The 334,080-nt window shown below is 47.5% G+C and carries 289 protein-coding genes, 4 tRNA genes, 1 pseudogene and 1 riboswitch; of the genes and pseudogenes, 135 read left to right on the top strand and 159 right to left on the bottom strand.

The genetic code is table 11. The features are described from left to right. The 8 genes from BP71_RS32310 to BP71_RS32275 form a co-directional block, all read right to left on the bottom strand. Nucleotides 1–150: ISAon1 family transposase N-terminal region protein (locus tag BP71_RS32310; RefSeq protein ID WP_496385773.1), on the bottom strand; the 150-nt coding region annotated here is incomplete at its 3' end. A 301-nt stretch (nucleotides 151–451) separates the two neighbouring features. Next, nucleotides 452–527 (bottom strand) — tRNA-His (locus tag BP71_RS32305). A gap of 126 nt (nucleotides 528–653) precedes the next feature. Next, nucleotides 654–1,262, bottom strand: coding sequence for a superoxide dismutase (locus tag BP71_RS32300; protein WP_496385768.1), 609 nt, complete (start codon nucleotides 1,260–1,262; stop codon nucleotides 654–656). 61 nt (nucleotides 1,263–1,323) lie between these two features. Continuing rightward, nucleotides 1,324–1,776 (bottom strand): nucleoside deaminase, encoded by a 453-nt coding sequence (locus tag BP71_RS32295; protein ID WP_496385767.1) that lies wholly within the window; start codon nucleotides 1,774–1,776, stop codon nucleotides 1,324–1,326. Between the two features lie 76 nt (nucleotides 1,777–1,852). Further along, nucleotides 1,853–6,217, bottom strand: a complete 4,365-nt coding sequence (locus BP71_RS32290) for an Ig-like domain-containing protein (protein WP_496385766.1) — start codon at nucleotides 6,215–6,217, stop codon at nucleotides 1,853–1,855. A gap of 77 nt (nucleotides 6,218–6,294) precedes the next feature. Then, entirely contained in the window at nucleotides 6,295–9,354 is a 3,060-nt protein-coding gene (locus BP71_RS32285) for a serine hydrolase domain-containing protein (RefSeq protein WP_496385765.1), read from the bottom strand. Nucleotides 9,355–9,546: 192 nt separating this feature from the next. Continuing rightward, the gene (locus tag BP71_RS32280; RefSeq protein ID WP_496385764.1) at nucleotides 9,547–10,251 is read right to left on the bottom strand and encodes an ATP-binding cassette domain-containing protein; all 705 of its coding nucleotides are present in this window, start codon (nucleotides 10,249–10,251) and stop codon (nucleotides 9,547–9,549) included. Between the two features lie 84 nt (nucleotides 10,252–10,335). Next, nucleotides 10,336–11,451, bottom strand: a complete 1,116-nt coding sequence (locus tag BP71_RS32275; RefSeq protein WP_496385763.1) for an acyltransferase family protein — start codon at nucleotides 11,449–11,451, stop codon at nucleotides 10,336–10,338. A 231-nt stretch (nucleotides 11,452–11,682) separates the two neighbouring features. On the opposite strand from BP71_RS32275, the gene BP71_RS32270 reads away from it, so the two are divergent. Further along, on the top strand, nucleotides 11,683–12,120 hold the full coding sequence (locus tag BP71_RS32270; RefSeq protein WP_496385761.1) for a hypothetical protein: 438 nt from the start codon (nucleotides 11,683–11,685) through the stop codon (nucleotides 12,118–12,120). A 71-nt stretch (nucleotides 12,121–12,191) separates the two neighbouring features. Here the strand turns inward: BP71_RS32270 and BP71_RS32265 are convergent, their stop codons facing one another. The 5 genes from BP71_RS32265 to asnS form a co-directional block, all read right to left on the bottom strand. Next, nucleotides 12,192–13,859: a complex I subunit 4 family protein gene (locus tag BP71_RS32265; RefSeq protein WP_496385760.1), complete on the bottom strand. Its 1,668-nt coding sequence runs from the start codon at nucleotides 13,857–13,859 to the stop codon at nucleotides 12,192–12,194. Nucleotides 13,860–13,888: 29 nt separating this feature from the next. After that, nucleotides 13,889–15,841: an NADH-quinone oxidoreductase subunit L gene (gene nuoL, locus BP71_RS32260; protein ID WP_496385759.1), complete on the bottom strand. Its 1,953-nt coding sequence runs from the start codon at nucleotides 15,839–15,841 to the stop codon at nucleotides 13,889–13,891. A gap of 61 nt (nucleotides 15,842–15,902) precedes the next feature. After that, nucleotides 15,903–17,114 (bottom strand): serine hydrolase domain-containing protein, encoded by a 1,212-nt coding sequence (locus BP71_RS32255; protein ID WP_496385758.1) that lies wholly within the window; start codon nucleotides 17,112–17,114, stop codon nucleotides 15,903–15,905. Between the two features lie 96 nt (nucleotides 17,115–17,210). Next, a complete protein-coding gene (locus tag BP71_RS32250; RefSeq protein WP_496385757.1) occupies nucleotides 17,211–18,344 on the bottom strand; it encodes a T9SS type A sorting domain-containing protein in 1,134 nt (377 codons plus the stop codon). A gap of 81 nt (nucleotides 18,345–18,425) precedes the next feature. Further along, nucleotides 18,426–19,865 carry an asparagine--tRNA ligase gene (gene asnS / locus BP71_RS32245; protein WP_496385756.1) on the bottom strand — a complete coding sequence of 480 codons (1,440 nt, stop codon included), beginning with the start codon at nucleotides 19,863–19,865 and terminating at the stop codon, nucleotides 18,426–18,428. A 190-nt stretch (nucleotides 19,866–20,055) separates the two neighbouring features. On the opposite strand from asnS, the gene BP71_RS32240 reads away from it, so the two are divergent. The 4 genes from BP71_RS32240 (at nucleotide 20,056) to BP71_RS32225 (ending at nucleotide 23,121) form a co-directional block, all read left to right on the top strand. Then, on the top strand, nucleotides 20,056–20,694 hold the full coding sequence (locus tag BP71_RS32240; RefSeq protein WP_496385755.1) for a hypothetical protein: 639 nt from the start codon (nucleotides 20,056–20,058) through the stop codon (nucleotides 20,692–20,694). A gap of 18 nt (nucleotides 20,695–20,712) precedes the next feature. Beyond that, the gene (locus tag BP71_RS32235; RefSeq protein ID WP_496385754.1) at nucleotides 20,713–21,492 is read left to right on the top strand and encodes an enoyl-CoA hydratase/isomerase family protein; all 780 of its coding nucleotides are present in this window, start codon (nucleotides 20,713–20,715) and stop codon (nucleotides 21,490–21,492) included. Between the two features lie 89 nt (nucleotides 21,493–21,581). Continuing rightward, a tRNA-Arg gene (locus BP71_RS32230) sits at nucleotides 21,582–21,655 on the top strand. A 323-nt stretch (nucleotides 21,656–21,978) separates the two neighbouring features. Then, nucleotides 21,979–23,121, top strand: coding sequence for a site-specific integrase (locus tag BP71_RS32225; RefSeq protein WP_496385772.1), 1,143 nt, complete (start codon nucleotides 21,979–21,981; stop codon nucleotides 23,119–23,121). 103 nt (nucleotides 23,122–23,224) lie between these two features. On the opposite strand, the gene BP71_RS32220 is transcribed toward BP71_RS32225, so the two are convergent. Then, complete coding sequence (locus tag BP71_RS32220; RefSeq protein WP_496385753.1) at nucleotides 23,225–23,797, bottom strand: antirestriction protein ArdA; 573 nt, start codon at nucleotides 23,795–23,797, stop codon at nucleotides 23,225–23,227. Nucleotides 23,798–24,108: 311 nt separating this feature from the next. Between BP71_RS32220 and BP71_RS32215 the strand changes: the two genes are divergently transcribed. From BP71_RS32215 to BP71_RS32200, 4 genes are all read left to right on the top strand, one after another. Beyond that, nucleotides 24,109–24,264 (top strand): hypothetical protein, encoded by a 156-nt coding sequence (locus tag BP71_RS32215; RefSeq protein ID WP_496385752.1) that lies wholly within the window; start codon nucleotides 24,109–24,111, stop codon nucleotides 24,262–24,264. An 84-nt stretch (nucleotides 24,265–24,348) separates the two neighbouring features. Continuing rightward, a complete protein-coding gene (locus tag BP71_RS32210) occupies nucleotides 24,349–24,597 on the top strand; it encodes a hypothetical protein (protein WP_496385751.1) in 249 nt (82 codons plus the stop codon). A gap of 96 nt (nucleotides 24,598–24,693) precedes the next feature. Then, nucleotides 24,694–25,587 (top strand): alpha/beta fold hydrolase, encoded by an 894-nt coding sequence (locus BP71_RS32205; protein ID WP_496385750.1) that lies wholly within the window; start codon nucleotides 24,694–24,696, stop codon nucleotides 25,585–25,587. A 420-nt stretch (nucleotides 25,588–26,007) separates the two neighbouring features. Then, the gene (locus tag BP71_RS32200; RefSeq protein ID WP_496385749.1) at nucleotides 26,008–26,544 is read left to right on the top strand and encodes an antibiotic biosynthesis monooxygenase; all 537 of its coding nucleotides are present in this window, start codon (nucleotides 26,008–26,010) and stop codon (nucleotides 26,542–26,544) included. 290 nt (nucleotides 26,545–26,834) lie between these two features. On the opposite strand, the gene BP71_RS32195 is transcribed toward BP71_RS32200, so the two are convergent. The 7 genes from BP71_RS32195 to BP71_RS32165 form a co-directional block, all read right to left on the bottom strand. Continuing rightward, nucleotides 26,835–27,119 carry a hypothetical protein gene (locus BP71_RS32195; RefSeq protein ID WP_496385748.1) on the bottom strand — a complete coding sequence of 95 codons (285 nt, stop codon included), beginning with the start codon at nucleotides 27,117–27,119 and terminating at the stop codon, nucleotides 26,835–26,837. Nucleotides 27,120–27,556: 437 nt separating this feature from the next. Beyond that, nucleotides 27,557–27,817, bottom strand: coding sequence for a helix-turn-helix transcriptional regulator (locus tag BP71_RS32190; protein ID WP_496385747.1), 261 nt, complete (start codon nucleotides 27,815–27,817; stop codon nucleotides 27,557–27,559). A gap of 146 nt (nucleotides 27,818–27,963) precedes the next feature. Then, on the bottom strand, nucleotides 27,964–31,107 hold the full coding sequence (locus BP71_RS32185) for a DUF3427 domain-containing protein (protein WP_496385746.1): 3,144 nt from the start codon (nucleotides 31,105–31,107) through the stop codon (nucleotides 27,964–27,966). 52 nt (nucleotides 31,108–31,159) lie between these two features. Continuing rightward, nucleotides 31,160–34,138 carry a TOTE conflict system archaeo-eukaryotic primase domain-containing protein gene (locus BP71_RS32180; protein ID WP_496385745.1) on the bottom strand — a complete coding sequence of 993 codons (2,979 nt, stop codon included), beginning with the start codon at nucleotides 34,136–34,138 and terminating at the stop codon, nucleotides 31,160–31,162. Nucleotides 34,139–34,206: 68 nt separating this feature from the next. Beyond that, nucleotides 34,207–35,268 (bottom strand): nucleotidyl transferase AbiEii/AbiGii toxin family protein, encoded by a 1,062-nt coding sequence (locus BP71_RS32175; RefSeq protein WP_496385744.1) that lies wholly within the window; start codon nucleotides 35,266–35,268, stop codon nucleotides 34,207–34,209. Next, entirely contained in the window at nucleotides 35,265–36,008 is a 744-nt protein-coding gene (locus BP71_RS32170; RefSeq protein WP_440701852.1) for a DUF6577 family protein, read from the bottom strand. The genes BP71_RS32175 and BP71_RS32170 overlap by 4 nt, the downstream gene beginning before the upstream one ends. Before the next feature lie 339 nt (nucleotides 36,009–36,347). Further along, entirely contained in the window at nucleotides 36,348–36,524 is a 177-nt protein-coding gene (locus tag BP71_RS32165) for a hypothetical protein (protein WP_496385742.1), read from the bottom strand. Between the two features lie 54 nt (nucleotides 36,525–36,578). Between BP71_RS32165 and BP71_RS32160 the strand changes: the two genes are divergently transcribed. The 3 genes from BP71_RS32160 (at nucleotide 36,579) to BP71_RS32150 (ending at nucleotide 41,239) form a co-directional block, all read left to right on the top strand. Further along, nucleotides 36,579–37,391, top strand: a complete 813-nt coding sequence (locus BP71_RS32160; RefSeq protein ID WP_496385741.1) for an SDR family oxidoreductase — start codon at nucleotides 36,579–36,581, stop codon at nucleotides 37,389–37,391. A 53-nt stretch (nucleotides 37,392–37,444) separates the two neighbouring features. Further along, nucleotides 37,445–38,356 carry a helix-turn-helix domain-containing protein gene (locus BP71_RS32155; protein WP_496385740.1) on the top strand — a complete coding sequence of 304 codons (912 nt, stop codon included), beginning with the start codon at nucleotides 37,445–37,447 and terminating at the stop codon, nucleotides 38,354–38,356. Between the two features lie 282 nt (nucleotides 38,357–38,638). Next, complete coding sequence (locus BP71_RS32150) at nucleotides 38,639–41,239, top strand: DUF8693 domain-containing protein (protein WP_496385739.1); 2,601 nt, start codon at nucleotides 38,639–38,641, stop codon at nucleotides 41,237–41,239. On the opposite strand, the gene BP71_RS32145 is transcribed toward BP71_RS32150, so the two are convergent. The 7 genes from BP71_RS32145 to BP71_RS32115 form a co-directional block, all read right to left on the bottom strand. Then, on the bottom strand, nucleotides 41,240–42,952 hold the full coding sequence (locus tag BP71_RS32145) for a helix-turn-helix transcriptional regulator (RefSeq protein WP_496385738.1): 1,713 nt from the start codon (nucleotides 42,950–42,952) through the stop codon (nucleotides 41,240–41,242). It lies immediately after the preceding gene. Between the two features lie 103 nt (nucleotides 42,953–43,055). Beyond that, entirely contained in the window at nucleotides 43,056–43,343 is a 288-nt protein-coding gene (locus BP71_RS32140; RefSeq protein ID WP_496385737.1) for a hypothetical protein, read from the bottom strand. Nucleotides 43,344–43,684: 341 nt separating this feature from the next. Next, nucleotides 43,685–45,319, bottom strand: a complete 1,635-nt coding sequence (locus BP71_RS32135) for a type I restriction-modification system subunit M (protein ID WP_496385736.1) — start codon at nucleotides 45,317–45,319, stop codon at nucleotides 43,685–43,687. Nucleotides 45,320–45,325: 6 nt separating this feature from the next. Next, on the bottom strand, nucleotides 45,326–46,447 hold the full coding sequence (locus BP71_RS32130; RefSeq protein WP_496385735.1) for an AAA family ATPase: 1,122 nt from the start codon (nucleotides 46,445–46,447) through the stop codon (nucleotides 45,326–45,328). A 3-nt stretch (nucleotides 46,448–46,450) separates the two neighbouring features. Further along, nucleotides 46,451–47,716: a restriction endonuclease subunit S gene (locus BP71_RS32125; protein ID WP_496385734.1), complete on the bottom strand. Its 1,266-nt coding sequence runs from the start codon at nucleotides 47,714–47,716 to the stop codon at nucleotides 46,451–46,453. Nucleotides 47,717–47,779: 63 nt separating this feature from the next. Then, nucleotides 47,780–50,800, bottom strand: coding sequence for a type I restriction endonuclease subunit R (locus BP71_RS32120; RefSeq protein WP_496385733.1), 3,021 nt, complete (start codon nucleotides 50,798–50,800; stop codon nucleotides 47,780–47,782). A gap of 77 nt (nucleotides 50,801–50,877) precedes the next feature. Then, nucleotides 50,878–51,990 (bottom strand): type II restriction enzyme NmeDI-related protein, encoded by a 1,113-nt coding sequence (locus tag BP71_RS32115; protein WP_496385732.1) that lies wholly within the window; start codon nucleotides 51,988–51,990, stop codon nucleotides 50,878–50,880. Nucleotides 51,991–52,131: 141 nt separating this feature from the next. Between BP71_RS32115 and BP71_RS32110 the strand changes: the two genes are divergently transcribed. From BP71_RS32110 to BP71_RS32095, 4 genes are all read left to right on the top strand, one after another. Further along, on the top strand, nucleotides 52,132–52,728 hold the full coding sequence (locus tag BP71_RS32110; RefSeq protein ID WP_496385731.1) for a class I SAM-dependent methyltransferase: 597 nt from the start codon (nucleotides 52,132–52,134) through the stop codon (nucleotides 52,726–52,728). A 97-nt stretch (nucleotides 52,729–52,825) separates the two neighbouring features. Continuing rightward, nucleotides 52,826–53,026, top strand: coding sequence for a helix-turn-helix transcriptional regulator (locus BP71_RS32105; RefSeq protein ID WP_496385730.1), 201 nt, complete (start codon nucleotides 52,826–52,828; stop codon nucleotides 53,024–53,026). A gap of 4 nt (nucleotides 53,027–53,030) precedes the next feature. Then, a complete protein-coding gene (locus BP71_RS32100; protein WP_496385729.1) occupies nucleotides 53,031–53,366 on the top strand; it encodes a HipA N-terminal domain-containing protein in 336 nt (111 codons plus the stop codon). Next, nucleotides 53,359–54,285 (top strand): HipA domain-containing protein, encoded by a 927-nt coding sequence (locus BP71_RS32095; RefSeq protein WP_496385728.1) that lies wholly within the window; start codon nucleotides 53,359–53,361, stop codon nucleotides 54,283–54,285. Before BP71_RS32100 ends, BP71_RS32095 begins: the two co-directional genes overlap by 8 nt. Nucleotides 54,286–54,295: 10 nt before the next feature. Here BP71_RS32095 and BP71_RS32090 read toward each other — a convergent pair whose 3' ends face one another. Then, a complete protein-coding gene (locus BP71_RS32090; RefSeq protein ID WP_496385727.1) occupies nucleotides 54,296–55,933 on the bottom strand; it encodes an ABC-F family ATP-binding cassette domain-containing protein in 1,638 nt (545 codons plus the stop codon). A 219-nt stretch (nucleotides 55,934–56,152) separates the two neighbouring features. Between BP71_RS32090 and BP71_RS32085 the strand changes: the two genes are divergently transcribed. Then, a complete protein-coding gene (locus BP71_RS32085; RefSeq protein WP_496385726.1) occupies nucleotides 56,153–56,839 on the top strand; it encodes a porin family protein in 687 nt (228 codons plus the stop codon). 90 nt (nucleotides 56,840–56,929) lie between these two features. After that, nucleotides 56,930–57,478 (top strand): dihydrofolate reductase family protein, encoded by a 549-nt coding sequence (locus tag BP71_RS32080; RefSeq protein WP_496385725.1) that lies wholly within the window; start codon nucleotides 56,930–56,932, stop codon nucleotides 57,476–57,478. Between the two features lie 10 nt (nucleotides 57,479–57,488). On the opposite strand, the gene BP71_RS32075 is transcribed toward BP71_RS32080, so the two are convergent. After that, nucleotides 57,489–57,854, bottom strand: a complete 366-nt coding sequence (locus BP71_RS32075; protein ID WP_496385724.1) for a winged helix-turn-helix transcriptional regulator — start codon at nucleotides 57,852–57,854, stop codon at nucleotides 57,489–57,491. 129 nt (nucleotides 57,855–57,983) lie between these two features. Between BP71_RS32075 and BP71_RS32070 the strand changes: the two genes are divergently transcribed. The 5 genes from BP71_RS32070 (at nucleotide 57,984) to BP71_RS32050 (ending at nucleotide 62,119) form a co-directional block, all read left to right on the top strand. Next, nucleotides 57,984–58,772 (top strand): SDR family oxidoreductase, encoded by a 789-nt coding sequence (locus BP71_RS32070; RefSeq protein ID WP_496385723.1) that lies wholly within the window; start codon nucleotides 57,984–57,986, stop codon nucleotides 58,770–58,772. A gap of 68 nt (nucleotides 58,773–58,840) precedes the next feature. Further along, nucleotides 58,841–59,164 (top strand): nuclear transport factor 2 family protein, encoded by a 324-nt coding sequence (locus tag BP71_RS32065; protein WP_496385722.1) that lies wholly within the window; start codon nucleotides 58,841–58,843, stop codon nucleotides 59,162–59,164. Nucleotides 59,165–59,339: 175 nt separating this feature from the next. Next, complete coding sequence (locus BP71_RS32060) at nucleotides 59,340–60,122, top strand: hypothetical protein (RefSeq protein ID WP_496385721.1); 783 nt, start codon at nucleotides 59,340–59,342, stop codon at nucleotides 60,120–60,122. Nucleotides 60,123–60,270: 148 nt separating this feature from the next. After that, the gene (locus BP71_RS32055; RefSeq protein ID WP_496385720.1) at nucleotides 60,271–61,176 is read left to right on the top strand and encodes an alpha/beta fold hydrolase; all 906 of its coding nucleotides are present in this window, start codon (nucleotides 60,271–60,273) and stop codon (nucleotides 61,174–61,176) included. Nucleotides 61,177–61,270: 94 nt separating this feature from the next. Beyond that, nucleotides 61,271–62,119: a helix-turn-helix domain-containing protein gene (locus BP71_RS32050; protein ID WP_496385719.1), complete on the top strand. Its 849-nt coding sequence runs from the start codon at nucleotides 61,271–61,273 to the stop codon at nucleotides 62,117–62,119. Nucleotides 62,120–62,132: 13 nt separating this feature from the next. Here the strand turns inward: BP71_RS32050 and BP71_RS32045 are convergent, their stop codons facing one another. Both BP71_RS32045 and BP71_RS32040 read right to left on the bottom strand, forming a co-directional pair. After that, nucleotides 62,133–62,909 carry a hypothetical protein gene (locus BP71_RS32045; RefSeq protein WP_496385718.1) on the bottom strand — a complete coding sequence of 259 codons (777 nt, stop codon included), beginning with the start codon at nucleotides 62,907–62,909 and terminating at the stop codon, nucleotides 62,133–62,135. A 112-nt stretch (nucleotides 62,910–63,021) separates the two neighbouring features. Beyond that, nucleotides 63,022–63,507 (bottom strand): cupin domain-containing protein, encoded by a 486-nt coding sequence (locus tag BP71_RS32040; RefSeq protein WP_496385717.1) that lies wholly within the window; start codon nucleotides 63,505–63,507, stop codon nucleotides 63,022–63,024. A gap of 145 nt (nucleotides 63,508–63,652) precedes the next feature. On the opposite strand from BP71_RS32040, the gene BP71_RS32035 reads away from it, so the two are divergent. From BP71_RS32035 to BP71_RS32015, 5 genes are all read left to right on the top strand, one after another. Further along, nucleotides 63,653–64,033: a MarR family winged helix-turn-helix transcriptional regulator gene (locus BP71_RS32035; RefSeq protein WP_496385716.1), complete on the top strand. Its 381-nt coding sequence runs from the start codon at nucleotides 63,653–63,655 to the stop codon at nucleotides 64,031–64,033. 114 nt (nucleotides 64,034–64,147) lie between these two features. After that, entirely contained in the window at nucleotides 64,148–65,392 is a 1,245-nt protein-coding gene (locus tag BP71_RS32030) for a hypothetical protein (RefSeq protein WP_496385715.1), read from the top strand. A gap of 68 nt (nucleotides 65,393–65,460) precedes the next feature. Beyond that, nucleotides 65,461–66,762 (top strand): glycosyltransferase, encoded by a 1,302-nt coding sequence (locus BP71_RS32025; protein ID WP_496385714.1) that lies wholly within the window; start codon nucleotides 65,461–65,463, stop codon nucleotides 66,760–66,762. Continuing rightward, on the top strand, nucleotides 66,762–68,618 hold the full coding sequence (locus BP71_RS32020; RefSeq protein ID WP_496385713.1) for a sensor histidine kinase: 1,857 nt from the start codon (nucleotides 66,762–66,764) through the stop codon (nucleotides 68,616–68,618). Before BP71_RS32025 ends, BP71_RS32020 begins: the two co-directional genes overlap by 1 nt. Before the next feature lie 2 nt (nucleotides 68,619–68,620). After that, nucleotides 68,621–69,262: a response regulator transcription factor gene (locus BP71_RS32015; protein ID WP_496385712.1), complete on the top strand. Its 642-nt coding sequence runs from the start codon at nucleotides 68,621–68,623 to the stop codon at nucleotides 69,260–69,262. 37 nt (nucleotides 69,263–69,299) lie between these two features. Here BP71_RS32015 and BP71_RS32010 read toward each other — a convergent pair whose 3' ends face one another. The 7 genes from BP71_RS32010 to BP71_RS31980 all read right to left on the bottom strand — a co-directional run bounded on the left by BP71_RS32010 (nucleotide 69,300) and on the right by BP71_RS31980 (nucleotide 83,719). Continuing rightward, on the bottom strand, nucleotides 69,300–70,604 hold the full coding sequence (locus BP71_RS32010) for an outer membrane protein assembly factor BamB family protein (protein ID WP_496385711.1): 1,305 nt from the start codon (nucleotides 70,602–70,604) through the stop codon (nucleotides 69,300–69,302). 249 nt (nucleotides 70,605–70,853) lie between these two features. Continuing rightward, nucleotides 70,854–72,509, bottom strand: a complete 1,656-nt coding sequence (locus BP71_RS32005; protein ID WP_496385710.1) for a hypothetical protein — start codon at nucleotides 72,507–72,509, stop codon at nucleotides 70,854–70,856. 274 nt (nucleotides 72,510–72,783) lie between these two features. Beyond that, nucleotides 72,784–76,500: a T9SS type A sorting domain-containing protein gene (locus BP71_RS32000; RefSeq protein ID WP_496385709.1), complete on the bottom strand. Its 3,717-nt coding sequence runs from the start codon at nucleotides 76,498–76,500 to the stop codon at nucleotides 72,784–72,786. Nucleotides 76,501–76,697: 197 nt separating this feature from the next. Beyond that, nucleotides 76,698–77,591, bottom strand: a complete 894-nt coding sequence (locus BP71_RS31995) for an SGNH/GDSL hydrolase family protein (protein WP_496385708.1) — start codon at nucleotides 77,589–77,591, stop codon at nucleotides 76,698–76,700. A 526-nt stretch (nucleotides 77,592–78,117) separates the two neighbouring features. Then, the gene (locus BP71_RS31990; protein WP_496385707.1) at nucleotides 78,118–80,508 is read right to left on the bottom strand and encodes an ABC transporter permease; all 2,391 of its coding nucleotides are present in this window, start codon (nucleotides 80,506–80,508) and stop codon (nucleotides 78,118–78,120) included. Between the two features lie 173 nt (nucleotides 80,509–80,681). After that, nucleotides 80,682–82,397 (bottom strand): PQQ-dependent sugar dehydrogenase, encoded by a 1,716-nt coding sequence (locus BP71_RS31985; protein ID WP_496385706.1) that lies wholly within the window; start codon nucleotides 82,395–82,397, stop codon nucleotides 80,682–80,684. Nucleotides 82,398–82,552: 155 nt separating this feature from the next. After that, a complete protein-coding gene (locus BP71_RS31980) occupies nucleotides 82,553–83,719 on the bottom strand; it encodes an AIR synthase-related protein (RefSeq protein WP_496385704.1) in 1,167 nt (388 codons plus the stop codon). 254 nt (nucleotides 83,720–83,973) lie between these two features. Here BP71_RS31980 and BP71_RS31975 point away from each other — a divergent pair, with 254 nt between their 5' ends. Both BP71_RS31975 and argH read left to right on the top strand, forming a co-directional pair. Beyond that, complete coding sequence (locus BP71_RS31975; RefSeq protein ID WP_496385702.1) at nucleotides 83,974–84,480, top strand: C40 family peptidase; 507 nt, start codon at nucleotides 83,974–83,976, stop codon at nucleotides 84,478–84,480. Between the two features lie 172 nt (nucleotides 84,481–84,652). Beyond that, the gene (gene argH, locus BP71_RS31970; protein WP_496385701.1) at nucleotides 84,653–85,990 is read left to right on the top strand and encodes an argininosuccinate lyase; all 1,338 of its coding nucleotides are present in this window, start codon (nucleotides 84,653–84,655) and stop codon (nucleotides 85,988–85,990) included. 165 nt (nucleotides 85,991–86,155) lie between these two features. Here argH and BP71_RS31965 read toward each other — a convergent pair whose 3' ends face one another. Then, nucleotides 86,156–86,725: a hypothetical protein gene (locus BP71_RS31965; RefSeq protein WP_496385700.1), complete on the bottom strand. Its 570-nt coding sequence runs from the start codon at nucleotides 86,723–86,725 to the stop codon at nucleotides 86,156–86,158. 199 nt (nucleotides 86,726–86,924) lie between these two features. Between BP71_RS31965 and BP71_RS31960 the strand changes: the two genes are divergently transcribed. After that, a complete protein-coding gene (locus BP71_RS31960) occupies nucleotides 86,925–87,455 on the top strand; it encodes a redoxin family protein (RefSeq protein WP_496385699.1) in 531 nt (176 codons plus the stop codon). A gap of 122 nt (nucleotides 87,456–87,577) precedes the next feature. Here the strand turns inward: BP71_RS31960 and BP71_RS31955 are convergent, their stop codons facing one another. From BP71_RS31955 to argB, 7 genes are all read right to left on the bottom strand, one after another. After that, entirely contained in the window at nucleotides 87,578–89,275 is a 1,698-nt protein-coding gene (locus tag BP71_RS31955; RefSeq protein WP_496385698.1) for a SusD/RagB family nutrient-binding outer membrane lipoprotein, read from the bottom strand. 38 nt (nucleotides 89,276–89,313) lie between these two features. Beyond that, the gene (locus BP71_RS31950; protein WP_496385697.1) at nucleotides 89,314–92,670 is read right to left on the bottom strand and encodes a SusC/RagA family TonB-linked outer membrane protein; all 3,357 of its coding nucleotides are present in this window, start codon (nucleotides 92,668–92,670) and stop codon (nucleotides 89,314–89,316) included. 198 nt (nucleotides 92,671–92,868) lie between these two features. Further along, nucleotides 92,869–94,200 (bottom strand): vanadium-dependent haloperoxidase, encoded by a 1,332-nt coding sequence (locus BP71_RS31945; protein WP_496385696.1) that lies wholly within the window; start codon nucleotides 94,198–94,200, stop codon nucleotides 92,869–92,871. Further along, a complete protein-coding gene (locus BP71_RS31940; protein ID WP_496385694.1) occupies nucleotides 94,188–97,514 on the bottom strand; it encodes a VCBS repeat-containing protein in 3,327 nt (1,108 codons plus the stop codon). Before BP71_RS31940 ends, BP71_RS31945 begins: the two co-directional genes overlap by 13 nt. A 26-nt stretch (nucleotides 97,515–97,540) precedes the next feature. Beyond that, entirely contained in the window at nucleotides 97,541–98,872 is a 1,332-nt protein-coding gene (locus tag BP71_RS31935) for a c-type cytochrome (protein WP_496385693.1), read from the bottom strand. Nucleotides 98,873–98,955: 83 nt separating this feature from the next. Next, nucleotides 98,956–100,107, bottom strand: coding sequence for an ATP-binding protein (locus tag BP71_RS31930; RefSeq protein ID WP_496385692.1), 1,152 nt, complete (start codon nucleotides 100,105–100,107; stop codon nucleotides 98,956–98,958). A gap of 79 nt (nucleotides 100,108–100,186) precedes the next feature. Beyond that, a complete protein-coding gene (gene argB / locus BP71_RS31925) occupies nucleotides 100,187–100,972 on the bottom strand; it encodes an acetylglutamate kinase (protein WP_496385691.1) in 786 nt (261 codons plus the stop codon). Between the two features lie 187 nt (nucleotides 100,973–101,159). Here argB and BP71_RS31920 point away from each other — a divergent pair, with 187 nt between their 5' ends. Beyond that, nucleotides 101,160–103,268: a protein-disulfide reductase DsbD family protein gene (locus BP71_RS31920; protein WP_496385690.1), complete on the top strand. Its 2,109-nt coding sequence runs from the start codon at nucleotides 101,160–101,162 to the stop codon at nucleotides 103,266–103,268. Nucleotides 103,269–103,352: 84 nt separating this feature from the next. After that, complete coding sequence (locus tag BP71_RS31915; RefSeq protein ID WP_496385689.1) at nucleotides 103,353–105,836, top strand: glutaminase family protein; 2,484 nt, start codon at nucleotides 103,353–103,355, stop codon at nucleotides 105,834–105,836. A 128-nt stretch (nucleotides 105,837–105,964) separates the two neighbouring features. On the opposite strand, the gene BP71_RS31910 is transcribed toward BP71_RS31915, so the two are convergent. The 3 genes from BP71_RS31910 to BP71_RS31900 all read right to left on the bottom strand — a co-directional run bounded on the left by BP71_RS31910 (nucleotide 105,965) and on the right by BP71_RS31900 (nucleotide 109,786). Further along, the gene (locus tag BP71_RS31910; protein WP_496385688.1) at nucleotides 105,965–106,744 is read right to left on the bottom strand and encodes a hypothetical protein; all 780 of its coding nucleotides are present in this window, start codon (nucleotides 106,742–106,744) and stop codon (nucleotides 105,965–105,967) included. A 73-nt stretch (nucleotides 106,745–106,817) separates the two neighbouring features. Beyond that, nucleotides 106,818–109,463 carry an ABC transporter permease gene (locus tag BP71_RS31905; protein WP_496385687.1) on the bottom strand — a complete coding sequence of 882 codons (2,646 nt, stop codon included), beginning with the start codon at nucleotides 109,461–109,463 and terminating at the stop codon, nucleotides 106,818–106,820. Further along, entirely contained in the window at nucleotides 109,460–109,786 is a 327-nt protein-coding gene (locus tag BP71_RS31900) for a PadR family transcriptional regulator (protein ID WP_496385686.1), read from the bottom strand. The genes BP71_RS31905 and BP71_RS31900 overlap by 4 nt, the downstream gene beginning before the upstream one ends. Before the next feature lie 345 nt (nucleotides 109,787–110,131). On the opposite strand from BP71_RS31900, the gene BP71_RS31895 reads away from it, so the two are divergent. The 4 genes from BP71_RS31895 to BP71_RS31880 all read left to right on the top strand — a co-directional run bounded on the left by BP71_RS31895 (nucleotide 110,132) and on the right by BP71_RS31880 (nucleotide 112,518). Then, nucleotides 110,132–110,542: a hypothetical protein gene (locus tag BP71_RS31895; RefSeq protein ID WP_496385685.1), complete on the top strand. Its 411-nt coding sequence runs from the start codon at nucleotides 110,132–110,134 to the stop codon at nucleotides 110,540–110,542. After that, nucleotides 110,539–110,892, top strand: a complete 354-nt coding sequence (locus BP71_RS31890; RefSeq protein ID WP_496385684.1) for a helix-turn-helix domain-containing protein — start codon at nucleotides 110,539–110,541, stop codon at nucleotides 110,890–110,892. Before BP71_RS31895 ends, BP71_RS31890 begins: the two co-directional genes overlap by 4 nt. A 41-nt stretch (nucleotides 110,893–110,933) precedes the next feature. Continuing rightward, nucleotides 110,934–111,914 (top strand): ATP-binding protein, encoded by a 981-nt coding sequence (locus tag BP71_RS31885; RefSeq protein ID WP_496385683.1) that lies wholly within the window; start codon nucleotides 110,934–110,936, stop codon nucleotides 111,912–111,914. A gap of 226 nt (nucleotides 111,915–112,140) precedes the next feature. Continuing rightward, complete coding sequence (locus BP71_RS31880; protein ID WP_496385681.1) at nucleotides 112,141–112,518, top strand: hypothetical protein; 378 nt, start codon at nucleotides 112,141–112,143, stop codon at nucleotides 112,516–112,518. A gap of 21 nt (nucleotides 112,519–112,539) precedes the next feature. Here the strand turns inward: BP71_RS31880 and BP71_RS31875 are convergent, their stop codons facing one another. Next, the gene (locus BP71_RS31875; RefSeq protein WP_496385680.1) at nucleotides 112,540–113,286 is read right to left on the bottom strand and encodes a DUF2625 domain-containing protein; all 747 of its coding nucleotides are present in this window, start codon (nucleotides 113,284–113,286) and stop codon (nucleotides 112,540–112,542) included. A gap of 546 nt (nucleotides 113,287–113,832) precedes the next feature. Between BP71_RS31875 and BP71_RS31870 the strand changes: the two genes are divergently transcribed. From BP71_RS31870 to BP71_RS31860, 3 genes are all read left to right on the top strand, one after another. Continuing rightward, entirely contained in the window at nucleotides 113,833–114,075 is a 243-nt protein-coding gene (locus BP71_RS31870; RefSeq protein WP_496385679.1) for a hypothetical protein, read from the top strand. A 110-nt stretch (nucleotides 114,076–114,185) separates the two neighbouring features. Beyond that, on the top strand, nucleotides 114,186–114,416 hold the full coding sequence (locus BP71_RS31865) for a hypothetical protein (RefSeq protein ID WP_496385678.1): 231 nt from the start codon (nucleotides 114,186–114,188) through the stop codon (nucleotides 114,414–114,416). Then, nucleotides 114,413–114,847 carry a PIN domain-containing protein gene (locus tag BP71_RS31860; RefSeq protein ID WP_496385677.1) on the top strand — a complete coding sequence of 145 codons (435 nt, stop codon included), beginning with the start codon at nucleotides 114,413–114,415 and terminating at the stop codon, nucleotides 114,845–114,847. Before BP71_RS31865 ends, BP71_RS31860 begins: the two co-directional genes overlap by 4 nt. A 168-nt stretch (nucleotides 114,848–115,015) precedes the next feature. Here the strand turns inward: BP71_RS31860 and BP71_RS31855 are convergent, their stop codons facing one another. The 5 genes from BP71_RS31855 to BP71_RS31835 form a co-directional block, all read right to left on the bottom strand. Next, the gene (locus tag BP71_RS31855) at nucleotides 115,016–118,138 is read right to left on the bottom strand and encodes an efflux RND transporter permease subunit (protein WP_496385676.1); all 3,123 of its coding nucleotides are present in this window, start codon (nucleotides 118,136–118,138) and stop codon (nucleotides 115,016–115,018) included. 25 nt (nucleotides 118,139–118,163) lie between these two features. Further along, nucleotides 118,164–119,216 carry an efflux RND transporter periplasmic adaptor subunit gene (locus tag BP71_RS31850; RefSeq protein WP_496385675.1) on the bottom strand — a complete coding sequence of 351 codons (1,053 nt, stop codon included), beginning with the start codon at nucleotides 119,214–119,216 and terminating at the stop codon, nucleotides 118,164–118,166. 44 nt (nucleotides 119,217–119,260) lie between these two features. Next, nucleotides 119,261–120,592 (bottom strand): TolC family protein, encoded by a 1,332-nt coding sequence (locus BP71_RS31845; protein WP_496385674.1) that lies wholly within the window; start codon nucleotides 120,590–120,592, stop codon nucleotides 119,261–119,263. 85 nt (nucleotides 120,593–120,677) lie between these two features. Beyond that, the gene (locus tag BP71_RS31840) at nucleotides 120,678–121,145 is read right to left on the bottom strand and encodes a MarR family winged helix-turn-helix transcriptional regulator (RefSeq protein ID WP_496385673.1); all 468 of its coding nucleotides are present in this window, start codon (nucleotides 121,143–121,145) and stop codon (nucleotides 120,678–120,680) included. Nucleotides 121,146–121,302: 157 nt separating this feature from the next. Beyond that, complete coding sequence (locus BP71_RS31835; protein ID WP_496385672.1) at nucleotides 121,303–122,772, bottom strand: M48 family metalloprotease; 1,470 nt, start codon at nucleotides 122,770–122,772, stop codon at nucleotides 121,303–121,305. Between the two features lie 249 nt (nucleotides 122,773–123,021). Between BP71_RS31835 and BP71_RS31830 the strand changes: the two genes are divergently transcribed. Both BP71_RS31830 and BP71_RS31825 read left to right on the top strand, forming a co-directional pair. Beyond that, nucleotides 123,022–123,837 (top strand): lysophospholipid acyltransferase family protein, encoded by an 816-nt coding sequence (locus BP71_RS31830; protein WP_496385671.1) that lies wholly within the window; start codon nucleotides 123,022–123,024, stop codon nucleotides 123,835–123,837. Between the two features lie 29 nt (nucleotides 123,838–123,866). After that, nucleotides 123,867–124,772: a TIGR01777 family oxidoreductase gene (locus tag BP71_RS31825; RefSeq protein WP_496385670.1), complete on the top strand. Its 906-nt coding sequence runs from the start codon at nucleotides 123,867–123,869 to the stop codon at nucleotides 124,770–124,772. A gap of 6 nt (nucleotides 124,773–124,778) precedes the next feature. On the opposite strand, the gene BP71_RS31820 is transcribed toward BP71_RS31825, so the two are convergent. Further along, entirely contained in the window at nucleotides 124,779–126,269 is a 1,491-nt protein-coding gene (locus BP71_RS31820; RefSeq protein ID WP_496385669.1) for a M61 family metallopeptidase, read from the bottom strand. A 107-nt stretch (nucleotides 126,270–126,376) separates the two neighbouring features. Here BP71_RS31820 and BP71_RS31815 point away from each other — a divergent pair, with 107 nt between their 5' ends. The 9 genes from BP71_RS31815 (at nucleotide 126,377) to accC (ending at nucleotide 133,380) form a co-directional block, all read left to right on the top strand. Next, nucleotides 126,377–127,042, top strand: coding sequence for a hypothetical protein (locus tag BP71_RS31815; RefSeq protein WP_496385668.1), 666 nt, complete (start codon nucleotides 126,377–126,379; stop codon nucleotides 127,040–127,042). An 86-nt stretch (nucleotides 127,043–127,128) separates the two neighbouring features. After that, nucleotides 127,129–127,761: an acetyltransferase gene (locus BP71_RS31810; RefSeq protein WP_496385666.1), complete on the top strand. Its 633-nt coding sequence runs from the start codon at nucleotides 127,129–127,131 to the stop codon at nucleotides 127,759–127,761. A gap of 33 nt (nucleotides 127,762–127,794) precedes the next feature. Further along, nucleotides 127,795–128,406, top strand: a complete 612-nt coding sequence (locus tag BP71_RS31805) for a YceD family protein (RefSeq protein ID WP_496385771.1) — start codon at nucleotides 127,795–127,797, stop codon at nucleotides 128,404–128,406. Between the two features lie 59 nt (nucleotides 128,407–128,465). Then, on the top strand, nucleotides 128,466–128,660 hold the full coding sequence (rpmF, locus tag BP71_RS31800; protein ID WP_015813599.1) for a 50S ribosomal protein L32: 195 nt from the start codon (nucleotides 128,466–128,468) through the stop codon (nucleotides 128,658–128,660). A 131-nt stretch (nucleotides 128,661–128,791) separates the two neighbouring features. Further along, nucleotides 128,792–129,730 carry a phosphate acyltransferase PlsX gene (gene plsX, locus BP71_RS31795; protein ID WP_496385665.1) on the top strand — a complete coding sequence of 313 codons (939 nt, stop codon included), beginning with the start codon at nucleotides 128,792–128,794 and terminating at the stop codon, nucleotides 129,728–129,730. An 89-nt stretch (nucleotides 129,731–129,819) separates the two neighbouring features. Continuing rightward, nucleotides 129,820–130,815 (top strand): beta-ketoacyl-ACP synthase III, encoded by a 996-nt coding sequence (locus BP71_RS31790; protein ID WP_496385664.1) that lies wholly within the window; start codon nucleotides 129,820–129,822, stop codon nucleotides 130,813–130,815. 47 nt (nucleotides 130,816–130,862) lie between these two features. Continuing rightward, the gene (gene efp, locus BP71_RS31785; RefSeq protein WP_496385663.1) at nucleotides 130,863–131,429 is read left to right on the top strand and encodes an elongation factor P; all 567 of its coding nucleotides are present in this window, start codon (nucleotides 130,863–130,865) and stop codon (nucleotides 131,427–131,429) included. A 92-nt stretch (nucleotides 131,430–131,521) separates the two neighbouring features. Beyond that, entirely contained in the window at nucleotides 131,522–132,001 is a 480-nt protein-coding gene (accB, locus tag BP71_RS31780) for an acetyl-CoA carboxylase biotin carboxyl carrier protein (RefSeq protein WP_496385661.1), read from the top strand. A 35-nt stretch (nucleotides 132,002–132,036) separates the two neighbouring features. Further along, nucleotides 132,037–133,380, top strand: a complete 1,344-nt coding sequence (gene accC, locus BP71_RS31775) for an acetyl-CoA carboxylase biotin carboxylase subunit (protein ID WP_496385660.1) — start codon at nucleotides 132,037–132,039, stop codon at nucleotides 133,378–133,380. A gap of 98 nt (nucleotides 133,381–133,478) precedes the next feature. Here accC and BP71_RS31770 read toward each other — a convergent pair whose 3' ends face one another. From BP71_RS31770 to BP71_RS31750, 5 genes are all read right to left on the bottom strand, one after another. Beyond that, entirely contained in the window at nucleotides 133,479–133,901 is a 423-nt protein-coding gene (locus BP71_RS31770; RefSeq protein ID WP_496385659.1) for a helix-turn-helix domain-containing protein, read from the bottom strand. 1 nt (nucleotide 133,902) lies between these two features. Continuing rightward, entirely contained in the window at nucleotides 133,903–134,235 is a 333-nt protein-coding gene (locus BP71_RS31765; protein WP_496385658.1) for a type II toxin-antitoxin system HigB family toxin, read from the bottom strand. 77 nt (nucleotides 134,236–134,312) lie between these two features. After that, complete coding sequence (locus BP71_RS31760) at nucleotides 134,313–135,620, bottom strand: Gfo/Idh/MocA family protein (RefSeq protein ID WP_496385657.1); 1,308 nt, start codon at nucleotides 135,618–135,620, stop codon at nucleotides 134,313–134,315. A 129-nt stretch (nucleotides 135,621–135,749) separates the two neighbouring features. After that, nucleotides 135,750–137,072: an Nramp family divalent metal transporter gene (locus tag BP71_RS31755; protein WP_496385656.1), complete on the bottom strand. Its 1,323-nt coding sequence runs from the start codon at nucleotides 137,070–137,072 to the stop codon at nucleotides 135,750–135,752. 97 nt (nucleotides 137,073–137,169) lie between these two features. After that, on the bottom strand, nucleotides 137,170–138,630 hold the full coding sequence (locus BP71_RS31750) for a TonB-dependent receptor (RefSeq protein ID WP_496385655.1): 1,461 nt from the start codon (nucleotides 138,628–138,630) through the stop codon (nucleotides 137,170–137,172). A gap of 93 nt (nucleotides 138,631–138,723) precedes the next feature. On the opposite strand from BP71_RS31750, the gene BP71_RS31745 reads away from it, so the two are divergent. Further along, nucleotides 138,724–139,122, top strand: a complete 399-nt coding sequence (locus BP71_RS31745) for a gamma-glutamylcyclotransferase family protein (RefSeq protein WP_496385654.1) — start codon at nucleotides 138,724–138,726, stop codon at nucleotides 139,120–139,122. Here BP71_RS31745 and BP71_RS31740 read toward each other — a convergent pair. Further along, entirely contained in the window at nucleotides 139,112–139,879 is a 768-nt protein-coding gene (locus BP71_RS31740; protein WP_496385653.1) for a type III pantothenate kinase, read from the bottom strand. The genes BP71_RS31745 and BP71_RS31740 overlap by 11 nt on opposite strands. Nucleotides 139,880–140,055: 176 nt before the next feature. Here BP71_RS31740 and lacZ point away from each other — a divergent pair, with 176 nt between their 5' ends. Continuing rightward, nucleotides 140,056–143,454 (top strand): beta-galactosidase, LacZ type, encoded by a 3,399-nt coding sequence (lacZ, locus tag BP71_RS31735; protein ID WP_496385652.1) that lies wholly within the window; start codon nucleotides 140,056–140,058, stop codon nucleotides 143,452–143,454. A 98-nt stretch (nucleotides 143,455–143,552) separates the two neighbouring features. Here lacZ and BP71_RS31730 read toward each other — a convergent pair whose 3' ends face one another. From BP71_RS31730 to BP71_RS31710, 5 genes are read right to left on the bottom strand one after another with little or no spacing between them, the layout of a single operon-like run. After that, nucleotides 143,553–144,116, bottom strand: coding sequence for a YceI family protein (locus tag BP71_RS31730; RefSeq protein WP_496385651.1), 564 nt, complete (start codon nucleotides 144,114–144,116; stop codon nucleotides 143,553–143,555). 7 nt (nucleotides 144,117–144,123) lie between these two features. Then, on the bottom strand, nucleotides 144,124–145,011 hold the full coding sequence (locus tag BP71_RS31725) for a DUF5777 family beta-barrel protein (RefSeq protein ID WP_496385650.1): 888 nt from the start codon (nucleotides 145,009–145,011) through the stop codon (nucleotides 144,124–144,126). A gap of 12 nt (nucleotides 145,012–145,023) precedes the next feature. Continuing rightward, a complete protein-coding gene (locus tag BP71_RS31720) occupies nucleotides 145,024–145,533 on the bottom strand; it encodes a QcrA and Rieske domain-containing protein (RefSeq protein ID WP_496385649.1) in 510 nt (169 codons plus the stop codon). 53 nt (nucleotides 145,534–145,586) lie between these two features. Further along, nucleotides 145,587–147,107, bottom strand: coding sequence for a porin family protein (locus BP71_RS31715; protein WP_496385648.1), 1,521 nt, complete (start codon nucleotides 147,105–147,107; stop codon nucleotides 145,587–145,589). After that, entirely contained in the window at nucleotides 147,088–147,657 is a 570-nt protein-coding gene (locus BP71_RS31710) for an RNA polymerase sigma factor (RefSeq protein WP_496385647.1), read from the bottom strand. The genes BP71_RS31715 and BP71_RS31710 overlap by 20 nt, the downstream gene beginning before the upstream one ends. A 364-nt stretch (nucleotides 147,658–148,021) precedes the next feature. Between BP71_RS31710 and BP71_RS31705 the strand changes: the two genes are divergently transcribed. The 7 genes from BP71_RS31705 (at nucleotide 148,022) to BP71_RS31675 (ending at nucleotide 159,157) form a co-directional block, all read left to right on the top strand. Further along, nucleotides 148,022–149,080 carry an acyltransferase family protein gene (locus tag BP71_RS31705; RefSeq protein ID WP_496385646.1) on the top strand — a complete coding sequence of 353 codons (1,059 nt, stop codon included), beginning with the start codon at nucleotides 148,022–148,024 and terminating at the stop codon, nucleotides 149,078–149,080. Nucleotides 149,081–149,230: 150 nt separating this feature from the next. Further along, nucleotides 149,231–151,045 carry an ABC transporter ATP-binding protein gene (locus tag BP71_RS31700; RefSeq protein WP_496385645.1) on the top strand — a complete coding sequence of 605 codons (1,815 nt, stop codon included), beginning with the start codon at nucleotides 149,231–149,233 and terminating at the stop codon, nucleotides 151,043–151,045. Continuing rightward, nucleotides 151,042–152,877 (top strand): MutS-related protein, encoded by a 1,836-nt coding sequence (locus BP71_RS31695; protein ID WP_496385644.1) that lies wholly within the window; start codon nucleotides 151,042–151,044, stop codon nucleotides 152,875–152,877. The genes BP71_RS31700 and BP71_RS31695 overlap by 4 nt, the downstream gene beginning before the upstream one ends. Nucleotides 152,878–153,005: 128 nt before the next feature. After that, on the top strand, nucleotides 153,006–154,340 hold the full coding sequence (rseP, locus tag BP71_RS31690) for an RIP metalloprotease RseP (protein ID WP_496385643.1): 1,335 nt from the start codon (nucleotides 153,006–153,008) through the stop codon (nucleotides 154,338–154,340). Nucleotides 154,341–154,351: 11 nt separating this feature from the next. After that, on the top strand, nucleotides 154,352–154,909 hold the full coding sequence (locus BP71_RS31685; RefSeq protein WP_496385642.1) for a DUF6702 family protein: 558 nt from the start codon (nucleotides 154,352–154,354) through the stop codon (nucleotides 154,907–154,909). 134 nt (nucleotides 154,910–155,043) lie between these two features. Then, on the top strand, nucleotides 155,044–157,560 hold the full coding sequence (gene lon / locus BP71_RS31680; protein WP_496385641.1) for an endopeptidase La: 2,517 nt from the start codon (nucleotides 155,044–155,046) through the stop codon (nucleotides 157,558–157,560). A gap of 106 nt (nucleotides 157,561–157,666) precedes the next feature. Next, the gene (locus BP71_RS31675; RefSeq protein WP_496385640.1) at nucleotides 157,667–159,157 is read left to right on the top strand and encodes a tagaturonate reductase; all 1,491 of its coding nucleotides are present in this window, start codon (nucleotides 157,667–157,669) and stop codon (nucleotides 159,155–159,157) included. Here the strand turns inward: BP71_RS31675 and BP71_RS31670 are convergent. Continuing rightward, on the bottom strand, nucleotides 159,135–159,854 hold the full coding sequence (locus BP71_RS31670; protein ID WP_496385639.1) for a DUF3784 domain-containing protein: 720 nt from the start codon (nucleotides 159,852–159,854) through the stop codon (nucleotides 159,135–159,137). The genes BP71_RS31675 and BP71_RS31670 overlap by 23 nt on opposite strands. 232 nt (nucleotides 159,855–160,086) lie before the next feature. On the opposite strand from BP71_RS31670, the gene BP71_RS31665 reads away from it, so the two are divergent. After that, nucleotides 160,087–160,266 (top strand): hypothetical protein, encoded by a 180-nt coding sequence (locus BP71_RS31665; RefSeq protein ID WP_496385638.1) that lies wholly within the window; start codon nucleotides 160,087–160,089, stop codon nucleotides 160,264–160,266. Here BP71_RS31665 and BP71_RS31660 read toward each other — a convergent pair whose 3' ends face one another. The 5 genes from BP71_RS31660 to BP71_RS31640 all read right to left on the bottom strand — a co-directional run bounded on the left by BP71_RS31660 (nucleotide 160,267) and on the right by BP71_RS31640 (nucleotide 165,443). Beyond that, a complete protein-coding gene (locus BP71_RS31660) occupies nucleotides 160,267–160,932 on the bottom strand; it encodes a bifunctional 4-hydroxy-2-oxoglutarate aldolase/2-dehydro-3-deoxy-phosphogluconate aldolase (RefSeq protein WP_496385637.1) in 666 nt (221 codons plus the stop codon). It abuts the gene before it with no gap. A 13-nt stretch (nucleotides 160,933–160,945) separates the two neighbouring features. Next, complete coding sequence (locus tag BP71_RS31655) at nucleotides 160,946–161,941, bottom strand: PfkB family carbohydrate kinase (protein WP_496385636.1); 996 nt, start codon at nucleotides 161,939–161,941, stop codon at nucleotides 160,946–160,948. A 154-nt stretch (nucleotides 161,942–162,095) separates the two neighbouring features. Beyond that, nucleotides 162,096–163,523, bottom strand: coding sequence for a glucuronate isomerase (gene uxaC / locus BP71_RS31650; protein WP_496385635.1), 1,428 nt, complete (start codon nucleotides 163,521–163,523; stop codon nucleotides 162,096–162,098). A 16-nt stretch (nucleotides 163,524–163,539) separates the two neighbouring features. Next, nucleotides 163,540–164,727, bottom strand: coding sequence for a mannonate dehydratase (gene uxuA / locus BP71_RS31645; RefSeq protein ID WP_496385634.1), 1,188 nt, complete (start codon nucleotides 164,725–164,727; stop codon nucleotides 163,540–163,542). A gap of 104 nt (nucleotides 164,728–164,831) precedes the next feature. Next, a complete protein-coding gene (locus tag BP71_RS31640; protein WP_295932685.1) occupies nucleotides 164,832–165,443 on the bottom strand; it encodes an RNA polymerase sigma-70 factor in 612 nt (203 codons plus the stop codon). A 281-nt stretch (nucleotides 165,444–165,724) separates the two neighbouring features. Between BP71_RS31640 and BP71_RS31635 the strand changes: the two genes are divergently transcribed. After that, nucleotides 165,725–166,750 (top strand): LacI family DNA-binding transcriptional regulator, encoded by a 1,026-nt coding sequence (locus BP71_RS31635; RefSeq protein ID WP_496385633.1) that lies wholly within the window; start codon nucleotides 165,725–165,727, stop codon nucleotides 166,748–166,750. Here BP71_RS31635 and BP71_RS31630 read toward each other — a convergent pair. Further along, the gene (locus BP71_RS31630) at nucleotides 166,747–168,027 is read right to left on the bottom strand and encodes a DUF349 domain-containing protein (RefSeq protein WP_496385632.1); all 1,281 of its coding nucleotides are present in this window, start codon (nucleotides 168,025–168,027) and stop codon (nucleotides 166,747–166,749) included. The two genes, BP71_RS31635 and BP71_RS31630, sit on opposite strands and share 4 nt — an antisense overlap. Before the next feature lie 72 nt (nucleotides 168,028–168,099). Here BP71_RS31630 and ettA point away from each other — a divergent pair, with 72 nt between their 5' ends. The 5 genes from ettA to BP71_RS31605 all read left to right on the top strand — a co-directional run bounded on the left by ettA (nucleotide 168,100) and on the right by BP71_RS31605 (nucleotide 176,091). Next, nucleotides 168,100–169,767, top strand: coding sequence for an energy-dependent translational throttle protein EttA (gene ettA / locus BP71_RS31625; RefSeq protein WP_496385631.1), 1,668 nt, complete (start codon nucleotides 168,100–168,102; stop codon nucleotides 169,765–169,767). Nucleotides 169,768–170,127: 360 nt separating this feature from the next. Beyond that, nucleotides 170,128–172,395, top strand: a complete 2,268-nt coding sequence (locus tag BP71_RS31620; RefSeq protein WP_496385630.1) for a T9SS type A sorting domain-containing protein — start codon at nucleotides 170,128–170,130, stop codon at nucleotides 172,393–172,395. Between the two features lie 77 nt (nucleotides 172,396–172,472). After that, the gene (locus BP71_RS31615; RefSeq protein ID WP_496385629.1) at nucleotides 172,473–173,855 is read left to right on the top strand and encodes a UDP-N-acetylmuramate--L-alanine ligase; all 1,383 of its coding nucleotides are present in this window, start codon (nucleotides 172,473–172,475) and stop codon (nucleotides 173,853–173,855) included. A gap of 40 nt (nucleotides 173,856–173,895) precedes the next feature. Further along, nucleotides 173,896–174,492 carry an LOG family protein gene (locus BP71_RS31610; RefSeq protein ID WP_496385628.1) on the top strand — a complete coding sequence of 199 codons (597 nt, stop codon included), beginning with the start codon at nucleotides 173,896–173,898 and terminating at the stop codon, nucleotides 174,490–174,492. A gap of 18 nt (nucleotides 174,493–174,510) precedes the next feature. Next, on the top strand, nucleotides 174,511–176,091 hold the full coding sequence (locus BP71_RS31605) for an OmpA family protein (RefSeq protein WP_496385627.1): 1,581 nt from the start codon (nucleotides 174,511–174,513) through the stop codon (nucleotides 176,089–176,091). Here the strand turns inward: BP71_RS31605 and BP71_RS31600 are convergent. The 5 genes from BP71_RS31600 to BP71_RS31580 all read right to left on the bottom strand — a co-directional run bounded on the left by BP71_RS31600 (nucleotide 176,072) and on the right by BP71_RS31580 (nucleotide 181,655). After that, entirely contained in the window at nucleotides 176,072–177,268 is a 1,197-nt protein-coding gene (locus tag BP71_RS31600) for an acyltransferase family protein (RefSeq protein WP_496385626.1), read from the bottom strand. The two genes, BP71_RS31605 and BP71_RS31600, sit on opposite strands and share 20 nt — an antisense overlap. Before the next feature lie 61 nt (nucleotides 177,269–177,329). Next, on the bottom strand, nucleotides 177,330–178,532 hold the full coding sequence (locus tag BP71_RS31595) for a helix-turn-helix domain-containing protein (protein ID WP_496385625.1): 1,203 nt from the start codon (nucleotides 178,530–178,532) through the stop codon (nucleotides 177,330–177,332). An 84-nt stretch (nucleotides 178,533–178,616) separates the two neighbouring features. Next, nucleotides 178,617–179,258 (bottom strand): cytochrome c oxidase subunit 3, encoded by a 642-nt coding sequence (locus BP71_RS31590; protein ID WP_496385624.1) that lies wholly within the window; start codon nucleotides 179,256–179,258, stop codon nucleotides 178,617–178,619. Between the two features lie 56 nt (nucleotides 179,259–179,314). Further along, on the bottom strand, nucleotides 179,315–180,124 hold the full coding sequence (ispE, locus tag BP71_RS31585; protein ID WP_496385623.1) for a 4-(cytidine 5'-diphospho)-2-C-methyl-D-erythritol kinase: 810 nt from the start codon (nucleotides 180,122–180,124) through the stop codon (nucleotides 179,315–179,317). 67 nt (nucleotides 180,125–180,191) lie between these two features. Continuing rightward, nucleotides 180,192–181,655, bottom strand: coding sequence for a M20/M25/M40 family metallo-hydrolase (locus BP71_RS31580; RefSeq protein WP_496385622.1), 1,464 nt, complete (start codon nucleotides 181,653–181,655; stop codon nucleotides 180,192–180,194). Nucleotides 181,656–181,973: 318 nt separating this feature from the next. On the opposite strand from BP71_RS31580, the gene BP71_RS31575 reads away from it, so the two are divergent. Beyond that, nucleotides 181,974–183,458 (top strand): xylulokinase, encoded by a 1,485-nt coding sequence (locus BP71_RS31575; RefSeq protein WP_496385621.1) that lies wholly within the window; start codon nucleotides 181,974–181,976, stop codon nucleotides 183,456–183,458. 51 nt (nucleotides 183,459–183,509) lie between these two features. Here BP71_RS31575 and BP71_RS31570 read toward each other — a convergent pair whose 3' ends face one another. Further along, a complete protein-coding gene (locus tag BP71_RS31570) occupies nucleotides 183,510–183,845 on the bottom strand; it encodes a single-stranded DNA-binding protein (RefSeq protein WP_496385620.1) in 336 nt (111 codons plus the stop codon). A gap of 250 nt (nucleotides 183,846–184,095) precedes the next feature. Between BP71_RS31570 and BP71_RS31565 the strand changes: the two genes are divergently transcribed. Together BP71_RS31565 and BP71_RS31560 are read left to right on the top strand one after the other, a co-directional pair. Next, nucleotides 184,096–184,452, top strand: coding sequence for a DNA gyrase inhibitor YacG (locus BP71_RS31565; RefSeq protein WP_496385619.1), 357 nt, complete (start codon nucleotides 184,096–184,098; stop codon nucleotides 184,450–184,452). A 30-nt stretch (nucleotides 184,453–184,482) separates the two neighbouring features. Continuing rightward, on the top strand, nucleotides 184,483–185,358 hold the full coding sequence (locus BP71_RS31560; RefSeq protein ID WP_496385618.1) for an aldo/keto reductase: 876 nt from the start codon (nucleotides 184,483–184,485) through the stop codon (nucleotides 185,356–185,358). Between the two features lie 19 nt (nucleotides 185,359–185,377). On the opposite strand, the gene BP71_RS31555 is transcribed toward BP71_RS31560, so the two are convergent. Further along, the gene (locus BP71_RS31555) at nucleotides 185,378–186,268 is read right to left on the bottom strand and encodes an SAM hydrolase/SAM-dependent halogenase family protein (RefSeq protein WP_496385617.1); all 891 of its coding nucleotides are present in this window, start codon (nucleotides 186,266–186,268) and stop codon (nucleotides 185,378–185,380) included. A gap of 48 nt (nucleotides 186,269–186,316) precedes the next feature. Then, nucleotides 186,317–186,901, bottom strand: a complete 585-nt coding sequence (locus tag BP71_RS31550) for a hypothetical protein (RefSeq protein WP_496385616.1) — start codon at nucleotides 186,899–186,901, stop codon at nucleotides 186,317–186,319. A 141-nt stretch (nucleotides 186,902–187,042) separates the two neighbouring features. Here BP71_RS31550 and prfA point away from each other — a divergent pair, with 141 nt between their 5' ends. Beyond that, nucleotides 187,043–188,116 (top strand): peptide chain release factor 1, encoded by a 1,074-nt coding sequence (gene prfA, locus BP71_RS31545; RefSeq protein WP_496385615.1) that lies wholly within the window; start codon nucleotides 187,043–187,045, stop codon nucleotides 188,114–188,116. Between the two features lie 3 nt (nucleotides 188,117–188,119). On the opposite strand, the gene BP71_RS31540 is transcribed toward prfA, so the two are convergent. Both BP71_RS31540 and BP71_RS31535 read right to left on the bottom strand, forming a co-directional pair. Further along, nucleotides 188,120–188,680 (bottom strand): thioredoxin family protein, encoded by a 561-nt coding sequence (locus tag BP71_RS31540; RefSeq protein ID WP_496385614.1) that lies wholly within the window; start codon nucleotides 188,678–188,680, stop codon nucleotides 188,120–188,122. 173 nt (nucleotides 188,681–188,853) lie between these two features. Then, the gene (locus tag BP71_RS31535) at nucleotides 188,854–189,795 is read right to left on the bottom strand and encodes a DMT family transporter (RefSeq protein WP_496385612.1); all 942 of its coding nucleotides are present in this window, start codon (nucleotides 189,793–189,795) and stop codon (nucleotides 188,854–188,856) included. Nucleotides 189,796–189,836: 41 nt separating this feature from the next. Then, nucleotides 189,837–190,037: riboswitch (cobalamin riboswitch) on the top strand. A 91-nt stretch (nucleotides 190,038–190,128) separates the two neighbouring features. Here BP71_RS31535 and BP71_RS31530 point away from each other — a divergent pair. Together BP71_RS31530 and BP71_RS31525 are read left to right on the top strand one after the other, a co-directional pair. Next, nucleotides 190,129–192,009 (top strand): TonB-dependent receptor plug domain-containing protein, encoded by a 1,881-nt coding sequence (locus BP71_RS31530; protein ID WP_496385610.1) that lies wholly within the window; start codon nucleotides 190,129–190,131, stop codon nucleotides 192,007–192,009. Between the two features lie 10 nt (nucleotides 192,010–192,019). After that, nucleotides 192,020–193,099 carry a YncE family protein gene (locus BP71_RS31525; protein ID WP_496385609.1) on the top strand — a complete coding sequence of 360 codons (1,080 nt, stop codon included), beginning with the start codon at nucleotides 192,020–192,022 and terminating at the stop codon, nucleotides 193,097–193,099. Nucleotides 193,100–193,137: 38 nt separating this feature from the next. Here the strand turns inward: BP71_RS31525 and BP71_RS31520 are convergent, their stop codons facing one another. From BP71_RS31520 to BP71_RS31490, 7 genes are all read right to left on the bottom strand, one after another. Further along, on the bottom strand, nucleotides 193,138–193,761 hold the full coding sequence (locus tag BP71_RS31520; protein WP_496385608.1) for a thioredoxin family protein: 624 nt from the start codon (nucleotides 193,759–193,761) through the stop codon (nucleotides 193,138–193,140). Nucleotides 193,762–193,773: 12 nt separating this feature from the next. Next, on the bottom strand, nucleotides 193,774–194,250 hold the full coding sequence (locus BP71_RS31515; protein ID WP_496385607.1) for a TlpA family protein disulfide reductase: 477 nt from the start codon (nucleotides 194,248–194,250) through the stop codon (nucleotides 193,774–193,776). 124 nt (nucleotides 194,251–194,374) lie between these two features. Continuing rightward, a complete protein-coding gene (locus BP71_RS31510; RefSeq protein WP_496385606.1) occupies nucleotides 194,375–195,115 on the bottom strand; it encodes a tetratricopeptide repeat protein in 741 nt (246 codons plus the stop codon). 68 nt (nucleotides 195,116–195,183) lie between these two features. After that, entirely contained in the window at nucleotides 195,184–196,521 is a 1,338-nt protein-coding gene (locus BP71_RS31505) for a DEAD/DEAH box helicase (RefSeq protein WP_496385605.1), read from the bottom strand. A 37-nt stretch (nucleotides 196,522–196,558) separates the two neighbouring features. After that, entirely contained in the window at nucleotides 196,559–197,554 is a 996-nt protein-coding gene (fbp, locus tag BP71_RS31500) for a class 1 fructose-bisphosphatase (RefSeq protein WP_496385604.1), read from the bottom strand. 265 nt (nucleotides 197,555–197,819) lie between these two features. Beyond that, nucleotides 197,820–200,462: a valine--tRNA ligase gene (locus BP71_RS31495; protein WP_496385603.1), complete on the bottom strand. Its 2,643-nt coding sequence runs from the start codon at nucleotides 200,460–200,462 to the stop codon at nucleotides 197,820–197,822. Nucleotides 200,463–200,543: 81 nt separating this feature from the next. Further along, the gene (locus tag BP71_RS31490) at nucleotides 200,544–202,379 is read right to left on the bottom strand and encodes a sensor histidine kinase (protein WP_496385602.1); all 1,836 of its coding nucleotides are present in this window, start codon (nucleotides 202,377–202,379) and stop codon (nucleotides 200,544–200,546) included. Nucleotides 202,380–202,549: 170 nt separating this feature from the next. Between BP71_RS31490 and BP71_RS31485 the strand changes: the two genes are divergently transcribed. From BP71_RS31485 to BP71_RS31415, 15 genes are all read left to right on the top strand, one after another. Beyond that, complete coding sequence (locus BP71_RS31485; RefSeq protein WP_496385600.1) at nucleotides 202,550–203,365, top strand: T9SS type A sorting domain-containing protein; 816 nt, start codon at nucleotides 202,550–202,552, stop codon at nucleotides 203,363–203,365. A gap of 157 nt (nucleotides 203,366–203,522) precedes the next feature. Continuing rightward, entirely contained in the window at nucleotides 203,523–204,095 is a 573-nt protein-coding gene (locus BP71_RS31480; RefSeq protein ID WP_496385599.1) for an adenylate kinase, read from the top strand. Between the two features lie 25 nt (nucleotides 204,096–204,120). Continuing rightward, nucleotides 204,121–205,128 (top strand): GTPase ObgE, encoded by a 1,008-nt coding sequence (obgE, locus tag BP71_RS31475; RefSeq protein WP_496385598.1) that lies wholly within the window; start codon nucleotides 204,121–204,123, stop codon nucleotides 205,126–205,128. 75 nt (nucleotides 205,129–205,203) lie between these two features. Next, nucleotides 205,204–208,395, top strand: coding sequence for a sialate O-acetylesterase (locus BP71_RS31470; RefSeq protein ID WP_496385597.1), 3,192 nt, complete (start codon nucleotides 205,204–205,206; stop codon nucleotides 208,393–208,395). 160 nt (nucleotides 208,396–208,555) lie between these two features. Next, nucleotides 208,556–210,724, top strand: a complete 2,169-nt coding sequence (locus tag BP71_RS31465; RefSeq protein WP_496385596.1) for a T9SS type A sorting domain-containing protein — start codon at nucleotides 208,556–208,558, stop codon at nucleotides 210,722–210,724. Between the two features lie 196 nt (nucleotides 210,725–210,920). Further along, the gene (locus BP71_RS31460) at nucleotides 210,921–211,295 is read left to right on the top strand and encodes an NADH-quinone oxidoreductase subunit A (protein WP_496385595.1); all 375 of its coding nucleotides are present in this window, start codon (nucleotides 210,921–210,923) and stop codon (nucleotides 211,293–211,295) included. Nucleotides 211,296–211,323: 28 nt separating this feature from the next. Continuing rightward, nucleotides 211,324–211,866, top strand: a complete 543-nt coding sequence (locus BP71_RS31455; protein WP_090375519.1) for an NADH-quinone oxidoreductase subunit B — start codon at nucleotides 211,324–211,326, stop codon at nucleotides 211,864–211,866. Nucleotides 211,867–211,872: 6 nt separating this feature from the next. Further along, nucleotides 211,873–212,373 carry an NADH-quinone oxidoreductase subunit C gene (locus BP71_RS31450; protein ID WP_496385594.1) on the top strand — a complete coding sequence of 167 codons (501 nt, stop codon included), beginning with the start codon at nucleotides 211,873–211,875 and terminating at the stop codon, nucleotides 212,371–212,373. Nucleotides 212,374–212,391: 18 nt separating this feature from the next. After that, nucleotides 212,392–213,618, top strand: a complete 1,227-nt coding sequence (nuoD, locus tag BP71_RS31445) for an NADH dehydrogenase (quinone) subunit D (RefSeq protein ID WP_496385593.1) — start codon at nucleotides 212,392–212,394, stop codon at nucleotides 213,616–213,618. A gap of 24 nt (nucleotides 213,619–213,642) precedes the next feature. Then, nucleotides 213,643–214,140 (top strand): NADH-quinone oxidoreductase subunit NuoE, encoded by a 498-nt coding sequence (gene nuoE, locus BP71_RS31440; protein WP_496385592.1) that lies wholly within the window; start codon nucleotides 213,643–213,645, stop codon nucleotides 214,138–214,140. A 30-nt stretch (nucleotides 214,141–214,170) separates the two neighbouring features. Continuing rightward, a complete protein-coding gene (gene nuoF / locus BP71_RS31435; RefSeq protein WP_496385591.1) occupies nucleotides 214,171–215,511 on the top strand; it encodes an NADH-quinone oxidoreductase subunit NuoF in 1,341 nt (446 codons plus the stop codon). 30 nt (nucleotides 215,512–215,541) lie between these two features. Further along, nucleotides 215,542–216,657, top strand: a complete 1,116-nt coding sequence (locus BP71_RS31430; RefSeq protein WP_496385590.1) for an NADH-quinone oxidoreductase subunit G — start codon at nucleotides 215,542–215,544, stop codon at nucleotides 216,655–216,657. Between the two features lie 38 nt (nucleotides 216,658–216,695). Continuing rightward, nucleotides 216,696–217,775, top strand: a complete 1,080-nt coding sequence (gene nuoH, locus BP71_RS31425; protein WP_496385589.1) for an NADH-quinone oxidoreductase subunit NuoH — start codon at nucleotides 216,696–216,698, stop codon at nucleotides 217,773–217,775. 18 nt (nucleotides 217,776–217,793) lie between these two features. Then, nucleotides 217,794–218,387 carry a NuoI/complex I 23 kDa subunit family protein gene (locus BP71_RS31420; protein WP_496385588.1) on the top strand — a complete coding sequence of 198 codons (594 nt, stop codon included), beginning with the start codon at nucleotides 217,794–217,796 and terminating at the stop codon, nucleotides 218,385–218,387. Nucleotides 218,388–218,422: 35 nt separating this feature from the next. Further along, nucleotides 218,423–218,941, top strand: coding sequence for an NADH-quinone oxidoreductase subunit J family protein (locus BP71_RS31415; protein WP_496385586.1), 519 nt, complete (start codon nucleotides 218,423–218,425; stop codon nucleotides 218,939–218,941). 90 nt (nucleotides 218,942–219,031) lie between these two features. Here the strand turns inward: BP71_RS31415 and gcvP are convergent, their stop codons facing one another. From gcvP to BP71_RS31400, 3 genes are all read right to left on the bottom strand, one after another. Further along, complete coding sequence (gene gcvP / locus BP71_RS31410) at nucleotides 219,032–221,926, bottom strand: aminomethyl-transferring glycine dehydrogenase (protein WP_496385585.1); 2,895 nt, start codon at nucleotides 221,924–221,926, stop codon at nucleotides 219,032–219,034. 131 nt (nucleotides 221,927–222,057) lie between these two features. Further along, nucleotides 222,058–222,261 carry a hypothetical protein gene (locus tag BP71_RS31405; RefSeq protein WP_496385584.1) on the bottom strand — a complete coding sequence of 68 codons (204 nt, stop codon included), beginning with the start codon at nucleotides 222,259–222,261 and terminating at the stop codon, nucleotides 222,058–222,060. Between the two features lie 97 nt (nucleotides 222,262–222,358). Next, nucleotides 222,359–223,615: a metallophosphoesterase gene (locus BP71_RS31400; protein WP_496385583.1), complete on the bottom strand. Its 1,257-nt coding sequence runs from the start codon at nucleotides 223,613–223,615 to the stop codon at nucleotides 222,359–222,361. A gap of 169 nt (nucleotides 223,616–223,784) precedes the next feature. Between BP71_RS31400 and BP71_RS31395 the strand changes: the two genes are divergently transcribed. Next, nucleotides 223,785–224,006 (top strand): hypothetical protein, encoded by a 222-nt coding sequence (locus BP71_RS31395; RefSeq protein WP_496385582.1) that lies wholly within the window; start codon nucleotides 223,785–223,787, stop codon nucleotides 224,004–224,006. A 14-nt stretch (nucleotides 224,007–224,020) separates the two neighbouring features. Here the strand turns inward: BP71_RS31395 and BP71_RS31390 are convergent, their stop codons facing one another. Beyond that, the gene (locus BP71_RS31390) at nucleotides 224,021–224,581 is read right to left on the bottom strand and encodes a YqgE/AlgH family protein (RefSeq protein ID WP_295934658.1); all 561 of its coding nucleotides are present in this window, start codon (nucleotides 224,579–224,581) and stop codon (nucleotides 224,021–224,023) included. 91 nt (nucleotides 224,582–224,672) lie between these two features. Here BP71_RS31390 and BP71_RS31385 point away from each other — a divergent pair, with 91 nt between their 5' ends. Next, entirely contained in the window at nucleotides 224,673–225,200 is a 528-nt protein-coding gene (locus BP71_RS31385; RefSeq protein WP_496385581.1) for a gamma carbonic anhydrase family protein, read from the top strand. Here BP71_RS31385 and BP71_RS31380 read toward each other — a convergent pair. After that, a complete protein-coding gene (locus BP71_RS31380; RefSeq protein WP_496385580.1) occupies nucleotides 225,161–225,730 on the bottom strand; it encodes a hypothetical protein in 570 nt (189 codons plus the stop codon). The genes BP71_RS31385 and BP71_RS31380 overlap by 40 nt on opposite strands. Before the next feature lie 200 nt (nucleotides 225,731–225,930). On the opposite strand from BP71_RS31380, the gene BP71_RS31375 reads away from it, so the two are divergent. Beyond that, the gene (locus BP71_RS31375; protein WP_496385579.1) at nucleotides 225,931–226,164 is read left to right on the top strand and encodes a helix-turn-helix domain-containing protein; all 234 of its coding nucleotides are present in this window, start codon (nucleotides 225,931–225,933) and stop codon (nucleotides 226,162–226,164) included. A 1-nt stretch (nucleotide 226,165) separates the two neighbouring features. On the opposite strand, the gene BP71_RS31370 is transcribed toward BP71_RS31375, so the two are convergent. Next, nucleotides 226,166–226,798, bottom strand: coding sequence for a DedA family protein (locus BP71_RS31370; RefSeq protein WP_496385578.1), 633 nt, complete (start codon nucleotides 226,796–226,798; stop codon nucleotides 226,166–226,168). 56 nt (nucleotides 226,799–226,854) lie between these two features. Then, entirely contained in the window at nucleotides 226,855–228,747 is a 1,893-nt protein-coding gene (locus tag BP71_RS31365; protein ID WP_496385577.1) for an ABC-F family ATP-binding cassette domain-containing protein, read from the bottom strand. A 138-nt stretch (nucleotides 228,748–228,885) separates the two neighbouring features. On the opposite strand from BP71_RS31365, the gene BP71_RS31360 reads away from it, so the two are divergent. Together BP71_RS31360 and BP71_RS31355 are read left to right on the top strand one after the other, a co-directional pair. Continuing rightward, nucleotides 228,886–229,869: a formylglycine-generating enzyme family protein gene (locus BP71_RS31360; RefSeq protein ID WP_496385576.1), complete on the top strand. Its 984-nt coding sequence runs from the start codon at nucleotides 228,886–228,888 to the stop codon at nucleotides 229,867–229,869. 29 nt (nucleotides 229,870–229,898) lie between these two features. Beyond that, a complete protein-coding gene (locus tag BP71_RS31355; protein WP_496385575.1) occupies nucleotides 229,899–231,242 on the top strand; it encodes a Gfo/Idh/MocA family protein in 1,344 nt (447 codons plus the stop codon). A gap of 328 nt (nucleotides 231,243–231,570) precedes the next feature. On the opposite strand, the gene aroC is transcribed toward BP71_RS31355, so the two are convergent. Both aroC and BP71_RS31345 read right to left on the bottom strand, forming a co-directional pair. Next, the gene (gene aroC / locus BP71_RS31350) at nucleotides 231,571–232,650 is read right to left on the bottom strand and encodes a chorismate synthase (RefSeq protein WP_496385574.1); all 1,080 of its coding nucleotides are present in this window, start codon (nucleotides 232,648–232,650) and stop codon (nucleotides 231,571–231,573) included. A 5-nt stretch (nucleotides 232,651–232,655) separates the two neighbouring features. Then, a complete protein-coding gene (locus BP71_RS31345; RefSeq protein ID WP_496385573.1) occupies nucleotides 232,656–234,056 on the bottom strand; it encodes a BatD family protein in 1,401 nt (466 codons plus the stop codon). Between the two features lie 103 nt (nucleotides 234,057–234,159). Between BP71_RS31345 and BP71_RS31340 the strand changes: the two genes are divergently transcribed. Beyond that, nucleotides 234,160–234,366, top strand: coding sequence for a hypothetical protein (locus BP71_RS31340; RefSeq protein ID WP_295934679.1), 207 nt, complete (start codon nucleotides 234,160–234,162; stop codon nucleotides 234,364–234,366). Between the two features lie 92 nt (nucleotides 234,367–234,458). On the opposite strand, the gene BP71_RS31335 is transcribed toward BP71_RS31340, so the two are convergent. The 6 genes from BP71_RS31335 to BP71_RS31310 form a co-directional block, all read right to left on the bottom strand. After that, nucleotides 234,459–236,204 carry a tetratricopeptide repeat protein gene (locus BP71_RS31335; protein WP_496385572.1) on the bottom strand — a complete coding sequence of 582 codons (1,746 nt, stop codon included), beginning with the start codon at nucleotides 236,202–236,204 and terminating at the stop codon, nucleotides 234,459–234,461. Between the two features lie 90 nt (nucleotides 236,205–236,294). Further along, nucleotides 236,295–237,248: a substrate-binding domain-containing protein gene (locus BP71_RS31330; protein ID WP_496385571.1), complete on the bottom strand. Its 954-nt coding sequence runs from the start codon at nucleotides 237,246–237,248 to the stop codon at nucleotides 236,295–236,297. Between the two features lie 218 nt (nucleotides 237,249–237,466). Then, nucleotides 237,467–238,291 carry an energy transducer TonB gene (locus BP71_RS31325; RefSeq protein ID WP_496385570.1) on the bottom strand — a complete coding sequence of 275 codons (825 nt, stop codon included), beginning with the start codon at nucleotides 238,289–238,291 and terminating at the stop codon, nucleotides 237,467–237,469. Between the two features lie 27 nt (nucleotides 238,292–238,318). Then, nucleotides 238,319–238,900: an ExbD/TolR family protein gene (locus BP71_RS31320; protein WP_496385569.1), complete on the bottom strand. Its 582-nt coding sequence runs from the start codon at nucleotides 238,898–238,900 to the stop codon at nucleotides 238,319–238,321. Between the two features lie 25 nt (nucleotides 238,901–238,925). Further along, on the bottom strand, nucleotides 238,926–239,540 hold the full coding sequence (locus BP71_RS31315; RefSeq protein WP_496385568.1) for an ExbD/TolR family protein: 615 nt from the start codon (nucleotides 239,538–239,540) through the stop codon (nucleotides 238,926–238,928). Nucleotides 239,541–239,601: 61 nt separating this feature from the next. Continuing rightward, nucleotides 239,602–240,441: a MotA/TolQ/ExbB proton channel family protein gene (locus BP71_RS31310; RefSeq protein WP_496385567.1), complete on the bottom strand. Its 840-nt coding sequence runs from the start codon at nucleotides 240,439–240,441 to the stop codon at nucleotides 239,602–239,604. Between the two features lie 626 nt (nucleotides 240,442–241,067). On the opposite strand from BP71_RS31310, the gene gatC reads away from it, so the two are divergent. After that, nucleotides 241,068–241,355, top strand: a complete 288-nt coding sequence (gatC, locus tag BP71_RS31305) for an Asp-tRNA(Asn)/Glu-tRNA(Gln) amidotransferase subunit GatC (protein WP_496385566.1) — start codon at nucleotides 241,068–241,070, stop codon at nucleotides 241,353–241,355. Nucleotides 241,356–241,379: 24 nt separating this feature from the next. Here gatC and BP71_RS31300 read toward each other — a convergent pair whose 3' ends face one another. From BP71_RS31300 to ruvX, 3 genes are read right to left on the bottom strand one after another with little or no spacing between them, the layout of a single operon-like run. Next, entirely contained in the window at nucleotides 241,380–242,174 is a 795-nt protein-coding gene (locus BP71_RS31300) for an amidohydrolase (RefSeq protein ID WP_496385565.1), read from the bottom strand. 23 nt (nucleotides 242,175–242,197) lie between these two features. Beyond that, the gene (def, locus tag BP71_RS31295) at nucleotides 242,198–242,782 is read right to left on the bottom strand and encodes a peptide deformylase (RefSeq protein WP_496385564.1); all 585 of its coding nucleotides are present in this window, start codon (nucleotides 242,780–242,782) and stop codon (nucleotides 242,198–242,200) included. A gap of 37 nt (nucleotides 242,783–242,819) precedes the next feature. Next, complete coding sequence (gene ruvX, locus BP71_RS31290) at nucleotides 242,820–243,239, bottom strand: Holliday junction resolvase RuvX (RefSeq protein ID WP_496385563.1); 420 nt, start codon at nucleotides 243,237–243,239, stop codon at nucleotides 242,820–242,822. Between the two features lie 119 nt (nucleotides 243,240–243,358). Here ruvX and recJ point away from each other — a divergent pair, with 119 nt between their 5' ends. Next, nucleotides 243,359–245,071, top strand: coding sequence for a single-stranded-DNA-specific exonuclease RecJ (gene recJ, locus BP71_RS31285; RefSeq protein ID WP_496385562.1), 1,713 nt, complete (start codon nucleotides 243,359–243,361; stop codon nucleotides 245,069–245,071). A 27-nt stretch (nucleotides 245,072–245,098) separates the two neighbouring features. After that, nucleotides 245,099–245,830 carry an LPS export ABC transporter ATP-binding protein gene (gene lptB / locus BP71_RS31280; RefSeq protein WP_496385561.1) on the top strand — a complete coding sequence of 244 codons (732 nt, stop codon included), beginning with the start codon at nucleotides 245,099–245,101 and terminating at the stop codon, nucleotides 245,828–245,830. A 418-nt stretch (nucleotides 245,831–246,248) separates the two neighbouring features. On the opposite strand, the gene BP71_RS31275 is transcribed toward lptB, so the two are convergent. Beyond that, nucleotides 246,249–246,794, bottom strand: a complete 546-nt coding sequence (locus BP71_RS31275; protein ID WP_496385560.1) for a heavy-metal-associated domain-containing protein — start codon at nucleotides 246,792–246,794, stop codon at nucleotides 246,249–246,251. Between the two features lie 88 nt (nucleotides 246,795–246,882). Between BP71_RS31275 and BP71_RS31270 the strand changes: the two genes are divergently transcribed. Together BP71_RS31270 and BP71_RS31265 are read left to right on the top strand one after the other, a co-directional pair. Then, nucleotides 246,883–247,296 (top strand): hypothetical protein, encoded by a 414-nt coding sequence (locus tag BP71_RS31270; RefSeq protein ID WP_496385559.1) that lies wholly within the window; start codon nucleotides 246,883–246,885, stop codon nucleotides 247,294–247,296. Next, nucleotides 247,293–247,715 (top strand): DUF3299 domain-containing protein, encoded by a 423-nt coding sequence (locus BP71_RS31265; protein ID WP_496385558.1) that lies wholly within the window; start codon nucleotides 247,293–247,295, stop codon nucleotides 247,713–247,715. The genes BP71_RS31270 and BP71_RS31265 overlap by 4 nt, the downstream gene beginning before the upstream one ends. A gap of 3 nt (nucleotides 247,716–247,718) precedes the next feature. Here BP71_RS31265 and BP71_RS31260 read toward each other — a convergent pair whose 3' ends face one another. Both BP71_RS31260 and recO read right to left on the bottom strand, forming a co-directional pair. Continuing rightward, a complete protein-coding gene (locus BP71_RS31260; RefSeq protein ID WP_496385557.1) occupies nucleotides 247,719–248,420 on the bottom strand; it encodes a DUF4488 domain-containing protein in 702 nt (233 codons plus the stop codon). 69 nt (nucleotides 248,421–248,489) lie between these two features. Then, a complete protein-coding gene (gene recO / locus BP71_RS31255) occupies nucleotides 248,490–249,185 on the bottom strand; it encodes a DNA repair protein RecO (protein WP_496385555.1) in 696 nt (231 codons plus the stop codon). Between the two features lie 250 nt (nucleotides 249,186–249,435). Here recO and BP71_RS31250 point away from each other — a divergent pair, with 250 nt between their 5' ends. Both BP71_RS31250 and BP71_RS31245 read left to right on the top strand, forming a co-directional pair. Further along, the gene (locus BP71_RS31250; protein ID WP_496385554.1) at nucleotides 249,436–251,328 is read left to right on the top strand and encodes an amidophosphoribosyltransferase; all 1,893 of its coding nucleotides are present in this window, start codon (nucleotides 249,436–249,438) and stop codon (nucleotides 251,326–251,328) included. 140 nt (nucleotides 251,329–251,468) lie between these two features. Continuing rightward, the gene (locus BP71_RS31245) at nucleotides 251,469–251,981 is read left to right on the top strand and encodes a DUF6265 family protein (protein ID WP_496385553.1); all 513 of its coding nucleotides are present in this window, start codon (nucleotides 251,469–251,471) and stop codon (nucleotides 251,979–251,981) included. Between the two features lie 55 nt (nucleotides 251,982–252,036). Here BP71_RS31245 and BP71_RS31240 read toward each other — a convergent pair whose 3' ends face one another. The 8 genes from BP71_RS31240 to BP71_RS31205 all read right to left on the bottom strand — a co-directional run bounded on the left by BP71_RS31240 (nucleotide 252,037) and on the right by BP71_RS31205 (nucleotide 260,589). Beyond that, a complete protein-coding gene (locus BP71_RS31240; protein ID WP_496385551.1) occupies nucleotides 252,037–252,483 on the bottom strand; it encodes a DMT family transporter in 447 nt (148 codons plus the stop codon). A 50-nt stretch (nucleotides 252,484–252,533) separates the two neighbouring features. After that, nucleotides 252,534–252,845 (bottom strand): NADH-quinone oxidoreductase subunit NuoK, encoded by a 312-nt coding sequence (gene nuoK, locus BP71_RS31235; RefSeq protein ID WP_496385550.1) that lies wholly within the window; start codon nucleotides 252,843–252,845, stop codon nucleotides 252,534–252,536. Further along, complete coding sequence (locus tag BP71_RS31230) at nucleotides 252,842–253,363, bottom strand: NADH-quinone oxidoreductase subunit J family protein (protein ID WP_496385549.1); 522 nt, start codon at nucleotides 253,361–253,363, stop codon at nucleotides 252,842–252,844. The genes nuoK and BP71_RS31230 overlap by 4 nt, the downstream gene beginning before the upstream one ends. 6 nt (nucleotides 253,364–253,369) lie before the next feature. Then, nucleotides 253,370–254,560 (bottom strand): 4Fe-4S binding protein, encoded by a 1,191-nt coding sequence (locus BP71_RS31225; RefSeq protein ID WP_496385548.1) that lies wholly within the window; start codon nucleotides 254,558–254,560, stop codon nucleotides 253,370–253,372. Between the two features lie 63 nt (nucleotides 254,561–254,623). After that, nucleotides 254,624–255,244, bottom strand: coding sequence for a thioredoxin family protein (locus tag BP71_RS31220; protein WP_496385547.1), 621 nt, complete (start codon nucleotides 255,242–255,244; stop codon nucleotides 254,624–254,626). 63 nt (nucleotides 255,245–255,307) lie between these two features. Beyond that, entirely contained in the window at nucleotides 255,308–256,561 is a 1,254-nt protein-coding gene (locus BP71_RS31215) for a glycosyltransferase family 4 protein (RefSeq protein WP_496385546.1), read from the bottom strand. Between the two features lie 24 nt (nucleotides 256,562–256,585). After that, complete coding sequence (locus tag BP71_RS31210) at nucleotides 256,586–258,445, bottom strand: alginate lyase family protein (RefSeq protein WP_496385770.1); 1,860 nt, start codon at nucleotides 258,443–258,445, stop codon at nucleotides 256,586–256,588. 44 nt (nucleotides 258,446–258,489) lie between these two features. Further along, nucleotides 258,490–260,589 carry a bi-domain-containing oxidoreductase gene (locus BP71_RS31205; protein WP_496385545.1) on the bottom strand — a complete coding sequence of 700 codons (2,100 nt, stop codon included), beginning with the start codon at nucleotides 260,587–260,589 and terminating at the stop codon, nucleotides 258,490–258,492. Between the two features lie 125 nt (nucleotides 260,590–260,714). Here BP71_RS31205 and BP71_RS31200 point away from each other — a divergent pair, with 125 nt between their 5' ends. Beyond that, a complete protein-coding gene (locus BP71_RS31200; protein ID WP_496385544.1) occupies nucleotides 260,715–261,872 on the top strand; it encodes a Gfo/Idh/MocA family protein in 1,158 nt (385 codons plus the stop codon). Between the two features lie 65 nt (nucleotides 261,873–261,937). Here BP71_RS31200 and BP71_RS31195 read toward each other — a convergent pair whose 3' ends face one another. Continuing rightward, on the bottom strand, nucleotides 261,938–263,068 hold the full coding sequence (locus tag BP71_RS31195) for a thioredoxin-like domain-containing protein (RefSeq protein ID WP_496385543.1): 1,131 nt from the start codon (nucleotides 263,066–263,068) through the stop codon (nucleotides 261,938–261,940). A gap of 265 nt (nucleotides 263,069–263,333) precedes the next feature. Between BP71_RS31195 and BP71_RS31190 the strand changes: the two genes are divergently transcribed. Next, complete coding sequence (locus BP71_RS31190) at nucleotides 263,334–264,605, top strand: T9SS type A sorting domain-containing protein (RefSeq protein WP_496385542.1); 1,272 nt, start codon at nucleotides 263,334–263,336, stop codon at nucleotides 264,603–264,605. Between the two features lie 51 nt (nucleotides 264,606–264,656). On the opposite strand, the gene BP71_RS31185 is transcribed toward BP71_RS31190, so the two are convergent. The 3 genes from BP71_RS31185 to ubiE form a co-directional block, all read right to left on the bottom strand. Beyond that, nucleotides 264,657–264,731: transfer RNA gene (locus tag BP71_RS31185), tRNA-Val, on the bottom strand. 121 nt (nucleotides 264,732–264,852) lie between these two features. Further along, complete coding sequence (gene porT, locus BP71_RS31180; RefSeq protein ID WP_496385541.1) at nucleotides 264,853–265,587, bottom strand: type IX secretion/gliding motility protein PorT/SprT; 735 nt, start codon at nucleotides 265,585–265,587, stop codon at nucleotides 264,853–264,855. Then, nucleotides 265,536–266,258 carry a bifunctional demethylmenaquinone methyltransferase/2-methoxy-6-polyprenyl-1,4-benzoquinol methylase UbiE gene (ubiE, locus tag BP71_RS31175; protein WP_496385540.1) on the bottom strand — a complete coding sequence of 241 codons (723 nt, stop codon included), beginning with the start codon at nucleotides 266,256–266,258 and terminating at the stop codon, nucleotides 265,536–265,538. Before ubiE ends, porT begins: the two co-directional genes overlap by 52 nt. 157 nt (nucleotides 266,259–266,415) lie before the next feature. On the opposite strand from ubiE, the gene BP71_RS31170 reads away from it, so the two are divergent. Next, complete coding sequence (locus BP71_RS31170; RefSeq protein WP_496385539.1) at nucleotides 266,416–267,207, top strand: hypothetical protein; 792 nt, start codon at nucleotides 266,416–266,418, stop codon at nucleotides 267,205–267,207. Between the two features lie 18 nt (nucleotides 267,208–267,225). Next, complete coding sequence (locus tag BP71_RS31165) at nucleotides 267,226–267,807, top strand: hypothetical protein (RefSeq protein WP_496385538.1); 582 nt, start codon at nucleotides 267,226–267,228, stop codon at nucleotides 267,805–267,807. A gap of 49 nt (nucleotides 267,808–267,856) precedes the next feature. Here BP71_RS31165 and BP71_RS31160 read toward each other — a convergent pair whose 3' ends face one another. Both BP71_RS31160 and BP71_RS31155 read right to left on the bottom strand, forming a co-directional pair. Further along, nucleotides 267,857–268,318, bottom strand: a complete 462-nt coding sequence (locus BP71_RS31160) for an energy transducer TonB (protein ID WP_496385537.1) — start codon at nucleotides 268,316–268,318, stop codon at nucleotides 267,857–267,859. Between the two features lie 175 nt (nucleotides 268,319–268,493). Then, nucleotides 268,494–269,075: a hypothetical protein gene (locus BP71_RS31155; protein WP_496385536.1), complete on the bottom strand. Its 582-nt coding sequence runs from the start codon at nucleotides 269,073–269,075 to the stop codon at nucleotides 268,494–268,496. A gap of 442 nt (nucleotides 269,076–269,517) precedes the next feature. Here BP71_RS31155 and BP71_RS31150 point away from each other — a divergent pair, with 442 nt between their 5' ends. From BP71_RS31150 to BP71_RS31140, 3 genes are all read left to right on the top strand, one after another. Continuing rightward, the gene (locus BP71_RS31150) at nucleotides 269,518–270,786 is read left to right on the top strand and encodes a site-specific integrase (protein ID WP_496385535.1); all 1,269 of its coding nucleotides are present in this window, start codon (nucleotides 269,518–269,520) and stop codon (nucleotides 270,784–270,786) included. A gap of 2 nt (nucleotides 270,787–270,788) precedes the next feature. Continuing rightward, entirely contained in the window at nucleotides 270,789–271,466 is a 678-nt protein-coding gene (locus tag BP71_RS31145) for a hypothetical protein (RefSeq protein WP_496385534.1), read from the top strand. A 133-nt stretch (nucleotides 271,467–271,599) separates the two neighbouring features. After that, nucleotides 271,600–273,087, top strand: coding sequence for a hypothetical protein (locus tag BP71_RS31140; protein ID WP_496385533.1), 1,488 nt, complete (start codon nucleotides 271,600–271,602; stop codon nucleotides 273,085–273,087). A gap of 573 nt (nucleotides 273,088–273,660) precedes the next feature. On the opposite strand, the gene BP71_RS31135 is transcribed toward BP71_RS31140, so the two are convergent. The 11 genes from BP71_RS31135 to BP71_RS31085 form a co-directional block, all read right to left on the bottom strand. Continuing rightward, nucleotides 273,661–275,595, bottom strand: coding sequence for an SIR2 family protein (locus BP71_RS31135; RefSeq protein WP_496385532.1), 1,935 nt, complete (start codon nucleotides 275,593–275,595; stop codon nucleotides 273,661–273,663). A 180-nt stretch (nucleotides 275,596–275,775) separates the two neighbouring features. Beyond that, nucleotides 275,776–277,416 carry a GIY-YIG nuclease family protein gene (locus BP71_RS31130; protein ID WP_496385531.1) on the bottom strand — a complete coding sequence of 547 codons (1,641 nt, stop codon included), beginning with the start codon at nucleotides 277,414–277,416 and terminating at the stop codon, nucleotides 275,776–275,778. Nucleotides 277,417–277,506: 90 nt separating this feature from the next. Next, nucleotides 277,507–278,286, bottom strand: coding sequence for a relaxase/mobilization nuclease domain-containing protein (locus BP71_RS31125; RefSeq protein WP_496385530.1), 780 nt, complete (start codon nucleotides 278,284–278,286; stop codon nucleotides 277,507–277,509). Beyond that, nucleotides 278,283–278,612, bottom strand: coding sequence for a plasmid mobilization protein (locus BP71_RS31120; RefSeq protein ID WP_496385529.1), 330 nt, complete (start codon nucleotides 278,610–278,612; stop codon nucleotides 278,283–278,285). Before BP71_RS31120 ends, BP71_RS31125 begins: the two co-directional genes overlap by 4 nt. 214 nt (nucleotides 278,613–278,826) lie before the next feature. Continuing rightward, the gene (locus tag BP71_RS31115; protein ID WP_496385528.1) at nucleotides 278,827–279,360 is read right to left on the bottom strand and encodes a hypothetical protein; all 534 of its coding nucleotides are present in this window, start codon (nucleotides 279,358–279,360) and stop codon (nucleotides 278,827–278,829) included. Beyond that, nucleotides 279,341–280,051 carry a P-loop NTPase family protein gene (locus tag BP71_RS31110; protein WP_496385527.1) on the bottom strand — a complete coding sequence of 237 codons (711 nt, stop codon included), beginning with the start codon at nucleotides 280,049–280,051 and terminating at the stop codon, nucleotides 279,341–279,343. The genes BP71_RS31115 and BP71_RS31110 overlap by 20 nt, the downstream gene beginning before the upstream one ends. Then, the gene (locus BP71_RS31105; protein WP_496385525.1) at nucleotides 280,048–280,374 is read right to left on the bottom strand and encodes a hypothetical protein; all 327 of its coding nucleotides are present in this window, start codon (nucleotides 280,372–280,374) and stop codon (nucleotides 280,048–280,050) included. The genes BP71_RS31110 and BP71_RS31105 overlap by 4 nt, the downstream gene beginning before the upstream one ends. Further along, complete coding sequence (locus BP71_RS31100) at nucleotides 280,355–281,287, bottom strand: DUF8464 domain-containing protein (protein WP_496385524.1); 933 nt, start codon at nucleotides 281,285–281,287, stop codon at nucleotides 280,355–280,357. The genes BP71_RS31105 and BP71_RS31100 overlap by 20 nt, the downstream gene beginning before the upstream one ends. A 414-nt stretch (nucleotides 281,288–281,701) precedes the next feature. Further along, entirely contained in the window at nucleotides 281,702–282,679 is a 978-nt protein-coding gene (locus BP71_RS31095) for an AAA family ATPase (RefSeq protein ID WP_496385523.1), read from the bottom strand. Nucleotides 282,680–282,724: 45 nt separating this feature from the next. Further along, nucleotides 282,725–283,018, bottom strand: a complete 294-nt coding sequence (locus BP71_RS31090; RefSeq protein ID WP_090154758.1) for a helix-turn-helix domain-containing protein — start codon at nucleotides 283,016–283,018, stop codon at nucleotides 282,725–282,727. A gap of 401 nt (nucleotides 283,019–283,419) precedes the next feature. Beyond that, nucleotides 283,420–283,492, bottom strand: a tRNA-Phe gene (locus BP71_RS31085). Nucleotides 283,493–283,712: 220 nt separating this feature from the next. Here BP71_RS31085 and BP71_RS31080 point away from each other — a divergent pair. From BP71_RS31080 to BP71_RS31065, 4 genes are all read left to right on the top strand, one after another. Beyond that, a complete protein-coding gene (locus BP71_RS31080; RefSeq protein ID WP_496385522.1) occupies nucleotides 283,713–285,056 on the top strand; it encodes a 4Fe-4S dicluster domain-containing protein in 1,344 nt (447 codons plus the stop codon). 11 nt (nucleotides 285,057–285,067) lie between these two features. After that, on the top strand, nucleotides 285,068–285,865 hold the full coding sequence (locus BP71_RS31075; RefSeq protein ID WP_496385521.1) for a (Fe-S)-binding protein: 798 nt from the start codon (nucleotides 285,068–285,070) through the stop codon (nucleotides 285,863–285,865). 94 nt (nucleotides 285,866–285,959) lie between these two features. After that, nucleotides 285,960–286,460 carry a hypothetical protein gene (locus BP71_RS31070; protein ID WP_496385520.1) on the top strand — a complete coding sequence of 167 codons (501 nt, stop codon included), beginning with the start codon at nucleotides 285,960–285,962 and terminating at the stop codon, nucleotides 286,458–286,460. Between the two features lie 47 nt (nucleotides 286,461–286,507). Then, the gene (locus BP71_RS31065) at nucleotides 286,508–286,987 is read left to right on the top strand and encodes a gliding motility lipoprotein GldH (RefSeq protein WP_496385518.1); all 480 of its coding nucleotides are present in this window, start codon (nucleotides 286,508–286,510) and stop codon (nucleotides 286,985–286,987) included. 10 nt (nucleotides 286,988–286,997) lie between these two features. On the opposite strand, the gene BP71_RS31060 is transcribed toward BP71_RS31065, so the two are convergent. Further along, complete coding sequence (locus BP71_RS31060) at nucleotides 286,998–288,215, bottom strand: AI-2E family transporter (protein WP_496385517.1); 1,218 nt, start codon at nucleotides 288,213–288,215, stop codon at nucleotides 286,998–287,000. A 130-nt stretch (nucleotides 288,216–288,345) separates the two neighbouring features. Between BP71_RS31060 and BP71_RS31055 the strand changes: the two genes are divergently transcribed. Together BP71_RS31055 and BP71_RS31050 are read left to right on the top strand one after the other, a co-directional pair. Further along, nucleotides 288,346–289,053 (top strand): hypothetical protein, encoded by a 708-nt coding sequence (locus BP71_RS31055; protein ID WP_496385515.1) that lies wholly within the window; start codon nucleotides 288,346–288,348, stop codon nucleotides 289,051–289,053. Between the two features lie 87 nt (nucleotides 289,054–289,140). Then, nucleotides 289,141–289,851, top strand: a complete 711-nt coding sequence (locus BP71_RS31050) for a response regulator transcription factor (RefSeq protein ID WP_496385514.1) — start codon at nucleotides 289,141–289,143, stop codon at nucleotides 289,849–289,851. Here the strand turns inward: BP71_RS31050 and BP71_RS31045 are convergent, their stop codons facing one another. Continuing rightward, a complete protein-coding gene (locus BP71_RS31045; protein ID WP_496385513.1) occupies nucleotides 289,852–292,347 on the bottom strand; it encodes an AsmA-like C-terminal region-containing protein in 2,496 nt (831 codons plus the stop codon). A gap of 212 nt (nucleotides 292,348–292,559) precedes the next feature. Here BP71_RS31045 and lysS point away from each other — a divergent pair, with 212 nt between their 5' ends. Further along, nucleotides 292,560–294,275 carry a lysine--tRNA ligase gene (lysS, locus tag BP71_RS31040; RefSeq protein ID WP_496385512.1) on the top strand — a complete coding sequence of 572 codons (1,716 nt, stop codon included), beginning with the start codon at nucleotides 292,560–292,562 and terminating at the stop codon, nucleotides 294,273–294,275. 61 nt (nucleotides 294,276–294,336) lie between these two features. Here the strand turns inward: lysS and BP71_RS31035 are convergent, their stop codons facing one another. Next, complete coding sequence (locus BP71_RS31035; RefSeq protein ID WP_250771207.1) at nucleotides 294,337–294,531, bottom strand: cold-shock protein; 195 nt, start codon at nucleotides 294,529–294,531, stop codon at nucleotides 294,337–294,339. 352 nt (nucleotides 294,532–294,883) lie between these two features. Here BP71_RS31035 and BP71_RS31030 point away from each other — a divergent pair, with 352 nt between their 5' ends. Further along, on the top strand, nucleotides 294,884–295,105 hold the full coding sequence (locus BP71_RS31030; RefSeq protein WP_090154774.1) for a PspC domain-containing protein: 222 nt from the start codon (nucleotides 294,884–294,886) through the stop codon (nucleotides 295,103–295,105). On the opposite strand, the gene BP71_RS31025 is transcribed toward BP71_RS31030, so the two are convergent. From BP71_RS31025 to BP71_RS31010, 4 genes are all read right to left on the bottom strand, one after another. Next, the gene (locus BP71_RS31025; RefSeq protein WP_496385511.1) at nucleotides 295,086–296,114 is read right to left on the bottom strand and encodes a glycosyltransferase family 2 protein; all 1,029 of its coding nucleotides are present in this window, start codon (nucleotides 296,112–296,114) and stop codon (nucleotides 295,086–295,088) included. The genes BP71_RS31030 and BP71_RS31025 overlap by 20 nt on opposite strands. Before the next feature lie 11 nt (nucleotides 296,115–296,125). Then, on the bottom strand, nucleotides 296,126–296,473 hold the full coding sequence (locus BP71_RS31020; protein WP_496385510.1) for a YbaB/EbfC family nucleoid-associated protein: 348 nt from the start codon (nucleotides 296,471–296,473) through the stop codon (nucleotides 296,126–296,128). 54 nt (nucleotides 296,474–296,527) lie between these two features. Beyond that, nucleotides 296,528–298,450 carry a T9SS type B sorting domain-containing protein gene (locus tag BP71_RS31015; RefSeq protein ID WP_496385509.1) on the bottom strand — a complete coding sequence of 641 codons (1,923 nt, stop codon included), beginning with the start codon at nucleotides 298,448–298,450 and terminating at the stop codon, nucleotides 296,528–296,530. Nucleotides 298,451–298,627: 177 nt separating this feature from the next. After that, nucleotides 298,628–300,580, bottom strand: a complete 1,953-nt coding sequence (locus tag BP71_RS31010; RefSeq protein WP_496385508.1) for a T9SS type B sorting domain-containing protein — start codon at nucleotides 300,578–300,580, stop codon at nucleotides 298,628–298,630. A 180-nt stretch (nucleotides 300,581–300,760) separates the two neighbouring features. On the opposite strand from BP71_RS31010, the gene BP71_RS31005 reads away from it, so the two are divergent. The 3 genes from BP71_RS31005 to BP71_RS30995 are packed head-to-tail and all read left to right on the top strand — an operon-like array spanning nucleotide 300,761 to nucleotide 303,467. Continuing rightward, entirely contained in the window at nucleotides 300,761–302,014 is a 1,254-nt protein-coding gene (locus tag BP71_RS31005; protein ID WP_496385507.1) for a bifunctional 3,4-dihydroxy-2-butanone-4-phosphate synthase/GTP cyclohydrolase II, read from the top strand. After that, complete coding sequence (locus tag BP71_RS31000; protein WP_496385506.1) at nucleotides 302,011–302,439, top strand: GNAT family N-acetyltransferase; 429 nt, start codon at nucleotides 302,011–302,013, stop codon at nucleotides 302,437–302,439. Before BP71_RS31005 ends, BP71_RS31000 begins: the two co-directional genes overlap by 4 nt. A gap of 44 nt (nucleotides 302,440–302,483) precedes the next feature. Then, entirely contained in the window at nucleotides 302,484–303,467 is a 984-nt protein-coding gene (locus BP71_RS30995; protein WP_496385505.1) for a bifunctional heptose 7-phosphate kinase/heptose 1-phosphate adenyltransferase, read from the top strand. On the opposite strand, the gene BP71_RS30990 is transcribed toward BP71_RS30995, so the two are convergent. Beyond that, on the bottom strand, nucleotides 303,457–304,437 hold the full coding sequence (locus BP71_RS30990) for a hypothetical protein (protein WP_496385504.1): 981 nt from the start codon (nucleotides 304,435–304,437) through the stop codon (nucleotides 303,457–303,459). The genes BP71_RS30995 and BP71_RS30990 overlap by 11 nt on opposite strands. 136 nt (nucleotides 304,438–304,573) lie before the next feature. On the opposite strand from BP71_RS30990, the gene BP71_RS30985 reads away from it, so the two are divergent. Next, nucleotides 304,574–306,310 carry a DUF4153 domain-containing protein gene (locus BP71_RS30985; protein ID WP_496385503.1) on the top strand — a complete coding sequence of 579 codons (1,737 nt, stop codon included), beginning with the start codon at nucleotides 304,574–304,576 and terminating at the stop codon, nucleotides 306,308–306,310. An 85-nt stretch (nucleotides 306,311–306,395) separates the two neighbouring features. Then, nucleotides 306,396–307,394, top strand: a complete 999-nt coding sequence (locus tag BP71_RS30980; RefSeq protein WP_496385502.1) for a polysaccharide deacetylase family protein — start codon at nucleotides 306,396–306,398, stop codon at nucleotides 307,392–307,394. 11 nt (nucleotides 307,395–307,405) lie between these two features. Here the strand turns inward: BP71_RS30980 and BP71_RS30975 are convergent, their stop codons facing one another. Together BP71_RS30975 and lpdA are read right to left on the bottom strand one after the other, a co-directional pair. Then, entirely contained in the window at nucleotides 307,406–308,005 is a 600-nt protein-coding gene (locus BP71_RS30975) for a nucleotidyltransferase (RefSeq protein WP_496385501.1), read from the bottom strand. Between the two features lie 136 nt (nucleotides 308,006–308,141). After that, complete coding sequence (gene lpdA / locus BP71_RS30970; protein ID WP_496385500.1) at nucleotides 308,142–309,539, bottom strand: dihydrolipoyl dehydrogenase; 1,398 nt, start codon at nucleotides 309,537–309,539, stop codon at nucleotides 308,142–308,144. A 328-nt stretch (nucleotides 309,540–309,867) separates the two neighbouring features. Between lpdA and prfB the strand changes: the two genes are divergently transcribed. The 6 genes from prfB (at nucleotide 309,868) to BP71_RS30940 (ending at nucleotide 314,260) form a co-directional block, all read left to right on the top strand. Continuing rightward, a protein-coding gene (gene prfB, locus BP71_RS30965; RefSeq protein ID WP_496385499.1) for a peptide chain release factor 2 occupies nucleotides 309,868–310,942 on the top strand; the annotation gives its coding sequence in 2 pieces (ribosomal slippage) (nucleotides 309,868–309,927 and nucleotides 309,929–310,942; 1,074 coding nt in all). Between the two features lie 92 nt (nucleotides 310,943–311,034). Continuing rightward, the gene (vapB, locus tag BP71_RS30960) at nucleotides 311,035–311,241 is read left to right on the top strand and encodes a type II toxin-antitoxin system VapB family antitoxin (RefSeq protein WP_496385498.1); all 207 of its coding nucleotides are present in this window, start codon (nucleotides 311,035–311,037) and stop codon (nucleotides 311,239–311,241) included. Beyond that, a complete protein-coding gene (locus tag BP71_RS30955) occupies nucleotides 311,241–311,624 on the top strand; it encodes a type II toxin-antitoxin system VapC family toxin (protein ID WP_496385497.1) in 384 nt (127 codons plus the stop codon). The genes vapB and BP71_RS30955 overlap by 1 nt, the downstream gene beginning before the upstream one ends. 3 nt (nucleotides 311,625–311,627) lie before the next feature. Next, entirely contained in the window at nucleotides 311,628–312,410 is a 783-nt protein-coding gene (locus BP71_RS30950) for an alpha/beta fold hydrolase (RefSeq protein WP_496385496.1), read from the top strand. Between the two features lie 24 nt (nucleotides 312,411–312,434). Next, on the top strand, nucleotides 312,435–313,730 hold the full coding sequence (locus BP71_RS30945) for an MFS transporter (protein WP_496385495.1): 1,296 nt from the start codon (nucleotides 312,435–312,437) through the stop codon (nucleotides 313,728–313,730). A 95-nt stretch (nucleotides 313,731–313,825) separates the two neighbouring features. Further along, a complete protein-coding gene (locus BP71_RS30940; protein WP_496385494.1) occupies nucleotides 313,826–314,260 on the top strand; it encodes a DoxX family protein in 435 nt (144 codons plus the stop codon). On the opposite strand, the gene BP71_RS30935 is transcribed toward BP71_RS30940, so the two are convergent. The 5 genes from BP71_RS30935 to BP71_RS30915 form a co-directional block, all read right to left on the bottom strand. Next, nucleotides 314,261–315,136, bottom strand: a complete 876-nt coding sequence (locus tag BP71_RS30935) for an AraC family transcriptional regulator (RefSeq protein ID WP_496385493.1) — start codon at nucleotides 315,134–315,136, stop codon at nucleotides 314,261–314,263. Nucleotides 315,137–315,288: 152 nt separating this feature from the next. Continuing rightward, entirely contained in the window at nucleotides 315,289–315,588 is a 300-nt protein-coding gene (locus BP71_RS30930; protein WP_496385492.1) for an RNA polymerase sigma factor, read from the bottom strand. Nucleotides 315,589–315,647: 59 nt separating this feature from the next. Continuing rightward, complete coding sequence (locus BP71_RS30925; protein WP_496385769.1) at nucleotides 315,648–316,628, bottom strand: dihydrodipicolinate synthase family protein; 981 nt, start codon at nucleotides 316,626–316,628, stop codon at nucleotides 315,648–315,650. 69 nt (nucleotides 316,629–316,697) lie between these two features. Continuing rightward, on the bottom strand, nucleotides 316,698–318,281 hold the full coding sequence (locus tag BP71_RS30920) for a sodium:solute symporter family protein (RefSeq protein WP_496385491.1): 1,584 nt from the start codon (nucleotides 318,279–318,281) through the stop codon (nucleotides 316,698–316,700). A gap of 126 nt (nucleotides 318,282–318,407) precedes the next feature. Then, nucleotides 318,408–319,094, bottom strand: a complete 687-nt coding sequence (locus BP71_RS30915) for a TVP38/TMEM64 family protein (protein WP_496385490.1) — start codon at nucleotides 319,092–319,094, stop codon at nucleotides 318,408–318,410. A 164-nt stretch (nucleotides 319,095–319,258) separates the two neighbouring features. Between BP71_RS30915 and BP71_RS30910 the strand changes: the two genes are divergently transcribed. The 3 genes from BP71_RS30910 (at nucleotide 319,259) to crcB (ending at nucleotide 321,251) form a co-directional block, all read left to right on the top strand. Beyond that, nucleotides 319,259–320,404: a cystathionine gamma-synthase gene (locus tag BP71_RS30910; protein ID WP_496385489.1), complete on the top strand. Its 1,146-nt coding sequence runs from the start codon at nucleotides 319,259–319,261 to the stop codon at nucleotides 320,402–320,404. A gap of 77 nt (nucleotides 320,405–320,481) precedes the next feature. After that, nucleotides 320,482–320,835 (top strand): DUF3127 domain-containing protein, encoded by a 354-nt coding sequence (locus tag BP71_RS30905; protein ID WP_496385488.1) that lies wholly within the window; start codon nucleotides 320,482–320,484, stop codon nucleotides 320,833–320,835. Between the two features lie 32 nt (nucleotides 320,836–320,867). Further along, a complete protein-coding gene (gene crcB, locus BP71_RS30900) occupies nucleotides 320,868–321,251 on the top strand; it encodes a fluoride efflux transporter CrcB (RefSeq protein ID WP_496385487.1) in 384 nt (127 codons plus the stop codon). 4 nt (nucleotides 321,252–321,255) lie between these two features. Here the strand turns inward: crcB and BP71_RS30895 are convergent, their stop codons facing one another. Both BP71_RS30895 and BP71_RS30890 read right to left on the bottom strand, forming a co-directional pair. After that, complete coding sequence (locus tag BP71_RS30895; protein WP_496385486.1) at nucleotides 321,256–321,909, bottom strand: AlbA family DNA-binding domain-containing protein; 654 nt, start codon at nucleotides 321,907–321,909, stop codon at nucleotides 321,256–321,258. 185 nt (nucleotides 321,910–322,094) lie between these two features. Then, the gene (locus BP71_RS30890) at nucleotides 322,095–322,316 is read right to left on the bottom strand and encodes a DUF2795 domain-containing protein (protein ID WP_013927448.1); all 222 of its coding nucleotides are present in this window, start codon (nucleotides 322,314–322,316) and stop codon (nucleotides 322,095–322,097) included. A 323-nt stretch (nucleotides 322,317–322,639) separates the two neighbouring features. Between BP71_RS30890 and BP71_RS30885 the strand changes: the two genes are divergently transcribed. The 4 genes from BP71_RS30885 to BP71_RS30870 all read left to right on the top strand — a co-directional run bounded on the left by BP71_RS30885 (nucleotide 322,640) and on the right by BP71_RS30870 (nucleotide 326,948). Continuing rightward, nucleotides 322,640–323,377, top strand: a complete 738-nt coding sequence (locus BP71_RS30885; protein WP_496385485.1) for a copper homeostasis protein CutC — start codon at nucleotides 322,640–322,642, stop codon at nucleotides 323,375–323,377. Nucleotides 323,378–323,404: 27 nt separating this feature from the next. Beyond that, nucleotides 323,405–325,858 (top strand): penicillin acylase family protein, encoded by a 2,454-nt coding sequence (locus BP71_RS30880; RefSeq protein WP_496385484.1) that lies wholly within the window; start codon nucleotides 323,405–323,407, stop codon nucleotides 325,856–325,858. Nucleotides 325,859–325,869: 11 nt separating this feature from the next. Further along, on the top strand, nucleotides 325,870–326,235 hold the full coding sequence (locus BP71_RS30875) for a hypothetical protein (protein ID WP_496385483.1): 366 nt from the start codon (nucleotides 325,870–325,872) through the stop codon (nucleotides 326,233–326,235). A gap of 89 nt (nucleotides 326,236–326,324) precedes the next feature. After that, nucleotides 326,325–326,948 carry an OmpH/Skp family outer membrane protein gene (locus BP71_RS30870; RefSeq protein ID WP_496385481.1) on the top strand — a complete coding sequence of 208 codons (624 nt, stop codon included), beginning with the start codon at nucleotides 326,325–326,327 and terminating at the stop codon, nucleotides 326,946–326,948. A gap of 322 nt (nucleotides 326,949–327,270) precedes the next feature. Here the strand turns inward: BP71_RS30870 and BP71_RS30865 are convergent, their stop codons facing one another. The 4 genes from BP71_RS30865 to BP71_RS30850 form a co-directional block, all read right to left on the bottom strand. Then, a complete protein-coding gene (locus BP71_RS30865) occupies nucleotides 327,271–328,023 on the bottom strand; it encodes a succinate dehydrogenase/fumarate reductase iron-sulfur subunit (RefSeq protein WP_295934177.1) in 753 nt (250 codons plus the stop codon). Nucleotides 328,024–328,058: 35 nt separating this feature from the next. Then, on the bottom strand, nucleotides 328,059–329,648 hold the full coding sequence (locus BP71_RS30860; RefSeq protein WP_496385480.1) for a DUF8728 domain-containing protein: 1,590 nt from the start codon (nucleotides 329,646–329,648) through the stop codon (nucleotides 328,059–328,061). Between the two features lie 74 nt (nucleotides 329,649–329,722). Beyond that, complete coding sequence (locus tag BP71_RS30855) at nucleotides 329,723–331,711, bottom strand: fumarate reductase/succinate dehydrogenase flavoprotein subunit (RefSeq protein WP_496385479.1); 1,989 nt, start codon at nucleotides 331,709–331,711, stop codon at nucleotides 329,723–329,725. A 50-nt stretch (nucleotides 331,712–331,761) separates the two neighbouring features. After that, nucleotides 331,762–332,433 (bottom strand): succinate dehydrogenase cytochrome b subunit, encoded by a 672-nt coding sequence (locus BP71_RS30850; RefSeq protein ID WP_496385478.1) that lies wholly within the window; start codon nucleotides 332,431–332,433, stop codon nucleotides 331,762–331,764. Nucleotides 332,434–332,710: 277 nt separating this feature from the next. Here BP71_RS30850 and BP71_RS30845 point away from each other — a divergent pair. Beyond that, nucleotides 332,711–334,080, top strand: a pseudogene (locus BP71_RS30845) (gliding motility-associated C-terminal domain-containing protein); the annotation flags it as partial.

Below are 334,080 nucleotides of genomic sequence, written 5' to 3'. Positions count from 1 at the left end.
ATCCTTGACTTCCCAGCGCCGACGCTTAATGCAAAGCGTAACCTTCTGATTGCGAATGGGAAAATCTTGGACGTAAATCTCGGGCAGGAAGCCTTTGGATTCTAACTTTTGGTCTTTGTATTCGGAAGGAGGGAGATTTTTTTCTTCCAGATAGATGTGCAGGCCTGTTAAGCCTTCAACGATTTTAGAAAGTTCGAAATAATCGGGGGCGCCTAGCCGAGGATGTCCTCAGGTAACAGGAAGCGGACTAGGGATAAATAGGACTCGCGGTCCGCCGCCGCGGTGCAATGCGCTCAATATGGATTCATCGCAAAACAAATAGATTTTTCGCCGCCCCACAAGTTTTAGGACTGATCCGGAATTTTTGCATTTTTTGATATGATCTGAAAAACAAAAATGCCCGCAAATCATTGATTTACAGGCATTTTGTTTGACTTTGAACTTATTTCAAGGGAGGGAGACGGGTCTCGAACCCGCGACCTCTAGAACCACAATCTAGCGCTCTAACCGACTGAGCTACAACCTCCGTTTTAGCTTCTCGTTGCAGGGAAACCCCGTTTCGAGAGCACAAAATTAGGAAAAGGTTTGCAGCTTGCAAGACATTTTTACAAAAAATTTACAAACCACAAACCCCTCCGCAAGCCGAAGCCTAATTATTTAGCCGCAGTGTACAGTGCGTCAGCCGCTTTCCAGTCAACTACATTCCAGTATGCGTCGATGTAGTCGGGGCGCTTGTTTTGGTATTTCAGGTAGTATGCGTGTTCCCACACGTCCAGGCCGATCACCGGTGTGCCTTTTACTTCGGCGATGTCCATCAATGGATTGTCCTGGTTAGGAGTTGAAGTGATGGCGATTTCTCCGCCTTCTTTCACGATCAGCCATGCCCAGCCCGATCCGAAACGGCCGATGGAAGCTTTTTTGAACTCGTCTTTGAAAGCAGCAAAGGAACCGAATTTCGCGGTGATGGCTTCGCCCAATTTGCCGGTTGGCTCGCCGCCGCCGCTTGCCGACAGTGATTTCCAGAAGAAAGTGTGGTTCCAGTGACCGCCGCCATTGTTGCGTACAGGCGCAGGAGCCTTGCTGATGCCAGCCAGTAATTGTTCTATGGTTTTGCCTTCCAGCTCAGTGCCTGCTACTGCTGCATTCAGATTAGTAACATATGCCTGGTGGTGACGGTCGTGATGTATCTCCATGGTCAATGCATCGAAGTGCGGTTCCAGTGCATTGTTTGCGTAAGGTAAGGGATCAAGTGTAAATGCCATTTCAGTGTAGTTTATGATTGAAAAAAATGCTTTAACAGTTGGCTAACAGCAGAAAACCGCTTTATGTTCTTAATTGCCTGAAAAATTTGAGCAGAAGCTGCTGCGATTCGGCTGCCATAATGCCGGTTACAAACTTTGTTTTGGGGTGTAAAAGTGGCTGGCCTATCAGCGAGAATCCTCGTTTCTCATCGGGCGCTCCTACGACAACCCTTTTGATCTGGGTCCAGTAAAGTGCTCCCGCACACATCACACAAGGCTCCAGTGTTACATAAAGCGTACAATCGGACAGATACTTCGAGCCCAGATGGTCGGCGGCCGCTGTAATGGCGATCATTTCGGCATGGGCGGTTACGTCGTGGAGCCGCTCCGTTTGGTTGTAGCCCTTGCCGATGATCCGGTCTTTGGCCACGACCAGCGCACCGACGGGAATCTCACCTTCCTCGTATGCTTTATGCGCCAGGCCGAGCGCCTCTTCCATAAAGTAATGATCCATGATGTCTGCCTGAATATTCATGCGGGTAAAGGTGATATGAAAAAGCGGGACATTTACTGCTCAGCAATAAATGTCCCGCTAAATGGATTGAGTTTTATCAGGGCTTCATGACACGCTGCACTGTTGTCAGATTGCCGTTTTGGATTCTTAATAAATACAGTCCGGACGGATAGGTGCTGAAGTTAACCTCTGTTTTTTTCTGCTTGATGGCCTGAATCGAGTGGGAACGGCCATTGAGGTCGATTACTTCAACACTGGCCTGTTTTGGCGAAATAGTACCGGTTATCTCTACGGTAGATTTGTCCTGGATAACAGTCGGATACACTTTCGCCCAGTCCGCAGGCGCAGGGGGTTCTACACCAAGGATCGGGTCCACCTGTACCCGCGCGGTACCGACGCCATTTCCGTTGCCACATGCGTTAGAAACACTCGTAATGGCATAAGTGGTGGTGGTTTTGGGAGACAACTTGAAGGTGTAAGGACTTGAATTCGCTGTGATGAGCGTGTCCTTTGTGCCGTTGTTCAGGCTGAACTTCCATGGCGATTTACCCGTGATCTCGGCTTTTAGTTCCGCACTTTCACCCACGAGGATTGTTTGAGTACCCGTTAATGTCGCAACCGGCAGCGGGCTCACGTTGATCGTGATCGAGCTTACGCTCCCCTTCACCGTAAAGTCCGGATTGGTACCTGAACTGACCACACGCACGAAATAGGTGCCGCCCTTGGTGGTATCCGGGAATGTCGCGGTTACCACGTTCGAGGAAGCGACGGATGGGATCGTCACAAATTTGCTATCGCTATTCTCCGTTGCTACCTGGGCCTTGAAGGTATTACCGGCCGGGAAATCACCCGACTGCTGGAAGGGTATATTGAAAGCCTTACCCGCGCAAACTTCCGATACGGAGGGGCTTCCCGAGTTAATGGTAGGAACTTTAACCGTCACCAGAGCGCTGCCGATAGGGAGGCCTTTGCCGCATGCATTGGAAACCTCGGTAACCAGATAGCTGGTGGTCGTACTTGGTTTTACAGTAACCTGATGGTTGGCCTGGTCGGTGGTGTCGGTGAGGCCATTGGACAGAACGTAGATCCATGGACCATCGCCGGTAAACTTGATATTAATCGTGGCAGACTGTCCTAAGTCAACGATGGAGTTCCCTGAAATCGTTGCGGATGGCAGTGACTTAATATGGATCTTGATTTCCTCTTTCGGACTTTCGCACCCATTCGATCCCGTTTGAGTCACATAGAAGGAATAGTCTTGTACTTTCTCCGTAAATGGTACGAACGGAACACCCTGCCAATCTGTACCACCAGCCTCACGGTACCATTTCAGCACAGTTCCGGTTGCGTCGAGTACCGGAGCCACTTCATTCTGGCAATATTCAAGATAGGTTTTGGTGGCAGGTTTCGGTGTCGTGTTGATTTTGACATCGATTTTTGCACGGTCGCTTGTACAGCCTTCCAATGTCTGTGCTACATAGAACGATGTAGTACCTCCTTCGGCGGTAGAAGGGGTTGGTGCTGCCGGGCTCGACGTTCCCCCTGTTGCATTGGTACCAAACCAATCCAATGCAGCATTAGCCACCGGTGTAGCCTTCAATGGTTCCGCTGCGACAAACTGGCAATACTCGATCAAAGCCTGGGCAATGGCGGGCAAGCCAGGCAATGGTTTTACGCGTACTTTCTGAGGTACTCTTGCTGCACTTTCGCAGCCTTTGTTTGTCAATTGCGTCACGTAATAAGTGGTTTCTCCGGAGTTCTTCAGGTTAATGGAAGGTGTGCTTGCACTGGGTGTTCCACCGGTGGCAGTGGTATACCAGTTCAGGGTATTGCCAGAGCCCGCCTGGGTCGGGAATGTGTAGTTTTTATCGGTGCGTTCCTGGCAGAAAGCCTCCGATAGTGCGCTGACGCTGGCAGGTGTCGCATTGACCACCACGTCCAATTTCGCACGAGGGCTCTCGCAGGATAAGCTTCCATAAGTATTAGACTGCGTGACGTAGTAAGAAGTGGTACCAACGGTTGTAGTGGTTGGAGTGGGTGCGGTTGCCGAGCCTGTTCCGCCGGTTGCGGCGTTGTACCATTTGTAAACACCTCCGGATGGAATCAAGGCTACCGGTGTTTGCCCAATGCAATAGTTAACCGGTGTTACTACAGTTGGGGCGAGAGGAGTATCCTTTATCACCACATCGATTTTAGCGCGGGGGCCCTCGCAAAGACCAGCAGCAGTCTGGCTGACATAATAGCTGGTTGTGCCTACTGTTGTTGTTACAGGAACAGGAGCAGATGCCAGCGCCGCGCCTCCCGTGGCAGCCGTGTACCATTTAAGCGATGTCCCAGTGGCAGTCAACGGGGCTGCTGACGAGTTCTGGCATAGGTTTAGTGTCGCCGCAACTGTCGGTAGCGCAGAAAGGTTTTTAACTACAACCTTTATTTCAGCCCTTTCACTTTCACAACCATTCAATGTCTGTGTTACATAATAGCTTTTTGTACCTACCGCATTCGTAGTGGGTGTAGGCGCGGTTGCCGAGCCTGTTCCGCCGGACGCAGCAGCGTACCATTTCAATGCAGTTCCGGTAGCGGTAAGAGGCGTTGCAGTGGAATTCAGGCAATACTCCTCGTCAGATACGCCGGGAGCGTCTGTTTTGTTGATCGTAACTTTGATTTCCGCCCGAGCACTTTCGCAGGCTCCGACGGTTTGACTCACAAAATAGCTTGTAACCCCCGCGGATGCGCTGGATGGTTTAGGTGCAGTAGCGGATCCTGTTCCTCCTGATGAGGCAGCATACCATTTCAGGTTAGACCCTGTTGCTGTAAGCGTTGCTGTCGCTGCTCCGATACAATAGGAGACATTAGCAACACCCGGTGCAGCCGGTGGTGTACAAGCACTCACAGTCACTGTAATTTGTGCTCTTGGGCTTTCACATCCGCCCACTGTTTGAGATACAAAATAATTGGTTGTTCCGGGAGTGGCGGTAGATGGCGTAGGTGCTGTTGCAGAACTCGCGCCGCCCGTTGCGGCAGCATACCATTTCAGGGCAGTTCCCATTGCGGTCAATGGTGTTGCAGCGTCACCGACTGTGTATGATTTGTTAGCCACCGTTGGTGCGGCCGGTGGTGTACATGCGGTAACCGTCACGACAATTTCCGCTCTTGCGCTTTCACATCCACCTACTGTTTGGGATACAAAATAACTTTTGGTTCCTGCGGCAGCCGTGGATGGAGTAGGTGCTGTTGCAGATCCTGTTCCTCCGGAAGCAGCGTCATACCATTTCAGTCCTGCACCGGTAGCGGTCAACGGGGTAGCGGCGTCTCCTACGGTGTATGATTTGTTAGCCACTGTTGGTGCGGCCGGTGGTGTACATGCGGTAACCGTCACGACAATTTCCGCTCTTGCGCTTTCACATCCACCCACTGTTTGGGATACAAAATAACTTTTGGTTCCTGCGGCAGCCGTGGATGGAGTAGGTGCTGTTGCAGATCCTGTTCCTCCGGAAGCAGCGTCATACCATTTCAGTCCTGCACCGGTAGCGGTCAACGGGGTAGCGGCGTCTCCTACGGTGTATGATTTGTTAGCCACTGTTGGTGCGGCCGGTGGTGTACATGCGGTAACCGTCACGACAATTTCCGCTCTTGCGCTTTCACATCCACCCACTGTTTGAGATACAAAATAGCTGGTAGTTCCGGCTGTCGTAGTCGACGGAGTTGGGGCGGTAGGCGAACCGGCGCCTCCTCCTGATGCTGCCGTGTACCACAACAAGCCCGCTCCCGTAGCGGTGAGGGGTGTTGCAGCGTCACCAACGGTATAGGATTTATTGGCAACTGTTGGCGCAGCCGGTGGTGTACAGGCAGCGACTATGACGTCGATTTTGGCTCTTGTACTTTCGCAGCCGGTAACTGTCTGAGATACATAATGGCTGATAGTTCCGGCAGCAGTGGTCGTTGGGATCGGCGCCGTGGGTGATCCTGAACCTCCCGACGGACCTGTATACCAAAGTAACCCGGTATTGGGCGTCGCCGATAGCGCTGTTGGGGTGTCACCTTGTATGTAGTTTACCGGTGTTACAACCGTTGGCGCGGCGGGAACAGCGTTAATGGTCAATGCCGCGCTCTCTGAGCCTGTAGTAACAGGCGCTGCCACCAAAACCGAGACAACACGTATTTTGTATGCCGAACCTGCTGCAGTACCTGCGGGAATAGTCGCACTAATAGGAGATGCAGCTGCATTGCCGATATTGACTGGGGTACCAAATGCACCACTTGCGTCAGATAGTTGTGCAATAAAACTGGTTAGCGGGGCAACCGTACCAGTTGTGGTGAATGCCACGGAAACATCGCTGCCTGCGCAAATGGGAGTCGGGGTGATTGCCCCGGTGGTAATGGCTGTTTGTCCGAATGAAGATGCCAGGCTGAATACCGTGACGAGAATGGCTAATAAACTTTCTTTAATAAATGTCCTTTTCATGTATCTGTCTAAATATCTTTCCGCTAACCTTTTGACTGGTAAAGTTAGAGATATTTTTCAAATACGCTGAAGGTGATTTACGGAAGCTGACTTTTCCGTTGGATCAATGAACTGTATACGACATCATGGATTTTTCTCCGAGTCCGCTGCGTAGTAATGGCTGTATTTTCTGCATCCGGATTGACGCGATTGGAAAGGAATACGAATACCAGGTCTTCTTCCGGGTCTATCCACACCATCGTGCCGGTGAAACCCGTGTGCCCGAAAGAGTTAACGGAAGCCTGAGGCGAGACGTATGAACTATTGCCGTCTGCCGGTGCTTTATCCCATCCCAATCCACGGTGGTGCGATTCGTCATACATCCGGGAAAAAAACGGAACGGTCGCCTGCTCGTAATATCTGCGACCGGCATAAGTACCTTTCCAGAGGTTCATTTGAAGCAATACCGCCAGGTCTCGGGCTGTGCCGAATAAGCCGGCATGTCCGGAAATGCCGCCTACGATGGCTGCCATCTGGTCGTGTACGGTACCTTGCAGAAGCTGTCCCCGAAAGCGGTAGTCTTGCTCAGTCGGAGCGATCTGTTTCTCCGGAAATCGGCGTAAGGGATTGAATCCCAGGCAACTCAGTCCTAGCGGCTCGTAAATGTTGGCTGCTACGAAAATGTCCAGCGACTGGCCTGTTACCTTTTCCACGATTTTCTGTAATGTCAGAAAGCCAAGATCACTGTAAAGGTAGCCGTAGTTGCCCGCGCGGTCTCGGCGATTATTCATGGGCGATTGCACGACCCATTTCCAGACCGAATCGCGCAATGCGCCTCTTGCGAAAAGCTTAGGAGCGACCTGCAGATAGTAAGCGGTATCCTGCTTGGAACTGTAATACTCTGGCAGCAGACCACCTGCGCTGGTTTTAGTCCGGTCCCAAAGCGAGGGGTAAAACGATATCAGTCCGGATCGGTGCATGAGCAGGTCGCGAATGGTGAAATTCTGCTTGCTCGTCCCGGTAAGTTCGGGCAGGTATTTGGATGCTTTTTCATCCAGATCGATCTGCTTGCGGTCGTACAGCATCATCACTGCCTGCAGGGTGGCCGACACTTTGGTGAGCGATGCCAGATCGTAGATCGTTTCCGGGGTCACGCGGTCATTGGTCCGGTAACTCAGCCCGCCAAATTGTTTTTCATAGATGATCTTCCCTTGTCTGGCCACAAGAACTTCGCAGCCAGGAAACACATGGTCGTTGACAGCCGCATTAGCGATTTCGTCAATTTTTTTGAGGGTCGTACCATCCATACCGACACTCTCGGCCGTCCCGAAAGCGATGCGATTGATTGTGGTGGTATTGATACCGGTTCCCGGCTTATAGGAAAGTACCGAAACAGGAAGCAGCCCGTGTGAGCCCAGCGCACCGAAGATAATCTGAGGCACAATCTCCTGCTGATCCTTTCCGTCCTGGCTGGCGCAGATCAGTACATCCGTTTCGGGAAAAAACTGAATGCTGTAAGGAGTTCCAAACAGGCAAAGAATGACCTTTTTATTTTGCTGTTTCAGTTGATTCACAAAATCCACCATGCCGGAAGTAATGCCATAATTCCTGCCCGGGCGGGAACTGATGCCATGCACGTCGACGATTACCGTGTTGTAAGGTTCTAGATAGCCCAGCATCTCCGTAATCTGCTCCTGCGACGAAGGACCATCATAAAATGTGTAGGCACGCGTAGGTTTGTAGGTCGACAGCATTTTCTGGAATGCCATGCTGCTGCCTTCGCCCATGCTCACACTGGCCAGGTTATTGTCCAGCACAGATCCGATAGGGATCAGGTTGTTATTATTTCTGACAACGGTCACCGAAGCCTCGCACAGCTCCCGGTAGAGTTCCCGGCTCTTTTCGCTGTTCAGGTCGGTGTATAAATTATTGATTTCAATGGGTTTGTATTGGTTCAGTCCAGCCCAGTATTTAGCCTGGAGAATACGTTTCACTTTGTCATCGATGATCTTTTCGCTGATCACTCTCTGATTGATTGCCTCCTTGATTCGGGTAATAGTTTCTGCAATGCTTTCAGGATACAGCAGCACATCGTTACCGGCAATCAGTGCTTTCAGGTTAACATCGGCTGCCTTGCCGGTTTTAAGCACGCCGCGCATATTCATGGCGTCTGTAAAAACGAGTCCCCGGAAGCCTAACTCTTTACGCAACAATCCTGTCACAACTTTTTCGGAGAGGGAACTGGCCTGGTTGGGCGTATTGTCGAGCGCCGGGATGTAGAGGTGTGCATTCAAAACCCCCATCAGACTGTCGGCGATCATCTCGCGGTAGGGGTACAGATCAGACTCCGTCAGTTGTTCGACAGAATGCGTCAGGACCGGCAATGTAAAATGAGAGTCGGCATCGGTATCGCCATGTCCGGGAAAGTGCTTGGCAGTGGCGATCACTCTGTTCCGCTGAAGACCTTTCATGTAAGCAATAGCCTTACGGGTAACATTCTCCCGGTCCTCGCCAAACGAACGTATACCGATTACCGGATTGGCCGGATTGCTATTCAGGTCCGCAACGGGTGCGAAGTTGATCTGGATACCGAGGCGCTTGCATTGTCTCGCAATATCGCCGCCCATCCGGTAAATCAGCTGATTATCCTGGATTGAACCCAGCACCATTTGTTTGGGAAAGGAAATCGTGCTGTCGAGCCGCATGCCCAGGCCCCATTCGCCATCGATCCCGATGAAAAGCGGAATGTTGGAATGCGATTGGTAGCGGTTGGTTAGTTGTGCCTGACCCACCGGGCCACCCTGGAAGAATATCAGTCCGCCGATCTGGTAATCATTGATCAGCTTATCGATGTATTTGTAATGAGATTCGTCGCGGTTGGAAAAAGTAGCGACCATAAACAGCTGTCCGATCTTCTGTTCTATCGTCAGTGATTTCAAAGTGCTGTCCACCCATTCATTTTCAGGAAGCACAATCACCGGATCACGACGCTTTTTGGGTGCTTTTGGAGCTTTTTTCCGGATAGCCGGGACTTCTGATTTGACCGGTATTGTTTTAACAGCAATCATCTTCCAGGCAACGGATGCCACGGAGGTCAGTACTACCAACGCCACGATTATTACAACAACACGAAACCGGCCGAACCACCAATTTTTCATACCTGGAAACACTGATTTTAACGAGGGAATGTTAGGTTGTTTAACTTGGACATTGCATATCCTGGATTGTCAAAAGTTACAATAGTAACAATTTTTCCTTGCTTTAGGTCCTGAAAAATAGCGTTTTAATGCAATTCTAATATTTGCCTTGCCGAATATCGTTTTGGCAACTACGTCGGTTAGACAACCGGGTCACTGCGTCAGTTTCTTAAAAATATCTTCCAGTGAACTGCCCGTTTCCCGAAGTTCCTCAATAGAGCTATCGCTCACGACCTTTCCTTTACTTATAATGATGACGCGGTCGCACAACGCCTCTACCTCCTGCATGATATGGGTGGAGAAGAGGACGGTCTTGTTCTTTCCCGCTGTCCGGATCACTTCGCGGATTTCCTGGATCTGGTTTGGGTCGAGGCCGGTTGTGGGTTCATCGAGGATCAATACATCCGGGTTATGCAAAAACGATTGCGCCAAGCCGACGCGCTGGCGGTATCCTTTTGATAGCTGCCCGATTTTTTTACGCCTTTCGGGTTCCAGCCCACACATCGCGATCACTTCATCTATCCGTGCTTTCAATGCAGTTCCGCTCATTCCGTAGAGCTTCCCGGAGAAAGCCAGAAACTCGCTCACGTACATGTCCAGGTACAATGGATTATGCTCAGGCAGGTAGCCGATGGACCTGCGAGCAGGCATAGGCTCGCGCGTCACATCAAAATCCGAGACTTTGGCTACACCATCCGTAGGTTTGAGATAGCCGGTCAGGATTTTCATGGTAGTGGATTTCCCTGCGCCGTTGGGGCCCAGAAAACCCACGATCTCCCCCTTTTTGAGGGCAAATGAAATCCCGTCGACCGCACGCTGCGTTCCGTAAACCTTGGTCAGATTGGTGACTTCGATCATATTTTAATTTTGAATGACTGAGTGAGCTGCCCGGGAACAGTGAATGAAGGACAATTCCTGACTCAATGACTATCCCTGACACCTTTATACTTTCAGGAACAATTTATTTCTGTAAAGTAAATACATAAATACCCATTGTACGGCAATGAATGCGATTACTTCGCCCACTGCTTCTGCGCCATGCGGGAAATAGCTCAGTAATCCGCCGAACAATGCGCGGGCTGTGTAGCCGAAATCAATAAAGCGGCCCACCATATAAATCACAATCGAATTCATGCCTATTACCACAAAAAACAGAGTCCACTTCCGGTAATTGAGCACATCGACGATCCAGTAGAATAACGCGAGCAGCAATGTACTGAATCCACCGGCGCAAAGAACAAAAGAGCTGGTCCAGAGATTTTTGTTAATAGGGAAAAAGTAATCCCAGACCAGGCAAACCAACAGGCTGACGATTCCTGCAAATACCAGGTAAGTCACCTTACTTTTTTGCGAGAGGACTTCGCCGCTGGTACGGAGTAATTCGCCGGCAAATATGCCCATGAGCCCGGTTGCAATGGCAGGGATGGTCGAGACAAGTCCCTCAGGGTCGTGGATCGTGAGGTGCAGGCGGCCGGGAATGATCATTTTGTCGATGTAGCTGGCGGGGTTGCAGTCGATCGTCAGCAGACCTGCGCCGCAGCCCGGCACAGGATAGAACATCATGAACAAATAATAGCCGATCAACAGCCCACCAAACCAGATCCACCGTGCGCGGAACCCGAAATAGAGGTAAATAATCTGCGCGAACATGCCTGCGAGACCGATTCGTGCGAGGACGCTTGGGTAACGCATGTGAGACCATTCGGTTTCGAACAGGCCGTTGTTATAGACGATGCCTAAAATCACAAGGATAATACCCCGTTGAATGACCTTGCGAATCAGCTGCGACGGTGGAACTCCCTTTTCGAGGCGGCTCCCAAGCGAGAAAGGCGTTGATACGCCCGCCATGAAGAGGAATGTAGGAAAAATGAGGTCGTAGGCTCGGAAACCATTCCAATCGGGGTGTGTAAACTGATGGGCCAGCATAATTGCCCACGACCAGCCGGTGACTTTGGCGAGCACATGAAAAATCTCTTCGCCTCCCGAAATCCAGAACATATCAAAACCTCGCAATGTATCCAGGGACAACAACCTTTGTGAAGGAGCACTATCTTTCATCTGATAAACTAGGGTGTAGGAGAATAAAATTTGGGAAATAGAATAGAGTTTGAAATAAAACCAATAGCAACTACTGTAAAGATTGCAAAAAATACCATCCGTGCTTTCGGGTAAAACTATATTTATTTGAATAAGCCTATAAGTCTCGTGGATAATGAAAAATCGGGGATATATATATTGGTTGATCGAAACACCGTTATAAGCATCGAATTTTTAACCCATCATCACCCCATGAAAAAAATCCTGATGCTGTTTTTCGCCCTCGGCCTGTTGCTGGGCGGTTTCGCTACTTCCGATTCATTCGGACAGTCGCACCGTAGCGACGGCCGCCGTAGCGACGGTCGCCGTGACGAGGCCTATCAGAACGACGATACTGTTGCCAAGAGCAAGCTCAACAACCGGCGGCTCGAAAAGAACATGGATAAGTACGCCGATCAGCTTCAACTCAGTAAGCGGCAGCAGAAGCAGCTCAAAAAGATCGACCGGCGTTATGCAAGAATGGAAAGGAAAATGAAACGTCGCGGCGATAACAAACGTAGCGACCGCAAACGCCTGGCCGAAGAAAAGCGGCTGGAAGTAATCGAGGTGCTAACACCAGACCAGCAACAGACGCTGGAAGCATTGTCGAAGAAGGGGAGGTTTAGCTTTGATCAGCTGTTTGGAAGATAAATCGGTAGTGAATCCGTGAATGTGATGAATGCCGGTTACTTACTGGACCATTCCTGACAACACCCGACCCATTACTTCAACCGCTCCAACCAACCCTCAATCGTCGGCCCCGAAAGATCGAACAGCAGGCCTGGCAAAATGCCGATGAGAATTGTCAGGATCACTAACGGAATGAGCATAGCGGTTTCACGCCGTGACAGATCCGTGAGAACCTGTGTCGTGCCGTTTTTGTACCAGAACGAGCTGAAAAACATGCGCTGGTAGGTCCAGAGGAAGTAGCCGGCCGCCAGCACAATACCGAGCGTGGATATGGCCGGGATCCAGACGGGCAGGGCGTCGGACTGAAATGCGCCCATGAGCGTGAACAATTCACCCACGAACCCCGAGAAGCCCGGAAGCCCCAAAGAGGCGAAGAATGCGATACCGGTAACGACCGTGTATTGCGGCATTACACTGATGAGCCCGCGGTAATGGTCGATACGACGGTCGTGCGTGCGGTCGTAGAGAACGCCGGTGAGCAGGAAGAGCATTGCCGATAATATTCCGTGGCTAACCATTTGGTAAATGGCACCATTGAAACCTTCGGGTGTGAAAGCAGCAATACCAAGCAGCACGAAACCCATGTGCGAAACCGACGAGTAGGCGATCATCTTTTTCAGGTCGCTTTGACCCAATGCATTGAAACCGCCGTAGACGATAGAAATCATCCCGAGAATGGCCAGCGGAATGGCGCTGTACAAAGCTTCGGCGGGGAAAAAGCCGTCGACGATCCGGATGAAGCCGTAACCCCCGATTTTCAGCAAAATACCTGCGAGCACGACCGAAATAGGCGTAGGCGCTTCCACGTGCGCGTCGGGCAGCCACGTATGCACGGGTACGACGGGCAGTTTGACGGCGAAACCGATAAACAGGAACCAGAATGCCAGCAGCCTTAACGGAATGTCGGCAATAAAGAACTCGGAAGCTGCGCTCAGAATGGAGCCGGGAATGTAGTTGCTGGCATCCGCGAGGTAATTGAAACGGAATGTGTGGATCAACTGCTCGGGGGCAATTTTACCATCGAAAAGCCATTGCTGGATCTGCGGGATCATGTCGGGATGGACCGCATCCTCGGGCCCGATCAGGCCTACCATACGAGCGGTTTCCACCGGGTCGATCACGGAGAGGTACAGACCGATCATCACGATCAGGATCAGCAATGAGCCGAGGAATGTGTAAATAAAGAATTTCAATGCCGCATATTCCCGCCGCGGACCGCCCCAGAGGCCGATGAGGAAGTACATCGGCAGGAGCATGAATTCGAAGAACAGATAAAACAGGAAGAAATCCTGCGCCAGAAAACAACCCATAACACTGCCGCTCAGCAGCAGGTATAATGCAAAATATGCTCTGGATTTGTGATTGACATTCCATGAACTTACCACACCTACCAAAAGCACCACCACAGCCAGCAATACGAGCGGAAAACTAATGCCGTCCACCGCCAGTGCATAATCGATAGACACGACGCCCAGTGAGCCGATCGGTAAGGTGATCCAGTCCCTTACTTCGGAAAGTTGTAGCGAGGCCTCCTGGCTATTGAATGAGAAGTAGGAAGTAGCCGTCACAAGCACTTCCAGCAGTAATGCTATGAGGGCAATGAGGCGGAAATTATCCTGGCGGTCGACCGGCCAGAATGCGATGGCCGCGGCACCCAGTAATGGTATGGCAATTAAGAAGGTGAGTATATGATCAATCATCAAGCTTTAATTTAACCGACTCTGCTGCATCAAATCGCAACCAGCCACAATATCAATAAAAAGACGCCCATTACGGCCACAATGTAATACGATTGTATCCGGCCGCCCTGCATGTTACGCGCAGCCTGGCCGGCCGAGCGGATCGAGAAAACGGTGAGGTGTACGGCACCGTCGACAAAGATCCTGTCGAACCAGGCAATGAGATGTCCGGCCACCAGGCTGCCTTTGCCTACCAGATCGACGAGGGCATCGACAATATTTTTTTCGAAGAGTTTGAGGTACTTCGTAATAAAATCGAAGGGAATAATGAAGTAATGTTCGTTGGAATAACCGCGTAGCCAGGCAAATGGGCTTTGGGCAGGCTCTCCGGCCGGAATCGGGTCGTTCACGTTGAACGGATTTGCGGCCCCGGTTTCCCGGTAGGCCAGGAAAATCGAAACGAATGTAACGGCACTTGCCACAAACGGTACCCACACCAGATGTTCGCCATGCCCCTGTCCGATCCAATGGAGAAACCAGCCCGCTGCATCGAACGGATTAAACGAAAACCAGAAAAACAGCGATAACGCAGCAAGTAATGCCATTGGCAACCACATGGCCACGGGCGATTCGTGCGGATGCACAGCTGCCGGGAATCTTTTTTCTCCAAAAAATACCAGCCAAACCTGGCGTGTCATATAAAATGCGGTTAATCCGGCCGATAAGATGATCAGTACCGGGAATAAGTAGCCTAACACCCCAAATTCCGCAGCCCAGAGGAAGCCTTCGGTGATAATAGCGTCTTTGGAAAGAAATCCCGAAAAGAAAGGAAGCCCAGATAATGCAGCCGCACAAACCGAGAAGCATATGAATGTGATCGGCAATGCTTTGCGCAAGCCGCCCATCGTGCGCATATCCTGCGGGTCGAAGCCTGCCTGATCTTCGTGCGGCGTCACCGCGTGGATTACCGAACCTGCCGAAAGAAAAAGGCCGGCTTTGAAGAATGCATGCGTCGCCAGGTGGAACAATGCAGTTTGCCAGCTTCCGAAGCCTACCGCCATCACCATGAGGCCGAGCTGCGACATCGTGGAATAAGCCAGCACCTTTTTGATATCCCAACCCTTTAATGCTTTTACGGCCCCGGCAACCATCGTAATGGCTCCGATTACGAGGATAACCATTCGGGCGTCGAACGTAAGCAGGAAGGAAATTCTTGCTAAAAGAAAAATACCCGCCGCAACCATGGTCGCAGCGTGGATCAATGCGGAAACGGGCGTGGGACCTTCCATAGCATCCGGCAACCAGCCCGACAGCGGAAACTGCGCCGATTTACCGACACAACCCCCGAAAAGGCAAATGCCGATGGCCGTCAGAATACCCGGGTAGATGGTTCCGATTTCAAGTGAAAGCACTTCAAAGTCCGTAGAGCCGATATAGTAGAAGAGCATTAAAATACCCGTCAGAAAGGCGGCGTCACCGATGCGGTTGAGTACAAATGCCTTCTGTGCTGCCCAGACAGGTCTTTTTTTAGTATACCAAAAACCAATCAGCAGGTAGGACGACAGCCCCACAAGCTCCCAGAAAATGTACATCACCAGCAGGTTGCCGGCAAGCACAATCCCGAGCATCGAAAAAAGGAAGAGCTGAATGAATGCAAAATAGCGGTTCACATTGCGGTCGTCGTGCATGTAGGCGGTCGAGTACAGCTGCACGAGCAATGCCACAAAATGCACGATGGCGAGCATCATGACCGAAAGTGTATCGAACCGAAAGGAGAGTTCTATGACATGACTGCCGATCGTAAGCCATTCAAAACGAAGCGTATGCACTGCGCCCGCATCGGCGTGCAAGAGGCTGATAACCAACCCCGCAGCGGTAGCCAGTGTTCCGATCCAGCCAGCAAATTTATTTAGACTTTTTCCACCTAGCCACAGCAACAAAAAGCAGGAAAACGGCAAGCCCAACAGCAGATAAGCAGGCAAATGGAATGCAGTATCGGGCATAAGGTGGGAATTCGATTAATTTCGGCAAATATCCTGAATTCGCGGCCGAATTCAAACAATGCTACATGTCTTTCTCAATATCGTCGATCTTCACCGAGCCGTGGACAATTTCCAGGAGTTCGCGCAGGTCGTACGTGGAGCGGTTATACGTATTGCCGAGCACGATGATCACCGCGTCGTCTTCCGGGCACACCCATAACATGGTATTGTACCCTTTCCACCAGCCGCCGTGGTAGATAAACCGGGGCGTATGGTCGTCCTTGATGTGCATCCGGAAGCCGTAGCCGTAGTTGCGGATGCCATCGCGCTCGAAGCTGCGGGGTTTGAATGCCTCATTGAGCAGGTTCTTTTCGATGATCAGGCCCTTGGTAAGGCCGTTATAGAACCGGTAAATATCCAGGGTGGTCGAATAAAGTCCTTTATCGCCAACGACTTCATCATAATAATCCTTTTCCAGTTTGCGGCCGTACTGATGGCCGTCCGTCCGGTTTTTCGTCGCTGCGATGGTCGTATCCGTGACCAGGTAGGTGTTTTGCATGCCCAGCGGCGTGAAAATCTGGCTGTTCAGGTAGTTACCAAACGAATCGCCGGTTACCTTTTCGACGATCGCGGCGAGGACGCAGTAATTGGTATTGCAATAATTGAACGACCTGCCCGGGCGGTTATATGGTTGCGGGGTAGGGACGACCTTGGCGTACCAGTCGAGGATATCGAGATTGTCGGGATATTTCCTGCCGTGGCGGACGCTGTCGTTGAATGAGTAAATGTAGTTGGGAAGTCCGCTGCGGTGGCTGAGCAGCATGTCTACCTTCACGCCGTGGTAGGGAAAATCAGGGAAAAAGCGCTGTACCGAGTCATCGAGCGCTACTCTGCCTTCCTGGATCAGTTTCAAAACTGCAACGGCGGTAAATGGCTTGGACAGCGATGCCAGCTGGAAACGGGAGTCGGCTGTGAGCGTGTCCTTCGCCCTCATATGCGAGAACCCGAAGGAATTTTGGTAAAGTATTTTGCCTTTCTGGACCACCAGCACATTGCCGTTGAAGCCCGCCCTCCGTTTACGGTTGAATATCTCTTCGATTTTGGCGATTTTCTCCGCCATTTTGGCATCAGGATTCGTCACCGGGACGGGATCGAGGTTCTTATTCGATTTGCCGGTCACGGCCACATCCGGGGAATCTCGGTTGTTTTTTCTGACTAATCCCCAGGAAATCAACAAAATAATCAGGACAGCAGCTGCCGTCCACCACACTTTCGGCTGCACTTTTTTCAACATAGGCTTTTGGCCTTTAATATTCAGAACGTTGACATGCTAACGACGTGTCGCAAGCATTTTTTACACTTTACCAATACAAATTAAGCGCAGAAAGGCTTATGGAACTAGTACTTTCAGATGTTCTTTTCGACCATTCTTTACGTATACTACAAAATAAATGCCAGCAGGCAGCGGGTTAAAAGGAAGAAGCCTGATGCGCCCGCTGCCGTCATCTTCCCGGCGGAATGGTACCGGTGTGCCCGATGCATTGTGCAAAGTGAAGATTGCATTGCGGCTGGCGGGAGCCTTTACGGTGATCGTTTCAGGGGATACCGGATTGGGCGTGATGTAAATGCCGGGGAAATGTTCATTTAAAACAGAAATCGGTTTACAGGTGGTAAAGTGGGCATTTTTATCTACCATTTTTAACCTGTAATAATTATTGTCCGGCAATGCGGATGAATCTATGAATGCATAAGCGGTCCGTCCAATGGTTTCTCCGGATGCGTCGACGGTTCCTATCGCAGAGAATGCCCTCATATCGCTGCTCCTTTCGATCACAAACTCCTTACTATCCTTTTCCCAGGCGGTTTCCCATTCCAAAGTGATCTGTCCGTTTTCGGGTCTCCCCTTGAAATAACCGATATCGACCGGAAGCACAATTGCAAGAACATTGCCATTCACCGAAATCTCATCAAACCACAATGTCCCGTAAATGTCCACCGAATTGTAGGCGTAAATCCTGACAGTGAAAGTATTGCTTGAAAGGTTGTTAAAATTAACCGGAATGTTGTAGGTATTGAATGTGCCATTGTTGCTGATTACAAATGTATTCAGATCGGTTGTGAAGCCATCCATGCTCGTTCGGACTTTGACACTGTTCGGCCCGTTAGGCGAACGGCGGAGGCGAAAGCCGATGGAGGTAATTTGATATTTGAATGAATTGGCCGTAAATGTGAACTCCATGTAGCGTGAGGGCGAAAAAGCCACTGGCCACGGCCTGATAATGTAGCCCACCACCACTGCGCCGCCACCACCGCTGTAAACAGTAGGTAATGTAAATGTGTTGGGTCCGCCCGAAAGAATAGCGCTAGCGGCAGTGAAATTGGCATGGTCCGAAACACCTGCCTGGGTGTAATCCATCGTCCATTTAACGTGGAATGGCTCCTGCGCACGAGCGTTGAAAACAAAAAGCAGTACCGCGGCCGTGGCCACAATACCGCTTTGAAAAAATGGACTGTTCCTTTTCATGTGCGTGTTGTTTAAAATAAAACTTACACTAACTGCTTTACTCTTTACGTAAAGCCATGAAAAAGGTAACGGCTTGTAGAATTAAAATTCTGCGCTTTTTGGATAACGCGGGAACGGGATCACGTCGCGGATGTTGCCCATGCCGGTTACGAACTGCACGAGGCGCTCGAAGCCGAGCCCGAAGCCTGAATGCGGCGCGGTACCGAACTTGCGGGTTTCGAGGTACCACCACAGGTTTTCAGGGTCGATACCGATTTCTTTCACGCGCCCGAGCAGTTTTTCGTAGTTCTCCTCACGCTGGCTGCCGCCGATGATTTCGCCGATACCCGGGAACAACACGTCCATGGCGCGCACCGTCTTTCCATCCTCGTCGAGTTTCATGTAGAATGACTTGATCTCGCGCGGATAGTTGGTCAGGATCACCGGTTTTTTGAAATGCTTTTCTACCAGGTAACGCTCGTGCTCGCTCGACAAGTCGATGCCCCAGCCCGTCACCGGGAACTGGAATTTGCCTTCTTTCTGCGGCTTCGATTTCAAAAGAATCTCGATCGCTTCGGTATAAGTCAAACGTTCGAACGGATTGTCGACGACAAATGCCAGTTTTTCCAGCAATGGCAGCGAGCGCTCGTTTTGCGGTTTGTTCTTTTCTTCTTCCGTCAGGCGGTTTTGGAGGAAATTGAGGTCGTCTTTGCAGTTGATCAATGCATAAGTAATCACTTTTTTCACAAAATCCTCTGCCAGGTCCATATTGTCTTTCAGTTCGAAAAACGCCATTTCCGGCTCGATCATCCAGAATTCCGCGAGGTGGCGGGTAGTATTGGAGTTTTCTGCACGGAACGTCGGTCCGAAAGTATAGATCTTCGAAAGCGCCATCGCGCCCAACTCGCCTTCCAGCTGGCCCGAAACGGTCAGGTTAGCCTCGCGACCGAAAAAATCTTCTTTAAAATTGATCGCCCCTTCCTCGGTACGCGGCAGGTTGTTCAGGTCTAATGTCGTGACGCGGAACATTTCGCCCGCACCTTCGGCGTCGGAAGCTGTGATAACCGGCGTGTGCAGGTAGAAAAAGCCGTTGTCATTGAAATACTGATGCACCGCGAACGCCAGTGCGTGGCGGATACGCAGGATCGCGCTGAACGTATTCGTACGTGGGCGCAGGTGAGCGATTTCGCGCAGGAATTCGAGTGAATGCTTTTTCGGTTGCAACGGATATTCCTCAGGATCAGCCGTTCCGTACACTTCGATGTCGGTGATTTTTACCTCCACCGTTTGCCCCGAACCTTGTGATTCGACGAGCTCTCCGGTTACTTTAAGGCACGACCCGGTGGTTACTGTCAACAGCAATTCGGCAGAAAACTGACCGGGTTCAGCCACTGCCTGGATATTATGTATGGTCGATCCGTCATTCAACGCGATAAAAATCGCGTTTTTGCTTTCTCTTTTTGTTCTTACCCAGCCCTTTACGACAACCGATTGGTTTTCAGGCGCAGTTTGTAAAATTTCTTTGATTTGCAACGGTCCCATTTTTTCAATTCAATCTTTAAAATGTCAGCCGGGAAATGCCCGGTTTTTTACGAATGAGGCGCAAAATTACAAATTCAGGTTCGAAAACCTATTGTGGGTACGCAACTTACTTTTCTGTGGAACCCAATCATTGTACAGTCTGGTTTTCAGGTTAATTTTGCCCGTATCATCTGATTAAAGACCTGTTGTTTTGAATAATCGAATTGCCATCCTATTATCGGTCGTTTTCCACCCGCTGATACTTACGACATACCTGTTTGCATTGCTCTTTATGCTCTCGCCCGACCTCGTGGGCGTCAGCGCATTCGAATTGCCTGCGCTGGGAAGCCTGCTGCTGCTGCTTTGGCTGAATACCTTCATTGCACCGGCGATCATGATGTTTTATTTTAAAAAGATGGGCATGATCACCTCACTGTACGTGGAAGAAGCCGCCGAGCGCCGCATTCCCTACCTGGCCTGCGTGATCATTTACGGCCTTGCGACCTATCTTTTCGGCTGGCAGCTGCAACCGATCGGCGAGCTGGCGCCGCAGATCTCCGTTATTCTCGCCAGCGTGACGCTATCGCTCGCATTGATCGCTATGGTCAGCTATTTCTGGAAAATCAGCGCGCATGCGACGGGCATCGGCGGTACGATCGGTATGCTCTCCGGCCTGATGATCCGTTTCGACGAAACGGCATTACTTATGCCGCTCTTGCTGACGATCCTCATCGGAGGCTGGCTCATGAGCGCACGCCTGCAACTGAACGCGCACACGCCGTCGCAGATCCTCGCCGGCGTATTTTGTGGACTTTCCGTCAGTAGCGCGACCGTTTATTTCTTCTTTTGATACAAAACACTTCACGGCATGTATCAAAACCTGATTTTCGAAAACCGCGACGGCGTCGCCCGCATCACGCTCAACCGCCCCGATGTCTTTCACGCACTAAACCCCGCGCTCATCGCCGAGATCACAAAAGCCGTCCAAACCGCGGCAGACGACGATTCTGTCCGCGTCGTGCTACTCACCGCCACAGGAGAGAAGGCATTCTGTTCCGGCGCCGACCTGAAAGAAGCAACAACTTCGGGCATGAGTGCCGGCGAAATACTCAGGGACTACTACGAACCGATGATCACCGCCATCCGCGACATTCCGAAGCCAGTGGTATGCCGGATGAATGGCCTGGCTGTTGGTGCCGGTTGCTCACTGGCGCTGGCCTGTGACATGGTAATCGCCGCCGAAGACACTTATCTCAGCCTCGCATTTGTCCAGATCGGCCTGATGCCCGATGCCGGTGCAACTTTCTTTCTGCCACGGCTGATCGGCCTTGCCCGCAGTTTCGAGCTGGCCTCTATCGGTCGGCGTATAAAGGCTGCCGAAGCGCAGCAAATGGGCCTCATTACAAAAGTCGTGGTCCGCGAAGTGCTCGATGAAGAAACCGAGCAAATCATATCCTACTACCGCCACGCCCCGACGCTGGCCATCGGCGCTATGAAGCATGCATTCAACCAATCGATGCATTCGAACCTGCCGCAGATGCTGGAAAACGAGCGGGAAAGTCAGGAAATGCTGTTTGGTACGCGGGATTTACGAGAAGGAATCTCTGCATTTTTGGAAAAAAGAAAGCCTGATTTTCAGGGGAAATAGCTGTTTTTAGCAAAATTTTTGCTAAATTTCTTTACCAGAATTTGCGACTGCGAAATTCAGTCCCTACATTTGCAGTCCAATTCGGAAACGGTTGCGTAGCTCAATTGGATAGAGCACCTGACTACGGATCAGGAGGTTTGGGGTTCGAATCCCTACGTGACCACTTAGTTCAATAACAAGAGACACCAAAAGCCTGTAAATCAACGATTTGCAGGCTTTTTTCTTTGCTCTAAAATGCCAAAATATGCATGTTTTGCCAAAATTCTGGTGAGCATCTGGTGAGCAGCAGTTTTGATAAAAAAGTGCTCACCAGAATGCCTGTAACTCACTTGATTTCAGCATGTTCAAGCATTAAACATCTTGATTTTCTGACGGTCGCAATCCTAGTTTTATTATTCATTAAAACCAGATTGCTATGTTCATAGACAGTTTCTCTGTGCTCTTTTACCTGAAAAGAAGGAGCAATTATGTTTCAGGAGATCTCCCATTTACCTACGGATAACCGCCAGCGGCCATCGCATCGAATTAGCAACAAAGAGGACCTGCGAGCCCGAAAAGTGGAATTCTGCGGCAGGCCGCAAAAGCGGAACCAAAGAGGATACACGGCAGCTCAATGCTTACTTGGACACCCTGCAGTCCAAAGTGTATGAAATACATCGTCAACTGATCGCCGCCGAACAGGAAGTGACCGTCGAGACAATCAAGGCAAAATTAACTGGCCAGTCAGAAAAAAGGACGAAGTTCCTTCAAGAGTTTGAAAAGCATAATAATCGACTCATCGAACTGAAAGATCAGGAATATGCAAAGGGTACGATTCTGCGGTATGCCGCTTCGTACAAGCACGCGAGAGAATTCATCTCTTGGAAGTACGGCAGCGCAGATATCGAGATACAGAAGCTCAACTATGAATTTATCGCAGATTTCGAATTCTGGCTTAAATCCAACAAAAAGTGCGGCCATAATACGACAATGCGGTACATAGCCTATTGTAAGAAGATTGTATTAAGCTTAATAAAACTCGGACTCTTACAAAAAGACCCTTTCTTCGGTTTCAAAATCCGGAAAAAGGAAGTGAATCGCGCTGCACTCACAGAGAAAGAGCTGAAAACTATCGATTCAAAGAAATTTCCGTCAGCGCGCCTTACCCAGGTGCGAGACATTTTTCTGTTTAGTTGCTACACCGGCTTGGCATACGTGGATGTGCAGAAGCTGTCACGATCCGATATCAAGACAGGGCAGGATGGCGAACAATGGGTAATAATCAATAGACAAAAGACCGATTCACAGTCTCGCGTTCTGTTGCTTCCAGCAGCGCTAAAAATTTTAGCGAAATATGAGAAGGACACGCAGGGCGATGCAATTGGGAAGCTACTGCCCGTCCTGAGTAACCAGAAGATGAACGCATATTTAAAGGAAATTGCAGATGTCTGTGGCATTGACCGCAACATCTCGTTTCATATAGCCCGCCACACGTTCGCAACAACGGTCACTCTTTCGAATGGCGTCCCCATCGAGAGTGTTTCTAAAATGCTCGGCCATTCGAACATAAGAACGGCCCAGATTTACGCTAAGATCGTAGATAGCAAAATCTCGGGCGACATGCGAAAGTTAAAGAAACGGTATTCGTAGATCTGTGATAACGCTCAGCAAACATGCAAACGGGTGGCCGACACTTTCCCCAATTCATTAAAAAGCACTGCATAGACGTTCGTCCATGCAGTGCTTCGCCTTTCTAGTGGTCCGAGAAGACATGACCGTCATATTCGCTGTACCCTTCTAAAAATAAGTCTCTGGCGAAGGCCTCATAGTCAAAATATTTTTCCAGCGTAGATGGCACACCCGACAGCAGTCCTGTCCCTTCGACGTATTGGTGAGCATATTCAAGCGTGGCATCTTTCCCTGAGCCACCGAAGAATCCCCGGTAGCTTTCCCGGAAACTGTCAAGTTGGTCTTCCAGCTCGTATCCGTTGGAGGGCCAATAGTTGATCTGCTTACAGTAAATTTCGAATGCTTCCTCAGTTTCATTATCCATTTCACGAATGGCTTCAAAATATGCAAAAGCCTTCTTATGAAGGCTACATTCCGATATCAGGGAATCCGGGATATTCTCCCAGTCCTGGAACATCAGCTCTGGACGGCAGCCGGCGCTGTCAAATTCATTCCGGTGAAACTCAAAGCAGTCTTCCAGGAAGTCTTTCAGGTCGGAATAATCCGTCAGGTCAAACCATTTACCAAAAAGCGATCCATTGTTGTACTGTCGATAAGTTCCGACATAGATTCTTGGAGCATTTTCGAGATTTCTCATGATTGAAAGGCATTTAAGTAGCTTGGCCCCGGCTTTGTTCTCAGGGCAATCGCTGCCTCTCACTCGAAGAAAAATGACGGGGCTCGTCCCCTTGGTTCAAGCCCATCCGGCGGTTTAAGGTGCGGTTGGCTGACGCGAGATCAGCTAAAAAGCCGGATGACGAAGTGCGGGCTTGGAATCGTCATTTTTTGCTTTGTAACTTTCGCTTGCACTGATCGCAACACGTTTCAGATTTTCTATTCAGTTTCCTTCTATCGACAATACTTTTACAGATTCACACTCTTTCCCCTTCAAACCATATAAATGCTCTTATGGCCATTCACGTAGCAATCACCCGCAAAGTTCTCCCCGGAAAAGAAGAAAAGTTCAAAGATGCACTTCGGCGTTTTCTTGACGATTCATTTTTGCATGACGGTGTACACGGCGCGGCAATGATGACTGCTTCGCCGGGCAACCAACAGTATTGAATCAATTGTTAGCTAGGAGCGTTTTTTAATGGGGACACTACATCCTGTTTAACTATTTTACAAGCAGATAATCAACTAAAATATATGGACCTGCGCACGACATTATCAGTAAATGAGAGCTTTATGGAAATGCTGATGGATTGCAAAAACCGTGGAGCGAAAGCAGAAATGATTTTGGACATCAACGGACTGGAACGGGCTGAGGGACTCATACAGCAAATTCACCCTGACGATCCAAACCCTTACCTGGAACTACAAGACGGGAGGGCGATTGTGGAAAAAACAATCATCGCTCTCAACGGAGTTTTTCGCCCTGAGTATTCCGGTTGTTGATGATAGTGATTGGTACTTTATCCTGGCGGTGGTATTACCTTTATCTGATTGCGGATAACCTCGACCAAATGATCAAATCAAGCTTTCCAGATTCCTATGTCTATAAAGATCCTGACCATTATATTTTTGCTGGCGTCCACGCTCTCTGCTTTCTCTCAGGAAAAAATAGTGGATGTAAACGGTATTAATTACAACGTTCTCACGAGAAGTTTAGAGCAAAGAAAGCCAGGTCAGCCGGTGTTGGTTTTTGAAAATGGCATGGGAATGGGGCTTGGAAATTGGAATACCGTATCGGATTCGCTTGCCAGTAGTGCTCCTGTTTTTCTCTATGACAGGCAAGGTGTGGAGAAATCAGATAAGGTTTTCCAGCTGCCCACTCCTCAAAAGATAGCAGCGAACCTCAAACTGCTTTTGACGGAACTGAAAATAGAACCACCATATGTCTTGGTTGGTCACTCCATGGGCGGTGTCTATGTGCGGGCCTTCGCAGGTTATTATCCCAATGATGTTGCGGGGCTGGTATTTGTTGATCCGGCCGATTTTACAGAGACAAAAGCGGACTGGAATCAGATTTTCAGGGATATCGGGGTTCAGGAAAAGCGAATTGATGAAATGCTCATAAAACGATTATATACGCCTTCAAAAGTAGATTCGTCTCATTACGCCGCATGGAGCGAAGGTCAGGTTTTGACGGATCTCCGAAAAAGCGACTTCGCTGAGCTGACGAGTCTACCCGTTCCCCAGGTGCCCATCCTGTTTTTTGTCGGAGGAAAGCTCGAAGTTCCAATGGATCGCCGGAGTAAAGATTATGATCACGAGCGATTTTTTGAAGTGAAAAACAGCGCTAATATACTGAGATGGAGACACTTTATTCACTCCTCCAATAAGGGCGGCGCACTGATTTATTTAAGCAACAGCGGACATTTTGTGCATCGAGATGACGCAGCTATGGTGATCGGGAATATAAGAATGATGTTAAAAGCATACTAGATAAAGCGTCCGGGCAAATCTGACTCAGCAACTTCTTTTATTTTTTTGATTTCGCGGAGCAAGAAAAGCTCCCACCCTTACGCCGCTTCCTTGAAGTGACCTCCCATCGATTTGCAGCCAAGGCGACCTTTGCTCAGGAACGCTGGCGTACTTTCGCAGGAATATCTAAGGGAGATTGCGGTTAATAATACTGCAAACTTTCGGCAATAAATAGAGGTTATTGCCAAAAGTTTGGCTTTTGGCTTTACTGTCACCGTTAAAAGATGACGATTATGCGCCAGGTCAGATTAGGAGCTCTAAGCGTAGAAAAGGAAAACAGTTTTCTCGAAGTCTTTGAATGTCCACACCGTTATGGATGTCAGGAACAACGGGTAATTTATAAATTTACGTTCATCGCTTTCAAACCGTATTAACGCTCCTATGGCTATTCACGTCGCTATTACCCGTAGAGTCCTTCCCGGAAAAGAAGAAGAGTTCAAAGATGCGCTACGGCGTTTTCTTGGCGATTCATTTTTGCATGGCGGTGTGCACGGTGCGTCAATGATGACTGCTTTGCCAGGCAGCGAAAGCCGGGAAATTGGCATATTAAGGACTTTCGCCGATCAGGCTGAGCGGGATGCTTTTTACAATTCGAAGCTCTTCAAAGATTGGGAAGCCTATGCATCAACGCTGACGGAAGAGCCGGTCTATCGGGAGCTTACCGGCCTGGAAGCGTGGTTCCGCTCGCCCGTTCCTCCGCCGAGGTGGAAAATGGCGGTGGTGACGCTTTGCGGTGTGTACCCTACCAGTCTGTTTCTGACTTATGTAGTTGGCCCGCACATTCAGGAGCTCCACCCTGCATTCAGGACTTTGATTGTGGCTGGCTGTATGGTTGGATTGCTGACCTGGGTTGTGATGCCCCAGGTTACGAAAGTGCTGAAGCCTTGGCTTTCTGTGCGTTCGCCGGGTAGTAAATGAGATTGCCAGTACCGCCGTCTGCACCTTATACAATGAAAGTCACAAAGCAAAAAGTGAGGACTGCAAAGCCCCAGGCTATTTACCGCGGCTTTCGCCGCTCCTTAAACCGCCTGACGCTTTGCAGCCAAGGGGTGAACCCCGTTACTTTCTGCTTTGAGTAATAATGGTGATTGCTCTGAGTTGAAAATTGATTTAAAACCTTAAAACAATAATAAGCTACTAATGGACAAATCGAACGGAGCGAGGACAGTGTGGCGACATTCATTCGCTGTGCCGCCTATTCTGTCATCTTACGACAACTCTTCCAACCTGTCTTCTATATCGCCGGGAAGTAGCTGCTCGAATGTTTTCATATAAATATGGTCCATTATTGCGTACATCCCACTCCTTTTGTTTCCCACGTATGTTGATACATCTTCTACTGTTGGGTAATGCGTCGGGTTATGAAAGAAGCCTCGCCAGTCTTCTATTGCTCTATAAACTAACAAAAGTTGCTTTAAATTAACCTCAATTGTTTCCGTATCAGAAATTGGACCCAACATTTTTTCAATCTCTTTAACTGATTTTGCTTTCATAATTACATGTTAACTTCGTTTGACAAACTTAGAACTTTTACTGAACAGCTAAATCTTAGATGACAATGCCGTCACCGCCGATTACAGAAGAGTTAAAAGCAGAGGCAAAGCGAACACCCAATGGATATGTATACGTCCTTGATGGGAAGTACTCCAATTCGGAGGAAGTACCCGCAACAGCCATTTTAGGAGCATGGAAAGTCAACATGCATGGAGTTAGTGAGGGAGTGTTCATACCCAACCCAGACTATAGGAATCACACCAACTAATTTTCGCCCAGTGATTTCAAACCTAACCTTTACTGGTTTCCATAATCAGGCGGTCCGGCATGATGTTGAGACGAGGTAACAGGGCTATCGCTCATCGGAGTTTGAAGATGTGGGTTGAATCATTACTATCATGCGGAGAAGCTTTCAAGCCCGTTTTTTAATAAGTAGCTATCCGCTCGACTTACCAAGCAACTTCAAATCCTGCAACTTCCTCCCCAGCTCGTCATCTGCGCCCAATTTTAGAAAATCTTCGTGTGGATTTAGGACCCTCAAAACATTAAAGTATGCTCCAATAGAAACACGCGGATTACCTTTTTCAATGTAATACAGTGTGGTACGGTCGATCCCGGCCCGCTCCGATACTTGAATGGTCGTAAGCTTCCGCCGCTTACGAGCCAGTTTTATGTTTTCGCCCAGCCGCTCAAACATTTTCAAATATTTTGGCAATATGATTTGTTCCCTTGGTTTTATATGTTGTTTATTCCAAACAAAACTTCAAAAATGTTGAGAATATGCAACATCTTATTCAATCATCCTACTATCGTAAATAATTTATCGCCCGTGACCTCAGCTGGCTACCCTACCGCCATCTTTGCAATATCCTTCCAAATATAATGCGGAGCTGGCTCTTGCAATGCCCAATTAATACTCATCGGCTTCGCGCCATAATGATCGATGTAATCCGCCAATCCCAGGAAGACATACGCAATCGTGTTATTGAATTCGTCATTGTTCTTTTCCCTGACGAATAGAAGAATAGATTTTCCTGTCTGCTTCTGACTGATGTAGGACAACCCCTTGCCGGTTTCAGGTCGGGCGGTGTTTTGAGATTGCCAATGAAATATCTTCTCACTAACGGCATAGTCGTTGTACAATGTTGTCGGAGAGTAATTAGCCTCGGTCTTTTCAAGCGTTATGAGCAGAAGCTCGGCATTCTTCGCTTCCAGGTTCACAACGCCTTCGCGATTGCTTGACTTCCTTTCAAACGTACTTTCGCCGAAAGCGGCCAAGATCTGTTCTCTCGAATACCGGCTATGTACTTTGAGTGGCTGGACGAAAGGCAGATCAACGTCCATTTCGATGTGCGCAATCCTGTCAATAACCAGTTCGAGCAGCTCGATGATTTCACCAACTAGCTCTTCATTTCTTCCAATTCTTGCAATACTTACCGCGAGGTTATCCGCTCCGCCTGGACTTTGCCAGAAATCGTAATGCAGCATGGTAAGCATTAACTTTTCATGATCGGACAATGTATTTAGTTCTACTTCAAAATTCTGCCTTGCCAATTTCAGAATGAAAGATAGATAGCTGAATGAGTTACAGCAGAGCCACTTTTTCAGTATCGCGCGCATAGTCTCCTCGTCGTTTATTGGCGATAGATCGTCCAGCTGCTTCGCCAACCGGCAGAGTCGGCTCCAAGTCCCTCGCCTGTAAATCGCTTGTAGTGGAATGTTATGGAAAGTAATAAAATTTTTGAGCGATAACGGCAGGTTGGTTTGATGCCGGAAATTGGCGATTTTGGTAACAAGCTGATTTCTATTGAGCTGCGTCGCCGACCGTATATTTTTCAGAATAACATCCTTCGCCTTCTTTTCCAGCACAATGGAGCATCCCAGCGGCAGATGTGGAAAATCCCGTTCGACCTCTTCCAACGTCGAGGTATTGGTCTTGCCTATCAATGCGCGGAATTTCCCCTCAAAGTCATATTCCGGCCGGGCGTTGCCCACGAAGTCAAGAACGGTCAGGCACTCCTTCCCTTCTGACAATCGCAAGCCCCTACCCAATTGTTGGAGAAATACAGTCAAACTTTCAGTAGGCCGCAAAAATAAAACCGTATCTATTTCCGGAATATCAACACCTTCGTTGAAGATGTCGACCACGAAGAGATAATTTATCTCCTTTTTTTGTAGCCTCAACTTGATGCTGGATCTCAACTCTTCTCTGTCGCCTCCGCTAGTTAAGTAATCTGCTTTTAATCCTGCTAGTAAGAATTTTTGCGCCATGTATTCCGCATGTTCGCGAGTAACGCAAAATCCGAGGGCTCTAACTTCCTCAAAATCGGTGAGATACTTTTTGCAATGGTTTATTATTTCGCCCACCCGAAGGTCATTGCGAGTGTAAATCTTCGTTAGCTCGCTTGGGAGATATCGTCCATTCTGCCACGTAGCATTTGAGAGATCAGCGCTATCACTAATCCCAAAATACTGAAAAGGACACAGTAGCTTCCTGTTCATTGCCTCCGGTAGCCTAATCTCAGCCGCAATTGTATCACAGAAATCCGCCAAAATATCAGCGCCATCGGTACGCTCAGGCGTTGCGGTCAGGCCAAGAAGCACCTTCGGTTTGAACTTATCTAAAATTGGTCGATAGCTATTTGCGGCGATGTGGTGCACTTCGTCGACAATAATGAAGTCATAATAGCTTTCCGAAAGTGGTAGGTCTAGAATTCGGTTCGCCAGTGTCATCACCGATGCAAATACGACATCGTACTTATCTGGCTCGATGCCATCGACCCAAAGGTCACCGAAATTGTTATCGCGTAGAATGCCTGCAAAGGTTGCCCTTGCCTGAATGAGGATCTCTTTTCTGTGTGCAACGAAAAGCAGCCTTGCGTTAGGATGGCTCCTGAGGAAGTTCTTGAAATCAAATGCCGAGACTACGGTTTTTCCCGTACCGGTCGCAGCTACAATTAAGTTTCTAGTCCTGTTGTGGATTTGCCGCTCCGCTAAGAGTTTTTCCAAAATTTCCTCTTGGAACGGCAAAGGCTTAATATCAAAGAAAGAAGTCCCTTCGACCTGCCCTCTGCTCCTTTCTCGCCCTAGCGCCAATCTCAACTTCTCGGAATGCTCTCCTGGTCTGAAAAACTGAAATTCTCCATCTTGCCAATAGGTTTCGAAAGTCTTCCCGAATTTGTCTATAATGTGACCAACCTCCTGAGTTGTCACTTTCAAGTTCCATTCCAAACCGCTGGTAAGCGCGCTCCTTGAAATGTTGGATGAGCCGATATAGCCAGTATGAAAGCCTGTATTCCGAAAGAAGAGATAAGACTTTGCATGCAACCGCTCGTTTTCCGTGTTGTAGGATACCTTCACTTCGCTATTTGGCAGGCCAGCTAAAAACTCCACCGCTTTCAAATCCGTAGCACCCATGTACGAAGTCGTGATGATTTTAAGGGAACTACCCCGGCGCGTGAATTCTTCCAGCTCCGCCTGAAAGATTCGGATGCCCGACCATTTAATGAAGGAAACCAAAAAGTATATCTTATCAGAAGACAGGATTTCCTTTTTTAGCTCGCTTTCAAGCGAAAGCCCGACATTGGAGCCCGTGAACAACTCGCTTTGTCCTAAACCGGTAAATGGAGTTATTTCCTTGATATGCTTCTCAAAGTCAGAAAATGGCGCATCCATCTTCGTGAATACAGCATTCAGAATTTTACCATTTACTGAAACCAGATCCTCGTCAAAGTCGGCATGGTCCAACTCCGTTCGAAGTACCCTGATGATCTTGTTTGACAATTCAATTTGATGTTCAATACCGTCATCTCCTGTAATTAAGCTCAAAGCGTAGTTCAAAAGACGACTAACATGCTGACTAAGGACGCGAGCGACCTCATTCTTGTCCACAGGGGTCTCCTTTACATAGAATTGCTGTTTATCGAGGGAGCTTATCTTTGAAGCGATGAGCTTGGTGATCAAATTCTCGTAAAGGCCTTGCTGCATAGGTAGGGTTTGGAAATAGTATTCGGATAAAATTGCAAAATAGTGTCGCAAATCAAACCAACCGCTCCTCTAAATCGTCCTTCCAAATGACAAACCCCTTGCGATCATCTGAATAGTCATGTAGAATTCTGATGAAATGAGTAGGGGTTGACTTCAAAAACTCCTGCCGGCCGTCATTGCGGATTTTGTTAAGGTCATTCTCCACCGCTTGAAGAGCATTTTTTAGTTCCGCAACACTTTTGGGAACATGCCAAATGTAGGTCGCTTCTTCAGTATCGAGGGTTTCCATAACGATGTGGTATTGGTGTTCACCGCCCAGTAAGAAAACAAAGGCAAAGGGGCTCATTACAAAACGGATTTTGAGAATGCGTCCGTCGTGCTGTTCGGAAAGATATCTTAGCTGCCGTTGATGTTTGTAGTTACCTTTTGCAAGCGCATCAACAAGCAGCTCCTCGGCTGACTGGTACAGCAACTGACCATCCTGACCGTTACTAATCTCCTGATTCAGTTCCGTTTGACTTTTTATGAAGCGATTTCCTTTGAAGATCATTTTGTCGGAGAAGCGAAACCGTACAGCTTCCACCACTTCACGGTTGAACTTGTTTATATCTTCGGATTCGGCAGATTGCGCAACCACTACTCCTTTCTCGACTATGATGTGTATATCAATTTCGACCGTCTTAGATTTTAAATATCGTTCGAAGTAAGGCTTCAAAACATCAAACTCAGGTCGGATGTTTAGATTTTCAATGTCGAAAGTCAGGGTTTGTTCCAATTCCTGCGGCTGAAAAGTGAATTGGATGCCACCAAAAAGAAATTCGAGGGATTGAATTGGCACTCTGATGGTTCTCTGAATGCTGACTTCTTGCGGAGTTGATATTTCTGGTGCTAAATCTTCCGGCAGATCAAACAATGTTCTTTGTTTTGCCAGCCTACGATAATAAATATTTCTTTTAAGGAACATCCTATTGAGATATCCGACATTGATGTCCCGGTAGTCATAAATGGTAGGAGTGGTCTCAGACCGTTGAACCCTGCCCATGTACTGAATTAATTTGCCTTCAAAAGAAAACGGATAGACCAGAAACAAACAGTGCGCATTGTCCAGATCTGTTCCTTCACCAAAATACTGACCTGTTGTGATTAATATCTGATAGTTTTTCGCTTTCAACTGTTTCCATTTGCTAGCTCGGTCGCTTTCGGTGTCATCTCCACTTAGTGTTAGTGCTTCAAACGTCTGTTTTAGATACTGGTATAGAGAATCAATGTGCTCCTTTCTTTCGGTAAGAATCACTACCCTTTTACCCTTCCCCACCTCTGTGCTTACATCAGCTAAAATCGTCCTGTTTCGCACCGAATCATGCACTAGCATTTTTGACAACGTTTCGAATCGATCTGTTTTCTCGTTGAAGGGAACGTCCAGACTTGTGTTTCTGATAATGATCTCAGGACGTTTCGCATGACAGATATCTTCGGACTTTATCTCAGCTATGACTTCGCCCAAATGGACGAATATTAATTTCCCATCACTATACTTCCGAAAAGGAGTGGCGGTCAAACCGTAGCAATAGTAAGGATGGAATTTACTCAGCGTATCATGAAAAGTCTCAGCTGACACATGGTGGCACTCGTCAACGATTATCAAGCCAAAGGCTTGGAAAATATCCGGCGAATCAGATTTCGATAAGCTCTGAATCGTGGCAATTGTGATTTTCTGCCCAACAGTTACCTTTCCACCCACAATCTTTCCAATTTCTTTTTTGGGAATGCCAAGAAATGCCTCTATTCTTTCGGCCCATTGCTCGGCAAGCTGTTTCCGATGGACGATAATAAGGGTCGGCTGATGCTTATCTGCCACTATTTTTAATGCAATCACCGTCTTTCCTGACCCGGGCGGAGCTACAATAACACCAATATCCTTTCTATCTGACTCATTTACAGCAGGTAACTGATACTCTCGCAAAGCGGCATTAAAGGTAAATGCTATGCTTGCGTGCCGCTTCCGCTTGTCTGTGAAGCGATAGCTAATTCCATTATCTCGGCAAAAACGAATTAGCTTTCCGGCAAAACCTCGTGGAAGCGATATTAGGTTCTTCGATTGTTCAATGAGGTTAAAAAAGCGTTTAGTCTGATAGGTATTTCTCCCGCTGTTCTTTTTGACAATAAATGCCGTGTTGAAGATATTCAGCTCCTCTTTCAGGAAATTGCTTACCGCCAGGGAGATATGATTTGCATTTAGAATTAGCTTGTTAGCGAGTACGATTTCCAAATCTTCATGCAACGGAACATTTTTATCCTCGTCCTCTGATAATTTTGAGAAAATGCTGTCTAAGATTTTTGTTGAGGTACGTTCAATACCTTTCAAAAACTGCCACTGATCTTGAAAGGGAGTATGGGTTATAAGGTCAATAAAACAGCTGTTCCCAGCGACTAGCGTGGATTTGTACAATGGAAGTGCTATTAAATTCCCCAATCCTTTCCCCGTCAATCTATCCTGGTTTGGGAACAAACGATCAAAACTCGAGTTTTTATCAAAACTTGAAAAAGCGCCGGACTGCGTTAGCAACGATGTAATTACGCTACGGCTTTTATGAGCAGGATATGGCTGGTCGAAGAAAATCCATACATGGCCGCCATTTCCTGAACGCGATCGTTCCAGATAAGCTGGAATGGACAGTTCCCGACAGACTTTTATAAACTCGACACTTTCACTAATCCAGTCCTTTTCATCAAAATCCGCTAAGATAAACCAAGAGGTATTATCTTCAAGTAAAGGGTAAAGACCGACTAGCTGCTCTCCGTTAAGGTGTTTGCTATACTGTTCATCGCTGAGCGCCAGGTAGGATTTGTCGGGATAATTCTGGAACGTGCCGCCATTTCTTTTATGAGCCATGAAACGGTAAGGGTCAAAGCTGTACACAGGCATGTAGCCGCTTTTTCCGTCCTTTTCCCAACGCGTAGCAAAAACGTCGCTGCGCCCTTTGAAGAGTGATTTAAATAATTCAAGTTGCTTATGATAGGGATTAATCATGATTTCGACAACTTGGTTCGCTTCAAACTTTCGGCACAAAATTGACTTTACTGCCGAAAGTTTGATTGTTATTTTTGGTTCAACAAGTAAATCTGATACCAATAGAAAAAGGCTTCTGGATTACCCTTTCTTAGTTTATTAAGCTTTGAGTTGAAATTTTGATCAATTACCCAGTCTTTCACTTCCGCCGCGGTTTGATACTTTTCAAGCTTATCATGCTTCAAGCGAAGAACAGTAGCGAGATAAGCTGTCTTCGAGGCATCCACGATTGCTCGGTCAATATGATAATTTTCGGAAAATATGAATCTTTTGACTTGAGTAATACCAAGGCTGAGGGCTTTAAAATCACCATTCCCCTCTACACCTCGGCTACATATGTGCAGAGCAGTTCCATAAACATCTTCCAGCACCCCATTGATGTCAGTTTCACATTTACGATAACCAATCTCCGTCGTAGCAAAAATACCAAACGTTTGACCGATGATTCCTGTATCTTCCACCACATCCAGCAGGCTACCTATATCAAACAGTTGTTTCATGATCTCCATAGCCCTCGAATCGCCGTTCTTCTCATACGGGATGCCGGTAGTGTTTGGCGCAAATGCCGTTAGCTTGTCGCCCAGTATGTCTTCATGGCTTGGTATTTTAACCAATACCGGTTCGCCGTCTTGTTGAACGAAGCTGGACTCTATCGGCCAGTCAAGTAATTTTGTATAGTGGGGCTCCTCAAAGAGTACATCCAGCAACACATAATCTTCCGCGAGATTCGACTTGTGGACTGGCTGGTAAAAGAATTTGTAATGCGCCTTCTCGATATCCGTGTTTGCTTTTCTTTCTTGTAACTCAAAGCGAGTGAAACCCTGTTCGACTAAAAAGGAGTTGAGGAATTCATCAAGATCCTGCTTCTTACTAACAATGATATCTATATCTATGGATAGGCGCTTAGTACTATTCATCAGCAGCATTAGCGCCGTTCCTCCTTTGAAAACAAATTTGAGATCTGTCCTAGCGAGTCCTTCAAGTAACAATAGGGCACGAATGACTTTTTCAACCAAGATTTTATCTGCTTTGTTATTCTTGCCAGACACAGTTGCCAGCCATTCGGGCGTAAGGCTATTTTTAGATATCATTGACCTCGTTCGTTGAACTGACCTTCTAGTATATACTGGTGGATTTCTTCTCTCCTGCCTTTACGAGCTGCATATCGTAATAGCTTGTTCTCGTTAATGGTATACTTAAAATATGCATTACTGAACACCTCACGCCGCTCACTGCCTACTACATAGTAAAATTCTATATCGCAAAATATGTCGACCAACATTTTTTCAATCGTTACAACCGGAATGTCTTCGTGCTTTGAAATGGGACTCTCGCTGGTCAAATTCCTTACAACCAGAGGCAATCGAAAGTCGGGTAAAACATCATTCAGAAGGGATTCTGATGGTCGGAGAAAGGTTCCACTAAATTCCTCCTTCAATTTGTAATAGACCGATTCTATGACGTCCCGCTCTACATCCACTAAAATGAATTGATAGCTACTGAGGTGCTGGGCAAACTCGTTTAGTAACCCGGAATCCCAGACGCAATAAGAGATCAAGGGGAACTGCTTTTTTAAAAATCTGCTAATTTTCGACACTCGTGGAGAAATCTGCGGGATATATGTTTTCGCAGTATCAAACTGATATAGGCCGCGGCCGGCTCTACTAAGGATGCCTGCTTCTACCATCTCATGCAATCGCCATCTGATGGTCGCATCCGGTATACCAGGCTCTCTAATTTTAAAATAGTGGCGCAGCGCATCCAGAGAAAGCTCTGATTGCTTTCCAAAGAATGAGTTAAGCTCTGATAAGACTCCCGCGCTTTTAGCCATGTGAACGATATAGATATCAAACTTACGGCAATAAAAGTACATTATTGCCAAAAGTTTGATTTTTATTTATCAGCTTTTGCTCCTAGTAAATTTAAAAATTCCGTACCTTCACCCCAGCAACCTCGCAGTCACCACCGCCAAAACCCACAGGCATTTTCCAAACTTTGAACACCCGAAAATTCACTCAAAAACCAGCGAAAATCACCAATAAAACACCTCAACTTTCGCTAAAAGAATTATACATAACAAATATACTGTTGTACTATATGTATAAAAAATAGTGAGTCATTCGTGTAGTAAACCTCAAATAAGAGAGACAAAACCTTGATTACGAGCCTATTAAAGGCAAAGTTCGAGACCCGTCTCCCTCCGTGCGGCGGCCGCCCAAACATAAAGGTCCTGAATTTCAGGGCCTTTTTTGTGCTCGCGAAGATGCAAGCAGGAGAATATTGCAATACCTACCGACGCAATCCACAAACCGTAAAAAGTATACAACAACCCTGAATTCGTATTCATACCAGCCCCGTTTTCAAGCCGACCTTTGATGCATCATTTTAACAATCAGAGATCATGAAAACCATTTTAATTACAGGGGCAAGCAGCGGTATTGGTAAAGAAACCGCCAAATTATTTCACGCCAAAGGCTGGAACGTCATCGCCACCATGCGAAATCCGGAAAACGAAGCTGAATTAGGAGAATTGGAAAATATACTGGTTACCAAACTGGACGTTCTTAACCCTTCATCCATTGATAACGCAGTGAACGAAGGTATTGCCAGGTTTGGGCAGATTGATGTTTTACTGAACAATGCCGGATATGGCGCTTACGGTGTGCTTGAATCTTTTTCGAGAGAGCAGATCATCCGGCAATTTGATACGAATGTGATCGGTTTGCTGGACGTGACCAAAGCTTTGCTGCCGCATTTCCGCAGGAACAAAAGCGGGATCATTATCAATGTTTCTTCGATCGGTGGGAAGATGAGCTTCCCGCTGGGAACCTTGTATCACGGTACAAAATTCGCGGTCGAAGGCATTTCCGAATCGCTGAGCTACGAGGTGCAGGAGTTCGGTGGGAAGGTCAAAATCATAGAGCCAGGCGCGATTGCTACCGATTTTACAGGCCGCTCGCTGGATTTTAGCAACGATGAAAGCATGACGGAATACCAGCCGATCATCGGCAAATTGCTCGTAGCCACGCAGGCAATGTTTGGAGACGCCTCGCCTGCCAGCGTCGTGGCCGGCGTGATTTACGAAGCCGCCACAGACGGCACCGACCAACTGCGCTACACGGCGGGCGAAGATGCCAAAGCCATTATCGCCCAGCGCCAGCAGGCCGACGACGCCACTTTTACCGGCATCATAAAGTCCCAGTTCGGTTTATAATTTAAAGATCATTTACGCCTCATTGCCAGCGCAATGAGGTTATATTTGTTTTTATGAGCACAAACATCCACCTGCGCACCGTCGAGGAACTGTTGAAATTTTTCGGGCTGAACCAGCCTGTGTGCCATCCACTCGTGGCCATCATCGATTTCAGCCAGGTGTGTGACGCGGACATTGGAAATACCAAACTTTCCGCCGATTTCTACACGCTGATTTTCAAAACTTACAACCGGAATCACATCAAATACGGCCGTAAGTTGGTCGATTTTACAAATGGAAGTCTGATCTGTCTGTCGCCCAACCAGGTGCTGGAAATGGATGACGACATGGAGGAATCACCCCAGTTATCGGGATGGGGCCTGTCATTTCATCCCGATCTGATCCGGGGCACGCCGCTGGGTGACAAAATGAAGAGTTACAGCTTTTTCTCCTACGAAGTCTCGGAAGCGCTGCATTTATCGGAAAAGGAAAAGCAGATTTTGGCGGACTGTGTTGAGAAAATCAATGTCGAGCTGCACGAAAACATCGATGTGCACAGCCAGTCCATCCTCGTATCGGGCATTGAAATGCTTTTGAACTACTGCTCCCGGTTTTACGGCAGACAGTTTATCACCCGAAAAACCTCCAACAATGCGGTGATCGTGCAGGTGGAGAAGCTGCTGAACGACTATTTTGGGCTGGGCGACCTCAGCGAACGCGGCCTCCCGACGGTCAGATACCTTGCGGAACAGGTAAATTTATCGCCCAATTATCTGAGCGACCTCCTGAAAAAAGAAACCGGCAAAAACGCGCAGGATCATATCCATTATCACCTGATTGAGGAAGCCAAAAATATCCTTTTAAGCAGCAGCCGCTCCATCGGCGAGATCGCCTACGGCCTGGGCTTCGAATATCCCCAGTATTTCAATAAGCTCTTCAAACAGAAGACTGGGAAGACGCCGGCTGCGTTTAGGAATGTGAATTAACGCCTTCTTACCGGCATCGCATTTTGTTGTGGATGAGCTTAAAATCAAAAAAGGACTGTCACCAACAGTCCTCCAATTCCTAGCCTTTTGCCCCCATCTTCTCGAAGCCCTCCCAAAGCACTTTAGAGAGCGCTCATTTCTCCCAAGCCCTGGTTGTTTAGCCCCTGCGAATAATTGTGACGTTTTTGTGACACTCTTTTTATACGTCCCATTGGTACGGATGACTTTATTTGCTCATTCTCAGCAAATCCGTTCCATCTCACTTTAACTAATCCTGGCCCAATGCAAAAACTTCTACTTCTTCTACTTTTCACATGTGCTGCAAGTTCTACACTCTTTGCTCAGAAAACCTGGACAGGAGCCTCAGACACTAATTGGACAACAGATGATAATTGGGCACCCTGGGGTGTACCAACTTCTACTGATTCCATTACTATTCCTGCTGGCACAACTAATAGTCCCATTATTCCGGCTGGTCCGGACGTTGAATTCTTGAAAATTACGATTGACTCAGGAGCTTCTTTAACTGTGGAAGCTAATGCCTATGTGGTGTCGTCCGCCTCCCCCTATCATTCGCTGTCAGTCTATGGAAAATTAACCAACTACGGAATAATAGTAGCGACAAATGACTGGCCTGGGGATGAACCATACGCATCCGCGGTGGAGATCCGCAATGGTGTTGTTGATAACTACGGAACATTGGCCGCTCGCGGCGCTATAAATATTGGAATTATGGTTTTTTCCGGTGATTTAAACAATTTCCCGGGTGGGCTTGTCTATGCTGATAACAGTATTGGAATGTTTGTCTTTCCCGACGGAACAGTTAAAAATGAGTCCGGAAGTGAAATTCAGATTAAAGGCGTTTCTGCGGGCATCATAATCGCCGGTAGCTTTACTAATGCGGGAAAAATTACCTGCGAGGGTGATGTAAAGACCTTTGATGTTAAGACGGAGAACCTGGCCTGTGCTTCTTTTACAATTCAGGGTTCTCTCGAGGTTGAAGGAAACACGACTCAGGGATTCGAAAATGCCGGACTTACTGTCATCACGGAGACCCTGACATTGCAGGAGGGTTTTTTTATGAACAGGGGAATTCTAAAATATAAAACGCTGGAAGCGGCTGCTCCGCAATTTCTCCAAAAACTGTCCGATGCGGCAACGCATACAGGTTCGGCGGTCATCTCCGACGAATCCGGGCTGACGATCACGGAATCGGGAGTAGGAACCGGACTGGAGGTTTTAGGTGTCTTTCTAAATGCGGAATTAACCCGGTCAGCCGGCACCTATGGAGGTGACGGTCTTCAGCTCGACCCAACTTTGCCTATCGGCTATAATTCGTTATTCCTGCAGATAACAATAAATCATACGGAGTGCAAATATGTGGTACCTTTTCTCTACTATAGGGTGCCAGTCCCGGGAACATGGATCGGAGGGACCAGTGACGACTGGAATTTGCCAGACAATTGGTCCGATGGTGTAGTTCCCGGCCCAACGACAAATATTTTCTTTCCTGAAAATTCTTTATGGCAACCCGTCATAAGGACTTCGGATGCCTTCGCTCACGACATTACCATGGGGCCGGGTGTAATCCTGAACCTGAATGAATTCGCCGCCATTCAAATATCAGGAAACGTGACGGGTACAGGCGTTTTTAGCGCCGATGCTCCCGGTGCATCTGTTTATTTCTCGGGAACCAGTCCGCAAACCATTCCAGGCGGACTATACTATATGCTTTCCGTCGGCGGCGCCAATAAAACATTTACCGGCGATGCGAAGATCAGCTCGTATGTATTCTTTTCCGGCACGACCAAAATCGCCTTGGGTAACAATACTTTAACCCTGGCCGATGGTATCATAATGAGTGGTGCCGGCGCGGGGACGTACTTCATTACAAACGGCACCGGCGGACTCAAAAAAAACAATGTCGGTTTCGACGAATTCACCTTTCCGGTAGGTACCGAAACCAGCTATACGCCGGTGGTATTCGCTAATCAGGGCAGCGCGGACAATTTTACTGTGCGTGTCGGCGAAGGCGCTTTTTCATCCTATCTGGATAACAATCCCCAGGGTAGCCCGGTGAGCAGCATGGTGGTAAATAAAACCTGGTATATCAGTGAAGATGTGCCTGGCGGGTCAAGTGCGATACTCCAGCTATACTGGAATGCTACCGATGAACTGTCCTCATTTGACCGCAACCTTTGCTTTATTTCGCATTATAAAAGCACGGGCTGGGATCCGACAGCCGCCAGTCAGGCATTCGGGGCTGACCCCTATTACAAAAGACGCGCTAGCATTACCAGCTTTTCACCTTTTGTAGTGACCAATCCAGGTAGCCCGCTTCCCGTCACGCTGACACGTTTCGACGCCGCCCGGGAGGGAAGCACAGCCCTTCTCAGCTGGTCAACTTCCTCTGAAACGAACAGCGACCGCTTCGAAATAGAACGGAGTGTCAATGGTAAGGATTGGCTGCAGATCGGGTCGGTAAGGTCTCAGGGCGAGAGCAAGGAGTTGGTTGATTATCAATTTGTAGATCTAAATCCGATTTTTTCAGCGGAGAATCTCTACCGTCTGCGCATGATAGATCGCTCGGCGAACGGCACAGACGCCACATTTGCATACAGCAGGATCAGGAGTCTTAATTTTAAAGACTTTGACCGCAGGATTGTTTATCCAAATCCCGCTAATGATCAATTATTTATCAATGACCCAGGCCATGTTTCGCACGTACGCATACTTGATTTGAAAGGAAACGCGGTTCTCGATTTTGGCAAGATAGATGGTCACGGGATCCGGGTAAACCAACTCACGCCAGGCATACACGTCGTGGAGGTTGACTGGTTTGATGGTAGTAAAACAACCCAGAAAGTTTTGATCAACAGATAATCAGATATCCATCACGACCTCTTCCAGGCTGCGGTCGCCGGGAACTTCGATCTTTTTCAGCAGCCGGTATTTGGTCGTGCGCACGGCGTGGCTGCTGATACCGAGCGTGGCCGACATTTCCGGGTAGCCCAATCCCAGCTTGGTCAGCGCGATGAAGCGTATTTCGGCCTGAGTGAGCTCGGGGAATTTTTCGCGGAGCCGGCGGAGGTAATCGCCATGCACTTTGCCGAAGAGTTTTTTGAAATAATCCCAATCATCCTGTGTCAGGATGGTACTTTGACGCAATTGCGACAGGGCCTCGGCATCGGGGCCCTGTCTACTTTCCAATGCCTCGATTTGCTTGCTTTTTTCGGAAATGTTGCGGGCAAATTCATTCAGTTGCAGGGTCGCGTTTTCGAGTTCCTGCTCTTTCTGCCTGATTTGCAATTCTTTCAATTGCTGGGCCTGCTGATGACGTTTGCGCTGAGTGCGGTACACATAAACAGCACCCGCAGCAACCAGCAGGACAAGCACTAATAATAGATTGCGCTCAATCAATTTCAATTTCTGGTCGGACTCCGCCTTTTCCATTTTAGAACGGAGTTCCCGCAGCTCGATTTTCTGCTGCGCCCGCAACATCAGTCGGGCATTGTACATGCGGGTCAGGCTGTCCTTTGCGATCAAGGCCGAATCCAGGTATATCTCAGCGAGCCGTGCCTTGCCCCGCGAAGCCGATACTTTTACGAGGACGGAATAGAGTTCAGGAAAATGTTTGTACCGATCGGCGGGAGAAAGATTCAGGTAGCGTCGCGCAGTTTCGGCCAGTTGTCCTGCCTGATCGAAAGCATTGTTTTTCAAACAGATATCGGCCCGGATAATCAGCAATTCCGCCGCCCGCCCGAAATCATTTTGTGACACGGCATGATCAATATTATACTGCAAAAGGGGAACTGCCTCCGCGTAATTGCCTCTTAAATAAGCATTTTCACCCAATCCGCCCTTCGCGATAGCCTCCCAAACCGCAAAGTTGCCGGGAGATTCCTTTCGGATGATCCTTCGAAAGTAATGGTCCGACGAATCCAGGTTGCTTTGCTGCTGGTAAATGTTGCCAATCGCACAAAGTGCCGAATTGTATCCGGCGTATTGATCGGGGTTGTATTTCAAAGTCAGGATCTCGCGGTAGAGTGACAGCGCCTTTTTGTAATCCGAAAAATGGTGGTAAGCACTGGCCATATTGATGAGGCAATAACCCTTGTCAGGCAGTACGTCAGAGCTTACCTGGTTCAAAAAATGTTCTTCCCGGATGAAGGTTTCAAATGCCAGTTCATAATTCTTTTCATCGTCCCAATAATAATCGGCAAGTACCTTATTCGACCGTACACTGATCTGAAGGTTCCCCTGCTCGGCAGCCCTTGCCGCAAGGTCATGCAGCGCGGCGACGATCCGTTCGGTCTGCGTTTTGTTCCAGACGGTCAGGTAAAACGCTTTCAAAAGGTCCGATTCCAGTTCCAGGTCTTTATCATGGTGCGCAATCGCAAAATTTCTGATGGAATCCATCGAAGCGAATGCAGCCGTTGTATCACGGTTGGGCATGATTCGGAGATAGATCTTACCGACATCGCGATAGCGCTGCGCATAAGTTTTGTGCAGCAAATGATCCCATTGCGCAAAAGCATTGCCCGCATACAATGCTACCAGGAATATTGCAAGAAAAGCGCTGTGCAGCAATTTCATAGCGGAGAAGCGTTGGCTTGCAAATATAGTGTGGTGCTACAAGATTTGTGTAGCAATATTTTAACAAAACAAAAAAGGACTGTCGCCAACAGTCCTACAATTCCTAAACTTTCGCCCCCATCTTCTCAAAGCCTTCCCAAAGCACCTTCACATCAAATAGCGCCGACTTTTCGGCCTTATCAAACGGAATATCCGAATGATAAAGCGCCAGATCATGTACCATTTTGAGCGAATGCGCCAGCTCCTTGCAGCCCTGGGATTCCACGAGATACCAGAATTCGGCTTGTGAATCTGTCAGTGGTGCGCTGGCGTTTGATGCGTGACGTGCATCGTGCGTTGGGTTGACTGAATTTTCGTTCGAGTCGACACCGGGACCATTCGGAGTTTGCATTTGAAATGGATTTGGGTGGATGAATAAGGAGAGGTCACCGCAAACTCCATCAATGGAAACCATCGATCAGGTCTCGGGACTTGCACCCGTATGCCTCTCCAAGGCCATTTTGGCCTGATTTTAACTAATGATTTCATAAACATTGAATGGAATTTGCGGGGCAAATATAGAGGAAAGTTTTGATCCAAAATGGGTCAATGAACCATCGGCAAATCGAAACGGCACAACACGAGTGCGCCCGCAGAAACTACTCCAAAATGGAAAGCTTACTGCGAGCGCGAAGATTTTTGTAAAATGATGAAAGCAACTCTGCCACTTTACGACAGCTAAGTACATTACATTCAGATTGGCGACAGTCCCAATTCCTTCAAAAAAGTATTGTGAGCGTCGGTATGTGTTTTGATGCTTTCATTGATGGCAACCAGCTTTTTGTTGACTTCCGCCAAGTCAATCTGAATTTCATCATCCGAGGTACTCACGTATCTCGAAATATTCAAGTTGTAGCCATTCCGCTCGATTTCTTCCATTGAAACCCTGCGGGCATATCGTTCAATATGCTCAGGTCGGTATTGATAGGTGTCTATAATCCTCTTAATGTCATTGGGCTCTCCATCTTCTCCTTCTCTCAGCGTATTTTGGCGCTTACCCTTTGCGAAATCCTGACTTGCATTGATGAACAACACGTCATCTTGCTTCTTGCATTTTTTCAAAACCAAGATACATACAGGTATACCCGTAGAATAGAACAAATTGGAAGGTAGACCGATGACGGTATCAATGTGATTGTCCTTCAAAAGCTTCGTTCGGATCCTTTCCTCTGCACCTCCGCGAAATAAAACACCATGCGGCAAGATAATCGCCATCGTGCCCTCTTTTCCAAGAAAATGAAAGCCATGCAGCAAAAACGCAAAATCTGCGGCCGACTTAGGAGCCAAGCCGTATCCCTTGAAACGAAAATCATCTCCCAAAGTATCATTCGGCTCCCACCGCAAGCTAAACGGCGGATTAGCAACAATAGCATCGAACTCGATCTTCTTGGCGGGATTCATTTCCTTGAGCAAATCCCACTGATTGTACAATGTGTCTCCATGAAAAATCTCAAACTCCGTATCCTTCATCCCGTGCAGCAGCATATTCATTCGCGCAAGGTTGTAGGTGGTGATGTTATTCTCTTGCCCATATATCTTACCGATGCTACCCCCATTATCCTTTATTCGCTTCCGCACATTCAGCAATAAAGAACCGGAACCGCAAGCAAAATCCAGAACTTTATCCAGCTTTTTCTTTTTGCCCGATGTAGGATCTTGGCTATCTAAGGTCACGATTTCTGATAGAATGGTTGAAATTTGCTGGGGGGTGTAAAACTCTCCTGCCTTTTTACCCGAACCCGCCGCAAACTGACCTATAAGATATTCATAAGCATCACCTAGAGTATCCGAATCTGTCGAAAAACCCTTAATACCTTCTGCAATTTTCTGAATAATGATAATAAGTTTCTTATTTCTTTCTGGCTCAGTTTTGCCGAGTTTTTCAGAGTTAAGATTTATTTCAGAGAATAGTCCCTGAAAAGCATTTTCAAAAGATTTTTCCTGAATATATTTAAATGCATTTCCAAGTGTTTCTAATAATACATCACTTTGTGTTCGTGCCAGCTCTGCGATGTTGCTCCAAAGATATTTTGGCAGAATCACATAATGCACCTTCCTGCGCATCTGTTTTTCAAACTCCGGCACATCAGTTTCATTGGCGGCATACCAAATTGACAAAGGTGCTTGCTTATCGTCCTTTTCTAATTGCGGATAATCAGAACCAAGCTCCTTTTTAGCAGATTCTTCATAATTAGATGACAAATATCTTAGAAAGAGGAACGAAAGCATATAGTCGCGGAAATCATCCGCATTCATTGCTCCACGTAACTGGTCTGCTATATTCCAAAGGGTTTTTCCTAGTTGCTGCTGTTGTTGTTTTTGTGTCATATGTTTTTATGCAAAAATTTCAGGTAATTGAAAGCTATGCTTAGCTAGAAACGCTTCCAATATCCTGTTAAACAATTCTTTGTTATCCAAATTCATCTCAACCGGCTGATAAATTGAATATTTGCCGTGACTAAGTAAGTTTAGAGCACGCGAATAAAGTAATTCATCTTCTACTCCATAAATACATTTGGAAAATTCATCATAACCAAAAAAGGTAGACGTTTTCTCCAAAACACTGCGTAACATATTGAAATGATAAGTGTTTATTACACCAGTCTCTGATGCTTTTTTTAAATCGCTCAGCAAGGCAACATGATGAAAGAATGGGGTATCATTAGTGGCTCTTAGTACGTAACCTTCGATCCCAGTTTTGTGAAGAAAATGGCTTTTATGTGGGATATTCCTAAGTTCATTATATATAACGTTGAAAAATAAAGCATGGTGCGACGAAATAATCACCCTCACCTTATCTTTCCCTTTAATTAATAATTGTGCTAAATCGCTAGCTACTGCGATGGCATTGTTGTCATCAAGTGATGAAATCGGATCGTCAATATAAATATACTTTACCCAATTATATGATTGATCGCCGTCTATGCATAGCTCACAAATGGCAAGAAAAATACACCATATAAAGATATTTTCTTCACCTCGAGAAACTTTAATATTATGTTGTATAACGTACTCAGGTTCATCAGAATCTGTCCTAAACCTAAGGTTCTTTACTTGCTTTCTAAAAACTATATTCCAATAGTCATAATTTATAGTAAAGTTAAAGTCTGCATATCGTTCAAGAAATCCAAAAATTTTTTCTTCCAACGCCAGTTCTTTAAAACCTTCAAAAAAAATGGAATTTTGATTAACGATTAAATGACGTTCAAAATCATTTGCCAGATCGTTATTCCAGTGAAAAAGATCCTCTGTAAAAGCATTGTAGTAGAGCGTGTCTCTAACCGGATTCTTCTTACGCCTCTTAGATATGTCTTTAAATTCCATTGATAGGCGCGTTTTTCCGGTCCCATTATATGCATAAAGCAAAACAAAATGATGGTCGTTTAGATCATCACGTAGTCTAATAGCTACATTTTTTAAAGTCTTGTATTTATACAACTTTTTCTCAGCACTCATATGTTACTTTACCAGTTTAGGAAACAATTGCTGCATTAGACCAATTTTATGTAATTTTAATCGCTCAATTTTTCGAACTTGCGCATTAATAGATGTATCTAGCTCAGAGAGGCATTCTGCTATTTTTCGCTGCTCACTAGGTCTGGGGATATTTATTCTTAACTTCTTCAATTGGTTAGAATAAAGATGAACCACAGCAATTCCTTGGGCTAGTTTAGCTATTTGTTTTTTCTTGACGTTATTCAGGTAGTACGACAAAAATACGCCATCAATTTTTGTTCGGATAATATTTAAATCTCCCCCCAAGGCTATCCCGTCCTTTAATACGCAGGCAGCAGTTGCAATATCGTCATGGGTCTCACCTGATGCCGGGATAATCACATCGTTGGTTCGACTTAATATTAAATCAGCTACACTTAAATTGGTGTACGATTTAACAATTTTTATAGTCTCATCATAATATGTATAAAGTTCTCCGTATCTAATACACGGCAAACTGCCATTTTCAACAATATCAGATTTGGATATCCCCTTCCCTTTTAGAAATGTAGCTTGCTCACCCAGCGTATCTTCGATCCACTCTCCATCTTTCATAAACTCAGGAAATCGCATTTTCGGCACCGTTTCCCCCTCTTGTGGAAAAAGGTTTTGCGTCAAGCCTTTTTTGTGTTCTTTGAGAGCTCCCAATTTTTGAGTGTGAGCTGCGATTACTTCATCCAAGGAAGAGAGGCAGGAGGCGATTTTTTGCTGCTCATGTAGTTTTGGGAAAGGAAATGGGGTTGAAAATAAATCCTTAACATTTACCTGAAGTGCTCCATTTGCTCTGGCTCCGACAGCAATAAACTGCCTAAGCCACTTTCCGTGAAGATTATTAATAAAAGGATATTTAGCAAAAACTGGATTAATTACCGATTTATTAAAACGAAAACAAGAGAAAATACTGTTTGGAACAGCACCTGTCTCATCTCCTTCATACATAGCTATTTCGCCCTCATTATAAAGTTTTGTGGAGCTCTTATTATATGCAAAGTCGTTACGATGAATTACGTAGTAATTATCATATGAATTACCGGCTATTTCCCTTCCAAATTTTTCTAACTGTGAAACAAGGCCAGCGCCAGAAGTAATACTCATTAATCTAAACTTACGCCCTTTGGTTTTTTCAGTAATTTCTTTACTCAAAGCCCCTAACGGCTCAATCTGCCATTCTTCATGGCCCTTAAATTCGGGAAAACGTAAAGCAGGTACCAACTTTATCTTATTATTCATTCTTTTGTTGAGTGTATTAATTCGTTCACTAACGTATTGATGTTTATTAGCATAAATAGTATTTTATGCATCAGGGTATTGCTCGTAGGCTTTCAATCCACTAATCTCCCTTCCTTCGGCAATTTTCTTTAAATGAGGCACTAAGTCCCTCATTAAAGCAAGCTCTTGTTTTCTTCGTTCTTTCCAACTTAATTCAAGTGGTTCGAGAAAGTCCGTGAGCTTCTCACCATCAAAAATCATCCGACTCATAATTCCGTCGACGAAACTTTTCAAGGCCGCCGTTTCCAATCCATGCTTTTGGGCTATTGTAGTCAGCTCCTTATAGCTTTTATCGGTCTTGAAACTTTCGTAGCCTTTTTGTAGCGTATCTACATTTTGTCCGCTGTTCCAGTCAAGGCTATTAATGTACTCCTCCAAATCCTCCCGCTCGTCCATCAGGTTGGCATTGGCGCGAAGCAAACTGATCACCTGTTCCTTGCTCATTTTCTGTCTTGCCGGTTTCTTTTGCGTGTTATCGGCAATAAGCTTCATAATATAGTCGTAGTCGATAATAGCGGATGCAAATAGCACAAACTCAAAATCCAGCTCCTGAATTACGGAGGGTGTTTCTTCGCCTTGGTCTTGCTGTATTTTTCTGAGTTGTTTCGCAGTCTCGATGTACGAGCTTCTAAACTCCTGCAAAGTTTCCTTTGGAAGAATCTTCTCAATGCTGGACTTCTGTGTTGCGTCCAGGTCTGTGTATTGGTCTAGCTGGGTTTTAAGTCGCTGAACTTCCTTAAAGTTCTTGACGAAAGTGGCGCGTGCAGCATCGCCTCTCAGATTGTACACTTCTTCTGGTTCGGCTGAAAGATTATGTTCATGCATAAATGCATCGAGCGTTTTCACCGCCTTCTGGTATTTATCAATAACAACAGGTGCAGGGTCTACCATCCATATTTCTTTGGCTTTTCCTTCATTTTCTTCGCCCGAGAATAATGCAATAGCTTGGTTTACAGCATCCTGCTGAGAACGAAAATCCAGAATGTTACCATAAGGCTTGGTATCGTTCAGTACACGGTTGGTTCGGGAAAATGCCTGTATCAAACCGTGATATTTGAGGTTTTTATCTACATACAAAGTATTCAGGTACTTGGAGTCAAACCCAGTGAGCAACATATCAACCACAATCGTAATGTCGATTTTGTTTTTGTGCGGGTAATCCTGGTTGCTGTACTTTTGGTCTTTAATGCGCCTTTGTACATCCTGGTAGTACAAATCAAATTCGTTGATGGTGTGATTCGTGCTGTACTGCTTGTTGTAGTCGGCAATAATCTCCGTAAGTGCTGTTTTCTTTTCTTCGGGGTTGGTTTGGTTATCCTGCTTTTCTTGTAGCAAATCGTCCTGCAACTGCTTCACGTCCGCAGCATTCTTTTGGCTTTGCTTATCACCTTCTTTTGCGATCAATTGAGCGGGCGGAGAAAACACGCAAGTAATATTCAGTAGCTGGAATTCAGGGTCCTTTGCCAGACGAGCAATCTGAGTTTCTTTAAACAATTGATAATATTCTATTGCATTGCTGATGGATCCGGTTGCTAGCACCGCGTTAAAGCGCCTTGAATTGGTTGCGTCATTATGCTTTGCCAAAATGGCGTCAACAACTGCCTGACGTGCGACCTGTTCGCCAACTCGAAGGGTTTGAGTTCCCTTCCCTTTAAAGTAGTCCACATGAAATTTCAGAACGTTTCGATCTTCAATGGCGTGGGTTATCGTGTAAGCATGTAACTGTTTCTCAAAAATGTCTTTGGTTTCTTTATATTTTGCTTCCTCACCTTCCCTTATAATGTAGGTCGCGTTGGTTTCAAAAATCGGTGTGCCGGTAAAGCCAAATAATTGCGCATTCGGGAAAAACTCCTTAATCGCTTTGTGATTGTCACCAAACTGAGAACGGTGACATTCGTCAAAAATGAATACCACACGCTTTTGACTCAAGGGCTGCAAACGCTCTTTATAATTCTGTTTGCTGGAATCATCCAGCGCCAATCCCAATTTTTGAATGGTGGTAACAATCACCTTGTCGGCATAATCGCTGGACAGTAACCGTCTAACCAGCGTTTCGGTATTGGTATTCTCCTCCACACTGCCTTCTTGAAATTTGTTGAACTCCTCGCGGGTTTGCCGGTCGAGGTCCTTCCGATCCACCACAAAAAGGCATTTTTCAATATCCTTATTGTCTTTCAGTAGCGTAGATGCTTTGAAGGATGTCAAGGTTTTTCCGCTTCCAGTCGTGTGCCAGATATATCCGTTGCCGCGATTTTGGTTAATGCAATCCATGATGGCTTTCACAGCATAAATCTGATAGGGCCGCATTACGAGCAATTTCTGTTCGCTTTCCACGAGCACCATGTATTTACTGATCATTTCGCCCAGCGTGCACTTGGTCAGGAACACCTCAGTAAAATCTTGAAGATGAGGAATCCGCTTGTTGCTTTCATCTGCAAGCTGATAAACTGGTAGAAACTGCTCGTCTGCATTGAAAGCAAAATGCTGATTTCTGTTATTAGCAAAATAGTAGGTGTTTGTCCTGTTGCTGACAATGAATAATTGCATGAAGCAAAGCAGGGAATTCCCATAACCATTACCGGGGTCGCTCTTATAGTCCACGATTTGCTGCATTGCTTTTCGTGGTGAAATTTCCAGACCCTTCAATTCGATCTGAACAAGCGGCAGGCCATTAATCAACAGAATGACGTCAAACCTCTGATGACTGTTCTCCGTATTGATGCGCAATTGATTGATGACCTCAAAATCGTTTTTGCACCACTCCTTGTTATTCACCAGGGTGTAATGAAGTGGCGTACCATCCTCCCGCTGAAAGTATTGCCTTTCGCGTAAAAATTTGGAAGCCTTGAAAATGTCGGTAGTAATGATTTCTTCTCGGAGGCGTAAAAATTCATTCTCGGTTAACCTGACCCGATTGAGCGCTTCAAACTTGGTTCTGAAATTCGATTCAAGTGTCTTTCTGTCAATAATATCACGCCGATGGACATATTTAAGCCCATCTAGCTGCTCGATCAAACTCTCTTCGATTTGGTTTTCCTTGCTCATTCAGGTTCGGTTCGCGATTCGGCCAAATTTAGCTTTTTAAACCGAAAGTTATTTTTAGTCCAGGTAAAAAGCTGCCATCAATCCAAATCCCCCGCCCGCTCCTGATACTCATCCAGCACCTTATCATTCATATATTCAAGCCTCTTCTCCAAAGACAATTCCGTAACCGCTTCATAAGAAATAAAAGTACAAGACTCTTTCAAAGGCCCTTTCTCTAAAAGCGCGAAAACCGGCCGGGAGATTTCTTGTAGCACCTTTTCGCGCCGCTCGGCTGGGGCTACGATGTGGGCGCTGATGTCGAGATTGGGTTGCAGGGCCATCAGATCGGCCATTCGGAGGATGCCGGAATAGATGGAAGTCGTATGTTCCACTTCAAAAGCACGAACGATCGACCGGCCTTTGATCCAGAGTACATCGATATTTTCAATGGTTCGAAGCGTGATGGTATCATAATTCAATGGCAGGGTGGTAAGGAGTGAGTCGGTTTCAGGTTTCCAAACTGCCAGTACTCTTTGCCTGTCGCTTTTCGGCAGCCAGATTTTCAACTTCATTCTTTCGCCAATCCTTGATAGCATTGCCTGAACCCGGATCGACTCGCGAACGTCATCTTTTTCAGACTTCGGAGTGAATTCCTGTTCTTCCTTCGTCGGCACCGACACTTCGACTTCCTTACTTTCCTGCGTTTTGACGGTCAACGTGACCAGCTTCCGGTTATCACTTTCACTGAGCGGAAAATGCTTGGGGGTTGATAGTTGTTTTTTTAAATAGGATTCGATCCAATTCCCATCTTCCTCTTCAAAGCGGCGCAAGTTTCCCCGCACCATATTGGTCCATGCAACGCTCTTTTTGGGCAAATTTTTAGTAAAAGAAAGGCTGGCCCAACATTCCTCTTCATCCACCGGAAGCGCCTGATCGAGTGGAAGCCACACGATTTCCTTGACCGGGAACCGCAGTGTATAAATGTCATCCTCAGAGCTGTAAACGGGCGTATTGCTGATGAAATAGTCGCCCGTAACTTCCAGGATGCCGGCCCAGCGGGATATTTTGGTCACATAAGCAATGAGCTTGTCGCCTTTTTTAATGGCATTTGCCTGCGTCTTTTGAGACTCACGAAAACCGGAGATCGATCGCTCGGTTTTCGTAAACGTATCGTAGGTATCCGGAGAAAATAGGGTGATGTAGTAAGCCATTCGAGTATTCAAACCAACAAGATAGCCGCAAATAAGCTATTTGACAAGCTAAGAATGCAACTAAGGTGGAGCCTAACACGTAAATTTCTGCACGTTTGCGCTTTCCTAATGATATGTTTAAATCCAAAGTAGACTACCCCCATGGACAAATCAAACGGATACGAAACCAACGCCACAACATTCATTCGCTGTCGCTCCAAGGGCATCGATGGAGTCGGCGCGTCATCAGTTCGGAACTGGGCGAGGTCACTACCTCTGAATACCACAGTGCTGGATGTAGGTTGTGGTATAGGCGACCCGATTTCGAAGGCATTGATAGATGAAGGCTCGACCGTTTATGGGGTTGACGCCTCACCTTCGATGGTTCAAATTTTCAAGCAGAACTTCGCAAACAGTCCCGTCGCCTGTGAAGCCGTAGAAGATTCCGCATTTTTCAGTCGGCAGTTCGATGCTATCATTGCCTGGGGCCTTCTGTTCCTTTTGCCTGAAAAAACGCAGGAAGTTGTGATTCAAAAAATGGCAAATGCGCTGTCCACTGGCGGAAAGCTCTTGTTTACGGCCCCCTCTCAAAAAATGAAATGGAACGATGCCATTACAGAAATAGAATCGGTTTCGCTTGGAGCGGAGCGATACAAAGAGTTACTAGCTGCATCGGGACTGTCGCTCATCGAGGAATTTGAAGATGAGGGGGAGAACCATTACTATCATGCGGTTAAAGTGGAGCAAATAAGAAGATAGTCCCGAACGGGTATAAAACAATCACAATAACCAATTTTATACCCGATCTAGTATAATAAGTGATGTTTTTATATATTTATACCCCAAAGGGTATAGTATGTCTAACTTCTCATTATTCTTAAAAGAACGGCGCAAGGCGGTCGGACTGACACAGAGCGAGCTAGCTTCCAAGGCCGGTGTCGGCTTACGATTTATCCGTGATCTCGAACAAGGTAAAGAAACGTTGCGGCTTGATAAAGTGAATCAGGTGTTGATATTGTTTGGCAAACAGGTTGGAGTAGTTGATCTTGAATCTTGACGTTATGGCCAAACAAGCACTTGTTTATTACCAAGAGAAGCTCGCGGGCTATCTGACCGAGACTGACGAAGGCTATACGTATGTGTACGATGATGCCTACCTATCATACATTGGTGCTATGCCTGTAAGCCTGACTTTGCCATTACAAAGCGAAGCATTCGAAAGCCGCATTTTGTTCCCGTTCTTCGATGGACTTATTCCTGAGGGCTGGCTGTTGAACGTGGCGCAGAACTATTGGAAACTAAAAGGAAATGATCGTTTCGAGCTGCTACTGGCTTTGTGCCGGGACGCGATCGGAGCTGTGAGCATTATACCGCAGGAGGAGGTGGCCGATGTCTAAATGCCTGTTTTGCTACCAAAATTCAGAAGATGACCAACAGTATCATGCCCGGTGCTGCAAGAAATTCTTTGGTACCACCACCCTCCCCGAACTGTATCTCGACAAAAAAGTACTGAATGAGCTGGCCACCAGGACAGTTAACAAGCGCATTGCAGTTACAGGGGTTCAGCCTAAACTATCAGTGGATCTGGAAAAGGAAGTTGAAGGCGAAAGATTGACAATCGTTGGTTTATGGGGGCGATACATCCTGAAACCACAGCATGACGAATTCCAATTTATGCCTGAGACCGAGGATTTGACCATGCATTTGGCAGAGCTGTTTAAAATCAGAACCTGCCAACATGCGCTAATCCCAACGAGCGAAGGCAAGCTTGCCTATATCGCCAAACGTTTCGACCGTAACAAGGGCCAGAAGATACATATTGAGGATTTCTGTCAGATTTCCGGCTTCCTGACGGAACAGAAATACAAAGGATCCTATGAGAAGATTGGTAAGCTGATCGCTCAGTACTGCACTAATAAAGGTCTGGATACGCTCAATTTCTTTGAATTGGTGTTGTTCTGCTATCTCACTGGCAACAATGACATGCATTTAAAGAACTTCTCAGTGATTCATCACACAGATCGTACAATTTCCCTTTCACCAGCGTATGACCTGCTTAACGTCAATCTGATATTTCCAGACGATGCTGATGAGCTGGCACTTACTTTAAATGGCAGGAAAAGGAAAATCTCCAAAGCAGACTTTGACACTTTCGCGAAGGGCCTCAGTCTGCCGGAAAAGGCTGTTTCCAATATCTACGCAAAATTTGCGGGTGCGAAGGATAAAGTGGAGGGGGTAATACGATCTTCTTTTTTGCCGGAGGATTGGAAACAGCGGTATATGGAAATTTGGGATGGCAAAATCAGGATTTTGTAAGCATGAAACCCTACTTCGCCAATTGCAAATCCGCAATACTCTTGATCCGATTCCGCTCCAAAAACGCATCAATAGTCTCGAAATGCTCGATCACCCGTTTGTCTTTGAACTCAAAGACTTTTTGAGACAAACCTTGCAAAAAATCACGATCGTGAGACACCAGTACCAGTGTTCCATCAAAGTTCCGGAGTGCTTCTTTTAAAACATCCTTCGACTTTAAATCCAGGTGGTTCGTAGGCTCATCGAGAATCAACAGGTTTACAGGTTCCAGAAGCAACTTCACCATGGCAAGGCGCGTTTTTTCTCCACCCGACAATACACTTACTTTCTTGTCGATGTCTTCGCCCTGAAACATAAAGGCACCCAAAATATTCTTGATCTGGGTTCTTACATCGCCTTCTGCAACCTCGTCTACCGTCTGAAAAATAGTAAGGTTAGGATCTAATAACGATGCCTGGTTTTGCGCAAAATAGCCGACCTTGACATTATGGCCAAGCTGGCAGGTTCCGTCAACAGCTATCTCGCCCATGATAGCCTTGATCATCGTCGATTTACCTTCCCCATTCCGGCCAACAAACGAGACTTTTTCTCCTCTTGAAATCGTCATGCTGGCATTTTTAAATACTACCTGATCTCCGTAGGATTTTGAAACATCTTTCACGGTAACAGGATAGTCTCCCGACCGTGGCGAAGGTGGAAAACGAAGTTTCAGGGATGAGTTATCAACTTCATCGATTTCAATAATTTCCAGCTTTTCCAGCATGCGTTCGCGGGAGGAAACCTGGTTGGTTTTGGAATATGTCCCGCGAAAGCGTTCGATAAACTGCATATTATCAGCAATCATTTTCTGCTGTTCCTGATACGCTTTGAGCTGATGCGACCTGCGTTCCTCACGCAGCACGAGGTAATGCGAATAATTGGCCTTATAGTCAAAAATCCGGCCCATGGTCACTTCAATGGTCCGGTTGGTAATATTGTCGATGAAGGCACGGTCGTGGGATATCACCATTACTGCATTGGATTTATTCACCAAAAAATCTTCCAGCCACATTACGGATTCGATGTCAATATGGTTGGTAGGCTCATCGAGCAAAATAAGGTCCGGCTTTTGCAATAATATTTTGGCAAGTTCAATGCGCATGCGCCATCCTCCACTGAATTCCTTGGTTTGCCGCTGAAAATCTTCCGGCCTGAATCCCAATCCCTTCAAGGCTTTCTCAACCTCGGCGTCATAATTGACTTCTTCCAGCTGGTAATATTTTTCACCCAACTCGGTAACCTGTTCGATGATTGCCATATATTCATCGCTCTCGTAATCCGTGCGGGTTTCGAGCGCAAGATTCAGTTTTTCCATGTCGGCACGCATTTCAAAAACCTGTTTGAATGCTTTGGCGGCTTCTTCGAAAACGGTACAGTTATCCTCGGTGAGCAGGTGTTGTGGCAAATAAGCGATCACGGCGTCTTTGGGCGCACGTACATGGCCGCGATTGGCTTTTTGTTCACCCGCAATAATCTTCATCATTGTGGATTTACCCGCTCCATTCTTACCCATCAGGGCAATTTTATCAGTAGGATTAATAACGAAGGAAACCTCGCTAAAAAGGACAGAACCGCTAAATTCAACGGCCAAATTCTCAACTGTAATCATCGTCTCATTTTTTGAAGCCGCAAAGGTACGATGATACGATTGAAAGAACGAAAAAAGTCAAATTTTGCCCCTGCATGCTTTTCAACCATTCACAAAGCGCTATAACCCCGGCTAGTTAAATGGAAATTTTTTGCTGTGAAAATTCATAGTTTATACCGAACATTGTAATATGTCACCGAACGTTATATAATCACTAGCCATCTCTTCAACGTGTCATCTATGAAAAACACTACGTCCTTTCATTTGCTGATCGCAGCGCTCATCTTCGTTTCGGCCGCGAAGTCCCAGGCTCAGTATCAGGTAGGTATTCGCGCAGGTGTCAATTTCGCCAATTTCAAACCTGGGGCACTTCTTGAGTATGATGCCAGGGCCGGAGCGAACGTCGCATTGCTTTTCAACAAACCCATAAATTCTGTGCTGAGTATACAGGTTGAACCGGGCTTTTCACAGCGCGGGGCGCAATATAAGACTTCGGCAGAAGGCCTTTTGAACGGGGTTATCATCAGTAGCAGAGAAACCGGCAAATTTCGGTCGGACTTCATCGAGCTCCCGGTTTTGCTGCAATGGAAACCGAAAATCGGGTCATTGGAGGGCATTGTTTCCCTCGGGCCTGAGCTTCGTTATCGCGTCGGTGATATGAAGTTGGAGTACACTTCCAAAATCGTATATGATGGTGCCGTTACCAAGGACGAGTCGGGGGTTGTGAAGATGAATGAAGGTTATGCGCAGAGGACGTTCGATTATGGTCTTGCAGGCGGTCTGGGAGTTGCCTATCCTGTCAAATCCTTCAAGGTTTTCGGTGAAGCACGTTATCACCTCGGACTCCGCCGGTTGGTTGATGACCTGAAAACGTACAACCGCGGCGTATCCGTAAACCTGGGCGTGCTGGTGCCGATGAGACGTTAACACGCCCTTTATTTTGTCGCGGATTACCTCCATCAAATCCATGTAGGTGTCTTACTTTTAACCTACATCCTTAACCATAAATTGCAAGCTATGAGAACATTAACATTTGGCATGAACATCACCATTGATGGCTATTGTGATCATACCCTGTTTAACCCCAGCGAAGAAGTGCACGACTATTTCACGCACCTGATGGACGATGTCGACCTGCTTTTTTTCGGACGTGTAATGTATGGCCTGATGTTCCCGTTCTGGGCCGATGTGGCTAAAAATCAGTCGGGTACGGCGGACGAAATTCGATTTGCGAAAAAAATAATGGCGATCGATAAAGTGGTATTTTCAACGACATTGGAAAACGCCGAGCATAACACACGGATTATCCGGTCGAATCCGGTGGAAGAACTGCTGAAATTGAGACTGCTTCCCGGAAAAAAGATTTCGGTCGACAGCCTGAGCCTGCTTCCTGAATTGATCGCAGCGGGCCTGATCGATGAATTCAATCTGGTCGTCCATCCGATCATGGCCGGAAAGGGCCGCCGCCTGCTCGACACCGATATTCTCGGCGACAAACTTGATTTAAAGCTGGTTAATACTACCACATTCAAATCCGGATGCGTAGCGCATCGTTATGCGAGGTAGTAATATCCGTTTAATGCTCAGGCTGCAAGTTTTTCTGGATAAGCGTACGCAAACGCTGGTCGTGCTGGTCGCCCCATTCTCCGATAGCGCCAATGACAGGGATCAATGATTTGCCGAAATCGGTGAGATAGTATTCGACCTTGGGCGGGACGACGGGGTATATTACTTTCCCGACCAGCTCATGGTTTTCCAGTTCCTTCAACTGCACATTCAGCACGCGCCGGGATGCACCCGGAATTTTCCGCTGCAACTCGCTGGGACGCTGGAAGCCCTGGTGGATAAACCATAAAAGCCGCATTTTCCATTTGCCATAAAGCACCTCACCGATCAGGTCGAGCCCGCAATTCAGGTCAGGCATTGTCTTTCTTTCGTACATATCGCAAATATAAACATATGCGTCTGGCGGTTCAATAGGGATAAATTTGTCCCTATCCGAATCGTAAATCCGTACTTGTCAGCGGGTAGCATAGTGCTGAAATTTGTCCTAAACAAAATCAGCAAGCACATGGACTTTAATTTTGAAAACGAACTGACGGGCAAAATTGCATTGGTAACCGGAGGGAGCAAAGGCGCCGGAAAGGCCATCGCCGACCGCCTGTTGAAAGCGGGCGCGACGGTAATCATTACGGCAAGAAACAAGCCCGGGGATGATAGCAACGGCGCTCATTTTATATCGGCAGATCTGAGTAAACCCGAAGGCACGCAAAAAGTGGTTAGTGAAATTCACAATCAATTCGGTCGTCTGGATATTCTGGTTAACAATATGGGCGGCTCGGAAACGCCAGGCGGCGGCTTTGCGGTGCTTTCAGACGAACATTGGGAATCTTCATTCCAGACCAACCTGCTGGCGCCCGTGCGGCTCGACCGCGGCTTCCTGCCCGGCATGATCGACCGGCGCGCAGGGGTTATCATCCACATTGCGTCCATTCAGGCGAAGTTGCCTTTATATGACTCCACGCTCCCCTACGCAGCGGCAAAAGCAGCTTTGGTCAATTATAGTAAAAGCTTATCCAATGAGGTCGCGCCGAAAGGCGTGCGCGTGCTTACCGTTTCGCCGGGCTGGATCATGACCACGGCATCTACCCGGATGATGGAGCGCATTGCCGAAAGCTCAGGAGGCACCACCGAGCAGGCTGCTAAGAGTGTGATGGATGCATTAGGCGGCATTCCATTCGGCAGAGCGGCCTGGCCGGGAGAAGTGGCGGAGCTCGTCGGCTTCCTCGTTTCACCCCGTGCGGCTTACCTCACCGGCACCGAATATGTGATCGACGGCGGCACTATTCCGACGATTTGATCCGGCATTCTACCAAATTTTTATTAGAACAAAAACCATTTTTTTAATCAACTTAAATCTTAATAATCATGAAACTTCCTGAAAACATAGAAGGCTTTATCAAAGCTCAAAACGAATTGGACAGCACCACATTTACCAATTACTTTACAGAACACGCAACCGTTTCCGACGAAGGCTCGTCCTATTCCGGGAGAGAGGAAATCAAGCAGTGGATCCAGGAGGCGGCTGAAAAGTACAATATGCAGTTGAAGCCCGTTGACTTCATGCAAAGCGGCTTAAAAGGAAAACTCACCGTGGAAGTTAGCGGTACGTTCCCGGGCAGTCCGGCAGTTATGCATTATCATCTTGGTTTCGAGAATGCATTGATCAGCTCGTTGAAAATCACTGGCTAATACCACTTTTTAATTTTTCAATAAAAATATGACGAGAAAATTGCGGTTAACATGGACAGTTGCAGCTTTGACCATGCTGTTTTCCCCAACTTTGTCTTTCGCGCAAAAGGCAGATTCTTTGAACAAAACGGAGCCTTCGCAACGGATAAGAGCTGCTCCCGAAAGCGTGTTCAAAATGTTCCGCCAAGCTGGAATGGAGCCAGTTAACCGCACGCTGACGACAGCCGAAAAAGAAGAAGTGCGCAACGCTTTTGCGCTGTTGCCGCCTCTGCACCAGCGGATTTTAAAACAACATTTGCACAGCATCAGCTTTATGGACAACATGCCAAATACCGCATTAACCTCGCCTGTGGATTCGGGTGGTGTACCGAAGCTGTTTAACATTACTTTTCGGGGCAGCTTACTGGATGAGAATGCATCAGAATGGGCGACCCGGAAAGAGAATACCTGCTTCACGCCAACAGCTGATTCCAGCTACAAAGTGCGTGTCGAAGCCGGCAAGATGGACGCGATCGTTTACGTACTCTTGCACGAGGCTACGCATATTGTCGATGTGGTCAACGAGATTACCCCGCATCCCGATGAAGCAAATGTAGTCGTGGAGCCGACGTCGTTTACAAAAGGCATTTGGCGCTTGATGAACAAACCGGCCAACCCATACCTGGATCCCCTGCTGGAACAAACCCGTTTCCGAAGCGGTAAACCGGTACCGATCAGCCTGGCACCGGATGTTTATGCAAAGCTTTCCACGACGCCTTTTCCTTCCTTATATGCTACGGCGGCATGGTCTGAGGATATCGCAGAGCTGGCCGCAATCTATCACATGACTGCCCGATTGAAGCAACCGTTTTACGTGGTGGTTACCAAAGGCAATGTGGAGGTGGCCCGGTTTGATCCGATGAAAAATGAGCTGGTCAAAGGGCGATTAGCTCAACTGGCAGCTTTCTACGCACAGTAATTTCACCTTCCGGGAAAAATGTACAAGGCGCTTGGACTTTTATCCATTCTTTGACCCTGGTTTCCGTGCCAACTTTGCATTGTCAAAACACAACGACAATCTACTAACGGTTAGCGGATTAACTCAAAAAGTCAAACTTACCATTCTCATGAAAACCATTGCACTGACGATCGCATTCGTATTCACTTTTATCCAAGGCCAATTCCTATTTGCACAAACTCGCAAGCCGGCATCCGCAGGACGCGAAGAATATATCGAGGTAGAGAAAAATGTAAAACTGCACGTAATCGACCTCGGCGAAGGCCAGCCGGTCGTACTCATTCACGGATGGCCGCTGAACAATGCCATGTATCAATATCAATACCAATATCTGGTGGAGAAAGGGTTCAGGGTAATCGGTATCTCCCTCCGCGGTTTCGGGAAATCGGACAGACCATATGGTAAATACGATTTCGACACTTTCTCCGACGATATCAAAGTGGTGTTGGAAAAACTGAAAATCGAGAATGCAACACTCGGAGGATTTTCAATGGGAAGCGCCGTGACGCTCCATTATGTGACGAAATATAACGCTGCACATATCAAAAAATTAGCTCTGTTCGGCGCAACCGGCCCGTCATGGAAACAACGCGAAGGTTACCCTTACGGCATCACCGATCAGAGCGCAGCCGACCTGATCAAGCAGACTAAAACGAACCGGGAGCAACTGATAGCAGGCTTGGGAAAAGCCTTTGAAGGAAAAGAAGGCGGGCTTTCACCAGAATCCATGAAATGGTTGGAAAGCATCAACCTGGAAGCTTCTCCTTACGCTACCACCCAGTCCATCAGTGCATTACGCGGCCTCGACCTGCGCCCTGAATTGGCTAAAATCAAAATACCCGTCGCGATATTCCATGGCATAAATGACAAATTATGTGACTTCGCTCAGGCCGAACAGCTGAACAAAAGCATCAAAGGTTCTTACATCGTTCGGTTTGAGAAAGGCGGGCACGCGTTATTCCTGGAAGAAATGGATAAATTTAACGCCGAGCTCGAAAAATTCGCAAGAAACTAATACACGAAAATCCCTGTGAAGCGCCCAGCACTTCACAGGGATTTTCAATCGTTTCAAGACTCAAAAAATTGATCATTTACAAGCGTATATAGTCATGGGTACGACCGTTTTCAACAACAATTTAAAAACGTTGGGACTGCTGCAGGTAAGCGAAGAACAGACGGACGTCATCAATGGACCAGTTTACAAGCAATACATTAAGATCCTTTATCTCCCGGCGGGTTACAAGCTCAGGGTAGATTTTGCATGCTACGAAACCCAGCAACCGACGCTCTTTTTTATCAGCCCTAATCAATATCTCGAGTTAGAAGCAGCAGGCTCAGAAAGCGGATATTTCATCTTCTACAACCGCGATTTTTATTGCATTCAAATTCACGATCAGGAAGTTGCGTGTGACGGTCTGTTGTTCAATAACATCCGTAACATGCCCAAAGTGGAGCTTGTCGAAGACGAAATCGCATTTCTCGGAAGTTTGTTCAAAGAGATGATCCTGGAATTCAAGCTGAATGACAGCTCGCTGGAAGAAATGATGCGGACTTATCTCAAACAGCTCCTCATCCGCGCAACGCGTTCCTGGAAAAGGCAGCATCTGGACAATGCGGTAACCGACCAACAAAGTGATCTGGAATTTTTCCGCAAATTCACCCGGCTCGTCGACGAGCATTATAAATCCAAACACACCGTCGCCGATTACGCTGATTTCCTATGCATGGCACCGAAAACGATCACCCACAAATTCAACCGCCTGCGCCTGCCACAGCCCAATGAGGTGATCAAAAACCGCATTATCCTGGAAGCAAAGCGATTATTGGTGCACACTTCCCTCACAGCCAAGGAAATCGCCTATGACCTGGGTTACAACGACCCGGCTTATTTCAGCAGGCTTTTTATGGCAAAAACCGGAGAATCGCCGTCGGGCTTCAGGGCAAGTTTCTTAAAATAATCAATCCGCTTCATTAATAACTATACTTGATCAGCCCAGGCGTCATGGCGCACAGGAGTAGGTTATGCACTCTGGTTTCCTGGCTGGCTAGTCTTCCTTTTGTATCGTATGTCTTTTCGATCATGGCGAGCAGCTCTTTTGAATTGAGCAGATACTCGCCGATTTGCCTGCGGTTCCCGGAAAACTTGTGTTCAAAAATCCGGATCACATTGTCTTTGTCGTCATACCACGTTTCCAGATTCACGACATCGTTCCTGTATCCATACCGCACGCGGCGAATGAATTTATTGTGGTCGTCCGTCCACCTCTGGCCGACTTTTTTGCCGTCTTCATATTCATATTCCACCGCTCCGGTAAACACTTTTCCTTCCAGCGAATTCCGGTTGAAATAGGTCTTTTCAACTTTAAGCAATCCATTCTGATATTCCAATTCCGATTCATATTGGGCCACCCAACCAGACTGTACCGCATGCCTTCCGTACTGAATCTTCCGAGTCATGAGGCCGTTGGAATCAAACAAATAGTCGGTATAGGATAGCATTTCCATGGTTCCGGAAGTGGCCCTGCCGAAATTCTCGACTTTGCTTAATTTGCCATCTGCGTTGTAGGTGTAGCGCTCTTCATAATTCGGGTCTTTGCATTTGGCGTCGCTGCAAAAGGTCTTTTTGAGCATCGGGGCTTCGTCGTCATAGGCCACGTAGTCCGGCTCTATTCCAAACTCGGAAGGATCGCTTGGCTGGCACGCTAACCAAAGCGGCCCAAGTAACAAGAGGCGTAATATTTTTCTCATAATTCCAGGATTTAGCTTTGAATGCAAGACACTTATGCCCTGCAAAAAGGTTGGAAATACAGAAATGCAAAATGCAACAAACCACTGTTATGACAAACAAACGGTGATTATTCTAAATCATTTCCACGCCGTAATCCCGGAGTGAGCTTACGAAATGTTCGATTACGTGCGGCGGTGGCGGACCTGCCGGGCTGGGTAGCGCCATGCCATCCGGTGCCGGCGCGCTGTTGTCCCAAAACCATTGGTCCAATCCGGCAGGACTTAGCCACATCAGCACTTCCGCCTGCTCAGTTTGTATTTCAAATTGATGCGGCACATCTTTCGGCAAGTATACAAACTCCCCTTCATTGACAGTCAATACCTGATCTCCGATCGTGTAACGGATGCTTCCTTTGATAATAAAATAAGACTCGTCTTCCCGTGAATGCGTATGCGCGGGCGGCTCAGACCCACGGTTTACCACAATCCTGATAAGTGCCTGTCTACCTTCCGTTTCGTGGCCCATCGAAAGAAAATTAAATACAGCACCGGGAATGGCCCGCGTGTTTTCAGCATTCGCTGAGGATTTAAACCCGTTTTGTGATTGCATCGTTTCCATGTTAATTTAATTTTAGTCAGTTTAACTGACCAAAATTAAATAATGTTTTTGAATATTAGTCAGTTTAACTGATTATTTTTGAAAAAATATTTTACACATGTCAGAATCGAACACCGGAGTTTTCCTGCGACAATTATATGATTCATTGGTCACCAATCTTCATAAAGAGCTTGCATTACAAGGATATGAAGAAATTACACCCTCTCATGGATTAATTTTTCAGTATTTGGACGAAAAAGGATCCCGCATAACTTCTCTTGCAAACCGGGCTGGCATGACGAAGCAATCTATGAGCGCATTGGTTTATCAGTTAGAAAACCTGGGATATCTGAATCGCACCCAGGATCCGGATGATGGCCGGGCGGTCCTTTTTATCCTGACTCCCAAGGGCGAGCAATTGAAAAAAATAGCCCAAAAAATAAATCGCGGCTACGAACAACGATGGGAAGAGGCAGTAGGCGCAGAAAACTACAAACTGCTCAGGGTATTGCTGCTTAAAATGATTGAATCCTCTCCCCAAATATGAGCAGTACTACCTATGAAAATGGGCGGTAACCTCCATTTCGTGCGGGTATTCGGGCTGGTAATTTTGTGATGTCGAAAGGCAAAGACATTTTCTAAATCACAAAGTCTATCAGCTATGAAAACATTTTTCCAATCTATCCTGATTATCTCGTTGAGCGGCCTGATCCTGTGCTGCGAAACAGAAAAAGAGCCCCTCGGCCCCGGAAAAGAGCCTTCCGGGCAGTCTGCCGGAGCAGTAACACCCATAGGCGTTCCCGATGGAGCGATTATCACCGCGCAAATCGGCCCTTCCGGCGGGGTGCTCACCTCCCCCGACAACCGCGTCAGCGTTGCCATTCCGGCTGGCGCAGTGAGCGCTACCCAGACTTTTTCCATTCAGGGCATTACCAACAATTGTCCCGCCGGCGCGGGTAAGGCATTTCGTTTCCTGCCACATGGTGTCAATTTTGCGAAACCTGCCATAGTCACCTTCCGGTACAGCCCGGAAGACCTCGTGGGAACAGCCCCGGTATTGATGCGAATCGGCTACCAGAACGAAAAGGGGATCTGGATATCTCCCGCGACCAGAAGTTTGGATACCACGGCAAGGACCCTGTCGATAGAAACGACGCATTTCAGTGACTGGGCCATGTTTCCGACTATGCAGATAACCCCTGCCAGCGCCTTTCTGAATCCGGGCGAAAACGTGCGCCTCACCACCACTTATATTCCCGAAGGGCCCAAAGATGCCGATGGCTTGTTCGTGGAACTTCCACAGTTTATTCCCACAGACTTCATCGACAAATGGACGCTGAGCGGCGCGGGCAGCCTGACAAGCAACAGCAACGTCGCTAACTATTCAGCGCCTGCGGTAATACCTAGCACCAATCCCGCAGCCATAACCCTGACCCTCAAAAAAACGATAAAAAACGGCTCTCAGGAATACAAGGACCTCCGGCTGGTAAGCAACATTTTCGTGGCGCCGGAAGGTCTCTCCGTACAGATCGATAACGGTGCGTGGCATACGTACGCCGCCGGAGTGAACGGCACCGGCGGGCGATATATGGTTGTTGGCAAAGATGGCACCGAAAGCGCTTCCGTGAGCTGGAAAGGCGCCCCGTCAGGCACGTTCTACTGGACGAAAAGCGCCGACGTGGCCTTCAACCTCAACAAACCGAACCTGGTTTACCAGCATATCTACGGTAAATCAGCGACCGTCAGCGGCGGGTCTGTGCGGGTAGATCTGTCGGACGAGGATTGGGCAACAGGCACCTTCGTCGTTCAGCCGGCCGGATGGATGAACACCGCCACCCAGCCCATTTCAATAGGTACTGCGTCTGTCAGAGGGGTTTTCCGCGTCAAGCGGGTCGGGCAGCTGTAACGCAGCGGCAGTATCTCAATCATTGATAAAAACATCTATTTCAAACATCAAAATCAATCCAATTAGCCATGAAAAAAATACTTTTTGCCAACATGCCTTACGAAGGCCATTTCAACCCGCTGACGGGTATCGCCATGCACCTGCAATCGCTCGGCCACGATGTGCGGTGGTATTCGGGAAGCATTTTCAAAGAAAAAATCGACCGCCTCGGCATTCCCTACTACCCCTTCAAAAAGGCGCTCGATTTCAATCAGCACAATGTACACATCCATTTCCCGGAGCGTGACAAGATACGTGGGGCCGTAGGTAAGCTGAAATATGACCTGAAAACCGCATTCATCCTGAGATCAACCGAATTCTACGAAGATATCAGGGAGATTGACGAGTCGTGGTCGTTCGACCTGCTCATCAGCGACATTGCTTTTACCGGTATGCCGTTCGTTAAGGAAAAACTGAACAAGAAAGTGGTATCGATAGGCGTGCTCCCGCTCATCGAAACTTCCAGGGACCTTCCTCCTACCGGGTTGGCGATGACGCCCTCCAATAGCTTCTTCGGCCGAAGAAAACAGGACTTCCTTCGCTTTTTCGCCGATAAGATCATCTTCCGCGAAGCCGCCAATATTTTCGCCGGGCTTTTCCGCGAGCATGGCATGGTTCCGGTCGAAGGCAATATCTTCGATGTTTTGTGTAAAAAAACAGATCTCCTCCTCCAAAGCGGCACACCCGGATTCGAATATACCCGCTCGGATCTGAGTAAAAAGGTACGTTTCGTGGGACCATTGCTACCCTTCGCAAAAGGCAGCAAAGGCCTTCCCGACCTCGGAAAGCAACTCGAAAAATATGAAAAGGTGCTCCTGGTTACACAAGGCACGATGGAAAAAGACCCTGAAAAGATCCTCGTCCCCTCACTCGACGCATTTAAGGACACCTCCGTGCTGGTGATCGCGACCACGGGAGGCACAGGCACACCCGAGTTACAGGCGCGCTACCCGCAGGAGAACATCGTCATCCGCGACTTTATTCCTTTTAATGACATTATGCCGCATTGCGATGTGTACGTCACCAACGGAGGATACGGCGGTGTAATGCTGGGTATCCAAAATCAGCTGCCCCTGGTCGCGGCGGGTATTCACGAGGGCAAAAACGAGATCAATGCAAGGATCGGCTATTTTAAGATGGGGATCGACCTTAAAACTGAATTCCCGACACCTGCGCAAATCAAAGCCAGCGTGGAAAAGGTGCTGGCTGACGGTAGCTATAAAAACAATGTGAAAAAACTCAGCAGGGAATTCAAAGATTATAACCCTCATTCGCTTTGTAAACAATACATTGATGACCTTCTCGATATCAAAACACCTGAGCTGATATAATGTTACCCGCCGGTCGATTCGTAGCCATTTTATATTTGCTGTCTGCTTTGACCGCGATGGGTCAGACTATTGAACCGCCCGTAATCAAACTGGATTACGGGCAGGACAATTACCCGGTCGGCCGTAATGCACTGGTACTGGAAGACCCTGCCAATAAATTGCAATTAGGCGACGTACAGGGCAATCCGGGATTATTTAAACCGATCGCCCAGCCAACCCTGAACGTCGGGCCGAGCGCTTCCACTTTCTGGCTGAAATTACGTGTGGTCAGCAAAACGCAGCAGGAATGGTTTCTGCATGTGAGAGCGCCATTTCTAAAACAGGTCGACCTGTTTCTTGAGACACGGCCCACTTATGACGAAATAACTCAACACATCACCAACGTCGGTTCGGCATTGCCCTATCACGAACGGCCGGTCCTCACGAACCAGACGATCCTGCCGCTGAACCTGGTCAGAAAGGATACTACGACCATCTATCTGCGCATACGCAGCAACTCCATTATACGTGTGCCGCTTGAAATCTCTACCATTCAGCACATCTATGAAAACAGCCAGGAGAACGACATTGCCCACGGGTTTTATTTCGGGTTAATCGCCGCGCTGATCATTTATAACCTGTTCGTATTCATCTCGATACGGGAGCGCACTTATCTGTACTACGTGTTTTACATTTTCTTTGTAGCCTTGAATATCAGCTACATCAAAGGGCATTTTCTGCAATTCATCGTCCCGCATTTCCCTCAGGCCAATCATTCCAATTATACCGGCGGCCTCGCTTTTATATTCGCGTTGCTTTTCACCAACTCCTTCCTGAATACGGGCTATTATTGCCCGCGGCTTAAAAAATTCGGCTGGCTGATCGTCTTCTCCTGTGTCACCATCATTGTACTTTCACTTTCTGGTTACTTGTTACTGGGCTTTCAGCTCAACTGGGTCACCGTGGGCCTCTTCCTTTTGTATTCAAATATGGTCGGTTTTGCTGTGCTAAAACAGGGATTCAAGCCAGCCAGGTATTACCTCATGGGTTTCACTACATTACTGGTCGGCATTTTTATTTTTATGATGAAGGACATGGCCATACTTCCGGAAAACTGGTTCACGGAGGGTTCCTATCAGATCGGCTCTGCCCTCGAAGCCATTATCCTTTCCTTTGCGCTGGCCAACAAGCTTAACACCTATAAAAAAGAGAAGGAAGTAACTCAGGCCGAGGCGCTCGCGCAGGCAATGCTTTTTTCCCAGCAACTGATCGGTTCACAGGAGAGCGAGCGCAAGCGGGTGGCCGCGGAGTTGCACGACAGCCTTGGACAAAGTCTGGGGATGGTCAAAAACAAGGTCCTGATGATCAAAAGAGATACCGAGAAACCTGAGCTGCGCGAAAAACAGCTTAAAGACCTAGAAGTGATGGTCACGGACGCCATTCAGGAGGTCCGCAATATCTCCTATAACCTGCGCCCGCTGCACCTGGAACTGCTGGGTATCACGCAATCGCTTCATAGCTTATTGGAAGATGTAGTAGAGACGGGCCTGATTGAATTGGAAACGGAAATCCAGACCTTTGACAACTTGCTCACCAAAACCAATGAAATGAATGTTTTCAGGATCGTCCAGGAGTGCTTCAACAACATTCTCAAACACGCACAGGCTACGGCAGCACGAATTCAGATAACTACGGGAGAGGCCATGATAGCGATACGTATAGAGGACAACGGTGTAGGCATCGAACCTGCGGCGACGGAAAAAGGCGGCTTCGGGATGATTGGCATCCGCGAGCGGCTTAATATCCTTAACGGCCAGATCGAGATCCTCGACAACAAGCCGACCGGTACTATTATTAAAATCCAAATTCCTTACTAACCATGGAAATCAGGCTGCTGATTGCTGACGACCACCCCATATTTCTGAAAGGGCTGAAAGAAGTGATCGAAATGGACGCGGATCTGAAAGTGATCGTCAGTGCCAAAAATGGTCAGGAAGCCCTGCTATCTTTCCAATCGCACAATGTGGATGTCGTTGTCCTGGACATCGACATGCCGCGCATGACCGGGCTGGAAGCCGCCGAAAAAATGCTTCATATCCAACCGGATCTTCCCGTCATTATCCTTACCATGCACAAGGAAAAGGCCCCCTTTCTGAAAGCGCTGGAAATCGGTGTATTGGGCTATGTTCTCAAAGAAAATGCCGTTTCAGACATTGTGCATGCCATTTACAAAGCCAAAGACGGCGATCTTTACCTGAGTCCTGAAATATCGGCTTACCTCCTCAAAAAGACATCGGCCCTGCAACGGCATTCGAAAAACGACCTGAAAGCGCTGCTAACGCCTTCGGAAACACATATCATGAAAATGATCTCGGAATACAAATCCAGCAAGGAAATCGCCGATGAGCTCTTCATTAGCGAAAAAACAGTATCCAACCACCGGATGAATATTGCCAAAAAGCTGAATCTGACGGGAAAGAACAGTTTGCTACGATTTGCTTTGGAGCAGAGTTGGGGATGAGGGAAATGCAAACTGGCATCCGGAGCACTTCGACGCGTCACCTGATCGCTTCAAAACAATACAAATTCAGGTTGGTGGTCGCAAAGATCCGCCCCTTTTTTCCGGAAGCGGCAGGAATACCTGTGACAAATCCGCCATATTCGGAATCCGGTCGCCTCTCCTCTTTGTCATCCAGGGATCTCATGTCCCACAGCATTTTCCCGCTTTCAAGGTCATAAGCACGCAATACATCCCCCCTGATTCCATAAATGATCCCGTCCTGATGGTAAATGTCACTCGACAACGCGCTGGATATTTTCGTCCAATGTTGGGATCCGCTGACAGCGTTCACGCAGTACAAAAAACTATCGTGACCGCTTAGCACGATTTTATCTCCCACCTTAATAATGTCTCCGAAGCCTGTATGTTCGTTGGTTAGCCTGCGTTGCCACAACCTCTCACCGGTCATCAGGTCAAAACAGCCTACGGAATTGAGGGAAGTGAGATACACCTTATCATTGTCAATAACCGGCATCAGGCTTGGAGCCCCTCCGTCTTCTTCAATGCTCAAAGGCATCCTGCTGTAAACCCATTTTTTTTGAGACAGATTATAGAGTCCGAAGAAGCTGCGCGTATTATTATATTTTACCTGAGGACCCAGCTCGTCGTAAGGGATCAGAAGCATTTTTTCAGCACCCCGGACGAATGCCTTATGGCGGTATATGCTGCCAATATATGTTCTTTGGCCATTGAAAACGGCATACTGGCTGCTATACAATGGTTTTACTATTTCTTCCACTTTTCCGGTACTGAAATCGCCCATGAACATGCTGTCATCCACTTTGTTCAGCGCCTTGGACGCAGGAGATAGCCCGGCGATAAAATATTGCCCTTCAATACTGGTTAGCTCGGATGCTGAACCGAAACCTCTTTGGTTTTTCCAGACCGTCTTTCCCGTTTGCGTATCAATGCAATAGTCAGCCCACAAGTCATGCAGGATCATTTTATTTTCATAAACGACTACACTTCTGTTCAAACTCCTGACCAGAGTCTTATCGTAGAAGTCGTCCCATGTCCATAGGTTTGCTCCCGTATTTACATCTTTTAACTGAAGGTAAAACTCCCCATAAACTCCCGGATCCGGAGATTTACGCATGGAAACACAAAGCACTCCTCTGCCGCCAATCACATAGCCATGATACAATCCATAACCCAGTACGGCGTCCGAAATACCGGATTTCCATTGCGACGGCATCCTTGTGACCACCCCGTCCTTGTCAGTTTGGGTAGTAATTCTCTCCGGATAGCAGGAAAGCAATGTGGAGAAAAGGAAAACTGCTACTAATCTGGTTCCTATCGTCATCGCCCCATGATTGATGGTTTTCCATGCAAAGGAACGATATCCGACAAATTTAGATCTTGTTCTGCGACATGGATTCACCTTGTCGTATGACAAGATTGGATTGATCCCGAACGATCATTCCAAGTAAAAGTTTCCTGACACAGGCATTTCCGAGTTTCAACAATTAAAAACTACCGAAAACTCGCCCCAAAAACATTGATCAGAAAAGGAGAACCGAATATCTCGGACAGATTGTCGAAAGACAAACCGTCACTGCCCCACGCTAACCTTCACATCCTTAAACATAAAGGGATTATCGCTTACCCGCACCGATTTTCCACTGGTAGTAGTAACATTCCGGAGAATGACTTCTTTGGTTTTAACATAAGGAAATTTCTCTTGGTAGGAATTGTCGGTCAGTTCCGGGTTGAAATTGGCGAAAATAGCTGGCCCCTGGTAATTGTCCGGGTGCCTGGAGTCATCGATACGGAGGTTTTCAATGGTGATCCGCTCTGGCATATAACAGGTGTAGCCGAAATCGTGCTGGCCCGAATAGGAGCCGCTGATCAGCGAGGCACTCACCGGCTTGCCGCCAGCGGGCACAAAAATACAGTTGCGGATCACCAGCTCGCCCTGCCAGGTACTGCCATAGTCGGGGCGCAGATTAACAATGCTCCTACCCCGAATGGTGGAATTCTCCACCAATAAGAGTCCGCTGCCAATGGCATTGATCCCCATATGCCCGAGGGTAGAGTTGCGGATGGTAGCATTGGCAACCCCCTGGTGTGCATCAAACCGGGAGAGGATACAATGGTCATAAAGAAGGTTCTTACAAAAGTTAGAACCCAGAATGCCCCAGTAGGTGTTGTCGTTGATGTCGTTGGTCTGGCTGCAATTCACGAAGGATACGTTGAGCGCACGGTTAGCCAAAAGGTCATAACTGCCCATGGAGACAGGCTTATCAGCCGCCCCAATCGTGTTATAGGTCCGGTGCCCGGTCAGGACGGTGTTTTTTACCGTCACATACGAGCAATCGCCGATGTTGATGAAGCCTCCATAAGGCGCACTATGATCTCCTTCCCCCGTAATACGGTGTTCCAGGCCCTCAACCAGCACATTGGACCGCCGGATTGCGATATTCCGGTCATAATAGGTATACTTTGATTCCGCTTTGTTGGCAATAGTAGTGAAACGTCCCCCCGTGATCTTCAATGGCTTCTCATCGATGGGGAGGGCGGTGATCTCCGTGATCTGGTCGAAATCCCAGATGATCGGAGCGTTCATATCGACATTGCCGTTTTTATCGACGACAAAAATATCGGTCTGAGAAGACCCATTGTTTTGGTTCAACCCAAAGCGGATGTATTGCTTTACATTAGAATTCGTGACGGTGATCAGACAGGGACCGGGTAAAGACGCGTCGACTTTTTTCTGGTTCCTCTTAAGGGAAGCTATCGTTTTCAGGTTAAACGGTTTAAAGCCTGAACTAACCATAAAAACAGAGGCATTGCGATTTTCCACTTCGGTGTCATCGATCAGGAAGGCCGCCTTGCCGAAATCGGTATCGGTCCGGATAACGGCCGTGCGTACTCTCCCCCCAATATAGTAGGTGGCTCCATCATCGGCTTTCACCGCAAGGCCATGCACATTGGCAAATGCGTGCGTTGCGGCGATCGCGTCTATGTCATCAGCTTTGCCATCGCCTTTGGCACCGAAGTTGCCGTAGCGAACCAATCCGGCAGCTTTGTGCTTAGCAACATCTTTGGGGGATACATTCACATGCAATGCCCCGTTTTCACCGGCGGACACCCGGGTGTTCCCTTCTTGCGAGGTGATCACTACATTTTCAAGCGGGCCTTTATTCTGCCCCAGCGTCACCAGGACGCAGATTAAATAAAGGAACATCAGCAGCGAGTACTTCTTCATAAGGCCAGGTTAGTTGTCTCTACTTCAAAAAAGCAGGATTGCCCGACCCGCTACTCTCTCGATGTAATTATAGAAACAAACTGCGGCTGACTTGTCCGGGAGAGCGGTCCAACCCACAATTTCATGGGTGCGAGCAGCCACTCACACATATGTGGTCAGGATCGGTGAGAGTGCAAAAACCGAGTCCTGTCGTATTGTCAAGCAATAAGTAATTCTCTGTTCAATCAACACGAAGCGGACTGATGGCAGCAGGCCATCAGTCCGTAATGCCGCATTACTTCCTGGCAACAGCTACCCTGATATTCTCGCTGGCCGAACTTACGTGAAGAATGTAGATCCCCGCAGGAATTTTACTTTCATCGAAGTCGAAATCCAGCTTATTATTTCGAACCGTGATCGTTCGCCGTAACAATACGCTCCCTTTCTGATTTCTCAGATCCACTTGTACTGTTTCGCCATTGTGGCCGGAAAGATTCACAGAAAAATGATTGAAAAATGGATTGGGGTAGGCATAGATGCCAGCGTCCTGACCAATGTCTCCGAAATCAACGGCGATCATTTTGCTATACGTAAATGTACCGTCTTGGTCTTTCATCTTAAGGCGGTAATAACGTTGACTCCCCGTGGCCAGAATGTGTGCAGCATTAATGTCCACCGCTTCATACTCCGTTTTAAGCTCATCAAAGGTTATTTTCTGCATCATCTCAAAATGCATTCCATCCAAACTCCTTTCTAATTCGAAATGGCTGAAATTCTTTGGCTCGGCGATTTTCCATTTTAAATGGGCATCTTTTTCGACCGGCTTACCCGTGAAGGAGATGAGCGTTACCGGCAAAGCCTCGGAATTGGTTTGAATGACAAAGCCGCTGAAACCCGCTACTGCGAAGCTGACTTCCCAGCGGTTGAGCATCGCATTCCAGCTGATATCGCTATCCTGGGGGTTGAGCACCGAATTGCCCCCAGCCGAATAGGAGCCCGGAAAACCGGTTCCGTCTCCACTGGTACCGGCAAATTTACCAATTCTCAAATTGCTGATTCCTTCCGCATCGGACCCGCTGACAGGCAAATTCAGGGTGCTTCCGGCATGTGCATTGAAATCGTCGAATTCCTGCTGGGTGAAATACAATGTGATTTTCCCTGTTGCATTTCCGGCATTAAGCTCCGGGGTGATCTGGTAGTGGCGGGCGACGAACGGCTCTCCTCCGTAAGTAGGTACGGAGCTTTCGACCCACACTTTTGAATCAACCGCCCCGCTGACAGGATTCGCGCCTTCGGACTGGATGGTACCGATTATACGACAGCCCGATTTGATTTTTAGGGCAGCTGTTCCGGAGCCTGCGATGCTGACGTTACTTTCGTCCAATGTGTTGGCCAGTGCTGAGGCAAGCGGATCAAGGATATTTACAGTGTTTTCTGCTCCCTTACCGATGACCAGATATTTGAACTGCGGGTTATACAACGCCGGCGCAAAATAGATTGCCGGGCCTCCAAAAACGCTGTTGCAGTTATTCAATGCTCCTGATGAACCTGTAACCCCATTTGCCAAAGTAATTGACCTGACCGTGCGTACATAGGTGATAGGGTTAGAATTCGTAGTGTAGGCCGTATAATTACCGTCGGGATGTGTTAAGATGGTAGTTTCAACTCCCGTTGCCAGCGAATTATTCGATGTCACCACACCAGAAATTCCTTTAGTGCCACTCCCCCAGGTGGAATACTCGTTATTGACTACAACATAATTGCCGTTAGTCAGAATCGCATTGGTTCCGGCACCGACCCCCTGGTATGTCGATGAGCCTATCAGAGAATTATCTGCACTTACCGCACCTGTCAACCCGGTGGAACCGTTGCACCAGGTAACGGCACCGACAATTGTCATGGCGCCATTGTGCCAGGAACGGCTATTGACCAGATAATTACTGGTTGGAAGTAATGTAATGCCTTTGTTCCCCACCTCATCATTGGCTGAGGAACCTGTCAGCGAATTGCTGTTGCTCACATAGCCAACCGTTCCGTTTGTTCCCTCACCATACGTGACGGCACCTGCATTCAGTACAGCTCCATTGTCCCAGTACTGACTGATCACAAGATAATTTCCATTGGGAAGGGCTATGACTCCCTGACTGCCAATTTGATCGCCGTCTTTTGACCCTAGGATTGAATTTTCGACAGAGATAGGACCCGACACACCCGTCATACCGTTCGCCCAGGTGGCAGCTCCCATTGAATATGACGTCTCGGAACCCCAACGCTTGCTTGATACAACATAATTCCCATTGGCAAGCTCCGTAACACCGCCATCACCGATATTTTCAGAAGCGCGTGTACCTACCAGCGAATTATTTGCATCCACAAATCCGCTCGTTGGCACGCTGCCGTTACGCCACGTCACAGCCCCTGCCCCCTGAGCGGTACCGTTTTTCCAATAGATATTTGGGATCACATAATTACCATTGGTAAGAGCAACTACCCCATTGCTTCCCACATAGTCACTGCTGGACGAACCAACGATTGAATTATCCGCACTTACCACGCCAGCTACACCCGACGCCCCATCTCCCCAGGTTACAGCTCCGGCATCTGTAGCTGCACCATTATTCCAACCATAACTGCAAACGACATAATTCCCGTTTTTCAGGGCGACCCCGTATGAGCCGGTGCGATCGTAGGCGGTTGCGCCTACCAAAGAGTTACTGCTGTTCGGCGCCCCTTTTATCCCCGATAACCCATCCCCCCATGTCGCGGCACCGCCGTCAATCACCGAACCGTTGTCCCAATAAGGGCTCAAAACGACGTAATTGCCATTGGTCAACGCCAACACGCTGCCAAAGCCTCCCAAACGATCCTCAGGATGGGCGCCCACCAGCGAGTTGCCGCTGTTAACCACACCGGAAGTCCCGCCTGAGCCATTACCCCATGTGACAGCCCCTGCGTCAACGATCGGGCCGTTATCCCAGGTTGAGATGGCCACAATATAGTTCCCATTGGCAAGCAGCGTGATCTGTTCGCTGCCTACCAGGTCTCCGGTCGCCGTTCCCACAAGTGAGTTTGCGCTGCTGACTGGTCCTGTGAGTCCTGTCCCGCCATTTGCCCAGGTAACCGCACCTGCGGATGCATTAGCCCCATTTTTCCAGGAAGGACTTCTCACGACGTAGTTTCCGTTTGGAAGTTTAGTGACACCTTCACTTCCAACCCGGTCATTGGCCGAACTGCCAATGAGAGAATTCCCACCGCTGACCGGACCGGCTATACCTGTCGAGCCGTTAATCCACGTCACGGCGCCTGCATCTGATAGGCCGCCATTGTCCCAGAAAAAATTAGCCACAACACAATTGCCATTCCCCAGCACCTGTATTCCACCCCACCCAACAAGATCTTCTTCGGATGTTCCCACCAGAGAGTTACCGACGCTGACAAGCCCGCTTATACCGGTACTGCCATTGGCCCATGTTATTGCACCTGCATTTGCGGCTGCACCATTATGCCAATTACTGCTGCTGACCAAATAATTTCCGCCCGGCAAAACTGTAATGTGGTTACTTCCCACCCGATCGTTGGCAGTGCCGCCAACAAGCGAATTGGCGCTGCTTACAACTCCGTTCAGTCCAATGGCACCATTCACCCATGTGACTGCGCCAGCCAATGCAGCACTCCCATTTGCCCATTGATAACTAAGCACAATAAAATTCCCGTTGGGCAAGGCCACGATTCCGCCCAGGCCTACCTGGTCATCGGCGGTACTGCCAGTCAGTTTACTTATCACGGCGTGGTTGCGCCCATCGTGTAAATACACAGCGCCCACATCTGTAATCCCATCCTTGTCATACTTAGGGTCAGCGAGCACATAATTGCCATTACTGAGCATTGCAACATAACCCCCAAACGTACCACTGCCATTCGGAGCAGGGATATTGCTTACCTGAGCATGAGAAACTTGACAAACGAGTGTCAATAAAGTAAAAAATAATAGCAGGCGTAGATTTTTCTTCATAGAGGAGGTAATAGTTATATGGATTTACACTCAAAAATCCATATAACCTGAACAGAGTCGCAATACCCCCATCGGGGTATTATTTACGGATAACCCAGCCATTTTCGCCCCTCACTATTCTGTCTGTTGCGATCGAATAGCTTGCAGAAACGGGTAAGGCCGGATACAGACAAGCAATCCTCCGCGAGCTGCTCTGCTCAATACTCCAAGTCTTTGATTTTCCGGACCACCCGGTTCGCAACGATCTGATAGCCTTTATCATTCAGGTGTATTTCGTCGGATCGGTCGGCCGGACGAAGTCCCCTTGGCCAATTCATCTTATCGATATCCTGCTGGTCCTGCGCCCCGGGTTCATATCCAATCTCCTTCATTTCTGAAGCGGTTGGCGGTGTCATCGGCACAAAGGCTTCACCATACAATGCAGCCAGCCTGTTGTTGATCGAAATAACCTGATCATAGTTCGCTGTTCCTTTATTCTCAGGAGTTGCCAGGAGGATACCCAGTATCAGATACCTCCTCGGCGTGGCGATGTAGTCGACCGAACTTGCAATCGCCGAAAGTATATCGTCCTGCGAACGAGCTTGTCCGATGTTGTTTCGCCCATACCATAAAATCTGTGTCGCAGTCCGCAGGGGTATGGCGTCATCCAACTCAAATATGGAATTGTCCGGTACTTCTGCAACACTCTCCAATACCGGTTCCACCGAATATACTTCCCCCTGCTCGGGTGAGGCCTTACGGGTAACCGTGCACCTCACTCCCGCGAGTGTGCCCGTACGGGTATATACGTTGGTATTAATCGGCGTAGACAGAAATTCGTTACTGAGCTTTGTAATTTTCACCGGCTCCGTCCCCTTGAACTGAGCCCCTGCTATCGAAATTTTTACCGGTACCCCGCCCTGCCGGATCGCGATGGACAATGCGATCTGGCCATTGATACCGTCATTTACCACTGGTCTTTCCGGAAACGCGTCACCGACCCATTTCCCATACGGAACAGTGCCGCCCGTGCCGATTGTGAGGCTATCTCCGAAAAATGCAAGCGTCTTGTCCCGCTTGTCTTTTTTGGAAGGAATTATTTTATCCCACAAACCATCGCAGGATGTCAGAAAAATTGTGGATGCAATGGCCACCCCAGATTGACGAACAAAGTGTCTGCGGGTTGTTAAAGCTTCATTGCTGTTTCCAGGTCGGGGGTGCTGAATTTTAGTCATTTTCAAGAATGGAACGTGTGCTGATTTTTTTTCGAATGCCTGTACGGGCCTTCGAAAGATCCAATTGCAACAATCATTCCATTGCTTCCGGTTTGCATTACACAATGCAAAAATTTTTCTTGGAAGCCAGCAAATCCGGATAAAATATATTGGATTATGTCCATTTATATGGAATATTTCCATTATATTTGACCTGTCCAAATTTGACTTTCTAATAAATAAATTGGGTTTTAGGGTTGTATAATGATCACAGTCCGAAAGTGATACTTTCGGACTGTCTGTTTTTCAAAGGCTGGTTACAGGACCCGGTCTTACCAAAGAATTTGACCAGGCCCCATTAAAGTGCAGATTTCTGATGGCCGAGGTTTACCTTAATACTTATTTCTCCATTCCGAAGATCGTCCTAGTCCGACCTCAGGCTCTTCACCGGATTCATTAATGCCGCCTTGATACTCTGAAAGCTAATCGTCAGTAAGGCCACTCCTACGGAAAGCGCCCCGGCCAGCACGAACACTCCGGCTCCGATGTCAATTTTATAGGTATACTCTTTTAAAAAGTGCTGCATGGCATACCAGGCCACCGGCGCAGCGATTACAAATGCGATCAGCATCAGTTTCAGAAAGTCGCGGGAAAGGAGTGCCACGATGCTGTAAACCGTGGCGCCGAGGACTTTCCGGACGCCTATTTCCTTGGTTCGCTGGGTTACAACAAAAGATACGAGACCGAACAATCCCAGGGAGCCGATCAGAACGCCGATCACAGCAAAAATCTGAAGAAAATTAGAAAGCTTGCGCTCGCTGTCGTAGAATGTTTTGATATCGTCTTCCAGAAATTTGGGCTCATAGTAATGATTCGGGAAGAGGGCCTTCCAATGCTGACCAATGTGCGCCAATGCTTCCCGTTTCTTTGTGTTGTCGATGCGAATGCTGGCCAGCTGAAAGTTCCAACCCGCGTACATATACACATGTGGGATCAATTTACTTTTGAGGTCCTCCGAATGGTAGTCCTTCATCACTCCGACAATGGCCGACTTCATTCCCCAGACTTCTATCTGTTGCCCGAGTGCTTTCCCCGGGTCTTTAAAACCCATATCACGAACTGCCTTTTCGTTGACTACCACATCGACGATCCTGGCATCCTTCGGGCCTTTTACAGTATCACTGGCGGATAGCATCCTCCCCGCCACCAGGGGCACGTGAAAGAAATTGAAGTAATTGGTATCCACATGCTGAATGCGGAATACTTCCTCTCCACCCGGCAAATTCACATGGCGTACGGTACTCCACCAGTGGTTCCTTTTGCTAGCCGGCGTCGTGAGACCAAATGCAACTTCGCGGACCTCTGGATGTTGTTTCAATTGCTGTCGGAAGCGCTCGCGCAACACGCCGCTCCGATCCGGCATTGTAACAGTAACAATACCGCTTTTCTCGAACCCAAGATCCTTTTCATAGAAATAACGGATCTGTTTCATGGCAAGCAAAGTACAGATCACCAGCACCTGGGCAATCATGAACTGCATAACGACCAGCGAAGAGCGCAATGAAATTCCGCGTGCAGCAGGCAGGAAAAACCGGTTCTGCAATGCCATTACGGGTTGGTAGCCGGACAACACCAGCGCTGGATAAAACCCGGCGAACAAGGTGACTACGACTCCCAGCAAGAATAGAAAGGCAACCGTTTCCGTGCCCCACACCGCCGAACCGTCCACATTCGTGTTCAATAACTGGGATGAATAGGATACGAGTTGACCAGCCAGCACCGCACCCAGAATGGTCGCTATCAAAACCAGTATGGCTGTTTCTCCAAAGAACTGGGCGATCAGCTGCCACCTGTCGCTACCGAGGACTTTTCGTACGGCTACCTCGCGGCTGCGTTGAATGGCCTGTACAGTGGCCAGATTTACAAAATTGATACAGGCAATAAAAATAAGGAATACGCCGATGCTCGTAAGCGTGTAAAGCATCCATTCCGGCATAGAGTAGTTGTAAGGGTCCTTAGTTGTGTCGAAATGCATGTCCGACAGCGGCTGCAACTCGAACGACACGATATTGGTTTCTTCCTCCCTTCCTTTGAGGGCACGGGTAAGCCCCGTATTCACCGGCCCGGGAGCGCTGCCTTTTTTCAGCATCACAAATCCCTGGTGCATCGAGTCCCCTCCGCTCAGATTGTCTTCATTGGCCAGATCCGGCTGGATCTTTTTAATGGTTTCCCAGGAAATGATCATCTCCATCGGGAATTCGGTGTTGGCCGGGAAATTGCCGATGATACCTGTTACGGTGAGGTCGGTCTGCGTGTTGTAACGGAATGTCTTTCCCATTGCATTCCCTTTGAACAGCTTCTTGGCCGTCTGTTCATCGACGACCACGTTGCCCGGCGCGCTCAGCGACTGGTCCGGGGCTCCGGCAATCCAGGTCACATCCAGCATTTTCAGCATTTCAGGCTGCGTAAAAAAGATATTCTCCTGATTGTAAATCTCATGTCCCACCTGTACAGTCGTCGGGTTCGACCCGTACAGATTCGCTGCCGCTTCAACACCGGGAAACTGGGTTTTCAGCATTTTGATAATCGTCTGGTGCACGTGCGACTGCGGCTCCGAATACTTATCCACCGATTTGATACGGTAAATACGATCAGCATGGGTGTGGTAACGGTCAAAGCTATACTCAAACCGCACAATCCAGAAAAGTGTAATGGCCACACCCAGGCCCAAGGTAAGGCCGGTGAGGTTAATGAGCGAATAAAGCCTGTTTTTTTGCAGGCTACGGTATGCCGTTTTGAAATAATTTCCAATCATATCCAGGCAGGTTGACGCTTTGAAAAGAATAACTCCTGTTTTGTTGCATAAATAGCCTGCCAAAGCAAAGAGGCCGTCAAAAACGGCCTCTGGGTAATGCTATCGCTATTTTTATAATTCTATCCTGTCCGCATACGAACAAATCCGTCCAGCTTTGAACATTCAGCAATCTTTTATCTTAAAACAAGTACTCTTTGCTGTACGATCCGGTCGTGTCCGGCCATTCTCACAATATAGATCCCCGAAGCGGTTCCCTGCAATGGTATGCTGACCGGCCCGCTCCTGCCACCTATTTTTTCCATCACAACTACCTGTCCGCCCGTATTCACGACCTCCACGGTCTGGAATGGTTCTTCAATCAACAAATTCATTGTACTCGTACTGATCAGCGACGGCCTTACAAAGTTCTCGCCGGCTTTCTCCATACCTCTGCCCACAGTGATCATTCGGGAGTACCTGAAACTTTCATCGATATCGACCATTTTCAGGCGATAATACAAATTCCCTTTTATGATAGTGGTATGAGAAAACCCATAGCTGGTCCCTCCTGAGGCATTGGCTCCCGGCACACTACCAACGTTCTCGAATTGCAATGCATCGGCACTGTATTCGATTTCGAAAGCTTTGAAATCCGTTTCCATGGAGGTTTGCCAGGATAGTTTCACCCCTTCTGCACTGGGAGCGCCTGAAAAATTCACTAATGTTACCGGCAGAGCGGGTTCTGCTTCGATGGCATACACGGCGCTTCCCGTTACCGCATATATTTCGCCTGACTCAGCCTCGCCGATGTCGGTGATCCCGGTAAGGGTCGACGTCTGGTATTCAGCGACAAGCCCATCTGAACTGATTTTGTGAATATCCCCCGAGAAATAATCAGTACCGATATAGTATCCCTGCATCGCCGGCCAGACTGTTCCTCTGTAAACCACGCCACCAATCACAGACCTTCCCCGTGTATTGCCTGTAGGGTAAGTATAAACCGGTTTCACATAACCCACTGTGTCGGGGCACTCTGTAATAGGAATCCCGGGCGTCCGGATATCACCCTCGAAGCATCTCCATCCGTAATTGGCTCCGGAAGTTACCGTCGCTGGTCTGCGATTGATCTCTTCCCGGCTACCCTGCCCCACGTCACCAATCCACATGGCATTGGTCTGCCTGTCGAAACTCCATCGGAAAGGATTTCTCAGGCCAAGTGCAAAAACTTCGTTGCCAAACGGATTTCCGGGCGGAATTACGTAATTAACGCCAGATCCACCGGGAGAATTTACGTCGATGCGCAGAATTTTGCCCAGCAACGTCGCCGCGTTCTGCCCATTCTGATTAGGGTCGTTCCCGGACCCGCCATCTCCGGTGGATAAGTACAGGTAACCGTCCTGATTTCCGAAATGCAGCTCTCCTCCATTATGGTTGGAGTTGACAGGATGCGGGATTTTCAGGATTTCGAGCCTGGTCGATGCCAGAGCCACATTTCCGGCCGGTGTGGTCGCGGTATACCTTGCGAGCACGAGATCACCGGCTGTATCGGTGTAATAGGTATAAAAATAGCCGTTACTGGCATAATCCGGGTGAAAGGCTACGCTCAGCAACCCTCCTTCTCCCGTAGTAGCAACCACCTGCGACGCGCTATTCATGTTCAGAAAAACAATCGCCGTTCCCAGCGCACCTTGCTCAAACACTTTGATGACTCCAGCCCGTTCAGCAATAAAAATCCGGTTGGATTCGTCACCGGCATGTATCAATTCCATAGCCGAAGTCAATCCCGATATCACCGGCGTCGCACCAAACCGGACGTCGGGTGTTTGTGCCGGCAAAGGAAGAACAGACACAACGAAACAAAATACCAACGCATTCACCATCAGTATTTTATAGTGGATAAAATGTTTCATATTTAACAGATTTAAATAGATACACTACTTCTACTTTTCAATAGAAATTATACTACAATTGTCGTGCCTGAAACAAGTCCGCTATAAACGGCCGAAAGAAAAAAGCCCCCGGTACGATAAGTCCGGAGGCTGAATGCAATGTAAGTGGATATCTGCTAATAATAAAATGTGCCGTTCTCGCTGCTGATCGTCAGTTTTTTCTCTGCCGAAGCTTCTACCCTGCCAATGACCTGCGCGGGTATTCCGAAAGATTCGGAGATTTCAATTACCCTGGCTGCGTATGCTTCCGGCAAGTAAATTTCCAGCCGGTGGCCCATATTGAACACCTTATACATCTCCTGCCAGCTCGTACCACTTTCTTCCTGAATCAGCCTGAACAATGGCGGCACTGGCAACAGGTTATCTTTGATAATGTGAAGGTTATCAACAAAATGTAGAATTTTTGTCTGCGCCCCACCACTGCAATGTACCATGCCATGGATTTGCGGGCGCATTTCGTCGAGCAACGCCTTCGCCACGGGGGCGTAGGTACGTGTAGGTGAGAGGATTAGTTTCCCCACATTCAACGGCGCGCCTTCCACTTCGTCGGTCAGCTTTTTGCTGCCGCTGTAAACGAGATCGTCGTTCACTTCCGGGTCGAAGCTTTCAGTATATTTTGTGAGGTATTTGCCCAAAATATCATGTCTTGCGGAAGTCAGGCCATTGCTCCCCATTCCGCCGTTGTATTCATTCTCGTAGGTTGCCTGTCCGTAAGAAGCCAAGCCTACGATCACGTCTCCTGCCTTTATATTGGCATTATCCACGACTTCGGAACGCTTCATACGTGCAATGACCGTACTATTGACCGTCACAGTTCTGACCAGGTCACCCACATCGGCCGTTTCGCCTCCCGTACTGTAAATCTCAACCCCGTAGCTACGCAGCATCCCGAGCACTTCCTCGGCACCGTTGATCACCTCGGCGATCACTTCTCCCGGAATGCGGTTCTTATTCCGGTCGATGGTAGAGGAATAAAGCATCGGACCGGTCGCGCCTACGCATAGCAGATCGTCGGTATTCATCACGATCGCGTCCTGGGCAATGCCTTTCCAAACAGAGATATCACTTGTTTCTTTCCAATACAAATACGCCAGGGAGGTTTTGGTACCGGCGCCGTCCGCGTGCATGATCGTGCAATATTCGGGATCGCCCGCCAGTGTATCCGGAACTATTTTGCAGAAAGCCTTGGGGAAAATCCCTTTGTCTATCTTTTCGATGGCCTTATGCACATCTTCCTTTGAAGCCGAGACACCGCGCTGGAGATAACGGTCGGTAGTTTTCATCTGAGCGTATTGATTAGTAAGCTATCCTGATTCTGCCACAAAAGTAGGCAAAAAGGGGGCTTAAACCTTTACTTTAATGAAAGTATCCCTTATTTATTGAAATCAGTGGTTTACAAAAAATTGCAAAAATTAACAATTTTTTAAAATAAGACAACCGCCAAAAAGTCGTTAGCTTTACAAACCTGAGGTAATCAAGCAAAAAACCATAGAATCTCTTGTTTGACCATTTTAAGCCCTGAACCCACTTAAATTTCATGCATTTTTTGATTCGTTCCGTAGTTGTATTGTCCCTTTTGTTTGCAGGAAGTTCATTCGCCAACCATTCTTTCGCACAGGCACGCCCCGTGCAGGAAGCAGCCGCAGACACACTCAACCCGATCCAATCGCTGGTAGGCTTTGCCACCAAGCATTTGCATATCCCTTACCGCTCCGGCGGTTCTTCCAAAAAAGGTTTCGATTGCTCCGGGTTTGTCCGGTATTGCTTCAACCAGTGGAATATCACATTACCCCATTCCAGTGCCGCGCAGGCAGAGCACGGTGAGTCCGTGGAGCTCGACGATGCCAAACCGGGTGACCTGATCTTTTTCAAAGGCAACAGCGCCAAAAGCAAGCGCATCGGGCACGTCGGCATTATCACCGAAGTCGCACCTGGCTATGTCAAATTTATCCACTCCGCATGGAAAGGTGGCATCCGGTACGACCTGCTGAATGCGTCTTACTATCACAAACGGTTTGTTGCTATCAAACGCATGATAGAGTGAGGCAGCGCTTTTCTCCTTCGCTACTTCGCCAGGCGCCTCCGTCGACTGAAGCCGACGGTTAATGACTTAGCCCCGCCTTATATCACAAAAAACACTCTCCGTCATCCGAAGATGACGGAATCATCTAAATTTGTGATCATGTTTCGTTTCCCGTCATTATAATCCCTGCATTTTGAAACTCTGGCAAAAGGAAAATACTGTCACTTCTGAAAAAATTGAGCGCTTCACAGTCGGTCGCGATCGTGAAATGGACCTACATCTGGCTGAATTCGACGTGTTGGGCAATATTGCCCATGCGACCATGCTGGAAACCATAGGCCTGCTCACTGCCGACGACCTCTCCGCGCTCAAAACCGAGCTCAAAGCCATTTACCAGCAGATTGCGGACGGTGAATTCGTGATCGAAGACGGCATCGAAGACGTCCATTCCCAGGTAGAGCTGCTGCTAACCCGCAAACTGGGCGATACCGGCAAAAAAATCCATAGCGGACGCTCCCGCAACGACCAGGTGCTCGTGGATATGAAGCTGTACACACGTGCGCGGCTGTTTGAAGTCGTTCAGGCTACCGAAAAGCTTTTCGATGTGCTCACCCGCAAATCGGAAGAACATAAAAATGATCTGTTGCCGGGCTACACGCATTTACAAATCGCCATGCCCTCCTCGTTCGGACTTTGGTTTGGCGCTTACGCAGAGGGACTGATCGACGACGTGATCCAGTTGAATGCAGCCTACCGCCTGGCCAACCGCAACCCGCTGGGCTCGGGCGCAGGGTACGGATCGTCATTCCCGCTAAACCGCCAGCTTACTACCGCGCTGCTGGGATTCGAAGGCATGCATCACAATGTCGTATACGCACAGATGAGCCGCGGCCGCACCGAACAGGCCGCATTGAGCGCAATCGCATCTCTGGCCGCAACGGTTTCGAGACTGGCCATGGACGTTTGTCTTTACAACAGCCAGAATTTTGGGTTTATCATATTGCCGGACGACCTTACAACCGGAAGCAGCATTATGCCCCATAAAAAGAACCCGGACGTTGCCGAACTCCTCCGTGCCAAGACCAACCGCATGAAAGCCCTTCCGATGGAGGTAACGATGGTCCTCAGCAATCTGCCTTCCGGCTACCACCGCGATATGCAGCTGTTGAAGGAGATCCTGATGCCCGCATTCGACGAAATCCTCGATTGCCTTGACATTGCAGCATTCATGCTCGAACATATAAAAGTGAAGCAAAATCTGCTGGATGATCCGAAATACGACCTGCTTTTCAGTGTGGAACGTGTGAATGAGCTCGTCATCGGCGGCGTGCCGTTCCGCGATGCTTATAAACAGGTCGGGGCCGAAATCGGTGACGGAAGCTACATCGCACCCCGTGAGTTGAAGCATAACCATGAAGGCAGTATCGGCAATTTGCAGACAGAGGAAATTCGCGGCAGGATGGAACGTGAAATCGGGGCTTTTGAATATGACCGGGTTACTTCCGCATTAACCCGATTAATTCAGGGGTAAAACAGTATATATGCACTCTCTTTGAAATTGTTTTGTGTACGGCTCTGCTTAAAGCAGCATCATTCTACAATAAAGGGTTTAACGAAAAAAAATGCTCGTTAAACCCTTTATTCTTTTCAGCTAAAAATTGATACAAATAATAATTAAATCTACCCTATAATAAGACTACCTTATTCTAATTAAATATAGAAAATCATCGGAGAATCCGGCAATAGGTGATGGGAAAGGAGCTGTTTGCGAAATTTGTAAAAAGCCTTCGACAGCAACACTATTTCTAAGAGAAGCTTTCAAAGACAATGTTCCGGTATTACCCGGGCCAAGCACTACGTCTACAGAGGTGGTTGAGGTTTGCGTAAAATAACATCCCGACGTACTGGCAGACAAAGACGCATTACTTATGATCAATTGACCTGAAACCGTGACAGTTATAGGGAAGTTATTATTATTTACAATATAAACAGATGAATTATACGAGTCTCCGCCGGGTGTAGTATATACATAACCATACGGTGAAAAATACCAGGTGGCTCCTGCAACGGTCCGCCCATTCTTTAAAGTATTAGATCTAAGCCTATTACTATCAATCACTTTCCGAACCTCCGCATTATCAGTCGCTGTTTTTCCGGAAATTAATTGCTGTTCCTCACCTGGATTTGGAAGTTCTAAGTTTATTGACTCTTTACAACCAGCAAATAAAACAGCAGAAACAATTGCAAAAAAGAATAATCTTCTCATAGTTTTTAGTTTGTTTGAAATGAAAGTTTTGTTTTAGCAATTAGTGTATTTTAAAACAAACATCCAAACTATTTCTTATTTGACAAATACTATTAATACGCATTTCACTAAGTCTATCTGATGCGCTATCTTTATGTTGGGATTAAGGCCGAGTTATCCGGCTGTCCCCATCCCGGAGTGACCTGTAATCATCGATTCTATGGCGAGCTTTTCCAAAAACTTAGTGGTCCTGTGCTGTTTGTACATCACACTTTTCAGTGACAGTTTTGCTGCAAACTTCGGCCATCTGCCAACAGAAGTAAAAGTCATTTTCTTCCTGGACCCCGAATGCCCGGTTTCCAATGCCTATATGCGCGAAATCAAAAGCATTTACACGCAATACGCCGGGAAAGGGGTTCGGTTTGAGGCTGTCTTTCCAGTTGCAACAGTCAGCAGACGGCACATCAAGGATTTTCTTACCAAATACAACGTGACCATTCCCGGGTATCAGGATCCGGGCCTGCAAAAAGTGAAACGCTACCAGGCCACAGTAATGCCGGAAGCTGTGCTGATCAATTCTTCCGGCGTGATTGTTTACAAAGGAGCCATCGACAATTGGTACTATGCATTGGGCAAGAACAGGACAAAGGCCACTGAGCTTTATTTACGCAACGCCATTGAGGCTGCATTGAATGGGGAAGTGGTTTTGAAAAGCAGGACCGAGGCGATCGGATGTTTGATCAATCAGTGATTTGATCGATGGAGCTCGGCGGAGGGCGTATCGGGAAATTATGTCAAAGATATTGGGTATAAAAAAGGGGCAAGCCAAATGGCCTGCCCCTTTACACCTATTTAACTAAATCTAATTTATAATCAAGGTTTATCCCACCAAACGCGGCCGGTAGCATCCTGTGGATCCTTTCCAAAACCTGGAATCGCTGCCATCCCATCGTACGCCGCTTTTTGATTAGCGTAGTTTTGATCATTCTCATTAAGCAGTGAAAGTGGTGCCCGGCGAGGAATGATCAGTACAGCGTTATTGTTTGTCAGGACAGGTAACGCAACAGCACTTGTAGCATTCGGATAACCCGTACGTTTCCATAAAGCCCAGCCTTCAGAAGGCTGCTTCAAAAAATGCAGGTACGCTTGGGAAGCTATCTGATCCAATGCTTTGGCAGTATTAAATGCAACCGACGGTTTGAGCAAATAGGCATCAATCTCAGCCTGGGCAACCGGTGTATAATTGGTGAGCTGAGATTTTGTACCAATCATATCATACCATTGAATGGAGCTTACTATCCCTTTCTCATACCAATCCTTGGCCCCAGTTCCAATTCCCCGGGCAGCTATTTCGGCGCGCATAAAGCAATAGTCAGAATAAGTCAGTACCGGAATATAAACCAATCCTGTCCCTGCCTTACCACTGGCGTCCGCTTCTGCCGGGCGGAATAATCTTGGCTGCAGATAGCTTAGCGTATCAACAACGATCGAGTTCTCCCCGGATTTCACGGTACGGGTAGTGTAATATCTGGCCCTGATTGCAGGGTTCGTCGCCTGGTCCGGGCTGGTGTAGCTTCCCAAATATCTGCGTGCAGGCTCAGTAGTTCCGGCAGGTAATTGCTTATCCGCAACGAGCAGCGTGATATTAGCCTGGCTGTAAGTATTAGGCGCAACAAATGCATCCAGGCGCGGATCCTTATTGTCCCACATAAAATCCACTACGGGTTTGGTAGCCCTTAAATTCGTGGGGTTCCAGTTTCCGCCTTCGGTGAATGATTTATTTCCTGTAAACACCCAACCATCTTCGTTTGAACTCATCAGATCAGTTTCCGGCATTGCCAATATCTCGCCAATCACGGCAGTCGCCTTCGCCTGGTCACTTTTTATTTGTCTGAGTGCAATTCTCAATCGAAGCGCGTTACCCGCCTTAACCCATTTTTGAGTAGCCCCGTTGTAGTACGAATCGTAGTTCCCAAGCGCGATTTGAGGAGCACCAGGAGTTTGTTTCAATACCGATACCGCTTCTTTGATTTCCTCGTCAAGTTTAGCAAACAATGCCTGTTGTGTATCATAAGCAGGTTTTAACGTTCCGCCATAACGAGCTTGGAAAGCTTCGCTATATGGAATACTGCCATAAATGTCAGATACGTAAAAAGCATAATAAGCTTTCAGGATACGAGCGATGCGTATCATATGAACAAACCTGGGTTGTTCCGACTCAGCCATTTTTTCAACCAGCTTTTCAATATCAGTAAGCTGTGTGCCGGCGCTATACAGGGCTCCATAGCGATTTGAGAAATTAGACACATTGGTTGTAAAAGCTCCCTGGTTCCCACGCACATCCGTTGCATACTGCATCCATGGCATAATTCTGGTATAGAAGTCGTAAAAGGCTTCAAAATCTTGTCCCTGAATGGCCCTTGAGGCATTGGCGAATTGGTTCTCCGGTGGGATCGAAGATAATGCGTCCGGATCAATGTTCGTGTCGACAAAGTCCTGCTTGTCGCAAGACGACATTACTCCTGCTAGCAGCAGTACCGTCGTACGAAGAATTTTATTATATATTTTCATTGTTATTTTCGTTCAAATTTTTCGACAAATCCTGTATATCAAAAGCCGACATTTACAGAAAAACCAAGGTTTCTGGTGAATGGCGCACCGCCATATTCAGCGAATTCTCCCGCATTATTGCTCTTTAATCCCTCCGGATTGACGCCATCCTTGGCAGTCATATAGAGGTAAGCGAGGTTACGACCAACCAATCCTACTCTTAGAGATTGAATCTTAAATTTGTTGATCAGGCTGGAAGGCACGTTGTATCCAACAGAAACTTCGCGAAGAGATACCCAAGAGTTTTCAAATACCGAATATTCACGGATACCTGAACCCCATTGCGTCAGGTTCTCATAATATGCATATGCTGGAATCGGCTTTAGATAACCTTTCGAGACAGCTTCTGAGTAAGCCATTCCTCCCAGGTCAATTTCCTTGCCATCTACGCTAACTTTGTAGCCGTCTGCCAAAACACCCTCCGGAATGATCCCGTCATCGCGTGTTTTACCCGATGCATCTGTAAAGGTTACACCTCCCAATGCAGCATTTCTTCCCGGTAAGCTATTTTTCAAACTTCCGTTGGACGAACCATACTGATGGGTACCAGATGCCATGAGCCCGCCAATTTTGGCATCAACCTGAAGAGTCAGATTGAAATTGCCGTATTGCACGTTGTTGACATTGCTTAAGAGAAACTTCTCAAGCATTGTGCCCAGATCCCTTGAACCCTGGCCATATGAACCGCTCCGCAAATAGGTAGGATAGCCATCAGTAGCGTTACTGGAAGCACCAATTACCTTTTGTCCGTTCGATGGGCTGCTGATGTTAGCTCCGCTCGCATCTTTCGCCTGATACAGCGCATATGCATACGACGATGTAATGGTTCCGTAATCTCCTCCCACGCGGGCAATGGACCTCACGTCATTTCCAAATGCCAAACTCAATTCATAACTGTCTACACCCGGTACCAGTTCAAGTATTTTATTTCTATTACGAGAGAAGTTAAAAGAGGTATTCCAGCTTACTTTTTCAGTTTTTACCGGAGTGGCAGTCAACAAAATTTCAATACCACGGTTTCTGATTTTACCAGCATTAATGATACGTCCTGTTAATCCTGACTCCTGAGGAACACCAACAGTGAGGATTTCGTTGGTTGTGATTTTGTTATAGAAGGTAAAATCAATTCCCAGACGATTATTGAAGAAACGAATGTCCGTACCAAGTTCAAGTTCACGTGCCAAGCGGTTTTTGAGACCTGCATTAGGCAAAGTCCTGTCTCTAAAACCATAAGACGCGAGCGGAGTCCCGTCAGGAAGCGTGTAATTATCCCCCGGATTGTAAATACCTGTGCGGTTTGTACTCCAGGCATCAGTATCTCCACCAGTATATCCGAAGCTGGCGCGAAGTTTGCCAAAAGTCAGCCAGGACGGAACACCTTTTATAGACTCGGTAGCAATCCAGGAAAGCCCCACAGAAGGATAATCATACGACCAGTCTCCGGTTCCATTTTTGTAAGTCAAGGTAGAGGTCCAGTCGCGACGATAACTCGCATTAAAGGTCAGCATACCTTTATAGGTCAAATCACCATAAGCATACACGGCATCTGTTCTCTTAGAGGGTACAAGCGCGGCGCTTGCAGTAGCAACATTAATAGAATTGGAAAGTGAATATACTTCCGGAATCCTTAATCCGCCACTGGTAGCATTCTTAAATTCTCTTCCGCCATTAATTTTATTGGTCTCCCCTCCCACGCTAAAATTCAGTTCAAAATCATTCCCAAACGATCTAGCGGCAGAAAGCAGCCCTTGCACACGATACTGGTTATTATTGGTGGCATAAGTACTGTACTCATCGTTGCCTGAGAAACGAGCACCATCTCCACGCTTCTTGTATTCCCCTGTGTAAATCTCATTCTGCAGATTGCTTCTAAGCAAGGCAGTCAGCCAGGGTGTAATTTGGGCTGTCAGATCGATATTTCCCCGGAATATCTTTTCATTCCGCGTTCTCTTGCGCTCATTGATCTCCCACATAAAGTCCGTAACACTGTATGGGTCGTTTGCACCTCTCCGGCGCCCTCCAACGGTCGGGTCCGTATAGTTATTCATCCAATAATCTATATCCAGGTTCCTCGGACGATAATATACAAACTTGAAAATAGGGTTATAATTGCTTCCCTGATTCGTCGGATTTAAAAGATCATTGCTGGTATAATCCGCCGACACATCCAGACTAAATATTTTTCCAATCTTCTGCGTAGCCCTGACATTGAAGTTGTTTCTTTTCATTTCTGTACCGGACGGCATGACCGAACTGTTAAACAGATTTGAATAGGATACCCGAAAACTAGACCTGTCATTACCGCCGTCAACAGCAACGTTGTGATTGATATATTTTCCGGTATTGAAAAAGCTGATTGGATCGTTTGCTTTCCATTCTACCATTCTGCCGTCGGTGTCCCTAACTTGCTGTCCCTTGAATTCAGGTCCGTAAGAGTAAAACCAGTTATTAGCATCCACCTGATCAACGCCATCCGTTCCTTTTGAAAAAGTCGGGTCCAATCCTGCTCCAAACTGATTTTGCAAATCAATGATTTTGTAAGCCTTTTCAAATGAGGACGAATGGTTGTACGAAACACCAAGTCCCTTTGTCTCTCTTCCCTTTTTGGTTTGAATAAGCACAACACCATTCAATGCTTCCGAACCATAAAGTGAGCTGGCGGCCGAGCCTTTCAGCACACTCATGGATTCGATATTATCAGGGTTGATGTTCTTCATAATATTACCAAAATCCTGCTGGCCACCCCATGAGTCGGCTCCGGTAGTTCCCGGACGGATCAAAACACCATCAATTACAAATAATGGCTGCGTGTTAGGACTCAAAGAGGCATTTCCACGAATACGAATTCTTGAAGAAGACATCGGTCCGCTGGCTCCCTGGTTGATCATCACACCGGCAATCTTACCCTGTAAGGCATTGACAAGGTTAGCATTGTTGGTGCGGGATAGAGAAGTTCCCTCAACGGTCTGAGCAGAATACGACAATCTCCTCGCATCCTTCGCCATACCGAAACCGGTAATTACCACTTCATTAAGCGTTTTGTTGTCGTCTTCAAGATTGACGGTCAATTGGGTGGCATTACCCACCGGCACTTCTTTTGTAACAAATCCAATGGATGAAAATACAAGCACTGCTGAACTGGAAGGGACAGCCACGCTGAACTTTCCATTGGCATCTGTCGCGCCACCTGTGCTGCCTCCCTTTATAAGGTAGGAAACGCCGGGCAAAGGATTCTGATCCTTGTCAAGCACCGTCCCGCTGACGGTCTTTCTGTCTTGGGCCATACTCCAGGTACTTCCAGTGAGGAGGAGGAGCAATGTTACCAGACGTGTTAAAGTAGTACACTTTTGTCTCATGGTAAACTTGGTAAATTGGAATTTTAGGTAGTTTAAGTTAACTGCACTACATACTCTGATCCGAAGACCGGGTATCAGCCGATGCTGAATCCCATTTTGCACATCAAAAGCATTGTAATGTCAAAAATAAATATTTTTGTTAATAAAAATATAACATTTATTAAAAAATATTAATAATTAACATACAATTATAATAGACTATTTGCCTATTTGTTTTTTTAACCGTATTTTCTGAATCACCTGTAACCCAACGCCCCGGCCCTGTTTTTGCCCGTTCACAATGGCCGACCGGTAATGGATCCCTCCGTACAAACGGCTGTATGCCGCTTCCTCGGCTGCTGCAGCAAATGAGGGGAACCGACGAACAGGCAATCCGTAGGGAGTTTCGGTATAATCATCAAATACAAACCCCGCGCCCAACTCCGTTTCGAGCACCTCCGCGGCAGCAGTTGAAATGACGCTATGCCCGCTGGTATACTCCGGAAAAGGGGGTGTTTGCAGCAAAGGCCGCCACTTTTCATCGATATAGGCATTGATCACCGTTTCCGGCCGGATCAACTGGCTGCGGTACTTCTCGTCCCAGCAACTGATGAAACCATCGAACAATGCAATGGAGGTCAGCAGGTACACCGCCGACGATTCGATCCAGCCTTTACCGATACTTTCTGTGGCCTGTCCGGCAATTGAAATCCAGTGCCCGCCCGGTGAGAGTTTCTTCGTAGCGAAGTTCAGATGGCCCTGCGTATTGAGGTAGAACGGGTTGCAATCCCAAAAACTGGCGATTAGGATTTCTTCCTTGCCGAGGTTACGGGTTCTGTCATAAACTTCCTTCACCTCCTTCATGAACGTGCTTTCCGGCCCGGTGTCGAAAACCGGGGGCGGAACAGGTTTGAACTGCGCCGCGGAGTCGAGTGAAACGGGGCGGATCTGGCTCCAATAGGGCTCGACGGCATCAATGTAACCCGGAGGTGTCGGTGTCCATTTACCTTTTTCCTTGCTGTACGCATACCGGCGTTTCTTCCTCGTAGCAGCATAATTGTCGCGCGCCGACCATGCCAGAATGCTATCGCTCACCATTTCTCCCAGTCGCAGAGAATTCTGGTAAACTCCCTCGTCGCGCTCGCCTACGCTGGCAAGAATGTTTTCGGAGCTGTCTTTCAGCATCGATTCGGAAAAAACCAGTCGTCCGCCGGTCCTGAAAAACGCGTATAAGGCAGCCAACTGATAATTAATATTCCCCTTTTGGTTCTGCGCTTCGATCCTGGGAAACTGGTTAGCCTGCCCGTAAAGACTTTTGTAGCCTTCCTGACCGTGTATGAGTGTTTCGTAGGCCGCCGCATTGGCATACAGATAAATTCGGCTTGCAACAGGTGGCGAAAATATGTCGTGTACGATCACCCGCGTGAGATTTTGCTCCGCCCGGTGCAGCAAAGCCGTAGCCGGCTGCGCACAAGCGACATCCCCGCACGCAAGCATAAACAATGCGCACGAAAGGTATTTGACGGACCTATTCCGGATCACTTTTTCCATTCGAGCAAAACCGGTTGATCGTTATTAACGGTAAACAATATACGCTTTTTGTTTAATAAAGCAACACTCCGGACATCACCACCTACCCACAAGCCGGTCGCGGCGGGAGAGAGGGTTTCAAAACGGAAAGGCGCTACCTGCTTCAATATTGCCCCCACCGAAGCATCACAAGGCCCGAGCTGAACGCGGTAAGGCGAAAAATTACCCGCTAGGATCAGGTCTGTCTTGCTGTCACCATCCAAATCCTGCGCGATAATGCTGCTCGTCCTGGAAAACTGTACCGCTTCCGGGAGCGCATGCCGTTTGAATTTGAAATTCCCCAGATTTTCCAGCACTATGCTTCCCAGCTCTTTGCAATACACTTTTTTGCTCTTTTCCACGGCTTCTTTACCAAAAACATCTGCTATTGTTGCGTCCGCATATAAGGTATAGCTGATGTATTTTCTTTTGAGGGCCGTCATCTGGTCGAGCATTTCATCGCGGGAGAACATGGGGTAGCTCTTCCCACCGATATAGTAAGTGCAAACGGGGTCGATTACGCCGTTTTTATCAAAATCATCATAATAGATCGTCAGCGGCCGGTCCGGTGTGGGTTTGTATTGATTGTTTAAACCCGCATTACCGAGTATAAAGTCGAAGTCGCCGTCGCCATCGAGGTCGGCGGTTTCCATCGCGGCCCACATTCCGTCGGAATCCCTTAACTCATCAACCGGCTGACTTTCAAAGGTGGTACCTGTATTTTTAAAAGTCATGATGGGCATCCAGTCGCCTGCGAGTATCAGATCGGTTTTTTTGTCGGCATTTAAATCCGTGAAAACGGCTGCGGTAACCATTCCCGGGTTCAGCAAAGCGGGTACGCCTGCTGTAATGTCCGTGAATTTCACATGAATACCCTGGCTATCATTTCTTAACAAATAACTTCTCGCCGCCATCGGGAATGAGCCGGGTACTGCGCGGCCGCCTACGAAAAGATCGAGATCTCCGTCGCCATCTACGTCGGCTGCGGCAATGCATTGCTTGGGATTACGCATAGACGGCAGCGCCAGTACTTCCTCATGAAAAACGCCCCTCCCATCGTTCAGGTACAGATGGTCGCGGTATTCGGGCGCATTTTCTTCGAACTCATTTCCTCCGCTCACGACATACAAATCGAGGTCGCCGTCGCGGTCGGCATCGAAAAACAATGCATTCACTTCCTCACAAGCCACATTCTGACGCCAGGGCTGGGCAGCAGCGCCTTCGAATGTACTATCCTGTTTCTGAATGTAAAGCACACCAAACTGGTGCGAAGCGCCACCCAGGAACACATCGTCGAGCCCGTCGCCGTTTACATCGCCCTTCGCGAGCGCGGGCCCGAGTCGCGATAGCTGGTAAGGCAGTAGTACCTCCACTTTGAAATCCACAAAATCATTCTCCTGATGCACAAAATCAATTCCCGCCCGTGCAGCCGCGTTATGAAACCAAGGCGTCGTGGCGGACATGTTAGGCTTCGGATCGGTGCCGTCCGCTTCCTTCAATACCACCAGCCCCGCCGGTTGGCTGGCCAGTAATGTAGTTTTTCCCGAAGGCCACTCGATCCTGACCGAATCGGCCTTCCCGGCATTGCCCAGGCCAAAATGCAGATCGGTCGTGACCGTCGACTGGTACCCGCGCACCGGGTAGAGCTCCGCATATTGCATGGTCCCTCCCGCATACACGCGCGCTTTCGCGCCGAACGCCTGCGAATTGGCATTCAGGCCGAGCAGACGTAGCGTAAGGCCTTTTTTGTTCGTCTGATTCTGGTAGATTGAAACCGGATCGTTAATGTGCGAGATGATCATGTCCAGATCGCCGTCGCCGTCAAAATCCGCATAGGCTGCCGCATTGGAAACCGCCAGCTCATTCATGCCCCATTTTTCGGAAACATCCTCGAAAGCAAAACTTCCAGATGCGCCATTATTCCTAAAAAGATAGTTTCTCAGCTTGTTGGAAGGCATTTTCTGCACCAGATCGTAGGTCTTGAAATTTAAATTCCCTTTACCCGCTTCCTTCATTTGCTCGTCGGCGACGGTGTATTTCAGGAAATCCATATTGGTAAAATCCCGCAGGTAGCCGTTGGTAATGAGGAGGTCCTTCCAACCGTCGTTGTCCAGATCGGCCATTAGTCCCGCCCAGCTCCAATCGGTATTGCTAATGCCTGCCAATTGTCCTATTTCGCTGAAACGTACATTGCCCGCTCCATCCACTCCCCTGTTCAAATGCAGCATATTCCGCATATTCTGATGGTAGTAACCGCTATCGAGCAGTAAATGGTATTGATCGTACACATCGGGCCCTTTGAGGAGCTTCTGCCGGTGATTGTCTTCGGGAAGCATATCAAGCGTCAGCACATCCGGCAGGCCGTCGTTGTTGAAATCCGCCACATCGGCGCCCATTGAAAACTTCGAAACGTGGGTAAACGACTTCCGCAGCGACTCGGTAAATGTGCCGTTCCGGTTATTGACGTAATAGCAATCGACCTCTGTGTAATCACTCGTAGAATAAAGGTCCGGCCAGCCGTCCTGATTCATATCTGCCACCACGACGCTCAGCCCGAAGTTCAATGCATTGTTGATAATACCCGCTTTCTTCGTCACATCCTGGAATTTGAGCTTTCCCTTTTCACTGATATTCTCAAAAAGCCGGTTGCCGAAATAAGGGTTCGGCGTCGCCCGCATTTCTCGGGTATTCAGGAATGGATTGACGGTGTGGTTAGAGTGGTTCAGAAGGAACATATCCAGGTCGCCATCTTTGTCATAATCGAAAAAAGCGGCCTGCGTCGATTGTGACCCGATTGCATTCAAACCTGCTTCCACGGCCACTTCCTTGAAAACCGGCACACCGCCTTTGACGCCCTGATTGATAAACAGCTCATTGTTCTTGTCCGACAATTTTCGATAGAACCCGGAGTGGCAAACGTAAATATCAGGCAAACCGTCGCCATTCACATCCGCCACGCTCACGCCCGTCGCCCATTTGCCATTACCTTCCACCTTTGCTTTACGGCTAATGTCTTCAAATGCGATACCTCTTTCGCCGGAACGATTGAGGTACAGCTTGTTGGGGACGGTATTTCCGGAAATAAACAGATCGGGCTTCCCATCCGCATTGAAATCGCCCACTCCGATCCCGTTTCCGTTGTAGAGATATTCATACCGGAAAATGTGCAGCGAATCGTTCTCCTCGATCCTGTTCACAAAGCCAACGCCGGTTTCTTTGGCGGGTAACTTCTTGAAAACAGGTTGGGAAAAAACGGGGGATGGCAGCAAAAACAACAGATAATAGAGTTTACCCATGCAATTCCGTTTATGAAATTATCAGATCAATTCCACTTAAAAACAAGCTCGTCGTCGCCAGGCTGCCTGTCGACATACATCAGGATGAGCGTCATCATCTCCTGATCGCTACGCATATTACCCGTCGACATCACCAATTGCGGCGGATTGTGCGGGTTTGCCGGGTTGCTTGCTGTGTTGTCATAGGTGGCTTCCACCGTCAGCACAGCGCCTTTCGGCAGCAATAATGGCTTTTTATACTTGTAAATCTCCTGCCAGCGGAAATCCCAGGCCGGAACATGCACCAACTTCACGGTATCGCCCGTGGATAACGTCGCATAAGCCTTGAACTCCTTACCCAGGTAATGCATGTGCGGCCATGCGTAAAGTAGTGAAATATCGGGTTGGTTGTTCGCGATGTGCAGTTTGAAACTGCTCACCTCGTTGGCGAAGATCATCAGCGGAGGGCTGATCTCCTTTTCACCAATACCGCCCGACCCGAGGCTGATTACCTTCACTTTCCGTTTGATAGGCGTTTTTTTGAAGAAAATATTGACACCGTCGATGCTTTGGGCGTCCACCGAACTTGGACCGAAATGCACGGTCAGCAATACCACGCCTCGTTTCGGCATGACCCAGCCCATGTCCTCGGGATATCCTTCGACCGTCGTTCCGGGGATCCAGCCGCCGTAGTAGGTCATTTCCTTTTTATACTTGACCCATTCATAATATTTATCGCCCTCAGGCCCACTCAAATCGACTACATCGACAGTGTTATGCAAGTCCACCGAAGCGTCCGGAACGGGATGGATCGCGAAATTGGCATGGTGGATCAGTTTCTTGTTGTTGGAAGTGAATTCAATGGCCTCCACATTCGCCTCCTGCGCCATTTGAAATGGTATTTTGAACATGACGAAGCGCTCTTTCGTATCGCCTTTCAGCGTGAACGCCTCCTTCATGCTCAGTTTGAGGTCGGGCTTGCGCTTATAGGCAGTTCCGGCGTCGAGGCGGGCTCGCAGATCCTGTTCCGCTTTGAGATTGTCCTTGCCTTTGGGTGTACCGCCGTCGATCCAACCAACGATGGTTTTGATATCTTTTTCGCTCAGTGAGCGGTCGTTTGCAAAGGAATTGTAGTGATTATCGGCTTTCCACGGCGGCATATACCGCGAGCTGACGACCTGTTTAATGAATTTGGAGCGTTTGGAAACGTCCTCGAATGTCAGGAGCGGAAACGGCGCTGCTTCACCCGCACGATGGCACGGTACGCAGTTAGCATGAATAATCGGTTGTACATCCTTATAAAACTCGGGAGTTTGGCCTGCACACCAATCACACAACAACGACAAAAAAACCAGAACAAGGCCTTTTCGGAACAGCATGGTAATGAGTGGGTTTAACTCATGCAATTTAAGAACTTTAAATTAAATTTTAAGAAAATTTAATAATTAGGCTACAAAATTGACTAAATCTTATACAAGTCACCAATCGAATACACTTTGGCAGTACTTCTTGTCTGATACTCAGTGCCTCCATAAATCAGATGCAGGCTGACATCCTTCGCCATTTTTTCGAAATAAGTAAGTCCATTGAAAAAGTCGTTCTGAATCGTTTTTCCTGACTTGATTTCAACCGCTTTGATTTTCGCGCCTTCCTGAATGATCAGGTCCACCTCGTGCTGAGAATAGTCTCGCCAGAAGTAGAGCCGGGGCTGCCGGCCAGTATTCAGGATGTTTTTTTGAATTTCATTAATGACCAAATTCTCAAATAAAGCACCTTTTGCAAAATGTACATTCAACTCCTGCACGCTGGTTATACCTAGGAGATGTGTCGCCAGCCCGAGATCGTAAAAATAGACCTTCGGTGTGCTAACGATTCGCTTGCTGAAATTTTGGTAAAACGGTTGCAGCCTGAATGCGATAAAAGATGTTTCGAGCACTGAAAGCCATGCATTTACGGTCTTGTTGTCAACACCCAGCTCTACACCCAGACTCTGCTGGTTGAATAATTGTCCGATCCGCCCTGCCAGCAATTGAACAAAGCGCTGGAAAAGCGCGAGGTTAAGAATATTCTTCAGTTGCCGGACATCTCTTTCTATATATGTACGGAGATAGTTGTCATAGAATGTGGTAGCGTCAATATCCTCTGTCAGCTTTCGCGGGTACGAGCCTGAAATAATGTAATCCTCCCAGCTCTGCGGTTTGAATTCCGAAGCTTCCAGCTCCTGCATTGAAAATGGTAAAAGGTAGAAAATCGCAACCCGGCCTGCGAGGGATTGGGTGATCTGTTCCATCATCAGGAAGTTTTGGGAGCCTGTTAGTATGTACTCACCCTTACGCTTCCGATCGTCGGTAAAAACTTGGAGGTAGGAAAACAGCTCAGGCACATATTGCGCCTCGTCGATGATCACGCCGTTTTGGTATGTTTCCAAAAAACCTACCGGATCATCCTGGGCAAATGCCCGGGTGCTCAGGTTTTCCAGATTTACATACTGATAATCCGGGCGCACCATTTTAGCCAGTGTGGTTTTCCCCGATTGTCGCGGGCCGGTCAGGCTGACGATCGGGTACTTATCCAGCATTTCGCTGACTTTGGTTGCAAGAGCTCTTTGTATCATTATGTAAATTTAGGAATTGAGTTCCTAAATTTACATAAATTGATCTAATTATTTATAAATCAGCTAAGTACCGCATACATCACAGCACAATCGCCGTCCCCGCGCCCCCAGCAACCGCATTCGCCAATTCATCTGCATGGCAAATGGTCACTTGCTTCACGCCCGAGTTCAATGCCGCAAATGCATTGTCCAGCTTTGGTATCATACCTTTATTAATAGCTCCGGTCGATTTGTATTCTTCATAAGTGGCCGGAACGAGTTTGCCGATCACCGCGTCGTCGTCGTCCGGATCGGACAGCACGCCTTTTTTCTCGAAACAATAGATCAGGTTCACGTCAAATGCTTCGGACATGGCCACGGCTGTTGCGGACGCCATGGTGTCGGCATTGGTATTCAGGAGCAGGCCTTCGGTGCTGTAAGTCAAAGGCGCGATAATGGGGGTGAGCCCGCTGGACAGGATGGCGTTGATCTGTCCGCTATTCACGGCTTCGATGTCGCCTACAAATCCGTAATCGATCGTTTTGACGGGGCGTTTGACGGAACGAATGATCCCACCGTCGGCGCCGGTGAGGCCGATCGCATTGCAGCCACCTGCTTGCAGCTGCGCCACGAGGGTTTTATTAACGAGCCCACCGTAAACCATCGTCACCACGTCGAGCATCGGCTTGTCGGTAATGCGACGGCCGTCGACCATCTGCGTCTCGATCTGTAATTTCGCGGCGATCTGCGTCGCTACCTTGCCTCCGCCGTGCACGAGGATTTTGGGGGCATCGAGTTGCGCAAAAGCTTTCAGGAAACGGGCACATGCTTCGTGATTATCGATCACATTACCACCGATCTTGACTACATATAAGGCTTGGGACATGTTAATAACTGTTAACTATTCTGAATTTGAGGCGACAAAGGTAGTAAAGTCGCGAAACGGTGAAAAGGGAATTTTATATCATGAATTTTTTTGTGAAAATTACGTTGGTTAAGAAAGCTCTATCAAAATTATAGATTGATCGGCCAGCCCATTCCGGCTGGCAAAAGCCATTACCCCAAACATCGACATGAAACGCGGTATCATACTCATTCTCAGCATTTGTCTTTTCGTAACCGCCTTCGCCCACGCGCAGGTCCAGAAAGCCAAGGCACATTGGACTTACAGCTTTTCCAAACCGGAAGTTAAAAAAGGCGAGACGGTCGACCTGGTGTTTACCGCGATCATTGACAAGGACTGGTACATGTATTCCTCCGATTTCGATCCGGACCTGGGACCGATGCTGACGACATTTACCTTCGAAAAAAACAATACTTTCGAGGTGGTCGGCAAGCTGAAACCACAGAACCCGAAAACCAAGTTTGAAGAAGTATGGCAAGGGAATGTCCGTTATTTTGAAGGGAAAGGTGTTTTTAAACAAACTATCAAAATCCTGGCCGACAATCCGGTCATTAAAGGAAGCTCGGAATACCAGACTTGCAGCCACGTTTCCGGCCTATGCATCCCCGGCAGTGACGATTTCGAATTCAAAGGCCTGAAAGTTGTCGCAGCGGGCGCAGCCACAACCGAACAACCCACAGTCGGCGTAACCAAACCAGCAATTGAACCTACTACACCAGCCGCAACAGCCACGCAACCGGCCGATACCGCGATAGCCGTAACAGCAACCGATATTCCTGCCACGACAGACACCGCCGCTACCCAGGTAGCCACGCCCGAAGCAAGCCAAACATCGTTTTCCGAAACACCCGATAGCGACGGTTCGCTACTAGGCTTTGCATTGGCTGCGTTCCTCTCCGGCCTTGTGGCATTGCTCACGCCCTGCGTTTTCCCGATCATCCCGATGACCGTCAGCTTTTTCACCAACCAGGAAAAGGGCAAATTCAAGGCATTTTTATATGGCATTTCAATTGTTCTGATCTATACATTAATAGGTACGGTCGTTTCCCGGCTGAATGGTCCCGCATTTGCCAACTTCCTCAGCACACACTGGCTGCCTAACCTGCTGTTTTTCGGGATTTTCATCACCTTCGGATTGTCCTTTCTGGGACTTTTCGAAATCGTATTACCAAGTGGTTTTGTCAATAAAATGGATCAGAAAGCGGATCAGGGCGGTTATGCCGGGGTTTTCTTTATGGCTTTTACACTCGTTTTGGTTTCCTTTTCCTGCACCGGGCCGATTGTGGGCAGCTTGCTCGTGGCCTCGGCGGGTGGCGAAGTCGTGAAACCGATTGTGGGAATGGCGGCATTCTCTGCTGCATTTGCCATACCGTTCACTTCGTTTGCATTGTTCCCGCAATGGTTGAAATCACTGCCCAAATCCGGTGGCTGGTTGAATACGGTCAAAGTGGTTTTAGGTTTCCTGGAACTGGCGTTGGCATTGAAGTTTTTCAGCATCGCCGACCAGGTTTATCACTGGCATTTGCTGGATCGTGAAATATACCTTGCATTCTGGATCGTCATTTTCGCGTTGCTGGGTTTCTATTTGTTAGGTAAAATCCGCACGCCGCACGATTCGCCCTTGGAAAAAGTGAGCGTACCGCGATTATTGCTTTCTATTATCACCTTTACGTTCGTCGTATACATGCTCCCAGGCATGTGGGGTGCGCCTTTGAAGGCATTGGCCGGTTACCTGCCGCCGCAGTCTACATTGGATTTTGATTTGAATAAAAGAACAGCCGCTGCTTCAACTTCCGGCGTTTCCGGCGAGGCCCGCAAGTTTGCCGACCTCTTCCATTTACCGCACGAGCTGGAAGGTTTCTTCGACTATCAAGAAGCATTGGCCTATGCCAAAAAGGTCAACAAACCCGTTTTCATCGACTTCACCGGCCACGGCTGCGTCAACTGCCGCGAAATGGAAGCCCGCGTGTGGGTGGACCCGGCGGTTTTGCAGCGCCTGAACAACGACTATGTGATTGTTGCATTATATGTAGATGACAAAACCGAGTTGCCCGAATCGCAATGGTATACTTCAAAATACGATAATAAGGTGAAGAAAACCATCGGCGCCCAGAATGCCGATCTGCAAATTGTGAAGTACAACAACAATGCGCAGCCGCATTATTGCCTGGTGGATCATGAAGGTAACCTGCTCGTAGCGCCTAAAAACTACGATCTGGATCCGGCGAAATTTGCTTCGTTTCTGGATAGCGGGAAGGCGGCTTTTGGGAAGAAGTAGGCGTCGGTTTGCGCTGTATAGAAGTTATCCCCTATCATTACGGGATTTTTCTAAACACTATTTCCCAAAAAACCGACCGAAACTATGCTCAAACGCTGGCTTACCGCGCTGACGCTACTCACCACCTCAACGATTTTTGCCCAATCCATCCGACCACCCGCTACTCCGCTGGTGACCGTGGATCCCTACACCAGCGTATGGTCCTTCGGCGACCAGCTGGCAGGCTCCATTACCAAGCACTGGACCGGCAAGCCGCATCCGATGGATGGCCTCATCCGCGTTGACGGCAAAACTTACCGCTTCATGGGTGCCGCCACGGCCGAGATGAAAACGATTTTACCCACCGCCAAACAGGAAGCCTACACCGCCAAATTCACGACCACCAAGCCAGACCCGAAATGGTGGTTCAAAGACGGTTACAACATCAGCACGTGGAAACAGGGGCCCGCGCCATTCGGCACGCACGACCGCAATGACGCGATGCTCAAAGGCGGCACCGAATTCCCACAGGAACTCTGGTACCGCCGCGATTTCAATCTTGCAAACGTCGATTTCGAAAAGCCGGCCCTGAATATCTTCCACGACGACGATGTGCAGGTTTTTATCAACGGCGTTCCCGCATTCGATTGCGCGCCTTGCTTTACGGGCGAATATGAGTTCAAACCGATCAGTCCGGCTGCTGCGAAAGCATTGAAAAAAGGCAAAAACACGCTGGCCGCTTACGTGAAAAACGGAGCTGGGCCGGGTTATATCGATATTGGTCTGGCTGACGAAATCGCTCCAAAAGGCGCCGATGCCATTGCATTGGCGAAACAGACCGGTTTTGAAATGAAGGCTACCCAATCCGTCTATCGTTTCGATGCCGGAGCCGTGCAGCTTACTGTGCGTTTTGTGGCACCGCTTATCGCGAAGGATATGGATTTGCTTTCACGTCCGGTCAATTATGTTGTTTATGAGGTGAAATCAGCCGACGGCAAACAGCACGATGTGAGCATTCTCAATTCCGTTTCCGGGCTTTGGGCTACGAACGACGCAAGTCAGTCGGTAACGGGCAAAGAAGCGAATCAGGATGGCTTGACGACATTATCCCTTGCGAATTCGGTTCAAAACCTGTTGGCCAGAAAAGGCGACGATGTCCGTATCGACTGGGGCCAAGTCTATCTCGCGGCCCCGCAAGGCACTGTAAAAGGCTCGGCGATCGGCCTGTCGACGGATATTATTAAAGAATTTGCTTCCAAAGGCACATTAAGCATCGACCAGGCCGGCTCGGCTTCTGCTGACACAAAGTCAATGGGTTTAATATTGAATGCAGGAAAAGTGGGTGCGGAAAGCAAATCGCTGCACGCATTGCTGGCTTATGACGACGGTTATTCGGTCCAGTATTTTGGTCAAAACCTGCGTCCGTGGTGGAACCGCGCCGGCAACAAAACCATTGCCGGGGAATTGAAAAACGCAGAAACCGATTTTGCGAAAATTCTCCAAAGCTGCGAAGAAACCGACAAGACGATCTACGACGACGCATTCAAAGCCGGAGGAAAACAATACGCCGAACTTTGCCTACTAGCGTATCGCCAGGCTATTTCAGCCCACAAACTCGTAGCCGATCCCGCTGGCACCCCACTGTTTTTCTCCAAAGAAAATTTCAGCAACGGCTCCATCGGCACCGTCGACGTGACTTACCCCTCGGCACCGCTCTTCCTGCTCTACAACCCGACATTGCTCAAAGGCATGATGGAACCGATTTTCTATTATTCCGAAAGCGGCAAATGGACCAAACCTTTCGCTGCGCACGACGTGGGCACCTACCCGCTCGCGAACGGACAGACGTACGGTGAGGACATGCCCGTGGAGGAATCCGGCAACATGCTCATTCTCACGTACGCCATTTGCAAAGCCGAAGGCAACACCGATTTTGCTAAAAAGCATTGGAAAACGCTCAGCGTTTGGGCAAATTATTTGAAACAGGAAGGTTTCGATCCAGCTAATCAGCTCTGCACCGACGATTTCGCCGGCCATTTGGCGCGGAACAGCAACCTGTCCATCAAAGCGATCATGGGCCTGGCCTGCTATGCGAAAATGGCGGAACAACTCGGCGACTCCAAAGAAGCCACCGCAGTAAATGCATTGACCAAAGACTTCGCCGGAAAATGGATGCAAATGGCCGCCGACGGCGATCATTACGCATTGACCTTCGACAAAAAGGGTACCTGGAGCCAGAAATACAACCTTGTCTGGGATAAACTTCTTGGCCTGAATGTATTTCCGAAAACCGTCGCCCAGAAGGAAATCGCCTATTACCTCACCAAACAGCAACCTTTCGGCCTGCCGTTGGACAGTCGTAAAACCTACTCCAAATCCGACTGGATCATCTGGACCGCCACCCTGGCCGAAAAGCCCGAGGATTTCCAGGCACTCATCCAGCCCATCTACAAATTCGCCACCAGCACCACCGACCGCATCCCGCTATCGGACTGGCACGAAACAACCAATGGAAAGTCTGTTGGATTCCGGGCGAGGTCTGTCGTTGGAGGGTATTGGATGAAGGTGCTTGGGGAGAAGTGGAAGTGACAATAAGTTAGGCTAAAAGCAGTATCCCCAATGTCAGTCTGAGCGCAGTCGAAGACAGTCCATACGGCACCGTGAACATCGCGCCGGGCCCTTCGACTTCGCTCAGGGTGACATCGTTTTTGCCTCTTTCAAAAATCATAACTAACTCCATCCGGCAGGGCTTCCACAGCCACTTTCATCCATTTGCCTTTGATCTTGATCACTACCATGTCGCGGTCTTTATCGTAGAAGATCGTCCCGTCCCCGCCGTTTTTCAGTTCCTTGTAATTGACATATTTGGCGTCCTTATCCGCATTCTGTTCGTCGTCACCGGCCGGTTTTGTGGCTGAAATATCTTCTTTTCCAATAGCGCCGAGGGTTAATGCATTGGTCAGTTTGAGCGAACCATAGAATAATGCCTTGTCGCGCCCGAACATAAAGGAGTGCTGCCGAACGTCGGAGCCGATTTTGAACCAGTTATAGGCCGTTTCGTCATGGTTATACACCGTGGAGTAATAGTAAAGCTCCGCCACCGGCCGCTCCGCCTCCACATGTTTGTTGACGAGCATGGTAATGCGGGATTTATCGTCTTTGGCATACCCTTCAAACACATGGTAACCCCAGCGCTTCCGGTTCCGCTCCTCGGCATTACCCCGGACCTGGATCATGTACGGCGTGCTCAGGATACCATCTACGGTCGTGTACATCGGCGTTTTGCCAGGGACAAAACCAAAGCTATATCCCCGCTCTTTCCATCGGAACCAGGTCGTATCGATATCCGAACGCAGTTCTACCCGGTGTAATGCTGATTGTTCGCTTCCTTTTATGAATTGGATGTAGCGATTTTGCAGGCCTGCTTCCGGGGCCTGTTGGGCGCGGACGGTCATGCATGAAAACAGGGTCAGAATTGAGAGAATGTATTTTTTCATATTGTGAATGTAGATCGTAAGCTTAAAGATACATTCACAGCCTATCTATCTTTTTTAAGCCTCAATCATTCCGTTATTCTGCCCGCAATGCCTTTACGGGATTCATCAAAGCTGCTTTTACCGAGCGGTACCCAACCGTCACGATCGCAATCAGAAAAGTAATACCGATGGCGGTCAGGAAGATGGTCGCGTTGAGGTCGATATGATATTGGAAGTCGGACAGGTATTTGTCCATCAGCCACCAGCCGATGGGTGCGGCTATGACGAAGGCGATCAGAAGCAGCTGGGCAAATTGGCGGCCGAAAAGCCACACAATACTTCCAACCCCTGCGCCGAGCGTTTTGCGGACGCCGATCTCCTTGATTTTCTGCGCGGCCATGAATGAAATGAGTCCGTAAAGTCCCAGGCAGCCGATGAAGATCGCGATCCCGGCGAAGAGCCACATGAGTTTCAAAACGAGCTGGTCCGTCTCATAAAAATGTTTCAGATGCTCGTCCAGAAATTGGTAGGAGTATATTTGATCACGATTAGTTTCATTCCACGCCTTTTCAAGCGATGCAAGCGTCTTCGGCATATTCCGGCCACTGATTTTCAGTGCAATGCTGGAATAATTATCGGACCGTGTGGTGAGGCAAAGCGGATCGATTTTCTGGCGGAATGAGCCATTATGGAAATCCTTGATGACGCCAACGATGATGCCGTTGCGGCGATTGATATTCGCATTTTTACCAATCACCTCTTCCACCGACCGCACTCCAAGCTTTTTCACAGCCGTTTCATTCAACAAATATTCCCTGACCGTGTCCGACTCGGCCAGATTCCGGCCAGCCACGAGTTGCAGCCCGAACATGGGGAGATAGCCGGGGTCACCGGATTTGACAAAAATCGTAAATTTCTCTTCCTCCGCCCGCGACGCATAGCGAATACCGGTATCGAAATTTCCCTGCGGTGATGCAGGCGGCGATTCGCAGAAAGTGATCTTCTCCACCTCAGGCAGTTGTTCAAAACGGGCACGCATGGCGCTGGTTTTGGCCGGAGTAGTTTCGGGCACGGGCAACATCACGATGGCTTCCTTACTGAAACCCATATCCGCCTCGCTATTGAACTGCATCTGGCTCGTAACGACAATCGTGCCGATAAGAAGCGTTTGCGAAATGGCAAACTGGGTTACTACCAATCCTTTCCGAAACGAAAATCCTCCGATCTGGTCTTGGGTCAACTTACCTTTTAACGCGGTAATAGGTTGAAAACCGGCGAGTACAAGTCCCGGATAAGCCCCGGAAACGAAGGTTACCACCACCAGCAAGCAGACAATAAATACCAGCTGACTGATGTCCTCCACGAAATTCAACGTGACGCGGGCTGACAGCAACTCGTTCATATAAGGCAAGGCGAGATAGGACAATCCGACTGCCAATACGAATGCAATACCCGTAATAAGCGCCGTTTCGCTGATAAACTGCCAGAAAAGCTGCGCTTTCATACTACCCATTGCTTTTCTTACACCAATCTCTTTGGCGCGGCCCAATGCCTGGGCAGTAGCGAGGTTGATGAAATTCACACAGGCCGTGATGATGAGGAAAACCGCGATGAGCGAAAGCGCAATGAGCTGACTTTTCGCGATCGCGCCACCAAATTCCTGGTTCATATGAACATCCGATAATGCCTGCAAAGAGAAGCGGAAAGTCTTTGCGCCCTTTGCATCATAATATTTTGTGGAAATACCCGCCATTGCTTTTTGCGCTTTCGCGACGTTCGTACCGGGTTTGAGGAGCACGTAGGCCGCCGTGCCGCTGTAAATGCCGCCCCAGGTGTTAAGCCAAGGCTGCGTTTGGCTGATCGTGACGTAAGAAAGATATATTTCGTACCGGATATCCGTGTTTTCAGGCGCATCGCTGATGACACCGGTGACTGTAAAATCGGTCTTGTTATCAAGCCGGAAATGCTTGCCGATCGCACTTTCCCCGTGAAAATACTTTTCGGCCACCTCCTCGGTGATCACGGCAGTATTGGGTTCGGAAAGCATTGTTTTCGCATTCCCGGCCACCAATGGAAAGCCCATCATTTCAAAAAAAGCAGGCTCGACATAGGCAACCCCGTTCGCCTCACTGAACTTGGCATGCTTCGCTGACGCTGGAATCGAAATCGTGCCGCCAAAGTTGATCAGCATCGACGCCTTCTCGACAAACGAATAATCGTCGCGCATCGCAGCCCCAATCGGCTGCGGCACTGTGCCGTATTTACTTACGGTTTCATTATGCAGTTCCGAAGTTACCCGGTAAATGCGATCGGCTTTGGAATGAAACTTATCGAAACCAAGGTGATAATGTACGAGCGAGAAAATGAGAATCCCGCAAGTCATCCCCAGCACGAGGCCGAGGACGTTGATGATCGTATACGACGGATGCCGCGCAAGGTTGCGCCGCGCGATGGTGAGATAATTATGAAGCATGGCTAATGGGACAGTCGGCCGACGGCTTTCGGCGGTGGGTTTTGTTTTAGGTTTACTATTAAAAAAGCGCTTTTTGAGCACGTATGGCTTAATGAATTTCAAAACCTCGGCAGCATATTGCCTTTTTGCAGCGCCTATGCCCAGCCGTTTCACATCCATTTCAAATTGTTCATGCAAATCGCCTTGCAGCTCTTCGAAAAGTTCAGGCGGGCACAAAGCGCGAAAAAAACGATCCGCCCAGGCAGGTGGTGACGCAGATTTTCTCATGACTGCAAAGTTGAAGTGATCGCATTCCAGAACTGGCTCCTCACCTCCTGAATCTCCGCCAGAATCTGCCGCCCCGCGGCCGTAACGGTAAAAAGCCGCTTCCGTCGCCCGCCCCTGCTCAGCGTCGCGCCACCCATTTCCGAGGTAACATACCCCTTCTCTTCCAGCCGGTACAATGCAATATGCACCGCACTGAGGCTGATGGTCCGGTTAGCCCGCTCGCGCAGCTCCTCGGCCACCGCCACGCCATAAGCGCCATTATTCACGACCATCACTGCAAGCAGGACAAGTTCTTCAAATTCACCCAGGTACGATCTGCCCATTTGTTTGAGAGTATTTTATTATTATTTGCTAAACAAATGGTGTGCCAGGAGTTAGTCTCGAAGATTACTATCAGATAATGAGAATATTAACTTAAAACTTGAAACTTATTGAATGTCCAGAATCGGACGGGGGATTGATGGAAACGGACGAGGGATTGAGGGTTGTGATGCTTGTAAATTTAACGCTTGATGTTAAATCTGCAAGGTTGGCCGCCAATCATTCACCGATAGAAGCCGCCTGCTCATTGGTCTTCTGAAAATACATTAAACGAGATTATTCCGAAGCCTTCTGCTGAAACAAGTCGTGTTTCTGACTTGACAAGTATTAAGTTATAACTTAACTTTATGACAAAATTCAGCATTCGCTTATCTGGCAAGATAGCTCCTGCCAGAATCAAATTATTCAAGCTTTACATCAACAAAACCTGCCAAATCGATGATTTTGAGGAGACAATTTGTCGGGAAGGCAACCTAGATAGCGAAATAGACAAAATTTATTCAGTACTAAACAAGGTCTGCAACCTGAGAATGCTTCCGAAAACTATGTTTCGGCACATTCGGATAAGTGAGATGCCTTATCAATTGTATGAGGCCAAAAGCTCGAATTTGCGTTTCTATCTCATCAAAGTGGAAAATACAGGCAAGATAATCTTACTTGGCGGACGTAAGAGTAGTCAGAAAGCAGACCTAAAATATCTAGCCAAACTGATTAAAGAGATTCATTTCGAAGGAATAACAAACATAGGTAACCCATGAAAACACGCGAGGATCTACTGAAAAGCCCTACTTACTGGCTAACCGGTGTGCAGATTGAAGTTTTCAACCTGCTCAATACCTATATGGAAGAGAACAAACTGACTCAAAAGCAGGTCGCTGAAAAACTAAATGTTTCGCCTTCCTACGTCTCCCAGATTTTGAACGGAAATTTCAATTTTACAATCTCAAAACTGATCGAGCTTGCTCTATTGGTTGGGAAGGCGCCGATTATTCAGTTTGAGACGATTGAACAGATTTTGAAAGCGGAGGCGACGCAGTTGAAGGCAGAGAGCAAATTTAAAAGGAAGAAAATTGCGGATTTGAATATCCCTAATGCAAAAATTGCCTGATTATCCTTGTAAATTTAACGCTCGATGTTAAATTTACAAGGATGATCGTAAGAGATGCACAGGTTGAGATACTTAATTTGCTGGAAGAATTTCCGGCAGTAGGCATTCTCGGTCCCAGGCAAATCGGTAAAACAACACTTGCATTTCAAATCGCCGAGACGATTTCTCCCGAGCCCATTTACCTTGATCTCGAATCTCCGTCAGACGTTGCCCAACTTAGCGAGCCCGAATTATACTTCGAGAAATATTCCGACAGAACCATCATTCTGGACGAAATCCAACGAACGCCAGAAATATTCGCAGTCCTCCGCGGAGTCATCGATAAGCGTCGCCGCGCAGGAAGGCGCACCGGCCAGTTTCTAATTCTCGGCTCCGCTTCGCTTGATCTCTTGCAACAATCTTCGGAAAGTCTTGCTGGCCGCATTGCTTACACGCGCCTTCCCGGCATTAAAGCGACCGAAATCGATACGGATGACCAGGACAAGCTCTGGATACGCGGTGGATTTCCTGAAAGTTTTCTCGCCTCGAACGACTCATCCAGCTTCGAATGGCGGCAAAACCTCATCACCACTTACCTTGAACGAGACATTCCGCAATTTGGCTTCAAAATCCCGGCCATGGTACTCCGCAATTTCTGGACGATGCTTGCCAATTCGCAGGGCGGAATTGCCAACCTTAGCCGCATAGCTGCCGGCCTCGGCATCAGTGTACCAACCGCCACGCGATACCTTGATTTGCTGGAAGACTTATTTCTCGTTCGAAAACTTCAACCGTGGTCGGCCAATATCGGCAAACGGCTCGTCCGCACACCCAAAATCTACATTCGCGACAGCGGCATTACCCATACATTGCTCAAAATCAGAAATCAGGAAGACCTGCTCGGGCACCCGGTTCTGGGCGGAAGCTGGGAAGGGTACATTATCGAAAACCTGATCGCCATGCTGCCTTCATGGGTCACACCCTATTATTACCGCACGGCAGCGGGTGCTGAAATCGATTTGGTGCTTGAAATCAATCATTAGACCAGGATTGCTATTGAGATCAAAAGGTCGCTTACTCCGGCGTTAAGCAGGGGATTTACTACCGGATGTGAGGATATTCAGGCTTCGCACAAGTATTTTGTGTATCCGGGTCAGACTAGTTATGTCATTTCGAAAGATGTGAATGTTGTGTCGTTGGTGGAGATGATGGAAATAGTGAAAAAGCTAATCATCCCATAATGCATATCTATCATTTATAAGAGTCGGTATGTCAGAATTTCGAACTTACGAAACCAGCTTCAACCGCAAACCCAATTTCCGGGTCAGATACCGACTTTATTCCTATGAAGAAGGTGGCCGGTATAGTCCTGCATTACAGCATTACAGATGCGATTTCCACTACAAAAATGACGGCAAGTTCAAGCATTCGCTCTACATGATCTGGCCGGAGTTCGAGGATGAGAATGGTCGCATATTAGATGAAACGGAATACGCTCCAATGTCTGGAACTGCACGAATGTGGATAGTCAGCAAAGAGTTCATCCCCTACCATAAGGAATTTTTGAAAGTTGGAACGATTGGGTATTTTCAAGAAGGTGGTAGGAAGGTTGGAGAATGTGAGGTGATTGAGTTAATTGAATTTTAAGTCAAATTGGCCTCACTCCCTTCATTTGGCAAGTCCGAGCTGTCTTCGAAGATCGCTTACCAAAGCATAGTACTCCGAAATCGGAATCACTTTCCTCGAATTCTCCTCTATCTTCTTTCCTTCCTTCGTCCAGAGATAGGGATAAAAACTAACCACATTATCACCAGACATTTTGGATACCTCATCCTTCCACGACTTCCAACGATAGCCGTCATAAAAGTTATCAAGGTCATTATTGAAACAAAATAACAGAAAGTCGGTGTAGCCCATATCTAACGGCTCGAAATCCAGCGTATCCGGCGCCAGATAATAAACTTTGCCAACATCGTTTCCCAACGAACCATCATTCAAGACAAAAATTCCACCGATAGCGTCGTCAGCAATTACAAGTAAGGGCACATCCTTGTCAGAGGCTTTGAGCGGGCTAACTTTGGGCCAGCCCGGTAGAGAACGCATTAGCCGCTCGCTTCCGGAACCAAGAATGCGTATCCAGCCATTATCAACCAAAATCCCCCCACTCATATAAACGATAGCGCCCATTGGCGAACGCGTCGTCACCTGAATATCATATAATGACTGTCGCGCTTTGAGGCTGTCGGCAGATAGGATTTCTACTCGATTGGTCGCTGCCTTGATCCAATCTAAAACGAATGGCCAACCTGGATCTTCGTTATTAATTAATTCTTCCACTGGTCGCAACTTCTGTTGCCCGAAAGTACTCAATGCGATAAGGATGGATATGGACGTAAGATAAATCTTGATTTTCAAGTTGGCGTAGATTTGGATTAACCAGCGCAGAAATTAACCAATTTTCTACTCATTTCTGCCGTATGAAAATTGCAATTAAATGGACGTTGCATGTTACCCAGCAGTTCTCCAACTTACTCTTTCCCTAAAAATTCTTTCTTACAAAGAATCTACAAGGTATTGCCCTGCAATGGTGCGGGTGTGGCGAAAGCCGCCCGAACGTAGTTACTGACGTTAAGTCACCTAAGGCAGGGCATTTCGTTCATCGTGCGGCATCTAGCTGTGATGCTTATCAGAATCAATATTGACGAGCCAATTGTAAGCAATTCGACCTCTGCGATATTGCTTTCTTACAATTAACCGGAGGATAATCGCATTGCTGCCTCCTTGCATTTCTCCCCCCGCTTTCCCAACTTACGCCTTCCTATAAATCACTGAAGCAATGAAAAATTTTAGACGATCTGCCCTGTTATGGTGCGGGTGCGGCGAAAGCCCCCCGGATGCCCGCTTTGTGAGCATTAGGACACCTTAGACAGGGCCTTCTATTCATCCTAAAAAACAAAGTCAATGACAACTTCATCACACACCACCGAGTCCGAGGACTCGGTATGCCTCGCTTATGGCAGGCAAGTAAAAGAACTTTTGAACGTAGGCAGCCCTTCCGAAATGCTCGATCACCTGTGGGCGATTTACAGCGATTCGATGGCATTTCAACAGGAGGCTGGCTACAATCCGCGGATTAGCGACACTTTTATGACTTTCAGGGAGCTGGTGTTTTTCTTTCAACGCATTGAGAGTGTGAAAGCTTAAATCGAAGAAAATGTCAGAAGCAGAGATATCTCCGTTTCTGACATTTTTTGATAATTGCGCCCAGCCTCTTGCTCATTTGCAGACTTTTATCTCCGCCAAAATGGCTATATTTGAGTATAACTGACGACTCGATTATGGTTATCGAACGACAAAACGAAGACATCGTCATACGGCTCAACGCTTCTCTCATCGATATGGAAGAAGTACAAAAGCTTACCAGCTATTTCCGCTTCATCGAATCCAATGCCCGAAATACCGGGACGGAAGAAGAGGCCGCGGAACTCGCGCGTGAAGTGCACAGCGCATGGTGGGCCGAGAACCGTAGCCGTTTTATCACGTGATTATAGTTGTAGACGTAAACATCATTTTCAGTGCCCTCATCACGCCACACGGTAAACTGGCAAAAATTCTCACCCATCCAAATTTGCCTGCCCGTCGCATAAGTTGCTATTACGCGGTTGTGGAGCTTTTCAAGCATCAATCAAAAATTGTAAAGTATTCCAAAAAGTCAGTTGATGAAGTCATCGATGATCTCTTCGATGTGCTTACCAGCATGAGCCTTTACAATGAAACGCTAATCGAGGCAGTGCATTGGAAAGAGGCTGAACGACTCACGGTCGATATCGATTCCTTTGACATTAACTACGTAGCTCTTGCATTACAAACTGGCGGGGTGCTTTGGACGGGGGATAAGAAACTGGTCGATCATCTTCGAGGAATGGGTTTTGACCGAATCATAAACACTACTGAGTTATATAGTATGCTTTTTTAAAACGAAGCGCCCCGCTTGTCATCCTGAGCGAAGTCGAAGGATAATTGCACGATGCTCATTGGCATCTCGCTTTTGCACTTCGACCGCCCGGCGGCCCGATTCGCTCAGTGTGACACTAGCGGGGCGCTTGTATTGGATTATTTTCTTATCAGCTGCGTCTCTAAACTTCTACGCCTCCAAAACCATCTCCTCCTTCGCCTTCCTTTTCTTACGCTTCGCAAACCGCTCCTTAATCCGGTCCACCACATAGTAAGCGCTAGGAACCAGGAACAATGTCAGCAGCAACGAGCTGGTTAAACCACCGATGATTACCCAGGCCATCCCATTCTTAACCTCGGCGCCGTCGCCGGATGCGAGGGCGATGGGGAGCATACCGGCTACCATCGCGATGGTGGTCATCAGGATTGGGCGGAGACGTTCTTTGCCGGCTTCGATCAGGGCTTCTTTTAGTCCGAAACCTTCTTCTTTAAGCTGGTTGGCAAAGTCCACGATCAGGATCGCGTTTTTGGCTACTAATCCGAGGAGCATGATCATACCTACAATCGAGAAGATCGTTAAACTTTCCATCGTGAGCGCAAGGGCGGTGAGCGCACCTACCAATGCAACCGGGATCGAGAAGAGCACGACGAATGGGTAAATGGTACTTTCGTAAAGCGCCACCATGATGAGGTAGATCAGCACGATACCCAGCACCAATGCGGCTCCGAGGCTACCGAATGCGTCGGCCTGGTTTTTCAAATCGCCGCGGTATTCGATGCTGATGCCTTCCGGCAGTTTCACTTTCGCCATTTTGGCCTGAATGTCGGCACCGATGGAACCGGATGGACGGCCTACTACCTGCGAATTAATGGTAATGGATGACAGACGGTCGATACGTTGCAACACGCTTTCGCCCATTCCTTCCCGGATCGTCGCGAATTGCGACAGTTCGAATGTCTGGCCAGAACTGTTTACAAATGTCAGGTGACGGATATCGTCGGCTTTGGAGCGGTCGAACTGGTCGAGGTTGACCATGATGTCGTATTCCTTGCCTTTCTGTTTGAACTTCGAACGGTCGTCGCCGCGGAATGCAGTTTGCAATGTCGCTCCTACTTCGGCAGCATTGATGCCTAGTTGGGCCATTTTCTCGCGGTCGAGGGTTACGCCTACTTCCGGTTTGGGATCATCCACCGAGTAATCGACGTTGGAAGAACCCGGCACAGAAGCCACAATGTCTTTCACCTGCGCGGCTGTTTTACGGATCACGGCCATGTCGGTACCTTTTACGGCTACCTGAATTGGTGCCTGGTTGGCATTACCGGTGATGGAAGTCGGTGCGACGGTCACTTTTACGCCTGGGATTTGCAGGATTTCCTTTTGAATACCCTGACCAAATTCTTCGGACGAGATCGTGCGCTCTTTTTTATCCACCAATTGAACCGTCAGATCCGCAATGTTACTGTTCGAAGTTGTTCCCAAACCAGTGCTGCTGTAACCGACGTTGGTAAAGACTTTGGTCACTTCCGGCTTAGCCAAAAGGATTTTCTCAACGCGCTGTGCTACCTGGTTCGTCTGGTAAACAGAGGCGGTGGGTGCCAATTCAATGGAAACGTTAAGTTCACCGCGGTCGCTTTGCTGCATGAATGCCGCTCCCACGAATCCGCCCGGTACCAGTGCAATGGACCCGACGATCAATACGATTGACAGCAGGAAAATGTAGCGCTTGTGGCCGAGGACCCAGGTCAATATCCTTCCGTATTCTTCTTTGATATTGTCCAGGAATTTTTCAAAACCAATGTTCAAACGGCCCCAAAGGCTGTTTTTGTCCAAAACTTCCAGCTTACCAAAACGGGAAGCGAGCAAGGGCGTCAATGTAAAGGACACGAGCAAACTCATCAATGTCGAGAACACGACTACGAGCGAGAATTCCCGGAGAATGTTACCGATCAGGCCCTGCGTCAATGCAAGCGGCACGAATACCACGACGTCCACAAGGGTGATCGCCAATGCGGTAAAACCGATCTCTGCCCGGCCATCCAATGCGGCCTGCCAGCGGCTTTTGCCCATTTCAAGGTGGCGGTTGATGTTTTCCAAAACCACAATCGAGTCATCGACAAGGATACCTACCACGAGCGAGAGCGCCATGAGCGTCATCAGGTTCAATGAGAAGCCCATTACGCTCATCAGAATGAATGTCGGGATCATCGACGACGGCAATGCCACGAGGATGAACATCGAGCTCCGGAAGCTGTGCAGGAACAAAAGCATTACCACGGACACGATCAGAACCGCCAGCCCAAGGTCAAACACCACCGCGTCGGCAGAGGCCAATGTGTAAATCGATTGATCGGAGGCAATATTGAATTTCAAACCCTGCGACGCATATTGTTTTTCCAGACTCGTCAAACGCTCGCGGGTGAGCTTGCTCACGTCCACGGCATTGGCGTCGGATTGTTTCTGGATTTGCAATGCCACCGACGGGCGGCCATTGATGTGGTTCACCGCCGTTGCATCGGCCACGCCGTCGTACACTTCCGCAATATCCCGCAGGAAGATTTGTCCGCCATTGGACGAGCGGCCTACGATTACATTTCTGAGATTTTCAACCGTCGTCAGTTTCGCGTCGAAACGGATCGAAAGCTGGTCGTCCTGGGTTTTCACCTGGCCGGCTGGGTAGGAAGTATTCGCATTGTTGATCGCCGCCGAAACCTGGCTGATCGACAAATGGTAGGCTTTCAGTTTGTCCTGGCCGATATTCACCTGGATCTGGCGTTCGGTACCACCGATAATGGTCACCTGGCCGACGCCGGTTACATTCGAAAGCTGCGGTTTCAGCTTGTCGTCGATCAAGTCATATAGTTCGGATGGCGAAAGGTTCGCGGTAACACCCATTCTCAAAACCGGGATTTCGTCGGTTGAGAATTTGTTGATCACGGGACGGTCGGCATCGTCCGGAAGCAGTGAAATCACTTGCTCCACCTTCCGCTGCGCTTCCTGCTGCGCCAAATCGACGCTAATGCCTTGTTTCAACTGGATAATCACCGACGATACACCTTCCTGCGAAGTGGAATTGATCTGGTCCAGCCCTTCAATGGCCGATACCGCGTCTTCGATGTGCTTCGTCACGTTCGTTTCGACCTCGTCCGCGGAAGCTCCGCGATAGGTCGTCATCACACTTACAACATTGGCCTCGAATTTAGGCAAAAGATTGTAAGACAACTGGTTATAGCTTATCAAACCGAATAGTATCAATACGACGAATACTACGGTGATGAAGAGCGGTCTTTTTACGGCTACTTCGGTAATTGACATAATTCTTTCAGTTTGCTGATGAAACTTATTTTGTAACGGTAACCGCAGCGCCTTCGCTCAGGTTGATCTGTCCGGTAGTAACCACCGTTTCGCCCGATTTCAGGCCAGTCAACACTTCCACATTGTCGCCCACTTCGCGACCTACTTCGATCTTGCGTTGCTTGGCCACGCCGCCTTCCACCACGTACACGTACGGGTTACGCACGCTTTCCACGAGCGCGCTACGCGGGATCAGCAATGACTGCTGGCTGCTTTTTTGCTGAAATTCAACACTCACGAATGTACCTGCTTTCAGCTCAGCCGAGTTTTTAACCACGATCTCAACCGGATAATTGTGTGATTCGTCGCCCTGTGGCGCAATGTAGGAGATCACGCCGTCGATCTTTTTACCGGGGAAAATACTGGTACTCACCTGCACGTGCTGGCCTTCTTTAAGTTTATACACGTCATTTTCGTTGATCATCACCTGTACTTTCAGGCGCGACACGTCCAGGATGGTTCCCAGCGAAGTACCGACATTTACAAACTCACCCGGCTCGATGTTTTTCTTCACAATGCGGCCGCTGATCGGCGCCTGAATGGACGCGTCGGAGATCTGTTGTTTGATCTGCTCGGCCTGGTTCAATGCATTGTCGTAGTTGTATTTGGTATCGTTCACCTGAACTTCGGTGGCCGCATTACCTGCCAACAGTTTGGAATAACGATCGGTATCCTTTTTCAATTTATTGATATTCAATTCGGTAGCTTCAAGCGACAGCTCTTTCAATTTGCTATCCACTTTCACAAGCGTTGCGCCCTGCGACACGTGCGTACCAAGCTCGTATTTCACCGACAATACCTTTCCTGCGGCAGTTGCCATGATTTCCGCCTGTTTATAGGGAATAAGGCTACCGGTGCGAACCAGTTGCTGATCAGCGCTGCCTTCCTGAACGGCTGCCGCAGTCACGGGAATGGTCACGTTTTTATTGTCGGGCATCTTTTTCTTTTCGTCGATCTTAGCCTTGTTGGCAACAAGCCGAACGCCGATCAAAACGCCTATAATGACAATGGAACCGATGATGATGAGTTTTCTTTTCATGGAAATTCAAATGAGTGAATGAGTGTTTGTTAATGAAGCGTCTTTTATGGTAATGCTGTGAAGAAATCGTTCAGGCTTCCTGTTGATTGTTCCAAGCCCAGTTTCGCCTGATAATAGCTCAGCATTGAGTTGATATAGTTGCTTTGTGACTCTTTATAGGAAGTTTCCGCATTGAGCAAATCGGTCAACGGCACGGTGCCTTCCCGGTATTGAAGCGTGGTTACGTCGTAGACTTCCTTCGCCAGGGCTACGTTATTTTCGTCGCTTGCCAGGCTGGATTTCGCTTTTTGAAGCTGGGTCAATGCATTGCTGTTTTGAAGCTCATAATTCTGGACATTCAGTTTCAATTGCTCTTGTTGCGTCATCAGGTTCAGGTCGGCCTGTTTGTATTGTGCGTCGCGGCGGAAGCTGTCGAAAATCGGGATGTTCAGTTTCAAACCGATTGCTCCGTAGCTGAACCAATTGTTCCATGAAGCTCCAAGGTCGTTACCCAGCGCCTGCACGCCGTAGCGGCCATACACCGACACTTTTGGCAAATAACCAGCTTTAATCCGCGCTTTTTCGAGTTGTTGCAATTCCATATTCAGATTCTGAATTTTGAAATCCGTCAGATTCGAAGCATCAAACCTGCCTGGTTCGACCAATTTAAATGGCTGTTCCAGCGGATTGTCAGCCAGCACGAGTTGTTCGGCCAGCGGCATGCCCATTTGGAATTTCAACTGGTTTTCAGAAAGCGTAAGGTTGCTTTCCGCCAGCGTCAATTGAGATTTGATATTGTTCAGATTTACCTGCGTACGGTCGTAATCCACTTTCTTGATCACGCCATTGTCGAGTTGCAGCTTCAATGTGCTCAGGATCTGGCTCGTTTTGTCCAGGTTATCCTTCAAAAGCGCGATCTGCTGCGTCGTCACGAACACCTGGTAATAGGCATTCGCTACATTATATATGATGGTCTCCTTCGTCTTGCGCGAATTCAGTACCGAATTTTCCTGGTTCGGTTTGTTGGCCTTAATGCCCACCAGCAGCGACTGATCGAAAATCACCTGGTCCACCTGCGCCGAAACATTGCTCTGGTATTTGGTACCCAGCGCCACCCGGCGATCTTCTCCGCCAAACAATGCACCCGGTAAAACCGTCGATTGCAGTTTCAGGTTATCGTCCAGCGAGCCCGTACCTGCTACCTGCGGCAAATAACCCGCCAGCGCCTCACGTCCCTGCTGTACGGCCGTACTTTCTTTGTACTGCGCTATTTTAACATTCCCGTTGTTTTTGATCCCATATGCAATGCAATCTTTCAAACTCAGGGTTGTCTGCGCCCATGCCGGTGCCACCGAGGCAGCTAGTGCGATGATTCCGGCGATCCATTTACTTTTCATTTTGACCTGTTGTTGATTATTTGTGGCTAATGGTAGATAGTTGACGGCTCTACTGGTGATATATCAACTATCTATATAAAAAAATTTATTTGTCGACTATTTTAACGACGCGGTCCAGATATCCCAGGAAAGTCGACCATTCCTGTTCTGAAAACTGCTCCATAATCTGGTTATTAAAAGCGATCGCCAGCGACTGAATGCGCTCGCAAACAAACTTTCCGCTCGGCGTAAGTGAAATAAGGTTCTTTCTTTTGTCCTCCATATCACTTTCGATTTTCAGGAAGCCATCCTTATGCAATGTCTGCACAGAACGCTGGATACCTGCTTTATCTTTCTGTAAAATATTCGCAATGTCCTGCTGCGTGCGTGCCTGTTCCTGGAAATATACAACCATTAAGATCGGAAGCTGCTCGGCCAACACGGGGATGCCCTCGTTGACCAGTTCGGCATTCATTTTCTTAAAAACGGTTTTCGTGACAGCCCCCAGTTTGAATTGTAAGGAGTTCTTCAATTCCTCCCGAAGGTTCTGCCAGTTATCTATGTTTGTGTTCATGATGGTACAAAGGTAAATTGTGTTGATATGTCAACCAAATTTCAGGTGAAAAAGTTTTTGATCTCTGGATTAATGGTGAAATGCCAGGGATGAACGGCTAACAAAAAGAGCGGCGACATCGTTTGACGCCGCCGCTCTCCTATTTTTCGAAGTGCCGTTACTTCCCGAGCGTCTTGAAAAGCATTCCTTTCGCCACCCTGTCGGTCAATGCCATGCCGTTGATAATCGCAAGCTCGTCAAGTTTACCGTCGGGCTGATTGTTGTCTTTCAGCACATCTCTTAATGTCGCTTCCCGTTGCGCGGTTTTAATGCGAATTCGTTCCGGCTGGCGATTGAGGATATTGGGGTCGGAAACCGACTTGAAACCCTGCGCTACGGACCGGAACTGGCTTGCATTGGCTGCAAAGTTAGCAGCAGCCGCCACGCCATGGATCGCATAAATGTTGCCCCCGTACTGGATCAGCCAGGTCCCAACCTGAATGGTATTGGCTGTCGCGGCAGCAGCTTGGCCATTTGCTCCCTGTTCCACTTGCTGTGACACCATTACCAGAGCCTGATTCCCATTAATGGTCGTCTTGTCGTTTTCAAGCACCTTCAAATTATAGTTTTTGACCACCGCCTGCGCTGCTTCGTCCAGCGATTTACCTTGCGCCAATGTGAATAACATCATCGACTTACCGTCCTTGGCGGCCATCTGGAACTGTACAGGCGAGTTTTCATACTGCCAGCCGCTCGGTACCGGGAATTGGAATTTCAGCGAGGGGTGGTAAAACTGATTGTTTTCCACAAAGCCCTGCTGCGGATCGTTACCATATATTACACCATCTATTTTTCGCAGATAAGCATCCCGGTTGACATTGTATTTGCCCGGATGCTCCGTCTGATATTGTGTTGCCAGTTTACCAACCTTCGTCATACGATCGCCTGGGTCGGGGTGGGTCGACTGGAATGTCGGGATCGACTGCCCGGCTTTTTCACTGATCCTCTTCAGCGTACCAAAAAAATCGGCCATCTCTTTGGCATCGTAACCGATCTTGCTGGAATATTCTACCCCGATTTTGTCGGATTCGGTTTCATGGTCGCGGCTGTAACTCAAAAAGAGCAATCCTAATGCCTGCTGCGCCTCCTCCCCCATCGCGCGCACCTGCGGGGAAAGCACCATCCCAGCTGCCAAACCTACCTGGCCCAGTATCTGCGAAGTTTGCTGGCGCGCCGAGTGACGGGCCGTTACGTGCCCGATCTCGTGGCCCAATACTCCGGCGAATTCGGCTTCATTATTAAAATGCGCCATAATCCCCCGTGTAAAGTATACGTAACCGCCAGGCACGGCAAATGCGTTGACTACCGGCGAGTCCACGATAAAGAATTTGTACGGCAAGTCGGGCCGGTGCGAGATTTTCGCCATGGCCATGCCCTTTTCGTTGATGAAGGATTGCAGGTTCTTATCGTCGTAAATGCCCATTGTGGCTACGATAGACGGGTGCGATTCGGCCCCGAGCGCGATCTCTTTCTCTTGCGACATAAAGATGATCTCTTTTTTGCCCGTCACCGGATTTTTAGAACAACCTGCCAGCACACCTGCCGCCAGAAGTCCGGCCAGCATGCGGAATGAGTATTTCATTTCCATAAACTTTGAAAAATGACTAAAATGAAGGAGTTGGTCAAAATTAAACTTTGTAATGAATTTACGAAAGAATCATGCCAATTCGTGACATCAACGGACGGTCTTCGGTTGCCGGCACGCGGCTGGGGCAAAAATATATTTTACTTTGCCTTTTCATTCATCTAAATTACATTTTGATCCGAAAGCACAGGAACAAAACTTTCTCTTACTAACAGACCTAAACCCGAAGTATGCCGCATTCTTTACAGCACTATGACTTCTAAAAAGACCACATACAGCGCACTTCCTTCCTGGCTGGCCCGACTTGACTTTCTGGGTATCTTCGAGAAAGACCCTTTCGGCAATTATCTGGTTATCAAACGACTGCTTATTTTTATTCTGGGTTGGTTTACCTACTACCGATATACTGCCGTCAATAAGATCCGCATTACCGGTACCGAAAACCTGATAGAACTTCCCGATCACGGCGTGCTTTTCCTTTCCAACCACCAAACTTATTTCGCTGACGTTATCGCATTCTTCCATATTTTCTGTGCTGTCAAATGGGGCTATAAGGATACAATTTCCCCCCCCTTCTATCTTTTTTCTCCCCGTGCGAGATGCTATTATGTAGCAGCAGCCGAAACGATGAAAGGTGGATTTTTACCCAAATTGTTTAGCATGGGTGGTGCTATCACCATCGAGCGTTCATGGCGCGCCAATGGAGAGGATGTGAAACGACAGTTGGACACTTCGGCACAGGACCGCATCGGGATCGGTCTTCAACACGGCTGGGTGGTTAGTTTTCCTCAGGGAACCACCAAACCGTATGCCCCTGTACGCAAGGGCACTGCACATCTGATCAACGACCAACGCCCTATTGTAATCCCGGTCGTTATCAACGGTTTCAGGCGGGCATTTGACAAGAAAGGACTCCGTTTCAAAAAACGTAACACCAAGCTCACCGTGCATTTCAAACCACCCATGCATTTCGAGCCCGGCGAGTCTGTGGAGAGCATGATCGCACGTGTAACGCAGGCCATTGAGCAGGAAGCACCCCGCGATGGCTCCTTCCAGCCGGAAATCTAGCATGGTATGCTTTTTTCAAACATCTCTTTATGAAAAAAAAGGTATTGATCACCGGCGGAACCGGTCTGATCGGGAAACACCTGACCGAAATGCTGCTCGAAAAGGGCTATGAGGTGACCTTTCTGAGCCGAAAAAAGGCCGATATTCCTTCCGTGTTTGAATGGGATATTCAAAAGGGTTACATAGCAGACGGTGCTCTGGACGACATCCACTTTCTGATCCATTTGGCAGGTGCCAATGTTTCTGAAGGTCGCTGGACGGCAAAACGGAAGAATGTTATTCTCAACAGCCGTACAGAATCGATCCGTCTCATTGCCCGGAAGCTTTCCGAATTGCAAATCCGCCCGGCTGCATTTGTATCAGCATCCGGCATCAGCTATTATGGTGAAGATTCCGGGGAGGCAAGAAATACCGAAAAATCCCCGCCCGGTCATGACTTCCTCTCCCATGTCACAATTGAATGGGAGAAAGCAGCGGACGAAATCGCGCAACTCGGGATAAGGACGGTAAAGCTCCGCACAGGTATTGTCATTAGCGAAGCGGGCGGAGCCATTCCCAAAATGGCATTACCTGCACGTTTCGGTCTAGGGGCTCCCCTGGGCTCAGGAAAACAATGGATATCCTGGATCCACATCGACGATCTTTGCAGGATGTATATCGATGCACTTGAAAAGGAAAGCTGGCGGGGAGTTTACAATGCCGTCGCCGCGCAGCCTGTAACCAATGAAGACCTCACCAAAAAAATATGCGAAACATTGCATCGCCCGCAATGGCTTCCTAATGTTCCTTCGTTTGCATTGAAATGGGCACTCGGCGACCTGGCAAACATAGTGCTGGGTGGCAACTACGTCATCAACGAAAGGATTGAAAAGGAAACGGATTTCCAATACCGTTACAACGATTTGATGCGTGCATTGAACGCGGAACTAGGCTAGGGCCTGTCATTCCTCCTCATCTTCCAGTTCCTCTTCAGCAATAGTCAGTACCTGAACGGTACTGAGCCATTTGTCGCGCTGTATTTTGGCTTTGAAATCATCGAGCACGTTGAGCTGCACATTACCATTGCTGAATACCGACATCTGCATTCCTACAAAAGCCAGGGCATCGTTCAGGCGATTTTCCAAAGGTTCCGCACTGAAAATACACTCCTGCCAGTACCAGCCCAGCGACTCGCCGGCTACCTCCTCTACAATGCCGATATAATCTTCGAGCGTGTAACCTATAAATGGCTTTCCGAACCGAACCCAAAGCAGTCGCATTACATCGTCCAGCGATTGGGCATGGTTGGTTTTCTTCCTTAAGTAGAGGTCAAGGATCAATGCTACCAATGCGCCTTTGTGGTACACAGAGACTTTGCGGTTCGGGATGCCTTTTTCGTAACCATCCAGCCAAAGGTCGAATGAGGAATCTGCGAGAGATTGGGCAGCATGCGCGCTGCTTTCAAAATGCCGCTTCATATATACCTGCAATTCCTTTACATAGGTTTCTTCACTGAAAACGCCCCCTCTTCTCAGGAAAAGGTCGCCATAATAAGTAGTACAGCCCTCGGCTACGAAACAAGTCCGGAAGTAGTTTTCTCTCGTGAAGTCATAAGGCAGCAACTCTGCCGGTCGGATTCTGATGATGTTCCAGGCATGAAACAGCTCGTGCGAGCTCACACCCAGCAAATCCGAGTACAAGCCTTCGCCTTCATCATCCGGCCCGAGTACGATCATCGTCGAGTTCTGGTGCTCCACGCCGTGGTAAAATGCAGTAGGCAGGATCAGGTTCAGGAAATGGTAGTCTGTTTCGGGAAATTCCTGCATCATGGCGATCTGTTCTCTCGAGAACCTTCTGAAGTCCCGCTCGATCCGTCGCCAATTCGGTTTCAGATTACCGTGCATCCAGATCTTGAACTGCACACCACGAACATCGTACTCGCATTTCTGCAAACTTTCCGAAGCCAGCATCGGACTGTCCACCAGTTGGTAAAAATCCCTCGCCCATAATGCATTGGGTCCCGCAGCTGGTAACCCGCAGGCGATCTGGTAACGCTCCGGTAAATCCAGTTCTACCTCATACGGCTCAGAAATGCGCTCTTCCGTATACATACAGAAGTTGATAAAGTTCAGATACCACAATTCCTCGTCCACATAACTACTGCCTGCATTTTGAATGGCTGCATAATAAGTATAATGTACCCTTACCTCATTTTCACCCGCAGTTCCAACCTGCCAGCGGTCTTTCGTTACCTTACGAATAGGTAGTTTGTGACCAGCGGCTGAGTTCGCTTCAATAAATTGAATATTTTTGGCGAAGTTTTGAATTTCGTATCGTCCGGGCCGCCACGCTGGCAGCTGAATTTCGATATGTTCGCTGCTGATGTCCGAAATAGTGTAAGTGATATCAAGAAAACGGGATTGCGGGTCAGGTACCGAAATGTAATAATGCATAGACGAAACGCGTGGTGTTAAGAGGAGCGGGAACGCAGTTTGGAACAGACCAAAATCAGGGAGTCCTACGTTACCAGTTACAATATTATAAAATAAACGATTTTAAGATGAAAAGCAAAATCCTCCTGCCAGTGGTATTCATACTGGCAGTTTTGATCAGTCCATCCTTATTAGCCCAAAATGATGAGTATTATCGACCCGACTCCTTGCGTAAAGAAAAGCCGGAAAGGAAGGAACTACCTCCTGTTGAAGAAAAAAGTAACAATACAAAACCTGTCCTGGCCGAAAAGAAGAAACTGGAAGATTTTAAGGATAAGCCTTTCATAGACCGGGTTCGCCTCGGGGGCAGTTTTGGTCTTAGCCTTGGATCGGTTACCAATATCAATCTGTCGCCGATGGCCGGTTATGAACTGGCCGAAAAGCTCGTCGGCGGCGTCGGTGCCACTATTATGTATTTCCGCTATAAATATTATGACATCAATACGGCTTACTATGGCGGGCGCGCTTTCCTGATGTACAATGTGATCCCAGTTGTCAACATCATTGGTGAGTTCGAGGCATTAAACGTGGAGGGATCGTATCAAAAACGGCAATGGCTGGGTTCGCCTATGCTGGGGGCAGCCTATTCGCAACCGATCGGCGGGCGCTTCATCAAGGCCGTACACCTTACGGCATTATATAATCTGAGCTACGACAGCCAGATCGACAAGTACAGTGGTCAAAACCTGTCACCTTACGGCACGCCGTTTGTTTTCAGAGTAACATTCCTGTAACCCCGGCGTTACCGATTCTATTTTTTAAGTCTTCATCTGAACTTAACTTTTGGATGAAGACTTCTTGTTCAGTATCAATATCAATTATGGAAAACCCCGTATTAATTTTCGGTGCCGGAGATCTCGGAATGCAGGCACTCGACATATTCAGAAGAAACAATGTTCTTGTATACGGCCTGTTGGACGATCATCAGGAACTTCACGGCAAAGAGTTTGGAGAGGTGAGTGTACTCGGCAATACCGATGACACCGGCTTTCTCAGCATCCTCGGTACAAAATGCGAGGCATTCATTGCCATCGGCGAGCGTTCGGTGCGGGAACGGCTGGTGGAAACATTAAATGAAGAATACAAAAGTATGCCTGTAAATGCCGTCCACGACAGTGCGATCATTTCCGGAATCGCCGCCGTCGGTCATGGCAACCTGATTGGCGCCCGGGCTACCATCGGCGCACAGTCGGTGATAGGTCATCATTGCCTGATACAGACGGGCGCTATTGTGGACACCTCGGTACGCGTGGGTGATTTTGTGACGATCGGCGCGGGCGCGGTCATTAATGATCGCGTGAAGCTGGGTGATGGTGTCTTCATCGGATCAGGTGCGGTGATCGTAGCAGGTATTGAGATAGGCAAAAATGCCCGTATCGGCGCGGGATCCGTGGTAGTTGAGAATGTACCTGCCGGGGCCACCTATTTCGGGAACCCCGCACGAAAGATCTGATCTTCAAGCTGGCAGGGAAAAATTCCCCTCCATATATTTTTTATTAAACTGAAAGACATTACCTTTGCACTCCTTTTGACAGAAAAAGTGAAAGAGCTAAGTAAATACAACATAGACATTTACGGTTTGGAAGACAAACAGTATGACTATGATATGGAATCCGGCGATGCTTTTTTTGAGGAAATGGAGCAGGATCTGATCGAGCATGGCCATTTCAAAACACATGTTGTTCTGAACAAATCGGCTACCATGATCCAGCTGCGTTTTCAGACAAAAGGAAGTGTAACGCTGACCTGTGACCGCAGCCTGGAACCTTTCGAAGAACCGATCGATTCCGATGAACGCATTATATTAAAGTTCGGCGATCACAATGAAGAACTCACGGAAGAGATCGAGATCATCAACCGTAACACCAACAGGGTCAACGTAGCGCGCTATGTTTTCGATTTTATCGCGCTGTCGCTGCCTGTCAAAAAGCTTCACCCGAGCCTCCGCACCGGGGAAGACGATCTTGACCTCGAAGATGATGAGGAGGAAGGAACTTTAGTGTATACTTCCGGGGCAGAAACGGTGGAAGGAGACGAAAGGGAGGATGAGGAAAAAGTGGACCCCCGCTGGGAGGCACTCAAAAAATTGAAAAAATAATAACCAACCATAGGCGTCAGCCGATGGATATACATCGTAAACAATAGACAGAAAATATCATGGCACATCCTAAGCGGAGACATTCCAGCACCCGTCGCGATTCACGCAGAGCGCACGACTTCCTTACCGGAAAGCAGTTGGGAACTGACGCTACAACCGGAGAGATCCACCAATTGCACCGTGCACACGTACACGAAGGCAATCTGGTTTACAGAGGAAAGGTAGTAGTTGAAAACTATACTAAAACGGTTTAGTTTCAGTCGATGAGCAATTCAATTTCGCAGCAGCCCTATAAAAGTTGTTGCGAAATTCTTTTTTACTGCGGCACATCTGCTAAATTTACACCTTCGGTTTCTAACTTATTTGTCAAAATAACAGCGTGTAAATGAAAATTGCGGTAGATGCTATGGGGGGAGATTTAGCTCCGCAAGCAATTGTTGAGGGGGTCATCCAAGCCTCTTCTGAGCTACCATCCGAGGCGAGAATCGTTTTAATTGGCCGTGAAAATGTGATCTGGGACATCTTCAACCAGCACAATTTCAAGCCTACCAATGTTGACGTCGTTCACGCAGAAGATGTTATTGAGATGGGGGAACATCCTACCAAAGCCCTTTCTCAAAAACCCAATTCCAGCATCGGAGTGGGTTTCAAACTTCTGAAAGAAAAAGAGGTAGACATATTTTGCAGTGCAGGAAACACGGGTGCAATGCACGTAGGTGCCCTTTTCAGCATTAAGGCAATAGAAGGTATCCTCAGGCCCGCCATTGCCGGATTCGTTCCGCAGGTAGGAGGTGGATATGCCATTATGCTGGATATCGGCGCCAATGCCGACTGCAAGCCGGAAGTATTATCCCAGTTCGGCGAGATCGGCTCCCTTTTTGCCCAATATACTTTTCAGATCGAAAAGCCGCGGGTCGCATTGATGAACATCGGCGAAGAAGAGCAAAAAGGCTCCCTTACTTCCCAGGCGACCTACCCCCTTCTGAAACAAAACAAACGCATTAACTTTATCGGAAATATCGAGGGGAAGGATCTCTTCACCAATAAGGCAGACGTGATCGTCACCGACGGCTTTACTGGTAATATTTTGTTTAAACTGGGAGAGTCATTGTATGAAATCTCCCGGAAAAGAGGTTTCCAGGACGATTTTATCGACCAGACAAACTACGAATCCATCGGAGGCAGTCCCATTATCGGGGTGAATGGAAATGTGATGATCGCTCACGGCGTCTCAACGCCGCTGGCCATCAAAAATATGGTGGGCTGGGCCTATAAGCAGGTCAAATCCAAGGCTTATGTGCATATTGCCCAGGCATTGAACTAATGACGAATGCTGACAACCACATGACTATGAAAAAACTGAAACTGTCCTTTTTTACTAAATCTATTCGGATTTTGAATAGTTAATTTATCATGACCCAAATAAAAGCCTCTATAACAGGGATACAAGGTTATGTGCCTGATTATGTTTTGACTAATGCAGAGTTGGAAACAATGGTTGCGACAAACGACGAATGGATCGTGAGCCGCACAGGCATCAAAGAAAGGCGTATTCTGAAAGGCGAAGGTTTAGGAAGTTCACATATGGGTGCAGAAGCGGTAAAGGGATTGCTGGCCAAAACCAATACACGCCCTGATGAAATCGATCTGCTGATCTGCGCCACTACTACACCTGATTATGTTTTCCCCTGCACCGCCAATCTCATTTGCGATATGGTCGGCATCCGGAATGTCGGTAGCTTCGATATCCAGGCCGCATGCTCGGGTTTTATCTATGCACTGACACTCGGCTCACAGTTTATCGAGACCGGAAAATATAAAAAGATCATTATCGTAGGATCCGACAAGATGTCCGCGATCGTCGACTATACCGATCGCAAGACCTGCATCCTTTTTGGAGACGGGGCCGGCGCAGTATTGCTGGAACCGGACGCTGAAGGCAATGGTATCCTGGATTCGATCATTAAATCGGATGGAGCAGGTTATCCCTACCTCAACCAGAAAGCGGGAGGAAGCCGCTACCCACCCACCCACGAGACCATCGACAACAGGCTGCATTACGTATATCAGGACGGTGCCCAGGTTTTCAAGTTTGCCGTAACTAACATGGCCGACATTGCAGCCGATATCATGGAACGCAACGGCCTGAACAGCGGTAACGTAGCCTGGCTTGTACCGCACCAGGCCAACCGCCGGATTATCGAGGCGACCGCCAACCGGATGGGCGTTGGGATGGACAAGGTAATGATGAACATACACAAATACGGAAATACCACAGCGGCGACAATCCCGCTTTGCCTGTGGGATTATGAATCACAACTTAAGAAAGGCGACAATCTGATACTGGCCGCATTCGGCGGAGGCTTCACCTGGGGTGCAATGTACCTGAAATGGGGCTACAATGCGTAGCATGTGATTTTCATTAAAGCATTATCATACAATTCATTAGAATAAAAATGGCAACTACTGCAGATTTGCGTAACGGACTGGTAATCAATTTCAACCACGATCTTTTTCAGGTGATTGAATTCCAACATGTTAAACCCGGCAAAGGAAACGCCTTCGTACGCACCAAACTGAAAAGCCTTACTTCCGGCAAAGTGCTGGACAATACCTTTTCTTCCGGAGCAGGTATTACACCGGTGCGCGTTGAAAGACATAAATTCCAATTTCTATATAAGGACGAAGTCGGCTTCAACTTCATGAACTCGGAAACGTTCGATCAGGTCTTGATCGATTCAAAACTGGTGACCAATGCTGACCTGATGAAAGAAGGCCAGGAAGTGGAAATCCTGATCAATACTGAAACAGATGCCGCGCTGCTTTGCGAGTTGCCCCCATTTGTTGAACTGGTCGTTACTTACTCCGAACCAGGCCTGAAAGGCGATACCGCCAACTCTCCCAAAAAGGCGATCGAAGTAGAAACCGGTGCCCGGATCATGGTTCCTTTGTTTATCGAAGAAGGCCAGAAGATCAAAGTGGACACGCGCACTTACGATTACGTAGAAAGAGTAAAATCATAATTAATTGTTTTCTGTGGGCGGTAAATGGATCTACCCCGGCGCTTATTACTAAGCCTTCAATGATCCAGTCTCCACAGTTTAAATTTGACTAAATGGAAACCAAAGAAATCCAAAAACTGATTGACTTCATTGCCCAATCGGGACTAGATGAGGTGAATATTGAAACGGCAGATCTGAAAATCAAGGTGAAACGCTACGGTACCGCACCAGTAGTGTCCTACACCTCCGCCCCTGTGGCAGCACCTGCGTTGGCCCCTACGACTGCCGCAGCACCTGCTGCATCAGCCGTACCCGCCGAGCCCGCGGTTTCCAAAGAATCGGCTTCTTCGAACCTCATTACCATTAAATCTCCGATGATCGGTACATTCTACCGCGCATCAAGCCCTGAAACGCCTGCATTTGCCAATATAGGCGACGAGATCAAACCCGGTAAAGTAGTTTGTGTGATCGAGGCGATGAAACTATTCAACGAAATTGAATCGGAAGTGTCAGGAAAAATCGTCAAAATCCTGGTTGAAAATGCTACTCCGGTTGAATTTGACCAACCATTATTCCTGGTTGAGCCTGCATAAGGCAATGAAAGGTCTCTCAAACTCAATTGAATTTCATGTTTAAAAAGATACTCATTGCTAACCGGGGAGAAATTGCCCTGCGGGTGATCAGGACGTGTCGCGAAATGGGCATTAAGACTGTCGCCGTATATTCGACAGCCGACCGCGACAGCCTTCACGTACGGTTTGCGGACGAGGCCGTTTGTATCGGCCCCCCGCCCAGCAGACAATCCTATCTAAGCATTCAGAATATTATTTCAGCGGCAGAAGTAACCGGCGCGGATGCGATCCACCCGGGTTACGGGTTCTTGTCCGAAAATGCGGAATTTTCGCAGATCTGTGCCGATTACGGCATTAAATTCATCGGAGCCACCGCCGCCCAGATCAACGGGATGGGCGACAAGGCGACGGCGAAAGCAACGATGATCAAAGCCGGTGTGCCCGTCGTTCCCGGTTCGGAAGGCCTGCTCGAATCCGTTGAGCAAGGCAAACAGCTCGCGGAAGGAATAGGTTATCCAGTGATCGTCAAGGCAACTGCCGGTGGTGGTGGACGCGGAATGCGGATCATCAACAAGCCGGATGAATTCGAAAAAGCATGGACAGACGCCCGTACGGAATCCGCTGCTGCTTTTGGAAATGACGGTTTATACCTCGAAAAATTCGTAGAAGAACCCCGCCATATTGAAATCCAGATCATCGGTGACCAATTTGGTAAGGTTTGCCACCTTTCGGAGCGCGACTGCTCCATCCAGCGTCGTCACCAGAAGCTGGTAGAAGAAACGCCATCCCCTATTATCACCCCCGAATTGCGTGAGAAAATGGGAGCGGCGGCCATCAAAGGCGCTCAGGCGATCGGATACGAAGGTGCAGGTACCATCGAATTCCTGGTCGACAAGCATGGTGATTTCTACTTCATGGAAATGAATACCCGCATCCAGGTAGAGCACCCGATCACCGAAGAAGTTACTGATTTTGACCTTATTAAGGAGCAAATCAAGGTAGCTGCGGGGGAACCCATCTCCGGAGTAAATTATACGCCAAAGCTTTTCGCAATGGAATGTCGGATCAATGCGGAAGACCCTGCGAACGGTTTTCGTCCTGCACCAGGAAAAATCACCAACCTGCATTTCCCCGGCGGACATGGCGTGCGGATCGACAGCCACGTGTATAGTGGCTACACTATCCCGCCAAACTACGACTCCATGATCGCCAAGCTGATCGTAAGCGGGCAGTCACGCGAGGAGGTGCTTACCCGGATGAAACGTGCCTTGCAGGAATTCGTGATTGAAGGTATCAAAACGACGATCCCATTCCATATCAAGCTCATGGATGATCCCGGTTTCAAATCCGGTAATTTCACTACCAAATATTTGGAATCATTTGATTTTACGACGCTTTAACAGCGCCGCAATGGATAAACAAAAAGCGTTCGGCAGATTCCTGCCGAACGCTTTTTGTTTGGGGACGTGTGATGTTCTGATAGTGGTTTAATTGGCACTTATTCTAAAATTGTTTCCTCTTCTGGCATTACGGGATAATCCGATATCAGCTTGTAAGGCCTGTTAAATGCCTCTTGCCTCATTGCAAAACGCTCGGCAAGTTTACGGATCACTTCCTTGGACATTCCTTTTTTATAATGCAGTATCTCCGAAACATAACTTTTGCTGACATTCAGCAGCTCGGCCAGGTCTTTGGCCTTCATCTTATGATCGGCCATGAGTGATTGCAGCATTTCTACGGGATCGTAATCCGTTAGAGTGCTGTGTTCGCTGTCATAAGCTTCGATCAGGACCATCAGAAGCTCCGCTTCGTCCTGATATTTACCTTCGGCCTCTCCTGAATCATCCAATCTTTCTAGCTCCCGACAGTACTCATAGTACTGTTCTTGGGTCTTAATGACCTTATATTTTAGATCTCCCATGCTAAAATTGGTTAATTGAATATTGCAGTCCGCGCCTGCATAAATGTGTGTATTCAGCATGAGTTCCAATCCAACTTACGTATAAACGGACGTAGCTTGCTCCAAATACATACTTACAAATCATACGGTAATTATTCCCGCCAATATCGAACACCACTCTCGGACATCCGTTGCCCAGAAAATCGACTGTCTGGTAATTCTCTCGGATATCTTCCGGAGATCGCCAATCTGCACCCTTTAGCTTTTTGAGCCAACCCTCAAACGATGACTTACTCCTGGCATGATCGAGAATAAAACCTTCAATGCTCTCTTTTCTAATCAGATGTACTTTCATTAAAGTGTGTGAATATAAGAAAAGTTCTCTTTATGAGAACTTTTCCGTTGACAATATTTCGAGCTCCTGATCCAGCCTTACACCACTTGCGGCAGCGCGTAGGGCGACCGATACTTCCTCGTCAGCAGCTTGTTGGCATCATCATCCCCCACAAATTTCTCCGTCTTACTATCAAATGTCAGCGCGCGACCAACGCGGTAAGCAATATTTCCCAAGTGCGCCAGCCCCGAAGACAAATGCGCCGTTTCCACCGGTCCATTCAGCAGCTTGGGATCTTTTGCGATCACCGCATCGATGAAATTTTTGAAATGATCACCTCCTGCTTTGCGTGAGGGACCGGCTTTTTTATCCTTACCCAGGAAAGTCTCGTAGTAGTCGTAGCCCTTTACAACCATATACCCTTCGCTACCATAGAAGATATTCCCGATCCCCACGCCACCTTCATCATTGGTCATCCAGGGACGTACTTCGAATTCGATGATCTTCTTTTCCTTGGTATAAACGTAGGAAGAGCTGAGCACCTCCGGCGTTTCCTTGGCGTCATTCCAGAGAAACTTGCCACCCGATGATGTGATCTTGTCCGGGAAGGTTTCCACTCCTAGTCCCCACATACACATGTCAGTTTCATGGATACCCTGATTCCCGATGTCGCCATTGCCGTAATTCCAATGCCAATGCCAGTCGTAATGCACATAATTGCGGGAGAATGGCTTCATTTCGGCCGGCCCCGTCCATAAATCGTAGTTCAGACCAGCCGGTACCGGTTCGGTACCTTTATCGCCGATATCAGGTCTCCATTTGTAAACCAACCCTCTTGCCATATACACGTTACCGATAAGGCCATCACGAAGATGTTTGACAGCTTCCTTCAATGCTTCCGAGCTACGCAGCTGTACCCCGTGCTGGACGATGCGTTTGTATTTATTGGCGGCTTCAATCATCCTGCGCCCTTCGACGAGGTTATGCGAGCCCGGCTTTTCAACATACACGTCCTTCCCTGCCTGGCAGGCCCAGATCGTCGCCAATGCGTGCCAGTGATTGGGTGTGGCAATGCTCACCACATCAATCGATTTATCGTCGTAGACCTTCCGGAGATCCGTTTCGGTCTTTATCTTCTTACCGGTCTTCTGTTCAAATTCCTGCGCCCGCTTTTGCAGTATATTGTTGTCCGGATCGCAAAGCGTGGCCACTTCCACGTTACTGAGATTATTGAAGCCCGAAATGTGGCTCTGCCCGCGACCGTTCACCCCCAGCACCGCTACGCGTACACGGTCGTTTGCACCGAATGCGCTTGCGGGAATAATGGAAGGGATCGACAACGCCACGGCAGCCCCTGTTGTGTTCCTGATAAAATCTCTTCGCGATACTTCGTTTGGTTTGTCCATTATGAAAGAATTTAGGATTTCCGATCAGCAACCAATCTGGTTGGCAGCAACTTAGACGACACCAGAGAGTCTGTCCCTGATTCGATCTACTTAAAAAATACTACTAAATTTTCCTTTTGTACTATCCGGCTACATGATTTGAACAATACCATAGCCGCTGACCGTGAGTATAGACAATACGCTCAGCCAGAAAAACACGTCATATGCCAGTGACGGCTTCAATGACACAGGCAGTTCCCAGTAACGGAACACCAGGGAAATATAGACAACCAGTAAAAGCAGCACAGACGTAGCGATCCCGCCCAGGATCACCATCATCACCGGCGCCTGAAAGAAGAGAAAAAGAATGCACCAGATAGCCGGCAACACCCAGGACATAATGCCGATCGATTTCCGCTGGGCCTTTTCAGTATCAAATTTCATCCAACCCAACTGACCAAATGCATCACCCCACACGCGTGCCCAGCTGGCCGTCGCTGTAAACAACGTGGAGTATAATACAAAGAATGCGCCCACCAAAAACAGGTTCCTGGCCCAGTCGCCGAGCGTTTCGGTGAAAATCCTCGACAGTACATCCACCATCTGATAACCTTCGGGCACGGCGCCTCCATGGTGTAAAACCGCTGCGCCCAGCAGGTAAAAGGCAGCCGTCACAATGGTATAAACCACCATCGACAGTACTGCATCAAGGTACATGACGTTAAACCAGCCCTTGGCCCGCTCCGACCACTCGGGTGTACCGTCATTCGGGCCCGTATAGGCAGCGTAACCCTTTTCAATACACCAGTAATTATAATACATGATCTCATCGCCCCCGACGCCTGTTATCCCGAAGGCGCCGAATGCCGTAGCAACCAATGCGACGGGAAGGGAAAATTGCAGCCCGGTTTCAATTTGCGGCCAGCGGATGGCATAAGAAGTCCATTGCAGAGAAAAAAGGGATATCAAGATAACTACCGTGAACAGAATGATCATCACCAGCGATCCTTTTTCGATGGGCCCATAATTACCCTTATAAACCCAGAATGAAGTGACAAGCACTGAAATGATTGCCCACATATTGACCGAAATCGCCGGAAATCCCATATTCAGCACAATAGCAACCCCACCTACGATACCGCCTACCTGCAATAGTTTCAACCCCTGCAAAGACAACCATAACCATATACTCCAGTGCGCCTTTCCCAGTCTCAGGCCAGGCAGACTATTGAAATTATGCATAATGAATGTGCCTGTGTAAATCGCATTCTTACCAAATTCGAGCTGTAATGCAACCTTCACCAGGCAGCTCAGGATGATCAGCCAGAACATAACAAACCCTGCCCTGGCGCCCAATGCAGTAGTGGCGATGAGCTCCCCAGAACCTACAATGGCCGCGGAAAGAATAAAACCGGGACCGAGATAGCGGAGCCTGCCTGAGAAAGTGATGGGTGGGGTTAAAATTTTGGACATAAGGGGATTTTATATCCAAAAGCTAAGACTTGCGTCCGCTTACTTCCTTAAAGCCAGTAAGGTACCGTAGCTCCGGTATCTTACTGGCTTTAAAACTTTATAGATTCCCCACAGCCTGGTGAATCTGCTTTACTGTATCCACATAATTATTTTCGCTGGGAAGCCCGAACAGCGATTTTTCCTTAATCATATGCGCCACATTTTCCGGAACGAGCTTCTCCCAACCCGGCTCCCCTCGCTTGATCATTTCCAACACAAGGTCGGTAGTGATGTGCATATGCTCGGTATTATAATTCCGGATATCCTCGATCTTATCGTTCACGATCAGATATTGGAACAATGGCCGCAAATGATCGGGAACCCGGAAATTCTCGCAGCTGTACACCGAACCATCCGGTTGGAGGGTCGGGTAAATGTAAAGCTTTACCTTACGGCTGAAAAGCGTGGCGAATGACTCGAGAATACCGCCTTGTAAAAACTGATAGTGCTTTTCTTCAAAAATATCCTGCAAATTAGGACTACCCAGCAGCAATCCTGATTTCAGCTTGGTAAGCCGCGACAGGTAAGCCACCAGCCTGTAATATTCATGGTGATTCGAAATCATTACCATATGCCCCAGCGAACATAGAATATCCACCCGATCCAGAAAGTCTTTCTCATCGATATCACGGTCGCCAGCTTTGAGGTTATGCAGCGTCAGCTCCGAAATCAGCACCACCTTTGATTCATCCACATCAGGCTCGGCCAGGAATTGCCGCTGGCCATTGCTGATCAGGTCGATGTGTACGTTGGTGATGGGGCGTAACCGGCCACGCATCATGAGGATATGCTTTTTGTACAACGCTTCCGAAGGCTGCAGCACACCACCATCGCTGCCGAACAATGCCGCGTCCGTAAATCCGTTTTTCACCAGTCTCAGACTCATCAGGCGGTTGTCTACCTTGGCAAAATCCGGCCCGCTGAAACGTACCATATCGATCTCGATCCGGTCGATGGTCAGATCGTCCATCAGCGACATCAGCAGGATTTCCGGTGATTTGTGGTAGTAATAGCAACCATAGATCAGGTTCACCCCAATAATCCCCAGTGCCTGCTGCTGCAAGATATTCTCGTCATCGCGCATACGCACGTGTATGACTACGTAGTTGGTCGGCCCCATCGGGGTCAGCTGAAACTGCAGTCCTATCCAGCCATGGGATTCATTTGTTTTCTGAAAATTGAGAGCTACTACTGTATTGGCAAAGGCAAAAAAGGTGCTGTCGACACCCCGCTTTTCCGACAAACGCTTTTCCACCAGGTTATACTCCCTGTTTAGCATTTTCATCAGACGAGATTCCACTACATACCTTCCGCCTTCTTCTGTTCCATATATCGCGTCGCTGAATGTCATGTCGTAGGCAGACATGGTTTTAGCGATGGTTCCGGATGCGCCGCCAGCCTTGAAAAAATAAGCCGCCGTTTCCTGCCCCGCGCCGATTTCTGCAAATGACCCATAAATACGGCGGTCAAGGTTGATCCTTAGTGCTTTTTGTTTTGTACCAAGATTCTTTTCGTACATAACTGTATATTAGTAAAATGAAAAGCCTTACATGTAAATATAAGAAAAATACAGTTCTGTGTTAAGCGCAATTTCTGATCTTCTGACAGCAGAATGGAAAAGTTATATAATTTATTCACTTACGGCACTTTGATGCAGGGTTTTGATAACCCCTATTCACACAAGCTCCGGCTGTCTTCAAAGTACATAGGGAAAGGGTATTTCAACGGAAAATTATATCGCGTCGAATGGTATCCCGGCGCCCTTTACCACGCTGGCGATACATCCAGGGTTCATGGTGAGATATATCAGCTTACCTCCCCGGAAATACTCGCAGAACTGGACGAATATGAGGATGTTTCAAAGGACGAAACGGCAAGCTTGTATGTGAGGAAAGTGATACCGGTGAGGAACAGTCAGCAAATGGTGGTTCCCTGCTGGGCCTATTTGTATAATCAGCCGGTGAAGGACCTGCCGTTGATTGTGGATGGCCGTTTCAAAATTACGCCCTGATACTCTCGCCAATGATACGCAAGCCGTCCAGGGTCAGCTTCCTGTCAATTTCGGTGAACTCGTCCCGAAGTGTATCGATAATTGACGATAGTCCGCCCGTCGCCACGGCAATGCATTCACCACCCAATTCCGCCCGGATACGGCTCAAAAGCGTTTTCACCAGCCCTTCATAACCCAGCAGAATTCCTGCCTGAATGGCTTCGACCGTATTTCTGCCAATGGCGGTTGGCGGAAGTTGCAAGGGTACTTCGGGTAATTGCGCGGTGTTCGCAAACAATGCTTTTACGGCCGTTACCAATCCTGGCAATATGGCTACACCCAGAATTTTACTGTCTTTGGAAATCGTTGTGAAGGTCAATGCCGTACCAAAATCGACCACTACACAATTCTCTTTGTAGCGCGTCGACACCGCCACGGCATTCGCGATCAGGTCTGCGCCAATCTCATGCGGATGGTCGATCGCGATCGACAAGGCCGGATAAATTTCCGGACCGACCACAATCACACCTTCCCCAAACAGCGACCGTAACATTCTCAGGATAACCGGTGCCAGGGCGGGAACAACACTGCTCAGGACTACCGTATCCACATCTCCAAACCACAGGCCTGCTTCTAAAAAATGCAGCCGCAGTTTCGATTCGTAATGCGCCTCGTTTTCCTGGACCAGCGAACGCATCCGCCAGATGTGCTCCCAGTTTCCTGAATCGTAAAGCCCAAAAACGGTGTCGGCATTACCAAGGTCGACTGCTAAAAGCATAACAGAGAATTTACATGCAGGGGCAAATTAAAGGCATTCTTCAAATAAAACTTCATGACAGCCGGGTTTTGCCTACGTTTCTTTTTGATTATCCATAATTTTAACGCAAAAATAAAACGACGTGCTTTTTCCCTCATTTCACAAAGCACTATCCAGAATATTACCCGGTAAGTTATATGCACTTTTCTACGCGCAGCGGAACCTCCATATTAGTTTTCTTGATGCTATGTCTGAACCACACCATTTACGGTCAGGCGATTCCGGAGTGGCAGGATCCCCAGGTCATCAGCATTAACACCGAAAAACCGCGGGCGGATTTCATTCCTTATCCCAACGAAAAGAGCGCATTGGCAAGGGATCCCAAAAGTCCGTTTGTGCAATCCCTGAATGGCACCTGGAAATTCAAATGGGCACAGCATCCGTCCAAAGCCCTGCTCAACTTCTATGACCCCAAAGTCTCAGACGCCAATTGGGACAATATCCCCGTCCCGTCCAACTGGCAGGTCGTAGGCGCCCGGGAAGGCCGGAAATATGACCGTCCGGTTTTCAGCAATATCAAACATCCTTTCAAAGCGACGCCGCCACGCATTTCGGCCGACACCAATGCCGTAGGAATGTACCGGACCACTTTCACGGTTTCCGAGGATGCGAAAGACAAGCAGATCTTCCTGCATTTTGGCGGCGTACAGTCCGCCTGCTATGTCTGGCTCAACGGCGTGGCGATCGGGTACCACGAGGATGGTATGACGCCATTTGAATTTGATGTTACCGAAGATGTAAAACCCGGGGTCAACAACCTTGCGGTCGAAGTTATCAACTGGTCGGATGGCAGCTACCTCGAAGACCAGGATTTCTGGCGATTGTCGGGAATATTCCGGGATGTGAAACTGCTCCTTTTGCCAAAGGTCATGCTCGCTGACTTTTCCGTTCGGACTATCCTGGATGCAAATCATGAAAATGCGACGCTGAAACTGAGCGCCTATGTAAAAAACTATGGGCAGCAACCCATTCATGCCCACCAGGTACTGTTTACACTCTACGACGCAAACAAATCAGTCGTGGTGACACCAGTAAGCCAGATGATCGGGACATTGGAAACGGGTCGTGAGGGTGCGGTGCGCGCTGAGGTTCCCGTACCTAATCCTGCCAAATGGAGCGCCGAAACGCCCCATTTGTATACACTCACCGTGCAGCTCATGAACTCAGATGGCAAAGTCCTGGAAGTAGCCAGCCAGCGGGTTGGTTTCCGGGATGTCAAAATCAAAGGCGGACAACTACTTGTGAACGGCAAGGCAATCACGATCAAAGGGGTAAACCGGCACGAATTCGACCCTGAAACCGGCCGCGTGATCAGCCGTGAGTCGATGATCCGCGACATTACGCTGATGAAGCAGCACAATATCAATGCCGTCAGGACCTCACATTATCCCAATACTACGGAATGGTACAACCTATGCGACCAGTATGGATTGTACGTCATGGATGAAGCCAACATCGAAAGCCACGAACTGTGGAGCAAAAATATCATGCTCGCCGACAACCCGGCGTGGCGCTCCGCATTCCTCGCCAGAGGCAATGCTATGGTGGAAAGGGACAAAAACCATCCGTCGGTGATCATCTGGTCGCTGGGGAATGAGTCCGGAATGGGCAAGAACTTTGTAGATATGGGCGACTTTATCAGACTTGCCGACCCTACCCGTCCCATTCACTATGAAGGACGCAAGGACTATAAACCAACCTCTCTCAGCAGCTTTGACGTGATCTCGGTGATGTACCCATCCACACAGGACATGGCTGAGCTTGTCAGGAAAGATAAAACCCGCCCGCTCATCGTTTGTGAGTACGCACATGGAATGGGCAACAGCATGGGTAACCTCCACGAATATTGGAACCTGATCGAAAAATATCCGACCATGCAGGGTGGCTTTATCTGGGATTGGGTAGACCAGGGCCTGCAACTCAAAAGACCAGATGGCAGCACTTACTGGGACTACTTCAATTACATCGACGGAGCCAACGCCGGCGACGGGCTCGTTAATCCGGACCGCACACCGCAGCCGGAACTCAGTGAGGTGAAGAAGATTTATCAATATGTTAAATTCGAAATGCCGGATACCCTGAAAGCCGGTGAAAAGAACATAACATTGCACAACACCTACGATTTTCTGTCGCTTAATGCCTATGAGCTGGTCTGGTCTGTGCTGGAAAATGGTAAGGCGACGGGCAAGGGCGGAAGCATTGCCAATCTGAATGCATTGGGCCGCCAAAAACAGCAGATCACGATCCCCTATGAACTTCCCGCTTCCGCAAAGCCTAATGCCGAGTATTTCCTGAACCTTAGTCTTCGGTTGAAGGAAGCCACATTATGGGCACCCAAAGGCCACGAAGTGGCCTGGCACCAGGTCCCCGTCGCCAAAACCATGCCTCAGCGTCCCAATCTCAGCCTGTATAGCGAACGTCCGCTCCGCATTGCCCAGATCACCGCGGCACGTGTGCAGATCAGCGGACAGGACTTTTCAGTCACTTTCGACAAGAACGAGGGCCGTATGATTTCTTTTAAAAACAAAAAGGAAGAAATGTTGGAACAGGGCCCTTACCCCAACTTCTGGCGAGTACCCACGGACAATGACGAAGGCGGAGGTGCTAAAAGTTTTGCGTCACAATGGCGCAATGCCAGCCTCGATACGTTAGAAAGGACTACGACGGACATGAAAACCCAACGCCTGACAGCCCAGATTTACAGGGTAACACTCTCCCAGACCCTGAAACACGCGAAAGGTGAAATGGATGTCAGATCGGTGTACCTGGTGTACGCCTCCGGCGATGTGCATGTTCAAAACACCTTTGTTCCGCAGGGTGAATGGCCCCCGCTGGCCAAAGTAGGAATGCAGCTGCAAATGCCCGCAACATTCAGTAAAACACAATGGTACGGCAACGGCCCTCATGAAACCTATCCCGACCGCCGGCATAGCGGCAGGGCGGGTATTTACACGGGCACAGTTTCGGACCAGCATTTTCCATACATCACACCGCAGGAAAACGGGAACAAAACCCGGGTTCGCTGGGCATCGGTCACAAATACAGAAGGAACCGGGTTATTGGCTTTAACCGACTCTCTGATGAGCTTCAACGTCCACGACTATACGGACAAGGATCTGCTCGCCGCCAAACGGCGTGGCGCAATCCTGAACCGGGGCAATGCAACAGTTGTGAACATCGACCTCGCCCAGATGGGACTGGGCGGCGACGACAGCTGGTCACCTCGTGTGCATGAGGCATACCTGCTGCCTGCGAAAGCTTACTCTTATGCTTTCCGGCTAAGGCCCATTGAAAGTACCTCGAATATCGACCAGATCGCCGCGGTACGCCTGCCTTATGTCGGACAAAAAGAAACAAGCGAGACGTTGTCGATCGCGGAACCTGAGGCTACATCGACAACGGACGACTTAAGCACTGAGGAAGAGGAAGAAGAAGTCGTGGCGACACCCGTTCGCAAAACAACTGTCAAAAAAGCCCCGGTGAGGAAAAAGGCGGTAAAGAAAAGAAAACCTGCCCGCAGACGCCGCAGACGATAGTAAAAAAGACTTGGCAAGCCAGACAAACGGCCTACCAAGTCTGCAACACCCCACAGTTAATAAAGAGCTGGCAACTTTTAGCGATTGCCAGGCCTTTGCTATTTTTTATAAGGGGCCAGAACATATTGGGTTTTAACGCTGATGATCTGCGCGATTTTGACAAAAACTACCTTGGGGACGTCGATTTTATGGTCCGTAAGCGGAACCTCAAAGTCAGAACTGATCGTGATTTTACCTCCTTCGATTTTCATCTTACCGGTGATCGTCCGCTCTTTGGTTACTCCATGTACCGTAAATTTTCCGGTCGCCGCCACGTCATACTGACCGTTTTTGGTATAATCGGGTGCCTTATCGACCTTTCCGGCAAAGGTAGCCGTCGGATATTTTTCCGATTCTATGTAGTTCTCATTGAAATGTTCCTGCATCAGTTTATTGGGAAAAACAAAGTCGCGCATGTTCATCCGGATCGCTATCTCATTGTTGGCCGTGTTCAGGATCACCTGCGACTTTTTATTCTCCGCTTCGATATTTTCCAAAGGTGTCGACGCCGAGAACTTCGTATTACCGCCGGATGTGGCGAACATTTGTGCAAAAGCGGTCCCGGAAAGCATGGCGGTACTGAACATGACCAGGCAGGTCACGCGAAATAAATGCAGTTTCATAGTTGGATCAGTTTGGCTGCTTCTTGTTCTTCTTGTCAAAGCTGAATGTACGGGATATGTTGAACCCGTAATGGATATCCCCTTTGCCCCAGCTTCCGGTCGTTTCGCCGATAAACTGTTTCTCGATCATGCCAAGGGAATTGGTAAAATGGAGTTGGAAAACATGGCCTCCCGTTTCGATATCCACACCAAAGGACATGGAATCGTGATAAGGTGCCGTAACCGTGTTCTTTTCGCGAGCCGTGTAAAAGTACTCACCATTCAGCGAAACGCGTTTCGAAAGCTTGAACCGGCCGCCGATGCCCAGGGCCAGCACAACTTTTTCATCTCCCGTTACGTCAGGCATCGTGCGATACAGGTAGGTAGGAGACAATTGGAGTGACAACCGCTCTCCGAACTTACGTGCCACAAGCACCTGCGCCGTGTAATACAACTTGTCCTGAAACTCGCGCTCCTTATCCACCGTCGCCACGCCCGTTCCACCGAACAGCGTAATCGACACCGGGATATTTCTCGCTCCGGAGGTTTGTTTCAGCAATTTATATTTGGCGAAAAAATCATACACTTTCTGTGACGTGCTGCGGCCGACCCCTATTTCCAGATCGTCGGTAAGCCCGTATTCGAAGCCGAGGCGCATCGTTGCCTGGTCGAGTCCGAAGAACTGGTAAGCGCCCGAATTCAGCTTCCCGAAACGGTGCGAGATCCGGAAATCGAGGTGCTTTTTCTTCATTGTTTCTACTGACTGACCATTCACGACGCGCGTCGATTTAAAAGTGGCGGATACCGGAATGGTATGGGCGCTGTCTTGTTTCGACAGCTCATTCAGCAAATCATCTTGCGCATATAAAACTGTTGACGAGCACATCAACATCGCGAGTAGGCGGAGTACTTTCATGGTCAATGCGGATTAAGCTTTCACTGTTAATGTGTTTCCATCAGCGGAAACGGTTACGGTATACGTTTGCAGGGGTAATGTCGCAGGACCTTCTTTTACAGCTCCTGCTATGGTGAACTGAGAGCCATGCGTCTGGCAAAAAAAGTCATTGGACTGGGAGCGGTAGGCTACCGGATTTCCCTCGTGGGTACATTTCCTGCTCAGGGCTACGTAGCTGCCTGTCGTGGTCATCGCCACCAACACATCGCCCGCAATGATGGAACCGCCTGCCGTTTTCAGCTTCGTATTGTTTGAATTGGTCATATCAACTGTGAAATTGATTGCGCTGCCGGTAGTCGTGCCCGATATCCCGCTACCGCTTCCCGGATTCGGATCGGGATCCGGAGTTGGATCGTCGTCCTTGGAACCACAGGCCGTCATGGTCGTTCCAAGGCAATAGAATGCCATTAACGTTGAGGTACTCAGCCCGAGGCTTCTCAAAAACTCGCCTCTTTTCATCTGGTCTTTTTTCATTGTGTCCATGGGAATAATAAATTGATTAGTAGATATAATTCAATGCTAGTGTGAGTATAGTCTCACTTGAAAACAGGGGTATATCGCACTGACAGCCAGAGGCCAGTCGTGATGAGATTCACGTTTCCGTAACCGACGCGTTTTAGCGGTACTCTGATAGATGGTTCGGCAAGCAGGGATAGCTTACGGGATATCCGATATTCGTAACCGGCCGAGACATTGGCGTGACTGAACCAATACCAGCCTGTTTCTCCATTCCATTCCGGATATTTGATGGCGTTAGGGTCGTTCGGATTTACGTAATTATATTTATACCTCTCGCTATTCATATGATAGGATGAGAAGCCCGCGCCTGCAAACCAGCGCGAGCGCTGTCCCGATGAAATATCATATCTCAAATTGATCGGTATTTCGAGTACTTTGCAGACGCCATCAATACTAGTCATTTCCGGCAGATATACATACGGAGTTTTGGGTAATTTATACTCATCAAAAAGGGCAAAATAGTCCTTTCTGCTCCAAACGGCACCACTTTGCACATACAATCTCTTCAAAATCGAATACTCTACCAACAGCGAAACCGAGGTTCCCGGCTTGGAAAAATTTTTCAACCCTACTGTGCTCAAATCCGGCGAGTAACCAAACCTGACTGCCATCAACGGCTGGTCGTCTGCGGACAATGGTGATTTCTCAGGCTTCCGCGGCTCGGGAAGCTCTTGCACCGGATTAGAAATATCCGGCAGCAACAACACATTCCATTTCAGCAACTTACCGTTCAATGCGGATGCCGAAATTAATGTCCGGGCCGGTTCGACAGGCTGCGTCACCGCTTCGCTCAACAGGGCTTTTCCACTCCCGGGGGTGGTTACCACGTCTTTCACTATCACATCACCATTACCCGGCCGGTCGCCATCAGCGCTTTTTGAGGATTTATTATTTTCCTTCAAACCGGCCGCCTTCGCGAGGGGCGTTTCCCTGCGCGGTGTTTTCGAAATAATAGAAAGAGCCCCGTCGCCTCCTTCCCTCTTTGAGCGGTTAGGCTCTAAGTACACTCCGCCTGCCTTAGATCGGCTCCGGGGCAATAATCGACTGCCGGTCTTACGGGCAGCACTTAACACTGATTCCGAGGAAGATTTCGTAATTTCTTCGTCGCTGATTTTTAGTTTGCTTTCGGCATTTTGCTCTTTGCCGCCGATGTGTTTCTTTTTCTCAGAAATACTTTCTGCTTTGGTCTTCTCAGGAATTGCCGCGTCGGACTCAACCATCTTTTCCGCGCTTACGGCTGCTGCATCCCTTCCACCGTTGCCTGCTTCATCGACCTTCGGCGAAACACTGGTCTGTTCCATCACAGTCTGCCTTTTCTGACCGTCTGGCCAGAAATACAGCGCCAGGCCCGCCGGGATCAGAAGCGCCAGCACACCCAAAGGCCACCATCTGCGCCACCACGCACCGGGGGTTTTCCCGTCCTGCTGGTCGAGTCGTTTACTCAATTCATTCCAATCTTCGGGATCGAATGTCGGATCAAGCTCTTCTGATGACTTTCTGAAGAGCTTATCCAGTTCGTCATCTGGTAACTCTATCATAATCGTCAATATTAATCTTGGATAACATTTCTCTTAACTTTTCCCTTGCACGCGACAAATTGGATTTTGACGCCCCAACCGAAATACTCAGCTGTTCTGCAATTTCTTCGTGCGTGTAACCGTCGATCACCGACAAACTGAAAACAAGACGGTATGCCGGGGTCAGTCGCTGGATCAGTCCGACCAACTCTTCGTGGGAAAGCTTGCTGATCACCGTCTCGTCGACGGATACCTGCTCAGCTACTTCCACGTCATCAAAAACATCTCTGCGAACTTCCTGCCTGTAATGATCGAGGGCTGTATTAATCATGATTCTGCTCAACCAGGTTTTAAATGGACGGTTCATATCGAAACTGTCCAGCTTCGTGAAAACCTTCAAGAATCCATCGTTGAGTATTTCCTTGGCTTCGTCCTTGCTGCGTGTATAGCGAAAACAAATGCTCATAGCATAGCCGTAAAACTGTTTATACAACAGCTCCTGACTGCGGCGGTTTTTCTGTAAACAGCCGTCGAGTAGTTCTTGAAGAACGGCGGAGTTATACTCGGGCATGCTATTTGCTTTTTTCAACTGATACGTCGAAACCCAAATCAGGGTTGCCTGCGGGTTGCAAGTTTTTTCAATTATCGATTAACCAACTGATAATGTGATTAAAATAATACGCATTTCTAAACTATTTCTTCCAGCGAAATTATGTCAGTTCAAGTTTTTTTCACCAATTTGTAAAAAAGGCCAGCCAATGCTCAATCCGGGACATCGATCCTTGTCCGGACCGACATTCGTGGGAATTTCTGATCTCAATCTGCTCGACAAAAGCCGAACATCATTACCATCGAAATGTGTCACTCCGGATTTGCGCATGACTGCCTTGTACCTGTCGTTTACAGTTTCTTCCAGTGCACATTTTAAATAGCTGATGGAACAAAAGCAACGATTATTTGAACTGGATTCGCTTCGGGGATTGGCCTCGTTAAGCGTCGTTCTTTTTCATTTTACAATCAATGGAAACAAAGGGCAACTCGGCTGGGAATTCAGTTCCGGCGTGACCGGGGTAGATATTTTTTTCATGATCAGCGGGTTTGTTATTTGCCTAACCGCAAATCGTGTCAAAAAATGGCAGGATTTTGTATTGTTCCGTTTTGCACGCCTGTACCCTGCATACTGGTCCTGTTTGCTCATTACGGCAACCGTTATGTACTACTCCGAACCCGGGCAATTAACCTTTCCGCAGTTTGCCGCGAACGTTACAATGTTTCCCACCTTCTTTGGTATCGAAAATCTCGACGGTTCATACTGGACATTGCTGGTAGAGCTGGTTTTCTATTTCTGGATTCTGGTCCTGCTACTTACCGGAATACTGAGAAATATTGTCCAAATTGGCTTCGTAACCATTCTCGCATTACTCCCCTTTCACTTCTTTTCCCCTTATTACCGCGATTTTTATCATTTCATCAGCATTAAGATACAGCTTATCAATCACTTCCCATTGTTCTTTTCGGGGATTCTTTTCTTTCAGCTGAGCAAGGGTGACCATGTAGGCCGCAATCTGGCACTGCTGCTTTTCAGTCTGCTGTCTTCCTTTTACTTGCACGACAAAGGAGGCCGGGCAATGCACCATATCTCCTTCGTCCAGCATTGCACACTGATCACCCTCTTTCATTTGACCTTCGCCATGCTGGTTACCGGAAAGCTGGGTTTTCTCAAGTATTCGCCATTGATTTTCCTGGGCAAGATCTCCTATTGCCTCTACCTCATCCACCAATACGTCGGCACCCAGCTGATACGCACCTTTACAGAGTCATTGCAAATGAATGTTTACGCCGCACTGCTGATCACTATCTGCATTTGCATTGCGGTGGCTTCGTCGGTAACATTCCTGATTGAAGTTCCGGCGAATGCAATGATCCGTAAATGGTATGCCGCTGCCGACGACCGGCATTTTGGCCGACAAAATGACGAAATAGCCGTCCGCTGAAAAAATGAAGGTTCCGGGCGCCACGGGTTGTAAACTTGGCGGCATTTTGGGTCATAAGTGCTTTTTGAATAATTCCTTACTTTTGCACCCTAATTGTCATATGTTTATATGGCCCGGGTCAACAAACTTGTGGCGCACCGATAGAATCTAATGGCCAACGATGAAAATAGCAATGGGTTACCCTCTCCTTTTGCAGTAAGGAAAATCAAATGGGACGGGTTGAAAATTACCTTTCACCTGTTAAGCTACCTCAGGCCTTACCGGGGAACGTTTATTGCCGGAATGGTTTTTCTGGCCCTTTCGACCGGCACCTCACTCGCATTTCCCAAGCTGGTAGGAAGCATTATAGAAGTGATCGAAGGAAAATCGAAATTCACGATAAATCAGATCACACTGTTTCTCTTTCTTATAATAGTCTGCCAGGCTGTTTTTTCGTATTTCAGAATCTACCTTTTTTCCCAGGTCAGCGAAAAAGCGGTTAACAATATCCGGTTGGACGTATTCAGCAAGATCATCACATTACCCATTCCCTATCTCGAAGAACACCGGGTGGGAGAACTCACAAGCCGGATCACCTCCGACGTCTCCCAGTTGCAGGGGTTACTTTCATTCACATTAGCTGAGGTATTCCGACAGTTCGCGACATTGATCGTCGGTATGTCCATTCTTTTTTATACCTCCTGGAAGCTCACCCTGTTCATGCTCGCTACCTTCCCGGTGCTGGTGATCGCATCGGTGTTTTTTGGAAGACATACGCGTCGGCTCGGCCGCAAAGCTCAGGACCAACTTGCCGCTGCCAATGTTGTAGTGGAAGAAACACTCCAGTCTGTCAATGTGGTAAAGGCATTTACCAACGAACCGCTGGAAATCAACCGGTACAGGACTATTCTGGGCCGTGTGGTTGATTTGTCGTTATATGCGGCCCGTTTCCGCGGTGGTTTCGCGTCCTTCATCATATTTGCATTGTTCGGTGGCATTGTTGGCGTAATCTGGTATGGTGCGGCGCTGGTGCAGGCCGGCGAGTTCGGCCTTTCCGACTTATTCACGTTCATACTTTACACTACTTTCATCGGAGCTTCCATCAGCGGGATGGGAGATTTATATGCGCAGATCAACCGGACCGTCGGAGCTTCGGAACGTATTTTTGAAATTCTGGAAGAAACGCCGGAAGTATCAGCCGAAGAGGCCCAAAATGCAGTTCCCAGCAATATCGAGGGGCATGTTACTTATCAGAACGTGCGTTTCGCTTATCCTTCACGTCCGGATCTGCCCGTTTTGAAAGGAGTTTCTTTTGATATCAGGGCCGGAGAAAAAATTGCATTGGTAGGTTATTCCGGCGCCGGGAAATCCACGATCGTCCAGCTGCTGATGCGTTTTTACGATTACCAATCAGGGGAAATCCTGGTCGAGGGTAAACCTGTGAGGGATTACGGCATTTCTGAACTGCGCAAGAATATCGCCGTCGTTCCGCAGGAGGTTATGCTCTTTGGCGGAACGATCTACGAAAATATCGCCTACGGAAAACCTTCGGCTTCGCGTGAGGAAATCATCGATGCGGCCAGGAGAGCCCACGCGCTTGAATTCATCGATTCTTTCCCCGAACGGTTTGAGACGATCGTCGGTGAGCGGGGTATTAAGCTGTCGGGTGGGCAACGCCAGCGCATTGCCATCGCCAGGGCTATTCTCAAAGATCCAAAGATCCTTATCCTCGACGAAGCTACCAGCTCCCTGGATGCTGAATCGGAAAAACTGGTCCAGATTGCATTGGACGAGCTGATGAAAAATCGTACTACGATCGTCATCGCCCATAGGTTGGCAACCATCCGGAAAGTGGATATGATTTATGTGCTCCGCGAAGGCCGGATTGCCGAGTCGGGCACCCACCAGCAGTTAAATGCCATATCCGATGGCCTGTATGCCAATCTGATCAAACTACAATTCGAAACCGCTGAAAACCTTTCATGAAAAATAGCATCGATCTGAATAAACCTGCTTCACGGGTGTTTTTCGAAACCGAACTCGAAAAAGCCGGGATAGCAGAGAAACGGGAACATGAAAGATTTAAAAACATTGCGATCGGGCGGTTGGCAGCATTCGCCGGGATGATCGCACTAACGGTGGCGTGGAGCAAAACCCATCAGTCTTTCTGGGGCATTGGCATTCTGGCACTTTTGGTAGTCTTCCTCGTTTTAATGCGAAAACAACAGGAAGCCAGGCAAAAGCGCGATTTTCAAAAGAACCTACAGACTATCAATGACGACGAACTAGGCCGGCTTAATCTGCTGTTCAAAAGAACCGATACCGGTCTGACATTTCAGGAAAAAGATCATGCATATGCTGCCGACCTCGATATTTTCGGAGAATATTCTCTTTTCAAACTTCTGAACCGCACCCGTACAGCGGAAGGCGGCAGAAGGCTGGCCAATTGGCTTAAAAATCCGGCGGAACCCGGGGAAGTGCTGCAAAGACAGCAGGCCACTACTGATTTTGGCAAATATCCCGAACTGATCCAATCCTGGGAAGCTACGGCCCTGCTGCATGAACACGCCGCACAACACGTAGGTGAATTTCAATCCTGGTCCAGAAGTATCCTGCCACCCGAACTGACCCGTGCGCTCCGCTGGCGATGGTATCCTGTAATTACCCTTGTAACGGGCATATTGTACCTTGCAAACCTTGTACCGGGTTTTGTTGTGCCGATCAGCCTCGCGGTACATCTATTAATTCTGTCCCGTTTTGCGGAGACGGTAAAAGTCCTGGCCAACAGAACTACTTCCATGGGCCACACACTCACAGCCTATTCCGAATTGTTGAAAAGTGCCGAAACCGCTCCGTACCGATCGTCCTGGTGGTTGGCGAGAAAAGCACAAATTACCGGGTCATCGGTCGCATTGGCACGGGTAGGAAAGTTATTTGAAAAGCTCGACTACCGCAACAATCCCTATTTTGCAGTTTTCGTGGGTATTCCTACTCTTTGGGATATTCACTGCCTGGCTGGGCTGGAAGAATGGAAAACCGCCAATCAAGACAAGCTCATACAATGGCTCGATGTACTGGCAGATGCCGAAGCCATGAACAGTCTGGCCGGGCACGCCTTCGCAAACCCCGGCTATGTTTTGCCCAATGTTACGTCGGTTACCGAAGTAGAGATTGCGGCAACGGAAATGGGCCATCCGCTGATCCCGGCCGCCAAAAGGGTGAACAACAGTTTCGCCATGCAGGGCACAGGCCATACGATCCTGGTGACCGGTTCGAATATGTCGGGTAAAAGCACCTTTTTACGTACCATCGGGCTGAACCTGGTCTTGGCGCAAACGGGAGCGGTGGTAAGCGCAGGCAGTTTCACTTGCTCGCCTACGCGCGTATTCAGTAGCATGCGTACGCAGGACTCGCTGGAAGAAAGCACATCTTCGTTCTATGCGGAGCTTAAAAGGCTGCGGAAGTTGCTCGAACTAGCCGATGAACAAGCCGAAACATCGGTTTTCTACCTGCTCGACGAAATTTTGAAGGGCACTAATTCCGTCGACCGCCACAAGGGTGCAGAAGCGCTTATTCGTCAGCTGCACACCAAAAAAGCATCCGGAATGGTCTCCACCCACGACCTCGAACTCGGCGAATGGGGCGCGACCGAATCCTATATCCACAACTTCCATTTCCGTTCGGATGTGGAAGACGGCCGGCTGCATTTCGACTATCGCTTGCACGAAGGTATATGCCGAAGCTTCAATGCATCAGAGCTCATGCGGATGATGGGCATTGCCATTGGGCCGGACAAAGGCCCTCTCGCTCACTCCTGACCTCATTTTTACGGTTGTGAAAGGATTTGCGTAACTTTACCGTTTACATTTACGTTTCAACAATGATCCGGCGACGGAGGTCGAACTTTAGATTTTAACAATTAACCCGTAACGATTACAAAACCTGAATGGAATTACAGAAAGCATTAGAAATACTGATCATGGCAGGACAGCTCATCCTGGGCCTGTCGATCCTGGTGGGGTTACATGAGTGGGGCCACATGGCTGCCGCAAAATTGTTCGGAATGAGGGTAGAGAAATACTTTATAGGCTTTCCTCCTAAAATATTCAGTTTTCAGAAAGGCGAAACCGAGTACGGTATCGGAGCTATTCCCCTCGGAGGTTTTGTGAAAATTTCCGGCATGATCGATGAATCGATGGATATAGCGACGATCAGCCAAGAACCTCAGCCCTGGGAATTCCGGTCCAAGCCGGCCTGGCAGCGACTGGTCGTGATGCTCGGCGGGATCATCGTCAATGTCGTCGTAGGCATCATCATCTTCATCGCCATTGCATATAACGAAGGCGAGAAGTTTCTTTCAAGCAGCGAAGTCAATAGATATGGTATCGTGGCAGGGGAACTGGCACAGGAAATAGGATTGAAAACCGGTGATAAGATCATTCGCGTTAACGGAAAACCATTTGAAGATTTCAGCGAGGCCGTCGGTTCCGACGTCTTCCTGGGAAGCAATAGTTCTTATACGGTAAGCCGTAACGGTCAGGAAGTGGAAATCGACATTCCAAACAATTTTATCGAAAAACTTTCCGATCCGGACGAAAAAAGGAACTTCATCCGCCCACAGGAACCGTTCATAATCGGAGAGCTGATCCCCGGAATGCCTGCGCAAAAGGCGGGGTTGGAAGCTGGTGACAAAGTGGTATCGATCAATGGAAAACCTATTCATTTCTTCCACGAACTTCAGGCGGAGCTGGAAGTGCTGAAAGGCAAACCAGCAGTACTTGTTGTTCAGCGCGGAAACGCCCGGAAGAACCTCGATATCCAGGTGAGCGAAGAAGGTACATTGGGCTTTTATCCTGAAAGTCTGCTCCATTTTACTACGGTTGAGTATACATTGGGACAGGCCGCAGCAGTGGGTACCGAGAATGCTTTCGCCGTTGTGTATAATAACATCAAAGGCTTTGGAAAGATATTCCGCGGTGAAGTTTCTGCGTCCAAAGCACTGAGTGGGCCAATCGGCATTGCCCGAATGTTTGGCGGTGTGTGGGACTGGGGTCGTTTCTGGTACCTGACAGGCCTCCTTTCGATGGTACTGGCATTCATGAATGCACTCCCCATTCCGGCACTTGACGGCGGGCATGCCGTAATTCTTTCCTATGAGATTATTTCCGGCCGCAAGCCTTCTGATAAATTTCTCGAAAACGCACAAAAAGTCGGAATGGTACTGCTATTGGGACTAATGGCTTTTGCGATTTTCAACGACGTCTGGAAAGCTGTATTTTAATGAAAGTGGAAATGGAAGAAAGGAGAAAGGTGAAAGGCGGGAATGGGGTTACGAGATCATTGAAGTCATTACGCTTCCTATCGTCCTCCATTCTCCCTTTCCTCCTTCTTCCCCTCCTTTTCTTCTCATTCAAACCGAAACACGACTACCACGTTTCGGTAACCCAAATGCAATACAATCCTGCATCCAAATCCTTTGAAGTAAGTATCCGGATTTTTACTGACGACCTTGAAAAAGGTTTATCCCAAAGCCATTCCAAACAGCGGTTTGTAATTAAAGACAATGATCAAAACGATGCGATTATTGAAGAATATATTCGCAAATCATTTGTTTTGACAGATAGTCAGAAAAAAGCATCTCCTATCAAATACATCGGAAAAGAACAGGAGGAAGACGCTACCTGGGTTTATCTTGAAGTCCCTATTCAGGGCTCTCTGAACGGTTACAGACTTTTGAACGTTACGCTCATGGAAGTTTTTGATGATCAAGTCAATATGACAAACATCAAGTATTCTTCCGAAAAAAAGACGTTTTTATTTAAAAAAGGAATGACCTCCCACCTGTTGTAATTGGTTAAGACCGTTTGTAAAACTGCCTGACATAATGCGTGGTGGCACGGCTATTTTGTTTTATAATGCCTTTCTTTTGAAAGTCATTATTTATATATTGGGAAAAGATTATCTGTCAATTTGACAGAATGCCTATGAAATTTGAACCTTCTGATCTATATAGCCGACTGCTGATGTCCGACTCGGACATGGACAGTCTTGAAATCGTTCCTCTTGGCGGCCCCGACGGTTCTGACGAACCTTTTGAACTTCCCAATGAATTAGCGATACTGCCTATCAGGCAAACAGTACTCTTCCCCGGAATGGTCATCCCCGTGACAGTGGTCCGGCAGAAAGCCATCCGTTTGGTCAAAAAGATCTACCGGAACTCCGACATCAATCAGCGTATTCTGGGAGCTGTAACGCAAGCCATTCCTAACAAGGAGGATCCTACTGCCGAAGATTTGTATAACGTCGGCACAGTTGCCCAGATCCTGAAAATGATTACACTGCCCGACGGTAACGTGACCATCATCGTTCAGGGGCGGCAACGTTTTGAGATCAAATCCATTGTAAACGAAGAACCCTACCTGACGGCAGAAGTGCGCCCGATCGAGGATTCATTTGTCGGACCAACCAAGAAAGAGGCAAAAGCATTACTGCAGTCGCTTCGTGATGGTGCGCATAAAATTATGCGGCTGAATCCCGAAATACCTCAAGAGGCGCGCATTGCATTGGATAACATCGAGAGCCCGATCTTTCTGATCCACTTTCTTTCGTCCAACATCAATGTCGAGATTGCAGACAAGCAGAAATTGCTGGAAGAGCGGAACGGGCACAGACAGGCCACGCTCCTTCTCCAGTACATGATGCGTGAGATCGAAATGCTGGAACTGAAGCGGGAAATCCAGACCAAAGCCAGTTCCGATATCGACCAGCAGCAGCGCGATTATTTTCTGCGCCAGCAGATCAAAGTGTTGCATGACGAACTCGGAATGGATAGCCCTGAGCGCGATCTGGATGAGATCCGTCTTAAAGCCAGCCAGAAAAAATGGTCGGAGTCTATCAAAACCCATTTTGATAAAGAACTTACGAAACTTCAGCGCATCAACCCGATGGCGCCGGAATATCCGGTTACCATGAACTACCTGGAAACACTGGTAGATCTGCCCTGGGGACAATATACCAAGGATAATTTCGATCTGGTCAGAGCACAAAAAATCCTCGATGCCGATCACTTCGGACTGGAAAAAGTGAAGGAACGCATTATCGAATACCTCGCGGTCCTGAAACTGAAAGGAAACCTGAAAGCTCCGATTCTTTGCCTGTATGGCCCTCCGGGGGTTGGAAAAACTTCTCTGGGTAAATCCATCGCAAAAGCATTGAACCGTGAATACATCCGCATGGCACTGGGCGGTGTGCATGATGAGGCTGAGATACGCGGCCATCGAAAAACTTACATCGGCGCTATGCCGGGTAAAATAATTCAGAACATCAAAAAAGCAGGGTCAGCCAATCCTGTGTTCATTCTCGATGAGATCGACAAAGTGAGCTCTGACTACCGTGGAGATCCTTCTTCTGCGTTACTGGAAGTACTCGATCCTGAGCAGAACTCGTCTTTTACCGATAACTATCTGGAAGTAGAGTACGACCTGTCGAAAGTACTTTTCGTAGCTACCGCCAATTCGCTCGATACGATTCACCCTGCATTGCGTGACCGGATGGAAATTATTGAAATGACCGGTTACACGATCGAAGAAAAGCTTCAGATCGCCAAACGATACCTGGTTCCGAAGCAGCGCAAGGATCACGGACTGAAAGCGACTGATATAAAAGTGGATGATTCCGCATTGCTGAAAGTGATTGAAGGCTATACCCGTGAATCGGGAGTGCGTAACCTGGAACAGAAAGTAGGAACCGTGGTCCGGAAAATTGCCAAATCGGTAGCCATGGAACAAGACTACCCTAAGACGGTCAAAGCCGAACTGGTAGAAAAATACCTTGGCGCGGAGATTTTTGATAAAGACCTCTACCAGGATAATGATTTTGCCGGCGTAGTAACCGGTCTGGCGTGGACATCCGTTGGAGGAGAAATCCTTTTTATCGAAACCAGCCTGAGCCGCGGAAAAGGCGGACTTACATTGTCGGGACAGCTTGGCGATGTCATGAAAGAATCGGCAGTAGCCGCGTTATCCTACCTGAAAGCCAATGCGGACAGGCTGGGAATCGACTATCGCATTTTCAATCATTACGACCTCCACGTACATGTGCCAGCCGGCGCGGTGCCCAAAGACGGACCGTCCGCAGGCGTTACGATGGTGACTTCAATGGCGTCCATTTTTACGCAGCGCAAAGTGAAGCCGTTCCTCGCAATGACCGGAGAAATTACGCTCCGCGGCAAAGTACTTCCCGTCGGCGGTGTTAAGGAAAAAATTCTCGCTGCACGCCGCGCAGGAGTAAAGGAAATCATTCTGTGTGTCAAAAACCGCAAGGATGTGGAGGAAGTACCAGCCAACTATATAGCCGACCTGACATTCCATTATGTGGATCAGATCGATGAGGTGTTGGCGATCGCTTTGCTTCCAGAAAAAGTAAAAAATGCGACCAATTTCGTTTTCCCTGACGAGAAAAAAGAAAAAGAAGAAACCGGTTATGCCCAATTAAGCGTGTAACAGACAGCTGACATATAGAAAACAGGGTGCTCAAAAGGTGCCCTGTTTTGTTTAGGGGTTACCGATTCAAAAGGCCGTCATACCCACGAACCTATTATCTACTAAAATGGCATTACCGCAGCTTTCCCCTCAACTACTGGATCAGCGACCCGATCTGCTTCCTGATCATCGGCAACTCCTTGCTTTACCCGAAAAGATCATTCAATTCGGTACCGGGGTGCTGTTACGCGGCCTACCCGACTATTTTGTGAATAAAGCGAACCAGCGGGGTGTTTTCAACGGCCGGATCGTCGTGGTAAAATCTACCGCCAGCGGTGGGACGGATGCCTTTAGTGAACAGGACAATATATTTTCGCATAGCATACGCGGTATCGAAAACGGGCAACAGGTAGACGATGCGGTGATCAACACCAGCATTAGCCGAACCCTTTCCGCCGCCAGCCACTGGGCCGACATATTACAATGTGCGCACAATCCCGAACTTAAAATCGCGATATCGAATACAACTGAAGTAGGAATTCAGCTCACTGATGACAATATTTTTGCCAGCCCACCGGCATCATTCCCTGGCAAACTGACAGCCTATCTCCACGAGCGCTTCAAGGCGTTCAATGGTGCCGCGGAATCTGGGATGGTGGTAGTACCCACGGAGCTGATCGTCGGTAATGGCCCTAAACTGAAAGCAATCATCGTGGAGCAGGCAAAAAGGCATAATCTCGGAGAAGCGTTTTTGCAATGGCTGGATAACCACAATCATTTCTGCAGTTCCCTGGTGGACCGCATCGTGCCGGGTAAACCCGACGCGGAAACGATTGCATCACTTTCCGATAAACAGGGTTTCAGAGACGATCTGCTGATCGTGTCCGAGGTGTACCGTCTCTGGGCCATTGAGGGCGGCGACCACGTAAAAAGCATTCTAAGCTTTGCAAAAGCCGACTCCGGAGTGGTGATCGAACCCAACATAGATCTCTACCGTGAGTTGAAATTGCGGCTTCTAAATGGTACGCACACCCTCGCTTCGGGCCTATGCTACCTACACGGACTTGATACTGTACGTGAAAGTATGGAGCATCCGGAAACAGCGAAATTCATCGCCGATATTATGCTCCGGGAACTTGCACCCGCCATTCCATATGATGTGGAGGCCGATCGCGCGCAGGCATTCGGACAGCAGGTACTGGACCGTTTCAGGAACCCGTTTATCCGCCATCAATTGATCGACATTACAGTGCAGTACACGGCGAAAATGAAAATGCGCAATATTCCGACATTACTGAGCCATTATGAAAAATCGGATCAGGCTCCTGCCTTGTTTGCACAGGGTTTTGCTGCATTCCTGAAATTCATGAAGCCTGTCGTGCACAAAGACGGAGCTTACTATGGTGAACGCGACGGCGTACAATATTCTATTCGTTGCGACTCTGCTGCCTACTTTGACGAGAAATGGCAAAACGCTGCATCACCCGCCGATCTGGCCGAACAGGTATTGAGCGACGCTACGTTGTGGGATACAGATCTCACCTTATTGCCAGGATTTGCCGACGCGGTGAAAGACCATATGTTGGAGACAGCCATTACAGCGGCTTCCAGGCCTTAATCTGCTTATAGAGCTCGGTTGCGGGAATTTCGTCCGAGCTGAAATAGATCTCATCCGTTTTTGTCTTGATAGACAGAAAAGGGTGGGATTTTTTATTGATATACAACTTAACGACCCTGCCGTCCTCAGTTTTGAAAGAACCCTTGGAATACTCGCCACCTGCAAATCCGTTAGCCCTGCTCGAAATGTTCGGCAGGCTGTCCGTCACGCTGAAGTGGGTCACATCATCGCGTGCTATTTTCATTCCATAAATACCTTTGATTTCCATCGCATTGTCGGTAAGAAATATCTCGCTGTTTTTCATACTTACAAAAAACATCGAGCCGACCCCTACTCCTACGAGTATCAGAATCGCCATCACCACGTAGGTTGCTGATCGCTGGCCACTCGTGCCCTTATAAAATCTGGCCCCCACAGCCACCATATACACGTAAGCCAGCAAGGGATAAAGCACCATAAATACCGTAGCCCAGTTTTCATTGATGCTGCTCAGAATCCAGAAGCCGACCAGCAGGGTAATACCCAGAAAGATGTGAAAACGATTGAAAAATTTAACGTAGGATATGATATCAATCTTTGCCCGGTCCGACTCGGACATCATGTTATACCCCGAAACCAGGTATTTGGCATTGCCGGGCGTTACAAGAAACCCAAGCGAAAGCAAAATCAGCGAAAGAACGATGGCGGCGGTAAACATAACTTGTCTCGGCTAATTGCCTTATAAGTTACAAACTTATCCGGAAAAAAGTCAATTGACTTTAACCTATTCAAATGCTTATATCTGAAAAAAAGCACATTATGATTCTCCCACTGAACATACCGGCACATCAGTTTTTCACTGAGGATGAATTAGTGGCGTTCAGCGTCGCCAATCCTGAGCTAATGGTGGAGAGAGATGAGTATGGGCAACTCTTCATCTGCAAGTCAACATGATCAAATGGATACAAAACGGTATGAGGCTTGCCTGGCTCGTTTGTCCGGACAGCCAGACAACCTACATTTATGAACCGGGCAAGCCTCCACTTGCAATGTATTTTAATGAAACGCTTTCAGGCGGAGAGGTACTTCTGCCATTTTCTGTGCGCCTGAGCGATATCCTGGAATATTAATCAGCCGTTCGCCCTGAACTCCTTAACAAGCGCAATGCTTTCTGCTACTTTCTGTTCAATCCAGGCATAGTTCCCTTCTGCGATCGCTTCCTTCGGGAATAGGTTTGAACCTAAGCCAACGGCATAAGCTCCTGCACCGAACCACTCGTTAATACTCTCCCGGGTAGGTTGCACACCACCTGTAACCATGATCTTGACCTTCGGCATTGGCCCGCGGATGGCTTTTACAAATGCGGAACCAACTACTTCGCCGGGGAACAATTTCACGACCTCAGCTCCGGCTTGCTGCGCGTTATAAATTTCAGTCAATGTGGAAACGCCTGGAATCCAGGGAATACCAGCTTTCAAACAAGCCTGCCCGACTTCCGGGTTCAGGCAGGGTGTTACAATAAAATCCGTTCCCGCATCAATGTACTTCTGCGCGGTTTCAGCGTCGTAAATCGTGCCGATTCCCAACGATAATCCCGGCAGGCTCTCTTTAATGTAAGAAAGCAGCTCGGTAAAAACATGATAGGCGTTCTCGCCACGGTTTGTAAATTCGAATGCGCGCGCGCCACCACGATAGCTGGCATTGATCACTTCTTTCGCAATCTCTATGTCGGCGTGATAAAAGAGAGGCAGGATACCCACCTCGTTTAAAAGTATGAGTGTTGTTTCTTTGTCCATAATGGTTGGCTGTTTAGCGTTTGATTCTTCCTGACGTTTCTCCCTGACGGATCGCCTCCACTTCGGCGACGGTGGAAATCAATGCGTCGCCTTCAATCGTATGTTTCAATGCGGAAGCGGCCACTCCGAATTCCAACGCTTTTTGTTGGTCATCGAAAGTAATCAGTCCGTGGATCAGTCCGGCTATGAATGCATCACCTCCGCCTACCCGGTCGATGATCGGGTTAATCTCGATATCTTCGGTTTCCAGAAGCTCCTTTCCGTTCCACAGAAAAGCGCGGAGCAGGTTATGCGATGCACTGATCGAAGTTCTTTTGGTATCCACAATCGTGCTGACCTGAGGGAATGCCTTCTGTAAATTGACGCAGGATTCAACGAAATCGTTTCCTTCAATGCCAAAAATCTCCGTGATGTTGATACTGTTCGCAATCACAACATCCGTCCCTGCAGTCAGTTCAGGAAGAATTTCGGACGGCTTTTTACCATATTTCCAAAGGTTGGCCCGATAGAAGATATCGCCCGACACGGTAATGCCGTATTTCCGGGCAGTTCTGATACCATCGAGCAACGCATCTGCGGCTTCCTGTGACAAAGCAGGCGTTATACCCGCCCAATGGAACCATTTCGCGTCTTTCAGGATGGTGTCCCAATCGAGTTCTTTGGGATCGATGGTAGCCAGTGATGAATTGGCTCGGTCGTAGACGATCTGGCTACCGCGGAGGGAAGCGCCGGTTTCGAGGAAGTAAACCGCCATTCTGGGGCCTCCATAAATGATATGCGAGACATCTACACCATGAAAATGCAGGTACTGAGCTGCTGCCCTTCCGATAGGCGAGTCAGGGAAACGGGTAACATGCGCCGTGCTATGTCCCCAATATGCCAGGGCTGTCGAAACATTCGCTTCGCCACCAGCATAAGTTACATTCATTTGACGGGCTTGTTCAAAACGGGAAAAACCAGGAGTGGATAGCCGCATGAGGACTTCTCCGAAGGAAACAATCTGAGCCATATTTTAAACTGTTGCCCGTTTGCCAAAGAATGATCTCCCTGACGGGCTAATGAAAAAATGAATTACAGGCTAAAATTAAGTATTAACATCAAAATAGCCCACAACAAAATGTCTGGGCTATTCTTTTATTAGCGTATTTAAATTCGAATTTTACTCAAAAACCAAAATATTGATTGGCATTGCGGTAACTGATGTCCTCCACCAACTTTCCCAGCCACGGAATATCATTAGGCAGCTCTCCGTTTTCGACGTCGCTGCCGATCAGGTTGCAGAGGATTCTGCGGAAATATTCGTGCCTTGGATAAGAGAGAAAACTGCGGGAGTCGGTGAGCATTCCCACAAAACGGCTCAATAAGCCCATGTTCGACAATGCGTTCATCTGGCGCTCCATGCCATCTTTCTGATCCAGGAACCACCAGCCCGACCCAAACTGCATTTTCCCGGCAACCGTGCCATCGTTGTAGTTACCGGTCATGGTCGCCAACACCTCATTATCTCCCGGATTCAGGTTATACAAAATGGTTTTGGCCAATTGATCGGTTGAATCCAACTTATTCAGAAATTTGGACAGCGCCTGCGCCTGGCTGTAATCGCCGATTGAATCCCATCCGGTATCGGGACCCAACTCGCGCAACATACGGGCATTATTGTTCCGTAATGCACCCAGGTGGAACTGCTGCGTCCAGCTCTTGGCATGATCCATTTTTGCCAGGTCATACAACAAAACCGATTTGAAAGCCAGACTCTGGCTCTCCAAAGGCTTTTCGCCTCTCAACGCAGCGGCAAATGCTTCCCGCGCCGCAGCTCCATCAAAATCTGCATAGATATGCTCCAGACCGTGATCCGACAGACGACCACCCATCGAAGCGAAGAAATCGTGGCGGTTTTGCATTGCGGCGAGCAATGCCTCGTAAGTCCCGATCTCGCCAACCTCCGATGCCTCTGAAAGCCTGGACAGATACTGTTTGAAATCCTCCGGCGAATCGATCAGGAGCATCGCCTTGTCCGGCCGGAACGTCGGCAGAACACGGATGTTGAAGCCGCTCTCGCTAATTTGCCTGTGATAGTTTAGTGAATCGGTGGGATCATCGGTCGTACAAATCACCTTTACATTCATCCGGTTCAGTAAACTTTTTACTGAATAATCGGGCTGTTTCAACCTCGCGGAACATTCTTCATAAATCTCTCTGGCAGTATCTTTATTCAGTAGGATATCGATATCGAAGTACCGAAGCAGTTCCAGGTGTGTCCAGTGGTACAGGGGATTGCGCATCGTGTACGGTACCGTAGCCGCCCATTGTTCAAACTTCTCCCAGTCGCTGGCGTCACCGGTGCAATACCGTTCGTTGATTCCGTTGGCACGCATGGCTCTCCATTTGTAATGATCGCCATAAAGCCAGATCTGCGTCAGGTTCTCAAACTGCTTGTCTTCGGCAATCTGGTCCGGCGGCAGGTGGCAGTGATAGTCGATAATGGGCATTTCCTTCGCGTAATCATGATAAAGGATTCGCGCAGTTTCCGAACGGAGGAGGAAATCGTCGGAAATAAAAGTTTTCTGTACGGCGGTACTTATCGTTTCCATCTTTTTGGTATTTCGGTCACAAACTTCTTTCAATCCCGTATTCGAGGCCCCGCAACTCCGCAAGCCCGCGAAGGCGCCCGATGGCCGTATAACCCGGGTTCGTTCTCTTTGTTGCGGATAGGTCATCGAGCATACGGTGCCCATGATCAGGACGGAAAGGCATTCTCAGATCTGTTCTACCTTCTTTTTCCCTCCTTTTCTGCTCGTGTATCAATGCTTTCATCACGCCATACATATCTACATCGCCGTCGAGATGGTCAGCTTCAAAAAAACTTCCGTCATGCTCTCTCTTGGTGGCACGCAGGTGGATAAAATGGATCCGGCTTCCAAGCCTTTCGACCATCCCTGCCAGATCATTATCAGGCCTTACCCCATACGAGCCGGTGCAAAAACAAATCCCATTGGCTTCGTTGTCAAAAGCTTCAAGAAGCATTTCGGCATCATTTTCGGTGCTTACAACTCTCGGAAGGCCCAGGATCGGATACGGTGGATCGTCGGGGTGGATCGCCAGCCTGATTCCCGATTCCACAGCTACCGGCCCGATTGCCTGAATAAACTGGTACAAATGCGTCCGCAATTCAAAATCGCCGATATGCTCGTAAGTTTTCAGGACCTTTCTGAATTCCTCGATCGTGAAGCTTTCCTCGGAACCTGGTAGTCCCGCAATAATATTGCGGACCAGCTGCTGTGTTTCCCGATCGGAAGCATTGTCCAGCCAGCTTTTCGCAGCGTTCTTCTGCTCTTTCGTGTACCATTCCTGCGCTTCTGGTCTCTCTAAAAGGTAAAGATCAAATGCAGCGAATTGTGTTGCATCAAACCGCAAACCGGTTGAGCCATCCTTCATCGGTGCATCCAGGTCGGTGCGCGTCCAGTCGAGAATAGGCATGAAATTATAGCAAACGGTATCGATGCCACATGCTCCCAGGTTCCGTAGCGACTGCTGGTAGTTCAGTATATGTTTTTCAAAATCCCCGGACCGGGTTTTAATCGATTCATGAACCGGCACACTTTCCACCACCGACCACGTCAGGCCAGCATTCCCGATCATTTCTTTACGTGCCTTAATTTCCGCGATTTCCCAAACTTCGCCATTGGGAATGTGATGTAATGCGGTGACTATTCCGGTTGCGCCCGCCTGACGGATATCCTGCAATGAAACAGGGTCGTTGGGGCCAAACCAGCGCCAGGTTTGTTCTAATGCCATTGTTGTAAAATGCGCTAAGCCGTAGGCTACATGCCATAGGCATTACGCTGATGCTATATTTGTGATTTACTTTATTCCTCGATCCGGCTTACAGCTTATCGCTACTAAGCCACCAGTCTGTGCTCCGGTACGCGTTCACGCAATACTTTTAATGCCCGGCTCATTTGTGTCTCCACGGTTTTCACCGAAATGTCCAGCCGTTCGGCTATATCCCTGTACCGCAGCCCTTCTTCCCGGCTAAGCCTGAAAATCAACTGGCATTGCCTTGGAAGCGCCTTGATGCAGCCCTCAATATGGTCATAAAATTCATTGTATGAAAGCTCCTCGGCCGGAGAAAAATGGTCGGCATGGTTCATATTCCATTGTACCGATTCCAGTGAGTCCCGCTCATTCTGCCTGTGGATACGCAGCTTCAGGTAATCCAGCGCCTGGTTGCGCACAGCTCTGTAAATGTAAGCCTGAAAGGAAGTATGCACTTCAATCTGCTCCCGATTTTTCCAAAGTTTCACAAATACATCGGATACGACTTCCTCCGCAATTTCCCTCGTGACCACCACACGCATTGCATAGTTGCAAAGCGACCTGTAATGACGGGTAAACAACTCGCGGAAGGCATGATAATCACCGTTAGTCACCACTCTGCCAAACAGGGCTTCCAGGATACTCTTCTGGGAACAGGCTGATGGTAATGTACTGGTAAATGAATTTGTCTCCATGTAAACTGAGCTAGGTTAATTATAGAAAATTTCCAGGATTTGTAGTGGTATTTGGCCCCTTGTATTCGTCGATGAATAACCTAGTTTACACATTGAATCGCTGATACACAAAAATAAATCTTGAAAAAAAGCAATAAATCTACGCAACCGTTCCCGGAACCGTTCCCAATCCCGCAATTTTTCCCGGAACTCGGTGCGAATTTTAGTAATTTGTGCAACTGGTCACTTCTGGTGCATTTCGAAGGATTTCTAGTAAGATTGTACTATTTCCATATAACCCTATGAAGAAGGTTTCTATCACCATCAAAGAGATTGCCCGCCAGCTCAATATTTCCAAATCCACCGTTTCTCGGGCATTGCGCGACAGCAGCGAGATCAGTGAGGAAACCAAACGGAAGGTGATCGATCTAGCCGAGCAACTCAACTACTATCCCAATCCGATTGCCATCAGTCTGCTCAAGAACAGGACCCAGACGATCGGCGTCATTGTGCCGGACATAGCCAATCGCTTTTATTCATCCGCTATCGGCGGCGTGGAAGACATCGCCTACAGCCGCGGCTACCACACGATGATCTACCAGAGCCACGAGCAACTGGAAAGGGAGCGTTCTGCGACCCGCCACATCGCGTCCCGGCGCGTCGACGGCCTGGTTGTTGCGATATCCAGTCAGTCTGAAAACATCGACCACTTTTCCTCCCTGCAGGATCAGGGCATCCCGGTGGTGTTTTTCGATCGGGTGAGCGATGCTATGCAAACACACAAGGTACGCGTGGACGACTACAAGGGCGCATTCGAAGCCACGGAGCACCTGATCAAACGAGGGTGCCGGCGCATTGCACACATTGCGGGACCAAAACCGGTATCCATTACCCGGTTCCGGCTGGAAGGTTATAAGGATGCGCTCAGAAAATATGATATTCCGTTTCAGGAAGAATGGGTCCTGCACAGCGAAATTACCCAGGCAGGCGGGACCGAGCGTACCTACCAGCTCATGGCGCTGCGTGAGCGACCCGACGCCATCTTCGGCGCCAGCGACCGCATTACGATGGGAATTCACTGGGCTTTGCGACAATTGGGCTACAAAATGCCGGACGATGTAGCGGTAGTCGGTTTCTGCGACCTGGCGATGTCCTCATTGCTCGACCCGCCCGTGAGCTCTGTCACACAGCCTTCATTTGAAATGGGCCAGCAGGCTACATCACTTCTGCTGGATTTGATAGAAAGCAAAAATACCCCGGCCGAATTCGAGACCAGGGTATTGCAATCCAATTTGGTAATCAATAAATCTTCGATGAGAGGCGTCTAGCCGGTAATGGTCTTGAGTTTTCTTTCAAATTCGGAAAGGATCCGTTCTTTCATCTGCACCTTGCGTTTCTGGATGTTAATGCGGCCCACGGCTGGCTTATCCAGTTCGGGGTCGCCCGTTGCAGTACGGTCGAATTCCAGGATCGCGAATTCAAGGTCACTCTTTTCACGCTTGGCAAGCCATTCCAACTCCCGGTATTTGGTCCTCAGTTGCTCCTCCGGGCTCTTCAGGTCAAAAGCCGGGTATTTACGGCTGATTACCCTTGCCAGATAGCTGAGTTCGAATATTTTATCACATATCATCCGGAAACGTTCCGCCAGTTCCTTATCTGCGAGCTTGAAAGGAATCTTGATTTCCTTCCATTTGCTAAGCAGCACCTTGGCCTCCTGCGAGGCTTCGATAATATCCGGCTGTCTGAGGAGGTTTTCCGCCTGTTGCAGCAACTTCTGTTGCTCGACGATACGCGGGTCTACGCGTACTTTCGGCTCGATGCCTTTTGCAAGGTTATACTTGTCGTAGAATAGTTTAAGGAAGTGGCGGTACGCTTTATTGACTTTAAAAAAGCGCTTCGGCGGAACTTCACCTATATTATTCCACGCATTGCGTACGTCACGTGCTTTTGCATAGGCTTCATCGAGATCCCGGGCGTAGCTAAGTGTTTTAGTTATTTTAATCAGCTTCTCATATTCTTCTATGCGGTGCTGATTGATTTTGTTCTGCTCGTCGAAATAGTCACGCCGGCGCTGGAAGAAGTCGTCCAGGATTTTCTGGAAAGTCGTTTCTACTTCTTCCTGGTATTCTTTTTCAACCGGGCCGGTGCGGATCCATTTGGCTTTGATTTCCTGGATCTGGTCGGTGGCAGCGGCATAATCAGCAACAGCAGCAGCAACTTTGACGTCTTCGATCAGTGCGCGCTTGATTTCCAGGTTCTTGAGCTGGTTTACTTCGATCAGGCCTTTGAGATACTCTTCCTTTTCTTCCAGTCTTTTCAGCAAGGGCACAAAATCGCCCAATGCATCGAACCCTTTCAGCTTGCGTTGCAGCTGTATCAGCTTCGTCAGGTAAGAGCCTTTATTAAGCGCTTCATCAATTTCCTGTTCCAGCTGCTCTACTTTGTTCAGGACAATGTTAAAACGATTCTTGAAATAGTCAATCGCTTCCTGTTCAGTCCTTTTTACTTCTCCAATTTGCCGGTCGGGGAAATCCAGATACCCCTTTAAAAATACTTTGCTGTCCTTAACGTAGCCGTATTCATCATTCAATGTGGCATTTTCCATTCTTTCAATTTTTTTTATCTGCTAAGTGTAGGGATATATAACGATATTTGTTACGCACAAATTAAACAAAAAATGAGTAACGAAACCATTATTTTCTCAATGTCTGGGGTCAACAAAATCATTCCTCCCAACAGACATATTATAAAAAACATTTATTTATCGTTTTTTTATGGTGCAAAAATCGGGGTTCTTGGTCTGAACGGATCCGGTAAATCAACTCTTTTGCGTGTCATCGCCGGCATCGACAAGGACATCCAGGGAGATGTAGTTTTTTCTCCCGGCTATTCTGTCGGCATGCTCGAACAAGAGCCTAAACTGGATCCCGGTAAAACTGTCAGAGAAGTCGTCGAAGAGGGCGTACAGGAAATTGTCAACCTTCTGAAAGAATTCGACGAGATCAATGAGGCTTTCGGAGCAGAAGACGCCGATTTTGACAAACTACTGGAAAGACAAGGCGAAGTACAGGAAAAGCTGGATGCAGCCGATGCCTGGAACCTTGATAACCGCCTGGAAATTGCGATGGACGCTCTTCGCTGCCCACCGTCGGATACATTGATATCAACACTTTCGGGTGGTGAAAAACGCCGGGTCGCGTTGTGCCGCCTCCTCCTGCGCCAACCTGATGTGCTCCTGCTCGACGAACCTACCAACCACCTCGACGCCGAATCTGTATTGTGGCTGGAAGAACACCTGAGACAATATAAAGGAACGGTCATTGCCGTAACCCACGATCGCTACTTCCTCGACAATGTGGCCGGCTGGATCCTCGAACTCGACCGTGGAGAAGGCATTCCATGGAAAGGCAATTACACCTCCTGGCTCGAACAAAAGCAGGAACGACTGAAAAAGGAAGAGAAAACCGAATCGAAACGTCAGAAAACGCTGCAACGCGAGCTGGAATGGGTTAGGCTGGCCCCCAAAGCAAGGCAGGCTAAGTCCAAAGCCAGGTTGGGAGCCTACGAAAAGCTATTAAGCGAAGAAGGCAGAGAGAAAGAAGAAAAATTGGAAATCTTCATCCCTTCCGGCCCCCGATTGGGTAACAAAGTGATAGAGGCCCACAATGTGTCTATGGGATTCGGGGACCGGTTGTTATATGAAAACCTGAGTTTTGCATTACCTCCCAACGGTATCGTAGGTATTATCGGGCCAAATGGTGCCGGTAAAACTACTCTGTTCAAACTAATTACCGGACAGCTGAAACCACTCACCGGACATTTCGACGTTGGTGAAACTGTTCAGCTCGCTTATGTGGATCAGGAACACGACAATCTGGATCCCGCCAAAACCGTGTATCAAAGCATTGCCGACGGTAACGACTGGATCATGATCGGCGGTAAACAATCCAACGCCCGTGCCTACGTGAGCCGGTTCAACTTCGGCGGCGGCGACCAGGAGAAAAAAGTCGGTACGCTATCCGGTGGAGAGCGCAACCGGGTCCACCTGGCCATGACTCTGAAAGAAGGCGGCAACCTGCTGCTGCTCGATGAGCCCACCAATGACCTGGACATAAACACGCTTCGTGCATTGGAAGAGGGTCTTGAAAACTTTGCTGGTTGCGCGGTAATTATCTCCCACGACCGCTGGTTCCTCGACCGTGTCGCCACTCATATCCTGGCATTTGAGGGAGATTCTCAGGTGTACTGGTTTGAAGGTAATTTCTCGGAATACGAAGAAAACCGCCGCAAGCGCCTCGGCACGGATGCAACTCCCAAACGGATCAAGTATAAAAAGCTGGCCTAGCCGACGCTCATACGGTATTAATATACTCAAGCACTCACATTTCCGTGAGTGCTTTTTTTGTCACCAATTGTAGAATTTATTTCCTGTTCCTCTTGAAATATAATTTTATTATTCTACCTTTCTGTCAAATTTTTCCCATCCTCTATCAACTTAATACTTACATAAGCTATTGAAATAATATTCATATAGACTAAAACTAGAATTCCTCTTCTACTTCGTTTCGAGTGCTTTGACGGCATTCAACATTACCACACCATCCTGGGAATAATGTATCCACCAAAAAAAATCTACAAGTATTGTAGATTTCCTACTGATGCATAAATTATAGTCGAATTTTAACCGCCCACTGATAAAACCTTTATGTACGTCAAACATTTATCGCAAACACGCTTCAAGTCAAACTATCTTTTATTCCCAATCTTCGTCTTTTTCCTGCTCGCACAACCTACCCCACTTCATGCCCAGCGCGAGCTCATCCTCAACACCACAGGGTACGGGTTCGATCGGACGGCCCCTAACGGCATCAACCCGGGTCAATGGGAATACATCTTGAAATTTGCCAATCTTAAATACAATGGTAAGGATGCCAGCCCTACCGCCGTGCGCCTCCACATACAATGGGAACACTATGAACCGACTCTGGGGAATTATCAACGCCAGAAAATGGCACAGGCTGTAAAGGCAATCCTGGATATCAACCCCAATATGAAGGTAGCTCTCCACTTTTCCTATCTTCGCCCTGGCTACTGGAACGATAGTTACCTCTCCACTGTCGACATTGCCCAGACATCAACGGGCGTGCTTATCCGTGACGCCATTGCCCACACTGCGCCTTCGGTATACTCCGAGTATGCGACCGGAAGGTTTCTTGCATTCGTCGATGACGTCCTGACCCAGGTTCAGTCCTATTCATCGAGGATTCTGTACGTAGCCATGGGCAATAATGGTTCCGAGGAATTCTATATACCGAATCAGAACATCAACTCGATGAACTATGCGGGAATGTTTGAAGGGAAGGCACTACAGGCCTGGCGAACCAAATTCTTACCGGCCCGTTTTCCGGGACAGACTAACGTAACGTGGGGACGAAATACCTACCCCATGGCTACCGCGCCGCAGCCAACCGACGGGAATTATAACTCCGAAATCGGGCGCGACCTTCACAGGTTTGCGGGATGGGGATTATTGAAGCTTTTCAAAGGCTTTTATGAAACGGTTAAAAGCCGAAGCTCTTCTATTAAAGTACTCCATTTTATATCTGATTTCGGATCTGTACAGGGCAACAACTGGCACCTTCACAACAGCACCCTGGTTTTGGCTCTGGAGTTGTCCGACGGGATCTACCATACCGACGGTACCAATCAATATGACTTATGGAAAAAGATCATGGGCATTGATTGTATCAAAGGTACCTATCCCAATAAAATTGCCGGTGTGGAATTCGACCCTATCGACCTCGCTCAGCCGGACGGCGGCTCCGGAATCAACGGTGGGATTCCCTATGAGTGGTTTCCGCGGGCGTACAAACACGGTGCGGACTATGTTCATATTGCGATGCGTTATGACGACCTCGAAATGCAGCAACTAGCTCCAACGCTCGCATTATGTCGGGAACAGTATATCAAATCATCCTATCAGCCACCAGCCCGGGCAGCAGCCATAACTGTGAATACTTTCCCGAACGTATTTACAGGCCAGTTCCTGTTCGAAGCATGGAACCAAACCGGCGGACAAAACTTTGGGCAATCCGATCTGAAACCGGTATCTATCAGAATGACGGATACAGGTTACTGGGAGAAAATCTGGGATAACGGCAGCTACCTTCCTTGTAACTTCTCCGTGAATGTCAATACCTCACAACCGAAGCCAGTCGTAGGCTCACAGGTAACCCTGAGCATCAATTGTAGCGGACAGGAATGTAATTCCGCCAATTACATATGGAGCGGCGAAGGTACAAACAACCGAACAGGGAGTTCCATCACCATTACAGCACCGATGAATCCCGGTAACTACAGCTATTCAGCCACCTCGACCAGAAGCGGATGCAGCCCGAAAAATTCAGCGATGACTTTGGCGGTAACGAGGCCATTGCCTGTCAAACTCATCAGCTTTACGGCCGTCAGGGAGCAGGGACAAGCTCTGCTGTCATGGGCAACATCTGATGAAGTGAATAGTGAAAAATTTGAGATAGAACGAAGCCTGGACGGGAAAAAATGGATTATGATTGGCACAGTGGCTGCCAGTGGAAAAACCACCCAGACAATAACCCGATATGGTTTTACTGACATCAACCCGGTAGCGGGCGAAAACCTCTATCGCCTTAAAATGATTGACGCGGATCAAACCTTCGCATACAGCAAAATCGTGAATCTCAATTTTAAGTCCGGCGCATTTGCAAATACCTACCCCAACCCCGCAACCGACAGGGTGATCATCGCTGCGGACAACTGGGAAACTGTCAAAATCGTACGGATTTTCAATAATGCCGGCCAGACAGTCTACACCTCCGAAAACCCGGAGCAGGAAATCAATGTTCAGCCGCTTGCAACAGGTCCGTATGTCATCGGGCTAGAGCGACTCAACGGTATACAGGAAAACGTGAAGTTCGTGAAGCAACCCGGCAAATAGAAATAGGATCTCTGTGGCGTTTGCCCTAAGGGCATTTCTTGCTAACTTTCGAACGGAATCAGTTTTTAGAATTGTCAATGAGCCAATCTTCGTCTTTGCATAAAATACATTTTATTTCAATAGGTGGCAGCGTGATGCACAATCTGGCCATCGAATTACATTTAAAGGGATTCATCGTCACGGGATCGGACGACGAGATTTACGAGCCATCGTCGAGCCGCCTCCTGCAATACGATCTGCTCCCGCCTGTTACAGGGTGGTTTCCTGAAAGGATCACCACCGATCTCGATGCCGTGATATTGGGAATGCATGCGCGGCAGGACAACCCGGAGCTTGCCAAAGCCAGAGAACTCGGAATTAAAGTTTACTCCTACCCCGAGTATATTTTCGAACAGAGCCAGAACAAACAACGGGTAGTGATTGCCGGAAGTCATGGTAAAACCACCATTACCTCTATGATCCTGCATGTCCTGAAATACAACAAAAGGAATTTCAATTACCTGGTCGGAGCGCAGATTGAGGGTTTCGATAATATGGTAAGGCTTTCGGAAAACGCGCCGGTGATCGTCATTGAAGGTGACGAATATCTGACATCTCCGATTGACCCTACTCCGAAATTCATGCATTACCAGCCACACATTGCACTGATCAGCGGGATCGCATGGGATCATTTCAATGTTTTCCCTACGTGGGAGTCGTATGTGAAGCAATTCGAACTACTGGCAGATTCCCTCCCCAAAGCAGGTGCGATCATCTTTGATGAGACAGATGACATGCTGGATGTTATCGGTCAGAAAGGAAGGCCGGATGTAGTGAGCACGCCTTACAATGTACATCAGCACAAGATTGTAGACGGAAAAACCATTCTGATCACCGCAGAACAGGGAGAGGTACCCGTTCTGGTGTTCGGAAGCCATAACATGAAAAATATCAGCGGCGCCCGTGAAGTATGCGAGCGCCTGGGCATTACCGACGAGGAGTTCTACCAGGCCATTCAATCTTTCAAAGGTGCATCGAAAAGGCTGGAGCTCCTAGGAAGCAAAGGCGGCGTAAATATTTACCGCGATTTCGCTCATGCTCCCTCCAAGGTAGAGGCAACCACCACGGCCCTTAAGGAGCAATATCCGGAAAGAACGCTCGTCGCTTGTGCCGAACTACATACTTTCAGCAGCCTTAACAAGGAATTTCTGACACAATACCGCCGAAAATTAAAATCCGCGGATATCGCAGTCGTCTATTACAACCCGCTGACACTGGAACATAAGCGGCTCGAAAGCCTGTCAACGGAAGACATCCGGACGGCTTTTAAGAGAGAAGATCTGAAAGTGTTTACAGATTCATCCGAAATGGCTGCTTTTTTGAAATCGCTGGCGTGGAAAGATGCGAATCTGTTACTGATGAGCTCCGGGACTTTCGGCGATCTCGATCTGAAAAAACTGGCGGAAGAGATTTTGGCATAACAAGGCTAGAAAGCGTTTTAACTAATATGAAAACTTCATCATGCAATCCATAGTCGTCTATTGCGGTTCCAATCCCGGAAAGAAAACGCTTTATGCAGAAGCCGCTTACGCATTGGGAGCGGAACTGGCGAAAAGAAAGATCAGACTTATTTATGGCGGCGGGAACATGGGTCTGATGGGCAAAGTCGCGGATGGCGCCATGGAGAATAACGGCTTCGTGACCGGCATTATCCCCAATTTCCTGGCCAAACTCGAAGTGGCGCACAAGACCCTATCCGAACTGCACTTCGTGGACACCATGCATGAGCGAAAAGCCAAAATGGTGTCCATGTCCGACGGAGTCATTGCCATGCCGGGAGGCTATGGCACTTTTGACGAATTATTTGAAATCCTGACCTGGTCACAACTCAAAATATTCGCGGGCCCGGTAGGACTTTTGAATGTCAATGGCTTCTACGATCTTCTGCTTCTGCAATTGGATAAGATGATCGAAGAAGGCTTCCTGCGGCCTGAAAACAGATTGTTGCTGGTCGTCGCGGAGGATCCGGCGACGCTCCTTGATAAAATGGAGGCCTACCGTTTGGAAAATCAGGGAAATAAGCCGCTCGACAGGTCGTTGTATGTAGATAATAATTAGCCATCCCCTGCCAGAACGATGCGTGCTTTTCTTTTACTAGCTGTTTCCATGGTCTCCGCGCTGAGCGCCAATGCGCAACTTGAGAATCTCGGAAAAACGGTCAACACCGAATACAACGAAATCAGCCCGATTATTTCCCCTGACGGAAAGACGATCTATTTCTCACGGGTGAGCCATCCACAAAACACGCATGGCCCGAAAGGCAGCCAGGATATCTGGTTTTCAGAGCTTAAAAACGACAAATGGACCTCCGCCAGACGACTGCCCACTCCGCTGAATAAAGAAGACTATAACAGTCTGTATAGCATTACACCGGACGGCAATACATTGCTGATCAAGGGTGCATACAAAAATGGCTCCTATGAGACGCGTGGGTTTTCGATTAGCAAAAAGACTGCAAGAGGATGGTCTGCACCAAACAAAGTAGACATCCCGGGATATACTAAACTAAGCAAAGGGCAGTTTGACTGTGGCTACCTTTCGACCGACGGCAAAGTGCTCGTGATGTCGTTCAGCGAAAAAAAGAACAGTAAAACCGATGATTTATACGTCAGTTTCAAACAAAAGGACGGATCATGGACCAAACCGCTAAACCTGGGTGCTGAAATCAACACGGAAGCATTTACTGAAACTACCCCTTTTTTGGCTCCCGATGGTGTGACATTGTATTTTTCAAGTGACAGAAAAGGCGGACAAGGTAGTAATGACATCTATTACAGCAAACGAATAGACAAGTCCTGGAAAAGATGGAGCAGACCGGTCAATCTTGGTCCGGCCATCAATTCCGACGGTTATGATGCCTATTACACGATCTCTGCTTTGGGAGATTATGCGTATATGGTCTCGTTCAAGGATACCGAAGGAAAAGGCGACATTGTTCGCCATAATCTCCAACCCAAGCCATCTCCGGCAGACTCTGCCACGGAGGCACCGGTCGCCGTGGTTCCGCCTTCGGATCCCGTAGTGATGATCAGCGGCAAGGTGATCGACTCTAAAACCGGCAAACCGGTGGAAGCCACGATCATTTATGAAAACCTGGCCGATGGCGAAGAGGTCGGAACTGCGACCACCAATCCTACCACCGGGGAATACAAAATCGTACTCCCTTACGGGCAGAAATACAGCATGCGGGCAGTAGCGCCCAATTTCATCGCGGAGGGCGAAAATATCGACCTGACCGACTCTACCGATGGCAAGGGCAAGAGCTTCCGGGAAATTGCAAACAAGTCACTGAAACTGATTCCCATCGAAGAGGGGCAGATTGTAAGGCTTAACAACATCTTCTTCGCAACTGGAAAATCCACTCTCAACACCGAGTCATTCCCGGAATTGAACCGTATTGCCATTTCAATGGCCGAAAATAAAACGCTTGCCATCGAACTCGGCGGGCACACCGATAATACGGGTAGCACTGAATTCAACCTGAAATTATCGCAGGACCGTGCCGATACCGTCCGAGAATATCTGATCGGAAAAGGCATTGAACCCGATCGGGTAGCGAGTAAGGGTTATGGTGAAACTGTCCCGGTTGCCAAAAACGATACCCCCGAAGGCCAGCAGCTCAACCGACGCGTAGAGTTTAAGATATTGAAGAAGTAGGCACCACAGAACTTTCTGGTCTCCGCTCTTTGATCGGTTTCATTCCAAAAACGATCCGTAGGAAGTTGAACCGCCTTATTACAAAGTGGTAAAGCGTAAAACAGACCGTAAATGTAGCCAGGCACAGGTAAGTAAATTTCGCAATCCAAGGCCACGGAGAAAGCATCAGCGGATAGGCAAGGCAAATAATGACAGTCTGGTGCAGGATATAAAATGGATATACAGCCTCATTGGCATATCGCAAAAACCCATTCGTAAACTGAAGGTATTTGTATCCGTATCCAAAAAAGGACAGCAGAATGCACCAGGCATTTACAGTCTTAATTACTGCGTAAAAAAATAAACCAGTTCCATCCAAATCAAGCGCTCTGGTCCAGTAGAATACGTACAGAACCGTGGTCAATGCGATCCAGATAAGCAGGCTTAATCTTCGGAACTTTTTAAGAGACTCCCAGAAGCCTTGTTGCGTACAGAATACAAATCCGGTTACAAACAACGTGAAGTCATGAAAATGCTCATTCCAGTCCCTCGTCAGATTATGGGTAGTCGGAAACTTGTCTGCCAATAGTATACTTCCGCCGACATGCCACATGACCGGCAGCAGAATGAGGTTAGCTGGGTTATTAAAAACACGCGATAGTCGTGCCGTGAACCCCTCAGCTCGTCGCAGTACCAGCAGCAGCGGTAACCCCAGTAACGAATAAAAGAATATATACGCCAGGTACCACAAATGGTGCCAGCTGAAACTTCCCTGGGGATAGGGCACAAACTGAAACACGGTCTTGAAAAACACAGGATAACTGTAAGTCTCACCTTGCGTGATGCGTTCGAAAAAAATCTGCGGCGGAACGATCACGAACATCCCAAATAGCAACGGGATTAATATCCTGACTAACCGGTCTTTCAAAAAAGCACCCGAGCTCCGGCTACCAAGGGCAAAGTAAACGCCTGCCCCCGATATCATGAAGAGCAGCGACATCCTCCATTGACTACTGAAACGCATGGGCCATTCAACTACCCGCGTCAATTCATTGTTCTTGATATGCCATTCCCAGTGATTGAAAAACATACCAACATGGAAGAATATCAGAATTCCAAAGGCAATAACCCGTAACCAATCGAGATCGTAACGACGGATTGGGGAAATAGGATCGGACCAAGTAATTTCATTTTTCATCGCATTGAGTTTTGATTGAAATCCAAAACTATGCGCCATGTCTGCATCAAAACGACCGTCCTTATCCGTTCGATGTTCTTCCCGATAAGTCAGAACCTACGTTTTTTCCGCTTTTGCGGTATTCAGAAGGGGTTTGTCCGCTAATTTTCCTGAAAGCGGTATTAAATGCAGATTTCGAATTGTACCCGACCATTTGCCCGATCTCCTCGATTTTGATGTGATCATTGACTTCGTCTGATAATAATCGCTGTGCTTCGCGAATACGATAAGATCCTGCAAAATCAAAAAAGCTTTGCTTTAATTCTTCATTCAGGATCTGCGACAGATGATGGGTGGACACTCCGAGGCGTTTGGCCAATACCGGCAATGAAAAACCCGGATCCAGAAAGGGCCGCTCAACATTCATGATTTCTTGTAACTTTCCCAATGTCAGCGTTTGGATCTCGGCTGTAAGAGATGATTTTTCATACTTCTTCATCACCTTCGTATCGGGTTCCTGGAAAAACAGGGACTTCCTCAGTACACTAAAACTGGTGACGTAGATAATCAAGGATATGAATGCAGAAATGATATGATCGCCTAAATCATGCCTGAATGACGTTCGGACAATGAAAAAGATAGCAACCAGCAGCGACAGCTGCAGATGTATGTCGCGGTACCAGCCAAGAGGTATTTTCTCTCTGGTAAAGAAATTGACACCGTTTTTCCTGAAGGTGCTTCGCAGGAACAGGTAGCCTGCAATGTTATACGCCATCATACTCATAAAGGTGAGATCATTGATGTGCCATTTAGGAAAAAACATCCAGGTGCTCCCATAGGAGGAAGCGTCAATTTCTCTCATTTCAGGGTGAAATGAACCGATGTTAGCATTGTATTTATACGCTATACTTTGTGGATAAATAAGCAGGCACATATAAAGCAGGTAAGCAGCTGCCGGCACAAAATGCAACCAGACCCGCTTGGCGGCACGCCCCGTCACGCCAGCTCTGATATACAGGTAAGCGGCCGGAGCCAGAAGCAAATTCAGCGGCTCGCTGAAATCCACCAGCCACAACACCCTGAACATATAGTCAGTATATCCCAGCCAAACGTCACTGATGATCACAGATAACCCCAGCATCAGTATTCCCAAAAAGAGATTGGGTAAATTGTTGCCTTTAGAGTGCGATAGAAAAAAATAGGCCAATATCAACCCCTGTACACAACCCAAGAGCATGAAGACTGAAAAGAGATCGATACGGGCAGACGGCGGAGCGGGAATCATAGCATACATCTCGGTTTTCAAATATACAAAATCGAAGACGTATCTCTCCCGGTTATCAAAACAGGGAAAAGCGAATAGACGCGGTCAATAGAGAATAATCAGAAATATGAACACAACGAGCCACAATGCGCCGGTAAAATGCCAATATCTGGTGAAGAGTTTAATCCGCAGGCGGTTAGGCGGGTTGACACTGTATACGAATGAATCAACGTAGCTTCTGTTTCTGATTGCCCTCCTGAAAAGGTTGCTCACGTACAGCACGCCACCGATCATATGCAGTAAGTGAAGGCCGGTAAGCAAATAAATAAATCCCTCGGAGGTATTCACTCCGCTGAAAACACCGGCACCCACCATCTCCATCCATCCTCCGGCCTGTAACAGTATGAAAATAAGGCCAAGCAAAAAGGTGGCGCCCAAAAACACGCGATAATGTAAAAAACGCTCACTCACAAACGCGAGGTTCGCCTCATGTAAAGTAATGCTACTGAACAAGATAACAAGTGTACTGAGCCAGAACATATCCGGCAAGGCTACCAAATGGACGCTTTCTCTTTGAGTACGGATCAGAAAAATAATGAAGATTGAGGCAAAAAGCAGAGAACTTCCGGCCACACCCAACCATAGCATAAAACCCAAAGGTTCTCGACGCTTGGTGAAAGGATTTTCCTTCTGTTTGGTGGTGTGTTTCGGACTCATCTCCCTGATTTCAAATCTAAAAAAGCGCATTCATAAGTGAATATAACGACTATTTTACTGCTTCGAACATATCCGGAAACATTAAATTATTTAAGAAAGCCTTGCCAAAGCCTTAATCCGGCAAAATATTCTTTCAGATTTTTCTCCTCCTCAAATATGCCGAATAACGTCGACCCGGATCCACTCATCGATGCATATTCCGCACCCAGCGAATACAATTTCGTTTTAATATCTTCTAAAAGACTATGTCTTGGAAAAAGTGTTGCTTCAAAATCATTTTTGACCTGATCTTTCCATTCAGCAACAGGTCTTTGAAGTACATTACGCAAATCCAGGTCACTTGGTTTCGCGACAATGCCAGAATATGCTTCAATTGTTGATATATGTATGCCCGGATTGACCATTACAATCCATTTGCCAGACAACGACATCGGAATGTCTTCAAAGCGATCGCCCTTTTCGAAACAATACGCTGGTTTGTTAAGAATAAAGAATGCACAATCACTACCCAAATGACGTGCGTAATTCTGCCGTTGCGCTACCGAAATGCCCAGCTGAAACATGGCATCGAGCGTATTGATGACAAAGGCGGCATCTGCTGACCCACCCCCGAGCCCGGCGCCGATCGGAATGGACTTCAGCAAATGGATGTGCACAGCCGGCAGGTCGTAGTCTGCTTTCAGGAGATTATAAGCCTTTACGCAAAGATTGTCGGAATGTTCTCCCGGAATCGGGTTGCCGTCGGCAAAAAAGGCAAACTGGTCTCCCGGCACGATTTCCAGCGCATCTGACCAACCCACCGGGTAAAAGCAAGATTCGATATTATGGTATCCGTCGCTTCTTCTTTCGACGATGTTGAGTCCGATGTTGATTTTTGCGTTGGGGAATACGAGCATTGCGGTAACGAAATTGGCCTGCAAATATCCGGATTTTGCTATAAGCCCACCACTGCAGGTTTAAATTTTATTGCTCCCAGCGCCATTCCTGCCCAATGATCAACTCCTCTTTCAAACCTTGCGAAATCAGGAAGTCACGTGTTTTCTGATCCGACAATTTCTTGACGGGTATATTTTCTACATTGGATAACGCATACAGATACATCGATGCAATCCTGACGGTGTTTTCAAGCTGATCCTTATTCACCAGGCTGAAATCGTCGCAGTCGGCGTGATAGCATTGCAGTACATTGGGGTCCAGGTGGCCTGAAAGCCCGGCGATAGGAACACCTTCCAACATAAATGGCTGATGATCACTGTGTAACCCGGCAGTATTAGTAGTTTCGTTTTTATATTCACGGTCCACTGAGCGAATGGCTTGACCTACGGTCACAAAAAAGTCGTTCATTTCGTCTCTGCCAAATGCATTCGCTCCCTTAGGGTCGTTCGTCATATCCAGGTTCATCATATACGCAACCTTGTCGATTGTTCCTGCTTTCTTCAATTCGCCCACAAAGTGTTTTGACCCCAGCAAACCTTGCTCCTCGCCCATGAACAGTACAAATTGAATGGTCCGTTCGGGTTTGACTTTCAACGCCTTGAATGCCCTCGCAATATCGATAACTGCAAATGAACCTATGCCGTTATCGATCGCGCCCGTTGCAAGATCCCAGGAATCGAGGTGGCCCCCGATAATTACCTTCTCATCAGATTTGCCTTTCAGCGTGGCGATCACATTACGGGCCTTAATCGGCTTGGAAATGTTGTGCATATCGATATGTGCTTCCAACGGCCCTTCGTCCTTAATCCATTTCCTGATTTCATGACCACTCTCGTTGGAGATACATACAGCTGGAATGGAGATAATGGCTCCCGTTACCGACGCTGTGCCAGTCAGCAAAACCTTTCCCGGGGCACCATTCACCATGATCATTCCACGTGCACCATACTTAATCGCCAGCGCCGTTTTTTCAGACCTGTGCAGGTTTTTTTTCCCGGTCACTCCAACCAGGTTAATATTGGCCAGCGCCACCTTTCCCTTGATTTTGTCTTTCAAGGCCAGAAAATCTTCCTCCAACCCATTCCCCACGTCCACAACCTCTCCCTGAAGGGTGGATTCGACGGGCGAGTGCGCAAGAGAAACTACCGGCACATCCCTGAAATTATCACTGCTACCTGGTGCTATGGAAAGCGTTACGGTATCACGCATCCAGGCCTCCACTTCAAAAGGTTGGTACACCACATCCGTAAAACCATAGCTTTTCAGCAATTTGAAAGCATATTCCTCGGCTTTCTCTCCATTGACGCTCCCTGTTAGGCGATGTCCGATTGTTTTCGTCGCTTCACCCAGCGTTGCATATGCTTTGCTGTTCGCTCTGACCTCCCGGTCGAGCTTCGAGAATGGTTTTTCCCACTTCCTGTCGTTCGGGCGAAATTCGGAGAACAAAAAAAACAACCCGCCAATGAGAACAACTTGTACAACTTTCTTCATAATTCCCGATAAAGGATGTCAGCAACTTCAATTTTAACTCAAATATCGCATAGATAATCGAGCTCATGCAAGGTAAACACAAAGGAGACCCGAAAATCAGTCCTTTAGTTTCATAAGTTCTTTAAGATACAGAATTTTCGTTATCAAATATTCTTTTTGCGCCACGTGCCTCGAAGCACTTTTTTAGCTAATTTTGTTTAAGTGTTAAATTAACACTTAATAAACTTCTTTTCTTAGAGTTATTTGAACATTTTTGTATTTTTTAGCACTTATATTTAAAGATCAAAGCATTTCAAATCAAAATAATCATATTTCGCAATGTATTTCCTTGGATTCGATTTAGGCAGTTCGTCCGTCAAAGCATGTTTGATTCACGCAGATACCGGGGTCGTCGCCGCCTCTGCGTACTACCCTGAACGGGAGATGACAATTGCCGCCCCGAAACCCGGCTTTGCCGAACAGGAACCTCAAATGTGGTGGGAAAATGCCTGCCTGGCCTCCCAAGCTGTTATACAAAAAGCAAATGTTTCACCCGCCGAAGTGGGTGCCATCGGAATATCCTATCAGATGCACGGCCTAGTGGTGGTGGATAAGGACATGAATGTGCTCCGCCCTTCCATCATCTGGTGTGACAGCCGGGCTGTTGAAGTAGGCAATACCGCTATGGATGCATTGGGTGAAGAATATGTTCTCCCGCATCTGCTCAACTCCCCAGGTAACTTCACCGCCTCCAAACTCGGATGGGTAAAGCAAAACGAACCAGACGTTTATGCCCGTGTACATAAATTTATGCTTCCGGGCGACTACCTGGCTGCACGAATGACCGGCGAAGTAGTCACTACCCCCTCGGGGCTCTCAGAGGGCATTTTCTGGGACTTTGTTAATCAACGTCCGGCCGATTTCCTTTTTGACCACTTCGGGTTCAGCCCGGGTATTTTGCCGACGGTTCTCCCTACCTTCTCAGAACAAGGACAGATTACTGCCGAAGCAGCATCTGCACTCGGCTTGCGCGCCGGTATTCCGATAACCTATCGCGCCGGAGACCAACCCAACAATGCATTCTCACTGAATGTACTGGAGCCGGGAGAAGTAGCTGCAACCGCCGGAACTTCCGGTGTTGTCTATGGTGTAAGTGATCAGATCAAATTTGATACCAAATCAAGAGTTAATACTTTTCTACACGTCAATCCCATCACCGCATCGTCGCGCTATGGGGTGTTGCTGTGCGTAAATGGTACCGGCAGTCTTAATGGCTGGCTCCGTAATGCTTTGTTCCAGGGCAATGTCTCCTACCCTGAAATGAACAGCCTTGCCGCAAAAGCTCCCGTGGGATCAGATGGTCTTTTCTGTTTGCCTTTCGGTAACGGTGCTGAGCGCATGCTTGAAAACCAGGATCCCGGGAGCACATTCAAAGGCCTGCAATTTAGTCGCCATGGGCTCAGTCATTTCACAAGGGCTTCTCAGGAAGGAATTGTGTTCGCTTTGTACTACGGTATGGAAATCATGGAAACAGTGGGCGTATCCCTTCAAAATATCCGCGCGGGCGAAGCTAACATGTTCCTTAGCCCGGTGTTCAGGGAAACGTTCGCCAATGTATCCGGGGCTACGGTAGAACTCTACAACACCGACGGTGCCCAGGGAGCAGCCCGTGCCGCCGGTTTCGGACTTGGCTATTACAAAACCCGCAAAGACGCATTCGTAGGCCTAAGCGCATTACGAACCATAGAGCCTGACCAGAACCTTGCCCAGGCCACCAAGGATGCCTATGCAAATTGGAAAGACGTACTTGAAAAAAGCCTGTAAGATCGTCGGCCCGGTTTACCCATGTATGCCGGGCCGACATTTCCTTCCCATTCAGACTTCCGCTTCCTGCTTCCTGGAAATTTCCTCCACCTTATGGGCAGTCACTTCCGTTACCCTGACGGTCTTATTCTCTTTGTTCAGATATTGGCGGTAAGTTAGCCTACCCTCGATCGACACCATTTTTCCCGTTGTCAGAAAAGACTCACAGCGCTGCGCCAGCTCTCTCCAAACCACTATGCTGTGCCAAACGGTATTCTTGACCTCCTCCTTGTTTTTGTTCACATATCCTTCGTCTGTTGCGAGTGAAAAACTGAGCATCTTACCGCCATCGAAGTCTTTTACGTTGATTTCGCGTCCAACATTTCCGATCAATTTAACCGAGTTCATACTTGTGATTGTTTAGATGATGAATGATTTTGTTACGCCGACCCACTCGGATCGGTTCTGCAAAAGTGTGCTGCAATCGAAAACTGATTCGGTTATTAACCACTTATAATCAAATAAAAACGCTTGCAGCCGTTTGCAAACGGAAAGATGCTTTTTGAGCAGTGCAGCAAACGAATTTTATTATATTGCATTCAGACGATTCTATGCACACCAATCGGAACTGACGAGGGTCCGGCCAAACAGTTTGAAAATGAAAAATTGCCAGGAATGTGGTAAGCCACTAGTAGGGCGGGTAGATAAAAAGTTCTGCTCGGATATGTGCCGGAACAGCTACAATAACCGGCTGAATTCAGATTCTTACAACATTGTAAGAAATATGAATAACCAACTCCGCAAGAATCGCCGTATTCTCGAAGAACTGTGCCCGGATGATAAATCCAAGATTACCAAGCACGTCCTGATAGCCAAAGGTTTTGATTTTAACCTCATCACCAATATCCGCCCGACATTAAAGGGGAGTATTTATCACTTCGTGTACGACTATGGCTACCTGGAACTGGAAAACGATTTTTATCTGATCGTGAAAGATAAACGACTGGAGAAATAGATATTTTTGCACGAATTCAAATTACCACCGATGAAGAAAGTAAGCCTCAGCGATTCCGGGCCAAAGGTCTCAGAAGCAATTTATGGTTTCTGGAGATGGACCGACGAAGGTGCTATCACCACCGCCCAAATTGAAAAGACCGTCAATCTCTGCCTTGAACTGGGCATCAATACATTCGACCACGCTGACGTTTACGGCGACCAGACCATTGAAGAGCATTTTGGAAAGATTATCCGGAACAGGTCATTCAAAAGGGAAGACATTGTTTTGTTTAGTAAATGTGGGATCAGAACTTCTGAAAACAAGTATCTTACCTACTATGATAACTCCCGGGAGCATATTATCAACAGTATCAATGGTTCGTTGAAAAGACTCAAAACAGATTACCTGGATATTTTCCTTTTGCATCAAAGCGATCTGCTCGCCGACCCTGAAGAAACTGCGATGGCACTGGCTGAGATCGTAACTTCTGGAAAAGCCAAGCACATCGGCGTGGCCAACTTTACTGTTTTTCAGCACCAGTTGCTTGCCTCTTACCTGCGTATCCCTATTGTTACCAATCATATCGAGCTCAATCTGATGAATACGACGGCCATTGAAGACGGCCGGATCGATTTTATCAAACAAAGTTTCAGCAAACCGCTGGCCTGGGCACCACTCGCGGGCGGGAAAATCCTGAACGGAACAGATGATAAAGCGGTCAGACTGAGATCAAAGCTGGATGAGATCGGAAAAAAATATGACGCAAATATCGAGCAGACTGCCGTGGCCTGGTTAATGAAGCTGGGTACTTTACCCATTATCGGATCACTTTCCGAAACACGCATCCGCAATGGGGCAAGTGCATCGGACATTAAACTGACCCGGGAAGACTGGTACGAAATCTACCAGGTGGTCGGAAAATAAATCAGAAGCGGGGTATTGTTCATTTACTCAGGACAATACTCCATTCACTTCCACTCAGTACTTTATATTTTTCCGAGAAGTTGCCCATATTGATGCCGAGTGAAAAGTTAAGCAGGCTGTTAAAATAGCCGACATCCGCACCTTCTTTCACCTCCCCAAATGTGTTGACAAACTTTACCTTCCCTTCGTACACTTTGTCACCCGCTTTGAAAACCTGCACTTTCACATCGTCTCCGATGCGCACATTTAGTTGATCGAAATGCGCTCTGTCAATGTTGGTCCATACATTACCGTACTGAATATCCAGGATCGGGATAGCGCCCAGGATTTTCCCTTTTTCAAAAGAAGGCTTTTGGTAAGGAATCGAGATGACATTAGCTGACAATTTCGGTCCTACCTGCTCAAAAGATATTACTTTCGCTGCCAGCCGCGCGCCTGTGTATGCGTATACGTCACGCCCGTGAAAGGTGTACGACGCACCTGAATTTTTCCGCCGGTTAACCGCTTCATCAATTTCCCTCACCTCCCCGATCCCCATTTGCTCCGCCACGAGCGTCAATGTGCCATTGTCGGGAGTAACAAAGTAATGTCCCGATTTCGTCAGCAAAACCACTGACTTTCGCTCGGTCCCCACGCCCGGATCTACTACCGAAACGAAAACTGTTCCGGCCGGCCAGTACGGTGCGGTCTGTACCAGCCTATAAGCCGCCTCCCAGATATTATATGCAGGAATCTCATGCGTTACGTCATACAACCTGATGTCCGGGGAAACACCCGTCGCTACACCCTTCATGGCTGAAACGGCTCCGTCCTTTAAACCGAAATCGGATTGAAAAACGACAGTATTATTTTGGGCCGAGGCCGTGAGCGAAGCGATGAAAAGAACCACCAGCGGTAATTTGTGCAGCATAGTCACGCGTTTTTGTTTTCCTGAAATAAACAAAAATTATTGCCTGAATCAATCTTTCAACTGCTTGGCGTCCAGCTTCCTGATGATCTCCTTTTTACTGAAAAGCAATCGCCAAACCGCGAAAGTCGTGTCCTGTGCACTCATGCACTTTTTACAAACAATACTTTCCGCTGATACAGGCGCATTATATACCAGCATAGTGTCGTTCAGCTGCTGCAAATTATCACCGGCAGTCGCCTTGCTTCTGGCACTGTAAAGGTAAGCATCCAATATTTCACGCTCTTTCGGCGACAGAGCCGGGTTTTTCAGGTCGGCAGCTCCCATAAGCTCGACTTTGACGCCATATTCTTTTTGTAAGGCCGCGACAACCGGAATTCCCGACAGATTTTTGCAGAGTGCCACCCCGGACCCGGGATTTTTCTCCAATTCGCTTTTCAAAGTCTTTTCGGCGATCTGCGCTATTTTCTTTCCCCATTCGTCGGCCGCATAAACAAGCTGCGTGTTGGTAACCCGTTTGATTTGCGATGCTTTGATCTCCCGGCTCAATTCCTTGGTATTTTCAATGCGGCCACTTTTAAAATCACATCCGGCAAGAATTCCGGTTATCGCTGCGATGTATAATAACTGTTTCATATTCCGTAAATGTTAGTCTGATGTACCCTCTTTCCGCACCCAACCCGTCATAACATGCATATGGCGTCTTGAAATCATTCATTTAGCTAAAATGCGTATCTTTGTGCCCCGAATGCGTCGTGCCAAAGATATCCAATAAAGATGATCGATAAATTAGAAGCTATAAAAGAACGTTTTGAAGAGGTTTCTCAACAAATTATACAACCGGAAGTTGTCTCCGACTCTACACGCTATTCCAAGATCAGCAAAGAATACAAAGATCTCGGCAAGATTGTAGAGCAATATGTGATTTACCAAAAATTGCAAAAGGACATAGCCGGGACCAAGGAACTTATAGCTACTGAAAAAGACGAGGATCTGAGAGAAATGGCCAAGGAGGAACTCGATGAGCTGGTGCCACGCCTGGACGAACTTGAACAGACGATCAAAGAACTCCTGATCCCCAAAGATCCTAACGACAGCCGTAACATCATCCTCGAAATCCGCGGCGGCACCGGTGGCGACGAGGCGGCCATCTTTGCGGGAGACCTTTTCAGGATGTACCAGCGCTTCTTCGAGAAAATGGGGTGGCGCTCGTCCGTCATGGACTATACCGAGGGAACCAACGGCGGCTACAAGGAGATCATCTGCAAGGTCGAGGGAGAAGATGTATATGGCAAAATGAAGTTCGAATCGGGTGTACACCGCGTGCAACGCGTTCCGCAGACCGAGTCTCAGGGCCGGATCCACACTTCTGCCGCCTCCGTTGCGGTACTGCCCGAAGCCGAAGAAGTGGATGTACAAATCAACATGAACGACGTTCGCGTGGATACATTCCAATCGTCAGGCGCGGGTGGACAGTCGGTTAATACAACCTATTCGGCGGTCCGTCTTACCCACATCCCATCCGGACTTGTGGTGAGCTGCCAGGATGAGCGTTCGCAGTTGAAAAACAAAGACCGGGCATTGAGCGTCCTTCGTTCGAGGCTATACGAGATCGAGTTGAAAAAACACAATGATGCGATCAGTTCTCAACGTAAATCCATGGTAGGAAGCGGAGACCGTTCTGACAAGATCCGGACATATAACTACCCGCAAAGCCGCATTACAGACCATCGCATAGGTTACACGGTTTACAACCTTCCCGCCGTAATGGAAGGCGACATCGCCGAGCTGATCGAGAAACTACGCATCGCGGAAAATGCGGAGAGAATGCAGGAGGGTGAAACTGTATAAATATTATTTCGCCGGGTACAACTCGCCATAGGTCTTGGCCTTATAGCTCTCGAAATCCTGCTTTTTGTGATAATCTTCTCCGAAAAAGGTGATGATCTGATGGAATTCCTTCGCTTTCAGATATCCGGGAAGCGGCTGAATCATGTTGAATTTATCGTCCAGGAAAACAGTGGTAGGATAACTCGGTTGGTTGTTGGTAAGCGCCAATGCGATTTCGTTGATGCCGCGACCTCCCTGGGCCAGGTATTTGAATTTCTTGTCGCCAAGTGTGATCGCCTCTTTCTGTTCTGCGTCCAGCTTTACAGCATAATATTTCTTGTTAATATAGTCGACCACCGCTTTGTCCTTGAAAGTTTCACGGTCCATTACCTTGCACCAGCCGCACCAGTCGGTGTAAACGTCGATCACCACCTTGCGGGGCTCCTTTTGAATTTTGGCAAAGGCTTCCTCGATGGTGAGCCATTGGATCCCTTCTGCGGGTTTACTGGCTTTATCCGCTTTGAAACCTGCCAGGATTATCAGCATCAGCGGAAATATCAAAAGCGATGACAGGAATCGTTTCATGGTATTTTTGATTTCTTTTTGTTTAAACAAACCTCCCACACAAATCGTTACCCGGCATCTCAAATGCTATTCAATAATCAGCAAGCCAGGAAAGCTGTCCCAATTTTACGCATTTTTTGACGAAACAAAACACAGGAGATTGATATCAATGCCTTTGCCTCAAACGTGCGGCTTTAAGCGCTTTTACTTTTGGCAAAAGAAACGAGTATTCCTCCGGCAATGATGAGAAACATCCCCGCGAGCATGGAAACAGAAGGGATCGCTTCACCCATCAGAAATCCGATCAGGACGGAAAACAGGATATTGGAATAACCGATCGCAGCGACACGACCGGCTTTGTCATAGGTAAACGATTGTGTCAGCATCCTTTGCCCAAGCAACGCGGTCAGTCCCAGCGCCAGAAAACCCAGCCATTGAAACACGTTCTCCGGCCATTTGAATGTTCCGATCAGAAAATCCAAGTGCGCTATCGGATAATAGGTGCCCACCAGCATCGAAAGGATGGGCATCACGATCCCGCTCAGCATAAAGGAAAGAATGATCGCGCGTGTGTCATACACGACTCCCAATTGCCTGATCGACAAATAGGATATGGCCGTCAGCAATGCGTTGCCGAGTCCCAGCGCATTATCCCGGAAAGAGCTCGACAGATCGGGGCGAAACACAAAAAGGATGCCGGTAAATCCGACGAAGATCGCCATCCATTCCTTCGAATTCAACGTCTCTCCGATCAGAAGCCAGGAAAACAATGCGAGGAAAATCGGATAGGTATACTGGTAAGTAGAAGCCCGTCCCAGGCCAAGGGTTTGAATAGCGTAAAAAAGCATGTAAAGCGACAATGTGCCGACCACGCCCCGGAAAATAAGCAGTCCCAGCTTCCCGCCTTCCTGGCGCAATGGCCGCCTCCGGATGCTGCTGATCACAAAAACAACGCCGACTATGTTCCTGAAAAAAACGAGTTGTACCGTATGGAAATCCTTACCAAGCCATTTGGAGATAGCCGAAGTAAGCGAGAAGAAAAACGCAGCCCCGAGCATGAGGTAGATGCCTTTATAAGACGAAGTCGCAGGAAAATTTTCAGTAGTAGCCGCCAACGGGATCAGAATTTGCCGCAAAGATAGCGCTTATCACAAACAACCAAAAGTCATTGAAAATGCCTAACTTTGCGCCGCTTGGTGCCATAAACCACTTCTAATCAGCGGTTAGGCTTAATAGGGAATTCCGTGAGAACCGGAAACTGTCCCCGCAACTGTAAGTCAGCAATAAACGGACCGATCTTCATGCCACTGTTTCCGAACGGGAAGGCCCCGGATCCCAATGATGAGCCAGGAGACCTGCCAGAGCGTTTGATCTGATGTTTTCGGAGGAAAAACCAAAGATCACCGCCAATCCATTGCTTTGCTGGGGTGACTGCCGACCGGAAATTTTTTATCTTTTTGATACTTTGGGTGAGCTCAGCCTTACCGGCGCGTCTCTATGCCCAAAGCGACTCCATCGACCTGGATCCGGTTGTTATCAAAGGTTTTGTTCCTCAGAAGTTTATGAGTGGCCTTAAAATCCAAACCATGGATTCCGCATCTCTCGCCCAGTTCCGTTTTCAGAACATCGGTGACGCATTATCAGCCTACACGCCGATTGCATTCAAAAACTACGGACCTGCCCAACTGAGTACCGCCTCCTTTCGCGGCACATCTGCCAATCACACTGCCGTGCTGTGGAACGGACTGAATATTAATGCGCCTACGCTCGGGCAAACCGATTTTTCCACCATTCCGGTTGTTGGTTTTGACCGATTGTCTGTCCAGTACGGCGCCTCCGCCAGCATTATAGGCACCGATGCCGTGGGAGGCAGCATTTTGCTGGACAGCAAGCCGTCCGCCGGACGCTTTGGCATTAGCCTTGGGAGGCAGCAAGAAAGTTTCCGAAATCATCAGAGCCAGGCTAATGTCCGGTACACCCTACCGTTGACAGGCCAATGGACGATTTCGGGCAAGACCGTTGTGTACAGCGGACGCATGAACAATGACTACCCTTACGAAACAAGGAGCAATTACGCGGTACTGCTGACAGAAACTGCTCAAAAAGGTATTGTACAGGACCTGTTTCTGCAATCCCCGAGCGATCAGGAGATTTCGGCACACGTCTGGCTCACCAGCAACAAACTTATACTGACGCCGACTGATGAAGCGGGCCGAGAAATGACGCTCACCGAGGCGTATCGTACCATGTTGCGTTATCGGATCAAGACGTTCACCATCCGCACCGCGTGGGTACGCGATATTATTGACTATGCAAAAGGAGACCTCTCCCGCCCCGACCACTCGGTTACAGACAAGCTGGCTACCCGGGTTGAAAAAGATTTCACATTGAATATGGGTCGCTCACTCCATCCAATATCGCTCAAAACCGGTGCTGAATGGACGCATTTCCGTTCGGAAGTGCCCGGCTATGCCCACACTCCGGTAACTGAAAACCGCACCGATTTTTTTGTTCTGAGCCGCTGGCAGGTCATCGACCGCCTGACCTTTTCTGCTAATTTCCGGCAGGCTTTGGTCACCGGCTACAATCCGCCATTCACGCCTTCACTGGGGGCTGAATACAATTTGATAAGAAACGATCGGCATCGCGTAATCATAAAAGGCTCCCTCGGGCGCAGCTACCGGACTCCCACCCTGAATGAACGTTACTGGAAAGATCTCGGGAACCCGGATATTAAACCCGAAAGCGGCTGGAACAAAGAGCTGGGCGTTGAGCACACTTTCAAACCGGAACCGGGAAATGCCTTACGCATTTCACTGACAGCCTATCACAATCGTATCAAAGACTGGACGTATTGGAATCCTTCGAGGAAATACCGGGTCGAAAACCTGCAACAGGTACTCGCCCGCGGTATCGAGCTGCAACTAGGTTACGTCTGCCGGACGGGGGCAACCAGGTTAGGATGGGACGCCGGCTACGCATTCAATAAGAGCTCTCAGGAAAAGGCTTATGACAATTATTCGCAGGATATAATAGGAAAGCAGCTTGTCTTTGTCCCCCTTCACAGCACCAATATGAATGCATTTGCCCTGTATAAATCGACGAAAATCACCGGTCAGTTCCAGGCTGTTGGCAAACGTTTCACAACTTTCGATAACTCACAATCCTTCGACGGATACGGGTTGATCAACATTCTGGCCGAAACCGCCATCTCCTGGAAGCCTTTCAAGGCGCACATTCAGGGGCAGGTGCGGAATGTCACGAATGCTTTTTATCTGAATGTGCGTAACAACGCGATGCCGGGAAGAAGTTTTGCATTAAGTTTAACCTTTAGTTACGATTCTCAATAAATCAATGAAAATGAAAAAACAGTTAGCCAGTTCATTAGCAGTAGCCCTTTCTACGCTCGCGGTATGGTCGTGTAACCAAAGTGATCCTGCACCGAAGGGTGACTACGTAAGTGGCGTTTTTGTAATGAATGAAGGTAATTTTTCACAAAATAACGGGGCTATTTCATACTTCCCGCGTGAACGGAGCACAGCTGACGCGGATATTTTCGCAGCTGCAAACGGTACTGCATTAAAAGGCGGTGTACAGGATTACGTGGCATCAAATGGAAAAGGAATAATTCTGGTCGACAATTCTGCAACGGGACAAGACAAAGTGGAATTTGTAGACAGTTATACTTTCAAAAGCGAGGGTACCATTGGCGCACCAGATATCGAAAACCCGCGAGAAGTGGTCATTGTCAATAATAAGGCCTATGTATCGTGCTGGGGAACCAACGCAGACTTGAAATATAAGACGGGATATGTTGCAGTCGTCGATCTGGACAGTAAGAAGGTTACGAAAAAAATCAACATTGCTGACGGACCGGAGAACCTCGCCTATCACAATGGAAAGTTATTTGTTGGAACAACGCCATGGGGCCAGGGGACAAAACTCGCCGTCATCAACACTACATCTGACCTGGCTGGCGATCCTATCTCATTTGAAGGAGCCACCAATCCGATAGGTATAGATGTAAACGGCAAACTTTGGGTTCAGGCTGGCGGGAAGGTAGCGCGCATTAATACGGAAAGCTCGACCGTGGAAGCTACGTTAAGCATTGCCACCGGCGGTTTCAAGACGCCGGGTAACTTTGCATTCAGTGCCGACCTTAAATCGATATTCTTTGTGCTCTCGTGGTATGACGATAAAAATCAGGAACATGGCGCCACCTATAAATTCGCCATTACCGACTCTCAAATCGCAATGAACACCCCATTGATTCCGCGCGTTTTCAGCGGATTGTCAGTCGACCCGTCACAAGGGTTATTGTATGCGGGTGTCACCCCTTCGTACGCTCAGGCTGGTTATGCAGTACGCTACCGGGCAGACGGCAGCCTGGTCGACTCGCTAAAAGTAGGTGTTGCCCCAACAGGGTTTTTCTTCCAGTAACGAGAATGCCCCGGGCAACCCCGGGGCATTCCTGCTTGTTAAGCATTCTTCCATTTGATGCCACATCCGATCGCCCTCGCAGAGGGTGTCGTTACAGCTGTCTTACCTTCCAACAGCTCATTCACTGCATTTTCCACGTATTTTTGACTGGCCGCAGCGGGATCACCCTGGTTATTATCGATGGCACCGATGTAAGCGACCTTAAACTTTCCTCCAACTTTTCTAACGACGAACATATGCGGTGTATTGGTTGCGCCAAAGGCCCGCGTTACTGTCTGGCTCTCGTCCGCAAGGTATGGAAATCCGTATTTCTTTGACTTGGCGCGCTGTTGCATCGCAGCGAAAGAATCCCCGGGAGACGCAGTGACATCATTAGGCTGGATAGCGACAACCGGGTAGCCTTTTGCCGCATATTGATCGTTCAGCGCAATGATCCGGTCCTCATATGCCTTCGCTATCGGACAAGTATTGCAGGTGAATGCAATAATGTAGCCTTTCACTTCCTGCCGATCCGCCAGTGATACCATTTTACCATCAACTCCTTTCAGACTGAAATCCTTAACCTCATCACCGATTTTGTAGCCGTTAGTCACAAAAGCAGCTCCCTGAATGCAAAACGCCAGTAGCAGCGCAAAAAACGATGCGGATTGTCTCTTTTTCATAAGGATCAGAGTTTATAATTGATTGATAATAGTTTGCAGCTCTCCCTCTTTCACGGGTTTTCCGATAAATTTCCTAACCTCTCTTTTCGCGTTCAAAATCAACGTCATGGGCAATGCGCCAGACCATTCGGGTACCAGCTTATCGACCCAGCTATTCAGGTCCGGCTCATCGAGTAATACGACCTTTGACTTTATTTTCCGCTGCTTCACGAATGGCTTGACTTTTGTCTCCAGTGTTTTGATATCATCCATACTTACAAGCAGCACCCGCAGCTTTTGTTGGGTTTTATTCAATCCTTCAAAATAGGGTAGCTCCTTGACACAAGGCCCGCACCACGTTGCCCAGAAGTTGATCACATTCAAGGTGTCATCCTGCGTGGTTAATATCCGGTGCAAGTCGCCGAATTTGATCACTTTCACTGACTGCGCATGAACCAATCTGCAAAAGCAAGAAAGTATGATCGTTAAATACCAGACGTACCGTTTCATGTGCCCAGATTTCCAAAAAAATTATACCAGCGAGAAAGACAAGCCGATGATTATGAACAATATAAATAAAACAAAAAAGTCTCCTTTTGGGAGACTTTCATATGCCTGGCACCGTGCCACGTTATTACTTGAAAAATCCTTGCGGATCGGGCATTTTGGCCTTTAACAGTTCCACAAAATCCAGGTTCAATTGGTTGAAATCCAACGTACGCCCTTTATGCAAATGCTCCCATGACTTGTCGAGCTCATTGAGATTATAATGCAGCAAAGCGAGGTTGTACTGCCCCAATGCATAGGAAGAATCGATCGAAACCGCATGTTTCAGCAATGCACTTGCTTCATCCAGTTCTTCTTTACGGCTGGTGATCGCATATAATTTAAGTTCAACCGTCGACAAATCCACGAGCAACGGGACATTGTCGCCTTGCAGGCTCACGCCTTTGGTCAACATCCTTTTGGCATCCACCCAGTTTTCACGCTGGTAAGAAACTACACCCAACCCCCAGTAGGCTTCTACATTCTTATCGTTCAATAACTGGGCGAGGTTGAAACGGTAGCAGGCTGTGTCAAGCGAACCTTCCTGCAAATACTCCCAGGCACGGGTAGCAAAAAAACTGCTGGCCTCGGCTCGGGTGGAAAACGATTTATCGCATTCACTCAGGAACTTAATCTCTTCATCGATCTGCTCCGAGGTTTTGCTCACTTCTCCGAATAGTGGGAGAATGCGTCTTTCCTTTAATTCAAGGGGCTTTTTGGGAGCAACGTTTGTATCTGTACTTGGACCCGCGCTTGCCAGATGCGTGTTTTGGGCAAAGCCCATTACAGGTATCAAAAAGGCAAGCCAAATTACAACAGACTCTTTCATAATTGACTTTAATAGAAGACAGGTTTTCTATTGTCCAAGTTAAACGGTTTTCTTCGATTTGTATTGCATTATCTGCGTTTACTTCTTCCTCCTGCTCCACGATGCCCCTTACCGGTATTCCCTGATATCTTCCTGGCCGTCGGTATGTATCTTTTCTTTTCATGAAAGGCCCCTTTGAAGGTCGGATCCTCTTTCCGGCGCTGGTTGTCGATTTCACGAAGCATATCCTGTTGCTCCTGAAAAGGAGTTTCTGCGATGTCTACTTCGTCCGGAAATTCTGCTCGGGGAATCTCAGTCCTGATCATCGCTTCAATTTTCCTGATATGGTATTCGTCGGCGATCGTCATGAATGTGATTGCATTGCCCAGATGGTTGGCACGACCCGTGCGGCCGATCCGGTGTACGTAATCCTCGTAGATCAGCGGCACATCGAAGTTAATCACATGGCTCACCTCTGTAATGTCGATACCGCGTGCCACTACGTCGGTTGCTACCATCACCCGGATCTGCCCTTCGCGAAATGCCTCCATGGCATTGATTCTGGTATTCTGTCCCTTATTGGCATGAATAACCCGCAGCTCCTCTTCCCGAACGACCCGGTTTAGCAGGTTCTGGTGTACAAGCCCGGCCACCTCGCGGCTGCGCGTAAACACGAGCACACGTGTAAGTACCTCGCGAGCTTTTAGTAAATGAGTAAGTAAATTGATTTTTGTGCGAAAGTTCGGCACTTCGTACAACGACTGGGATACCATCTCCGCAGCTGTCGCCTGTGGCGTGATTTCAATGCGTGTGGGGAATTCCAGGAATTCATGGGACAAGTGCTCGACTTTCCCGGAGAATGTTGCCGAAAAGAGCATGTTCTGCCTTTTACGCGGAATGATTTCCAGCAATTTCCGGATTTGGGGCATAAAACCCATGTCCATCATCTTGTCGGCCTCGTCGAGTACCATTGCATTAAGATGCTTCACCACAATTTCCTCCTGGAAATAAAGGTCCATAAAACGGCCCGGTGTTGCAACGATAATGTCCACACCTTTCCTGAGTGCTTCAATCTGCGTTTTCGGACCCACGCCGCCGTACAAGACGACCGTCCGGATATCGGTATACTTTCCGAGCTGGATAATAGCTTCGGAAATCTGCATGGCCAGTTCCCGGGTGGGGGCCATGATCAATGCCCGCGGATGCTGTCCCTGGGCATATTTGATACGCATCAATAGTGGTAATGTATAAGCAGCAGTCTTACCGGTGCCCGTCTGCGCTATACCCAGGATATCCTGACCAGCCATGGCGACGGGTATAGCCTGCTCCTGAATAGCGGTCGGTTCGGTGTATCCTGCTTCTTCAATCGCATTGAGCAATTGGCGGTTGAGCTTGAATTGCTCGAATAGGTTTTGCGTAGTTTGCATGGTGCAAAGTTACGAAAACTAAAACGGTAGCCCGTCATCAGCCCTTCACAACGTCATCCACGAGACTCGACGAGCCGATGTACAGCGGCGACCGCTGATGAAAAGACTGCGGTATAATATCGAGAATGTTACCAAAACCGTCGCTGGCTTTACCCCCGGATTTTTCAGCTATGAATGCTAGCGGGTAACATTCATAGAGCAGACGCAGTTTGCCTTTCGGGTCTTTTTGAGTAGATGGATAAAGATAAATGCCCCCTTTCAGCATGTTTCGGTGGAAATCTCCTACCAGTGAGCCGATGTAACGCGCACTGAAATTCCTTGACTTGCATTGGGCGATGTACTGTTGTACAAATGCCGGATAGCTGTGGTAGTGGCCTTCGTTGACAGAATAGATCGTTCCATCGTCCGGCGTACCCATGTTCTTGTGCGACAGGATAAACTCACCCAGCGAATGATCGTACGTAAAACCATTGACCCCGTCACCTGTGCAATACACCAGCATCGTGGACGATCCGTAAAGAATATAGCCCGCGGCCACCTGCTTACGTCCCCCCTGCAAGAAATCAGCCATCGAGGCGGGTTCATTAATAGGTGTAACACGGCGATAAATAGAAAAAATCGTCCCGATCGAAACATTGACGTCGATGTTCGAAGAGCCATCCAGAGGATCCATAGCTACCACATATTTGCCGTGGTTGTTTCCGGTGTGGATAATGTCTTCTTCCTCTTCCGACAAGATGGCACAAACTTCTCCGCCATTTTTCAATGCACGAATGAAACGGATGTTGGCAACGATATCCAGTTTCTGTTGATTTTCGCCTTGCACATTTTCGGTCCCGCTCCCACCGGTAATATCGATCAGGCCAGCCCTATTGATTTCCCTGTTGATAATCTTTCCCGCGAGGGCAATATCCCTGAGGAGTTGGGACAACTCACCCGTTGCATAAGGAAATGCACTTTGGCTGTGCATGATAAACCGGTCGAGCGTTACGCCCACCGGCAGGGCCAATTCTTGTGCTGTTTTCGTCGCCATAGTCAATTGAGTTACATCGGATTGGCACGAAAGTTACACCCTGATTTTTCCTATTTCCAAACAGTTTGAGCTAATAAAATTTTTTAAAAATTAATATAATTTTATCTCCATTAAATCATCGATTAATCCTAAGGGTGAGCTATTTAGCTAGTCGTCTCCTTGCACTTTTTAAATGTCCAGACGACATTAATCGAATATTGTGCGCAACAAAAAAGCACAAGGCGCTTACACCCTGTGCTTTAATTATGATATGTATTTCTGACGCTTATTTAAGCCTTGCCAGCGCGTCGGTCAGTGTCACAATCTTCGCTTCTGCATCGGCCTGCTTTTGCTTTTCCTTTTCAACAACATCGCCCTTTGCATTCTGGACAAAACGCTCATTGGAAAGTTTTTTCATCACTGAATCTAAAAAGCCTTTCGTATACTCCAGTTCCCGTTGCAGGTTCTCGCGCTCTGCCTCTACGTCCAGTTCATCCGCCAGGTTGATAAAAAACTCATCGGACTTTACGCGAAACGAATTTCCTTCACCTTCGCCGGTCACAAAACTGATACTCTCCACGTTGGCCAGTTTTTCGATGAGCGGTGCCAGCATCGCATAGCGGTCACTTGCATCTGTACGGATCGCCAACGGCAATGCGGTTTTCGGACTGAGGCCTTTGGCACTGCGTAAGTTCCGGATCGATGATACCAATTCAAAAAGGATATCAAAGTCATTCAGTAATGTCTGATCGCTCGCACCTGCCTGCGGGAAATGCGCGATACAAATGGATTCTTTCTCGCCACGTTCCATAATGTTCTGCCAGATTTCCTCTGAAATAAAAGGCATAAACGGATGCAGTAAACGCATAAGCCGATCGAAGAAATCGAGGGTCGAGTCGTAAGTCGAAAGATCGATCGGTTGTTCGAAGCCCGGCTTGATCATTTCGAGATACTGCGCGCAAAAATCATCCCAGATCAGTTTATACACCGAATTCAATGCATCCGAAATACGGAATTTGGAGAAATGATCCTGCACTTCGGCCAAAGTCTGGTTCAGTTTGCTTTCAAACCACTGCACCGCCAGTTTCGAACCTTCCGGAACCGGCAGCTCGCTATCGACCGTCCAGCCTTTCACGAGGCGGAATGCATTCCATATCTTATTTCCAAAGTTCCGGCCCTGCTCGATCAGTTTCTCGTCATAAGGCAAGTCGTTGCCCGCCTGCGAGCTGAAAAGCATACCTGTCCGGATGCTGTCCGCGCCATACTTATCGATCAGATCGATCGGGTCCGGCGAGTTGCCCAGCGATTTCGACATTTTCCTGCCCTGCTTATCGCGAACGATACCCGTCAGATACACATTCTTGAAAGGATACTGGCCGCGGTATTCGTAACCCGCGATGATCATCCGCGCTACCCAGAAAAACAGGATTTCAGGCGCAGTGACAAGGTCATTGGTCGGGTAATAGTAATTTACGTCGGCATTATCAGGTTCCTTTATTCCATTAAAAACGGATATCGGCCATAACCACGACGAGAACCAGGTATCCACCACGTCGGGGTCCTGTGTCAGATCTTCTTCGGTCAATGCAAAAAGCTGGTACTCATGCTGTGCTTTGCGCAACGCCTCCCGCTTCGATTTCGCAACGATGGTGGTGCCATCGTTCAGATAATAGGCGGGAATGCGATGGCCCCACCAAAGCTGGCGGCTGATATTCCAGTCCCGCACATTCTCCATCCAATGCCGGTATGTGTTCTTGAATTTTGAAGGGATCAGCTGAACCGTATCGTTCATTACATTCTCGAATGCCGGCTTGCTGATCTTCTCCATTTTCAGGAACCACTGCTCCGACAACCTTGGCTCAATCACTGAATTCGTGCGCTCCGAATGTCCCACATTGGATTTATACTCTTCCGTCTTCACCAGACTGCCCGAGTCTTCCAGCATTTTAATGATCTTTTTCCGAGCTGCGAAACGATCCTCACCTACGAGAATCTGCGCCTTATCATTTAGGGTGCCATCCTCATTCAATAGATCGATGATCGGCAGATTGTGACGTTTTCCGAGCTCATAGTCATTCGTATCGTGCGCCGGCGTCACCTTCAGGCAACCCGTTCCAAACTCCATTTCCACATAATCATCCGCAATAATCGGAATAGCCCGGTTGATCAAAGGAATTAATACCTTTTTACCGATCAAATGCTGGTAACGCTGGTCGGCAGGATTCACACAGATCGCGACATCGGCCATGATCGTTTCGGGCCGCGTCGTAGCAATCACGACCCCTTCCCCTACACTCCCTCCTCCATTCTCTCCTTCAAGCGGATATCGCAGGTAAACCAGCTTCTGGTTTACCTCTTTCATGATTACCTCCTCATCCGAAACCGTCGTACGCGCCTGAGGGTCCCAGTTCACCATACGATGGCCGCGATAGATATCTCCTTTATTATATAGGTCAATGAAAACGTCGATCACCGAATCATACAGATCCGGCTCCATGGTGAAGCGCGTGCGGTCCCAGTCGCAGGAAGCGCCGAGTTTGCGGAGCTGTTTCAGAATAATGCCGCCGTATTTGTGCGTCCATTCCCAGCAATATTCGATGAATTCGTCACGGGTAATGTCGCGTTTGCTGATGCCCCGCTCTTTGAGCATGGCCACCACTTTCGCCTCGGTGGCGATGGAAGCATGGTCGGTACCGGGTACCCAGCAAGCCTCCTTGCCTTCCATTCTGGCCTTGCGAACCAGGATGTCCTGAATAGTATTATTGAGCATATGCCCCATGTGCAGCACACCGGTAACATTCGGCGGCGGGATCACAATGGTGTAGGGTTCTTTGTCGGGGTTGGGTTTCGATTGAAAGAACTTGTTCTCGATCCAGTAGGAGTACCATTTATCCTCTATCTCCTGAGGGGCATAAGTTTTGGAAATCATCGTAATCAGAAATTTACCGTAACTGTCGGTTAGTCATCTTAAAAAGATGGCAAGTTAGGGTTTGCCGATGATATTTCTAAACTATTGCTCCTCTTTGCGGACCGGCAGCCAGATTGTAAATGTGCTCCCTTCGCCCGGTTTGCTTTGTAGGCGGACGGTACCGTCATGGGCCTCTACCATCTTTTTCACATAGCTCAATCCGAGCCCGAAGCCTTTTACATCATGCACATTGCCCGTAGGCACGCGGTAGAAAGTATCGAAAACGCGCTGCTGCTGGTCACGGCTCATGCCGATACCCTTGTCGGCAATGGATATGGCGATACCGCCGTTTTCATTTTTGGTATTAATAACTAAATGGAGCTTATCGGGCGAATATTTAATGGCATTATCGATGAGGTTATTCAAAATATTGGAGATATGTACCTCGTCCGCCGCGACGACATCCTCTTCGGCATCAAAATTCAAATCGACTTCCCCCTCCTTCTGTTCTATCTGCACGCTTTGGCCATTCAGCGCTGCGCCGATCAGGTCATGGATATTGGCATCGGTGATTTTAAGTTTGACATGCCCCTTATCCAGTAACGCCATTTGCAAAACCTTCTCCACATGCGTCCCGAGCCGCTTGTTTTCTTCCCGGATAATGCCCAGATAGCGTTCGAGCCGCGCACCTTTGGGATTATCCATGAGCGAGGCCGAATTCTCATGCGCCATTTCAGCCGCCAATGCAATGGTTGAAATAGGCGTTTTGAACTCGTGGGTCATATTATTGATAAAGTCATTCTTAATGTCGGAGAGCTTCTTCTGGCGGAGAATGGTTGTAACGGCCATGTAGAAGCAGGCCATGATCACGATGATCAGGATGCCCGAGCCGCCGAACATCACGCCCATATTGCTCAGAATATACCGCTGCTGATCGGGGAAGAAGACATACAATGCGTTCTGAGCTCCCAATGTCTCGTTCGGGAACAGCGATGCCTTGTACGAACGCTCCTCCCACTCGCCCGGGCGCATACTTACGGTCGAGAAAATGAGGCTGTCCGCCGAACGGCCTCGCACGGGGCCACGCACCGCAAACTCATAAGGTAATGTTACGCCGTTCTGGACCAGCTGTTTTTTCAACAATGTATCCAGCAAAAAGCGATTCACACGCTGTTCGATGGGTCTTTTGGTGTAAATAAAATCCTTCATCACCTCTTTCAGCAATTCGGCACGATCGGGCTCACCCGCACTGATCAGCGCACGTGATTTCCGCTTGCTGTCATTTGTACCGTCCGGCAATGCCACTTTTCTATTCGCAATATTTCGAGAAACGGAGTCTTTTTTTAGCCATTCATTGCCTTTTTTACGGACTTCCGGATCTGCTACACCTCTGAATGCATTACCAAGTTTCCGCTCATCATCCAGCCTGCGGCGCATAAATTCGTCGATCCCGGCCATTCCATATTGCTGGGCCTGGAAAAATTCTTCCATAATGCGTTGCTGGTGATCCACCATCACCCGGAAGTTGGGACTTAAAACATCGGTGGGAACTGCTTCTGTGATGATTTGATAATGGATTTCCTCTCCATTGGGCCCGATGGCGACTTCCAATCTGGGCTGAATGCGGGGTGGCTGCTCGTGAACGGGCTGCATGGGTTTGCCCGGTGCCGTCCGCTTCAGGGGCATATTACGGAGCTGTGCAATGCGATCCAGCTTACTTTTCTGCTGCTCCGCTTCGATCCTTCGCTGCAACAGGTACATCATCTCCTGCTTTTCGAGACGGTGGACCACCTCTTGCACCGATTCGGATACCTTCTGGTTAAACTGGTCATTACGGATCGCGATCGCCTCCCTGATCCAATACCATTGAAACCCGATAAGGCCTATCAATGCAAAACACATCAGGCCTACAATGATTTGTATTTTCTTCTTGGTCATAAATTTTCGATTCCCGTGTGCAACGCAGGCGATATTTTGCCCGTCATTCTGCCAATAACAAATTTAACGTTTCGCCCCCGGCCACAGATGTTTTTAACATTATTTAACAAGGCCCCAAGCAACACCAGCATTGTTTTGCAATTCATTCAGACACAAAACAAAAACACTTTATGAAACCTGTATCATTCCAAAAACTGACATGGTCGCTACTGTTGCTGGCCGGGCCGGCATTCCTATCCGTTGCGCATGCGCAAACTGACAAAAAAATCAAATCCGAAGACGCGGACAAAAAGACAAGTATCCGGATTAGGGTAACCGAAGACGATAACGGCAAAGTCCGCGACATTGAAAAAAGCTACACTGTTGGTGCCATGACCGACGGAGAGAGGCAAAAATTTGTCGATAAGGTGCTCGATTCTCTGAATGTAGATAAGAAAAAGAAACAGACCATCTCGATTACCGTTGACGATGGCAACGACCGGGTCGCGACCAGGAAGAGAAAGCAGGTTATTATCGACCATCGCGACAACCGCGAACCCATGGCCTTTCACTGGGATGGTGATTTCAAGTACGATCTTGACTGGAACTCTGACAAATTCCGCGAAAACATGAAAAACTTCAACCGGGATTTCCATCCGAAAGCGAAAATGCTCATGCGGGATATGGAAGACTTCGGCAAACATTTCGGCGATGTATGGGAAAGTAAGGATATGGGGAGTAAAGCTTCGAGTATCCGCGCATTGAATGCCTATACCAACAATCCGGCCGACGACATACTTAATCTTCGTTTCAGTGTCCCGGAAAAGGGTAATGTTACCGTAACCGTGACAGACACCAAGGGCAAGGAAATCGGTAAAAAAGAAATTCACGACTTTGAAGGAGAATACGTAGGCCAGATCGAACTTAAGAAAAATACAAAAGGAACGCTGTTCGTGACAGTGGTGCAAAATGAAGATGGAGCGGTGAAAAGGGTTGTTATTCCCTGATTGTTGCCACTTTTCCGATAGCGGATCCCCTTTGTTAGAAATAGCGAAGGGGATTTTTCTTGTAAAAATTATGCAACAATTTCACCGACATATAGTAAGAATTGTAAATTTGCCGGATATTCACCTATCTACCGCGACATCAATTTTTGAAGCAACCATGCTGAATCTTATACTGTTTGGCCCTCCGGGTGCCGGAAAAGGCACTCAAAGTGAAAAAATCATTGCCAAATATAATCTGATCCACCTCTCGACGGGGGATCTGCTGCGCTCCGAAATACAAGGAGGATCCGAGCTCGGATTGAAAGCAAAAACACTGATGGATCAGGGGATTCTGGTTCCCGATGAAGTGGTGATCGGAATGATCGACAATAAACTGAAAGAGCATCGCAATGCTGCCGGCTTTATTTTCGACGGCTTTCCAAGGACAGTTAAACAAGCCGAAGCACTGGACGCTCTGCTTGCCACTTATAACGAGAGTATTTCCCTAATGGTAGCATTGTCTGTGGACGACAATGAATTACTTGCACGGCTCCTGAACAGAGGCAAAACTTCCGGCCGCCCCGACGATCAGAATGAAGAACTCATCGCCAAACGCATTCAGGAATACAACAGCAAGACCAAACCAGTCGCTGACTATTACCAAGGTCAGGACAAATTCATAGCTATCAACGGGATAGGCGAAATCGACTTTATCTTTGGAGAAATCTCGAAGGCTATCGAAACTGCCTGATTCCCATTTTCCTCACTATACTCACATGGCCTCCTCTAACTTCATCGACTACGTAAAAATCAATGTACGCTCAGGTTCCGGCGGCGCTGGCTCCATGCATTTCCGACGTGAAAAACACGTGGAAAAAGGCGGGCCCGACGGCGGTGATGGCGGACGCGGCGGCCATGTTATCCTCAAAGGCAATGCGCAGCTCTGGACGTTGCTGCATTTGAAATACACCAAACACGTCAAAGCCTTTGACGGAAAAGGCGGAGAAGGTGGCCGGAGAACAGGGGCGATCGGTAAGGACATTATCCTCGAAGTGCCGTTGGGAACAGCCGCCAAAAATGCCGAAACCGGCGAACAGCTCTTCGAAATCACCGAAGACGGGCAAGAGATTATCCTGCTGCGGGGAGGGCGTGGAGGAATGGGTAACGACCATTTCAAATCGGCAACCAACCAGACGCCACAATACGCTCAGCCAGGAGAGGCCGGCCAGGAAGAATGGTTTGTTCTCGAACTGAAAGTACTGGCCGATGTAGGTTTGGTAGGCTTCCCGAATGCCGGTAAATCGACATTGCTGTCGGTGGTATCAGCTGCCCGGCCTGAAATTGCCGACTACCCATTCACAACACTTGTGCCCAACCTTGGAGTGGTCTCCTACCGCGACTACAAATCCTTTGTCATGGCAGACATCCCAGGTATTATCGAGGGCGCGTCGCAAGGAAAGGGGCTCGGGTTGCGTTTTTTACGCCACATTGAGCGAAATTCTATTTTACTTTTCATGGTGCCCGCAGACAGCGAAGACATTATGGCGGAGTACAATACTTTAGTACAAGAGCTTCGCATTTACAACCCCACCCTCCTTGATAAAAACCGCATACTGGCCATTTCTAAAATGGACGTACTCTCTGAAGACGAGCGAGTTACTTTGCGGCAAAATCTACCCAACGGTATCCCAACTCTTTTAATTTCTGCAATAACCCAAGAAGGGATTGAACAATTAAAAGACAAAATATGGGAAATGATCAACTCGCCGTTTCCCGTACAATAATATTTTCTTGAAAGAGGCAACCTTTAGGTGCAAATTGTGTGTCCAAGAAGTTATTTCAAAGAATTTTCGTTCACCATGAGACACTATCTACCATACTTGTTTTGGGTAGGATTAAGCATTATTTCTTTCACAGCACACGGACAGATCAGTATAGATTTCCCCTCTGACCGTGCCGTATTTCAACGGGACAAGAACAATAGGGCCAATATTTATATTTCAGGCAGTTACACCAAGAACATAGACAAGGTGGAAGCCAAACTGACCGCTATGAACGGCGGCGGTACAATCGATTGGACCACCATCAAAGACAATCCACAAGGAGGCTTTTTTTCAGGTTTCCTGAACGCGTCGGGCGGTTGGTATAGACTTGAAATCCGCGCTTCCAGAGGCGGGCAGGTGGTAGGTACACCTTCTGTCGAGCATGTGGGAGTGGGAGAAGTATTTATGATCGCGGGGCAATCCAACGGCCAGGGATTCTCTCTGGAAGAGCTCGCTTCTGATCCTCACGGCGCACAAGACGACAGGGTAAACAGCATTAATCATAACAAAACCAAAGGCATCGAGCTTTATCAGGACCTGCCCAACAATCCACAATTTGTTCACATTGACGCAACTTCCAATATTTCACCAAGAGGTTATACTGCCTGGTGCTGGGGAAGGCTTGGTGACAGGCTCGTAAGTAAACTGGGTGTTCCTGTCTTGTTTTTCAATGTTGCCTGGTTTGGCACTTCGGTAAAGGCATGGCGGGAAAGCATCAACGGCACGGCTTATTCGGTATATGACCCGACTCTCAAGATCGAGCCGAGTGGTATGCCCTATGGTAATATGCGCGATGTTATTCAAAGATATACTTCCATTACAGGATTAAGAGGCGTATTGTGGATACAAGGAGAAGCCGACAACGATGCTAATTACAGCACCGACAATTATTTCAATGATCTTAAAACGGTCATTGAAACGACGCGGAACGAGTCGGGCAAGAATATTTCATGGATGGTATCCCAAACATCGTACAACAACAACAATAAGACGGATAGTCAGATTACGGATGGGCAGGCAAGGGTTATCAACACTGTTTCCAATGTGTTTCAAGGGCCTTTGACCGATTTGATACAAATTCCCCGCGTCGACGCACAAAATAACGGCGTGCACTTCGTGAGAGAAGGACTGACCCAGTTGGGCGATGCCTGGTACGACCGCCTGAACGATGAGTATTTTGCGCGCTCAGAACCTTATCAGGGAGTGGCGCCTCTGAATGTAGTTGTCACTTGTGCCGGAAACGGAAATGTCACCCTGACCGCGGACAACATTGGACTTCATTCATTCAACTGGAACAACGGCGGCAATTCCAATAGCGTACAAGTGGGCAACGGATCATACCGCGTTTCTGCCCGTGATGATCGCAACAACGTCATTTGGTCACCTGAAATAAGGGTGTTCGAACAAATTCAGCCGAACAGACCCACCATTTCGATCGAGGGCAGCAACCCTGTGTGTCTGGGCAATTCAGCCACGCTGGTGTCGAGCAACTCCGAAAATGCCCGTTGGAATACCGGCGCAACTGGCGACAGGCTACCTATCACAGTTGGAGGTGATTATTTTGTAACCACAAAAAATGTCTATGGTTGCGAAGCGAATTCTGACGTGATCACCATGAGAGTCGTGACCTCCCCGCTGCCCAATAAGCCTAAAGTCACCGCTTCCGGTGCCCTTACCTTTTGTCAGGGTGGAGAAGTCACCCTCACTTCGGACTCGAAAGTCAAAAGTGTGTGGTCGAATGGTGTAACTAATGCAAGTGTCACGGCTGTTACGTCAGGAGATTATCGTGTAAGAGCATTAGACGACGTAGGATGCTATTCGCCCGAATCCGATGTAATGACTGTTAAAGTCAATCCGCTACCCGCCAAGCCGGTAATTGCACTGAGCGGAGAAACTACATTCTGCGATGGTGGCAATGTTACCATGACATCCAACTATGATACCGGAAATATCTGGAGTACAAATGCAACCACAAAGGCCATAGCTGTAACTGTAACCGGTCAATTCAGTCTTAAACAGAGAGACTCCAACGGATGCGAATCCATTTCGGACCAGGTTTCGGTCAAAGTTAATCCGTTACCTGCCACTCCGGTAGTTACGGCCTTACGTCCAACGACTTTCTGCTTACGGGATTACACGACCCTCAGAAGCAGCGAGGCTTACTCATACCTTTGGAGCAATGGCTCGACGGAGCGCGAAATCGAGATCAGAAGTTCAGGTAATTTTACTATTTCCGCCAAAGATGCGAACGGCTGCGTTTCGCCCGTATCCCCGGTTGTACAGGTTGTAGCCAACCCGCTGCCGCCAACGCCTGTTATCACTGCCGACGGCCCGACAACATTCTGCGCAGACCTCAGTGTTAATCTCACCTCTACCACTGCAACCGGATTTTTATGGAGCAATGGGACCTCGTCCCAAACTCTGAAGGTGACCACGGCCGGTACCTTCTCGGTGCAGACCATCAATGAATTCCAATGTTATTCAGATCCGAGTAACCAGATTTCAACGCAAACACTGGCATTACCGCCCTCGCCAGTTGTGACTGCCCTGCAACCCACCACCTTTTGTGATGGAGATACAATTGTGCTGAAAGCTGTCAATGGAAACCTGTTCTTCTGGAACAATGGCTTGGAAGGTGAAAGCATCGAAGTTTTCAAAACAGGTGATTATGCCGCAAGAATTCAGGATGATAAAGGCTGTTACTCGCCCTATTCAGCAGGAGTTGCAGTCGATGTGAAGCCTTCGCCTAGCGCCCCAACAATCAGAAAAATAGGGACATATACGCTCCTTGCAGAAAATAACCTGACTACCGGAGACCACGTCTGGAAATACAATAACGTCGAACAATCTGAAAATTCCGCCACTATCAAGGCCGTGAGAGCGGGCAACTACGTGGTCAACAACACGATTGTATACAGCCCCAGCCTGACCTGTGCGTCCGAGTTTTCAGAACCCTTTCTGTTCTATCTCGATATGGAAAATCCCGGATTTGTGGCTTATCCAAATCCCAATGCAACGGAACGCGTTACACTTGAAACACTCACCGATGTGGTCAATGCTGACGTACAGATCATCGACAGCCGTGGCGTGATCCACCGCACTTATAAAGTCGCCAAATTTGATGGTCAGAAATTCTTCAACCTTACCGGATTGTCCAGTGGCATTTATATAATTCGCATAACATCCGCTTCTTTCAATGCGGCACAAAAATTAGTAATCGTCAGATAAACGGGCACTACAGATGCCCGTTTATCAAAAAAACGGAATAGTGATATTTTAGCGAAAATAATCCTGTACATTTGTGACCGTTTTGTAATGAACACATTAACAAAATCAAAAACCTTAATACGTTATAGCTTACAAAACTTTACCTGTATCAGAATTACCAATGCGTCATAGAATTATTCTCTCGGTAGTGGCAAAGGCGTTACTGTTGGTTTGTCTCTTTTCTCCAGCAGTTTTCTCTCAGATCAAAATCACTTCACCTACTTTTCAGGCTGTCTATCAACGTGATATCACGGGCCAAAGGGAAATTACCGTATCCGGTACATTTACGGCACTGATGGACAAGATCGAAGTGAGGGCCGTTCCGGTCGTTCAGGGACAAGGCGTGGAAACGCCATGGCAAGACTTACAGGCATCCCCTAAAGGTGGAGTCTTCATGGGCAAGATAACCTTGCATGGAGGCTGGTATACACTGGAGGTAAGAGGTGTTTCTGACGGTAAGATTGTGGGAAGGGATGTCCTTTCACGCGTAGGAATTGGTGAGGTTTTCCTGATTGCAGGACAGTCCAATGCCCAGGGCCTCAAAGGGTATCCCTGGGGGCCGTCTGCCCAGGATGATCGCGTACTCTATGTTGACAATTATCAGAATGACGAAATAGGTACCTATCCTGATCTCCTGACCGATCCGGTACCACCAACTTTCTCTAAAATCACCAATGGCATGGCATTTATGTCCCCGCGGGGCCAGACGGCCTGGTGTTGGGGTGTCCTCGGAGATTTGCTCGTTCAAAAGCTAAATGTTCCTGTCCTGTTTATCAATACAGCCTGGGAAGGAACGGCGATTGAAAACTGGTCATATAGCGCACAGGGAATCCCAACCCAAAATAAATATGGTGGTTTTACCTACAATCCAGGGATGCCTTATGCGAACCTCCGAATTGCTGCGAGGAACTATGCTAACCAATATGGTATCCGGTCTGTTCTGTGGATGCAGGGTGAGGCCGATGCGTTGTTTAAAACCCCGGCAGCTTTCTATCGAGACAATCTTCAACTACTCATTAACCGCTTATCAACCGAAACAAATAAGCGGATCACTTGGGTAATTGCCCGTACAAGTCGTACATCGCCACAGAATACCACGGTTTCTAATGTGAATCCTACCATCATTGCTGCGCAAAACGCAGTTCTCGCTACTCCATTCAATCCGACTTATCCAGGACCTGAAACCGACAATTTAGTACCCAACCGGGGAGATGGCACACACTTCGTGGGTTCCAGCCCGCAAGATGTCGAAGGCACTGTGCGTGCGTTAACCATTCTGGCCAACGCATGGAATGATGCCCTTAGCCCGCAGTTCTTTTCAACGGTAACCCCTTCGGCTCCGATTGAAGTACCGGCCATTACAGCCACCTGTGTTACGGAGAATAATGCCGTTAGAATTTCCCTCCCTTCCGGTTATGCTTCCTATGAGTGGAGTACAAAAGAAAAGGGCAGCACGATTACCGTAACCAAAGCCGGTACTTACCGCGCCACCGTTCGTGATGCAGTTGGGAATTCAACACTTACTTCGGTCGTTGTTCTCGACCATGATGCCAAACCAGCTCAGCCAAGCATCTTGCAACAAGGCGAACAACAAGCTTGCGCCGATTCCTCGTTTCAATTCTCTGTTAACGATGAAGGCAACATTTATAGTTGGTACAAACAAGGTGCCGCAACGGCCATAGCGAGCGGCGCAACGGCCAGGATTGCCGAAAGTGGCAATTATTATGTCAGAAGTCAGAACATTTTCGGGTGCGTTTCCGATAACTCAACGGCTTCGACATTAACCATCCGCGCCAAGATCTCCAAGCCGACGATCGAGCCCTCCGGACCTTTCAGTGTTTCGGCCAGCATTCCTGAAGGAGCTGAGGTAAATGAAAGTTTTTTATGGAGAAGACCCGGTTCCGAAAGCGATACCACAGCTACTTTGATCAAAATCCTGAAATCAGGTGTTTATTCAACCAAGGCAAAAGTCACCTATTCGATCGGCGGCAACCAGCTGGTTTGCTATTCTGATACTGCTTCCAGAGAGTTCAAAACCAACGAACAAAACGACATTGTCATTTATCCTAACCCAAGCCAGGGTGCTTATATCTATATCGAGTCACGGGAAAATATCAAGGAAGCGGTTGTCACTCTTTTCGACATTTATGGACGCGTCATCAAAACAGGCCCTCCTAAACTGCTCAATAGCAGGTTGCAGATAGACGTAGGCCTCTTACCGACAGGCAAATACATTCTGCGGGTGACGGGTCAGGGAGAGAGCCTTACGAAACAGATTATCATCAGATAACCATTTTTTCTTCACGGAATACTAAATAAGCCCCGCCAACACGGGGCTTATTTAGTATGATACTAATTAGACAAAAGAAAAAGTAAAGAATTTGATTGATAAATTTGCAACGCCTAATTTTGAGATACCGGAAAGAAAGTAACCCAAAGGCAACTATTTCGGGGCTTTCTTAACCGATCTTAACCGGCCCATTGCAATGAAAAACACATATCTCCCTTCCGACTATTTACCCATCATCGTGCAATTTTTGCTTGCTGCCGGCTTCATCGGAGGTACGATGATCGTCACCCACCTGATCGGCCCCAGCCGTAAAAGCAAAAAGAAGGACGATCCGTTCGAATGTGGTATCGAGTCGGTTGGTGACGCCAGAACACCTATTTCCGTAAAATATTTTCTGGTGGCTATCCTGTTCGTACTTTTCGACGTAGAGGTTATCTTTATGTACCCATGGGCCGTCAATTTCAAAGGATTGGGAATGTTCGGTTTCATAGAAATGTTATTGTTCATGGCCTTGTTGCTGTCTGGGTTCTACTATGTGATCCGCAAGGGTGTACTGAACTGGGAGGAATAGGGCTTCGAACATTGAAATACAAAGAATTATGAAAGAAGTAAAGATAGTGGAGGCTCCGCAAGGACATAGCGGGTCTGGTTTTTTTGCAACTTCATTCGACGAAGCAATCGGTCTGGCGCGCAGTTACTCCCTTTGGCCATTGCCATTTGCTACTTCATGCTGCGGGATCGAGTTCATGGCCACCATGGGCGCGCATTACGACATTTCGCGTTTCGGTTCTGAACGTCCGAGCTTCTCGCCACGTCAGGCCGATTTGCTGATGGTCATGGGGACCATTGCGAAGAAAATGGCACCGGTTGTGAAACAGGTGTATCTTCAAATGGCTGAACCCCGCTGGGTAATGGCTGTTGGCGCCTGCGCATCGAGCGGTGGTATTTTCGATACCTATAGCGTTTTGCAGGGTATCGACCGCATTATCCCCGTGGACGTGTACGTACCAGGCTGTCCTCCCCGCCCCGAGCAGATCATCGACGGCCTGATGCAGGTTCAGTATCTGGCACAGAATGAAAAGCTTCGCCGGAGGAATACTGACGAGTACCAGGAATTATTGGCATCATATAACATTCAGTAACCCCCTATGCTTACTAACCAGGAGGTAGCCGAAGGGCTTTTGGAAAAATTCGGGGACCAGGTCTTCAACTTTGAAGAACCTTACGGGCTTTTGACACTCTCAACGACCCGCGAAGAGATTATCCCGGTAATGGAGTTCCTGAAAGACCATAAAAACTATCAGGTGATATTCCTGACCGACATTACAGGTATTCAGTATCCTGATAATAAAGGCCAGGAGTTCGTGGTGGTTTACCACATGCACAGCTTCGTGCATAACTTCCGCATCCGCATTAAGGTTGCCATTCCTGAGGCTGATATCCATATTCCGACTGCGACCGGCCTCTTCGCCAGTGCCAACTGGATGGAGCGTGAAACCTACGATTTTTTTGGTATCTTGTTTGACGGGCACCCGAACCTGAAGCGCATTCTGAACATCGAGGAAATGGATTATTTCCCGATGCGCAAAGAGTACCCGATGGAGGACGCGACCCGTGAAGATAAAATTGACGCCCTTTTCGGCCGATGATCTATATTGAGTAAGAATATGGCAGATATTGAATTATTACCGCATAATGTCCCTTCTCATAGCGAGTTACCCGAACTCGTAGAAGAACTGACCACCCTCAACCTCGGCCCGACACACCCTGCTACCCACGGTATTTTCCAGAACATCCTCAAAATGGATGGCGAGAAGATCGTTTCGGGCGAGCAGACGATCGGTTATATCCACCGGGCGTTTGAGAAAATCGCCGAGAGGAGGCCGTTTTATCAGATTACGACGCTTACCGACCGAATGAACTATTGCTCCTCCCCGATCAACAATCTGGGATGGCACATGACGGTGGAGAAGCTATTGGGCGTGGAGGTTCCCAAGCGCGCGCAGTACATCCGCGTGCTCATGATGGAGCTCGCACGCATTACCGACCATATTATCTGTAACAGTATCCTTGGCGTTGATACCGGTGCATTCACCGGCTTCCTGTATGTAATGCAGAAACGCGAAGAAGTGTATGAAATCTACGAGGAAGTTTGTGGGGCACGTCTTACGACCAACATGGGCCGCCTCGGTGGTATGGAGCGTGATCTTTCGAGCACGGCTATCCGCAAGATCCACGAATTCATCAAATCTTTTCCGCCGGTACTCAGAGAGCTGGAAAAACTGCTCAACCGTAACCGGATTTTCATGGACCGTACGATCAATGTAGGTTCTATTTCACAGGAAAGAGCACTTTCATACGGTTTCACGGGCCCTAACCTGCGTGCTGCGGGTATCGACTACGATGTGCGCGTGATGAACCCCTATTCGTCTTACGAAGATTTCGAATTCGATGTCCCCATCGGACAGAATGGCGATACTTATGACCGCTATATGGTCCGCAACGAAGAAATGTGGCAAAGTCTCAAAATTGTTGAGCAAGCCATCAACAACCTTCCGGAAGGACCCTATTACGCCGATGCTCCCGAATATTATCTGCCTCCCAAAGACGAGGTATACCGCAATATGGAGGCGCTTATTTACCATTTCAAAATTGTAATGGGCGAGATTGACGCACCGGCGGGCGAAGTTTACCACGCTGTGGAAGGAGGAAACGGCGAACTGGGCTTTTACCTGATCAGCGATGGTGGCAGGGCACCATACCGTCTGCATTTCCGCAGACCAAGCTTTATTTATTATCAGGCATACCCTGAAATGTGCAAAGGCTCGTCACTGTCGGATGCGATCCTGACGATGAGTAGCCTGAACGTAATTGCAGGTGAACTGGACGCTTAAAGTTTGTTAAAGACCTATTTAGAAATGACCGAATCACCTAATCTGGTTGCGTTCACACCCGAACGACTTGAGACAGTAAAAGAAATCATCGCACGTTATCCGGAGGGCCGCCAAAAATCGGCTCTTTTGCCTGTTTTGCACGTGGCCCAGGAACAATGGGGCTGGCTGAGCAGCGAGGTAATGGATTACGTGGCGGGTATATTAAGCATAGAACCTGTGGAGGTTTATGAGGTTGCGACCTTTTATACCATGTACCACCTCGACCCGGTTGGCAAACACGTGATCGAATATTGCCGTACAGGCCCTTGCTGCCTCATGGGCGGTGAAGATGTGTACGGGCATTTGAAGAAAAAGCTGGGCATCGAAGCCGGTGAAACAACTACCGACGGTCTTTTTACATTAAAAGAAGTAGAATGCCTCGCAGCATGCGGCTGGGGACCTGTTTTCCAGATCCGCGAGCAGTTCTATATGAACCTGACCAACGAGAAGGTCGACCAAATCATAGAAGATTTAAGTAAATAAGCTTTCAGGAGCTGAAAATATTATCCTCAAATGGCTAGAAAAATTTTAACGGAGCATATTAATGTCCCCGGTATCGAAACCTTCGATGTTTATCGCAAACAAGGAGGCTATACTGCCGTTGAAAAGGCTATCAAAACCATGACCCCGGAAGAGGTTGTGGAAGAAGCGAAAAAATCAGGCGTGCGTGGTCGTGGTGGTGCTGGTTTCCCGATGGGAATGAAATGGGGCTTCCTGGCCAAGCCCGAAGGCGTTCCCCGTTACCTCGTTTGCAATGCCGACGAATCGGAGCCGGGCACATTCAAAGACCATCATCTGATGAAATGCATCCCTCACCTTCTGATCGAGGGTATGATCATTTCCAGCTTCGCTTTGGGTGCCAACAAATCGTTCATTTACGTCCGCGGTGAGCTGATGTACGTGATCCGCATTCTGGAAAAAGCCATTGCAGAGGCGAAAGCACAAGGTTTTTTAGGTAAAAATATCCTCGGCTCGGGCTATGACCTTGAACTGGTGGTACAGCCAGGCGGCGGCGCTTACATTTGTGGCGAAGAAACTGCATTGCTGGAATCTCTGGAAGGAAAAAGAGGTAACCCAAGAAACAAGCCGCCATTCCCTGCGGTAAAAGGTCTTTACCAAAGCCCTACCGTGGTAAACAACGTGGAGTCGATCTCCAATATGCCCTGGATCATCAATAACGGAGGTGACGCCTATGCAACCATCGGAATTGGAAGAAGTACCGGTACGAAGCTGATCTCTGCATCAGGCCATATTCAGAAACCCGGCGTTTACGAAATCGAGCTGGGCGTAAGTGTGGACGAATTTTTGAATTCGGATGAATATTGTGGCGGTGTCCGTAAAGGTCACCATTTGAAAGCATTGGTTGCCGGCGGGTCGTCAGTACCCATTCTTCCCGCCAACCTCATTACGAAAACAGCTGCGGGTGAAGATCGTCTGATGACCTACGAGTCGCTTTCGGATGGCGGTTTCGCAACGGGTACCATGCTCGGTTCAGGCGGGTTTATCGTTTTTGATGAAACAGCATGTATCGTTCGCAACACCTGGAACTTCTCGCGCTTTTACCACCACGAATCCTGCGGCCAATGCAGTCCATGTCGCGAAGGAACAGGCTGGATGGAGAAAGTCCTCCACCGCATCGAGCACGGCCACGGCAGCATGCACGACATCGACTTGCTCGTAGATATTTCAAAGAAAATAGAAGGTAACACCATTTGTCCGCTCGGCGACGCCGCAGCCTGGCCCGTAGCCAGCGCGATCCGCCATTTCCGCGACGAATTTGTGTGGCATATCACCAACCCGCAGGAAGCATCGCAACCGGGCGCGGTTTACATGGGTGAAATGGCCCTGGTGTAATAGATCTCAGAACATTGTACAGGATTGGACATGGAAGAAGTTAAACCCCAATTGTTGAAAATTACATTCGATGGCATCGAGGTCGAAGTGGAACCCGGGACTACCATCATGCAAGCGGCGCGCAAAATCGCCGAAGCGGATGATAGCCAGGGACATCTCGTTCCTCCGGCCATGTGTTATTATAAACCGCTTCCGGTTTCCGGGGGCAAATGCCGTGCTTGCCTCGTAAAAGTATCCGCGGGTTCCGCCAAAGATCCTCGCCCGATGCCGAAACTCGTTCCATCCTGTATCACACAGGTTCAGGATGGTATGGTAGTTGAAAACACGACCAATCCGGCGGTACTCGACACCCGCAAGAGCATTGTTGAATTCCTGCTGATCAATCACCCGCTCGACTGCCCTATTTGCGACCAGGCCGGTGAATGTCATTTGCAGGATTTCGCATTTGAGCACGGTTCTGTCAAAACACGCTACGAGGAAGAAAGAAGGACGTTCGACAAGATCGATATCGGCCCGCACGTGCAGCTGCACATGACGCGCTGCATTCTTTGCTACCGTTGTGTCTATACTGCCGATCAGATCACCAACCAACGCGTCCATGGCGTAATGAACCGCGGAGATGCTTCGGAAATCAGCACCTACATTGAAAAAGCGATTGACAACGATTTCTCAGGAAACGTGATCGACGTTTGCCCGGTTGGCGCATTGACCGACAAAACTTTCCGCTTCAAAAACCGCGTATGGTTCTCCAAACCGGAAGACGCGCACCGTAATTGCGACAAATGCTGTGGCAAAGTGACACTATGGTACCGCGGCGACGAGGTGATCCGCGTTACAGCACGCAAGAATACCTGGGGCGAAGTGAACGACTTCATTTGCAATACCTGCCGTTTTGATAAAAAACAAACCAGCGACTGGGTATTGGAAGGCCCTACCAAAGTGAAACGCAGCTCGGTGATCTCTGCCAACAAATACCGCAAAGATCTGGTTACCAAGCCCGATTTCGCATTGAAACTGGCTGCGACTCAGTTCAAAAATATCGACGATTCGCGTCCGTATGTGACCGACGAAGAAACGATTCGCCACCAGAGCATCGAGAATAACGATAAGGCCAACCACCGTTCATTGGCGGCCAACAATAATTAAGACAATCAGTCAAAGCAGCCGGATAAAATTGCTTTCAAATGGATTTAGTAGAATTTTTGGTTAAGACCTCCACCATCGTAGTCGTTTTCGGCCTTACCCTGGTGATCGCCATGTACTCCACATGGGCCGAGCGTAAGGTAGCAGGCTTCATTCAGGACCGCAGCGGGCCTAACCGCGCCGGTTGGGGCGGGCTTTTGCAACCGATGGCGGATGCGGGTAAAATGTTTTTTAAAGAAGATTTTATCCCTGCATTAGCTAACAAATGGCTCTTTATCGCCGGACCGAGTTTGGCTATGCTTACAGCCTTGCTCGCAAGCGCAGTAATCCCGTTCGGCAGCACATTCCGCATTGCGGGCCATGAAGTGGCATTGCAGGGTGTGGAATCTAACATCGGTATCCTGTACGTTTTTGGCGTTGTTGCATTGGGCGTTTACGGAATTATGGTCGGTGGATGGGCTTCCAACAACAAGTTCTCGCTTCTCGGAGCGATCCGCGCGGCTTCTCAGAACATTAGTTACGAGGTAGCAATGGGCCTTTCGCTCATCGCCATCCTGATGATGAGCAGCTCACTTTCACTGGGCGAAATCGTAGCTCAACAGCACGGTATGAACTGGAATATCTTCTACCAGCCGCTGGGTTTCATCATTTTCATTACCTGCTCATTCGCGGAATGTAATCGTGTACCTTTCGACCTTCCCGAGTGTGAAACAGAGCTTGTAGGGGGTTATCACACCGAATATGGCAGTATGAAGCTCGGTTTCTACCTGTTCGCTGAGTATATCAACATGTTCATTTCCTCAGCGATCATTTCCGTGCTGTATTTCGGCGGTTATAACTATCCGGGAATGGATTTCGTATATGCGCAACTGGTTAAAGCATTGGGTACCGAAACAGGCCACAACGTAGCAACATTGATCGGAACGGCTGTTTTCTTCGGAAAAGCACTGTTCTTTGTGTTCTTCTACATGTGGGTACGCTGGACGATCCCGCGTTTCCGCTATGATCAGTTGATGAACCTCGGCTGGAAAAAGCTGATCCCTCTTGCTATTTTTAACATTATAATCACTGGTGCAGCTGTGCTTTTCTTGAAGCCTGTGATCACCGCGTGGTTGAATTAATTCCAAAATCGTATTGCCATGCAATTGACAAATCGCTCAAAGCAAGTAAGCAATAAAGAAATGACGCTGGCGGAGCGCGCCTACCTGCCGGCTATTGCAACCGGTCTGGCGATTACGATCAAGCACTTTTTCGCCAAAAAAGTAACGATCCAATACCCGGAAGTGAAACGGTACCTCGGGCCTGTTTTCCGGGGAAGACATATCCTGAAAAGAGATGCGGATGGCCGCGAACGATGCACCGCCTGCGGATTGTGCGCAGTAGCTTGCCCTGCCGAAGCGATTTCCATGGTCGCTGCCGAACGTGTAAAAGGCGAAGAAACCCTTTACCGTGAAGAAAAATATGCGGCAGTTTACGAAGTGAATATGCTGCGCTGTATTTTCTGCGGCCTTTGCGAGGAAGCCTGCCCGAAACAGGCGGTCTACCTGCGCCACGACGAGTTCGTTCCGGTATTTACCGAGCGCGACCAGGTGATCTGGGGCAAAGACCTGCTCGTGGAAGATATGAACAACCGCTATACCCGCGAAGCCTGGACCAAGGAAGAAGCGCGTGCGCTGGATGCCAAAAGAGCCAGTGGTGAGGTCACCAACGTTGTTCCGAGAGCTATTCCCTGAGTGGTAAACCAAGACTGTCAGCAGTTACTAACATTATGAATTCAGCAGTATCCTTTTTTTACTTCCTATCATTCCTGACCATCCTGAGTGCCGTGATGGTCGTGGTATCGCGTAACCCCATTCACAGCGTCCTGTACCTGATCCTGACGTTCTTTACGCTTTCAGGACATTATATCCTGCTGAATGCGCAATTCCTGGCGGCCGTGAACATTATCGTGTACGCGGGGGCGATTATGGTACTTTTCCTTTTTGTGATCATGTTCTTAAATATGAAGCAGGACCATGAGGAGGCCAAGACCAATTTGACCAAGATAGCCGCCACCATTGTAGGCGGAACTGTATTTGTGATCCTCTTTGGGGCTTATCGCAAAACTGCTATCGCACCATTCGATCCACAGACCTACGATTCACAAATAGGGATGATTGAAAGCCTGGGGCATATGCTTTTCCGTGATTATCTGCTGCCTTTTGAGCTGGCGTCTATCCTCCTGCTCGTGGCAATGGTAGGAGCTGTAATGCTGGGTAAAAGAGAGATCGGCGAACGCCACTTCTAAGTAGACCCAGCCTTTAAAAGCTGGGCTATTGCTCAACAAAAAAGAGATGCTCGTTGGAGCATCTCTTTTTTGTTATTATCGCGCCATCGATCAAGCCTGCTCCACTTCTGAATAGGCCTCAACCGGAATACATGAGCAGATCAGGTTACGATCTCCGTAGGCACTGTCCACGCGGCTTACGGTTGGCCAGAACTTGTTGAACCGCAGATACGGAAGCGGGAATGCAGCCTTTTCACGGCTATACGACCGGTTCCATCCCTCGCTCAAAAGAACCCGCGACGTATGCGGGGCATTTTTAAGTACGTTGTCCGAGCGATCAGCAGTTCCTTCCTCTACTTCACGCACCTCATTCCGTATCGCAATCATCGCATCACAAAAACGGTCCAGCTCAGCTTTGGACTCCGATTCTGTCGGTTCGATCATCAATGTCCCTGCAACAGGGAACGAAAGGGTCGGTGCGTGGAATCCGTAATCCATCAGGCGTTTCGCTAAGTCTTCAGCCTCCACACCGGCCGCTTTAAACGAACGACAGTCGAGAATCATTTCATGCGCACAACGGCCATTTGTACCAGTATAAAGCACTTCATAGTGCCCGCTTAGGCGCTCCTTAATATAATTGGCATTCAGGATTGCATATTTAGTTGCATTGGTAAGCCCATCACCGCCCATCATCGCAATGTATGCATAAGAGATCGTCAGGATACTTGCGCTGCCGTAAGGTGCGGCCGATACAGCCCCGGCTTGTCCCGCAGGCAGATATTCCGGCCGCGTACTGAAATTTACATGTCCTGGCAGAAATGGCATGAGGTGCTCGGCTACACCGATAGGACCTACCCCCGGGCCTCCGCCGCCGTGAGGAATACAGAATGTCTTATGTAAATTCAAATGACAAACGTCGGCACCGATACTGGCGGGACTTGTCAAACCTACCTGCGCATTCATATTTGCGCCATCCATATACACCTGACCTCCGAATGAATGAATCATCGAACAGATCTCAATAATGCTTTCTTCGTACACTCCGTGTGTCGACGGATAGGTTACCATCAAACAGGACAGTTCGTTCGCATATTGTTCCGCCTTCGCACGCAAATCCTCCACGTCGATGTTACCGCGCTCATCGCATTTAGTAACCACCACTTTCATACCGGCCATTACAGCCGATGCAGGGTTGGTGCCATGTGCCGATGAAGGGATCAATGCCACATTACGGTGTGCTTCACCGCGGCTCTCGTGGTATGCGCGAATCGCCATCAGGCCCGCGTATTCGCCTTGCGCACCCGAATTGGGTTGGAACGACATCGCAGCAAATCCCGTGATCTCACAAAGCCAGGTATTGAGCTCGCTTACGAGCTGGGCGTAACCTCCAACCTGGTTCGTAGGTGCAAATGGGTGCACGCCACCAAATTCAGGCCAGGTCAATGGAATCATCTCAGCGGTTGCGTTCAACTTCATCGTACAGCTTCCCAACGAGATCATGGAATGAACCAGCGAAAGGTCTTTATTTTCCAATGACTTCAGGTACCGCAGCATTTCATGCTCGGTGTGGTGCGTATTGAAAACCGGGTGGGTCAGGTAATCAGAGTGTCTGATCAGGTTCTCCGGAATGAAAAACTCCAATTCTTCATCGATCACCATTTCACCCTGGAAGCCCGACACTTCTGCAAATACGTTCAGCAATGCGATTACATCATCAAATGTCTTCGCTTCGTCGAAGGAAATAGAAATACTTTCCTCGCCATTATACCTCAAATTGATTCCCCATTTTACAGCCTGTTCACGTAGCTTTCTGGTTAATGGAGTCCGGATTGTTACGGTATCAAAATAATTTTCTGTAACGACATCGAAGTTGAATTTGCGGACGGTATCCACAAAAAGACGGGTGAGCCCGTGGACGCGTGAAGCAATGCCTTTGATGCCTTCCGGTCCATGGTACACCGAATATGCTCCCGCAATCACGGCCAACAGTACCTGCGCGGTACAAATATTGGATGTCGCTTTTTCACGACGGATATGCTGCTCGCGGGTTTGCAGCGCCATTCTCAACGCGCGGTTTCCTTCCCCATCTACCGAAACTCCGATGATACGTCCCGGAATTTGCCGTTTGAATGCGTCCCTGGTTGCAAAGTACGCGGCATGTGGGCCTCCGTAACCCATCGGCACCCCGAAACGTTGTGACGAACCGACAACCACGTCCGCTCCCATTTCACCTGGTGATTTCAACAATGTCAAGGCAAGCAGGTCCGCGGCTACGGCGACGGTAATGCCGAGTTCATGCGCAGCAGCGATAAAGTCTGTATAATCGATCACCTCTCCGTCGGTCGCCGGGTATTGTACCAGTGCGCCGTATATGTCCTCATTGGTCAGATCCACCGTGGCATGGTTACCTACGACCACCTCGATCCCGATTGGTTTCGCACGGGTGTAGATCAGGTCAATCGTTTGGGGATGACAAAGTTCTGAAACAAAGAATGTATTAGCCTTTTTCCTGGCTCCTGTGCTTGCACTGTGCAGCATGGTCATAGCCTCAGCCGCCGCAGTAGCCTCATCCAGCAGCGATGCGTTCGCGATCTCCATTCCGGTCAGATCAGTGACAACAGTCTGGAAATTCAACAGCATTTCCAACCTGCCTTGTGCGATCTCAGCCTGATAAGGCGTATAAGCCGTATACCATGCGGGGTTTTCCAGAATATTCCGAAGAATCACATTAGGCGTGACGGTATCGTAATAGCCTGTACCGATATACGATTTCAAAACCGCATTCTTGGATGCGATCTTTCTGATGTATTGTAAAAATTCCTGCTCCGACTTAGCCCTAGGCAAATTCAGTGGCTTTTGTAAACGAATGGCGGAAGGCAGGGTCTGATCGATCAGCTCATCCACTGATCCGACTCCGATGGTGTTCAGGATTTCCTGCAATTCCTGTTCATCTTTACCGTGGTGACGGTTTTCAAACTTGTCCTGGTTTCGAAGATTAACTTTCATTCAAGTTAGGCTGGGAATGCCGCTATTAGGTGATTTTAAAATACAAAAGTAAGCAAATCCAACCAAATCTCTCAGAGATTGATGGCTATGCTTACTCTTGATTATGTACAAAATGTAACGGCGGGAAGTTCCTAGTGGTTAGGGCAGCCGCAATCCGTTTTCCGTTTGAATATACCGAGGAATTTCTTAGACCTTGGCTTCTTATAGCCCTTGTACTTCTTCTTTTTGCCAAACAGTTCTGTTTTGGTCGAAGCAGATTTGGCGGAAACAGTTTCTACACCTGAAATACCGCAGATCAGTGCCAGTACCAGAAGCCAGGGAGTGATTTTCTTCATGATTTTCATGCAATGGATCATCAAAGGTTAAATATGCAACGAATACATATTGTTTTAGGTATGCATTGCGGCAACCTTACGCAATTTTCAGAAAATTTCAGGTTTTTACCAATTCAAGGATCGTAATTTCGGGCAGAATACCTACACGGCCGGGATAACCCAGGTAGCCAAATCCCCGATTGACATACAAATACTGATTGTCTTCTTCATACAGCCCGGCCCATTGCTTGTAGCGGTATTGTACCGGACTCCATTTCAACTTACCAATCTCAACACCGAATTGCATCCCATGTGTATGTCCGGCCAGCGCCAGATCGATATCCTTATACTGCGGCAGAACCTGTGCCTCCCAATGGCTGGGGTCATGAGAAAGCAATATTTTCACCGGGTAGTTGTCCGTGTGCTGATATGCTTTTTCAAGATTCCCGTATTTGGCAAAGTTCCCGGCTCCCCAGTTTTGGATACCGATCAAACCGATCGATTCCCCGTCCACAGTAATTGGCCGGTTTTCATCAAGCATCAATTTCCAACCTAGTAATTCATGCGCCTTTTTCAGATCTGCCAGGTTATTGGTTTTGGCATTCACATCCGCCCACTGGAAATAATCACCGTAGTCGTGGTTCCCGAGAACAGAATGCACTCCCAGCGGAGCTTTAACCTTATCGAAAATGTTGATATAATCTCTTACCTCCATTGCCCGGTCGTTAACCAGGTCTCCCGTGAAGAAAGCTATATCGGGCTTTTCCTTCATCAGCATCTCGACACCGCCTTTCACCGCCGTTTTATTGAAAAAACTACCTGAATGGATATCTGAAAGCTGCGCAATCTTCATCCCGTGAAATTGTCTGGGCAGGTTTTTCAAAGGCACCTTCACACGGCGAATCCGGTAATCGTGCGCACCCGACAAAATTCCATAGGCAAATGTACCCATCAAACCGGCGCCTGCCACCACAGCTGTCGTAGCCAGGAATTGTGACCGGGGGATGGTTGGTTCACCCGTTTCCGGCGAAAGGGCAGCGGCGGACGGTACAAAAAAACTAACGATCCATTGAAAGAATCTCCTGACATCGTCAACCAGCAATATCAACACCGCCAACAGTTTCGATAAATAGGGAATCGCGATAAACGCAACGACAAAAGTCCGCGTCGAGCTTTTAAAATAATCGGGCGGAAGTAGTTGCATCGCAATATACGCCCCGAGCGTGATGAGGGTGAGCGCCCAGTAGGCTCCCCCAATCCAGCGTTGGGTCAACGGGCCCAGATTTCGGATAGCCAACCGGAGGCCTTGCCAGACATACCAGTCGATGGCAAAAAGAATGAAAGTTAGTATGATAAAAAAGAAGGTTCTGTTCATTTCAAATGATAGTTGTCATATCAACGACAAACATTTGTAATTGTTTTCACGTTCAGAGCCGTTACTGAATTCACGATGAATGTACAGCAAAGGGCGAAAGTAAACTTCGAAGGTTAATTTCGACAGCTAAATGGTTTTTGGTAATTTTACATTATATACCATATCAGTTATGCCAAAATTTGATTTCAAACGGTTTCATATCCGTTCCATGAACGCGGGTTCAGAGCAGGAAAGAGCTGAGATCAATCAGGAGTTGAAAGATCTGTACGCTTCGCTACCCGATGACGAAAAGAAAATTTTCAATGAGGAATTACAGCATTTCCTTACAAAGGAAGTAGCCCGGATCAAATCCGATTACGAATCCATCAACGGGTTAAACCAACCCAACTGATCTTTCGCGTAGACTCAGTTCAAACGGGGATCAATGGGATAGTGAGCGATAGATCTGTATTCGCCGCCCATATTGCGCAAAATTTCCCGCCAGAAGTTCCCAGGGGGTGTCGAAAACAGAAAATCGGAAGTAGTACTGGAGATAATCCACGAATCCTGTTTGATCTCGTCATCCAACTGTCCGCCGCTCCATCCTGAATAGCCAATGAAGAACATGACATCCTCCTGTTTCAGCGTGTTCAGGTTTAAAAGTGTTTTGACACTATTGAAATCTCCTCCCCAGTAAACATCCTTCATGATTTCCGTCCCGCCATTGACCAGGTCGGGGCGACGGTGGATGAAATGCAGCGTGTTCTTTTCCACAGGCCCGCCCAGATGTAATGTGATATCCTGGTAGATCGTCTCCTCCAATACATCTCCCAGAAAAAGGTCGGTAGTCTGATTCAGTACGAAGCCGAAACTGCCCTGTTCATTATGCTCGCACATGAGGATCACTCCCCTTTCAAAATTAGGATCTCCCAGAAATGGCTTTGCAATAAGCAAGGTCCCTTTTGAAACGTTGGCGGCTGACGGCATAACCTGACAGTTTGTTAATTCAAAAACGAAATATATTTATTTTTCGCACTGAAAAGCTGATATTGCCCAAAAATATAATAAAAATAAGATTATGGCATTGATAAAATCTGTTCGTGGTCATCATCCAATCTTGGACGAGAGTTGCTGGTTTGCCGAAAATGCTACCATCGTGGGCGATGTGATTATGGGAGAAAATTGTACTGTGTGGTTCAATGCCGTGATCAGAGGAGATGTTAACAGCATTCGTATCGGTCATCACTCCAACGTCCAGGACGGAGCGGTGATCCATTGCACTTACCAGCGTTTTGCCACGACCGTCGGGAACTACGTGTCGATCGCGCACAACGCGATCGTGCACGGTTGTACGATTGAAGACCATGTGCTCATCGGAATGGGAGCTATTGTGATGGATGGCGCTGTGATAGGAGAAGGTGCTATCGTTGCCGCAGGGGCCATCGTTACGCAGGGGACGAAGGTCCCCCCTGGAACGATATATGCCGGAAACCCTGCCAAATATCTGAAAGACGTTTCACCCGAACTCAATGCCGCCATCGACCGGACCGCAAATAATTACCTGATCTATTCGGGCTGGTTTAAGGAAGAGGATGGTTTGAAATAGTGGTCCTCCTGCCCCGAAACTCCCGGAGGGATCAGAATAACTGCCTCCGGCACCCGGTTTTCGAATAAGGACTTTCGTTTGCGTTTCACGGAACGATACATGATGAAATAAGTACCAATGCCTACCAATGGTCCTGTAACCGGCTTTGAAAGCTGAAAAGCGAAAGACAATTTCCCTAACGCGAATCCGCATACAAATGAAGGTAGCATACTTCTTCTTATTAGTTTGACCTTGTCGATATTGACGACGTCCTCAAACAATACAAAACCACCGCTACCAGGGATAAAAGGGTTAACGCGAAGCATTATGCCGTCGTGGCGAATAGTTGTCACCTCTCCAAACACAAACTCTTCCTGCCCAAATGTATTTCGTTGAATGCATTGTAAAAACTGGCCTTTTTTGACTTTGGTTGTTTCCTTTGTCTTAACCGACTGTATGAGGAAATACGGCTTTTGCGCCAAGGCTACCGAAAAAATCGATAGCAAAAATATGTAGGCACAAACCAGGTAGCGGGTCTCTGGATTTCTCATTTTCGACGTGGATATTGTATACATACCGTAACACTATGTGAAACTACCTCACAAAGCAAACGAATTACTTGCCTGATGCTGTTGCGGAAAGTGCAGGATAACTTGCGGTTTCCGCACATAATTGGGCGGAAAGGGCGTGAACTATTTGGCAATTTCAAAAAGCCGCTAAATTTGCCAAGTCACTCAGAACGAAGCACACTATGATCGATTTCGGAAGTAATTTCAGAAAATTGAGGGAATGGGCCTTCCTCTCCCAGGAAGCGCTGGGAGTTAGTTTGAATGTGTCTGCTTCGGTCGTTAACAGGATCGAAAACAACAAACGGAAGTTGGATATCGAGATTCTGCAAAAGCTGGCCGTAACCTTACAGCTCGATATCTCGCTTGTAGTGGCGGTATTGTTTAAGGGAAAGTCCGCATTGCCAACCCCGGCCTAAGTTACTCGGCCATTTCTTTGCGGGCATTCAGATACCCTTTGATCACTGTAAACGTGGTAATCGCCAGGAAAAAAAGGATAATGTACTGCACGTAGTCTACGATCCATGGGAATTTTTCGCCGAAAAGGTAACCTCCGCCAGTCAATGTGAAGATCCAGATCGCCCCTCCCACTACATTATTGATCAAAAATGAAGGAAAGGACATTTTCACCAGTCCCGCGAGGATGGGAGCGAATGTGCGGACGATGGGAAGAAACCGGCTAATGATCAATGTACGGCTTCCGTATTTTTCGAAATAGTTACGGGTAGTCTCGATATGCTTCTTTTTAAAGAAGAATGAATCCGGCCGGTTTTCGAACATATCTCCGAAATATTTCCCGAAAATATATCCCACCAGCGAGCCCAGTACCGCCGCTGTGAACATGCTGATCAGCAGAATTGCGATCGGCACGTCCAGGATACCGGTGCCACAGAATACCCCCGCGAGAAAAACGAGGTAATCACCTGGTAAAAAGAAGGCGAAGAACAGGCCGTTTTCCGCAAATACGATGAAGGTGATGACCAACAGCCCCCCAGTACGAATGATCTCTTCAGAATTAAGTATGTACTGGAAAAACTCGACAATTGAATCCATAATCTGCAATCGAAAGACGGCCCGCTTTCCGGTACCGGTTTGTTGATTTTTTAAAATTAAGCATTTTCCGACAGTTCGAGCCACCGCATTTCCTTATTCACCTGGCTGTCATTAATTTCCTCAATCTGCAGTGCCCATTTAGCCAGCTCTTCATGTGTACCGCCATTGTTCAGGCTTTCAACCAGTTGAGCTTTGGTTTTCTCCATTTTGGCAATGTCCGCTTCAAGCTGTTCCATTTCCTTTTGCTCTTTGTAGCTCAGCTTTCTTTTGCCAGTGGCTGCCGGAACGATCTCGGGTTCTTTCGGCGCCACTGCAACAGGTGTAGCAGCCTTCGGTGCATTGCTGCTTGCCGCCAGTTTCTTCTCAGCTTCCTGTTCATCCTGGTAGTCGCGCAGCTCGGTATAATTACCCGGAAAATCGCTGATCTTACCATTTCCGTCGAACACAAAAATATGTTGGACCAACCGATCCAGAAAATAACGGTCGTGCGAAACGATCATCAGGCAGCCCGGGAAATTGAGCAGAAACTCTTCGAGTACATTCAGACTGTCGATATCCAGGTCATTGGTAGGCTCATCAAGGATCAGGAAATTCGGTTGTTTGATCAGGATTAACAGAAGTTGCAAACGCCGCCTTTCTCCTCCGCTGAGTTTGGAAATAAAATCATATTGCTTGGAAGGCGAGAACAGAAATGCCTGCAACAAATGCCCGACAGTCACAGTTTCGCCAGTACCGAGCTGCACCACTTCCGCCACGTCCTTGACAATGTCGATCACGCGCTGGTTTTCATTAAAAACGAGATCCGTCTGTTTATAGTAACCAAATTGTACGGTTTCCCCCGTTGAGATCTTCCCTTTATCGGGCTGCAATTCGCCGGTGATCATGTTGAGAAGCGTCGATTTGCCCATTCCGTTCTTTCCAACCACCCCAATGCGATCGCCACGGCGAAATGTATATTCAAAGTTTTTGATCAGCTCACGCTCGTCAAAGCTTTTGCTGATGTTTTCCAGCTCGATGATCTTGCTGCCGAGCCTCGACGTGCGTACGTTCAGCTCCATTTGCACATCGAACTTTTTCTGGCTGGCCTTCTCCTTCAGTTCTTCGAATGCGTCGACACGATATTTAGCTTTTGTTCCCCGCGCTTTGGGTTGCCTTCTTATCCAATCCAGCTCCTTGCGCATGAGGTTGCGCGCCTTGTCGATCGTGGCCGCTTCCTGTTCTTCCCGCTCCGCTTTCTTCTCGAGAAAATAGGAATAATTACCCTTGTAACTATAAGCCGAACCGTGGTCCAATTCCAGCATTTGATTACAAACCGTATCGAGGAAGTAGCGGTCGTGGGTCACGACGAGCAGCGTAGTATTCGAAGTATTGAGATATTCTTCCAACCATTCAACGGTATCCAGGTCAAGATGGTTGGTAGGTTCATCGAGAATAACCAGGTCCGGGTCTTCCAGAAGTACTTTTGCCAAAGCAACCCTTTTTCGCTGGCCCCCTGAAAGCGTACCGTACGCGCTATCGGTATGATGGATGCCCAAGCGACCGAGGATCTCCTTGGTCCTGTATTCAAAATCCCACGCATTGAACTTATCCATATCCTCCATTACCTCCGCGAGTTCATCATGGTTATCGGTTTCAATGGCATGCTCATAGCGCTTCACCACTTGCGCCACAGGATTATTGGAAGAAAAGATTACTTCCAAGACCGGCAGGCTTTCATCAAATGCAGGACTTTGGTCGAGATATCCGACGCGAATATCCTTGCGGATGCTTACTTCACCTTCATCGGCGGGGATCTTGCCTGTCAGAATATTGAGGAACGTCGTCTTTCCGGTACCGTTTGTACCAATCAAAGCCACTTTATCGCCTTTACTGATTCCGAAATTGATATTTCTAAAAAGCCACCGGTCACCGAAGGACTTGGCTATATTTTCTGCCGAAAGGTAATTCATGATTAAATGTCAAATTCTGAATTTGCAAAGTTAGGACAGATATCAAACAACAAAGAAAAAATTCGTTTTCATAGGGTAAATAGGCTAATATTGCCGCTTATATTCAGTTAGATGGTTCCATTGAACACGTTCATTATCATGTCCAAAAAATTTCATTACCTAATCTTAACCGTTTTTCTTTGTTTTCAAGCAGTAGCGCAGGACAGTAATTTCAAGAGTTATACGCAAAAAATCGGAGGTAGTCCTCAGGTGTATGACATGGTCGCCATTCCCGGAGGTGAATTTACCATGGGAAGCCCGGCAGGAGAGAAAGGACGCAGAGCCGATGAAGGCCCTCAGCACAAGGTCAAAATTGAGCCTTTCTGGATGGGAAAGCATGAAGTGGTCTGGGATATTTACGATTTGTACGCTTTTAAAAACATGGAAAAGGAAATGGGCGCACGTCACCCGGATCCGGACAAAAGCGTTCAGAAAACCGACGCCAGCACAAGACCCAGCCCTCCTTACGTAGATATGTCATTCGGAATGGGAAGATCTGGCTACCCGGCAATTAATATGACACAATATGCCGCGATCTATTTCTGCAAGTGGCTTTATGAAAAAACAGGGATATTTTACCGTCTTCCTACCGAAGCAGAATGGGAATATGCCTGCCGTGCCGGTTCCAAAACACCCTATTCTTTCGGCGACGAATCCAAAATCGATGAATATGCATGGTACCGCAAAAACAGCGACGCAGCCTATAAAAAGATCGGCCAGAAAAAACCCAATGCATGGGGATTGCACGATATGCATGGCAATGTAATGGAATGGACTCTAGATCAATACATTCCGGACTATTACGCAAAACAGCCCGCAGGAGAAGCATTTGCTCCTGTGACTGAACTTTATCCTACATCCGTTCGCGGAGGTTCATGGGATGACGAAGCAGCAGACCTACGCAGTGCTGCGCGCACAGCGTCCAAACCCGAGTGGAAAATTCTCGACCCGCAATTGCCGAAAAGCGAATGGTGGATGACCAGCGCTTCGTTTGTAGGTTTCCGTGTTGTTAGACCTCTTAAAACGCCTTCTCCTGAAGAAATCAAGGCGTACTACAACCCCAAGTTGATTGAAGACTACTGATCATATTTAAACTCTTATATTTTAGAATAATGGAACAAAACAGACGTAATTTTTTGAAAGCATCGGGCCTCATCGCCGGCGGTGCCATCCTGAACCCGTTTACGGGCTACGGCTATAACAGTGCCGTAGGTGAGACGATCAGAGTTGCATTGATCGGTTGCGGTGGCCGTGGTACGGGCGCTGCTGCACAGGCGTTGAGCACTTCGCAAAACGTGCAGATCGTGGCTATGGCTGATGCTTTCAAGGACCGTCTTGATGATTCCTACAAAAACCTGACCGCTAAAAAATATAAAAATGCCGCGGGACAGCCAGTTGATATCAAAACCAAGGTGGATGTTCCCGAAGACCAGAAGTTTGTAGGATTCGACGCATTCAAAAAGGCCATCGCATTGAAGGATGTGGATGTTGTGATTCTTGCAACGCCTCCGGGCTTCCGTCCTTCGCATTTCGAAGAGGCAGTGAAGAATAATAAGCATATTTTTATGGAAAAACCAGTTGCAACCGATGCACCGGGTATTCGTAAAGTGCTTGAAGTAGCGGAAGAAGCTAAAAAGAAAAAATTGAACGTCGTAGTCGGTCTGCAACGCCACTACCAGGCCAACTACCGCGAAGCAATCAAAAGAATCCACGACGGTGCGCTGGGTGATATCGTAGGCGGACAGGTATATTGGGTAGGAAGCAGTCCATGGATGAAAGAACGCCAGCCCAGCCAGACTGAAATGGAATACCAAATGAGAAACTGGTATTACTTCAACTGGCTTTGCGGTGACCATATCTCAGAGCAGCACGTTCACAATATTGATGTTGCCAACTGGGTGAAAAAAGGATATCCCGTTTCTATCCAGGGTACAGGCGGTCGCCAGGTGCGTACCGGCAAGCCTTATGGCGAGATCTTCGACCACCACACTCTTGACCTCGTTTATGCGGACGGAACAGTTATTTCCAGCCAATGCCGCCAGTTCGAAGGAACCTGGAACCGCGTTGACGAGGCTTTCGTAGGAACCAAGGGGCGTATCGACAGCTTCGATGGCAAAAAGACTATCCTGAAAGACTACAAGGGAGGCGTGATTTATCAACATGACGACAAAGGCGACAAAAATCCATATCAGGTGGAACATGATGAGCTGTTCGCAGCGATAGCGAAAGGCGAATACAAATTCGCTGATGCTGAGAATGGCGCAAAAAGTACGATGACTGCCATTATGGGGCGTATGGCGACATACTCCGGGAAGATGATTAAATGGGAAGAAGCGTTGAATTCAGATATCAACCTGTTCCCTGACAAACTGGCCTGGGATGCATCTCCGAAAATCCTGCCAGGTCCTGATGGGCTTTATCCTGTTGCTATCCCCGGAAAGACCCAGGTCATATAATATACATGCTATCACCAACAAAAATGGCCCGTCATGGGCCATTTTTGTTGGTGATAGCATTTCTCGACACGAATTCTTATATTCGGTAAGAGAATTCTGACGATACCTATTGTGCAACGAAATATGTAGTCAGTGAAACTAAGCCTCAGAAACGCTATCCTTATCTTGCTTGCCGGCATGCTTGTACTGGCAGTAGGCTCGTTCCTAAATTCCTCTAAAACTCAATTCAGCGATCCAGTCATTCTTTCCGGCCTCGCGATCGAATTTATAGGGACCATCTGGCTGGTTCTATACCTCAACCAGCGCCGTAAACGCCACAAAGTCTGATCTATAACTTACTCGACCTGTTCCTGAGATAGAAGTCCGCCAAAACCAATGCTGCCATCGCTTCGACAATAGGTACAGCGCGTGGTACTACGCAAGGGTCGTGACGTCCTTTACCCTGTACGATCGCGACGTTTCCAAACTGATCTACGCTTTCCTGATCCTGCATAATCGTAGCAACCGGTTTGAATGCGACGCGGAAGTAAATGTCTTCCCCGTTCGAAATGCCGCCCTGGATACCACCGGAATGGTTTGTCCTTGTATGAACGTCTCCATTCTCATCTGTATAAAATGCATCGTTGTGTTGAGACCCCGGGACTAAAACTCCATCAAAACCACTGCCGTACTCGAATCCTTTCACAGCATTGATACTGAGCATCGCTTTTCCGAGTTCTGCATGGAGCTTATCAAAAACAGGCTCTCCCCATCCAACGGGTGCTCCCTTGACAACGCAATTAACGACCCCGCCAATTGAATCACCCTGCTTTCTGACGCTATCGATGTAATCGAACATTTGCTGCGCCATTTGAGGATCCGGACAACGTACCGCATTCTTTTCCGTCTCAGTAAGATCCAGATCCTGATAACTCTTTTCCAATTTCATTACCCCGACTTGTGACACATAAGCCTGGATACTGACTCCCAGATCAGTCAGAAGCAGCTTCGCAAGTGCGCCCGCCGCCACGCGCGCAGCCGTTTCGCGGGCAGAACTACGCCCACCTCCACGATAGTCACGTACACCGTATTTGACCTGGTACGTGTAATCCGCGTGAGAGGGCCTGAATTGCGCCGCTATATGCGAGTAATCCTTGCTTCGCTGGTCTTCATTCCGGATTACCATCGCGATGGGCGTACCGGTCGTTTTTCCCTCGAATACTCCCGACAATACCTCGAACTCATCCGCCTCTTTACGTTGCGTCGTTATCCTCGACTGTCCGGGCTTTCTTCTTGTCAATTCGCTTTGTATAAAATCCGGGTCAAAAGTCACGCCCGCAGGGCAACCCTCTATCACCACCCCGATTCCTACACCGTGGGACTCCCCAAATGTGGCTATTTTAAATATTTTTCCGTAAGTGCTACCCATTCTACTTATTTTCTAAATACCCAAATCATCGTGACCAGTAACAGCACTATCACAATGTTGGTCAAATCCTTTAAAATTCTCTTATAATCGACACGTTCACTGCTGCTATCAAGGTTCTCCAGATTATCATACAACCCTGAAGAGCCCGACAAAGACAAATTGGCAAGCTTATAATCGTCCCCTCTCACATCCAAAGATGCCGCAGATCGGAGCGTATCATATTTTTGCTTTTCAATATCAAAATAAATCCATTGAAAATATCTTCCCAAAGGAAATTCGCCATCCTTCCTGGGAACAACAAAATAATCAAAAGTCTTCTCACCTATCACACTCTGATAGCTCCTTTTCACCACCTGGCTCACTTCCGGGGGGTAAATATCGAATGAAGAGCTTGCCTGAATTATCGGTGCAGGAATGGCAGTGATATTACCTACCCCTTCTACCTTAAACATATAACGAAGACTCTCCCCTGGATAAACAAGCTCGCTAGACAACCGCTCCCTCAAACTATAATGCCCGACAGCCACCTGATCGCGGAGCGGATGATCGGGTAACTGCTTTACGGTAATTCTAATTGGTTTCGAGCGGAACGGTCTCACTACCTTCTTATCGACATTTACTGCCCCAACGTTCTCCGTAACCAGCATATCCAGTTTCACCGAAGGCAACAGAATATCCTCCGTTGTAATCGGAAACAATCTTGCCTGGTACATATTATACTCTGCGTATTTACGCCCGCGGATTGTGACCCTTCTCTTGATAATTTCTTCTACCCCAATATTCTCCTCCCAGCAATTCACGGGACGTAATGACTTTAATAGCAATTGGAGTTGTTCATTAAATCGATAAAACTCCATTTGCACAGATGCATTCTCCGCTATATAGAGCGAGACTCTCACTGCAAATCCCTGTCGTATATAAACATCCCTGCGATCGGTCTGTACGGAGAGAAATACGGGCTGGCTATTATCGTCTAGTTCCGTTACAGGCGGCGTCTCATTTGTCGGCGCGTTATTAACATCACTCCCTGAATTGGCAAAGACAACCATCACCTCCTCTGAGTGTAGCCTCAGATTATTTACGGATAGTGTAAATTCGGGGATCAGATAGTTTCCTGCTTTCGATGCGTAATACTCCTGAGTGATGGTCTGGATTACCACTTTTTTTCCGTCCACCATACTGACGGAGCTGGTGGCCGACTTGCTCCTCTTCTCGAGATCCTTAATTTCCGGAAAAATAACCGGTGGTCGGGTATCTGCGTCCCGCAACACGACCGATATCAATAGTGGCTGATCGAGTGTCAGATTCTTTGATCCAAATTCGATTGTGGCGAGATTATCCGTGGGTTGCGTGAAAGCTATACCCGAAAAACACAAAAAAATATTTAATAACGCATATAATTTCATTTCAGTTTTTCGTTATCTTTATTAGGAATTGCTGAAATCAAAGCGTTTTATGGGATTCCTTGTTGTTTTTCGTTATCCCTAAACCACAAAACTACATAATACTATGGCCTCGATGCTTGAATACATTAAAATTATTCTTCAAAAAGTCAGCTTCGACCGGAAATTATTTGAAAAGGAACTCAGAAAGGCAATACGCATGTTGATGCCTGTCGAGATTAAAAGGCTTAGACAATGGTGCTATGACCACTATGCGACTGTACATCTACCAGTGTTAAACAACTGCTTCGCACGACTTTCCTCACTTGGTTAACGACGTTAGCTGATATTATTTACTCTACGGATCCAAACAAGAGAGCCGCCCGGGAAGTCCAGGCGGCTCTCTTGTTTGGATGATCTCTCAGGTTATTTCTTCTTAGGTGCCGGCTTTGTTGCAGGAGCAGCCGCAGCAGGTTGTGCAGCAGGTGCTACCGCCAGTCCCAACGCCTCTTTGGCAGCAGCGTTGTCTGGATCTACTTTCAAGAGTTTCTCCCAGTACTCCTTAGCTTTCGCTGCATCTTTGACAGTCGACTGGTTATAGAATGCCAGATATCCGTATGCCAATTTCAGGTAAGTCTTATACTTGCTTGGATCAGGGTCTTTTTCCGCCAGCTCTGTCAGCTTTTGGTAATAAGGCGCTGAGATTCCTTTATCAACATTTTCCTGTCTGTCGTAAGCATTGTAAAGTGTACTTGCTCTCCAGTAATATCCGTATGGCCATTCAGGCAGCTTTTGAGTTACGGTAGCGAAGAGCGAATCCGCTCTCAGATACAAATTACGTTTGTCTGTCACAATTTTTACGCTGTCCGCAAAATTTGGTTCTCCTGATTTGGGTACGACAATGCCCTGCGCAGTCTGGAAGTTCGCAAGTCCCTCATAGTAGTAATCGTTAGCCGTTGCTTTCGCAGTATCAAGGCTATTACCTTTATTGTATGCAGCAGCTGCCTTAGGGAAATCCTTTGCAGCATAATACAAGCCTGCTACTTCCTTATATGCAGCGGCCGCCTCGGCTTTGCTCGTATCCAGATCGGCACCCTTCAGAATATAAACCATTCCCAGTGAATCATATCCCTTTCCGTCTGTTGCTTTCGAATTGATTGCACGGCCAAGATATTTGTAGTCGTCACCAATCACCTTATCAGGAGCTATCTTAATAAATTCTTCCAGATTCTGGATCGCTTTATCAGGCTCGTTGGTCTTGAAATAAGCCCATCCGTACATCCGCTTCGTGATAGGATTGTTGATCTTCTCTTTGGCATCTTCCAGGAATTGCAATGATTTTGCATAGTCGTCAGCAGTAAACGCGAACTGAGCACCTCGCAATTTCATTTCAGGGTCGGTACTACCACTCTTCTGAAGATATAGATCGAAGTTTTCAGCAGCTTGCTTATACTTTTGAGCGAAGAAGTACAATTCAGCCAGGTCTTTGTAAGCAGGTGCGAAGTTAGCGTCCGCCTCAATAGCTTTCTTGTAGTTCTCAAGAGCCAGGTTATAGTTCTTACCACGCAGGTAAATAGAGCCGATACTGTTGTGCGCAACCGGGTAGTTAGGTTTCGCAGTTAACGCATATTCATATGCAGTTACCGCATTACCTCCTTCATTGCGAAGCATTAATGCATCCCCCTTTGCAATGTAAGCGTCTGCAAGGTTCTTATCACGTTTGATTGCAGCGTCCAGCAAACGAATTGCTTCCGCCGGATCATTATTCTTCTCAAAAAGCGTATATGCCTCGCCTATACGGAAAAGAACTTCCGCATCTTTTCCCTTCTTCTTTTCAGCAGTATCGAAAAGCTCTTTCGCCTTTGCGCGATCACCTTTTGCCAAAGCAACCGTTCCAAGGCCAACCTGATTCAAATACGATTTCTCGTCAAGTTGCAGGCCTTTTTCAAATGCTTTTTGCGCCTCATCCAATTGGTTGGTTTTAATATAGTAATAACCAAGGTAATATTGGTTATCAGCAGAAGGGCTTCCTTCAGCAAGCTTCTTTAATGCGGCGCCCGCTTCGTTATAACGTTCTCCGTGAATCAATGCTAAGCCATCCTGTACCGTCTGTGCGTGTAAGTTAACAAACGCTAATAAACCAAATACCAATGCTACTAATTTCATTCTCATGTTTCTGTTCATTTTTTACCCGGTTAAAATAATGATAAAAAACTTGGTTTTTCAATAACAAGCCCCAAATCTACTAATTGTTTACGTTCATTATAAGTCTTTTCCACTCTTGATTTCAAGTTCCCTGGGATAGACCACAGTCGGTAGTAACCCAACCTTCTGAATGATCAGCCCCCCCACGTCACGCGCGATATAGGTCATCAGCCCACCTCCCAGTCCGGAATAACCCTCCCTGCTTATGATATACAAATCCCTGTATAGAGGGTACCGTTTAAACTCCAACCCCGCCTGAAACGGCTGAATATATTCCGAAAGCGAATCGGGGTGGGCATCCTTGGCAACACCCATTACTCTGATACCCTTAGAAAGTTCCTCTGAGGCCAGTGAATGTCCATCGCTAATCCAGTTCACACCGATAAAGCCCAAATGCAGCGGATTTTCCCTGACGTCCTTGATCACGTTTTCATTCGATCCCGCAGAAATAATCCTCAGCTTCTGAATGTCCTTGATCCCAAATTTATTAAGCACGAAATTGAGGTTACTTGCATTGGCATTGTCAAACACCAAAGTGATTAAACCCTCCTGCGTACCCCTTATCCCGGACCAGTCGGTAATCTTTCCCTCCATAATCGCTTTCAATTCAGGGACCGTAATCAGGCTGTCTGAGTTGCTTTTTCCGATCACAAGCGCAAGGCCATCTGTCGCGATATGTTGAAACTTCTGGGTCCCCTTCTGTTTTTTGATCATATTCAGTTCCCGTTCATTCAATTGGCGGGTTGCGAATATGATTCTTGCACTATCATTCAAAAGCTGTCTGATAGCTTCCTGTTCCGGTTTGTAATCAATTTTGAAATGTGCATTGGGATAAATTCCCTCATACGCATTCGTCAAAGAGTTCACCAATGGCTTAAAGGACTCGTCAGCAGCGACCGTAATGGTCCCCTGGCGCGGGTTATCCAGATCGCTATTGGACGAAGAACATCCGATGAGTACTGCCGCTCCGAGCAAAGTCAACGACAGTAATCCTCCCAATCTATATTTCATGACTCTTCCTGATTTCTTCTCCAAACCCTGTACGCCCTGTAGGCTCCGTATAAAATAAGTGTGCCAGCAAAAGCATAACGCGGGACACTACCAATCGGCAACAATCTAAATGAGAAGGAGGAGAGGATCAAAAAGACCCCTCCTCCTATGTATGCCAGAGCCATTACCACAGAGGCCAGATCGAGGATCTTCTCATGCAATGGTTTCTCCCTCATGCGTTACTCCAGTTGGAAGTTGATCGGCAGGTTGTATTTTACACGAACCGCACGTCCTGATTGCTTACCTGGCTTCCATTTTGGCATAGCTTTCACTACGCGGATCGCCTCTTCATCGCAACCAAAACCCAATCCTTTCAAAACCTGAACATCCTGTATACTTCCGTCAGTGTTAACAACGAAGGACATGAAAACCCTTCCGGAAACGTTGGCACGGGATGCCGCACTTGGGTACTTAATGTTTTTGCCCAGATACTTGTACATTTCTGAGGTACCTCCAGGGAACTCGGGTTGCTGCTCAACCACTGTAAATACCTTTTCAGGTTCAGGGGCTGCTTCTACCACCGTTCCTTTGCTAGGCGCGGCAACAGCTTCAGGTGCAACAATGATCTCGTTCGCGTTAGGATCACCTTCGATGGTCTTGTCGGCAACAACAGCTTCCTTGATTTCTTCTACTGTTGGTGGCGGAACCTCTTCCGGAACCTCTTCATCCTTCTTTACCTCGGGAGGTAAGAATTTCACCGTGTTCACCTTAGGTTGTTCAACGGGTGGTGGTGGTGGTGGCGGTGGTTCCGCAGGGTCAATTGGCGGCGGCGGGATCTTCATCAAATCCACTTCAACCATCGGGGCTTCTTCTTCCTTACCAGCCGTCAAGCTGTTAATGATTGACGGTGTAAACATGGCAAGAACAAAAAGCGCCGCTCCGATTATAGTGGCCTTCGTCACATCTTTACGATAACCCTGACGAAGAGAAAATGCTCCGTACGCCTTATTACGATCAGCAAACACTATATCATCCAGTGTTGCATTCGGGCCGAATTCTGCCATGGCGCTTGATTGATTTTGATTTAAAACTTAATTTTTTGGTACTATTTTGTCACCCAAGACCTTCTTCTCTGAATCGGTCAGATTGTCTACGAGAGCATAACGCTTCGTTTTGGTGATCGCCATTTCATCCAGTACGTCTACCATATTCTTATAAGTAGATACCGGTGTCGGCTTGATTACCACAACAAAAGCCTCATTACCGTCTTTGTCTTTGGGGTTAGCCGCGTTGATACGCTTCTGAGATGCAAAAATTACACTTCTGAGGTCAAATCCGTAGCGGGTTGTTTTCAGAGAGGTAGCTGCTTTATCATCATCAGCCGCAATCCCGTCCAGATAGTACACGTCGTCGTTCTCTCCCATAAACAGGGTCAATACTTTCGACGCCTTCAAAGGCTCAGTCGGCTTTTCCGTATCCTCAGTTTTGTCAGGCACGGCAAGGGACATCGATGTCGGCTTCGACATGGTTGTCGCAAGCATGAAAAAGGTAATAAGCAAAAATCCTAAGTCTACCATTGGAGTCATGTCCACACGGGTGGACATCTTCTTGGCCCGAACCTTACCATCACCTTTACCGTGCCCACCACCACCGGATTCTTCAATTGCTGCCATTTCTTCTAATTATTAAATGATAACACTATTCGTTTGTATAACCGGCCGGTGCTTGTTCACTACCTGTAATCAGGTTGAACTTATTGATGTTCTGCGACTGCAGGTTAGCCAACACGTCCTTGAATGCTGGGAACTTCGCTAGATTATCCCCCTTCAAAGCAATGCGTAACTGGCTATTCGCCTTACGTGCTGCATACACCCAGTCAGCAAGCTCACTTGCGCCTGTGGAGTCAACCGGAATACCAGGCTGTTTAACCTGACCCATTTGCTCTTTCGGCATATTCAACCAGGGCTTCAATTGGTTCAAAGGAAAACCGAAGCTTGATTGAAGCGCGAACTTCGCTTTTTCAGTATCGGTAAATGTGATGCCTTTCGCTTGTCCGATATTATCAAGCATTGCAACTCTGATCGGCTGAGCATCAACACCAAAGAACACCTTACCTGCTTTGTCGATACTAATGACCATGATATCATCGTCAGGGACTTTAATCTGCGAAATCGATGTGGGTGTTGTAATCTCCGCATCGTTCGACTTGAAAGTCGCCGTCATAATGAAGAAGGTCAAGAGCAAGAAAGCCACATCCGTCATGGCCGTCATATCAGTATGCGGCGCATGTTTCTTAGGCCTTACCTTTCCCATACAAATATATAAGTTTTTTTTATATTAACGAAACTTCACTATAAAATAGTTCAGAGAACTATCAATAATGTGCAGCAAAGTTCGACTGAAGGCTCATGCCAATTTCGTCGATGCTGTAAGTAAGATCGTCAACACGGCTGTTTAGGTAAGCATAAGAGATTGTCGCGATAGCCGAAGTACCGATACCAAGAGCTGTATTGATAAGGGCCTCAGAGATACCGGTCGCAAGAGCTGCAGAGTCAGGAGAACCTGAAGTACCCAGAGCCGCGAACGCCTTGATCATACCGATTACCGTTCCAAGAAGTGCCAAAAGAGTAGAAGCACCCGCCAATGTAGCGATAATGGTCAGGTTTTTCTGAAGCATTGGAAGTTCAAGTGTAGTAGCTTCTTCGATCTCTTTCTGAAGGGCAGCCAGTTTCTGTTCTTTGTCAAGAGCAGTTTCTGTAGTCAATTGTTTGTATTTCAAAAGACCCGCCTTGATAACGTTACCAACAGATCCTTTTTGCTTATCGCATTCTTTGATTGCTTCTTCGATTTGGTTTTTGTCAAGCAAACCTCTCACCTTGCGAACGAATGAGTCAATGCTGCCTGAGCCGCTTGCCTTGTTCAAAGTGATCAGACGCTCAATTGTAAAGGTTAATACGATCAGGAAACACGTCATCAAGATCGGTACGATAGGACCTCCCTTGTAAACGATTCCGTAGTAATCTCCATCGATTGGGCCTTTTGCGTGATCGCCATCTTTAAAGTGCTCGGGAGCTCCCAGCACGAAAATGTAAACACAAAGCGCAATCGCAAATAGTAGAGGGATTACCAATGCCGGGTTCAAACCGCCTTTGCCTTTTGTTGCTGCCGCAGCAGGCTTTGGAGCTGGTGCCGGACTTGTAGCTTTCTTTTCCATCAGACTTACTTTTAAAGGTTAAATTGAGATTTTGGTTGTGAATTAAATAAAACTTTTGGTTTAAACTGGTTTTCGTAAAATAAAATTTTGAATGCTTTTCGGATAAACGACATCTACAAAAGTATGAGTTTTCCTTTTAAAAAAAAGCAAGCGTTTCGGCAGATTTTTTCTCAAATTTTTCGCAGATTCCGTTCTGAATTGCATATTTTAAAGATTACCTTACCCTCTATTTTAGTAAATTTTCCCGTTTTAATACTGATTGCGAAGCGAATATCGACAACTTGGAAACTTACATATAATTGTACTCTTTACCCTCTTGTGTATCAACATGTTTTTTAGTGAGGAGTTTTGCGTTTCAAAATATTTCAAGATTACCTTAGAAAAGCAAATTTTATTTTTCTCCTACTATGTGTCTTAACAACAATTTTAAAATCCGGAGGTCGGAATTTCCGCGGATAGCCCGAAATTTGACTAATTCAATCCGCCGCTTACCGCGATTTTTTGAGACCTCCCAACCGGTCGGCATCAATTTCCGGGCTCGCCCCGTTAGCGGAATGACAAAAATCCGGTAATTTTGGGTCTCCGCGTCTAACAGGAAGATTAACTTAACAAATTCTTAAAATACAATGAAAATTGATCAGGAGTCGCTGAATAAGATCGCCCATCTGGCGCGGCTTGAGATAAAGCCTGAGGAACAAGCTGCTCTTCTGAAAAGTATGGATTCTGTCCTGACCTGGATGGACCAGCTCAACGAGATCGATACCGACGGAGTGGAACCTTTGACACACGTTCTGGATGAAGGCAACAACTGGAGGGAAGATCAGGGTGCCAACACCCTCACGCGGGAGGAAGCACTGTTTAATGCCCCCTCGAAAAATAGTACCTATATAATGGTACCTAAAGTGATTGAGTAAGTATAGGACAAATTGTCCTATACCTCAACAATCGACTTTAAAATTATCCGCATCAGACAATGCAGGGAAACTCTGCCGATAGGCTGTCAGCTCCGCTTTGGAAATGCGTACCATCCTTTCCGTCTCATGACCCGCCAGCATCGCGATCGGCTCTCCCAGATAATCGAGCGCGATAGAGTCGCCCCGATATTCCAGACCGTTTCCATCCACCCCGATCCGGTTCACACCTATTACATAGCTCTGGTTTTCGATAGCCCTCGCCTGTAAAAGCGTATTCCACGCATGCGCACGCCTGGCGGGCCAGTTAGCCACATATATAAGTATATCGTAGGGATCGCTCTGCAGGTTACGACTCCAGACAGGAAAGCGCAGGTCGTAACACACCAGCGGACATATCGTCCATCCTTTCCATTCGAATTGAAGCCGTGTGTCGCCTGCGCTGTAATGGCGGTTCTCCTCTCCCATCCGGAAAAGATGACGTTTATTCGCTTTGAGATAACTACCGTCCGGTCGCATGCACAAAAGCCTGTTGTAAAATCGCCCGCTCTCACTCACTGCGAAGCTTCCTATGATCAGCGCATTGGTTTGCCCGGCAATCTGCCTCAGCCAGCGGGTGGTTGTCAGGTTCATGGGCTCTGCCAGGGAGATGTTCATTGTGAAACCCGTATTGAACATCTCCGGCAACACGATCACATCCGCAGGTTCCTCCAATGCTGCTATCTTCTCCTCCAGAGATGCAAGGTTCGCCGTTACATTTTCCCAATGGAGATCCGTTTGCACCAATGCAATGGAAAGAACTTCGTTTTGTTCCTGATGCATTCCGAATGTCGATTTGATTAGACCTATTTACGGCTTGGGAACCGCATGCGATAATCTGCATCCACGTTACCCTTCGAAATGTCGGTCAGTTTCTTTTTTATGAACTGTTTCTTAAGAGTCGGCAGGTAGTCGACAAACAGCTTACCTAATAAATGATCGTATTCGTGTTGGATAATCCGCGCAGCCATTCCGGTATACTCCTCTTCATATTCGTTCCAGTCGGTGTCACGATAGCGGATACGGAGTTTTTCAGGGCGGTACACATCCCCTCGGATTCCCGGGATACTGAGACAGCCTTCTTCAAACGCCCATTCCTCCCCGGTCTCTTCCAGAATCTCCGGATTCACAAATGTTTTCTTAAAATCGGCCAGTGACAGATCCGGCTCATCCTCATCGTCGTCATCGCGTTCGCTGAACGGTGTTCCGTCGACCACAAAAATCCGGATGTTCAAACCGATTTGTGGAGCTGCAAGCCCCACACCATTAGCGCCATGCATGGTTTCGAACATGTCCTCTGAAAGCTTCTTCAAATCCACTTCATCTCTTTCAATAAAGCGGGTGGGCTTTCTCAGAATAGGGTCTCCATATGCGACTATCGGGTAAATCATGTTATTGAACTTTTGCTTCCTATATAATATGTACTATTTACAAATTCCCTCTGCTTTCCATAAAGGACTGCAGGATGATGGTGGCACTCACCTTATCGATATTTCCCTTATCTCTTCTGTCCCTTTTTTTGGATCCGGCGGCAATCATGGATTGAAGTGCCATGGACGAAGTAAACCGCTCGTCGTGCAGATGCACCGGGATCTGCGGAAAGTTTTTCTGCAGTGTCTTCACAAAAGCTGATACCCTCACAGCGTTCTCACTATCGCTATTATCGAGTTTTTTAGGCATGCCTACAACAAATGCCTCTACCTCCTCCGCCTGCAGGTATTTCCTGAGAAATTCTGGAAGGGCATGCGTAGGTATGGTATCCAGCGCCGTTGCAATGATTTTCAATGGGTCAGTTACGGCGATTCCGCTGCGTTTGGCACCGTAATCGATCGCCAGAAGACGTGGCATGTGCTTAAAATATGTTAATAAATTGCAAAGATAAGACCTTTCCCTTAGCTTTTCCCGATTCCCCCAGCCGATCGTACATTTTGACTGGACGCATTACGGAATCCGATTATCTTTGCTTTATGATTGAAAAGCGCTGGATCCACCACCCTCCATTTACCTCTGAACAACAACAAGTTGCGGAGCAACTCGCAGAATCTTTAAAAGTAAGTCCTTCACTGGCAACACTTTTGGTTCAGCGCGGCATTCTCGATTTCGAACAATCACGCGATTTCTTCCGCCCCGAAATTCATCACCTTCACGACCCGTTCCTGATGAAAGATATGGAACAGGCTGTTGCCAGAATTGCCAGGGCTATTAATCACGGAGAGAAAATTCTCGTTTATGGTGATTACGACGTGGACGGCACGACATCCGTCGCATTGTTTTATGGTTTTCTGAAAAGAATCTACGATAAACTCGATTACTACATTCCCGACCGGTACGAGGAAGGGTATGGGGTTTCATGGCAAGGTGTCGAATGGGCCGAGGCGAATGGCTTCACCTTGATCGTGACATTGGATTGCGGGGTGAAATCTGTGGACAAAGTCACAGTAGCGGCGGAAAAAGGGATCGACTTTATCATATGCGACCACCACCGTCCCGGAAGCGAGCTTCCTCCCGCAGTAGCCGTGCTGGATCCCAAAAGGGAAGACTGCCTTTACCCTTATAAGGAATTAACAGGTTGCGGCGTTGGCTTCAAGCTTTTACAGGCTTTTTGCCAGCGTGAAGGAATGAACCCGGATACCCTTTATGACTACCTCGACCTGCTGGTGGTCAGTATAGCCTCTGACATCGTACCCATTACGGGCGAAAATCGTGTCCTCGCTTTTTACGGACTTCAAAAACTCAATGCTACGCCAAGAACTGGCATTAAAGCACTAATTCAAATTTCCGGCATTTCGGGCGCACTGGATATTACCAATGTGGTCTTCGGACTAGGGCCGAGGATCAATGCCGCGGGAAGGATCAAGCACGCGAAAGAGGCCGTCCGGTTATTGCTTTCTGAAATAGAAGAAGAAGCCATGGAGTTCGCGCAGGAAATCAATAAGCATAACAGCGAAAGACGGAATTTCGACTCCAGCATTACAGAGCAGGCACTTTGGATGATCGAAAACGACGATTGGTTTTCAGACGCCAAAAGCACGGTACTCTATAAGGAAGACTGGCACAAAGGGGTAATCGGCATTGTAGCCAGCCGATGCATCGAAAAATACCACCGCCCCACGATTATTCTCACACAATCGCATGGAAAGGCGGCAGGTTCGGCCCGCTCTGTTCCCGGTTTCGATGTATACGAAGCCATTGAGGAGTGTGCGGACCTACTTGAACAATATGGTGGCCATACTTTTGCGGCAGGACTGACTTTACCGCTCGACAACGTGGAGGCATTCAAAAAACGTTTCAACGACATTGTGAGCAGCCGCATCCTTCCGGATCAGCTTGTACCTATGATTAATGTCGACATGCTGCTGGAACTGGAAAATATTACCCCTAAATTCTTCAATATCCTCCGGCAAATGGGACCATTCGGTCCCGGCAATATGACGCCGGTTTTCGAATCCCGGAACATAACCCTCGTGGGACGTCCAATGCTGATGAAAGAAAAGCATATCAAGTTTGATGTGCGACAGAGTAACTCAACTACTTTTACAGCAGTCGGCTTCGGAATGGGGCACTTCTACCCTGATATTGTTAACGGACGCCCATTTTCGATTTGTTACTGTCTCGAGGAGAATAACTTTCGCGACAAGAAAACACTGCAGCTTTCGTTGAAAGACATTAAACTGCATTGAAACACCCGGCATTGAATTAAACGAACGATGATACTTAGAACTGAAAACCTTGTCAAGAAATACGGGGTTCGTCTTGTCAACAATAATGTGAGTTATCAGGTGGAGCAGGGGGAAATCGTTGGGCTCCTGGGCCCAAACGGGGCCGGTAAAACCACCTCCTTCTATATGGCTGTCGGATTGGTGAAACCCAACAGCGGGAAAGTATACCTGGACGACAAAGACATAACCGACTTACCGATGTACAAGCGGGCGAGGCTGGGCCTGGGTTACCTGGCTCAGGAAGCTTCGGTATTCCGCACATTGACCGTCGAGGAAAATATCAAGGCCGTATTGGAAATGACCGATCTCTCGTCGCAGGATCAGAAAAACAAGGTAGAAGAGCTGATAGAAGAATTTCACCTGGGCCATGTCCGTAAAAGCAAAGGAATGGTGTTGTCCGGGGGAGAACGCCGTCGTACCGAAATTGCGCGCTCGTTGGCGGTGGACCCCAAGTTTATTCTTTTGGACGAACCTTTCGCCGGTGTAGACCCTATTGCTGTGGAAGACATTCAAAGTATCGTCGCCAAGCTCAAACACAAAAACATCGGTATCCTTATCACCGACCACAATGTAAACGAGACGCTCTCGATCACCGACAGGGCTTATCTGCTTTTTGAAGGAAAAATATTGAAACAGGGAACAGCCGAAGAACTTGCCGAGGACGAGGTAGTTAGGCGTGTGTACCTTGGGCAGAATTTCGAATTAAAAAGAAAGATCTGAATCCCTCCAGCATAGAAAAGGGAACGCTCAGCGGCACTCCCTCTCTTACAATTATTCACCATGAACTGTATTACTAATCAAAAGGAATAACAGCAAATGTTACTTTTTGGGGCACTTCTTACAGTGCTTTCCTTTCTTTTTATACTTCTCACAACACTTCTTGAATACACATTCGGTACTGTCGCCGATACTCTTCATCCAGAAACACCCCTCTTCGGAACCGGTATTGCATTCAATATTAGAAAAAGCGCTCATCCCACGTTGCTGTTAAAACTCAGGCAAATGTAACACCTATTTAGAATGATTCAAATGTTTAACCGAAATTGTTTTGAATAAATCTAAATAGTCAAAACCAGGAGAACGGCTACTTGTCGGTTAGCCCGGAAAATATTCAGTGATCGCCCACAGCAATATTGCATCACCGGACCGCATACCCTTTTGCCCGTAACACGGCGTAAATATGATCCGGCGTGACCACCTTTTTATGGTAAGAAAGCGTTACCGCATCAGCTTTGACGTCCACACTTCCTTTTCTTACACCTTCGATACAGGCAAGGTCGCCCTGTAACTGTTCCGCATCACATGAAACCGCCAGGCGAATGTTCAGCTGCCGGTGGTTCCTGAACCGCTCGAAATGCTGCTCAGCCAAAATCTGGTTCTCATTTTTGAAAGGCTCACGATAGTCAACCGCAAGTCCCGTAGCGGCAATCAGCCAGCTCAGGCAGTAGGAGATCATCTCTGTACGGTTGTGGAAGTGTCTGTCAAAGATATAGAATGCAAGCAACCGGCCGCTGAGCCACAACAATACGCCCCATTGCAAAATTTGGAAAAACATCTGGTGCTCTGCCAAAAAGCGGGTATTCACAAATGACAATGAAGCAATGGACACTAAAGGTACCAGACAGCAACTGATATGCAAAAGCGTTACTACGACACTGAAAGACAAGGAGTAAACGGATCGCATAAATGTAAAATCGTATGGTGCTATTGTTTATTAAAACTATTTACTTCATTTTTGCAACATTGTTGCATTTAATAAAGTTCCATAGCCTATGAACATGCTTCCTCCCAACATAGCGTTGCTAAGCCTGCTCCTCATCGCTTCATGCCGCCGAGAGCATGAAAAAAGCCGCGAACTGATTGAAGCCAACCGTTTGCATCTTGAAGCCATAAAAATTGCTCACCAACTTGAAAAGAAACTGAAAAAACTGCCAACACAACGGGACTCCCCGACGACGAGAGTCCGGGTCGATAGTCTGCAAAATCTCATCGAGTTATGGGAAAGTAATGTGATCGAGGTACCCGGCTTTCCACATGCACATAATCATGCGCATGGTGCCGGCGAGCCCAAAATCGCACCCCCGATGACCGATGAATCTATGCTCGATTACCAGCAAAAATCCTTGGAAGCCATCAGAGCATTGCAAATAGAAGTAGAGACATTCAGAATCGCTGACCGACCATGAAAATAGCGTTCCTGGTTGCAATGATGTTTTTCATGGCCGCTGAGCCTGTTCAGGTAAGCTGGAAACGGCTTGCCGATGTCCGGTTTTCGCGTCGGCTCAATAACGAAGTCAATATGTATTTTCTCTACCCTGCATTCGGCCCGTCGGTGATGGCATTACAGGGAAAGGAGGTGATCAGGGGCTACATGATACCTGTGGACGAAAACGACAACATCTACGTGATTTCGGCCAGACCGATGGCCAGTTGCTTCTTCTGCGGAGGCTCCGGCCCCGAATCCATCGTGGAACTTCAGTTCCGCAAGAAAAAGCAACGTTTCAGGACGGACGAAATAAGGTCCATCAGAGGAAAGCTTATGCTCAATACCAGCGATATCGATCATCTCAACTATATTCTACAGGATGCCGAGGTGGCCGACTAGGTATTACTGGATTTTCTCCCAGATTTCGTGGATCGGCTTCCCGTCGCTACTCTTTCCGCTATGGTCCCAACGGCCGTTCTCAAGTTTGAAATCAAATTTCAGGGAAGAACCAACGCGGTTGTTGTCTTTGGAAAAAAACTGGATATTCTCGGTGTATTTGCCATCCTTGGCGGTATAAGTTCCGCCGCCGGTTGCATAGAATCCTTTGACGGCCGGATCGATCGCAAACCATTGGAATCGGGTCGCGGAAAGCATTTTTATCGTCTTGCGCGTCCCCTGCTGGTGAATTTGAGCCATATCACCTTGTGCATTTGCCCGCCCGGTGATATGCCACGCCCCGGCCATCGGCACATTCGCTGCGTCGTCCACCCGCATCCACACCATCGCTTCTTCGTATCTGAGCGTGAGAATATCATCTTTCACAGTAACCGTGAAAACCACCGGGATCCCAATTTTGGCGGTATCTGCCGAATTGAACTCCGGCGTGTAAGTGATCTGGTTACCGCTCATCGTAAAAGGCCCACCTTCAGCCCGTTCAAAATATTTATTCCCAACACTATATGAGGCGATTGCCAGGTAGTTATCGGCCACAATGAGCGTCGACGTACTGCCGGTCGGCTCCTGGGACTTCCAAGCACCCTTGGGTACCTGAGCCATTGCCATGGCGGAGATAAAAAGAAAGGCGGTTGTCAATATATGTTTCATTTTGATCGGGTTTGATGAACTACCATATACGTTATCAAAATTATGCCAATCCGGGATCGACGCAATCTTTCAGCGTAAAACTTCCCTCAAAATATCCAGCGACTTGATTTCACCGAGCGAATCCATATGGATTTTATAAAAGAAAATCAGCTTTTCAAGAATGGCGATCCGGCGTGACCTGTCCATCGGAATGGACAGACCGTAGCCATTTTCCAGCATTTGCCTGATGGCAGTTTGTTCCCAACCGTCCGACAAATGGGGATAGTGATTGTCTTTCAACTCATTTTCAAGGTCCTCCGTTGTTTCTACCCCAAAACCCAGATAATGGGCGAGCTGCATCAGAAACTGTATGTGAAAGTTCTCAAAACCGCCCTCCGCATTGTCCAGGTACTGCACCGCATGTTCGATAAAGCGAAAAAGAGGCTCATTATTTTCTTCCTCCCGAAGCGTTTTGCCCAGAATCTCAGTCATAAAAAGCCCAAGGCCCGATTTTGTTACATCAAAAGGAATGGAAAAAAAGGGCGCGTAGCATTTAAGCTCGGAAATGCGGTGAATGGTATCCTCCCTGTTCTTGTGGTACACGACCATATCCAGCAATGTGAGCGGCTGAAACAATGCAATCCGGTTATTTTTCGACTTACTGCTCCGTACACCGTTGACGATATAAGTCTGTATTCCAAAGGATTCCGTATAAATTTTGGCGATAATGGAAGATTCCCGATAACGGATGTAACTTAAGGCAATACCACGCGTTTTATGAAGCATGTCGAATCTTGATGTTCATTTGATCAAAAATAGTTATCTTTCTATACAGTTCGTCATCAGTCGCCTGTTTGGGCAGGCAGGAAATTGAGATCCGAAAAATCGTAAGATTTTGAAGTTTTTTAAGCCAAAGGATTTGTACCTTTGTAAGAAATAGCGAACTAAACGAAGATACAAATTCGTTACGCTAATATTCAGGGAATACGCTTTGCATACCAGCAAACACCAATATCTCTAAAGCATTACTCTTCTTATGAGCGACGCCATTAAGCATGAGTGCGGAATAGCACTTATCCGTCTTAGAAAGCCTTATCAATACTACATCGACAAGTACGAAACGCCGCTGTATGCTGTTCACAAGCTTTCGGTGATGATGGAAAAACAGGTCAACCGGGGCCAGGACGGAGCCGGAGTAGCCAACATCAAGATTGATGTCCCCCCCGGGAAACGATATATCAGCCGATACAGATCCGTAGAGCCTCAACCGCTTACGGACATTTTCTCCAAAATCCACAAGAAATTCCGCAAGGGCCTCAAAAACCACCGGGACCGTGCTTCAGACGCTAAATGGTTACAGGAAAACCTCGCTTTTACAGGAGAGGTTTGGTTGGGACATCTTCGTTACGGCACACATGGAACCAATGAGGTTGAGAACTGCCATCCGATGCTGCGCCAAAGCAACTGGAGAAGCCGAAACCTGGTTATGGCGGGCAATTTCAACATGACCAATGTGGATGAGCTTTTCGGCAAACTGGTTTCACTCGGCCAGCATCCCAAAGAGAAAGTGGATACCGTAACGGTAATGGAAAAAATTGGACATTTCCTGGATGAAGAAAATCAGCGGGTGTTCGAACGTTTCAAGGGAGTTTATGAAAATCCGACCTTGTCCGACGTCATCGAGGATAACATCGACCTGCCCCGTTTGCTTTACCGGTCATGCCGGGACTTCGATGGTGGTTATGCGATGTGCGGTCTTACCGGTTATGGCGCATCTTTCGTAATCCGCGACCCGGCAGGCATCCGTCCCGCATTCTACTATGCAGATGATGAGGTAGTTGTGGTAGCATCGGAAAAGCAGGCGATCAAAGCGGCATTCAATGTAGACTATAACCAGATTACTGAAATCACTCCCGGTTCGGCATTGATCATCGATAAAAACGGCGAATACAATGAATTCCCGATCCTTCCGCGTCTTGAAAAACGCTCGTGCAGTTTCGAACGCATTTATTTCTCCCGCGGCACCGATCCGGATATTTACAACGAGCGCAAGCAACTAGGCAAGCTGCTGATCCCGCAGATCCTTAAAGAAGTTAACTACGACCTCGAAAATACCATCTTCTCCTACATCCCTAACACCGCTGAAACCGCGTTCCTGGGGATGATCGAAGGATTGGAAGAATATTTGGCAAAAAAACGGAAGCAGGCCATTATGGAAGGCATCCTCTTCGAAGCCGATCTTGAAAAAGTGCTGTCATTCCGTCCACGGATCGAAAAGCTTGTAACCAAGGATGTCAAGTCGAGAACCTTCATTACGGCTGACGCGTTGCGTGACGATATGGTTTCGAGCGTTTATGATACCACATTCGAAGTCGTTCGCAAGAATGTCGATACGGTTGTCATTATCGACGACTCCATTGTACGGGGTACGACTTTGGAAAAAAGCATCCTGACCATGCTGGACAGGCTGAAACCGAAAAAGATCGTAGTCGCTTCTTCCGCTCCGCAAATCCGTTTCCCTGATTGCTATGGAATCGATATGTCGAGAATGAAGGACTTCGTAGCATACCGTGCAGTTCTTAAGCTTCTCGAAGAACGCGATCTGGAATATATGCTGGAAGATGTTTATACCCAAAGCGTTACATCCATTGCTACCAGAAATCCCTACCATACCAATTACGTAAAAGCATTGTATGAGCCGTTCTCCGACGAAGAAATCTCGCAAAAAATCGCTGAGATCATTCGCCCGAAAGACCTCAATGCAGAATTGTCCGTTGTCTTCCAGACTGTCGAAAATCTGCACAAGGCTTGTCCAGGACATTTGGGAGACTGGTATTTCACAGGCAATTACCCGACACATGGCGGGAATAAGGTTGTAAACAAGGCCTTTACCAATTCCTACGAAGGTAAATTGGAAAGAGCTTACTGATAGATCTGATTAATTGGCAAAGCCGGCTTGGAAACAGGCCGGCTTTTTTCGCGCGCATCAGGCCGAACCGTTCCGGCTTTTTTGCATGAAGTTTAGTAACATTTCCTTTATCTTGCCGGCTCAAATCAACCTAAATCTCAATGACCCGTTTTAACAAAATCCGGTTACTAAAAAACGCCTGCCTGGCCTTCGCACTTGTATTAACCGCCTCTTTTGCCAACGCACAATCGAAAGGAACTTTGAATGATATCAGTTTTCTGGATGGCCGCTGGCTGGGAACATACAATGGCGGACCTATCGAAGCTTCCTGGACGGCGCCCGCCGGCAATAACATCGTTGGTTTTATCCGCATGATCAAAGATGATAAACCGGCTCTTTATGAATTGTTTGCATTTGAGCAAACCGATAAAGGACCCGTCGCAATGGTCAAACATTTCAAACCGGGAATGATTTCGTTGGAAGAAAAAGAAGTAGCTGATCGCTATAATTTCATCGAAGCTAAAAAGAACCAGGCGCTTTTCGAAAAAGATGATGCGTCGGTGAGGATCATTTATGAAAGGCGGTCTCCCAAACAACTCGTGATCCAGCGCGGTAAACTGGAAGATAACAAATGGACCTTCGTCGATCTGTTTATTTTCAATAAGATACCCTGAGCAATATACTTTGCTCTGCCAACAGCAGTCCAATCGGATTGCTGTTTTTTATTACCTAGTTTTTGAGAATGAGATACACGCCTGCCACCAGCAAAATGGCACCGGCGATGCGTGGCAGGTTCAGGTGATGAACCGCGAAACCCTGCAAACCGAAATGATCGATCGTCATAACGGTTACCATTTGCCCGGCAATCACCAGGCACATCATATTGGCCGGACCAATATTTCTGACAATGAAAATCACCGTGATCACATAAAACGCACCTAACACCCCACCCATAAAACGTGTCCACGATACCTGCTTAAGATCAGTGAGCGATGGAATGGGATTCTGATTGAAACAGGCAAACGCGATACTCAATACAACAAGACCCACAAAAAACGAAGTCATTGCCGCGAGTATGGGATTGTTGATCGACTCACGGAGTTGCGTGTTCACGCCCGATTGGACGGCATTACTGATGCCTATGAGAAAAGCAAAGACAAGAAAAATCCAGTTCATGCGGAAGGACAGAAATTTTAGGCGAAGTTAGAAGATTCCTGTCGTTCCTACTACTTCTTAAGCTCGCTCACTTTATCAGGATCAACGGTTTTGAAACGACCATACACCCGCAGAATAATCGCCAGAGCGACAGTTACTTCCGCAGCAGCCACAACGATTACAAAGAGTGCGAATAACTGCCCGCTCAGCTGACCGGGATCGTGCCTGCTGAATGCCACGAGATTGATATTCACCGCGTTCAACATCAGCTCGATACCCAGCAGCATGCCGATGAAGTGCCTTTTTGTAATGGAAATAGCCAGACCAATGCAAAACAATGCAGCGGCTACAATCAGGTAATGCGCTATGGGAATGGATGTCATGAGGTCGGGTTTCGGTTCAATGCGAGATAAGCCGCGCCGATCAATGCGACCAGCAGAAGGATAGCGGCTATTTCAAAGGGCAACAAATGAGTTGTCATTAATTCGACACCTATGGTTCTGATCGTTGACTTACTACTATTGACATCACCCGCCATTTTAAAATCAGAGACCAAAATTACCTTGGTCAATAATCCAAAAAGGGCAGCCCCTGTCAAAAATCCCCATACTTGCCTACTAATTGGCACCTCTACACGGTTATGCCGGGTGGAATCGTCACTTTTCTCGCTCTTCTGAGTCAACATAATACCAAATATCAGCAGCACCAGAATTCCACCTACATAGATCATGATCTGAGAAACTGCCAGGAAATCAGCACCGGCCAGTACATACAATGCAGCTACTCCCAAAAAAACAACAAAAAGCGCAAATGCCCCATAGATGAGGTTTTTTGAGAATAGTATCACCAGACCTGCTGCGAGCGTCAATGCAGAGAATATGTAAAATACAATTGCTTCCATTCCAGCTTACTCCTTAGGTTTGGGTTTCATGGTCGGACGGAATGCCGGTTTAGCTGCAACCGGTTTCTCCGGTTCATCAGCGCTGGCTTCCGCAGCGGGTTTCTCCACATTTTCATCCGAAACAGCTTTCGGCCTCATCGTCGGACGGAATGCCGGTTTGGCAGCAACAGTTTTTGTGGGCTCCTCAATGCTTGCTTCCGGAAGTGAAGTGTCTATATTCTCTTCCGAAACTGCTTTCGGTTTCATTGAAGGACGGAATGCGGGTTTCGCAGCTACTGGTTTTGCCAGCTCATCAGCGTCAGGTTCTGCTTTCGGTTTCTCTCCGCTTTCATCCGAAACGACTTTGGGCTTCATTATCGGACGGAATGCGGGTTTCGCGGTTACAGGCTTTTCGGCAAGTCCGGGAACGCTCTCCTCGACAGGTTTCTCCACAGTCTCATCCGGAGCCATTTTCGGTTTCATGATAGGCTTAAATGCTGGCTTAGGAGTCGGTTCAGCAGCGTCTTTCTTTGCTTCGTCATTTCCCACACCCTCTTCTATGGACTTAGGCTTCACTGTTGGCTTGAAGACAGGACGACCGGGCGAAGTGGTGGCTGAGGCCGGAATAGCAGCGGTGGCGGGAACAGCTTTCGCCGCCTTAAGTGTCTCCTTCTCTTTCTGAAATTGTTCCAGTAATTGGCGCTTTTCGTCTGCCTGTTCCGGTGTCAGGTTGGAATAGTTATAGACCATATCCCGCACATCGAGTTCACTGTAGTCGAACGTCTTGGTCATCGTCAGACATTCGGTGGGACAAACGGTGGTGCAAAGGCCGCAATAACAGCATTTGGCCATATCGATATCAAATTTGGCGGCATATAACCGGATCGGCGACCCGTCGGATGCTCTTCCAACCTCTTCGATTGCTTTTATGGGTTCTATTTCAATGCAGTCTACCGGGCATACTTTCACGCACTTGTCGCACACAATGCAATCGTCCATTTCATTGTGCAACCGATAACGGCCATTATCGGGAATCGGGATGGTTTCCAGCGGGTACTGGATCGTGACGATACCATCCTGCTGATCGTAGAAGTTAGATGCACGGATGTCACCCGGTTTGCGCTTTTTTCGTGCATTCCACAAGTGTCGTAGCGTCAGTCGCATCCCCGTAAGGGTCGTACTGATACCATCCGATATATTTTTAAAGTACTCTGACAAAATCCCTGTTCGTTTGTGAAACGGGTTACCCTATGACAAATATAGATTAAACCGTTTAAAAACTCATTGATCTACGCACACTCCTTCGAGCAGCTCCTGCAATTCCTTTTGAATGGTTTCTGTTTTATCAGCGATGTACCAACGCTGAATATCCTCTGCAAACTCTTTATAAGGTTTTACCGGATTTGCTTTGTATTCTTTCAAAAGTGCCTGCGCACCGGCAGGGCGAGGGCCCCAGGTGAACAACTCATTAAACTCATCATCGACTGCAATCAGCTTAGGAATAGAACGTCCGCCGTTGGTCAGGTAAGCGTCCATCAATTCCGGGTTTTCGTCGCGAAGCAGCATCTTGACCGTGATCGATGGATTTGAAAGTGACGCTGCAACAATAGATGGAATATTTTGAGCCGCATCACCACACCAGGCTTCGGTAAGGATATACCAGGTTTGCCGAATATCGATCTGGTCAACAGCTTCTTTCAACGAGTCATTAACAGTAACCTTTTTATTGAGGCGCTGCATGCGGGCAAGGTTCAGCTTTGTATAATGGTTCAGTTCTTCGGATTGTTTGAAACCAGTAGTCCTGTTTTCCAGAACCACTTTCTCCATCAACTGCATATAATCGTTATATGAATAAGCACCTTCTGTGACAGAAAGCGGGAACAAATTTGCTACGTTTTTCATTGGATTCTCATTTATTAAGAAACCCTTCGTAGACACTTTCAGTTCACTTTTGAGCCTCTTGGATTACGGCTGATCGATGGCAGGACGGCGATACAAAAGTATGGCTTTCATATACTCCTTCGCCAGCACATTGCGGTCAAAATGAGCCTTAACTAATCGATATCCGTTCTCGCCATGCGCATGAACCAGTGTTCGGTTAGCCATGTACCACCGCACTTTCAATGCAAGATCCTTCGGATTTTCCGGCTCGACGAACAGGCCCGCTTGTGCTGTCTCAATCAGCGCTCGCGATACACCGTCGATCGCCATCAGCACAGGTTTCCGACAAGCGCAATAGTCAAAAGTTTTATTGCTGTAAACAGTTTTAAAAACATCCGCTTTTTTCAATACGGAAACTCCCGCATCTGCCGCTACGATGTATTCAAAGATTTCGGATTTGGGGACAGGATCGATGAAAGACACATTATTGACTTTCTGCCGCACTGCCATTTCCATTAACTGCTTTTTCTCGGGACCATCCCCAATGAACAGGAAGTGCGCGTTGGTCTCGCTTAACAATATCGCCGCACGAACGATCTGCACCAAGCCATTGGCGAGGCCATGTGCACCGACATAAATGACAACAAACCGATCATTAAGTCCAAGCTTTGTACGCAATGCGCTCCGCGTATCGCTTGCAAGCGCCTGCTCGCTCCAGCGCAAGTCCGCCGCGTTGGGTATGAAAATAATTTTGTCTGCCCTTACTCCCTTTTGCAGAATCAGCTCGTCGCGGAAAGCGGGGGTTAAAACAGCGATCAGCGCCGCTCTACCATAAAGATATTTCTCAAAGCGGCAGGCGAGCGCGATCAGCTGCCTGTTATGCAGCACACCCGCGCCAACAGCGGAATCAGGCCACAGGTCCCGGATTTCCAGCAACAGTGGCAGACGTTTACACCAGGCCAGTGCCAGGGCCGATAGCCCCAGAAAAAGCGGCGGCGAGGTTATGAGCAAGCTGTCATATCTATCATTGGCGTAGCAAAGTCCACCGATGAACGCCGATAATGAGAAAGATAAATAGCCCAGGATCCTGCCCATAAACCCTGCATTATAACTTCGCGAAACAGGACAACGGATTACCCGAACGCCATTTGCATTGGTTTTAACCGTGAATCGCCAGGAACGCTTAGTATTTGCCGTGCCCTGCATGTAATGGAAGTTCCCCGCGATAACCGTGACCGAGTGCCCGGTTTCAGCCCACACCCTGCTTATTTCATTCCATCGCGAGCCTCCCCCCTCGTCGTCTTCCAGGAAATATTGATGCAGAAGTAAAACGTGCATAGAATGTGCCGTGCGGTTCATGATTTACAAAGAGCCACGAACCGAAATTTCTGTTCGGATATACCTTCCCATTGTTTCAAATAGTATTGCTTGGAGGACAGCCTTTTCACCGTAAGTTTCAGAATACCAGCCGTCCGTCAAATGCATTAACATTTCCTTCGACTCTTGGTCAAAGGCCCTGATCTCATTCGTTTCAAAAAAATCTTCATTAGGATGCCAATGCTGCTTCATCGGCATTCCTACGGGTGCATTCAACATATAATCTTCGACAGTCCAATGCAAGCTCCTCCGTTTCTTGAGCACCTTCCGCCGATGGATAATGTTCTTCCCCAGGTGTTTGAATCCTTCGAACACCGCTTCAATCTCAAATTCATCACGCGCATGCCATGCCACACCGCGGGCATTCGTAATCCAATGTGTCCATATGAACCGCTGCTTTTTCTGCATCTGCTCCTCGTCCCCAAGCGTGACGGTATTATGAGCCGCCGTTCCCCAGAAATGACGGGTGCATTCCCGGTCTGCATTATATAGCCACGTTCCTGCATCCCGAAGGATATTCCGACCGTCGACCCAAATATCCAGATGCAGGTGATCTGCTTGAAAGGGACGGCTGTAATACGATCCGCTTCGCAGAAAAGTGAGCGTTCGATTGTCCCGGATTAGATAGTAACCTCCCGTAGGGAATGCAAAAGTGCCGTCATCGACTGCTTTAAGTGTTTCGCCAATGCCAGATAGCTCCTTGCCCATTAACCATTCTGCGTCTTCCAGCCAGGCTAACTCGTGGTCGGGTGTCTTTCCTAAGACCGCGCTCAGTGTCGCCAACTGTGGTCTGAAATCCCTGAAATGGCATTCGCTTAATGGAAAAAACAGTGCGCCATCGTTGTTACCATAATTGGGAAGCCATCCGCTTTTATGATCCTGGCAGATGCTCAGGAGTAACAATGATGCCCGGGCACGCTCATAAACCGCTTGTGAAAGATGCTCATCATGCAACTCGCCGAGCTTCAATGCCCAACTTAATAATTGGACAACAACGCGATGATAGTTCATCGAGAATTGCAGGTAAGTACCATCAGTTGCGATTTGTGCGATGATCTCCCTTTCAAAAATATCCTTCCCCTTTGTTTTCCAATGATGACTTTCTGGAAAAAAGGGAAATAGCAATCCGGTCACAAAAAGCCCCAGAGCCTCGGTGAGCACATGATTATTCCGTACCGTCACCAATGAAAACCGGATGTTTGCCGCTACATGTCGAATCTGGTCATAAATACTGCACAGTATTTTGTCTAAAAGGAGCTGATCCAATGCCGGAGATAACCGGTAGTAATGCAATGCGAATGTCCAGTTCAGCACCCTAATCGCGATTTCCTGACTGCATTTCCAGTTCGGGCCACAATTTACGGGGTTGCGATCGATCCAGTTTTCAATGCAGGACAGGGTAAAATCAGACTGATCCTCCCGGAAATGGTGATCGTAGCGGATCAGGTCGTAAAGGAATGTAAACCGCGATTTCTCCCAAACAAATTTGATATCGCCCGCTTCTTCCGAAAAATCTTTCACTGCAGTCCAATGTATTTGCTCAGGATACGTGTACGCCGTGACAGGGTTTGTATGCCAATCAGACACTTCAAACCACTGTGAACTGAAATACCGGAAATATCCCCGCCTCATCTGTGTTACCCTACCGGCTAGCGCGATATGTTGGCGCCTGGTAACAACTACGTCCTCTTTTGAATCAAAGAAAAAAGTAGTTTTCAAGCTGTGCCATTCCGGCAAGCTGATCCACGACCGCTCCGTTGCGGAAGTCGGGAACCGCAATCTCAGGAGTCCAGATCTTCCGCAGACCTCATACATCATCCGAAACAGCACATACCGAAGCCCCATTTGCCATAAGATATGCCAACCCGATACAATCCATCGCCAGGTTTTCATACCACATTTACCCAGCTGCCGTTTTTCAGACTCTCCACCGCCGCGAAGGTCGCCTGCGTTGTATTTACAATTCCTTCGAACGCCATTACAGGTCTCCCATTTTGCTCCACCATCTCAAACAACGCCTGAAATTGTTCCCGATGGCCTTTTTGATAACCTATCTCCAATCGCCTGAAACCATGAAAGCCATAGCCATACAGTACTTTGAAATCATCGAGCACCAACGTTCTCCCCAACGAATGTATCTCTATCCGTTCCTTGGCATAGCTTCTGCTCCCGTTTGAAAAATAATTGACCACACCACCGGACCCGTTCCGGCACTTGAGAAGAATGCTGACATTTTCAGGACTGAGGCAATTATTGATCAGCAGGGCATTCGTGCAAACCTCTGTCACGAAACTACCGGTGAGGGTGGATATTAAATCGATAAAATGACAGACCTCTCCTATTATCCGCCCACCCCCACGACCCGGATCGAGTACCCAGGAGTCGGCGGGTAACGCACCCACATTGGCCGTCACGACCACTTGCATAGGCGAATCCCCCAGCAATTCCTGCATCATCCTGATATACGGAGAAAATCTGCGATTAAAACCAATAGTGAGCGTGATGCGCTCTGCCACATTCTTTAACTCCTCCTGAATTCTCCCAAGCTCCTCTCGTGTCATGACCAGTGGTTTTTCAGCGAAAACATGCTTACCTGCTCTGAGCGTATCAATAACCATCCGGGCATGGTCGCCGTGACGCGTGGCAACCAGGACGAGGTTTACTTCACGGTCGCACAATACTTCATGATAGTCTGTCGCAGCGAACGGTATCTCATATTTTAAAGCTAAATCCTTGGCGTTGAGTCCTCCCGAACTGACGATATACTTGACGCTCCTACCCTTCAAAGCGGGTAGGAGCGTCATCCGCGCGAAGTTCCCGGCCCCCAGCACCGCCGACGTAACTTTGCCCTGAATCGCCATTGATTTTCCGCATTGCACAATGCTGTCCGTTGTGCATTTGCTATCGTAGTCAATCAAAGTTGCCACGGCACATTTGTCGGGATGATAAATCCGGTCGTACTCCGCCAGTGGAACAATTCTCGAGGTCAATGGTTTTACATCCAAAGTTCCTGTCGAAAGCTGCCGCAATACTTCCTGAAAGTTCCGGTTCTCCGTCCAGCGCACGTAGGGTAACGGATAATCAATCCCATTTTCCTCGTACATGTGATCATAACGCCCGGGCCCATACGAGCAGGCAACCTGAAAGATCAATTCTTTTTGATAAAAATCTACACGGTTCAAATGCAAGCCAACCGATCCCACGAGCACTATTTTACCGCGCTTCCTGCAAACCGCGGCTGCCTGGGATATGATTTTATGAGATTCGGACGATGCCGTGATCAGCACCCCATCTGCTTCCCCATATTTCGCTAAAATCCAATCCGCCACTTCGGCGTGAAAGGGGTCGGTAGTCGCTACCCCTTTCTCAGCGGCAATCCTGCGCCGCTCCTTATCCGGCTCTACTGCGATTACCTGACAGCCCATCGCTTTAAGCAGGTCCACGGCCATTAATCCCACTGCTCCCAATCCAAAAACTGCGATTCTCATACCCATTTCAGGTGCGAGCAGCCTGATTCCATGCAGTGCAACGGCACCAAGGACGGTGAACGCGGCTTCCTCATCGGATACATTTGCCGGTATTTTCGCTACGAGGTTCGCAGGCACACAAACTATTTCAGCATGAGGCCCATTGCTGATCACCCGATCGCCTACCCTGAAACCGACTACCCCCTCGCCAACCTCCATCACATTACCCGCGTTGCAATAACCTAACGGCAATGGCTGATCCAGCCTGCGGAGCACTGATTGAGTCGCGGAAAACAGCCCTTCGGCTTTGATTTTGTCCAGAAAGAGCCGGAGCTTCTCCGGCTGCAGCCTGGCTTTCCGGATAAAACCAGCCTTGCCGAACTCGATCAGCTTTCTTTCAGTACCGGCAGAAACAAGACTTTTGTGGGTCTTGATGAGCACATAACCCTTCTTGACGAGCGGAACGGGCACTTCCATTAATATCGTCTTCCCCGTCCGAAGGTTTTGGACAAGTTGCTTCATGAATATATAGTGTGTTATAGGACAAATACCATGTATTGAAATTTACGAATTAAATGCAATCATCAAGATTTAATACTTTTGACAAAACCTGTTTAGCATACAATCCCTAATCACTTTGAACCCCAATGAAAAAACAGATTAATGTCGGTATAGTAGGATATAAATTTATGGGCCGCGCACACAGCAATGCCTGGAAAAAGGCTCCGCTGTTTTTCGATACGCCCACCATTCCTGTGCTAAAAGTCGCGTGTGGCCGTCATCAGGAGTCCCTTTCCGAATTCGCGGAAAACTGGGGCTGGGAAGAGACCGAGACGGACTGGCAAAAGCTTGTCAACCGGCCGGACATAGACATTATAGATATCGCATTGCCTCAAAACCTACATTATGAAGTAGCGCTGGCTGCGGCGAAAGCGGGGAAGCATATTTTCTGCGAAAAACCGCTCGCCATGAACAGCGGGCAGGCTGCCGAAATGCTGAAAGTCTGTCGGGAAAATAATGTCAGACATTATCTCAATCACAATTACCGCAGGACACCCGCAGTGTCGCTCGCCAAAAAGATGATCGATGAAGGTAAGATCGGGCGGATATTTCATTGGCGATGCGCTTATCAGCAGGACTGGATCGTTGACCCCTCGTTCCCGCTGACCTGGCAACTAAAGAAAGAAACCGCGCAAGCCGGACCACAATGGGACCTCAATTCGCACGCCGTAGATCTCGCTCACTTTCTGGTGGGAGACATCGTTTCGGTGTCCTCACTGACCGCCAACTTTATCAAGGAACGTCCCATCGCCGATGAGGCGGCCACCGGTAGCCTTTCGGGTGCATCGAAAGGTGATGAAATGGGAGAAGTAACCGTCGAAGACGCCGCACTCATGATGGTGCGGTTCCAAAACGGGGCAATAGGGTCATTTGAGGCCACACGCTTTGCCACGGGGCGTAAAAACAGGCTTACATTTGAAATCTATGGCAGCAAGGGCAGCCTGGTTTTTGATCTGGAGCGGATGAACGAACTGCAGTACTATTCCAACGAAGACCTTCCCGGAGAGCACGGCTTCCGAACGATCCTTGCAACCGAATCCATACACCCTTATGCTGGCAACTGGTGGCCTGCCGGACACATTATCGGCTACGAGCACGCATTTGTACATGCAGTGGTTGATTTTTTGAGTGCAATTGAAAACGACACGGAGATCAAGCCGGATTTTGCGGATGGCTTGAAGATCATTCAGGTACTGGAAGCGGGGCTGCGCTCAGCGGAGAGTGGGCAGAGCGTCGAATTGTAGAAGCTGCATGGCAAGCATCCATTTCACGATCGGCATTCGGCCTCCGAAATGGATGCTCTTGTATGTCAGTCCAGAAGCATTGCGACTCTCCGGTCGAGCGCATGATCATCGGTGTCATAGCCGACGTGCTTGTCAACCAACTTCCCTTTACGATCAATCAGCACCCATACCGGGATACTTTTCAGGTCATATTTTTTATCCAGCATCGCGAAAGATTCTCCCAGGGGCAATAAAAACTGCTTCCAGGGCATTTGTTCCTTTTGCATTGCCTTCTTCCAGGATATCTGGTCCTTATCGATCGAAATGCTCACGATATTCAGCCTGTCCCCATGGCTCTGGTAAAGCTTTTTAATCTGCGGAATTTCCATTCTGCACGGTCCGCACCAGCTTGCCCAGAAAACCAAGAGATTATGTCTGGAAGAATCAAGCAATGTTTTGCTTACCGAATGATCATCGGAGGTTTGGAGGGTAATATCGGCAGGAAAGTCGCTACCCGTCTTGTTTTCGTAATTCAGATAAGTATTAACAACTTTATAAACCGGGTTTCTCTGCAATTCCTGTTCAAAAAGAGACAGCATATATCTGGCTTCCTTCTCTTCGAATGCAGATTTGCTAAAATTGAGTGACCGTAGCAATTCCAAAGAATATGGATGCTTTTTAATGAGCGACCGATTGTAGTCACGGATCTTAATGGAGTTTTCCGGATTTTCCTTAAAAAGGTAATGCCGATAGGCTACGGCTGTCTGGCGATTGATATCGGCAATCTTGAAAGAAGCGATTTTTCTTCCGTTACCGACTGTCTGGATTGTATCCACCGTAAGTTCCACTATTCCCGGCTCTGCATAAAAGTCACTTTCGAAAGTCTTTTTAAAATAGGGATTCCGATAACCAATCAACTGATAAGGCCAGGCGGGATTACCAGTTGCATACATAATGGCTGCCTGGAAAGGAACAAATCCATTACCTGTCCTAATATTGAATTCGAATTTCCCATTTTGAATGACCGTAGAATCCAAAAAGCTCTTTGTTTCCCGATTGCCCAGATACAATGTCTTTCCTTCCAGATAAGATTTACCGTTTTTCAGGTCACCGCGGATAGCCACCTGAGCACCATCCCGGCAGGCTGACTGCATGAAAATTAAGAGAAACGTCCCGGCGGCAGCGCAGAGAAAGCGAGCTAACTGACTGTTTTTCATACCTCATAAGCGTTTGATTGAGGGCGTAATGCTAAGAAAAATTATACCATAAAACAATATATATAATAAAATTATCTATACTCCCCCAATAGGGAATTGTAAACCGGCAATTCGCGCGGTACTGCGAAATAAAAACTCATATTAGACCGTCTTGAATTTTATTAAACAATAACGACATACTTAGAACAAGCTCTTACCTACGCACCATAACCTTAAATGATTATTTTGTATAAATTTAGTAGCAACTATTGAATTAACCGAAACTATGAAAAAGGTCTATCAAATTACATTGGCAATATTTCTTCCTTTTCTTTTAAAGGCTCAATGCCCCATGATAAACATTACATTATCGACACAACAGCAAGTCGACAATTTCAACACGACTTACCCCGCTTGTACAAACCCACCCAACTCGATTGCGATCTCAGGGGAGGCCATTCAAAACTTGAACGGTCTTCAAAATATCACCTCTATTGCGGGCGATCTGGTTATAAATGGAACGTCTATAACCAATCTCAGCGGATTGCAAAACCTTACACAAGTTGGGGGTGATCTGACATTTGGACTTAATTATAGCTTATCCAGCCTGACTGGGCTTGAAAATCTAGTCTCCGTCGGTAAATCTTTTTGGATGTATGTCAGTGAGGTCGGTAGTATGCAGCCCTTATCCAAATTGGAATATATAGGGAAAAGCCTTTCTGTCGGTTCTACAGAAATAACAGACTTTTCGGGTATGGAAAAACTCACATACGCACAGTCGCTAAGCATTGCGGTGAATGATAACCTTACATCCTTAAATGGTCTTCAAAATATAGCAGCCTATCCATCTGTGGGAAATGTATTTATTATGAATAACGGTAAATTAGCGGACTGTGCAGTCAAATTTGTCTGCTTTCGTACCCCTGATCCGGATGGATCTCATGGACACGAAATAAGCGGCAACGCCCCAGGTGGTAATTGTAATGAGCCCTTTATCGACGTTGCTTGCTATCCTATGACGTTGCCAGTCACCCTTATTCACTTTAACGCGGAAAAGACGCACGAAAACCAAGTAACCCTTCAATGGGCGACATCATCGGAAACCAACAGCAAGCTTTTCCAGATCGAAAAAAATGACGGACGAGGGACATGGATTTCCCTTGGTTCTGTGGATGCTCAATATGAGAGCTCGCAAACCGCGCAGTATTCCTTTTTAGATGAGAGACCTTTAAATGGAATTAATCTGTATCGTTTGAAAATGGTGGACATGGATAATACCTTCGCCTATTCCAGAATCGTTGCCGTCAACTTCGACAATATCAAGACCAACGGTGTTTATCCTAATCCGACTGCCAGCCTCATTCAGCTCGGCTCAGATGATCTGATCGATGTTGCACAAGTACAAATTCTTAATACCTCCGGACAAGTACTTTACTCCGCTACTAAAGTTGAAACAGAGGGAATAGATGTGAGACATCTCACATCAGGCATGTACATCGTAGACATTAAGAAGAAAAATGGGAGATCAGTGAGTTACAAAGTAATTAAGAACAAGTAAAACATATAAACAAAAACGCCGACAAATGAAATTTGCCGGCGTTTTCTTCTGTGGGAGTTGAGGGATTCGAACCCCCGACCCTCTGCTTGTAAGGCAGATGCTCTGAACCAACTGAGCTAAACTCCCTTTTTTCTTTTTTGTTTCCCCGTCGTTTGGGAGTGCAAATATGTGCGACTAAATTGAACTCTGCAAATATTCCAGAAAAAAATTTTAATTTTTTTTACAATATCCTCATAACCAGTATCTGCTATTCGAAATTTAAATAGAGCGTTACAGTGTGTGTTCTCATCCTGCTGATTCCGTTTCCAACTGAATTCGCTCCGGGTATCAGAATATTCGTCAATCCATGTGAAAAACGCAGCTCCGGTGCGAATTTGAAGAACTCAAAGAACTGCTCGTATCCGATACCATAGTCAATCGACAGGTCACTCGACTTTGTATTCAATGCTCCCGGGCCCCCGCCCCTGCTCCGCTTTACATTTGTCTCGATCCCAAACGTCATCCCCGCCACCATATACATCCTCGAATTGACTCTCCGCACCGATTTGTATTTTAGCAAGAGAGGTACTTCTATCCACGTCGATTCCCGCTTCTCAGTCCGGTCCGTACCATTCGGATAGCTGAATTTTACATGGCGTTCGTACAGCGAAACCGATGGCGTCGTGCGCAGATCAAAATGCTCATTCAGAAAGGCATTGATGGTAAAACCCATCCGGAATGCAGCATTGGTAGGCGATTGAATCACGAAGGCCGAATCCTTGGAAACAAAATCGTTACTGTGCCTGATATTAAAACGTGTAAACGGTACTGCAAACAGGATTCCGTAGTGGATTGGCTTGTCGTCATAATATTCGAGGTGCTTGCGGCGGTATCCGATGCCCTGCGACTTTACTTCCTGCACCGCCATCAGCAGCGCGAGGATGCCTATTACTACTTGTGTCCGACGTAAATTGAACAGATCCCGAAGGTAAGTGATATGCATTTGGTATTTATGAAACCTGCTTTTTGATAGATATCCAGAAAAGCTTCCCCATCCGGAAAGGCCTGAACAGACTCGGGCAAATAAGTGTAAGCCGCGCTATCCTTCGAAACGGTCTTTCCTATAATCGGTAATATATACTTGAAATAAAAATTATAGAACTGCTTGAAGGGAAAACTGCGGGGTTTCGAAAACTCCACCACTACACAGGTTCCGCCTGGCTTCATCACGCGGTTCATTTCAGTCAGTCCAGCCAGCAAATTCTGAAAATTGCGTACTCCAAACGAAACGATGATCGCGTCAAAATAATTGTTTGCAAAACCCAAACTTTCCGAATCGCCGCTTTGTAGCTCAATAACGTCTTGCTTGCCCAGTTTGGCTATTTTTTCGCGACCAACGGCGAGCATTCCTTCTGATATATCGACTCCGATGATCTTGTCCGGATTTAGCGCCAATGCTTCGATCGCAAAGTCACCAGTGCCCGTTGCGATGTCGAGGATTACTTTGGGTTGTTGTTTTTTGAGAAGCCGGATGGCCCGCTTACGCCAGTATATATCCACACCCGCGCTCAAGACGTGGTTGAGTAAATCGTACTTTGGCGAAATATTGTCGAACATCTCAGCCACCTGCTCGCGCTTGGTGCCTTCCTTGTCTTTATAGGGTACTACACTCATTTTAATGCTTGTAAAATCAATTAGTAACAAAGCTAACAGATATTTACGGTTATAGCTTCTGACAAATTCATCTTATTTCCTTCTACAAAAGCTGACCAAATCGCAAAACGAACGTCTAAATGGCTGAACCGTGTCTTCCATTAAACCATTATTCCGCATGCGTAGTGCCCTGCTTTTCATTTTTCTGATTGTGCTGGTTTCCGAACCTGCTGCTCAGCCGTATCGCAAACCATCCACCAACGGGATCAGCGGCAAAAAAGACTATAACCGCAAAACTGAAATGGGTTATCAGATTTCGGTTCGCGGTGGACTTACCCAGTTTTTCGGAGAACTGAACGGTCAGGATATGCAGAGTGTGCTCGGAATCGGGCTCGGTAAAAATTTCCGGAAAGAGTTTTCACTGCAGGTCGACTACATGGCAGGCAAGGTAGGCGGAGAGAAAAAGGATTATTTCAATTCCTACTTTATCAGTGAATTCAATACACTGGAATGCATTGCAAAATGGGACCTGATCGAGCAGTTCAACATTTTCGAGCCGGACGCAGCCCATTGCTACCTCTACGGCGGGATCGGACAAATCTGGTTTGCCGCCCATGCATTCGATCTCGATAACGGTGAAGTCGTGAGGTTTACTAACAGCTCACTAAGCGCCCGAAACCCGTTATTCGTGCGCTGGGGTCCCCCGCATGGCCCGCCAGGTATCCGAAAAACAAGGGAAGGAATCATGCCGATCGGCACTTCTATGGATTTTGTATTGTTGAATCATTGGAAAATGGGAGTCGATTACCGCTTCTATCTGGTAAGGACCGATAAAATGGATGCGACCTCTGGCCGTCGCCTGATCAATCCGGAGGAAAGCGACTCATACAGCAACACACCGAATGACAAATTCAGCTTTATTTCGGTTTACATTGCATACCAATTTGGCAAACAAAAGCACAGGCGCTGAACGCCTAACATTGTTAAGATGAATTCTATCGCTGTTAAATACAAACTTTACCCCAGTCTGCTTAGCTGTTTCGACCGTTATGAGCGCGGCTATCTCGACGAATCCTCACTAATCGACCGTATTAACAGGGTACCCGTTCCACAAACAGAAGCGCAGTCGCGGGGAATTTCATTTGAGGATGCGGTGATAAAAGGTATTGGAGAGGAGGCATTCGACCCTGAAATTCTTTCAAAGGTACGGGCATTACTCCCCCGACCCATGCTCAAAACCCAGGTATATTGCGAATATCAGCTCGGTGACGTCCTGCTTTACGGCTATGTCGACGTGCTCGGAAAACTGCTGGCGGTAGACATTAAGACGACCGGCCAGTACCGTGCCGGATATTTCGCCAAAAGTCATCAGAATTTTTATCTGCCAGCTTTGCGGACGAAAGGCGTTCGTAGCCTGAGGTATATCATTACCGATTTTCAGGATGTATATCAGGAAGAATACGACCAGGGAACGGATTTCTCCCATCAGCAAACCCAGGTCCGGTCATTCTGCGAATTTCTTGAAACACACCGCCATCTGATCACAGACAAGCGTGTCTTCGGAATTTGAAGATAATATTCCCGACGCAATTAATACACAGAGTTGAATCATCCTGATATTAGTCTCCATCTGGGCCGCCTTTGAAATAGATCGTCACGACTGTGAACGTCCTTACCCTTCGACCGCCGTGATAGCCGGGACGCCATCGTGGTAAATGACCCGCAATTCGTTTAGCCTCATCTTCCAGGCGAGATTGCCCCTCTGATCGAAGAGTCGAAACATCTGAAATTGTTCCATCCTTTTCAATGAGCAACCGAATCGACACAGGGCGGGTAGTTTTATTCCCTCCCCTACTGACCGGATACTTACTGGTTGACTGAATAAATTCGAACAACGACCTATTTCCGCCGGGAAATTCGGGTTGAACCTCAACAATTGCGTAGACGGTTGTATCCTCTGTTGATTTTAAATCACCTCGAATCGCCGTTAACACTTTTTGAGATTTTGCATATAACCGTATGGCTGTAAGTGAAAGAAAAGCAACACTCCAGATGGACGAAAGAAAAATCCTCCTGATCATTCGATAGGATATCGCCCTCGGGGGATCATGTATTATGACGACGTCTGACATGTTTGAAGCCATTAAGTGCGGGTCGTAATTGCAATTCATAAATATATAATTAAATTATATATTTATGAATTGCATCCGGTGAAAACCCTTAACTGTCCCTACACTTCCTCTACCAACTAGCTGATCAAAAATTTATCCAGTTAAGTAGCATCTTGATCGGATACGTAAATAGCGCCAAAGTAAAATCCGTTAAGAATCCGGCAACCAGTAAAATAGGATATACCCACCACTGATAAGAAAATCTTGTGGAAATGTTAGAGGTCAAAGTTCGAAATGCGGCCAAGACGATATCGCGATAATAGTAGAGAATCAAAAGGTCAGCCAAGAGCATCCCACCCAAGCGAACGGGTAATGCAAAGCCAAACACATTGGTGGTAAATGCCAGGTCGATCAGGAAGATCTCGCCCAGTACCGGAAGGAGAAAGAGCGCCCCTATTAAAACTGTCCGATTAACTACGATCAGACCTGCACCGATTAACTCCATCAATCCCGTAATAAAATTGAAGCTTTTGTTCAGACTGAATAGATGCCAGGCAATGTAGAACTTGTCAATCTCGTGAATAGGTCTTTCCAGTATTTTCGGATCATGTACTCCAAATTGCGCTCCATTCAATTTCGCCCAACCGTAGGATGTCATATAAAAGGCCAGATACCACCTGAGCACCAATACAGTGAAATCGGCAAATTGCTCTTTCGATATTTTCATTTGATGGAGCTTTAATACAGGTTACAAACTCAAATGATAAGGAGTTTTAGGTTACTTTATACCCCGTTCATAGCATGATGTAACCAGAAACTCGTTACCATTGATCACTACCAGCTCATAGAAACCAGAAATCCAACGCTCCGCGAGTTTTGGCTTTGATATCAGAAAGTACGGCGGGGGATTTCGCGATAAAACAAAAACGCCTTGACAATCATTGATTATCAAGGCGTTAAACTGTAGTGGTTGTGGTGATGGACGGAATCGAACCTTTGATTTCTATTTTCATGACCTTTTCGTTAAAATATTCTGATTATGAGCTGTTAATGGCAAATATATAAAATTGAAACAAGTAACATGCAACCTTAAAAAGTAATTTTGTTGTAAACCATTTTGTAAACCAGTTCAGTTAAGATAGATTTGTGTAAATCAAGTCGTCTGCTGAATGGCTACTACAAAATACTATCTCAAAAAGCCAAAACCAAATGGCAATTGCCTGATATCCTTGTACTTTCGCTATGGAACCGAGCAGGTTGTGATTTCTACAAATCAGTTTATCAAGCCCAAATCCTGGGACGCTAAAAATCAAAAGGCTAAAGCTAGCCATGAGGCCTATTTGGAGCTCAACGCCAACCTGGATCGGTGGCGAAATGAGGTTCAGAAGATATACCAACAGCGACTTTACCAGAAGCTGTCAATTACTCCTGCCGATCTGAAACCGCTATTTGAGCGCGAGATAAGGACTGATAAATATGAAGCAGCTCCCGAGAAAAGTAAGCCTGGGCTGATCGAGTTCGTCAACAAATATATCAAGTCAGTCGAGGGATTCAAGAATGCTAATACGATTAAGACCTACCGCTCGCATTTGAAGATGTTGACAGCGTATCAGACCGATACGAAGAAAAAGACCATTGCCTTCAAAGACATTACACTCGATTTCTACCATGATTTCAAAAGGTTTATGGTGGAGGTCAAGAAATACAATGAGAACACGCAGAATAAGCACACCGGCCTGTTAAAATTCTTTCTGAACGAGGCGACCGAGCGGAAGGAAAACGATAACATAGAATTCAAGAGTCGGCGATTTTCAACACCTCGGAAGGAAGTTGATTCGATTTATCTTAACGAGGATGAAATCAAGCTGCTGATGAAGCTAGACCTATCAGCTGAGCCCAGGCTGGAAAAAGTGCGGGATCTCTTCATTGTTGGCTGTTTTACCGGTTTACGCTTTTCTGACCTCACGGCCATACAAGCTGAAAACATCTCTCCTGACTTCAAATATTTGAAGACCAAGACGATCAAGACAGACGAATACTTAGAAATTCCTATCCACCCGATTGTCAGGAAGGTGATGGAGAAATATAAGGGCAAGACACCGAACAACCTGCCGCCGGTCATTTCCAATCAAAAGATGAATGAGTATCTCAAAGAGATCGGCGAGAAGGCGAACCTGAGCGAGGATGTTGCTTTAATCGAGAAGAAAGGAAAAGTCCGGACGCAGAAAAAGGTAAGTAAGTTTTCGTTAATTACGTCTCACACCGCTAGGCGATCATTTGCAACCAATGAGTATCTTGCCGGCACTCCCTCCTACGCCATCATGGCAATCACCGGCCACCGGACCGAAAAAGCATTTTTAACATACATTAAGGTAACTAAAAAACAGTACGCGCGGCAGCTTTCAGAAATCTGGAAGGAGCGCTTTAAAGATGAATGATTATGGCTGAAGACAATGACTATCGCTCAGAATATTCAGAATTTCAACGAGCTCAGAAAATGTTCGGATTTAAGAATCAAGACAGCCTTGATTTCACTCCTTATTTTCGGTATGAGATTGGAGCGGCAACTCATCCCTACCATTTATCATTTCCAGAAAAGCCGACAAGGATTAGGTATCAGAATGACATCATCAACTATCTATGTTACTTTGGATCGGTTGAGGAAGCAATAGAATGCCTTGAATATCATTATGATCACTTCGACGATAAAGAGAAATTTTTACGATATTTCAAATTTTCTCTTCCCGCCAGAATACAATTTAGTTCAAAAAAAGACGATAAAATTATGTTGCAAGTCTGCCTGGATTGGGTCATTGATGTGTATGAATCTTACAAAATGGAGCCGGTATATATTGGCGCCCGAACCGACATAGAAGCAACTGACCCACAGAAAGTTATGGCACTGATCAAGTATTTATTCTCAGAAGTAAAGAATCAAAAAGCATCAGAGACCGCTATCGCCACCTCTCAGCTGGGTATTGCTATTGTCTTATCGCAATTTACGTGTTTTAAGAGCTACGAAATATCTACGCTGGCAAGGAAAGCTTCAAGTAATGAATTAATTAAGCTCATTCCTGATAATCTTCGAAAGGCTATGCAAGCCTATTTTTTTAATTGATCAGCTGTTAGTTACCTAATAGCTAAAAAGCTAATTATAGTGACTTACAAACCAGATACGTAATACATGATCTAGTTACTGACGAGTTTTTTGAGTATATCGCAACATTTCTAGTTATCACGTGCAATCGGCTATGGCAGCTAATATCGAATATGAATTCTGTGAACTTGAGGATCTTTTAATTGTGCTTACAGAAGTCGTAGGCAATCATTTTCCGCAGGTTATTTTTGAAAAAAGCAATCTGGAGGTCAAAGTCGCCGAATACATGGACATCTTTCGGGATGGCCTACATTTTGTGATAGAATACCCATATGTAGATAAATTTTATCGTGACAGTTACTATCACTACTTTGCCTCAAAGCATGGAGTGTATCAAAGGGACTGTATCAGAATATCTATTTTTGGTAAAGAGATCGCTATTGAAGATTTTTTAAAGAACAATCGTAAAAAGTTTCTACAAGAAAATTTTCTGGGATTTTTCATTCTTCGTCCACTCAGGCAGATAACTGGTCGTTCGCTTATTAGTCCAGACGCCTTTGAAGAAAAAGGGTTTTCGACATGTAAGCATACTGCAAACTGCTCCATTTTAGGAGTTAAATTACAAGTCGAAGGATTTCCCCATTGTTCGCAAGATTATGAAACAATTACATGCTCGGAAACTACCTTGTGGGCCGTTATGGAATATTTCGGTAATAAATATCCAGATTATAAGCCTGCATTACCGTCTCAGATAATCAAGGCTCTCGAAATGAGAGCCGTGCAGCGGCAACTTCCTGCACGAGGACTAACAATGGAGGATCTTTCTTTCGCTCTGAAACAATTTGGTTTTGGTCCTCGTCTGTATTCCAAACACGAGTATGGGGTGTTCTTTAATGATATTATTGACATGTATGTCGAGTCTGGCATACCGGTATTAGCTGGACTGAGTTCAGATGAAGGTGATTTAGGTCACGTTGTGTTAATAACAGGTAAGCAGGCCCCTAAACCTGATTTCACCGGAATAACTCAACGCATTGAGGAGGATTCCGATAGGCAGATAAAGTATCACTATTCATCCGACTTTATAGCAGAATATGTGGTGCAGGATGACAATTTAGCTCCCTATCGGCTTATTACACTCGATAGGCCTGGTGAACATTATAACGAAGGAGTAATGCAGGATTACGAGATCGACCAAGTGGTTGTGCCATTGTATCCAAAAGTCTATCTAGAAGCCTTCGTGGCCAAAAAGCTCGCTTTTGAAATATTGAAGTCCGAATCTCTTGGTTATCAGTTTGCAGACAGCTTTATTTTCCGCTTTTTTCTGACTTCTAGCCGGTCTTTTAAACAGCACATCGTAGCCTTGGAGGAAATGCCGGAGGATATCCATAAAATTATACTTTTGACGAAGATGCCCAAATTTATCTGGGTGGCCGAAATCTACGCAAAAGAGCATTTTGTTGGCGATAAAAGCCACGCCTCCGGCCTGATTGTCATTGACGCAACAGAAGCCAATGAGATAAGTGAGCACGCGTTGATTTTTGCGGTCTATCCAGATCGTTACGTTGCCATAGACCAAAATATATTTGTAACTTTGCAGCAAGGGCTGGCGAATTACCGATATTTCAGTAATTTACTTTAACACGCGAAGCATGGGCAAGAGAGAAAGCATATCATTCAAGACTGTTGTCGAAGGTAAAGTTACACCTATCGACAGAGAGGTTCTTAGAGCCTCTAGCAACCAGATCCGGCAAACAATGACTGTGGTAGTTCGAAAGTATAAGAAGAGCGAGGCCAGATCTTTGAAGCATGCTGGAAAACTGGTTTTAAACTCTTGATTGAAGATTCAACTTTTACAAGAGGCTGACAAAATCCAATGACCCTGATGCACCAATCTCCATAAATCAGCCTTTATTGGTCTGAATCTCAATCACGACTATATAACAGATAACTCATCATCTTCCTTCAGTCTCCTCTATTTCCAGCATACCCTGGCTAACAAGATTGCGATATCTCTAAGAGCGGTGTCTTATTGGAGCCTACCGTACTTAAGCTCCATTATGCCCTTGGGCCACGGTTACTACTACCAGTTGAGAACGGTGCAGCCCTTCTATTCAAATTAACGGTTCTCCTAAGAATTTGTCTGTAATGCTGGGGGCATCCGAATCCATTGTACCATTGTTAGTGAGCGAAGACGAATCGATCAACTCACAGCCTAATGAGTCTGATTTAAACTTTGTACGGCGATCGATATTTGACCAGCTGGCGTTTCCGAAGGCCCTGAAAATGTAGGTGTAAAATGTACTATTCTCTGCTTAGAATCACTGATCAGCATCACCATTTCTTCACGATTTCCATTGAAATTTCGAGTAAGTTTCGGCGCCAAAATCTGGTAGATAGGATAGCCTAAAGTAAAATCATGTCCAAAGATGCTAACCCTTTCTTCAAAATTGCCAAACAACTTGACTCCACTTTCTAACGCAGAACCATCTAAAAGCTTCATGGCTTCTATTCGTTCTGCGACGTCAATGGAAAATTCATAACAACGATTCCAGCTATGCGTAAGCTGTCGATTTTGTTTCACCGCAAGCACGTAGGAGATAAGTAGGTGGGTGTCGTCATGGACATCGGAAAAAGGAACATCAGAAAAAACCGTATGTACACGCAGCTCTACTTTCCTCAAAGTCTCAAAAAAAGTTTGATAAAAAGCAAATTCCCGTATTTGAGGACCAATTGCATTATGGGAGGCACTACGAATAACTTTGTTACCTAGGAATACGTCAAATCTTCTACCACTAACAAGCTTGTTCAAAAATTTGAAAAAGGTTACCTCATCTGCCACTGAGCCACAGACTTTATTATGCTTGAAGCGAAGATCAGACTTAACACCACTAGCAGTACTTGACTTGTAGTAAAGCTTGAAATTTAAGCGAGCCACGGCGAACTCAGCGTGTATCTCGATATAGTCATCTGTTCGAAAGGCTTTTACGCTGATGCCCGGATACTCAAATCCATCTTTAAATCTGACCAGCACTATTTTGTCAAAAATTGGAGATGCACTGAATTCAAGCTCCAAGCCCTGTGATGGCAGTCGAATCTCAGAAAAATGGAGAGTTACGTTGGCATATTCATTGTCACTCACTATCACAGGACCTATATTTTTGGATTGAAAGAAGTCCCTGAGCCTTTTTTCCGCAACGGTTTCCTTAATTGCAGAAATCGCAAGTGTTCCGCTCACGTTAGTCTTCGGAAAGACATTAACGAGCCGATCACGCCCACGTTCTATTTCGCGCGTAGTTCCAATTCCAAACTGATCGACAAATTTCGAGACGGTACTAGCACTGCCTTGCCCTTCAGAGAAATGCTTCATCAACACATTCTCTTTTAGATCGCGCAGAATCTCTTCGATTATTTCATCCGCTGTTGAATCTATATAGTCGATCCCGAGCCTTTTCAGGTCTGCTACTCGCACGTCTATCAGGCCCGGCGCAACGAAGAAATGTGGTTTACGGGACTCCGCTAGTTCACTTGATATCCTGCCGAAGATGGTATTTGTATTTATATCCTCTAGACCATATCCGATGAACAAAACCGAATTATTAATTAACCTCTCCCTGATAGTCGTCCAAAAGGAAGTGTTCTGATAATCGTCTTGAAAAAATCTAGTGTAATCTGACTCGGTTATTATCAATGAGTTAGGATCATCAAGGTCGCCATGCGCTTTAAAAACGGTCACACAGTCCCTTTCCATACTAGTCAGTTGGGCTGACTTATACACAACGTTGACTCGATCGCCATACGCCACCTCAAAAAGTCTATCGTAATTAGTTGTGATGATTGTCCTAATGTGAGGAATCATCGCAAGTCTCTGATGAACATCCACTGATGACGGCGATGCACTAAATATACTCACTAACAAGGAGTTCAAAGCAGTTCTGTCACCACCATTTACACTTACGAAGAATTGAGCCATCCGCTGAAGTGACTCCTGAGATGAGATTTGAGCTTGACGATTTGCGGGAAGACCCTGGTAAATTGCATCTCTAAGACGATAACCAGATGGATACCCCGCGTACATAGACATACCAGCACCTACCCATAGAATTAAATCTTCATTTCTGATTAGCTGAAATAGGGCCTCCTTAGTCATTGTGGTCGAAACTTCTAAAAATACTTGTAAGAAAGATGCTATTTCGAGATCTCCTAGATAGGATGTTCTTCTAATGAAGTATTAACTTAGCCAATACGATTGTCCGCACAAATATTGGCGCGGCATACGTTTGTCGTACTGTTTGCTCTTTTAGCCTGAGGCGGTGAATTCTAATGCAATCTAACTGCTTGAAGCATGCTGGCTATACTCTTTTCTAGTCATCCATGCGCAGTTGTCCTTATAAAATCCTTTGGTTCTATCTAATCTGAAAAATACAAAATTTGAATCCAAAGGCTCACCAACGTCATCTCTGAAACTTTCAAACTCCCTCCACTCGTCGCAAATCGTAACGCCAGAAATATAATATTTCGAACGAGGATTCAAAACACTGTGAATTATATAACTCCATGTTCTATATACCTTTGTTTTTACATAGCTTTCGCCGGTCTTTGATGGAGTCTTAACATCGATTCTATTCGATAAGAGCCTCCTTTTTGCTGCATGAAGTGATATTCTTCTTGTGCTTGCAATATATTCAGATGCCTCTCGAACACTTTGAAATCGTTGCCCATCCACAACAGTCGGTTTTTTATTAGATCCGCCGCTAACACCCCCTTTAGAAATGTTATACCCGTTCGGAATCAAAGTATTAAACTCATTTATCCATCTTATTTCCTTCGCTTCTAAGTCACGTTTTGTTGTTCCAACGTCAATTTGTTCAATAGTAAAATTTTCGGGTCCATACTGCCTAATTGCAGCATGAAGAGAATTCGAGTCTTTGATGAAGCCTCGGTTTGCCTGCTCAATGTGGTACACCCAGCGCCGATCTAGTGTTTGAATCGTCAATCCCACGTATTTCTTATCATTAATTTGATTAACAACAACATATATGATTCCATCCGCATAGCCAGGATTCGGAATTCTCTCAAATGCGTCCTCAGGGCTCACTCCTTCCTTCAACCATCTAGAAATTGTCGTAGCGGACCCTGGAGGTCGCAACAACCTCACGGCCGTCTCAATATTGGGATATGTTTTACTTCCAATAGTGATTTCATTAATAGCCCTTTCATTTCGGATATACCCTTCCCTAAATATCTTCTCTTCCGATAAACCTGCCTGCCTTCTCTTAAGAGCTCTATGATAACTTATTCCGAGCAAATTGCACTTCTCTTTAAACGTATTCGATTTGAGACTATTCCTTGCGCATTGCGGGCAACCATTTCCTTTGAGATGGTTACTAGCAGTTTGCAAAAACCTTCCGTGTATACGGCAAATGATTATTCCCTTGGTCGCATAATTCACGTATACGAATTCACTATAGTCATATCTCCCGCCATGTATCTCTTCTGCTTTGGCGATCATCCCTTCATTTAACTCCTCTTGAGATTTAAAAGTACCAAGTTTCTCACGACTTCCGGTTAGCTTAGATGATTTGCAGTTAGGACACCCAGTATACCCTCTCATATGGTTTCGCGGCTCCTGATTAAACAATTTTTGATGCACATTACAAAATATTTGAACTTTTTCCCGGCCTCCTGGCAATTCAGGAATGAGAGAATAGTCATAAATGTCTCCCCATATGCTCCGAGACGCATGTAGAAATTCTGTGAGCGAGATTTTCTGAGATTCAAAATAGCAGTTACGACAGCCAACTCCATTTTTATGATGAACAGGCAAAACTTCAAAATCGCCATGGGCTGGACAGGTGATCAAAACCTTGGTCGACGAATTGACGTATACAGTTTTAGAGTAATTGTATTTTTCCCCATGGACGGCCCGAAAACTGGCAACAACCATTTCTTGAGATTTCCTATTTGGCATATAAAATGATATGGTGCTGATATGTGCTGTCTATGCGGGAATTATAAAGCCACCTGAATACCACTAACTCAAGGTAATTAATAATCTTAGTTAGTTGTGTTCAAGTTTTTTCACGATCCTCTTCTCTTGGTTTTTTTCCAACTTAGAACGTAATTGTCTTGAGGTAAACCCAACGTCCTGCCCCTTGATTGGCACACCCTCGTAACTATAACTTGAATACTGTAATTTACCTTTTTCCACAGTAAACTTACACTCTATTCCCTTCCCAATTAATCGACGTTCCAACTCCTCAATGCTCATACATTTTTGCTTCAAGGCCTCGTTGATCGCTAAATTCACAGCCTCCTGAGCCCTCTTTTGACTATTGGCTATTTGTCGTAATTTGCCCGCTTGCAACCTCTCAATCTTACCAAAACCCAGCTCCTGCGAAATCTCTTTACACACCCGAATATTCCGCGCATAGTTGTGAGACGTCTCAACAGCCTTCCCTCCTCCCATCGGAGCACGATTAAGATACACATGAATATGCTTATGCGGCCGATCATGATGCTGAAACACCACTATCTGATGATCCTCCGGATTGGCACCCATCTTCTCACAATACCGATTAGCCGCTTCAATCATCTGTTCCTTACTCGGATCCTCCCCCGGCTTCCAGCTGAGCGAAGTATGCCAAACCGGTTTCTTACACCGGCTAAATTCCGCCTCCCGTTGCATTTCCAAGGCCATCCCCTTCGGATCATCTGAAACCAAGTTATGAGTCAAAAGCAGCTCCGACTTCCCCTCTATCTCCTTCCCATTAACACGCAAGCCAGCTCCGTAGCAGATCGCTCCCAGGAAGTCCGCCCCTATCGTTGTTTTCGCTATCATTTCACCAGGATTCGTTTAAGCTGCTCCAACATTTCCATAATCGGCTTTTGATAGAAGACACCCTTGTTAGCATATGCGGCCAGCTGGTTTAGGTTTCTGCCGATACCCACTAAGTTTCGTTTCTCGTCTTTGTCGAACCTGGCTTCGACGGGATGGCCGATACCCAGCCTTCGCAAATATTCGGACACAGAAAATCCGGCAAGCATTGCTTTGGATTTGATCGTCGCGTACTGATGTTGTGTAACTCGCAAAGGAATTGTTCTGTCTTTATTCGTTTTTTTGGATTGACGCGGCCGATCAGCCGCATTGTCGAAATGCTCTTTCATAGTTGTCGATAAGTTGATGGATTTTGGGGGCTCGGGGTGGCACCCCGACAAGACAAGGGAGGAACGACCGGTGTGTTTGTAACTGCAATTCGGAGCGAAGCGCAGAAATTGTAGTTACAAACACATGGCTTGCTTAATGAAAGCCAATTGATAAGTTAGAAACAGGCCGAATACGGTCGAATTTGGTCGAAAAAAGTCGAAATCAGATCGTTAATTACTGATTATCAATATGAAGTGGAACCAATACCACTTTTTGCTCTTTATGGTATCGATACTCTTCTCCGACTTTCATTGAAGTGATATCCGAAGCAGGGCGAAGTACCAGATACGTAGCATTCTTTTCCTCGTGCACTTGTGCATTTTGGATCAGCTCTTGAAATTGATCGAAATCAGGGTAACTGTTTTGGAACCGGACAATAGCCTGGTATTTCTCTCCCTGGTTTACGAAATAAGCGATCAATAGCATTCCGACCAAAGTGACCAACGATGGAATCAAAAGCCTACTGAGGCCGAACCAGAATGCTTGCCAGTCGCTCTTGAAGTGCACCTGGTTGATCTGTCCTTTAATCAACTGGGCCGCTTTCGCAATTTCGCCGTTGGACTGAGCAACGTTTTTGCCGAAATCCTGAAAGTGCTCGTGTAGCTCGGTCAGCATGACCGCAGTCCACTCGTCCATTTCGAAGCCATACTTGGCCTGATATGCGCCCCTCATTCTTGTGATTGCGTCCTTACTGATTGTTGAGTTCATCTTTGAAATGGTCGTTAAGTTCTTTCTTCAATCTCAGCTTTGCACCGGTCTGATATTCGCCGATGCTGTACCCTTTCCTTATGCCGTCGAGTATTTGGCTACCCAAATTTGAACCCGGATCAAAATCGGCGAACTTCCGGAATCGTAATCCCAGGGTTTTGCAATTCCTTTCCAGCTCTTCGCCGAGCTGAGCAAAATTGTTGAATGTGGTAATGCTTTGCCAGACGGTCACTTCAAACTCATTCTGCAAGGCCCTGAGGAGCTTGTGCAAATAATCGACGCTCGATTTATACATACCGCCACCGCCAATAACAATGTGAAAATTGGCTTTGCAGCCCAATTCGTCGACGAAATCCTTAAATGGGATATCCCGTTCGATCAATGCGGGAAGCTGCTCCGATTCCGGCGCACCAAGATCAAAATAGATACGGTCAAAAGGCGTCTCTGCGAGGCTTTCGAGGTAAGAAATGAGACTATCCCTTACGAGCACTTGCTTCTCATTCAGCAGGGAAACCGCTTCCGTCCGGGCGTCACCTAAAAATTGAAGCTGGCGGGTCGAAGTACCTGTTGAGCTGTCAAGATCAACAAACAAGGACTTTTCAGAATTTTGCTCAGCAATCGCGAGCAGATATGTTAGCAGGCTTTTACCCACTCCTCCCTTCGCTTGAAGGATAAAATTTAGTTGTTTCATCTTTTTGTGAATTTCGATTTAATACCTTCCATTGCCACACTTATTTCGTCCATGTCCGTCCAATCCACTTCTTCAAGATCAGGTTGGATGGTTGTGACCTCCTTCCTTATGATTGGCGAATTCGGGCTATTCCGAGGGGGTATTTCTGCGATCGGTTTTGGTGTCTCGTTCTCTGCCTGCCGTTTCCCAAAATAGTGGCGACAGTATTTGATATCGGCCGCATTGACAATCCCTTGCTTTCCTAATTCCAGATTGATCATTTCGACTACCGCATCGATCGAGACATCAAGCTTTATTTTGTCCCTAAAAAGTACGAAGAGCATTTTCCGGCGCTTCCGGTCCTTTCTCGCGTACAAGCGCAACAGCAAGTCTTTGGTCATTGAGGTGTTGGTTTTGAGTGAGAAAATCATTCAAATCTTTGCAGTCAGCATACATTACTGCCATGTCAACCACATTGGGATAGTTGTGCTTGATATAAGCCGCTGTTTCAAATCCGGCTTTATCGTTATCCAGAAACAGGTACTTTGAACCAGGTGCCGTAAGAAATTCATGGGTTCGCTTTAACTGAGATGTGGAATTCAGGATCAGGAAATTCGCATTGGGTATCTGGAACACTGGAAGCATCCAGTACGAGAGAAAATCCATAAACCCCTCGAAAACGAGTAGCTTATTTCCAGAGTTATCGATGTAGGAAACATCCTTCGGAGCAATGCATGATTTGAAATTTACACTTCGGATTTCGATGCCTCCGGCCCTATTCCTGAAACCAATGGCCTTGTACTGGCAGTCGCCGTTCTCATAGTTGACCTGAAAGCAATACCTTCTTGCGACTTCCTCTGATATACCTCGACTGCTTAGATACCGCAGCACGTAATCGCTTTCGAGCATACCTTCGGACGTTATACGCAGCCCAGAGCTCACATCATGCCGCAACTTCATCTCTATTTTTTGCGGGTGAAAAGAAGAAAGACCGTCAGTGATCAGCCTCATGACCTCCTTCACATCCGTATTTTGGAACAACCGGCAAGCCAGGTCGACCAGGTTGCCTCCCACACCGAGCGCATGATCATACCAGAGATTTTTGCGAGTATCAACCTTGAATGACGCCCTACCCTCCTGCTCTCGTATCATGCTGATATACCAATAGTTATCGCCTTTTACAGACGTTGGCCGAAAGCCATGCCGGGCCAAAAAGGCCACGATTTCGTACGATTGATTGATCTGTTTTGCATTCATAGCTTTTCTTTTTTCACCCGCAGTCGTTCCGTTCCGTTCCATGTTCCACACGTTCCACTTGTTCCATTTTACCCAAAAAATTATCTATCTAATTGATTATTAATGAGTTCCATTTTTTAGTGAGATTTCTAGGCGAAAAATGTGGAACAAATGGAATTTCTGGAACGAGTGGAACGCCTGGAACGGAATGGAACATGCGGAACAAATGGAACGAGATGGAACATCTCAGGCGAAATGGAACGGGTGGAACGAATGGAATTTTGGAACAAATGGAATTTTTGGAACAGTGGAACAAGGCCGAAGCAGCAGACTTTAATTGCCAGGCACCCCCATTTTCTTCAAGCATTTTTCTCGCAATCCCCTCTCAAAAATTAGGAGGGGTTGTGAGAAAAATGTGGACCCCGTTCGAGTCCATTACTCGTTTAGCCAGCGATGAATGGTGCCTTTGCCCCGATTCAGTATCTTCGCTATCTGCTCGATGGTCTTACCCTGATCTCTAAGCTCTCGCGCTAAATCCTTCTGTTCCTCCTTCACAGGCATTGCCTCAGTGCCTATGTGCTGCGCCTCGTCAATGTCGTCCTGGACAAATTCGAACCAAAGCGTATCAGGATTCAGACGGATCAGCTTAGCACCGTCCGTCTCTTCGCAATGCCTGGATTTGGAGCGCTTGAAGATCCGGTATTGAATATCCTGTTTACTCCTCCGGAGAAACATGTCGCTATCCGTCAAATCTGACTTCACGCCGGAGCCGCTTTGAAGGTCACTATCAGTCAGCAAATTTCGGGTATGCTTCCGCGTATGGTCAGTGATGATGATTGTTGTGTCCAGCAGATCACGCAGCGTCAGGATCAGGTGCATTGCCTTGGCGACTTCCTTACCGTTGTTCGTATCGGAATTCAGGAAGGCTACCCTGAAATTGTCCAGAACGATCAGGACAGGCTTCTGGATCATCGACAACTCAATGATCGCCTGTGCTTCTTCCTCCAAACCTTTCTTGGTCGTGTAGACATAGCTATGGTATTCCGAAGTTCCGATCTCCTTAGGTGGTGCATCAAATAGCTGCCCTAGCCTTCGACTCATTGTATCCTCACTGAGCTCACAGTTGATGAACAACGTATTTCCGTGATATTCGATTGGTTCATTCCACAGAGATGGCCATTTCGCTGATATAGCAATACAGGCCTGGAGTCCTAAAAGCGTTTTCCCACTACCACGCTCCGCAGCGAAGATTATTGCCGAGTTTTCCAGTACATAGTTCCCGAGTAAACGCCTAAGCGGAGCAAGCGTTTTACTTTTCTCCGCCAGATCCTTCATTGTATTTAAGGAAGATTTATGTAAAATCTTTCCTTCCGAATGGTTGGAGAAACCATTCAGGGCAGTTAAATTTGTCATACTTAGATTTTTAAGATTTTTGCAGGGGGTAATGCGGTCGAGGCATTATCCCTTTTTCTTTGTTTTCTGATTAGAGTACATGTAATCCAGCACCTCGGACTTGATGAAGTAAATCCTCCGATGTAGCCTGCGATAGGGCAAACCCGATCGTTGCCATTGGTGCAGCGTGACCAGCGAAACGTTCAGCTCACGCGCCATTTCAGCCCGTGAAAGCAGTGGCTCTTCTTGCGAGCCTTTCAGACCTTGATTCGGGCTGAACACATTTCTAAACTCCTCTTGAATCACCTCTCGGGTGAAGCTCTTGAACTCGTCGAATTCGATTAAAACCAGTTTTGACATGACACGTTTGTTTTCGGTTGATGTTGGTCAAAGGTTGGGGGAAGGGAGGCGAAAAATCAAGTATGAAAAAGTATGAACTTTGCTTCAACTGGTGTTAAATGCATCCAGAAGCCGTTTAGGCGCATTTTGCCTTATCTCGCGATAAAGTAGCGAAAGAGACAATTCCAGATCGGAATTAAGGAAAAGGTAAAGTGAATGGACTGTTTTTAGGATTGATGCTGGTCGCGATGTAGAAGTTTCGCACCCAGGTTGAGCGGCAAATGAAGATTTTTTGCCAGCAAGATTGAAAAGATTATTAGCCGCTGATAGACGATTTCGGCGCGACTGTAAACCAGAATGTAAACCAAACAAAAAACCGCTCGATAATTCAAAGATTATCAAGCGGTTGGCTTTGCATTCTGTGGTGATGGACGGAATCGAACCGCCGACACAAGGATTTTCAGTCCTTTGCTCTACCGACTGAGCTACATCACCGTTTCAGTTGGCACCTTTTGGGACTGCAAAAATAGAAGTATGACTTTGCTTTACAAATAATTTTCGCAAAAATTTTCTAAATACTTTTCCAGAAAATGATAGCTTCCTGATTATCTTAGCCTTAACCAGCTATCTCCATTATTTTATCTGAAATCCATTTGCACCCATTTACATTTTTATCATATTTGTTAGTATGCTTGCATACTAAACTAATTGTCTCATGGCGGTCATCCAGCAAATCATCTTCATAGCCGCACTCGGAGTAGTAATTTGGCTGATCACACAAAGGGTGAGTATCATCCGGAGAACAATCCTGCTTGGGAAAGATGAAAACCGGACGGATCAACCTGGGAAGCGGCTCTCGGTGATGATGCGGGTTGCATTCGGCCAAAAAAAGATGTTCGATCGTCCATTAATTGGCTTCCTCCATTTTGCTGTATATGCCGGCTTTATCCTGATCAATATAGAAGTACTCGAAATCGTTCTTGATGGCGTTCTCGGAACACATCGTGTCTTTGCGGCGCCGCTGGGTTCTTTCTACAAACTTCTGATAGGCCTCTTTGAAATACTCGCACTCGGTGTACTCATCGCCTGTACGATCTTTCTGATCAGAAGAAGCATATTGAAAGTCGAACGTTTTCAACCGGTCCGTCATCGTGAGATGAATGGCTGGCCCGAGCTCGATGGCAAGCTGATCCTCGTTTTCGAAATTGTATTGATGATCGCCATTCTCACCATGAATGCGGCAGACAGCACGTTACAAGACCTTGGCAACACCCATTATGCAAATACAGGTGACTTTCTGGTTAGCCAATGGATCAAACCTCTTTTTGAAGGGTGGAACGTGGGTGCGCTGGTGGTCTACGAGCGCTTTGCCTGGTGGGTCCATATCCTCGGCATATTTACATTCGCCTTTTACCTCACATTCTCAAAGCACCTGCATATTGTCCTTGCCTTTCCAAACACCTATTTTTCCCGTATCGAACCCAAGGGAAAAATGCAAAATATGCCAGAAATTACCAGCGAGGTAAAGATCATGCTCGGAATCGAAAACCAGGCTGGCGACGCGGCCGTCCCCGAGCGATTCGGCGCGAAAGATGTTCAGGATCTGAGCTGGAAAAACCTGATGGACGCTTATTCGTGTACGGAATGTGGCCGCTGTACAGCTGCCTGTCCGGCCAACCTGACTGGCAAAAAGCTATCCCCCCGCAAGATTATGATGGATACCCGCGATCGGCTGGAAGAGGTGGGCAGGATCATGCAGGCCAACAAGGGCGAGTTCGTAAATGATAATAAAAGTCTGCTAGGAGATCATATCCAGGAAGAGGAAATCCTCGCCTGCACCACATGCAATGCATGCGTGCAGGAATGTCCGGTGCTCATCAATCCGCTGGATATCATTTTGCAGCTGCGAAGACATAAAGTAATGGACGAGGCGCATGCCCCCGGTTCCTGGAATATGATGTTCCAGAACCTGGATACCAACCAGGCCCCATGGAAGTTTTCCGCCGGGGACCGTTTCAACTGGGTGGACAGCCTGGAAAGCAAATCAACAGATTCATAAGCATTCGGAAAATGAGCGAGATCACATATCGGGTGCCGACAATGGCAGAGCTGGCAGCCAATAACGAAACACCGGAAGTATTGTTCTGGGTAGGTTGCGCAGGCTCTTTCGACGACCGTTACAAAAAAGTCACCATTGCTTTTGTAAAAATCCTCCATAGCGCAGGCGTCCGGTTTGCCGTGTTGGGAACGGAAGAGAGTTGCACGGGTGATCCCGCGCGACGGGCAGGGAACGAATTCACTTTCCAGATGCTGGCCATGTCCAACATCCAGGTGCTGAACATGTATGGTGTAAAGAAGATCGTTACGGCTTGTCCACATTGTTTTAACACCCTTAAAAATGAGTATCCTGAGCTGGGAGGTAGCTACGAAGTACTACATCATTCGGAGTATCTTCAGCAGCTGATCGATGCCGGACGCGTTCGGCTGGAAGGGGGAGAGGTATTTAAAGGCAAGAAAATTACTTTCCACGACTCATGTTACCTGGGCCGGGCCAATGACATTTATGAGGCCCCCAGGCACGTTCTCGAGGCCCTCGACGCCGATCTGGTCGAGATGAAACGTTGCCGGACTAAAGGATTATGCTGTGGTGCGGGCGGAGGACAAATGTTCAAAGAACCTGAGCCAGGTAAAAAAGATATCAATATAGAAAGGATCGAGGAAGCATTGCAAACCGGAGCAGATACCATTGCCGTTGCCTGTCCATTCTGTATGGTGATGATGACGGACGGAGTTAAAAACAAAGAAAAAGAACAGTCAGTCAAAGTTTATGACCTCGCTGAGCTCATCGCGCAGGCAAAAGGGCTGTAGTGAATTTTTAAAAGAACTCAGCCGCTAGCATGGTTGTTTTAAGTGAGCATTTATTATGTATCCGTTCAGATCCGCATTTTAACCCTTTGTAATTATGTACATCCCCTTTAGCGATATCGATTTCCAATCACGTGTGTGGGTTTATCAGGCTAACAGGCCATTAACTGCCGAAGAAACCGGCATTATCACCGAAACCCTCAAGGCTTCCCTGGATATGTGGGAAGCTCATGGAAAGCCTTTGACAGCTTCCGGAAAGGTATTTGAACATCGTTTCGTGGTAATTGCCGTCGACGAACGTGATGAGCTTCCGAGCGGTTGCTCCATCGACAAATCAGTTCACTGGCTGCAGGAAATTGGCCAACGGATGAGCATTGACTTTTTTGATCGCTCGCTGGCTTATCTTGACGAAAACAATGAAGTGAAGACAATTCCCGTTCCAAAGATCAAACAGGCGATCATTACAGAAACCATTTTACCTTCTACTACGGTCTTCGATAATCAGGTGGCTACAAAAGCACAATGGATGAACCGCTGGAAAATCCCCGCTTCAAATTCCTGGCTGAACCGTTATTTTACGGAAGAAACCAGCCAATAGAAGCGATAAAAAAGTAGTTTTGCAGTTCACCATACCAGAGTCCCTTCATGAATCTGATCCGGCTGGCAGTCGTCATGTTTTTTGGCTTTCTTTTATCGGGTTGCGATAAAAATGTCGTCTACAAAGCGCACGAGGATATCGATGACGGACTCTGGTATATCAAGGACAAGCCGGCATTCAAGGTTGAAATTACCGACACCACACAGGCTTATAATGTGTATTACCTGCTCCGGAACGCCCTTCAATACCCCTATTATAACCTCTACATTACCCGTAACTTTACGGGTCCTGATCAAAAAGTGATTTCCAATACGCTGGAAGAGGTTTTTATTTCCAATGAAGTAACCGGCAAGCCGTACGGCCATGGTTTGGGCGACCTGTTCGATCACAAGATTCCCGTTTTGAAAAATTATCACTTCCCCCGTTCGGGAAGCTACACTTTCACCATTTCTCAGTCCATGCGACAAAACCCGCTGCCATTTATCATTAGCGTGGGCATTAGCGTGGAGAAAGTTCCTGTAAAATAATAGCAGAAAGCTACACAGACGGTGGTGCGGGTGACGTGTTACCGTCAGGCTTTTTCCTGGCCTTGTTACGATATCTCCTGTAAGGTTTCTTCTTATTCTCTTTCACGGCGATTTGCTCTCTTGCATATTCCGCTTTTTCCTCCGCTACTTCATGCACCGGCTCCCCCAGCAAGAAACCGTAAGGTTCAAGGCTCGGAATCGTGTCCAGGATCACTTTCAGGATAGCGGTAACGGGTAATGCGAGAATTAATCCGGAAAGTCCCCATAGCTGCCCACCCAAAAACAATGCAATGATGGCTGCCAGCGGGTTAACACTCACTTTGGAACCTACGATATTGGGAGTAATGAAATTCCCCTCCAAAAACTGCACGAAACTCATCACGCCGATGACACCCACCGCATACCAGGGTGAATCCATGGTCACCACGCTCAGTAACGCAGGCAAAACCGATCCGATCAAAATTCCGATATAAGGGATCAATATCAGGAACCCTGCCAGAAAACCGAAGAATATCGCATGAGGAATGCCCAGAAACAACAATCCAATACTATTGAGAACGCCTACGATCAGAATCACCAGGAACAATCCTGAAAGGTAACTCTGGATCACTTCATAGATTTTCTTCAGCAGCGAATTCAAATCCTCATTGGGAACATTCCGGACTGCCTTGTGAACGAACATCCTGAAAAAATCGCGGTAGAGCAGGAAGAAGAATATATACAGCGGGATCAGGACGAACGTAGAAATGGCACCGGTAGTCGTCACTAATGTATTCAGCAAAACGGCTCTTCCTTCGCTCAACGCATTTATCAGATACTTCTTTGCTTCACTAACCTGCTGGGTGCGGCTGATATTCAGATACCTCTCTCCCATTGTCAGTGTCTGGTCAAGGATCGCTTCTGCCTTCTCCGTGATTCGCGGGAGCTCTTCGGCGAAACTGCCGATCTGTACCGAAACCACGTAAACCAGGATAACAATGACGGTAAACAATGCAAGAATACTGAGCAGAATCGCCCCTACCCTGGGAACTCTCCGTAATTCCAGCCAGGCACAGACCGGATGCAGCAAAATGGCCAGCAGGATCGAGAATGCCAGGGGAATAATGGTTTCGCGCAATACATAGAGGATATAGACCGTCGCAATGAGCGCAACCAGTGTGCTCGCCAGCTTCAGGTACACAGGGGTTTCTCTATCTTTGTCTGGAAGAGGACGCAACGTTGAATTCATGAATAAGTTGATGTATCTATGGTTAGCTGTCAAAACGGTGTTCTGTACATGCCAATCTGATCACAGAACCAATGACTTCGAGAAAGTTAAATCTCGCTACAAAATTAGCAAAATAGGTAAGCTTCCAGCAGTGGCTTCCGAAAGTTCCGGCCTGGCCAAAGACGATCATGCGGATACGTTCTGGACGCACAATGACGGCGGTGGCAAAGCTGAGCTCTATCAGTTTGGGATGACTGGCAAACTGCTTGCTACAAAACCCGTTCCCAATGCACAAAATGTCGACTGGGAAGACCTCACGCAGGACAGCACCGGCAATTTCTATATCGGAGATTTCGGGAACAACACTTCCAACCGCGACACATTTACCATTTACAAGTTCGATCCAAAGACCGAGCAAACAGATCTGATCACATTCCGGCACCCGGCATCATCTATCCCGCCAGTAAATTCCAAAGTACCTGTAAACGATTGTGAATCCTTTTTTTTCCACAAAGGGAGTCTGTACCTTTTTTCAAAAAACTGGGGTAAGGACAAGACCGTCAAGCTCTACCGCCTACCCGCAGAAAAGGGGGTTTATACAGCTTCTTCCTCGGACAGTATTCAAATCAACGCCCAGGTGACCTCAGCGGCCATCAGTCCGGATGGTAAAACATTCGCATTACTGACTTATGGAAAAGTATTGGTTTTTGAGGTCCGTGACGGCCACATAAATTTTGATAAACCAAAGGGATGTTTCCGCTTTTCCAGAAAGCAAAGTGAGGCGATCGTATTTTTGAACAATACCGATATGTTGATGACCAATGAACAGGGAGATATCTATCGAGCTACATTTCATTGATGTTATGTTTATGTTAACAATCCCATTATCCATGTAATGTGAACATCACATCTAGTAATTTCGAATTGCGTTTTAATCATCAAAACAATGAGCACCGCTAAATCTGCCACCTCGGCACCGAAAGTACTGGTAGTTGACGACGATTCCGATATAGTTGAACTTCTGGAATATAACTTAACCAAGGAAGGTTATTCAGTGCTGACAGCCTCCAATGGCAAAAAAGCCATCGATATTGCTAAGACTTTCATTCCCGATCTCATCCTGCTCGACATTATGATGCCTCAACTCGACGGCATCGAAACCGGCAGGATCCTGCGCCAGAATCCGGATATTAAAAATACCTACATCCTTTTTTTGACCGCCCGCTCCGAGGAATATTCCGAAGTGGCTGCATTTGAAGTAGGTGCGGATGATTACATTACCAAGCCCATCAAACCCCGGGCCTTAATGAGCCGGATCAATGCACTTTTCCGTCGGGAAGCGCAGAAAGCTGAATCCGGAGATACGATCGAAATCCTGGATCTTTCGATTAACCGGAAAAATTATACCGTTACGCAGGGTGGCGAAAAATCAACCGTGTTGCCAAAAAAGGAATTCGAACTTTTGTTTTTCCTGGCACAAACCCCCAATAAGGTATTCAGTCGTGACGAGCTGTTACAGAAAATCTGGGGAGCTGATATCTATGTGCTGGAGAGAACCGTCGACGTCCACATTCGCAAACTGCGTGAAAAGCTGGGAGACAGCTATATCAAAACTTTGAAAGGGGTTGGGTATATGTTCAGTAATGAGAATAGCTGATTATCGTTCGACATCTTCAAACTTTTTTACCTCGGCGTCCTCCTGCTTCGACTTGTCCTTTTTCTTACGGCGGAAGGCCAGTTTGATATTAACCTCGCCGTTTTCATCGATAGCCCTGAGGAATATCTTCGACCCTTCTTTCTTCTCGGAATTATTAGGGTCGAGTACATAGGTTGAATCCCGCTTTTTAAGATTGCTTAACGGAATCTGAATATTGATATCTGTTTTATTCCCAAAACTATAAACGCCGTCAATGTACAGTGTGAGTACGTTGGACTCGATTTCCATCGGCGCAATTTCAATCTCTTGCCCATTCAACCGAAAATCATTGCGGATCGGCGCGAACTTGACCCTTTCGAAATTCCGTCGTTTAAAAATCAGCCGCTTCATTTTCATAAACGGCTCGAAGTTGATGATATAACCATTGGTAAGATCAATCCGAAGCAACCCTTTCATGCTGGAAGGCACGAGTTTTACATTGTTGTTCAATGCGGATTCGAAACTAAAATCCGTGTTGAGCGTTCCTTTTAAATTATCGTGTGTGATCGTCTTTTGTCCAAAATCGTCAAAAGAATAAAAAACCGAATGCACATCGGCATTCGTTATCTTACCACGCAAAGCAAGGTGTGGGTACTTCCCGGATCCTGAATTATCCATTTCCCCGGATAACCGTACACTCCCATCTCCAAACGCTTTCAGCACGAAATACTCGATACTCACTGCATTATTCCGGATCGTGAGCTGCCCTTTCACATCCCGGCCCGAAAAATGACGATACTTAAGACTTTTCGCATCCAGCTTGGCTATGATCTCCATTTTATCGATCGCATTATCCAGCAATTCTGAAAGCCTTGGTGCCTTTTTAGGCCGTGTCTTCACATTACCCTTAGCTGCCAGCAGAGTTTCCAGCCAGTTGAGCTGCCAGTTTGGAATGTTGATATCCACATTGGCGCGCAAGGGTTTGGGGGAGCCAAAAAGATAAGGGATCAGATCCAGCAGCTTTCCCCTCACGAAAAGCATATTCTGACCGTCCGAAAATCGCAGGTTTGGAAACACTACAATCTTTTCATTGAATGTAAAATCAGCATTGATCTTGCTCAAACGGACTTTTTGTGGCAGGTAGTCCATCGCGATATTGTTAAGCGAGGCCTTGCCCCGGATTTTACCGTCAAAGTTATCTTTCCCTGCATTATAAAATTTCTTCAAACTGCCGCTGAAGTGAAAGTCTATCTGGGCTTTTCCATGCCTGAAGCGATAGCGTGCCGGATCGAGCAAAGCGCCCAGGTTAGTTGAATCCGCTTCAATCCTGCCATCCAAATCGGCCCGTGGGTTTCTGAAATTTGTAACAACCAGTTTCAACGCAAAGGGAATTGTTTCGAAAAATCCGGTGATTTTGGGAGCAATCAGCCTGGAATTGAAAACGTCGGCAAGCTTTGTTGTATCCGCACGGTTTGTAAAGGTGCCGGATGCCTTTATCTTTCTCAAAATACCCACCGGCAGCGCGTATCTGAACGTGTCCGTCTCAAAATAGACATCCACCTTTGGTTTCAGCCCCGGTCTCCCAAGTATACCGGCAAGCTTAACGCGCGTATCCACATTGGTTTGGATGCCAATCGAATCGATTTGCTTCTGCAGTCTTTTATTCAATAATGGCAATGCGTCTTTCACCGCTATTTTTTTTGCCTCGAAATTGAGATGAAATGTTTTTACAGTATCCGAAAAATCAAAAATACCATTGATGCCAATTTTATCATGAGTGGCACTTTCGAGAATGGAAGGGTAGATTTTCAGCGCTTTCCCGTCTTTATCGTAACCAAGCGCAAGCGAAAGGGTTGTTTCCTGGTTCATCAAAAATCCACCCTTGTCGACCCTGAACGTTAGCCCATTGAACAACACCGATCCGGTAAAACTTGCATTAGTGCTCGAATCGGTTCGCTCGATAATATTTGTTGCATCATGAAACAGCGCCCCATAGTACTTTTCCTTCACAGAGTCGGAATAGGCTATGCCGAAGTTCAGGAAACGGATATTACCCAGCTTCCTGGCTATATCTTCATTACCGCCCTTCTTTGAATCGCTTTTCTTTTCCGATCTGAATATCGAGAGATTGGAGTAGCCATTTTTTTGTACAAACAACTGCAGTCCCCCGTTTTCCAACACCAGGTTCTTTACGCGGACATCTCCCGAAAAGATCCCTTTGAGATCCAACGCGACGTGCATTTGTTCCGCTTCCAGAAACGGTTTGTGATGAACGTTATAAAGGGTATCGGTTAAACGGACGTCGTACAATGTAAAGTTTAAACCTAATCCGCCGTAAAACGGGCGGAATTTAAAATCGCCGATTTCAAGATTTCCATTCAGATTCTCATTAATCACTTCCTGTGCACTCCTGAACAGCTTTTCTCTATTACGATACACCCAGAATTCCACGGCGCCGAAAAGAACAAAGCCTATGATCGCTATAACACCGAAGATTTTTAAAACTTTGGAAAACATGAAACGAAGGGTTTTAACGATGTTGATGCCAGGGAACAGGTTCGTTCCGATTTACAAGATAAGAAAGACATTAATAGTGTGCCAGAAATTATGCCCAGTGTAGCATTCCGGCATCTTAACGGCACCTCGGTTCGCTATTCATTGTAAAATATAGTAGTTTTGCGCACCTTTTGGAAGAGAAGGTTCCGTTTCAAAAAATCTATTGCTGTAAGATGCTACTGAGCGAACAGGAAATATTGCGTCGTCAAAAACGCGAAGAACTCATGCGGTTGGGCATTGAACCCTACCCCGCCGAAGAATTTGTAGTGAACGCTTACGCGGCCGACATTCTTAAAAACTACGAGAACAACAAGATCGATTATAAACACGTGACCATGGCAGGTCGGCTAATGGGCTTCCGCATCATGGGAAGCGCGGCATTTGCCGAATTCCAAGACAGCACCGGTCGTGTTCAATTGTACTTTCGGCGGGATGATCTCTGCCCCGGCGACGACAAAACGTTGTACAATACAGTTTTTAAAAAGCTGCTGGATATAGGCGATATCATCGCTGTCACCGGTTTTGTTTTTACAACTCAAACGGGTGAAATTTCTGTCCACGTGCAGGAATTTAAAATATTGAACAAGTCGCTTCGGCCGCTGCCGGTAGTGAAACGAGATGAAGACGGCAATGTGCACGACGGTTTCACAGACCCCGAACTGAGGTATCGCCAACGTTACGTCGACCTGATCGTGAATCCGGAAGTCCGTGATATCTTCATGAAGCGCGCCAGGATCATTACGACCATGCGGTCATATTTTGATGCCAGCGGTTGGCTTGAAGTGGAGACCCCTGTTCTGCAGTCCATTCACGGAGGTGCCGCTGCAAGGCCTTTTACAACGCACCACAACGCCCTGGACGTAGGACTTTACCTGCGTATTGCTACCGAGCTGCATTTGAAACGTCTGATTGTCGGAGGTTTTGAAGGTGTATATGAGTTTGGAAAACTATTCCGCAATGAAGGAATGGACCGTACGCATAATCCGGAATTCACGACAGTTGAGCTCTATGTCGCCTATAAGGATTATTTGTGGATGATGAAAATGACCGAAGATGTACTTGAAAAAGTAGCTTTGGCAGTGAATGGCACAACGAAAGCGAAATTCGGCGAGATTGAACTGGATTTCGCCGGACCATATCCAAGACTTAGCATCACAGACGCCATTCTTCAATATACCGGCCTGGATGTCGAAAAGCTTGACGAAAATGCTATCAGGGAACAGTGCCGTGCCTGGGGGATGGAGGTTAACGCAAGTATGGGCAAAGGCAAGCTGATCGATGAAATTTTTGGTGAAAAAGTTGAATCCAACATTATACAGCCCACTTTCATCATCGACCATCCGGTGGAGATGTCTCCGTTGACCAAAAAGCACCGTACCAAGAAAGGGATGGTTGAGCGTTTCGAACTCTTTGTCAATGGAAGGGAAATCGCAAATGCCTATTCCGAGTTGAACGATCCGATCGAACAAAAAGAACGATTTGAGGATCAGCTGAAGCTGAAAGAGCGCGGAGATGACGAAGCCATGGAAATGGATGATGACTTCATCCGTTCACTAGAGTACGGTATGCCTCCAACATCCGGTATTGGTATAGGTATCGATCGCCTCACAATGTTGCTCACCAACAATGCAAGCATACAGGAAGTGATTTTCTTCCCACAGATGCGCCCGGAGAAAAAAGCTGAAGTGGCAAAGGAGTCAGACTATGTGACTGCAGGTGTTCCCGCTGTGTGGGTCCCGGCTTTGCAAAAAATGAACATATTAACGATTGAGCAATTGAAGGCTGCGAACCCGAACAAGATATTCAACGACCTCGGCGGAATGCGCAAAAAGCTCAAAATTGATGAAAAAATGCCGCTCCTTGACGATGTCAAGACTTGGGTAGAATAGAAAAAACATTAAAAATGCCGCTCTGTTGCGGCATTTTTAATTTCCTGCAAAAAAAATATAGCTATATCTTTTTTACCTGCACGGCGTTCAGTCCTTTTTTACCTTCAACGACTTCGTACTCTACTTGGTCATTTTCACGGATAGTAAGTCCTCCCAATCCTGTCACATGGACAAAGATGTCCTTGTTTGTGTCGTCTTCCACGATGAAGCCGTATCCCTTAGCTTCATTGAAAAATTTTACAGTACCTGTTGGCATAATAGTTGAAATAAAAAAATTGAAATAAGGTGAAAATACAAAAGAAATGTAAGCGTTTCAGTTAAAAGTCGAAATGGCTCTACCAAATAATTGAGGGAGGCTCAACGCATTAGCAAAAGAAATTTTGGAAAATTTAATGAAGACATCTTGATTATAATGAACTACTTACAAAATCTTCAATCACAAAGAAACAAAAATTGTTTGTAAAACAATTTATTTGGATATAAGAATTTGAAAATTTACGAGTTAGCGGTATTTTACCATTTTGCGTCCTTAAAGTAAAATTCACACGACAAAATTGTATATACCGACGAAAATCGCTAATTATGAGCTAATTATTCAAGCAGAAGGTATGAACAAATTCAGGTATTTCGTTGAGAACCAGATATTTGGTGTGTGTGCAGAATTGGGGGAAAAGCTCAACTTCCCGGCTAGCAGCATCCGGAAATACTTTATTTATGCCACTTTCATGACTTTTGGGTCGCCTATCATACTCTATCTGGTACTTGCATTCTGGATGGAACTGCATCAGCACTGGCGTAAACACAATAGCCCTACGATCTGGGAGCTTTAGCAGCGTCGATGCCCGTCAGCTTATCAAATCTGTGCTTTCCTAACACAAAGTATTCCCAAACAACGCTTCTGTAATAGAGCGGAGCTCTGTGGTGGGTTCTTTCGGTCTTACGCGTCAAATCGGGAATCATCCTATAAAAAGCGAAGTGTGCTTTGACAATTGCCAAAACGTCCGGCCAGGCGCCGGTCGCCATGAAACGTACACTGGAAATGCCGTCCAATACCAGCCGGATCAGCACTGTCTTCCATCTGCGGCCTTTCGGGAGATTTTTGAACAACATGATCAGGTTATTGCGATAGTTCAGGAAGGTCTTCCTGGGATTGGACTTGTGAAGAGTTCCGCCTCCAACGTGATAGACCGTCGATTTGCCGCAATAGGTAATGCGGTATTTCATATTGAGTAGCCGCCAGCAAAGATCGATCTCTTCCATATGTGCGAAGAACGACTCATCGAACCCCGAGGCTTGATGGAAGGCTGAGGACTTGATAAACAAACATGCTCCGGTTGCCCAAAAAACATCCTTTTCGTCGTCGTACTGCCCCAAATCTTCTTCCCGGGTATCAAAAATACGGCCCCTGCAGAATGGATATCCTAAGTAATCCATATAACCTCCCGCCGCTCCGGCGTACTCGAAGTGAGTCGGCAGGTCGTAGGCTCGTATCTTGGGCTGGCATGCCGCAATGCGTGTATCAGACTCCATGAAGGTTACAACCGGCTGTATCCAGTTCTCTGTTACCTCAATATCCGAATTAAGTAAAATATAGTAATCTGCCCGAATACGCTTTAATGCATCATTATAGCCCCCTGCATATCCCTTGTTTTCCTGGATGACCAGCGTATTCAATTCCGGGTAATGCGTATTCAGCCAATCTATCGACCGGTCGGTCGATGCATTATCGGCAATCCAAATGGCGTAGCCTTTGGAATGTTCAATAACTTTGGGAAGAAATTTCTCGAGATAATGCTGACCGTTATAATTCAGGATTACAATCGCAACAGAGGGAGTCATCGAGTATTCGCTTATTTCATAAACCCTCCCAGGTCCAGTCCTGGAATGTTGGGGAGTACTCCATCGGTTGCCTTCTGCAGATGTTGCTTGATTTTCGGTTCGATGTTCTCAAATGCCTTGTTGACGGCAGCTACGATCAGGTCCTGAAGCATTTCCTTATCCTGGGGGTTGACCAGATCTTTATCAATATCGAGACTGATCAGCGCCTTTTGCCCGTTGACGGTTGCTTTCACCATTCCTCCGCCAGATTCTGCCGTTTCCGTGATACCAACCAGTTGTTCCTGGGCTTCTTTCATACGCGACTGAAGGTCCTTCATTTTACCCATGAGCCCCATCATGTCCGCCATATTTCCAAACATATCAGTACTTATTAGTTTTGACTTTTATAAAGAATTATTTTACCAGAATAGTTCCTATCGTAAAAGCATAAAAGTACCGTTTTTTTCTACAGTTTGATTGATGTCGTCAACGAAAGTCATTTTATAGACGTAGTACCCTACAGGAGCATTGGCTCCGTTAATGGTCCCATCCCACCCATTTTCGATGCTATCTGAGTAAAAAACAACTTCACCCCAGCGATTCAATATGGAAAAATTAAATGATTGTAACTGAGTGGATTTTGCTTCCAGGATATCGTTGAAGCCATCTCCGTTTGGTGTAAATGCATCCGGCACGAAAACGCCGGCACTTCTTTTGTAATTAATGATATTCGATAAGCTTTCAAAGTTTCCATCCAGAGAAGCAGCCCTAATCTGAAAACTGTATTCCAGATCGCTCTGATTGGTCAATTTTATGGTGTAACTGGTATTCTTTTGAACCGGGATTTCATCTGCAGACCCGCTGGAACCGGTCTGCAACACATCGTAGCCTTCAAAGCCTCCCAAAATAGGCCCGTCAGCAGTCCAGTTTAGTGTCGTCAGATTTTTGTTTAACAATATAGTACAGATAGGTTCCGATACAGGAACTTTTTGCCCGCAGGAATTCTCATAACTCATACGGTAACAATACGAAAGTTCACCAGTCTTGACCGCATTGTCAATGTATTCGTTTTGATTATACAGGGTAATTATTTTTTTGAAAAGAGTACTTCCTGCCTCTGCCCGCTCGATGGATAGTTCATAAGATGTGTTCGGTCCAGCGCCGGGAACCTCTGCCTTTATTACAACGCTACTGGGATCCAGTACCGAAACCGCACCATTACTCAGCGGCCTGGCACTTCCGGTTTCAACTTTGAGCCCTAACGGGGCAGAAGTGGAAGTAGCGTTCTTCAATTTGGCAACCACCTGGTATTCTGAAAATGTACCACATTCTACATCTCCATCTGTATAAGTAACCTCACCGATGGACGTAAAGCTTTTGATAATCGTACCATCACGGAGCAAATCATACCCTTCAAATAAAGCAGGGTCAGGATATTGGTTCCATTTAAGTGTATTCTTTCCATCGGTTGAATTACCCGACAGCACCATTGTAGCCAGTGGCTGTGTTAAGGTGCTGCCCGCACATAAATCTTCCGACGATAAGCGTACTCGATAGATTTGGCCGGTGTTCATGCCCTTGATATCATATGGCTGAGTTCCGCCTGATGACCTTGTTCCGTGGGTGGCATAGGAGGTTGCATCTGCGCTGTATTGAATCTGTGTCGGGATACCCGCTACGCCCTGATAAACTACACGAATAGTGCCATCTCCCCTCATCTCGACGCTTGACATTTGAATATCGTTCAACTGTGGCCGCTGAAATGTTACAGGCATTGGGCTCGCTATGCCTTTATCACAGGCTTTGCCGGCGGAATAAATTCCTGTAAATACAATGGCGGGACTTTTTGAAACGTCAGAATAGGTATGCTCAATTACCAAAGCATCTCCTTTATGCCAGGTATGGGTGCTTCCGTCATCCCACTTTATTTCCACCTCATCATAAGCTGAAAGAATAGGATTACTGATCAGTGATATAATAACCTTGCCGCCCCCACAGGAAGAATAGGTGGCTGAAATACCCCGTGTTTCACTTACTTTAACCGTTTTGCAGGCATATACACGACCCGAAGAAATGGCCGCCTGCTGTATCATTGTAAAAGTACCAGGTGCTGAATACGTATGCCTGTCTACCTCTTGAAATATTGGGTTTGCGGATCTTCCGTCGTATGCAGCATTATAAGAAACCAGAATAGGGTTGGGAACCGTATTGGTAATCCGAACGGATAAAGGTGCGCAGCCTTCTGTCCTATCCAACTCAAAACCACCCCCTCCTCTGTCACACAATCCCTGGCCGGAAAGTCGCAACGAACACAGTATAAAAACCAGAAGGAGGTGAAGAGGTAGTGTTATTCTCATAAGTGTGCAATATTAGATCTAATCCTTTTTCAAAGATGATAGCTACAATAGTAAGTTTACGGGAATCGATAACGAATAATAGCAAAAATACGCTATTTAGGGGTGGTAATAATGCGTATCTATTAAACGGGATTATTAAAAAAGTATTATCTCCACAGAAAACACATTGAAAATGTCCTAACGAATCAATAAAAAGCTCCCTTTTTTGATCACAGCTTCGCCCGAGGCATTGGTTGCTTCGATCTTATATAAGTAATAACCACCTGGTGCTTTGCCCTTGCCCAGATTCCCATCCCATCCGTCATCAGCATTCGTTGATCGATAGACAACTTCTCCCCAGCGGCTGAAAACAGACATATTGAAATCTTTTACAAAATATGCCTTTACCTCAAACCGCTCATTGTAAGCATCGCCGTTCGGCGTAAATGCATCCGGCACAAGTATAATTGGCTCACTTTTGAAATTCAACACATTGGACACACTCGTGTAGTTACCATCCAGCGATTTTGCTTCGACGCGGTAAGAAAAATCCGATTGCGAAGAAAGGTCCAGCGTATGACTGGTATTCAGTTGTTTTGGAATTGCATTTACCAGATTGCCCGAAGCGTTGGTTTCTTGAAGTTCGTAGAAACCTATTGTTGCGAGATACGGTGCATCGGCATTCCATACAATGTCAGGAGTTTGTGCTTTCAGCAGTATAGAGCAGATCGGGGCACTAAAATTAGGGGATTTAAGCTTACAGGCATTCTCATATTGAAAACGGTAGCAATACGAGTTTTGCGAAGTAGAAACGTTGGTGTCGTCCCACTGCAGACTTTGATTATTAGGAGGTGACACCACCTCGAAATTCTGGTTGCCGAGCAATGCCCGTTCCACGATCAGATTATAACTACTGGTAAGGCCTTCCCCTGAAATCTCCACTTTTGTACCAATCATATTTCCCTCTTTGACCGTCACGCTGGCTTTCAGAATGTCAGAGGGCACCGAAGTTTTGGGCTCCAGGCTGAACGGCGCCGAATAGGACCTTACATCATTCTCGATAATGGCCACGATCTCATACTGGTAAGTGTTACCGCATTTGACGTCCGTATCCTCATAAGAAAGCTTGTCCGCAGAAGTAAAAACCACCGCTCCGTTCCGTTTCAGCTGATACTCTACCAGCTGATCCGTGTTGCGGGCATGCTCCCAGGCCACAGAAATGATTTCATCCAATGACAATATTCCTTCCTTCACGACCATGCTGCTGACAGCAGGACTTTCGATCACATTGCCGCAGATATCGGTCGACATCAGCTTAAAGCGGTAAACCTGCCTCGGATCCAGTAAAGGAACTGATACCGATTGAGGGCCACCGGTCTGTCCGCTTTTGTTGGTAAATATAAACTCACCGTCGCCCTTTGCTATATAGACTTTCGTCTCGATACCCTCCATTCCTTCATAAAGGATTTTGGCATCTCCGTTGGCAGGCATCTCCACGCTGCGGATCCTGATTGAACTGAGCGATTGGGGTGACGTATTTCCGGAGATCGTTGTGAGATTCGCCTCCTGGCTGCATTGGCTATTGGTATAAATTCCTTTCAATGTAATCGCCGGCCGATTACCTCCAGCAGGATAGCTATGATCGAAGAAGTCTGCCGTACCAGTCTTCAAATTCACAGTTTCCTTCTTCCCATCCCCCCAGTTAATTTCGACGGCATCGTAAGCTTTCGTTATTTCATCACTTCCAATAGTTAACCGCACTTTCCCATTGGTACATGCAATGATCTCGGCCCTGGGCCCACGGGTCTCTTTCACCACTACATCCTTACAAAGGCTGAATCCACCTACATCCTTGATACTGCCGTATTGCAGGATCGTGTAAGTGCCGGGTACATTGTAGACGTGCGTCAGGTCGTAGGAGCGGTCCTGCGGAGGTGGTGGGGAAGTACTGGCACGGTCGAAATTATAAGAGTAAGTTTCGCTCTCCGCATTCGTCATCTGGCTCTTAATGGTTACCGTCATAGGCGCGCAACCCAAAGTCGGAGCCACCGTGAATGCGCCTGTGCTGCCACAAAAGCTCTGACCTGAAACTTCTTTCTGAACAAGCGAAAAGATGCCTAACAAAAAAACGATCAGTAGCTTAATTTTCATATATGAGTAAAATAGGTGTCCGGGCGCGCAGGTATTGGTGGTTTCCCTTGAAACGGATCGCGCAGATCCTGTGTTGGTATGCAATAGGCGTTCAAAAATAGAACTTTCGACATTATCAACGTACCTTTGCACAGTAAAAACGAGTTTTAGTTTAAAACTATTTTTTCATTAACCCGATTAATGAGTAACAATTCCAACCCGATTGCTCTGGACACTATCGAAGATGCCATTGCAGCGATCAAAAGAGGGGAGCTGATCATCGTTGTGGATGATGAGGACCGTGAAAACGAAGGTGATTTTATTTGCGCTGCCGAACTGGTAACGCCGGAAATAGTCAATTTTATGGCAAGGGAAGGTCGCGGCCTGATCTGCGTTCCGATCACCGAAGAACGATGCGCCGAACTTGACCTCGAAATGATGGTAGGCAACAATACCGCCCTCCATGAGACTGCATTCACGGTTTCGGTCGACTTACTTGGGCATGGATGTACCACCGGCATTTCGGCCAGCGACCGCGCCAAGACCATACAGGCATTGGTTAGTAAGGACACCAAACCTGAGGATCTGGGTCGGCCCGGGCATATATTCCCACTTAAAGCCAAGAGAGGCGGCGTACTTCGCCGTACGGGCCATACCGAAGCAGCAATCGATTTCCCACGCCTGGCTGGCTTGTCGCCTGCGGGTGTTTTGGTGGAAATCCTGAATGAGGACGGGTCCATGGCCCGCCTGCCTCAGCTTCGTGAAATTGCGAATCGATTTAACCTGAAACTAGTCAGTATCAAGGACCTGATCGAGTATCGCTTGCGGGAAGAGTCACTGATCAAACGTGAAATTGGCGTCGACATGCCCACCAAATGGGGCCACTTCGATCTGATTGCCTACCGTCAGATCAACACCGGGGACTTACATCTTGCATTGGTGAAAGGCACCTGGGAAAAAGACGAGCCCGTGCTGGTGCGGGTCCACTCGTCCTGCGTTACAGGCGACATATTCGGTTCTTGCCGATGCGATTGCGGACCGCAACTGCACGCTGCTATGGAAATGGTCGACAAAGCAGGTAAAGGGGTGATCGTATATATGAACCAGGAGGGACGAGGTATCGGATTGCTGAACAAACTCAGGGCTTATAAACTTCAGGAAATGGGCCGAGATACCGTCGAAGCCAACCTGGAATTGGGTTTTCCGATGGATGACCGTGATTATGGCGTAGGTGCCCAGATTCTGCGGGATCTCGACCTGACAAAGATCAAACTCATTACCAACAATCCGAAAAAAAGAGCCGGACTCATCGGCTACGGTCTCGAGATCGTAGATTCGGTGGGTATCGAAATCCCGTCCAACCCATACAATGAAAAATACCTGCTCACTAAACGTGATAAAATGGGTCACAATTTGAACAATCTCAACATTGTAGGACATAACAAGGGACTATGAGGGTCGAAACTGTCAAAACGGACGGCGATATACTCAAATGCCGCAGTGCCATCCAGGCGCTGCGGCCGTTTTTAACGGACGATATCTATCCTGAGGCTGTAAGGAAAACACTTGCAGACAACCGACAAATCATTTTTATAGAAGACGACAACAATGAAGCAGCTGCTGTGGCCGTTTTTGAAACCGGTTACAATCTGTTCAGGGGTAAATATGTTTATATAGACGACCTGTCGACCCTCCCTTCGCAGAGAGGGAAAGGCTATGCGGGAATACTCCTGGATTGGATCTTCGATTACGCAAAAACGGGAAGTTTTAATGAAGTACATCTCGATTCGGGCGTCAATGCCGGAAGGACAGATGCCCACAGGCTGTATTTGAACAAGCGTTTTCAGGTAGCCAGCCTGCATTTTACCGCCAAAATCTGAACTTTGTAACTGGATTTTGGATCATTTTACCAGAATTGATTTCAATGACAATAGATCAGGTTTTCGAAGCTTTTGATAAGCTGCGTGTATTGGTAATCGGCGACGTAATGCTCGATTCTTATGTTTGGGGTAAGGTTGAAAGAATATCACCGGAGGCCCCTGTCCCCGTTGTAAATGTCCAGAAACGCGAATATCGCCTTGGCGGGGCAGGTAATGTACTGTTAAATGTGCAATCTCTCGGCGCAGAAGCGATTATTTGCTCGGTCATCGGTACAGACAGCCCGGGTGACCTCCTCGAAAGCAGTCTCAAAGAAAAAGGCCTTAAATGCGACGGATTGATCCGGAGCAACGAACGGATTACGACAATCAAAGAACGTATCATAGCAGGATCACAGCAGGTTGTCCGGATCGATACTGAGACAGACAAACCAATTTCACTTTCAGAAACGCAGAAGCTGATTGAGAAGGCCAAAGAACTGATTCCTAAATGCCAGGTTATCATCTTTGAAGATTACGATAAGGGTGTCCTTACTCCGGAAAGCATTGCTGAAATTACGGCCTTCGCCAATGAACATAACGTACCCACGGTAGTCGATCCTAAAAAGCGCAATTTTCTGTCTTACAGCCACACCACCCTTTTCAAACCAAACCTGAAAGAGCTTCGCGAGGGACTGAAAGTGGATTTCGATGCAGATAATCAGGACGATCTCCGGAAAACGGTTCAGCATCTGAAAGAAACATTAAATGCAAAGGGCGCCCTGATTACCATGTCGGAACGCGGTGTCTTTATCGATTTTAACGAAGAAATACACCACCTTCCCGCCCACATCCGCCAGATAGCCGATGTTTCCGGCGCCGGCGACACGGTAATCAGCATCGCCGCCTGCTGTGTTGCCTTGGAATTACCCCCTAAAATGATCGCGGCAATCTCCAATCTGGGAGGAGGACTTGTTTGTGAAATGGTAGGTGTAGTGCCTATCGATAAAAACCTGCTAAAATCAGAGGCGCAAAAACTATCTACCAGTTGACGCCACCCTCGCCAAGGCTCATTCTTCGCATAAATTTCGATGACAACCGCGACCGGCTCGTAATGTACCGGACGCTCGCGCCTATATAAGGCGTCGTCGCAGGCGTGTAGGAAGTCAAGTTTTCGCGTGCACTGTTGAATGTGCGAAGCTGCCGGAAAGTGGTTACACCCGCTTCCAACGAGACATTCAACACCGAAAACAAATGCGCATTAGCCGCGACACCCGTTTTAATTTGACGGTAATTCTCTCTCCGCAGTGCTTTTTCTTCCGGTGTCTGAACCTGGAACCCACCACTATAACCATTCAACCCGGCCAGGAAATCGACATTGAACCATTTGGTAGCCTTATAGTTAGCATTGACCATAAACGGCAGCAGACCCGACACACGCCAATGTTTGCCCAGCCCCTTATTCACCCCGAACACTGGTACAAACCTTAATTTCTGGTTATAAGCAAGTACGGAACCATACATGATCTGCGTGCGCAATCCGAGAATGTGCATACGCGCGGCCCCTCCCCAGAAAAAAGGTTGCGGACTGAAAAAAGTCTCATTGGTTTCTGTCATCCCCAGTCCTCCGCCATAGACCCAAAGCCGGTCCTTGATGCTCGCCTGCAAACGGATAACGCCCAGCGACAACGTCTTATAGCCGTTCGAAGGATCATTTTTCCCGTCAATTCTGGGCTGAATTTGCGTGTATTGGGCCAACGCCACCGTATGAACCGCTCTCAAATCAAACTTCTTCCTCAAACTATAACCTAGCTGCACTTCGCTTTGAATGGGTATAATCCCGAAAAAGCCTGTTCTCGAAACGCCGTAGTCACGCGTGTCGTCCAGATTTGCAGGTACATTATAGTCCGCTTTGAGTGTCAGGTTAGGATAGAAAAGGCGGCTTAACGAAAAGTGCTGGGCCTGGGCCGGGGCAATCACGCAGAAAAGGAGACAGGTTAACACATTGCGAAAGTTAGCCATGCAGTAATTTTTAGGGGTGCGTTAATGTTGGCAAATAACGCGAAAAGATAGCGGGTATTGTATAGGTTCCCGCAGTCAGAATTCTCAATAAAAGTTCGTTGATTTACATGCACTATACAAATAATCTAATTTAGCCATGATCAAACTCCCTTCACTGAGAACCTTAAGTGAAAGTTTAACCGATACCATTATTCGGTACAAATGGGTAACACTGATCGCCTTCATCAAGACCATTATCCTGATTTGCCTTACAGAAACACCCTACGATAATCATGTACTCAGGAACCTGCTCACCCGGCTGTCATTTGTCTTTACACTGGCACTTCCACTCATGCTCGCTATCTGGCTTTCGGATGAAAGACGCCCGTCGAAGCCATACCTCCGCGCTGTTTTTATCGTTTTACTGGGCCTCATTCTCGCTATATACTACGTAACGATGGATAGCGAACCTAATCAGAATGAAACTTACAGGTTCGTAATCCTGCTTGCTGGCGCCCACTTGCTTGTGTCTTATTCGCCATTTATAGGTTTCAATGATAAAGAAGGGTTTTGGCAGTTCAACAAGACACTTTTCCTTCAATTTCTCAATGCGACTCTTTACGCAGCTACGCTTTATATTGGGCTCCTCATTGCCCTGCAAACAGTCAAGTACCTTTTCGGCATAACATACACCTTCTCGGTTGAAATGGACTTATTCATTGCCGTATCCAGCTTTTTCCACACCATCTTTTTCCTGAGCAAAATTCCCAAAATCACTGATATTCCAGACGGCTACCCAAACGGCCTCAAGGTATTTACCCAATACGTCTTACTACCGCTGGAAGTCGTTTATCTGGTCATCCTTTATGCCTATATGAGCAAAATCATCGTGCAATGGCAACTTCCGCAAGGGCGTGTTGCTTACCTCGTGCTCGCATTTTCAGTTGCCGGCATCTTTGCCCTGCTGCTACTTTATCCGCTTCGCCAAAGTAACACGGAGCGTTGGGTTACTATTTTTAGCAGGAGATATTATCTGGCACTTTTACCCCTGATCGCGCTGCTTTTCACCGGTATCTTCCGACGGGTCGACGATTATGGTATCACGGAAAACCGATACATTGTCGGTATTCTTGCATTCTGGCTTGCCGGAATTACTGTTTATTTCCTGTCTGGCAAACGCGACGATATTCGTTGGATTCCCATTTCCCTTTCCATTTTGTGCTTTCTGCTGCCCATCGGTCCCTGGAATATATTTGTGGTTTCAAAAAACAGCCAGTTGAAACAGTTCCGGCGGATACTGTCTGAAAACAAAGTTCTCAATGCGAATAACCAAATAGCAAAAAGGAAAATTGTCGCAGAGGCGGACAGGGATCAGCTCGTTTCTATCGTTAAATTTTTCAGAGACAGAGAGTTAGCTGGACTTGAACCCTATTTTGCAGGATTCAATGGTAAAAATAAAAGCGACTATCAGTACTATTCAGCTATGGAAAGCGACCTGGATAAGTATGTTGTGTCCGACAAGACTAAAAAAGCTAACACATTCACTAACTTTTCACCCCAATTCTCGAAAAGTGGTAACGGAATGACTGTGAACGAATTCGACCATATGATTTTCGTCGATGCGAACGAGGACAAGGTAATCGGAGATGGCCAGGTCGACATTAAAATTGAAAATTTTGGAAAAAGCTGGACGCTGCAACGCGACAATCGTATAGTAAAAACGTGGAATGTTGCCGATAAAGTAAAGTCGCTGCAATTTGCATTCGGGAGCCATTCCATGGAAGTGCCGCAGGACTCCCTCGTATTCGTTTATGGGAGCTACAAAATGGTCTTTCGCTCGCTTTCATCCAACGGCAATAGCTATTATGGACATGGTATTCTCCTTTATAAATAGCACTGTACCAAAGAAGCAATAGTCCAAATTGATATTTACCATGTATAACCGGCAGGATCCAAGGTCATCCACTAAAAATCACGCCATGAAAAAACTCATTTGGCTATTAGCCGTCCTGTCCAACTTTCCAGCTTTTGCACAGAATACTGAATTGACTTACGCTGAAAAACTAGGGTATCCGAAAGGCAAAAAAGTCCTGATCATCCACGTCGACGACGTGGGGATGTCATATGAATCCAATCAGGGTGCGATCAAAGCCATCCGGGAAGGAGTTGCCAATTCGCTGAGTGTGATGATGCCATGTAGCTGGGTGCCGGGATTTGTGCATTACTGGAAAGAAAACAAGGATATCGACGCCGGCTTACACCTGACCATGACGTCGGAATGGACAGATTACCGCTGGGCACCGGTTGCCGGCAAAACCAATGTAAAAAGTCTCACCGACTCCGAAGGCGCATTATGGAAAAGCGTCGCTAGTGTTGTCAAAAATGCTTCTGCAGATGACGTGGAGACAGAAATCCGTGCGCAGTTGGACCGTGCCCGTACCATGGGCCTCGAACCCACGCACCTTGACTCGCATATGGGAGCGCTTTTCGCGGCTCCTGAATTTCTGGAAAGGTATTTAAAGGTAGGAATGCAGGAAAAAATCCCGGTGATGTTTCCCGGCGGGCACAACACCGCTATTCAGGCTGAGGAAAAGCTCATCGCAGACCGGCTCGAAATGACCCGGAAAGTAGGCCAGCAGCTTTGGAATGCAGGCCTGCCAGTCCTGGACGACCTCGAAAACAACAGTTATAGCTGGAAAGGTCCGGCAAATGGCGACAAGTCGGCCAAAGCATTGCAGCAATACAAAACGGCCAAGTATATTGAGGCGATCGGAAAGCTGAAACCCGGCCTGACCATGGTTATCATGCATTGCACCATACATACGGAAGTATTCCCCTACATTTCCGACTCGTGGCCTACGCGTGAAGGGGATTTCCTGGCCATGATCGATCCTGAATTGAAAAAGTACATTGAAAAGGAAGGCATTATACTAACTACCTGGCGCGAGGCAATGCAACGTCGGCAGAATGTGAAGTGACAGCCCGACGCCTATGGTCGGTTTTGCTCTTCCCAAATACGCTGTAATTCTTCCAAATCAGCAAGATCTTTCTTTCTGGCGATTGCTTTTTTCTCGGTAATGAGGTCACGCAGCTGGATAACCCGGAAGGGCACGCCATCGTAGTCGGCAACCAGACCTCTTTCGTAGCAGGCGTCAAAATCGCTTTCGGCGAATGCTTTTAAGGAGTGTCCTAAATCCAGCTCAAACCCTGATTTTCCAAAACGGACTGAGGTCCAGCCGAAAATCAGGGGCATAGTTCTTAAAAGTTCGGCTCCTATTACATTGTTTTCGAGCAATACCTGTACAAATGCTTCTGTATTTGCCTGGGTATTGCCTATCCAGAGGTCCATATCCAGGGTTGTGCGGATATGCCCGTGAACCACTCCTGCCATTCCGCCCACCAGAAGATATCTGACCTGGTGCAGATTCAGGCTTTTCAATAGCTGCAAAACATCCTCGCTGCTAATGTCCATCGAATGCTTGTTTTTGTTTGCAGGATTCGAACGATAAAGCTTGCCTGCCACGCCATTCAGACGAATAAACGCTTCGAGATTATCGGAATGTTGCTTAATGATCGCGCTGGCAGACATAGGAATGTTGAGCTGTATTTTATTAAAATTAATCCCAAAAAAACGAACTCCCAAAAAACAAACAATGCCCGAAAAATCTCCCGGGCATTGCTACTATCCTGTTTCGAAAGCCGAAGGCCGACAGTCGAAGTAACTTTTACAAATCAATCGCCTCACCATATGCCGCCTCGGTAGCACCTTTCAATGCTTCCGACATAGTCGGGTGCGGGTGGATTGCACGCATGATCTCGTGGGAAGTCGTTTCCAGCTTGCGGGCTACTACTACCTCTGCGATCATTTCCGTTACGTTCGCGCCAATCATGTGGGCTCCGAGGAATTCGCCGTATTTCGCGTCGAAGATTACTTTTACGAAACCGTCGGTGACGCCCGCTCCTACCGCCTTACCCGAGGCTTTGAATGGGAATTTACCAACTTTGATATCGTAACCTGCCTCTTTCGCCTTTTTCTCGGTGAAACCTACCGATGCAATTTCAGGCTGGCAATAAGTACATCCAGGGATGTTTCCATAGTCCAGCGCCTCAGTTTTGTGTCCGGCGATTTTCTCAGCGCAAATGATACCTTCGGCAGTCGCTACGTGTGCCAATGCCTGACCAGGCGTACAGTCACCGATCGCGTAGAAGCCAGGAACGCTGGTTTCGTACCACTCGTTTACCACGATTTTGCCTTTATCGGTTTTGATACCGGTTTCTTCCAGACCGATGTTTTCGATGTTCGCAACAATACCCGCTGCTGAAAGCACCACGTCCACTTCGAAAGTCTTCTCTCCATCCGGAGTTTTAACAGTCACTTTGCAACCCTTGCCGCTGGTATCCACTTTCTCAACCGAAGAGTTTACCAAAGTTTCGATACCGATCTTCTTGTATTGCTTCGCGATCTCTTTCGAAATCTCTTCGTCTTCAACCGGAACCAGATTAGGGAGGAATTCCACCACGGTAACCTTGGTTCCCATTGAGTTATAGACATAAGCAAACTCCATTCCGATCGCACCCGAACCGATTACCAGCATGGAAGCGGGCTGCTTTTCGAGACTCATCGCCTTGCGGTATTCGATGATCTTCTCGCCGTCGAGCTTGATGTTCGGTAATTCACGTGCGCGTGCACCGGTTGCGATGATTACCCCTTTTGAAGCGCTGTAATCAGTTTTTTTGCCATCCTTATCAGTTACTTCAACTGTTTTCTGGCCTTTCACCTTACCAGCACCCATGATGACATCGATTTTGTTCTTTTTCATCAGGAACGAAACCCCTTTGCTCATGGTATCAGCCACGCCGCGGCTGCGTTTGATCACCGCACCGAAATCGGCCGAATATTCAGTTGCATTGATACCATAGTCTTTTGCATGCTTGATGTACTCAAATACCTGAGCACTTTTCAGCAACGCTTTGGTTGGGATACAACCCCAGTTAAGGCAAATTCCTCCTAAGCTTTCTTTTTCAACAATAGCAACTTTAAGTCCTAATTGGGAAGCACGAATAGCTGCGGGATAACCCCCGGGGCCGCTACCAATTACAATCACATCATATGTTTGAGCCATTTTCCGGTATTTTTATTGTACGAAATGGGTTGACAAAATTTTGACGCAAAGTTAAGACGATTTGCCAGAATGCCTACATCTGCAATGCGCGCTATTTAAGTGAAACAGACCATTGTTGCGAATTGTTCTACCTTTGTGGAAGATGAGTTCTATTATAATCGGAACGGATTAAGCGCAATGTCACCCTGAGCGCAGTCGAAGGGCTTGTGCAATGTTGCATGTACCCTTCGGCTGCGTCCAGGGTGACAATACCGCAACTATCAGGATGACAGAAACATAATCCATTTATTAACAGTAAAGTATTTTCAACTTAAATTCAAAAAATTCAATGACTGCAGAGCAATTGAAAGACTTGAAAGCCCGTGTAGAGGCTTTGGGGAGGTATCTTTGACTACGCTAACCGGAAACAACAGCTAGGACAACTTGAACAGCAGACTGTTCAACCAGAATTCTGGAACGATTCGACGCGTGCTGAAAAGGTGATGAGAGAAATCCGCGGTCTGAAATTCTGGACCAACGGATACGAAGAACTCGCCCGCCTGCGCGACGATCTGGACACGATCTGGGAATTTTATGAAGCCGACGAGGCCACCGAAGAAGAAGTGGACGAAGAAGGCAAAAAGCTCTCTGATAAACTGGACGAAATCGAGTTCAGAAAAATGATGGGAGAAGAAGGCGATGAACTGCCGGCCGTGATCGAGATCAATGCGGGAGCCGGTGGAACCGAGTCGCAGGACTGGGCCTCGATGCTCATGCGGATGTACATCATGTGGGCGGAAAAGAATGGCTACAAGGTTCGCCAGGTGGATTTGCAGGATGGCGATGTGGCCGGAGTGAAATCCGTGACCCTCGAAATTGACGGCGAATATGCCTATGGTAACCTGAAATCGGAAAATGGCGTCCACCGCCTCGTCCGCATTTCGCCGTTCGACTCGAATGCGCGCCGCCATACCTCGTTCACTTCCGTGTATGTGTACCCGCTCGCGGACGACAACATCGAGATCGACGTCAACCTGGCCGACATTACCTGGGATACCTACCGCTCAGGCGGCGCCGGGGGACAGAACGTCAACAAGGTGGAAACCGCGGTACGTCTGCATCACAAGCCTTCGGGCATTATCATCGCCTGCCAGCAGGAACGTTCGCAGCTCATGAACAAAGAGGTGGCGATCCGGTTGCTAAAATCGCGTTTGTACCAGATCGAGCTCGAAAAACGGAACTCGGCCCGCGCCGAAGTGGAAGCGTCCAAACGCAAAATCGAATGGGGCTCACAGATTCGCAGCTACGTGCTCGATGACCGCCGCGTCAAAGACCACCGGACGGATCATCAGACTTCGAACACCGATGCGGTTTTGAATGGTGAGATCAATGACTTTATCAAGGCTTATTTGATGGAATCGTAAAAGACTAGAATACCTCCAAGTAAATCGGGCTCTGACCCTGAGCTTGGAGGTTCTTCATTTTTGTGGTAACTTACTCATAAAAGCGTAAGATTATGAGCGATGTAGAATTGTTGAAAAAAGTCTCTGCTTTGCCTGAGAAGCTAAAAGACGAGGTTGATAATTATATCGACTTTCTTCTTCAAAAACACGCAGAGTCGGATGTTCCCAAAAAGCAACTTCGCTTTGGAATGATGAAAGGCACATTCGTAATGTCTGATGATTTCGATGAACCGCTAGACGACTTCAAAGAATATATGTAATGAAGTACATTTTAGATACACACACGTTAATCTGGTTCTTGGAAGGCAACGATAGTTTGTCAAAAACAGCCAGAAATATTATTGAAGAAACGGAAAGCCCAAAATACGCCAGCATTGCCTCAATTTGGGAGATTGCTATTAAAGTAAGTTTGGAAAAACTCAAACTCGCGAGAGCAATTGAAACGTTTCTGTTCGAATTGTCCCAAACGGACATTACTAGTCTGCCGGTCAAACTATCCCACACCCTCCGGCTGAGCAAACTCGAATTCTTTCACAAAGATCCTTTCGACCGCCTGATCATAGCACAAAGCCTTGAGGAAGGTTTTGAAGTGCTGACAAGAGACCCTAATTTCCCGGCTTACAATATAGTAACCCACTGGTAAAATTTGACGCACCAAATCCCACATACCAAACTAGGCTCCGGGCCGAACATTCTCCTCGCATTCCACGGAATCGGACAAGATGGCCCGGCTTGCTTCTCGGCTATCGAAAAGTTCCTTGGGCAACATTATACCATTTACGCATTCGACCTTCCCTTTCACGGCCAGAACAGCGGTGTGCCATTTGAGGTCGTTTCAAAAATAGCCTGGAAAGAAAGCATTCAATCTTTCCTCAACCAAAACCACATTACCCGTTTCGACATTAGCGGTTTCAGCATCGGCGGGCGCTTTGCGCTGGCTACACTGGAAGCCTTTGCTGAAAACATTGACAATGCATTCCTGATCGCGCCTGATGGCGTGTCCGAGCATCCCATGTACACACTGGCGACACGCGTTCCGCCCGCGAGGTGGATTTATGGCTGGCTCATGCGTCATCCCAGAATCTTTTTTTCCATCGTTCAGACAGCCCGTACATTGCAATTGGCGAGCAAGAGCCTTGTCCGGTTCACACAGCAGGTGATGAACACACCTGAAAAACGGCAAACTATTTATCAATCGTGGGTAGCATTTCGCAATCTAAGATTTGACATTCACGAACTTGCCAGAACAGCCAGCGCGAACGGCGTAAAAGTGCTTCTTTTTGTCGGTGTTTATGACAACTTGCTCAAACCACAGGCAGTCAGCAAGCTGGCCCGACTACTTCCCGCAGACCAATACATAGAACTTAAAAGCGGCCATACCCGGCTGGTTGAACATGCAGCCGCATGGATTTGCACTTTATTTAAGTAAATTGGGAAAACCTAATCCCGATTTATGGAGCAGACTTTACACAAAGACGATACCGGCTGGCGCCTCAAGGCAATTATCGGCGGCTCTGCCGGTAACCTCGTCGAATGGTACGACTGGTATGCCTACTCAGCCTTTTCACTCTATTTTGCCAATACCTTTTTCCCCGACTCCAATCCGACCGTACAGCTGATCAACACCGCAGGGATTTTCGCAGTAGGCTTTCTGATGCGGCCGATCGGAGGTTTCGTCTTTGGCAAACTTGCCGATAACAAGGGCCGAAAGGTCGCCATGACCATTTCCGTCCTGCTGATGTCATTCGGCTCTTTGCTCATTGCATTTCTGCCCGGTTATAACAGCATTGGCATTGCTGCACCTATTCTTTTGCTGATGGCCCGTTTACTTCAGGGGCTTAGTGTCGGAGGTGAGTATGGTACTTCGGCGACGTATCTCAGCGAGGTCGCAACCGAAGAGAGAAGGGGTTTCTTTTCTAGTTTTCAGTATGTGACCCTCATCGGCGGACAGCTCATCGCATTGGGTTTGCAGCTGATTTTACAAAACATCTTCCTCACCGACCAGCAAATGCACGATTGGGGCTGGCGCATCCCATTCGTCATCGGAGCATTGCTGTCCCTGGTTGCCTTATATCTCCGTGCACACCTGAATGAAACAGAAGCATTCCGGGCGAAGGATTTCAGGAAAAAAAAGGAAGGATCTTTGAAAGAATTGTTGAAACATCCCAGAGCGATATTAGTGGTTATCGGATTAACGTTGGGGGGAACCCTGGCCTTTTATACCTACACTACCTATATGCAAAAATTCCTGGTCAATACCGTGGGTCTGAGTAAATACCAGTCTACCATACTTACTTTTTGCTCTCTCCTTATTTTCGCATTGCTTCAGCCGGTTTTTGGTGCCATCAGCGATAGAATCGGACGAAAGCCCCTCCTGATTTCTTTTGGTGTGCTGGGAACCCTTTGCACCTACCCGTTGCTGAGCACGCTCAGCCACACCAAAGACATGTGGTCTGCGTTCGGACTGTTAATGGCCGCGTTGATCATCGTGAGCGGCTACACGTCGATTAATGCCGTCGTAAAAGCGGAATTGTTCCCGGTTGAAGTCCGGGCACTGGGCGTGGGGCTTCCCTATTCTCTCACTGTAGCGATATTCGGGGGAACCGCCGAGTACTTCGCACTTTGGGCCAAAAATCTCGGCCACGAAACCTGGTACTACTGGTATGTCACCTGTTGCATTTTCATTTCCCTGATTATCTATGTACGAATGGATGACACCAAACACACTTCATTGATTGAAAAGCACTGACCGGCACCTCCGAACCCTCTTGGGAATAATACATTTAGTCTTGACATAATCCTTTCAAATTCATATCTTTCTTCAAACCAAACTTTGTAGAAGTTATGAACATGATGGATCGAATCGAGCATTGGGGCGATACACACCATCCGGCCTGGATGGACATAGTTCGTATTGCTTTGGGAGTATTTTTGTTTGCAAAGGGTATCAGTTTTATCAGTGATACCACCAAGTTGTCTCATCTGGTTACAGGCCTGGACTTTCATTTGTACACAGTCACAGCCGTACACTACGTTGCATTTGCGCATATTTTTGGAGGGTTCCTGATTGCCATGGGCTGCCTCACCAGAATTGCATCCATCATTCAGGTGCCGATCCTGCTCACTGCCGTTTTCTTTGTAAATATCCGGATGGGATTTTCCTATCTCAATTCAGAGCTTTGGCTTTCGATGATCACGCTTATCCTGGTGGTTACCTTCGCTATCATCGGATCAGGACGGTATTCCATGGACCAATGGATGAAAACCCACGATCACTAATCAGGCCATTTCGGGTGCGGCTTTATAAAGATATTTTCTTTTGTATTCCAATGGTGTCATGTCGGTAACCTTCTTAAAGTGCCGGTAAAAATTGGATACATTGTTAAAACCGCACTCGAAACAAATCACCTCCGTAGCCATTTTGTCTTCAATCAGAAACCGGCAGGCCTGACTGATCCGGATCTCCACCAAAAAGTCGTTGTATGTCTTTTTAGTCATCAACTTGAAGTATCTGCAAAATGAAGTAATACCCAGGTTGGCAATCGAGGCCACATCCTGAAGAGAAATGTCGCTCCTGTAATTCGAAAGCGTGTAAGCGTAAATCTTGTTCAGCCGCAGTGTTTCGGCGTCGTTGGATTTGTAGAATGCATGGGCCGACGCAATCGTTTCATATTCCGTCGCTTCAGCGAGAATCTTCAGGATGGACAATAATGCAATCAGCCGCTCGAGGTTTTCAGCATCAACAGCCGAGTGCATCAGACGGATCACCTTCTCTCTCGCCTCACCCCGTATCAAAAGGCCCCTTTTCGCCCTTTCATAGAGTTTTGGAATCTGATAGGCTTCGGGCAGGAGCAGCAGCTCACTGCCGAGACAGTTGGGCAGGAAGTGAATGATAACGACCTCTACACCAACATTGCTTGAACCTTCTTCCACACGCCAGGTGTGCGGAAGGTTCTCTCCCAGCAATATCAATTCTCCGTCGGAAAAATTGCTGATGTTATCGCCGATGAACCGAACGCCCTTCCCTTTAACCAGGTAATGCAGTTCAAGCTCCGGATGATAGTGCCACACCGTTCCGAATCCGGAGCCTTTATCATGACGTATGCTGAATGAAGTCCTTGACGGAATCGGGACTTTATGAAAATGCGGTTTCATTTTAAATTAACGCTGGCAGGGTTTAGGTTGGCTGCCATTGCTCAATTTAAAAGAATTTTTTTTAATAATCCATCCTGTTCTGTGGACAAGATTTAAAAAAAGTACTATTTAATCGAGTAATACTAATATTACCTCCCCCTGCATACCGTTTTTCAACCGGCACGGAATGCGTGCATTCTGTCCAGATATTGCTTACGTGCCGCCGGGTCATTATACTTTTTCATCTGACCGAAAATCTGATCTTTCAGACTGGTAAATAAGTAAGATTGAAAATTACCGTTTGTATTCAAGTCGACCCGCTCATTCCAGATCTTTGTAAAAACATGATCTATTATACTTTCAGCCTCTTTTTCATCCTTTAACAGGACCGAGCAAAATTTGAATGCAGGGACATGAAAATACGAACGTAACTGAATAAATGCCGCTTCATCGCCCTGTATTACCTGCTGCAAAATTTGTTGATTGGGAAAAGTCATAGCTTTAAAAGTATAGGGTTTGAAACCAATCTGACTTATTTCAATGGTGTCACCAGCTGCTTTTTAAAGACACTGGGTATGCTGAGTTCGATCTGCAACTGATCAATCTGTTCCAGTAACAGATCCGCTTGGTCCTGCAAATCGGTGGTCAATTCCCCTACGTCTCTTCTTGTATAGGTCGAAATAGGGAAACCTCTTTTTTGCAGGCAGTATTTGGCGATGGTCGGGTAAGCCGTATGTACGATATCCATCGATTCTAAGAAAAATTTCTGCAACAGACCCACCTTTTCCCCGGCCTCCGGATTATCGTAGTTTTCGCAGATCCACACGATCAGTTCGGGGTAAATATTTCCCTGGATACATGATAACCCTGCTGCACCAGCCCGGAGCGATGCCACTGCATTCACCATGTAGGCATCGTACAATCCGAATCGGTATCCCTCCGCCACTTTGATCCTCCTGATCACTTCTTCCAGATCAAGGCAGGTGTCTTTGTGATAGATAATGCGGTTCGACGGCAGCAATTCAGCCAGAATTTCACTGTTAATCAATCTCTTATACGGAACAGGACATTCATAAAATCCTAATGGAATATCACCTGTCAGGCTGATTAGTTCCTTGGCCCGCTCCACAAATACCTCATCTGATTCGTCTTCATCCGCCAACAGGCCCGTTATCACTATCACAGCCTGCACACCGGTATCATATATACGTTTGACAAATTGCGCTTGCCCGGCAATCGGCCCGCCGAAGGTTCCAGTTGCCACCACGGGCACACGTCCCTGTACCTGATCTACGACCGTGCTAGTTACCCTCAATCGCTCATCCTCTGTCAGTTCATACATTTCGCTGGAAAGGCAATTTGCAAAAAGGCCGGCGGAACCTGCTTCAAGGTACAGCTCGGTCAGAGCCTTTAATCCCTCATAATCTACTTCTCCCGATTCGAGAAAGGGGGTTAGCATAACGGGAATAAATCCCTGAGGCAACGACATAGAGGAAGACGTTACAGATGACATCATAGTTAGATTATATTGCGTACGTGACTAATTCTACCAAATCAGCATTCTATGAAATAGAACCCGTTCTCACTTGCTATGCAAGAGCACCTCATTTTCGATGGGTTGCTTACGTCTGAACTTCGTCAGCAGCATTCCCGCCAAAAAGATCGTCAATGTCCCCACCACCATGATCATATTTTGGTGGAGCGGATTACGTAAATAGGAATAATGATCAGGAAGTTGAGTGGAGAAAGTCATCCAGATGATCACGATGATTCCGATCAGTGTTGCGGTGAGCGCTTCGGCATTACCGGTGCTTTTGGATATCATGCCTAGCAGAAACAACCCAAGCATTCCACCCGCAAAAATTCCGGAAAGCATCCACCATACATCCAGCACGCTCTTTACGCCGATCATCGCAATGCCAGTCACCATACCGAGTAAACCGAAAACGGTCGTGGCTATGTAAAGCAGGCGTAACGACTGCCCGGCGGTGAGGTCCTGCTTAACGTACTTTTGATAAATATCCACTGAAAAAACAGTTGCAGAAGCATTCATGCCTGAGCTGATGGTACTCATCGCTGCCGACATAATCGCCGCAATGATAAGTCCTAAAAGACCCACGGGAACTTTGGTGACCATAAAATGAGGCATTACTTTATCTCCGTAATCTGCCGGCGCCAGTGTAGCTGCCAGGTTTGTGACCGCCTCTGCCGTTCCGCCCGGCAGTTTTTCAGCAGCAACCTGCATTTTAATTGTTTGCAGAAGCTCAGGATTACCTTGATAGTAAGCGAATAAGCAGGTTCCCAATAAGAAAAATATCAGTGAAACGGGCACGTACAGATACACACACAGCCATACGGAGCGTGAGGCTTCCTTCGCAGACGAAGTGGTATGGTAGCGTTGCACATAATTCTGGTCCATCCCAAAATTGTTCAGGTTCATGAAAAACCCGTACAGAAAAATGACCCAAAAGGAGGCTGTCGTGAAGTCCGGCGCAAAAGTACCGAGACTGAACTTGTCATTAGCTTTCCCGATATCAATAATACCGGACATTCCGCCCGACACGCCATTTACAACGAGGTACAATATAATCAGCGCGCCAATGGTTTTAATTACTCCCTGCACAACCTCGGTCCAGATCACCGCCTCCATTCCACCCATTACGGTGTATAACACAATGCATATTCCAACTACGATCATGATCGTCGACATCGGATAGCCTGTTAATGCCTGAAGACTCAATGCGATACCGAAGAAAATAGAGCCCATCCGCGCAAGCTGGGTCAGGAGAAAGCATACCACGGCATAAGTTCTCGCCCATGGCCCGAAACGGTGTTCGAGGTGTGTGTAAGCTGATACTTCACCGGTGCCTCGGTAAAAAGGGATAAAGTATTTCGTAGCCACCCAGGCTGCGAACGGCATCGAAAGGCTGAAAACAAACGAACTCCAGTTACTGCCAAATGCCTTGCCAGGCACACCCAGAAAAGTATTGCTACTCAGAAACGTCGCGTAAATAGAAATACCGATGGCCCAACCGGGAATGCGGCCTGATGCCTTCGTGAATTGTTCGGCGTTGGTGTTCTTTCTGGAAAAATATATCCCTACCGCAACCATCCCTACGAGGTAGGCAATCACTATGACGAGATCAACGAATGGTAAGGATTTCATTCTACTTTTCGGGTAAGTATAACTTTACCACAAAGAAACAGGATGAAGTCTATGGTTTTGTGGCATTTTATATCCTATTATTGTACGATATTACCAAACGATCCGGGTCATTCCAAGATATTGTGCCTATGATTCTACCATATCTTTGTTTTTGAAGAAATAGCCGATCCCCAGCGTGGAAATAACGATCAATACGATAAGGATGATTTTAGTCGCCAATCCTTCATTCGGATGTTCGAGCAGATACCGGATATCCTGTGCTTCCTTACCAGCCCAAACAGCGAGCAATGTCCTCGGGATCATCCCCATCGTCCCGCCAGCAAGTACCTGTTTGAAACGCGCGCCGGCCATAGCGAAAAACAGATTGGTAATGGCAAATGGCAGCACGGGAGACAGTTTTGCAAAAAATATCAGTCTTAACTCATTCTTGTAAAACCTTCGTAAAAGCGTTGCTACCTGTGGGTAGACCTGTATCAGGTAATTCCGGACTGAGGCGGCATGGAGAAAATGAGCCGACACATATATGATGGCAATTGCACCAAGGTTGAGAGCGAAAAGCATCGGTAATGATGCCCATCCCAGAAAATAGCCATACACCAGCGCCAGAAAAGTGGGGGGTGTCAGCGCAGCGGCCGACGCAAGCGTCAGTATGAATGTAATACCCAGCCACCATTCGATGGGCATTGCACGCAACACCTTTTCATTGTTGATAGCCCACGCCGTCAGAATAGAGGTCGTCACCAATGGCACGATCGTCATCAATACACTTATGACGACCGGTAATGAAAATCTTTTTGGTGTCGACGTTTCCAAGGCTAGCGAACATTTATATATCACCTGAATAACCACTTGTCAGGTTAAAAGGTTTTTGTAATCTTGCTTTTGTAGACTAATATTTTCATGCCATGAGGGGACAAATTTTCACTCAGTTACATTCGTGCTAATTCATATCTTCCTGGCATTCCAAACCACAAAAAATGAAATTCGGAACCAAAGCAATACACGCCGGCGTCGGGCCTGATCCAAGTACCGGTGCCATTATGACGCCGATTTACCAGACCTCCACCTACGTCCAGGAAAGCCCCGGCAAGCATAAGGGGTACGAATATGCACGGACCCACAATCCAACCCGCACCGCATTGCAGCAGGCGCTGGCGGCGCTGGAAAACGGCAAGCACGGAATCTGCTACGCTTCCGGCCTCGCTGCCACCGACGCTGTACTCAAACTGTATCGCCCCGGGGATGAGATCATCGCCACCAATGATATTTACGGGGGTACCTATCGTCTGATGAAGCGCATTTTCGAGCCGCTCGGGCTCCATTTCAAGTTTGTCGATACGGGCAGTATCAGCGATATAACCGGTTTGATTTCAGATAAAACTAAAATGGTCTGGCTGGAAACCCCCACTAATCCGTTGCTGAAAATCATTGACATTGCAAAGATTACCCGCATTTGCCGCGAAAGAAACGTAGTTACGGTAGTAGATAACACTTTTGCTTCCCCTTACTTGCAGAATCCGTTGAATTTGGGAGCCGATGTGGTCATGCATTCTGTTACGAAATACCTCGGCGGGCATTCGGATACCATAATGGGCGCTCTCATTACCAGTGATGACGAACTGGCCCGGCAGTTGGCCTTTATCCAGAACGCAAGCGGGGCAGTACCCGGCCCACAGGATTGCTTTCTGGTGTTGCGCGGACTAAAAACACTTCACGTGCGCATGCAGCGACATTGCGAGAATGCGGCGAAAGTTGCCGATTGGCTCTCGGCCCACCCGAAAGTCGGGAAAGTGTACTACCCGGGTCTGAAAGATGATCCCGGCCACGAACTTGCCGCGAAACAGATGAGAGGTTTCGGCGGAATGCTGTCATTCGAGCTGAAAGGGGATGTTTATGAAGAAGCCATTCACACCATGGAACGACTTCGGATCTTTTCCCTTGGTGAGTCACTGGGTGGGGTCGAATCCCTCTGTGCGCACCCTGCGAGCATGTCCCACGCGAGCATACCCAAAGAAGAGCGCCTTAAAACAGGCTTGAAAGACACCCTGATTCGCCTCAGTGTTGGTATCGAGGATGTAGAAGATCTTATCAATGATTTGGCTGAGGCCATCGGAACCGAATAGCTGCAGCATTGCAATCAAGATACAAAACGCTTACTTTTGGAACCATTTTTGAAAGACACTAAAAACATATTTAATCAATGGAACTATCGGGAACAGTCATTGCTTTGCTGCCGGAAGTAAATGGCCAGGGGAAAAACGGAACATGGCGCAAACAGGAGTTTATCCTTGAAATACCTTCTCAGTACCCTAAAAAAGTATGTATATCCCTCTGGGGTGATAAGATTGACCAGGCTAACCTCCAGGTGAACGACTCGGTAACCGCTTCCATTGATGTGGAAAGTCGTGAGTATAATTCGCGCTGGTACACGGAGGTGAAAGCGTGGAAAGTGGAAAAAGCAGGAAGCGGCAATGCACCTCAACATGCTGGCGGAAATCCACTACCTCCCGTTACTACTTTCACCGAAGACGAGTCGGACGATCTTCCATTCTGATATCGACAACATTTCCACCGCCAGCCAACACCATGAATCATTGGATGCTTGTTTTTATCGGTGGCGGGCTCGGCAGTTTGGCGCGTTATGGAATCGCCCGGGCATTTTCTACCTGGCCGTCAATATTCCCATTCGGGACTTTGACGGCCAATATTCTGGCCTGCATCATACTCGGCACCTTCTCCGGATGGGCGATGCCTAAATCACCGGATCTGGTAACGACCGCCCGGTTGTTTATCGTGGTGGGGTTCTGCGGAGGTTTCAGTACCTTTTCGAGTTTCAGTAACGAAACCATCCAACTCTTTATTCACGACCGCTGGACAGAAGCGTCATTAAACGTCCTGATCAGTATTGTTGCCTGTTTTTCAGCAACCCTTTTGGGAATGTGGCTTGGTAAAACATTTCTCGCAGTATAGCGACTTAGCTCGACTGGTAAGCCATCGACATCGTAAACTTATCGATCATTTCCTGCGGATGTACCTCGAGGATACGAGCGAGTACCATGACGACCAATGTGTTGGAAGCGATTTTACGGGGAATTCCGGCAAATGTTGCGAAAAGGTCGACAGTCACTGATTCTTTTTCGTCGAGCAATTTCATCAGCTTTTCTTCCTTATCCCCATATTGAAAACTGATGTCCCGCTCGCCTCTGCCCCTCCGCATGATCTCTTTCATCTCACGGCTCGCCTGAATCGATTTATCGTCCACGCGAATGTATGCCTGCCGGTTACCGGTATCATCTACTACATAATGGGGTTTGTCAATGCTCCTGGGAATGGTCAGAACCAGCACATCGCGGTCGGGGCTGACGGCAACACGTTCCTTTTTAAAACTTATCCTGGGGAAAATGTACTTGTCGATGGCCCGGGAGAGTGTGAACTCATCCTCATCAGCATCTTTAAGTCCTTTTAATGTTTTATCGTCACCGACTCCTACCAGCAGCTTCCCACCACCCGAATTTGCGAACGCAACCACTTCTCGGACAATCTTCTCGGGATGATTGGATTTCAGTTTGAATTCCAGATGCTCACCCTCACCTTTCTTAACCAGCTCTTTCAACAATCGAAGCTCCATCGGGTTGGAATGGATAAATTCTGAGTTATGACTAAATCACTTTCGGTAACTTACCTCGCTCTCTTCTTTGTTAACGCTAACAATTTACATTCCTTTTGCCAGATAAAAAAAATAATGAGAAGCGAGTTACGCAAAAAACTGACCCGTATGCATAAAAAAACGGCACCGATAAAGTGCCGTTTGAGCTAGTATTCATCTTCATTAAAAAAGAAGTCGTCTTTCGTGGGATAGTCGGGCCAAATCTCCTCAATGCTTTCATAAGGCTGACCATCATCTTCAAGCTCCTGAAGGTTTTCAACTACTTCTAACGGAGCGCCTGTTCTGATTGCAAAGTCAATTAGCTCGTCTTTGGTAGCTGGCCAGGGAGCATCTTCAAGGTACGATGCGAGTTCGAGAGTCCAGTACATAATATTTTCGCCTATTAATGGTTACTTTACTTTTTTGCAAAAGTAAAAAATTTGATATCTTTTAAAAGCTTAAAGCAAAAAAAAAGAAAAATAATTGCCGGGCTGAAAAATTAATTTCATTATAATAATTAATTAGCTGATAATCAAAATATTAAAAGTCTAACGCACATTACAAAATTCTTTCGGGTCTGAAGTTCCGAAACATGGGCGCTTTAACCGGTCCGGGTATCAAACATTACAGGTTCAGTGTGCTGTCCTTATGACATCTCGTTCTTCTTTCGGGAAAAACCCTTAATTTCCCTCATCATTACAAATACCTTTATATGACTATTGAAATTTGCGCCTATTCACTAGAATCCTGTATTAATGCACAAGCAGGCGGCGCAGGCAGGATCGAACTTTGTGGCGGTCTCGGAGAGGGCGGTACTACCCCCAGTGCAGGGCTGATAGAGATTGTCAGAAACCATATCGACATCCCGCTTTTTGTCATGATCCGTCCACGCGGCGGTGACTTTGTCTATGACTTCTTTGAGGAAGAAATCATGCGAAAAGACATCGACCTGGCCAAGAAGATTGGAGTTAACGGTGTCGTGCTGGGGATTCTCACCCCCGATGGCCAAGTGGATGTCTCCAGAACGAAGGCATTGGTTGATTATGCAGCTCCGCTAAAAGTTACATTCCACAGGGCTTTTGATCTGACACCGGATCCGGTGAAGGCACTTAAAGATGTGATCGCTACCGGTGCGGAAAGAATTCTTACGTCAGGACAAAAGCCTTCGGCAATTCAGGCAACCGACTTGCTCACTAAGCTGGCAAACCAAGCGAATGGTTCCATTGAAATCATGGCGGGGGGCGGTGTAAATCACCACAATGCCGCCGAACTTATTGCTACCGGCGTCCATTCGTTACATCTCACTGCCAAGGCATTCCGGCCGGGCCGGCAGAAGTTCTTTCCCGACGGTATTTCGATGGCCGGCGAAATACCGGATGAACGTTCGGTTCTTTTTAGCGACCTGCGATTAGTGGAAGCCATTGTCCAGGTTGCTTCCGGGTCGAACTGATTACAAACAAGTGTCAACGTCCTCCCCATGAAGTTTATCAAGGCAATCCTATCTCTCGCAGTAACCGCCGGGCTGGTTTACGCCCTCGACAAGCCCTGGGGACCGGCTCCTGCACTGGGGCCCTTTTTAAGTCCGTTCACAGGCCTCTGGCAAAATGGGGAGAAGCCCGTGGACCCTAAAAGCAGGCAGGTCACGGAACTGGATAGCCTGAAAGGTGAGGTTACCATCCGCTTCGACGACTATGGCGTGCCGCATATCTTTGCCAAAAACGACTTCGACCTTTTTTATGCACAAGGCTATATTACCGCCAAAGACCGGCTCTGGCAAATGGATCTGCAGACACGGGCCGCGGCGGGAAGGCTTTCTGAAATACTGGGCCCGGCTACGCTCTCGATGGATCAGCAGAGTCGGCGATTGGGGATGGGGTACGGGGCTGAAGCAAATCTGAAAATAGCCATGAGCGACCCCCGCTCCCGCGAGGCCTTGCTTGGCTACACGGCAGGCGTCAATGCGTATATCCGCCAGCTCTCCCCTAAGGACTATCCGATTGAGTTCAAGTTACTGGGATATAAGCCGGAAACATGGAAACCGATTAACACCATGTATATGCTCGAACAGATGACCCTCACACTCGCGGGGCGATCCAACGAGTTCGCGATGACCAATGCATTGAAAAAATATGGAAGAGAAACGATTGCGCAGCTTTTCCCCGACTACCCGATGTTACAGGAAAGCCCCATTATCCCATCCGGAACGCCCTGGGATTTTCAGCGCCTTCCTATTCCCCGACCGATTCCGCCTATGGAAACCGGCGACAGTATTTCATTCATCAAAAAGTCCTCGAATGCATTATCCGAACGGCTTCCCAAAGAAGAAGGAATTGGCAGCAACAACTGGGCAGTAGGTGCTGAGAAATCGATCACCGGCTACCCGATCCTAGCCAACGATCCCCACCTCGAACTTTCGCTGCCCTCCATCTGGTATCAGGTACAACTGCATTCGCCGGATATGAATGTATGTGGCGTATCACTTCCCGGCATTCCAAGCGTGATCATCGGATTCAATCAGCAGGTAGCCTGGGGCGTTACCAATGTGGATGCGGATGTTTTTGATCTATATAAAATCAAATTCAAAAACGAGTACCGGAATTTCTACTGGCATGACAACCAATGGAAACCCACTCATAAGCGGGAGGAGATTATATATGTAAAAGGTCAGCTAAAACCGGTTCGCGAGCAGATCATCTATACGCATCACGGCCCTGTCACCGACTCGGATGGTTCCTCCGATATTCCCAACCTCGCAACTAAATGGATCGGGCACGAGCCGGGGAATAGCTTCATCACATTCTATGAACTCAACAAGGCGAAAACCTACGATGACTACCGGAAGGCTCTCTCGCATTATGTCGGCCCTGCCCAGAACTTCATTTTTGCCGATAATGAAAAGAATATCGCCATTACAGTCAATGGCAAACTGCCTCTGAAATATAAAGAACAAGGCAAGTTTCTGCTCGACGGCAGCTCGCCTTCTGACGATTGGAATGGCTGGGTTCCCGCCGAACAGAATCCATTTGTAAAAAACCCGCCGAGAGGCTTCGTCAGCAGCGCCAATCAGTCGTCTGCCGATACGACCTACCCCTATTACATCAACTGGAGCTTTGCACCCTCTGAAAGAGGAATTCGAATTAACGAACGCTTGCAAGCGATGACCAATGCCAATGCAGACAGCCTCCGGATGTTACAGAATGACAATTTCAGTGTACTGGCGCGTACTTTACTACCCAGGTTGCTGAGTATACTCGAAACACGCGCATTAACGCCCCGGCAAAAAGCTGCGCGTATATTGCTTTCCAACTGGGACTACCAGAATGCGCCCGAATCGGTAGCAGCGTCCATTTTCGAAACATGGTTTCCACTACTGGGTAAGGCAATATGGGCTGACGACTTTGACACGCCAGGCGCTCCCATGGAATACCCATCCCGTGACCGGACATTATACCTGATATTGAAGCAACCGGAAGCAAAATGGTTCGACAATCTCAATACAACAGAAAAAGAAACCCTACCCGACCTGGTGTACCAAAGCTTTAATGCTTCGCTCGACACGCTAACTGCTCACAAAGGCACCATGAGTCCTGAATGGCAGTGGTCGAAGGTAAAGGCAGCCGAGATCCGGCATCTGAGCCGCAGCATCAAGCCATTCAATGCGCCGCCGCTCACGACAGGCGGGGGGAGCAGCATCGTTAATGCAATTACAAAAAGAAAAGGACCTTCGTGGCGGATGGTTGTCGAGCTGGGGCCCACGCCGCGTGCTTATGGCATCTACCCCGGCGGACAGTCGGGCAATCCCGGAAGCCCCTACTATCTCAACTTATTGGAAAAATGGGAAAAGGGAGAACTTAATGAACTGATATTCCTGACATCGGCAGATCAGAAAATACCTCATCTGGCGTCGATCCTTGTTTTGAAAAAACGCTAACCCCCTCCTTTATGAAATTTATCCTGATAGCCATTTTATCCGTTATACTCCAGTTGTTCACACCCTGGTGGGTGATCGCCATCGTCCCCTTTGTGATCCTGCTCTGGCAACCTTCCAGAACGGGGGAAGCATTCTGGGTCGGCTTTGGAGGCATCGCTGTTCCCTGGCTGATTTATGGCTATTACCAGCATTTTATCTCTGATGGCGCCATGTCCGACAGGGTTGCCAAGATCTTTATGCTGCCCAACGGCATCCTGTTGCTGGTCATTACAGCAGTGATAAGCGGGCTGATAGGCGGCTTTTCCGGCCTGACCGGGCGATGGATCCGGGAGATCTTCCGGCAAAACCCGCTCCCGCTCTCGGGACGCACTTCATGAACCTGTTGAGTGCCCCACTTATTCATTGTACTTAAACACAAATCATTATCTTTGCGGCTCGTTCAAAAACAATAAAACCTTAAAAATCCGTGAACAACAATACTTCATTGATCTGGAACATCGTTCTTTCGCTTGCCGTAGCGGTGTTATTTTTCCTACATTTCTCAAGCAAGTCGTCAACAGAATCAGGTGCAGCCGCAGATGGTGCAGTAGTAGCGGGTCGCCGCACTGTTTACGTTCAGGTGGATTCTCTTTTGAAAAACTACGATTTCTTCAAAGACACCAGAAAAGAGCTTGAAAACAAAAACTTCCAGCTGGAAAACGAGCTGACTACCAAAGGACGTTCCCTGCAAAACGAAGTCGCTTTTTTTCAGCAAAAAGCACAAACCATGACGCCTGAGCAAGCCCGCTCTACGGAGGCACAACTCATGAAAAAACAACAGGATCTGATGGCTTATCGCGATCAGTCAGCTCAGGCTCTGGGACAGGAGGAAGCGAAAAAGAACGAAGAGCTGTACAAGAACATCCGCGCTTATATCGATAAATACAATAAGGAGAATGGATACGAATACGTATTAGGTTATTCCCTGGGTGGCGGTATCCTTTTTGCGAACCCTTCTCTGGACGTAACCCAAAAGATCATCGACGGTCTGAACAAAGAATATAAAAATTCAGGTAAACCGGCCCCTGCTGATACTACGGCGAAGAAATAATCTTTCGTTAATCTGAAATATCAAAAACAGCGAAGCAGACGGCCTTTTGACCATCTGCTTCGCTGTTTTGTATAAACTGATTTTACACAATTTCAATGTTCCTCTACCTTTCTATTTTGAGCTGATCATTCTGCCTGAAAATTCATAGAACTCCTCGTCGTCAAGGCTGAGTGGTCTGTATCTCAATCCTCATATCCGTGTTGTTGCGTCCTTGCCAATACAGTATAAACATTTTGAAATATTAACTGATTCAAGGTCTGCACCAAACAAAAACAGAGGCAGCCGGTTGCCCGGCTGCCTCTGTACATAATATTGCTATATCCTAAACTGCGGAAGAAGAGAACTTCGCGCCAATATACTCGCGGTTCATGCGCGCGATGTTTTCCAGACTGATCTCCTTAGGGCATTCCGCTGAGCACGCGCCGGTGTTGGTACATGCCCCAAAACCTTCCGCGTCCATCTGAGCGACCATTTTCTCGGCACGGATGCTGCGTTCTGCCTGTCCTTGCGGCAGCAATGCGAGCTGGGAAATTTTTGCTGATACAAACAGCATCGCTGAAGCATTCTTACAAGCCGCCACACAAGCGCCGCATCCGATACAAGCCGCCGCCGCAAAAGCGTCATCAGCAGCCTCCTTAGCGATAGGTAGTGCATTCGCATCCTGCGCATTACCGGTATTGACTGAAACAAAACCACCGGCAGAAATGACGCGATCGAACGCATCGCGATCCACTACGAGGTCTTTGATTACCGGGAAAGCAGACGCTCTCCAGGGCTCAACGACGATGGTATCTCCGTCCTTGAATGACCGCATATGGAGCTGGCAGGTTGTTACGCCACGCAGCGGACCATGCGGACGGCCATTGATGTACATCGAACAGGCCCCGCAAATCCCTTCACGGCAATCGTGATCGAACGACACAGGTTCCTTTCCCTCCTCGATGAGTTGCTCATTCAATACATCGAACATTTCAAGAAACGACATGTCAGGAGAGACGTGATCCAACTTGTAGTTTTCAAACCCTCCTGCTGCATCTTTATTACTTTGTCTCCATACTTTCAGCGACAAACTCATATTTCCTTCCATACCTATATTCTTTATTACTGATATTACTTTTTCTTATAAACTAAAAATTCACTGTCGTAAGCTAAATAATTCCTGCCGTACACATTCAGCTCTTTCAGCTGCTCTTTCTGGCTGAAAGTACGGGCTAACTCGTAACCACGGGCAAATACCTCGGCTTCCTCTCCCGTCGCCTTCCCGAGATCCCAGGGCCTGAAAACCACCCAATTCGGTTGCAGGTAGTTGATCAGCGCCACATAAGATTCCGTTTTCAGCTTCTTGCGGGCATTAATCACCGCCGTGTTACAGAGTCCCGGGTAATCATACATCGTCAGTTCCGAATAGAAGCCAATGTAACCCAGCGGTTCCAGGAAGACTGTCTCTTCCTTCGACTTTGATTCTTCTTTAAGCCAAAGCCCTATTTTTTTTCTCAATCCATTCTCGATAACCTCCTGCTGCGATTTCATTTGCAGCAAACCGCCCGTATACACCCAAATCTGCATGACGAGGATTACACTTAACGCACTCACTGCGACCAGGCTCCTGCGACCTTCGAGTATCCCGCTTCTTACCGGCTGCGCTACCGCACAACCCAGCGCAACCAGCGCGATCACCATCACCGCCGGAATATACCATGGATAAATGGTCGGTGAAAAGATATTCAAATAGGATGCCACCAGAAATGCTGCAAACGAGAGGAACCTCGCATTGGCATTGATCTTTGGCACAACCCAAAGAAACACTGCTATATATGTAATACACTTTAAAACAAACAATAACACAACCGGCCAGCTTTCAAAATAGTAATAGGCCGGCGCGAAAATCCACAGGAATGGCGCCTCGTTCGAAACCAGCCCCATGAATACCGACTGCACATAATGCAATGCACGATCGGCGATACTGCCCAGTGTGAGTGTAAAGCCCTTTGCCAGGATCGTGTTCGGAACCGGGTTTCCGTAATACCACCACGCAAAAAGTATCCACGGCAGGTAAAAAAGAATCCCCAATATCCCACTCCGAAAAAACAGCCCAATATAACGCCAGGAGCCGTTTCTGAATAACAAATACCCCAGCAACAGGGAGCCGATATGGATAAATGCGTCCGGGCGGCTCCACATTAAAAAGGCGAATATTGCACCCAGCTTCACTGGCTCCGGCGGAGTGGTCTTAAACAGCTCACTCATCAACAGCACAACTCCCAGCAGCATGAACGCCGTTTCCATCCCGTTGATACTGTAATCAATGCTCTTTTCATCAAATATCAGCGCCAGCGCTACGAGCAGTGCAGCCCACGCAGGCGCTTTCACAGTATCGCGGAAAAGATCAAAGACCAGCTTCACCACTACGCCTATCAACAGCATGTTGATAAAGCGGAATGACCAGATCACCGCTTCATCGTCCCTTGTTATGAAATTCAGGAGTGCCGGTATCAGCGTGCCCAGAGGCGACGTGAACGAATGCACCCGTTCATTCAAATTAAAGGTGAACCCTAGTCCCTCCGATAAATTTTTCGACGCCCTGAAAGTAATATACCAGTCTTCCCAACGGTGGTCGGTAAATAATGCAAAAAACAATGCTGATCCGGCGCCTAGGGCGAAAACGAACCACGAAATGATTCTCTGGGCAGGGTATGCCATTTATTTTATGATAGAGGTGTATAATTTCAAATGATGCGGCAACAAAAGTTACCGCATCAGCAATTCAGCGCTGCTTACTTATAGCTCCGCTGTGCAATCTTGATATTTTCGTAAACGAGTTCCTCCTTATGAAGTTCCCATTCTTCGGTTCCTTTGCTCTCCCAGGCAGACACAAACATGTAATTCTCATCATCCCGCAATGCCTCCCCTTCTTCTGTCTGATATTCTTCCCGGAAATGTCCGCCGCATGATTCGTTACGTGTCAAGGCATCGAGGCACATCAGCTCACCCAGTTCGATGAAGTCTGCCACACGATTGGCCTTATCCAGTTCAGGATTGAAATAAGTAGCAGTACCCATCACTTTTACATCCGACCAGAACTCTTTTCTCAGTTCACGGATCTCAAGGATCGCTTCCTTCAAACCTTTCTCATTACGCGCCATACCGCATTTGTCCCACATGATCTTACCAAGGCGGCGATGGAAAAGCTCCGGTGATGTTTTGCCCTGAATGCTCAGCAGCTTCTCGATACGGCCTCTTACCTCCTCTTCGGTTTTCACAAATGCCTCATGGTCTGTCGAGATCTTTCCGGTACGGATCTCGTTCGCCAGATAAGCTCCGATAGTGTAAGGGATCACGAAATATCCGTCGGCTAACCCTTGCATCAGCGCAGAAGCACCCAAACGGTTGGCTCCGTGATCAGAGAAGTTTGCTTCACCCAATGAATACAAGCCCGGAACGGTTGTCATGAGGTTATAGTCAACCCAAAGACCGCCCATGGTGTAGTGTACCGCAGGATAGATACGCATAGGCACTTCGTAGGGATCCTCTCCGGTGATTTGCTTATACATATCAAAAAGGTTACCGTACTTTTCCTTCACAACAGCCTTACCCCACGCAGTAATGTCTGCATCGGACGCATTGTGAATATTGTTCTTATTGGCTTCTCCCCGCCCGTAGCGTTCTACCGCAGCAGCGAAGTCGAGATAAACCGCCAGTTTAGAACTTCCTACACCATATCCCGCATCACAGCGCTCTTTGGCTGCGCGCGACGCGATGTCACGCGGAACAAGGTTACCAAACGCAGGATAGCGGCGTTCCAGGTAATAGTCACGCTCTTCTTCCGGAATTTCATTGCCCGGACGATTGTCATTCTGCTTTTTCGGAACCCAGATACGTCCGTCGTTTCGAAGCGATTCCGACATCAGGGTTAATTTCGACTGGTGCTCTCCGGACACGGGAATACAGGTCGGGTGGATTTGTGTAAAGCATGGGTTGCCAAAAAAAGCTCCCCGCTTGTGCGCCTTCCATGCCGCCGTTACGTTGCTACCCATCGCGTTGGTCGACAGGTAAAACACGTTTCCGTAGCCACCCGTGCAAAGCAATACCGCATGTCCTCCGTGTCTTTCCAACTCACCGGTAATGAGGTTACGGGCAATAATACCCCGGCATTTGCCATCAATATTAACGATATCGAGCATTTCGTGGCGATTGTACATCTTCACGGTACCCATACCTACCTGGCGCTGTAAACCGGAATAAGCACCGAGTAACAACTGCTGGCCGGTCTGTCCCGCCGCGTAGAAAGTGCGCTGTACCTGGGTTCCACCGAATGAACGGTTGGATAACAAGCCGCCGTACTCACGCGCGAACGGTACCCCCGCAGCTACACATTGGTCGATAATGTTACCGGAAACCTCCGAAAGGCGATGCACATTGGCCTCACGAGCCCGATAATCCCCTCCTTTTATTGTATCATAAAAAAGACGGTAAACCGAGTCACCGTCATTTTGGTAATTTTTAGCAGCGTTGATTCCACCTTGGGCTGCAATCGAGTGCGCACGGCGTGGAGAATCCTGGAAACAGAATGCTTTGACCTTGTAACCGAGTTCCGCCAGCGTAGCCGCCGCAGAAGCACCTGCAAGACCGGTGCCGACCACGATGATTTCCAGACTACGTTTGTTGGCAGGGTTTACAAGCGGTACGGAAGAGCGGTATTTGCTCCATTTACTTTCCAGCGGTCCTTGTGGTATTTTGGCATCCAGACGAGATGAAGTTGCCATATATCAGATATTATTTAATCAGAAATTTAAAAATGAAACTTTGACGGGGCCTAGTTAACCCAGCCGAGATAGATTGAAAGCGGCATCAATGCAAACAGGAGCGGAACAATAATCGAAAACGCGGTTCCGATAAACGAAATGGCTCCGTTGTATTTGATGTGGTTCAATCCCAACGACTGAAATGCGCTTTTGAACCCATGCAGCAGATGCCAGAAAAGGGAAACGCAACCCAAAATGTAGATGATCACCACCACCGGGTTCTGGAATGTTTCGAGCATCATCTGGTACAGGTTCAGTTCTTCACCCGTGGCAAACTGATTGGATCGGTTCGGAATCCAGAAATGCGAAGTATGAATGACGAGGAAAATCAGAAGCAAGGTGCCGAGCAACCCCATGCTGCGGGAATACCAGGTACTGTTGGCTGCGGCATTATTGACGGCATACTTTACCGGACGGGCGTCGCGGTTATTTTTCCAAAGCAGCAAACCATCGATAATATGAAGCAGGAATCCCGCTACCAGGCCGATTTCGAGTGTACGTATAATAGGGTTGGTACCCATAAAATGTCCCCAGTGGGAAAAAGTCTCTCCGCCATCATTGTAAAAAATCATGGCATTGATGGTGGCATGAATCACCAGAAAGCTTATTAAAAAAAGTCCGGTAAGAGCCATCAGGAGTTTTTTACCGATAGAGCTCGTTAACGTTTGTGAAAACCACGACATAATCGAAACGAATGGTTTTAGTGCAAAAAAATGAGGTATATTTAGAACCTTTCAAAGGTATATCACAAACGTATGCTAGGCAAAAATTCCTTTCATTTTTGCAAACCGCGCAGTCTATTTATAATCATTATTAAGAATTATTTAGACTGATTAGCATCTGTTCCGGAAACGTGCTGGTACACACCACTTATATTGCATCGATGTAACCGGCTTATACACATTTTTGACGTCCAATTTCGTTGAGTAGCTATCGACAAGACTACCAACTGTTCAACTCATGCGTTTACATATACCCGTCCTGACTCAGATTGTTCTTCTTTTCCTTTTTGTGTCACTCACCGACGCCATGGCCACGCATTTCCGCGCTGGCGAAATCACGGCAAAACGTATTTCCTCCCTGACCTACGAAATTAAGCTCTCGGCCTATTTCGACGTGTCTCCGAGAGGCATCGACGCTGCCAATTCCGCTAACTTTGTGGACTTCTACTTTGGGAGTGAAGGCCCGTTCAAGGTGGCCAGGATACCATCCAGCGTTCGCAATATCGGTAACAGCACTACGTACAATGAGTACACCACAACATTCACCTTCCCGGCAGCCGGCAAATACCAGATATCTGTACGGATGGAAAACAGAAATGCTAACACGCTGAATCTCAACAATGGCATAGGCACAGACGGTCTAAACTTTTATGTGCATTCAATTCTGGAGATCAATCCTACATTGGGACCTAATCAAACACCTGTTCTATTAAATCCACCCATAGACCTGGCTGCCGTAGGACAACGCTATATTCATAATCCCAACGCGTTCGACGCCGACGGCGATAGTTTGTCTTATAAAATGTATATTCCTCAACAAAGTATAGGCGGCGGAAAAGGGCAGAACATTCCCTATCAGGATCCAAATTTTATCGGTGCCCCGGGCCAAACCGAAGCTGGTGCTTCTCCCGCCACTTTCAGCATTAATCGTTTAACTGGCGACATTGTGTGGGACGCCCCCGCCAGGGCAGGACAATACAACATTGCATTTGTCGTGGAGGAATGGCGGGATGGTGTGCTCATTGGCCAGATTATCCGGGACATGCAAATTCTGGTCGGCGACGCGCGCAACGACCGGCCATTAATGCAGCCCCTGCCCGATATCTGCGTTGAAGCAGGTACCCTCATCAACCAGCCCGTCACAGCCACCGATAAAAACGGCGACAAGCTCAATCTCACCTCCACAGGCGGTGTCTACCAAAGTTCGCTCGTTGCTCCGGCCCTGGCCAAATTCACCGTCGCACAGCAAGGAACACAAGGGACCGTCTCTGGCGTCTTCTCATGGCAGACTTCCTGCAACCATATCAGGCTCGAACCCTATGACGTGCTGTTCAAAGTCGAGGATGCACCAGGACCCAATGTCCCCAACCCCTCTTTGTTCCGCAAGCTCGTCGATATGACAACCCTGAGCATCAAGGTATATGGCCCCAAACCCACAGGACTCAGGGCTACCGCTGCAACTGACCCCGCAGGCACCGCTTACCGCCTCAACTGGGATGCCTACAAATGCCAGGTCGCAGGTGCCAAAATCGCTGTTTACAGGGCTGAAAAATGTACCGATATACCCGAAGACGTATGTATCACAGGCATTCCGCCAGGATCAGGCTA

Source organism: Dyadobacter ginsengisoli DSM 21015 (genome assembly GCF_059568735.1).
The sequence above is the reverse complement of the archived record's forward strand: the minus strand, read 5'-3'. Positions and strand labels throughout refer to the sequence as shown.

Coding starts and splice junctions, on each gene's coding strand:
- BP71_RS31580 (WP_496385622.1), bottom strand. CDS start 181,655: ATGAAGAAAGTTGTACAAGTTGTTCTCATTGGCGGGTTGTTTTTTTTG.
- BP71_RS30910 (WP_496385489.1), top strand. CDS start 319,259: ATGAAATTCGGAACCAAAGCAATACACGCCGGCGTCGGGCCTGATCCA.
- BP71_RS31570 (WP_496385620.1), bottom strand. CDS start 183,845: ATGAACTCGGTTAAATTGATCGGAAATGTTGGACGCGAAATCAACGTA.
- BP71_RS30850 (WP_496385478.1), bottom strand. CDS start 332,433: ATGTCGTGGTTTTCACAAACGTTAACGAGCTCTATCGGTAAAAAACTC.
- BP71_RS31685 (WP_496385642.1), top strand. CDS start 154,352: ATGGAAGAAAGGAGAAAGGTGAAAGGCGGGAATGGGGTTACGAGATCA.
- BP71_RS31015 (WP_496385509.1), bottom strand. CDS start 298,450: ATGAGAATAACACTACCTCTTCACCTCCTTCTGGTTTTTATACTGTGT.
- BP71_RS31125 (WP_496385530.1), bottom strand. CDS start 278,286: ATGATAGCGAAAACAACGATAGGGGCGGACTTCCTGGGAGCGATCTGC.
- BP71_RS31520 (WP_496385608.1), bottom strand. CDS start 193,761: ATGAAAAAGAGACAATCCGCATCGTTTTTTGCGCTGCTACTGGCGTTT.
- BP71_RS31325 (WP_496385570.1), bottom strand. CDS start 238,291: ATGGCAGAATTCGGCCCGAATGCAACACTGGATGATATAGTGTTTGCT.
- BP71_RS32070 (WP_496385723.1), top strand. CDS start 57,984: ATGGACTTTAATTTTGAAAACGAACTGACGGGCAAAATTGCATTGGTA.
- BP71_RS30940 (WP_496385494.1), top strand. CDS start 313,826: ATGAACATGATGGATCGAATCGAGCATTGGGGCGATACACACCATCCG.
- BP71_RS32065 (WP_496385722.1), top strand. CDS start 58,841: ATGAAACTTCCTGAAAACATAGAAGGCTTTATCAAAGCTCAAAACGAA.
- BP71_RS31835 (WP_496385672.1), bottom strand. CDS start 122,772: ATGGAAATGAAATACTCATTCCGCATGCTGGCCGGACTTCTGGCGGCA.
- BP71_RS32215 (WP_496385752.1), top strand. CDS start 24,109: ATGGCCATTCACGTAGCAATCACCCGCAAAGTTCTCCCCGGAAAAGAA.
- BP71_RS31070 (WP_496385520.1), top strand. CDS start 285,960: ATGTACATCCCCTTTAGCGATATCGATTTCCAATCACGTGTGTGGGTT.
- BP71_RS31455 (WP_090375519.1), top strand. CDS start 211,324: ATGAAAGAAGTAAAGATAGTGGAGGCTCCGCAAGGACATAGCGGGTCT.
- BP71_RS32265 (WP_496385760.1), bottom strand. CDS start 13,859: ATGATTGATCATATACTCACCTTCTTAATTGCCATACCATTACTGGGT.
- gatC (WP_496385566.1), top strand. CDS start 241,068: ATGAAAATTGATCAGGAGTCGCTGAATAAGATCGCCCATCTGGCGCGG.
- BP71_RS31640 (WP_295932685.1), bottom strand. CDS start 165,443: ATGGAGACAAATTCATTTACCAGTACATTACCATCAGCCTGTTCCCAG.
- BP71_RS31375 (WP_496385579.1), top strand. CDS start 225,931: ATGATCGATTTCGGAAGTAATTTCAGAAAATTGAGGGAATGGGCCTTC.
- BP71_RS32280 (WP_496385764.1), bottom strand. CDS start 10,251: ATGATCGAAGTCACCAATCTGACCAAGGTTTACGGAACGCAGCGTGCG.
- BP71_RS31665 (WP_496385638.1), top strand. CDS start 160,087: ATGATCAAATGGATACAAAACGGTATGAGGCTTGCCTGGCTCGTTTGT.
- BP71_RS31025 (WP_496385511.1), bottom strand. CDS start 296,114: ATGACTCCCTCTGTTGCGATTGTAATCCTGAATTATAACGGTCAGCAT.
- BP71_RS31275 (WP_496385560.1), bottom strand. CDS start 246,794: ATGCGATCCGTTTACTCCTTGTCTTTCAGTGTCGTAGTAACGCTTTTG.
- ubiE (WP_496385540.1), bottom strand. CDS start 266,258: ATGAGTGTAGTACCCTATAAAGACAAGGAAGGCACCAAGCGCGAGCAG.
- BP71_RS32045 (WP_496385718.1), bottom strand. CDS start 62,909: ATGAGAAAAATATTACGCCTCTTGTTACTTGGGCCGCTTTGGTTAGCG.
- BP71_RS30905 (WP_496385488.1), top strand. CDS start 320,482: ATGGAACTATCGGGAACAGTCATTGCTTTGCTGCCGGAAGTAAATGGC.
- BP71_RS31965 (WP_496385700.1), bottom strand. CDS start 86,725: ATGAGAAGATTATTCTTTTTTGCAATTGTTTCTGCTGTTTTATTTGCT.
- asnS (WP_496385756.1), bottom strand. CDS start 19,865: ATGGGACCGTTGCAAATCAAAGAAATTTTACAAACTGCGCCTGAAAAC.
- BP71_RS32085 (WP_496385726.1), top strand. CDS start 56,153: ATGAAAAACACTACGTCCTTTCATTTGCTGATCGCAGCGCTCATCTTC.
- BP71_RS31315 (WP_496385568.1), bottom strand. CDS start 239,540: ATGGGAAAGGTAAGGCCTAAGAAACATGCGCCGCATACTGATATGACG.
- BP71_RS31790 (WP_496385664.1), top strand. CDS start 129,820: ATGACCCAAATAAAAGCCTCTATAACAGGGATACAAGGTTATGTGCCT.
- BP71_RS31720 (WP_496385649.1), bottom strand. CDS start 145,533: ATGGACACAATGAAAAAAGACCAGATGAAAAGAGGCGAGTTTTTGAGA.
- BP71_RS31060 (WP_496385517.1), bottom strand. CDS start 288,215: ATGAATTCAACGTTGCGTCCTCTTCCAGACAAAGATAGAGAAACCCCT.
- BP71_RS31820 (WP_496385669.1), bottom strand. CDS start 126,269: ATGCATTATTACATTTCGGTACCTGACCCGCAATCCCGTTTTCTTGAT.
- BP71_RS31750 (WP_496385655.1), bottom strand. CDS start 138,630: ATGTACGAAAAGAATCTTGGTACAAAACAAAAAGCACTAAGGATCAAC.
- BP71_RS31815 (WP_496385668.1), top strand. CDS start 126,377: ATGAAAAGCAAAATCCTCCTGCCAGTGGTATTCATACTGGCAGTTTTG.
- BP71_RS32060 (WP_496385721.1), top strand. CDS start 59,340: ATGTTCCGCCAAGCTGGAATGGAGCCAGTTAACCGCACGCTGACGACA.
- BP71_RS32100 (WP_496385729.1), top strand. CDS start 53,031: ATGGCCAAACAAGCACTTGTTTATTACCAAGAGAAGCTCGCGGGCTAT.
- BP71_RS32050 (WP_496385719.1), top strand. CDS start 61,271: ATGGGTACGACCGTTTTCAACAACAATTTAAAAACGTTGGGACTGCTG.
- BP71_RS30895 (WP_496385486.1), bottom strand. CDS start 321,909: ATGGAGCTTCGATTGTTGAAAGAGCTGGTTAAGAAAGGTGAGGGTGAG.
- BP71_RS31845 (WP_496385674.1), bottom strand. CDS start 120,592: ATGAAAAGTAAATGGATCGCCGGAATCATCGCACTAGCTGCCTCGGTG.
- rpmF (WP_015813599.1), top strand. CDS start 128,466: ATGGCACATCCTAAGCGGAGACATTCCAGCACCCGTCGCGATTCACGC.
- BP71_RS31205 (WP_496385545.1), bottom strand. CDS start 260,589: ATGAAGCAACTTGTCCAAAACCTTCGGACGGGGAAGACGATATTAATG.
- plsX (WP_496385665.1), top strand. CDS start 128,792: ATGAAAATTGCGGTAGATGCTATGGGGGGAGATTTAGCTCCGCAAGCA.
- BP71_RS31400 (WP_496385583.1), bottom strand. CDS start 223,615: ATGAACAGAACCTTCTTTTTTATCATACTAACTTTCATTCTTTTTGCC.
- BP71_RS32255 (WP_496385758.1), bottom strand. CDS start 17,114: ATGTTGAAAAAAGTGCAGCCGAAAGTGTGGTGGACGGCAGCTGCTGTC.
- BP71_RS31260 (WP_496385557.1), bottom strand. CDS start 248,420: ATGAAACATATATTGACAACCGCCTTTCTTTTTATCTCCGCCATGGCA.
- BP71_RS31915 (WP_496385689.1), top strand. CDS start 103,353: ATGCTCAAACGCTGGCTTACCGCGCTGACGCTACTCACCACCTCAACG.
- nuoK (WP_496385550.1), bottom strand. CDS start 252,845: ATGACATCCATTCCCATAGCGCATTACCTGATTGTAGCCGCTGCATTG.
- BP71_RS31385 (WP_496385581.1), top strand. CDS start 224,673: ATGGCATTGATAAAATCTGTTCGTGGTCATCATCCAATCTTGGACGAG.
- BP71_RS31655 (WP_496385636.1), bottom strand. CDS start 161,941: ATGGCTCAGATTGTTTCCTTCGGAGAAGTCCTCATGCGGCTATCCACT.
- BP71_RS31515 (WP_496385607.1), bottom strand. CDS start 194,250: ATGAAACGGTACGTCTGGTATTTAACGATCATACTTTCTTGCTTTTGC.
- recO (WP_496385555.1), bottom strand. CDS start 249,185: ATGCTTCATAAAACGCGTGGTATTGCCTTAAGTTACATCCGTTATCGG.
- BP71_RS31150 (WP_496385535.1), top strand. CDS start 269,518: ATGGCTACTACAAAATACTATCTCAAAAAGCCAAAACCAAATGGCAAT.
- BP71_RS31155 (WP_496385536.1), bottom strand. CDS start 269,075: ATGAAAATATCGAAAGAGCAATTTGCCGATTTCACTGTATTGGTGCTC.
- vapB (WP_496385498.1), top strand. CDS start 311,035: ATGAGCGATGTAGAATTGTTGAAAAAAGTCTCTGCTTTGCCTGAGAAG.
- BP71_RS31945 (WP_496385696.1), bottom strand. CDS start 94,200: ATGGAAAAAGTGATCCGGAATAGGTCCGTCAAATACCTTTCGTGCGCA.
- BP71_RS32145 (WP_496385738.1), bottom strand. CDS start 42,952: ATGAAATTGCTGCACAGCGCTTTTCTTGCAATATTCCTGGTAGCATTG.
- BP71_RS31510 (WP_496385606.1), bottom strand. CDS start 195,115: ATGAAAGAGTCTGTTGTAATTTGGCTTGCCTTTTTGATACCTGTAATG.
- BP71_RS31450 (WP_496385594.1), top strand. CDS start 211,873: ATGCTTACTAACCAGGAGGTAGCCGAAGGGCTTTTGGAAAAATTCGGG.
- BP71_RS31755 (WP_496385656.1), bottom strand. CDS start 137,072: ATGTCCAAAATTTTAACCCCACCCATCACTTTCTCAGGCAGGCTCCGC.
- BP71_RS31960 (WP_496385699.1), top strand. CDS start 86,925: ATGGCGAGCTTTTCCAAAAACTTAGTGGTCCTGTGCTGTTTGTACATC.
- BP71_RS31765 (WP_496385658.1), bottom strand. CDS start 134,235: ATGAAAGTACATCTGATTAGAAAAGAGAGCATTGAAGGTTTTATTCTC.
- BP71_RS31940 (WP_496385694.1), bottom strand. CDS start 97,514: ATGGGTAAACTCTATTATCTGTTGTTTTTGCTGCCATCCCCCGTTTTT.
- BP71_RS31490 (WP_496385602.1), bottom strand. CDS start 202,379: ATGACCAAGAAGAAAATACAAATCATTGTAGGCCTGATGTGTTTTGCA.
- BP71_RS32185 (WP_496385746.1), bottom strand. CDS start 31,107: ATGCAGCAAGGCCTTTACGAGAATTTGATCACCAAGCTCATCGCTTCA.
- BP71_RS31200 (WP_496385544.1), top strand. CDS start 260,715: ATGAAAAAACAGATTAATGTCGGTATAGTAGGATATAAATTTATGGGC.
- BP71_RS31320 (WP_496385569.1), bottom strand. CDS start 238,900: ATGGCAGCAATTGAAGAATCCGGTGGTGGTGGGCACGGTAAAGGTGAT.
- def (WP_496385564.1), bottom strand. CDS start 242,782: ATGATTTACCCGATAGTCGCATATGGAGACCCTATTCTGAGAAAGCCC.
- ettA (WP_496385631.1), top strand. CDS start 168,100: ATGAGTAACGAAACCATTATTTTCTCAATGTCTGGGGTCAACAAAATC.
- BP71_RS32170 (WP_440701852.1), bottom strand. CDS start 36,008: ATGGCTAAAAGCGCGGGAGTCTTATCAGAGCTTAACTCATTCTTTGGA.
- BP71_RS31715 (WP_496385648.1), bottom strand. CDS start 147,107: ATGATAGAGTTACCAGATGACGAACTGGATAAGCTCTTCAGAAAGTCA.
- BP71_RS31920 (WP_496385690.1), top strand. CDS start 101,160: ATGAAACGCGGTATCATACTCATTCTCAGCATTTGTCTTTTCGTAACC.
- BP71_RS31145 (WP_496385534.1), top strand. CDS start 270,789: ATGGCTGAAGACAATGACTATCGCTCAGAATATTCAGAATTTCAACGA.
- BP71_RS31850 (WP_496385675.1), bottom strand. CDS start 119,216: ATGAAAAGAAAACTCATCATCATCGGTTCCATTGTCATTATAGGCGTT.
- efp (WP_496385663.1), top strand. CDS start 130,863: ATGGCAACTACTGCAGATTTGCGTAACGGACTGGTAATCAATTTCAAC.
- fbp (WP_496385604.1), bottom strand. CDS start 197,554: ATGGCGACGAAAACAGCACAAGAATTGGCCCTGCCGGTGGGCGTAACG.
- BP71_RS30855 (WP_496385479.1), bottom strand. CDS start 331,711: ATGGCAACTTCATCTCGTCTGGATGCCAAAATACCACAAGGACCGCTG.
- BP71_RS31140 (WP_496385533.1), top strand. CDS start 271,600: ATGGCAGCTAATATCGAATATGAATTCTGTGAACTTGAGGATCTTTTA.
- BP71_RS32235 (WP_496385754.1), top strand. CDS start 20,713: ATGTATCAAAACCTGATTTTCGAAAACCGCGACGGCGTCGCCCGCATC.
- BP71_RS31465 (WP_496385596.1), top strand. CDS start 208,556: ATGCGTCATAGAATTATTCTCTCGGTAGTGGCAAAGGCGTTACTGTTG.
- BP71_RS31240 (WP_496385551.1), bottom strand. CDS start 252,483: ATGAACTGGATTTTTCTTGTCTTTGCTTTTCTCATAGGCATCAGTAAT.
- BP71_RS31005 (WP_496385507.1), top strand. CDS start 300,761: ATGAGTAACAATTCCAACCCGATTGCTCTGGACACTATCGAAGATGCC.
- BP71_RS31480 (WP_496385599.1), top strand. CDS start 203,523: ATGCTGAATCTTATACTGTTTGGCCCTCCGGGTGCCGGAAAAGGCACT.
- BP71_RS31335 (WP_496385572.1), bottom strand. CDS start 236,204: ATGAGAATGAAATTAGTAGCATTGGTATTTGGTTTATTAGCGTTTGTT.
- BP71_RS31405 (WP_496385584.1), bottom strand. CDS start 222,261: ATGAAGAAAATCACTCCCTGGCTTCTGGTACTGGCACTGATCTGCGGT.
- BP71_RS32115 (WP_496385732.1), bottom strand. CDS start 51,990: ATGGCTTACTACATCACCCTATTTTCTCCGGATACCTACGATACGTTT.
- ispE (WP_496385623.1), bottom strand. CDS start 180,124: ATGCTCGTATTCCCCAACGCAAAAATCAACATCGGACTCAACATCGTC.
- BP71_RS32295 (WP_496385767.1), bottom strand. CDS start 1,776: ATGAATATTCAGGCAGACATCATGGATCATTACTTTATGGAAGAGGCG.
- recJ (WP_496385562.1), top strand. CDS start 243,359: ATGATTGAAAAGCGCTGGATCCACCACCCTCCATTTACCTCTGAACAA.
- BP71_RS32135 (WP_496385736.1), bottom strand. CDS start 45,319: ATGACACAAAAACAACAACAGCAGCAACTAGGAAAAACCCTTTGGAAT.
- BP71_RS31955 (WP_496385698.1), bottom strand. CDS start 89,275: ATGAAAATATATAATAAAATTCTTCGTACGACGGTACTGCTGCTAGCA.
- BP71_RS31310 (WP_496385567.1), bottom strand. CDS start 240,441: ATGGAAAAGAAAGCTACAAGTCCGGCACCAGCTCCAAAGCCTGCTGCG.
- BP71_RS32095 (WP_496385728.1), top strand. CDS start 53,359: ATGTCTAAATGCCTGTTTTGCTACCAAAATTCAGAAGATGACCAACAG.
- BP71_RS31990 (WP_496385707.1), bottom strand. CDS start 80,508: ATGATTGGAAATTATTTCAAAACGGCATACCGTAGCCTGCAAAAAAAC.
- BP71_RS31885 (WP_496385683.1), top strand. CDS start 110,934: ATGATCGTAAGAGATGCACAGGTTGAGATACTTAATTTGCTGGAAGAA.
- BP71_RS30980 (WP_496385502.1), top strand. CDS start 306,396: ATGAAAAAACTCATTTGGCTATTAGCCGTCCTGTCCAACTTTCCAGCT.
- BP71_RS31105 (WP_496385525.1), bottom strand. CDS start 280,374: ATGCTCTTCGTACTTTTTAGGGACAAAATAAAGCTTGATGTCTCGATC.
- BP71_RS31345 (WP_496385573.1), bottom strand. CDS start 234,056: ATGAAATTATATGCGTTATTAAATATTTTTTTGTGTTTTTCGGGTATA.
- BP71_RS31595 (WP_496385625.1), bottom strand. CDS start 178,532: ATGATTCCCGCTCCGCCGTCTGCCCGTATCGATCTCTTTTCAGTCTTC.
- accC (WP_496385660.1), top strand. CDS start 132,037: ATGTTTAAAAAGATACTCATTGCTAACCGGGGAGAAATTGCCCTGCGG.
- BP71_RS32120 (WP_496385733.1), bottom strand. CDS start 50,800: ATGAGCAAGGAAAACCAAATCGAAGAGAGTTTGATCGAGCAGCTAGAT.
- BP71_RS31700 (WP_496385645.1), top strand. CDS start 149,231: ATGGCCAACGATGAAAATAGCAATGGGTTACCCTCTCCTTTTGCAGTA.
- BP71_RS31215 (WP_496385546.1), bottom strand. CDS start 256,561: ATGCACGTTTTACTTCTGCATCAATATTTCCTGGAAGACGACGAGGGG.
- BP71_RS31090 (WP_090154758.1), bottom strand. CDS start 283,018: ATGTCAAAACTGGTTTTAATCGAATTCGACGAGTTCAAGAGCTTCACC.
- BP71_RS31880 (WP_496385681.1), top strand. CDS start 112,141: ATGTCAGAATTTCGAACTTACGAAACCAGCTTCAACCGCAAACCCAAT.
- uxuA (WP_496385634.1), bottom strand. CDS start 164,727: ATGGCATTAGAACAAACCTGGCGCTGGTTTGGCCCCAACGACCCTGTT.
- BP71_RS31855 (WP_496385676.1), bottom strand. CDS start 118,138: ATGTCAATTACCGAAGTAGCCGTAAAAAGACCGCTCTTCATCACCGTA.
- BP71_RS30920 (WP_496385491.1), bottom strand. CDS start 318,281: ATGAAATCCTTACCATTCGTTGATCTCGTCATAGTGATTGCCTACCTC.
- BP71_RS32020 (WP_496385713.1), top strand. CDS start 66,762: ATGTTACCCGCCGGTCGATTCGTAGCCATTTTATATTTGCTGTCTGCT.
- BP71_RS31075 (WP_496385521.1), top strand. CDS start 285,068: ATGAGCGAGATCACATATCGGGTGCCGACAATGGCAGAGCTGGCAGCC.
- BP71_RS32285 (WP_496385765.1), bottom strand. CDS start 9,354: ATGAAAAATTGGTGGTTCGGCCGGTTTCGTGTTGTTGTAATAATCGTG.
- BP71_RS31010 (WP_496385508.1), bottom strand. CDS start 300,580: ATGAAAATTAAGCTACTGATCGTTTTTTTGTTAGGCATCTTTTCGCTT.
- BP71_RS31980 (WP_496385704.1), bottom strand. CDS start 83,719: ATGAAAACTACCGACCGTTATCTCCAGCGCGGTGTCTCGGCTTCAAAG.
- nuoH (WP_496385589.1), top strand. CDS start 216,696: ATGGATTTAGTAGAATTTTTGGTTAAGACCTCCACCATCGTAGTCGTT.
- BP71_RS31460 (WP_496385595.1), top strand. CDS start 210,921: ATGAAAAACACATATCTCCCTTCCGACTATTTACCCATCATCGTGCAA.
- BP71_RS30860 (WP_496385480.1), bottom strand. CDS start 329,648: ATGGCATACCCTGCCCAGAGAATCATTTCGTGGTTCGTTTTCGCCCTA.
- BP71_RS31975 (WP_496385702.1), top strand. CDS start 83,974: ATGCATTTTTTGATTCGTTCCGTAGTTGTATTGTCCCTTTTGTTTGCA.
- BP71_RS32090 (WP_496385727.1), bottom strand. CDS start 55,933: ATGATTACAGTTGAGAATTTGGCCGTTGAATTTAGCGGTTCTGTCCTT.
- BP71_RS31695 (WP_496385644.1), top strand. CDS start 151,042: ATGAAAAATAGCATCGATCTGAATAAACCTGCTTCACGGGTGTTTTTC.
- BP71_RS31740 (WP_496385653.1), bottom strand. CDS start 139,879: ATGCTTTTAGCAGTCGACCTTGGTAATGCCGACACCGTTTTTGGGCTT.
- BP71_RS31760 (WP_496385657.1), bottom strand. CDS start 135,620: ATGGACAAACCAAACGAAGTATCGCGAAGAGATTTTATCAGGAACACA.
- BP71_RS31840 (WP_496385673.1), bottom strand. CDS start 121,145: ATGAACACAAACATAGATAACTGGCAGAACCTTCGGGAGGAATTGAAG.
- BP71_RS31030 (WP_090154774.1), top strand. CDS start 294,884: ATGAACAAATTCAGGTATTTCGTTGAGAACCAGATATTTGGTGTGTGT.
- lptB (WP_496385561.1), top strand. CDS start 245,099: ATGATACTTAGAACTGAAAACCTTGTCAAGAAATACGGGGTTCGTCTT.
- BP71_RS30955 (WP_496385497.1), top strand. CDS start 311,241: ATGAAGTACATTTTAGATACACACACGTTAATCTGGTTCTTGGAAGGC.
- BP71_RS31120 (WP_496385529.1), bottom strand. CDS start 278,612: ATGAAAGAGCATTTCGACAATGCGGCTGATCGGCCGCGTCAATCCAAA.
- BP71_RS31575 (WP_496385621.1), top strand. CDS start 181,974: ATGTATTTCCTTGGATTCGATTTAGGCAGTTCGTCCGTCAAAGCATGT.
- BP71_RS32040 (WP_496385717.1), bottom strand. CDS start 63,507: ATGGAAACGATGCAATCACAAAACGGGTTTAAATCCTCAGCGAATGCT.
- BP71_RS32300 (WP_496385768.1), bottom strand. CDS start 1,262: ATGGCATTTACACTTGATCCCTTACCTTACGCAAACAATGCACTGGAA.
- BP71_RS31605 (WP_496385627.1), top strand. CDS start 174,511: ATGCGTGCTTTTCTTTTACTAGCTGTTTCCATGGTCTCCGCGCTGAGC.
- BP71_RS31300 (WP_496385565.1), bottom strand. CDS start 242,174: ATGCATCAGGAACAAAACGAAGTTCTTTCCATTGCATTGGTGCAAACG.
- BP71_RS31130 (WP_496385531.1), bottom strand. CDS start 277,416: ATGCCAAATAGGAAATCTCAAGAAATGGTTGTTGCCAGTTTTCGGGCC.
- BP71_RS31210 (WP_496385770.1), bottom strand. CDS start 258,445: ATGGGGCTTCGGTATGTGCTGTTTCGGATGATGTATGAGGTCTGCGGA.
- BP71_RS32110 (WP_496385731.1), top strand. CDS start 52,132: ATGGACAAATCAAACGGATACGAAACCAACGCCACAACATTCATTCGC.
- BP71_RS31430 (WP_496385590.1), top strand. CDS start 215,542: ATGGAAGAAGTTAAACCCCAATTGTTGAAAATTACATTCGATGGCATC.
- BP71_RS31110 (WP_496385527.1), bottom strand. CDS start 280,051: ATGAAACAACTAAATTTTATCCTTCAAGCGAAGGGAGGAGTGGGTAAA.
- BP71_RS31270 (WP_496385559.1), top strand. CDS start 246,883: ATGAACATGCTTCCTCCCAACATAGCGTTGCTAAGCCTGCTCCTCATC.
- BP71_RS30865 (WP_295934177.1), bottom strand. CDS start 328,023: ATGAGTTTGTCGCTGAAAGTATGGAGACAAAGTAATAAAGATGCAGCA.
- BP71_RS30885 (WP_496385485.1), top strand. CDS start 322,640: ATGACTATTGAAATTTGCGCCTATTCACTAGAATCCTGTATTAATGCA.
- BP71_RS32175 (WP_496385744.1), bottom strand. CDS start 35,268: ATGATATCTAAAAATAGCCTTACGCCCGAATGGCTGGCAACTGTGTCT.
- BP71_RS32080 (WP_496385725.1), top strand. CDS start 56,930: ATGAGAACATTAACATTTGGCATGAACATCACCATTGATGGCTATTGT.
- BP71_RS31000 (WP_496385506.1), top strand. CDS start 302,011: ATGAGGGTCGAAACTGTCAAAACGGACGGCGATATACTCAAATGCCGC.
- BP71_RS31935 (WP_496385693.1), bottom strand. CDS start 98,872: ATGCTGTTCCGAAAAGGCCTTGTTCTGGTTTTTTTGTCGTTGTTGTGT.
- BP71_RS31900 (WP_496385686.1), bottom strand. CDS start 109,786: ATGGGCAGATCGTACCTGGGTGAATTTGAAGAACTTGTCCTGCTTGCA.
- BP71_RS32125 (WP_496385734.1), bottom strand. CDS start 47,716: ATGAATAATAAGATAAAGTTGGTACCTGCTTTACGTTTTCCCGAATTT.
- BP71_RS30995 (WP_496385505.1), top strand. CDS start 302,484: ATGACAATAGATCAGGTTTTCGAAGCTTTTGATAAGCTGCGTGTATTG.
- BP71_RS31160 (WP_496385537.1), bottom strand. CDS start 268,318: ATGATCAGGAGGATTTTTCTTTCGTCCATCTGGAGTGTTGCTTTTCTT.
- BP71_RS31670 (WP_496385639.1), bottom strand. CDS start 159,854: ATGTTTACCGCCGCCATCGTTCTTTCGCTGATTTTGCTTTCGCTTGGG.
- BP71_RS31265 (WP_496385558.1), top strand. CDS start 247,293: ATGAAAATAGCGTTCCTGGTTGCAATGATGTTTTTCATGGCCGCTGAG.
- BP71_RS32290 (WP_496385766.1), bottom strand. CDS start 6,217: ATGAAAAGGACATTTATTAAAGAAAGTTTATTAGCCATTCTCGTCACG.
- BP71_RS31895 (WP_496385685.1), top strand. CDS start 110,132: ATGACAAAATTCAGCATTCGCTTATCTGGCAAGATAGCTCCTGCCAGA.
- BP71_RS31705 (WP_496385646.1), top strand. CDS start 148,022: ATGGAACAAAAGCAACGATTATTTGAACTGGATTCGCTTCGGGGATTG.
- rseP (WP_496385643.1), top strand. CDS start 153,006: ATGGAATTACAGAAAGCATTAGAAATACTGATCATGGCAGGACAGCTC.
- BP71_RS31600 (WP_496385626.1), bottom strand. CDS start 177,268: ATGAAAAATGAAATTACTTGGTCCGATCCTATTTCCCCAATCCGTCGT.
- BP71_RS31730 (WP_496385651.1), bottom strand. CDS start 144,116: ATGAAACTGCATTTATTTCGCGTGACCTGCCTGGTCATGTTCAGTACC.
- BP71_RS31710 (WP_496385647.1), bottom strand. CDS start 147,657: ATGCCCGAGTATAACTCCGCCGTTCTTCAAGAACTACTCGACGGCTGT.
- BP71_RS30890 (WP_013927448.1), bottom strand. CDS start 322,316: ATGTACTGGACTCTCGAACTCGCATCGTACCTTGAAGATGCTCCCTGG.
- BP71_RS30925 (WP_496385769.1), bottom strand. CDS start 316,628: ATGTCATCTGTAACGTCTTCCTCTATGTCGTTGCCTCAGGGATTTATT.
- BP71_RS31560 (WP_496385618.1), top strand. CDS start 184,483: ATGAAGAAAGTAAGCCTCAGCGATTCCGGGCCAAAGGTCTCAGAAGCA.
- nuoF (WP_496385591.1), top strand. CDS start 214,171: ATGGCTAGAAAAATTTTAACGGAGCATATTAATGTCCCCGGTATCGAA.
- BP71_RS31615 (WP_496385629.1), top strand. CDS start 172,473: ATGAGCCAATCTTCGTCTTTGCATAAAATACATTTTATTTCAATAGGT.
- BP71_RS32105 (WP_496385730.1), top strand. CDS start 52,826: ATGTCTAACTTCTCATTATTCTTAAAAGAACGGCGCAAGGCGGTCGGA.
- BP71_RS31395 (WP_496385582.1), top strand. CDS start 223,785: ATGCCAAAATTTGATTTCAAACGGTTTCATATCCGTTCCATGAACGCG.
- BP71_RS31050 (WP_496385514.1), top strand. CDS start 289,141: ATGAGCACCGCTAAATCTGCCACCTCGGCACCGAAAGTACTGGTAGTT.
- BP71_RS32010 (WP_496385711.1), bottom strand. CDS start 70,604: ATGACGATAGGAACCAGATTAGTAGCAGTTTTCCTTTTCTCCACATTG.
- BP71_RS30935 (WP_496385493.1), bottom strand. CDS start 315,136: ATGAAACCGCATTTTCATAAAGTCCCGATTCCGTCAAGGACTTCATTC.
- obgE (WP_496385598.1), top strand. CDS start 204,121: ATGGCCTCCTCTAACTTCATCGACTACGTAAAAATCAATGTACGCTCA.
- BP71_RS31250 (WP_496385554.1), top strand. CDS start 249,436: ATGAGCGACGCCATTAAGCATGAGTGCGGAATAGCACTTATCCGTCTT.
- BP71_RS32190 (WP_496385747.1), bottom strand. CDS start 27,817: ATGTTTGAGCGGCTGGGCGAAAACATAAAACTGGCTCGTAAGCGGCGG.
- BP71_RS30985 (WP_496385503.1), top strand. CDS start 304,574: ATGATCAAACTCCCTTCACTGAGAACCTTAAGTGAAAGTTTAACCGAT.
- BP71_RS31635 (WP_496385633.1), top strand. CDS start 165,725: ATGAAGAAGGTTTCTATCACCATCAAAGAGATTGCCCGCCAGCTCAAT.
- BP71_RS30975 (WP_496385501.1), bottom strand. CDS start 308,005: ATGTCTGCCAGCGCGATCATTAAGCAACATTCCGATAATCTCGAAGCG.
- BP71_RS31745 (WP_496385654.1), top strand. CDS start 138,724: ATGGAAAAGTTATATAATTTATTCACTTACGGCACTTTGATGCAGGGT.
- lacZ (WP_496385652.1), top strand. CDS start 140,056: ATGCACTTTTCTACGCGCAGCGGAACCTCCATATTAGTTTTCTTGATG.
- BP71_RS32275 (WP_496385763.1), bottom strand. CDS start 11,451: ATGAAAGATAGTGCTCCTTCACAAAGGTTGTTGTCCCTGGATACATTG.
- BP71_RS31370 (WP_496385578.1), bottom strand. CDS start 226,798: ATGGATTCAATTGTCGAGTTTTTCCAGTACATACTTAATTCTGAAGAG.
- BP71_RS31115 (WP_496385528.1), bottom strand. CDS start 279,360: ATGAACTCAACAATCAGTAAGGACGCAATCACAAGAATGAGGGGCGCA.
- BP71_RS32140 (WP_496385737.1), bottom strand. CDS start 43,343: ATGCAAACTCCGAATGGTCCCGGTGTCGACTCGAACGAAAATTCAGTC.
- BP71_RS31415 (WP_496385586.1), top strand. CDS start 218,423: ATGAATTCAGCAGTATCCTTTTTTTACTTCCTATCATTCCTGACCATC.
- BP71_RS31095 (WP_496385523.1), bottom strand. CDS start 282,679: ATGACAAATTTAACTGCCCTGAATGGTTTCTCCAACCATTCGGAAGGA.
- BP71_RS31045 (WP_496385513.1), bottom strand. CDS start 292,347: ATGTTTTCCAAAGTTTTAAAAATCTTCGGTGTTATAGCGATCATAGGC.
- BP71_RS31550 (WP_496385616.1), bottom strand. CDS start 186,901: ATGAAACAGTTATTATACATCGCAGCGATAACCGGAATTCTTGCCGGA.
- BP71_RS31590 (WP_496385624.1), bottom strand. CDS start 179,258: ATGCGCTTTTTTAGATTTGAAATCAGGGAGATGAGTCCGAAACACACC.
- BP71_RS31065 (WP_496385518.1), top strand. CDS start 286,508: ATGAATCTGATCCGGCTGGCAGTCGTCATGTTTTTTGGCTTTCTTTTA.
- BP71_RS31870 (WP_496385679.1), top strand. CDS start 113,833: ATGACAACTTCATCACACACCACCGAGTCCGAGGACTCGGTATGCCTC.
- BP71_RS31910 (WP_496385688.1), bottom strand. CDS start 106,744: ATGAAAAAATACATTCTCTCAATTCTGACCCTGTTTTCATGCATGACC.
- BP71_RS31165 (WP_496385538.1), top strand. CDS start 267,226: ATGAATTCTATCGCTGTTAAATACAAACTTTACCCCAGTCTGCTTAGC.
- BP71_RS32270 (WP_496385761.1), top strand. CDS start 11,683: ATGAAAAAAATCCTGATGCTGTTTTTCGCCCTCGGCCTGTTGCTGGGC.
- BP71_RS31485 (WP_496385600.1), top strand. CDS start 202,550: ATGAAACCTGTATCATTCCAAAAACTGACATGGTCGCTACTGTTGCTG.
- BP71_RS31355 (WP_496385575.1), top strand. CDS start 229,899: ATGGAACAAAACAGACGTAATTTTTTGAAAGCATCGGGCCTCATCGCC.
- BP71_RS31220 (WP_496385547.1), bottom strand. CDS start 255,244: ATGAAAAACGTAGCAAATTTGTTCCCGCTTTCTGTCACAGAAGGTGCT.
- BP71_RS31330 (WP_496385571.1), bottom strand. CDS start 237,248: ATGAAATATAGATTGGGAGGATTACTGTCGTTGACTTTGCTCGGAGCG.
- BP71_RS32210 (WP_496385751.1), top strand. CDS start 24,349: ATGGACCTGCGCACGACATTATCAGTAAATGAGAGCTTTATGGAAATG.
- BP71_RS31630 (WP_496385632.1), bottom strand. CDS start 168,027: ATGGAAAATGCCACATTGAATGATGAATACGGCTACGTTAAGGACAGC.
- BP71_RS32005 (WP_496385710.1), bottom strand. CDS start 72,509: ATGAAGAAGTACTCGCTGCTGATGTTCCTTTATTTAATCTGCGTCCTG.
- BP71_RS31420 (WP_496385588.1), top strand. CDS start 217,794: ATGCAATTGACAAATCGCTCAAAGCAAGTAAGCAATAAAGAAATGACG.
- crcB (WP_496385487.1), top strand. CDS start 320,868: ATGAATCATTGGATGCTTGTTTTTATCGGTGGCGGGCTCGGCAGTTTG.
- BP71_RS31035 (WP_250771207.1), bottom strand. CDS start 294,531: ATGCCAACAGGTACTGTAAAATTTTTCAATGAAGCTAAGGGATACGGC.
- BP71_RS31540 (WP_496385614.1), bottom strand. CDS start 188,680: ATGAAACGATTCCTGTCATCGCTTTTGATATTTCCGCTGATGCTGATA.
- BP71_RS32165 (WP_496385742.1), bottom strand. CDS start 36,524: ATGAATACGAATTCAGGGTTGTTGTATACTTTTTACGGTTTGTGGATT.
- uxaC (WP_496385635.1), bottom strand. CDS start 163,523: ATGGAAACGATAAGTACCGCCGTACAGAAAACTTTTATTTCCGACGAT.
- BP71_RS31245 (WP_496385553.1), top strand. CDS start 251,469: ATGACCCGTTTTAACAAAATCCGGTTACTAAAAAACGCCTGCCTGGCC.
- porT (WP_496385541.1), bottom strand. CDS start 265,587: ATGCATATCACTTACCTTCGGGATCTGTTCAATTTACGTCGGACACAA.
- BP71_RS32030 (WP_496385715.1), top strand. CDS start 64,148: ATGAAAACATTTTTCCAATCTATCCTGATTATCTCGTTGAGCGGCCTG.
- BP71_RS32000 (WP_496385709.1), bottom strand. CDS start 76,500: ATGAAGAAAAATCTACGCCTGCTATTATTTTTTACTTTATTGACACTC.
- aroC (WP_496385574.1), bottom strand. CDS start 232,650: ATGGGTAGCACTTACGGAAAAATATTTAAAATAGCCACATTTGGGGAG.
- BP71_RS31380 (WP_496385580.1), bottom strand. CDS start 225,730: ATGAGAAATCCAGAGACCCGCTACCTGGTTTGTGCCTACATATTTTTG.
- BP71_RS32195 (WP_496385748.1), bottom strand. CDS start 27,119: ATGAAAGCAAAATCAGTTAAAGAGATTGAAAAAATGTTGGGTCCAATT.
- BP71_RS31985 (WP_496385706.1), bottom strand. CDS start 82,397: ATGAAACATTTTATCCACTATAAAATACTGATGGTGAATGCGTTGGTA.
- BP71_RS31565 (WP_496385619.1), top strand. CDS start 184,096: ATGAAAAATTGCCAGGAATGTGGTAAGCCACTAGTAGGGCGGGTAGAT.
- BP71_RS31825 (WP_496385670.1), top strand. CDS start 123,867: ATGAAAAAAAAGGTATTGATCACCGGCGGAACCGGTCTGATCGGGAAA.
- BP71_RS32025 (WP_496385714.1), top strand. CDS start 65,461: ATGAAAAAAATACTTTTTGCCAACATGCCTTACGAAGGCCATTTCAAC.
- lpdA (WP_496385500.1), bottom strand. CDS start 309,539: ATGGCTCAAACATATGATGTGATTGTAATTGGTAGCGGCCCCGGGGGT.
- BP71_RS31470 (WP_496385597.1), top strand. CDS start 205,204: ATGAGACACTATCTACCATACTTGTTTTGGGTAGGATTAAGCATTATT.
- argB (WP_496385691.1), bottom strand. CDS start 100,972: ATGTCCCAAGCCTTATATGTAGTCAAGATCGGTGGTAATGTGATCGAT.
- BP71_RS32130 (WP_496385735.1), bottom strand. CDS start 46,447: ATGAGTGCTGAGAAAAAGTTGTATAAATACAAGACTTTAAAAAATGTA.
- BP71_RS32150 (WP_496385739.1), top strand. CDS start 38,639: ATGCAAAAACTTCTACTTCTTCTACTTTTCACATGTGCTGCAAGTTCT.
- BP71_RS32155 (WP_496385740.1), top strand. CDS start 37,445: ATGAGCACAAACATCCACCTGCGCACCGTCGAGGAACTGTTGAAATTT.
- BP71_RS32200 (WP_496385749.1), top strand. CDS start 26,008: ATGGCTATTCACGTCGCTATTACCCGTAGAGTCCTTCCCGGAAAAGAA.
- BP71_RS31930 (WP_496385692.1), bottom strand. CDS start 100,107: ATGATACAAAGAGCTCTTGCAACCAAAGTCAGCGAAATGCTGGATAAG.
- BP71_RS31360 (WP_496385576.1), top strand. CDS start 228,886: ATGTCCAAAAAATTTCATTACCTAATCTTAACCGTTTTTCTTTGTTTT.
- BP71_RS31770 (WP_496385659.1), bottom strand. CDS start 133,901: ATGGGAGATCTAAAATATAAGGTCATTAAGACCCAAGAACAGTACTAT.
- BP71_RS32205 (WP_496385750.1), top strand. CDS start 24,694: ATGTCTATAAAGATCCTGACCATTATATTTTTGCTGGCGTCCACGCTC.
- BP71_RS31340 (WP_295934679.1), top strand. CDS start 234,160: ATGGCCTCGATGCTTGAATACATTAAAATTATTCTTCAAAAAGTCAGC.
- BP71_RS32055 (WP_496385720.1), top strand. CDS start 60,271: ATGAAAACCATTGCACTGACGATCGCATTCGTATTCACTTTTATCCAA.
- BP71_RS32015 (WP_496385712.1), top strand. CDS start 68,621: ATGGAAATCAGGCTGCTGATTGCTGACGACCACCCCATATTTCTGAAA.
- BP71_RS31190 (WP_496385542.1), top strand. CDS start 263,334: ATGAAAAAGGTCTATCAAATTACATTGGCAATATTTCTTCCTTTTCTT.
- BP71_RS32160 (WP_496385741.1), top strand. CDS start 36,579: ATGAAAACCATTTTAATTACAGGGGCAAGCAGCGGTATTGGTAAAGAA.
- BP71_RS31525 (WP_496385609.1), top strand. CDS start 192,020: ATGAAAAAACAGTTAGCCAGTTCATTAGCAGTAGCCCTTTCTACGCTC.
- BP71_RS31810 (WP_496385666.1), top strand. CDS start 127,129: ATGGAAAACCCCGTATTAATTTTCGGTGCCGGAGATCTCGGAATGCAG.
- BP71_RS31555 (WP_496385617.1), bottom strand. CDS start 186,268: ATGCTGCACAAATTACCGCTGGTGGTTCTTTTCATCGCTTCGCTCACG.
- BP71_RS32180 (WP_496385745.1), bottom strand. CDS start 34,138: ATGATTAATCCCTATCATAAGCAACTTGAATTATTTAAATCACTCTTC.
- BP71_RS31620 (WP_496385630.1), top strand. CDS start 170,128: ATGTACGTCAAACATTTATCGCAAACACGCTTCAAGTCAAACTATCTT.
- lysS (WP_496385512.1), top strand. CDS start 292,560: ATGCTACTGAGCGAACAGGAAATATTGCGTCGTCAAAAACGCGAAGAA.
- BP71_RS31890 (WP_496385684.1), top strand. CDS start 110,539: ATGAAAACACGCGAGGATCTACTGAAAAGCCCTACTTACTGGCTAACC.
- nuoE (WP_496385592.1), top strand. CDS start 213,643: ATGACCGAATCACCTAATCTGGTTGCGTTCACACCCGAACGACTTGAG.
- prfA (WP_496385615.1), top strand. CDS start 187,043: ATGATCGATAAATTAGAAGCTATAAAAGAACGTTTTGAAGAGGTTTCT.
- BP71_RS30880 (WP_496385484.1), top strand. CDS start 323,405: ATGAAGTTTATCAAGGCAATCCTATCTCTCGCAGTAACCGCCGGGCTG.
- BP71_RS31020 (WP_496385510.1), bottom strand. CDS start 296,473: ATGTTTGGAAATATGGCGGACATGATGGGGCTCATGGGTAAAATGAAG.
- nuoD (WP_496385593.1), top strand. CDS start 212,392: ATGGCAGATATTGAATTATTACCGCATAATGTCCCTTCTCATAGCGAG.
- BP71_RS31230 (WP_496385549.1), bottom strand. CDS start 253,363: ATGGAAGCAATTGTATTTTACATATTCTCTGCATTGACGCTCGCAGCA.
- BP71_RS31660 (WP_496385637.1), bottom strand. CDS start 160,932: ATGGACAAAGAAACAACACTCATACTTTTAAACGAGGTGGGTATCCTG.
- BP71_RS32075 (WP_496385724.1), bottom strand. CDS start 57,854: ATGTACGAAAGAAAGACAATGCCTGACCTGAATTGCGGGCTCGACCTG.
- BP71_RS31950 (WP_496385697.1), bottom strand. CDS start 92,670: ATGAGACAAAAGTGTACTACTTTAACACGTCTGGTAACATTGCTCCTC.
- BP71_RS31195 (WP_496385543.1), bottom strand. CDS start 263,068: ATGAAAAACAGTCAGTTAGCTCGCTTTCTCTGCGCTGCCGCCGGGACG.
- BP71_RS31170 (WP_496385539.1), top strand. CDS start 266,416: ATGCGTAGTGCCCTGCTTTTCATTTTTCTGATTGTGCTGGTTTCCGAA.
- BP71_RS31905 (WP_496385687.1), bottom strand. CDS start 109,463: ATGAGAAAATCTGCGTCACCACCTGCCTGGGCGGATCGTTTTTTTCGC.
- BP71_RS30990 (WP_496385504.1), bottom strand. CDS start 304,437: ATGGCTAACTTTCGCAATGTGTTAACCTGTCTCCTTTTCTGCGTGATT.
- BP71_RS31135 (WP_496385532.1), bottom strand. CDS start 275,595: ATGACTAAGGAGGCCCTATTTCAGCTAATCAGAAATGAAGATTTAATT.
- BP71_RS31100 (WP_496385524.1), bottom strand. CDS start 281,287: ATGAATGCAAAACAGATCAATCAATCGTACGAAATCGTGGCCTTTTTG.
- nuoL (WP_496385759.1), bottom strand. CDS start 15,841: ATGCCCGATACTGCATTCCATTTGCCTGCTTATCTGCTGTTGGGCTTG.
- BP71_RS31830 (WP_496385671.1), top strand. CDS start 123,022: ATGACTTCTAAAAAGACCACATACAGCGCACTTCCTTCCTGGCTGGCC.
- BP71_RS32250 (WP_496385757.1), bottom strand. CDS start 18,344: ATGAAAAGGAACAGTCCATTTTTTCAAAGCGGTATTGTGGCCACGGCC.
- BP71_RS30875 (WP_496385483.1), top strand. CDS start 325,870: ATGAAATTTATCCTGATAGCCATTTTATCCGTTATACTCCAGTTGTTC.
- ruvX (WP_496385563.1), bottom strand. CDS start 243,239: ATGCCACGTCTTCTGGCGATCGATTACGGTGCCAAACGCAGCGGAATC.
- BP71_RS31080 (WP_496385522.1), top strand. CDS start 283,713: ATGGCGGTCATCCAGCAAATCATCTTCATAGCCGCACTCGGAGTAGTA.
- BP71_RS31365 (WP_496385577.1), bottom strand. CDS start 228,747: ATGAATTACCTTTCGGCAGAAAATATAGCCAAGTCCTTCGGTGACCGG.
- gcvP (WP_496385585.1), bottom strand. CDS start 221,926: ATGAAAGTTAATCTTCGAAACCAGGACAAGTTTGAAAACCGTCACCAC.
- BP71_RS32220 (WP_496385753.1), bottom strand. CDS start 23,797: ATGAGAAATCTCGAAAATGCTCCAAGAATCTATGTCGGAACTTATCGA.
- BP71_RS31675 (WP_496385640.1), top strand. CDS start 157,667: ATGGCATTACCGCAGCTTTCCCCTCAACTACTGGATCAGCGACCCGAT.
- BP71_RS30945 (WP_496385495.1), top strand. CDS start 312,435: ATGGAGCAGACTTTACACAAAGACGATACCGGCTGGCGCCTCAAGGCA.
- accB (WP_496385661.1), top strand. CDS start 131,522: ATGGAAACCAAAGAAATCCAAAAACTGATTGACTTCATTGCCCAATCG.
- BP71_RS31505 (WP_496385605.1), bottom strand. CDS start 196,521: ATGCAAACTACGCAAAACCTATTCGAGCAATTCAAGCTCAACCGCCAA.
- BP71_RS31390 (WP_295934658.1), bottom strand. CDS start 224,581: ATGCCGTCAGCCGCCAACGTTTCAAAAGGGACCTTGCTTATTGCAAAG.
- BP71_RS31725 (WP_496385650.1), bottom strand. CDS start 145,011: ATGAAAGTACTCCGCCTACTCGCGATGTTGATGTGCTCGTCAACAGTT.
- BP71_RS31495 (WP_496385603.1), bottom strand. CDS start 200,462: ATGATTTCCAAAACTTATGCCCCTCAGGAGATAGAGGATAAATGGTAC.
- BP71_RS31610 (WP_496385628.1), top strand. CDS start 173,896: ATGCAATCCATAGTCGTCTATTGCGGTTCCAATCCCGGAAAGAAAACG.
- lon (WP_496385641.1), top strand. CDS start 155,044: ATGAAATTTGAACCTTCTGATCTATATAGCCGACTGCTGATGTCCGAC.